General features: G+C 41.8%; 408 protein-coding genes, 10 tRNA genes, 1 other RNA gene, 4 pseudogenes and 3 riboswitches (2 of these 426 cut by a window edge). Of the genes and pseudogenes, 177 read left to right on the top strand and 246 right to left on the bottom strand.

All coding sequences use genetic code 11. From position 1 onward, the window contains the following. From BI198_RS08400 to yceD, 22 genes and pseudogenes are all read right to left on the bottom strand, one after another. Positions 1-909, bottom strand: the 5' portion of a protein-coding gene (locus BI198_RS08400) for a M14 family metallopeptidase (RefSeq protein WP_070049147.1). 219 nt of this gene lie to the left of the window's left edge; only the first 909 of its 1,128 coding nucleotides appear in the window; its start codon is at positions 907-909; its stop codon lies off the left edge, out of view. 192 nt (positions 910-1,101) lie between these two features. After that, entirely contained in the window at positions 1,102-2,553 is a 1,452-nt protein-coding gene (locus BI198_RS08395; protein ID WP_070049146.1) for a glyceraldehyde-3-phosphate dehydrogenase, read from the bottom strand. A gap of 154 nt (positions 2,554-2,707) precedes the next feature. After that, positions 2,708-3,088: a peptide-methionine (R)-S-oxide reductase MsrB gene (msrB, locus tag BI198_RS08390; RefSeq protein ID WP_070049145.1), complete on the bottom strand. Its 381-nt coding sequence runs from the start codon at positions 3,086-3,088 to the stop codon at positions 2,708-2,710. Positions 3,089-3,127: 39 nt separating this feature from the next. Beyond that, on the bottom strand, positions 3,128-4,315 hold the full coding sequence (gene prpF, locus BI198_RS08385) for a 2-methylaconitate cis-trans isomerase PrpF (RefSeq protein WP_070049144.1): 1,188 nt from the start codon (positions 4,313-4,315) through the stop codon (positions 3,128-3,130). A gap of 314 nt (positions 4,316-4,629) precedes the next feature. Further along, a pseudogene (gene acnD, locus BI198_RS08380) lies at positions 4,630-7,217 on the bottom strand (Fe/S-dependent 2-methylisocitrate dehydratase AcnD). A gap of 118 nt (positions 7,218-7,335) precedes the next feature. Continuing rightward, positions 7,336-8,463: a bifunctional 2-methylcitrate synthase/citrate synthase gene (gene prpC, locus BI198_RS08375; protein WP_070049143.1), complete on the bottom strand. Its 1,128-nt coding sequence runs from the start codon at positions 8,461-8,463 to the stop codon at positions 7,336-7,338. 36 nt (positions 8,464-8,499) lie between these two features. Next, complete coding sequence (prpB, locus tag BI198_RS08370; protein WP_070049142.1) at positions 8,500-9,384, bottom strand: methylisocitrate lyase; 885 nt, start codon at positions 9,382-9,384, stop codon at positions 8,500-8,502. After that, positions 9,381-10,061, bottom strand: coding sequence for a GntR family transcriptional regulator (locus tag BI198_RS08365; RefSeq protein ID WP_070049141.1), 681 nt, complete (start codon positions 10,059-10,061; stop codon positions 9,381-9,383). Before BI198_RS08365 ends, prpB begins: the two co-directional genes overlap by 4 nt. A gap of 976 nt (positions 10,062-11,037) precedes the next feature. After that, positions 11,038-11,820 (bottom strand): TatD family hydrolase, encoded by a 783-nt coding sequence (locus BI198_RS08360; RefSeq protein ID WP_070049140.1) that lies wholly within the window; start codon positions 11,818-11,820, stop codon positions 11,038-11,040. A gap of 93 nt (positions 11,821-11,913) precedes the next feature. Then, positions 11,914-12,240, bottom strand: coding sequence for a PilZ domain-containing protein (locus tag BI198_RS08355; RefSeq protein ID WP_070049139.1), 327 nt, complete (start codon positions 12,238-12,240; stop codon positions 11,914-11,916). A gap of 11 nt (positions 12,241-12,251) precedes the next feature. After that, positions 12,252-13,175 carry a DNA polymerase III subunit delta' gene (gene holB / locus BI198_RS08350; protein ID WP_070049138.1) on the bottom strand — a complete coding sequence of 308 codons (924 nt, stop codon included), beginning with the start codon at positions 13,173-13,175 and terminating at the stop codon, positions 12,252-12,254. Beyond that, on the bottom strand, positions 13,176-13,856 hold the full coding sequence (tmk, locus tag BI198_RS08345; RefSeq protein WP_235605288.1) for a dTMP kinase: 681 nt from the start codon (positions 13,854-13,856) through the stop codon (positions 13,176-13,178). Between the two features lies 1 nt (position 13,857). Further along, a complete protein-coding gene (gene mltG / locus BI198_RS08340) occupies positions 13,858-14,862 on the bottom strand; it encodes an endolytic transglycosylase MltG (protein ID WP_070049137.1) in 1,005 nt (334 codons plus the stop codon). After that, positions 14,856-15,614 carry an aminodeoxychorismate lyase gene (gene pabC / locus BI198_RS08335; protein ID WP_235605286.1) on the bottom strand — a complete coding sequence of 253 codons (759 nt, stop codon included), beginning with the start codon at positions 15,612-15,614 and terminating at the stop codon, positions 14,856-14,858. The genes mltG and pabC overlap by 7 nt, the downstream gene beginning before the upstream one ends. Positions 15,615-15,721: 107 nt before the next feature. Next, the gene (gene fabF / locus BI198_RS08330; RefSeq protein WP_070050776.1) at positions 15,722-16,960 is read right to left on the bottom strand and encodes a beta-ketoacyl-ACP synthase II; all 1,239 of its coding nucleotides are present in this window, start codon (positions 16,958-16,960) and stop codon (positions 15,722-15,724) included. Between the two features lie 79 nt (positions 16,961-17,039). Beyond that, complete coding sequence (gene acpP, locus BI198_RS08325) at positions 17,040-17,276, bottom strand: acyl carrier protein (RefSeq protein WP_070049135.1); 237 nt, start codon at positions 17,274-17,276, stop codon at positions 17,040-17,042. A gap of 136 nt (positions 17,277-17,412) precedes the next feature. Beyond that, positions 17,413-18,159, bottom strand: a complete 747-nt coding sequence (fabG, locus tag BI198_RS08320) for a 3-oxoacyl-ACP reductase FabG (protein WP_070049134.1) — start codon at positions 18,157-18,159, stop codon at positions 17,413-17,415. Between the two features lie 43 nt (positions 18,160-18,202). Next, positions 18,203-19,138, bottom strand: a complete 936-nt coding sequence (gene fabD, locus BI198_RS08315) for an ACP S-malonyltransferase (RefSeq protein WP_074467415.1) — start codon at positions 19,136-19,138, stop codon at positions 18,203-18,205. Positions 19,139-19,161: 23 nt separating this feature from the next. Further along, entirely contained in the window at positions 19,162-20,121 is a 960-nt protein-coding gene (locus BI198_RS08310) for a beta-ketoacyl-ACP synthase III (protein WP_070049133.1), read from the bottom strand. Between the two features lie 6 nt (positions 20,122-20,127). Beyond that, on the bottom strand, positions 20,128-21,168 hold the full coding sequence (gene plsX / locus BI198_RS08305) for a phosphate acyltransferase PlsX (protein WP_201243450.1): 1,041 nt from the start codon (positions 21,166-21,168) through the stop codon (positions 20,128-20,130). Between the two features lie 6 nt (positions 21,169-21,174). Continuing rightward, a complete protein-coding gene (gene rpmF / locus BI198_RS08300) occupies positions 21,175-21,339 on the bottom strand; it encodes a 50S ribosomal protein L32 (protein WP_070049132.1) in 165 nt (54 codons plus the stop codon). A 16-nt stretch (positions 21,340-21,355) separates the two neighbouring features. After that, positions 21,356-21,883 (bottom strand): 23S rRNA accumulation protein YceD, encoded by a 528-nt coding sequence (gene yceD, locus BI198_RS08295; RefSeq protein WP_070050771.1) that lies wholly within the window; start codon positions 21,881-21,883, stop codon positions 21,356-21,358. Positions 21,884-22,012: 129 nt separating this feature from the next. Here yceD and BI198_RS08290 point away from each other — a divergent pair, with 129 nt between their 5' ends. After that, a complete protein-coding gene (locus BI198_RS08290) occupies positions 22,013-22,615 on the top strand; it encodes a Maf family protein (protein WP_070049131.1) in 603 nt (200 codons plus the stop codon). Between the two features lie 70 nt (positions 22,616-22,685). Here the strand turns inward: BI198_RS08290 and BI198_RS08285 are convergent, their stop codons facing one another. Together BI198_RS08285 and rluC are read right to left on the bottom strand one after the other, a co-directional pair. Further along, the gene (locus tag BI198_RS08285) at positions 22,686-23,366 is read right to left on the bottom strand and encodes an HAD family hydrolase (protein WP_070049130.1); all 681 of its coding nucleotides are present in this window, start codon (positions 23,364-23,366) and stop codon (positions 22,686-22,688) included. Between the two features lies 1 nt (position 23,367). Continuing rightward, positions 23,368-24,321, bottom strand: coding sequence for a 23S rRNA pseudouridine(955/2504/2580) synthase RluC (rluC, locus tag BI198_RS08280; protein ID WP_070049129.1), 954 nt, complete (start codon positions 24,319-24,321; stop codon positions 23,368-23,370). A 489-nt stretch (positions 24,322-24,810) separates the two neighbouring features. Between rluC and rne the strand changes: the two genes are divergently transcribed. Beyond that, the gene (rne, locus tag BI198_RS08275; RefSeq protein ID WP_235605285.1) at positions 24,811-28,158 is read left to right on the top strand and encodes a ribonuclease E; all 3,348 of its coding nucleotides are present in this window, start codon (positions 24,811-24,813) and stop codon (positions 28,156-28,158) included. A 141-nt stretch (positions 28,159-28,299) separates the two neighbouring features. Here rne and BI198_RS08270 read toward each other — a convergent pair whose 3' ends face one another. After that, the gene (locus tag BI198_RS08270; protein ID WP_070049127.1) at positions 28,300-29,472 is read right to left on the bottom strand and encodes a DcaP family trimeric outer membrane transporter; all 1,173 of its coding nucleotides are present in this window, start codon (positions 29,470-29,472) and stop codon (positions 28,300-28,302) included. Between the two features lie 247 nt (positions 29,473-29,719). Between BI198_RS08270 and acs the strand changes: the two genes are divergently transcribed. Next, a complete protein-coding gene (acs, locus tag BI198_RS08265; protein ID WP_070049126.1) occupies positions 29,720-31,675 on the top strand; it encodes an acetate--CoA ligase in 1,956 nt (651 codons plus the stop codon). 135 nt (positions 31,676-31,810) lie between these two features. After that, positions 31,811-32,503 (top strand): LuxR C-terminal-related transcriptional regulator, encoded by a 693-nt coding sequence (locus BI198_RS08260; protein WP_070049125.1) that lies wholly within the window; start codon positions 31,811-31,813, stop codon positions 32,501-32,503. Here BI198_RS08260 and BI198_RS08255 read toward each other — a convergent pair. Continuing rightward, positions 32,490-36,056: a PAS domain-containing hybrid sensor histidine kinase/response regulator gene (locus BI198_RS08255; protein WP_070049124.1), complete on the bottom strand. Its 3,567-nt coding sequence runs from the start codon at positions 36,054-36,056 to the stop codon at positions 32,490-32,492. The two genes, BI198_RS08260 and BI198_RS08255, sit on opposite strands and share 14 nt — an antisense overlap. A gap of 181 nt (positions 36,057-36,237) precedes the next feature. Here BI198_RS08255 and BI198_RS08250 point away from each other — a divergent pair, with 181 nt between their 5' ends. From BI198_RS08250 to BI198_RS08230, 5 genes are all read left to right on the top strand, one after another. Beyond that, on the top strand, positions 36,238-36,501 hold the full coding sequence (locus tag BI198_RS08250; protein ID WP_070049123.1) for a DUF4212 domain-containing protein: 264 nt from the start codon (positions 36,238-36,240) through the stop codon (positions 36,499-36,501). Positions 36,502-36,508: 7 nt separating this feature from the next. Further along, complete coding sequence (locus BI198_RS08245; protein ID WP_070049122.1) at positions 36,509-38,278, top strand: sodium:solute symporter family protein; 1,770 nt, start codon at positions 36,509-36,511, stop codon at positions 38,276-38,278. Between the two features lie 59 nt (positions 38,279-38,337). Then, positions 38,338-38,856: a hypothetical protein gene (locus tag BI198_RS08240; protein ID WP_070049121.1), complete on the top strand. Its 519-nt coding sequence runs from the start codon at positions 38,338-38,340 to the stop codon at positions 38,854-38,856. 90 nt (positions 38,857-38,946) lie between these two features. After that, entirely contained in the window at positions 38,947-40,773 is a 1,827-nt protein-coding gene (locus BI198_RS08235; RefSeq protein WP_070049120.1) for a DUF294 nucleotidyltransferase-like domain-containing protein, read from the top strand. 3 nt (positions 40,774-40,776) lie between these two features. Then, the gene (locus BI198_RS08230) at positions 40,777-41,442 is read left to right on the top strand and encodes an exonuclease domain-containing protein (protein WP_070049119.1); all 666 of its coding nucleotides are present in this window, start codon (positions 40,777-40,779) and stop codon (positions 41,440-41,442) included. 29 nt (positions 41,443-41,471) lie between these two features. On the opposite strand, the gene BI198_RS08225 is transcribed toward BI198_RS08230, so the two are convergent. The 7 genes from BI198_RS08225 to BI198_RS08195 all read right to left on the bottom strand — a co-directional run bounded on the left by BI198_RS08225 (position 41,472) and on the right by BI198_RS08195 (position 45,789). Further along, positions 41,472-41,990 (bottom strand): GNAT family N-acetyltransferase, encoded by a 519-nt coding sequence (locus BI198_RS08225; protein WP_083256584.1) that lies wholly within the window; start codon positions 41,988-41,990, stop codon positions 41,472-41,474. A gap of 52 nt (positions 41,991-42,042) precedes the next feature. Then, the gene (gene efp / locus BI198_RS08220) at positions 42,043-42,603 is read right to left on the bottom strand and encodes an elongation factor P (protein WP_449421101.1); all 561 of its coding nucleotides are present in this window, start codon (positions 42,601-42,603) and stop codon (positions 42,043-42,045) included. Positions 42,604-42,633: 30 nt separating this feature from the next. Further along, positions 42,634-43,803 (bottom strand): elongation factor P maturation arginine rhamnosyltransferase EarP, encoded by a 1,170-nt coding sequence (gene earP / locus BI198_RS08215; protein WP_070049117.1) that lies wholly within the window; start codon positions 43,801-43,803, stop codon positions 42,634-42,636. Positions 43,804-43,812: 9 nt separating this feature from the next. After that, on the bottom strand, positions 43,813-44,187 hold the full coding sequence (locus BI198_RS08210) for a hypothetical protein (RefSeq protein WP_070049116.1): 375 nt from the start codon (positions 44,185-44,187) through the stop codon (positions 43,813-43,815). Beyond that, positions 44,181-44,714 carry a hypothetical protein gene (locus BI198_RS08205; RefSeq protein ID WP_070049115.1) on the bottom strand — a complete coding sequence of 178 codons (534 nt, stop codon included), beginning with the start codon at positions 44,712-44,714 and terminating at the stop codon, positions 44,181-44,183. Before BI198_RS08205 ends, BI198_RS08210 begins: the two co-directional genes overlap by 7 nt. Before the next feature lie 10 nt (positions 44,715-44,724). Next, on the bottom strand, positions 44,725-45,039 hold the full coding sequence (locus BI198_RS08200; protein WP_070049114.1) for a rhodanese-like domain-containing protein: 315 nt from the start codon (positions 45,037-45,039) through the stop codon (positions 44,725-44,727). A 138-nt stretch (positions 45,040-45,177) separates the two neighbouring features. Then, entirely contained in the window at positions 45,178-45,789 is a 612-nt protein-coding gene (locus BI198_RS08195) for a LysE family translocator (RefSeq protein WP_070049113.1), read from the bottom strand. A gap of 131 nt (positions 45,790-45,920) precedes the next feature. Between BI198_RS08195 and BI198_RS08190 the strand changes: the two genes are divergently transcribed. Further along, the gene (locus tag BI198_RS08190) at positions 45,921-46,115 is read left to right on the top strand and encodes a DUF3185 family protein (RefSeq protein WP_070049112.1); all 195 of its coding nucleotides are present in this window, start codon (positions 45,921-45,923) and stop codon (positions 46,113-46,115) included. Between the two features lie 91 nt (positions 46,116-46,206). On the opposite strand, the gene glnS is transcribed toward BI198_RS08190, so the two are convergent. The 9 genes and pseudogenes from glnS to sdhC form a co-directional block, all read right to left on the bottom strand. Beyond that, a complete protein-coding gene (gene glnS, locus BI198_RS08185) occupies positions 46,207-47,874 on the bottom strand; it encodes a glutamine--tRNA ligase (RefSeq protein ID WP_070049111.1) in 1,668 nt (555 codons plus the stop codon). A gap of 125 nt (positions 47,875-47,999) precedes the next feature. After that, a complete protein-coding gene (gene sucD, locus BI198_RS08180) occupies positions 48,000-48,872 on the bottom strand; it encodes a succinate--CoA ligase subunit alpha (RefSeq protein ID WP_070049110.1) in 873 nt (290 codons plus the stop codon). Then, positions 48,872-50,038 (bottom strand): ADP-forming succinate--CoA ligase subunit beta, encoded by a 1,167-nt coding sequence (gene sucC, locus BI198_RS08175; protein WP_070049109.1) that lies wholly within the window; start codon positions 50,036-50,038, stop codon positions 48,872-48,874. Before sucC ends, sucD begins: the two co-directional genes overlap by 1 nt. Before the next feature lie 147 nt (positions 50,039-50,185). Beyond that, complete coding sequence (gene odhB, locus BI198_RS08170) at positions 50,186-51,400, bottom strand: 2-oxoglutarate dehydrogenase complex dihydrolipoyllysine-residue succinyltransferase (protein ID WP_070049108.1); 1,215 nt, start codon at positions 51,398-51,400, stop codon at positions 50,186-50,188. A gap of 64 nt (positions 51,401-51,464) precedes the next feature. Beyond that, a pseudogene (locus BI198_RS08165) lies at positions 51,465-54,274 on the bottom strand (2-oxoglutarate dehydrogenase E1 component). Positions 54,275-54,376: 102 nt separating this feature from the next. After that, entirely contained in the window at positions 54,377-55,096 is a 720-nt protein-coding gene (locus tag BI198_RS08160) for a succinate dehydrogenase iron-sulfur subunit (RefSeq protein WP_070049107.1), read from the bottom strand. A 12-nt stretch (positions 55,097-55,108) separates the two neighbouring features. Next, entirely contained in the window at positions 55,109-56,881 is a 1,773-nt protein-coding gene (gene sdhA, locus BI198_RS08155; RefSeq protein WP_070049106.1) for a succinate dehydrogenase flavoprotein subunit, read from the bottom strand. Next, entirely contained in the window at positions 56,882-57,229 is a 348-nt protein-coding gene (gene sdhD, locus BI198_RS08150) for a succinate dehydrogenase, hydrophobic membrane anchor protein (protein ID WP_070049105.1), read from the bottom strand. Further along, positions 57,220-57,597 carry a succinate dehydrogenase, cytochrome b556 subunit gene (gene sdhC / locus BI198_RS08145; protein WP_074467414.1) on the bottom strand — a complete coding sequence of 126 codons (378 nt, stop codon included), beginning with the start codon at positions 57,595-57,597 and terminating at the stop codon, positions 57,220-57,222. Before sdhC ends, sdhD begins: the two co-directional genes overlap by 10 nt. Before the next feature lie 398 nt (positions 57,598-57,995). On the opposite strand from sdhC, the gene gltA reads away from it, so the two are divergent. The 3 genes from gltA (at position 57,996) to BI198_RS08130 (ending at position 61,070) form a co-directional block, all read left to right on the top strand. After that, positions 57,996-59,279: a citrate synthase gene (gene gltA, locus BI198_RS08140; RefSeq protein WP_070049103.1), complete on the top strand. Its 1,284-nt coding sequence runs from the start codon at positions 57,996-57,998 to the stop codon at positions 59,277-59,279. Positions 59,280-59,412: 133 nt separating this feature from the next. Next, positions 59,413-60,630, top strand: a complete 1,218-nt coding sequence (locus BI198_RS08135) for an aminotransferase class V-fold PLP-dependent enzyme (protein ID WP_070049102.1) — start codon at positions 59,413-59,415, stop codon at positions 60,628-60,630. Next, the gene (locus tag BI198_RS08130) at positions 60,627-61,070 is read left to right on the top strand and encodes a SufE family protein (RefSeq protein WP_070049101.1); all 444 of its coding nucleotides are present in this window, start codon (positions 60,627-60,629) and stop codon (positions 61,068-61,070) included. Before BI198_RS08135 ends, BI198_RS08130 begins: the two co-directional genes overlap by 4 nt. Positions 61,071-61,085: 15 nt before the next feature. On the opposite strand, the gene tcdA is transcribed toward BI198_RS08130, so the two are convergent. The 7 genes from tcdA to BI198_RS08095 are packed head-to-tail and all read right to left on the bottom strand — an operon-like array spanning position 61,086 to position 68,725. Next, a complete protein-coding gene (gene tcdA, locus BI198_RS08125) occupies positions 61,086-61,877 on the bottom strand; it encodes a tRNA cyclic N6-threonylcarbamoyladenosine(37) synthase TcdA (protein ID WP_070049100.1) in 792 nt (263 codons plus the stop codon). 22 nt (positions 61,878-61,899) lie between these two features. Further along, entirely contained in the window at positions 61,900-62,667 is a 768-nt protein-coding gene (locus BI198_RS08120; RefSeq protein WP_070049099.1) for a pseudouridine synthase, read from the bottom strand. A 2-nt stretch (positions 62,668-62,669) separates the two neighbouring features. Beyond that, positions 62,670-63,422: a 3-deoxy-manno-octulosonate cytidylyltransferase gene (kdsB, locus tag BI198_RS08115; protein ID WP_070049098.1), complete on the bottom strand. Its 753-nt coding sequence runs from the start codon at positions 63,420-63,422 to the stop codon at positions 62,670-62,672. Beyond that, the gene (locus BI198_RS08110) at positions 63,410-63,607 is read right to left on the bottom strand and encodes a Trm112 family protein (RefSeq protein ID WP_070049097.1); all 198 of its coding nucleotides are present in this window, start codon (positions 63,605-63,607) and stop codon (positions 63,410-63,412) included. The genes kdsB and BI198_RS08110 overlap by 13 nt, the downstream gene beginning before the upstream one ends. Continuing rightward, positions 63,597-64,571 (bottom strand): tetraacyldisaccharide 4'-kinase, encoded by a 975-nt coding sequence (lpxK, locus tag BI198_RS08105; RefSeq protein WP_070049096.1) that lies wholly within the window; start codon positions 64,569-64,571, stop codon positions 63,597-63,599. Before lpxK ends, BI198_RS08110 begins: the two co-directional genes overlap by 11 nt. Positions 64,572-64,602: 31 nt before the next feature. Then, a complete protein-coding gene (msbA, locus tag BI198_RS08100) occupies positions 64,603-66,354 on the bottom strand; it encodes a lipid A export permease/ATP-binding protein MsbA (protein ID WP_070049095.1) in 1,752 nt (583 codons plus the stop codon). 31 nt (positions 66,355-66,385) lie between these two features. Further along, on the bottom strand, positions 66,386-68,725 hold the full coding sequence (locus BI198_RS08095) for a DNA internalization-related competence protein ComEC/Rec2 (RefSeq protein ID WP_074467413.1): 2,340 nt from the start codon (positions 68,723-68,725) through the stop codon (positions 66,386-66,388). A 25-nt stretch (positions 68,726-68,750) separates the two neighbouring features. On the opposite strand from BI198_RS08095, the gene BI198_RS08090 reads away from it, so the two are divergent. Then, entirely contained in the window at positions 68,751-69,275 is a 525-nt protein-coding gene (locus BI198_RS08090; RefSeq protein ID WP_070049093.1) for a DUF2062 domain-containing protein, read from the top strand. Positions 69,276-69,342: 67 nt separating this feature from the next. On the opposite strand, the gene BI198_RS08085 is transcribed toward BI198_RS08090, so the two are convergent. Genes BI198_RS08085 through BI198_RS08075 form a run of 3 tightly spaced genes read right to left on the bottom strand, consistent with a single transcriptional unit; the run spans position 69,343 to position 72,494 of the window. Further along, a complete protein-coding gene (locus tag BI198_RS08085) occupies positions 69,343-70,581 on the bottom strand; it encodes a lipoprotein-releasing ABC transporter permease subunit (protein WP_070049092.1) in 1,239 nt (412 codons plus the stop codon). Further along, the gene (gene lolD / locus BI198_RS08080) at positions 70,574-71,257 is read right to left on the bottom strand and encodes a lipoprotein-releasing ABC transporter ATP-binding protein LolD (protein ID WP_070049091.1); all 684 of its coding nucleotides are present in this window, start codon (positions 71,255-71,257) and stop codon (positions 70,574-70,576) included. Before lolD ends, BI198_RS08085 begins: the two co-directional genes overlap by 8 nt. After that, positions 71,250-72,494 carry a lipoprotein-releasing ABC transporter permease subunit gene (locus tag BI198_RS08075; protein WP_235605284.1) on the bottom strand — a complete coding sequence of 415 codons (1,245 nt, stop codon included), beginning with the start codon at positions 72,492-72,494 and terminating at the stop codon, positions 71,250-71,252. Before BI198_RS08075 ends, lolD begins: the two co-directional genes overlap by 8 nt. 45 nt (positions 72,495-72,539) lie before the next feature. Here BI198_RS08075 and BI198_RS08070 point away from each other — a divergent pair, with 45 nt between their 5' ends. From BI198_RS08070 to rimO, 5 genes are all read left to right on the top strand, one after another. Further along, positions 72,540-73,136, top strand: coding sequence for a PilZ domain-containing protein (locus BI198_RS08070; protein WP_070049090.1), 597 nt, complete (start codon positions 72,540-72,542; stop codon positions 73,134-73,136). Between the two features lie 43 nt (positions 73,137-73,179). Beyond that, positions 73,180-76,653, top strand: coding sequence for a transcription-repair coupling factor (mfd, locus tag BI198_RS08065; protein WP_070049089.1), 3,474 nt, complete (start codon positions 73,180-73,182; stop codon positions 76,651-76,653). After that, positions 76,653-77,786: a CsiV family protein gene (locus BI198_RS08060; protein WP_070049088.1), complete on the top strand. Its 1,134-nt coding sequence runs from the start codon at positions 76,653-76,655 to the stop codon at positions 77,784-77,786. The genes mfd and BI198_RS08060 overlap by 1 nt, the downstream gene beginning before the upstream one ends. 156 nt (positions 77,787-77,942) lie before the next feature. Further along, positions 77,943-78,881, top strand: coding sequence for a ribosome biogenesis GTPase YlqF (gene ylqF / locus BI198_RS08055; RefSeq protein ID WP_070049087.1), 939 nt, complete (start codon positions 77,943-77,945; stop codon positions 78,879-78,881). Between the two features lie 129 nt (positions 78,882-79,010). Further along, positions 79,011-80,417, top strand: coding sequence for a 30S ribosomal protein S12 methylthiotransferase RimO (rimO, locus tag BI198_RS08050; RefSeq protein WP_070049086.1), 1,407 nt, complete (start codon positions 79,011-79,013; stop codon positions 80,415-80,417). 76 nt (positions 80,418-80,493) lie between these two features. On the opposite strand, the gene BI198_RS08045 is transcribed toward rimO, so the two are convergent. From BI198_RS08045 to BI198_RS16245, 6 genes are all read right to left on the bottom strand, one after another. Next, complete coding sequence (locus BI198_RS08045; RefSeq protein ID WP_141728858.1) at positions 80,494-82,284, bottom strand: M14 family metallopeptidase; 1,791 nt, start codon at positions 82,282-82,284, stop codon at positions 80,494-80,496. A gap of 20 nt (positions 82,285-82,304) precedes the next feature. Further along, positions 82,305-85,385: an efflux RND transporter permease subunit gene (locus BI198_RS08040; protein WP_070049085.1), complete on the bottom strand. Its 3,081-nt coding sequence runs from the start codon at positions 85,383-85,385 to the stop codon at positions 82,305-82,307. Position 85,386: 1 nt separating this feature from the next. Further along, positions 85,387-86,403 carry an efflux RND transporter periplasmic adaptor subunit gene (locus BI198_RS08035; RefSeq protein ID WP_235605283.1) on the bottom strand — a complete coding sequence of 339 codons (1,017 nt, stop codon included), beginning with the start codon at positions 86,401-86,403 and terminating at the stop codon, positions 85,387-85,389. Positions 86,404-86,683: 280 nt separating this feature from the next. Then, positions 86,684-88,681: an excinuclease ABC subunit UvrB gene (uvrB, locus tag BI198_RS08030; protein WP_070049083.1), complete on the bottom strand. Its 1,998-nt coding sequence runs from the start codon at positions 88,679-88,681 to the stop codon at positions 86,684-86,686. Then, complete coding sequence (locus BI198_RS08025; protein ID WP_235605282.1) at positions 88,665-89,582, bottom strand: MATE family efflux transporter; 918 nt, start codon at positions 89,580-89,582, stop codon at positions 88,665-88,667. The genes uvrB and BI198_RS08025 overlap by 17 nt, the downstream gene beginning before the upstream one ends. Then, positions 89,548-90,039, bottom strand: coding sequence for an MATE family efflux transporter (locus tag BI198_RS16245; protein ID WP_235605281.1), 492 nt, complete (start codon positions 90,037-90,039; stop codon positions 89,548-89,550). The genes BI198_RS08025 and BI198_RS16245 overlap by 35 nt, the downstream gene beginning before the upstream one ends. A 542-nt stretch (positions 90,040-90,581) precedes the next feature. Between BI198_RS16245 and BI198_RS08020 the strand changes: the two genes are divergently transcribed. From BI198_RS08020 to gloA, 12 genes are all read left to right on the top strand, one after another. Beyond that, positions 90,582-90,658 (top strand) — tRNA-Asn (locus BI198_RS08020). Between the two features lie 52 nt (positions 90,659-90,710). Beyond that, positions 90,711-90,787: transfer RNA gene (locus tag BI198_RS08015), tRNA-Asn, on the top strand. 29 nt (positions 90,788-90,816) lie between these two features. Continuing rightward, positions 90,817-90,893, top strand: a tRNA-Asn gene (locus BI198_RS08010). A 177-nt stretch (positions 90,894-91,070) separates the two neighbouring features. Further along, on the top strand, positions 91,071-92,996 hold the full coding sequence (locus BI198_RS08005; protein WP_070049082.1) for an EAL domain-containing protein: 1,926 nt from the start codon (positions 91,071-91,073) through the stop codon (positions 92,994-92,996). Between the two features lie 112 nt (positions 92,997-93,108). After that, the gene (rsxA, locus tag BI198_RS08000; protein ID WP_070049081.1) at positions 93,109-93,693 is read left to right on the top strand and encodes an electron transport complex subunit RsxA; all 585 of its coding nucleotides are present in this window, start codon (positions 93,109-93,111) and stop codon (positions 93,691-93,693) included. Continuing rightward, positions 93,690-94,244, top strand: a complete 555-nt coding sequence (gene rsxB / locus BI198_RS07995) for an electron transport complex subunit RsxB (RefSeq protein WP_070049080.1) — start codon at positions 93,690-93,692, stop codon at positions 94,242-94,244. The genes rsxA and rsxB overlap by 4 nt, the downstream gene beginning before the upstream one ends. Positions 94,245-94,249: 5 nt before the next feature. After that, the gene (gene rsxC, locus BI198_RS07990; protein WP_070049079.1) at positions 94,250-96,454 is read left to right on the top strand and encodes an electron transport complex subunit RsxC; all 2,205 of its coding nucleotides are present in this window, start codon (positions 94,250-94,252) and stop codon (positions 96,452-96,454) included. Continuing rightward, a complete protein-coding gene (gene rsxD / locus BI198_RS07985) occupies positions 96,451-97,521 on the top strand; it encodes an electron transport complex subunit RsxD (RefSeq protein WP_070049078.1) in 1,071 nt (356 codons plus the stop codon). The genes rsxC and rsxD overlap by 4 nt, the downstream gene beginning before the upstream one ends. Continuing rightward, positions 97,514-98,146, top strand: coding sequence for an electron transport complex subunit RsxG (gene rsxG / locus BI198_RS07980; RefSeq protein ID WP_070049077.1), 633 nt, complete (start codon positions 97,514-97,516; stop codon positions 98,144-98,146). Before rsxD ends, rsxG begins: the two co-directional genes overlap by 8 nt. Continuing rightward, on the top strand, positions 98,143-98,835 hold the full coding sequence (locus tag BI198_RS07975) for an electron transport complex subunit E (RefSeq protein ID WP_070049076.1): 693 nt from the start codon (positions 98,143-98,145) through the stop codon (positions 98,833-98,835). Before rsxG ends, BI198_RS07975 begins: the two co-directional genes overlap by 4 nt. Positions 98,836-98,874: 39 nt before the next feature. Then, positions 98,875-99,510: an endonuclease III gene (nth, locus tag BI198_RS07970; protein WP_070049075.1), complete on the top strand. Its 636-nt coding sequence runs from the start codon at positions 98,875-98,877 to the stop codon at positions 99,508-99,510. A 13-nt stretch (positions 99,511-99,523) separates the two neighbouring features. Further along, the gene (gloA, locus tag BI198_RS07965; RefSeq protein ID WP_070049074.1) at positions 99,524-99,925 is read left to right on the top strand and encodes a lactoylglutathione lyase; all 402 of its coding nucleotides are present in this window, start codon (positions 99,524-99,526) and stop codon (positions 99,923-99,925) included. Between the two features lie 143 nt (positions 99,926-100,068). Here the strand turns inward: gloA and BI198_RS07960 are convergent, their stop codons facing one another. From BI198_RS07960 to BI198_RS07940, 5 genes are all read right to left on the bottom strand, one after another. Then, positions 100,069-100,980: an aspartoacylase gene (locus tag BI198_RS07960; protein WP_070049073.1), complete on the bottom strand. Its 912-nt coding sequence runs from the start codon at positions 100,978-100,980 to the stop codon at positions 100,069-100,071. A gap of 134 nt (positions 100,981-101,114) precedes the next feature. Next, positions 101,115-101,327, bottom strand: coding sequence for a bacterioferritin-associated ferredoxin (locus BI198_RS07955; protein ID WP_070049072.1), 213 nt, complete (start codon positions 101,325-101,327; stop codon positions 101,115-101,117). 136 nt (positions 101,328-101,463) lie between these two features. Further along, entirely contained in the window at positions 101,464-102,666 is a 1,203-nt protein-coding gene (locus BI198_RS07950) for an ABC transporter permease (RefSeq protein ID WP_070049071.1), read from the bottom strand. A 1-nt stretch (position 102,667) separates the two neighbouring features. Next, positions 102,668-103,525, bottom strand: a complete 858-nt coding sequence (locus tag BI198_RS07945) for an ATP-binding cassette domain-containing protein (protein WP_141728857.1) — start codon at positions 103,523-103,525, stop codon at positions 102,668-102,670. Between the two features lie 21 nt (positions 103,526-103,546). After that, positions 103,547-104,365, bottom strand: a complete 819-nt coding sequence (locus BI198_RS07940; protein WP_070049070.1) for a DUF3025 domain-containing protein — start codon at positions 104,363-104,365, stop codon at positions 103,547-103,549. Positions 104,366-104,530: 165 nt separating this feature from the next. On the opposite strand from BI198_RS07940, the gene asnB reads away from it, so the two are divergent. After that, a complete protein-coding gene (gene asnB / locus BI198_RS07935) occupies positions 104,531-106,195 on the top strand; it encodes an asparagine synthase B (RefSeq protein WP_070049069.1) in 1,665 nt (554 codons plus the stop codon). A gap of 84 nt (positions 106,196-106,279) precedes the next feature. Here the strand turns inward: asnB and BI198_RS07930 are convergent, their stop codons facing one another. The 3 genes from BI198_RS07930 to BI198_RS07920 all read right to left on the bottom strand — a co-directional run bounded on the left by BI198_RS07930 (position 106,280) and on the right by BI198_RS07920 (position 112,176). Beyond that, positions 106,280-109,456: an efflux RND transporter permease subunit gene (locus BI198_RS07930; RefSeq protein ID WP_070049068.1), complete on the bottom strand. Its 3,177-nt coding sequence runs from the start codon at positions 109,454-109,456 to the stop codon at positions 106,280-106,282. Between the two features lie 2 nt (positions 109,457-109,458). Beyond that, complete coding sequence (locus BI198_RS07925; RefSeq protein ID WP_235605280.1) at positions 109,459-110,559, bottom strand: efflux RND transporter periplasmic adaptor subunit; 1,101 nt, start codon at positions 110,557-110,559, stop codon at positions 109,459-109,461. A 498-nt stretch (positions 110,560-111,057) separates the two neighbouring features. Continuing rightward, positions 111,058-112,176, bottom strand: a complete 1,119-nt coding sequence (locus BI198_RS07920) for a beta-ketoacyl-ACP synthase III (protein ID WP_070049067.1) — start codon at positions 112,174-112,176, stop codon at positions 111,058-111,060. A 252-nt stretch (positions 112,177-112,428) separates the two neighbouring features. Here BI198_RS07920 and tamA point away from each other — a divergent pair, with 252 nt between their 5' ends. Together tamA and tamB are read left to right on the top strand one after the other, a co-directional pair. After that, positions 112,429-114,156, top strand: a complete 1,728-nt coding sequence (gene tamA, locus BI198_RS07915; RefSeq protein ID WP_070049066.1) for an autotransporter assembly complex protein TamA — start codon at positions 112,429-112,431, stop codon at positions 114,154-114,156. Continuing rightward, complete coding sequence (gene tamB, locus BI198_RS07910; RefSeq protein ID WP_070049065.1) at positions 114,153-117,995, top strand: autotransporter assembly complex protein TamB; 3,843 nt, start codon at positions 114,153-114,155, stop codon at positions 117,993-117,995. The genes tamA and tamB overlap by 4 nt, the downstream gene beginning before the upstream one ends. A 60-nt stretch (positions 117,996-118,055) precedes the next feature. On the opposite strand, the gene BI198_RS07905 is transcribed toward tamB, so the two are convergent. Continuing rightward, positions 118,056-118,823, bottom strand: a complete 768-nt coding sequence (locus BI198_RS07905) for a methyltransferase domain-containing protein (RefSeq protein WP_070049064.1) — start codon at positions 118,821-118,823, stop codon at positions 118,056-118,058. Then, positions 118,823-119,581, bottom strand: coding sequence for a Nif3-like dinuclear metal center hexameric protein (locus BI198_RS07900; protein WP_070049063.1), 759 nt, complete (start codon positions 119,579-119,581; stop codon positions 118,823-118,825). The genes BI198_RS07905 and BI198_RS07900 overlap by 1 nt, the downstream gene beginning before the upstream one ends. A 140-nt stretch (positions 119,582-119,721) precedes the next feature. On the opposite strand from BI198_RS07900, the gene BI198_RS07895 reads away from it, so the two are divergent. Then, positions 119,722-120,189, top strand: coding sequence for a hypothetical protein (locus BI198_RS07895; protein ID WP_070049062.1), 468 nt, complete (start codon positions 119,722-119,724; stop codon positions 120,187-120,189). 129 nt (positions 120,190-120,318) lie between these two features. Here BI198_RS07895 and BI198_RS07890 read toward each other — a convergent pair whose 3' ends face one another. Then, a complete protein-coding gene (locus tag BI198_RS07890) occupies positions 120,319-120,618 on the bottom strand; it encodes a PilZ domain-containing protein (protein ID WP_070049061.1) in 300 nt (99 codons plus the stop codon). A 218-nt stretch (positions 120,619-120,836) separates the two neighbouring features. Here BI198_RS07890 and BI198_RS07885 point away from each other — a divergent pair, with 218 nt between their 5' ends. Then, the gene (locus tag BI198_RS07885; protein ID WP_070050765.1) at positions 120,837-121,850 is read left to right on the top strand and encodes an extracellular catalytic domain type 2 short-chain-length polyhydroxyalkanoate depolymerase; all 1,014 of its coding nucleotides are present in this window, start codon (positions 120,837-120,839) and stop codon (positions 121,848-121,850) included. Positions 121,851-121,954: 104 nt separating this feature from the next. Here BI198_RS07885 and BI198_RS07880 read toward each other — a convergent pair whose 3' ends face one another. Next, entirely contained in the window at positions 121,955-122,698 is a 744-nt protein-coding gene (locus BI198_RS07880; RefSeq protein WP_070049060.1) for a MipA/OmpV family protein, read from the bottom strand. A gap of 11 nt (positions 122,699-122,709) precedes the next feature. Continuing rightward, a complete protein-coding gene (locus BI198_RS07875; protein ID WP_070049059.1) occupies positions 122,710-123,294 on the bottom strand; it encodes a hypothetical protein in 585 nt (194 codons plus the stop codon). Positions 123,295-123,630: 336 nt separating this feature from the next. Between BI198_RS07875 and BI198_RS07865 the strand changes: the two genes are divergently transcribed. After that, complete coding sequence (locus BI198_RS07865; RefSeq protein WP_070049057.1) at positions 123,631-124,185, top strand: YaeQ family protein; 555 nt, start codon at positions 123,631-123,633, stop codon at positions 124,183-124,185. 50 nt (positions 124,186-124,235) lie between these two features. Here the strand turns inward: BI198_RS07865 and BI198_RS07860 are convergent, their stop codons facing one another. The 3 genes from BI198_RS07860 to apbC all read right to left on the bottom strand — a co-directional run bounded on the left by BI198_RS07860 (position 124,236) and on the right by apbC (position 126,564). Beyond that, positions 124,236-124,811, bottom strand: a complete 576-nt coding sequence (locus BI198_RS07860) for a glutathione S-transferase family protein (RefSeq protein ID WP_070049056.1) — start codon at positions 124,809-124,811, stop codon at positions 124,236-124,238. A 96-nt stretch (positions 124,812-124,907) separates the two neighbouring features. Beyond that, positions 124,908-125,498: a dCTP deaminase gene (dcd, locus tag BI198_RS07855; protein ID WP_070049055.1), complete on the bottom strand. Its 591-nt coding sequence runs from the start codon at positions 125,496-125,498 to the stop codon at positions 124,908-124,910. A gap of 1 nt (position 125,499) precedes the next feature. Then, positions 125,500-126,564 (bottom strand): iron-sulfur cluster carrier protein ApbC, encoded by a 1,065-nt coding sequence (gene apbC, locus BI198_RS07850; protein ID WP_083256581.1) that lies wholly within the window; start codon positions 126,562-126,564, stop codon positions 125,500-125,502. Between the two features lie 132 nt (positions 126,565-126,696). Here apbC and metG point away from each other — a divergent pair, with 132 nt between their 5' ends. Then, the gene (metG, locus tag BI198_RS07845) at positions 126,697-128,757 is read left to right on the top strand and encodes a methionine--tRNA ligase (protein ID WP_070050761.1); all 2,061 of its coding nucleotides are present in this window, start codon (positions 126,697-126,699) and stop codon (positions 128,755-128,757) included. 58 nt (positions 128,758-128,815) lie between these two features. Then, positions 128,816-130,246 carry an MFS transporter gene (locus BI198_RS07840; RefSeq protein WP_070049054.1) on the top strand — a complete coding sequence of 477 codons (1,431 nt, stop codon included), beginning with the start codon at positions 128,816-128,818 and terminating at the stop codon, positions 130,244-130,246. 47 nt (positions 130,247-130,293) lie between these two features. Here BI198_RS07840 and BI198_RS16240 read toward each other — a convergent pair whose 3' ends face one another. The 3 genes from BI198_RS16240 to BI198_RS07830 form a co-directional block, all read right to left on the bottom strand. After that, a complete protein-coding gene (locus BI198_RS16240) occupies positions 130,294-130,812 on the bottom strand; it encodes a hypothetical protein (protein WP_235605279.1) in 519 nt (172 codons plus the stop codon). A gap of 23 nt (positions 130,813-130,835) precedes the next feature. Continuing rightward, the gene (locus BI198_RS16235) at positions 130,836-131,759 is read right to left on the bottom strand and encodes a hypothetical protein (RefSeq protein ID WP_235605278.1); all 924 of its coding nucleotides are present in this window, start codon (positions 131,757-131,759) and stop codon (positions 130,836-130,838) included. A 69-nt stretch (positions 131,760-131,828) separates the two neighbouring features. Beyond that, complete coding sequence (locus BI198_RS07830; protein WP_201243448.1) at positions 131,829-132,821, bottom strand: NAD(P)H-quinone oxidoreductase; 993 nt, start codon at positions 132,819-132,821, stop codon at positions 131,829-131,831. Between the two features lie 268 nt (positions 132,822-133,089). On the opposite strand from BI198_RS07830, the gene BI198_RS07825 reads away from it, so the two are divergent. Continuing rightward, complete coding sequence (locus tag BI198_RS07825) at positions 133,090-133,665, top strand: YceI family protein (RefSeq protein ID WP_070049053.1); 576 nt, start codon at positions 133,090-133,092, stop codon at positions 133,663-133,665. 37 nt (positions 133,666-133,702) lie between these two features. Here the strand turns inward: BI198_RS07825 and BI198_RS07820 are convergent, their stop codons facing one another. After that, a complete protein-coding gene (locus BI198_RS07820) occupies positions 133,703-134,938 on the bottom strand; it encodes a glycosyltransferase (RefSeq protein WP_070049052.1) in 1,236 nt (411 codons plus the stop codon). A gap of 149 nt (positions 134,939-135,087) precedes the next feature. Between BI198_RS07820 and trhA the strand changes: the two genes are divergently transcribed. Further along, the gene (trhA, locus tag BI198_RS07815; RefSeq protein ID WP_070049051.1) at positions 135,088-135,726 is read left to right on the top strand and encodes a PAQR family membrane homeostasis protein TrhA; all 639 of its coding nucleotides are present in this window, start codon (positions 135,088-135,090) and stop codon (positions 135,724-135,726) included. An 87-nt stretch (positions 135,727-135,813) separates the two neighbouring features. Here the strand turns inward: trhA and BI198_RS07810 are convergent, their stop codons facing one another. Both BI198_RS07810 and BI198_RS07805 read right to left on the bottom strand, forming a co-directional pair. Then, entirely contained in the window at positions 135,814-137,418 is a 1,605-nt protein-coding gene (locus BI198_RS07810) for a S8 family serine peptidase (protein WP_070049050.1), read from the bottom strand. A gap of 235 nt (positions 137,419-137,653) precedes the next feature. Next, the gene (locus BI198_RS07805; protein WP_070049049.1) at positions 137,654-140,956 is read right to left on the bottom strand and encodes a sensor histidine kinase; all 3,303 of its coding nucleotides are present in this window, start codon (positions 140,954-140,956) and stop codon (positions 137,654-137,656) included. Positions 140,957-141,212: 256 nt separating this feature from the next. On the opposite strand from BI198_RS07805, the gene trxB reads away from it, so the two are divergent. From trxB to infA, 4 genes are all read left to right on the top strand, one after another. Beyond that, a complete protein-coding gene (gene trxB / locus BI198_RS07800) occupies positions 141,213-142,169 on the top strand; it encodes a thioredoxin-disulfide reductase (protein ID WP_070050758.1) in 957 nt (318 codons plus the stop codon). 9 nt (positions 142,170-142,178) lie between these two features. Further along, a complete protein-coding gene (gene aat, locus BI198_RS07795; RefSeq protein WP_083256579.1) occupies positions 142,179-142,901 on the top strand; it encodes a leucyl/phenylalanyl-tRNA--protein transferase in 723 nt (240 codons plus the stop codon). 35 nt (positions 142,902-142,936) lie between these two features. Next, positions 142,937-143,635, top strand: a complete 699-nt coding sequence (locus BI198_RS07790) for an arginyltransferase (RefSeq protein ID WP_070049048.1) — start codon at positions 142,937-142,939, stop codon at positions 143,633-143,635. A gap of 96 nt (positions 143,636-143,731) precedes the next feature. After that, on the top strand, positions 143,732-143,950 hold the full coding sequence (infA, locus tag BI198_RS07785; RefSeq protein ID WP_070049047.1) for a translation initiation factor IF-1: 219 nt from the start codon (positions 143,732-143,734) through the stop codon (positions 143,948-143,950). Positions 143,951-144,047: 97 nt separating this feature from the next. Here the strand turns inward: infA and clpA are convergent, their stop codons facing one another. Together clpA and clpS are read right to left on the bottom strand one after the other, a co-directional pair. Beyond that, positions 144,048-146,315, bottom strand: a complete 2,268-nt coding sequence (gene clpA, locus BI198_RS07780) for an ATP-dependent Clp protease ATP-binding subunit ClpA (protein WP_070049046.1) — start codon at positions 146,313-146,315, stop codon at positions 144,048-144,050. A gap of 53 nt (positions 146,316-146,368) precedes the next feature. Beyond that, positions 146,369-146,689: an ATP-dependent Clp protease adapter ClpS gene (gene clpS / locus BI198_RS07775; protein ID WP_070050755.1), complete on the bottom strand. Its 321-nt coding sequence runs from the start codon at positions 146,687-146,689 to the stop codon at positions 146,369-146,371. A 215-nt stretch (positions 146,690-146,904) separates the two neighbouring features. On the opposite strand from clpS, the gene cspD reads away from it, so the two are divergent. After that, the gene (gene cspD / locus BI198_RS07770; RefSeq protein WP_070049045.1) at positions 146,905-147,123 is read left to right on the top strand and encodes a cold shock domain-containing protein CspD; all 219 of its coding nucleotides are present in this window, start codon (positions 146,905-146,907) and stop codon (positions 147,121-147,123) included. A gap of 114 nt (positions 147,124-147,237) precedes the next feature. Here cspD and BI198_RS07765 read toward each other — a convergent pair whose 3' ends face one another. After that, positions 147,238-149,466: an NADP-dependent isocitrate dehydrogenase gene (locus BI198_RS07765; protein WP_070049044.1), complete on the bottom strand. Its 2,229-nt coding sequence runs from the start codon at positions 149,464-149,466 to the stop codon at positions 147,238-147,240. Between the two features lie 245 nt (positions 149,467-149,711). On the opposite strand from BI198_RS07765, the gene BI198_RS07760 reads away from it, so the two are divergent. The 5 genes from BI198_RS07760 to BI198_RS07740 all read left to right on the top strand — a co-directional run bounded on the left by BI198_RS07760 (position 149,712) and on the right by BI198_RS07740 (position 154,604). Beyond that, on the top strand, positions 149,712-150,167 hold the full coding sequence (locus tag BI198_RS07760) for an NUDIX domain-containing protein (RefSeq protein ID WP_070049043.1): 456 nt from the start codon (positions 149,712-149,714) through the stop codon (positions 150,165-150,167). 68 nt (positions 150,168-150,235) lie between these two features. Continuing rightward, a complete protein-coding gene (mnmA, locus tag BI198_RS07755) occupies positions 150,236-151,336 on the top strand; it encodes a tRNA 2-thiouridine(34) synthase MnmA (RefSeq protein ID WP_070050753.1) in 1,101 nt (366 codons plus the stop codon). Then, positions 151,336-151,974 carry a high frequency lysogenization protein HflD gene (hflD, locus tag BI198_RS07750; protein ID WP_070049042.1) on the top strand — a complete coding sequence of 213 codons (639 nt, stop codon included), beginning with the start codon at positions 151,336-151,338 and terminating at the stop codon, positions 151,972-151,974. The genes mnmA and hflD overlap by 1 nt, the downstream gene beginning before the upstream one ends. A gap of 8 nt (positions 151,975-151,982) precedes the next feature. Then, positions 151,983-153,350 carry an adenylosuccinate lyase gene (gene purB / locus BI198_RS07745; protein WP_070049041.1) on the top strand — a complete coding sequence of 456 codons (1,368 nt, stop codon included), beginning with the start codon at positions 151,983-151,985 and terminating at the stop codon, positions 153,348-153,350. Between the two features lie 99 nt (positions 153,351-153,449). Next, positions 153,450-154,604 carry a ribosomal protein uL16 3-hydroxylase gene (locus tag BI198_RS07740; protein WP_070049040.1) on the top strand — a complete coding sequence of 385 codons (1,155 nt, stop codon included), beginning with the start codon at positions 153,450-153,452 and terminating at the stop codon, positions 154,602-154,604. A 99-nt stretch (positions 154,605-154,703) separates the two neighbouring features. Here BI198_RS07740 and BI198_RS07735 read toward each other — a convergent pair whose 3' ends face one another. Further along, positions 154,704-155,147, bottom strand: a complete 444-nt coding sequence (locus tag BI198_RS07735) for a DUF4826 family protein (RefSeq protein WP_070049039.1) — start codon at positions 155,145-155,147, stop codon at positions 154,704-154,706. A 138-nt stretch (positions 155,148-155,285) separates the two neighbouring features. On the opposite strand from BI198_RS07735, the gene BI198_RS07730 reads away from it, so the two are divergent. The 4 genes from BI198_RS07730 to prsR all read left to right on the top strand — a co-directional run bounded on the left by BI198_RS07730 (position 155,286) and on the right by prsR (position 160,605). Beyond that, entirely contained in the window at positions 155,286-156,434 is a 1,149-nt protein-coding gene (locus tag BI198_RS07730) for a Leu/Phe/Val dehydrogenase (RefSeq protein WP_201243446.1), read from the top strand. 203 nt (positions 156,435-156,637) lie between these two features. Then, positions 156,638-157,381 carry a S1 family peptidase gene (locus BI198_RS07725; RefSeq protein ID WP_070049038.1) on the top strand — a complete coding sequence of 248 codons (744 nt, stop codon included), beginning with the start codon at positions 156,638-156,640 and terminating at the stop codon, positions 157,379-157,381. A 68-nt stretch (positions 157,382-157,449) separates the two neighbouring features. After that, positions 157,450-159,210, top strand: a complete 1,761-nt coding sequence (gene prsK / locus BI198_RS07720) for an XrtA/PEP-CTERM system histidine kinase PrsK (RefSeq protein WP_070049037.1) — start codon at positions 157,450-157,452, stop codon at positions 159,208-159,210. Between the two features lie 33 nt (positions 159,211-159,243). Continuing rightward, positions 159,244-160,605: a PEP-CTERM-box response regulator transcription factor gene (gene prsR, locus BI198_RS07715; RefSeq protein ID WP_070049036.1), complete on the top strand. Its 1,362-nt coding sequence runs from the start codon at positions 159,244-159,246 to the stop codon at positions 160,603-160,605. A gap of 73 nt (positions 160,606-160,678) precedes the next feature. Here prsR and lysC read toward each other — a convergent pair whose 3' ends face one another. Further along, the gene (lysC, locus tag BI198_RS07710; RefSeq protein WP_074467412.1) at positions 160,679-162,028 is read right to left on the bottom strand and encodes a lysine-sensitive aspartokinase 3; all 1,350 of its coding nucleotides are present in this window, start codon (positions 162,026-162,028) and stop codon (positions 160,679-160,681) included. A gap of 88 nt (positions 162,029-162,116) precedes the next feature. Continuing rightward, positions 162,117-162,289: riboswitch (Lysine riboswitch) on the bottom strand. A gap of 161 nt (positions 162,290-162,450) precedes the next feature. Next, positions 162,451-162,720, bottom strand: coding sequence for a DUF3081 family protein (locus BI198_RS07705; RefSeq protein WP_070049034.1), 270 nt, complete (start codon positions 162,718-162,720; stop codon positions 162,451-162,453). Positions 162,721-162,818: 98 nt separating this feature from the next. On the opposite strand from BI198_RS07705, the gene BI198_RS07700 reads away from it, so the two are divergent. From BI198_RS07700 to BI198_RS07665, 8 genes are all read left to right on the top strand, one after another. Continuing rightward, positions 162,819-163,421 (top strand): hypothetical protein, encoded by a 603-nt coding sequence (locus BI198_RS07700; RefSeq protein WP_070049031.1) that lies wholly within the window; start codon positions 162,819-162,821, stop codon positions 163,419-163,421. A 101-nt stretch (positions 163,422-163,522) separates the two neighbouring features. Further along, positions 163,523-165,220 (top strand): M28 family metallopeptidase, encoded by a 1,698-nt coding sequence (locus BI198_RS07695; protein ID WP_070049030.1) that lies wholly within the window; start codon positions 163,523-163,525, stop codon positions 165,218-165,220. A 288-nt stretch (positions 165,221-165,508) separates the two neighbouring features. Further along, complete coding sequence (locus tag BI198_RS07690) at positions 165,509-168,088, top strand: YdbH domain-containing protein (RefSeq protein WP_070049028.1); 2,580 nt, start codon at positions 165,509-165,511, stop codon at positions 168,086-168,088. Continuing rightward, entirely contained in the window at positions 168,085-168,273 is a 189-nt protein-coding gene (locus BI198_RS07685) for a YnbE family lipoprotein (protein ID WP_070049027.1), read from the top strand. Before BI198_RS07690 ends, BI198_RS07685 begins: the two co-directional genes overlap by 4 nt. 9 nt (positions 168,274-168,282) lie before the next feature. Further along, positions 168,283-168,636: a YdbL family protein gene (locus tag BI198_RS07680; protein ID WP_070049026.1), complete on the top strand. Its 354-nt coding sequence runs from the start codon at positions 168,283-168,285 to the stop codon at positions 168,634-168,636. Between the two features lie 184 nt (positions 168,637-168,820). Then, positions 168,821-170,503 carry a carbon starvation CstA family protein gene (locus BI198_RS07675; RefSeq protein WP_070049025.1) on the top strand — a complete coding sequence of 561 codons (1,683 nt, stop codon included), beginning with the start codon at positions 168,821-168,823 and terminating at the stop codon, positions 170,501-170,503. Beyond that, a complete protein-coding gene (locus tag BI198_RS07670) occupies positions 170,500-170,772 on the top strand; it encodes a cory-CC-star protein (RefSeq protein WP_070049024.1) in 273 nt (90 codons plus the stop codon). Before BI198_RS07675 ends, BI198_RS07670 begins: the two co-directional genes overlap by 4 nt. Continuing rightward, positions 170,763-171,767: an ArsA family ATPase gene (locus BI198_RS07665; RefSeq protein WP_070049023.1), complete on the top strand. Its 1,005-nt coding sequence runs from the start codon at positions 170,763-170,765 to the stop codon at positions 171,765-171,767. The genes BI198_RS07670 and BI198_RS07665 overlap by 10 nt, the downstream gene beginning before the upstream one ends. 51 nt (positions 171,768-171,818) lie before the next feature. Here BI198_RS07665 and BI198_RS07660 read toward each other — a convergent pair whose 3' ends face one another. Continuing rightward, positions 171,819-172,145: a DUF1840 domain-containing protein gene (locus BI198_RS07660; RefSeq protein ID WP_070049022.1), complete on the bottom strand. Its 327-nt coding sequence runs from the start codon at positions 172,143-172,145 to the stop codon at positions 171,819-171,821. A 105-nt stretch (positions 172,146-172,250) separates the two neighbouring features. Between BI198_RS07660 and glpK the strand changes: the two genes are divergently transcribed. Together glpK and BI198_RS07650 are read left to right on the top strand one after the other, a co-directional pair. After that, on the top strand, positions 172,251-173,732 hold the full coding sequence (gene glpK / locus BI198_RS07655) for a glycerol kinase GlpK (RefSeq protein WP_070049021.1): 1,482 nt from the start codon (positions 172,251-172,253) through the stop codon (positions 173,730-173,732). 53 nt (positions 173,733-173,785) lie between these two features. After that, a riboswitch (cyclic di-GMP riboswitch) is annotated at positions 173,786-173,876 on the top strand. Positions 173,877-173,975: 99 nt separating this feature from the next. Then, positions 173,976-174,347 carry a DUF3718 domain-containing protein gene (locus BI198_RS07650; RefSeq protein WP_070049020.1) on the top strand — a complete coding sequence of 124 codons (372 nt, stop codon included), beginning with the start codon at positions 173,976-173,978 and terminating at the stop codon, positions 174,345-174,347. A 71-nt stretch (positions 174,348-174,418) separates the two neighbouring features. On the opposite strand, the gene BI198_RS07645 is transcribed toward BI198_RS07650, so the two are convergent. Beyond that, positions 174,419-175,978, bottom strand: coding sequence for a cation:proton antiporter family protein (locus BI198_RS07645; RefSeq protein WP_070049019.1), 1,560 nt, complete (start codon positions 175,976-175,978; stop codon positions 174,419-174,421). A gap of 108 nt (positions 175,979-176,086) precedes the next feature. Further along, the gene (locus BI198_RS07640; RefSeq protein ID WP_070049018.1) at positions 176,087-176,620 is read right to left on the bottom strand and encodes an MgtC/SapB family protein; all 534 of its coding nucleotides are present in this window, start codon (positions 176,618-176,620) and stop codon (positions 176,087-176,089) included. Between the two features lie 263 nt (positions 176,621-176,883). Here BI198_RS07640 and BI198_RS07635 point away from each other — a divergent pair, with 263 nt between their 5' ends. After that, positions 176,884-180,060: an amidohydrolase family protein gene (locus BI198_RS07635; RefSeq protein ID WP_070049017.1), complete on the top strand. Its 3,177-nt coding sequence runs from the start codon at positions 176,884-176,886 to the stop codon at positions 180,058-180,060. An 86-nt stretch (positions 180,061-180,146) separates the two neighbouring features. Here BI198_RS07635 and BI198_RS07630 read toward each other — a convergent pair whose 3' ends face one another. The 4 genes from BI198_RS07630 to BI198_RS07615 all read right to left on the bottom strand — a co-directional run bounded on the left by BI198_RS07630 (position 180,147) and on the right by BI198_RS07615 (position 184,884). Continuing rightward, positions 180,147-181,604, bottom strand: coding sequence for an FG-GAP repeat domain-containing protein (locus tag BI198_RS07630; RefSeq protein WP_070050748.1), 1,458 nt, complete (start codon positions 181,602-181,604; stop codon positions 180,147-180,149). 129 nt (positions 181,605-181,733) lie between these two features. Further along, positions 181,734-182,537 (bottom strand): DUF1338 domain-containing protein, encoded by an 804-nt coding sequence (locus tag BI198_RS07625; RefSeq protein ID WP_070049016.1) that lies wholly within the window; start codon positions 182,535-182,537, stop codon positions 181,734-181,736. Positions 182,538-182,639: 102 nt separating this feature from the next. Beyond that, positions 182,640-183,674, bottom strand: coding sequence for an arginine N-succinyltransferase (astA, locus tag BI198_RS07620; protein ID WP_070049015.1), 1,035 nt, complete (start codon positions 183,672-183,674; stop codon positions 182,640-182,642). A gap of 4 nt (positions 183,675-183,678) precedes the next feature. Further along, positions 183,679-184,884, bottom strand: a complete 1,206-nt coding sequence (locus tag BI198_RS07615) for an aspartate aminotransferase family protein (protein WP_070049014.1) — start codon at positions 184,882-184,884, stop codon at positions 183,679-183,681. Between the two features lie 189 nt (positions 184,885-185,073). Here BI198_RS07615 and BI198_RS07610 point away from each other — a divergent pair, with 189 nt between their 5' ends. Beyond that, on the top strand, positions 185,074-185,502 hold the full coding sequence (locus BI198_RS07610) for an Lrp/AsnC family transcriptional regulator (RefSeq protein ID WP_070050746.1): 429 nt from the start codon (positions 185,074-185,076) through the stop codon (positions 185,500-185,502). A gap of 34 nt (positions 185,503-185,536) precedes the next feature. Here the strand turns inward: BI198_RS07610 and BI198_RS07605 are convergent, their stop codons facing one another. The 8 genes from BI198_RS07605 to BI198_RS07575 form a co-directional block, all read right to left on the bottom strand. Beyond that, positions 185,537-187,525, bottom strand: a complete 1,989-nt coding sequence (locus BI198_RS07605) for a bifunctional metallophosphatase/5'-nucleotidase (RefSeq protein WP_070049013.1) — start codon at positions 187,523-187,525, stop codon at positions 185,537-185,539. Positions 187,526-187,588: 63 nt separating this feature from the next. Continuing rightward, entirely contained in the window at positions 187,589-188,014 is a 426-nt protein-coding gene (locus BI198_RS07600; RefSeq protein ID WP_070049012.1) for an HIT family protein, read from the bottom strand. 203 nt (positions 188,015-188,217) lie between these two features. After that, positions 188,218-189,072 carry an S-formylglutathione hydrolase gene (gene fghA / locus BI198_RS07595; RefSeq protein ID WP_070049011.1) on the bottom strand — a complete coding sequence of 285 codons (855 nt, stop codon included), beginning with the start codon at positions 189,070-189,072 and terminating at the stop codon, positions 188,218-188,220. Positions 189,073-189,283: 211 nt separating this feature from the next. Next, positions 189,284-190,393 (bottom strand): S-(hydroxymethyl)glutathione dehydrogenase/class III alcohol dehydrogenase, encoded by a 1,110-nt coding sequence (locus BI198_RS07590; RefSeq protein WP_449421112.1) that lies wholly within the window; start codon positions 190,391-190,393, stop codon positions 189,284-189,286. A 270-nt stretch (positions 190,394-190,663) separates the two neighbouring features. Further along, positions 190,664-191,842, bottom strand: coding sequence for a diaminopropionate ammonia-lyase (dpaL, locus tag BI198_RS07585; RefSeq protein WP_070049009.1), 1,179 nt, complete (start codon positions 191,840-191,842; stop codon positions 190,664-190,666). Positions 191,843-191,906: 64 nt separating this feature from the next. After that, positions 191,907-192,293, bottom strand: coding sequence for a RidA family protein (locus BI198_RS07580; RefSeq protein WP_201243444.1), 387 nt, complete (start codon positions 192,291-192,293; stop codon positions 191,907-191,909). A gap of 26 nt (positions 192,294-192,319) precedes the next feature. Further along, complete coding sequence (locus BI198_RS16470; protein ID WP_201243442.1) at positions 192,320-192,442, bottom strand: helix-turn-helix domain-containing protein; 123 nt, start codon at positions 192,440-192,442, stop codon at positions 192,320-192,322. After that, positions 192,423-192,998 (bottom strand): helix-turn-helix transcriptional regulator, encoded by a 576-nt coding sequence (locus tag BI198_RS07575; RefSeq protein WP_201243439.1) that lies wholly within the window; start codon positions 192,996-192,998, stop codon positions 192,423-192,425. The genes BI198_RS16470 and BI198_RS07575 overlap by 20 nt, the downstream gene beginning before the upstream one ends. Positions 192,999-193,352: 354 nt before the next feature. On the opposite strand from BI198_RS07575, the gene BI198_RS07570 reads away from it, so the two are divergent. The 6 genes from BI198_RS07570 (at position 193,353) to BI198_RS07550 (ending at position 199,504) form a co-directional block, all read left to right on the top strand. Beyond that, positions 193,353-194,519, top strand: a complete 1,167-nt coding sequence (locus tag BI198_RS07570; protein ID WP_070049007.1) for a M24 family metallopeptidase — start codon at positions 193,353-193,355, stop codon at positions 194,517-194,519. 14 nt (positions 194,520-194,533) lie between these two features. Beyond that, entirely contained in the window at positions 194,534-195,250 is a 717-nt protein-coding gene (locus BI198_RS16335) for a BCCT family transporter (RefSeq protein WP_201243437.1), read from the top strand. Then, entirely contained in the window at positions 195,235-196,101 is an 867-nt protein-coding gene (locus tag BI198_RS16330) for a BCCT family transporter (protein WP_201243436.1), read from the top strand. Before BI198_RS16335 ends, BI198_RS16330 begins: the two co-directional genes overlap by 16 nt. A 60-nt stretch (positions 196,102-196,161) precedes the next feature. Further along, the gene (locus BI198_RS07560; RefSeq protein WP_070049006.1) at positions 196,162-197,313 is read left to right on the top strand and encodes a M20 aminoacylase family protein; all 1,152 of its coding nucleotides are present in this window, start codon (positions 196,162-196,164) and stop codon (positions 197,311-197,313) included. 52 nt (positions 197,314-197,365) lie between these two features. Continuing rightward, positions 197,366-198,493 carry a hypothetical protein gene (locus BI198_RS07555; protein WP_070049005.1) on the top strand — a complete coding sequence of 376 codons (1,128 nt, stop codon included), beginning with the start codon at positions 197,366-197,368 and terminating at the stop codon, positions 198,491-198,493. A gap of 366 nt (positions 198,494-198,859) precedes the next feature. Beyond that, complete coding sequence (locus BI198_RS07550; RefSeq protein ID WP_070049004.1) at positions 198,860-199,504, top strand: DsbA family oxidoreductase; 645 nt, start codon at positions 198,860-198,862, stop codon at positions 199,502-199,504. Between the two features lie 75 nt (positions 199,505-199,579). Here the strand turns inward: BI198_RS07550 and BI198_RS07545 are convergent, their stop codons facing one another. Both BI198_RS07545 and BI198_RS07540 read right to left on the bottom strand, forming a co-directional pair. Continuing rightward, positions 199,580-201,610, bottom strand: coding sequence for a S9 family peptidase (locus BI198_RS07545; RefSeq protein WP_070049003.1), 2,031 nt, complete (start codon positions 201,608-201,610; stop codon positions 199,580-199,582). A 151-nt stretch (positions 201,611-201,761) separates the two neighbouring features. Then, entirely contained in the window at positions 201,762-203,282 is a 1,521-nt protein-coding gene (locus BI198_RS07540; protein ID WP_070049002.1) for a fumarate hydratase, read from the bottom strand. A gap of 118 nt (positions 203,283-203,400) precedes the next feature. On the opposite strand from BI198_RS07540, the gene pabB reads away from it, so the two are divergent. From pabB to BI198_RS07525, 3 genes are all read left to right on the top strand, one after another. After that, on the top strand, positions 203,401-204,765 hold the full coding sequence (gene pabB / locus BI198_RS07535; protein ID WP_070049001.1) for an aminodeoxychorismate synthase component I: 1,365 nt from the start codon (positions 203,401-203,403) through the stop codon (positions 204,763-204,765). A 26-nt stretch (positions 204,766-204,791) separates the two neighbouring features. Beyond that, positions 204,792-205,352, top strand: coding sequence for a CoA pyrophosphatase (locus BI198_RS07530; protein WP_070049000.1), 561 nt, complete (start codon positions 204,792-204,794; stop codon positions 205,350-205,352). Positions 205,353-205,472: 120 nt separating this feature from the next. Further along, positions 205,473-206,855, top strand: a complete 1,383-nt coding sequence (locus tag BI198_RS07525; protein WP_070048999.1) for an L-serine ammonia-lyase — start codon at positions 205,473-205,475, stop codon at positions 206,853-206,855. Between the two features lie 64 nt (positions 206,856-206,919). Here BI198_RS07525 and BI198_RS07520 read toward each other — a convergent pair whose 3' ends face one another. Continuing rightward, entirely contained in the window at positions 206,920-207,210 is a 291-nt protein-coding gene (locus BI198_RS07520; RefSeq protein ID WP_070048998.1) for a high-potential iron-sulfur protein, read from the bottom strand. 256 nt (positions 207,211-207,466) lie between these two features. Here BI198_RS07520 and BI198_RS07515 point away from each other — a divergent pair, with 256 nt between their 5' ends. From BI198_RS07515 to BI198_RS07485, 7 genes are all read left to right on the top strand, one after another. Then, positions 207,467-208,603 carry a hypothetical protein gene (locus BI198_RS07515; protein ID WP_070048997.1) on the top strand — a complete coding sequence of 379 codons (1,137 nt, stop codon included), beginning with the start codon at positions 207,467-207,469 and terminating at the stop codon, positions 208,601-208,603. A 102-nt stretch (positions 208,604-208,705) separates the two neighbouring features. Next, positions 208,706-208,990 (top strand): cold adaptation protein ActJcold adaptation protein ActJ, encoded by a 285-nt coding sequence (gene atcJ, locus BI198_RS07510; protein ID WP_070048996.1) that lies wholly within the window; start codon positions 208,706-208,708, stop codon positions 208,988-208,990. Positions 208,991-208,997: 7 nt separating this feature from the next. Continuing rightward, a complete protein-coding gene (gene atcA / locus BI198_RS07505) occupies positions 208,998-209,564 on the top strand; it encodes a cold adaptation protein AtcA (protein WP_070048995.1) in 567 nt (188 codons plus the stop codon). Next, positions 209,564-210,325: a cold adaptation protein AtcB gene (gene atcB / locus BI198_RS07500; protein WP_070048994.1), complete on the top strand. Its 762-nt coding sequence runs from the start codon at positions 209,564-209,566 to the stop codon at positions 210,323-210,325. Before atcA ends, atcB begins: the two co-directional genes overlap by 1 nt. Before the next feature lie 11 nt (positions 210,326-210,336). Further along, a complete protein-coding gene (atcC, locus tag BI198_RS07495) occupies positions 210,337-211,230 on the top strand; it encodes a cold adaptation protein AtcC (RefSeq protein ID WP_070048993.1) in 894 nt (297 codons plus the stop codon). Between the two features lie 113 nt (positions 211,231-211,343). Further along, the gene (locus BI198_RS07490; RefSeq protein ID WP_070048992.1) at positions 211,344-211,778 is read left to right on the top strand and encodes a GNAT family N-acetyltransferase; all 435 of its coding nucleotides are present in this window, start codon (positions 211,344-211,346) and stop codon (positions 211,776-211,778) included. A gap of 332 nt (positions 211,779-212,110) precedes the next feature. Beyond that, positions 212,111-212,767: a hypothetical protein gene (locus BI198_RS07485; RefSeq protein WP_070048991.1), complete on the top strand. Its 657-nt coding sequence runs from the start codon at positions 212,111-212,113 to the stop codon at positions 212,765-212,767. Positions 212,768-213,133: 366 nt separating this feature from the next. On the opposite strand, the gene BI198_RS07480 is transcribed toward BI198_RS07485, so the two are convergent. From BI198_RS07480 to BI198_RS07460, 5 genes are all read right to left on the bottom strand, one after another. After that, on the bottom strand, positions 213,134-215,011 hold the full coding sequence (locus tag BI198_RS07480; protein WP_070048990.1) for a DEAD/DEAH box helicase: 1,878 nt from the start codon (positions 215,009-215,011) through the stop codon (positions 213,134-213,136). Between the two features lie 59 nt (positions 215,012-215,070). Beyond that, a complete protein-coding gene (locus BI198_RS07475; RefSeq protein WP_070048989.1) occupies positions 215,071-215,433 on the bottom strand; it encodes an MliC family protein in 363 nt (120 codons plus the stop codon). 182 nt (positions 215,434-215,615) lie between these two features. Beyond that, the gene (locus BI198_RS07470; protein WP_070048988.1) at positions 215,616-216,230 is read right to left on the bottom strand and encodes a uracil-DNA glycosylase family protein; all 615 of its coding nucleotides are present in this window, start codon (positions 216,228-216,230) and stop codon (positions 215,616-215,618) included. Between the two features lie 23 nt (positions 216,231-216,253). Next, positions 216,254-218,479, bottom strand: coding sequence for a bifunctional diguanylate cyclase/phosphodiesterase (locus tag BI198_RS07465; RefSeq protein ID WP_070048987.1), 2,226 nt, complete (start codon positions 218,477-218,479; stop codon positions 216,254-216,256). A gap of 180 nt (positions 218,480-218,659) precedes the next feature. Beyond that, positions 218,660-219,964 (bottom strand): DUF2254 domain-containing protein, encoded by a 1,305-nt coding sequence (locus BI198_RS07460; RefSeq protein WP_070048986.1) that lies wholly within the window; start codon positions 219,962-219,964, stop codon positions 218,660-218,662. Positions 219,965-220,143: 179 nt separating this feature from the next. Here BI198_RS07460 and BI198_RS07455 point away from each other — a divergent pair, with 179 nt between their 5' ends. After that, positions 220,144-222,006, top strand: coding sequence for a M1 family metallopeptidase (locus tag BI198_RS07455; protein WP_070048985.1), 1,863 nt, complete (start codon positions 220,144-220,146; stop codon positions 222,004-222,006). Positions 222,007-222,060: 54 nt separating this feature from the next. Here the strand turns inward: BI198_RS07455 and BI198_RS07450 are convergent, their stop codons facing one another. Further along, complete coding sequence (locus BI198_RS07450; RefSeq protein WP_070048984.1) at positions 222,061-223,023, bottom strand: LysR family transcriptional regulator; 963 nt, start codon at positions 223,021-223,023, stop codon at positions 222,061-222,063. A gap of 331 nt (positions 223,024-223,354) precedes the next feature. Here BI198_RS07450 and BI198_RS07445 point away from each other — a divergent pair, with 331 nt between their 5' ends. After that, positions 223,355-223,801, top strand: a complete 447-nt coding sequence (locus tag BI198_RS07445) for a PA2169 family four-helix-bundle protein (RefSeq protein ID WP_070048983.1) — start codon at positions 223,355-223,357, stop codon at positions 223,799-223,801. Between the two features lie 164 nt (positions 223,802-223,965). Then, positions 223,966-224,892, top strand: a complete 927-nt coding sequence (locus BI198_RS07440; RefSeq protein ID WP_070048982.1) for a sodium-dependent bicarbonate transport family permease — start codon at positions 223,966-223,968, stop codon at positions 224,890-224,892. A gap of 22 nt (positions 224,893-224,914) precedes the next feature. Here BI198_RS07440 and BI198_RS07435 read toward each other — a convergent pair whose 3' ends face one another. Then, the gene (locus BI198_RS07435; protein ID WP_070048981.1) at positions 224,915-225,967 is read right to left on the bottom strand and encodes an aldo/keto reductase; all 1,053 of its coding nucleotides are present in this window, start codon (positions 225,965-225,967) and stop codon (positions 224,915-224,917) included. Between the two features lie 186 nt (positions 225,968-226,153). Between BI198_RS07435 and BI198_RS07430 the strand changes: the two genes are divergently transcribed. Beyond that, entirely contained in the window at positions 226,154-226,564 is a 411-nt protein-coding gene (locus BI198_RS07430; protein ID WP_070048980.1) for a hypothetical protein, read from the top strand. A 175-nt stretch (positions 226,565-226,739) separates the two neighbouring features. Here the strand turns inward: BI198_RS07430 and BI198_RS07425 are convergent, their stop codons facing one another. Further along, the gene (locus tag BI198_RS07425; RefSeq protein WP_070050744.1) at positions 226,740-227,444 is read right to left on the bottom strand and encodes an alpha/beta fold hydrolase; all 705 of its coding nucleotides are present in this window, start codon (positions 227,442-227,444) and stop codon (positions 226,740-226,742) included. 535 nt (positions 227,445-227,979) lie between these two features. On the opposite strand from BI198_RS07425, the gene rnk reads away from it, so the two are divergent. The 3 genes from rnk to BI198_RS16225 all read left to right on the top strand — a co-directional run bounded on the left by rnk (position 227,980) and on the right by BI198_RS16225 (position 230,503). Continuing rightward, a complete protein-coding gene (rnk, locus tag BI198_RS07420) occupies positions 227,980-228,384 on the top strand; it encodes a nucleoside diphosphate kinase regulator (RefSeq protein ID WP_070048979.1) in 405 nt (134 codons plus the stop codon). Between the two features lie 343 nt (positions 228,385-228,727). Beyond that, entirely contained in the window at positions 228,728-230,359 is a 1,632-nt protein-coding gene (locus tag BI198_RS07415; protein WP_070048978.1) for a sodium:solute symporter family transporter, read from the top strand. 12 nt (positions 230,360-230,371) lie between these two features. Beyond that, positions 230,372-230,503, top strand: coding sequence for a putative transporter small subunit (locus BI198_RS16225; protein ID WP_235605276.1), 132 nt, complete (start codon positions 230,372-230,374; stop codon positions 230,501-230,503). A gap of 141 nt (positions 230,504-230,644) precedes the next feature. Here the strand turns inward: BI198_RS16225 and BI198_RS07410 are convergent, their stop codons facing one another. After that, the gene (locus BI198_RS07410; RefSeq protein ID WP_201243434.1) at positions 230,645-231,541 is read right to left on the bottom strand and encodes a DMT family transporter; all 897 of its coding nucleotides are present in this window, start codon (positions 231,539-231,541) and stop codon (positions 230,645-230,647) included. A gap of 167 nt (positions 231,542-231,708) precedes the next feature. Here BI198_RS07410 and BI198_RS07405 point away from each other — a divergent pair, with 167 nt between their 5' ends. Then, a complete protein-coding gene (locus BI198_RS07405; protein ID WP_070048977.1) occupies positions 231,709-232,326 on the top strand; it encodes a YigZ family protein in 618 nt (205 codons plus the stop codon). A gap of 23 nt (positions 232,327-232,349) precedes the next feature. Here the strand turns inward: BI198_RS07405 and BI198_RS07400 are convergent, their stop codons facing one another. Beyond that, positions 232,350-233,243, bottom strand: coding sequence for a LysR substrate-binding domain-containing protein (locus BI198_RS07400; protein ID WP_070048976.1), 894 nt, complete (start codon positions 233,241-233,243; stop codon positions 232,350-232,352). A 189-nt stretch (positions 233,244-233,432) separates the two neighbouring features. On the opposite strand from BI198_RS07400, the gene BI198_RS07395 reads away from it, so the two are divergent. From BI198_RS07395 to BI198_RS07365, 7 genes are all read left to right on the top strand, one after another. After that, complete coding sequence (locus BI198_RS07395; RefSeq protein WP_070048975.1) at positions 233,433-234,308, top strand: DMT family transporter; 876 nt, start codon at positions 233,433-233,435, stop codon at positions 234,306-234,308. A gap of 162 nt (positions 234,309-234,470) precedes the next feature. After that, positions 234,471-235,202 carry a glutathione peroxidase gene (locus tag BI198_RS07390; RefSeq protein WP_394331524.1) on the top strand — a complete coding sequence of 244 codons (732 nt, stop codon included), beginning with the start codon at positions 234,471-234,473 and terminating at the stop codon, positions 235,200-235,202. A gap of 232 nt (positions 235,203-235,434) precedes the next feature. Next, the gene (locus BI198_RS07385) at positions 235,435-236,442 is read left to right on the top strand and encodes a polymorphic toxin type 46 domain-containing protein (RefSeq protein ID WP_070048973.1); all 1,008 of its coding nucleotides are present in this window, start codon (positions 235,435-235,437) and stop codon (positions 236,440-236,442) included. Position 236,443: 1 nt separating this feature from the next. Beyond that, positions 236,444-236,722 (top strand): hypothetical protein, encoded by a 279-nt coding sequence (locus BI198_RS07380; protein ID WP_070048972.1) that lies wholly within the window; start codon positions 236,444-236,446, stop codon positions 236,720-236,722. A gap of 463 nt (positions 236,723-237,185) precedes the next feature. After that, the gene (locus BI198_RS07375) at positions 237,186-238,244 is read left to right on the top strand and encodes an HlyD family secretion protein (RefSeq protein ID WP_070048971.1); all 1,059 of its coding nucleotides are present in this window, start codon (positions 237,186-237,188) and stop codon (positions 238,242-238,244) included. Positions 238,245-238,300: 56 nt separating this feature from the next. Further along, positions 238,301-239,332, top strand: a complete 1,032-nt coding sequence (locus BI198_RS07370; RefSeq protein ID WP_070048970.1) for a DUF2955 domain-containing protein — start codon at positions 238,301-238,303, stop codon at positions 239,330-239,332. A 162-nt stretch (positions 239,333-239,494) separates the two neighbouring features. Further along, entirely contained in the window at positions 239,495-241,900 is a 2,406-nt protein-coding gene (locus BI198_RS07365; RefSeq protein ID WP_201243432.1) for a zinc-dependent metalloprotease, read from the top strand. Between the two features lie 105 nt (positions 241,901-242,005). Here BI198_RS07365 and BI198_RS07360 read toward each other — a convergent pair whose 3' ends face one another. Then, the gene (locus tag BI198_RS07360; RefSeq protein ID WP_070048969.1) at positions 242,006-243,370 is read right to left on the bottom strand and encodes an MBL fold metallo-hydrolase; all 1,365 of its coding nucleotides are present in this window, start codon (positions 243,368-243,370) and stop codon (positions 242,006-242,008) included. Between the two features lie 43 nt (positions 243,371-243,413). Next, on the bottom strand, positions 243,414-243,908 hold the full coding sequence (locus tag BI198_RS07355; protein WP_070048968.1) for a SixA phosphatase family protein: 495 nt from the start codon (positions 243,906-243,908) through the stop codon (positions 243,414-243,416). A 326-nt stretch (positions 243,909-244,234) separates the two neighbouring features. On the opposite strand from BI198_RS07355, the gene BI198_RS07350 reads away from it, so the two are divergent. The 8 genes from BI198_RS07350 (at position 244,235) to BI198_RS07315 (ending at position 250,555) form a co-directional block, all read left to right on the top strand. Continuing rightward, positions 244,235-245,143 (top strand): urease accessory protein UreD, encoded by a 909-nt coding sequence (locus BI198_RS07350; protein WP_070048967.1) that lies wholly within the window; start codon positions 244,235-244,237, stop codon positions 245,141-245,143. 429 nt (positions 245,144-245,572) lie between these two features. Then, entirely contained in the window at positions 245,573-245,875 is a 303-nt protein-coding gene (gene ureA, locus BI198_RS07345; RefSeq protein WP_070048966.1) for an urease subunit gamma, read from the top strand. Between the two features lie 11 nt (positions 245,876-245,886). Beyond that, entirely contained in the window at positions 245,887-246,228 is a 342-nt protein-coding gene (locus BI198_RS07340; RefSeq protein WP_070048965.1) for an urease subunit beta, read from the top strand. Continuing rightward, complete coding sequence (gene ureC / locus BI198_RS07335) at positions 246,225-247,928, top strand: urease subunit alpha (protein WP_070048964.1); 1,704 nt, start codon at positions 246,225-246,227, stop codon at positions 247,926-247,928. Before BI198_RS07340 ends, ureC begins: the two co-directional genes overlap by 4 nt. 21 nt (positions 247,929-247,949) lie before the next feature. Then, positions 247,950-248,498 carry an urease accessory protein UreE gene (gene ureE, locus BI198_RS07330; protein ID WP_070048963.1) on the top strand — a complete coding sequence of 183 codons (549 nt, stop codon included), beginning with the start codon at positions 247,950-247,952 and terminating at the stop codon, positions 248,496-248,498. Then, the gene (locus BI198_RS07325; RefSeq protein ID WP_070048962.1) at positions 248,488-249,195 is read left to right on the top strand and encodes an urease accessory protein UreF; all 708 of its coding nucleotides are present in this window, start codon (positions 248,488-248,490) and stop codon (positions 249,193-249,195) included. Before ureE ends, BI198_RS07325 begins: the two co-directional genes overlap by 11 nt. Positions 249,196-249,226: 31 nt before the next feature. Then, on the top strand, positions 249,227-249,865 hold the full coding sequence (gene ureG, locus BI198_RS07320) for an urease accessory protein UreG (protein ID WP_070048961.1): 639 nt from the start codon (positions 249,227-249,229) through the stop codon (positions 249,863-249,865). Between the two features lie 105 nt (positions 249,866-249,970). Continuing rightward, positions 249,971-250,555, top strand: a complete 585-nt coding sequence (locus BI198_RS07315) for a HupE/UreJ family protein (RefSeq protein ID WP_070048960.1) — start codon at positions 249,971-249,973, stop codon at positions 250,553-250,555. Positions 250,556-250,789: 234 nt separating this feature from the next. On the opposite strand, the gene BI198_RS07310 is transcribed toward BI198_RS07315, so the two are convergent. The 13 genes from BI198_RS07310 to BI198_RS07250 form a co-directional block, all read right to left on the bottom strand. Further along, a complete protein-coding gene (locus BI198_RS07310) occupies positions 250,790-251,560 on the bottom strand; it encodes a hypothetical protein (protein ID WP_070048959.1) in 771 nt (256 codons plus the stop codon). 420 nt (positions 251,561-251,980) lie between these two features. Beyond that, positions 251,981-252,655 (bottom strand): YoaK family protein, encoded by a 675-nt coding sequence (locus BI198_RS07305; protein WP_070048958.1) that lies wholly within the window; start codon positions 252,653-252,655, stop codon positions 251,981-251,983. 72 nt (positions 252,656-252,727) lie between these two features. Further along, entirely contained in the window at positions 252,728-253,102 is a 375-nt protein-coding gene (locus tag BI198_RS07300; protein WP_201243430.1) for a DUF3224 domain-containing protein, read from the bottom strand. Positions 253,103-253,136: 34 nt separating this feature from the next. Continuing rightward, positions 253,137-253,523, bottom strand: coding sequence for a VOC family protein (locus tag BI198_RS07295; RefSeq protein WP_070048957.1), 387 nt, complete (start codon positions 253,521-253,523; stop codon positions 253,137-253,139). Between the two features lie 110 nt (positions 253,524-253,633). Beyond that, positions 253,634-255,823 (bottom strand): choline BCCT transporter BetT, encoded by a 2,190-nt coding sequence (gene betT / locus BI198_RS07290; protein ID WP_070048956.1) that lies wholly within the window; start codon positions 255,821-255,823, stop codon positions 253,634-253,636. 380 nt (positions 255,824-256,203) lie between these two features. After that, positions 256,204-256,590, bottom strand: coding sequence for a cupin domain-containing protein (locus BI198_RS07285; protein WP_070048955.1), 387 nt, complete (start codon positions 256,588-256,590; stop codon positions 256,204-256,206). A gap of 315 nt (positions 256,591-256,905) precedes the next feature. After that, positions 256,906-258,171, bottom strand: a complete 1,266-nt coding sequence (locus tag BI198_RS07280) for a RidA family protein (protein ID WP_070048954.1) — start codon at positions 258,169-258,171, stop codon at positions 256,906-256,908. Positions 258,172-258,980: 809 nt separating this feature from the next. Continuing rightward, positions 258,981-261,872 (bottom strand): aminomethyl-transferring glycine dehydrogenase, encoded by a 2,892-nt coding sequence (gene gcvP / locus BI198_RS07275; RefSeq protein ID WP_070048953.1) that lies wholly within the window; start codon positions 261,870-261,872, stop codon positions 258,981-258,983. A gap of 100 nt (positions 261,873-261,972) precedes the next feature. Next, positions 261,973-262,359, bottom strand: a complete 387-nt coding sequence (gcvH, locus tag BI198_RS07270) for a glycine cleavage system protein GcvH (protein ID WP_070048952.1) — start codon at positions 262,357-262,359, stop codon at positions 261,973-261,975. Between the two features lie 91 nt (positions 262,360-262,450). Continuing rightward, positions 262,451-263,530 carry a glycine cleavage system aminomethyltransferase GcvT gene (gene gcvT / locus BI198_RS07265; protein ID WP_070048951.1) on the bottom strand — a complete coding sequence of 360 codons (1,080 nt, stop codon included), beginning with the start codon at positions 263,528-263,530 and terminating at the stop codon, positions 262,451-262,453. A gap of 218 nt (positions 263,531-263,748) precedes the next feature. Next, positions 263,749-264,948, bottom strand: coding sequence for an FAD-dependent monooxygenase (locus BI198_RS07260; RefSeq protein WP_070048950.1), 1,200 nt, complete (start codon positions 264,946-264,948; stop codon positions 263,749-263,751). Between the two features lies 1 nt (position 264,949). Beyond that, complete coding sequence (ubiH, locus tag BI198_RS07255) at positions 264,950-266,206, bottom strand: 2-octaprenyl-6-methoxyphenyl hydroxylase (protein WP_235605275.1); 1,257 nt, start codon at positions 266,204-266,206, stop codon at positions 264,950-264,952. Then, positions 266,207-266,788, bottom strand: a complete 582-nt coding sequence (locus BI198_RS07250; RefSeq protein WP_070050733.1) for a UPF0149 family protein — start codon at positions 266,786-266,788, stop codon at positions 266,207-266,209. It lies immediately after the preceding gene. A gap of 204 nt (positions 266,789-266,992) precedes the next feature. Between BI198_RS07250 and ssrS the strand changes: the two genes are divergently transcribed. From ssrS to serA, 4 genes are all read left to right on the top strand, one after another. After that, positions 266,993-267,178: non-coding RNA, 6S RNA (ssrS, locus tag BI198_RS07245), on the top strand. Positions 267,179-267,243: 65 nt separating this feature from the next. Continuing rightward, positions 267,244-267,825, top strand: a complete 582-nt coding sequence (locus BI198_RS07240) for a 5-formyltetrahydrofolate cyclo-ligase (RefSeq protein ID WP_070048949.1) — start codon at positions 267,244-267,246, stop codon at positions 267,823-267,825. A gap of 262 nt (positions 267,826-268,087) precedes the next feature. Next, positions 268,088-268,744, top strand: a complete 657-nt coding sequence (gene rpiA / locus BI198_RS07235) for a ribose-5-phosphate isomerase RpiA (RefSeq protein WP_070050731.1) — start codon at positions 268,088-268,090, stop codon at positions 268,742-268,744. A gap of 139 nt (positions 268,745-268,883) precedes the next feature. Next, positions 268,884-270,110 carry a phosphoglycerate dehydrogenase gene (serA, locus tag BI198_RS07230; protein WP_070048948.1) on the top strand — a complete coding sequence of 409 codons (1,227 nt, stop codon included), beginning with the start codon at positions 268,884-268,886 and terminating at the stop codon, positions 270,108-270,110. A 125-nt stretch (positions 270,111-270,235) separates the two neighbouring features. On the opposite strand, the gene BI198_RS07225 is transcribed toward serA, so the two are convergent. Beyond that, the gene (locus BI198_RS07225) at positions 270,236-271,033 is read right to left on the bottom strand and encodes a DUF481 domain-containing protein (RefSeq protein WP_070048947.1); all 798 of its coding nucleotides are present in this window, start codon (positions 271,031-271,033) and stop codon (positions 270,236-270,238) included. A gap of 227 nt (positions 271,034-271,260) precedes the next feature. Next, on the bottom strand, positions 271,261-272,679 hold the full coding sequence (gene gltX, locus BI198_RS07220) for a glutamate--tRNA ligase (RefSeq protein ID WP_070048946.1): 1,419 nt from the start codon (positions 272,677-272,679) through the stop codon (positions 271,261-271,263). Between the two features lie 229 nt (positions 272,680-272,908). Here gltX and BI198_RS07215 point away from each other — a divergent pair. From BI198_RS07215 to BI198_RS07205, 3 genes are all read left to right on the top strand, one after another. Then, positions 272,909-272,984 (top strand) — tRNA-Val (locus BI198_RS07215). A gap of 159 nt (positions 272,985-273,143) precedes the next feature. Next, positions 273,144-273,219, top strand: a tRNA-Val gene (locus BI198_RS07210). A 31-nt stretch (positions 273,220-273,250) separates the two neighbouring features. After that, positions 273,251-273,326: transfer RNA gene (locus tag BI198_RS07205), tRNA-Val, on the top strand. Positions 273,327-273,539: 213 nt separating this feature from the next. Here BI198_RS07205 and BI198_RS07200 read toward each other — a convergent pair. Beyond that, positions 273,540-274,172, bottom strand: a complete 633-nt coding sequence (locus BI198_RS07200) for a 7-cyano-7-deazaguanine/7-aminomethyl-7-deazaguanine transporter (protein ID WP_070050730.1) — start codon at positions 274,170-274,172, stop codon at positions 273,540-273,542. A gap of 326 nt (positions 274,173-274,498) precedes the next feature. Here BI198_RS07200 and BI198_RS07195 point away from each other — a divergent pair, with 326 nt between their 5' ends. Together BI198_RS07195 and BI198_RS07190 are read left to right on the top strand one after the other, a co-directional pair. Further along, on the top strand, positions 274,499-274,930 hold the full coding sequence (locus BI198_RS07195) for a hypothetical protein (RefSeq protein ID WP_070048945.1): 432 nt from the start codon (positions 274,499-274,501) through the stop codon (positions 274,928-274,930). Between the two features lie 6 nt (positions 274,931-274,936). Continuing rightward, positions 274,937-275,395, top strand: coding sequence for a hypothetical protein (locus BI198_RS07190; RefSeq protein ID WP_070048944.1), 459 nt, complete (start codon positions 274,937-274,939; stop codon positions 275,393-275,395). Between the two features lie 134 nt (positions 275,396-275,529). Here BI198_RS07190 and cls read toward each other — a convergent pair whose 3' ends face one another. Together cls and BI198_RS07180 are read right to left on the bottom strand one after the other, a co-directional pair. Beyond that, positions 275,530-276,960, bottom strand: a complete 1,431-nt coding sequence (cls, locus tag BI198_RS07185) for a cardiolipin synthase (protein WP_070048943.1) — start codon at positions 276,958-276,960, stop codon at positions 275,530-275,532. 11 nt (positions 276,961-276,971) lie between these two features. Continuing rightward, positions 276,972-277,214 (bottom strand): DUF1971 domain-containing protein, encoded by a 243-nt coding sequence (locus BI198_RS07180; protein WP_201243428.1) that lies wholly within the window; start codon positions 277,212-277,214, stop codon positions 276,972-276,974. A 265-nt stretch (positions 277,215-277,479) separates the two neighbouring features. Between BI198_RS07180 and BI198_RS07175 the strand changes: the two genes are divergently transcribed. From BI198_RS07175 to BI198_RS07165, 3 genes are all read left to right on the top strand, one after another. Beyond that, the gene (locus tag BI198_RS07175) at positions 277,480-278,058 is read left to right on the top strand and encodes a hypothetical protein (RefSeq protein WP_070048942.1); all 579 of its coding nucleotides are present in this window, start codon (positions 277,480-277,482) and stop codon (positions 278,056-278,058) included. A gap of 84 nt (positions 278,059-278,142) precedes the next feature. Beyond that, positions 278,143-279,561 (top strand): L-serine ammonia-lyase, encoded by a 1,419-nt coding sequence (locus tag BI198_RS07170; protein WP_070048941.1) that lies wholly within the window; start codon positions 278,143-278,145, stop codon positions 279,559-279,561. 84 nt (positions 279,562-279,645) lie between these two features. After that, positions 279,646-280,758: a serine hydrolase domain-containing protein gene (locus BI198_RS07165; protein ID WP_070048940.1), complete on the top strand. Its 1,113-nt coding sequence runs from the start codon at positions 279,646-279,648 to the stop codon at positions 280,756-280,758. Between the two features lie 10 nt (positions 280,759-280,768). Here the strand turns inward: BI198_RS07165 and BI198_RS07160 are convergent, their stop codons facing one another. From BI198_RS07160 to BI198_RS07115, 10 genes and pseudogenes are all read right to left on the bottom strand, one after another. Continuing rightward, entirely contained in the window at positions 280,769-281,263 is a 495-nt protein-coding gene (locus tag BI198_RS07160) for a DUF2919 family protein (RefSeq protein WP_235605274.1), read from the bottom strand. Positions 281,264-281,287: 24 nt separating this feature from the next. Next, positions 281,288-281,623 carry a DUF3392 domain-containing protein gene (locus BI198_RS07155; RefSeq protein ID WP_070048939.1) on the bottom strand — a complete coding sequence of 112 codons (336 nt, stop codon included), beginning with the start codon at positions 281,621-281,623 and terminating at the stop codon, positions 281,288-281,290. Then, positions 281,624-283,654 carry an NAD-dependent DNA ligase LigA gene (ligA, locus tag BI198_RS07150; RefSeq protein WP_070048938.1) on the bottom strand — a complete coding sequence of 677 codons (2,031 nt, stop codon included), beginning with the start codon at positions 283,652-283,654 and terminating at the stop codon, positions 281,624-281,626. A gap of 103 nt (positions 283,655-283,757) precedes the next feature. Beyond that, on the bottom strand, positions 283,758-284,675 hold the full coding sequence (zipA, locus tag BI198_RS07145) for a cell division protein ZipA (RefSeq protein ID WP_070048937.1): 918 nt from the start codon (positions 284,673-284,675) through the stop codon (positions 283,758-283,760). A 14-nt stretch (positions 284,676-284,689) separates the two neighbouring features. After that, positions 284,690-288,125: pseudogene (smc, locus tag BI198_RS07140) on the bottom strand (chromosome segregation protein SMC). An 80-nt stretch (positions 288,126-288,205) separates the two neighbouring features. Next, complete coding sequence (locus BI198_RS07135) at positions 288,206-288,826, bottom strand: mechanosensitive ion channel domain-containing protein (RefSeq protein WP_070048936.1); 621 nt, start codon at positions 288,824-288,826, stop codon at positions 288,206-288,208. A gap of 20 nt (positions 288,827-288,846) precedes the next feature. Continuing rightward, complete coding sequence (locus tag BI198_RS07130; protein WP_070048935.1) at positions 288,847-289,341, bottom strand: YcgN family cysteine cluster protein; 495 nt, start codon at positions 289,339-289,341, stop codon at positions 288,847-288,849. 2 nt (positions 289,342-289,343) lie between these two features. Next, complete coding sequence (locus BI198_RS07125; RefSeq protein ID WP_074467411.1) at positions 289,344-290,021, bottom strand: fumarylacetoacetate hydrolase family protein; 678 nt, start codon at positions 290,019-290,021, stop codon at positions 289,344-289,346. Next, complete coding sequence (locus tag BI198_RS07120) at positions 290,021-291,037, bottom strand: lytic murein transglycosylase (RefSeq protein ID WP_070048934.1); 1,017 nt, start codon at positions 291,035-291,037, stop codon at positions 290,021-290,023. The genes BI198_RS07125 and BI198_RS07120 overlap by 1 nt, the downstream gene beginning before the upstream one ends. A gap of 125 nt (positions 291,038-291,162) precedes the next feature. Beyond that, on the bottom strand, positions 291,163-291,441 hold the full coding sequence (locus tag BI198_RS07115; protein ID WP_070048933.1) for a YcgL domain-containing protein: 279 nt from the start codon (positions 291,439-291,441) through the stop codon (positions 291,163-291,165). Positions 291,442-291,617: 176 nt separating this feature from the next. On the opposite strand from BI198_RS07115, the gene minC reads away from it, so the two are divergent. Genes minC through minE form a run of 3 tightly spaced genes read left to right on the top strand, consistent with a single transcriptional unit; the run spans position 291,618 to position 293,397 of the window. Continuing rightward, the gene (gene minC / locus BI198_RS07110) at positions 291,618-292,313 is read left to right on the top strand and encodes a septum site-determining protein MinC (protein WP_070048932.1); all 696 of its coding nucleotides are present in this window, start codon (positions 291,618-291,620) and stop codon (positions 292,311-292,313) included. Between the two features lie 10 nt (positions 292,314-292,323). After that, positions 292,324-293,133: a septum site-determining protein MinD gene (gene minD / locus BI198_RS07105; RefSeq protein WP_070048931.1), complete on the top strand. Its 810-nt coding sequence runs from the start codon at positions 292,324-292,326 to the stop codon at positions 293,131-293,133. Positions 293,134-293,136: 3 nt separating this feature from the next. Then, complete coding sequence (minE, locus tag BI198_RS07100) at positions 293,137-293,397, top strand: cell division topological specificity factor MinE (RefSeq protein WP_070048930.1); 261 nt, start codon at positions 293,137-293,139, stop codon at positions 293,395-293,397. An 88-nt stretch (positions 293,398-293,485) separates the two neighbouring features. On the opposite strand, the gene BI198_RS07095 is transcribed toward minE, so the two are convergent. The 4 genes from BI198_RS07095 to BI198_RS07080 form a co-directional block, all read right to left on the bottom strand. After that, complete coding sequence (locus BI198_RS07095) at positions 293,486-294,883, bottom strand: DUF4397 domain-containing protein (RefSeq protein WP_070048929.1); 1,398 nt, start codon at positions 294,881-294,883, stop codon at positions 293,486-293,488. Positions 294,884-295,027: 144 nt separating this feature from the next. Continuing rightward, positions 295,028-296,170, bottom strand: a complete 1,143-nt coding sequence (gene rnd / locus BI198_RS07090; RefSeq protein ID WP_070048928.1) for a ribonuclease D — start codon at positions 296,168-296,170, stop codon at positions 295,028-295,030. Positions 296,171-296,197: 27 nt separating this feature from the next. After that, entirely contained in the window at positions 296,198-297,877 is a 1,680-nt protein-coding gene (gene fadD, locus BI198_RS07085) for a long-chain-fatty-acid--CoA ligase FadD (protein WP_070048927.1), read from the bottom strand. 203 nt (positions 297,878-298,080) lie between these two features. Then, positions 298,081-298,938, bottom strand: coding sequence for a class I SAM-dependent methyltransferase (locus BI198_RS07080; protein WP_235605271.1), 858 nt, complete (start codon positions 298,936-298,938; stop codon positions 298,081-298,083). A gap of 262 nt (positions 298,939-299,200) precedes the next feature. On the opposite strand from BI198_RS07080, the gene BI198_RS07075 reads away from it, so the two are divergent. Then, entirely contained in the window at positions 299,201-300,514 is a 1,314-nt protein-coding gene (locus tag BI198_RS07075) for an alkaline phosphatase (RefSeq protein WP_083256577.1), read from the top strand. Positions 300,515-300,525: 11 nt separating this feature from the next. On the opposite strand, the gene BI198_RS07070 is transcribed toward BI198_RS07075, so the two are convergent. The 8 genes from BI198_RS07070 to BI198_RS07035 all read right to left on the bottom strand — a co-directional run bounded on the left by BI198_RS07070 (position 300,526) and on the right by BI198_RS07035 (position 306,809). Then, positions 300,526-300,774 (bottom strand): chalcone isomerase family protein, encoded by a 249-nt coding sequence (locus BI198_RS07070; RefSeq protein WP_070048926.1) that lies wholly within the window; start codon positions 300,772-300,774, stop codon positions 300,526-300,528. Then, positions 300,767-301,240, bottom strand: coding sequence for a DUF2878 domain-containing protein (locus BI198_RS07065; protein ID WP_070048925.1), 474 nt, complete (start codon positions 301,238-301,240; stop codon positions 300,767-300,769). The genes BI198_RS07070 and BI198_RS07065 overlap by 8 nt, the downstream gene beginning before the upstream one ends. Continuing rightward, on the bottom strand, positions 301,237-301,977 hold the full coding sequence (locus tag BI198_RS07060) for an SDR family NAD(P)-dependent oxidoreductase (protein WP_070048924.1): 741 nt from the start codon (positions 301,975-301,977) through the stop codon (positions 301,237-301,239). The genes BI198_RS07065 and BI198_RS07060 overlap by 4 nt, the downstream gene beginning before the upstream one ends. Positions 301,978-302,044: 67 nt before the next feature. Next, positions 302,045-302,353, bottom strand: a complete 309-nt coding sequence (locus BI198_RS07055; RefSeq protein ID WP_070048923.1) for a hypothetical protein — start codon at positions 302,351-302,353, stop codon at positions 302,045-302,047. A 66-nt stretch (positions 302,354-302,419) separates the two neighbouring features. Further along, entirely contained in the window at positions 302,420-303,145 is a 726-nt protein-coding gene (gene tsaB / locus BI198_RS07050) for a tRNA (adenosine(37)-N6)-threonylcarbamoyltransferase complex dimerization subunit type 1 TsaB (protein WP_235605270.1), read from the bottom strand. Beyond that, positions 303,142-305,073: an ATP-dependent DNA helicase gene (locus tag BI198_RS07045; protein WP_070048922.1), complete on the bottom strand. Its 1,932-nt coding sequence runs from the start codon at positions 305,071-305,073 to the stop codon at positions 303,142-303,144. The genes tsaB and BI198_RS07045 overlap by 4 nt, the downstream gene beginning before the upstream one ends. A gap of 93 nt (positions 305,074-305,166) precedes the next feature. After that, entirely contained in the window at positions 305,167-305,418 is a 252-nt protein-coding gene (locus BI198_RS07040; protein ID WP_070048921.1) for a hypothetical protein, read from the bottom strand. Between the two features lie 158 nt (positions 305,419-305,576). Continuing rightward, positions 305,577-306,809: a M24 family metallopeptidase gene (locus BI198_RS07035; RefSeq protein ID WP_070048920.1), complete on the bottom strand. Its 1,233-nt coding sequence runs from the start codon at positions 306,807-306,809 to the stop codon at positions 305,577-305,579. A gap of 494 nt (positions 306,810-307,303) precedes the next feature. On the opposite strand from BI198_RS07035, the gene hisG reads away from it, so the two are divergent. From hisG to BI198_RS06990, 9 genes are all read left to right on the top strand, one after another. Then, positions 307,304-308,212, top strand: a complete 909-nt coding sequence (gene hisG, locus BI198_RS07030) for an ATP phosphoribosyltransferase (RefSeq protein WP_070048919.1) — start codon at positions 307,304-307,306, stop codon at positions 308,210-308,212. Between the two features lie 2 nt (positions 308,213-308,214). After that, complete coding sequence (hisD, locus tag BI198_RS07025; RefSeq protein WP_235605269.1) at positions 308,215-309,576, top strand: histidinol dehydrogenase; 1,362 nt, start codon at positions 308,215-308,217, stop codon at positions 309,574-309,576. A gap of 17 nt (positions 309,577-309,593) precedes the next feature. Further along, positions 309,594-310,685, top strand: a complete 1,092-nt coding sequence (hisC, locus tag BI198_RS07020; RefSeq protein WP_070048918.1) for a histidinol-phosphate transaminase — start codon at positions 309,594-309,596, stop codon at positions 310,683-310,685. After that, complete coding sequence (gene hisB, locus BI198_RS07015; protein WP_070048917.1) at positions 310,686-311,756, top strand: bifunctional histidinol-phosphatase/imidazoleglycerol-phosphate dehydratase HisB; 1,071 nt, start codon at positions 310,686-310,688, stop codon at positions 311,754-311,756. After that, positions 311,756-312,385: an imidazole glycerol phosphate synthase subunit HisH gene (hisH, locus tag BI198_RS07010; RefSeq protein WP_070048916.1), complete on the top strand. Its 630-nt coding sequence runs from the start codon at positions 311,756-311,758 to the stop codon at positions 312,383-312,385. The genes hisB and hisH overlap by 1 nt, the downstream gene beginning before the upstream one ends. Then, positions 312,382-313,119, top strand: coding sequence for a 1-(5-phosphoribosyl)-5-[(5-phosphoribosylamino)methylideneamino]imidazole-4-carboxamide isomerase (hisA, locus tag BI198_RS07005; RefSeq protein ID WP_070048915.1), 738 nt, complete (start codon positions 312,382-312,384; stop codon positions 313,117-313,119). Before hisH ends, hisA begins: the two co-directional genes overlap by 4 nt. Next, positions 313,101-313,877: an imidazole glycerol phosphate synthase subunit HisF gene (gene hisF / locus BI198_RS07000; protein ID WP_070048914.1), complete on the top strand. Its 777-nt coding sequence runs from the start codon at positions 313,101-313,103 to the stop codon at positions 313,875-313,877. The genes hisA and hisF overlap by 19 nt, the downstream gene beginning before the upstream one ends. Before the next feature lie 72 nt (positions 313,878-313,949). Next, entirely contained in the window at positions 313,950-314,564 is a 615-nt protein-coding gene (hisIE, locus tag BI198_RS06995; protein WP_070048913.1) for a bifunctional phosphoribosyl-AMP cyclohydrolase/phosphoribosyl-ATP diphosphatase HisIE, read from the top strand. Positions 314,565-314,753: 189 nt separating this feature from the next. Continuing rightward, positions 314,754-316,910, top strand: a complete 2,157-nt coding sequence (locus tag BI198_RS06990; RefSeq protein WP_070048912.1) for a S46 family peptidase — start codon at positions 314,754-314,756, stop codon at positions 316,908-316,910. A 93-nt stretch (positions 316,911-317,003) separates the two neighbouring features. Here BI198_RS06990 and BI198_RS06985 read toward each other — a convergent pair whose 3' ends face one another. Both BI198_RS06985 and BI198_RS06980 read right to left on the bottom strand, forming a co-directional pair. Next, entirely contained in the window at positions 317,004-317,429 is a 426-nt protein-coding gene (locus tag BI198_RS06985; protein ID WP_070048911.1) for a CBS domain-containing protein, read from the bottom strand. Between the two features lie 200 nt (positions 317,430-317,629). Beyond that, positions 317,630-318,490 (bottom strand): EamA family transporter, encoded by an 861-nt coding sequence (locus BI198_RS06980; protein WP_070048910.1) that lies wholly within the window; start codon positions 318,488-318,490, stop codon positions 317,630-317,632. 151 nt (positions 318,491-318,641) lie between these two features. On the opposite strand from BI198_RS06980, the gene BI198_RS06975 reads away from it, so the two are divergent. After that, on the top strand, positions 318,642-319,343 hold the full coding sequence (locus BI198_RS06975) for a lytic transglycosylase domain-containing protein (protein ID WP_070048909.1): 702 nt from the start codon (positions 318,642-318,644) through the stop codon (positions 319,341-319,343). A 22-nt stretch (positions 319,344-319,365) separates the two neighbouring features. Here BI198_RS06975 and BI198_RS06970 read toward each other — a convergent pair whose 3' ends face one another. Both BI198_RS06970 and BI198_RS06965 read right to left on the bottom strand, forming a co-directional pair. Then, a complete protein-coding gene (locus BI198_RS06970) occupies positions 319,366-320,484 on the bottom strand; it encodes a PilT/PilU family type 4a pilus ATPase (RefSeq protein ID WP_070050719.1) in 1,119 nt (372 codons plus the stop codon). Positions 320,485-320,490: 6 nt separating this feature from the next. Continuing rightward, complete coding sequence (locus BI198_RS06965) at positions 320,491-321,543, bottom strand: type IV pilus twitching motility protein PilT (RefSeq protein WP_070048908.1); 1,053 nt, start codon at positions 321,541-321,543, stop codon at positions 320,491-320,493. A 29-nt stretch (positions 321,544-321,572) separates the two neighbouring features. Here BI198_RS06965 and BI198_RS06960 point away from each other — a divergent pair, with 29 nt between their 5' ends. The 9 genes from BI198_RS06960 to BI198_RS06920 all read left to right on the top strand — a co-directional run bounded on the left by BI198_RS06960 (position 321,573) and on the right by BI198_RS06920 (position 331,047). Further along, a complete protein-coding gene (locus BI198_RS06960) occupies positions 321,573-322,274 on the top strand; it encodes a YggS family pyridoxal phosphate-dependent enzyme (protein ID WP_070048907.1) in 702 nt (233 codons plus the stop codon). An 8-nt stretch (positions 322,275-322,282) separates the two neighbouring features. After that, a complete protein-coding gene (gene proC / locus BI198_RS06955) occupies positions 322,283-323,098 on the top strand; it encodes a pyrroline-5-carboxylate reductase (protein WP_070048906.1) in 816 nt (271 codons plus the stop codon). Between the two features lie 75 nt (positions 323,099-323,173). Then, the gene (locus tag BI198_RS06950) at positions 323,174-323,713 is read left to right on the top strand and encodes a YggT family protein (RefSeq protein WP_070048905.1); all 540 of its coding nucleotides are present in this window, start codon (positions 323,174-323,176) and stop codon (positions 323,711-323,713) included. Beyond that, on the top strand, positions 323,713-324,006 hold the full coding sequence (gene yggU, locus BI198_RS06945; protein ID WP_070048904.1) for a DUF167 family protein YggU: 294 nt from the start codon (positions 323,713-323,715) through the stop codon (positions 324,004-324,006). The genes BI198_RS06950 and yggU overlap by 1 nt, the downstream gene beginning before the upstream one ends. A gap of 57 nt (positions 324,007-324,063) precedes the next feature. Beyond that, a complete protein-coding gene (locus tag BI198_RS06940) occupies positions 324,064-324,489 on the top strand; it encodes a DUF4426 domain-containing protein (protein ID WP_070048903.1) in 426 nt (141 codons plus the stop codon). A gap of 23 nt (positions 324,490-324,512) precedes the next feature. Then, positions 324,513-325,100 (top strand): RdgB/HAM1 family non-canonical purine NTP pyrophosphatase, encoded by a 588-nt coding sequence (rdgB, locus tag BI198_RS06935; protein WP_070048902.1) that lies wholly within the window; start codon positions 324,513-324,515, stop codon positions 325,098-325,100. A gap of 571 nt (positions 325,101-325,671) precedes the next feature. Continuing rightward, positions 325,672-326,814: a radical SAM family heme chaperone HemW gene (gene hemW, locus BI198_RS06930; protein ID WP_070048901.1), complete on the top strand. Its 1,143-nt coding sequence runs from the start codon at positions 325,672-325,674 to the stop codon at positions 326,812-326,814. A 95-nt stretch (positions 326,815-326,909) separates the two neighbouring features. After that, positions 326,910-328,787, top strand: a complete 1,878-nt coding sequence (locus BI198_RS06925) for a DUF885 domain-containing protein (RefSeq protein ID WP_070048900.1) — start codon at positions 326,910-326,912, stop codon at positions 328,785-328,787. Positions 328,788-329,004: 217 nt separating this feature from the next. Next, entirely contained in the window at positions 329,005-331,047 is a 2,043-nt protein-coding gene (locus BI198_RS06920) for a methyl-accepting chemotaxis protein (protein ID WP_070048899.1), read from the top strand. A 70-nt stretch (positions 331,048-331,117) separates the two neighbouring features. Here BI198_RS06920 and BI198_RS06915 read toward each other — a convergent pair whose 3' ends face one another. After that, on the bottom strand, positions 331,118-332,983 hold the full coding sequence (locus BI198_RS06915) for a cytochrome c/FTR1 family iron permease (protein ID WP_070048898.1): 1,866 nt from the start codon (positions 332,981-332,983) through the stop codon (positions 331,118-331,120). Between the two features lie 189 nt (positions 332,984-333,172). Between BI198_RS06915 and BI198_RS06910 the strand changes: the two genes are divergently transcribed. Together BI198_RS06910 and mgtE are read left to right on the top strand one after the other, a co-directional pair. Next, entirely contained in the window at positions 333,173-334,135 is a 963-nt protein-coding gene (locus BI198_RS06910; protein WP_070048897.1) for a magnesium transporter CorA family protein, read from the top strand. Between the two features lie 34 nt (positions 334,136-334,169). Next, entirely contained in the window at positions 334,170-335,519 is a 1,350-nt protein-coding gene (mgtE, locus tag BI198_RS06905; protein ID WP_070048896.1) for a magnesium transporter, read from the top strand. A gap of 4 nt (positions 335,520-335,523) precedes the next feature. On the opposite strand, the gene BI198_RS06900 is transcribed toward mgtE, so the two are convergent. From BI198_RS06900 to BI198_RS06885, 4 genes are all read right to left on the bottom strand, one after another. Next, positions 335,524-336,288 carry a DUF2884 family protein gene (locus tag BI198_RS06900; protein ID WP_235605268.1) on the bottom strand — a complete coding sequence of 255 codons (765 nt, stop codon included), beginning with the start codon at positions 336,286-336,288 and terminating at the stop codon, positions 335,524-335,526. A 110-nt stretch (positions 336,289-336,398) separates the two neighbouring features. Continuing rightward, complete coding sequence (locus BI198_RS06895; RefSeq protein ID WP_235605267.1) at positions 336,399-337,982, bottom strand: DUF342 domain-containing protein; 1,584 nt, start codon at positions 337,980-337,982, stop codon at positions 336,399-336,401. Positions 337,983-338,163: 181 nt separating this feature from the next. Next, positions 338,164-338,499 carry a hypothetical protein gene (locus tag BI198_RS06890; RefSeq protein WP_070048894.1) on the bottom strand — a complete coding sequence of 112 codons (336 nt, stop codon included), beginning with the start codon at positions 338,497-338,499 and terminating at the stop codon, positions 338,164-338,166. A 59-nt stretch (positions 338,500-338,558) separates the two neighbouring features. Beyond that, entirely contained in the window at positions 338,559-339,221 is a 663-nt protein-coding gene (locus tag BI198_RS06885) for a DUF2982 domain-containing protein (RefSeq protein WP_070048893.1), read from the bottom strand. Positions 339,222-339,429: 208 nt separating this feature from the next. Here BI198_RS06885 and BI198_RS06880 point away from each other — a divergent pair, with 208 nt between their 5' ends. From BI198_RS06880 to msrA, 3 genes are all read left to right on the top strand, one after another. Beyond that, the gene (locus tag BI198_RS06880) at positions 339,430-340,485 is read left to right on the top strand and encodes an efflux RND transporter periplasmic adaptor subunit (protein ID WP_070048892.1); all 1,056 of its coding nucleotides are present in this window, start codon (positions 339,430-339,432) and stop codon (positions 340,483-340,485) included. A gap of 1 nt (position 340,486) precedes the next feature. After that, positions 340,487-343,615: an efflux RND transporter permease subunit gene (locus tag BI198_RS06875; RefSeq protein WP_070048891.1), complete on the top strand. Its 3,129-nt coding sequence runs from the start codon at positions 340,487-340,489 to the stop codon at positions 343,613-343,615. Positions 343,616-343,762: 147 nt separating this feature from the next. Beyond that, positions 343,763-344,299 (top strand): peptide-methionine (S)-S-oxide reductase MsrA, encoded by a 537-nt coding sequence (gene msrA, locus BI198_RS06870; RefSeq protein WP_070048890.1) that lies wholly within the window; start codon positions 343,763-343,765, stop codon positions 344,297-344,299. 378 nt (positions 344,300-344,677) lie between these two features. Here msrA and BI198_RS06865 read toward each other — a convergent pair whose 3' ends face one another. Together BI198_RS06865 and BI198_RS06860 are read right to left on the bottom strand one after the other, a co-directional pair. Next, the gene (locus BI198_RS06865) at positions 344,678-346,447 is read right to left on the bottom strand and encodes a TonB-dependent receptor domain-containing protein (protein ID WP_070048889.1); all 1,770 of its coding nucleotides are present in this window, start codon (positions 346,445-346,447) and stop codon (positions 344,678-344,680) included. Between the two features lie 34 nt (positions 346,448-346,481). Then, a riboswitch (cobalamin riboswitch) is annotated at positions 346,482-346,667 on the bottom strand. A 95-nt stretch (positions 346,668-346,762) separates the two neighbouring features. Then, positions 346,763-347,245: a YajQ family cyclic di-GMP-binding protein gene (locus tag BI198_RS06860; RefSeq protein WP_070048888.1), complete on the bottom strand. Its 483-nt coding sequence runs from the start codon at positions 347,243-347,245 to the stop codon at positions 346,763-346,765. A gap of 118 nt (positions 347,246-347,363) precedes the next feature. On the opposite strand from BI198_RS06860, the gene BI198_RS06855 reads away from it, so the two are divergent. After that, a complete protein-coding gene (locus BI198_RS06855) occupies positions 347,364-347,720 on the top strand; it encodes a VanZ family protein (RefSeq protein WP_070048887.1) in 357 nt (118 codons plus the stop codon). Beyond that, a complete protein-coding gene (locus tag BI198_RS06850) occupies positions 347,687-348,640 on the top strand; it encodes a ketopantoate reductase family protein (protein ID WP_070048886.1) in 954 nt (317 codons plus the stop codon). Before BI198_RS06855 ends, BI198_RS06850 begins: the two co-directional genes overlap by 34 nt. Here BI198_RS06850 and thiI read toward each other — a convergent pair. From thiI to pomA, 3 genes are all read right to left on the bottom strand, one after another. Beyond that, entirely contained in the window at positions 348,628-350,085 is a 1,458-nt protein-coding gene (thiI, locus tag BI198_RS06845) for a tRNA uracil 4-sulfurtransferase ThiI (RefSeq protein ID WP_070048885.1), read from the bottom strand. The two genes, BI198_RS06850 and thiI, sit on opposite strands and share 13 nt — an antisense overlap. An 81-nt stretch (positions 350,086-350,166) precedes the next feature. Beyond that, the gene (locus BI198_RS06840; protein ID WP_070048884.1) at positions 350,167-351,105 is read right to left on the bottom strand and encodes a flagellar motor protein MotB; all 939 of its coding nucleotides are present in this window, start codon (positions 351,103-351,105) and stop codon (positions 350,167-350,169) included. Positions 351,106-351,108: 3 nt separating this feature from the next. Continuing rightward, positions 351,109-351,876 carry a flagellar motor protein PomA gene (gene pomA, locus BI198_RS06835; protein WP_070048883.1) on the bottom strand — a complete coding sequence of 256 codons (768 nt, stop codon included), beginning with the start codon at positions 351,874-351,876 and terminating at the stop codon, positions 351,109-351,111. A 232-nt stretch (positions 351,877-352,108) separates the two neighbouring features. Here pomA and BI198_RS06830 point away from each other — a divergent pair. From BI198_RS06830 to dxs, 3 genes and pseudogenes are all read left to right on the top strand, one after another. After that, positions 352,109-352,321: pseudogene (locus tag BI198_RS06830) on the top strand (exodeoxyribonuclease VII small subunit); the annotation flags it as partial. A gap of 1 nt (position 352,322) precedes the next feature. Beyond that, the gene (gene ispA / locus BI198_RS06825; RefSeq protein WP_201243426.1) at positions 352,323-353,210 is read left to right on the top strand and encodes a (2E,6E)-farnesyl diphosphate synthase; all 888 of its coding nucleotides are present in this window, start codon (positions 352,323-352,325) and stop codon (positions 353,208-353,210) included. 14 nt (positions 353,211-353,224) lie between these two features. Continuing rightward, positions 353,225-355,087 carry a 1-deoxy-D-xylulose-5-phosphate synthase gene (dxs, locus tag BI198_RS06820; RefSeq protein WP_070048880.1) on the top strand — a complete coding sequence of 621 codons (1,863 nt, stop codon included), beginning with the start codon at positions 353,225-353,227 and terminating at the stop codon, positions 355,085-355,087. An 88-nt stretch (positions 355,088-355,175) separates the two neighbouring features. Here dxs and BI198_RS06815 read toward each other — a convergent pair whose 3' ends face one another. The 10 genes from BI198_RS06815 to glyA all read right to left on the bottom strand — a co-directional run bounded on the left by BI198_RS06815 (position 355,176) and on the right by glyA (position 365,418). Next, entirely contained in the window at positions 355,176-358,229 is a 3,054-nt protein-coding gene (locus tag BI198_RS06815) for a ligand-binding sensor domain-containing diguanylate cyclase (protein WP_070048879.1), read from the bottom strand. A 38-nt stretch (positions 358,230-358,267) separates the two neighbouring features. Beyond that, positions 358,268-358,747: a phosphatidylglycerophosphatase A family protein gene (locus tag BI198_RS06810; RefSeq protein ID WP_070048878.1), complete on the bottom strand. Its 480-nt coding sequence runs from the start codon at positions 358,745-358,747 to the stop codon at positions 358,268-358,270. Next, positions 358,744-359,706, bottom strand: coding sequence for a thiamine-phosphate kinase (gene thiL / locus BI198_RS06805; RefSeq protein WP_070048877.1), 963 nt, complete (start codon positions 359,704-359,706; stop codon positions 358,744-358,746). Before thiL ends, BI198_RS06810 begins: the two co-directional genes overlap by 4 nt. Positions 359,707-359,742: 36 nt before the next feature. Next, positions 359,743-360,156, bottom strand: coding sequence for a transcription antitermination factor NusB (nusB, locus tag BI198_RS06800; protein WP_070048876.1), 414 nt, complete (start codon positions 360,154-360,156; stop codon positions 359,743-359,745). 18 nt (positions 360,157-360,174) lie between these two features. After that, positions 360,175-360,639, bottom strand: coding sequence for a 6,7-dimethyl-8-ribityllumazine synthase (gene ribH, locus BI198_RS06795; RefSeq protein WP_070048875.1), 465 nt, complete (start codon positions 360,637-360,639; stop codon positions 360,175-360,177). 77 nt (positions 360,640-360,716) lie between these two features. Continuing rightward, on the bottom strand, positions 360,717-361,826 hold the full coding sequence (gene ribBA, locus BI198_RS06790; RefSeq protein WP_070048874.1) for a bifunctional 3,4-dihydroxy-2-butanone-4-phosphate synthase/GTP cyclohydrolase II: 1,110 nt from the start codon (positions 361,824-361,826) through the stop codon (positions 360,717-360,719). Positions 361,827-361,836: 10 nt separating this feature from the next. Beyond that, positions 361,837-362,487 (bottom strand): riboflavin synthase, encoded by a 651-nt coding sequence (locus BI198_RS06785; protein WP_070048873.1) that lies wholly within the window; start codon positions 362,485-362,487, stop codon positions 361,837-361,839. A gap of 14 nt (positions 362,488-362,501) precedes the next feature. Further along, positions 362,502-363,620: a bifunctional diaminohydroxyphosphoribosylaminopyrimidine deaminase/5-amino-6-(5-phosphoribosylamino)uracil reductase RibD gene (gene ribD / locus BI198_RS06780; RefSeq protein ID WP_070048872.1), complete on the bottom strand. Its 1,119-nt coding sequence runs from the start codon at positions 363,618-363,620 to the stop codon at positions 362,502-362,504. A 13-nt stretch (positions 363,621-363,633) separates the two neighbouring features. After that, positions 363,634-364,089, bottom strand: coding sequence for a transcriptional regulator NrdR (gene nrdR, locus BI198_RS06775; RefSeq protein WP_070048871.1), 456 nt, complete (start codon positions 364,087-364,089; stop codon positions 363,634-363,636). A 75-nt stretch (positions 364,090-364,164) separates the two neighbouring features. Further along, positions 364,165-365,418: a serine hydroxymethyltransferase gene (glyA, locus tag BI198_RS06770; protein ID WP_070048870.1), complete on the bottom strand. Its 1,254-nt coding sequence runs from the start codon at positions 365,416-365,418 to the stop codon at positions 364,165-364,167. Positions 365,419-365,738: 320 nt separating this feature from the next. On the opposite strand from glyA, the gene dinB reads away from it, so the two are divergent. Next, positions 365,739-366,806: a DNA polymerase IV gene (dinB, locus tag BI198_RS06765; protein ID WP_201243424.1), complete on the top strand. Its 1,068-nt coding sequence runs from the start codon at positions 365,739-365,741 to the stop codon at positions 366,804-366,806. Positions 366,807-366,879: 73 nt separating this feature from the next. On the opposite strand, the gene BI198_RS06760 is transcribed toward dinB, so the two are convergent. Continuing rightward, positions 366,880-367,092 (bottom strand): cold-shock protein, encoded by a 213-nt coding sequence (locus tag BI198_RS06760; protein WP_070048869.1) that lies wholly within the window; start codon positions 367,090-367,092, stop codon positions 366,880-366,882. Positions 367,093-367,293: 201 nt separating this feature from the next. Then, entirely contained in the window at positions 367,294-368,607 is a 1,314-nt protein-coding gene (locus BI198_RS06755; protein ID WP_070048868.1) for a DEAD/DEAH box helicase, read from the bottom strand. 165 nt (positions 368,608-368,772) lie between these two features. Between BI198_RS06755 and BI198_RS06750 the strand changes: the two genes are divergently transcribed. Next, on the top strand, positions 368,773-369,303 hold the full coding sequence (locus BI198_RS06750) for a DUF2058 domain-containing protein (RefSeq protein ID WP_070048867.1): 531 nt from the start codon (positions 368,773-368,775) through the stop codon (positions 369,301-369,303). Positions 369,304-369,370: 67 nt separating this feature from the next. On the opposite strand, the gene BI198_RS06745 is transcribed toward BI198_RS06750, so the two are convergent. After that, positions 369,371-370,111: a class I SAM-dependent methyltransferase gene (locus tag BI198_RS06745; protein WP_070048866.1), complete on the bottom strand. Its 741-nt coding sequence runs from the start codon at positions 370,109-370,111 to the stop codon at positions 369,371-369,373. Positions 370,112-370,150: 39 nt separating this feature from the next. On the opposite strand from BI198_RS06745, the gene gloB reads away from it, so the two are divergent. From gloB to BI198_RS06730, 3 genes are all read left to right on the top strand, one after another. Then, positions 370,151-370,912: a hydroxyacylglutathione hydrolase gene (gene gloB, locus BI198_RS06740; RefSeq protein ID WP_070048865.1), complete on the top strand. Its 762-nt coding sequence runs from the start codon at positions 370,151-370,153 to the stop codon at positions 370,910-370,912. Positions 370,913-370,973: 61 nt separating this feature from the next. Beyond that, positions 370,974-372,593 carry a LysM peptidoglycan-binding domain-containing protein gene (locus BI198_RS06735; RefSeq protein WP_070048864.1) on the top strand — a complete coding sequence of 540 codons (1,620 nt, stop codon included), beginning with the start codon at positions 370,974-370,976 and terminating at the stop codon, positions 372,591-372,593. Between the two features lie 62 nt (positions 372,594-372,655). Then, positions 372,656-373,135, top strand: coding sequence for a hypothetical protein (locus tag BI198_RS06730; RefSeq protein ID WP_070048863.1), 480 nt, complete (start codon positions 372,656-372,658; stop codon positions 373,133-373,135). Between the two features lie 69 nt (positions 373,136-373,204). Here the strand turns inward: BI198_RS06730 and BI198_RS06725 are convergent, their stop codons facing one another. The 15 genes from BI198_RS06725 to pspA form a co-directional block, all read right to left on the bottom strand. Then, entirely contained in the window at positions 373,205-373,414 is a 210-nt protein-coding gene (locus BI198_RS06725) for a hypothetical protein (RefSeq protein ID WP_070048862.1), read from the bottom strand. A 25-nt stretch (positions 373,415-373,439) separates the two neighbouring features. Continuing rightward, entirely contained in the window at positions 373,440-374,363 is a 924-nt protein-coding gene (locus BI198_RS06720; protein ID WP_070048861.1) for a chemotaxis protein CheV, read from the bottom strand. A 236-nt stretch (positions 374,364-374,599) separates the two neighbouring features. Next, a complete protein-coding gene (gene maiA, locus BI198_RS06715; RefSeq protein WP_070048860.1) occupies positions 374,600-375,238 on the bottom strand; it encodes a maleylacetoacetate isomerase in 639 nt (212 codons plus the stop codon). Between the two features lie 25 nt (positions 375,239-375,263). Beyond that, complete coding sequence (locus BI198_RS06710; RefSeq protein ID WP_070048859.1) at positions 375,264-376,283, bottom strand: fumarylacetoacetate hydrolase family protein; 1,020 nt, start codon at positions 376,281-376,283, stop codon at positions 375,264-375,266. Positions 376,284-376,305: 22 nt separating this feature from the next. Next, positions 376,306-377,439 carry a homogentisate 1,2-dioxygenase gene (locus tag BI198_RS06705; protein WP_070048858.1) on the bottom strand — a complete coding sequence of 378 codons (1,134 nt, stop codon included), beginning with the start codon at positions 377,437-377,439 and terminating at the stop codon, positions 376,306-376,308. Next, a complete protein-coding gene (gene hppD / locus BI198_RS06700; protein WP_070048857.1) occupies positions 377,432-378,505 on the bottom strand; it encodes a 4-hydroxyphenylpyruvate dioxygenase in 1,074 nt (357 codons plus the stop codon). Before hppD ends, BI198_RS06705 begins: the two co-directional genes overlap by 8 nt. A gap of 233 nt (positions 378,506-378,738) precedes the next feature. Continuing rightward, on the bottom strand, positions 378,739-380,301 hold the full coding sequence (gene tyrR, locus BI198_RS06695; protein ID WP_070048856.1) for a transcriptional regulator TyrR: 1,563 nt from the start codon (positions 380,299-380,301) through the stop codon (positions 378,739-378,741). A gap of 201 nt (positions 380,302-380,502) precedes the next feature. Continuing rightward, the gene (locus BI198_RS06690) at positions 380,503-380,838 is read right to left on the bottom strand and encodes a 4a-hydroxytetrahydrobiopterin dehydratase (RefSeq protein WP_070048855.1); all 336 of its coding nucleotides are present in this window, start codon (positions 380,836-380,838) and stop codon (positions 380,503-380,505) included. Between the two features lie 18 nt (positions 380,839-380,856). Beyond that, on the bottom strand, positions 380,857-381,654 hold the full coding sequence (gene phhA, locus BI198_RS06685; RefSeq protein WP_070048854.1) for a phenylalanine 4-monooxygenase: 798 nt from the start codon (positions 381,652-381,654) through the stop codon (positions 380,857-380,859). A gap of 198 nt (positions 381,655-381,852) precedes the next feature. Further along, on the bottom strand, positions 381,853-383,046 hold the full coding sequence (locus tag BI198_RS06680) for a trans-sulfuration enzyme family protein (protein WP_070048853.1): 1,194 nt from the start codon (positions 383,044-383,046) through the stop codon (positions 381,853-381,855). A 115-nt stretch (positions 383,047-383,161) separates the two neighbouring features. Further along, a complete protein-coding gene (locus tag BI198_RS06675; RefSeq protein WP_070048852.1) occupies positions 383,162-384,244 on the bottom strand; it encodes a TIGR01620 family protein in 1,083 nt (360 codons plus the stop codon). Further along, entirely contained in the window at positions 384,241-385,623 is a 1,383-nt protein-coding gene (locus BI198_RS06670) for a YcjX family GTP-binding protein (RefSeq protein ID WP_070048851.1), read from the bottom strand. The genes BI198_RS06675 and BI198_RS06670 overlap by 4 nt, the downstream gene beginning before the upstream one ends. Before the next feature lie 54 nt (positions 385,624-385,677). Further along, complete coding sequence (gene pspC, locus BI198_RS06665; RefSeq protein ID WP_070048850.1) at positions 385,678-386,100, bottom strand: envelope stress response membrane protein PspC; 423 nt, start codon at positions 386,098-386,100, stop codon at positions 385,678-385,680. Next, positions 386,093-386,329: an envelope stress response membrane protein PspB gene (gene pspB, locus BI198_RS06660; protein ID WP_070048849.1), complete on the bottom strand. Its 237-nt coding sequence runs from the start codon at positions 386,327-386,329 to the stop codon at positions 386,093-386,095. Before pspB ends, pspC begins: the two co-directional genes overlap by 8 nt. A gap of 23 nt (positions 386,330-386,352) precedes the next feature. Next, positions 386,353-387,024, bottom strand: coding sequence for a phage shock protein PspA (gene pspA / locus BI198_RS06655; RefSeq protein WP_070048848.1), 672 nt, complete (start codon positions 387,022-387,024; stop codon positions 386,353-386,355). 229 nt (positions 387,025-387,253) lie between these two features. Here pspA and pspF point away from each other — a divergent pair, with 229 nt between their 5' ends. Genes pspF through BI198_RS06625 form a run of 6 tightly spaced genes read left to right on the top strand, consistent with a single transcriptional unit; the run spans position 387,254 to position 393,729 of the window. After that, entirely contained in the window at positions 387,254-388,324 is a 1,071-nt protein-coding gene (gene pspF, locus BI198_RS06650; protein ID WP_235605266.1) for a phage shock protein operon transcriptional activator, read from the top strand. 58 nt (positions 388,325-388,382) lie between these two features. Next, positions 388,383-390,059: an ABC transporter substrate-binding protein gene (locus BI198_RS06645; protein ID WP_083256574.1), complete on the top strand. Its 1,677-nt coding sequence runs from the start codon at positions 388,383-388,385 to the stop codon at positions 390,057-390,059. Next, positions 390,056-391,072, top strand: coding sequence for an ABC transporter permease (locus tag BI198_RS06640; RefSeq protein WP_070048847.1), 1,017 nt, complete (start codon positions 390,056-390,058; stop codon positions 391,070-391,072). The genes BI198_RS06645 and BI198_RS06640 overlap by 4 nt, the downstream gene beginning before the upstream one ends. A 1-nt stretch (position 391,073) precedes the next feature. Beyond that, positions 391,074-391,970 (top strand): ABC transporter permease subunit, encoded by an 897-nt coding sequence (locus BI198_RS06635; RefSeq protein WP_070048846.1) that lies wholly within the window; start codon positions 391,074-391,076, stop codon positions 391,968-391,970. Continuing rightward, on the top strand, positions 391,970-392,965 hold the full coding sequence (locus BI198_RS06630; RefSeq protein ID WP_070048845.1) for a peptide ABC transporter ATP-binding protein: 996 nt from the start codon (positions 391,970-391,972) through the stop codon (positions 392,963-392,965). The genes BI198_RS06635 and BI198_RS06630 overlap by 1 nt, the downstream gene beginning before the upstream one ends. Further along, positions 392,962-393,729 carry an ATP-binding cassette domain-containing protein gene (locus BI198_RS06625; protein ID WP_070048844.1) on the top strand — a complete coding sequence of 256 codons (768 nt, stop codon included), beginning with the start codon at positions 392,962-392,964 and terminating at the stop codon, positions 393,727-393,729. The genes BI198_RS06630 and BI198_RS06625 overlap by 4 nt, the downstream gene beginning before the upstream one ends. Positions 393,730-393,847: 118 nt before the next feature. Here the strand turns inward: BI198_RS06625 and BI198_RS06620 are convergent, their stop codons facing one another. The 13 genes from BI198_RS06620 to BI198_RS06560 all read right to left on the bottom strand — a co-directional run bounded on the left by BI198_RS06620 (position 393,848) and on the right by BI198_RS06560 (position 406,559). Further along, a complete protein-coding gene (locus tag BI198_RS06620; RefSeq protein WP_070048843.1) occupies positions 393,848-395,764 on the bottom strand; it encodes a SurA N-terminal domain-containing protein in 1,917 nt (638 codons plus the stop codon). Positions 395,765-396,000: 236 nt separating this feature from the next. Beyond that, on the bottom strand, positions 396,001-396,273 hold the full coding sequence (gene hupB / locus BI198_RS06615; protein WP_070048842.1) for a nucleoid-associated protein HU-beta: 273 nt from the start codon (positions 396,271-396,273) through the stop codon (positions 396,001-396,003). A 157-nt stretch (positions 396,274-396,430) separates the two neighbouring features. Next, positions 396,431-398,878 carry an endopeptidase La gene (gene lon, locus BI198_RS06610; RefSeq protein WP_141728854.1) on the bottom strand — a complete coding sequence of 816 codons (2,448 nt, stop codon included), beginning with the start codon at positions 398,876-398,878 and terminating at the stop codon, positions 396,431-396,433. 150 nt (positions 398,879-399,028) lie between these two features. Continuing rightward, positions 399,029-400,306, bottom strand: a complete 1,278-nt coding sequence (gene clpX, locus BI198_RS06605) for an ATP-dependent protease ATP-binding subunit ClpX (protein WP_070048841.1) — start codon at positions 400,304-400,306, stop codon at positions 399,029-399,031. A 54-nt stretch (positions 400,307-400,360) separates the two neighbouring features. After that, the gene (gene clpP / locus BI198_RS06600; protein WP_083256671.1) at positions 400,361-400,969 is read right to left on the bottom strand and encodes an ATP-dependent Clp endopeptidase proteolytic subunit ClpP; all 609 of its coding nucleotides are present in this window, start codon (positions 400,967-400,969) and stop codon (positions 400,361-400,363) included. 121 nt (positions 400,970-401,090) lie between these two features. Then, positions 401,091-402,401 (bottom strand): trigger factor, encoded by a 1,311-nt coding sequence (gene tig / locus BI198_RS06595; protein WP_070048840.1) that lies wholly within the window; start codon positions 402,399-402,401, stop codon positions 401,091-401,093. Between the two features lie 245 nt (positions 402,402-402,646). Then, positions 402,647-403,900, bottom strand: a complete 1,254-nt coding sequence (locus BI198_RS06590) for a glutamate-5-semialdehyde dehydrogenase (protein ID WP_070048839.1) — start codon at positions 403,898-403,900, stop codon at positions 402,647-402,649. Further along, positions 403,897-405,018 (bottom strand): glutamate 5-kinase, encoded by a 1,122-nt coding sequence (gene proB / locus BI198_RS06585; protein WP_070048838.1) that lies wholly within the window; start codon positions 405,016-405,018, stop codon positions 403,897-403,899. Before proB ends, BI198_RS06590 begins: the two co-directional genes overlap by 4 nt. A 260-nt stretch (positions 405,019-405,278) precedes the next feature. Beyond that, positions 405,279-405,779, bottom strand: coding sequence for a GNAT family N-acetyltransferase (locus BI198_RS06580; protein ID WP_070048837.1), 501 nt, complete (start codon positions 405,777-405,779; stop codon positions 405,279-405,281). A gap of 321 nt (positions 405,780-406,100) precedes the next feature. Beyond that, positions 406,101-406,177: transfer RNA gene (locus BI198_RS06575), tRNA-Pro, on the bottom strand. A 12-nt stretch (positions 406,178-406,189) separates the two neighbouring features. After that, positions 406,190-406,265: transfer RNA gene (locus tag BI198_RS06570), tRNA-His, on the bottom strand. A gap of 74 nt (positions 406,266-406,339) precedes the next feature. Beyond that, positions 406,340-406,416 (bottom strand) — tRNA-Arg (locus tag BI198_RS06565). A 66-nt stretch (positions 406,417-406,482) separates the two neighbouring features. Further along, positions 406,483-406,559 (bottom strand) — tRNA-Pro (locus BI198_RS06560). A gap of 199 nt (positions 406,560-406,758) precedes the next feature. Here BI198_RS06560 and folD point away from each other — a divergent pair. Continuing rightward, entirely contained in the window at positions 406,759-407,619 is an 861-nt protein-coding gene (folD, locus tag BI198_RS06555; protein ID WP_070048836.1) for a bifunctional methylenetetrahydrofolate dehydrogenase/methenyltetrahydrofolate cyclohydrolase FolD, read from the top strand. Between the two features lie 140 nt (positions 407,620-407,759). On the opposite strand, the gene cysS is transcribed toward folD, so the two are convergent. Further along, positions 407,760-409,148, bottom strand: coding sequence for a cysteine--tRNA ligase (cysS, locus tag BI198_RS06550; RefSeq protein ID WP_070048835.1), 1,389 nt, complete (start codon positions 409,146-409,148; stop codon positions 407,760-407,762). Positions 409,149-409,296: 148 nt separating this feature from the next. Between cysS and BI198_RS06545 the strand changes: the two genes are divergently transcribed. The 4 genes from BI198_RS06545 to BI198_RS06530 all read left to right on the top strand — a co-directional run bounded on the left by BI198_RS06545 (position 409,297) and on the right by BI198_RS06530 (position 412,091). After that, positions 409,297-409,791, top strand: a complete 495-nt coding sequence (locus BI198_RS06545; protein WP_070048834.1) for a peptidylprolyl isomerase — start codon at positions 409,297-409,299, stop codon at positions 409,789-409,791. Positions 409,792-409,829: 38 nt separating this feature from the next. After that, a complete protein-coding gene (locus BI198_RS06540) occupies positions 409,830-410,588 on the top strand; it encodes a UDP-2,3-diacylglucosamine diphosphatase (RefSeq protein WP_235605265.1) in 759 nt (252 codons plus the stop codon). A gap of 50 nt (positions 410,589-410,638) precedes the next feature. Further along, positions 410,639-411,388: a tRNA isopentenyl-2-thiomethyl-A-37 hydroxylase MiaE gene (gene miaE, locus BI198_RS06535; protein WP_070048833.1), complete on the top strand. Its 750-nt coding sequence runs from the start codon at positions 410,639-410,641 to the stop codon at positions 411,386-411,388. A gap of 103 nt (positions 411,389-411,491) precedes the next feature. Then, positions 411,492-412,091: a Yip1 family protein gene (locus BI198_RS06530; protein ID WP_070048832.1), complete on the top strand. Its 600-nt coding sequence runs from the start codon at positions 411,492-411,494 to the stop codon at positions 412,089-412,091. An 85-nt stretch (positions 412,092-412,176) separates the two neighbouring features. Here the strand turns inward: BI198_RS06530 and purF are convergent, their stop codons facing one another. From purF to BI198_RS06475, 11 genes are all read right to left on the bottom strand, one after another. Next, positions 412,177-413,691 carry an amidophosphoribosyltransferase gene (purF, locus tag BI198_RS06525; protein WP_070048831.1) on the bottom strand — a complete coding sequence of 505 codons (1,515 nt, stop codon included), beginning with the start codon at positions 413,689-413,691 and terminating at the stop codon, positions 412,177-412,179. A gap of 19 nt (positions 413,692-413,710) precedes the next feature. Then, positions 413,711-414,199, bottom strand: a complete 489-nt coding sequence (locus BI198_RS06520) for a CvpA family protein (RefSeq protein WP_070048830.1) — start codon at positions 414,197-414,199, stop codon at positions 413,711-413,713. Between the two features lie 59 nt (positions 414,200-414,258). Continuing rightward, on the bottom strand, positions 414,259-414,876 hold the full coding sequence (locus BI198_RS06515; protein ID WP_070048829.1) for an SPOR domain-containing protein: 618 nt from the start codon (positions 414,874-414,876) through the stop codon (positions 414,259-414,261). Then, positions 414,873-416,150: a bifunctional tetrahydrofolate synthase/dihydrofolate synthase gene (folC, locus tag BI198_RS06510; RefSeq protein ID WP_070048828.1), complete on the bottom strand. Its 1,278-nt coding sequence runs from the start codon at positions 416,148-416,150 to the stop codon at positions 414,873-414,875. The genes BI198_RS06515 and folC overlap by 4 nt, the downstream gene beginning before the upstream one ends. A gap of 6 nt (positions 416,151-416,156) precedes the next feature. Beyond that, positions 416,157-417,032 carry an acetyl-CoA carboxylase, carboxyltransferase subunit beta gene (accD, locus tag BI198_RS06505; protein ID WP_070048827.1) on the bottom strand — a complete coding sequence of 292 codons (876 nt, stop codon included), beginning with the start codon at positions 417,030-417,032 and terminating at the stop codon, positions 416,157-416,159. A 136-nt stretch (positions 417,033-417,168) separates the two neighbouring features. Beyond that, on the bottom strand, positions 417,169-417,954 hold the full coding sequence (gene truA, locus BI198_RS06500; RefSeq protein WP_070048826.1) for a tRNA pseudouridine(38-40) synthase TruA: 786 nt from the start codon (positions 417,952-417,954) through the stop codon (positions 417,169-417,171). Between the two features lie 94 nt (positions 417,955-418,048). Next, positions 418,049-420,853, bottom strand: a complete 2,805-nt coding sequence (locus BI198_RS06495; protein WP_070048825.1) for a FimV/HubP family polar landmark protein — start codon at positions 420,851-420,853, stop codon at positions 418,049-418,051. 294 nt (positions 420,854-421,147) lie between these two features. Beyond that, positions 421,148-422,167, bottom strand: coding sequence for an aspartate-semialdehyde dehydrogenase (locus BI198_RS06490; RefSeq protein ID WP_070048824.1), 1,020 nt, complete (start codon positions 422,165-422,167; stop codon positions 421,148-421,150). Positions 422,168-422,182: 15 nt separating this feature from the next. Continuing rightward, a complete protein-coding gene (locus BI198_RS06485) occupies positions 422,183-423,313 on the bottom strand; it encodes a 4-phosphoerythronate dehydrogenase (protein WP_070048823.1) in 1,131 nt (376 codons plus the stop codon). Positions 423,314-423,797: 484 nt separating this feature from the next. Then, the gene (gene folE / locus BI198_RS06480) at positions 423,798-424,445 is read right to left on the bottom strand and encodes a GTP cyclohydrolase I FolE (protein ID WP_070048822.1); all 648 of its coding nucleotides are present in this window, start codon (positions 424,443-424,445) and stop codon (positions 423,798-423,800) included. A 191-nt stretch (positions 424,446-424,636) separates the two neighbouring features. Then, the gene (locus BI198_RS06475) at positions 424,637-424,990 is read right to left on the bottom strand and encodes a DUF2750 domain-containing protein (RefSeq protein WP_070048821.1); all 354 of its coding nucleotides are present in this window, start codon (positions 424,988-424,990) and stop codon (positions 424,637-424,639) included. Between the two features lie 248 nt (positions 424,991-425,238). On the opposite strand from BI198_RS06475, the gene ettA reads away from it, so the two are divergent. Beyond that, positions 425,239-426,900 (top strand): energy-dependent translational throttle protein EttA, encoded by a 1,662-nt coding sequence (gene ettA / locus BI198_RS06470; RefSeq protein ID WP_070048820.1) that lies wholly within the window; start codon positions 425,239-425,241, stop codon positions 426,898-426,900. 140 nt (positions 426,901-427,040) lie between these two features. Here ettA and BI198_RS15985 read toward each other — a convergent pair whose 3' ends face one another. After that, positions 427,041-427,217, bottom strand: a complete 177-nt coding sequence (locus BI198_RS15985) for a hypothetical protein (RefSeq protein ID WP_158007090.1) — start codon at positions 427,215-427,217, stop codon at positions 427,041-427,043. Positions 427,218-427,666: 449 nt separating this feature from the next. Here BI198_RS15985 and BI198_RS06465 point away from each other — a divergent pair, with 449 nt between their 5' ends. Continuing rightward, entirely contained in the window at positions 427,667-428,536 is an 870-nt protein-coding gene (locus BI198_RS06465; RefSeq protein WP_070048819.1) for an alpha/beta fold hydrolase, read from the top strand. Positions 428,537-428,610: 74 nt separating this feature from the next. On the opposite strand, the gene BI198_RS06460 is transcribed toward BI198_RS06465, so the two are convergent. Together BI198_RS06460 and BI198_RS06455 are read right to left on the bottom strand one after the other, a co-directional pair. After that, positions 428,611-429,807, bottom strand: a complete 1,197-nt coding sequence (locus tag BI198_RS06460; RefSeq protein ID WP_070048818.1) for an amino acid aminotransferase — start codon at positions 429,805-429,807, stop codon at positions 428,611-428,613. A gap of 41 nt (positions 429,808-429,848) precedes the next feature. Then, positions 429,849-430,694: a GAF domain-containing protein gene (locus tag BI198_RS06455; protein WP_235605264.1), complete on the bottom strand. Its 846-nt coding sequence runs from the start codon at positions 430,692-430,694 to the stop codon at positions 429,849-429,851. Between the two features lie 185 nt (positions 430,695-430,879). Here BI198_RS06455 and BI198_RS06450 point away from each other — a divergent pair, with 185 nt between their 5' ends. Continuing rightward, the gene (locus BI198_RS06450; protein ID WP_083256573.1) at positions 430,880-431,287 is read left to right on the top strand and encodes a translation initiation factor; all 408 of its coding nucleotides are present in this window, start codon (positions 430,880-430,882) and stop codon (positions 431,285-431,287) included. Positions 431,288-431,384: 97 nt separating this feature from the next. Here the strand turns inward: BI198_RS06450 and BI198_RS06445 are convergent, their stop codons facing one another. From BI198_RS06445 to BI198_RS06435, 3 genes are read right to left on the bottom strand one after another with little or no spacing between them, the layout of a single operon-like run. Then, positions 431,385-432,701, bottom strand: a complete 1,317-nt coding sequence (locus BI198_RS06445) for an amidohydrolase family protein (RefSeq protein ID WP_070048817.1) — start codon at positions 432,699-432,701, stop codon at positions 431,385-431,387. Between the two features lie 11 nt (positions 432,702-432,712). Further along, positions 432,713-435,856, bottom strand: a complete 3,144-nt coding sequence (locus BI198_RS06440; protein WP_083256572.1) for an amidohydrolase family protein — start codon at positions 435,854-435,856, stop codon at positions 432,713-432,715. A gap of 22 nt (positions 435,857-435,878) precedes the next feature. Beyond that, positions 435,879-438,914 (bottom strand): EAL domain-containing protein, encoded by a 3,036-nt coding sequence (locus BI198_RS06435; RefSeq protein ID WP_083256571.1) that lies wholly within the window; start codon positions 438,912-438,914, stop codon positions 435,879-435,881. A gap of 106 nt (positions 438,915-439,020) precedes the next feature. On the opposite strand from BI198_RS06435, the gene BI198_RS06430 reads away from it, so the two are divergent. Then, the gene (locus BI198_RS06430) at positions 439,021-439,458 is read left to right on the top strand and encodes a c-type cytochrome (protein ID WP_070048815.1); all 438 of its coding nucleotides are present in this window, start codon (positions 439,021-439,023) and stop codon (positions 439,456-439,458) included. A 166-nt stretch (positions 439,459-439,624) separates the two neighbouring features. On the opposite strand, the gene BI198_RS06425 is transcribed toward BI198_RS06430, so the two are convergent. Continuing rightward, on the bottom strand, positions 439,625-440,344 hold the full coding sequence (locus BI198_RS06425) for a cytochrome b/b6 domain-containing protein (RefSeq protein WP_070048814.1): 720 nt from the start codon (positions 440,342-440,344) through the stop codon (positions 439,625-439,627). A 55-nt stretch (positions 440,345-440,399) separates the two neighbouring features. Here BI198_RS06425 and BI198_RS06420 point away from each other — a divergent pair, with 55 nt between their 5' ends. From BI198_RS06420 to BI198_RS06410, 3 genes are all read left to right on the top strand, one after another. Continuing rightward, entirely contained in the window at positions 440,400-442,826 is a 2,427-nt protein-coding gene (locus tag BI198_RS06420) for a penicillin acylase family protein (protein ID WP_070048813.1), read from the top strand. Positions 442,827-443,081: 255 nt separating this feature from the next. Beyond that, positions 443,082-444,233, top strand: a complete 1,152-nt coding sequence (locus BI198_RS06415) for a chorismate mutase (protein ID WP_070048812.1) — start codon at positions 443,082-443,084, stop codon at positions 444,231-444,233. Positions 444,234-444,337: 104 nt separating this feature from the next. Beyond that, positions 444,338-445,219 carry an LOG family protein gene (locus tag BI198_RS06410; RefSeq protein ID WP_070048811.1) on the top strand — a complete coding sequence of 294 codons (882 nt, stop codon included), beginning with the start codon at positions 444,338-444,340 and terminating at the stop codon, positions 445,217-445,219. Positions 445,220-445,243: 24 nt separating this feature from the next. On the opposite strand, the gene BI198_RS06405 is transcribed toward BI198_RS06410, so the two are convergent. The 4 genes from BI198_RS06405 to BI198_RS06390 all read right to left on the bottom strand — a co-directional run bounded on the left by BI198_RS06405 (position 445,244) and on the right by BI198_RS06390 (position 449,012). Further along, entirely contained in the window at positions 445,244-445,825 is a 582-nt protein-coding gene (locus BI198_RS06405) for a transposase (RefSeq protein WP_201243413.1), read from the bottom strand. Positions 445,826-446,063: 238 nt separating this feature from the next. Beyond that, positions 446,064-446,678, bottom strand: a complete 615-nt coding sequence (locus tag BI198_RS06400; protein WP_141728853.1) for a hypothetical protein — start codon at positions 446,676-446,678, stop codon at positions 446,064-446,066. A gap of 112 nt (positions 446,679-446,790) precedes the next feature. Next, on the bottom strand, positions 446,791-447,921 hold the full coding sequence (tyrA, locus tag BI198_RS06395) for a bifunctional chorismate mutase/prephenate dehydrogenase (RefSeq protein ID WP_070048809.1): 1,131 nt from the start codon (positions 447,919-447,921) through the stop codon (positions 446,791-446,793). Between the two features lie 32 nt (positions 447,922-447,953). Further along, positions 447,954-449,012, bottom strand: a complete 1,059-nt coding sequence (locus BI198_RS06390; RefSeq protein WP_070048808.1) for a 3-deoxy-7-phosphoheptulonate synthase — start codon at positions 449,010-449,012, stop codon at positions 447,954-447,956. Between the two features lie 217 nt (positions 449,013-449,229). Between BI198_RS06390 and BI198_RS15980 the strand changes: the two genes are divergently transcribed. Continuing rightward, positions 449,230-449,370 carry a hypothetical protein gene (locus BI198_RS15980; protein ID WP_158007089.1) on the top strand — a complete coding sequence of 47 codons (141 nt, stop codon included), beginning with the start codon at positions 449,230-449,232 and terminating at the stop codon, positions 449,368-449,370. 7 nt (positions 449,371-449,377) lie between these two features. Here the strand turns inward: BI198_RS15980 and rplS are convergent, their stop codons facing one another. The 7 genes from rplS to BI198_RS06355 form a co-directional block, all read right to left on the bottom strand. Continuing rightward, positions 449,378-449,737: a 50S ribosomal protein L19 gene (gene rplS / locus BI198_RS06385; RefSeq protein ID WP_070048807.1), complete on the bottom strand. Its 360-nt coding sequence runs from the start codon at positions 449,735-449,737 to the stop codon at positions 449,378-449,380. A gap of 22 nt (positions 449,738-449,759) precedes the next feature. Continuing rightward, positions 449,760-450,563: a tRNA (guanosine(37)-N1)-methyltransferase TrmD gene (gene trmD / locus BI198_RS06380; RefSeq protein ID WP_070048806.1), complete on the bottom strand. Its 804-nt coding sequence runs from the start codon at positions 450,561-450,563 to the stop codon at positions 449,760-449,762. After that, positions 450,563-451,090: a ribosome maturation factor RimM gene (rimM, locus tag BI198_RS06375; protein WP_070050704.1), complete on the bottom strand. Its 528-nt coding sequence runs from the start codon at positions 451,088-451,090 to the stop codon at positions 450,563-450,565. The genes trmD and rimM overlap by 1 nt, the downstream gene beginning before the upstream one ends. A gap of 29 nt (positions 451,091-451,119) precedes the next feature. Continuing rightward, positions 451,120-451,371, bottom strand: coding sequence for a 30S ribosomal protein S16 (gene rpsP / locus BI198_RS06370; protein ID WP_070048805.1), 252 nt, complete (start codon positions 451,369-451,371; stop codon positions 451,120-451,122). A gap of 185 nt (positions 451,372-451,556) precedes the next feature. Continuing rightward, positions 451,557-451,949 carry a DUF2750 domain-containing protein gene (locus BI198_RS06365; RefSeq protein ID WP_070048804.1) on the bottom strand — a complete coding sequence of 131 codons (393 nt, stop codon included), beginning with the start codon at positions 451,947-451,949 and terminating at the stop codon, positions 451,557-451,559. Positions 451,950-452,100: 151 nt separating this feature from the next. Continuing rightward, positions 452,101-452,520, bottom strand: coding sequence for a YqaA family protein (locus tag BI198_RS06360; RefSeq protein WP_201243411.1), 420 nt, complete (start codon positions 452,518-452,520; stop codon positions 452,101-452,103). Positions 452,521-452,583: 63 nt separating this feature from the next. Then, a complete protein-coding gene (locus BI198_RS06355; protein WP_070048802.1) occupies positions 452,584-453,000 on the bottom strand; it encodes an MAPEG family protein in 417 nt (138 codons plus the stop codon). Between the two features lie 227 nt (positions 453,001-453,227). Here BI198_RS06355 and BI198_RS06350 point away from each other — a divergent pair, with 227 nt between their 5' ends. Then, complete coding sequence (locus tag BI198_RS06350; RefSeq protein WP_070048801.1) at positions 453,228-453,866, top strand: thymidine kinase; 639 nt, start codon at positions 453,228-453,230, stop codon at positions 453,864-453,866. A gap of 64 nt (positions 453,867-453,930) precedes the next feature. Beyond that, positions 453,931-455,427 carry a sensor domain-containing diguanylate cyclase gene (locus BI198_RS06345; RefSeq protein WP_070048800.1) on the top strand — a complete coding sequence of 499 codons (1,497 nt, stop codon included), beginning with the start codon at positions 453,931-453,933 and terminating at the stop codon, positions 455,425-455,427. A 125-nt stretch (positions 455,428-455,552) separates the two neighbouring features. Here the strand turns inward: BI198_RS06345 and BI198_RS06340 are convergent, their stop codons facing one another. From BI198_RS06340 to BI198_RS06320, 5 genes are all read right to left on the bottom strand, one after another. After that, the gene (locus BI198_RS06340) at positions 455,553-457,754 is read right to left on the bottom strand and encodes a YjbH domain-containing protein (RefSeq protein WP_235605263.1); all 2,202 of its coding nucleotides are present in this window, start codon (positions 457,752-457,754) and stop codon (positions 455,553-455,555) included. Further along, positions 457,751-458,536 (bottom strand): capsule biosynthesis GfcC family protein, encoded by a 786-nt coding sequence (locus BI198_RS06335; protein ID WP_070048799.1) that lies wholly within the window; start codon positions 458,534-458,536, stop codon positions 457,751-457,753. Before BI198_RS06335 ends, BI198_RS06340 begins: the two co-directional genes overlap by 4 nt. Then, positions 458,533-459,243 carry a YjbF family lipoprotein gene (locus BI198_RS06330; protein WP_070048798.1) on the bottom strand — a complete coding sequence of 237 codons (711 nt, stop codon included), beginning with the start codon at positions 459,241-459,243 and terminating at the stop codon, positions 458,533-458,535. The genes BI198_RS06335 and BI198_RS06330 overlap by 4 nt, the downstream gene beginning before the upstream one ends. A gap of 134 nt (positions 459,244-459,377) precedes the next feature. Then, complete coding sequence (locus tag BI198_RS06325; RefSeq protein WP_070048797.1) at positions 459,378-459,713, bottom strand: hypothetical protein; 336 nt, start codon at positions 459,711-459,713, stop codon at positions 459,378-459,380. Between the two features lie 197 nt (positions 459,714-459,910). Next, positions 459,911-461,373, bottom strand: partial view of a polysaccharide biosynthesis protein gene (locus BI198_RS06320; protein WP_070048796.1) — the 3' portion only. It continues 460 nt past the right edge of the window; the window shows 1,463 of its 1,923 coding nt (coding positions 461-1,923); its start codon lies off the right edge, out of view; its stop codon occupies positions 459,911-459,913.

Here is a 461,373-nt window from a genome sequence, read left to right as displayed (position 1 = left end):
TTCGGTTTGAAACTCTGGAGTGACAGTAACTAAAGTTTGTTTAAAGGTGTTTTCTAATTGCTCAACACGTTTATTGTACGAAGGCACGCCTTCTGTACCGGCCACAAAGTTATATGGTAGGTTTTCATCGCCGTGGATATCAAGAAACATATCAACGCCAATTTCTTGCATTTTTCCGCGCACTAAAAATACTTCAGGGCTTTTTTCCATGCTTGGCGTTTGCCATTCACGGTTAAGGTTGGTGCCCACAGCGTTAGTACGCAAATGACCACGAACTGAGCCATCTGGATTCATATTTGGCACGATATAAAACACGGCTTTATCTAGCAATAATCTTGATACGCCATCATCTTCATCTAATAAGCGCTCAATTAAGCCTTCAATTAACCATTCAGCCATGCTTTCACCTGGATGCTGACGTGCAGTGATCCAAATATTTTTCTTACCTTCTGCCGGTTCACCCACAATAAGCATGCTCATATCACGACCATCTAGGGTTTCACCTAGCTCTACTAACTGACAGTTATAATCAGCTTGTGATTGGTGTAGTAAGTCCATGTGGCGTTCGTAGCTATAAGGTGCAAAATAAGCAAAGTAGCAAGATTCAGCTTCAGGGAAATGGTTAATGGTCAGTACTTCACCATCATATTCGGTATCGACTCTAAACCAATTTTGACGGTCATAAGACGCTACTGCTTGATAGTCTTTCCAGCCATCAGCATAGGCTGAGCCACCCGCATTCATCAACTTAATTTTATGGTGCTCTGCATGTGGCGTATTTAAGCGAAAGTGAAACCATTGATAAAAGTCTGATTGGTTATCTTTGCGAATAGCTAATTGAATGTTATCTGGGCTGTCGGCTTGGATGATTTCGATATTACCGCTATCAAAATTGCTGGTGATTCTCATGTTTTTTATCCCTACTTAAAATGAAATACGACACAGTTTTTGGCTTCTAAAATGGGCAAAAAGCGATGTCATAAAAAATATCTCAATATATTGAGAACAGTTTGTATGGATTTGAAAGTAACTGCGGTTGATTCTATCAGTTTATAATTAAAGAAAAAGCCGCTTTTAGCGGCTTTTCGATTAAATAGCGTTTTAACGCGCTACAGGTAAGGTTGGGTATTTAATACCGGCCATGTCATTCATAACACGGATAACCTGAGTGCTGTAACCAAACTCGTTATCATACCAAACGTAAAGTACACAACGATCGCCATCTACGATAGTGGCTTGCGAGTCAACAACACCCGCGTAACGTGAACCCACTAAGTCTGAAGATACGATTTCAGTTGAACTGGTGTAATCGATTTGGTCTTGTAACTCAGAAAATAATGATGTGCGCTGTAAGAAGTCGTTAAGCTCATCACGGTCGGTCGCTGTATCTAAGTTTAATGACAATATAGCCATAGAAACATTAGGCACTGGCACGCGAATAGCGTTACCGGTTAATTTACCTTTTAACTCAGGTAAAGCTTTAGCAACAGCACTTGCTGCACCCGTAGAGGTTAACACCATATTTAACGGTGCGGCACGGCCACGACGATCTGCTGAATGGTAGTTATCAATTAAGTTTTGATCGTTAGTATAAGAATGCACAGTTTCAACGTGACCATTACGGATACCAAACTTATCATTCAACGCTTTTAATACAGGTGTAATAGCATTAGTAGTACAGCTGGCTGCTGAAACAATCTTATCTTCAGGCAGGATCATGTGCTCGTTAACACCATAAACGATATTAGCTACATCACCTTTGGCTGGTGCAGTTAATAGTACTTTGTTAGTACCTTTGCTTTTAAAGTGGATGCTTAATTCTTTATCGTCTTTCCAAATACCCGTGTTATCAACAACTAAGGCATCGTGAATATCGTATTGAGTATAATCGACAAGTTCAGGCGAACTGGCATAGATAACTTTGATAAAAGTACCATTGGCTTTAATACCTTGGTTTTCTTCATCAACTGTAATACTGCCGTTAAATGGGCCATGAATAGAGTCACGACGTAATAAGCTAGCCCGCTTTTCTAAATCACCTTTTTTACCGCCACGGACAACAATAGCGCGTAAGCGTAATTTCGCACAAGGGCCTGAGCGCTCTAACATTAAGCGTGCTAATAAACGGCCAATACGACCAAAACCATATAACACAACATCGGTAGGTTTAACGTTGTCTTTATGGTTTAACAAGCTAACAAGTTCGGTGTCTAAGTAGTCTTGTAACTGTAATGACTTATCATCATTTTTAAAATTAAAGCTATAAGCAAGCTTGGCAATATCGATACGGCCAGGTGCTAGTTCCATTTTACTGATAGCTTCTAATACTGGGAAACTTTCACGCAGACGCAGCTTCTGTCCTTCAAAACGTTCAACACTTTTATGTGCTTTAATAATTTCAATTGTTGTCGCATTAACAAGTGGACGGCCGTATACAACTACTTCGATACCTTTATTACGGTATAAGCGTCCAATAATGGGTTGCATATTTTCGGCAAATTCCTGGCGTTCCTGCCAGCTTTTTTGATACTGTTCTTCGTGCGATAGAGTCATTATTAGGCCTTTTACTTCAATAAAATGAATTAATCGGAGATCATTTTTAACAAGTACGGCCTAAGCCGTAGCTATTTCAACGGCGCATATTGTAATAGATGTTGCAATGTTAAGCCAACCATTAACGCCTATCATTACACGCCATTTTATGTTTTTACTCTGCTTTAAACTGCAAAGAGACTGAATTGATACAATAGCGATCACCCGTTGGCGCCGGGCCGTCGGTAAAAACGTGACCTAAGTGAGCATCACAATTGACACAGGTAATTTCTACCCGCTCCATACCATGGCTATTATCAGTTACGTAGTTAACTTTACCTTCTAACGCCTGATAAAAGCTGGGCCAACCACAACCGGCATCAAACTTTGTGGTTGAAGAAAACAATGGCGCACCACAGCACAGACAGTGATAAGTCCCGTCTTTAGTATTATTTAACAATTCACCGGTAAAGGGGTGCTCGGTGCCTTTTAATCGGGTTACGCGATACTGTTCTGGGTTAAGTTGTTGCTGCCATTCGGCTGCTGTCTTTTTCATTTTAGCTCCCCTTTATCTTAGTAGTTAAAATAGGTGCCATTAAAAGCTATCGCCTGGCACGCGCACCCAACCTTCCATTAGTACCCGAGCGCTACGGCTCATAATAGCTTTGGTGACGGTCCATTTAGCATTGATTAGCTTCGCTTCTGCCCCAACCCGCAATGTGCCTGAGGGATGACCAAAGCGCACCGCTTGTCGTTTAACATTACCTGCGGCAATATTTACTAATGTACCTGGTATAGCAGCCGCTGTGCCAATAGCTACGGCTGCAGTGCCCATCATGGCATGGTGTAGTTTACCCATAGATAATGCGCGTACGACTAAATCGATATCATCGGTAGTAACGTTTTTACCACTTGATGAAACATAAGCTTGTGCTGGGGCCACAAAAGCGACTTTAGGCGTATGTTGACGTGCTGCAGCCTCTGTGACATCAGTGATTAAGCCCATTTTAACCGCACCATAAGCGCGAATAGTTTCAAACATGGCTAAGGCTTTATTGTCGCTGTTAATCACATCTTGTAATTCTGTACCAGTATAACCAATATCTGCAGCATTAATAAAAATGGTCGGAATACCGGCGTTTATTAATGTGGCTTTAAAACTGCCCACTCCTGGCACATCTAAATCATCTATCAGGTTGCCGGTTGGGAACATAGCGCCACCACCGTCAGCTTCATCAGCAGCTGGATCGAGAAACTCCACTTGTACTTCAGCAGCTGGAAAAGTCACGCCATCTAATTCAAAATCACCGGTTTCTTGTACTTCGCCATTTGTGATAGGCACATGGGCAATAATGGTTTTACCAATATTAGCCTGCCAAATTCGGACAATACAAACGCCATTGGTTGGAATGCGCTCTGCAGCAACTAAACCATTACTAATAGCAAACGAGCCTACTGCAGCCGTTAAATTGCCGCAGTTACCACTCCAATCGATAAACGGTTTATCAATAGCGACTTGGCCAAATAAATAATCAACATCATGCTCTGGTTTGCTGCTTGTACTTAAAATAACCGTTTTGCTAGTACTCGATGTTGCCCCCCCCATACCATCAGTATGTTTTCCGTATGGATCTGGGCTACCGATTACGCGTAACAATAAATTATCTCGCGCTGCACCGGCTTGCTGGGCTGCTGCGGGTAAATCATCTAACTTAAAAAACACACCTTTACTGGTGCCGCCACGCATATAAGTTGCAGGGATTTTTAGTTGAGGAGCGCTCATAAGTACCTATCTTTTTTAATTAATTTTAGCGAAGAGTCCGAGTCGACAATCTATTTTAGCTCAGCACAGTAACTCAGGCGCGCTTTCGCACACCTTCAGACAACCTGTGCTGACATAAAACAGACATCGACTCTACCTTCTGTGTATCAACTTTAAGCCTGTGTATCGCGTACTACTTCAAGTTGCTTAAAGCGAAGGTTAGAGCCTCTGAAATGTTGGCACAGGTTGTCTGAGCCCTGCCAAAGGCAAAGGCAAAGGACGAGTTACTGTGACAAGCAGATCAGAGGTTGTAACCAAAGCCAAATACACCCGATTTAAACAGTACCTTGTAAAAAGTCCTGTGCAAAGCGTTGTAATACACCCCCTGCAGCGAAAATCGACGCCTCTTCTACGGTATCTAATCGACACAGTACTGGCACTTTAACGTTCTCACCATTTTTACGATGAATAGATAACGTCATCTCAGCTTGTGGTTTAGGTTTGCCTAAAACATCATAGGTTTCAGTACCGTCTAACTGTAGTGTTTCACGGGTAGTGCCAGGCATAAATTGCAGTGGCAACACACCCATACCCACTAAGTTAGTACGGTGAATACGCTCAAAGCCTTCAGCAGCAATCGCCTCAACACCGGCTAAACGTACACCTTTTGCAGCCCAGTCACGTGACGAACCTTGACCATAGTCAGCACCGGCAATAATGATTAACGGTTGCTTGCGCTCCATGTAGGTCTCAATAGCATCCCACATGCGCATCACTTTACCTTCAGGCTCTAACCGCGTTAACGACCCTTGTTGTACTTTGCCGTCAACTACGGCCATTTCGTTAATGAGTTTAGGGTTAGCAAACGTAGCACGCTGCGCAGTTAAGTGATCGCCGCGGTGCGTGGCATAAGAGTTAAAGTCTTCTTCTGGCAAGCCCATTTTATGCAAGTATTCGCCTGCTGCGCTGTCCATCATAATAGCGTTTGAAGGTGATAAATGGTCGGTAGTAATATTATCGCCCAATACCGCTAATGCTCGCATCCCAGTTAAGCTTAACTCGCCGGCTAATGCACCTTCCCAGTATGGCGGACGACGAATATAGGTACTTTGTGGACGCCAATCATACAGTGGGTCTATTTTGTCTCCGTAATCAACCGCGACATTAAACATTGGCTCGTATACTTTGCGGAATTGCTCTGGTTTAACGCTTTGTTTCACTACTGCGTCAATTTCTTCGTCGCTTGGCCAAATATCGATTAATCGAACTTCGTTACCCTGCTGATCAATACCTAGCACGTCTTTTTCGATATCAAACCGAATAGAGCCGGCAATAGCATAAGCCACAACCAAAGGTGGCGAGGCTAAGAAAGCTTGCTTAGCATAAGGGTGAATACGACCATCAAAGTTACGGTTACCCGATAACACGGCTGTGGCGTATAAATCACGCTCTACCACTTCTTGTTGAATGATAGGATCAAGCGCACCACTCATACCGTTACAGGTAGTACAGGCAAAGCCGACAATACCAAAACCTAATTGCTCTAATTCTGGTAGTAATTTTGAGTCTTCTAAATATAACTGCACGGCTTTAGAGCCAGGTGCTAAAGAGGTTTTAACCCAGTCTTTACGGGTTAAGCCTTTGGCATTGGCATTACGGGCAATTAAACCTGCAGCAATAACGTTGCGCGGGTTACTGGTATTAGTACAGCTAGTAATAGCCGCAATAATTACCGCACCATCTGGCATTTTTCCTTCTTCTTGCACATAGCTAGCGGCAATACCACGGGCAGCTAAGTCAGACGTCGCTAAACGAGTATGTGGGTTAGACGGTCCCGCCATAGTGCGGCCAACTGAAGACAAGTCAAACTTTAGCACTCGTTCATATTTAGCAGCGCTTAAACTTTCTGCCCACAAACCGGTAGTTTTAGCATAATTTTCAACGAGTTTAACTTGTTCAGCTTCACGGCCAGTTAGGGTTAAATAGTCTAAAGTTTGCTGATCAATATAAAACATGGCAGCAGTGGCACCGTATTCAGGTGTCATGTTAGAAATAGTTGCCCGGTCACCTAAACTTAAGCTGGTAGCACCTTCACCGTAAAACTCTAAATAGCTAGATACTACTTTTTGCTGACGTAAAAATTCGGTTAAGGCTAAAACTATATCCGTCGCCATAATACCAGGTTGGGCTTTACCGCTTAATTCAACACCGACAATTTCCGGTAGTCGCATCCAGCTAGCACGGCCAAGCATTACGCTTTCTGCTTCTAAGCCGCCTACACCAATAGCTATAACGCCTAAAGCATTAACATGAGGGGTATGGCTATCGGTTCCCACTAACGTGTCTGGATAAGCAACACCGTCGATAGCATGAATAACCGGCGACATCCGCTCTAAGTTAATCTGATGCATAATGCCATTACCTGGTGGTATGACATCAATATTTTTAAAGGCTTTTTGGTCCAATTAATAAAGTGGAACCTGTCGTCATTACGACGGTCTTCAATAGCGCGGTTTTTATCAAACGCACCTTCTTCAAAACCGGCATGTTCAACTGCTAATGAATGGTCGACAATTAATTGAGTCGGCACAACTGGATTTACTTTTGCCGGATCACCGCCTTTAGCAGCAATAGCATCACGTAAACCGGCTAAATCGACTAATGCGGTTTGGCCTAAAATGTCGTGACACACTACTCGGGTAGGAAACCATGGAAAGTCTAAATCGTTTTTGCGGTAAATAAATTGCTTTAAATAATCTGTTAACATTGCCGGATCACAGCGGCGTACTAAGTTTTCGGCATAAACGCGTGATGTATACGGCAGTTTTGCATAAGCACCCGGCTCAATGGCATCTACTGCCGCTTGGGTGTCAAAATAATCTAAGTTGGTGCCTGCTAAGGGTTTACGGTACTGGCTGTTCATATTGGATACCTGTCTGATAAAAACACTATGCTTAGAGGTAAGCAAAACAGGTAACCCTGTTTTGCTCTTTATAATATAACCTCGCTGCAAATGAGCATTAGCTTAAATCGTGCAAAGCTTAACGCTGAGCGATCGGCATAACGCTACGTGGTTCAACACCAACATAATCTGCACTTGGACGAATAATACGGTTATCAGCACGTTGTTCCATTACATGCGCAGCCCAGCCTGTTAACCGGCTACAGACAAAAATAGGCGTAAATAATTTAGTTGGGATATTCATATAATTGTAAGCAGAAGCATGGAAGAAGTCGGCATTACAAAATAATTTTTTCTCACGCCACATTACCGCTTCACAACGCTCAGATACGTCATATAACGTGGTATCGCCATTGGCTTTACCTAGTTTTTCTGACCACTCTTTAATGACCGCATTGCGTGGGTCAGAATCTGCATATACCGCATGACCAAAGCCCATGATTTTTTCTTTGCGCTCTAACATACCTAGTAACTTCTGCTCGGCATCGTCTGGGCTAGTCATGTTTTCAATTAATTCCATCGCAGCTTCGTTAGCGCCGCCATGTAATGGGCCACGTAACGACCCTATCGCACCAGTGATACATGAATGCATATCACTTAAGGTTGATGCACAAACCCTTGCTGTAAAGGTAGAGGCATTAAACTCATGCTCTGCGTATAAAATTAATGATGCTTGCATCACTTCTACGTGAAGGGCTTCCGGCTTTTTATCGTGTAATGTCCACAAAAACTGTTCTGCAATAGACTCTGCAGCAGTGTCCACGCTAATGCGTTTGCCATGATGGCTAAAGTTATACCAGTAGTTTACTAAGCCTGGGAAAATAGCTAATAAGCGGTCAGATGCATCTTGTTGTTGCTCAAAGCTTTCTTCAGTTTCTAGATTGCCTAACATTGAGCAACCCGTACGCATAACATCCATAGGATGAGCAGAGGCTGGAATACGCTCTAACACTTCAGCTAATGCCGTTGGCAAACTACGTAAGCTTTTTAATTTCTTTTTATAAGCCGTTAATTCTGCAGCTGTAGGTAACTCACCTTTTAAAATAAGGTGCGCTACTTCTTCAAATTCACAGTTAGCCGCTAAGTCTTTAACATCGTATCCACGATAGGTTAAACCTGAACCTGATTTACCCACTGTCGATAATGCGGTTTTACCTGCGACTTGACCACGCAGACCTGCTCCGGTGAGTTTTTTTGCATTTGACATTATATTGTCTCCGATATCTTTAATATTGAGTTAATCTTATTTGGTTTTTTCAGTGAACAGCGCGTCTAGCTTTTCTTCAAAGCTGTGATAATTTAAGAAGTCGTATAATTCAGCACGCGTTTGCATACTGTCGACAACAGCTTTTTGATCGCCCTGCTCTAAAATAGATTGATACACATTTAACGCCGCTTTATTCATAGCTCTAAAAGCGCTTAATGGATATAACACCATAGCCACACCTACCGTTGCTAATTCGGCTTTATTAAATAAAGGCGTTTGTCCAAACTCGGTAATATTGGCTAATACTGGCACATCAAGCGCGTTAGTAAAGGCTTGGTATTGCTCTAAGGTATTAACCGCTTCGGCAAAAATAGCATCAGCACCTGCAGCTTGACACGCTAAAGCGCGTTCAATAGCTAAATCTAGTCCTTGTTGAGCTAAGGCATCGGTTCTGGCCATAATGAAAAAACTGTCATCAGTACGGGCATCTACACTGGCTTTTACGCGGTCGACCATTTCTTCTAATGTAACAATTTCTTTGTTTGGTCTGTGACCACAGCGCTTTTGCGCCACTTGGTCTTCAATATGAAAACCAGCGGCACCGGCACGGCTCATTTCTTTTACGGTACGGGCAATATTAAAAGCGCCACCCCAGCCGGTATCGGCATCTACTAATAATGGTAAAGACGTGGCTGCTGTTATACGACGAATGTCTTCGCAAACATCATTTAATGACGTCATGCCTAAATCAGGTAAACCAAAAGACGCGTTTGCAACGCCAGCTCCTGATAAATAAAGCGCTTGGTGGCCAGTACGTTCTGCCATCATTGCGGTGTAGGCGTTAATGGTTCCCACAATTTGTAGTGGTTGATTGGCGGCAATTGCTAACCGAAATTTGTTACCTGCTGTTTCTGAAGTCATGAAAGTTCCCCATTCTGGTTTAGTCGTTGTTCAATGTTACGTCGTGATGCCGCGATATGTCGGCGCATGAGTAAATCTGCCAACTCAGCATCGCGATTAGCAATCGCATTAAGAATAGCCTTATGTTCATCAAAAGCACGTGATACACGCGGGCCATTCATGCCAAGCTGCACCCGATACATTCGTACCAAGTGGTATAATTCGTCACACAAAATATTAATTAAATACGGATTTTTACTGCCAATGATTACTCGATAATGAAAATCTAAATCGCCGGCTTCTTGATAATAGCTTTCACCTTCACGCACACGCTGTGTGGATAAGTGTTGATCTAATAGATGTCTAACTTCTGCTATTTCGGTATCGGTCATATTTACGGCGGCTAAACGGCACGCCATGCCTTCAAGGGTTTCGCGTAACTGATATAAAGACAGTAACCCTTGGGTTGATAATTTAACCACTCGCGCCCCAGCATTGGGTATGCGCTCAATTAAATGGCAGCGCTCTAAGCGGGCTAATGCTTCTCGTAGCGGTGCTCTGCTTAAAGAAAAGCGTTTAGCGAGTTCAGGTTCACTTATTTTGCTACCTGCCGCAATAGTGCCCTCTACAATTGCTCGTTGAATTTCTAATAAAACTCGATCTGCAGCGGTGATAGGTAAAACAGTAGAAGTACGCATTACAAACACCAATTGTCGACAGTTGAATTAGTTAATGATGTTTTAACGCTTAACCGCAGCTATGTCAAGTTAGAAGGGAACAAGATTGTCGACAATACGACTAAAGTACTTATTAAATCAGATATTAGATATCTGTTATAAATATGACAGCAATTTAGTACTTATTTTTAGATTAAATATTTATAAAACAAAATTTTTATAAACTAAAAATTATATTAAAAACCCAGTCACTATTATCTGAGCGCTGAAAATTTTTAACCCGTTTATTAATACAGGTCATATAAACCGGTTAGCTCGCAAGAAAATTACTTATAGATATGCTTAATCAAGCTGCGCGTGACTTAGTGAGCTATTCTTTGATACTAGAATTTTTTATATTTAAAAGTGAGCAAAGTTTCAATGGTTTACTACACTTATTTTTATTGGCACCATTTTAAAATTCTCTAAATTATGTTTTTTAAATGGTCATATAAAAATTTAGATAAGAGGTCATATTAATTAAGACGATTGAAGTTGATACGATAGCGCACGGCTCATACCCTATGAGCCATTCCCCTTGGCCCAGAACAATGTAGATTGGTTCTGGGCTTCTTTTATCGGCCTATTTATATTTAAAAATATACTTACCACTTTCAGTCTTAGATCAGTTTTATAAGTCCGAGTCGACAATCTATTTTAGCTCAGCACAGTAACTCAGGTGCGCTAACGCACACCTTCAGACAACCTGTGCTGACATAAAACAGACATCGACTCTACCTTGTGTGTTTTAGCGAAAGCCTTGTATAGATTGCATAGCTGTGTAGATCGCTTAGCTCAGAGCGAAGGTTGGAACCACTGAAATGTTGGCACAGGTTGTCTGAGTCCTGCCGTAGGCATAAGGGCGAGTTACTGTGACAAGCAGATCAGAGGTTGTAACCGAAGCTAATTACACCCAACCAATTAAGTAATCAGCTTCAGCTTTAGTATTAAATTAAATTTAATTAGGCTTGTTTACAGCAGAGAATAATTGATAGAAGTTATTTGTTGTTACTTCAGCTAGCTCTTCAATAGAAATACCTTTTAACTCTGCAATAGCTTTCGCAACAGCGGTAACATAAGCCGGTTGGTTGGTTTTCCCTCTAAAAGGCACTGGTGCTAAATATGGCGCATCAGTTTCTATTAATAGACGGTCTAAAGGTATTTGTTTTACCACTTCACGTAATTCGTCAGCATTACGAAATGTCATAATGCCTGAGATAGAAATATAAAACCCCATATCCATGGCGGCTTTAGCCATATCCCATGTTTCTGTAAAGCAGTGCAATACCCCACCAGCACGTTCTGCATGATGGCTACGCATTAAACTTAAGGTGTCTTCTCTGGCATCACGGGTATGAATAATTAAAGGTTTATTCACTTGATTTGCCACTTCAATATGGCTAACAAATGCCGCTTGCTGTGAAGCTTTAGTTTCTACAGAATAAAAATAATCTAATCCCGTTTCGCCCACTGCCACAACTTCTGGCCGTTGGCACAAGGTAAGCAGTTGCTCTGGATCAACCTTATCGTGTTGGTGTAACGGATGTTCACCGCAAGAAATCGATACCATTGGATAAGCTGACACCTGTTGCGCCATTTGCTCAAACTTACTTAAGCTGACGCAAACACATAACATATGTTGAATTTTTTCGGCCGTTGCCTGAGCGATGACTTGATCTAAAGTTAAACCAAGCTTATCCAGCTCTAATAGATCTAAATGACAGTGTGAATCAACAAACAAGATTAAACCTCTATTTAACTAAACAATAAAAACCCATAAATATAGTACCCATTAATCTAACTTGCTTTTGGCAAGTAGTTTAAGGGGGGAAACTTACATGGTATAAGTCGCTTCACCAGATGCTGAATATTGGCCAACCAGTTTTTCAATTTTCGCGCTGAACTGCTGTTTATCATCGATAAAAGCAATGCCAACACCTGCCGGCATAGCACTTTGCGAGCCATGTGGCGATATCCAGGCAACTTTTCCTGAAACAGAAATTGACTCTAAAGCATCAGGTAAGGTAACCGTTAAAGCTAATGACTGGCCCATTTTGTAACCGGTACCGGTGCGTATAAATAAACCGCCATGTTTTAAAAACGGCATATAACTACGATACAATTCTTTTAAATCACTAAAACCAATAGATAGTTCGTCCATTTTCTCTCCGCTTAATGACGTAAACGCCGTAGCTCCGTTAATAAAGCACTCAGTGCTAGTGACTTATTCTGCCCTAAAATGTTCTGCTCGTCACGGCACCAACGCATATAGTACTGATGCGCTAAGGGTAAACGCTCAGCATTATGCTGTAATAATTGAGGTAAATAGGTTTTACGTATATAAAAACCTAATATTGCGGCTACTTGATCCGTTGCTAATAGTTGCTTAACCGCCTCTGGTAACGCAACTTGTTCGGTAAAAAACTTCTCTAATGTTTGCAACAAGCTTTGAATATTATCGGCTTTACCTGATTCGAGCATACTTAATGCTTTTAATGGCCCACCACTACAGTAGCTTAGTAAAAAATCTGGCACCGCTCTATTACTATGCTGCTCTAACCAATGTAAGGCATGGCTATCAAATTGGGCCGCAAGTGGCCAATTTTGCAAACGACTGAGCAATGTTGCGGTTAAACGTGCCGGATATGGGCTTAATAATAATAAATAGCCGTTTTGTGGCGGCTCTTCCAATGTTTTTAATAACGCATTTGCAGCTGCTTCAGTTAATCGCTCGGCATTTCGCAGTAGCACTAGCTTATTTTTTTGTTGCTGGGCGGTACTTTGCATAAACAGACTAATTTGGCGTACGGCATCCACCCCAATACTGGTATTGGTGGCATCGACTATAAGTAAATCTGCATGATTACCTGCTTTGCGTAATAAACAGCTTTTACAATGTTCACACGGTCGAGCGTCGCTAGCATTGGTCCCATTAGTACTTGTTGTATTGGTACAGAGCAAACTAGCAATTAACCAATTAGCTAAGGTGGTTTTCCCTACGCCCTCTGGACCAGTAAATAACAAAGCATGGGCTAAACTACTTTTAGCCATTAATGCCCTGAATTGAGCTTGATAAGGCTGTAACCAAGGTAACATTTATAAAGTGGCCTGAGTGTGAGGTGCAACTTGTGCATTTAACACGGATATAATATCAGCATGCACTTGTTCAATAGCTTGGCTTGCATCGATAGTAAAAACATTGGATTCATTGGCCGCAATTTGTTGATACTTTTCTCGCGTACGCTCAAAGAATGCCAGCTGTTCTAATTCGATTCGATCTAACTTGCCACGCTCCAGCGCACGTTGTAAGCCTATTTTAGGATCAATATCTAAATACAGGGTGATATCAGGGGTATGCTCAGACAATACCGCCCGACGTAAGTCGTTAATAAAAGCTTCGTCTAACTGCCTACCACCACCTTGGTAAGCCCGTGATGACATATCATGTCGGTCGGCTAGTACCGTTTTACCCGCGGTTAAAGCGGGAGTAATGACATTAGTCATTAACTGCATACGTGCGGCGTACATTAATAATAATTCAGTGGTGGGTGACACCACTTCGTCAGACACTTGCTTTACTAGGTTACGTATTTGTTCGGCCATTGGTGTGCCACCTGGCTCACGTGTGCAAATAACATCATGACCTTTCTGCTGCAACCAATGCTGAACTAAGGCAATAGCTGAGCTTTTACCACTGCCTTCTAGCCCTTCAACAACGATAAACTGGGCCTTATTTTGTAAGGTGTTTTTCTTAGACGATTGCATGTTAGTTTGCATGTTATTTTCCGAAAATATATTTTTGTACTGCAGCATTATGCTGCTCTAAACTGGTTGAAAACTGATGGCTACCATCGCCTTTACTGACAAAATAATATAAATCCGTCGCTTCGGGTTGCGCTGCCGCCATTAAAGCAGTTTCGCTGACCAACGAAATAGGACCAGGCGGTAAGCCTGCATGGCGATACGTATTATAAGGATGTGGATTACGTAAATCACTACGTTTAATGTCACCGTCAAAGTCTTTAATACCATAAATGACGGTAGGATCGGTTTGCAGGCGCATATTTTTACGTAAACGATTAACAAATACCGAGCTAACTTTTGCTCTTTCAGGAATATAACTGCTTTCTTTTTCGACAATAGAAGCCAACGTTAGCAACTCATATGGGTGCTGTATTGGCAAATCGACTTGGCGCTGCTGCCATGCTGCAGAAACATGCTTTATTAAGGCACTGGTCGCGCGTTTAATTAAGCTGCTGGCCTTACTATCAGCGGTGTAATAGTAGGTATCAGGAAATAATAAACCTTCTGCAGATTGCGGTATATCACCCCACTCTTTAGGCCAATTCACTAAGGGTAAAACATCATCTGCTGTTAATACATCTTGTTGTAAATATTCAGCAAACTGTAATCTTTGCAAGGCTTGGGCTAAGGTTTGTCCTTCTATAAATGTTAGCGAAAACTGGGCGACTTTACCTTCTCTAAACAAAGTTAACAGCGACAGTACCGACATATCATCGCTGACCCGATAACTGCCCTGTTGCACCGACGCTAAGTTAGGCTTTATTTTGGTATACAATTTTAACAATAGACAATCAGAACCTTTCAACTGACCTAAACTCTGCCATTGCCGACATAAACTTTGCACCGAACTGCCTGCTTTTACAGTATATATTGGCTCGGGCAAGTTAATTTGTAGCGACTCTAAATGTTTAATACTGGCAAAATAGGCTGTAATTAACAGCAGTGCGCCAAACAGCACGAATAATATTTTTTTTAGCATAATTGTCGCTTCATTAAGGCATTTACCGGTGTCATGTCTAACTCGCGCAACATAAATCGTTGCACGGGGACAATTTCCATTAATGCGTTACAAATAAACATGGCCTCAACATCATTAAGCTGCGCTAAGGTCCAACTAACTTGTTTTACATCGAATTGCTGCATTAAGTGCTGGCGCATAACACCGGCAACTCCAGCCCGCTCTAAACTAGGTGTATACCATTGCTGCTGCCGATAAAAAAAGATATTGGCAGCAGAGACTTCACAGACAAAATCTTGTTGATCAATAACCAGTAGATCATCAAACTCGGTGTGCAACAGTTGCTGTTTAATTAATACTTGCTCTAAACGGCTAGTATGTTTAATGCCTGCTAAAGCCGGTTGGATCGCAAGTTTTAATTCGGCTATGCCAAGGGTAATACCTTGTTGTCGCCATAAATGGTAATCAGGTAAAGCAGAGCAGCTAATATACACTTTAGGCGTATCGATTCCTTGACTACTATAGCCACGGCCACCTTCGCCACGAGAAATTAGTATTTTGATGACTTGGTTAGGCTCGGTAATAGCTGCCATAACCTCTGTTTCTAAGCTAGACCAATCTATTTTGGCAAAATGTAGTTGTGTAGCAGCGTGTTGCAATCGTGCCAGATGCAGCGGCCATAGCTGGATTAGACCCGCTTTAACCTGCATAGTGGTAAAAATACCATCACCATAATTAAAACTGCGATCAAAACGGCTAACACTTGGCTTCACTGCGGGCTCCATATAAAGGTATCGTCACAGTATGCCTTAATTAAAGGCTAACACAATAGTAAAAATAAAGGCTGCAATTAGCAGCCTTTATGTATTAAAACAGCCTATTAGACTCGTTTAAACAATATAGAGCCATTAGTACCACCAAAGCCAAATGAATTGCATAAAGCGTATTCCATTTGCACTTGGCGACCTTCATGCGGCACATAATCTAAATCACAGCCAACATCAGGGTTATCTAAGTTAATGGTTGGTGTTACTACTTGATCTTGCAATGAAAGCACAGTAATTATAGATTCCACTGAACCTGCAGCACCTAACAAGTGACCAATCATAGATTTAGACGAACTCACCATCACTTTATCGATATTGCTAGCAAACACAGATTTAATCGCTTGTGTTTCGGCAATATCACCAGCCGGTGTCGATGTACCGTGGGCATTGATATAAGCCACTTGGTCAGCATTAACAGCTGCATCTTTTAAAGCATTCGTCATGGCTAAAGCAGCACCTGCACCATTTTCTGGTGGCGATGTCATATGGTAAGCGTCACCGCTCATACCAAAACCGACTAATTCAGCATAGATTTTGGCGCCACGGGCTTTAGCGTGCTCGTATTCTTCGACTACCATCACACCCGCACCATCACCTAGCACAAAACCGTCACGGTCTTTATCCCATGGCCGACTTGCTTGTTGTGGCGCGTCATTGCGAGTAGATAATGCTCTAGCTGCAGCGAACCCCCCCATGCCAAGCGGTGTTGATGCTTTTTCAGCACCCCCAGCGATCATGACATCAGCATCACCATAAGCAATCATCCGCGCCGCATGGCCAATATTGTGTACACCCGTAGTACAGGCGGTAACAATGCTGATATTTGGCCCTTGCAAGCCAAGCATGATGGATAATTGACCAGCAATCATATTAATAATGGTTGATGGCACAAAAAATGGTGATAATTTTTTCGGGCTGCTCGCGAGTAACTTAGTATGATTTTCTTCAATCAAACCTAAGCCACCAATACCTGAGCCAATAGCTGCACCAATGCGCGGAGCATTTTGTTCAGTTATTTCTATTCCTGAATCGCGAAACGCCTGTATACCAGCCGCTACGCCATATTGAATAAATAGATCCATTTTCCTGGCATCTTTAACCGAGAAATAAGGTTCCACATCAAAATCTTTAAGTAATCCTGCAAACTTTGTGGTGTAAGCAGTGGTATCAAAGTGCTCTATCATAGAGATACCACTTTTACCCTGCTGTAAACCTTGCCAGCTTGAGGCTACATCGTTACCTAATGGCGTTAACATACCTAAACCGGTAACCACTACACGACGTTTTGCCACAAAACCCTCCGCCATGAAAATTATTGAAGTCGTAAAACGAAAACGGGTAGCTTAGCTACCCGTTCTGTAAGCATCTCGCTTATTCAGCGTGTGCTTTAACGTAGTCAATAGCAAACTGAACAGTAGTAATCTTTTCAGCTTCTTCGTCAGGAATTTCAGTATCGAATTCTTCTTCTAACGCCATTACTAATTCAACTGTATCTAGCGAGTCAGCACCTAAGTCTTCAACAAAAGAAGCTTCGTTCTTAACTTCTTCTTCTTTAACACCTAGTTGTTCAATGATAATTTTTTTAACGCGTTCTTCGATGTTGCTCATCTTTCTTTCCTTTTACTCATATAAATCGCAACAATTCGTGCAATTTTGTGTGGCGCTAGTTTATGCGTAAGCTAAGTGCGATGCAAGCGTGAGAAACAGCATTTTTTGCTGGTCAAACCTGCTAACAATACACTTGTTACACCATATACATGCCGCCGTTTACGTGAATAGTCTCACCGGTAATATATGCAGCTTGATTTGAAGCTAAAAATGCTACAGTTGCGGCAATTTCTTTAGGTTGCCCTAAACGATTTGCCGGTACTTGGCTAAAAATAGCTTCTTTTTGCTCTTCTGATAAGTCTTTTGTCATATCAGTATCAATAAAGCCTGGTGCCACAGCATTAACCGTAATACCACGCGACGCAACTTCTTTGGCAAGTGACTTGGTAAAACCTAGCACACCCGCTTTCGCTGCTGAATAATTTGTTTGGCCTGCATTGCCCATAGAGCCAACAACAGAACCAATATTGATTATACGACCAAAACGTTGTTTCATCATTGGACGCATAACCGCTTTGCTTAAACGAAAAACTGATGTCAAATTAGTTTGAATAATATCAAGCCATTCATCATCTTTCATCCGCATTAATAAATTATCGCGAGTGATACCGGCATTATTCACTAAAATTTCGATATCGCCAAGCTGTTGTTTTATTTCGGCCAAACATTGCTCAATTGAATCGTTATCAGCAACATTTAACACTAGACCAAAGCCTTTGTCACCTAAATAACTACTAATTGCGGCAGCGCCTTTTTCAGTCGTTGCCGTCCCTACTACTTTTGCGCCTAAAGCCGCTAATTGTTCAGCAACAGCACGACCAATACCACGGCTTGCACCTGTTACTAATGCGACTTTGCCTTCTAATGAGATAAAGTTAGTCATTTTATTCCTATTTTCGTACTTAATTCGGTACCTATTTAGGTGCCTATTCCAATGTAAGTGCAGCCTCAAGCGTGGCTTGATCGCCAACAGCTGCTGTACTGATGGTTTTATCTATACGTTTAATTAAACCTGTTAATACTTTACCTGCACCCAACTCTAGAACCTGATTGACACCTTGGCTAGCTAAAAATTCAATTGTTTCGGTCCAACGTACTGGACTATATAATTGACGCACCAGGGCATCTTTTATATCTGCGCTATCAGTAGCGGCTATAACATCTACGTTATTCACAACCGGTATTGCCGGAGCATTAAAAGTAAGCTGATTTAAATCTATTAATAATTTTTCAGCAGCTGGGCGCATTAATGCACAATGCGATGGCACACTTACCGGTAACGGTAACGCGCGTTTAGCACCGGCAGCTTTACATAACTCACCAGCGCGCTCAACAGCGGCTTTATGGCCGGCAATAACGACTTGGCCTGGTGAATTATAATTAACCGCAGAAACCACTTCACCTTGTGCTGCTTCAGCACAAGCTTTAGTAATAGCGGCATCATCTAGCCCAATAATAGCTGACATAGCACCGGTACCTGCGGGTACAGCTTGTTGCATATAATTGCCACGGTTTTCAACTAAGGTCACCGCTTGAGCTAACGTTAATACCCCAGCACAGACTAAAGCAGAGTACTCACCTAATGAGTGACCGGCAAAATAAGCAGGTTGTTGACCACCCTGTTGTTGCCATAAACGCCATACGGCTACTGAGGCTGTTAATAATGCTGGCTGAGTACGATGAGTTTGATTTAAATCGGCTTCTGGGCCATTAGCCACTAGTGCCCATAAATCATAACCCAATGCGGCAGACGCTTCAGTAAAGGTTTGTTTAACAATGTCATGCTGCTGATAAAGATCGGCTAACATGCCGACACTTTGTGAGCCTTGACCTGGAAAAACGATTGCAAGTTTAGTTGTCATTATTTGTCCTGCAAATTAATATATTAGTAACGTATTAATGCTGACGCCCAGGCAAAACCACCACCAAAAGCTTCTAGTAATAATGTTTGGCCACGCTGAATACGTCCGTCTCTAATCGCTTCGTCTAACGCGGTTGGCACTGTCGCTGCTGAGGTATTACCGTATTTATCAAGATTTATAACTACTTGATCCATAGACATATTTAGCTTGCGGGCTACAGCAGCAATAATGCGCAAATTAGCTTGATGCGGTACTAACCAATCAATTTCTGATTTATCTAAATTATTGGCTGCCAAGGTTTGCTCAACAATTTCAGACAACTTAGTTACCGCAACTTTAAATACTTCGTTACCCTTCATGGCACCCCATGAACTATGCACAGTTGTTTCCATGCCACGTGTTGGGTTATCCACATAAAGTAATTCAGAATATTTACCATCAGCATAGATATGGGTAGATAAAATACCTGGCTCTTCAGAAGCTTCTAAAATGACCGCACCTGCAGCATCACCAAATAAAATGACCATGCTGCGATCTTCAGGGCTGATTAAGCGCGATAAACAGTCCGCACCCACCACCATTATACGCTTGGCCATACCACTTTTAATATATTGATCGGCCACACTCAGCGCATAACAAAACCCGGCACAGGCCGCGGCAATATCAAAGGCAGGCATAGGTGGCAAACCTAATTCACGCTGTATTTCACAGGCAGAACTAGGTAATGACCTTGCACCACTCGTCGTGGCGCAAATCAGCATATCAATACTATTTTTATCAATATTCGCTGCTTCTAACGCTTTTAAGCCGGCTTGAGCGCCCATAGTGGCGACTGTTTCATCATCACCAATAATACGACGTTCTTTAATACCGGTGCGGTTCATAATCCATTCGTCGGTAGTTTCTACCATCGTTTCTAGATCAGAATTACTGCGAATTTTAGACGGGAAATAACTCCCGGTACCTATAATGCGTGAATACATAAGGACCTACGCTTTATCTATTAATACGTGTTCCAACCGGTGTTTAATTTTGGCTGGTACTTGGCGTTCCACCTCGTGTACCGCCTGACGGATGGCACTGAGAAATGCATCTTTAGTCGCATTTCCATGACTTTTTACAACAATTCCGCGCAATCCTATCAGACTTGCACCATTGTAGTGGTCGGGGTTCACGGCTTGAGATAGATTTTTTATGAAAGGTTTCAACAACCAGCCTAATAATTGAGCCGATAGTTGTTCTTTTATACTGGTTTCAAAGCGACGTAAAATAAGCTTAGCCACTCCTTCACAGGTTTTTAACGCCACATTACCCACAAAGCCATCACAAACAATAACATCGGCTTTGCGAGAAAAAATATCATTACCTTCAATATAGCCCACATAGTTAATTTCATTACATTGGGCTAGCAGCATAGAAGCACGTTTAATTTGATCTGAACCTTTAATTTCTTCTTCGCCCATATTTAATAAGGCGATACGCGGCTGCTTAATACCAATGACCTCTTCAGCCATTACTGAGCCCATTACTGCAAATTGAAATAAAGTATCAGCATCGCAATTAACGGTGGCACCTAAATCCAGCATATAGACTGGATCACCTTCTATCGACGGAATAGTGCTTATTAAGGCAGGACGTTCAATGCCGCCGAGCATTTTTAATACATAATGAGCGATGGCAATAAGTGCACCGGTATTACCCGCGCTAACACAGGCTTGTACGGCACCGGAGTCGACTAAATCAATGGCCGCCCGCATGGAAGAGTCACGTTTATTACGTAACGCATACGCAGGCTTATCCGTCATAGAAACGGTTTGGCTACAATGCTTAAGGCTAAATTGTTCATGACTAGAGATACCGTGCATTTTTAATTGCTCGGTTAGAATAGCTTCATCGCCACATAAAATGAGGTGTAATTCAGGAAATTCGTCTATCGCTGCTAGGGCAGCAGGAATAGTAGATCGGGGGCCATGATCGCCCCCCATCATATCTAAAGCAAGGGTTAGCTTTAGCGGTTGCACTAGGTGCATCCAAACTTACTTAACTTTACGACCTTTGTAATAACCATCGGCAGTAATGTGGTGACGCACGTGCGTTTCACCCGATGTAGAATCAACTGACAATGTAGGGCCAGTTAACGCATCGTGTGAGCGACGCATATCGCGACGAGCGCGAGATTTTTTGCTTTTCTGAACAGCCATGGTATTTCTCCTAAACTCACTTTTTCTTTAATTTTTGCAATATAGCGAATGGATTGGGTTTTTCTGTTTCTGGCCCTATATCACCAAAGCTCATCGCCGCATTATCAACAGCGCAAGCTGCTTCATCATGCATTGGGAACAGAGGTAGAGTCAAAATCAGCTCGTCTTCCACTAACTGCCGTAAATTTATTTCGCCGTGTTCGTCTCTCTCGATCACGTCATAGCACTCTGGGATATTATCCAAAGCTGCTTCGTTACCCAGTTTTACCGGGGTGTATGCAAAATTGCAGTCTAACGAAACATCCATGGCTTGACCACAGCGCTCGCAGCTTACACTCACTTCACAAGAAGCGCTACCCTGTAAAACAGTTAGGCCTTGTTGGTCAGTACTGCATTCAATTCTAACCGCTACTTGATCTTGTGATGTTAACAAGCTTTCATGTAATCGAGTTAATGTTTCTGAAGCATAAAAGCCTTCATACTCTGAGCGTTTTTGCGCTGCTTTAACCGGATCTAACGTAACGGGCATTTTTAGTTTTTGCATAAGGCGCGCATCATATAGAAGCCCCCCTTTACTGTCAAAGGGTTCAGGCAGATTTTTACAGTTTTTCTCGCTGAAACTGACTATTACCGTTATAGTAAGCATCAAAAAACAGCTAGAACCTAATTATCAATGACCCAAACCACTATACCCAAACTATGGTTAGCTTCAACCTCAGAATATCGTAAAGCTATTTTGAGCAAGCTGACTAAAAACTTCAGTTGCCAAAATCCTAATATTGATGAGACTGTGCATCCGCATGAATTAGCCTCGACATTGGTCAGTCGGTTGGCGTTAGCAAAAGCTCAAGCGGTAGCAACAACCTTAACCGATGGTTTAGTCATTGGTTCTGATCAAGTTGCCTTGTTTCAGGGCGCTATTATCGGCAAACCACATAGCTTTGACAAGGCAATTGCGCAACTTAGGCGTTTTAGTGGCCATAAAGTGCAATTTTTAACCGGTCTGGCCTTGATTGATGCATCAGACAATAGCATTCAGCAGCATATCGAGTATTTTGATGTCTGGTTTAGAACCTTAACTGACGACGAAATTGTTCGCTATATTGAGAAAGAACAACCCTTAGATTGCGCAGGCAGCTTTAAAGCAGAAGGCTTAGGCATTGCATTATTTACTAAGTTAAGTGGCGACGATCCAAACAGTTTAATTGGATTACCACTGTTAAAATTAAATCAAATGTTGATAAATACCGGTTATAACGTCTTGCTTGTCGATTAATTTCCCCGCTAAGGCTTAAAATTGAGCCGCGTTAAATGCATCATTGCTATAACGCGGATCTTTGCAAACATCACAATACCGTTAGTAACTCTGGTATCGAGTCTATTATGGCTTTAGGTGCAAATTGACTTAAGACATCACGACCGTGCACACCATGGGTGATACCAATGCGAGGCATAGCAATCGTTTGCGCCATTTTCATATCATGACTAGTATCCCCTACCATAATCGCTTGCTCAGCAGGAATGATTAATTGGCGTAATATTTGCTCCAGCATATCGGGATGAGGCTTAGATTGCGCTTCATCGGCGCAGCGACTGTAATCAAAGTAAGCAGCAAGCCCAGTCTGATCAAACATTCTTTGTAAACCTTTACGGGCTTTACCCGTGGCCACCGCGAGTTTAATATTATTATCTTTAAGTTGCTGCAATACCTGTTCAACACCGGCAAATAAAGGCGTGGGTGTTGTGTCATGCACTAAGTATTGCTCCCGATAATGATGCAGTAACAGATCGCGCTTAGGCTCGGTTAATCCTGCAAACAAAATATCAAAGGCCGGATCTAAGCTTAAACCAATAATTTGTTTAACGGCAAAGTCTGAAGGCACGGTCAATTCTGCTAGACGCGCTGCAGATTGCATTGATGAGACAATACGGCCAACTGAGTCCATTACAGTACCGTCCCAATCAAATACCACTAAAGACACTGCTGAGCTGTTAAAGTCAGTGCTTGGTTTAATAGCGTTGTTCATTTTATTTTCTCGTTAATTTTTCTAATGCTTGTTCTAATGCGCTATCTAGCGGCGCTTCAATTCGTAACGTTTCTTGAGTATTGGGGTGAACAAAGCTTAAAATTTTGGCGTGTAAAAATAACCGATTCAAGCCTATTTTTTGCATTTGGCTGGTAAACTCGTTATCGCCATATTTATCATCACAGGCAATAGGATGGCCTTTACAAGCGGTATGGACCCGTATTTGATGAGTTCGACCCGTTACAGGGAATGCCTCAACTAAAGTGCCCTCTTGGTAACGCTGTAAAATACGAAAGCGGGTTTCTGAAGGCTTACCGTTGACTTCATCTACGCGCACTACTCGCTCGCCAGATTGCAAAGTGTTTTTTCTTAACGCATCAGAAACTTTACGCACTTTATTGTCCCAGTCACCTGCGACTAAGGCCCAATATTTTTTCTCTACAGTTTTATCCCGTAACTGGGCATGTAAGTGCGTTAATACAGAACGTTTTTTTGCTATTAACAAACAACCGGACGTATCGCGATCGAGTCGGTGCACTAATTCTAAATGTTTAGCTAAAGGGCGTAATGCACGGAAGGCCTCAATAACACCAAACTTTAATCCGCTACCACCATGTACTGCCATACCTGTCGGTTTGTTTAAAACGATTAAATCGTTATCTTCAAATAATATATGTTGCTCAAGATTTTTTACTAAGGTTAATTTAACCGAAATAGGTTCGCCCTCAGGCGCAACTGTGAAAGGTGGAATACGCACAGAATCTGCTTGCTGTAATTTATACTCAGGTTTGACCCGCTTTTTGTTAACTCGTACCTCGCCTTTTCGCAAAACACGGTAAATTACACTTTTAGGCACACCTTTTAGCCTAGCGATTAAAAAGTTGTCTATTCGTTGGCCAATAAAATCGTCTTCAATTTCAACAATTTGCACTGGTAATTTGATTTCATCAGTCATGGGATTTGAATACTCTGCTAATATTACATTTCAGTTGCTATCGATGGCCAATTAGTGGGATAATCTGAACGCTAATTTAGCCAAAACTGGCAATTAGGGCGCTCAAAGTAACATAAGAGAACTTGTGCGGCACCGTTAGGGGATGTGATCATACCGAAATCGTTGCGAAAACCAACGTTTTTTATAACCCCTGCGTAAACCAAACGCCATTTGCCTGAGATAATGTTGCGTAATCTATTATCAAAGCGGCAAAACATGAGTTCCAGTTAACCAGAGCTTATAAAAGATTTGCTATAACGCAGCGCTGTAAGGCGATGTGTATCAGATATAGAAAGAAAACAGTAATAACTGTAACTCATTTTTACAGTGACAATTTGATTTCCACAGACATTCCAGTCGTGAGACTGCAAAAATTAGTGTTTGCAAAACATCTGAACACGCGGTGCCCTTTGGGTTGCGTTGTGGCTGCATAGATACGAGTCAGCTACGATGAAAAGAATGTTAATAAACGCTACGCAGGAAGAAGAAATTCGCGTGGCTCTGGTCGATGGCCAGAAACTATATGATTTAGATATTGAAAGCCCAGGTCACGAGCAAAAAAAAGCCAATATTTACAAAGGTAAAATTACCCGCGTAGAGCCTAGCTTAGAAGCCGCTTTTGTTGATTATGGTGCCGATCGCCATGGTTTTTTACCACTAAAAGAAATTTCTCGCGACTACTTCCCTGCTAATTACTCCTTCGACGGTAGACCCAATATCAAAGAAGTGGTTAAAGAAGGTCAAGAAGTTATCATTCAAATTGATAAAGAAGAACGTGGCCAAAAAGGCGCGGCTTTAACTACTTTTATCAGTTTGGCGGGTTCTTATTTAGTTTTAATGCCTAACAATCCTCGTGCTGGTGGTATTTCTCGTCGCATTGAAGGTGATGAGCGCCAAGAATTAAAAGATTCGTTAAACCAGTTAGAAATGCCTGATGGCATGGGCTTAATTGTCCGTACTGCAGGTGTTGGTAAGTCGTTTGAAGAATTAGACTACGATTTAAAAGCCTTATTAAAACATTGGTCTGCTATTACTGAAGAAGCTAAAAAACGCCCTAGCCCATTCTTAATCCACCAAGAAAGTAATGTGGTGTTCCGCGCTATACGTGATTATCTGCGCCGCGATGTTGGTGAGATTTTAATTGATAATCCTGAAGTTTTTGAAGAAGCAAAAATTTATATTCAACAATTCCGCCCTGACTTTGCTCATCGCGTTAAATTGTATCAGGGCGAAGTGCCATTATTTATGCACTTCCAAATTGAAACTCAAATTGAATCAGCCTTCCGCCGTGAAGTGCGCTTACCTTCAGGTGGCTCTGTCGTTATAGACAGTACTGAAGCCTTAACGGCTATTGATATTAACTCATCAAAAGCAACCAAAGGTAGTGATATAGAAGAAACTGCTTTTAATACTAACTTAGAAGCGGCTGATGAAATTTCCCGTCAATTGCGTTTACGCGACTTAGGCGGCTTAATCGTTATCGACTTTATTGATATGACGCCAGTGCGCCATCAACGTGAAGTTGAAAACCGTTTAAAAGATGCGGTAAAACAAGACCGTGCTCGGGTACAAATTGGTCGTATTTCGCGCTTTGGTTTATTAGAAATGTCACGCCAACGTTTACGCCCATCTTTGGGTGATTCGGCGACTCACGTCTGCCCTCGCTGCCATGGTCGTGGCACTATTCGTAGTACAGAATCATCTGCTTTATCCATTTTACGCTTAATTGAAGAAGAATCGATTAAAGATAATACCAGTCAAATTCACGCTCAAGTACCTGTTGCTGTTGCCACTTATTTAATGAATGAAAAGCGCGGAGCAGTACGCCGGATTGAAGAACGTCAGGGTATTCGGGTATTTGTTATCCCAAATCAGCATTTAGAAACGCCTAATCATGAAGTTATCCGTATTCGTATTGATGAAGAAATCGAAGACGTAAGCTACAACATGGTTAAAGCACCTGAGTTAACCTCTGATTTATATCAACCTGCTTCAGATACTATTAAAGAAAAACCGGCTATTTCAGCGATTAACATTGCTAATGGCAACCCACCGCCGGCAGCTAAAGTTGCGACACCGGCTGTAGTAGCGCAACCTGGTTTATGGCAGAAAGTATCAGCTTGGTTTGAAAAGCTATTTAATGGTGATGAGCCAGAGCAAGATACTAAAACTGCAATTAAACCGGTTAGAAACCGCCAGCAAGCTGATAAAACTCGCTCTGGTGGCCGTGAAAATGGCCGTGATGCTGCTAAAGACGGTTCTCGTGATGGCTCGCGTGACAACTCTCGTGACAACAATCGCCGCCGTAACAACAATAACAAGTCGCGTCGTCGTAATGAAAATGACGATAGCGCTACACCGGTAGTACAAAAAGAAGCACCTACTAATCAACGTACTGATCAGCGTGCTGAGCGTCAACCACGTCAACAACAAGAGTCGCGTGCGCCACGTAATACAACAGAAACTAAAGCTGCGATTGAAAAGCCGGTTGCAAAACAAGCTGAAGTTGCAGTAGAAACAGTTGCTACACCTGCAGCACCACAAAAAGTAGCAGAGCGTCGTCAACGTCGTAATGCCCGCAAATCTGTGCGTCTTGCTCAACCAGAAACCACAGCGGTGATCACACCTGTAGCAGCGCAAGCAGACACAGTCGCTAACGTGCCTAATGTTGAAGTAGCTGCTGAAAAAGTTGTTGAGAAAACTAACGCAACTGTAGTAGAGAAAAACTTAGCACCGACAGAAGTGAATGTTGAAGCTAAGCAACAACCCGTAGTGACTGAGCCAGTAGTGACTAAGCCAGTAGTGAATGACAAAGTTGCCCAGCCTGTTGCAGAGCAAGCAGATAGCAATACAACTGATGCTGAAGCCACAGACACCGCAACGGTGAAAACAGATGCTACCGCTAACGCTGACTCAACAGAACCACGTAGTCGTAATCGTCGTTCACCACGGCACTTACGTGCCGCTGGCCAAAAGCGTAAAAAAGAACAAGAGCAAAACGACGCTAGTGCAAATAACGCTGACTCAGCTGCAGATGTTACTGCTGACACTACTGTTTCAGCAGACGTGACGACTGAAGTGACAGCAAAAACTGACGTTAAAACTGTTACAACCAAAGCCGTCACAACAGGTAATGCTGCTGAGTTAACGGATAACAACAACGATAATGCAGCAGAAGAAACGGTGGATGCTAAAAAACCAGCAAAACCACGTACTCGTCGTAAAGCACCTGCAAAGCAAGAAGTTGTGGCCAATACTGAGGCTGCAGTAACTGCACCTGAAGTTAAAGCAAACGCTGAACCAGTAGCTAAAGCTGCGGAAGTCACTGCAGTTGCCACTAAAGCAACCAGTGCTGTTGAAACGAAAGTTGATACCAGTATTGATAACAAAGTGGATAAGAATGTCGTTGAACGTACAGTTGAGCGAGCAGTTGAAGCAAAAGCGCCATCAGTAACCACTGAGAGCCCTGTCGCTACTCAAGCCACTAAACCTGAAGTACCAGTTGCTAGCGATAAAGCCAAAGAAGTCGCCGTGAAAACTGATACTGTTGCACCTGTGGCGGACTCAGTTAAAAGTGCGCCAGCAACGAAAAGTCGCTATGCCCAAATGGTAGTCGCTACAATGACTAAAGCTACAGCCACAGAGCAAGCTGCAGCGCCAGAAACAACGGCTAACACCGCGGTTAAACCAGCTGTAGAACGCCCTGTTGTTGCAAGTTCACAACGCCAAGCTGGCTCAGCCTTTGCTCGCCAAGCGGTGACTGCACCAATGACCAAAGCCTCTACTAAAGACGAGTAATAAACACAGGCTAATACATATTAGCCTTGTTTTAACTTATTAAAATAGTAGAAACAAAAAAGCCAGTTGCATAACAACTGGCTTTTTTATGTCTGAATTTTAGTGTTAATTAGAACCGTAATTAACTAAGCCACTAGCAACTTAGAAATCGTATTTAGCACTAAACTGGACACGGTTCATATCACCATCAGCGCCCGCTTCAATTTCACGATTGGCAAACTTATATTCAATACCTACCATGAGCTTTTTAGTTGCTTGATATAATAAGTTAGCGCTATAGCTGTGAGTAGATTTAGTTACACTGTTGCCAGTATAGTCGGTATCGTTATCAATATTTAATGCTGAATAAACGAAGCTAGAGCGCAGCGTTTCATTCCATAAATGGCGATAAGCAACCGAGTAGCCCATAGAGTCGATGGTTTCTAATTTAGCATCACTACCTAAACCATTTAACACAGCACCATTAACCGTATTAAGAGCAATATAGCGACCTAAACCTTTACCCATATTAAAGGTGACACGTAAATCATCATTATTACTAAAGTTTACTTTAGTACTTACCGACACACCGTAAGACGTTACGCTATCATCATAGGCTGTACCATTATAGCTACCATCTATGCTGATTTGACGTAGTAAACCCGCGATTTTAACCACACCCCAGTCCGTTTTTAAGTTATAGCTGGCGGTTAAGTCAGGCATAGCGTTATCGTCAGTAGTAATGCGTCCACCGCCGCCAAAAGGGGTAACAGTGCTTTCTGGATTTTCTACTGCAACTGAGAAATCACCTTGGGTATAACGAACTTGGGCTTGACGAATAAAGATTGATGCGTCTGGGTTACCAACAAAATCTAAGGTTTCTGGCAGCGAAGCTAAATCCATAAAGTTGGACCAAGTTTGACCCAGGGTCCAGTTTTTATATTTAATAAAAGCATGACGCATTACCGGGCTGTAACCGTTAGTAGTACGCTCATCGTTGCCATTATTACTGGTCATCATATCAAATTCTAAATGACCGGTTATTTTGTCACCGCCTTCAAGTTCAGTCGCGGTAGAAAAGAAAAACCGAGATTGACGCGCATGCATGTCAAAACGAGTAGTACTATCACCTCCAATAGGTGTTAGTGATGGCACATAAAAATCACGACCCACGCCAGCAATTTCACCGTCAGACTGACTAACCATAGCATCAAGTTTAACAAAACCACCAAAATTGACAGTGGTACCGCCAATATCAAAACCTGCAGCTTGTGCATTACCCGCTGCTAGCGTGATACATGCAGCAAGGTAAGATAACTTTGTTAAATGTTTCATTGTTAATTCTCCGTATATTATCATTATTCTATTCATAAACTCTCGCGCAAACTTTGAGTGAGAATGCTATTCTTGGCAATTAGCCTTTAGTCGCATTAAATAGTTTATTAATACTAAAACATGAGTAAATTCAATGGCATTGACGTTGTGCAACTTAGTTGGCTAGACTAAGGTCTAATTTCAATTGCACGGTAGCTTCGTTAGAAATATCCCAAGCAATAATAAAGAAAAATTCACAGGGGAAGTTATGTCACATCCAACTCTTTATCCAGTACCTACTGCTGCAGCCAAACGCTCGCACTTAACAAACGAACAATATGAGCAAATGTATCAGCAATCAATTACTGCACCTGAGCAATTCTGGGCTGAGCATGGCAAGCGTATTGATTGGTTTAAACCCTATACAGAGGTTAAAAATACCAGCTATGAACCAGGTAAAGTTAATATTGAATGGTTTAAAGATGGTATTTTAAATGCCAGTTACAATTGTTTAGATCGTCATTTACCCCAGCGCGCCGATCAAGTTGCTTATTATTGGGAAGGCGACTCGCCTGATGTTTCAAAATCAATTACTTATGGCGAATTGCACCAGCAAGTTTGTCAGTTAGCAAATGCGATGAAACAACTAGGGGTGGCTAAAGGTGATCGGGTAACTATTTATTTACCGATGATTATCGAAGCTACTGTAGCACTGCTCGCTTGTGCTCGGATTGGTGCAGTTCATTCTGTGGTTTTTGCTGGCTTCTCACCAGACGCTTTAGGTAGCAGAGTGTTTGATTGTGACTCCAAATTAATTATTACAGCCGACCAAGCTTTACGTGGCAGTCGCGTCACCAGTTTAAAGCAAAACGTTGATATCGCCATTGACCATTTAGCAGAAAAATCACCCGTACAAAATGTTATTGTGGTGAAACATGTCGGTCAAAATCTTGCCATGCAAGCGGGACGAGATCTGTGGTATCACGAACTTATCGCCCAGCAAAGCACAGACTGCCCTGCCGAACCTATGCAAGCTGAAGATCCGCTATTTATTTTATATACCTCTGGCTCAACCGGCACGCCTAAAGGCGTATTACATACTACCGGTGGTTATATGGTATATGCCGCTATGACTCATCAGTATGTTTTTGATTACCATGATAAAGATGTTTATTGGTGTGCGGCTGACGTTGGCTGGGTTACCGGCCATACTTATATTATTTATGGTCCCTTAGCGAATGGTGCAACCAGCGTTTTATTTGAAGGGGTACCTAATTACCCTAGCGTTAAACGTATGGCACAAATTGTCGATAAATATCATGTCAATATTCTCTATACCGCCCCTACTGCTATTCGCGCGTTAATGGCGCATGGCACAGCGCCTACAGACGGCGCAGACTTAAGCTCGTTGCGCACATTGGGCAGTGTAGGTGAACCCATTAATCCAGAAGCGTGGAATTGGTATCATCATAATTTTGGTAAAGATAACTGCCCTATTGTTGATACTTGGTGGCAAACTGAAACTGGCGGTATCCTTATTTCACCTCTACCAGGTTGTACCGACTTAAAACCCGGCTCAGCGACTCGGCCTTTCTTTGGTATTATTCCAGCAATAGTGGATAACGAAGGTAATGAAGTGCAAGGCGTTGGTGAAGGTAACCTAATTATTAAGAGTAGTTGGCCAGGTCAAATGCGTACCGTATACGGCGATCATGCTCGCTTTGAGCAAACCTACTTTGGCACCTATCCTGGTAGCTACTTTACCGGTGATGGTGTAAAACGCGATGCCGATGGTTACTACTGGATAACCGGCAGAGTTGATGACGTACTGAATATCTCAGGACATCGTTTAGGTACTGCAGAAATTGAAAGTTGTTTAGTTGCGCACGATTCGGTAGCAGAAGCGGCTGTGGTTGGTTTTACCCATGACATCAAGGGTCAGGGCATCTATGTCTATGTTACGCCTCGTGTTGGTGTAGAGCCCTCAGATGAGCTTACTAAAGAGCTTAGGGCATGGGTACGAACAGAAATATCACCTATTGCTACGCCAGACTTAATCCAGTGGGCGCCAACTGGCTTACCCAAAACCCGTTCAGGCAAAATTATGCGACGTATTCTGCGTAAAATTGCGGCTAACGAACATGATCAACTGGGTGATATTTCAACCTTGGCTGATCCATCGGTGGTAGAAGTATTAATCAATAATAGATTGAACCGTAAATAAACAACCTTGATTACGAGCTTGACACTAGGTCAACTCAGACGCAGTATAAAAGGCCGCTAATGCGGTCTTTTTTATTATAGTGTTTATTTAATACTTCTTATTATAATTATAAATATTCATTGCCGGAGGATCTTGATGACTAAGCTCATCGTTGCTGACGACCACCCTTTATTTCGGAATGCGTTAATTAATGCTATCAGCAGTAGCTTTGCTACTACAGCAACGATTGAAACCGATAGTTTTGAAACTACTTGCGCTGCGTTAGAGCAACACCCAGACACCGATATGTTATTGTTTGATTTACACATGCCCGGCAATTGCGGTTTTTTAGGCTTAATTCAGTTACGTAAAAACTTCCCCACTTTACCCATAGTGGTGATTTCAGCTAGTGAAGAAATTGATGTCATTAGGCGAGTCATGGCGTTTGGCGCTTCGGCTTACATTCCAAAATCGGCATCACCTGCCGATATTGCGACTGCCTTAAATCAAGTATTAGCGGGTGAGCTTTGGGTACCGCAACATTTAACCAAGCAAGTTTTTCAGCAAGCGAATCAAGATTCAGAGCGTGATTTAGATCTTGCCGCCCGGGTAGCCCAATTAACCCAGCAACAATATAAAGTATTATATTACTTAACAGAAGGCTGGCTAAATAAACAAATCGCTTATGACTTAGAAATCTCAGAAGCGACTGTTAAAGCTCATATTACCGCTATATTTCGTAAGTTGGGCGTCACTAATCGCACCCAGGTGGTTATTCAAGCGCAGCGGTTAACATTAGAACCCCCTGTAAATAAAGCTATTGCCGAGTTTTCCCCTACCCATCGTTAATATCAGTTTTATCTGCCGTTCGTTTTAACATTTTCAAATGATTTAAACTGGCCCGTAATGCGGCCGGTTTTATCGGTTTAGCTAAAAACAATAGGCCATGTTGCCGTGCTTTTGCCGCTAAGCCAGCTTCGGGTGATGCCGAGACCAAGACACCGTTTACACTACCCCAGATTGATTTTATTTTTTGATACACTGATAAGCCTGTTACATTTTGTGCTAAGTGATAATCTAGTAGTAAGGCATCGGGGGCGGGGTTGTTCTGCGCATAGCTTAATAAGCTTTCTTCGTCACAAAAGCAGGTGACATCCTCTATTTGCCATTGTTTTAAAAGCACGGTTAACGCCGCTAAATTGGCTTCGTCATCATCAATACACACTAAAGATAAACCCGGTAAAGGTCGCTGTTGCGAAAAGCTAGGTAAGGTAATAATAGCGCGTTTTGGCTTATCTACGACGGGTAACTCTATACTAAACATTGAGCCTTTCTGCGGTACTGATCTGACGGTCAGTCTATGACTCAACAATCGCGCCATGCGATAAACAACACCCAAACCTAAACCTACGCCTTGTTGGCCTCGTGCTGTGGCATCAATACGATAAAAGTCCTCAAAAATTCGCTGTAAATCTGGCTCGACAATACCCGGCCCCGTATCCCAAACTTGGATAAGTACCGCATCAGCGCGTTTACGACAGCCCAGCAAAATACGCCCATTTTTAGTATATTTAATCGCATTAGACAGCAAGTTTTGCAAAATACGTCGTAAGTAAGTCGCGTCGGTCATCACTTGTACATCTAAGGTTTTCATGGTTAATTGCAGATTTTTACGCTTAGCCACTAAACTGAATTCATCCGACAACTGAGCTAGTAAATCACTTAACGACACTTGTTGAATATCGGGCGATAACTTACCGTCATCGAGTTGAGCAATTTCCAATAAGGTTGAAATTAATTCTTCAGACGCTTTTAATGAATTCTCTAATTGATTAATTATAGGTTGCTGCTGGTTTATATCCGGCGATCCCATTAATGCTGCGGTAAATAAACGCGCGGCATTTAATGGCTGTAAAATATCATGCGATGCTAAGGCTAAAAAACGGGTTTTAGAGGCATTTGCTGCATCGGCTTCGCCTTTAGCTTGTATTAATTGTTGCTCGGTTTCACGACGCCGTCTTACTTCACTTAATAGTTCATGGTTAATTTCAGAAATGGTTTGCGTACGCTCTTGCACCCTATCCTCTAGATATTGCTTAGCTTCTGCTAGGGCTTGCACCGCAGTAACGTGTTCAGATATATCAGCAAAACTGGTGACAAAACCACCGCCCGGAATCGGATTACCACGCATTTCAATCACTCGACCATCTGGACGCACGCGTTGAAAAACATGGGCGGTGCCTTTACTCATATGTTGAATACGTTTTTCAACATGCTCTTCAGCTTGTCCTGGTCCGCACATACCTCGCTCGGCATTAAAGCGCACGATATCTGCAATGGGCCTGCCCACTCTGATCATCGACTCCGGATAATCAAACATGGCTAAATAGGCTTTATTCCACGCTACTAGCTTTAATTCTTTGTCTACCACGCTAACACCTTGGCTCAGGTTCTCTAAGGTTGAAAACAAAATTTTACGTGAAAACTGTATGGCTTGAGTCGTATCATCAAATAACGTGACCACATCCTCGAAGCCTAATTGTCTGCCATCTAATACCGCATTAACCATGGCTGAGGCTGAAGATGCACCAATAACGCCGGCTAACTCTCGTTCAACATGTTCAATTAAACTGGCCGTAGGCAGTTCATCCAGTACCATGGTAGTTGATTGGCGTTTAGCAAACTCTTGTATACATTCATTGGCACGATTAGTCCCGACAAAGCGCTCAAGCAGAATTTTTAAATCGGTGTTTTGAATGCGAATTCGTCTAGCCGGTGCGCCATGCAAGTTAACGGGCAAATTTGGTTTTACAAAAGCCACCGCTTGCAAGCGATCTTGTAAAGTCATTGGGGTTAAAAATGAGACCACAATATAAAACAATAAGTTAAAGCCTAATGAAAATAATACACCATGACTTAAATTGTTGAGTTCAACCCCAAATATTGAGTGTGGTGTTAACCAAGACCAACCAAACAAACCAGTTTGCAGAATGTTGCTATCCATCGCCCCGGCACTGACTAACTGGGGCAACATTAAAGTAAAGAACCATAATGAGAAGCCCAACGTTAAGCCAGCATAAACCCCCCAAACATTACCACGACGCCAATATAAACCGCCAATCACGGCTGGTGCTAATTGTATTGCAAGTGCAAAGGCAACTAACCCAGTTTCGGCTAACTCATAGTTACGGGCAAAAATTCGATAATATAAATACGACAGCGCCATGACTAAAAAAATCATACTGCGGCGGACAAATAAAATAACTAAGCTGTAATCATGCGGTAAACCTTGCCTTTTACTACTTCTGAGTAAACTGGGCATCACCAAGTCATTGGCGATCATATTCGATAACGCTAAAGTAGCGATAATAATCATTGAAGTGGCGGCAGAAAAGCCGCCGATAAACACTAATACACTTAAGGTATCCCAGCCCGATTGCGCGGGTATTAATAAAACAAAGCTATCGGCTGCAGCCAAAGCATTGGGGAATAATTGGATGCCGGTTAAAGCTATGGGGATCACTAAAACAGTTACTAACACTAAATAACTGGAAAACCAGCGCCTAGCATGCTGCAAGTGATGATGCGAGACGTTTTCAACAAAGGCGACATGAAATTGCCGTGGTAATAAAAACACCGCCGCCATGGCTAAAATGGTTTTGGTTAAAAACTCAATGAAGCTAAAACTGTCATTGGGTACTTGAGTTGCCGCGTGCTCGGCAAAACGCATTAATATCGGATCGCCCGGCTCCAATAAAAACCAATATGCCGCTATAGCAAGGGTTAGTAAGGCAAAGAGTTTAACCACTGATTCAAAAGCAATGGCAACGATAACACCGCGGCTTTGTTCAGTTAAATACAGTTTACGAGTACCAAACAGAATAGCAAAAAACGCCATGGCTACCGCGCTTAAAAACGCACTATCTCGCCACCAAATGGCACTTTCATCACTAAAATCGCCTCCTAATAACACTTGATAAGAGCTGGATACGGCTTTTAATTGCAAGGCTATATAAGGGATGACTACGACTAAACAAAGTAATGAAGCAAATAAGGCAATATTTTTTCTTTTGCCATAACGAGCTGAAATAAAATCAGCAATTGAGGTCACATTTTGCTTTTTAGTGACATAAAGTAACTTAAATAAAAACGGCTGGGCAAAAATAAACAATAATATTGGGCCTAAATAAATAGCAATATAGTCCCATCCGAGGGTGACAGCTGTACCAACAGCGCCATAGTAGGTCCAAGAGGTACAATATACGGCTAGGGCTAGGCTATATATTAAGCCACCATACTTACGAATTAATTTATCATCAGCATGCCGTTCGCCCCAGTTAGCGATTAAAAACAATCCCCCCACATATAGCAATGCTAATACCGCTATTATCCACGCCGCCACTACCGTCTCCTCTCTTTGTGCTTGGATCTGTTTTCGCTCAGCTACGGCTTAAAGTCAATAGTTAAGGCTTGGTTAACACTCAGCTTCGACTAAAGTCGGGCTGTTACTTATAAAATCTACTGCTAGATTAATATTGCGAGATAACGATAACGAAAATCAACAAAGTAAAGGAGCGTCTTATATGACAGATCAAGATCGCAACGCAGCCGCCTATTGGAAGGCAAACTTGCGCCTGATAGTCGGCAGCTTAATCATCTGGGCATTAGTGTCTTATGGTGGGGGCATTTTATTTCGACCATTTCTTTCCAGTATAGAAATAGGTGGAACAGACATTGGATTCTGGTTTGCACAGCAGGGTTCTATTTTAACCTTTATCGCCTTAATCTTCTTCTATGCATGGAGAATGAATAAGCTGGATAAAGAGTTTGGCTTGGACGAGGAGTAAACCTGCCATGAGTCAATTTGCAATCAATCTAATTTTTGTTGGCCTATCCTTTGCGATCTATATTGGTATCGCAATCTGGGCACGCGCAGGCTCCACTAAGGAGTTCTATGTTGCCGGTGGAGGCGTTAACCCAGTTGTGAACGGTATGGCCACTGCGGCTGACTGGATGTCTGCTGCTTCCTTTATTTCAATGGCCGGCATTATTTCTGCGGGCGGCTACGCTAGCTCTACTTATTTAATGGGCTGGACTGGCGGTTACGTATTACTTGCCATGTTATTAGCACCTTACTTACGTAAGTTTGGTAAATTTACCGTTCCGCAGTTTATTGGTGACCGTTTTTATAGCCCAACGGCTCGTCTTGTTGCCGTTGCCTGTTTAATTATCGCCTCAGTAACTTATGTTATTGGTCAGATGACGGGTGCGGGTGTTGCTTTCTCTCGTTTCTTAGAGGTGGATAACGATACCGGCTTAATGATAGCTGCCGTAGTGGTGTTTTTATATGCCGTACTAGGTGGTATGAAAGGCATTACCTATACTCAGGTTGCCCAATATGTAGTATTAATTATTGCTTATACTATTCCAGCGGTATTTATTTCATTACAACTAACCGATACCTTTATTCCAGCAATTGGCTTATTTTCCACCCACGTTGAAACAGGTATGCCCATTTTACATAAATTAGACTTGATTGTTCAAGACTTAGGGTTTGTTGCCTACACAGCTGATGTCGATAACAAGCTTAATATGGTGCTATTTACCTTATCATTAATGATAGGTACTGCCGGTTTACCGCACGTTATCATTCGTTTCTTTACCGTGCCTAAAGTATCTGATGCTCGATGGTCAGCAGGTTGGGCATTAGTGTTTATCGCCTTATTATACTTAACCGCGCCTGCGGTTGCTTCTATGGCTCGGTTAAACTTATTAACCACTATTTACCCAGCGGGTGAAACAGCTAACGCCATTAAGTATGACGAGCGTCCAGAGTGGATTAAAAACTGGGAGTTAACGGAGTTAATTACCTTTGAAGATAAAAATGGCGATGGCCGTATTCAATTGTATAACGATAAATCAGACTCATTTAAAGCTACCGCTGCAGAGCGTGGTTGGGCTGGAAATGAGTTAACAGTGAATGCGGATATTATGGTATTGGCTAACCCAGAAATTGCTAGATTACCATCATGGGTAATTGGTTTAATTGCTGCAGGTGGTTTGGCTGCTGCGCTGTCCACTGCCGCGGGTTTATTATTAGCCATTTCATCGGCAATCAGTCATGACTTAATAAAAGGCTCGATTAATCCACAGATCAGTGAGAAAGGTGAGCTACGGGCAGCGCGGATATCCATGGCCGTTGCTATCGTAGTTGCGACCTGGCTAGGGATGAACCCGCCCGGCTTTGCGGCCCAAGTAGTTGCGCTAGCGTTTGGTATCGCGGGTGCATCGATATTCCCAGCATTAATGATGGGCATATTTTCTAAACGGGTTAATAGTGTTGGTGCCATTTCAGGCATGTTAGCGGGATTAATATCAACTGCGATTTATATTTTCTTATATCTTGGTTGGTTCTTTATTCCTGGCACGGCAAGCATGGCGAATACACCTGAAAACTGGATATTCGGCATATCACCACTATCGTTTGGTGCTATTGGTGCCGTCATTAACTTTACTGTTGCCTTTATCGTATCGTCGCTAACAGCGCCTCCGCCAGCTCATATTCAAGAGTTAGTGGAAAGCGTCCGTTATCCGCGCGGTGCGAGTGTAGCAGTTGATCACTAAGTAGCTTATGTTGTACGCGGGCTTTGAATGACAAAGCCCGCACTTTTAGGAAGTAATTTATGATTTGGGAACTGATTGCAACAATAGTAGCAGGTGTAGGTGCAGCGGGAGTCATACTGTTATTACGCAAATTAACCGGTAACGCTATAGCTAAATGGACCATTCCCAGTTTTGCAGCTTTGGCCATGCTAAGCTTTCAAGTCTATAGCGAATATACCTGGTTTAGCCATCAGCAAGCGTTTTTACCTAGTGGCGTTGTTGTGCTGCATCAAGACAAAAACACCGCGTTTTGGCGGCCTTGGAGTTATCTGTATCCACAAACGCTTGGCTTTGTAGCGGCTGATATTGCCAATGCAGAAAAAAACAACATTAATACAGAAGTACAGCGGGTTAATTTATATTTTGTGCAGCGCCACTCTGCTGTACAAACTAGTAGTCAAGTGGTGCATTGTGGTTACAACGCTAAAGCTAAAAATAGCCAAACCGTCATTATTCCAGCATCTGGCGCTACTTTAGATAACCAATGGATAGCACTGAATAAACAGGACCCTTTATTGCAAGCGGTATGTCACAGCTAGCCTGTTAACAATGTAGTTTTTTAAATATCTCATCATCAGTATCAATAGTATTAGTGACTCATTTATAGATTTTAGTTAGCGGAGATTTTAATGGATATTACCGATGTCAGTAACTTTCTCGCTAACATCCCGCCTTTTGACCAAGTAAAGCCTGAACATATGCACCGTTTTGCCAGTCAAATTTCAGTATATTATTGTAAAGCACAAGAAAGCGTCGATTTATCTTCTGAGCGCTTGTTGATTGTACGTACCGGCCTTTTTACGCTGTATAGCGACCAACAACAATTACTGAGTAAATTACAGCCTGGCGATTTTTATGGTTATCAACGTTTACTTACCGGTTTGTCAGATCATGACAGCTTAATTTGTGATGAAGATGGTTTAATTTATTGGCTTAATGCCGATGCTTTTGTCCAGTATCGTCATCTATATAAAAATATTGATGTGTTTTTTCAGCGCTTATTTGGTCGGCGTTTACATCAATATAAAGAACAACAACATAGTACCCGTTTCACCTTAAAGATTAGCGATATTGTTAAACCTAGAAAAATTGCCATTAGCCCGACCCAAAATGTGCAACAAGCAGCAATGTTGATGACGGAGCAACGAGTATCATCATTATTAATAGAAGATAATGAACATTTAGTGGGCATTTTAACCGACCGCGATATCCGCAGCCGCGTAATGGCACAGGGTTTAGCTCACGATACTGTTATCAGCCAAGTGATGACAACGAAACCTTTTAGTATCGATATCCATGCCTTTTTGTATGAAGCAGTACAACAAATGAGTCAGCATAATATTCATCATTTACCGGTAACGGCAAACGACAAGTGTTATGGTATGTTAAGCGCGACTGACGTTATTCGTAGCCAACAAGACCATCCGGTATTTTTAATTGGTGAAATTCATCGCCAAAATAGCATTGAGGATTTAGCGCGTTGTAGTGCACAGATTGCTAGCCTCGCGTTAACTTTAGGCAAACAACAAGTTCCTGCTTATGAAACTGGTCATATCCTTACCACTATCACCGACGCCTTAACCCAACGCTTAATCCATATTGCCCAGCAACAATTAGGCCCTGCTCCCTGCGTGTTTAGCTGGCTAGCATTTGGCTCCCAAGCCAGAATGGATCAAAGTTTAAATTCTGATCAAGATAACGCCTTATTATTAGAAAAAGAGCCCACAGCTGATATCGAACGCTATTTTTCTGCGTTAGCCGACATCGTCTGCCAAGGCCTAGATAAATGCGGCGTGATACTGTGCCCAGGTAATATTATGGCATCGAATAAACAGCTGCGGTTAAGCTTTAATGGTTGGACTAAACGTTTTCAAAGCTGGGTTAAAAGTCCTACTCCAGACGCGTTACTGAAAGCCAGTATTTTTTTTGATCTAAGGGTTATTGCTGGTAGTAAGAGTTTAACTAATGCCCTGCAGCAAGATATTCTAATGCGCACCACAAATGCTCCCCTTTTTAGTTATCATTTAACCCAAAATGCTTTACAACGTAGCGCGCCATTGGGCTTATTTAAGCATTTTATTTTAGAACATGATGGCAAAGAAAATAGAGGTTTAGATTTAAAAAAACGCGGCCTAAGCTTAATTACTGATCTGGTGCGTGTGTATGCTCTGACTGCTGGTGTAACGGAGGTAAATACCCGTAAACGCTTGCAAGCATTAATGAGTTTAGGCGTAATAGAAAATAAATATGGCGCTAACTTATTAGATGCTTTTGACTTATTAGCCCAGTTACGCTGGGATAAACATTTACACGATATCGCAGAACAACAAGAGCCAACAAACTTATTAGATCCAGCAACTATTACCGGTTTAGCCAGACATCAACTCAAAGATAGTTTTGCGGTTATTACGGCAGCCCAAGCCAGTTTAAAATATCGTTTTTGCAAAGAGATGTAACAGATGTTTAATTGGTTGCGACAAAAGCATAGTCACCAATCAAGCCTTGTTAAACTGTTTGAGCAGACTAAACAACCGGCAGCAAACACCGCACTAAATAAAGTGCGCTTTTTAGTGATTGATTTAGAGTTAACCGGCCTAAACCCGCGCAAAGATAATATAGTAAGCTTAGGTTGGCTACCGATAATTGGCGGGGAAATTGTGTTAGCTCAGGCCAAGCATTATTTAGTAAAACCACCGAACGGAGTTGGCCAAAGCGCTATTTATCACGGTTTACATGATAACCAACTTACCCATGCTAACCATCTTGAAACCATACTAAGAGAGTTATTAACTCAGTATGCTGGTTATGTCTTTGTCGCGCATTATAGCGCCCTAGATAGACAGTTTTTACGTACTGCTTGTAAACAGCATCTAGGTTTAGCCCCAAGTTTCCGCTTTATAGATACTTTACGTATTGAATGGCAACGTTTAAGCCAAAAAAACACATTAATCGCTCAAGATATGTTGCAGTTATCAGCCTGTTTAACACGACACAAACTGCCTAAACAGCCTAATCATCATGCATTAGAAGATGCGTATGGTTGTGCCTTACTGTTACTGAGCCAAATTAAACAATGCGGTAAAGAAGCCACCTTAAAACAGTTGTATAAACTGTCACGAGCTTAACCTTTAGCTAGTTATGGCTACCGCTTAAACTAAAGCAACGAACATTGTTTCGCCATATAAATTGCTTTTTCTATATCATAGCTGGCTAATGCATCATTAGCGCTTTTATCTAGTTTAGATACGACATGAAAACCTTGTCGTTGCCAATAACTAGTCGCACCTTGTACGGCCACTAAAGTAAGTTGCGATAATTGCTGCTTATTAGCGTAGTGTTGCGCTTGGCGTAATAAACCTTGGGCAATGCCATTACCTCGTGCCAAAGGGCTTATTGCTACGTCATGCAGGTAAAGTGCATCAGCATCCGGTATCACAGTAAATTCAGCACCCAGCTCACCTACTTCACCCAATACACTGTGATAGCTAAATAGATAGCCTAGCACTTGCTGACTACTTGCATCCTCTGCAACCCAACAGCTTGTTGCAGCCTGTTGCAAACGCTGCACTAATATAGATGCGGGTTCATATAAAGCAGCACCATAGCTTTGATCTTGTATCGCTACAACCGCCGTTATATCGGTTAGCTGCATGCTACGAATATACCAACTCATTTAGCTTCTCATAAAAAAAGGCGCCTTAGCGCCTTTTAATTTCATCGTAAAATTATTTAGCGCGACCACGATATTCATCAGTACGGGTGTCAATTTCAATCTTGTCACCTTCTTTTACAAAATCTGGCACCATCACTTCAAAACCGTTATCAATTTTTGCTGGTTTCATAACTTTGCCTGACGTATCGCCACGTGCTGATGGCTCAGTATAAATAACGTTACGTACAACAACTGTTGGTAAATCAACAGAAATAGGACGTTCGTTATAAAATACTACTGAACATTCCATGCCATCAACTAAATATTTTAGGGCTTCCGTCATATTTTCAGCTTCAACTTCAAACTGATTATATTCTTGGTCCATAAACACATACATTGGATCAGAAAAATAAGAGTAAGTAACTTCTTTAGTTTCTAATAGCACTTGTTCAAACTTATCATCCGCACGATATACTGTTTCCATACCTTGGCTGGTTAATAAGTTTTTCATTTTCATTTTAACAACGGCAGAGTTACGGCCTGACTTGTTAAATTCTGCTTTTAAAATAACCATTGCTTCTGTACCAACCATTATTACCTGGCCTGCACGTAATTCTTGAGCTGTTTTCATCATAATTTTAATATCTTCTTGTTAGCGAAAATTTCAAGCTATTATAAATTTATTTTCAACAAAGTGCACTAGGTTGCGTGCAAGATCTCCATTTAGAGATAGTTGCTGTTGCCATTTATGATTAAATTCAGCAATCTCTGGCAAAACCTCAATAAAATCAAGCCATACCATAGCTAATGGCTGCTGACTATTCCAGGCTAAATAGACGTTTTGTAACACCTGTTGTAATTTAAGCGGCATATTTTGACAATATAGCTGTAAAAATGCCTGTAACTTAATGATATGTGCCTCTTGTTCTTGACGATAAATTTGCCAAACAAAAGCTTTAGCGGCCCAGTGGGCACGAATAATTGAATCTTCACCGCGAACAAAGTTGATATCACAAGCCCATAATAAACGGTCATAATCTGGTTGCGGCATAAAAGGGATTATCTTCAGAGCTAAATTACCTACCATACATGGCTCTGCCTGAGTTGCCGTTAATTCTAATCTGGGTAGTAACTGTCTAACTTGGTTTGCTAATGCCCCTTCAGGGACTACGCACAAGATAGGCTGTTCACTCTGTTGCCAGCACTGTAGTAAATCAGCCAATTGGCTATGATCATAAGCAAATAACGAGATTTTGTATTGATATTGATAAAACTCAATCACACCTAATTTGTGCCAAAATAAAGCTTGCTGCTGGCTGCAGCCCATAAAGGCATCTCGCTCAGCGGCTAAATGTTGCTCTTGCAACAAGCCTCCAGTTGCAGCGGTAAAACCAGGAAAAAAGAAATATTTATTAAGGGCTAATTGTGGTTGCGGTGAAGCTAAGCCGTGACAGCCTTCAACCCATGGTTCTGCCGATAAGTACTCTAAATTTATCCACAATGGCGTTACATTTTTAGCCGCCATCCGGTGTTGGTATGGCTGTGGAATAGTGCAAGCTAAAGCTTCTATCACAACATCAGGTACAGTAACTAGCTGCCAATTGGTCTGCGCTGACCATAAACAAATAACCACGCCTTCTATGACTTGTTCATGGGCTTTGGGGTCAACTTGAGGGCAAATTTTTTGAAAGCTAATTAAATCATCTACCCATAAACGCAACTTTATATCATGCTCGCTGACTAATTGCCGACTTAAGCGCCAACAAATGCCAATATCGCCAAAGTTATCAATAACAGCGCAAAATACATCCCAATGTACAGCTTTAATCGACATATTCTTTTTTCAGTTAAAAAACAGAATCGCTATTATACCCGTTAAGGCCCGTAAACTTAAAAACAATACCGCTAACACTATCATTGATAGCAGCATGGCTAGAAGATAGCTAAATGTTTGCTGAAACCGTATTTTAACTCGGTAAATAAAACTATGCTCAGGCCCAACTTGGGCAATAGGTTGAATAAACAGCAAACTCATTAAGTAAGCTAATAGGCCTATAATGGCGATAACAATACTGGTTAATTGCCATTTCTGGGCCAGTTCGGCGGGGGCAAAGACAAGTAGGCTTAAAAAGCCTAAGGTGCCACCTAAGGTAACTACTAATATTAACCAGCGAAAACGCTGTAATTTTAACGCTAAACGATGATAAAACATTAACATCTATTGTGCTCCTGCCGTGCCAGTTTCGCAGGGTATAACGCTATAATATCGGCGGTTGCGGTTTGGTCGGTAATAAGCCAAATTTGCTCAAAGGGTTGAGTAAGAGCAATATCCAGTTTAGGGCACAATTGCAAAATATCAGTTGTACTCCACAGTGGGTTTAAGTTACGGATAACTAACCACACCCGCGCGGTATCGTAATATTTTCCGGCTTTATTTTTTAATAATCGATTTAAAGCCGTAAATAAACGTAGCTCTGCAGGTGTGCTTAATAAAGAGATTAACTCTTGGCGAGTACTGTCATCTAAATCACGACCAAGAATATGCATAGCCTCTACTTCGCTACCATATAAATGGGCTATTTCTAAATCTAGCCGTTGTTGATTAATGTAACAAGACACATCAGGCTTAGCCGGTTGATTATGCCAAATATGGCGCATAACCTGCCCCGTCTTTTGCTCATACAAGCGCAAAAACTGTTTTGCAGCTTGGTGTTCAAGCTGCCGCTTTTCAGTATTCGATTGCATTTTCAGCTAATTATTGCGGTTTAAGTTCTTCGTAGCCACCCTCATTAGTGACATTGGTATAACCTAAAGATTGTAACGTTTGCAATGCAATCTCGGCACGACGACCACTTTTGCAATATAAATGTATAGTGGCGTTTTTATCTGTGGTTATGCTGCTAATGTGTGTAGCCATCACATCAAACGGAATATTAATTGCAGTTTCAATATGACCTGCCGCATATTCTTCCGCTGTACGGACATCGAGCCAAATTTCATTTTCAGTTTGACTTTGCGCGAAGCCAAATGATGCAAAAAACAAACTAACTAACAGTAATAAAGTTTTCATCTAAAGTCTCCTAATTGAATTAAACCAACTATACCATAAGCTTGTAATTGTGCAGGGATTAAGCATTATTACTAATCGTTAGTATCGCAAGCCTTGATAAAAACACTGTCTTTAAAATATTTTTTATATCTGTTTTATTTAAAAATAATAGTGCCATAACTCAAGCATTACAGGCACCATAGATAACAATAAAATTACCGCCATACTAATATTAAAAACACGCTGAAATAAGGGTTTAGTTAATACTTTCCGTAACAAAGCACCACATATTAGCCATAAGCCAATACAAGGAAAGGCCACTATTAAAAAGGCTAAAGTAATAATGAGTACTTCTTGCCAATATACACCTTGCAGTGTGGTAAAGGCCGCAATCGCTCCAGAGGCCATTACCCAGGCTTTACCATTGATCCATTGAAATAATACCGCCTGATAAAAGTTTAACGGTTTGCTATGACCCTGCTCTATTCGTTTTGGCTCAGCACTGGCTATATGCCAAGCTAACCAAACCAGATAAATAATGCCCAGTAACTTAATGATTTGATGTAGATTTGGGTATTGTTCAAACACAATCCCAAAGCCAAGACCAATCAGCAGCACCATAAAAGGAAAGCCTAAACAGATGCCTAACCAATGGCTAATGCTCGCTTTGATGCCATAATTCACCCCCGATGACATTATCATCACATTATTCGGCCCTGGGGTAATAGTGGTGGAAAAAGCGAAAAAAATTACTGCAAAAAAAATTTCCATGTAGCCCTCATAGTCGTGTGTTCTTTTACGAAATACTTTATTTTAACTTGACCTTGCAAATATTTATAACATACTGATTTGCACTAATTAAATTTAGGGCTACGCTTAATAGACTATAAAAAGGAGATAGCATGAATAAGATAGTAGGTTTAGCATTATTAGTCGCTGGTATTATTTTACTGTACTTCGGTTACACCGAATATAACTCTTTTGCATCACAAGCTACAGAGATGGTTAAGGGTAGCCCGACTGATAATTCAATATGGTTGTTAGTTGGTGGCGCCATAGCGGCAATTATTGGTATTGGCGCTTTGTTAAAAAAATAATTTAAAAAATAATTTAAAAAATTAAATGATAACCAAAAATTTAAAAGCCTGCAGTTCTCACTACAGGCTTTTGTTTTAAATTTAAGACTTTTTAATTATCTTCTTTGCCCCAACTATCTCGCAAACCTACTGTACGGTTAAATACTAAACTATCTGCCGTTGCATCAATATTATCAGCGCAGAAGTAACCTTCACGCTCAAATTGATAAGCAAACTCTGGTTTTGCCGTTTTTAATGAAGGTTCAACTAAGCCGTGCTTAACGACTAGTGATTCTGGGTTAACAACGGTAAAAAAGTCTTCAGCCGCCGCAGGATTCGCCACACTAAATAAGCGATCATACACCCTAAATTCTGCAGGTAACGCATGAGCTGCTTCAACCCAATGGATCACACCACGTACTTTACGGCCATCAGCTGGGTTTTCACCTAAGGTCTCTGGTAAATAGCTGCACTTTAATTCAATAATGTCGCCATTTTCATCTTTAATGACTTCATCTGCATGGATAACATAAGCATTACGCAGCCTGACATCACCATTAAGTACTAAACGTTTATACTTTTTATTGGCTTCTTCACGAAAATCCGCTTTATCAATATAAAGCACGGCTGCAAACGGTAATTTACGCTGCCCCTTAGTGTCATCTTTAGGATGATTAGGTGCATCTAGCCACTCAATGCCATCTGCTGGATAATTAGTAATAGTCACTTTTAATGGCTCTATTACCGCCATCGCTCGTGGTGCATTGGCATCTAAATCTTCACGGATACACGCTTCAAGCGCGCTCATTTCAATAGTGTTCTCTTGTTTAGTTACCCCTATCCGCTTAGCAAATTCACGGATAGACGCTGGAGTATAACCACGACGGCGTAAACCGGCAATCGTCGGCATCCGCGGATCGTTCCAGCCCGTAACAATATTTTCTTCGACTAAAGTATGCAATTTACGCTTACTCATCAGCGAGTATTCTAAATTTAAACGTGAAAACTCAATTTGCTGTGGATGACATGGAATAGTAATGTTATCCAAAATCCAATCGTATAACCGGCGGTTATCTTGGAATTCTAAGGTACATAGTGAATGGGTAATGCCTTCTAACGCATCAGAGATACAATGGGTAAAATCGTACATCGGATAAATACACCATTTATCTTCTGTCTGGTGGTGATGGGCAAACTTAATCCGATAAATAATAGGATCACGCATACACATGAATGATGATGTCATATCAATTTTGGCGCGTAATGAACACTCGCCTTCTTTGAAACCACCGTCACGCATTTTTGTAAATAAGGCTAAATTTTCTTCTACGCTAGTCTCGCGGGTTGGGCTATTTTTACCTGGCTGAGTTAAATTGCCACGGTATTCACGCATTTGTTCTGTATTTAAAAAACAAACATAAGCCAAACCTTTGCTGATTAGCTCAACAGCAAATTGATATAACTGGTCAAAATAATCTGACGAATAACGTACCTCACCCTGCCACTGAAAACCCAACCAATTGACGTCTTGTTGAATAGAGTGAACAAAATCAATATTTTCTTTTTCTGGATTAGTATCATCAAAACGTAAATTACATTTACCTTGATAATCTTGGGCAATACCAAAATTTAAACAAATAGATTTAGCATGGCCAATATGCAAAAAGCCATTAGGTTCAGGCGGAAAACGGGTTTGCACAGCCGTATGCTTACCTGAGGCTAAGTCTGCATCAATAATTTGCCGAATAAAGTTTGTTGGGCGCTGTTCTAAATCCGCCATAGAATAATGTGTCCTTGTTTAGCTAAAACGCAGTTAAGATGCGGCATTATAGCAGCGCAATCATTTTACGCTATGATTGCAAAAAAAAACCCGCTCTAGCAGCGGGTTTTTTATTACTTTGACTGTTACCAGCCGGTAATTTCACGTACTGCTTTACCGATGTCGGCTAAAGAGCGCACAGTTTTAACACCTGCGTCTTCTAAAGCACGGAATTTATCTTCAGCGGTACCTTTACCACCTGAGATAATTGCACCAGCATGCCCCATACGCTTGCCTTCAGGCGCCGTAACACCAGCAATGTATGAAACAACAGGTTTAGTTACATGTTCTTTAATATAGGCTGCTGCTTCTTCTTCTGCAGTACCACCAATCTCGCCGATCATCACGATAGCTTCAGTTTGTGGATCTTTTTCAAATAACGCTAAGATGTCAATGAAGTTAGAACCAGGAATTGGATCACCACCGATACCAACACATGTAGACTGACCAAAGCCTTCATCTGTTGTTTGCTTAACCGCTTCATAGGTTAAAGTACCTGAACGCGATACAATACCGACTTTACCTGGCATGTGAATGTGACCTGGCATAATACCAATTTTACATTCACCAGGTGTAATAACACCTGGGCAGTTAGGACCAATCATAATCACGCCTTTACGATCAACATATTCTTTAGCGAATAACATGTCGATAGTAGGGATACCTTCAGTAATACATACGATTAACTCTAAACCTGCATCTGCAGCTTCGATAATCGCATCTTTACAAAATGGTGCTGGTACATAGATAACCGTTGCCGTTGCGCCAGTAGCCGCTACCGCTTCTTTAACTGTGTTAAATACAGGTAAATCTAAGTGCTTAGTGCCACCTTTACCTGGGCTAACACCACCAACCATTTTAGTACCGTATTCGATAGCTTGAGTAGAGTGGAAAGTACCTTGACTACCCGTAAAACCTTGACAGATGACCTTAGTGTCTTTGTTTATAATAATAGACATTATTTGCCCTCCGCGGCTTTAACAACAGCTTTAGCAGCTTCTGATAAAGAGTTTGCAGCGATAATGTTCAAGCCACTGTTTTGCAGTTTCTGAGCACCTAATTCAGCGTTGTTACCTTCTAAGCGAACAACAACAGGTACGCTAACACCCACTTCTTCAACTGCACCAATAATACCTTCAGCGATCATGTCACAACGAACAATGCCACCAAAGATATTTACAAACACCGCTTTTACCGCTGTGTCTGATAAAATGATTTTGAACGCTTCTGTAACACGTTCTTTAGTTGCACCACCGCCAACATCTAGGAAGTTAGCTGGCTCGCCGCCACTTAATTTAACAATGTCCATAGTACCCATTGCTAAACCTGCGCCGTTAACCATACAACCAATGTTGCCATCAAGCGCAACATAGTTTAGTTCCCACTGTGCTGCTCGCGCTTCACGCTCGTCTTCTTGTGACGCATCATGAAAAGCACGAAGCTTAGGCTGACGATACATCGCATTGCTATCGGCAACTAATTTCGCGTCTAAACAATGTAAGTTACCTTCAGTAGTAATTACTAATGGGTTTACTTCAAGTAAAGCAATATCTAAATCTACAAACATTTTGGCTAAGCCTAAATAGATAGTAGTGAATTGCTTAATTTGTAAGGCGTTTAAGCCTAATTTGAAACCGATTTCGCGCGCTTGGAAAGGCTGAGCACCAACAAGTGGATCAACTTCCATCTTGATGATTTTTTCAGGAGTTTCTTCTGCTACTTTTTCGATATCAACACCGCCTTCAGTCGACGCCATAAAGACGATACGACGGCTAGAGCGATCAACAACGGCACCTAAATACAGTTCTTTTTCGATATCAGTACAGGTTTCAACCAGAATTTTACTGACAGGCTGACCTTTAGCATCAGTTTGGTAAGTTACCAAGTTCTTGCCCAACCATTTTTGAGCAAAATTACGAATTTCTTCTTTAGAAGTAACTAATTTCACACCGCCCGCTTTACCGCGGCCGCCTGCGTGAACCTGAGCTTTAACTACCCATTTGTTACCACCAATACGATCAGCAGCTTCTGCAGCAGCTTGAGGAGTTTCTTCCGCAAAGCCTTCAGATACTGGTAAACCGTATTCGCGGAACAGCTGTTTTGCCTGATATTCGTGCAAATTCATGGCTTATTTCCGTTCATTTGAATATTAAAGCTGCCCAACATGGTACAGCCTGTGTTTAATCGGCGATTATTATACTGCCAATCGATGAAATACAAAATGCTGTTGTCGTAAAACAACAGCATTTTTTTATAACTCTAACTAGAGTGATTAGATATCCAACAGGATCCGAGTTGGGTCTTCTAATAACTCTTTAATGGTTACTAAGAAACCAACAGACTCTTTACCATCAATGATGCGGTGGTCATAAGATAATGCCAAGTACATCATAGGAAGAATTTCCATTTTACCATCTACAACCATCACCCGATCTTGGATGGCATGCATACCTAAGATAGCTGATTGTGGTGGGTTGATAATAGGCGTAGACATTAATGAACCAAATACACCGCCATTCGTAATTGTGAAATTACCACCGGTTAAGTCGTCCATTGTTAATTTACCGTCGCGACCTTTTAAGGCTAAAGTTTTGATAGCTTGTTCAATTTCAGCCAAGTTCATTTTGTCACAATCACGTAATACTGGCGTCACTAAACCACGAGGTGTTGATATCGCAATACTGATATCAAAATAGTTATGATAAACAATATCGTCGCCATCAATAGCGGCATTCACTTCAGGGTAACGTTTTAACGCTTCAGTCACCGCTTTAACGTAGAACGACATAAAGCCTAAACGGATACCATGACGTTTTTCGAACGTTTCTTGGTATTGCTTACGTAAGCTCATAATCGGCTTCATGTTAACTTCATTAAATGTTGTTAACATGGCCGTGCTGTTTTTGGCTTGTAATAAACGGCTAGCAATGGTTTTACGCAAACGTGTCATTGGGACGCGTTTCTGGGTACGTTCACCGGTAACAGCAGATACTGCAGCAGGAGCGGTAGCGGCTTTAGCTGGAGCAGAAGCTAAGAATTTCTCAACATCTTCTTTGGTTACACGACCGTTTTTACCAGAACCTTTAACTTTGCTAGCATCTAAGCCTTTCTCAGCAATTAAACGGCGAACTGATGGGCTTAATGCATCATCACTGGCTTCGTCTTTGCTTGACTCTACTTTAGCATCGGCTGTTGCAGCAGGCTTATCAGTTGCTTTGTCATCAGACTTGCTTTCTGCTTTAGCGGCAGGTGCACCACCAGCTTCCATGTTACCGATCACTTCTTCCGCTGTTACGGTCGCACCAGTATCGTGAATGATGTCACCCATTACGCCGTCGGCTTGAGCAACAACTTCAAGTACCACTTTGTCGGTTTCGATATCTACTAATACCTGATCGCGTGTAACGGCTTCGCCTGTTTTTACGTGCCAGGTTGCGATTGTTGCATCTGCAACAGATTCTGGAAGTACGGGTACTTTAATTTCCACTTTGTCACCTTTTACGGGTTGGTCTTATTAAGTTTAAATGGCCTGCCTAGCAGGCCAAGTTAATTTATTTTATTGTCAGCGCATCATTAATTAAGGCTTGTTGCTGTTTATTATGTACAGACAAATAGCCAACTGCAGGTGAAGATGACGCCTCACGTCCGGCATAGGTTAAATACCCTTTTTGCGGGATCGCGCCACGGAAATGGTGTTGACTACAATACCATGCACCTTGGTTTTGCGGTTCTTCCTGACACCAAACAAAATCAGTTACATGCTGGTACTGGCTTACTACCTTCGCCATTTCTGCGTGTGGGAACGGATAAAGCTGTTCTACACGAACAATTGCCACATCAGTTTGTTCACGTTTACGACGTTCTTCTAGTAGTTCGTAATACACTTTACCACTACAGAACACCACACGCTTAACGTCTGAGGCTTTAATATCATCTATTTCACCAATTACGTTATGGAACACACCGCTAGCTAATTCCTCTAACGTCGAGGTAGCTAAAGGATGACGTAATAATGACTTCGGTGACATGACAATTAATGGACGACGCATTGGCCGAACCATTTGCCGACGCAACATATTAAATACTTGCGCGGGTGTCGTTGGAATACAAACCTGCATATTATGATCAGCACACAGTTGCAAGAAGCGCTCTAAACGAGCTGAAGAGTGCTCTGGACCTTGACCTTCATAACCATGCGGCAGTAATAAAGTTAAACCACATAAGCGGCCCCACTTTTGCTCACCTGAACTTAAGAATTGGTCGATAACCACTTGCGCACCGTTGGCAAAGTCACCAAATTGACCTTCCCAAATAACCATAGCGCGTGGCTCTGCTGTCGCATAACCGTATTCAAATGCTAATACCGCTTCTTCAGATAAAGCTGAGTCATAAACCTGGAATGGCCCTTGATCAGCGCTGATATGCTCTAAAGGCGTATAAGTTGCGCCATCAGTTTGACTATGTAATACCGCATGACGATGGAAGAAAGTACCACGGGCCGAATCTTGGCCAACAATACGGATACGATTACCATCAGAGACAGTAGAGGCATAGGCTAATATTTCAGCAAAACCCCAGTCAATTTTCTTCTCGCCAGCTAACATCAAGGCGCGATCTTCATAGACCCGACCAACCTGACGTTGCATAACCATTGATTCAGGTAACTTAGTCGCTTTTTACCCAGTTCAATTAGTTTGTCTAGTGACATACTCGCATCGAATTCACTGTCCCAGTCATGACCCAAAAATGGCGTCCAGTCGACTGATGCAGCGGTAACAGCGCTTTTTTCTTCAACAACGCAATCACCTTTATCTAACGCATCGCGATAATCTGAGACAAATGTTGACACTTCATCAGCCGTAAACAGATTTTGGCCTATTAAAGTTTTGGCATATAGCTCACGCGGTGTTGGATGTTTCTTAATTTTCTGATACATCAGCGGTTGAGTTGCATTTGGCTCATCCGCTTCGTTATGACCATTACGGCGATAACAAACTAAGTCAATAACCACATCGCGTTTAAACGTATTACGGTAATCAACAGCTAATTGAGCAACAAATACTACCGCCTCAGGATCATCACCATTAACATGAAAAATAGGTGCCTGAACCATCTTTGCAATATCAGTACAATATTCGGTAGAGCGAGTATCTTCACGGTTTGACGTCGTAAAACCAACTTGGTTGTTGATTACAATACGTACAGTACCACCTACCTTGAACGCACGTGTTTGAGACAGGTTAAAGGTTTCTGCAACTACACCTTGACCAGCAAATGCAGAGTCACCATGAATTGAAATAGGTAAGGCAGTAGAACCATCACGATCTTCGCGGCGATCTAAACGAGCCCGAACTGAGCCCATTACTACTGGGTTAACAATTTCTAAATGCGATGGGTTAAACGCTAAGGCTAAATGGACATTGCCACCCGCGGTTTCGAAATCAGACGAGAAACCCATGTGATATTTAACATCACCGGCGCCGACCACTTCATATTTACCGGCAAATTCATCAAATAATTTAGATGGATTTTTACCTAGTACGTTAATAAGGGTATTTAAACGGCCACGGTGAGCCATACCGATAACACAATCTTTCGCACCCTGCTCACCAGCACGATGAATCATCGCTTTGAGCATAGGTACCATAGCATCGCCACCTTCAAGACCAAAGCGCTTAGCACCTGGGAATTTAGATGATAATGCTTTTTCTAAACCGTCGGCAGCAATTAAGCCTTTTAAAATACCGGCTTGTTCATCTTTGCTGTAAGAAGGTGTTGATTGAACGCTTTCTAAACGTTGTTGGATCCAACGTTTTTCGTCTGTTGAGACGATATGCATGTATTCAGCACCGATAGAACCACAGTAGGTTTTTTCTAATGCTTTATACAGATCACCCAGTTTCATGACTTCTTGGCCGCTTGCAAAAGAGCCAACATTAAACTCAGTGTCAAAATCTGCTTCTGATAAGTCGTGATGCGACAATTCAAGATCGCGTACTCGGGACTGTTGCCACAGACCTAGTGGATCAAGATTTGCCTGCTGATGGCCGCGAAAGCGGTAAGAGTTTATCAGCTGCAACACTTTAACCTGACGACTATCTGCTGTACCGCCACTATTAACCACCACAACTTCGCGATGTTTATTTTTGGCTAAGTCAGCAAATTGCTGCCTAACATCAGCATGACGAACTTCTAAATCTACCCCATCTAACTTAGGTAGTGTGGCGAAAAAACTCCGCCATTCATCAGAAACGCTGGTAGGTTCAGCTAAGTAGGATTCATAGAGTTCATCAACATAGGCCATGTTACCGCCGCCTAAATGAGAAGACTCTAGCCACGCCTTCATTACACCTTCGTGCATTTAGTTTCCCTTAATTTCCGCGCACCTGGAAAAAGTAGCAAAAAAACGCGCATTTTGCTTAACAATGCGCTGTTTTTTATTCACATACCATAATAGAGCGCTTTACAGCGCTCGGTTCAACAACATTGATTTAATTTCACCAATTGCTTTGGTTGGGTTTAAACCTTTAGGACAAACGTTAACGCAATTCATAATGCCATGACAACGGAATACGCTGAACGCATCATCTAACTCGTCTAAACGCTGGTCTGTCGCTGTATCACGACTATCAACTAAAAAGCGGTACGCATTAAGTAAACCGGCTGGACCGATAAACTTGTCTGGGTTCCACCAAAACGACGGACAAGAACTTGAGCAACAAGCACATAAAATACACTCGTATAATCCATCAAGTTTCTCGCGGTCTTCAATTGACTGCTTAAACTCCCCTGCAGGTGGTAACTTATTATCATTGATTAAATACGGCTTAATTTTTTCATACTGAGTATAAAACTGACCCATATCAACCACTAAGTCACGCACTACCGGTAAACCAGGTAAAGGACGAACAATAATTTTGCCACCCTTAGTGCCAGCTGCCGATAATGGTGTGATACACGCTAAACCATTTTTACCATTGATATTCATGCCATCAGAGCCACAAACGCCTTCACGGCAACTGCGACGGAAGGATAACGTTGGATCTTGTTCTTTTAACCTGATCAGTGCATCCAGCACCATCATGTCGCGCCCTTCAGGATTATCTAACGTATAATCCTGCATCCGTGGTGCTTTATCAACATCAGGGTTGTAACGATAGATTGAGAAAACTAACTTCTTCATCGCTGTGCCCTCTTAATATGTACGTGCTTTAGGCGGGAAAGCTTCACGGAATTTTGGTTCCAAGTTTACTTCACGCTTAAACATTGATTCTGTGTCTGGCGTAAATACGCTGTGGCACAACCAGTTTTCATCATCACGATCTGGGAAGTCAAAACGGGCATGTGCACCACGACTTTCCGTCCGGAAATTAGCGGCTACCGCAGTGGCTATCGCAGTTTCCATTAAGTTATCTAATTCTAAACACTCAATACGTTGAGTATTAAAATCAGAGCTCTTATCGTCTAAACGAGCATATTGTAAACGTTCACGGATCTGTTTCAATTCTGCTAAGCCTTCAGCCATAGCTTTACCTTCACGGAATACCGAGAAGTTTAATTGCATACATTGCTGTAAGTCTTTCTTAATTTGGACTGGATCTTCACCTTGACCAGGCTTCGAGTCTTCCCAACGTCTAGTCCGTGTTAATGCCGCTTCAATATCAGACTCTGAAGCCGCGCGTGTTTCAGTATTAGCAGCTAACGCTTCACCTAAGTGTAAACCGGTAGCACGGCCAAACACCACTAAGTCGAGTAACGAGTTACCGCCTAAGCGGTTAGCACCATGTACTGATACACAAGCAATTTCACCACAAGCAAATAAGCCAGCAACAATAGTTTGCTTGCCATCAGCTGTAGGATGAATAACTTGACCATGTACGTTTGTGGGAATACCACCCATCATATAGTGACAAGTTGGAATAACCGGAATAGGCTCTTTAACTGGGTCAACGTGAGCAAAAGTACGAGAAAGTTCACAAACACCAGGTAAGCGGCTTTCTAATACGTCTTTACCTAAGTGATCTAACTTCAACTTAAGGTGAACACCCCAAGGGCCTTCGCAACCACGACCTTCACGAATTTCAGTCATCATTGAACGAGCAACAACGTCACGGCCCGCTAAATCTTTAGCGTTAGGCGCATAACGCTCCATAAAGCGTTCGCCATCTTTATTTAATAAGTAACCGCCTTCACCACGGCAACCTTCAGTGACTAGTGTACCCGCACCGGCAATACCGGTTGGGTGAAACTGCCACATTTCCATATCTTGTAATGGTACGCCGGCACGTAGCGCCATACCGATACCATCACCGGTGTTAATGTGAGCATTGGTAGTAGAGGCAAAGATACGACCTGCACCGCCGGTCGCTAAAACCGTTGCTTTAGATTTAAAGTAAACGATTTCGCCGGTTTCGATATCAATAGCAGTACAGCCAACAATAGCACCATCTTGATTTTTAACTAAATCAAGGGCATACCACTCGCTGAAGACCTGAGTTTTGTTTTTTACGTTTTGCTGATACAGCAAATGTAACAACGCATGACCGGTACGGTCAGCCGCTGCGGCGGTACGAGCAGCTTGCTCACCACCAAAGTTTTTTGATTGGCCACCAAAAGGACGCTGATAGACGCTGCCGTCTTCAAAGCGAGAGAAAGGTAAACCCATATTCTCTAGTTCAGTAATCGCTGCTGGACCTGTCTTACACATATATTCAATAGCGTCTTGGTCGCCAATGTAATCAGAACCTTTAACCGTATCAAACATGTGCCATTCCCAGTTATCTGGGTGGCTATTGCCTAATGCTACCGTAATACCACCTTGAGCAGACACTGTGTGCGAGCGCGTAGGGAAAACTTTAGATAATAAAGCACAGGTTAAACCTGATTCTGTAATTTGCAATGCAGCGCGCATACCCGCACCACCTGCGCCGATTACGACGGCATCAAATTCTCTTACTGGAATAGTCACTTAAGCACCCCACAAAACAAACAGGCCAACCGCTACATAAGCGAAAGCCAGCGTATAAAGGAAAAACTGTAAAACGGCACGTAATCTCGCTGACTTCACATAGTCAGTTAATACTTGCCATAAACCAATGCGGGTGTGCACGGCAATACAGACTAACGCTAATAAAGTAAACACTTTCATAAAAATGTTAGCAAACAAAGCTTGCCATACTTCAAACGTTACTTCTGGTGTACATATAAAGAAACCAAGAATAAAAAAACTGTACAGCATCAGCACTACAGCTGTTGCTCTCAGTGATACATAATCCTGCACGCCATCGCGTTTCAGGCTTGCTTGATTCAGAACCATAACCAAACTCCTGCTAATACTGATAATACAGCCCATAGTGCAATTGATAATTTTGCACTTATGTCACCTGAACGCAGCTCTTCCCAATGGCCTAGGTCCATAATCATGTGACGAATACCGCCAACAATATGGTACGTAAGTAGGGAAATAGTGCCCCATGCAATAATTTTAGCGAAGATAGACGTCATCAGTTCTTTGACATATTCAAAGCTCTGTTGGTCCTGTAACGAATATGCCCAGGCCCAAATAACGAATACCAAAGCAAAAAACATTGCCACGCCAGAAACACGGTGCAGTATTGACGCTATGGCAGGTGCCGGAAACGATATGGTGGAAAGGTCGAGATTAACTGGTCTTTGTTTTTTCACAGTGCTTGCCCATCGATGCCCATAATCGAGCTCTTGTTGTCATTGTCGTTGTCGTTGCTGTATAAACAGTCAACACCCAATATTCAATTTCAATACACTTTTTTGCTCAAGCTGGATAGTCTTACCAGATTCAGCAAAAAAATATTACTGAGTGAACCGTTTAAAACAGCGATAGTATATATTTCACTGGCCATTATTACAATTTTAGTTTGGTTTTACTTGTAACAATGTACTTTTCGACGATTACATATTATTAGCGCTAGAGCAATAATACTAGAGTCGGATACTTATTAAGCAAAATCTGATTAAAATTGACTTATGGGGGGCATTTACAGGTAGAATAGCGGCCATCGTAAATAATTCCTTTAATCCGATACTACAACAATAGGAGAAATCCAATGGCAGATAAAAAGGCCGTCGTGCAGGTTGATGGGAAATCGTTTGAGTTGCCAGTGTATTCTGGCACCGCCGGCACTGACGTAATTGATGTTCGCGCCTTGGGTCAACACGGTTACTTCACATTCGATCCCGGTTTTATGTCTACTGGTTCATGTGAATCAAAGATCACTTATATTGATGGCGACCAAGGTATGTTGCTACATGGTGGTTATCCGATTGAGCAATTAGCAGACCATTCAGATTATTTAGAGCTTTGTTTTTTATTGCTTGAAGGTGAATTACCTAATAAAGAGCAATATCAGGAATTTAAAACCACCATTACTCGCCATACTATGGTGCATGAAAAAATAGCAGCGTTTTTCCAAGGTTTCCGTGTTGATGCCCACCCTATGGCAATGCTATGTGGTGTTGTTGGTGCAATGTCATCTTTTTATCACTCTGATTTAGATATTAACGATCCGGCACAACGTAAACGTAGTGCTCATCGTTTAATTGCTAAAATGCCGACTTTATCGGCTATGGCATATAAGTACACTGTGGGTCAGCCATTTGTCCATCCACGTAATGATTTAAGCTTCTCAGAAAACTTCTTACACATGCTGTTCTCTGTGCCAGCGGAAGAGTATCAAGTTAATCCTATCCTAGCTAAGGCAATGGATAAGATCTTTATGTTACATGCTGATCACGAGCAAAATGCGTCTACTTCTACTGTGCGTTTAGCCGGCTCTTCTGGCGCTAACCCTTATGCTTGTATCGCTGCTGGCGTTGCATCGCTATGGGGTCCTGCACATGGTGGCGCTAATGAAGCTTGCTTGAAGATGTTACAAGAGATTGGTTCAGTTGACCGTATCCCAGAATACGTTGACCGCGCTAAAGATAAAGACGATTCGTTCCGTCTAATGGGCTTTGGTCACCGTGTATACAAAAACTTTGACCCACGTGCTAAAGTCATGCGTGATACTTGCCATGAAGTGCTTAAAGAATTAAATATTAAAGATCCTTTACTCGATGTAGCGATGGAATTAGAGCGCATAGCGCTTGAAGACGAATACTTTATTGAGAAAAAGCTCTACCCTAACGTCGACTTTTATAGCGGTATTATCTTAAAAGCAATTGGTATTCCAACCAGTATGTTTACGGTAATTTTTGCTATGTCTCGCACTGTAGGTTGGATCGCACATTGGGACGAAATGCTGGGTGAAAAAGGCCATAAAATTGGTCGTCCACGTCAGCTATATACTGGCTATACTAGCCGTGATTTTATCAACATAGATAAGCGATAATAGCCAAAAACCGAAAAGCGGCTAAGGCCGCTTTTTTTTGCCAATTTAATAAGCCTATCGTCTGCATATATTTGCGCCTGCGCAGTAAAACAGGCAAAATCGCCTCATACTTCTCTATAGAGTTCTGCTATTTATGTCTTGCTTTGATGTGCAGTCATTTCGTCAGCAATTTGCTTTTTTTACTCAGCAACCGAGCTGGGTCTATTTAGATAATGCTGCCACTATGCATAAACCTACCGCCGTTATTGACGCTATTACTCTGTTCTATCAACAACAAAATAGTAATGTTCATCGTGGTGCCCATAGCCTTAGTCAGCAGGCAACAACGCGTTATGAGCAAGCCAGAGCCGATGTTGCCCAATATATTAACGCCAAGCAAGCAGCAGAAATAATTTTTTGTAGTGGTGCCACAGCCGCACTCAATCAAATTGCCTTTGGTTTAATGCACACAGTGTTGCAGCCTGGCGACCGTATTCTACTGACCCAATTAGAACACCACGCCAATATTGTGCCATGGCAGTTACATTGCCAACGTCATGGCGTGATTATTGATGTCGTGCCATTAACAAAAGATAATCAACTTGACCTAGACGCTTATAACCAATTACTAAAGCTTAAGCCTAAAGTGGTCAGTTTTTGCCAAATATCAAATGTGTTAGGCCATATTCAACCGGTAAAGCAGATGATTGCCCAGGCAAAATTAGTAGGTGCGATTACGGTTATTGATGGCGCTCAAGGTATTGTTTATGAACAACCCGATATGCAGCAATTAGATTGTGATTTCTACGTTTTTTCCGGTCACAAATTGTACGGGCCTACCGGCATTGGTGTTTTATATGGCAAGTTTGATCGATTAACTGAATTAACGCCCATTTTTGCCGGTGGTGAAATGATTGACCAAGTCAGCTTTGTTAACACAACTTTTAATCAACTACCGTTTCGTTTAGAAGCCGGCACCCCCAATATAGCGGGGGTTATTGGCTTATCCGCCGCCATTAACTGGTTGCAAAAATTTAACATAGTTGAAATGCAAAAACATAAATTATTGTTATTAAAACATTTCTATAGCGGTTTAAGTGCAATAAAAGGCATAGACCTTTTATCTAGCCCTGTGCATAATGCTGGCATAGTGGCATTTAATATAATTGGTGAACATCATTCTGATGTAGCTGATTTACTTAATCAACAACACATTGCCGTTCGTGCTGGCCAACATTGTGCCATGCCTTTATTTAGCTACATCCAGCAGCGAGGAGCGGTACGATGCTCGTTTGCCGCCTACAATACGCTGGACGATGTAAACCAGTGCTTGCTCGCGTTGGAGCAAGCCGTGGAGATATTAACTGCATGAAATTAGAAAAACTATTAGCAGATACTCAGGCTGGACTTGAAGAAATTAAACAATTAGATTTACCTGTCATCAGCCAAACTAAAGACTGGCAAAGCCGTTACCGAGTGCTGATGCAGTTGGGCAGAAAGCTTCCAGCACTGCCAGAGAAAATGAAACAAGCGGATTTATTAGTAAAAGGCTGCGAAAGCCGAGCTTGGTTGCTGCATTATCATGATAAAGCAAACAATAAACACTTCTTTGTATTAGATAGCGAAGCCCGTATTGTCAAAGGCTTAATGGCCATAATGTTATGTTTAGTCAATGGCATGTCTACTGCTGAACTGACCAATTTTGATTTAAGTCATCAGTTTGAGCAGCTAAATTTAAAACCGTATTTAAGTCAATCACGCGGTAATGGGTTAACCGCTATGATTAATCACATTAAAAGCTGTGTAAAATAGCCCAGTCTTTTTATTTTATGTGCTAACTTTTACGGCCTTATTCAGTTTAAGCAACAATTTTGAAACCGCAGCCAGTCCAAAGCTGGCTGTTACCACCGACACCGCACCAAAACCACCACTGCAATCTAACCGCATACTGCCAGTCATTTCAGGTTTTTGCTGACAAACACTGCCATCGGCTTGCGGATATTTTAATTGTTCAGTCGAAAACACACAGTCCACACCAAACCGACGTTTAGTATTACGGGTGAAGTTATGATCGCGCCTAAGCGCATTGCGTACTTTAGCTAATAATGGATCATTAAAGGCTTGGCTTAAGTCGGCCAATTGAATTTGGGTCGGGTCTAACTGCCCCCCCGCGCCACCTGTAGTGATAAGCGGTATTTTATTACGTTTACAATAAGCGATTAATGCCACTTTAGCTTTCACCGCATCTATCGCATCTAATACATAACTAACATTCGCCGGTATCAAGGTCGGCATATTGTCAGGGGCAATAAAGTCGGCTATTTGATGCACTTTGCAGTCAGGGTTTATGGCTAAAATACGCTCTGCCATAACCGCCACTTTATCCTGACCTACCGTACTCGTTAAGGCATGTAATTGACGATTAATGTTACTAACACAAACATCATCTAAATCTATTAGGGTAATTTCACCAATGCCAGAGCGGGCTAATGCTTCTGCCGCCCAGCTACCCACACCGCCAATACCAATAACGACCACATGAGCCTGTTGAAAGACTTCTAAGGCTTGCTGACCATATAAGCGACCAATACCGGCAAAACGTAATAAATAATCTGACATAATTCCCTACTCTACTAAGGCGTTAACTTACCGATTTTGTATTAACGGCAGATTTACCGGTTAGATTGCTTTTAATATCTGTTTTAGCAGTGCTTTTTGTGGCTTGTCTCTGGCTATAGCTGGGCCAATCTAACGCCCATGGTTCGGCCCATGGTTGCAAAGCATTAACTGAAGATAATTGGGCAAAGCGTTCGCCCTCATCGGGGGGGCAAACATAAGCATAATGCTGGTCAAATAAGCTAAAGGTTAATGCATAAGCATGTAAATACACTCGAGATTCAGCTTCTGCTTGATATAAGGTATCCCCAGCTATCGGCGCGGACACACTTTTTAAAGCCACCCGGATTTGATGGGTTTTACCGGTAAAAGGTTTAATTAAAAATAGTCTAAACGGTAAGTCGCTAAAGCCTTGGCTAATAAAATAACTGATGGCTGGATGATGCATGGTTTGCAATAGTTTCCAGCTTGATCGACGGCCCAACACCATATCACCCTTTATCCAGCCTTGTTTTTTTAACGGTTTATCTAAACTTAAGGCTAAATAATACTTTTCAATTTGTTGTTGGCTAAATAATCGGGTTAACTCTGCTGCGGCCAGTGCACTGCGGGCTAATATTATTAAGCCCGACGTGACCTTATCTAACCGATGCACGGCAAAGAGCTTCATTTGCAATTGTTGTTCGGCTAATACCACTAACCCTGGGCCATCCTCAGAATGAAAACTAATTCCCGGCGCTTTATTTAACAACACAAAGTGCTCTGTCGTCGCGACTAAGCGAAAAGCTGCCATGTCTACACTAACCCTTGGGCGTATTGACACGCTGCCGCTAAATCCGCCGCCGTGTCCACTCCGACTGCAGGTGTTTCAAGTGCGGTAGCAACATGAATAGCCTCGCCTTGCCACAGCACTCTTAATTGCTCCAAGCTTTCAATTTGCTCTAACGCCGATGCTGGCCATTGCACATAACGGTGAATAAACTCCGCTCTATAAGCATAAATGCCGATATGACGCCGATATATCGAATCCATTTGCTCGGTAAAGGCTTTATCTCGATCAAACGGAATGGCACAGCGACTAAAATATAATGCGTAACCTTGTTGATCACAGACCACTTTAACCATATTTGGATTATTCACATCCTCAATACTGTGTACCGGTACCGCTAACGTCGCCATATTGGCTTTAGTTTGGTTGGCTAAATTGGTGGCTACTTGCTTAATAATACTCGGAGGAATAAAAGGCTCATCGCCTTGCACATTTACCACCACCGTGTCTGGAGCAAGATTTAAGCGAGTAACAACTTCAGCCAAACGCTCGGTGCCAGAATTATGGGCAATGGATGTTAAGCATACATCACCACCAAAGCGAAGCACTTCGGCTTCTATTCGGGCATCGTCTGTTGCCACGACTACCTGGCTAGCACCACTGAGCTTTGCTTGCTGGTATACCCGTTCAATCATAGATTTCCCCGCAATGTCTGCTAAGGGTTTGCCGGGCAAACGACTACTAGCATAACGCGCTGGAATAATGACTACGAACGCCATTGTTCAACCTCTTCGCTGCTTAATTGCACGGCTTCATCAGCTATTAACACCGGTATATTTTCCCGAATAGGATAAGCCAATTTGTCTGCCAAGCAAATTAACTGGGCAGTGGTTTTGTCGTATTTAAGTTTTCCTTTACATACTGGACAAGCCAAAATATCGGTTAAGGCTAATTTAAGTGCCATAAGTGCTCCGTAATTGAGTTAAAAGGGTGCTAAGTTTTGTTGTGGCTGCCGCATCTAACTGGGCATTGACACCTAAACTAAACCAATCATTTTTGGCAAAAGCGCGACATTTTACCGCATCTTTTTCGGTCATTAATATCGGTGTTGAAATATTAGCAAAGTCTGCCGGCGTAAACTGATGATGATCAACAAAATAATGTTGCTGTAAAATACTAAAGCCAGCTTGCTGTACTGTGTTAGCAAAACGTGTCGGATTGCCTATTGCTGCCACTAGCGTAACTGAGCTAGGCTCAAGAGTTCGCTCAGAGTTTAACGCCTTTGCCGCACTGGGTATAATATCCATAACGCCATCAGCATAAGGTAAAGCCTGACTATTGCTAATTACCAGATCTGCTTGCGCTAACCGCCAGCGTTTTTCTCGCAATGGGCCTGCTGGCAACAATTGCTCATTACCTAAGCCACGTAACCCATCGACTAACACTATTTCCACATCACGTTGTAACGCATAATGCTGCAAACCATCATCGCTGATAATAATATCAACATCCGTTTGCTGTAATAAATATTCTGCCGCCTGCACCCGATTAGGATACACCACCACAGGGCAACCACTACGCTGGGCTAACAATAACGGTTCGTCACCGACATCAATAGCATTGGCATTGACTGTTACTAAGCGTGGTTTAACTATCTGTGCTCCATAACCACGACTCACTATACCCGGACGCCAGCCTTGGCTTTGCAATAACTGACATAACATTAAAGTAAAGGGGGTTTTACCGGTACCACCAACACTAATATTACCGACAATAATAACTGGCACCGGTAACCGATGTTGTTGCTTAATACCCAGTCGAAATAAGGCACGCCTAATAGCGGTTATCAGGCTATACAACCAAGCAAACGGCATTAACAACCAGACCAATCGACTTTTACCGTACCAACATTTCTCTATCCAGTTCACTTTTCTGTCCAGTAGTGTTTATCTATTAGCGCTATTGTTCTGTACCAAATTGTAATTTATATAGCTGTGCATAAGCCCCGTCTTGCTCGAGTAAACTTTGATGATTACCCTGCTCAACAATCCGGCCTTGTTCCATCACTAATATGCTATCGGCATTTTCAATCGTTGATAAACGATGAGCAATAACAATACTCGTGCGGTTTTTTAGCAGTTCATTTAAAGCCGACTGAATTTTTCGCTCTGACTCGGTATCTAAAGCAGACGTCGCTTCATCTAAAATTAAAATAGGCGCTTCACGCAGTAACGCCCGAGCAATGGCAATCCTCTGGCGTTGACCACCCGACAAACTGACGCCATTTTCACCAATCATGGTATCTAAGCCATCTTTTAAGGTTGATGTGAATTCTAAAACATGGGCTTTTTCAGCGACTTCTTGCAATTTTTCTGCTGATACCGGCTCAGTAAAACCGTAGGTAATATTATTCGCGATACTGTCATTAAATAAGGTGACATGTTGCGATACTACCGCCATTTGTTGGCGTAATGAGGCTAAGGTACAGCTTTTAATCGGAATGCCATCTAAGCTAATATCGCCATCAAACACATCATAGAAACGCGGTAACAAACTGGAAATGGTGGTTTTGCCACTACCAGACCGGCCTACAATGGCAATCGTTTTACCCGCGGGAGCGGTAAAGCTGACATCATGCAGCACCTGATTCTCATGTCCAGGGTAAGCAAAGTTAACTTTATCAAAGCATATTTCACCTTTAATATCGGTTAAGACATGGGTACCTGTGTCTTGTTCTGCTGGCTGATCTAACACTTGAAAAACACTATCTGCAGCAATTAATCCGCGCTGAAATTCACTATTGATGGTAGTTAATTGTTTTAGCGGCCGTAACAGCATCATCATAGAACCAACAATAGTGGTAAATTTACCTGCAGTTAAGCTATCTAACATCTCGGGAAAACTGGCCATATAAATAACAAAGGCTAAGGCAAATGAGGCTATGATTTGGATTGATGACACACTAATAGCGCGTGTAGCTTCCATTTTTACATCTTGGCGGCGGGTTAAATTATTTATTGCGAAAAATCGATTATTTTCTATTTCTTGGCCGCCAAAAGCTAAAATAACTTTATGACCATTTAACATTTGCTCCGAACAAGTTGTCACCTCACCCATAGCACTTTGGATATTTTTACTGAGTAACTGAAACCGTTTAGATACAAAACGGACTATCACCGCAATAACCGGTGCAATAAGTAAAAATATTGACGACAACTGCCAGCTATTCCAAAACATCAGCACTAATAAACCAAATACAAACACCCCTTCACGAATTAACACTGCTAAAGCACGGGATGTGGTTTGTTTGATTTGTTCGGTGTTATATGTAATTTTTGAAATTAAATCACCGGTTGAATGTTGATCATGAAAACTCACCGGTAAATGCATTAAATGGCGAAACAATTGCTGGCGCATTTCTTGAACAACATGCGTCCCCACCCAGTTTAAACAATAACTGGCCATAAAATTAAACACACCGCGCATAATAAAAATAACGATAATAAAAATCGGTGCATAGCGCAGATAATCAGTATTTTTTTGATTAATACCAATATCAATAAAATCTTTAAGCTGAGAAATAAAGTAAACATCAACCAAAGCATAACCAATCATACCGATAGCAGCGGCTATAAAGCCCAATCGATAAGGTTTAATATAAGACAGCAAACGGCTAAAACTGCGTTGCTTTAAATTAGGAGAAGGCGTCAAAGGGTCATCCTACCTGTATTTTTTGTTTATTCTAACGTGTTGCAGCCAAGGTTTCAGCATTTGAATGCGGCTTTTGCTGCCAGTAAGGCAATCTTTGTTGCCTAAATGGCCAAACTTGTACGTTATTTGGCCTGATATCTAAACTTATCGCGCCACTGGTTGCTGTATTCAGCAACGGTATGCCCAACATTGTTAGGCGCTGGCGTACAGCAGTTGCGGGATGCTGATGGCGGTTATATAAACTAGCACTATTTAAAGCTAACTGCGGCGCTAACCGATGCAAAAAAGCATAGTCACTTGAATTGGCACTACCGTGGTGCGCTAATAGTACGATATCAGCTGTTAGCTCTGGATATCTGGACAGTAATAAACGTTCGCCTCGTGCCGATATATCGCCGGGCAATAAAATACGCCAACCGGCTATATCCAACAACATAATACAAGAGCTGTCGTTTTTACTACTGACAATGGTATTAGAAAGACTAAATAATTGAATGTCAGCGCCGTGATAATCAAAACCAATATTATCGCAGGCTAATGTTGAGTTAACAGCATTATCATTATCAGAAATATCATTATCAGCTATATTGCTAATTAACTGGAGCTGAGGATATTGTTGCTGTAATAAACGCCAATCACCGGTGTGATCGCTATCGTTATGGCTTAACACCATATAATCAAGTTGGCGAATGCCTGTCTGTCGAATAAAAGGCAGCACTTGCGCCGCCGTTGCGCTGTAATTGTTATAACGGGGTCCAACATCATATAAAATGCCCTGCTGCCCCTTTTGAATTAACACCGCTAAGCCCTGACCAACATCTATGACATGCAACCGCCAAGGCGAGGCGCTAAACAAACTAATCGCAATCACAGCGCTGGCAAAAACAGTCAATAACATGGCTAGCCGCGAACGTGTTAGCCATAACAGGGTTAAGGCTAACACGAGTACTAATATGGTAAACCCATTTACACTAGGCCAAGCCCACCAACTGTGTTGCTGACTACACCATTGCAGCCAGATTAATAATGGCGTAAATATCCAATCGGTTAAGTGCCATAAACTCGTAGCAAAAGGTAACTGTAATAATTCTGCTAGTAAGGTTATAAATAATATCGGAATTGCCAACAAACTAGCAAAAGGTACAAAAATTAAATTTGATACCAAAGCTAGTAGCGAACTGCCATTAAAAAACACCACACTCAACAGTGACATTATCAGGGTTAAATAAAGATGAAATCGGAAAAATAAGAGTAATTTGCTACGCCAACCTAGCGCTATTTTTGGTTGCTGCCATAGCAATAAGAAAATGATAGCTACTGCCAGAATCGACAACCAAAAACCAATACTGATGACAAAAAACGGCTCAATTAACAACAAACTAGCGACAATGATTAACCAGTACTGTAAATAAGAAAACGAGCGACGCTGTATTTTACATATGACCAATACTAATAACGCCACACTGGCTCTGATAGTCGGAATTGCAAAACCAGCAAGCCAGGCATACAACAAGGCGTAAATAAAAGCTAAACTGTAATGAACAATAAGCCGTGTTGAAACATTATCGATGGTCACTACCCGCTTAAGTAACCACAAACACCAAATAAAAACCAAACCAATATGCAATCCTGAAATTGCCATTAAGTGAGTTAAAGCTGATAACTGCAAACCTTGCCATAATTGTTGATTAAACTGCCGTTCGCCGACAGTTAACGCTAATAATAGCGGAGCGGTAGCAAGTTCACTTGTTGCTTGGGTCAGTTGCTTGATAAGATAAGGCCTTAGCATAAACTGACTTGATAACATTTTCGCCGTTAATGGCGTAGATACTGTGCCTTGTAATAGCACGCGCTGTAACATGGCATGACTTTCACGATTAATACTGCCCGGGTTAGCAACGCCAGCAATAGGCTTAAGACGAGCCTGCAATTGCCAACGCTGTCCTGAGTCTAAATTTAATGGCGCAGCAGGCCAATTTAAACGTACGCGATACCCTTTACCCGGTCCCTCGTCTAGCAGCAATAAAATTTGACTATAATCTAGGTATGACTTTGGTGCTTCGATAATCGTGCCAGTAATGGTACTGGTGCTGCTGCTTTTAAAAGTGCCGTTAGTACCAGTAGAAGAACCGATAATTACACTACTAATATTTGACGATGCTACAAGCTGCAATTGTGTCGTATAATACTGATTAGTCTGTAGCAACCAAAGACTAATAAATACTATTGCGCCAACAATAAAATAGATCCGCCGCCAAATCGCACACAGCAATATTGGCACTAACATAAATAGTGTAAAAAGAGGTGGCACTATTGGCAGAAATAACGACAATAGGCTTGCAGCAAGTACACCCAGGCAAAATAACGTCATGTTCATTTTTTGTGAATAGGTTGTAATGGCAAAGAACTTTATTAAGAAATATCTACCATCTCCAGAAAAAATCAAGCAACAAAAGATATTAAAGTTGTTTGGTAGCTTATTGCATGATGGTAATTTATGGCATTTGAACCGTAAGTCAGCTCGCGGCGCTTTTGCTGTGGGGTTATTTTTTGCTTGGATGCCAATCCCATTTCAAATGGTCGCCTCTGCGGCCGTGGCTATCCCGTTACGGGTTAATTTACCGTTATCTGTGGCGTTAGTCTGGCTTACTAATCCTTTTACCATGCCGTTTTTATTTTATCTTAGCTATGTTATTGGCACTATCGTACTGCAAACTCCAGTAGAGCATTTTGCGTTTGAAGCCAGTTGGCAATGGTTGCAGCATAGTATTGCCACTATTGGCAAACCATTTATGGTTGGCTGTTTATTGATGGGAATTTTTTCAGCGATTGTCGGATATTTTGGTATTGATTGGTTGTGGCGCTTGTCGGTAAGAAAAGCCCAAACTAAGCGTAAGTTAAAACGTAATCCTAAATACTAGGTACTAAGTTCAAAACCCAGGTTCAATATAACAATTTCGCTGCCAGCAAACGCTTGGCATTAAACCGTTACTTTTGGCCTAACACCATTGCTGGTTGTACTTTACTGGCGCGTAGTGCAGGGTAAAACGTCGCTATTAAACTCATTAATAATGCCACTAAACAGGTAATAACGACATCTTCTAACTGCAGCACAGACGGCACAAAATTAACAAAATAAATGCTAGGGTCTAAAATAGCATGACCTAATACCGTGCTGATCCCAGCGAAAATGAGTTCAATATTAGTTGCCAGTAGCACACCAATAATGCCGCCTAATATCGTTCCTATTAAACCGTTTAACCAACCTAAACAAATAAATATCAATATAATACTGCGCTGTGGCATACCCATTGTCAGTAAAATGGCAATATCACTTTGCTTTTCACGCACTGCCATAACCAGAGTTGCTACGATATTAAAACACGCCACGGCAATCACCAGCGCTAGCACCAGATACAAAATAGTCCGCACCATTTGAATATCTTGATAAACATGACCTTGACTGCGAAACCAATCTAACAAGTACACATAATCATTCGACCGTCGGCCTAACTCGCGCGCCATTTCAGGAGCTGCAAAAATATCGTTTAACCGAAATGCAAAGCCTTGCACTGTTGCTTCTGGGTAATGCAATAATTGGGCTAACGCGTCTATATCAAGCCAAGCTTGGCTGTAATCTAACTGACCACCGATAGCAATAACGGCACTAACGGTGAGTGCGACATTGCTATAGCTAGCCAAACGACCATCCTCGGCTAATGTGGGTAATAATAACTGTACGCTATCCCCCACTTTCACCTCTAAAGCATCAGCTATACCTTTACCTAACACAATATCGGTGGCGGATAATTTCTTTAACTGGCCGGCAATAACATAATCAGCAAAATCACTTATGCGCTGCTCGTAATCTAAAGCTATGCCACGCACTTCTGCCGCTTTAACGGCCAAACCTTGGCGTAGCATGCCGTTGGTTTTGATATAAGGCGCGCCCGCTTCAACGCCTTCGGTTTGACTTAAATCGGTTAATTTAACTTGCCAGTCAGAAATACTTTCACTAACAGCCTCTAATTCTACATGCGGGATCACTGACAACAAGCGCTGCTTTAACGCTTGCTCAAAACCATTCATCACCGACAAAGCGACAATTAAAATAGCCACTCCCAGCGCAATACCTAAGGTAGAGCTGGCAGAAATAAAACGAATAAAACCACTGGTTTGTTTGTTAGAGCGATAGCGTCGGGCAAACTGCCAAGCCAGTTTAACCATGACCCAGCTCCAAACTTCCCTCTCGCATCAAATAATACTTATCTAATTTTTTAGCTAAGGTTAAATCGTGGGTAACAATAATAAAGCTGGTATTTGATTGTTGATTTAGCTCACGCAATAATTGATAAATGCTTTCTGCAGTATGCTGATCTAAATTACCGGTAGGCTCATCGGCTAGCACTAAGGCCGGCTCGGCCACTAACGCTCGCGCAATCGCCACACGTTGCCGCTCTCCACCGCTTAACTCAGCCGGTTTATGGCTAGCTCGTTGCTCTAAACCGACACGTTGTAGTATGGCTAAGGCTTTTTCATTAGCTAATTGTTTGCTTATACCATTAATGAGCAACGGCATAGCCACGTTTTCTAGAGCTGTAAAGTCCATTAACAAATGATGAAACTGGTATATAAAGCCCAACTGTTGATTGCGCAGCTGAGCTTTACGTTTACTGGTCATCTTGGCAATATCTTCGCCTAATAACTGCACCGAGCCGCTATCAGCTAAGTCTAGACTGCCCAGTATATGTAATAAGGTGCTTTTACCTGAGCCAGAGCTGCCCACTATGGCTAACATTTCACCGCTGTTAACGGTTAAGTCAACACCTTGTAATACTTTAACTTGCTGCAAGCCATCACGGTAACTTTTGCTTATCTGCTGTGCAGTTAATACTTTATTCATCACGTAAAATTTCCGCTGGATTAACACGTACTGCTTTTCTTGCTGGATACCATACTGCCAGCAACGTCAGCATGACGGCGCTTAATAAAATTAATAAGATTTGTTGCAGTTGAATATCAATTGGCAACACCGCCACTGAACTGATATGTAAACCCAAAACACTCAGTATGTTATTTAGCTGCCAACTGAGTAAGATACCGGCTATAGCACCAGAAATCGCGCCAACAACGCCATTACTAATACCTTGCATGGCAAAAATATTGAATAATTGCTTATCGGTCATACCCAAGGTTTTTAAAATGGCAATTTCAGCTTGTTTGTCGGTGACCATCATTACCAAAGCAGAGACAATATTAAATGCCGCTACGGCCACTATCAGCAATAACATTAACCACATCATGCCTTTTTCCATGGCTACTGCGGCAAATAATTTGCCATGACTTTGTCGCCAATCAGTGACTTTTAAGCTGGGATCTTGGGCTAATTTTGCCGATAATAAAGGTGCCGTAAAAGGATCAGCTAAAGTAATACGCCATGCCGTGGTGTCAGGTTGCGATAATAAACGCTGTAAATCAGCTAAGCCTGTTACTACGATAACCCGATCCACATCCGATCCGGTATCTAAAATGCCGGTAACGGTAAATAAACGTTGCCGAGGTACCCAACCCATAGGTGTATAACTACCGGCATTGGCCAGCATTAATCTTACTTGAGCACCTACTGAGACATTTAACTGCTCGGCTAATCCGCGGCCAAGCACTACAGCATAACGCTGTGATGCAAATTGCTGCCAACTGCCCTGCATTAATGCATGCTGCATAAAGCTAGGCAGCGCATCTATCGTGACGCCTTGCATCACAACACCGGTTAATTGTCTTGGTGCTTGAACTAAAGCTTCGGTTTGCAAAAAAGGACTAAGTTGTAATACCGAGTTATCGGCGGCAAGCTTTTGTTGCCACGCTAGATTATCGTTATCTGCTTCAACAATAATATGCGGGATTACGCCTAAGATACGTTTTTTCAAGTCGCCTTCAAAGCCATTCATTACCGAACTGACAATAGTTAGCGCCATCACGCCAAGAAAAATTCCGGCGATAGAAAAAAGACTAATAAAGGAAATAAAGGCATTGCCTTTGCGGCTTTGGCTATAGCGCAAGCCTATCCATAAACTGACTGGTAACTGCATCCTAATTTTCAGGACAATGCCCACGTTAGATGATAAAGTGGCGTCGATCATAGAGACAAATACCTGTCGTGACAAGCAGGTTGCAAAGGTAACATTATGAGTGAGCTAACATTAGCCGAATTAGACACACGCTATCAGGATTATTTTAGCGTTGAACACCGTATTAATATTAATATTCAGCCTATTACTGAGGCTTTACCCGATATAGCACAGTTAGAAAACGCTATACCGGAAGCTTTTTTGCTTAGCTCACAAAGTAGTGAATTAAATATGTCTGCACTACGCTCCCTTAATCGACTAGGTGAACTGGCAGAAGAACTGGCTAATTATCTGCAGCAGCAAGCTAAAAAAATGGATTTATTATTACAATATGTTTTGCGCCAACAAGATATTGCTGAGCAACGCTTTTATAGTTTACATTATGGCGGCAGTGGCTGTTGTTACCTAGCTCAAAGTCCATTACCCGTGCTACAAGCGGTTGAAATTAGACTATTCTTACCCAATAACGAAGGCGCCGTTTTTTGTTTTGGTCAGGTATTAAGTTGTCAGCAAGTTGCTGATAATTGGCAAATAAAAGTTGTTTTCACCCGTATTAGAGAACAAGATCGTGAACTTATTGTGCGGGCAAGTTTGCACCAGCAATCAAAATTATTAAAACAACACGCTGAGCAACGCCAACTGTCGTCATCTTAGTGCTTTTTAGTACTTTTTTTACTATTTAAGGTTTAGTTTTTTAATGGATTTCACTTCGTCATTACCACAGCTGAAATCAGCTAGTGATCAGCTAAATTGGGGCAATTTACAAGGTGCAAGTTTGCCTTTAGCCATTGCCAGTTTAGTTAAAAATCAGCCCGGATTTTATTTAGTTGTAGTGCCCGATACCCCAACGGCATTACGCTTAGAACAAGAGTTAACCGTATTTCACGATAATATAGATATACCGGTGTTAACCCTCCCCGATTGGGAAACCTTGCCCTACGATGTATTTTCACCACATCAAGATATTATTTCCCAGCGCTTAAAAACCTTATATCAATTACCACGCTTAAGCCAAGGTGTGGTTATCGTGCCAGTAAGTACATTGTTGCTGCGTATTACAGAGCGCCAGTATTTAGAGCAACATAGTTTTATTATCAAAAAAAACCAAATAACCGACTTAGATCAATTAAAACGCCAATTAACTGAAGTCGGCTATCACAGCGTTGATCAAGTGATGGAGCACGGCGAGTTTTCAGCTCGTGGCTCTATTTTAGATCTATATCCTATGGGTGCAACGGCGCCTTTTCGCATAGATTTTTTTGATAATGAAGTTGATGGCATTCGCACTTTTGATCCAGATAATCAGCGTAGTTTAGACATAGTAGATAACATAGAACTATTACCCGCGCATGAATTCCCAACCGATAAAGCTGCTATAGAGCGCTTTCGCTTGCGCTATCGCGAACTCTTTAGTTCACGCAGTGAGAAAGAATCATTGTATCAACAAGTCAGCCAAGGCTTATTACCCTCTGGTATCGAGTACTACTTACCATTATTTGCCGAGCAAACCGCAACCTTATTTGACTTTCTGCCACAGCAAAGCCGTTGTTTATTGTTAGGTGATATTGAGCATAGTGCTGATAGATTTTGGCATGAATTAAAACGCCGTTATGACGACAGAGCTCATGATGTATTACGGCCCATTTTAACCCCGCAGCAATTATATTTAAGCATTGACCAACTATTTGGCCAATTTAAACACTATGCGCGAATTAAACTAAGCCAGGCCGAGTTAGCTAAAAAAGCTGGGCAAGGCAATATGTTCAGCCAAACTCTGCCCGATTTAGCGGTTAATCACCAACAAAAAGAACCGCTGCAGGCAGTACAACAGTACATAGTGCAGTTAAAAAAACAAAAAGGCCGATTATTATTTTTTGTTGAAAGCGAAGGTCGGCGTGAAAGCTTACTGCAGTTGTTACAAAAAGCGGCTATACGTATTAGCCAATTTGCTAGCTTTGCCGAATTTTATCAATCAGATGCAGACTTAGGTATTGTTGTTGGCGCGTTAGAGCAAGGTAGCTTTATCACCCAGCCTAAGCCGCTGGCGCTGGTAAGTGAAAATGAATTGTTTGGCCAAAAAATTAGCCAGCGTCGACGGCGTAAACGTAGTCAACAGATATCTTCTGATACGGTTATTCGTAACCTAGCCGAGTTATCCATTGGCCAACCTATTGTACATATACAGCATGGTATTGGTCGCTTTCAAGGTTTACAGTTAATCGATGCAGCCGGTATTAGTGCTGAGTTTGTTGCCATTGAATATGCGGGTAGTAGTAAATTATATGTGCCGGTAACCGGATTACATTTATTAAGCCGCTATAGCGGTGGTGATGGCGACAATGCGCCTTTACATAAACTTGGCAGCGAAAACTGGGAAAAGTCTCGGCGAAAAGCGGCAGAAAAAGTACGCGATGTCGCTGCAGAGTTGTTAGACGTGTATGCACAACGTGCTGCACATAAAGGCTATGCTTTTACCATTGACCAGCAACAATATGCCGCTTTTGCACAAAGTTTTCCGTTTGAAGAAACCGCCGATCAGCAAGACAGCATTGATGCCGTATTACGCGATATGCAAACCCCACAACCTATGGACCGCTTAGTCTGTGGTGATGTTGGTTTTGGTAAAACTGAAGTGGCGATGCGTGCGGCTTTTGTTTCGGTCAATGATGGTAAGCAAGTAGCGATATTAGTGCCTACCACCCTATTAGCGCAGCAGCACTTTGAAAACTTTAGCGATCGCTTTGCCAACTGGCCGGTGCGGGTTGAAGTTTTATCGCGCTTTATTAGCACTAAACAGCAAAAAGCGATTTTAGAAGATGTCAGTAACGGTAAAGTAGACATCTTAATAGGCACCCATAAATTATTACAAGACGATATTAAGTTACATGATTTAGGCTTGTTAATTGTCGATGAAGAACACCGCTTTGGCGTGAGACAAAAAGAAAAAATTAAGGCCTTACGCGCGGATATTGATATTTTAACCCTTACTGCCACACCTATCCCACGGACCTTAAATATGTCGATGGCGGGTATGCGCGACTTATCGATTATTGCCACGCCACCGGCGCGGCGGTTAGCGGTAAAAACCTTTGTAAGAGAAAACGATATCGCCCTGATCCGTGAAGCAATAATGCGCGAAATTTCACGTGGTGGCCAAGTGTATTTTTTACATAACGACGTTGCGACCATAAATCAACAAGCGCAAGCGTTAACCGAATTATTACCAGAAGCCCGAATTGCTATTGCCCATGGCCAAATGCGCGAGCGTGAGTTGGAAAGTATTATGGCTGATTTTTATCATCAGCGCTTTAACGTCCTATTATGCTCCACCATTATTGAAACCGGTATCGATGTACCTACAGCCAATACCATTATTATTCATCGCGCAGATAAATTTGGTTTAGCCCAGTTACACCAATTGCGCGGTCGTGTCGGTCGTTCGCATCACCAAGCTTACGCCTACTTATTAATTCCATCGAAAAAGCGCTTAAGTAAAGATGCTGAAAAGCGTTTAGATGCTATTGAAAGTTTAGAAGACTTAGGCGCCGGTTTTGCCTTAGCAAGCCACGATTTAGAAATTCGTGGTGCCGGTGAGTTACTGGGTGATGAGCAAAGTGGTCAAATTGAATCGATTGGTTTTACCTTATATATGGATATGCTAGAGCAAGCCGTTAATGCGTTAAAGCAAGGCAAAGAGCCAAGCTTAGAGTTAATGCTAAGCCAGCAAACCGAAATTGAACTGCGCATTCCTGCTTTACTACCCGATAGTTACATTCCTGATGTAAACTTACGGCTTTCTTGTTATAAAAAACTCGCTTCGGTGAAATCAATCGATGAGTTAGATGACATTCAAGTAGAGTTAATCGATCGCTTTGGCTTACTGCCTGATGCAGCTAAAAACTTAGTTAAATTATCTGAATTTAAATTACAGGCACAACAATTGGGCATTAAACGCATTGAAGCCAATAATAAAGGCGGTATGGTTGAATTTAGTGAAAAAACCCAGGTATCGCCAAGTTTTATTATTGAGTTGATCCAAAAACAATCACGGATATTTAAACTCGAAGGTGGCCAAAAGTTACGTTTTGCTATTGCCACCATTGATATTGCAGACCGACTTAGCTTAATTGAAAATATGTTGGCAGACTTTACTAAAAATAGGGTGTCTTAATGTTTAAACTCGCCACTTTAGGCACTATATGCTGCTTGCTGCTTAGCGCCTATGCTCAAGCACAAGAACAAGATCAACGCTGGTTTGAAGTTGAAGTCATTATCTTTAGTCAAACACCGGCAACCGATATTCACGAACAATTTGATAAACCGGTTAAGCCTATCCGTCCTGGCCGAAGTATTGACCTGGTAACGCCTTTATATCAGCCCAATATTACGCCAATACTTGAATCGCTACCGCTATGTTCAGCGCCTGATGCTTTAAAATATGAACGAACCTTACAGGCACAACTGCACATTAATCCCGCGCATTATTATCAATTCAAAACCTTATGTGTGTTTGAGCCACAAACTAAACCCTGGCTGCAACGTAATGTAATGCAAACCCGTTATGTTGATAATCAACTTGTTATGCCAAAGTACATCCCTGCTGTCATTACGGGCCGGGGTGAGCATGTAAATCAACCCTACTTAGTCGCTGCTGATGGATTACAGTTAACTGATATAACAACAAGACTGCAACGCCAAGCCGATAAAAAGGTTTTACTGCACACTGCTTGGCGGCAAGTGCCTGTTACGCAACGCCGAGCAATCGCTAGTCATTGGTATGCCGGCAATAATTTAAGCGATAAGTTTGATTATTGGGGCCAACCCAAGCAATCCACTGCTTTGCCGTTGACTAACTCGCCACTAGTGCCTGGTCTGGTTACGACCGATAGCTCGATAGTCCTTGATGCTAATCAAACTGATATCATCAACAATATTGAACAATTACTGGCGCAACTAAATGCTAACCCGCAATTGCCGCCAACGGCGGTTGCTGTAAACGACAGTAATGAGAGTCAAGATAGCAATGGCCAATTTACCGAACGCCAACTGGGTTTAAAAGTGCCGGATAATACTTGGCAATTAGACGGTTTATTTAAACTGCATTTAGATCATTATCTGTTTGTAAATACCGAGTTCAATTTGCGGGTTCCCAGTGCAGATAGCCTAAAAACGGTGTATGTAAAACAAAGCCGGCGAGTGATCAGTGGCGAAATACATTATCTTGATCACCCGTATTTAGGCATTATCTTACAAATTCGCCGCTATGATCCTAATCTAAATATTACCGATACCCTGCCTGAATAAGCTTGTTAAGCAATCATAGCTAAGCGAAAAAATAAATTTACGCTATGATTGCAGTGAGTATTAAGTGTGAGTATTTAGAAAAAGAATTTAAAGTAAGTTACTTGGCGTAAGCAAATGCGCTTGCGCCCTTTTATTATGTGTAAAGGCTAACAATAGATGTCAATTAACTGGTTCCCGGGTCATATGCATAAGGCCCGCAAAGAAATCGCCGAAGTCATGCCTCAAGTCGATATTATTATCGAAATGTTGGATGCACGGATCCCTTTCTCAAGCGAAAACCCACTGGTCCCTAAATTACGCCGTGATACTCCATGTATTAAAGTCTTAAATAAAGCCGACTTGGCCGATCCTGTATTAACCGCGCGTTGGGTCGACTATTTTGACCAACAAACGGGGGTAAAAGCGATCCCTATTAGTCAGCAAAATCCTGAGCAAATTCGTGATTTACTTAAATTATGTGAAAGCATGTTGCCGGATCGTAACTTAGATATTCGTGGTGCCAGGGCTATGATTATGGGCATCCCTAACGTAGGTAAGTCCACTCTGATTAATACCCTAGCCAAACGAACTATCGCCAAAACGGGTAATGAAGCCGGCGTTACTAAAATGCAGCAACGGATAAAATTAGATAACAACGTTGTTTTAACCGATACTCCTGGCTTTTTATGGCCAAAACTTAGCCCTCCTACCTGTGGCTATCGTTTAGCCATCACGGGTGCTATCAAAGATACTGTATTCGATTATGCAGATATCGCCATGTTTGCTGCTGAGTATTTATTACAATGCTATCCAGATGCCATTATGCAACGATTTCAATTAACTGAGTTGCCTGAAAACGACCTAGCTTTATTAGATGCTATCGGCGTTAAACGCGGCGCTATGCGTAAAGGCGGTGTGGTCGATTTAGAAAAGGCTGGTACTATTCTTATTACAGAGCTACGCGCTGGCAATTTAGGTGGTATTACCTTGGAAACCCCAGAGATGGTTAGCCAAGAGTTAATTGATGGTAAAGCAGTAGAAGCCGCTAAAGCTGAAGTAAAAGCCGAGCGAGAATTAGAGCGCAAACGCAGAGCGCAGCGTAAATATAATAAGTAATCGTATAAATAGCGTTAGAAATGAAAATCAAGCAGCTTTATTGCTGCTTTTTTGTTCGTCAAATACTGGTTATCAATTATTATTCAGGTATAATCCGCCGACTTTATTTTAGCCAATACATGAGCCGCTATGACTGTACAGACCTTTGACCCGTCACAAACCACAACGCTTGAAACCGCCGCTAAATCACTCAAGCATCAGGTTAATACTGACTCAGCTAAAGGTCATACAATTGGCTTTGTAAGTTTAGGTTGCCCGAAAAACTTAGTTGATTCTGAGCGGATTTTAACCCAGCTTAAAAGTGAAGGTTATCATATTGTTCCTAATTACGATGATGCCGCTTTAGTTATCGTTAATACCTGTGGCTTTATCGACAGTGCGGTTGAAGAATCGCTACAAACTATTGGTGAAGCCTTAGCTGAAAATGGCAAAGTGATTGTCACCGGTTGCTTAGGCGCCCGTGAAGACGAAATTCGCCAAGTACATCCTAATGTTTTAGGTATTACTGGCCCACATTCGTATGAAAACGTTTTAGCGCAAGTACACCAGTTTGTGCCTAAACCAAAATATGATCCTTTTACTATGTTAGTGCCTGACCACGGGGTCAAGTTAACACCAAAACATTATGCCTATTTAAAAATATCAGAAGGCTGCAACCACAGATGCACTTTCTGTATTATTCCCTCCATGCGCGGCGACTTAGTTAGCCGGCCTATTGGTGAAGTATTAGATGAAGCCCAACGTTTAAAAAAGGCTGGGGTAAAAGAGCTGTTAATTATCTCTCAAGATACCAGCGCTTATGGCGTTGATGTAAAATACCGCACTGGCTTTTGGAATGGCTCACCAGTTAAAACCTCTATGCAAGCACTATGTGAAGCTTTAGGTGAGATGGGCATGTGGATACGCTTACACTATGTTTATCCGTACCCGCATGTTGACGATATTATTCCACTAATGGCCCAAGGCAAGGTGTTACCTTATTTAGATATCCCCTTTCAACATGCCAGCCCACGTATTTTAAAGCTAATGAAACGTCCAGGCCAAGCCGAGCGTGTACTAGAGCGGATTAAGAAGTGGCGTGCTATATGCCCTGAATTGACTATTCGTTCTACTTTTATTGTTGGTTTTCCGGGTGAAACTGAAGAAGACTTTCAAATGTTGTTAGATTGGTTGCAAGAGGCGCAATTAGATCGGGTTGGTTGTTTTAAATATAGCCCTGTCGTGGGAGCCAAAGCCAATGAGCTGCCTGATCCAGTAGCCGATGAGGTAATGGAAGAAAGGTATCATCGCTTTATGCAAACCCAACAAGCCATTAGTAGCGCCCGTTTACAAGCCAAGTTAGGGCGTAATATTGCGGTATTAATTGATGAAGTGGATGAAGAAGGCGCGATTGGCCGCAGTTTCGCGGATGCACCTGAGATAGACGGTGCCGTCTATTTAAATGCTGCCACTAATTTAAAACCCGGCGATATTGTAACGGCAACGGTTGAACATGCCGACGAATACGACCTGTGGGCAACAGTAGCAACCGTTTAAAATAGGTTTTTCCTGAGCAAATAAAAAGGCAGTATTTACTGCCTTTTTTGTCATCTAAATCCCGCCTTCTTACTGATTAAAGCTCAATTAAGATAGGGTATTTTAAATAGTGCTGATCATAATACGGCAGTTTTTGATAAAACCAATCATACCTTGCCCGAGGGTCAATATTTAGCGCACTGTTTTCGGCTAATGCTTGGGCAAATTGCTGTTTTAATTCCGGCTGCTGTTCTAATAAGCGCTTAATTAACGGCTCTATTGCATAGGGTTCAAAATATTCAGTGCGCTGAAATAGCCCTAACATAAAGCCCCAATTAAACAAGGAATCTGGTGCGGTAGGTTCTAATAACGCCACCGCTAAGCGGCCAAGTGGCTGATCGGTACTAACTCTAACCCAACCCGGCTCTATACTCTGCTGGTTTTGCTCACGTTTAAATTCAGCCTCAGCAATAGTAAAGCGGCTTTCAAAAGGTATTTTAGCAAAACGATGCTCGGTCACCGTTAATTGTTGCGCAGTAATACTCTGGGCTTTTTTGATAACTTCAACTTTAATACCATGAGTGCGTAACCGCTGAATAACTTCTTGCTGCTGTGGCGGGATCCAATACGCGGTAGGAATAACAATATCGCGCTCAACAACGTTTTGCCAATACTGGGGTAAATTAGCATACAAAGTAGGTGTTCCGGTCCATTTTACGTAGCTATCACCACTATATTCACTGGTTTGGGTTTGGTAACTGATGCCTTTAAAATTAATTAACACCGGATTACTGTTGGCAGTGTAGCTAAGCGCCATACGTTTAGGCCGTGCTTGTTGATCAGCTTGCTTAGCTAAAATAAGTGCCTTACCCTGCTGATTGAGTAGCGTTAAGCTCGCTTCTAGTAACACGTAAGTGCCAAGTACACGCTGCCGATAGGGCTTTAAACTATGATTTTCTACCAATACTGTCGGTAAATGCCGAACATCGCCATAACCGTTAGAATAACGAGGTGTTGCGGTCCAACCGGACAACCCTTTAGCAAAGTCTTTGCTATCAACCCCAAACACTAACGGCCCAGGAATGTGCCCTGCTTGTTGTAAGGCGAGATCTATTTGCGGGCGATATAACTTACTTAGCCAACTGGCGGAATTAACGCTAATCGCCGCTGAGGGATGATTAAAACCATAGGTAATATCATATTGGTAATCTTCACCATCGGTAACATGAATATCTAAATACAGATCGGGATCATATTGATTAATCAATTGCAGCATCGCTTGCATTTCTGGTGCATCAGCCTTGCTGTAATCACGATTTAAATTTATATTTTGTGCCGTAGCACGCCAGCCTTGAATAGCAGGACCACGCTGATTCATTCGGCTATGGGCGGAACGACGTTGGTGGCCATCTACTGAAAAAATAGGCACAAACAGCATATCGACATTATCTAATAATGCGCCTTTATCACCATGCACAATATCCCGCAATAACATTAAACCCGCATCTTTACCGTCTATTTCACCACTGTGGATACCGGCTTGAACTAACAGTAACGGACGATTGGCATTTTGGGCCATATTGGCTAACTGCTTACTCGCTTTGACCACGAACATGGCACGGCCCTGTGGACTAGTACCAAATTGTTCTATTGCTAATAAGTCTGAGCTGGCGACTAACTTTTGCACATAAGCAAAGGTTGCTGCGTAATCGGGGCTGTCGGTTAATTGGCTTAACTCTGCCGGTGTCACCCATGTCGACGCTTCGGTTTGCATTAGCTGCTCACTCTGGCCCTGCCATGCTACTAATGGCGGCAAGGTATCTGCCATTAAACCAAAACTTGCCACACCGCTAATTGCGAATATTGTCCTTACCCAGTTCATACCCATTACTCATCCGTAATTGCTGTTTATGCTTGTGAAGCGGTTTTAGTTGGCGTCGCTATTTTAAATACGCTGCAGTATAGCACCGGTAAAAACAATAAAGTTAATACCGTGGCAAAACCTAAACCAAACATAATAACCACCGCTAAACTAGCAAAAAAATCATCACTTAATAACGGTATCATGCCTAAAATAGTGGTTATTGCTGCCATAGATACTGGCCTAACTCGGCTAACGGCACTATCAAATACAGCATTAAATGCCGCTTTGCCCTCAGCTAATTCAAGGTTAATTTGTTCCACTAAAACAATACAGTTTTTAACCAACATACCGGATAAACTTAAAAAGCCTAATAGCGCCATAAAGCCAAACGGCACACCAATGATTAATAAACCAAAACTAACCCCTATTATCGCTAACGGTACACAAGCCCATATAACAAATGCACTGCGCATAGAATTAAATAATAATACCGTGATAATAAACATGACTAAATAACCAAAAGGTAACGAGCTAAATAAAGCTGTCTGAGCTTTTTGCTGGGCTTCATATTCACCACCCCAGGTTAAAAAGTAACCTGTAGGTAACGGTATGGCTTCAATATCTGTTTTTATCCGCGCTAATAGCGCAGAAGCGGTATCGTCAGTTAAATTATCGTGATCTGCCATAACAGTAATGGTTCGCTTACGATCGCGACGCTGTATTTGTGCATCTTCCCAGACTAAATCAAAACCAGTAACCACTTGAGTAATAGGCACATAACGGCGCAATTTATTGCTGTAGACTTGCAGGTCATATAAGGCGTCTAAATTATCGCGTTCAGCTAAGGGTGAACGTGTAATAATAGGCAATAAATGGGTACCATCACGGTACACACCTACCGTGCGGCCAATCATACTGCTTAGTAGCACGTCATCAACATCTTGCTTACTCACCCCTACGCGTCTAGCCATGGCTTCGTTAAATTTAGGCCGAATGACTTTACTACGGGCGCGCCAATTATCATGGATATTCACCGCTTGGCCATCCGCTTGTAAAATAGCTTTCGCTGCGCTGGCTAATTGCCGTAACTTATCGGGATCGGCGCCACTAAAGCGGGCTTCTATTTTAGCGGGTGTAGAAGGGCCTACTTCTAAGCGTAATAACTTTTGTTCTATTTGTGGATAGTACAGGTTAATAAAATCACGAGTTTGGCGCATTAAACTTGGCACAAGATCATGATCTTTAGCGCGAATAATTAATTGGCTATAGCTTGGAAATATCTTTTCGGGCTGATAAGTTAACATAAACCGCTCAGCTCCACGGCCAGTCGTACTGGTGACCGACTCTATCCCTTCGATAGTTAACAAATGGCGCATAATGGCATCAGTTTGCTCTGCTGCAAACATAATATCTGTGCCCTGCGGCTGCCATAAATCAACTAAATAAATGGGCGTATTTGATGGAGGGAAAAAAACTTGTTTAACTTTAGCAAAGCCAACTATGGCTGCTACTAATAAAATTAAGGTTAATAAATAAGTTAAGAAACGATGGCGCAGCGCTGCAGTTAACGCCGTGCGATAAACATTAAAAATTGCCCCTTGGTATAGTGCTGTTGGCTCAGCGCTATTTTCTTTATCCTGGGTGGTTTGCTTGAACAGTATGCTGGCAAAAAATGGCGTTAAGGTAATAGCCGTCACCCAGCTAATTAATAAAGAAACCAATAATACCCAAAATAAACTGCCGGCAAACTCACCGCTGGCATCACTGGATAAACCTATTGGCGCAAATGCAGTAATGGCAATTACCGTCGCTGCTAATAATGGCCACTTGGTCTGTTTAACAATTAACGATGCCGCATCGGCGAGTTTTAACCGACGCTGCATTCCTATCAAAATACCTTCGGTAATAACGATTGCGTTATCAACCAACATCCCTAACGCAATAATCAAGGCGCCTAGCGATACTCTTTGCAACTCAATATCCATCTGTTTCATGAATATAAAGGTACCTAATACCGTTAGTAATAGAATAACGCCGATTAAAATACCACTGCGTAAGCCCATAAATACGAGCAGCACAATAATCACAATAGCGACGGCTTGCGCTAGATTAACAATAAAACCAGATACTGAGTTTTCGACTTCATTGGGCTGATTATAGATGGTGTCAATATTAATCCCGACCGGTTTATTATATTCTAATTCGGCTAATCGCTGCTTAACTGCTGCCCCGGCATCAACCACATTGACGCCACCGGTAAACGCAACACCTAGCGACAATGCCGTTTTACCGCCAAATCTGACAATATGATTCGGGATTTCAGTATGTTCACGATAGACCCTTGCCACATCACCAAGATAAATTAACTCTTTGGCGTCAGGGCTACTAATAATCAGGGTTTCCAGCTCCTGTACCGACTGAAATTCGCCAGTTGGATAAATTCGTAACCGTTCGGTATCGACCCGAATAGAGCCAGCATTAGCTACCATATTTTGGCTTTGTAATAAGCCAGCAAGTTGTTGTGGAGCTATACCTAGTGCGGTTAATCTGGGTCTAGAGATTTCAACAATGACTTGCTCTTGTTGGACGCCGCCAACCGACACTTTTGCCACGCCGGGTACTAATACTAATTCTCGGCGTAAAAAATCCACATAGTCACGTAATTCATCATAGGCGTAACCATCTCCAGTAAACGCATATAAAATGCCAAATACATCGCCAAAATCATCTTTAATTTGCGGTGCATGCACACCGGGCGATAGGCTTGGCTGCAAATCAGACACTTTATGCCGTAATTCATCCCAAATTTGTTTTAAAGCTTTAGCACGGTATTGGTCTTTCATTTCGACCATTATTTGCGAAATACCCGCCGACGATACTGACGTAACATGACTGACATAAGGCAGCTGCTGAATCGCATTTTCTAATGGATAGCTAACTTCTTCTTCAACTTGGGTGGGCGATGCGCCTGGATAGGCAGTAATAATCATGGCCTGTTTTAAGGTGAATTGCGGATCTTCTAAGCGGCCTAAGCCCATATAAGCAACAATACCGCCGAGCAATAAAATTGTCGCAAATAACCACGAGGCCGTGCGGTATTTAATAAAATAGCGAGCTATATCCATATTACAGCCCTCGTTCACGTATCCAAGGCCGCACCTGCTGCCCTTCAGACAACTGATGTACGCCAGCCGTTACGATGGTATCGCCAATGGCAATTCCGCTGGTAATTGCTACGCCAGCATTGGTTAGCTCGCCAATCGTCACCGCTTGTTTTGTTACCTTGCCTTGGCTTTTATCATACAACCAGACATAACTTTGCTGTGAAGCAAGGTTTTCGGTATCGGGCATAAAAATGGCGGTCGCGGGAATATATAATGCGCTGCTATTTACTCGGTTCACTTGACTCATATCGACAATAACATTGGCTGTCATGCCAGATAACACATTAAATTGCTCCGGTGATTTCATGCTAAAAACCACTTTGAAACTATTGGTACTAGGATCGGCTCGACTATCCCATTCGCGCAAACTGGCACGAAAACGATACTCAGGATGGGAGTCAAAAATGACTTCTGGTTGATAATCTATTTCACGACGAACATTAGAAATTACATCCTCAGGCACTTGAATAACAACATCAACATGACCACGGACTTGCAGTTCCATGATCGGCTGCTGGGCAGCAATATTCTCATGATTTTCAACTAACAACCTAGATACTGTACCTGCAAACGGCGCTTCTAAACGGGTATAACTAAGCGCGGTTTTGGCTGCACTAAAATCGGCTTTAGCAACTTGTAACTGGGCTTTTGTTTCATCAAATTGCGCTTGCGATACTAATTTTTGTTCCATCAGTAAATTTGCCCGATCAAATTGAGTTTGGGCTAATTCATATCGAGCATTTGCTTGATCTAAACGCAATTTAAAATCAGTATCATCCAGTCGCGCGAGTAATTCTCCTCGCTGCACATTATGACTTGGTCGGCCTGACAGCTCGATGAGTTTCCCACTGACCCGAAAGGTTAAGTTTGCCCGTTTTGTCGGCTCGACTACAGCCGGAAATTGGCGCGCAGTTGCTGCATGCTCATTGCTGACATGAAACAGTTTAACCGGCCGAACAATATTAGCTTCCGGTTCCACTTCAGGGCTACCACAGCCAGTTAATATTACACTTAAACTAAAAAAGCTAACCACCAAGTAAGCGAGCTTTTCACTGAGTATAAGCTTGAGCTTAAACCCGAGCGATTTACAGGGTTTTTAAGCGTTTTTTTAACAAAGTAGCGCATAGTTAATTCCTGATATTACGGCGTATAATTGCCGAATCAAAATAAGATGTCAGACCAGATGACTGTTTGCCTATTTTGCCTAATTTTTACTGAGATAGCATGTGTTTTTTTAACAGCGTATTAAATCGTTAAGTTTAAATTTCTAATAAAGCTTGTTTTAATAACTGCACCTTATCCCGTGTGGCCGCGGCTTGTTCAAACTCAAGATCTTTAGCATGTTGCAACATTTGCTGCTCTAGTTGTTGAATTTGCGCCTCAATTTGATACGGCGTTTTACCTTTCACTAATTTAGCTTTTTCTGACACCATGGCAAAACCCGGCACCGGAGATTGCCCTAAGTCCATTACATCATTAACTCTTTTCTTAATCGCTGTCGGTAAAATGCCATGCAAGGCATTAAACTCCTGCTGTTTTAAGCGTCGGCGATCGGTTTCATCTATCGCCCGCTGCATAGAGCCGGTAATGCGATCCGCATATAAAATCGCTCTACCTTCTAAGTTACGCGCCGCACGGCCAATGGTTTGAATTAATGAACGCTCTGAGCGTAAAAACCCTTCTTTATCAGCATCTAAAATCGCCACTAAAGATACTTCGGGGATATCTAAGCCTTCACGCAATAAGTTAATACCCACTAAAACATCAAATACACCTAAACGTAAATCACGAATAATCTCCATCCGCTCAACGGTATCAATATCTGAGTGTAAATAACGCACTCGCACATCATGTTCACTTAAATAATCTGTTAGGGCTTCAGACATTTTTTTAGTTAACGTGGTCACCAGTACCCGCTCTTTTTTTGCCGCGCGTATGTATATTTCTGATAATAAATCGTCTACTTGGGTAGCAACTGGTCTAATTTCAATTGGTGGGTCAAGTAAACCTGTTGGCCGAACAACCTGTTCTATTACTTCTCCAGCTGATTGGTTGAGTTCATAAACAGCTGGCGTTGCAGACACATAAATTCGTTGCGGCGCTATGGCTTCAAACTCTTCAAACTTAAGCGGTCTATTATCTAATGCTGATGGTAAACGAAAGCCATAATTCACTAGGTTTTCTTTACGAGCGCGATCCCCTTTATACATAGCGCCAATTTGCGACACTGTGACGTGCGACTCATCAATAAACATTAAACCATCAGCGGGAAAATAATCTAATAACGTTGGCGGTGGCTCGCCATTAGCCCGGCCGGATAAATAACGTGAATAGTTTTCAATGCCTGAACAGAAGCCTAGCTCCACCATCATCTCTATATCATACAAAGTACGCTGGCTTAAGCGTTGCTCTTCAACCAGTTTATTATTGGCTAACAGCTCATCGCGCCGCTGTTGTAACTCAACTTTGATGTTATCAACTGCATCAAGAATTTTCTCTCGCGGTGTCACATAATGCGTTTTCGGATAAATAGTATAACGGGTAACAATTTTTTCAACTGCACCGGTTAACGGATCAAACAAACTAATACGCTCTATTTCTTCATCAAACAATTCAATTCTAACCGCTATATCATCAACTTCTGCCGGGAAGACATCGATAACATCGCCCCGCACGCGATAAGTCGCGCGCTGAAATTCAATATCATTACGTTTATATTGCAACTCAGCTAAGCGACGGATAATAAAACGCTGGTCAATAATATCGCCTTGTTTAAGGTGTAGCAGCATTTTCATATAAGAAACCGGATCGCCCAAACCATAAATGGCTGATACCGACGCCACAATCACGACATCTCGCCGCTCCATTAGCGCCTTAGTTGCCGATAAGCGCATTTGTTCTATATGTTCATTAATAGAGGCATCTTTTTCAATAAAAGTATCGGTTGAAGGCACATAGGCTTCGGGCTGATAATAGTCATAATAAGAAACAAAGTACTCAACCGCATTATTGGGGAAAAACGCTTTCATCTCGCCATAAAGTTGCGCGGCTAGAGTTTTATTATGCGCCATAATTAAGGTAGGACGATTTACCTGTTGGATAACATTGGCCATGGTAAAAGTTTTACCCGAACCGGTAACGCCTAACAAAGTTTGATGTGCCAAGCCAGCTTCAAGACCTGAAACTAATTGCTTAATGGCATTAGGCTGATCGCCTGCAGGTGAGTAATCTGATTTAAGTTCAAAATTTCTCGACAACGTGCTCTCCTATTTTGGCAGTTTTATTCGCCACTTTATTAAACCATCGCCAAGCAATACCCGCGGTAAAAGCATTTGCGATAACACATCCAACGAACAACCCCGTTATGCCAAAAAAGTTACCGCCTAACCAAGCCAACGGCACATAAAACACAAACAAACGAATAATACTCAATAGCAAAGCTTTACTTGGTTGGTGTAATGCATTTAGTGATGAATTAGTTAGAATCGTAATACCTTGCAAACCGTAACCTAAAGGCATGATCCAAATAAATAAACTGATAATGTGGATTACCTCTGGCTCGTCACTAAATAATTTAGCCAACGGTATCGCCAAAATAGCCAAGACAATATAGATAATAAGTTGCCATACCAGCACAAACTTAACGCAAAGTTGATAGCCTTGTTGTACTCGGTGCCAAAAGCCGGCTCCAAAATTTTGACTAATAAACGGCGGCAATGTCATTGATAAGGTTAAAACAATTAAAATGGCCATACCTTCTAAACGCGCACCAACACCAAAACCCGCTACCGCATGAGCACCATGACTTGCCATCATAGCCGTTAATATTGCCATCGCTAATGGGGTGAGCATATTAGCACCCGCAGCAGGTAAACCAATGCTAAGTATTTTCTTACTTGCGGCTTTTAGTAGCTTCCATCCTGGCCAATTTAAATTAAGTAGATTGCGTTTCTGCAACATATATAGCATAGCAACACTACCCACTAGCCAAGAAATAACAGTAGCTAATGCCGCACCATGCATATGCATAGCAGGAATGGGCCCAAAACCAAAAATTAAAATCGGGTCTAAAACTGCATTAACCAACCCCGATGTTCCCATAATGATACTGGGTATTTTAGTATCACCAGCCGCGCGCAATATGCCATTTCCAATCATGGGTACCATCAATAACACAGCCCCTAAAAAACCACAAATCCATATAAGGTTGAATATAGCTATAAATATGATCTGTCGCGCCCAATGCTTTAAATATCATTGGGCTTAAAAAATAACCGACTATCGAGATGGCTCCGACAATAGAACAAGACAAGCCTAGTGCAACTGTCGCATCGCCACGAGCTTCAGTGGTGTTACCTTGACCAAGTGCTCGGGCTATAACAGCTGACGTTCCAATACTTAGCCCTATCCCTAAACTAACTATTGTAAATGAGATGGGAAAAGTAAAACTAATTGCGGCAAGTGGTTCTGTCCCTAACAAGCTAATAAAAAAGGTATCAACAATATTAAAGGTCATTAATATTAACGTACCAAACAGCATCGGCACTGTCATAGCAATCATGGTCGCTTTGATATCACCTTTTAATAAGGCATTTGGTGCTTTAACCGAATTCATAATTTCTACTAATCAAAACAGGAATCCTATTGTAATGAAAAGCCGAGTCAGCGGCCATGCCATTTTAACACAAACCGCCTGATCAACTTTTTTATAACAGCTATTTAACACCAATAAAGTAAAAACAGTTCACAATTCAAGCCTGATCAGAAAACAACTGCAAATATGTAACTTCTTATTTTATTAACCTAAAAGCAAATTTAATAACCTACTGTATTTGCTAGCAAAATATTTTCATCGCAATAAGCTTGACCTTGCAGAAAGTCAACTAGCACATGCCTTAGCTATGCTATACACACAACAGTGCACAGAGTTATCCACAGAATCTGTGGGTAACCCTAGCTAAGCCACGTACCATATAGATTTGCGTAATAAGTAAAATAGGTTGGGAAATAAAATCTTATCTTGTGGTGATAACATCGTTGCATTTTACATCGCTTTGCTTAAACATTGTGCAAGTGAATCGTTAGAATGAAATTCAACACTGCAAACAGTTGACAGCTTCTATTACGGGCATTAGTATTGCGGCCGTTGAATGGAGTTCCCCAATAGCTCAGTTGGTTAGAGCGGCGGACTGTTAATCCGTAGGTCGTTGGTTCGAGTCCATCTTGGGGAGCCAATTTCATTCAATGATGTATGCACTAATTAAATAGTATCCATTTAGTTGTAATTCCCCAATAGCTCAGTTGGTTAGAGCGGCGGACTGTTAATCCGTAGGTCGTTGGTTCGAGTCCATCTTGGGGAGCCATACTAAATTATCCATTTGCTTTTCAAAATTCCCCAATAGCTCAGCTGGTTAGAGCGGCGGACTGTTAATCCGTAGGTCGTTGGTTCGAGTCCAACTTGGGGAGCCATCTTTTTCTTACCTACTTCTATCGTTAAATGGTTGCATATCGCAATAATAAACGGTATTTATCTATAATTGGTTTATTTATCAGTAATTTTGGGTGAATTACCTTTCCATTGCGCCTGGTTAAAACTATATTAAACATCAGGACAGGGAGTCTAGATTAATCTGGTGGTCATAGCTTATGAGAATACTAAGAACATTATTGCTAGGTCAGTTATTTGCCGCAATTATATTAGCCGCAATATCTGTATTTATTTTAGTTCAGTTCACGCAACAGCAATTAGAAAATAATCAACGCAGTGCGCAAAATGTCATTGAACAAATTCTAGGTCACCATTTAAGCGGTGACGGTAAAATTATTAGTCGCCAACTTGAGCGTAGTTTTACCTTAACTAATTTACGTGTCAGTCAACTTGATGGTGTTGTGTTGCACGAGCAAAGCTTAACAGAGATCCGCCCCGTTATTGCGCAAACTGTTTTAGATTTATTTGGTACTGAATTTAAAAATTATACGGTTAAAAATACCGAGCAAAATTTAATTGTTAGTTATCAATTAAATCAAACTGCACTATTGAACCAATTTCAGTACGCTTTGCTTATCTTAATTATTGCGCCTTTTATTATTGGTTGGTTACCTGCCCTAATTGGTAAAAGTGGTATTAGTCGTAGTTACCGCCGCGCCACAGCCGCCGTAAATCAGTTAATTGATAACTTTACTGATGAAAGCAGTATTGCTAAAACCGATTGGAGTAAAATTCCTCACGAGTTTGCTGATATTAAAGTTAGTTTAAAAAAGCTGGAAAGCCACACCGATAAGCAATATCAAAATATGACGCTTAAAGCGGAAGAGATTGCTGAGCGAGCTTATAAAGATTCTGTTACTGGTTTACCTAATCGCAATCGCTTTTTACAATTTTACGAAGAGAATATTCACCAAGCTAAAAATAATGAATTTGGTATTTTTGCTATTACCCGCTGTACAGAATTACAAACATTAAATCAGTCGCGTGGTTATCAAGAAGGCGATACTTATATCAGTGAAGTCGCTGATATCATCAAAAAGTTAGTTGGCTCTTATGTCGACCATAAGTTGTATCGTTTAAATACTTCTGACTTTGCGATTTTATTACCGCGTATTACGCCTAAAGAAGCCGAGGTTTTTGCCCAACAACTGCAAAGCCGTTTTAACGAATATCAAAATTTATCTGAATTAGATTCAGTAGCTTATACCGGATTAGTTAGTTATGAATCTGGTAAAGCGCTAAGTGATTTATTAGCCATTGCTGATACCTCCATCAGCTTGGCCCAAACCAAGCAAGCTAATGCTTGGCATATCCAAAAAGAATCAGCGGGTTTAGAAATGAGCCGCACCGGTTATGGCAATCAAAATTGGCGTAATGTGATTGATGATGTACTGACAAATAATCGCATTAGTTTATTAACCCAGTTAATTCAACCGGCTACGCGTTCCTCAAGAACTTACTCAGAAATATTAGTGCGGTTTAAAACCCAAGAAAATCAAGTTTTACCCACGGCATCGTTTTTAGCCATGGCAGAAAAACTGGATAAAATTATTGAGATAGATCGACTGGTTATTGAAACATCGTTGACCACGATTAAACAAAAAAATCTACAAGATCAATATTTTGGTATAAACCTGTCTGCACGTAGTTTGCATGATGATCAATTTTGTATTTGGCTGGAACGGCGTTTATTAAAAGATGCCAATATCGCGTCTAAATTAGTTTTTGAAGTGACTGAGTTTAGCATGCAACAAAATTTTAAAACCAGTAAGCGCTTTATTGATATGGTACATCGTGCCGGTTCACGTATTACTGTCGAACGCTTTGGTGTGGGTATCACGTCATTTAAATTTTTCCGAGATTTAAAACCAGATTACGTAAAAATGGATGGCAGTTATACCCGCAGAATTGATGAAGATAAAAACAATCAGTACTTTATGCGCTTAATGATTGACCTCGCTCACCGTATTGGTGTTGGCGTTTTTGCTGAAAACGTTGAAACGCAAGAAGAGAAGCATATGTTAGAATCATTATTCATTGATGGTAACCAAGGCTATTATATTGGTAAGCCGGTACCGCTTTAATCTAAATTAGCGACTAATCATCGGTTAGTCGCTAATTCCCCACAGTTTGTCTGGTTGTGTCTAACGCGGCTTAATTGCATAATATAGCCCTTATTTTTGCTTGGACGGGCCCATGAGCGAATTTTTGCTGTTACTTGTCAGTACAGTGCTAGTTAATAATTTTGTTTTAGTTAAATTTCTTGGTTTGTGCCCTTTTATGGGGGTATCAAGTAAGTTAGAAACTGCTATTGGTATGTCATTAGCCACTACCTTTGTACTTACCCTAGCATCGTTATGTAGTTATTTAGTTGATCATTATTTATTAGCCCCTTTGGACTTACTGTACTTACGCACCCTAAGCTTTATTTTAGTGATTGCCGTGGTAGTGCAATTTACTGAAATGGTAGTGCATAAAACTAGCCCGACTTTATATCGATTATTGGGTATTTTCTTACCGTTAATTACCACTAACTGTGCAGTTTTAGGCGTTGCTCTGCTAAATGTTAATGCGCGGCATAACTTTATTAATTCTGTTATTTATGGTTTTGGCGCTGCGGTCGGTTTTTCATTAGTATTAATTTTATTTGCTGCTATGCGTGAGCGTTTAGCGGCAGCCGACGTACCGACTCCGTTTAAGGGTGCCGCCATAGCCATGATTACTGCAGGGTTAATGTCACTGGCCTTTATGGGCTTTACTGGATTGGTAAAAGTAGCATGAGTATTGTAACGGCTTTATTAGCCATTGGTTTGTTAGCTCTGGTATTTGGTGCCGTTTTAGGTTTTGCGGCGATTCGCTTTAAAGTAGATAGTGATCCGCTAGTGGATCAAATTGATGATATTTTACCGCAGACCCAATGCGGCCAATGCGGTTATCCTGGCTGTAAACCTTATGCTGAAGCCATTGCCAACGGTGATGAAATCAATAAATGCCCACCAGGCGGTGAAAGCACTATTCGTAAACTGGCCGATTTAATGGGTGTTGAAGCTAAACCGTTAAATGCGGCTCAAGAGCCCTCTATTAAACGGGTTGCCTATATTCGAGAAGATGAATGTATTGGTTGCACTAAATGCATTCAAGCCTGTCCGGTCGATGCCATCCTTGGCGCATCTAAACTGATGCACACTGTTATTATTGATGAATGTACCGGTTGTGATCTTTGTGTTGAACCTTGTCCAGTTGATTGTATCGATATGGTACCTGTAGCAGAAACAACCGAACGCTGGAAATGGGATTTAACAGCAATACCGGTTCGCGTAGTGGAGTCTTAATAACTATGCAAAGTTTATTTGAACAAATTCAATCTGGAAAGCTGTGGGATTTTCATGGTGGTATCCATCCTCCCAGCAGAAAAAACCAAACCAATAACAAACCTATAGCCCGTTTACCCATGCCTGATCGGTTATATTTACCGTTACGTCAACATATTGGTATTGCCGGCCAGTTATTAGTCAATGTAGGCGACCGGGTATTAAAAGGCCAAGCGCTGACTGCAGCAGATAATGCTATGACAGTGCCTATACATGCGCCAACCTCTGGTCATGTTATCAGTATTGGCCCACACAGTAGTGCCCACCCTTCTGCGTTACCGGAAATAACACTCACCCTAGCACCAGATGGCTTAGATGAGTGGCGTTTAAGACAGCCACTCAATTTTACTACCTGCGATAACTTAACTTTATTAAATCGGATCCATGATAATGGTATTGCCGGTATGGGTGGTGCTGGGTTTCCAACCCATCTAAAAGTAGGTTCCAGTAAGACCATCGACTATCTTATTATCAATGCAGTGGAGTGTGAGCCTTATATCACCGCTGATGATTTGTTAATGCAAGAAGCCGCTACCACTATTGTTAAAGGCATTGATATCCTCTTTCGGCTACTGCAGCCCAAAGCCGTACTTATTGCTATTGAAGATGATAAGCCTATTGCTACTGCTGCCATGTCTGCAGCGAGTAACCAGCGGGATAATTATTGGGTGCGCAATGTACCGACTAAATACCCTTCCGGTGGCGAAAAACAATTAATTGAATTATTAACGGGTACAGAAGTCCCTACTGGACGCCGACCGCTTGATATTGGCATTGTGATGCAAAATGTCGGTACTGTCTTTGCCATTGCCCAAGCGGTATTAGATGACCATCCACTCATTTCACGTATTGTTACTGTGGCCGGGGATACCTTAGACCAGCCGCAAAATGTGTTGGCTTTACTGGGTACTCCAGTTGCAGATTTACTCGACTTTTGTGGTTTTAGCAGCCAGCCAAAACAACGTGCTATTATGGGTGGCCCTATGATGGGCTTTACCTTGCCACGCTTAGATATACCGGTGATTAAAACCACTAATTGTATTTTAGCGCCTACTGCAACTGAGTTACCGGCCGCAGAGCATGAAATGGACTGTATACGTTGCAGTGCCTGTGCCGATGCCTGCCCTGCTTCGTTACTACCTCAACAGTTGCTCTGGTATAGCAAAGCTCAAGATGTTGAAAAATTGCAGCAATATAATTTATTTGATTGCATTGAGTGTGGTGCGTGCGCCTATGTTTGCCCTAGTGAAATCCCGTTAGTGCAATACTATCGGGTGGCTAAAGCAGAGTTAAGAGAGCAGCAACAAGAGGCGATTAAAGCCGAGCAAGCGAAAGCCCGTTTTGATGCTCGCAACGAGCGCCTAGAACGCGAAAAACTTGAACGACAACAGCGAAACGAACAACTTGCTGCCGCCAGAGCACAACAGCAACAAGCTAGTGGCAAAGCCAGCGCTGTCGCAGATGCGCTAGCAAAAATAAAAGCTAAAACGGCCAGTCGTCAAACCGAACCGACTACATTAGATAGAGACGCTATTATTGCCCAACGTGAGTTGAAAAAGCAGCAAGCTCGCGATTATCAGCAAGCCAAACAAGCCAACACTGCCTCAACTGTGCAGAGCGGAGCGGATAACAGCCCCCCTAATCCTGCTGATGCAGCAACAGAAAAGGATCCGCGTAAAGCTGCCATTGCCGCTGCGATTGCTCGGGCTAAAGCTAAGCAAACTAGCGAAAAGCTAGCTCAGCCCGATCTAACAGCTGATACCGAGGCTAATGTTGAGGCTGCCAATGTTGAAACTGAAACAAAACCGATACCTGCCGTTGATCCACGCAAAGCGGCCATAGCTGCTGCGATTGCTCGAGCTAAAGCTAAGCAAGCCAGCGAAAAGGTAGCTCTGCCCGATGCCGCAACGGATACAGATGCAAATGTTGATACTGAAGCTGAACCGACTCCAGCCGTTGATCCGCGTAAAGCCGCTATTGCAGCTGCGATTGCTCGCGCTAAAGCTAAGCAAGCCAGCGAAAAGCTAGCTCAGCCCGATGCCACAGCGGATATAGATGTGAATGTAGTTACTGAAGCAGAACCGGCACCAGCCGTTGATCCACGCAAAGCCGCCATTGCTGCTGCGATTGCTCGAGCTAAAGCCAAAAAACAAGCAGATAAACAATCATGAGTTTTAAAATAGCCAGTTCACCACACCAGCGTTTACAACGCAGCACTGCGCAAATTATGCGCCTCGTTATGCTTGCCTGTGTGCCGGGTATTATTGTCCAAGCTGCTCTGTTGGGTTATGGCGTGTTAATTCAATTAGTTTTAGCCATTGCTACGGCTTTAGTTAGCGAAGCCATTATTATGCTATTACGCAAAAAAGCAGTTTGGCCCAGACTACGCGATAACAGTGCAATGTTAACCGCAGTGTTACTTGCCATCGCCATACCGCCTTATGCCCCTTGGTGGTTAGTCATTATTGGTACTGCTTTTGCCATTATCATCGTTAAGCAATTATATGGTGGTTTAGGTAATAACTTATTTAATCCGGCTATGGCCGCTTATGTATTATTACTGATTTCATTCCCGGTACAAATGACGCAATGGCTGCCACCGGCATCATTACAAACCTTCGCTTTAACGCCTATAGATGCAGTATGTGCGGTATTTAGTCAATTTAGTTGTAGTGGTTATAGCCTGCAACAACTGCAATCAACTGTAGATGGCATCACCATGGCTACGCCTCTGGATACCTTACGTACTGATCTGAGTCGCGGCATTACCTTGTCTGAAAGCATGCAGAGACCGGTTTTTTATGCCTTTGCCGGCAGCGGTTGGTTGTGGGTTAATTTAGCCTACCTAATTGGCGGTTTAGTCTTAATTCAACAAAAAGTGATTAGTTGGCGTATTCCGGCAGCTGTCATTATCAGTTTAGCTATATTCAGTGGCATTGGTAGCTTAGCAGCACCCGACACCTTGGCTAGCCCGCTATTTCATTTATTTAGTGGCGGCACTATGTTGGCAGCCTTTTTTATCGCTACCGATCCAGTTTCCGCTTCCACCACCAATAACGGTCGGCTGTGGTACGGTGTATTAATTGGTTTATTAGTGTATTTAATTCGCACTTATGGTGGTTATCCTGACGCCTATGCGTTTGCAGTATTAATTGCCAATATGGCAGTGCCTCTTATCGATTACTATACTCGCCCTCGTACCTATGGGCATCAGCAACCGAGGCCAAAAAATGATTAAATCAATCAGTAAAAATGCCTTAGCTTTAGCGGTTGTTGCCGCAGTTTGCGTAACCATACTCAGTGTGGTTAATGTACTGACTGAACCGAAAATTGCCGAGCAAGCCTTAGCCAGTAAGCTGGCAGTTTTAAAAGAAGTCCTGCCAGGTGTGAGCGTTGATCATGCGTTATTAGCGGATTGCCGCCAAGTTATCGCCCCCGAGTACTTAGGCCGTGAACGCGCGCAAAGTATTTATCGTTGGCGCCAACAAGATACCCTAGCAGCTTATTTAGTCGAAACGACTGCACCTGATGGCTATAGCGGTAATATTGATTTAATTGTGGCTGTGGCACCTGACGGCACTGTATTAGGCTCGCGAGTAGTTAACCATCAAGAAACACCGGGCTTAGGTGATAAAATTGAATCTCGCCGCTCTAGTTGGATCTTTAGTTTTAGCAATAAAATCGTCACTGCCGATAATGCAGCCGCATGGGCGGTACGTAAAGATGGTGGTCAATTTGATCAGTTTACCGGGGCGACAATAACACCTCGTGCTGTGGTAACTGCGGTCAGAAAAGCGGCTTTATATGTATTGCAACATCCAGAGCTAGCCGACTTGCCAGCTAACTGTGAGGTTTTACCATGAACGAATTTAAACAGCTAACCGTGCAAGGATTATGGAAAAACAATCCTGGCTTAGTCCAGCTGCTCGGTTTATGCCCATTACTGGCGGTTACAGCAACGGTTACTAATGCACTAGGCTTAGGTGCAGCAACCTTATTAGTCTTACTGTTCTCAAATATCGCGGTGTCTTTAGTGCGCAATCATGTTGCGGCTGAAATTCGTATTCCAATATTTGTATTAATTATTGCCAGTTTAGTCACCGTGGTGCAATTACTAATGAATGCTTACACTTTTGGTTTGTATCAATCGCTGGGTATTTTTATCCCACTGATTGTTACCAATTGCGCCATTATTGGCCGCGCTGAGGCCTTTGCTTCGAAAAATGCGGTGCTGCCTTCAGCTATTGATGGTTTTATGATGGGCTTAGGCTTTTTATTAGTGTTACTGGTATTAGGTGCGTTACGTGAAATTCTCGGCCAAGGCACGCTGTTTGATGGTGCCGATTTACTGTTAGGAGACTGGGCTAAGGTATTACGCATTGAGTTATTTACAACCGATAGTCACTTTTTACTAGCAATGTTACCGCCGGGTGCTTTTATTGGTATGGGACTATTGATTGCCTTAAAGAATGTTATTGATAATAAACTGCAGCAGCGTGAAGCTAGTGTTGCTAAAATCTCTCGCGCTCGGGTAACTGGTGCGGCGCAATAAGATTAAGTTAAGGTGCAAGCAAAGGTGAAAGTTAAATAAATGAATAAGCAAAAGCGTATTGAAATGTTAAGTCGTTTACGTGATGCTAATCCTAATCCAACCACGGAATTAGAATACAGCTCACCGTTTGAGTTGTTAATTGCAGTGCTTTTATCAGCTCAATCTACAGATGTTGGCGTAAACAAAGCCACTAAAGCGTTATTCCCCATTGCCCGCACGCCGCAAGCTATGTTGGACTTAGGCGTAGATGGCTTAAAACAGCATATTAAGACCATAGGTTTATTTAACACTAAAGCCGAAAATACCATAAAGACTTGCCGTATGCTGGTTGAGTTACATCAAGGTCAAGTCCCTGAAAATCGGGCTGCATTAGAAGCGCTGCCTGGTGTGGGTCGCAAAACCGCAAACGTGGTACTCAATACTGCTTTTGGCTGGCCTACTATTGCTGTAGATACCCATATTTATCGCGTCTCTAACCGGACTAAATTGGCCATGGGTAAAACGGTTGACGACGTTGAACAAAAACTACTTAAAGTGGTGCCTGCAGAGTTTAAATTAGACGTACATCATTGGCTAATTTTGCATGGTCGGTACACCTGCGTGGCACGCAAACCTCGCTGTGGTAGTTGTATTATTGAAGATCTGTGTGAGTTTAAAGATAAAGTTGAAGCTTAATTAGGAGTTTATAATGCGTATGTTACATACCATGCTACGCGTGGGTAATTTAGAAAAATCAATCGCTTTTTACACTGACGTTTTAGGCATGACATTATTACGTCAATCAGATAACGAAGAGTATCGCTATACTTTAGCTTTTGTTGGCTATGGTGCTGAATCTGAGCATACCGTATTAGAGTTAACCTATAACTGGGATACTGACAGTTATGATTTAGGTAATGCTTATGGCCATATTGCGCTAGAAGTAGACGATATTTACCAAGCCTGCGATAAAATTCGGGCTAAAGGCGGTGTTATTAGCCGTGAGCCTGGGCCAGTAAAAGGCGGCAGCACTAAAATCGCATTTGTCCGCGATCCAGATAATTATGCGATTGAGTTAATTGAGAAAAAAGAAAACTACGATACTCTATAATCTACGTAGGTAATGGTTAGCTGCAACAAGCACCTGTAAGTAGCATTTAATACCATTATTTTTGCCAACAGTTAGCGGCAATCCATTATGGATACCGCTAACTGATTTTACTCAGTAAACTGCTTAGTAACTTAAAACCCTAATTAAGCATCTTCCAAAGTAATAAATACTTTCTCATTTAATGACATAGCCAAATTATTATCATAATACGCCGCTTCATTAATAAAAGTGGGATACACCGTAGTCGCACCGTCATATTTCACTTCAGTACCATCAAATAAAGTGAAAATTGGATCACCCGGATTAATCGGTTGATAGTCATTATCTTGAATGTTTTTATGCACCATACCTAATCGCTCGCCCTGATCGTTCATAGGCAATTTAATACTGTGCAAATAACGAAATGCTTCCGTTTGCTTGGGTAGCTGTGGCAGATTGTTGTGGTTATATAATTCAACAAAATCTAGAATATGTTGAGTCATTTTATGCATTAAATCTAAAATATCTTGGCGAACTACGGATTGAGATTGCGGTCCTACTTCTACCAAAACACCATAGCGTCCTAAAGTACACATTAACGCATGATCTTGTGCAGCAACGTGATCTTCATCACGAGAAATAATCGCTTCTGGCATCTGCATTTTAACGTAAGCAGCCATTTTATTATAAAACTCACCGGCTTGAGTCAGAATTAAACACGCGCCCATATTACTGGTCGTGTTATGCAAGTCGATAATTAAGTCTGTTCTGGCCTGCCCTTTAGGGCCTAGCTGTGCGTTTAATACTTTAGCCCGACTTTGCTCATAATCGGTTAAGGTCATATCGGCTAAATCAGTATTTTTAAACTGGCGATTTAAATCACTTTGTAAATAACGTTTATTAGCAAAATGTGCTTCTGGATTTGCCCAAACTGTTTCGGTGTTAAAACTGCTTCGTGTCATCAGTTCTGGCTGAGCTTGGTACTGTTTTATTAAATAGATACCAGAGAACTCATTACCGTGGACACCACCGACAATAGCCACTTGTTTAATTGCATCAACTGTTTGCGAACCCATAAAAACTCCTATTGGACTAAGCTTGTGCTTAGCCTAAATCAATAGTGCTATTATGACCAAAATTGATAATAAATAGAATAGAATTTAAATGCAGAAAATAAGAATATTAATATAACTAAAATAAGGCTTAATAATTAAGCAGCTGGTGTTGCTAAATCTTTGGCCGCAGCAAAATTGTGCTCTGCTACTAATTCATTATGTAAAATTTGTGAAGCTTGGCAGGTACATTTACCGCATTGACTACCCACACCTAAACACAATTTAAGCTCACGCATAGTGCATACTCCTTCAGCTACCTTTTGCTTAATAGCTTTATCAGTTACACCTTTACATAAACATACATACATAGCGAACACCCTTAATATTTGGACGCTCTAATCTTAACGCTATTGAGAACCGTTATCAATAGCATTAAGAAAAAAAAGGTAAACCCTGCTTCTACACAAAGATTTACCTTTAGTCAGTTTAGCTATGCAGCTAGTGCTATCTAAATAATACCTTCTCTTGCTGAAACCAATGCACACAAAAACCAATCGCTATCGCTGCTAAAAGTACGGTAGAGCCAAAAATTAAGGCTAATAAACCATAATCAGCAGTGCCTTTAATCAGCTCTTTAATGGCTAAAGCCACGTTCATTATTGGTACTAAGGCTGTTTTCGCTGTTAGCTCTACCCCTGGCATCATCGCCGCGACTAAAGGTAGGAAAATCATAATAGTTAATGGGCTAATATAATTTTGCGCTTCTTTAAAGGTACGGGCATAAATTGAGATAGCCAATAATAATGCAGCAAATACCGCTGATATTGGTAGCAGTAATGAAAATATTAAAATAAGTTCAGTAACCGCAATAGCAGACATCGCTTCTTGCACTATCGCCATACCTGCGAATGAGCCAATGACCGCGCCCCATATACCAAAACTCGCAACGGTAATTAAGGCTCCGACTAGGCCGGTCGTTAATACAGTCAAAAACTTACCTAAGACAATACTCACACGGCTAATAGGACAGATAAGTAAGGTTTCTAAAGTACCCCGCTCTTTTTCACCTGCCCCCATGTCTATCGCAGGGTAAGATGCCCCAAGTAAACATAATGGAATAAGAATGTAGGCGATAATAGCGCCAAATTTTTCACCAATATTTTCTCGCTTGGCTGCGGTATCTTGCTTAGTTACTGCAACCGGTTTAATTATTGCAGCTAGCTTAGCAGGATCAACATTAAGCTTAGTCAAGCTTTGCCGTTGCAACTGCTCATTAAAATCTGCCAATGTTTGATCAAAATAACGATACATAAAATCAAATTGTGAAGACTGGTTATAAATAATTTGCCAATTAGATTGCTCTACCAACTGACGCTTATTAGCAAAATCTGCGGGGATCACAATGGCAACATCAAACTTATCGTCACGAATAGCTTGGGCCAATTCATCAGAGGTAGTTAACTCAGTTTCAATTTTCTTAAAGTTTTTATGATAAAACAACGCATCACTAAATTCTGGTGCTTGTTGTTCATTAACAATGACATATCGATGTTCAGCCTGCATAGCAGTATTGGTGGTACTGGATAACACTAAACCCATCACGCCAAAAATAATAGGGAAAATAAAAATCGGCAATAGAATAACAAAGATTAAGGTTTTCTTGTCGCGCATAAGCTCGGTGAGTTCTTTAAAATAGACTTGCCACATATTAAGCGTCTCCTTGATCGGTTGTTATTGGTTCTACCGCTGTCTGTGATGCTGACTCTGGTGTTGATGTTGCTGATTGATTGGCTGGCTGCAACACCGATAAAAACGCGGCACGTAAATCACCTGTTGGCGATAACGCGGTAAACTGAGCAATATCACCACTAAAGGCACTAACACCTTTATCAATTACTACCACCCGATCACACAAAGATGCCACTTCATCCAAATGGTGAGTAGAAAAAATAACCGGTGTACCCACCAGCTTTAAGCCTTTGATAAAGTCTAAAACGGTTTGTACCGTCATAATATCTAAACCGGTTGTCGGCTCATCTAAAATAATCACTTTAGGGCTGTGTACTACCGCCCGAGCAATAGCGGTTTTTTGTTTCATACCGCTCGACATATTATCGGCTCGACGATTAGCAAAGTCGTGCATATCTAGTAGCGTAAACAATTCATCAATGCGTTGCTTTAATGCCGGCTCTTTCATGCCATGTAAACGGGCAAAATAAGCAATGTTTTCATAGGCAGTTAATTTGCCATATAAGCCGGTATCTGCAGATAAAAAACCAATTTGTTGCCGAGCTTTTACGGGGTGTTTTAATACATCGACACCATTTAATAATACTGAGCCGTTATCCGGTTTTAACGCCGTAGAAAGCATACGTAAAGTGGTAGTTTTACCCGCACCATTTGGGCCAAGTAAGCCTAATACTTCACCACTACCACAACTAAAGCTAACATCACGTACTGAATGAAACGCCAGTTTGCTATAACGAACATCTTGTTTTTCTGTCTCAGATAATTTATTAGACTTACTTAGCGCAAAAGCTTTGGCTAAGTTTTTAATTTCAATCATGCAACTTTCCTATTATTTATTTTACTGCCGACGGCGTAACGGTCGAAAGTAGTCACTATTATTATAAAAGCTGGCGTTGTCGTTTTCGCTATACCAAGTCGGTACGCCAAGTAACGGTAATGGTGTTAATTGTTGCTTATCATAAAGCATGCCATAATTAGCAATTTGTTTACATAGTATTTGATCAAGAAAACTGTAAGTATCTGTTTCATTCCAATGACTAAAACCCGTTGGCACGTCGACAAATAAGCATTTTGCGGTTAAGCCAATAAAGGGTTTAGTGGCCATTTCATACATGGCATGGCCAAAGATAACCGGCTTAACTCCCTGCCACCAATCAGCACGCTGCTGAACAAAGCTTTGTTGCCATTGCTGAGTACGTAATAATTCAGCATGCTGCTGGGCACTTGGCTCAAGACAAATAATGACACCGCATTCATCAAATAAAGTTAACTTATTACGTAATAAACTGCGCTTTTTTAAGCCATGTAGATTAATTTCTGCAATATGCAACTGGTTAAGTAAGGCTTTAGTATTGGGGAATAAACACCAGATCAAAGCACCAAAAAAATCATGCCAATTATTTTCACGACAAGGTATGGTTTTAGTGGCATAAATAAAGTTTTCATAATAACGGCCATCGTCAAGCAGCTTATCATTTGCTACAAAGCTATAATCACTAATAAACCATTGATTTAACGTTGGCAAACTAGGCCATGTATCGGGGTTAAAATCACCAAACTTTTGACATAAAGCGCTGAAAATCGGATTAGTGTTAATAATGTCTGCCTGCCAATCAAGTGGCGGGGTAAAGCGAGTTTTCTCTGTTTTTTGATTCATCTTTTACTTATTACATCAATAGCTATAACAACAGCATCCCATTGCCGGCAAATATAGTGATAAAAAACGCTTGCTTTTTCACACCAGCATGTCACATTCAAGTGGTACGTATAGACGTACATACTGCCAATTATATGTTTAGTAAATTAATTAATAGAGGTTAACATGTGTTCGATTTTTGGGGTGCTTGACATCAAAACTGATGTTAAAGCGTTGCGCCAACAGGCGCTACAGTTATCAAAGTTATTACGTCACCGTGGTCCAGATTGGTCTGGCGTGTGGAATAACGACAATGCCATTTTAGTTCATGAGCGCTTGGCGATTGTTGATACTGAGAATGGTGCCCAACCTCTGGTTAATAAAAATCGAAATCACATTCTGGCAGTGAATGGCGAGATCTACAATCATAAGCAACTAGAAAAGTCGCTAGCTGCACCTTATCCATTCCAAACTAAGTCAGATTGTGAAGTTATTTTGCCATTATATCTTGCTCATGGCAGTGATTTTATTGATCAGTTACAAGGTATGTTTGCCTTTATTTTATATGATGCCGAGCAAAATCGATATTTAATTGCCCGTGATCATATTGGCATTATTCCACTTTATTATGGTTATGATGAACATGGCCAATTGTTTGTTGCATCAGAATTAAAAGCGTTAGTACCCGTTTGTAAACAAATTAAAGAATTTCCACCGGGTCACTTTTTTGATAGCAAAATAGGTAAATTGCAAAGCTATTATAAACGGGATTGGCAAGATTTTGCTGCGGTAAAAGACAACCCTGCCAGTTTAACCGAATTACGCACTGCGCTAGAAAATAGTGTAAAAAGTCACTTAATGTCAGATGTACCCTATGGTGTTTTATTATCTGGTGGTTTAGATTCATCGCTTATTTCGGCTATAGCTCAACAATTTGCTAAACGTCGAATTGAAGATAATGATCAATCGGAAGCATGGTGGCCAAGATTGCATTCCTTTGCGGTTGGTTTAGCCGGCTCGCCCGATCTAGTCGCAGCCCAAAAAGTGGCTGACTCTATTGGCACGGTTCACCACACTGTACAATTCACCGTGCAAGAAGGTTTAGATGCGCTACGTGATGTTATTTACTTTTTAGAAACTTATGATGTCACCACCATTCGTGCTTCAACCCCAATGTATTTAATGGCCCGTAAAATTAAAGCTATGGGCATTAAAATGGTGTTATCAGGTGAAGGTGCAGATGAAATATTTGGCGGCTATTTATATTTCCATAAAGCGCCTAATGCTAAAGAGTTCCATGAAGAAACCTTGCGTAAACTTGATCGCTTACATATGTTCGACTGTAACCGCGCTAATAAATCGATGTCAGCTTGGGGCATTGAAGCAAGAGTACCATTTTTAGATAAAACCTTTATGGATGTTGCCATGCGCCTAAACCCAGAAGCGAAAATGTGTGGCAATGGTAAAATGGAAAAACATATTTTACGTCAAGCATTTGAAGGTTTATTGCCAGACGAAATTTTATGGCGACAAAAAGAGCAATTCTCTGACGGCGTGGGTTATAGCTGGATAGATAGCTTAAAAGCCCACGCTGAAAAAGAAATCACAGAGCAACAAATGGCCACGGCGAGCTTTCGCTTCCCAGTTAATACTCCTGAAAGTAAAGAAGCGTATTTTTACCGGGTTATATTTGAAGAGCACTTCCCGCATGCCGGCGCTATTGCTTGTGTACCTGGCGGCAAAACAGTTGCCTGCTCGACACCAGAAGCCTTAGCTTGGGATGAAAGTTTAGCCAACACTAACGACCCTTCTGGACGTGCTGTTAAAGGCGTGCATAGCCAAGCTTATTGATAGAAGGTTGGTGATTAGTTGATGTTTATTTGCTGCTATTAACTTGAGAATGAAAGGCCACTATTACAGTGGCCTTTTTTGTAGCTATTTATGCGAAGTCGCTATCACTTCAGGTAATACTTTAGATTTTTTTCTAGCAAAAAATTGCTTAACATCTTCTAAGATGACGTATAGCGCTGGAATTAATATTAGCGTAATCACGGTAGCGAATAAAATACCAAAGGCCAGTGACACAGCCATCGGCACGACCATTTTCGCCTGTAGGCTGCGCTCTAACACTATCGGCGCTAAACCGACAAAGGTCGTTAGCGATGTTAGCAAAATAGCTCTAAAGCGCTGTGCGCCAGCTTGTGATACCGCCTCACGAATGGTCAAGCCTTCTTCGCGCGCTCGGTTAACAAAATCCACCATGACTAACGAATCGTTTACCACCACGCCAGCTAAGGCCACTAAACCAAAAACCGACATAATACTCATACTTAACCCTAGCACCATATGACCAATAACCGCGCCTACTAAGCCAAACGGGATCACGCTCATAATAATTAATGGCTGACTATAAGAACGCAGCGGTATCGCCATTAGGGCATAAATACAAAACAACGCAAATATACCCGCTTTCATTAAGTCGCTTTGAGCATCAATTTCATCTTGGCTACTGCCGTCTAATTCACCGGTAACACCTTGGTACTTAGCACTAATTTCAGGAATAACGGTGTTTTGCATAGCAAAAATCACTTTACTTGGTTCAATATTATCCTTATCTGCCGCGGCACTAATGGTTACAGCTCGCTCGCCATTAACACGATTAATAGCACTAAAACTAGGCTGTAAAGTATAGCTAGCAACTTGATTAAATGGCACTTCACCACCATCTTTAGTGCGAATACGAATATTATCTAGGCTACCAATAGAGCTGCGCTCTGAGCGCGGGTAACGCACCATAACTTTAATTTCTTCGCCATCACGCTGCACCCGTTGGGCTTCGGCACCATAAAAGCCGTAACGAACTTGTCGCGCAACATCTACTAACGAGATACCTAATAAATGCGCTTCTGGTTTTAAGGCTAAAACAATCTCATCATTACCACCCAGAAGATTATCTTCTATATCGTAAATGCCGGCGTATTCAGCTAAGCGCGCTTTTAATTCTTCAGTTGCCAGTTTTAAGTTATCTAAATTGGTACCTCGTAATTGCAATGAGATATCGGCACCGGCCCCTCCGCCACCCGTCGCTGCATTCACCTTAAAGCTTTTTATGCCTGGGATTTCTGGCATTTCCTCACGCCACAGTTTGGCTATTTCAAAACCATCTATTTCTCGGCCTTCACTTTTATCCAGCTCAACAACCAATTGGCCTGCAGTATCACTATTTAAAAATACTAGGCGATGCCTAACAATTTGATCGTCAATATCTGTACTTAATTTATCGTTAACCCGGATCAACGCATTTTCTGCTTCAGCCATGGCATTTACTGTAGCTTGATTTGAAGCGCCTTCTTCCATCACTAACGCAGCATTAATAAAGTCACTAGGGATATTAGGGAAAAATACCCAACGGACAAAGCCGCCACCTAGCACGCCATACATTAAAATTAACATGGCTAAAAACACTGACATGGTGATATAACGATATTCAATACAACGTTCGACAAAAGGCTGATAGCGTTTAACAATAAAACGGTTCAATTTAATCGCTACGACACCCCGGACAGCTTTTAACTTATTGCTACCGCCGCGACCTATTGCATAAAAAATGCCTTTGCGCTCAGGATCCCAAGGAGTGGTATCCATATTAATAATATGCGCCGGTAAAATAAGTTTAGATTCAACTAATGAAAAAATGAGACATAGCACCACAACCCAAGCAATTGAACCCCAAATTGGCGCCTGAGCACCGCCTACCATTAGCATCGGTACAAAGGCAGCTATCGTGGTTAACACACCAAAGGTCGCTGGCATAGCCACCTTTTTTGCCCCAGCTATAACAGCTTCGGCTGATTTACCGCGTTTCTCAATTTCACTGTAAGCACTTTCGCCAATAATAATAGCGTCATCCACCACTATACCTAGCACTAGAATAAAGCCAAATAAGCTAATCATGTTTATGGAGACATTAAACATTGGCAGTGGCAACATAGCTATGGCGCCTAAAAAGCACACTGGAATACCCACCATGACCCAAAATGCCACCCTAAATTCAAGAAAAAAGGTTAATGCTAATAGCACTAAAAATGCACCTAATAACATATTGCCGCTCATTAAATCTAAGCGACCCTGCAGGTAGTAACTAGAGTCACCCCAATAAGCAATGGACACTGACGGCGGTAACTCAAGCTTTTTCTTGGCAACGTACGCTTTAACAGTTTCAGCAATTTTAAGCGTATTATCATCACCTACAGCAGATACCCGAATAGAAACTGAGTTTTTACCATCAAAAGTAGATAAGTTTTCACGATCGATAAAGCCATCATTAATAGTAGCTACGTCGTTTAACGATACCCGAGTACCATCTGCAAAAGTTAACAGCACAATATTTTGAAAGTCTTGCGTATTATAGGCTTGGCCTTTAGTACGTAATAATATATTGCCGCTTTCAGACTTAATTGAACCACCTGGTAGGTCGACTGAACTATTGCGTATTGCCGTAACAATTTGCTCAAAGTTAAGACCAAACTGCTTTAGTTTGGCTTCGGACAGCTCAATGGCAACTTCATAATCACGTGCACCGACAACATCAATTTTACTAATGCCAGGTAGTTTTTTAATCTCATCTCGAACGGTTTTTGCTAACTCTTTTAAACTACGTTCATCGGCATCACCAAATAAAGATAACCACATAACATCGCTTTGAAAACGCACTCGATAAACCACCGGCTTTTCGGTTTGTTCTGGTAAGGAAGAAATAGCGGCAACTTGGGTTTTAATTTCATCCATGACTTCTTGCATGTCATAGTTACTGGCTATTTCTGCACGAACGGTTGCTAAGCCTTCAACCGCAGTAGAGCGGATACGCTTAATGCCATTGACACCACGTAGACTTTCTTCAATTTTGTCAATAACCCCCGTTTCAACTTCTTGCGGCGCCGCGCCTAGATAAGGGACTCGGATATTGACTTGTTCTAGCATTATTTCAGGAAAAACCTGTTTTTTAATAGTAAATAATGAGGCGACACCCGCGACCAAAATGATGGCCATTAACAGATTTGCAGCCACGCTGTTACGAGCAAACCAAGCGATAAGGCCTTTATTAGTATCCATAATTAGTCCTTAACCAACTGGGCAGTGTTATCAACTGCAGGCTTAGCAGGTTGCTCAGCAGCTCGCTTAGCCACAGCCAGTCGAACAACTGTGCCCGCTAATGGGTTGGCTATGGCTGATGTGGCTAATACATCATCGGCGGCGAAACCTTGGCGAATATAAGCAAAGCGCTCATCTGTTCGTTCAACTACAACCTGACGGAACTGTAATTGTTGTTGATTATCAATAACCAAAACTTGTTGCTTAGTTAATAATAAATGCCGTGGAATAACGATAATATCTGCAGTGGCGCTACCTAAAATATTTGCTTGAACAAAGCGACCAAAGCGCAAGACTTCGCCACTGTGTTTTGCTTGGCGCTGATATGGATCTGTAATTTGCGCTACGGCATAAATTACTCGGCTACGTTGATCTAAAATACCCTCTGTTCTAACAATTTTGCCTTGCCAAGACATTGGCTTACCTGCAACAGTGGCATTAAACTCAACCTTTGGCTGCATGGTCTCGTCAGCCATGGTGGGTAATTTTATAAAAGCTAAATCATTATCCGTTAAAGGCAACCTTACTTCAGCAACATCTGTGCCGTAAATAACCCCTAGTACGCTGCCTCGACTAATAAACTGACCTAAATTAGCACTACGACTTTTTACTAAACCGGCATAAGGAGCCCTAATTTCAGTACGGGCCAAATCGCGCTTAGCTCGCTCTAACTCAGCTTCAGCCGATCGTACCAAAGCCAAAGCACTGGCTAATTGTGGCCGACGCAAGCCTAACTCAGGTGCATTGCCATCGGTAAATGAACGCCATTCTTCTTCAGCTACTCTACCCCGCGCTTTCTCTTCTTCTAAAGCCGCTTCGGTATTCGCCAAGCTTGCTTGTGCTGCTTTAACATTGGTTTGATAGTCGGCCTGCTCTACTCGAACTAATAAGTCGCCTTGGTTAAAGAAGCCACCTTCAATAAATTGCTCAGCAACCTCAACAATTCGACCGTTAACCTCTGAGCTTAAGTTGGTTTCTAACTTTGGTTTGACCGTGCCTTGCGACTGGATTTGATAAACTAAATCTTCTGTAACTATAGGTTTGCTATCGACTAATATGCCCAAACGTTCTTGTTGTTTTTTTCTGCCGGCTTTTTCATACTTGATAAGCCTTTTGCTGCAACGATTGCGACAACGACGATAACTAACGGCACGATTATTTTTTTAATTTAGAGGCCATAATTGTTCCAAAAATGCTTTTATAGTTTTAATAATAAAGGGTCTGTTAAATATTGTAACCTGATGAATGTTACGCTTTGTATCACAATTCGGTTCCAAAACAGCCATACTGATGATTAACCTGAGCTTAGTTTAATCGTTGCTTTGAAACCAATACCCAGCGCAGACCTGCGCAGACGGGAACTGTTTGGGGCAAGAGTGAAAAAAGAGGATGGAAATGTACTAGATGGCTATTAATCAACTATTCAAGTTATAAAATATTTTGTTACAGTTAATACAGTATATAAATACTGACTCGATAGTCAGCTAGCAGGCTACGCTCTTAAGCGAGATAATAGCCTAAGCTAGTTAATTGCATTAACTTGCTTAGGCATAAGGTAACAGTTAACACTTTTGTAAAACTAAACAACCCACTGAGTAACCCGCACCAAACGAGCATAAAATACCGTGATCGCCAGCCTGCAGCCCTTGTTTATATTTATGAAACGCAATAATCGACCCCGCTGAGGCAGTATTAGCATAAGTATCTAATACTAGTGGTGCCTCTTCAGGCTCGGGTTCACGGCCTAAAATTTTCTTTACTGCAAAAACATTCATATTTATATTGGCTTGGTGTAACCATAGTCGCTTTAAATCGCTGGCACTCAGTTGCTGCTCAGCCATTTCTTCTTGAATGACTCCAGCCACTAAAGGCAGTAACTCTTTAAACACTTTACGTCCTTGTTGTTTAAAAAATGGCATTAAAGGATCTGGCTCGGTAAAACAATGTTCGGTATAGCCTACTTCACAGCGAATATTATTAGAAAACTGGGTTTTTAAGCGCATACCTTTAATACGAAAGGCATTATTGCTAGTACAGTTTTCTTCAGCTTCAATAATGGTGGCAGTACAAACATCACCAAATATAAAATGGCTATCTCGGCTGCGATAATTGACTTGGGGGGAGGCAAATTCGGGATTAACCACCAACACTACTTTAGCTGTGCCGCCACGAACGGCATTTACCGCATTACTAATAGCAAACGTGGCAGATGAACATGCCACATTCATATCAAAAGCATAACCCGCGGTACCTAACTGTTGCTGTAATTCAATTGATAAAGCTGGATAAGAACGCTGCATGTTTGAAGCAGCACAGATAATTAAATCGATATCAGCGGCGGTTTTATTAGCCTGTTGCATTGCTTCTTTGGCGGCAACTAACGCCATCTCGACCATTTCTGGCACCGCTTCTTCAGTAGGCCGGCTAAATACTGGATGCATGACTTTCGGATCTAAAATGCCATCTTTATATAAGACATGTCGTGATTTTATGCCCGAGGCTTTTTCGATAAACTCAGTACTGGAATGACCTAACGCTTCTACTGTACCGTTTGCGATATCACTGGCATGTTGTGCATTAAATTCATCAACATATTGATTAAAACTGGCCACCAATTCATCGTTAGTAATAATGCTGGTGGGTGTAAATAAACCTGAACCACTTATGACGACATTTTTCATTGTCAGAAACCTTACGCAAAGTTTAGTGTCAATCTGTTATGACTTAGTATTCGCAGTATAACGTAATTTACGCCGCTATTTTATCGGTTTTAAGTTAACTATCTAACTATTCAGCTGTTATTTAGCGGCTGCGCTATACAGTGTTCCTTACTCTGGTTCATAATAACCGCTTATGCCAGTGTTTTGTTTCTTTGCCACACATAATTTAGCTACACTTTAATTAGATTAACCATAGGATATTTGCTTACTTTGATGTTAAAGCCTGCTTCTACTTTGTTCTTTTTAGCCCTGTTAGTGTTATATAGCTGGCCGGTAGCTGCACAATCAACCAGCATTAAACTGGTTGGCGTTAAGGGTGCTTTGAAGGATAATATTAATCTATATATTGAGCCAATATCGCTTGAGCAAAGCCCCAATTCAATCCGTTTACAAGCTCAATTGGAACAAGAGATAAGTACCGCTTTACAAGCTTTAGGCTATTACCAAAGTAAAATAAGCTTTAAGGTTGATAACGATAATAAACACAAGCTGATCATTACGGTTACAGCAGGTGAGCAAGTTATAATCCGTCTCGCTGATATCCAATTAAGTGGTGATGCCCAACACGATAGTGACTTTTTAGCCATTATTAACAAAGACGCCCCAAAAGTGGGTGATCCCTTGCATCATGGTCGCTACGATAATCTTAAATCCTCTTTAAACAGTTTAGCTATTCGTAAAGGCTATTTTGATGCCACATTTAGCCAAAATAAACTGGAAATTTCACCATCTTTAAATGAAGCTTATGTCCGAATACATTTTGCTTCTGGTCAGCGCTATAAATTTGGTAAGGTTAATTTTGATAGCGAACAGATTGACCATAAGCGGTTACAATCTTTAGTTCCCTTTACCCCTGGCACACCTTATAAAGCCAGTTTATTAGGCAAGTTTAATCAAGATTTATCGGCGACAGGCTGGTTTTCTTCCATTTTGGTAGAAGCCGATGCCGATAATGTTGAGCAAAAAGTGATTCCTTTAGATGTAAGGCTTGAACCACAAAAGCGTAATATTATAGAAACTGGTATTGGCTTTTCAGATGATGTTGGTCCGCGCTTTCAGTTAAATTGGCAAAAACCTTGGCTTAATAGTGCCGGTCACAGCTTTAACAGTAAGCTACAAATCTCTCAAGTCGAACAAACCATTGAAGCCAGTTATAAAATTCCGCTTGAATCGGTGAGTACCGATTTTTATCAAGTTCAATTTGGTTTGAAAAATAAAGATAATAAAGATACCCAAAGCCGCGAATCAAACTTAGTGTTTGAACGCCATTGGTTGCTCGAGAGTGGTTGGTATCGCACCGCGTCATTACGCTGGTTAACAGAAGATTATGTTCAAGCTGACAGCTCAGGTAATTCCAATTTAATTATGCCTGGCATTAGTTATAGTCGTAGCCGAAGCGATCAAGCTAAGTCTAGAATGCCAACCTCTGCCGATCGGCTTTTAATTAGCATGGAGGTGTCTGATCCTAGTTGGATGTCGGATTTACGTTTTATCCGTTTTCGTAGCCGAGTTGGCTGGATAACTACGCTTTCAAGCAAGCATCGCCTTGTGGCGAAAGCAGATGCAGGTGCCGTGTTGTTTGAGCAAGTAGAAAACTTATCACCCTCTTTACGCTTTTTTGCTGGCGGTGTTGATAACCTGCGCGGCTATTCCTATGAGTCGGTATCGCCCAGAGATGAAGACGGTAAGCTAATTGGTGGTCGTTATATGGCAACGGCTTCATTAGAGTATCAATACAATGTGAAACAAAATTGGTGGCTTGCTACATTTTTTGATTATGGTAGCGCCTGGAATGACTCACCCGATTGGAAAAGTGGTGTCGGTGTAGGCATACGCTGGGCATCTCCCGTTGGCCCTATTCGTTTAGATTTTGCCTTCGGTTTAGATAAAGTTAATGAAAACGCCTTCCAGTTACACTTTTCATTAGGACCAGAAATATGAATTGGCGTCGTGGTTTAAAGTGGTTAAATTTCACTCTATTTATACCGTTTTTGGTAATAGTCTTGCTGATGTATATGCTGCTATTTACTCAATTAGGCTTAAATTTTACTGTTTGGCTGGCAGAGAAGTTTGTTCCTGAATTAACGGTTAAAACCAGCTCTGGTCATTTACTTGGCCAGTTACAATTACAAGATGTGCAATGGCAGCAAGATGAACACAATAGCATTGTGCTCAAACAGTTAGACATAGACGTACAAGTAAGCTGTTTACTCAGCGGCAAAGTTTGTATTAACCAGATACTTGTTGATGGTATAACCGTCAATATCAACAGTGCTGAAACCACAACTGATGAACCGAGCACTAGCCAAGCTATTTTCTTACCATTACCAGTTGCGATAACAACATTAGCCATTACTGATGCTAATATAAAGTTGAATGGACACCAGCTTACTTGGCAACAATTAAGTGCTAGCATTGATGCCTGGGGCAGTAAGCTACAACTTGATGATGTATTATGGCAACAGGTTAACTTTACCCCAGCCCCAGAAGATACCAGCGCTGTCACCGTTGCAATCAAAAGCCAGCAAAATAGCCCTGCTGAGCCCTTCTCTTATCAAACTTTACAACTTGACGATATTAATCTGCCGTTAGCGGTGTATATTAGTCAATTTACCCTAACTGATTTCACTTTACACACTGCAACCCCGCAATATATTTCGCAATTACAATTTGCAATGCAAGCACAGAAACAGCAAATCAATGTCACTCAACTGCATGTGCAACACCCACAATTAACGGTTGATGCTAATATCAAACTTAACATGACAAATAATTATCCTGTCAGCGGCCAAATTGATATTTTAGTGCTAGATAAACTCTTAGCGCAGCAGAAGCTAATGATTAATATTGATGGTGATCTGGCTGATTTAAATATTAACGCCATTGCGACTAATAACATTCAAGCCCAATTGGCAGCTAACTTGGCGTTATTAACCGACAATTTACCTATCCGCGCGAGTTTCACAGCTAATGAAGCGAACACCTTTACCCTAGATGACAATACCACACTCAGTGTTAAAGCGACCAAACTTGAACTGAACGGCGATTTACAACAATTATTGCTTAGCGCGAAAACTAACTATCATTTAACAGGCATTCCAGCCGGCTCTATTGATTTAATCGGCTCGGTAACGCCTATTAACGCTAAAATTGATAAATTATTAATACGCGGTTTAGGCGGTAAAACCCAGATTTCAGCAATAGTAGATTGGCAACAAGAACTACAATGGCAAAGTGATATCCAATTTAATCAGATTAATTTGGGTATATTATTGCAAGATTATCCTGGGCGGATTAATGGCCTGCTCAGCCAACAAGGAAAGTTAGCCAGTGATGGTAGCTGGTTGGTCAATATGTCTAAATTGGATATTAACGGTGAAATCCGTGAATTACCTTTTACATTGCGCGGCGATTTACAAGCCCAAGCTAACAACAACGCTGATGCAGATAAAATTAGTCAAGTTGCTAATACTCATACTAATACTAATACTAATACTAATACTAATAATCTTGTAAATTTAGAGCTGCTTAATAACATCAGTTTTAACACCAAAAAACTTAGCTTAATCCATGGTGACAACAGTATTAATTTTAACGGTGGCCTAGCAGAGCATTGGCAGTTAAATGCGGATATTAACATCCCTGATTTAAGTAAATCTGTTGCCGATGCAAACGGTAATGTCAGTGGTAAAATAACCGTATCCGGTGCCAGATTAACACCCAATATCGCGGCTGGCCTTCAAGCCGCCGACCTTCATTACCAACAATTTTCCTTAGATATGTTGCAACTTGATAGCCAAATACAGCTTGCAGAACAAGTATCAGCAAATATTAACCTTGTGGCAAAACAAGGTCGATATCAACACAATACCCTAGAGCAGTTAACTATTAATGTTCAGGGTAATGAACAAAAACATAAGGCCAACATTGAACTGCAAAGTAATATTGCCCAAGCTGATATTACATTTTCCGGTCAATTAAACAGTGATACAAACTGGCTGGGTCAATTGAATCAAGCACGGTTAAGCAGTGCTCAAGGTGAATGGAAACTACAACAAGCAACGGCAATCCAATACGATTTAGCCCAGCAGCAAGCCACGATAGCGCAACACTGCTGGGCGCAGCAACAAACAATGTTATGCCTAGAGCAACAAGCTATTGTCAGTGCTGCCCAAGGCCAGTTAGCACTGACGCTAGATGATTTTGCATTGTCGACCCTAAACTCATTACTCCCTGCAGCGATAGAAACAGACGGCGAAATACACGCCAAAGCAACCGCGAGTTGGCAGCCTAATATCGCACCTAAAGTAGCTGTAACGGTGCAAGGGGCTAACGGTAATGCCAAACTAAATGATGCTGAAGTGATTAATTTACCTTGGCAAAGTTTTAATCTGCAACTAGATAGCGCAGAGCAATTAACCGCCGATTTTGCTATTGATTTCACTGACAAAGCTAGCATTAAAGCCCAAGCAGTGATCTCAGAGTTAATGCAAGCCGAGCGTAAATTAGCTGCACAGCTTAATATCACGGCTTTTTCGTTAGACTTTTTGCAGCCGCTGTTAGATAGCAGCAGCGATGTCACTGCAGAGGTTAATAGTGAATTGCAATTTAGCGGATTATTAGCTGCGCCAGACTTAACCGGTAAACTTAGTGTCGACAACATTAAGATTATGGGAAAACGTGCGCCAACGTCGATAGAAAATGGCAGCATCAGCTTAGCGTTTTTAGGTGAAACGGCGGCTATTACCGGCAACTTAAACACCCCTGATGGCAAAATATTGTTAACCGGTGATGCTAATTGGCAAGATATTACTGACTGGCATGCCACGATGAAACTGGCAGGTGATGCCCTTAGTTTACAAGTACCTAATGTTAGCTTAAAAGTAAAACCGGATCTAACAGTTGATATTACGCCACAATTAACCCTTATAACCGGTGTGGTTGAAGTGCCCAGCGCCAATATCAGTATTGATGACTTACCACAAAGTGCGGTGGGTATTTCTAGTGATACTATTTTACTTGATGAACAAGGTTTACCTACGCAGGAAACCGATGCTGCACCTATCCCCATTCACACTGATATCAAGGTTATATTAACCAAAGGCGTTCAATTACAAGCCTTTGGCTTAGTCACTAAACTATCCGGTGAACTTTCGGTAAAACAACAAGATAAAGGCCCACAAATTTATGGTGAAGTGGCGTTAGTTGACGGTACTTTTCGCTCTTACGGCCAAGACTTACTCATTCGCCGCGGTAAACTAAAATTTAATGGTCCGGTTGATCAACCTTATTTAGATATTGAAGCCATCCGTAACCCAGAAAGTACTGAAGATGGGGTGATTGCCGGTATTAAAGTGGTTGGGCCTGCGGATGAGCCTATCGTCACCATATTCTCTGAGCCCAGTAAGCCGCAGGCTAATGCTTTATCTTATTTAATTGCCGGTCGTGATATTGGCAGTGATTCAGGCAGTACCTCAGATGCACTCACTACCAGTTTAATCGGCATGAGTATCGCGTCTAGCAGTAAGTTGGTGGGTAATATTGGTGCGGCGTTCGGTATTAATGACTTAAGTTTAGATACCGCCGGTGCAGGTACTAACTCGCAAGTAACGGTCAGTGGCCATTTATCTCGCGATTTAGAGCTTAAATATGGCTATGGTATTTTTAATGCTGTCGGTGAATTTACCCTGCGTTATCGAATTATGCGTCGGCTGTATTTAGAGTCGGTTTCAGGCTTAGATAACACTGTCGATTTATTATATAAATTTGAATTTGATTAAACCGTCGGTACAGCTACTACCGACGGTTAGGTGTAGAGTCGTTATGTATTAATCGTCACTTTAACCTTGTAACAACAAGTGCTGATAACGGCCTAGCGAAGCATAAGGCTCAATGCGGTTATAGGCTAACTCTAAGGCTAATAACTGTTCAAATTCCGTTTGTTGCTGCTCTAGATTACGCAAGTAATCGTGAAAACAACGCACCCCGGTTTTAGCGATTAATGTTAAGCCTGCCGCCTGACACCAAGAAAGCACTGCATTAGGTTGTAGCGGATTTTGCGGGCTTAAACGTACTTTTTTCTTAACCTGCATATCTGCAGCCACATAAGCAAAGTTACCATAAATAATATTACTTAAACGCTTGGCATCTATATTATAAAACATTAACGATAGTATACCGCCAGGTGCTAATAGCTGCTTAAGCTGTGCAATGGCTTGTTCAGGCTCAGCTAACCATTCCAACATAGCGTGGCATAAAATTAATTTATACTGCGCTTTTTGTTGTTGTTGCTGCACTAGTTCAGACAATGATATTTGTTGAAAATCCACTGTAGTTAAATTTAATGTATCAGCCGCTTGCTTAGCTGTCGCCAACATTTCACTAGAGATATCGGTTAATAATACTGAATGACCTTGTGCAGCTAGATGCAAGGCTATTTGGCCCTGCCCTGCACCGACATCTAAAATATGACAAGGCTGTTGTAATACCGCTAATTGGCCAAGATCACGTAACAATACTTGCTGGCGTATTTTACCTTTGGTGGTGTCATAAATATTACGACCAAATTTGGCCGCTATATCATCAAAATTACGATCGGGCTTTTGCATTAGGCTGGATTATCAATATCAATAAAATCAACGTTAACATCAAACTGCTTAGCAATATATTCACCTAGTGCTTTAATACCATAGCGCTCCGTTGCATGATGGCCCGCTGCAATAAAGTGTATTCCTAGCTCTCGGGACACATGAATGGTTTGCTCAGAAACTTCTCCGGTAATAAATAACTGTGCACCTGCCGCTACCGCTTGTTCAATATAGCCTTGACCACCGCCGGTACACCAAGCCACTTTTTTAATCATGCTATCACCGCCTTCGTGCAACAATACCGTACGCTGTAATAGCTGTTCTAATAGCCGCTTCACTTGTATGGCAGTTTGCGCAGTAACAAATTCACCTTGCATCACAATACCATTCGGCTCTAAGCCTGCTATTGGCGTGATATGTTGAACATCTAACATCTTACCCAACTGTGCATTATTGCCCAAAACTGGATGGATATCTAAGGGTAAATGGTAGGCTAGTAAATTAATATCATGCTGTAAAAGACTTTGTAAACGGCGTTTTTTCATCCCGGTAATAACAGCGGACTCACCTTTCCAAAAGTAACCATGATGCACCAAAACCGCATCGGCTTTAGCGTTAATTGCGGCATCAATTAAGGCTTGGCTTGCCGTAACACCAGTAACAATACGTTGAATATTTTGCTTTCCCTCAACCTGCAAACCATTCGGGCAATAATCTGTAATCCGTTCTGTTTGCAATTCTGTTTGTAAAAAGCTGACTAATTGATTTCTATCAAGCATAACCACTCACTCTTTTAAACAACTAATTAGCCTTATTGTACTGTAATAGCAGAAATAATCAGGCGAATTTGTACTAAGTCGTAAATATGTTGTATAAATAACAAGCAACCTGTTTAACTAAGCCTCATCTAAGGATAATTATGACAACATTAGATAAAACAAAAGTGCTTGCTGAATTCACTGCTGCTTATAAAGCGGCTTTTAATAAAGCGCCTAAGATTGAAGAGAAACCGGGTTGGTATAGTGTTGATGGTAGTAAAAATATGCGTTTGGCTGAATTAGAAGAACTCGGCCAAAGCTATAGCACTGACACAAAATCAGCAGTAAAAGACAGTGCCAAACCGGTTAAAAAAACCACCAGCAAAGTTGCAAAAAAGAGTGACAAAGCAGCTAAAAAACCAAGTAGCAAGGCGGCTAAAACTAGCGAAACAACGGCTAAAAAGCCAACTAAAAAAGCAGCTAAAAAACCTGCCACTGCTAAAGCAAAAAAAGCCAAAGCTGACAAGCCAAAAACTACTGCATCAGGTAGCGGTGAAACACCAGAGCATGTATGGCAGCAGCACATAGAAGGCAACAAACAGCGTATGCCTCGCGGCTATCGCGAATAAAATTGCTTTTTGCAATTAGTTGAACAAAAAAAAACCATCTAGCTAGCAGTTTGCAGTAGATGGTTTTTTTATTAAATAACTCAAAATAATTAAGCCTATTAACGCTGTTGTTCAATTTTTAAGTTTAAGCTAATTCATCTCAATAAATGCTAATCCAAGCTGATAGCAATCTTCTTGCTCTTGACTACAACGCATAACTTTAGCTGTTGCATCTAAGGGTGGCACACTGGCATTAGCTGATTCCAGTCTGACATTAATCAAGGTGCCCATTTCTAGCGGCTCATCAACGTCAACCGACATGCCAGACGCACTTAAATCCCGACAAATACCGTCTAATTCTCGGCCAACTTCAGGATGATTAATCATTAGCTTAACGCTAGCATTAACCATCATCCGAAAATAATTACGGTTATCACTTTTAGTTAACATACTTCCTCCATGAGCAACGCTAGCTGTGTATTACAATTATCTAAATGCAATACTCTAAATATAATGCTCTTAATGCAACTCTCTTAATGTAATAGTTATAAAACCTTAGCATGCTTAAGTAAAGCTTATCTTAATTTAGCACCAAAGCGTTATTGCTTTTAAACGGCACAATTGTAACAGTATAGGTTAACTTTTTTCATTTGATGGAAAGCTCTATTATGAACCTAAAAGCAACGGTTATCCTAAGTGTAGGCTTAGGCACCTTGTTGTCGGTAGCGAATGCCGCCTCAGTTGAAGAAACTGCACTGCCGATATTACAACTTGTCCCGCAAATCACACTCTCTGGGCTATCAAGTGGCGGTTATATGGCTGCACAATATCACCTAGCTCATGCAGAGCAAGTTTCGGGAGCTGCAATCTTGGCTGCAGGTCCTATTTATTGTGCCCAAAATAGTTTAAGCACTGCCCTTGGCCATTGCTTTAATAAACCAGAAAGCAGCCCTGACTTAGCGGCAATACAGCAGTATTTAGATAAGCAACAACAAGATGGCAATCTCGCTAGTAGCAAACAACTGCAAAATGATAAAGTTTGGATATTAAATGGCAGTAAAGATACAACGGTATTACCAAAGTTAGGTCAGTTACTAGCCCAGCAATATCAGCACTTTGTGTCTGAAAATAATATTCAACTGATAAGCGATAAAGCTTTCGCTCATACCTTTCCGACCGACCGTGCTGAATTAGGCAGTTGTGACAGCTCTGAATCACCTTTTATAGCGAATTGTAATTACGATGCAGCGGGTAATTTTTTAACCTATTTATTAGCTGAAATAAAGCCTAAAGTAGCGACAACCACCGGCAATTTAGTCAGCTTTAATCAACACCAATTATCAGATGCTGCCAAACAAAGCCTAGCAGAAACGGGTTATGCTTATATTCCGCAAAGTTGTGCTAGCGGTGAAAGCTGCCGCTTACATGTCAGCTTTCATGGTTGTAAGCAAAACGCTGAGTTTGTTGACCAGGCGTACGTGACGAATACTGATTTAAATAACTATGCCGATAGTAATAATTTAGTGATTTTATATCCACAAACCACAAAAAGTATGTTTAACCCTAATGCCTGCTGGGATTGGTGGGGCTATAGCGGTGAAAACTATGCCACTCGTGAGGGAGTACAAATTATTGCCGTTAATGACATGGTTGATAGCTTGTTAAATAATGGCCGAAATTGAGAGTGAATTTTAAGTTTTAAAAACACACTGCCATCAGTATTACCTTTGATGGCAGTGTGCTTTAATTAACCTGTCAGTAAGTTTTCATTTTAAAACTTTTCTATTTAAAACATAGTTGACCATGATGCTGAAAAGCTAAAGCCGGTATCGCGATGGGTTAATGGGCTATTGCTAATACCGCTGCCATACCAAGTATGTTTAAAACCTAGTCGTGACATACCATTAAAAAATAACGCTGTACTCATCGATAATCCAGCAGAATAGTTTATTGTGCCTTCGCCCCGATAAGCGGCACGCGTAGCCGTAGCTTCGTTATCGCGTACACCATAGTAATAATCAACCAAGTTGCTATTACTATAATCAACAGAAAATTTAGGCTCAAACCTTACCGCGCCCACTTGCTGACCATAACTAATGGCTGTTTTAGCTTCAAATCCGTTAGAATTATCTAAAACATCGAATAACGTTGAAACTTCAAGTAACCAATTATCTTGGCGCAGTGAAGCGCCCACTCCGGCATCAAGCGACATTTTTCGCTTTGCCATACCCAAAAAATAGTCACTGTCGGAAGCGTCAAAACCAGCAAACCGTGGTGCTAGGTGCCCTGTTACCGTAAAGTTGCCATATCTAAGTATGTCATAAGTCATAAAAGGACCAAAAACAGTTAATCTGTCTCCTTTGTAACCTATAACAGGGATGGGTATTATGCGTTTTTTAAAGCCACGATAAATCTCTTGGTTAACACCACCCCCTAAGCCGTATAAAAAACCTTGTGCTGGTGATTCTGCAACAGCTGGCGCGCTCAGTAACGCTACACCCAAAACACTTCCTACCGATACTACGCGCATTGACTACCTTCTTAATTAGTATTGCTCATTTTCATTAATTGATTGAAATCCATTCCGCTTGTTCCTGCCAGGCCTGACATATCAGTGGCTAACTGCATAATACGTTGTTTATGCTGGGCCAATGCTTGCTTATCTTCGTTGGTTAAACAGCCTCCAACGGTTTTATAATAACGATTACTTTTGTTAAACGATTGCTGTAATTTTTTACGCTGATCTGCAGGCATAAAAACGGCGGCTTGTTGTGACATTTGCATCATTGGCATTACCGCATCTAACATGGGCCAACTAACTTTTGCGCTTAATTCTAAAAACTGTTCTGTTTTAAATCCATTTTGCTGAATTAGTTGCTCTGCTTGGGCAACAGAAGCACTGTCAGGTTGTTGCGCTTTTAAATCGGTATACTGTTGCTGCCAATTACAATGCGGTTGTAAAGTAACATTTTGATTAAAACGAACTTGCTTGTTATTTTCTAACGCCGTTAATTTAGGTAATAAAATTTCAAGTTTAGTTAAATTGTCACTGGTAATCAGTGTGTCAGCCATAACCGGTAGTTGTATTAATAAGCCGATTAAAGCCGGAGCGATTAAACGTTTCATAGCAATCCCTTAATGTTGAACGATAAAATAGCAAGATTAAACCGCTATAAAAACACGCTATAGATTAACGCCCACTGAAACCCTTTCATTTTACCGCTGCACTTTACCAGCTGTATTTTATCTATGCAGCTACTTTTACTTTTCTTAACATCAAACTCAGATAGCCGGATAAAGTGGACTAATAACTCTCTGCCAAACAATGGTTCTTTGCTTGTTGCTTTTAGCATAAGTATTGCTTATTAGGCTTTAAATCGTGACAAAGCCTAAACTACTGTTTGAGCCAGTAATAGCTTCGCGGTACACTCTGCGCCCGGTTAGAGTATTAAGGTTAACGCTATGGCTTTAAAAGCGACCATTTTTAAAATTCAGTTGCAAATTGCTGATATGGATCGACATTATTACCAAGATCACCAACTGACATTAGCCCAACATCCTTCAGAAAATGATCAGCGCATGATGGTAAAACTATTGGCATTTGTTATTAATGCCAGTGAAAACATGGCCTTTACTAAAGGTTTAAGCTCTGAGGATGATGAGCCTGAATTGTGGGATAGAGATTTAAATGGTGACATTGCGCTATGGGTTGAATTTGGCCAAAGCGAAGAGAAGTGGTTACGCAAAGCCAGTGGCCGCGCTAAACAAGTGCAATTGTTTTGTTATGGTGGTCGAAGCGTGCCAGTTTGGTGGAAAAACAACCAACAAGCATTAGCCCGCTATCAAAATTTAACTATATTTGATATTCCTGAAGCAGCCGTTACTGAGATGGCGCAATTAGTCAGTCGCAATATGGTGCTGCAATGTAATATTAGTGAGGGGCAAATTTGGCTATCTAATGACGAAAAAAGTGTGCTTATTGAGCCTGAAGTTTTACAACGTGCGCAAAACAGTTAAAAGATTACCTAATAACAGCTAAGCGCACGGGTTTTACCACACTAAAAAAGCTAACCTAGTCTAGGGTCACTCTCAGCAACAAAAGGCTGTTGCTGATTTTTCTGATGAAATTGTTCTAAATGAATAAAGGCATCTAAAGATATAAGCTCACGATACAAAGCCCAGTCCAATAAACAGTATAAAGCTATGGAAGAGTAATTCCATTGATCATATTGCCCTAAGATAACTTGTTGCTCAAGTACCTTAAAAGCCCCTTCTACCCGCTCATGTTGTAAACTATAAAATAGTTTTTTGGGATCAATGTCCAAGCCTGAACGCTTACAGAGCAATAATTCAACCATAGAATCATTGGCGGCATTAATTACCGTAACCTGATTTTCTTCTGCCCAGCTTAATTTAGGCCAATCAAATTTTTCAGCCAAATAGCGATAAATGACTCCTGAATCAAATACCAATTGGGCGCCATCTAATAACATCGGTACTTTTCGTACCGGATTATATTTAATCAAGGTTGCGCGATCAGGGCCATCAAAAATATTTAACATGATCAGCTGATAAGGGGTATCCGCTAGCGCTAAACGGATCCGACGAACATAAGGTGAGGTTTGAGAACCAAAAAGTTTCATATTGCATCCTTAATACGGTAGTGGCGCCGAACGTTGCAAGTGGTAGGTCTACATTAATGTAAACCCACTCTGACTTTTTTGCTATTTTGTTTAGGCCTAATTTTTATCATCATGGCCAATACGGCTGGCTACTGCGCCTGTCTGTTGTTGGTATTTAGCATCCAGTCTCTTGTTATAAGGTCTGGCTGCTGAACCGGTCATTAATTCAAAGTTAAGCGCCCCTATTTTCATTTGCGGACGCAAGGCTAAAGGTAATTTGCCGCTATTTATAAATTCTAAAACAATATTGCCAGACCAGCCTGGATCTATTCGATGTGCCGTAACATGCACCATTAAGCCTAGACGAGCCAAAGAAGATCTGCCATCTAACCATCCGACTATATTGTCAGGTAGTGTGACTGACTCTAATGTCATTGCTAACGCCAATTCACCTGGGTGAAGAATAAACTTATCACCATCGGCAATATAAATTTCATCACTCATTACATTATTTAAGGCTTTGTCTACTTCAGCTCTGGGGCCACTTAAATCAATATAAGGTGCGGTATGCGCTTGAAAAACCCGAAATTTATTTCCTAAGCGAATATCAACACTGACACCACTTATCATATCCGCATCGGGTGCTGGCTCAATAATAATTTTGCCGTCAGCTAAATGTTGTTCAATATCGCGATCACACAGTCTCATATTAGTCGTCCGTTATAATTATTTCTGTTTGGCTAGTGTGCAGCTGCGCAAGTTGTTGATACAGCGTAAATTGCAACTGTTGACTGATTGTACGGTATATTTCTGCTACAGGCTGATTTTTTAGCGCAATAGGTTCACCTAAATCAGCCTGCTGGCGAATATCTTTCTGTAATGGCAATTGGCCTAATACCCGAACTTGATAACGCTGTGCCAGTTCTACTCCACCTTTAGTGCCAAAAATATCATCTTGCTCGCCACAATGGCTACATTGGTAAAAGCTCATATTTTCAATTAACCCCAGCAATGGGATCTTAACTTGGCGAAACATACTTATGGCTTTTTTGGCATCGGCCAATGCAACATCTTGCGGCGTTGTCACCACTACAGCACCCGTGACGGGTAGTTTTTGCGCCATGGTTAATTGAATATCTCCAGTACCTGGCGGCATATCAACAATCAAATAATCAAGCTCTGGCCACAGCGTTTCATTTAATAATTGCTCTAACGCTTTACTGGCCATTGGGCCGCGCCATACTGAAGCTTGTTCGGCATCAACTAAAAAACCAATCGACTGTAAATAAATGCCATGAGCAAATTTAGGCTGCATAAACTTATTATCGGGCGAGGTAATTTTCTCACCCGACAACCCTAGCATAGTAGGTATTGATGGCCCATAAATATCGGCATCTAATAAGCCAACTTTGGCACCATCTAATGCTAATGCACACGCCAGATTGACCGCAGTAGTCGACTTACCTACGCCGCCCTTTCCCGATGCAATTAAGATTACTTGTTTAATTTTCTTAAAAACCGGCTGTGCTTGATAGTCAGCATTCAGTATTAGGCTATAGTCAAAGCCTGCGTCGTTAAGCGCTTGTTGTAAAGTCGGTTGTATGGTCGCTAACGGCAAAGCCAAAGTTAGGGTTAATTTGTTATCTTTAAGTGTCGCTTGGCTGATTACGCTGGCTAAGATGATATCTGAGCCAACTACTAACCAACTTTGAAAAAACTGCTGCAAAGCAGCAGGAAGCGGTGTGGTTTTAGACGATTTAAACCAGTTAAACATCAGCAACTTCCTGTGAGTAATTTTATTATCAATTTTTTGCTTGTTCTACCGGATGGCGGATGCGAAGCAATGCCGGTTAGTGTATCATTTAGACAAATTTTTTCAGTTATTTATGTAAAAGAGCAGCATTTAATGTCAAGACGAAAAATTCTGGTTACTAGCGCGCTACCCTATGCCAATGGTCCTATCCATTTAGGTCATTTACTCGAGTATATTCAAACCGATATTTGGGCTCGCTTTCAAAAAGCTCGCGGCCACGAGTGTTATTATGTTTGTGCTGACGATGCACACGGCACCCCTATTATGCTTAAAGCGCAAGAGCGTGGCATAACGCCTGAGCAAATGATTGAACAAACTAAAATTGAACATCAAGCAGACTTTGCAGATTTCGCTATTGGTTTTGATAACTATCATTCGACTCACAGCAAAGAAAACCGTGAGTTATCTACCATGATATATAACCGTTTAGACGAAAAAGGTTATATAAAACGTAAAACGATTAGCCAATTATTTGATCCGGAAAAAAACATGTTTTTACCGGATCGCTTTGTTAAAGGTGACTGCCCTAAATGTGGCGCCTTAGATCAAAATGGCGATAGTTGTGATGTATGTGGTGCAACTTATAGCCCGACTGAAGTAAAAAACGCTCGTTCGGTAATTTCTGGTGCTACGCCCATTCTAAAAGACAGTGAACATTACTTTTTTGATTTACCTGCTTTTAGTCAAATGCTGCAAGACTGGACCCGCAGCGGTAGTCTGCAAGAAGAAATGGCTAACAAATTACAAGAATGGTTTAAAGATGGCTTACAAATGTGGGATATCAGTCGTGATGCGCCCTACTTTGGTTTTGAGATCCCGCGTGCACCCGGTAAGTTTTTCTATGTTTGGTTAGATGCGCCTATTGGCTATTTAGCCAGTTTTAAAAATTTATGCGATAAAACGGGTATCGATTTCGATAGCTTTTGGCAATTAGACTCAACTGCCGAGGTGTATCACTTTATCGGTAAGGATATTATTTATTTCCACAGCTTATTTTGGCCTGCCATTTTAGAAGGTGCTGACTTACGTAAACCTAATGCCGTTTGGGCCCATGGCTTTGTGACTGTCAATGGTGCCAAAATGTCTAAATCTCGCGGTACCTTTATTAAAGCTCGTACCTATTTAGACCATTTAAATCCTGAATATTTACGTTATTACTTTGCCTCTAAGTTAAGCTCTAGCATTACAGATTTAGATTTAAACTTAGAAGACTTTACCCAGAAAGTTAATGCGGATTTAGTAGGTAAAGTGGTTAATATCGCCAGTCGTTGTGCTGGGTTTATTACTAAACGATATGACGGTAAATTATCGGCAACCCTCGCTGAGCCTGCATTATTGCAAGAGTTTACTGATGCCGGCAACAGTATCGCTGATAGCTTTGAAAAGCGTGAATTTTCGCGGGCGATTCGTGACATTATGGCCTTAGCCGATAAAGCCAACCAATATATCGATGCTAAAGCACCTTGGGTATTAGTTAAAGACGAAGCTAAACAACAAGAAGCACATGATGTTTGCTCTATGGGTATTAATCTATTTAGGGTTTTAATGCATTACTTAAAGCCAGTACTACCGGTAATGGCGACAGAAGTAGAGCGATTTTTAAACTCAGAATTACGTTGGGACAACTATCAGCAACCTTTAGTTGACCATGCTATAGAGCCGTTTAAAGCCTTAATGCAACGCGTAGATCCGGTAAAAGTAGCTGCTATGGTTGATGATTCTAAAGACAACCTACAGCCAGCTGTTACCGTTACAGCAAAAGATACGCTAAAAACAATCGACACTACTAGCTCCGCTAAAACAGCTGTACGTGAACCTATTGCAGATACTATTAGCATTGAAGACTTTGCTAAAATCGATTTACGTGTTGCCAAAATTGTTAAAGCACAAGCGGTAGAAGGTGCTGATAAGCTAATCCAGCTACAATTAGATATTGGTGAAGGCGAAATGCGCCAAGTGTTTGCTGGTATTAAAGGGGCTTATCAACCTGAGCAGCTAGAAGGCCGTTATACAGTAATGGTCGCCAACCTTGCCGCACGTAAAATGCGCTTTGGTTTGTCTGAAGGTATGGTATTAGCTGCCGGCCCTGGCGGTAGTGATTTATTTATACTATCCCCAGATTCTGGTGCAGTTGCCGGTATGCGAGTCAAGTAACGCTTGTTAACATGTAGCAGCGCAAGCTGCTACATTGTAATCTATTGAATGGAGTCTAATGTCTAGTCCATATCGCAGTTTTAGTGCATTATTTTTAACCACCTTGATCATGCTGATTGCTCAAGGTTCTTTGTCTACCTATCTCGGTTTATCGTTGGCCCAAAAACAAGTTGATTCAATTTGGATTGGCGCCATGATGTCTTGTTACTATTTAGGTCTAGTTTTAGGCTCTAAGTTGGGTCATAAATTAATCTCTCGTGTTGGCCATATTCGCGCTTTTGTAGCTTGTGCCGCTATTGTAAGCGCTTGCGCTATGTCACATATTTTAATTGACCAATTAGAAGTTTGGCTATTATTGCGCGTGTTAGTAGGTATGGGCATGATGTGCCAATACATGGTGTTAGAAAGTTGGTTAAACGAGCAAGCCGAGAACTCGCAGCGCGGTGCGGTATTCGCCTTTTATATGCTTATTTCCTATCTTGGCATGATTGGCGGCCAATTAATGCTAATGCAATTCCCAGAATTAGGCTTAGCGCCCCTGTTGATTATTAGTATGTGTTCTTCTTTGTGTATCGTGCCTATCGCACTCACTAGCCGGATACACCCTGCACCATTACAACCGGCCCCATTAAAAATTCTTACTTTTTGGCGTAAAGTGCCGCAGTCTTTAACCGCCATTACCATTGCCGGTTTAATTGCGGGTGCCTTTTATGGTTTAGCGCCGGCGTATATGGCCAGTAAAGAATTTTCTACTGAACAAATCACTATATTTATGTCGGTGACTATATTAGCGGGTTTATTAGCGCAGTGGCCTATGGGTAAAATATCTGATCGAATACCTCGCAGTCGTATTTTGCGTTTTAATGCCGCCTTATTAGCAATTTTAACCTTACTGATGACGATACTGCCGCTTAATACCGCTTTCTTTATGCTTACCAGCTTTTGTTATGGCATTCTCGCTTTTACTATTTATCCTATCGCAAGTGCGTTTGCTAACCAGCACATTGAGCAAGACGAACGTGTTGCGTTATCAGCAACCATATTACTTACATTTGGCTTAGGTGCTTGTTTTGGTCCGCTGATTGCGGCCGGTTTAATTCATGTTCTAGGGCCTGATATGTTATATGCCTTTATCAGTGTTTGTTCATTACTGCTATTTCTTCGTTTAATGCGGGTAAATTACACCCTGAAAATGACCAAACGGTTACTGGATGAGCAACAATTAGCCCAATTTAAAATGGGCTCAGGCGATTTGGTTTCTTCTCCCTTAGCCGCAGCATTAGATCCGCGTGTAGACGAAGCAACGGTATTAGCACAAATGCATGATGAAGATGCCGCTAAGGCACAAGGTTATGTTAGTAGTCATTATGATGAAGATGTTGAACCAGAGCCTGAAACAGACGATCACTTATGGGATTATACTCCAGAAAATATGGTGTACCCTGAGCCGGCTGCCCCTGAAGAGGTTGAATTTAAAGCACAGCCATAATGGCTGTGCTTCGCTGCATGCCTAGTTGTTGTACCTCGTTGCTGTGCCTAATTACTATGAATAGTCACTTTATTCCATAAATTTTGGTTTTTGATGATAGAAAAATATTCATCAGGATGCCAACACTTAGGTAATAATGGCATGTTTTTACGCTCTTCAAAATTAGAGACTAATAATTCTAATATTTCTAATAGCCGCTCTTGGCTGACAACAGCTAATTTTTTACGTGCTAACGGGTAATACAAATTATTGCTGGCACTGATAATACAGCCTTGAGCTGAGACATTATAAGTTAAATTACGCGTGACCATACGACACATCGGTTGCTGAGGCTGTATGGGGTATAATCCGGTGACTATAGCGTATTCATAGCGATCGAGATCCTGATTGTCAGAATCCTTTGGAATATAAGTAATACCAAAGCCTTGTGGGAACACGCCAGTAATCGCTAATAAGCTAGATACAGCTGTCGCGCAATAAACGCCTTTTTCTACCCCTTTTTCTAAAACCAAGGCCACTCTGGGTAGGGTTTCATAAACAAAGTTATGCTTAGTTGATAACACCACCGATGTATAAACTTGGGGTATTTTTAATAAGTTACCAATTCCATTTTCAGGTTTAATTGCGCCTTTAAGTAAATTTTGGATGAATATTTTTTTTGTTGATTGTTTTGATTAAAAAAGTCGCGCTCAGCTTTACTATTACCTTGATAACGATCTTGAATTTGCTCTAAGGTATATCTAATGCTTTGGCTATAACTAACCTGCAGCATGCTGGCACGCTCTTCTTGACTCATGACTCGAAAAGGATCCGCCTTACCATCTTCGCCATAAATAACCTGTTGGGCTTGAGGATGGCAACTGCCAATATCTTGTAATAACGCTGCCATTAATAGCGGGATCTGGACGTCATCTCGAAACGGATGATAACGGTTAAAATCTGCATAAGATCCGGCTGCTGCATGAAAGCGCTGTAAAATATATTGATCAGTAATATGGTTATCTGCCAATAATTTATCTAGCAAGCGTAAACTTAATACTGCTTTATAGAGGTGTTTACTTTTTTGATTGGTTATCGCGATATGGCGGCCTTCGGTGGGCGATAACAACTGAATTGTACCTAACATTTTTGCCGATAATTGTCGCGTTTCTTCCTCAGTTTCACCCTGTGTTAACTGCAAAATAGTAATACAAATCTGTTTTAAACAGCTAAAACGTTGCAACGCTTCATCTGCACATTGTTGCTCATACTGCTGTAGTTCTGCTTTTGCTTGTTGCAACTGGCGCTCTAGGCTTGCTATTTCTTTGTTCGCCCCTTGGGCACGACGATGTTCAAATAATGTTAGTTGTTGCTCTAATTCAGTTTGGCGTTTTTGTTTGGCATCAACAAGACTAAAGCATTGTATTGCTTGTTCATAAACAGAATCAGCGACCAGAGTATTATCGTAAATCTTAGCAATTAACACTAATATTTGCTTACTGTAGTTAGACTTACCAATAACCTCTATTGCCATATTTTTAACTGTTCCTGTACTTTCCGATTATATTTAACAATGCTATTTATATGACTATATCGCCAATGGTTAAAAACGTAAAACCAGTTTACCTTGGGTTTGATTAGACGCCATTAACTGATGCGCTTCAGCCGCCTGATGCCAATGATATTGCTGTTGAATAACCGGCTGCAACTTTCCTGCAGTTAAGGCAGCTCCGCAGTTCGCGATAAATTGTTTGGTTAAATCAGCTTTATAAACATCTGAGCGATTTCGCAAAGTAGAACAAATAATGTGGCCACGTTGCTTAAATAAAGGGGCTAAGTCTAATTCAGGTAGCCGCCGCCCCCCCATCATGGCATAAAGCACTATCTTAGCGTCTAATGCCAGTATGGCTATTTCCCGTTGCACATAGTCTCCAGCAACCGGATCCAGTACTAAGTTAGCGCCTTTGGGCCAAAGCTGGGCCAGGATCTGCTCAAAGCGTTGCTGTTTATAATTAATGGTAATGTCTGCACCAAGTTGCTTACATAGCGCTAGTTTTTCATCTGTACTGGCTGTTACAGCGACTTCCGCGCCAAAAAATTTAGCTAATTGAATCGCTGCTGTGCCTACCCCACTTGCACCAGCATGGATTAGTACCTTTTGTTTAGCTTGGATTTGGCCATGTAAAAATAATAACTGATAAGCCGTTAAAAACACTTCAGCTGTAGCAGCAGCTTGCACCATGGTAAAACCTTCAGGTAGCAACATGGCATGTTGATGATGCAGTACTGCATATTCAGCATAGCCCCCACCTGGCACCAAACCAAACACTTGTTTTCCTTGCCAATGTTGTAAATGGGCAGGAGCAGCAACAACAGTGCCTGCTACTTCTAATCCTAAGACATCACTTTCGCCGGCTGGCGGTGGATAAAGGCCCTGTCGTTGCACTAAATCAGCCCGGTTAACACCAGCTGCGGCCACTTTAATCAGCAATTGTTCAGCGTTAGCTGTTGGTAATGCTAGAGTTGTTAACTCTAAACTGCTGTTTTTACCCGGTTGCTTAACTATGATTGCTTGCATGCTCGCTGGTATTGTCATTTTATCTCTCCTACAACTCAACCTTAGCGTAAAATCGCTATTAAGTTGTTTCAGAATATTGGTTAAAACATTGATATAAACTACAGGCTCAGAATTCGAGAGCAGTAGTTAATTTAAACTTAATTCAAACTTAATTCAGAACTTATCTCTGGATAAGTCTATCATAGCTGTTAGCGTTGTTGTTTTACCGGCTTAATTTACTGCTAATACATTGGTATAAATAACTATTTGTTTTATGCTAAGCAGCCTACTTTATAAGGAGCAAGTAATGAAAAAACTATTATTGATACTCGCCACGACGAGTTGCTTTGCATCTGCCGCTAATTGGCAACTCAATCCTGAGCAATCTAGCCTTAACTTTGTTTCGATAAAAAACACTACGGTTGCTGAAACCCATCAATTTAGTAATCTCAGCGGCAGTTGGTCTGATCAAGGCCTAGTAAAAATACAGATCCCAGTATCTAGTTTAGAAACAAATATTCCTATTCGAAACCAACGTATGCTCGATTTTGTGTTAAAAGCTAAGCAATACACTGAAATTACCGCTCAAGCTGAAATAAAACCAGACACTATTGCAACATTAGCGGTTAGCAAATCCATGGTTATCACCTTACCAATAACGGTAAGTATTGCCGGTGAGTCTACTACTTTAATGGCTAATATCAGGGTATTAAAGCTAAATGCCTCGACCATTCAAGCTTCTACTGAGTCACCGCTGATACTAAATGTTGATAGCGCTAATTTAACTGCCGGTGTCGATAAACTACAACAACTTGCCCAATTAAATGATATTAGTAAAGTTGTGCCGGTGACCTTTAGTGTCAATTTTAGTACTGAAATATAATTAGCCCATTTTGAATTGCTTACCGTTAATCTTATGATTATTGAGGCGGTAAGCGATTTTTAGCTTCAATCCATTGGCCCATAAACTTAGTACTGCGATAAGCATGATGTTGCAACATAATGCCGGTAAAATTATTAGCTCTGTGTTGCGCTAAGTTGGCGCTGGTCTGTTGTATTTGTTGCCAAATCACGGGTTGCAATTTAGCGGCTGAAAACTTTTGCTGTAAAATCCGTGTTCCCTGCTGTTGCGCCGTTAACCACAACTGCTGATCTTGATATAAAGTTACCGCCGCCGTTGCTATTGCGGCACTGTCATTAGCAATAATGCCACCCCATGCTTCATCTGCGAATGTCATCCCTTCAGCGCCAATGTCGGTAGTGACGCTAGGTGTGCCAAACTGCATGGCATCGAGTAACTTTCCTTTTAATCCCGCGCCAAAAGCTAAGGGCGCTAAACACACCTTGGCTTGTTGCATAACGTCAGCCACATCTTCGGCCCAACCTTTCACGTAAAAGCCTTCTTTAGCATTATGCAATGCTGTTGCTTTAGGTGGCGGATAAGCACCATAAATATATAAATGACTTTGCGGTAGTTGTTGCCTGATCAGTGGCCAAATGGTCTGCTTTAACCATAATACCGCTTGCCAATTTGGTGCATGACGAAAATTGCCTATGGCGACAAAATGTTGCCGTTGATCATAGCCAAGTAGTGTTTGCTCATTATCACTATCAATAAAAAAGGGGCAATAACATAATAAAGCGCTGGGTACAGAAAAATGTTGTTGCAGTAACTGCATTTCATGCTGCGAGATAACGAGGGTAATATCACAACGATAAATAGCCGCAATTTCGCGTACGGCAATATCAGAGTTTAAATCTGCGGTATTTAACGGCCGGTCAGCCTTAAACGCTTGATGGCGAGCATGTCTTAGTGAATGCATATCTTCCATATCTAAAATACGCAGTGCATCTGGACAGTTTAATTCTACCCGCCAGCCAAATTGCTCTTCAATCATAAAACGATCAAACATTACCGCCTGTACTGATAATGTGCTTAGCCATAAATCGAAGCTGTCATCATTTAATACAATTTGCTGCTCTTGTACGCCTAGTCGCTGTAAATCAGCACGATGGTCAGTTTTCTCAGCTGCACTGGCAAAAATAACCTGCCAACCTTGTGCTAAATACAATTCAATTAAGCTAAGCATACGATAACCTGCCGCTGACGACTTCGGCTCTGGCCAAACATAACCAATTATCACTAATAAAGGCACAATACGGCTCCAAATAAAACGGCTATGTTAACGATTATTTTGCCTAAACAACAGCTAAGGCTTGGTAAAAACAACAGTGTTAAAAATTACCGGTAAACAAAGCAACAGTCATGCTAAGATTATGTACCGAAAGATTTAATTGCTGCCTTATGTCTACTCCAACTGCTTATTCTGCAACCGAAGAATTATTCCATACTATTAGTCATGCCATAGGTGTAGTGTTAAGTTTAGCTGCACTGGTCTTTATGCTTAAACTAACTAATGCTCAGCAAGATATAACCTATTTTATTAGCAGTATTATTTATGGTTGCAGTTTAATTCTAATGTACAGCAGCTCAACGCTTTATCATGCCACCAAAAATATTGCGCTTAAAAATAAATTGCGTCAGCTAGATCACGCTGCCATTTTTGTGCTTATAGCCGGCACTTATACCCCTTTTACGCTAATAAGCCTCCATCATGATTGGGGTTTAGTATTATTTTGTATTATTTGGGCAATTGCGCTTTTGGGCGTTATTATCGAGCTAGGTTCAGGGTTAAAATTTAAAAAATTATCTTTAGCCTTGTATTTAGGCATGGGCTGGCTGGTTATTTTCGCCATAAAACCTATGTTAGATAATGTCGCTGTACCTGGCTTGTGGTTGTTGTTAGCCGGCGGTTTAAGCTATTCGTTTGGGGTAATATTTTATGCAGCCAAATCTATGTATATGCATCATGTTATTTGGCATTTATTTGTATTAGCTGGCAGCATTTTTCATTTTGCAGCCATTTATTGCTATGTTTTATAAAAATAAACAGGCTGAGTTTTCAGCCTGTTTATTCCTAATGGCTTACTCTACATACTCTACATACTCTATTTACTACTTTTACAACTATTAGTACTGATAACTATAGGTTAAGCCGCTAAAGCTTTGGTAAGCGCGAATGCCAACGTGCCAAGTTCCTGCCTGAGGGTTAGCAATAGTACAAACTTCCTCATTTCCATATTTATATGGCCGACACGTGTAGGCATTAGTCGTTGGCGCCGAACCATAACGAACATATAAATCGGCATCACCGCTACCGCCTGTTATTTTAAAGGTGATAGAGGATACACCTGAAGGAATAGCGTAATTGCCACGCAACCACTGCCCCGTACCTGCCGATAAGTTAGGGAAAGTAGCGCCATTACTTGGTGGTGGTGTTGTCCCGCCACCATCGCCATCACAACCATTATTAGTTATATAATCATGGGCTGCTTTTGCTTTAACAATACCCCAACCATAAGAGCTATCTCTACCACTTGCACCACGATCTTGTGCGGTACTATTTAATGCATTCCTTATTTGTGCAGCACTACATTGTGTATGATTGCTCCAAACTAATGCTGCTACCGCTGCTACATGAGGCGAAGCCATTGAGGTACCACTGATACTATTGTAACCACCATTATTCCATGTTGAATTAACACTGACGCCGGGGCCGGCAATTTCTACTTGCGAATTACGCTGCGAAAAGCTGGCTAGATTAGCACTTGAGTCTACCGCTGCGACTGATACCACAGCATCATACGAAGCTGGGTAAGAAAAAGAAGTATTTCCTGAATTACCTGCAGCAGCAACTAATAGCATGCCGCTATTATAAAAGTTATTCATCGCCGTTTTTTCGGTTTGGTTAGATGAACCGCCACCTAAGCTCATATTAACCACTTTAGCGCCAGCATCTTTGCAAGACTGAATACCTGCCACTAAGTCAGATGCATAACTCCAATTACCGGCATCATTAAAAATTTTCACAATATGCACATCGGCTTGACCAGAACCAATAACACCAACAACCCCGGTATTATTATTTAACGCCAGCATAGTGCCCGCAACATGAGTGCCGTGGCCGTTACCGTCTGAATACCAATTACCGTGACCAGAGAAAGCGTAACCCGTAACACCAGAGCTTTGTAAGTCCTCATGATTAGACTGATAACCAGTATCAATGATACAAACTGGGGTATTACCCGCACTGCTATCACTAACGAGGTTAGCTTGAACCATGGTAATACCGTAAGGAGTACTTTGGGCCATAGGTGCTGGCAGCGCCATTAAATAGCGCTTGTGATCCAGCTCGATGTATTCCACATTGCTATCCGCTAACAACAGCTTATGCTGCTGCGGCGTTAGCTCAACCACACTCGCCTGAACCATAGGTAATTGTTTTAATGCTTTTATACTATGTTGGGCTAATACTTGCTGTGCGCGTTGGTTAAAAACCGCTGCAGATACGACATTCGCATCTTGCTCATTGTTATTGAACATTGTCTGTGCTGCTGATTTAAACTTAACAATGTAGCGTTGCTGGGTATCAATTTCGATTAAATTAAAAGCGGGGCTTATAACTGGGTTAGGTTGTAGATTAGATTGATATAAACTATCTGCAACAGCCGTTGCGGTTAAACTCATCGCACATAAACTGGTAGCTGCAGCGATTAAGGTAGTTGATGTTTTCATTATAATAGCCTTAATAAGTTTGTCCGATCCTTGTGTTAATTATGCATCCTGCGTTAATTAAAACTATCCGACATATAGACCAAAAATAAAGCACAAAAACCTTATAAATTCATTACAAATAAATGACATTTCCTAATCTAGATAATTAACAATACTCTTAGGTACAAATTTGGCTTAAATTGACCACTATCTGGTCAAGATTTCGTTGTAGAAATAGCAATAACAATTAGAAGTTTCACTCTGATATCAAGGCTAGCTTAAACCAAAATTGGCTACCGCGGCCTACTTCTGAGTTAAAACCAATTTGTCCTTGATGATTAATGATGATTTTTTTACATATTGCTAAGCCAAGCCCTGTGCCTTCTTTAGCGCGACTATCAGAACCATCAGCTTGAGAGAAGTTTTGAAATATATGCGCTCTAAATGCTTCGGGGATGCCACTGCCTTGATCTTCAACTTGTAACTTTACGTAAGATTGCTCGACAAAAAGTTGCACCGTAACTAAACCTTGCTCGGGTGAAAACTTAATTGCATTCGAAATCAAATTATCCATAACTTGACGAATACGCAAACTATCCGCATTGACCAATAATTTTGCATCATTGTCATCATTTAAGTACAACTGAACCGAGTAACGATCTGCATAAGGTTGCATGGCATGCACAGCTTGTTGAGCAAGTTGAGCTAAATCAAATATATTGCGACTTAAAGTAAAGGTACCTGCAGCAAATTTTTGTAAATCTAATAAATCATTAATCAGTTGCGCTAAACGCTCACTATTAAGCTGTGCAGTCGTTAGCATATTTTTATACGCTGGCGAATCGGCTTTAATCACATTTTGGGCTAACAACCCTACCGCCCCTCGTATTGCCGTTAATGGGGTGCGCAATTCATGGCTCACCGTCGCGACAAACTCATCTTTTAGTTTATCTAAACGTTTTAGTTCTTCGTTTTTTGTTGCTAAAGCCGCTAAACTTTTTTCTAACTGTTTACTGCGTAAAGACAAGGTCATGGAGCTTTCTTCTAAAGCATGGGTGCGCTCTGCTACACGCGTTTCTAACACTAATTGGGCTTTAGCTTTAGTATCGACAGCTACTTGCAGTAATCGGTTAATGTGTCGAATATGCCGTAGCCTGTATCGATGGATTAAACCTAAGACTAGTATCGATAATAATATTGCTAAATAAATAACCCAAGATTGCTGCCACCAATGGGGTAAAACTTTTAATCGAGCGCTAACTTCTGGTGCACTGAACACACCATGATTATTAGAGGCTGTTAACCATAATGCATATTCACCTGGCGGTAAATTAGCATAAAAAGCACTATTTCGTTTATCAGCAACCACCCAGTCTTGGTCAACCCCTTGCAACTTATAATGAAATTGATTTCGCGCTGGATCATGAAAATCTAGCGCACTAAATTCAAAATTAATGGTGTGTTGTTGTTGAGTGAGTTCGATAACCGGCCAGTCTTGTTGAAATGGCATCACTTGTAAATTTTCATGGTCGATAGTTAAGGCCGCTAATACTGGTTTGGGTGCGCGACGATTACTTTGTAATAAAGCTGGATTAACTATAATTAGACCGTTAATACTGCCTATATAAAGTAAGTTATCATCAGCAGCAACGGCATTACTATTTAGCTCAGTACCTAACATGCCGTCATTACGATTATAATGAATAAAGCTGTTTGTCTGCGCATCACGAAAACTTAACCCGCTAGCTGACAAGGCCCATATTGTTTGATTTTCTTGCTGTAATAGGCCTAAAATATTGGCGTCAATTAACCCCTCTTTTTCATTATATAAGGTTTGCTTATGCAGTTTCCTATCGTAAAGCACTATGCCTTGTTTAGTACAAATTGCTAACGTCTGCTGGTACTCTTTAATACAATGTACTTCATTATGCGGCAGCTTAATGCTGTGTTGTTGCTCGGTACTTTGTTGCGGCTCGGTACTGTGTTGCTGAATTACGCCGCTATTAAGATCAATTTGAAATAAACCACTATAACGGGTAGCCACCCATAATTGTTGATCAGCAGTAACCAGAAGGTTTTGTACCGTGTTACCCATATCTTGCTGACGCAAATTAGTTAGCCATTGGCGGACGGTATTCGCCTCTGGTTGCCATTCAATAACACCTTGCCCCCATAAACCTAAATAAAAAGTCCCCTGCTCATCAATCACGATATCTCTAACATTTCGATTGGCGGCATTTGCGATTTTAAAGGGAGCATCGATGGTATGTAATATTTGATGTTTATATTGATACAAGCCATTATCAGTCGCGATAAAAACGCTATTATCTGCATCTTGAGCAAATGCATTAATACGGCTACCCAATTTAAACTCTTGAAAACTTTGGCTAGTTGGCTCAATTAAATACACACTCTCAGTTCCGCCTAACCAAATAGCATCTTTGGTTTTTAGCACACTAGTCACGGTGAATGGTTTCTGAGCTAAAGCTAAATTGGGTAAAATATCGGCAAGGGTTTGAAAAGCCGCACTGGCATTATTACTACGATACAAACCACTTTCTCGGGTGCCTAACCACAGTACACCAGAGTTATCTTCAATAATGCTACGAATATTAACATTATCTAAAGCAGTAACTCCGCTACTACTAATATAGTGTCTATTTTCGCTATCTACCCGATAAAAACCATCGTAGCTTCCTAACAAAATTTGGTTATTACCCGATTTTTTCAACACATTAATTATCGGTTCTGGGCTGGTATCATGCTTAAGTTGAACCGGTATAAAACTATTATTTTCATAAATAAATAAACCATTTCGGCTACCTATCCAAATAGTGTTATCAATTGCGAGTAAAGCTCTTATTTCATTGTTACGGCTGAAAGTATCAGCTCCGGCCACTAATTCATAAACTTCGGTTAATCCAGTGCTTGACCGCCACGCTTGTAAACCTGCCGAAGTACCAATCCATAGGGTACCGTCTGCCGTTTGGCTTAGACTCCACACTCGAGGGTGCGCAAGAGCAATCCGGCTGATATTGTTAACTTCTGCTTCAGAGCTAGCTTCTACTGAACTTGCTGAGTCTTTAATACTGCTTACACTAACTGTATTTATAGTATATATACTGCCGTCAGGGCTGATTCGACTTAAGCCTTCCGTCGTCCCAACCCATACTGCCTTATCAGCACTTTGAAACAGCACTTGTACTTTATCGCCCGCTAAGCCATTTTTAGTAGTAAAGCGTTGTAGCTGACCGGTTTCACTATCTATTTTTGATAAACCAAAGCCCCAAGTGCCAGCCCATAGGTTATTGGCTGTATCAATTATAATAACGCCCACATCCGGTGTTTGTTTGGTACTGAGTTCTGCTTCACTGAGTACGGGAAATTCATGGAAACGGTAACCATCAAATCTTAATAAACCAGAGTTAGTAGAGCCTAGCCATAAAAAGCCGCGTTGATCTTGAGCCACACTGTAAATGGTGGCGTTGGGTAAGCCATCATCAATACCAAAGCGTTTAAAGATTTCTGCTTGAACGTTAGTCGACGAAAAAGACCACACTACAACGCAGAGCAAATGCAAGATGAAATAATAGGCAATGTTTTTGCGCTGCAAGTAAACCTCGGGGGTATAAGTTAACAATTAAACCAATGATAATACTAACGGTACAGCAGATAACATTTTGTTAAACAATAGCATATGCTATTTAGTTTTACAGCCCAGCTGTGACTAAATCAGGTCTAGCACTTTCACTCTGGGTTGCATTCTTTTAGAATCAGCACCATTAATGATTTTAAAGCAGTTTTTGGAGCAATCAATGTCAGATATTAAACACAATCGGCTACTTATTTTAGGTTCTGGGCCAGCAGGTTATACCGCAGCCGTGTATGCAGCACGGGCTAATCTTAAACCTGTACTCATCACTGGCATGCAGCAAGGTGGTCAACTTACCACCACTACAGACGTAGAAAATTGGCCGGGTGATGCACATGGTTTAACCGGCCCAGCGTTAATGGACAGAATGTTAAAGCATGCTGAAGCCTTTGATACTGAAGTCGTATTTGATCATATACATACTGTTGATCTTAACCAGCGGCCTTTTATTCTTACTGGCGATAACAGTGTATACAGCTGTGATGCATTAATAATTTGTACCGGTGCATCTGCCAAGTATTTAGGTTTACCGTCGGAAGAGTTATACAGTGGCCGTGGTGTCTCGGCTTGTGCAACTTGTGATGGTTTTTTCTATCGCAATCAAAAAGTAGCTGTTGTTGGTGGCGGTAATACTGCCGTTGAAGAAGCGCTATATTTATCTAACATAGCCGCAGAAGTGCATCTGGTTCATCGTCGTGACAGTTTTAAAGCAGAAAAAATTCTGGTTGACCGTTTGATGGAGAAAGTTAAAAACGGCAATATTATTTTACACACTCACCGTCAATTAGATGAAGTATTGGGTGATGATAGTGGTGTAACAGGTGTTCGGCTTAAATCAACTCTAGGCGAGTCGGATCAAGAATTAGCCCTGCAAGGTGTGTTTATAGCAATTGGTCATAAACCTAATACTGATATTTTTGCCGGCCAGTTAGACATGAATGGTGGCTATATAAAAGTTCACAGTGGTTCAGATGGCAATGCAACTCAAACTAGTTTACCGGGAGTTTTTGCCGCAGGTGATGTGTCGGATCATATTTATCGCCAAGCAATCACCTCTGCCGGCACCGGTTGTATGGCCGCATTAGATGCCGAGCGTTACTTGGATGCGCTAATTAAGTAAGTATTAACATTGCCAATTTACTTACCCCAACTGGCGGTAGCAGACGTGCTGTTTCCGCCAGTCGAACAGGCGCTTAACTCGCCTGATGGCTTGCTGGCAATGGGCGGCGATTTATCCGCAAAACGGTTAATTCATGCTTATCGTCAAGCAATATTTCCTTGGTTTAGTCAGGGCGATCCTATTCTATGGTGGAGCCCGTCACAGCGTGCAATTTTTGCACCCCATACGTTAAGCTTAAATCGAAGCCTTAGAAAGCAACTGCAAAAACAACCGTTACAATTTAGTATCAACAAATGCTTTGAGCAGGTTATTCGGCATTGTGCTGCGCCAAGGCCAACTCAGGCTGAAACTTGGATCTTATCTGATATTCAGCATGCCTACTGTCATTTACATCAGCTTGGTCATGCCCATAGCCTTGAGGTTTGGCATAACAATCAGCTTGTTGGTGGTTTATATGGCATCGTCACTGGCAGTTTGTTTTGTGGCGAATCCATGTTCAACTTAGCGCCTAATATGGCTAAGTTTGCCTTAATCGCCTTACAGCAATATTTACAACAACACGCATCTGGCTGGATAGACTGTCAAATTCCTAATCCATTTTTAAGCCAAATGGGGGCAAGCACAATTGCTCGTAGTGATTATTTGACGTTATTACAGCAACAGCGGGATAATAAAATTGACCCAGCTTGTTGGCAACCCAGAATGATTACTCTGGCTACAGAAACTCCATAAGCAACTTAGGCAACATAGGCAACATAGGCAACACAATGCAAAGCATCACGTTAGGTTTAACCTATGACAATCCCTGCAGTTACATTGCGCAGCAGCAACGACTGGCTTTTGTGTTACCAGCAACGCCGCTTAGCCCCGAGCTTTATCAGCAACTGATTGATGCTAACTTTCGTCGTAGCCATCAGCAAGTTTATCGGCCACATTGTTCAGCCTGTGATGCTTGCCAATCGGTGCGTTTAAATCCTCGTTTATTAACACTTAGTACAAGCCAACGCAGGTTAGCCAAAAAAGCCCTCAATGCCGCGTGGCGTTTCCAACTTGTCGATACGCCATCGCAGCCCTACTTTGGCTTGTATCAAGCTTACATCGCGTTTAAGCACCGTGATAGCAGCATGTATCCTGCATCAGAGACAGACTTAAATAGTATGCTGGAATGTAGCTGGCTTGCGGTACACTTTTTAGAACAGTACCTTAATGACCAATTAGTCAGTGTTACTGTGGTTGATGTGTTGCCTGATGGGCTATCAGCGGTTTATACCTTTTATTGTCCAACGGTTAGCCCGTTTTCTCCTGGCAAATTAGCCATACTTAATTTAGCCCAAATAACCCAGCAATTAGACAAGTCATGGCTTTACCTTGGTTACAGTATCGATAATTGCGAAAAAATGGCTTACAAAGCTAATTTTAAGCCTCAACAGCGCTTTATTCAGGGACATTGGCACTCATTTGGCTAAAAAAGCGCTTCTTACTTTACTTCTGCCGTCGATTTCGGCACAATCTGCGCAGATTTTTTTATGGTTCATCCAAATTTAAAGAGGCAAATGCGCTGAATGGCGAAAGAAGACGTTATTGAAATGCAAGGTACCATTTTGGATACCTTGCCAAATACCATGTTCAAAGTTGAACTGGAAAACGGCCATGTCGTTACCGCACATATTTCTGGTAAAATGCGTAAAAACTATATCCGCATTTTAACAGGCGATAAAGTGACTGTAGAGCTAACACCATACGATTTAAGCAAAGGCCGAATTGTTTTCCGCCAACGTTAATTGATGTTAAGTGCTGTTTTATCTACATGGCAAAATATAATAAACCCGGCTTAAACCGGGTTTTTAGTTTTGGCTAATTGTAAATTTCTACTCCAGCTTAATCGGTTAACGCCGGTTCATTAGCAACTTGATATTCAAAGTGTAATTCGTCATTAACTAACGCCACTTTTACATCCCCGCCATGCACTAACTGCCCAAACAACAATTCATTAGCCAATGGCTTTTTCAAATGCTCTTGCACTGCTCGTGCCATCGGTCTAGCGCCCATTGTTTTATCGTAGCCTTTATCTGCTAACCACTGTCTTGCATTAGCATCAATTTCAAGCGCCACTTGCTTTTTATCCAGTTGCACCTGTAGGTCACAAATAAATTTATCCACAATCTGTAAAATAATATTTTCAGATAAGTGTTGAAACCAAATAATACCGTCTAAGCGATTTCGAAACTCAGGGCTAAAGGTGCGGTTAATTTCATTAAGTGCATCATGACTATGGTCTTGCTGTTTAAAGCCGATAGACTTACGTACAGTCTCTTGTACGCCTGCGTTAGTAGTCATAACTAACACCACGTTTCTAAAGTCAATTTTACGACCGTTATTATCGGTTAAGGTACCGTGGTCCATTACCTGCAACAAAATATTGTAAATATCACTATGCGCCTTTTCTATTTCATCCAGTAATACGACAGAATAGGGGTGCTTGGATACTGCATCCGTTAATAAGCCACCTTGATCAAAACCAACATAACCTGGCGGCGCACCTATTAAGCGGCTAATAGAATGGCGTTCCATATATTCCGACATATCAAAACGCAGTAATTCTACTCCTAACACTTTAGCAAGTTGCTTGGTGACTTCTGTTTTACCGACACCAGTTGGGCCCGCAAATAAAAAGTTACCAATCGGCTTTTCTTCATTGCCTAATCCAGACCGCGATAAACGAATGGCTGAGGTTAATACCTCTATTGGCTTATCTTGACCAAAGACCACTAGTTTTAAATTACGATCGAGGTTGGCTAACACATCAGTATCCGATGCTGATACCGACTTTTCAGGAATTCGCGCCATTTTTGCAATGACATGCTCTATTTCAGCGACATTAATTACCTTGCGCCGCTTATTTTCGGGTAATAAGCGCTGGCTGGCCCCCGCTTCATCAATAACATCAATCGCTTTGTCTGGTAAATGCCTGTCATTAATATACTTAGCAGACAGTTCAGCCGCTGCACGGATGGCTTTTTGGGTATAGCGCACATTATGATGTTGCTCGTAACGTTCTTTTAAACCTAATAATATCTTGGTGGTATCTTCAACACTGGGCTCTAGCACATCAATTTTTTGGAAACGACGGACTAAAGCGGTATCTTTTTCAAACACCGATTTATATTCTTGATATGTAGTTGAGCCCATACAGCGTAATTTGCCACTTGATAACAAGGGTTTAATTAAATTGGATGCGTCCATAACACCACCTGACGCAGCGCCAGCACCAATGATAGTATGTATTTCATCTATAAATAAAATGGCATCTTTTTCCCGTTGTAACTCTTTTAGTAACGCTTTTAAGCGCTTTTCAAAATCACCACGATATTTTGTGCCAGCTAACAATGCGCCCATATCTAACGAGTAGATAGTTGCATTAGCAATAACTTCTGGCACCTCATTTTTTACAATTCGATAAGCTAAGCCTTCGGCAATAGCCGTTTTACCTACGCCAGCTTCACCCACTAACAGCGGGTTATTCTTTTTACGCCGACACAGCACTTGTACTGCACGCTCTACTTCTTTATCGCGGCCAATTAACGGATCAATTTCACCATTTTGAGCTAAAACATTTAAATTTGTGGTGAAGTTCTCTAAATATTTACTGTCATCGCTTACCACTTCAGTCACGTCATCTTGACCATGCTCATCATGCTGCTCTAACTTTTCAGTTTTAGTCACACCATGCGAAATATAATTAACAACATCCAAGCGACTAATATCAACTTTTTTCAGTAGATATACCGCTTGCGACTCTTGCTCACTAAAAATAGCGACTAAAACATTGGCACCAGTTACTTCAACCTTACCCGATGACTGAACATGAAAGACAGCCCGTTGTAATACTCGCTGAAAACCTAATGTTGGTTGCGTGTCACGCTCTAACTCACCTTCGGGTAATACCGGTGTAGTTGAATCAATAAAACTAGCTAGCTCTGCCCGTAACTTATCAATATTTACAGCACAAGAGCGCAGCGCTTCACCTGCTGCAGGGTTATCTAACAGCGCTAACAATAGGTGCTCTACTGTCATATATTCGTGCCGACGCTCACGAGCAAATCTAAAGGCTAGATTCAGCGTTAACTCAAGATCTTTATTCAACATAAACAACTCCTAAACTACCTGAGTAACAATAATTGACCATGCTAAGAGTGCACTTATGCACGCTCCATCGTACTCAGTAATGGATGCTGATGCTCTTTTGCATACTGCATCACTTGCTGAACTTTGGTCTCGGCTATTTCTGCAGTAAAAGTGCCACAAATGCCTTTCCCTTCATAATGTACTTTTAACATAATTTCAGTGGCTTGCTCATACTGTAAATTAAAAAATCGACTTAATACATCAATAACAAAGTCCATGGGGGTGTAATCATCATTATGCAACACCACCCGATACATTGGCGGCGGTTCAACACGCTGCCGTGTTAATTGCTCTAATCCAATATCTTGATCTTCTGTTTCTTTATTACTATTCATAAACTTTTCTTTATTACTGTTCATAAACTATAGCCATAGCTGCGTCATCCATCAAAGGGTTAAGGTTAATATCTAGTAAATTTTAAGTTTATTTTTGCAAACAACTTGACTGTTTGCTCAAATTATCTACAGTAGTTGATGGAGGTGACGCATTTCCCCCCACCATTTAAACTAGAATACAGAATTTAGCTAACTTAGAGAAGGAAGTAAGTTGTATGGCTACCGGTAAAGTAAAATGGTTCAATAACGCCAAAGGATTTGGGTTTATTCGAGAAGATGGTCGCGATGAAGATATCTTCGCCCATTACTCCACCATAAGTATGGATGGCTACCGTACTCTAAAAGCGGGCCAAGATGTTCAGTTTGATTTATCAGATGGGCCAAAAGGGCTACATGCGGTAAATATCAAGCTTCCTGAAGACTTGGTAGAATAAACAAGCCGCCTAAGGTACAAAAAATTAGGGTCAAGGATATAATAAAAAAGCAGGCTTTAAGCCTGCTTTTTATTTATCAGATGCCACTAATGCTGTCGTTAATGCTGTCGTAAATTATAACGACGCTAACGATGCATTTAAGGTTTGGCTTGGACGCATAGCGGTTGATACTAAATCGCTATCAGGACGATAATAACCATTAATATCGACCGCCTTACCTTGGGCACCATTTAATTCAGCAATAATGGTCGCTTCTTGCTGATTAAGTGTTTGTGCTAATTTAGCAAAACGACTTTGCAATTCAGTGTCAGCCGTTTGATTGGCCAACGCTTCAGCCCAATACATCGCTAAATAATAGTGACTACCACGGTTATCTAACTCACCTAGTTTACGACGTGGTGATTTATCATTGTCTAAAAACTTCGCTGTCGCTTGATCTAAAGCGTCGGCTAAAATTTTTGCTTTGCTGTTGTCGGTTACTTGGCTTAAATGCTCTAACGATGCGGCTAAGGCTAAAAACTCACCTAGTGAATCCCAACGTAAGTAGTTTTCTTTTAAGAATTGCTCAACATGTTTAGGTGCTGAACCACCCGCGCCAGTTTCAAATAAACCGCCACCGTTCATCAACGGAACCACTGACAGCATTTTAGCACTAGTGCCTAATTCTAAAATTGGGAATAAATCTGTTAAGTAGTCACGTAATACGTTACCCGTTACTGAAATAGTATCTAGACCCTCTTTGATCCGAGCTAAAGAGAAACGCGTTGCTTCAACTGGCGACATAATTTGTATGTCTAAGCCGTTAGTATCGTGCTCTTTTAAATAGCTATGCACTTTTGTCATTAATTGACGGTCATGAGCACGGTTTTCGTCTAACCAGAATACGGCTGGGGTATTGCTTAAACGAGCACGATTAACCGCTAATTTAACCCAATCACGGATGGGTGCATCTTTGGCTTGGCACATACGCCAAATGTCACCTTGTTCAACAGCGTGTTCAAATACAGTTTCGCCTTGGCTATTTAATACTTGTACAACACCGGCAGTAGCAATCTCGAACGTTTTATCGTGCGAGCCATATTCTTCTGCTTTTTGCGCCATTAAACCTACGTTTGGCACTGAGCCCATGGTTTTAGGATCAAATGCACCATGCTTTTTACAGAAGCTAATCGTTTCTTGATACACACCGGCATAGCAGCGATCTGGGATCATAGCTTTAGTATCTTTTAGGTTGCCTGCGGTATCCCACATTTTACCTGAGCTACGGATCATGGCTGGCATAGAAGCATCAATAATCACATCGCTTGGTACATGTAGATTAGTAATACCTTTATCTGAATTCACCATCGCTAATTCAGGTTGCTTAGCATAACAAGCATTTAAATCAGCGATAATTTCGTCTTGCTTAGCTTGTGGCAAACTAGTGATTTTACTATATATATCACCGGCACCGTTTTTAACGTCAACGCCTAACTCGGCAAATAATGCCGCATGTTTATCAAAAGCAGATTTAAAGAAAGTAATAACGGCATGACCAAACATAATGGGGTCAGATACTTTCATCATGGTGGCTTTTAAGTGCAACGATAATAATACGTCTTGCTGCTTAGCTTCAGTGATTTGCGCTTGATAAAACGCACATAACGCGGCTTTACTCATGGTAGCAGCATCAATTATTTCACCGGCTAATACTTTTAACTCGGGTTTTAATACCGTAACGCTACCGTCTTTAGCAACCAGCTGAATTTTTAAAGTATCATTTTGTTCTAACGTAGTTGACTGCTCACTACTATAAAAGTCACCTTCAGACATATGGGCAACATGTGACTTAGACTCTGCAGACCACGCCCCCATGCTATGTGGGTTTTTACGTGCATATTGCTTAACAGACGCTGGAGCACGACGATCTGAGTTACCTTCACGCAATACAGGATTTACTGCACTGCCTTTAATTTTATCGTAACGAGCTTTAATATCGCGTTCTTGATCAGTCTTAGGCTCAACAGGATAATTAGGTAACGCATAGCCTTTTTGCTGTAATTCTTTAATTGCGGCATTTAACTGCGGTGTAGAAGCACTAATATTTGGTAATTTAATAATGTTGGCTTCAGGCTGTTTTGCCATCTCACCCAGTTCAGCTAACGCATCGGCTATTTGCTGCTCTGGTTGTAAAAAGTCAGGGAAAACGGCAATAATACGCCCTGATAGCGAAATATCACGTGTTTCAACTTCAATGCTAGCTGCTGCGGCAAAAGCCTGAACTATTGGTAAAAAAGAGTAAGTCGCCAGGGCTGGCGCTTCGTCTGTTTCAGTGTAAATAATTTTTGCAATTTTGTTTGACATGTTTATTCCTGTAATGTGTTCGCGATCATCTGCAGCGTTATCAGCACTGAGTACTAATAAGTGTGCGATGTTGATGTTTTAAACGCATTTGTTGCAAAGCGGCCGTAGTATAGCAGCATGACATTTAATAAAATAGGCGACTATAGGCTAAGGCTTACTGGTCATATATGCTAAGTCGCCATTGTTATAGCGCGATCGGTTAGATTAAAGAACCGCGATTTTAGTTAACTATAAGATTACCCAATATGAGTAGAAGTCAGTTACATCTCACTGTAGCCGCTGTGGTGCATTACAATAATAAGTTTTTATTTGTCGAAGAAATTGATAAACAAAGCCAGCTACGCGTGTTAAACCAACCCGCTGGTCATGTTGAAGAAAATGAAGATTTAATCAGCGCAATCTGTCGTGAGTTGTTAGAAGAAACCGGTTTAAATCTAGCGCCAACTCATTGGCTAGGCATCTCTCAGCTCCATGCAGCCAATGATCATCGTTATGTTCGGGTTAACTTTATTTTTGAGCCCAGCCAGTTACCTGAGCACTATCGTTCGCACGATCCGGATATTTTGGCTTTACATTGGTATAGTCAGCAACAACTTATTGACTCTGGTATGGCGGTACGTAGCCAACTGGTGCTAGATGCCATACAACTCTTTCAACAAGGCGTACGTCTACCCTTAAATCTGATCCAGCCAACGAGATAACATGCTTTGCCAGTAAAAAGAGTGCTATAATGCGCGCCGAGATTTTAACTAGTATAAAGTACGGTGTAATGGCAGAAAACAGCAGTAAAAAAGTCATTGTCGGCATGTCCGGCGGGGTTGATTCGTCAGTATCAGCTTATTTACTTATCCAGCAAGGCTATCAAGTCGAAGGCCTGTTTATGAAAAACTGGGAAGAAGATGATAATGATGAGTATTGTGCTGCAGCAGAAGATATGGCAGATGCCCAAAATGTCTGTGACAAGCTAGGTATAGTCCTGCATAAAGTTAACTTTGCTGCTGAGTATTGGGATAATGTGTTTGAGTATTTCCTGGCTGAATATAAAGCCGGTCGTACGCCTAATCCCGACATCATGTGCAATAAAGAAATTAAATTTAAAGCCTTTTTAGAATTTGCCGCTGAAGCCTTACAGGCCGATTATATCGCTACCGGGCACTATGTCCGTCGACGCTTTATCGATGGCCATTGGCAGCTATTACGCGGTTTAGATAATAATAAAGATCAAAGCTATTTTTTATATACGCTTAATGAACAACATGTCAGTCAAACCTTATTCCCTATTGGTGAATTAGAGAAGCCAGAAGTTCGCGCTATTGCCGAAGAACAAGGTTTAATCACACACGATAAAAAAGATAGCACCGGTATTTGTTTTATTGGTGAGCGTAAATTCAAAGACTTTTTACAACAGTATTTACCAGCACAACCGGGCGATATCGTCAGTGTTGATGGTGCGGTAATTGGTCAGCACGACGGTCTGATGTATCACACCCTTGGCCAGCGTAAAGGTTTACGTATTGGCGGTTTGCGTGATGCAAGCGAAGAGCCTTGGTACGTGGTTGATAAAGATTTAGTCAATAACCAACTTATTGTAGCTCAAGGCCACGATCACCCACGGTTATTATCAACCGGTTTAATTGCCAAGCAATTACATTGGACAGATCGTAAAGGCCCCAGTGCTGAGCTAAAATGCAGCGTTAAAACCCGATATAGACAACAAGATATTGGTTGCACCCTAATCCCGCAAGAGAATGGTGATGTTATGGTAACTTTCGATACGCCGCAAAAAGCCGTGACACCTGGTCAATCTGCGGTGTTTTATCTGAATGACGTCTGCCTTGGTGGCGGCATTATTGATGTAGCAGTACACTAATGGACAAATCACTAAGTAATCAAATTATCGCCCTAGCTGGCTTATGCCAAGCTGTAAAGCTAGTACAGCACAGCGCTCGCAGCACTAGCAGTATGCAACAAGAACTTGCTGTCTGCCTTGGCAGTGTCGCTAAATTAGACGCGGCAAGCCCACTGGATGTTTATGGCGGTGAATTAGCCAACTTAAAAATGGGCCTGCAGTTAATTGTCGACCAATTAGGTGATAAGCCCGAAAAAGACGTAGAACTCACCCGCTACCTTGTGGGTGTATTTGCGCTTGAGCGAAAACTGCACAAAAACCCAAAGCAAATGGACCAGTTAGCGAATAAGCTGCAACATTTAGAACGTCAGTTACAACATTTTACCGTTACCGATGACAATGTCATTGCTAACCTTGCTGATATTTATAGCAACTGTATTAGTAGTATGGGCAGTCGGATCCAAATATATGGCCAGCCTGAAATACTAAAGCAAAACAATGTACAACATAAAGTTCGTGCTTTGTTATTAGCCGCTATCCGGGCTGCTGTATTATGGCGTCAAGCCGGTGGCAGTCGCTTACATTTTATCTTTAAACGCCGCAAGCTGGTGGCAGAAGCCAAACAGGCTTTAGCACAGCTGTCCCCTTCGAGCTTATAGGAGCCGACATGCAACTGAACGCACTTACCGCCATTTCCCCTGTAGATGGGCGTTATGGCAGCAAAACAGCTGATTTACGCCAGTATTTTAGCGAATTTGGTTTAATAAAGTACCGGGTTACCGTCGAGGTACGGTGGTTACAGTTTTTAGCCACTACCAAGGGTATTACTGAAGTACCAAATTTATCAGCAAGCGCAAATGAAGTGTTAGATAGCATAGTTGCCAACTTCAGCCTAGAAGACGCCCAACGGGTAAAGGATATTGAAGCGACCACAAACCATGATGTTAAAGCGGTTGAATATTTATTAAAAGAAAAAGTGGCTAACAATGCCGAGTTAGCGGCTATTAGCGAGTTTATTCACTTTGCCTGTACTTCTGAAGACATTAATAACTTATCGCACGGTTTAATGTTAAATGATGCCAGAAGCAAAGTATTATTACCGCAATGCGATGCCTTACTCGACGCGATAAAAAACTTAGCTAACGAACATAAAACCATTCCTATGATGGCGCGCACCCATGGCCAGCCTGCTTCACCTACTACGATGGGTAAAGAAATGGCCAACGTTTATATGCGTTTAAAACGTCAACGTGACCAAATTGCCGCAGTTGAGGTATTGGGCAAACTAAATGGTGCCGTGGGTAACTATAATGCCCACATATCAGCTTACCCTGAGTTAGATTGGCATCAATTATCTGAACAGTTTGTCACCGGCTTAGGCTTAAGCTGGAACCCGTTCACTACCCAGATTGAACCACATGACTACATTGCAGAATTATTTGATGCGGTAGCCCGTTTTAATACCATTTTACTCGACTTTGATCGTGATATTTGGGGTTACATCGCGCTAGGCCACTTTAAACAGCGCACTATCGCTGGCGAAATTGGTTCGTCTACCATGCCGCATAAAGTTAACCCTATCGATTTTGAAAATTCAGAAGGTAACTTAGGTATCGCAAACGCGTTATTTAATCATTTATCGGCTAAGTTACCGGTATCACGCTGGCAGCGTGATTTAACTGACTCTACCGTGTTGCGTAATTTAGGTATGGGTTTTGGTTATACTATTATTGCTTATCAAGCAACGTTAAAAGGCATTAGTAAACTTGAAGTTAATGCTGAAAACTTATTAGCTGAGCTTGATAAGAACTGGGAGTTATTAGCCGAACCAGTACAAACGGTGATGCGCAAATATGCGATTGAAAAGCCGTATGAAAAGTTAAAAGAATTAACGCGTGGCAAACGAATTACCGCAGCTGACTTACATACCTTTATTGATAGCTTAGCGCTACCAGACGACGTTAAGCAGCAGCTAAAACAGTTAACACCGGCCAATTACATTGGTGCCGCCGTTAGTATTACCGACACTTTGTAATTTGATTTAGCGGTTTACACTTAAGTATTTATACTAGGCGCTAATCTATTAGCGCCTTTTTTATCAGAACTTTTTTCAAAGCATATGTCAGGAATAACTATGTACACACTGAATTGGGGCGAACTTAGCGTTAGTGATTTTTTACAACATTACTGGCAACAAAAGCCGGTACTGATTAAAGCGGGCTTTAAACAATTTGTTGACCCATTAACAGCTGACGAAGTCGCTGGTTTAGCACTAGAAGATGAGATTGATTCACGTATAGTCAGTAACTTAAATGATGACTGGCAACTACATTCGGGGCCCTTTACTGAGTTTGATAGTTTTGGCGAAAAAAATTGGACTTTATTAGTCCAAGCCGTCGATCACTGGCATGCAGAAGCCGCAGAATTATTAAATCCTTTTCGTTTTATTCCTAACTGGCGCATAGATGATTTGATGGTTAGCTTTTCCACACCTGGTGGTGGTGTTGGCCCGCATTTAGATCAATACGATGTGTTTATTATACAAGGTCAAGGTAAGCGGCACTGGCGTGTCGGTATGCCTGATGCCAGCTTACAACAACACTGCCCTCACCCACGTTTATTACAAGTCACGCCCTTTACCGACTGTATAGATGTCATTACTGAGCCAGGTGATATCTTATATATTCCACCAAATTGCCCACACGAAGGCACGAGTGTTGAAAACAGTCTAAATTATTCAGTTGGTTTTAGAGCCCCGTCGCAAAAAGATTTAATTAATGGTTTTGCTGATCATTTATTAGATCAAAACCTTAGTGGCCAACGTTTTAGCGATAAAAACCGTCAAGCCGCTGAGTCAATTGGTGCTATTACTTCTGCTGATTTACAGCAAGTTAAACAACTAGTTAGCGCTATGGCCAATGATGATGCGTTATTACCGCACTGGTTTGGTGAGATGATTAGTCAAGCAAAGCACGAGTTAGATATTAACCAACCAGATCCGCATTATACTAGCGAAGAAATTGCTGAGTATATTGAAGAAGGTTCAGTATTAACACGTGTTGGCGGTTTACGTAGTTGCTATTATCAAGCAGACAACAACAATGAAATTTTACTGTTTATTAACGGTGATAAAGTCGTGGTCCCCGCTACGGAATTGGCAACAGTTAAACTATTAACCGATCAAGATAAGCTATCTGCTGCCGATAATCTGATTTTCTGTCAGTCTGAATCTCGATTACAATTATTAACCCAGTTAATTAATCAAGGTTATTGGTACTTTACTGAATAAGCGCTTTGCTAAAAATTTGCTGTAAAACAATTTAATTCGTCGCCAATAAAAAAACCGCAGTAATTGCGGTTTTTTATGGCTGTAATCAAATGTTTACGATTAAGCTATCTCAGCCTGCCAAAGCTGCTCATCTTCAAACATGTTATATAAGCTTTCTGCGCGGCTAATAAGTAGCTGTGCAAAGTCATGTTTAGTTTTATCATCAATACCGGCATTAATAATTTGTTGAGCTTTCATCTGCCATTGCAGTGAAAAAGCACGTACGGCTTCTCGAGCATTCTCTGCAGCTGATAACGCTATATGATCAGTCGGCAAGTCACCACTAATTACCCAAAACGATTGTTTTTGCAAAGTATTTAGCTTCCAAACGGCCATATATGGCGGTAAATAGCGGCTATCTTGTACGCTGACATTATCTGGCACTATGCCTTTAGAGGCTAAATATTCATTGGCCTTTTGAAATTGCTTACGCACCCACTCGGCCCGTGCTTGTTCAATCTCTGCTTGTTCTGCTTGTTGCTCTTGAGTTAACTGCTCACTCATTGTACGACTTCCTAGGGTTTAGTTTTCCTTACTTTAGGGCAGACGTTAATGACAATCAAGCACTGATATATTTTGTTAGCCTTTAACTGGCATGACCAGCTTATATTTTACGGCTACAGTGGTGAAAGCTGACATGAAATGCTACATTGCGCCGCAGAAAATACGCTGTCATCTGGGACAGTGGTCGCACCTATCGCAGTTAAAAGCGATAAGCTTATCTTATTAACGGAGAAATCAGTCGTGGCAGTATTTAATCATTCTGAGTTCGATAATCATGAGCAAGTTGTTTATTGTAGTGATGCTGAAACGGGGCTAAAAGCCATTATTGCAGTGCATAGCACGGCCTTAGGCCCAGCAGTGGGCGGTTGTCGACTATGGGATTACGCATCAGATGAAGCGGCATTAAACGATGTATTACGCTTATCTCGTGGTATGACTTACAAAAATGCGATGGCTGGTTTGCCGTTAGGTGGTGGTAAGGCCGTAATTTTAGGTGATGCCAAAAAGATCAAGTCAGAGCAGCTATTTCGCGCATTTGGCCGTATGGTGCATCGTTTATCAGGTACTTACTACAGTGCTGAAGACGTAAATATTACCACTAGCGATATTATGCAAGTGCATCAAGAAACTCCTTATGTTGCTGGTTTAGAAGGCAAAAGTGGCAACCCTGCCCCTTTTACGGCTTTAGGAACTTATCGCGGCGTTAAAGCTGCAGCAAAACACTATTTTGGTAGCGACGACTTATCGGGTAAAACCATTGCCGTTCAAGGTTTGGGCAGTGTTGGTTTTTACTTATGTGAGCACCTACACAAAGAAGGTGCCAAATTAATTGTTACCGATATTAATCAAGAAGCCGTGCAGCGTGCAGTAAATCAATTTGGCGCGACAGCCGTTGGTTTAGACGAAATTTATAGCGTCGAAGCTGATATTTATTCGCCATGCGCACTAGGCGCCACGCTTAACGATGACACTATTCCTCTGTTAAAAGCTAAAGTAATAGCCGGTTGTGCCAATAACCAGTTAAAAGAAAAGCGTCATGGTGAAGTGTTAAGACAACAAGGTATTTTATATACGCCTGATTACGTTATCAATGCCGGCGGTATTATTAACGTTGCCTTTGAAATGCGCACTGAAGGTTATAACGCGGATGAGTCTACCGCGAAAGTAAATGAAATTTACGATACCTTATTAAACTTATTCCAACGTGCTGATGAGCAAGCATTACCTACCAGTACTGTTGCCGATTTAATGGCTCAAGAAATTATCAGCCAAGGTCGTAAAATTTAATCATCTTACCTAGTATTAAACCAGCCATTTAGACAAGTGGCTGGTTTCCTTTCTTAGACTAAAAAACTATTTTGCTTTTATCATTTCAACTATTTTCTATTAATTTCAATTCAGGTAAAAGACTAATTGATTACAGCAATTTGGCTTAACTTACGCTAAGATAAAATGGCAACATAATATTGTAGATATGGAGTGTCTAACTTATGTTAAAAATTTTATATAGTGCATTGCTTTTTCTTGGCTTATTTAGCTTTTCTGTCAAAGCCGATCTGGTACAAGTTATCAGTGACATTAAACCTGCAATTGTTGCCATCGGTATCCACAACCCCTTAGCTGCCCCACGAATTCGTTTAGTGGGTACTGGTTTTGCGGTAGCTGATGGTCGTAAAATCGTAACAAATTACCATGTTGTTTCCGCCCTATTAAATACCGAGCGCAATGAAAGTTATGTTGTACTTTCTGGGAATGGTAGCGACATTAAAATGCACTCGGTGTTATCTACCAAAACTGACTCTACCCATGATTTAGCCGTGTTAAGTATTGGCGAAAAGCTACCGACCGTTAATTTGGCTAATAACAAACTGATTGCCGAAGGCAGTTCTATTGCTTTAATAGGTTATCCGATAACAGCAGTATTAGGCCTATATCCCGCTACCCATACTGGTATTATTTCCGCGCTCACGCCCATTGCTATTCCTGCTGATAACTCCAATAGTCTTAATAGCAGAGCTTTGCGCCAATTACAGCAGCCATTTTTACTTTATCAATTAGATGCTACTGCCTATCCAGGTAATAGCGGCAGCCCTTTGGTCGACATTAAAACGGGTAAGGTTATTGGCGTGGTAAATAAGGTGTTTGTTAAATCGACCCGAGAAGCGGTATTAAGTGATCCCAGCAATATAAGTTACGCTATTCCAATCCACTTTTTACACACTTTATTAAAGTAAAAAATTGATGCCGGATAAACAGCCTAGATTTAGGGTAATGTAAATGGATTTTTTTACTCAGTTGGCACTTGACCGAATTACAGTTTAGCCACTTTTGGCACAAGCGCTATGTGCAGGTCTTTAGCTTAATCATGATTGTCTGGGCCATTATGTGCAGTTGGCAATTAGTCTCAGCTTATATGATTTTCACCGGTAGCTTGGTACTTTGCGTTATACAGCTCGCACTACTAGAAACCTTATATCGCCGTGCTAATAGCAATAAATGGCAATATAAACCTTTAGTGTTAGGCTTTACTATATGCGTATTATTTGATTTTATTTTATTTGCCGAATCGGCATTATTTGCTCAAGTTAACAATCAACTTTGGTCTGCGCGCGGCTTTGTTTATGCTGCTATGGTACCGCTGTTAATTATTTCAGTACGGCGTATTCAAGCTTGGGGCATTAATGTTTATATTTCTCGCGATATTGTGCTACAAAGCTCGTTGGTGTTTGCTGCAGGTGTTTACTTAAGCTTAATTGCCATCGCAGGCTTTTATATCCGTTATATTGGTGGCCAGTGGTCACATTTAATCCAAGCGACATTCTTAGTACTCGGTTTTGCCATGTTGGCGGTATTGTTATTTTCTGGTGCTGTTCGTCGCCAACTTAGGGTTTACATTGAAAAACACTTTTTTGCCAATAAGTTTGATTACCGCCAAAAATGGCTAGAGCTAACACGACATTTACGCCAAATAGATATAAGCCAACCCGATCAATACCAAACAATTCTAAAAGCTTGGCTAGATACTATTGGCTATAGCCGCGGTTGCATTATTCGTTATACCCAAGGTCAAAACTTCATCCCCTTAGCGCGCTACGAACGGGCTGAACTTAATACCGCCGAAACTCAACTTATTACTCGTTATGCCGCCACATTTGCCGATAAATACTGGTTAGTCGATTTACAAGATCCTGCTGATGCGTTTGTGCAGCAACTTAGTAATAGAAAGACTATTGACGCCCAATTAGCCATACCTATACAGTCAGAAGGCGAATTATGGGGCTTATGTTTACTCAATGCGCCAGATGTAAACCAACTGAATTTAAACTGGGAGTTACGCGATTTTTTAATGCTGGTTTCTGAGCAAGTAGGTAGTTATTTACTGTTAATGCAAGCCAGTGAAACGCTGAGTGAAAATGCGCAATTTGCCGCCTTTAGTCGTATGTCTGCCTTTGTTGTCCACGACTTAAAAAATGTTAAAGCTCAACTCGATTTACTGTTAAAAAACAGTATTAAACATCGTCATAATCCTGAATTTATTGATGATAGTTTCACCACGTTAGCGGCTATGCAACTGCGCTTAAATAATATGTTACAACAACTTAGCTCTAAACGAAGCCAATCAAGTGAAGATAGCATTTTTAGCGTCAATACTGTTATTAGCCAAGTTGTCAGTGAACGTTGTGCTACTAAGTTGCCCCTACCGTCATTTACGGCAACGGCTGAAGTTCAGCTATCATTAAATAAAGAACGCTTTGCCAGTGTGATATATCATTTAATTGATAATGCTCAGCATGCTACTGAAGAGCAAGGTGAAGTACAGGTCACTTTGGCAGTTAAAAAAAACCATGCCATAATTAGTATTAGCGATACAGGCTATGGTATGTCAGAAGAGTTTATTCGCTTACGTTTATTTAAACCCTTTGATTCAACCAAAGGAAACTCTGGCATGGGCGTTGGTGCTTATGATGCGCAACAATTTGCTGCTCAGCATCAGGGCGAATTATTAGTCAGCAGCACTTTAGCAGTGGGAACTACTTTTACCTTAATGCTTCCATTACACTAACTACTGTATAGTTGTTATTACAAGGACGGTTAGATGAAAACGATACTAGTCATAGAAGACGATATTGGTATTCAAAAACAACTAAAATGGAGTTTATCTGAATTTGAGTTGGTGTTTGCCCAAGATAGACAATCAGCACTCACTCAACTTAGGCGCTATGAACCTGATGTTGTCACCCTCGATTTAGGCCTACCACCAGATGAAGCAAATGCTACTGAAGGCTTAGCCTGTTTAAACGATATTTTAAACTTTAATCCTAATTGTAAAGTCATCGTTATTACCGGTAACACCGATAATAGTCATGCCCTTAAAGCTATAGCTTTAGGTGCTTATGATTATTATCAAAAACCAATAGATGCTGACGTCCTAAATGTGACATTAAATCGTGCCTTTAAACTAGCGCAACTAGAGGCTGAGAATCGTGCCTTACGCAGTAGTAACGTTGCCGCGCAAGAAATAATTGGCAATAGTGATGCCATGATTAAAGCCTGCCGCACAGTAGAGAAAATTGCTCCAACTGAAATCACCACCTTATTACTGGGTGAAAGTGGCACCGGTAAAGAAGTATTTGCCCGCGCCATTCACAAACAAAGCCCAAGAGTCAAAAAGCCTTTTGTGGCGATTAACTGTGCTTCTATTCCTGAAAACCTGCTAGAAAGTGAATTATTTGGTTATGAACGGGGTGCCTTTACTGGCGCCAATAAAACGACTCTAGGTAAAATAGAATGCGCCAATGGCGGCACCTTATTGTTGGATGAAATTGGTGATATGCCGCTTAGTTTACAAGCTAAAATGTTACGCTTTTTACAAGAGCGTGTTATTGAACGTATCGGTGGCCGTCAAGAAATAGAAGTCGATGTCCGAGTTATTTGTGCCACTCACCGTAATTTATCCGAGATGGTAGCCGAGCAGAGTTTTCGTGAAGATTTATACTATCGTATTAGTGAAATCACTCTAGTGATCCCGCCACTACGTGATCGCGGGCACGATATTATTGTTATTGCCAAAGCCTTACTACACCGCTTTAATGATGAGTTTAATAGTAAAATTCAAGGATTTAGTGATTGTGCAATGCAAGCCATGATGCAACATAGTTGGCCTGGTAATATTCGAGAGTTACAAAACAAACTAAAATCAGCTGTTATTTTAGCTGATAGTAAACAAATCTCGGCAGAAGACTTAGGCTTAACAGCACAAAGCAGTAAAACAGCTACCTTGCGGATGGTAAGAGAGCAAGCAGAAAGCCAAGCGATTCGTCATGCCCATTCTTTAGCTAGCGGAAATCTGTCTAAAACTGCAGATATTTTAGGTGTTACCAGACCCACTTTATACGCTTTAATTGAAAAATATAAATTACTCGACTTACGTACAACTGAAAGCGAAACCCAGCAATAAACCACTTCAACCATACTCTACAGAACCTAACGCTAAATCGCTAGGTTCTGTAGATTACTAGGGGCAAAAGCTATTAAGCGGCAAATAAACTTTGGTGTAACTGTTTTACTACATCTACCGCTTCAGTATCTTGAACTAAAAAACATAAATTATGTTTAGAGGCACCATGGCAAATTAAGCGCATATTTATCCGCTCTAAGGTATTAAATAGCTCGCCGGTTACACCTTGGTTGCTATGTAAATGATTGCCAATTACCGCCACTAAACTTAAACCGCGCTCGACTGTTACATCACAAAACTTTTCTAGTTCAAATAATGCTAAATCAATATCGGAACTAAACGCCGTTGTCATTCCACCTTGGTCTAAGGTTAACGCGACACTTATCTCAGAGGTGGTTACTAAATCGATAGATATTTCATGCCGACTCAAAATATCAAATACACGAGTTAAAAAACCAGCTGCGTGCAGCATCTCAGGGCTTTTTAAAGTGATCAGGGTTTGCGATTTTCGTAGCGCTATCGCCCGGTATGCTGGTCGTTCAGCAACCTCTTTAGCAATCCAGGTTCCACCGGATTCAGGCTCCCGACTAGATCCTACAAACACTGCTATATTTTGCCGTATTGCAGGCAACAAAGTGGCCGGATGAATTACCCTAGCGCCAAAGGTTGCCATTTCTGCGGCTTCATCAAAGCTTATTTCTTTAATACAGCGGGCATGTTCGGTTAAACGCGGATCAGTGGTGAAAATGCCAACGACATCGGTCCAAATTTGTACTACATCCGCAGCTAACGCCTCGGCTAATAAAGCCGCACTATAATCTGAGCCGCCTCGGCCTAAGGTCGTTGTTTGGTCTAATTCATTGGCGCCAACAAAGCCCTGAGTAACCACGACTGACTCGGCTAATAAAGGCGTAAGCTTTTCTAAACAGAGTACTTTTATGGCTTTGATATTAGGCTCGGCTTTACCAAAATGGCTATCAGTACGCATGACTTGCCTGACATCAAAACAGCAAGCGGCAATATTCCGTTCAAGCAAAACTTGACTAAATAAAACTGAACTTAAACGCTCACCAAAAGACACTATTTCATCTTTTTCTGCCGCTGAATACACATGATCATGCTGTTCAACTAGGTGTTTTAAGCGCTGTAATAATGCTTGAGTACTTGCCATTACACCATCAGTTTGTTTTAACTTGGCAATAACAGCAAAGGTAATATTTTCAATACCGCTGTAAGCAGATAAACGTGCGTCCACACTGGAAAACTGGGTAATATCCACTAACAAATTAGTCACGCCTGTACAGGCGCTAACCACAACTACGCGAATAGCAGGTTGACTTAAAACAATATCGGCGCAGCGTGACATAGCAGTATAATTAGCGACGCTACTGCCACCAAATTTGGCAACGGTTAAATTAGGCAAGGTTCTCTCCTTATAAAATACAATAAGCAGAGCGTGGCATTTGCTAATAGCAAAACGAGATTGGTGTAGATCGCTTGTGAAATTAACAAAGGCCAGAAGCTCTCCACCAAGTACTAGGTGACAGTCGTCAGGATTCAGCCTAAACGACCGAAAACAACAGTTCTATAGCTGATGTTTTCTCGGCATTAGTCCCCCTTATTGCCGCTACGAAGTATAGACTTCTAACAACAACTACCTGGCTAATGCGCCTCTTCTGGTCTATCGTGTTCGATTGACAGCGCTACAATATCGCGTTTTTTAACTATTAGCAACAGCCCTTTAGCCGTCTAAATGCATTAATTTTGCATTTACTACCTATGTATATCGTTATCGAGCATTTTAGAGAATTTTGCTGAACGACACCTGAGCAAATGCATATATAACTAATAATTATTATTGATTTTATTCAACATATTCATAAATTCATCAAATGCTATTTCATTTTCAGCATTGGTATTCCATTGATTATGGAAGCCCAAAGTCAATTGTACTTTACCGTTGTCAAAGTAAGCTTCGTAACCGTCAAACCCTGAGTTTACCGTCACGCCATCTAAAGTAAAACCAGCACCTAAATCATTGGTTATTGCACTACCGTGTTTTTCTACTTTGGCAAAAACAGTTAATAAAAACTTTCCATCTATTTCATTTTTCATTATTTTTCTCCAGCAAGAATAAAGCCTCTCAGCGCGAGTTCAGTTTGCAGCTATACTAGGTTCTGGGTATAGTCATGCTTTTTCACAAGGAAATAAACATGAAAAAGCATGCATTAATCTTAAGTATTGCATTAGCCTTTAGTGCTACTGCTGTTGCAAGTACAATACAAGAAGCACCTTTAGTTTCAATCCCAAGTCATGATAACTACTTTGATAACTTACGCCAGCATTGTGGTAAAGCCTTTGAAGGCAAGGTCACGGTTAATAATCCTGCCAGCGATGGTTTTGAAGGTAAATTAATCATGCATGTTCGCAAATGTACCGATCAGCAATTACAGATCCCATTTCATGTCGGCGATGATCATTCTCGTACTTGGATTATAACTAAAACCGGTTCAGGGCTTAATTTAAAGCATGATCACCGTTTAGAAGATGGTAGCTATGACCAGTCAACAATGTATGGCGGCCATACTGTGGATGCTGGCTTCGATACCATGCAAAGCTTCCCTGCCGATCAATACTCAAAAGAGTCGTTTGCTAGACTGGGTAACCCGCAATCAAACAGCAATATTTGGCAGATGTATATTTACCCTGAAACGTTCACTTATCGTTTAATCCGTGAAGGTCGTGAATTTAGAGTCGATTTTGATTTAACCAAGCCAGTGGCTGTACCTGCTACTCCTTGGGGCTATAAAGACTAACGCTTTACGATTAAGTGACTGGTTCAAGCATACTGCTTAGATTACTATATAGGATGTCGCTAATAGCGGCATCCTATAATAACAATGATTACGGAGCGACTATGACTACCCTTTCCAGGTTCTCAACTATTGCCGCAGCTTTAGCAGCCTGCGTTGCACTAAGTGCATGCAGCGATAATGAGACAGTAACACAAGCGAACAGCCAAGCTAAAAAGCATGATAGTGTGGCCAGCTTAGAACAAGCCAGTTTCCCTAAATTAGCAGAGCATATTAAAACCTTGTCTTCTGATGAGTTTCAAGGCCGTGCACCTGCAACTAAGGGTGAAGAATTAACCGTTGCTTATCTTGAAGATGATTTTCGACGCATCGGTTTAAAGCCAATAGATGGTGATAGTTATAAACAACCCGTATCTTTAGTCCAAATCGACCCGGTTAAGGTTTCTGCGTTAACGCTTACGGGTGATAACCTACCGGCGCAATTTAATTATCGTGATGATATGACTGCTTGGACTAAGCAAGTTACTGAGCAAGTAGACGTTAAAGACAGCGACATGGTGTTTGTTGGCTACGGTATCGTGGCACCAGAATACGACTGGAACGATTACGCAGGTATAGATGTTACTGGCAAAACTGTGGTGATGTTTGTTAATGACCCTGGCTTTGCAACCCAAGATGAAAACTTATTTAATGGTAACGCCATGACTTATTATGGCCGTTGGACCTATAAATATGAAGAAGCAGCCCGCCAAGGTGCTGCTATGGTATTAATTATTCATGAAACTGATGCCGCAAGTTATGGTTGGGGTGTTGTTGCTCATGGTTCGCCAATTAAATTTGATTTAATTAATGAAAACAAAAATGCTGATTTAGCCAAAGTAGAAGGCTGGATCACTACTGAGTCGGCAGAAAAACTGTTTGCAAATGTGGGTACTGATTTAGCGACTATGCATAAAAAAGCGCTAGAGAAAGACTTTGCCCCAGTCGATTTAAAAGCTAAAGCATCAATCAGTGTAAAAAGTAACTTACGCGAATTAACCTCGAGTAATGTGGTCGGTTATATTGAAGGCAGCAAATATCCAGATGAGTATGTGTTGTATATGGCCCATTGGGATCACTTAGGTATGGATTTCTCTAACCCTACCAACAAAGTATTTAACGGTGCGCAAGATAATGCTTCAGGCACAGGTGGTTTAATGGCACTTGCTGAACATTTTGCTAGCCAACCTCAACCTGAACGTTCAGTGGTATTTGTGGCAGTTACCGCTGAAGAGCGTGGTTTATTAGGTTCGGCATGGTATGCAGCTAACCCAGTCTTTCCATTAGAAAAAACCGTGGCGGCGATTAATATGGACGTGATGAACGTCTATGGTCCAATGAAAGATATGGTTATTGTTGGTTTAGGTAATAACGAAGTTGAAGATATTTTAATCAAATATACTAAACAACAAGGTCGTTATGAAGTTCGTGAGCCTAATCCTGAAGCCGGTATTGCTTATCGCTCAGATCACTTTAGCTTATCGAAAAAAGGCGTGCCTATTTTGTATGCTAAAAGCGGTAATGATCATGTAGAGCATGGCGTGGAATGGGGCAAAGCCCAACGTGCTGAATTTAATAAGTGCTGTTACCATAAAGTACAAGACCAATATGATGATAACTGGGATCTAACCGGTGCAAAGCAAGATATGCAGTTATTCTATCAAGTGGGTAACGAGCTAGCGAACAGTCGCCAGTGGCCAAATTGGTACAAAGGCAATGAGTTCCGCGCTATTCGTGATGCTTCAGCAACCGAACGTAAATAATCAGTTGCCCAAGCAGCTTTAGCGGATTAGCAGCGCTTACCTAGTTAGCAATAACCGCTAACAATACTAAGGACTACTTTAGACAACTAAGGTAGTCCTTTTTTTATGCTGCATTTACCCAACACAGAAACGTGGTTTGTAGTTTGGTATCGTTATCAATAGCAATAGGTATGTTTAGGTATAAGTAGTTATACTTAATCAGCACTGCTATATTCATAAGCTATTCATAGCATTCTAATTAAACTGTTTAAAGCATTCTCAGATTGCGCATTATTTTAAGGCATAATTATGTTTAAGCTGGTTAAAATACTTTTCATTGTTGTCCTGCTATTGGCGCTAAGCCTAATGGCAGGCTATGGGTATTTGCAGCATAAACTTAACAGCTTGCCCATAACAAATTTAAAGTATGATATTAGCGAAATGGGTCTGAAGCAGATTAGTTTTAGTCAACTCAGCTTTACCCTGCACCAACCGGAACTCGATATTGAACTGCAAAATTTAACCATCAACTGGCAATGGCAAAGTGTGTTATCTCCCCGTTTAGATTTGATTACGCTTAAGCAAGGTAAATTAGCGCTAAAACAATGGCCAGAAGCGACTGAACCCGCAGAAAGTAGTAATAATGAATTTAGCCTACCGCAACAGTGGAAACTGCCAGATACCCTGCCTAATAGGGTTAAGCTGAATAACGTACAACTGCAGTTACCTTGTGCTAAGCAGCAATGTACTTATCTCGTTAATACTGAACTAAGCAAAACAGCGCAACTAGTAGATTATCGGATCCAGTTAGCTGAATCTGCACAGCCCGATATCACTCGAGTCACCTTATCCGGCCAGGTAAATACTGAAAATGAGTTACCGGAGGTCAATACTGAATTAAATATTGATGACACTATCGTATTAACCTTGCATCAACAACTGGCGCAAACAGTGAATATACTTAGTGCCAATAGCAACATAGCGCTCAATGCTAAGCCGGTATCACCTTGGCTGCAGCAACAACTTACTAAGTGGCAAATAGACATGCCTACACAGGCAGTAGAGCAATTTACCGCCCCGGTGAATATACAAAGTCAAGCTCAGCTATCAATCCCATTACCTTTACATAAAGAAGACTGGCGACAACAGTTAAGTGGCAATTGGCAGCTGAATGCTAACTTGCCCACTGAACTTAGCATTCCTAATATCGGCTTACTTAAAGGTGATTTAAAAGCAGAGTTAAGCTTAACTCAAGGTAAGGTGACCAACTATCAACTGCAATCTGCGTTAATGCTTAGCCAAACTAAATTTAGCCATAATTTTAAACCCTTCGGTATTGCGATTGAAGATATTATGCTTGAGGTAAATGCTGATGGCAGTGCCCAGCCTTCACTCGATGCCCTACCCTTAATCGTTAACATAAAAACAGTCGGTGCGACTAAAGCTGAAGTTAGCAGTAATGTCATTGTTAATGCCAGTGAAAACTTTAGTGTGCAATTGCATAACGCTAAGCTAAAACTGCAGCAACAAGCCTTAAATTACCAACTGTCTGCTGAGCAACAAGTTGCTGTTACCAAACTGGCTTTAAACGCAAAATTTAGTGCCTTGTGGCAAGCTGCAACATGGCAACTCGACTTAAGTCAATTGGACGCAAATATTGCCAGTGTCAAGTATGATGATATTACCGCGCAGCAGGTTAAGCTGACCTTGCAGCCCAGCCAGTTTAGTAGCGTTCAGGATTTAACCCTTAGTAGCAGTGTAAGGCTAGATATCGCGACCTTATTACAACCAGAATTGTTACCACAGCGTTGGCAGTATCAGGCTAAGCTCAGCGGTAATATTAACCAGTTAAGTTTAGACGGCCGGTTAGAAAACGCGGCAAATTTAGCCGTTAGCCACCAAGCCAGTTATAATCCTCAGGACATAAAAGTGCAGTGGCAGCTTGATGATATTTTTATATTAGGGGGTAATCCGCTGGCGGCAAGCTTTAAACAATGGCCTGCCTTGTTAGAATTTTCTCGCGGTAAAATCTTAGCTAACGGTAGTGTTGACGTTAATAAGGGCCAAGCATTAATAAAGGCTAATATAAATTTTAATGAGCTATCAGGCATTTATGATCGCAGTGTTTTTAAAGCCTTAAGCGCTGACATGCACTTAGAATACTCAGCAAATAGTATCTATATTGAAATTCCTCAAGCTAAGCTGGCGGAATTTTCTCAGGGCGTTGAGTTGGGGCCGGTTATGTTTAGCGCTAGTTATCAAGCGAATACTACCGAGTTACTGGCCGGTGTAGTAGATTTACAGCAACTGGACATTGCAGCCATGGGCGGCAAAGTAACGGCAAATCCTGTAAAGCTAGATTTTAGTCAGCCGCAACAAGTAATAACGCTACAGTTAGATAAAATAGAATTAGCTAAAATATTACAGCAGCACCCTACGTCTGATTTAAAAGGTAACGGCCGTATATCAGGTACTATTCCATTATTAATTAGCCGTAGCGGTGTTAGTGTGGAAAAAGGCCATATTGCCGCAGAAAGCCCTGGTGGTGCATTACAATACCGCCCACCTGCAGCATCGAGTATGGCCGCCGGTAATCAAGGTATGAAAGTGGTACTAGAAGCATTAGATAATTTTCAATACTCAGTGTTATCTAGCAATGTTAGTTACGATACCAATGGCAGGCTGTTTTTAGCGTTATCGATTCAAGGTAAAAATCCGACTCTTGAACAAGGCCGTGCGATTAATTTTAATATTAATTTAGAGGAAGATATTCCAGCATTAATTACTAGTATGCAATTAAGCAGTCAAATCAGTGAAAAAATCAAACGACGCGTACAACAGCGTTTGCAACAAAAAGCCGCTAAGGCTTCAAATGGAGAGTCCCCATGATAAAAAAATGTGCCATAGCCCTATCCTTGGCGTTATTGGCCGTTGCTTGTACGCCCAAAGTGCAAGTGGCGCTACCAGCAGAGCCAATCAATATAAATTTGAATGTCAAAATTCAACATGAAATTTTTATTAAAGTCGATAAACAACTTGATGAGTTATTTAGCGATTCTAGCGGCTTATTCTAAGGAGTAATTATGAAATACTTAACCAGCATCAAAACTCTATTGTTCACGGCTGTTTTTGCCATCAGCTTGCCGGTATTGGCGATGAACTTACAACAAGCCATGTCGGCCCTGAGCCAAGTGAAATCTGAAGGATTAGTTGGCGAGCAAACTAATGGTTATCTTGGGTTAGTCAGTCCTAATGCAAATGCGGAAGAGGTGATTAAACTAATAAATGATGCCCGACGCGCTGAATACACCAAGTTAGCGCAGCGCAATAGCATTGCCGTATCTGATGTTGAGGCTTTAGCGGGCAAAAAAGCCATAGAACGCACGAGCTCAGGACAGTTTATTTTATTAGATGGCCGTTGGGTAAAGAAACCTTAACTTAACATCTTGCAACCACTCTTTAACCAGACCCAAACCACGCCTTAACGAGGCCTATACTGCTCGTTAGGGCTTTCCCCTGCCTAGTTATTTTCATTTCGACTTAAGTCTAATACCTCATTTTCATTATTCCTGTACTATTATTTAATCACTAAAAATACAATAAAACCCAACGAGGCAGTAGATGAACGCAATTCTGTTAATGTTAATGGGCTTAGGTGCTATGGCTTTAGGCTATTTTGTCTATTCTAAGTTTATTTGCGAAAAAATATTTAAAGTGGATCCTCACTTTAGAACCCCAGCTCATACCATGCAAGATGGTATTGACTATGTTCCTACCAATAAATATGTCCTTTGGGGCCACCACTTTACTTCTGTTGCCGGTGCAGCACCTATTATCGGCCCTGCTATAGCAGTAATTTGGGGTTGGGTACCCGCTTTTTTATGGGTGGTATTTGGTACTATCTTTTTTGCAGGTGTCCACGATGCCGGCGCTATCTGGGCCAGTAATCGCAATAAAGCCAAATCTATCGGAGCCTTAACCGGCGAAGTGGTTGGTAATCGCGCTCGTAGTTTATTTATGATCGTCATTTTCTTAGTATTACTAATGGTAAATGCCGTATTTGCTGTTGTTATCTCTGGCCAATTAATTAACTTTCCCAGTGCTACCATTCCAGTCTGGGGTGCCATCTTAGTCGCGTTAGTAATAGGCCAATTAATTTATCGTAAAAATATGAGCTTATTGCTGGTCACGATTATCGGTGTTGTTTGTTTATACGGCATGATTTATGTTGGTCCAATGATGCCAATATCGCTACCTGAAATGATTGGTCCAGTCACTGATAATCAGTCATGGATTATTATGCTGTTTGTTTATGCTGGTATTGCATCACTGCTACCAGTTTGGATGTTATTGCAACCGCGCGATTATATTAACGGTATTCAATTATTTATCGGTCTAATTTTATTATATGCTGCGGTGTTAATTTCTGGACCTGAGTTGGTAGCCCCTGCCTTTAATAATGATTTACCTGAAGGCACACCCTCGATGATCCCGCTGTTATTTGTCACTATTGCCTGTGGTGCTATCTCTGGCTTCCATGGTTTAGTGGCCAGTGGTACTACGTCTAAACAATTAGATAAAGAGCCTGATTTACGTTTTGTTGGTTACTTTGGTGCGGTTGGTGAAGGTTCTTTAGCCTTAGCCGCTATTATTGCGGCAACAGCAGGTTTTGCAACCTTAGCCGACTGGCAAGCTATTTACCATCAATTCGGTCAAGGCGGTGTCTCAGCCTTTATTCATGGTGGAGCCAATATTCTACAAGCCGGTGTGGGTTTAGATACCGTATTATCTCAAACCTTATTAACGGTAATGGTGGTGCTATTTGCGGGTACTACTATGGATACCGGTTTACGTTTACAACGCTATATATTCCAAGAATGGGGTGCTATTTATAATATCGGTTGGATGCAAAAAGCGTTTCCAGCAACCTTATTAGCGGTAGGTTCGTGTTTATTATTATCATTCGGTGCCGGCGGTGATGGTTCTGGTGGTTTATTAATATGGCCATTATTTGGTACTACTAATCAACTGTTAGCCGGTTTAACCTTGTTAGTCATCACGGTTATGTTAGTGAAAAAACGCCGCCCGATGTGGTATACCCTAGCACCGTTAGTATTTTTATTATTTATGACTATTTTCGGCTTACTAATCCAACTAAAAAGCTTCTATATTAAAGAAGATTGGTTCTTATTTAGCCTAGACTTAGTAGTATTAGCTGCAGCAATTCTTGTTACCTTAGAATCTGGTGCTACCTTGGCCAGACAGCTAAAATATAATAAAGAAAACCCTGCTGAAGCGACATGAAATTAGAAAAAGTTAAAGCCTGGCTACGCCAGGCCAGCTTTTACGCTGAAGAAGCCTACAATGCCCCCTATCGCTCTGCGATAGCGCGGGCAAAGCGTGAGCAAGACGACTTATTTATGTTACTGATTTTTTCCGAAATGATGGGCGTGCCTAATCCTGCTAGTTATTACACTTTAGAGCTACAACCCTTATTAATGGAACGTTTTCATGACTGGCATATCCGTATGGGTATGGAGCATTCACCACTGGATAACTTTAAATGTTGTTAACTGATAAGCGGATACTTTTAATTGGTGGTAAAGGTGGCGTGGGTAAAACTACTACCGCTTCAGCCCTAGCAGTGCTGGCTAGCCAACGTGGCAAAAAAACCTTATTGGTCTCAACCGATCCGGCGCATAGCTTAGCCGACGCTTTTAATCGGGATATCGGTGACAACATTACCCGTTTAGCCGCCAATTTAGATGCCTTAGAGTTAGATCCAGATAAAGAAGTTGAACAGCATTTAGCTAAAGTTAGTGCCCAGTTAAAACGCTTTACTCGGCCTGAAATGTATACCGAGATAGAACGACAAATGCGCCTTACCCGTCAGTCACCCGGGGCACAAGAAGCGGCAATTTTAGAACGCTTATCGCATATTATTGCCATGGGCTTAGAAAAATATGACTTGGTTATTTTTGATACCGCGCCTACCGGTCATACGCTGCGCTTACTCAGTTTACCTGAAGCCATGGCAGCGTGGACCCAAGGCCTACTTAATGCCAATAAACGTTCAGAAAAATTAAATGATGTATTAGGTCATTTAGCGCCAAAAGCTGGCCGTGATGTTGATAATCCGTTGACCGATCCCAGTGAGAATGCCACTGCCGGTATGGATGCTCGTAATAAAGCTATAACAGATACCCTACTCACCCGACAGCGCTTATTACAAGGTACTCGTGAAGTATTAACGGATCACACGTTAAGTGCATTATTATTTGTTTTAACTCCAGAAAAACTACCTATTTTAGAAACTGGTCGAGCAATCACCAGCCTACAGCAAGAAAAGCTACCGCTGGCGGGTTTAGTGATAAATCGGATATTACCCGATAGTGCTGACGGTGAGTTTTTAGCCCAGCGTAGGGTACAAGAAAAAGTGCATCTGCAACAAATAGCCGATGATTTTGCTAATTTAGCCCATTATAAAGTGCCTTTACAGGCTACTGATATTCAAGGGATAACCGCCCTTGAACATATGGCGACATTGCTTGAGGCTGCAGGATTATAAGCACTACTTATTTGCATAGCATTTAAATTAAGTAGTGCAGCTTAAAATAGTTTATTCCCAAAAAACTGATTCTTGCTTCTTTACTGCTTTTGTTAGCAAGGTAATTAAGGGTTGAGCGCGAGTCTCAATTGACACATGCTCGCTTTTCACTTGCTGTTGGTTAATATCAGCTTCATCTTCTTGCGGCTGTTCTTGTTGTTGCTCTTGTTTAAGCTTGGCTAATGCTTGCTGTAATGACTGTAATGCCGCAGGCACGTCTTCAGCATAAAAAGCTGACGGGACCTTGTCATCTCTACCCATCATCATTAACAATTTAAGTGCGATATTTTTAAAGTAGGCAGTATCACTACCCGCTTTAGATTTAAAAGTTACGATCATAAACGCCTCTTATACTATAAAGAATTTGATATAGGCACTGTGCCTGATTACTGCTAGTCTGAATATTAATTATTAACCTGATAAGCATTTATTACATTATACGATATGTCTGAATATATTCTTGCAATTGATCAAGGCACGACGTCAAGTCGCGTTATTATCTATAATAGACAACTTAAGGCTATCACAATAGCTCAACAAGAAGTCGAGTTAATTTATCCACAGCCCGGTTGGGTCGAGCAAAACCCCGAGCAATTATGGCAAAGTGTTTATAATTGTATGGTCACTGCACTGAAACAAGCCCAACTTAACGCGACTGATATTGCCGCTATTGCTATAACTAATCAGCGCGAAACAAGCTTGCTGTGGCATAAATGCACAGGAAAAACCTTATATAATGCCATTGTCTGGCAAGATAGACGTACTGCACAAACTTGCCTGCAGTTAGAGCAGCAAGGTCATTTAACTGATATTCAGCAACGTACCGGCTTACGACTTGACCCGTATTTTTCCGCCACTAAATTAGCCTGGTTACTGGATAATATACCGGATGCGCGAGTGGCTGCCGATAATGCCGAACTTTGCTTTGGCACTGTTGATAGCTATCTTTTATGGCGCTTAACCGCCGGTAAAGTGCATGCTACGGATGCCACGAATGCCAGTCGAACCTTATTATTTAACTTACATACCCAAGAGTGGGATCCTAAGCTACTAAGCTTATTTGATATTCCGGATTCATTACTTGGCGAAATAAAAGATAACGCAGCTGAATTTGGTTATACCGATACTAACTTATTTGGTAGTGCTATCCCCATATTCGCCATGATTGGCGATCAACAAGCGGCATTATTAGGTCAAGCTTGTATTACCCCTGGCATGGCTAAAAGTACTTATGGCACGGGTTGTTTTAGTATGCTTAATACCGGCTCTAAGGTATTCATTAGCCAGCAGCAACTAATCAGCACCCTTGCTTGGCGACTTAACGCTAAACCAACCTATGCCCTTGAGGGTAGTATTTTTATGGCCGGCGCTATTGTGCAATGGCTGCGGGATAAACTGGGTATTATCCAGCAGGCTGCAGACACCGAAGCATTAGCGCAACAAGTGCCTTATCAACAATCTGAATTATTAATTCCCGCTTTTACCGGCCTTGGCGCACCTTATTGGCAACCCAATGCGCAAGCCGCAATATTTGGTATGACCCGCAATACCGGTAAAGCAGAGCTAGCCGCCGCCGCTTTATTAAGTGTCTGTTATCAAAGTCGCGATTTATTACAGGCAATGGCAGCAGATGGAATTGCCCTGGATATACTCAGAGTGGATGGCGGGATGACGGAAAACAGCTGGTTTTTACAGGCTTTAGCCGATATTACTCAACAACCCTTGCAACGCTGTCACACGGCTGAGACCAGTGTATTAGGTGCAGCATTTTTAGCAGGGTTACAATTAGGCTATTTCACTGACCTAAGTGATATACAGCAAGTTTGGCAAGCTAATCAACAGTACAATCCTAAAATTCCCCCGCTACAAGCTGATAGCCTCTATCAACGTTGGCAAGATGGCGTTACAGCTATAATTAACAAATAACTACAAGTTTACGATTGTACTTGCTTATAAAATCAGCAGTGATTAGAATGCGCGTCCAAGAAAGGCAAGTCATCTGAAAAGGTGTACACGCAAAGCCTCAGATCTAAGGCATTATTACAATGCTAAGATAGCTGGGCTACCGTCGCCAAAGCGATGTTTAATCTGTTTGTTCCAGAGTTAAACGGCGTTAAAGCTGTCCTTTCATATGATTTCTTACATTGATAACTCTTTTGGAGCCTGATTATGAACATTAAATTTGCTGCGCTTGCTGCTGCTTTCGTTGCTAGCTCATTCGTAAGTACTCCTGTATTAGCTGATGACCAATTAGCTCTATCTATTTGCTCTTATGTTGCAGCTGATAATAAAAATAGTTTAAGAAAAACATTATCAGACAATCGCTTACGTTTACGTAATGTGTATGAAGGTATTGTTTGTGACGGTTTACCATTAGTTCGCCATGCGATTAAAAATAATGCTGTAGATGCTGCAGGCTTTATTATTAGTCAGTTACCTGGTAGCCAAGTTGCTGCTGCGGGTGATGTTGAATGGGCACAAAGCAATGGTTTTGCTGCTTCGCCAATTATTGGTGCAATTAAAGAACGTAGCGCAAGCTAAGCTCGTTGTTTAATTCAAAAAAGACGCCTAATGGCGTCTTTTTTATTTTATAAAATGTTCAAGGCTAGTATTTAAGCTGCATCAACATCTTTAGTAAAACAACGTTGTTTAACATGCTCTGCAATACCCACACCGGCCTCAGACATGGTTAAATAAGTTTCATTTGCTCCCGCAGCAATAATTTCATTGGCTTCGTCATTATGCATACTGTGCGAAACTACTTCACCGCTAAAACCAATTTGCCTCAACTTTCTGGCGGCTATCACTTTAGCTTCAACATCATTCATGCTTAAAATAACCGCTTGCACCGAACCAAAATTAAGTCCCTGCCAAAACACCTGATCTTCTGCATCAGCATAAAACACATTAAAGCCTTGCTGCTGTAACTTGGCCACTTTCGCGGGATCTGAGTCCATGGCAATTAAGGAAATATCGCTTTGCAGATAATTATATGCCGCAGTTCCGGTGCGGCCCATGCCCATAATTAATACTTGAGCGGCACCTAATGAGACAGGTTGTTCATCGGGGTGATGAATATTACGCTCAAATTTCATCAGTCTATTACAAATTCTATCGTAGATAGGGTGAGCAAAGCGATTTAACGGCGCAGAGATAACAAAAGATATTGCTACCGTTAAGGCTAATGGGATCAGCCACTCTGGTAACACCACACTGGCTACAATTAAACCAAATTCGCTGTAATTGGTTAAGCTTAAACTGGTTAAAAATGCGCTACGAGAGCGTAATTTAAACAGTATTAATAATAAGAAAAACAATAAGGCTTTTAGCGGTAATAACAATGTCATTACGCCGGCAAATAACCAGGCATTGCTATCGGGTAAACCATCTATACCTATTTGTAAAAAGAAGCCGACTAAAAACACCTCTTTTATACTCCAAAGCGATTTAGATAACTCCTCCGCTCTAGGATGCTTTGCCAACATGGCCCCAAATACCAGTGCGCCTAATTCAGAGCTTAATCCTACCGCTTCAAAACCCGAACCACCAATGACTAAGGCTAAAAGTAAACCGAATAAAATTAATAAATCTTCATGACCACTGGCATCAAATAGTCTAAATAATAATGGTCTAAATAAGGGTAAGGTAAAGACTAACAACGCCCAAGGTGATGGCGCTGTGCCATTAGCTAGGCTCATCACTAATAACGCTAGTAAATCTTGCATAATCAAAATGCCAATAGCCACTCGACCATGAAAGGCCCGTAACTCTCGTTTACTTTCTAATACTTTAGCGGCTAATACCGTACTAGAAAACGCCAATGCCACTGCTAACATTAGGGCTTGATACCAACTGACATTGAAAATGAAAAAAGCAGCAGGAAAAGTTAAAATAATAGAGACACTAAAGTGTAAAAGGCTGGAGCCTAAAATTTCGGGCTTACCCAAACTGCGAACATTGAGTTTTAAACCAACGGTAAATAACAGTAATAACACGCCTAGATGGGCAACATGATGAATAATTTCCGTACCTTCTGCTGGCATACTTAAATCAGAAGCGGTTGCCGAAATCATAAAGCCCGCGAGCAAGTAACCAATTAAAGGCGGCAAGCCTATGCTTCTGACTATTAATCCTAACGAGAATGCAAACCCTATCCAAACTGCTTCTAACATCTATAACGTCCAATTTTTCTTTATGTCAGCACAATCATTGTGCATATTTTGTTATTTTTATTTGCTTGTTTATTTATGACTATTAACAAGCCTTACTCTGTACATATATCAATCAGATTTTGGCGTTTTATTAAGTTTTCGGCGGCGAAATAACCGGCCTTTTTTCCGCCCAAACCAATCTTGGTAAGTTTGGTGTACTCCACGGCGCATTGCTGACGAAGAGTCTTCAAGAAAATCTATACCGGTCAAAACAGCAATCACAAATAATGATAACTTAATGGCAACTACACCATGACCAATGCCTATAGACACCCCTATTGCCGCTAATACCCATATTGTTGCCGCAGAAGTAACGCCAACCACTACGCCATCGCGCGTTAACATGACACCTGCACCTAAAAATCCGACACCGGTAATAACTTGACCGATAATACGTGATGGATCTGTCATATCGCTATTGATAGACATCGACGTTGCGATAAATAGATAAGTACCCACTATAATCAAAATCGAGGTTCTAATGCCCGCCGGTTTACCTCTTAATTGGCGCTCAATACCGATGATGCTACCGCATAATAAAGCGATACCAATATCACTCCAATTATAGGGGGCAATACTCAATAAAACCGACCAATCCAACATCTTTTTTTCCTTTACCCGACTTTTAGTTTTTGGTAATTGTGGTGTGATTTTTATATTGTCTGTAATCCAGCCATACTTAAAACCTGATGTCGGCTTAAAGCATTCAGCTAAATTTTAAGGCTTTATAATAAAAACCCAGACTTATCCCCATTTCGTGCAATTCTAACGCAATAGCTTACTTTTCGCCTTAACTCAATGCTATGTTTATGCCACTCTATGAGGTAAACCTACTAACGATGCTAAGAAATTATAGGAACGCTACCATGAAGCTACTTAAACCCTCTCTTATAGCGCTAGCCCTGAGCAGCTGTATGCTGCAAGCAGAGCCACAAAGCGTTAAATGGGATGTAAATGCCCCGCAAGGTGAGTTTAAAACCGTTAATATTAATGTCTCGCAAGGCAGCTGGATGAATATTGATGTCAGCCCAGACGGCAAAACAATTGTCTTTGATTTACTGGGCGATATTTACACTATGCCTATTAGGGGTGGTAAGGCGACAGCGTTAACTCAAGATATCGGTTGGCAAATGCAGCCCACCTTCAGCCCTGATGGTAAGTCCATTGCTTATACTAGCGATCAAGGCGGTGGTGATAATATCTGGATTATGAATGTCGATGGTAGCGAACCTCGTGCCGTAACCAATGAAACATTTCGCTTACTTAATAGCCCCGCCTGGAGCCCAGATGGTGACTTTATCGTTGCTCGTAAGCATTTTACCGCCAGTCGCTCTTTAGGCGCTGGTGAAGTATGGCAATACCATAAGGCTGGTGGCGAAGGTTTAAAGTTAACCACTCGTAGTAATGATCAAAAAGATTTAGGCGAGCCCGCATTTTCGCCAGATGGTGATTATATTTATTTTTCTCAAGACGATACCCCTGGTAAAACCTTTCATTACAGTAAAGATTCCGGCGCAGGTATATATGCCATTAAACGTTTTGAGCGCAGCACGGGTAAATTCGAGACTGTATTAAAAGGTCCTGGTGGCGCGATTAGACCAACGCCATCACCAGACGGTAAATATTTAGCTTATATTCGCCGTGTCGATTTTCAAACCAGCTTATTTTTATATGACTTAGAAAGTGGCGAACATAAAAAGCTATATGATGCTTTAGATCGCGATATGCAAGAAACTTGGGCTATCCACGGTGTATACCCTACCCTAAGTTGGACACCTGATAATAAGGCTATCGTATTTTGGGCCGGTGGTGAAATTCACAAACTAGAAGTCGCCAGCAAAAAAATAACTAACATTCCTTTTTCAGTGAATAGTGATAAACAAATTCAAACCGCGGTCAGAGTTAAACAAGATCTGGATCAAGATATTGTTGAAAGTAAGATGCTGCGTTTTGTACAAGTATCGCCAAATGGCAAACAAGCGGTATTTTCAGCCATGGGTTACTTATATATCACCGATGTAAAAGATCCTAAACCGCGTCGTTTAACCAAGCAAGTAGAAGAATTTGAATTTTATCCGCAGTTTTCTCGTGACGGTAAACAACTAGTTTATGTCACTTGGAATGACCAGCAGCAAGGCACAGTAAAAATAATAAACTTGCGCAATGGCCGAGTCACAAAGTTAACTGAACAGCCTGGTAAATATGTCGAGCCGGTATTTAGCCCAGATGGTAAAACCGTCGTTTATCGTAAAGTCGCAGGAGGCAGTTTATTAGCCAAAGAATGGTCACTAAACACTGGCTTATATCAAGTCAGCCATAATGGCGGTGTTGCCACGTTAATTAGTAAAAATGGCTATGCGCCCATGTTTACTAACGATAATGCTAACGTATACGCCATGGATTCTGGCACTGCGCCTAGCTTAATTCGTATTGATTTAACTAAGCATAGCCAACAAACCCTGTACACGGCTAAGTTTGGTACTGAGTTTAAATTGTCCCCAGATGGTAAATTCTTAGCTTTTGCTGATCGCTTTAAAGTGTTTATTACCCCTTTCACTGAGCGTGGAACTGCCATTGATATTAGTGGCACAGATAAACAATTCCCAGTGAAGCAACTATCAGTTCGCGCGGGTGAATACCTAAGCTGGAGCAGTGATAGCCGTAATTTATATTGGAGTTTAGGCCCAGAACTGTATCACGCCAGTATTAATGGCATTTTTGATGATACTAAATCAACTGACTTTGCCGTAGAAAACGGCACCAATCTTAGTGTTAAAATAGCCGCAGACATACCTAAAGGCACTGTTGCTTTTGTTGGTGGCCAAATCATTACTATGCACAATGATCAAGTGATCCAAGACGGCGTAGTCGTTGTGGAAAATAACAAAATTATAGCCGTGGGTACTCGGCAAGATATTGCGGTTCCGGTAAAGGCTAAGGTGATTGATATTAGTGGCAAAACCATTATGCCTGGCTTATTTGATGCCCACGCCCATGGTGCCCAAGGCAGTAATCAATTAATTCCGCAACAAAATTGGCGAAACTATGCCTCGTTAGCCTTTGGTGTTACCGCTATCCATGACCCTTCTAACGATACTCGAGAAATATTTACCGCCAGTGAAATGCAAAAAGCCGGTATTATTGCCGGGCCGCGTATTTTCTCAACCGGAACTATTTTATATGGTGCTGAAGGCGCAGGTTACACTTCGCATATTGATAGCCTAGAGGATGCTAAATTTCATTTAGAACGGCTAAAAAAAGCCGGTGCTTTTAGTGTTAAAAGCTATAACCAACCAAGACGAAATCAGCGCCAACAAGTTATTCAGGCAGCCCGTGAATTAGACATGATGGTAGTGCCTGAAGGCGGCTCGTTAATGCAGCATAACTTAAGCATGATAGTCGATGGCCACACCACCATTGAACACTCATTACCAGCGGCAGTGATATACGACGATATCAAACAGCTATGGCAAGCCAGTGAGACGGCCTATACACCAACATTAGTGGTGGCCTATGGCGGCATTTGGGGTGAAAATTACTGGTACGATAAAACCGATGTCTGGGCCCACCCTAAGTTACAAAACTTAGTACCAAAAGATCCGCTAGCCGCCCGTAGTATGCGTCGCCCTAAAGCACCAGAGCACCATTACAACCATTTTTCTATTGCTAAAACGGCAAAAGAATTATCTGACTTGGGCATAGTCGCCAATATTGGCGCCCATGGTCAACGCGATGGTTTAGGGGCGCATTGGGAAATATGGATGTTTGCTCAAGGCGGCATGACACCCTTAGAAGCATTAAAAACCGCGACGATTAACCCAGCTAAAACTTTTGGTATGGATCATCAACTAGGCAGTTTAGAAACGGGTAAGTTGGCCGATCTTATTGTGATTGATGGTGACCCACTAAAAGATATTAGGGTTACCGATAAAGTGACTCATACCATGGTTAATGGCCGTTTATTTGATGCCAATACGCTAGATGAAATTGGTTTGCGTGATCACAAACGGCAACCTTTCGCCTTTGAAGAAACACCTAACTAGCCTAAACTATTTAGCTAGGCTTTAAACAAAAAAGCTAACCCTAATCGGTTAGCTTTTTTTTAGCTTTGCTTACTACTCAGAATAACTTACTGCTCAGTCTTACTTAATAATAATATTAAGTGGTTACGCTGCTGCTCAGTATCTTGACTAGAGAAAGGTAAAATAATATCTTGTTTATTGTCGTTATTTAAATCAAGCACGGTGACTTGCTTAGCATCACGAGGTAAGGCAACACTAATATCTATACTACTACGTTGAAATAAACGTTTACTATCGGGTAAGTAAAACTTCAATTTATTGGCGCCATCTCCTAGCAGCAGGCTGCTTTTACCATCTGCGTCTAAATCAGCTAACTGCAGTAATGGCATATCAAAGCGAAAATTACTAATACTGACATCTATCGTCGCCCCTTGGCGAAAATCAGCCTTAGTGTTGTAACGCCTATTTTCATTTAACAAATAAAAATCGACATTTAAACTAGCACTTCCACGCAATAACACCCGAATAATAGTGCCGACACCAAAATGGGTGCTAGCAATATAAAAATCTTGCCGACCATCACCGTTTATATCCGCAATTTTAACGTCTATTGGCGAAGAGTCAGTATTAATACTGGTATCAGGTTCAGGCTGAAAAACCAGACCGTTAGTGGTTTTTTGGCCATAGTGCACCCTAAAGCTGGTTTTACGCTCTAAAGCATCAATAAACTGCTCGCGTTCAATCACAATATCTACAATTCCATCGCCATCAATATCTGTGACCTTAGCGATACTATCGATATTCTTACCGGCATAAGTGGCACCAGCATCGTTACGTTGATCAGCCTCTTGCTCAGTGGATAGCGTTATGGGCCACGCTAATTTTTCTGCCTTGGTTAAAAAACTGCCATCTTGTTGTTGTAAAAAAGCATAAAACTGGCCTTGCAATACCATTACAATATCAAGTTTGCCATTAGCATTAGCGTCTACTACATAATAAGGACGCGGTTGATAGTTAAGATCTTTGCTCCAGTTTTTTACTAAGGCTGGCACGCTAAGCGGATAATGGTTAAATTGACCATCCGGTTGTTGGCGAAATAACTGAAAATGATTAAAATCGGGGATTAAAAAATCACTTAATCCTGAACCTAAAGCAATAACAAAATCATTGTCTCGTAAACGGGATTTATCAACAACTCGGTATAATGAGTCGCTGCGAACTAAAGGTGTAACCTCGCCGGTCTCACTTAACCAACTTACGCCTTCTGTCGTAAAGAAAACTAATTGTTCATGGCGCTGATTAGCTAACGTAGCGCTAGCAAAAAATTGCGCTTGAGCCGGTATAGCAACTTGGTTAGCAGTAAAATCGGTTAACGAGATCCGGCTTAACCAGCGCTCATACTGATTAAATCCCGAGACCCATAGTTGTTGGCGTTTTGGCATAGCCAGCAAGCTACCATTAGCGGGATGAGCTAAGGTAATATCAACTTTATCTAAGCGTACTTCTGCAGCACCTAAGCTGAACATTGCAAACACACACACACTAATAAATAGATAAATCCGCATTCTGCTTAATCGCTCCATTAAAACAGCCTGTAGAATTAATAACATAGTGCCTATACATTTACTAGCGCAACAAAAAAGCCAGCAATATATTGCTGGCTTTTGCAGGTAATTGCAGAAAGTACGGCTTAATTAACGCGCATTGGTACTTTCAAATATTTTGTCTGCTGAAGCAGCAACAAAACCTGTATATAAGATACCGTTGCTCATTGGGTAACGACGGGCAAACTCATAAAAGCAGCTAGGAATAGTCGCAGTTACATCACTAAATTGCACCGGATGTAAGTCAGCTAATGTTGATGATTGCTCTAAGTACACCTCTGGGGTGCCTTTAATTTCACCACCTGAAGTATTTAATAAATACCCGGCCGCTTTTAATGCACTATTAACTTGCTCTAAGGTTTCAAAGCTATCTAAATCATTTACGTTAACGGTAAAGTGATTGGCACGATAGCCCCAAGCAGCTACCCAAGCGGCATATTCACTTTCTGCTAACAGCTTTTCATACGTAGCTTGATCAACCTGCCAGTGCGTACCAGAGTATAAGAAGTTATCAGCGGTTACTGCAGACTCAGGTATTTTTGCCACTAACGCAGTAATGGTTTCGCGCAAATAATCTGAGCACTTATCTAACAGTAACTCTGAGATAAACACTTTAGGCAAAGTACGATCGGCATGTTCATAATGCTTAGCGTATAATTTCTTTGCTTCAAAATGGTATTCACCACACTCTTCATAACCTAAAGCTTTAAAATGAGCAGCCAGTTTTTCTAAACCTACTTTTTCAATATTAAAAGTACGCAAAGCAATGTGATCATTAATAATATCGTCTTGTTGCGACGAGCCTAAAAGCTTATGTACGCTTTTTGCTGAAGGGGTAACTTCAACATAATTTTGCCACAAGTTTTCAAAAAGCGCTTTTACATCTGTATGCATGGTAAATTTATTTCCACTATTAAATATTAATACGACTTAGACCTAAACTGCGCCTAAACAATACCTAAACAACACCTAATTTATAGCTAAGCAACACTTACACTAGGCTGACACTTTATCCAAATAGATAAACCTAGCCATATCACCTTGCTCAAGCTGCAATAATTCAGCAAACTCTGGGCTAATAAGCAGCACGCCTTGCTGTGCATCATATTGCGCTTGCTTGGCAAAGCTGGCTCTAAAGTTTTCTAATTTTGTATTTGCCACTGCCAGCGTATAATCACCTTGGATCGGTGTGATCTTTACCGGCACTTTTTTACTTTCTGCTACCGATTTAATTTGCTTAAGTTGAGCTTCAACAGTTGGCCCAGCATCAAATAAATCAATATAACCTTTATGAATAAAGCCTTCGCTTTCCAGCATTTTAAGTGCAGGTTTGGTGTTTTGATGCACCTGGCCAATTACTTGCTGTGCTGCTTCAGGCAACAAACCAACATAAATGGGATGTCTTGGCATTAATTCAGCAATAAAGGCTTTTTTACCAATGCCTATCAGGTGATCGGCCGTGGGAAAATCAATAGTTAAAAATAGCTGTTGTAACCAGTGCCAAAATGGTGGCTGGCCGTTTTTATCTGCCGCCCCACGCATTTCTGCGATAACCCGGTCAGAAAAGCGCTTAGGGTGCTCGGCCATAAACAAAAACCGTACTTTAGACAAAAACCGTCCAGCATGATTACGGCGGTAACTTTCGCGTAAAAATAAGGTGCAAATTTCTGATGCGCCAGTGTAGTCGTTACATAGCGTTAAGGTTCTTAATTGGTTAAAAACATTAAGCTCAGCGCTATGATGCACTATGGTATTTTGTTGAAAGTGATACAACGGCGTGCTAGTGCCTACTGCCGCTTCAATACCCGTAGTCCCGACAATTTCACCGGTTTCGCTATCTTCTAACACAAATAAATAGCCTTGATCGCCCGGCTGGCTAACATCAGCAATAATGCTTTGCTCGGCATGGCTGATTTTTTGCGTTAAGCGCTGATCATTCACTGGCAATGACGTAAAACCATGGCCAGATTCAATCGCGATTTGCTTTAACGCCGCAAAATCAGCCTTAGTGATCGGTCGGATCACTAGCATCTGTTTAAGCCTTAACCATTTTAGCGATAGCTTGCTCAAAACGAGCTAAGCCAGCTTCAATATCAGCATCTGGGATCACTAACGAGGGTGCAAAACGCACAATGCTTGCGCCCGCTACTAAAACCATTAAACCTTCGTCAGCCGCGGCAACCATAAAGTCACGCGCTTTACCGCTGTATTGTGCTGTTAATTCGGCACCAATTAATAAACCTTGGCCACGTACATCAGCAAACACATTATATTTTTCATTAATTTTGGCTAAACCGTCACGGAATAATTGTGCTTTGGCCATTACACCGTCTAAAACTTCAGGTGTATTGACGGTATTAACTGCAGCTAATGCTACCGCACAAGCTAATGGATTACCGCCGTAGGTAGAACCATGAGTACCAGGTACTAAATGCTTAGCAATGTCGTCTGTAGTTAACATAGCGCCGATTGGGAAACCGCCACCTAAGGCTTTAGCAGTAGTTAAAATATCAGGCACAACATTATATTGCATATAACCATATAATTTACCGGTACGGCCGACACCTGTTTGCACTTCATCAAAAATTAATAATGCATTATGGGTATCACATAATTCACGAACCGCTTGTAAAAACTCAGGTGTAGCAGGTAAAACACCGCCCTCACCTTGCATCGGTTCAATCATTACCGCACAAGTTTTATCGCTGATTAACGCTTTTAAACTGTCGATATTGTTAAATTCTGCATGTTCGATAGCGCCCGGCTTAGGACCAAAACCATCAGAATACGCAGGTTGGCCGCCTACGGTGACGGTAAAGAAGGTACGACCATGGAAACCTTGTTTAAAGGCAATAATTTGGTCTTTTTGCTCACCGTATTTATTTTTAGCATAACGACGAGCTAATTTTAACGCCGCTTCATTCGACTCGCCACCCGAGTTAGCAAAATACACTTTATCCGCAAAAGTGTTATCCACTAATACTTTGGCTAATGCTAATGCTGGCTCGTTAGTTAATACGTTTGATAAATGCCACAATTTATCCGCTTGGTCTTTTAATGCGCCAACTAATACTGGGTGGCAATGACCTAAACAAGTAACGGCAATACCGCCGGCGAAATCAATATACTCACGACCTTCTTGATCCCAAATCCGTGAACCTTCGCCTTTAACCGGAATAAATTTAGCTGGAGCGTAATTAGGTACCATTACTTCATCGAATAAACTTCTTGTAATTTGCATCGTTACCTCACTGAATAGGTTGAAAGTGACATCACTATAAACGGTTCTAATTATAACGCTTTTAGTTATAACCTTAATAGTGGTCAGCATGATTGTTATCAATTATATTGGTTTAACGCGCCAATTTGCAGTAGCATTATTAGCAATATAACGAGTTTAATGTGCATTTTAACGGATATAAAAAGCAAAATGATAACTAAAGAAGATGAAAGATTATTAGTGCTATTAAAAAGCAATGCGCGCACTAGCATTTCAGACTTAGCAAGGGCGCTAAATATATCACGTTCTACCGTGCAAACCCGTATTGCTAAATTAGAACAAACTGGTGTTATTAAAGGTTATTCTGTCGATTATGGTGATAAATATTCTGCCGAATTAGTCTCTGCGCATGTCAGTATTAAGGTAAAACAAAAACTCACTGCAAAAACCAATATCGAACTAAAACATTTACCGCAAGTCTCGGCTCTGTATGCAATTAGTGGCGAGTATGACTTAATTGCCATAGTGCAAGCCCAAAGCACCGAGCAGTTAAGTCATATCCTTGACGACATTGGTAACTTAGACGGTGTAGAGCGCACCAATTCATCGGTGATTTTAGAAACTAAATTTAAGCGTTAACACCTTAAAACTATACAGCTTAAAGCGTTACAGCTTACCGTTGTAACGTCACGGTGGGTTGGCGTGGTGTTTGCCATAGATTAGGCTTAGCTTGTAAATAGTCGATAAAGGCTTGAGCTGCAGCTTTGCAATCAGTATTTTCTGCTTTGCAGGGTAAGCTGGGTACATCTTTATATTCAGCTAAATATGACATGGCGCCACTGCTGTCTTGCTTGGCATTCACCCGCTTTACGGCAAACACACTAGGTTGTTGTATTGCTTGAGTCGACTGTAAAATAATATCCACTCGATCACTGTGCTGCTGTTGGATATGCTGTAAATGTTGCCAACCATCATTGCCATCAGCTAGATAGCTGGTCGTTGCCATGGTATAGACAGTATCCGCTGCAATATCTTGCCATTGTCCATTATGCCAGACTTGCAGTTGACTTAACTTAGCTTCACCGCTTGCAGTTTGCTGGGCGACATAACGTAAATTACCGCTATAAGGGTATTTACCGGTATGCGCACCCGGCACTAAGCTAGCACTGATAATATCGGTTAATAATTTTTCGATATCAGCACCAAGAATACTCATTACCGATAATGGCGTGTCAAAAGGCAGTACCTCTAAGCGAATATTGCCTTCATAAACTGTCCCTGCTTCCAAAGCTGCACGTATATTACCGGCGCCTATCAGCGCGAAATCGACTTTTTTACCGGTTTTAGCCTGTAATGACGGTTGATTAAGCCAAAATGTCATGCCATCAGCAATATATCCCGCTAACTGTGATCCATGCTGATCACTACCGCCCGTGCCTGGTAATCTCACATGATTAATAACCGTTTCAGTGTAGCTAATTGCTGCACCGTAAGCCTGTTGTACTGCCGGTAAATATTGGCTATTTAATACTTGCCGCATCGTGGCATCTTCAGCCATGATGGCTGTGCGGGGTAAAGCGGCAATATAACGCTCAGTTTGTTCTTGTTTCTCTGCTGCAATACGGCTCGCGACATCACGAGCAGCAGTAACATAAAATTCATTACTGGCTAAAATAGTATTATTACCAACACAAGCTACTAGCTCACCTGCTGGTGTAAACTCAATAATAGCGTTACCCATCGCTTGGGCAAACTGTCCGGCTTGGAGTACACAGGTTTTACCTTTGCCGTCAGGGTTAGTAATCAACTCAGCATACGCCGGCTGCTGGCCTAAATGCCAATGACTAAAGTCTCCTAATAAACTATGAGAATGGCCCCCCACAATGGCATCAATACCATTAACACCAGCCGCTAAGGCTACATCACGCTGACTCCCCAAGTGGGTGAGCGCAATAATGTGTTTAATACCCATATTAGTTAACGCATTAACAGTGGCTTGAGCACTAGCTATTTCATTATTAAATACTAAATGGCCCGTATTCGTAGCAATAGCTCGCATATCTTCTAATGCTAAGCCAAACACTGCGACTACAGGCTGATCTGCCGCCTGCTTAATATCAGCTAGCGGCATAAATTGATTATTCTTTACTATAAACAATTGATAAGGCTGTAAATTAATACTATTACTTAAAATGGGTTCAGCTTGGCTGTCAATATTCGCGGCAAGTATGGGAAAATTAACCTTAGCCATAAAGTCAGCTAATTTAGTTAGGCCAATATCAAACTCATGGTTACCCATTGCCATCGCATCTAACTGTAAGCGATTTAATATATCAATATTAATTTCTTGCTCAAACAATTCAAAATAAGCACTCCCCTTAAACGCATCGCCGCCATGTAAAAATAGCGCCGGTATACCCTGTTCCGTAGCCTGTTGGCGCAGAATAGTAGCTTGGGTTAATAAGCGTGGATGGCCACCAATATAGGTATAGAGTGCTTGTTTATCAGCATCGCTGACAATTGCTGGGCTGGGATCAAAATGTGAGTGAGTATCATTAATATGGATAAGGCTTAAACGCAAACCCACTTCTGACTGGGTTGGTGGTAGCTGGCTACAGCTAAGTAATATAAATACAGATAAAAATACTGAGATAAAGCGCATAAATAGCCAGCCTAAGTATAGTGTTGAGTAATAAGTGTTTAGTGTAGCGTTATCAGCTTAGGCTTATAACACCGTACTGATTTTTTCAGCTAAAGCTTTAATTTGTTCCATATCGCCCATTTCTGAGCTATGGCCCTTTAATTTAGCTAAATGTTCTGGAATTAAATGAAAATGCAAATGGGGTACAGTTTGCCCTGCCTCTTTACCGTTAAGCTGCATTAAAATAATGCCTTCCACCCCTAAGGTCGATTTTTGAGCTGACATCACTTTTTGCACTGTCGTCATGGTATGGGACAGCATATCAGCAGGAATATCCAGTAAGGTTTCGGCAGCAAATTTAGGTATCACTAAAGCATGACCGGTTGCCTGCGGCATAATATCCATAAACGCTAAACTGTAATCATCTTCGTAAATTTTAAAACAAGGTAATTCGTCGCGAAGAATTTTAGCAAATACATTATTGTCATCGTAGCTACTATTTTGGTTCATAGAATGCTCCTACTTATTGATAATATTTGATTATACCTGCGTTATAAAAAAATAGTTACAAGCAAAAAAAAGCAGCCATAGCGTTACTTACCTTGGCTGCTTTTATCTGGTTTGCGCTAAATATACTTAATAATAGAACAGTTCTATCCTTTAACATATTAGCATTTAACGTATTAGCACTTAACCGTTTGGTTATCTCAAAATTAAGTTTTTAAATGCTTAGCGTGAAAGCGTAAATGTGACTCAATAAAGCTAGAGATAAAGTAATAGCTATGATCATAGCCTTCTTGATAGCGTATTTCGATATCCGCTTGCTCATGCTGTTTAGCCGCGGTAATTAACGTTTCTGTGCGCAGTTGATCTGGAAAGAAGTTATCTGCGGTGCCTTGGTCAACTAATATTGGCAATAAGGTTTTAGCTTCTGTTAATAACAAAGAAGCATCATATTGCTGCCATTGTTGCTTATCTTCGCCTAAAAATCCGGTTAACGCTTTAATACCCCAAGCAGCATTAATGGGATTACAGATAGGTGAAAACGCTGAAATACTGCTGTAACGCTCGGTATTACGTAAACCAATCACTAAAGCACCATGACCACCCATAGAGTGACCACTGATCGCCCGCTTATCTGACAGCGGTAACTGCGCTTCAACTAATTGCGGTAATTCATTTAAGATATAGTCATACATTTGATAATTCTTGGCAAAAGGCGCTTGGGTAGCATTAACATAAAAACCAGCGCCTAAACCAAAGTCATAAGCCGCATTTTCATCATCAGCAACACCTTCACCACGCGGGCTAGTATCTGGAATTATTAACGCTATACCTAATTCAGCAGCAATACGTTGCGCGCCAGCCTTACTTGAGAAGTTTTCATCGTTACAGGTTAACCCCGACAACCAATAGACAGCTGGCACTTTTGCCGTTTCTGCTTCTGCTGGTAAAAACACTGAAAACTGCATCTTACAGTTAAGCGTGTTCGAGCTGTGCTCATAGCGGATTTGTTTGCCACCAAATACCAGATGTTCACTGACTTTAGTTAATATATCTTGACTCATAAAACCTCCAAAAACACCGAAATAACTAAATATGAATATGAAAAATGAAATTATTAATACTTAGCTAAAAGATAGATTTCTATAAACAAAGATTAGAACCCCAAGCTGGTTACACAGGATGTCTGAACGAGCACTTGCGCGAACCAATTACTGTGACAAGTACTGTGGCTAACCAGAATGGGTGTTGTAATCTACTTACTTTACAAAAATCTTAAAAATGAATAACAGTACGGATTGACTTACCTTCATGCATTAAGTCAAACGCCTTGTTAATGTCTTCTAAAGGCATAGTGTGAGTAATAAAGGTATCTAACTCAAACTCACCTTGTAAATAACGTTCAACATATTCAGGTAATTCAGTACGGCCTTTAACACCACCAAAAGCGGTACCACGCCACACCCGGCCAGTCACTAACTGGAAAGGACGTGTAGAGATTTCTTGACCGGCACCCGCCACACCAATAATCACCGACTCACCCCAACCTTTGTGACAGCACTCTAATGCTGAACGCATCACGTTAACGTTACCAATACATTCAAAAGAAAAATCGACACCGCCATCCGTCATTTCAACAATAACGTCTTGAATTGGCTTATCAAAGTTCTTAGGATTAATCACATCGGTTGCGCCAAGTTGCTTCGCAATTTCAAATTTATCTTCATTGATATCAATCGCAATAATCCGGCTAGCTTTAGCCATAACTGCACCAATTATTGCCGATAAACCAATGCCACCTAAACCAAATACAGCAACAGTATCGCCTGGTTGTACTTTCGCCGTATTCATTACCGCGCCCATACCAGTCGTCACACCACAACCTAACAAGCAGACTTTTTCTAAAGGCGCTTCTTTATTAATTTTGGCTAAAGAGATTTCAGGCAAAACCGTGTATTCAGAGAAGGTCGAGGTGCCCATGTAATGATAAATTGGTTGGCCATTTTTAGAAAATCGAGTCGTACCGTCTGGCATTAAACCCTTGCCTTGAGTCTCACGAATAGCTTGGCACAGATTGGTTTTACCTGATAAACAATACTTACACTCACCACACTCAGGCGTATACAAAGGAATAACATGATCGCCAACAGCAACTGAGGTAACACCTTCACCAATGGCTTCAACAATACCACCACCTTCATGGCCTAACACTGCAGGAAAAATACCTTCTGGATCATCGCCCGATAACGTAAAGGCATCAGTATGACAGACGCCAGTGGCGATAATCTTCACTAAAACTTCACCTTTTTGCGGTGGCATTAAATCAATTTCTTCAATTGATAATGGTTGGCCTGGGCCCCACGCAACAGCAGCACGAGTTTTAATCATTTCCATTTTAGTTTCCTTATAGATACAGCGAAAAAATGACAGATAGCTGAGTATACCCTGAAATAGACTTTTTCTATATGCATGTAAATACTACATAGTGGTAATTCAGTTTTACTCAGTGGTAACAGTTGTTTTTCCTTAAAAAAAACACCACAGCCTTAATGGGTAGCTTGTGGTGTTGTTAACTCAACAATATTCAGTCGAACTAAGGTGCCTTTATCCAATGCTTAAAGCTGCACTAATAACCGGCTCTAAAATTTAATTGCTCTAGCAATAGGCTAATTTGCCTTGCCAAACAATTTGTTGATAGCGCTCTTGGTTGGTATCCCCTTCGGTGCTAAACAGCAAGATACTAGAGTCTTGATTCAAACCTAACTCAGACGCGATTTGTTTGCCTTTAGGATCAGTCGCCAGCAAGTACAGTAATCCCATGCAAATTGCGCCTGACTCGCCACTGATTACTTTATTATCGCCACGCAACGGATTCCCTAAGATACGCATCCCCAAGGCAGAAACTTCATCGGCAACCGACACAAACTGGCTGCTGCTCGCTTTAAGGATCGGCCAAGTAACAGGGTTAGGTTCACCACAAGCTAAACCGGCCATAATAGACTTTAAGTCGCCGCTCACATTAACAATATCGCCTGCTTCGCCAGAGCGATAAATACAATCGGCAGCATCAGGTTCAACGATGACGCTTTTGAAGTTTGCACTGCCTAAAGCATCCACTAGATAGCCTAAGATGCCCCCGGCCATTGCGCCTACGCCAGCCTGTAAAAATACGTGAGTCGGTAGGTCAGAATCAGTATCCTGTAATTGCTGTATGGCTTCATCTGCCATGGTCATATAGCCCTGAGATATCCAGGTTGGGATCTTAGTATAGCCTTGCCATGCTGTATCCTGAACTAAGATCCAATCCTTTTCATCGGCCATTTGGCTTGCCAAGCGCACGGTATCATCATAGTTCACGTCAGTAACGATACACTCAGCGCCCAAACCTTTAATCCGCTCAACACTGGCCAGAGATGAACCTTTTGGCATATAAACTACCGCTTTTTGGCCCATTTCCCGTGCAGCCCAAGCAACGCCAGTACCATGATTACCCGCTGTAGCCGTAATAAAAACTACCGGTTCAGGCAGCTTGCTACCTATCGTTTTCATATCTATGTCTGCAATATCCACGTTCAAATGCTCAGCCAGCAAGCGCGCTAAAGCATAAGAACCGCCAAGCACTTTGAACGCATTCAGGCCAAAACGATGCGACTCATCTTTCACCTGAATCGATTTCACGCCTAATTTCTTGGCTAAATGCGGCAAAGAAACCAGAGGTGTCGGCGTGTACCCCTCTATCTGGCCATGAAACTGACGGCACTGCTGGGCAATTTCCCGAGTGAAAAGCGGACTGCTATCACCAGTATAGAAACGGTTATCGGTTACTTTAAACATAGAATTCTCTTTAATGTGAGAGGGCTAACAAGAGGTCACGTTAATGGCCTCTTAAGTAAAACTGCTACTTAATAAAAGCAATAGCTTCAACTTCAACCAAAGCATCTTTTGGCAATCTGGCCGCTTCAATGCATGAACGAGCAGGCGCAACGTCAGTACCAAACACTTCAGTGTACACTTCGTTAAATGCAGCGAAATTTTCCATGTCTGATAAGAAACAAGTGGTTTTTAACACGCTGTCTAACCCAGCTCCTGCAGCTTCAAGTACAGCCTTAAGGTTGGCTAGCGATTGCCGAGATTGCTCTTTAATACCGCCTTCTGCAAAAGCCATAGTGTTTGGATCAAGTGGCAGCTGGCCAGAAGTAAATACTAAGTCTTTAAAAGCCAAACCTTGTGAGTATGGACCGATAGCAGCAGGGGCATTTTCTGTGTGTATTTTCTGTTTCATCATTTTCTCATTATTTCATTATTTCAGGGTTACAATTTAAACTCACGGATGTATTTATAAACGGCGTGGCGAGTTACTCCCAGACGTTCAGCAACCATTGGGGTTGCATCTTTTAACTCAAAAATGCCATTCTCAAGAAAGTTGCTTGGCAATGGCTTTATTCTTACCTTTCAGTGTAATAGTCGGATCATTTTCGATATCGCGTATCGTATTATCTAACGCCTGAGTAATCACATCGGTTGCATTTGAGTTAAAGTTTTCAATCACGGCACCATTGTGCTGCGCTATATCCGGCATTAAGGTTTGCATGATTTCCGAAAACGGATAAGACAAGTTCATATTGATGCAAAACATGCCTATAGGTCTGCCGCCCTCACCCGCTAGCACACAAGTGGTCGACTTTAATAAAGCACCGTCTTTATTTTTGGTAAAATAACTTTTAGGCGTTAACTCTCCCGTCTTTTCGACATGACGTAACATCTTCAAGCCTAAATCTGTCATTGGCGAGCCAACTTCTCGGCCGGTTTGATGACCATTAATTATTTTAACTACTGACTGTTCAAAGTTTTCAAAGGAATGGATCACCAACTCACAATGAGGACCGATGAAATCGGCAATGGTATCTGCTAATCGAAAATAACCGACCAAACATTCCCTGTCTTTATCTGATAACTCTGTATTAAACGATTTATACGCGGAAAAACTCATTTCATAGGCCACTTTAGTAAACTCTATTTGCAGTGATTGTAAACTGCAAAAAAGTAAAACTCAATACGCAAAGTTAACTTTATATGACTTTAGTCGTAGTTAAGAAACTTAAACTTTCCGCATTAAATATATAAATCCTTTGTTTTCAATGTGTTAAGCTAAAAATCGAAATTAATCACGAAAAGGACTATCGTCAACAAAAGTTAATAGTGTAATCTTCGACTTAATAGTTAACTCGGTGACTAGTAATACGTACCTATATCAGAGTAAACAAAAGTTAACTTTCATATTGATAATGACTAGCACAGGGTTATAGACAAGCCTAAACACTATTAATAAAAAATGAGATCAACTATGGCTAATAATTTACAGCGTGGGTTTGAACAAGCAGAGTTTGAACACAGAACCAGCCGAGCGCAGCAGATGATGCGTGAACTAGAGTTGGACGCTATGCTCTTCACTACCGAGCCTAATGTCCGCTACTTCACCGGCTTCCATACCCAGTTTTGGCAAAGCCCGACTCGGCCTTGGTTTGTTATCGTACCCGCACAAGGTAAGCCCATTGCCATAGTGCCAGAAATTGGTGCCAGTGGCATGGCAAGCACCTGGATTGATAATATTATCACTTGGCCTTCACCACGCCCTGAAGATGACGGCATTAGCCTAGTTGCCAGTACGCTTAATTCACTTCCTTGTCGCTTTGGCCGTGTTGGCGCGACCTTAGGTATAGAGTCGCATTTGCGAATGCCAATCAATAATTATCTACAATTGACCACGCTGATGAAAAAACAGTTTGTCGACGTGTCCTTGGCTGTTCATGAACTGCGCCAAATTAAATCACAAGCCGAGATAGCTAAAACCCGGGAAATTTGCCGGATTACTAATCTGGCTTTTGACAAAATCCCGCAAAATGCTCGTATCGGTATGTCTGAGCGAGAAATTTGCAAGCAATTGCGCATCGATCTGCTGCAAGCTGGGGCCGATGAATGCCCCTACATTATCGCCGGCTCTGGCCCTGATGGTTATGACAGCATCATTATGGGGCCAACAGATCGGATAATTGACTCCGGCGATGTGCTTATCATCGATACCGGAGCCGTGCGTGACGGTTATTTCTCCGACTTCGATCGCAACTGGGCCTTTGGTCATGCGAGCGAACAAACTAAAGCCGCTTATCGCGCCTGTTACGAAGCGACCACTCAGGGCTTTGCCGCTGCCCGCCCTGGTGCCACCACTTCAGACATTTTCAATGCCATGTGGCAAGTGCTCGAAGCAAATGGTGCCTTAGGTAATGATGTCGGTCGACTCGGCCACGGACTTGGCATAGAGCTAACAGAACGTCCATCTAATACCGCCACTGATAACACTATGCTTAAACCTGGCATGGTCATGACGTTGGAACCCGGCATGGTCTATGCGCCAGGTAAGTCTATGGTCCATGAAGAGAATATCGTCATCACCGAAAATGGTGCTGAATGGCTTAGCCGTCGAGCAGAACCCGAACTGATCATTATCGAATAAATAGAGACAAGACTATGAATACCAAACAAGAATTGACTCAAGGCCGGATGCTTTTTCTAAGTACTATGAGCTTTATATTACTTATCGTGCTGTCAGGGATCTTATTCCCAGAGCAACTGTATACTGTTGGGATAGGCACCATGACCTACCTAACTGATACCTTTGGTTGGGTCTACATTGGCGGGTCTTTTACCTTCGTCATGGCCATGTTTTATTTAGCCTTCAGTAAGTATGGCCAGATCAAACTCGGTGCCGATGATTCCAAACCTGAATTCAGCACGTTTTCTTGGATAGGCATGCTGTTTTCTGCCGGAATGGGCACCGTGATGCTGTATTGGGGTGTGGCTGAGCCGGTCTATCACTATATGAACCCTTTGGTAACTACAGGTATCGATGCCCAAACAGCACAAGCCGCTGAATTTGCCATGAAACAAAGTTTTATTCATCAGGGCATTCAAGCCTGGGCGGCTTTCTCTGTAATTGGCTTAGTGGTTGGCTACTTGATGTACCGTAAGAATGAAAACGGTCTTATTAGTAATATTCTTATCCCTTGGGGCCGCGATAAAGCTAATGGCAACTTAGGTAAAGCAATCAACCTGATCTGTGTATTTGGTGCTATTGCCGGTATTTCAACGTCTTTAGGTCAAAGCGGCTTATCGTTAGGTATTAGCTTTACCTATCTTTTCGATACCCCTGTGTGCCTTGGGTTATTTTCTTGCTTGTCGGTGTAATTGCCTTAATCACTATCCTATGTGCCACCACTGGGCTAGAGAAAGGCATCAAGATGTTTTCGGACTATAACGCTTATTTGCTTGTAGGCTTAATTGCTCTGGTGGCACTGGTTGGCCCCACTACCGCTATGTTCAATGTCTATTTTGATACTATGGGTAACTACATTAATGACTTCTTTCAAGACGCCTTAATGTTACCTACCTTTGCTGCTGTAGAGGAATCGCCTTGGTTACGCGGCTGGCCCATCTATTACTATGCTTGGGCTATTGCATGGGCACCTTTTGTTGGACCTTTTATCGCTCGTGTCTCTAAAGGCCGGACAGTTAAAGAGTTTATTTTAGGTTCTATGTTATTGCCTTGCTTAGGTATCTTTGTCTGGATCGCCTTCTTCGGCACTATCGGTATTATGTCTGAACCCGATGTATTAGCCGCAGCAGCTGCTTCTTCAAAAGCCGCCACCTTTATCGTGCTAGAAAACTTCCCAATGGGAACGGTTATTTCTATTGGTGTCGTTATTGCACTTTTCACTTGCTTTATCACTTCACTGAACAGCTCTACCTTTACCTTGGCCAGTATGTGTGAAGACGGTAGTGAAAACCCGTCTAAAAAGATGAAGATAATTTGGGTTATTGCCCAAGTTGCCATGGCGCTGACCTTAATGATGGGTAGCCAAACCGGGATAGAACTGTTGCAGAGTATTAGTCTTATCTTCGCCTTCCCACTGATATTTGTATTGTTCCTTTGCATCATTAGCACCTTGAAGATGTTTAGAGCCGAATTTGAACCTGTTACAGACTCTCAACCTCAGCCTTTAAAAGCTGCCGCTAGAGAAAAGCTTTTAAGCGAGTAAAGCATTACCTGTTGGCTGCGGGTTAGCGCAGCCATTCACTACTAAAAGAGAAAACTTACAATGACTATAGAACAACAAGTTATTGATTGGCGTAAGCACATTCACAAACACCCAGAATTTGGTTTCGAAGAAGTAGACACCGCAAAAATGGTGGCAGAGAAACTGGAGGAATTTGGTTTAGAAGTGCACCGTAATATAGGTAAGACCGGTGTAGTGGGCATTTTAAAATGTGGCGAAAGTGCCCGCTCTATTGGCCTTAGAGCCGATATGGATGCCTTACAAATTACCGAGCAAAATACCTTTGACCATGTATCAGTCAATAAGGGCCTAATGCACGCTTGTGGTCACGATGGTCACACCGCTATGTTACTGGGTGCTGCCCATGAACTGGCACGAACCCGTAACTTTGACGGTACCGCCTACTTTATCTTTCAGCCTTGTGAAGAGCATGGCCTTGGCGCTAAGGCCATGATTGACGATGGTCTCTTTACCCGTTGGCAGATTGATGCCATCTATGGCATGCATAATTTACCTGGCATCCCCGCCGGTCAGTTTGCCACTCGCCCAGGCTCACTTATGGCCAGCGAAAGTAGTTTTGAAATTGATATTATTGCTAGTGGTGGTCATGCGGCCATGCCACATACAGGTACTGATCCTATCGTGGTGGGTGCCCAAATTGTTACCGCCATGCAAACCATCGTTTCACGTAACTTAAGTGCTATCCATGAAACGGCAGTGATCTCTATTACGGAATTTAGCACTAACGGTACCGTTAATGTGATCCCTTCTCGAGTGAAAATTAAAGGCGATACCCGCAGCTTTACCGATGCCGCCTTAGCCAAAATTGATGCCGCAATCGAGCGCGTCGTCGCCGGACAATGCATGTCAGCTGGCGTTGAATACAAGTACCACTTTAATAATAGCTTCTTATCCACTATCAATGCTGCCAAGGAAACCCAAGCTGCTGTCGAAGCTGCGGCTAAAGTCGTTGGTGCAGAAAATGTCAATGGCAGTTGTCAGCCCTTCACTATCAGCGAAGATTTTTCTTTTATGCTGCGCGAAGTAGATGGCTGCTACATTCTGGTGGGCAATGGTGAGGGTGAATGTGGCGGTACCGCTTTGCACAATCCACTTTATGACTTCAATGACAATATCTCAATGCTAGGTGTACGTTACTGGCAAGCTTTGGTTGAGCAAGAATTGAGTCTGTAATTAATCTTTTATACAACTACGCAGTTCTATGGGCTGCGTTTAGGAAAATCCCATGATAAAACCGGTAAAATTTACTTTATCCGCTTTAGTCACTGCACTGTCACTAAGCAGTGTTAGTGCACAGGCCGAAACTGAAGATGGCATTGATGTCACAGGTACGCTACGGATTAAGTATGCCTATAAAGATTATAGTGCAGACTCTACAGCGAAAGGCGGTGAAATTGGTCTAGATATCGCTGCCATAAAATTTAACGGCAAAAAAGGCGACTGGGGCATCAGTGCCGAGTACCGTTTTACTGCAGACAGCCACTTTATCAAACATGGTTACGGTTATTACGATGCCAGTCCTGCTTGGCAAATCCAATTCGGTATGACTAAAAACCCTTTTGGTAACCCCGGTTTTATTTCTAACAGCTTCTGGCTGGGCATGCCTTACTATTTTGGTATGGAAGATGACAGCGACATGGGAATTAAGGCTGTTTATAACAAAGATGGCTGGCAAAGCGATATTGCTTTTTTCAAAAATTCTGAATATGCCGGCAGTGAAAATAAGCAATATGCCGCAGACTTGTATAGCGGTAATATTAATGGCACTGATTACAGCAACGAAGAATCGAATCAGCTTAGCCTGCGTCAAACCTATACTATGCAACATCAAGGTGGCTCCACAACCCTGGGCGGCTCTTTGCAAATAGGCCAAATCTACAATAACCTCAGTCAAAATAATGGCGACCGCTATGCAGCAGCTGTTCATCTTGACTCAAGTTATCACGGCTGGAATTTACAGTTGCAGGCAATTCAATATGAATTTAATGCCGCCGACAGTGTCGATCCGAATAAAGTCGCGCTTGCTTTTCTTAGTTGGCAATATGAAGTTGCTGCTAAAGGCCAGATATACAGCCTAAACATAGCCAAAACTATTCCAACCTCCTTTGGCAGTGTTAAATGTTATAACGATTTTGGTTTAATGACACCCGATGTCGCAGACGCTAGCTATGATAATAGCAAACAGAACGTCATTGGTTGTGCCGTTGCTGCCGGTCCAACCTATACCATGTTTGATTTTATCATGGGCAACAACATGGTTTTCGCCACGCCACTAGATGATCATATTGGTTTGGCACAGATCGGTAAAGGTTGGGACAAGCGGATTAATATTAACTTTGGTTATTACTTTTAAACCGATTATTAGCAATCATCCTTTCAGGTCAATTTAGCTGGTATTCAATCAAGCTGCTAAGCAATTAAATCTTTAGCAGCTTTATTCTCAAGAAATTTCTGCCGGACCCTAAATAATAGCATCATTGCTATTTAAACCTAAAAAGCCAACAGTATCCAGTTCACTCAAATCCACTAACTACTCTAGTAAGCCTTTTTTAGCTGCATAGCGCACTAGCACGACTTGAGCCAAAGATAAAAAAAGCCTATGCTGAACAAATAACCCGCAATATCTTAATAACATAACAAATTTTATATAGCTGTATTAGTTAGCGCATAGCTGTTGCATAACTAACAAACAAATAATTATCTAGCTTGGAGCTCGCCTATGACCACGATTAAAATAGATTTAGTTTCCGATATTGCCTGCCCTTGGTGCGCAATTGGCTACGCTCGACTACAACAAGCATTAACTACAATACCTGACATTTCTGTCGAGTTGGAGTGGCATGCCTTTCAACTCAATCCAGATAAAAATGCCCCTCAAGAACCTATTTTACAGGCGCTAAGTAAAAAATATGGTCGGGACGAAAACGAAATGCGCGCTTCACAAGAGCATATGATCCAAGTTGCAACTGAGCTTGGGCTTAACTTTAGTCAATTGCAGCAGCGCTATACCTGTAATACTTTTGATGGCCACCGCTTAGTGAAGTGGGCGGCAACGCAGAATAAAGCTGACGCGATGAAACTCGCGTTATTCGATGCCTATTTTGGTCATGCTAAAAACGTCGCCGATCATCAAGTATTGGCACAATGCGCAGAGGATGCTGGATTAAGTAAAAAAGAAGCCGCGAAAATTTTAGCATCTGACAAATTTGCTGCAGTAGTGACGGCAGACATTGCTAAATACCAGCAAGCGGGTATTTCATCAGTACCGGCCTTTATTATCAATAACCAATATTTAATTTCTGGCGCACAAGAACCGGCACAGTTAGCAACCGCCTTACAAAAAGTAGCAACTGAGCTAGCTTAGTAACGCCTATGCTATAAATCGATATAAGCTTCTGCAGCGCTGTAAATTAAGCCGCTGCAGAAGTTTTAAACAAAATTACTGCTTAGTATATTTATCCAGCCATTGAAACACTTCGTTATACCAACGAACGCGGTTATCTTTATTTAAGATCCAATGATTTTCATCGGGAAAAATCACCAACCGTGAGTCTATGCCTTTACGCTGCAAGTTAGTAAAAGCACCTAAGCCTTGGGCATAAGGTACCCGGTAATCTTTTAAACCATGGATCACTAGCATAGGTGTTTGCCATTTATCGGCCAACGCTGCTGGATTAAACTTTTGATAATCCGAGCCCTCTTGCCATACTGGACCACCTAAGTCACGCTCAGGAAACCATAACTCCTCAGTGCTACCATAAAAGCTTGGCATATCGTATAAACCAGCATGGTTGATTAAACAATTAAAACCGGTTGGCCAATTACCAGCAATCCAGTTCATCATATAACCACCGTAAGACGCCCCTAACGCACAGGCACGATCGCCATCAATCCAAGGTTGGGTTTTAACAATATGGGCAAAACCTTTTTGTAAATCTTGTAACGGTTTATCGCCCCAGTCGCGACTAATCGAGTCAGTAAACGCTTGGCCATAACCGGTTGAACCATGAAAGTCGACCATAACAACGGCATAACCTTGAGCGGCATACATTTGGGCATTCCAGCGCACATTAAACATATTACCAAAACTGCCCTGCGGCCCACCGTGGACTAAAAATGCCATTGGATATTTTTTCTTAGCATCGAAATCCCACGGTTTTACCAGATAACCATATACGGTTTCTTCATTAGCGCCGCTAAAACTAAATTGCTCATAGTCGCCAAACTGCACCGCATTACGCCAATCGGCATTAATATCGGTTAATTGTCTCAGTTCAGTGCCATCTAAATTAAGTTGAAATACTTCAGTAGGAAAATCTAACTTATGATTAGTGAAGACCAGTTTATCTGCCGCAATGTGCAATGAACCTGCTGTACCCTCGCCAAACACTTTACGCACATCACCAAAACTGGTGCTAATAGCATAAATACTGCGCTGACCCACATCTTGAGTCGTCACATAAATACTGCGATTATCCGGGCCAAATTTATATTCAATAATAGAGCGATCAAATTCAGCCGCTAACTCTTTACGCTGCCCGGTCACCATATCCAATAACATTAAACTAAACCGATCCGCTTCGGCTTGTGGTCGTTGCATGGCTTTATAGGCCATAAAACGGCCATCTGCTGAAAATGTCGGTGCGGCATCCCAAGCCGGGTTTGCTGCGGTTAAGTTTTGTTTTTCACCACCATTAATAGATACCATAAAAATATCAAAATTGGTGTGCCAAGCTTGATCTGCTGCAGGAATTTTGGCACTGAAAACTAAGCGCTGATTATCTGGAGAAAATGCGACTTCTGCCATGCCAGCAATATCGGTATCCCACTCTGGCATTAAATTACGCGCTGCAGTGACTAAGCCTTTATCTAACGCTGCAACATGCAACTGATTACGGTAACCGTCTAACCAGGTATCCCAATGCCTAACCATTAATTGGTCATAAGCCATAGCGCTATCTTTTTTAGTGCTATCTGCATGCTTTGCCGCCACAGTGCAGGCTAAGGTTTCACAACCAGGCTTAACCGATAACGACAATGCGATTTGTTTTGCATCCGCTGAAACAATAAAGCCGGTTACCGGTAACGGTAAATCGGTTATTTGCAGGGCCTCACCGCCTGCTAGCGATAATTGCCATACTTGAGCACTACCACTACGATCGGTAATAAAATACACACTATCACTCTGTGCTGACCATTGCAGTTGATGCTCACGGCCTTTACTTTGTGTTAAGCGGGTTAATCTGTTTTGCTGTTCTGATTTCGCTAAATCAATTAAATATAAATCGCTGCTGGTATCTGCGGGGCTAAAACCACCATTAGTTTGCCCATAAGCGACATACCGACCATCAGGAGATAACGTCACATCATAAAGATTATTTACTTGATTTAAATGCTCGACACTTAAGGGCGCCTTAGCCAAGGCCGTACCACTGAGCAACAGCGATACCAGCAATGCTGAATATTTCATTCTGACTCCGTTTTAAAAGTTTTTTATTTCTAGTTGTTATTTGTTGTTTTATTTCTAATTGTCTTTCTAGTTATTTAGTTATCACTAATCACATAAAGCTTTAAAGCACATAAAAAAGGCCACTAAGAATCTAGTAGCCTATGAGTAGTTATTATTTTGCTGCCATATTTTCGATATTTACTTTCCAGATAGCCGGGCCTTGCTGGTGAACGTTGTTCCCTTCAGAGTCTACAGCAACCGTTACCGGCATATCTTCAACGTCAAACTCATAAATCGCTTCCATGCCTAAATCAGCAAAAGCCACTACGCGAGATTTCTTAATGGCCTTTGACACTAAATAAGCTGCACCGCCTACTGCCATTAAATATACCGCTTTATGCTGCTTAATACTGGCGACGGTTTCCTCACCGCGCTCAGACTTACCAATCATACCCAGTAAGCCTGCTTGGCCAAGCATCATATCGGTAAACTTATCCATCCGCGTTGCGGTAGTTGGGCCTGCTGGGCCTACAACTTCATCGCCGACTGCATCAACTGGGCCGACGTAATAAATAAAGCGGTTGTTAAAATCAACGCCATCTGGCAATGCTTCACCTTTACTGAGCATTTCAGCGATTCGCTTATGCGCCGCGTCACGACCGGTCAGCATTTTACCGCTTAATAATACTGTTTCACCAGCCCGCCATGTTTGCACCTCTGCTGGGGTAATTTGATCTAAATTAACCCGGCGCACTTTGCTACCCAGTTCCCACGTCACTTGCGGCCAATCTTCTAACTTCGGCGGCTGAATATCTGCAGGGCCTGAACCATCTAAATGAAAATGCAGGTGGCGCGTAGCGGCGCAGTTAGGGATCATCACAACCGGTAAACTTGCCGCATGGGTCGGCACGCTATTAATTTTAACGTCAACCACTGTGGTTAAACCACCTAAACCTTGGGCACCAATACCCAGTTTATTCACTTTTTCGTATAGCTCTAAACGTAACTTTTCATCTGCCGTTTCAGCGCCTTTATCAATTAACTGCTGAATATCAACCGGCTCCATCAATGACTCTTTGGCTAACACAGCGGCTTTTTCTGCCGTACCACCAATACCTATACCTAACATCCCTGGCGGACACCAGCCGGCGCCCATTTTTGGCAAGGTTTCTAATACCCAATCGACAATGGAATCTGATGGATTAAGCATAGCCATTTTAGTTTTATTCTCTGAACCGCCGCCTTTAGCCGCAATCATCACTTCTACTTGATTACCCGCGACTAAATCAATATGCACCACCGCAGGGGTATTATCTTTAGTATTTTTCCGGCCACCGGCTGGGTCGGCAACAATAGAAGCGCGTAATGGATTATCCGGATTCAAATACGCACGACGGGTACCTTCATTTACCATTTCTTGCACGGTTAAGTTGGTCTTATCCCACTTAACGTCCATACCTATTTTAACAAAACACGTTACTATGCCGGTGTCCTGACAAATGGGTCGATGGCCTTCTGCCGACATGCGCGAGTTAATCAGTATTTGGGCAATGGCATCTTTAGCGGCTTGGTTTTGCTCTTTATGGTAAGCAGACTCTAGCGCTTTAATAAAATCTAAAGGGTGATAATAAGAGATATATTGCAATGCATCTTCAATGCTATCGATAAAATCTTGCTGGCGAATGACCGTCATATTCAAATGTCCTCTAACGCTGTCTACGCTATCTAAGCTTATAAATAGCGCCGTATTTAACTATTGTGGTAAGTGCTGCTATGATAACCCGCATCAGAAACAGCGGCTAGTCCCATTCATGCAGCAGCATCTAATTCAAGACAAATTACCTAAAAACTTACTCGATTACTTTAGCCATTTTGCTAACCAACCGTGGTCTATGCTTTTAGACTCGGCCGCCTCGCAACATGTTAATAGCCGTTACGATATTCTAGTGGCAGAGCCAATAGCGACCTTGCAAGCGGCTAGTGGCCTAACAACGTTAGTTGATGCTCAAGGCCAGCAGCAAACAAGTAGCAATCCCTTTGCACTATTGCAGCAGGGACTAAACCGCTATTTTCCCAACAAAGTAGTCACTGATCTGCCTTTCATTGGCGGTGCTTTGGGTTACTTTGGTTATGATTTAGGTCGTTATATTGAAAAACTACCCACATTAGCCGAGCATGATATCGACTTACCGGATATGGCGATTGGCTTTTATACATGGGCGTTAATATTAGATAAACAGCAACAGCAGCTGTGGTATGTCGATTATCATGGTAATGCCGAAGCTGAATGGCTAAAGCTTAAGCAAAAATTGCTAACGCCACCTAATGCCAGCGTGCCTTTTAGTTTGACCAGTGACTGGCAATCTAATATGGATAAAGCCAGTTATCAGCAACGTTTTGAGCAAATTCAACAATATTTACTTAGCGGTGATTGCTATCAAATAAACTTAGCCCAACGTTTTAACGCCCACTATCAGGGTGATGAATGGCAAGCTTATGTTAAGCTACGTGACTCCAATGCGGCTCCCTTCTCGGCGTTTTTGCGCTTAGAGCAAGGTTGTGTATTAAGTGTTTCGCCCGAGCGCTTGTTACAGCTGCACGATAAACAGGTTGAAACTAAACCTATTAAAGGCACTCGGCCACGTGGCTTTTGCATTATGACCGATGAGATTGAAGCCAATAACTTACGCAACTCAGCTAAAGATCGGGCTGAAAATGTGATGATAGTCGATTTGCTACGTAATGATTTAGGTAAAGTTTGTACTCCTGGTAGCGTGGCGGTACCTAGCTTATTTGCCATAGAAAGCTTTCCAGCGGTGCATCACTTAGTGAGTACCATTACCGGTACCTTAGCCAACAATTATACTGCCTGCGACTTATTGCATGCTGCTTTTCCGGGCGGGTCAATTACGGGTGCACCTAAAGTGCGGGCCATGGAAATTATCGAGCAACTCGAACCGCATCGACGGTCAGTCTATTGTGGTAGTATTGGCTATATTAACGCTAATGGTGATATGGACACGAATATCACTATTCGCACCCTAGCCTGCAACCAGCAACAGATTTATTGTTGGGCTGGCGGTGGCATTGTCGCCGACTCAAATGTCGACAGTGAATTTCAAGAAACCCTAGATAAGGTCAATAAAATTTTACCTACACTGCTACCAAATAAATAATTTACTGAGCGTTTGAGTAAACCAACATGCAAGCAAATGAATTTCGGCAACGTTTTATGTTACATCAAGCTGCACATGCTGAACGGCGTGCTGTGACTGATATTCATCAAGCTGCCGTTTTAGTGCCGGTTATTAACTATGGCAACGAATTAAAATTACTCTTCACTCAACGCGCATTGCATTTAAGACATCACCCTGGCCAAGTCAGCTTTCCTGGCGGTCGTATTGAGCTAAACGAAACCACCGCAGATGCGGCCCTGCGCGAAGCGCATGAAGAAATTGGATTGCTTAGTAGCCATGTTGATTTACTTGGCACCCTGCCGCTGCAACCCACCAGCACCGGTTTTACCATAGTGCCTTGGGTCGCGCTAGTTACACCGCAAGCTCGTTGGCAACTTGAACCTAATGAAGTCGCCGATATTTTTGAAGTCCCCTTAACCCACTTTTTACAGCAACAAAATCGGCATCAGTTTAGCTTACCGCTAGCGGGCAAAACTAGACTGCTACATGCTATGCCTTATCGCGGCAGATTTATCTGGGGAGCCACCGCCGCTATTATGCACCAGCTATGTACCCAGTTGCTTTAGCCGTACAGCTAAGCTGACATGGCGATTTATCGCAACAGTTAGATGGCTTACACATTTGCACAGCTTCAGATACAATAACTTTATTACAGCTACATCAACTGAATAATTAAGCGGAATAAAATGATTATTAGTGCATTTGATATGTTTAGCATTGGTATTGGTCCTTCGAGCTCCCACACTGTTGGCCCTATGCGCGCAGCAAAAAAGTTTACTGACGAGTTATTAGAAAAGCAGTTGCTCGACTCCGTGGCTACCGTGAAAGTCGAATTATTTGGCTCTTTAGGCCAAACCGGTATTGGTCACGGCACAGGTAAGGCCGTCATACTTGGCTTAGCCGGTTATTTACCCGAGACGATTGATCCTGATTTAGTGCCAGCATTATTAAAACAAGTTAATGATGAACAATTATTACGTTTAGCTAAACAGCATCCGGTTAAGTTTCCGCGCGAAGGTGCCATCGTGTTCCATCGCCGTAAAACTTTAAAAGCGCACTCTAACGGCATGGAATTAATTGCCTACGATAGCGCCAACAATATCGTAATGCGGGATATCTACTTTTCAATTGGCGGCGGCTTTATCGTTAAAGAAGAAGAATTTGCCAAAGAAAAAGAAGCAGCTACTCAATTTGCTACTAGTAACCCGCCACCATTCCCTTTTGAATCTGGAGCCGAAATACTGGCGCTATGTAAAGAGCACGGCTTATCTGTATCGGGTTTAATGCTAGAAAATGAAAAAGTGTTGCGCACACCGGCAGAAATTACCGATCAGTTAAATAATATTTGGCTGACCATGCGCGCCTGTATTGATCGCGGAATTAAAACCGAAGGTATTTTACCTGGCGGGCTTAAAGTAAAACGTCGGGCACCGGCATTATATAAACGCTTAATCGCCGAAAAAAGTAACGACCCACTACAAGTCATGGACTGGGTTAACTTATATGCACTGGCGGTTAATGAAGAAAACGCTGCTGGTGGCCGTGTTGTAACTGCCCCCACCAATGGTGCTGCTGGCATTATTCCTGCCGTACTAATGTATTACGATAGATTTATCCAGCCGGTAACGCCCGATATTGCCGTACAATATTTATTAACGGCTGCCGCTATTGGTATTTTATATAAGAAAAATGCCTCTATTTCTGGTGCCGAAGTCGGTTGCCAAGGCGAAGTGGGTGTAGCTTGCTCAATGGCCGCAGGCGCCCTTACTGAAATTCAAGGCGGTACTCCACTCCACGTTGAAAATGCGGCAGAAATTGGTATGGAGCATAACTTAGGCTTAACGTGTGACCCCGTTGGCGGCTTAGTTCAAGTTCCTTGTATTGAGCGCAATGCCATGGGCTCGATAAAAGCGATTAACGCCTCTCGCTTAGCACTTCGTGGCACGGGTGAGCAAAAGGTCTCGTTGGACAAAGTGATTAAAACCATGTGGGATACCGGTAAAGATATGCAAACTAAGTATAAAGAAACCTCTCGTGGTGGTTTAGCGGTTAATATTATCGAATGTTAGCAAACATAAACGGGGCTTAAACTGCCCCGTTTTTATTGCATAATTTATTATTTCAATTGTATTGCTACGCTGGTTTTTGCGCCCATGCGGCACACCAGCCATCACTGTGAACTAACTTGCCTGGGAATATTGCACAAGGCCGCCACTCTTCACCTTCAGTACCTTGGATTAAAGCACAATTAGCACAATTAGCATCTTCTTTTTCTGACTGGTGCGTGTATTGTAATGCCTTCGCTTGTGGGTTTTCTGCATCCAATTGCTCATTGGCAAAAGCCTTAAGACTAACACCACCCACACTTAAGCCTACCAAGCCACCTGCGGATAACTTTAAAAAACGCCTTCTATTAGTTTTCATGATATATCCTCTGTGTAATGTCGTTGTATAACCGCACGCTAGAGTTATTATTTTTATTAGTCATTGCCGTTACCTAAGCATTAAAATAAGCAATAAAATAAGCAATAAAATAAGCAATTAATTAATGCTGTTTTTATTAAAGCACAATTAAGCCATAAACCGAAGCTAGCCAGTACTTATAATACATTAACTATAGCTTTATACTTAGCCTAGCTATGATTTGATCATCTTTGTTCTTATTTATTAAGGTTTTATAATGAAAAATGCATTACTCATTGTTAGCTTAGCCATGGCTAGTAATTCTTTTGCTGATGAATTAGCCGTTGCCGGCCAGTGGCTAGTTGATACCCAAGGTGTAACCCTACTTGATCCGCAAAGTTCAGGTTTAACGCTACGCCATAATGAATTACTGCATATTGGCGATAATAAAGCCGATAAAACCATGCGTAACGTGCTACTGCGTATTGATCCTACTACCGCACAATTAAAAGCCGCGCCCATTGCCATTACTGTTGCGCCGAGCTTACAACACAGTTGCTTTGCTGATTTATTACACGGCGATCCAGATTTTGAAGCGCTTACTTGGGATCGCATTGACGACACCACGTTAATAACGGTAACTGAAGACTCGCGCGCTTATTCTTTATCAGCCCAATGTCAGGCTAAATATGCCCATAGCTATTCAACGGATTACCCAAGCTTATTACTGAAAATAATAGTAGATAAAGCACTTAGCCAAGCCCAAATTGTTGCAGTGCGTCCGATACAGTTTCCTAAATCAGCTAAAGTAGGTAATTTTCCTAATGATGGCATCGAAGGGTTAGCATTTGATAATAACCGCAATTTATATTTAGCCTTAGAACAAAATAGCGCTAATGCGCCGATGATATTTAGCAGCCCTTATGGCGCTGACTTTTGGCAAGATGAGAGTTTTATTGCCGTCACGGATGCCGGTCTGCATTTACCCAACATCGATAATCAAGATCATCCCATTAATGCCTTAGATTTTTTACCCAGCGATAAACCCAACCATCCCGGGTATTTAATTGCCATGGCACGCAATGACGATCAATTATGGATTATAGATTTAGCTAAGCAAGCACCGGCTGTGGTGCAAAACATTGGTTTTTATGCCGCCACGCCGGCCACTAGCCAGTGCCCAAGTTATGAAAGAATGAGCCAAACCGCAGCAGAAGGCATTGCGGTTAAAGGTAATCAAGTGTTTATTGTTAATGACCCTTGGCAGCGCCATTATGCTGATAATATTCAATGTCCAGAAAATGCCATAAACTTTAATCGTTTTAGCCCACTGCTATTTTCACTACAAATAAATCCGCAGTGGTTTATACCGCAGAAAGCCGTTAAAGAGTTGCAAAATAGTCACATAAACTAAGTTTGTATAACACGCACTGTGGCTATTCTGCTATTATGATTAATGGCTGTGAATGTAACAGCGCGTTCTTATTCAATTACTTTTGTGTGCGCAGGACAAATAATGATTAATCACTTTCGGGTACTTGGCATTAAAACCAATGCCACAGATGATGAGATTAAAAAAGCTTATCGGCGACAGGCAAATAAATATCATCCCGATAAAATACTAGGTTTATCAGAGCCAGAGCAGCAATATGCTTCCGCTCAGTTGCAACGCGTCACAAGCGCCTACAATGTGCTTATTGATCCAAAACAAAAAGCGGCTTTTATTAAAGACTTTAACAACGTAATTGTGCCCGACCCTGCCGCAGCCATGCAGGAATTATGGGATCAATTTTACCCGTGAGTAATTTATGTCAAAAAAATTAAACATACCGCGTCTTGAGACCTTAAAAACGGAAGCGCTAGAGAACATTCATTCTTACGATGATCCTGAATCACCGACGGCGTTGGCGCAATTTACAGCAAAAATGAAAGCTATTTTGTTGCAAGACCCTTCTATGCTGGCCGACTTACCAGAATATTTACCTATTGCTTTGTATGGTCAAATTAAGTTTCCACCCGCGGCAATAAAACAATGGCAACAATGGTTAACCACTGCCACTTTGCCAAGTTGGGATCAATTTAAAACCAGTGTTGCGTTTAACAATGCTGATTTACCATTAATTAAAGCGATTAGAGATTATTCTGAGACGGTATTAATCGAAGCTTGTGCCGTGGTATTTATGATTAGCCATGACAACAGCCCAGCAAGCAGCACTGATTCAGACCAGTACGGCGATGATGACCGTGACAATGATGACGACCGTAATAATGACTATGCAGACGATGCTGATAAGTTCGCTGATGATGGCGATAACGATGAAGACGGCTATGACGATCAATTTGATGATATCCGCTTTAACGGAGAAAATTCTTAATGACCAATTTAATTGAAGTTGCTGCAGCAGAAATAAAGCAACTAGCGGTAATTGAACCTAAACAAGCTAGCAAAAAATTCGAACTCATCGCTAATACCATGTCAGATCAACAGCTAGTTGAAGTAATTGAAAATATAGATATTGTTACGTTAACGCAAATCAATAGCCAACATGATTTATCTTTTCCTTCGATTATTTCAGAGTTAATGTCGCCAGAAAAAATTCGCGATATCGTTTGTCAGCAACCGTTATATTGGGAAGAGCAAATTAAAAGTAATGCTGAAGAGTTACAACAACATACTTTTGATTTTTTAACCTACTTAATTCGTAATCAAGACAGCGAAGAAAAGCAGGCGGAAATACTGCATTGCATCGCTGATGACCCAGCTGGACTGTTTTATTTATCTATACCGTTTATTGAATTGTATCGCGGTGAGCAATTGCACGACGATGATGTTTATAATGATAATCAGCATGACGTCGAAGAAGATTTAGAAGAAGCGAGTCGTTTTACCGAACGTCATCGTAATGAAGACGTCCATAACATTAGCTTTGATGATCCGCGCAGCCTACTGGCGTTAATTCGTTATTTAACCCCAAGTGTTGAATCGGCCATTAAAGCACTTATCCGTAACGAAAACTCCGGTTGGGAAGGTATTATCAATAAGTTTGCTACCGAATTAGTGATGCAAGCAAAAGAAAATAATAAAGCCACTGACGAGTACGCCGAAGTCGACGATATGTTTAGCTTTTTAGATTAAGGGTTATTAGCATGCAGTTAATGCTTCGTGATGGCAGTAATGGACCATTTTTAACCCAAGTTATTGTTAAAGCCCAAGCCGAACAACAACTTGATGCCGCTAGTTTAGTGCAATTAAAATCCAAAGCGATTTTAATGAGCTTAAAATTTGCCGATAAGTTTTATAATAAATATAAAATGCATTTATTAGAGCAAGCCGCCAACGATATTATTGGTATTGCTAGCTTAGGCCTTCGAGAACTAGCCGATAATGATCTTGATAGAGCGCTCACAATTTTATTAGCCCCTGAAAGCATTGTTAAGCCGTTTCAAAAAGGCTGGAGCATGCTAAGCAGTGTCAGTAAAAACCAGCATACCAAGTCGTTATACGGTGACGTTCAGCAGCAGTTAGTGCAAAGCATATCAACCCCGCCTGATGCCGAAGATTGGTTCGGCTGGCAGCATTATCAGCAAGCTTTACGTGAACACTTACAAAGCGAGGCTCGGCAATTACTGCATCAACAATTTTTTATTCGTACCCAGTACGACGAATATGAGCACTTTGGTTTAGAAGATGTGTTAGCAGAAATTGTGTTTTACCGCGCCCTAACCTCGGGTGATAAAGTAAAACATGATTTAAAACAACGCTTGCGTAATATCACCTTGCAACCGCATTGGTTTAATACTCACTATTTCGCCATGCAAACCGAGTCAGTTTACGCCGAGCTGCCCCCTGCTATAGCGGATGCAATCAAAGCCGATTTAGGGCCACATTTTATTCCGGCTTTAGTACGCACCTTAGAGTTTGCCAAAAGCTATCAAGCTCTAGCGCTTGAAGATGCCTCACCCGAGAAGCTTGATGCTTTAGAAAGTGAACATGGCTTAAGCAACCCGTTACTCGGTTGGCCGCAATATTTAGACTTATAACGTTATCACCCTACCAAGCGTGTACATGCTTGTACGCGCTTATAACAGTGACGACCTGTAATTGTGACTAACAGCGTCGAACCGCAGCGTTCAGTGCTAGGAGCGACATTAATATGGACATCATTATCGGCAATAGCACTGAGCTTATAAAGCAAGCTCATGCGATCCGCTATCAAGTGTTTACCGTAGAACAAAAAATACCCCGTACCTTAGATCTTGATGGATTAGATCCAATATCTAGCCATGCCTTAGTGACTAAGCAAGGTGCGTTAGTGGCAACCGCACGATTAACGGTTAATGACGACGGCTCTGCAGTAATGGCTAGAGTGGCTGTTATCCAAGCCTACCGAGGCCAAGGCGTCGCAGCGAAAGTTGTTACCGCGCTAATCGAACATGCCCGAGAAATGGGCATAACGGCTATTAAAATTCATGCTCATGACTATTTACGCAATTACTATGAAAGGTATGGCTTTACCTTTATTCAAGCAGTAGAAATTGTTGGTGGCCATCAGTTAATAGCAATGCAGTACCAAATAGACCCCGCCTAATATAGCCTAACTTGTAGTTGAACTGCCCCCTAAAAGTAACAAAGCATAATCTAATCTGACTGTAGGCAATGTGCCACGTGCGGGCATTGCTTTCTCGCTATTCAAACGGTGTATTTTTCTTGTTTTAGCGCTATTTCAAATGAAGTGAAATTGAATAAGGGAAAGAAAAATAACACCTAGTGGCGAAAGTAAAAGTATCTAAGAGGCCTATTCTTAAAATGGCAGCAGAATTTTAACGCAGCTCACAGGTTGACTTTGATCGTATCTTAATCTAAGTTTTATTCTGACAAACTATAGATGTGCTTAATCCTATACACTAATGAGGTGATATTATGGATATGCTATCAAACCGCGTTGTCAGTCCCTTTGTATTGCTCCTAACTTTTTGTTTTTCATTGTTTTTTATTCCAGCAAACGCTTCATTGTTAGGACTTTCTGTTTTAGGCTCCGGCTCGTGTAGTAACGTTAATTCTAGACTAGAAGGTCAAGAAATATTTCTTGACAAGCAAATGAACGCCATTGCCCCTTGTGATTTGGAATTTACTCTATTCGGTACTTCCAGTTTTGTCGTTGATAACTTGTTATTTTCAGAAAGGGTTTTCAACGATAGCGGTATTGCTTGGGGAGACTATCATTTAATACTAGGTATTGGTTTCGGAATAGATTTTGAAGAGTCCGACAATAACGACAGTCGTCACTTTAGAAGAGAATCCGGCATGCTTCCAAGTAATTCAGATTTCGCACAGATTCTTCTCGATCCGAGTGATCTTGCCCCTGACTCTCTTGATTTTGGCGGTGGCACTGGTGTAGATTTCGGAGCTTATACTGAGTTTAACTTTGCACTAGCAGGATTATTTGACAGTGATGGCGATGGTGAAATAACTTTTACAATCCGCCAAATACCTACTATATCAGAACCATCAACTGTAAGCCTACTCGGCTTTTCAGTAATTGGTTTACTTCTATTAAATCTGAAACGCAAAGTATGATAATAGTTATCTTAAAGGCTATAAAGGTAGTTTTCTAGGCAGTTGAAGTGTTATACCTTTATAGTAACTTTTATTCGTTTAACTGGAATCAATTGGATTATCAGTTTTCCTATATCTAGCACTTGACCACCAAGTACCATACGTAGTGTGATTCGATACAATGATCTCATTTTAATAACCAAAAAATAAAGCAACTAGCATGTGCCTCAAGACGAGTTCATATTGAGAATGTTAACGTCTACTACTCGCTCACAGCAACTATTGCATCTCCGTGCCAATTGCTGGCATTAACGCGGCAATAAAGCGCTGTGTTAGTCGTCGGCGGAGTTAACTTGTTATCACTAGCTTGTTCTATGGCAGTGAGCTTTAGGTCTCATTCGCCTTACGGTAGTTACCTTGATAATCAAAAATTCGATCTTTGACCTGCCAGTAGTGTTTTACTTTACGGGCAATAACAAAATCTGGGGCTGGCAGTAAGGTTTGCACTGCTAGCACTTGTTCTAGCTTACTGAATTCTTGCGGTACTTGGCTATTGGCTAAACGCCGGCCAAATAGCTTATTGAACATAGTGCGTTGTGCTGGGTTACTGAAATCAAACCACTCACTGAGCTCTTCACCCTCTTCACCGTGATAAGTAATTTTAAGCTTACTGTTAGGGTTACTAAGCTTATTATTTACGGCAGCTTCAGTATTTAAGCTGATGGCTGTATTTAAAGTATTGCCGGTATGTAAAGTAATACCGGCGCAACGAATGACCATAGCGTCTTTTAGTTTTAGTGCATCGCGTAGCTTATCATCGGGGTCAATAATGGCTTTTTTACACTGCTGACAATTGCGGGCGGCAATATCATTCTCGCTGCCACAGTGCGGACACTCTTTAAAACGAAAGCGGTAGTCGCACTGCTCTGGCCGCTGGCTCTGCACTACTGACTCGTCATCGTCATCTGCATCCGCCCCTAACAGCCCCTGACAACGTCGGCCATAGTGTTCAATCACTTGACCTGCACTGTCGGTTTTGCCCCAAAATATATTGGCATAACCACAGCCTGGGCATAATACCTGCACTGGATTACTGTCAGGGTTGGGTTTCTTCTCCCCCACTTCTGGGTGATACAAATTGACATTATTGCCTGCGTAATCAATCACTAGGCAGTCTTGTTTACCTTCTGCTAAACGTAGGCCGCGACCGACGATTTGCTGGTATAAACTGACCGACTGAGTTGGACGCAGAATAGCAATAAAATCGACATGAGGGGCATCAAAGCCTGTGGTGAGAACAGATACATTGACCAAATACTTTAATTGCCGCTGCTTAAAACGCTGGATCAGCTTATCTCGCTCTCGCTGATCGGTAGCGCCGGTTATTAATGCGGTTTGTTCTGGTGGTAGATAGCCGGTGATCTCTTTAGCATGATCCACCGTGGCGGCAAAGATCATCACTGCTTGGCGTTTAACCGCTAGCTCCATTACTTGTTCAATAATGGCTTGGGTAACACGCTGATATTTGCTTAACAGCTGATTGACCTCTTTGTCAGCATAATCGCCAAAGCGGTTCGGCATCAGCGCAGAGAAATCATATTGCGCTACGGCTGCGTCAATTAATTCAGGCTTAGTCAGATAGCCTTTATTAATCATATAAATTAACGACAGCTCATTAATACAGTGGATAAAAGGCTTGTTCTGCTCGCTACTCTTACTGCTCTCTCCACTCTCTTTGCTATTGCTACGCACAAAGCCGCGATAGTGATAGCGATAAATCCAGCCCATACCTAAGCGATAAGGTGTGGCAGTGAGCCCAAGCACTTTTAAGCCGGTATTCTGCTGCCGCAATTGCTCAATAATCCGCTGATACTGGCTGGTATCATCACCACTAACGCGATGACACTCATCGATGATAAGCAAAGAGTATTCATCTTTAAATTGATCTAGATTCGCTGACACCGACTGCACACTGGCAAAGGTCACCTGATAGCGATTATCCTTACGTTTTAACCCAGCCGAAAAAATACCGCCCACTAAGCCATAACTCTGGTATTTGGCGTGATTCTGTTCAACCAGCTCTTTTACATGGGCCAGCACCAGTATTTTACGCCGAGCAAGACGAGCTAGCTCGGCAATTACTAGACTTTTACCGGCACCGGTCGGCAGCACTATCACCGCCGACTCATCAGATTGGCGAAAGTGTTTTAAAGTGGCAGTAACGGCTTCTTGTTGGTAAGGCCGCAGTTTAAAAGGCGCGTTCATTGGTTATTGCTTAAGTATGCTTAAGATGAAAGCCGCCATACTAACAAATTCTGCTGCCGTTACAACTCGGTACAAAGCTCGAGACTTTCACCAGTTGAGCCATCAGCTTGATGTTGGAAAAGCGTGCCTTCAGCGCCTTGACTCGTCGTTTTTGTCCACCATTCAAATCCGCCACCAACGTAACGCGAGCCACTGCCTGAAACGTCGATTTGCATATGGTGTTTTTTGCCTTGGTATTGAACTTGTGCTGTGTCAGTAGAGTTGTACGTTGCAGCAATTTGTTCACCGCTCTCGCACTGATAATGAACCATAGCAGACGGTGCTACCTCAGGCGTTTGCACAGCAACTTTGTCTTGTGTAGCGTTGTCACAGCCAGACATTAATAGCGTTGCAGCTAACAGGCTAGGAATAAAAATTTTCATATTGTTCTCCACAAATTGGGTAAAAGGGTAACGGTTTTGGCTAAATTAATCAGCCAATTGGCGTTAATGATGCTGCCACCCCGTTATTAGAAACAATGCCATTATTGCGTGGTTAGCTTAACTTATAATTAACGGCTAGTCGTTAACGGCTCAGAGCTAACAGCTAAACATTGTTAAATTGCTCAGCTTTGCTGGTTCGCCAGCAGCTCCCTCACCTTTTGCTGTAATAACGGTAACAATGCGTCGTTAAACCAAGGGTGTTTTTTTAACCAAATATTATTGCGTGGACTAGGATGTGGTAACACTAACTGGCTGCAGTTATCTAGGTTCGCCTGTTGCTGAATGTGGTTTAAACTTTGTTCTACCGCTGCTGTTACTGTGCCTTTGTAGTCTGGCAGGTGCCACTTAATAGCATATTGGCCGATAATAATGCTTAACTGTATCTGGGTCATTTCGGCTAACAGTTTATGTCGCCAAGTGGGTGCGCACTCAGGTCTGGGGGCTAAGTCGCCACTTTTTCCGGTTCCTGGATAACAAAAACCCATCGGCAAAATGGCAACTAAGTTGGGATCATAAAATTGTTCTGTTGTTAAGCCTAACCATTGCTGTAAACGTACGCCGCTGGCATCGTCAAAGGGTACCCCGCTATCGTGCGCTTTACGGCCTGGCGCTTGGCCAGCGATTAATATTTTCGCCTTAGCACTCGCTTGCAAAATAGGTTTGGCTGCTAGCGGTAAATTATTCTGACACAAGGTGCATTGCCGGACATTTTGCATTAACTCAGTAAAATTGATCATAAGGTTTTTACCTCAATTCAAACTTAGCTAGCTAACGTTGCCCCTAACCATGTTTGTTCAAACTCTATCGCGGTTAAAGGCTTAGCATAATAGTAACCTTGGGCATAATTACAGCCTAATAGCCTTAATTCTTCTGCAATGGCCTTATCTTCAACACCTTCTGCTAAGGTTTGCATGCCAAATATTTTTGCAGTTGCAATAACAGTTTTAACAATAGCGTGATTAGTGTTATCCGACAGTAAGGTTTTAACAAAACACATATCAATTTTTAAGATGTCGGCATTAATATTTTTTAAATAACTTAGTGAAGAATGGCCAGTTCCAAAATCATCAATCGCCAATTTAAAGCCTTGCTGTTTTAACTGATGTAACACATTAATGGCTTGAGTAGGATCGCGCATAATGCCCGTTTCAGTTAATTCAATCTCAAAATCTAATGGTGTTAAACCTAACTGTTTAACTTTATCTACAAAACGCGGGACAATATCTGGGATATCTAAACTTTTTGCTGAAATATTGACAGCTAACTTTATATTCATATCCGGTTGAAATTGATAACCAACTTTTTGCCATTTAATCAACTGCATACCCGCAGTATCTATCACCCAAGTGGTAATCGAATTAATTAACCCCCGCTCTTCAGCTAGCGGGATAAAAACATCTGGCGTAACCCAGCCCAATATTTCATCAAACCAGCGAATAAGTACTTCTGCACCACAGAGTCGTCCTGTCGTTAAATCAATTTGTGGTTGATAACGTAGGCTAAAACTAGGCTTAGCTGCCATCAGCGTATGCTCTAAGCGTTTAGTGATTAAAGCACGGCGCTGCACATTGTCGCCTAACGCAGAATTATAAAAACAGTGGGCTAATTGCTGCTCTTTGGCGAAACCAAGCGCTATATTAGCGCCGCGTATTAGCATTTCTAAATTGGTAGCGTCATCTGGATATATGGCCACCCCGGCTCTAACTGAAACCGTTAATTCATGGCCCATAATGTTAAGCGGTTGCTTAATAACTTGTTGAATACGTTCGATTAAAATTGATGCTGCAGCAGTATCGGTTAACACGGCGGCTAATGAAAACTTATCAGTATGTATTCGCGCTAGTGAGTCAAATTCTCGATTAATATCATCAATATTAATCTCAACATGGCTATTGATTTCATCATCAATAAATTTAGAATCCATTTCGACATTGCGAATGTGCTCGGCAAAACGTTGCGCTACCGCTTTAATGGTAATATCGCCGCCTATATAGCCCATTGTTTCATTTACTTCAGATAGCTTGATAATATCGAAATAAATAACAGCTACTCTATAGTTATTATTTTTCGCTACGGCTAATAAGTATTTTAATCGTGCTGTAAATAAGTTTTTATTGGCTAATCCCGTTAAATCATCATAATAAGCTAGCTGCTTAATTGTGTGTTCTTTTTGTTTAATTTCAGTTAAGTCTCGCCACAATATTTGTAAGCAAGGCTCAGTTTTATACAGGATGGGTGTTAACGTTACTTCCATTAAAGTTTCTGCACTGCGCGGCGTTTTATGTAACCAATTAAAGCGCTGATATCCTTCTTGCCAAGCTCTTTCAATAACAGCTGAGGGTGCAGTATCTTGTAGCTGATTTTTTGCTACACCTATATGGCGCGGGATCAGCCCTAACATTTCATGGTGATGCTTAAAGCCAAATAAATTTAGGGCAGCCTGATTACAATCAATTATCCGTTGCTGTTTATTGATAATGGCTAAAGCATCATCTGAACGCTGTAATAAGTTATGGATATAGGTTTCGGCCGCCCAATCTAATTGAGCTAAATGTTGCGGTTTCGACATGTCACGAGCAATAGCGATAATAATTTTAGGCCCAACACGACTTTCTTGTACATACATAGCGAGTTCAACCGGCATTTTTTCAGCTTTAGTGTTTAATAACCAAGAGTTGAAATGCAGTTCTTGCAAGCTGCCGTCAACTAAAGGTTTGATCAAAAATTTAAAGCTAGCCTTATCTAAGTCGGGTTGAATATTAAAGATTTTTAGCGCCAATAATTGCTGTTTTGATCTGGCCAATTGTTGTTGCAGTGCGTGATTGACGTAAAGAATTTGCAAACTGTCGATAGCAAAAAAACACACGCCATCCGCCATCTTCTCTAACACTGTTTTATAGGCTAACTCGTCAGTTTTTGAGGATAGTTTGTTGGTGTTTTTTGCTGAGCTTTTTGCTGAAGCTGTACCTTTATCATTGTGCTGCATTAACCAGCCTTTGCCTGAGCTAAGCGGCGGTTTGCCCGAGCGCTTTATTAGCTATATTCCATACATAGAATCATAGTCGGCAGTGACCAATTAGCAAATGCAGCAGCAATATATACCCGTAATGAAAGTCTCAACTTATGAACAGCTCTCACTGCTTATAATCAGCCAATCAAAACGGGGCTAAGATGTAGAATGAACCTGTGCAGGCTGTTGTTGTAACTGCTGATTAAGTTGTGTTAATACTTCATTATCGTAACTATAAGCCAATGATTTTTCAGCGCGCGCTAAAGCTAATTCAGAATGGCGAATGGCTTCACGCCTAAACTCACCACCTAAATAAGCTAAAGCTAAAAAGGTCTTTTGCAGTCGAATATGGATTTCCACTAAGCTCGCACCGTCTCGGGCGATAGGCGTAAAAAAGTCATCAAACAAATCAGATAATTCTATTGGCAACACATGGACTAAGGGGTACTCCACATCTTCTTTAGTTGGCACATCTTCTTTAGTTGGCACATCTTCTTCTGCTGTTATTTTCCAGTTTGACAGCACTCGCATGCCGCGGCCAATAATTTCGATGGCAGTACCTGGGTCATTCACTGCGGGTGATAAAGCACGTGAGGCTATCTCAGCCAATACTAATAAGCCAAATCGCGGGTCTTGATCAAAAGAGCGTTGATCTTGAATGGTAAAGGCATTACTTAAAATATCAGTATCACCTTCTGGTAGCTTGCTCATCCATAATAAAGGCCGGCCTAAATGGATAAAAGCTCCTGGCAAACTGGTTATAAAAACTTCTATCTCATTCGCAGCACAAAAACTATTAATTTTTTTAATATCGACATGCTGAATATAACCAATAACATCTGACATCAAGGGTTTAGCATTTGGGCTGATGTCTTCTGTTGAGGCTAATTTGTTGCCGCCTAACCATGGGTGCTTAACTCGGCGTTGCACCGCCGAAAAAGCCGCATCTTCCACTCTATTTGAAGTTTCACCGACCCGACCTAGCGAAGACAAATGATTAATCCAGATTAAAATGGTTGCCACTATCAACACGACTACGCCCACAGTGACAATAAATAAGATCACTCTACCCTGCTCGCCATAAGCGCCTGTGCTCAGGGCTATAATACCGACAATGCTATATAAAAAAGAGCCAACAAAAGTGGCTAACGCATTTTGAGTGGTACTATCTTCCATTAATAAACGGGTAGCGCGAGGTGAAACACTATTGGTCGCCGCACTAAAAGCGGCAATCATAACGCTAAGAGAAAAAGTTGTTACCGTTAACATGCTTGACGCTAGGATAGTCAGTATTTTATCTACTGCATCGGCACCAATCATTCCGGCTAATTCGGGAGGAATAATATCTTTAAATAAAATAGCCGCTAAAGCAGTTACGTTAGCTAGCACAGCAAACAATACCGTGCGCATCCACAGTTTTCGACTTAGTTGCAATAATACCCAGCCCCACTTTGTAATCATTTTGCCATCCTGTGATTATTGTTATTATTTGCTTAGCGTCTATGATGAGGCATATTCACCTTTGTCGCACCTGAGCTTAACACAACTGATGCAGTTGTCAGTCTGTCGGTTAACCGCTTGTCGCTACCAAGATAATCGCATTACACTGCAAATAATAAAACAACAAAAGGTCTGCTTTTATGTCAATTCGTCATCATCTGTTTGCACTTTCTACTTTGGTTTGTACCTCTGCATTGGTTTTCAGCCCTACAGCCCAAGCTAAAGTGACCGACAATCTTACTTATGCCAATTATGACCAAGTTAACGTTAACCATTTATATCTAGATTTGACGGTAAATTTTCAGCAGAAATCTCTGTCTGGCTTTGCCGACTTATCGCTAAATTGGCTTAATCAGAATAATAAAGAAATATATTTAGATACTCGCGATTTAATCATAGATCGGGTTTATGCCAAACGTGCAGATGGTAAATGGCAAAAAGTGCCTTTTAGCTTAGCTAAACGTGATGATGTGATGGGTTCAAAGTTAAGCATTACCCCTAAGTTTCAAGCTGATACGGTTAGAGTTTATTACAGCTCAACCGACAAAGCATCGGGCTTACAATGGCTAACACCAGAGCAAACCGCCGGTAAAACCCAGCCGTTTATGTTTAGCCAAAACCAAGCAATACACGCCCGCAGCTGGATCCCGATCCAAGATACACCCGCAGTACGCATGACCTATAAAGCACGAATTCATACCGATGATAATGTGTTAGCAGTAATGAGTGCCAACAACGATCCTGATACGGTGCGCGACGGCGATTATACTTTTGATATGCCACAAGCTATTCCGCCTTATTTAATTGCCATTGCCGCCGGTGATTTACACTTTAAAGCCATGAGCGAGCAAACCGGTATTTACGCTGAACCTTATATTTTAGATGCCGCAGCAACCGAATTTGCTAGTACTCAGCAAATGATTGATGTGGGTGAAAAACTGTATGGTGCTTACCAATGGGGTCGCTATGATTTATTAATGTTACCGCCAAGCTTTCCGTTTGGTGGCATGGAGAACCCTCGCTTATCCTTTATCACGCCTACCGTCGTGGCTGGCGATGCTAGTTTAGTTAATTTAATTGCTCACGAATTAGCCCATTCTTGGTCTGGCAACCTAGTTACCAACGCAACATGGCGTGATTTATGGCTTAACGAGGGTTTTACCTCTTATGTTGAAAACCGCATTATGGAGCAAGTATTTGGCACTGAACGAGCGGTAATGGAGCAAGTGCTTTCAGTGCAAGATCTTAAAGCTGAATTAAAGCAGTTGCCCGCAGATGACAGTATCTTATTTGTTGACTTAAAAGGTCGGGATCCAGATGCCGCTTTTAGTGGCGTGCCTTACAGCAAAGGTCAATTATTTCTAATGTTTTTAGAGCAAAAGTTTGGCCGTGAAGTGTTTGACCCATTTGTTAAAACCTACTTTACCGAGCATGCCTTTCAAACTATGGACACTAAACGCTTTCAAGCTTATTTAAACGAACACTTACTTGCTAAGTACCCAGGTATTGTGTCGGAGCAAGAGGTTAACGAATGGATTTATAGCCCAGGTTTACCGGCTTCTACGCCTAATCCTACTTCAGATGTATTTAATAAAGTACAACAGCAAATAGAGACTTGGATGGCGGGCTCAGTCAGTGCTGAACAATTAACTACAGACGCTTGGACAGTTCATGAGTGGTTATATTTTATTAATAATTTACCGCTAAATATCAATTTGCAGCAAATGGCTGCGTTAGATAGTGCTTATGATTTAACCCATTCAACCAATACTGAAATTGCCCATGCTTGGTATTTATTAGCGTTAAAAGCGGACTATCAAGAAATAACTGTGCCACTTGAGCAGTACTTAATTAACATTGGTCGGCGTAAATTAATTATCCCTTTGTATGAGCAGTTAGCAAAATCAAGCCAAGGCTTGGCGTTTGCTAAAGAAGTATACAAAAAAGCCCGCCCTGGCTATCACCCATTAGCTCAAGGCACTGTGGATGAAATTTTAAAGTAATATATTCGAGATTAATAACTTTGTAGCAATAGCTTTTCAACCCAACATTGCGGTTTACCGTGATGTTGGGTCTTTTACATCTTTTGCATTTAGATCCGAATCTAATAACCAGGCTGCATCGACTATTTCAGCTAAATGCTGATCTATAAATTGAATTAAAGTACTGCTAGCATGAGACAGCCTGCGCTGACTACTTCTCACTAGATACCAATGGCTATTTATAGGAAAGCCCTTCACATCTAACACAGCTAGTTTTTCCCGGCCTTCTACTAACGTATGCGCTGAGATAACAGATAGACCTAACCCCGATACAACGCCTAACCGAATAGCCTCATTACTATCTATTTGCATACTATGCGATAACTCAATACCTTGGCTACTTAACCAAGACTCAAACATTAATCTACTGGCTGAACCAAGTTCACGCAGTAAAAAACGTTCTTGTTTTAAGGCAGTAAAATCAATTTGTTTGATTCCCGCGGCCCAATGACCTAAAGGCGCAATAACTTGTAATGGATTTTTTACTATAGGCTTAGCAATAACCTGCTCACCACTTGGCGGATGACTAAATAAATAGATATCATCAAGTTGGTGTTCAAAACGATGTAAAATTTGCGCTCTATTGGCAATATGTAAAGTGACATCAATATTTGGAAATTGTTGGTAGAAAGGACCTAAAATCCGCGGCATTAAATATTGTGCTGTATTAACAATGGCAACACTTAACTTACCTTGTCTTCCGCCGCGTAACTCCGTTAATTCAGAGTTGAAATCATCAAAGCGACTTAAAACATCGCACGCTGCTCGATATAAAGCTTCACCTGATGATGTTAACGTAAACTGTTGTTTCTGGATGACAATTAATGTTTCGCCAACTATTTCACTGAGTTTCTTTAGCTGTAACGAAACTGTCGGTTGAGTTAAATGCAGCTGCCGTGCAGCTGCCGAAATATTTTCTACCTGAACAACCCTGACATAGACTTGCAAAAGACGAAAGCTAAGATGACGCACATCCATTTTAATACCCTAAACTTATTTACAGATGAGACTTTAATTTACTTCACACTATAGCGCTACGCTTAGCATTGTTAGTAGTAAAGTTTACAATTGCTTGGTAATTTTTCCTCACACAGCATTTGAATTTATTGATTAATGCCCTTAGCAAGCCTATCACACACTAATTATAATTAATTTATTTATCAAATTATCAATTACTTAACGTTAAATTATCTTTCTTAGTCAGCTTGGCTCAATTTCTGCTTTAGTTTATTGGACACCTACATTAGCCCCACTAATTAATCAGTAGAACGTGCTAATAAGTTAAAATTTTTTAAGGAGGTATAGTGTTATGACTAACGTATCGACAACTGACGTAAAACATGTATCCGATATTGTTCAAGTATTAAATAGTGGTATTGAGTTTTATTCAGATGCCAAAGAAAAAGTTGATAACCCGCAGCTGACTCAATTTTTTGATCGCATGATTAATGCGCGTAAAACGGTAAAACAAAAACTGCAACCGTTTGCTATTGCTGAAGAAGGTAAAGTTGAGCAAGGCTCTGCTTTCACCGTAGAAGTGCGCAATATATACACCAAAATTATTGGTAGTATGTCTAGCGATAAAGAGCACACCTACATCAGTCAACTGGAAGAAGTTGAAGATAAAACATTGGAAGAAATTCGTACTGCTTTACACAAAAAACAACCCGTTGATTGTGAAGCCGCTTTACTTAGCGCTCTTGCCACTATGCAAGAATGCCACGACGAAATGCGCGCACTCAAACGCAGCAGTTAAAAACTTTTAAATCTGTGGACACCAAAATAGCCAGCATGTACTGGCTATTTTTTTATGCGCTCCTCAATCCATAGATAAACATCTATACATTTATGCATAAGTATTAATTTCACAAATTATTAAAAGCAAGGCAGGATAGCGGCCATAAATTCTTGGAGTTCACTATGCCTGATATTGTTATTGCTTTCTTTGCTCTTGGCCTGATTGCCGGAATAGTCAAATCAGATCTTAAAGTACCAGTAGCAATCTACGAAACTCTTTCCATTCTTCTAATGCTAACGCTTGGCTTAAAAGGCGGTATGGCACTGCATGGTGTAGCATTAATGCCCCTGTTACCTGAGCTCAGTATCATCGCTATGACAGGGGTTATTATTCCTCTACTGCTGTATCCCGTTTTACGCCATGCCGTGCAACTTAGTCAAGATAACGCCACTAGCGTTGCAGCTCATTATGGCTCAGTCAGCGCAGGTACTTTTGCCGTGGCTATTGCTATGGTGGAATACAGCGGTTTGGCTATTACGCCCCAAACCACATTATATTTAGTGTTATTAGAGCTACCGGCCATAGTCACTATGCTGGTGTTACATAGTAAACACAGTGGCACTAAAAGTAGTCTTTTAGTCATTTTACAAGAGGCATTAACTAGTCGAGGCGTTTTGCTGCTTGGTGGCGGTATGATTATTGGATGGCTATATGGTCACAGTGGTTTAAGTGCTATTACCCCAGTATTGCTTGGTGGTTTTAAAACCCTGTTGGCGTTATTTTTACTTGAAATGGGCTTATGTACGGCAAAAGTTTGCTCACCCTTACCGTTTAAACAATGGCGTTTAATGTTGTTTGCTTTAATTGCCCCTTTTGTTTTAGCCAGCGCCGGTATTGCGCTGTCTTTGCTACTGAGTTTACCGACAGGAAGCGCATTAGTATTAACGGCTTTAATGGCTAGTGCCTCTTATATTGCAGCGCCTGCAGCCATACGCAGTGCCATTCCCAACGCCAATATTGGTTTAGCACTGCTGGCCTCATTAGGCATTACCTTTCCACTTAATGTGCTTATCGCTTTACCTTTATATCAACAATGGATTATTGGTTAAGCAATGCCTAAGTTGTACTGGTTTAAAAAGGCAATGGATACTGCTGCAGAAAACGATTGATATCCGCTTGTAAGGCCGGTGTGATGTCAAGCTTAAAAGCCGCGATATTTTGCTCTAACTGAGCCATAGTTGTCGCACCAATAATGGTCGAAGTTATGGCTTCTACCTGGTTAACCCAGGCTAAAGCTAATTGCGTTGCAGCAACGTTGTGGCTACTTGCTAGTTCCACAAATGCCGCTATGGCTTGGTTAGATGCCGCAGTGTCACGAAATAGTCCTTGGCGTTGCAACATACTCCAACGCGTGCCTTCTGGTCGTGCACCATCTATGTATTTCCCGCTTAAAGCCCCACCCGCTAACGGCGACCACGCTAAATAAGCTACTTGTTGATGCTGGCACTGTTCCAGTAAATACGGCCAGTCTTTAGTGTGCAGCAAACTAAACTCATTTTGCATTGAAACTATACGCGGCAAAGTATATTGCTGACTTAACTGCAGATACTCACTTAGTCCCCACGGTGTTTCATTGGATAAGCCACAGTAACGAATTTTACCGGCATCAACACAGCTTTGTAGGGCTTGTAATAACCCTAACATTTGTTGTTGTTGCTGTTCAGCATCAACTTGTTTAAAGCTAATTCTACCCGGCAAATGCTTGGCAAAATGTGGTGTAACACGATTCGGCCAATGTAATTGGTATAAATCAATATAATCTGTTTGTAGCCGCTGTAGGGACTGATCTACCGCTTGAATTAAACTCGCCGGCGTCATATCACTACCATCACGGATGTAAGCTAAGCCATTACCGGCCATTTTTGTGGCTAACGTAATATTTTTTCGCTGCTGAGGATGACGAGACAACCAATTGCCAATAATTTTTTCGGTTGCCCCATAAGTTTCTGCTGAGGGCGGCACTGAATACATCTCGGCCGTATCAATAAAATTTACGCCTTGGCCTAATGCATAAGCTAATTGCTGATCGGCATCTTGCTGGGTATTTTGTTTACCCCAGGTCATACTGCCTAAGCACACCCGTGATACTGAGATACCACTACTACCTAATACTGAATATTGCATTATATTACCTAAGCTTAATTTAATATTTGCACCTTAGCGAAATTGTGTTTTACAGGCAATGCTAAAAACGTTTAGTTGGAATACGGTATCGTTGTAATCCGGATCCTAACTACACGTTTAACTGCTGTCAGGCGTAAACTATTATGCTAATCTTATGGGCAATATTAGTAACTTATCGAGCCAAGCATGACTTATAAATCAATTTTTTCTCTGTTAATCGCAGCAACGCTTTTAGTCGCCTGCTCTGATGTTCCTAGCCAACGTAATATTGAACAAGCATTACAGCAGCAATACAGCCATTTATATCCCGATTTAATTGAAGTAGAAGATGTTAAAAAGATTAATGGTTGGTCTGATAATGAACAGCATTATGCTGCTGAAGTGTCTTATAGTTTAGAGTTTAAAAAGTCTTATAAGCAGTATATTGAAGAAAAAACTGACCAGCCGGGTAACCCGCTAGAAAAAGTAACCGCCGGTATTACTGCAGGCTTGCTGAAATTACAATATGGCGATTTTAAAAAAAATGATCAATATAAAGTTAAACAGGAAACCCTGACCTTTCGCATGACGGAAAATGGCTGGGCACTTGTCGAGTAAAAAATTGCCCAATACCTATTTAGCACTTTTGTACTGATGCAAAAAAGGCTTAGCATTGTAATAATGTTAAGCCTTTTATCTATATCACTACCTGTATTTTTTATTCTGTCTTTATTACTAACTTCATATTGCTTACTTATGTTGCTTAACTCAATGTTTAGAAAATTTAATAGCGCTACTTAATTAACTGATATTGTTGCGCTGCTGTATCGGTCTGCAATCCAAAATGACCCAAGCTATAATTGTAAGTGGCATTCTCGTTCCAAATTCTACTGCTATGCACGCCATACACATAACAGTTTCCGGTTGAGCAAATTATTTGGTCGCTATAACTTTTAATTGAGTACACTCGTGTCGCTAAATAAGTACCATATAAGCCGTCTAAAAAAGGGCTAGACACCGACAAGCCAGCACTGCCACAAGTGGATGACCAAACGTTATAGGGATACACACCACAGCTTTTTAAGCCTCTAAAGGCGCCAGCAATTCCCACAAAACTATCAACATAAGAAGACACTGCTAATTTATCTATCTGCTGAGCCGCTAGCGTCGCGCCCATAGAGTGGCCTATAACATCAATTTTACCGGTACATGAATTAGCTATGGCATTGCTAATGGCTTGGCGCACCGGAGTTTCTTCTGAACCACTATGGTCGTTACAGGCAGCACAAGACTTAGAGCCCCAGTTAGGCCGATAAATATCTGCCGACGTATAGCCTTTGTTTAATAAATAATTGTAAGTGTTATCCCAGCTACTAGGTGTAGCGGTATTGCCATGCACCAACACGACGGCATCGACACAAGCAGCAGCAGCGTAGTTGGCGACGACGGAAATACAAAGTAATAGTAAAAATTGAAGTTTGCGTTTTATTGTTATCATTAATTTCGCTCCGCTTAGATCAATACTTGGGTCTTGTTGTTTAAACTCATACTTTAGTAACAAATAACCTTGGCAGCTAAGACCAAATGCGCCATAACGCTTTAGTATTATAAATTGTTATAACTGAGCTATATCACTGGTTAATATCCCAAGCTTTAAGTAGAACTTTAGCGGTTAACCTGCTGCCACGGTTTATCTACTCCCTAGCAGCTGAACCATATTGCACTTTAGCAGTGAATACATTATGGTAGCTTCATGCATACCTTTATTACATTTTGTGCCAAAAGTGTTAAAACTTATAGCCCCATTGATGTCAATCCTGCCTGCCATATTTTGGCCGGTTTCGCTATGGGCGAAGCCGGCTGAGTGCTGTTTTATAATTACCCTGCTTAATTAAAAACACTTAACATCACTAAATAAAAAATATCACTTAATAAAGAATCCGATGAATAACTCATCACCCCAAAATTATCTGTACTAACTCGTTGCACTAACTTAAAGCGTTAGCCTCGAAGTGGTGCTATAGGAGCTTATTATGTCTACACCAGAATTAACCATTTCTACTACCGATTTTGATCGGTTAGAAAAATTACTAGATAGCTTGCCTGCCGATGCAGTAGGCGTTGATACACTTAGTAAAGAACTTGACCGCGCGAATATTGTCGAGCCACAAGAACTTGCCAATAATGTTGTTAGTATGAATTCAACCGTTCGTTTCTCTTGGGGTAATGGTAAAAGCAGTAGCCTTACTTTAGTTTACCCAAAAGATATCGACAAAACGGGTACAACCATTTCAGTACTGGCTCCTGTTGGCAGCGCATTACTGGGTTTAAAAACCGGTGATACCATTAACTGGCCTTTACCAAATGGTGACATGTCAACCATCACTATCGACGAAGTGCTGTATCAGCCAGAGCGCGAAGGAATCTTCCACCGCTAACGATAATGCCGGGAAATTAACCCGGCATTATTGTTTTTACGATTTAAAATTGAATATTTTCAGTACTTTGGTTGTTTTTGTCTATTAATGTTATCATTGCCGCCGCGTTAAGCTATCGCATCTTATCGCGGGTAACATTATCTTCCGGTTCGTCCGGCTTATTGCTGTCAGTTTAAGCTTGCATCCACAGTGTTACGGTCTTTTTAACCGTACACATTCGCTCTCGACAGTTAATCTTTAGTGCCAATGCATACGTATTTAGGTATTTATTCATTGGCGCTGCGCAACACCGTCGCATGCAACAAAGGTCCTGCTTGGGCTTAGCGGCAGTTTAGGAGTAGACATGTTTCAATTTAGTACTACCAGTGCGCTGTTAATCCTATTTGGATTTTATGGGCTCACTTTTCTTTTAACCTTAAGCATAGGCAAAAAACAAGAAAACGCTGACGGTTATATGGTTTCCAACGGTTCTGTTGGTTTTAGTATGTCAGCAGCAAGTATGACCGCAACCTGGATTTGGGCCGCTTCTTTTTATGCCGCCGCCAGTTCTGGTTATCAATATGGTTTATCCGGCGCTATCCATTATGGTTTTTGGGGCGCATTAATGATTCTGTTCATTTATCCTTTCGGTCGTCGTTTTCGTAAATTAGCCCCTAATGCTCATACCCTCGCCGAGATTATGCACGCGCGTCATGGTACCTCGAGCCAAATGATTCTGGCCGGCTCTAATATTATCGGTAGCTTAATTAGCTTAATGGTTAACTTTACCGCTGCGGGTGCCTTAGTAGATATTTTATCTCCTCTTACCTTTAGCCAAGGGGTGCTTATAGCCGGTGCCGGTGTCTTAACGTATACCTTCTGGTCAGGCTTTCGCTCTTCAGTCTTTACCGACTTTGGTCAACTAGTGGCCATGATTGTGGCAGCCGTTGTCATTATCCCGATGATTTTTTTCCAATTAGGTGGCCCTGAACTGTTCGAGCAAGGCATGCAAAACCTAACACCTGAGCAAGCCAGCTTTTACTCCCCTACAGCAATTTTAGAGCAAGGTGCGCCATTTTTTGTTGCCGTGTTAGCTTATGCCATTGGTAACCAAACTATTGCTCAGCGTTTATTTGCTGTACGTGAAGATTTAATTAAGCCTAGTTTTATTACCGCTACTATTGGTTATGGCTCTATAGTTATCGGTTTAGGCATGCTGGGGTTATTAGCGTTACTGGCTGGAGTTACGCCTATTGATGGTGATATGAATAACTTAATTCCACAAATGGCGGCAACTTACTTACCGCCAGTGATGGTGGTATTGTTATTTGTAATGGTGATTGGCTCCCTATCTTCGACTGCTGATTCAGATTTATCGGCACTATCCGCGATTATTATGACTGACGTGTATGGCAAGCATTTAAGCAAAAACAAGCCCAACCCTAAAACCATGCTCTGGGTTGGCCGTTCCACTATGGTCATTGCGACGACGTTAGGCGTTATATTTGCAAGTTTAAAATTAGATATTTTATCTATGCTTATTTTTGTCGGGGCGTTATGGGGCGCTATCGTATTCCCAGTTATATCCAGCTTATATTGGCCCCGAGTCACCAACACTGCCTTTACGGCTTCTGTTGCCGTGGCATTTCTGTTGTTTGTACTAGTACGGTTTGAAATTGTCGCAATTAGTGGTGTTACTGCTATTGCCTTTGAAGTGTTGGCAGCGCTGGGCGGTGCTGTCGTAATTGGTCTTATGAGCTTCGGCTTCTTTGGCCGCAAAGTGGGTTTAGTCTTAGGTACAATTGTCGCATTCGTTCTGGTCTTTTATACCGTTGGTTTCTTACGCGACTATATTGTGTTGTTAAGCTCACTTACCGCCTACGGTGCAAGCGCTTTGCTTTGTACTGTTATTACTTTACTCAGCAAAAAACCGGATTTCGATTTTGATAATATCGATAAACGGGTTGTTGAATTCCATGAAGAAAAATACGTTTAAGGAGAATTAAGTATGTCAGCATTAATGCTTACCGCTTATGTTTTAGTTTGGCCGGTAATAGCCAGTTTAGTGTTTTTTACTTTATGCGGTGCTTTAATTATAGATATTAAGAATGCCAATAAAGAAGGTAAATCTTTAGTTTAAGCAGCCTAAACAAGCCCGCCAAGGATGGCAGCTTGTTTAATCGTTAATCTGTAGTTCCGTTTAAATAACAGTTTTAGATTTATTAAGAGTTTAGATTGAGAGTTAAGACTGAAGGTTTAGACTGTGCGCTTAAGCGCTTAGCTAAGCTTTATATAACACTGGCCAAGTCACCGGCTGCTTAACCTGCTCGGATAACAGCACGCCAAATAATGTCAGCCCTCCTCCAACAATATGATACATCGCCAAACTTTCCCCTAATACTATCGCTGCTATCACTGCGGTAATAACGGGCATAGCATTAAAGAATATAGATGTCCGACTCGGTCCTAAATGCTTTATACCTGTCATCCAAGCTAACGGTGCAGCAATAGAAGCAAATACACAAGCATAGGCAATAAGAGGCAGATTTTCGGCAGTTAAACCCGCTTTTGGTGACACATAAAAAAGTGGAAATAGCACCACAACAGCGACTACTACCTGCAGGTATAATAACGGCATAGCAGCTAGTGGTATTTGCCATTTTTTTAATAGGGTGCTGTAACAAGCATAAGCAAATACCGCCACTAGCATCATGCTATCGCCAACATTCATGCCTTGGCTGCTAAGCTGGCTAATATTGCCGGCACTTACCACATACAACACACCGACAAATGAAAAAGCCGCGCCTAATAATGCGCCCCAAGTTAAACGTTGGCCTAACGCCATAATGGCTAGACATAGCGACATCATTGGCATTAACGATAATACGATACCCATATTATTAGCCGAGGTTTTTACTGCTGCAAAATAAGCTAAGCTTTGAAATATGGCCATACCAAATAAACCGAGTATAAATATTTTGCCTAGGTGCGCTTTAATAATGGGCCAAGCCGTTATACAGGGTTTACACATAAAAGGAGTTAAGACTATTGCGGCAAATAACCAACGATAAAAGCCAATTTCAGCTGGAAAGATCACACCTACCGCTAATTTATTGACGATGGTGTTACCCGCCCAAAACAATACTGCCAGTATTGGCAATAACAAATGCTTATTCAAAGCTTAATCCAAAAAATAGTTAATATGTTCTCTATTATGCCCTAGGCTGCTTGCAGGTTATAATGAAATTCTACCAGTTAAGGCTAATCTAAGTTAGGCTGCTTACAGTTTATATAATCTTCCATTTTACTAGGTCTATGGTAAAGCGTTAAAAGGAACTCAGTACCGTGTCAGATGCCGTCTATTTTCAGCCGCTTGCTGCAGCCGAAATCAGTTTGGAAATTAAAAAAAGCCGCTTTATTGCCAGTGCACTCCCCGTTAGTACTGAATTAGCCGCGCGTCAGTTTATTCAACAACATAAAATATTAACCCCGTCAGCGCATCATCATTGTAGTGCTTATATCATTGGCGCCCCTGCTCTGTCTCAACAGTTTGGCTATAACGACGATGGTGAGCCCGCCGGCACAGCTGGTAAACCTATGTATCAAGTATTACATGGCCAAAAGATAGGAGATATTTGTGTCGTAGTCACACGGTTTTTCGGTGGTGTAAAGCTGGGAACCGGAGGTTTAGCCAGGGCTTATGCTGACAGTACTAAACAGGTTATTAGCCAGTTAGCATTACAACAAGTCTCGCCTACTTGTACTCTTAAACTACACTATGCTTATAGCCAATCAGCAACGATAGATGCTTTATTGCACAACGCCAACATTAGCCGGCTGGACAGTGATTACACTGAATCAGTTACCTTATCTATTCGTCTACCTGTTGGCGACGTTGATGCACTTATTGTCGATTTAAAGCAACGTACTAGTGGTGATATTAAGATTGAAAAGCTGCCGTGATAATTATTAAGCATAAACCTACACTAACTAAAGCTACATTGCTGCTTAAGCCAACGGCCTAAATTTATCATATCGCTTTGATTGGCTGCGCTTTGCCGATAAACAAAATAAAAATCGTCACCGGTTATCAATTCATGCATAGGTATACGCACTAAGCCTTGGCCTTGATCTTGAGCACTTAAAATAAAGTTATCAATTAAGGTAATACCCAAATTATAACGTGCAGCCTCAACCGCAAGTAACACATGACTAAAGTGGCTAAATTTAGCTTGCTCAGGCAACGTAAATCCTCCGCGCTGACACCATAAGCGCCAGTCATCACCTAGCTGTTGTTGTTTAGCATATTGCACTGATAACAACGGAAATTGCCATAATGCTTCGGGTAATTGTTGCTGCTTAATTTGCTGCCACAGTTTTTGACTACAAGCGGGAAATAGCTTTTCAGTAAATAAAAACTGACGTACGGCGTCTTGTTGTGGCGGATCAATAGTAATAAAACAATCTGTAGTATGGTCATGAAAATCAGGATCATCCGTCACCATATGTAAACTTAAACTTATATCAGGATATTGTTGCCGAAAGTCTTCAAGCTTGGGGATCAGCCATTTAACGGCTAAAGAACTATATAGGGCTAACTTGATACTGCCAGATTTACCATGCCGCACTAATTGACTGGCGTGCGCGACTTTATCTAACGCGGTACTGATTTCGGCATAATAGCGCTCTCCTACTGGCGTTAAAGTAAAACTACGGCCTTGGCGAATAAATAAATCAGCACCTAAATATTGCTCTAACAACTTTACCTGATGGCTAACAGCACTTTGGCTAACATGTAATTGCTTAGCCGCAACCGAAAAACTATTTAAGCGTGCTACGGCTTCAAAATACTGTAGCGCTCGTAATGGCGGCAACTTCATTATTAGTTTATCTCATACTTAAATAATTTTAATCATTATACATCATGCATAGCCTTACCCTATAATTTAACAACTAATCCTGTCTGGATTAACAATTTATGACCTCCCTATCATTAATGCTTTAGCGGTTATTCCGTCGCAAAGGCATTACTGCTTCACATAATTAGAACTAAGCAATAAGGATTATCAGTGTCAAAAAACTCTGTCGGACTCGCTATTTTCTTATTAATCATCGGTAATATTGTTGCCGTATTTTCTGATGCCTTAATTAAAACCTTATCTGCCGATGGTGCTGTATTTCAGTTTGTATTTTTTCGTCAATTAACCGCTATTATCATTTTATTACCTTTTTGCCTGTTTAATCGTGCTGAAAATTTATTAGTTGGCTTAAAATGGCATATTTTACGCGGCCATATTTGGTTATTTGGTGCCATTTTCATGGTATTAGCCATCAATAGCATGCCACTGGCGACCGCTAATGCCATTTTTTATGCTGCACCTTTATTAATGCTGCCCTTAGCGCTATTGCTGTTTCAAGAGCGCTTAACTAAAACCACTATACTAGCGGCTATTCTTGGCTTTATCGGCGTTTTAATTGTGATTAAACCCACCGAAATAACTTGGGCGGCAATTTTTGCCTTTATTGTGGCGCTTACCATGGCTTTAAATAATATTTTGGTTCGTAAGCTACCTAAACAGTTGTCTGTATTCCAAGTATTATTATTAACCAATATTGTTGGCACACCCGTAGCCTTGGCATTAGCCATTTGGGAGGGCAGAACTTGGGATTGGAGCGCTATGCTAACGGCGGCTGGTTCTAGTGGCTTTATTTTAATTTATGCTGGTATCTGCGTTATGGTATACCGCTCTATTGAAGCCAATAAAGTGGCCAGTGCCGAATACACCGGCTTATTAGCCGCAGTAGCTGTCGGAATTGTCTGGTTTGATGAAATACCCGACTTAAGTATGGCATTGGGTGCTGCTTTTATTATTTTACCGTTAATTTGGCTGGCTAAAAACGAAGCCAAACAAAACAAGTTAGCTAAACTTGAAGCAGTAAATTAATATTTCTAGCTTAATATACGTTTATGAAATGAAGTTAAACACTATTAATAATCAGCTTATTTAATCTTAATCGTTTTTATCAATCGTACTGATGAAAACAAACAATTGGAGCTTAAGCTTAAACAACACCATAATAAGCCCAACTTAATAAAGAAGGAATTAATCATGCTTAACGATATTACCGGCCAAACTGTACCTAATGTCACCTTTACTCTACGTAAAAATGATGAATGGCAGTCTGTCACTACCGATGATATTTTTAAAGGTAAAACAGTCGTAGTATTTGCTTTACCGGGTGCCTTTACCCCTACTTGTTCATCAACTCACTTACCACGTTATAACGAATTAGCCAGTGTATTTAAGCAAAATGGTGTCGACGACATAGTGTGTATCTCGGTTAACGATACTTTTGTTATGAATGCCTGGGCTGATAGTCAAGAAGCTAACAACATCACTCTTATACCGGACGGTAATGGTGACTTCAGCGAAGGCATGGGCATGTTAGTTGAAAAGAAAGACTTAGGTTTTGGTAAGCGTAGCTGGCGTTATTCTATGCTGGTAAAAGACGGCGTAATCGACAAAATGTTTATCGAAGCCGATGTACCAGGCGATCCGTTTGAAGTATCAGATGCCGATACTATGCTCAGCTATGTTAACCCAAAACAAGTTAAGCAAGATGCCATTAGCATGTTCACTAAACCTAATTGCCCGTTTTGCTCTAAAGCTAAAGCCTTATTAACCGAAAAAGGCCTAGTATTTGAAGAAATTGTTATGGGTAGCCAAGCGTCATTAACCAGTCTTAAAGCAGTTTCTGGCCGCGATACTGTGCCGCAAATATTTATTGGCGGTAAACATATCGGTGGTTCAGATGATTTAGCACAGTATTTTGCTTAATCCCCTTTCCTAGTGACTATTCCGCTTGTAGTGTTCTTTTAAACAGAATACTGCAAGCGGCTTTCTCTAAAGTAACCGACAGCAACTACGCTTGCATCTAATAATCAACATTCAACATTCAACATTCAACATTCAACATTCAACACAAGCATGTTGACATTTAGTCTCTAAATTGAAAGAATTGCTATCAATGTTAAATTATTGTTTAAATCAGTAATTCTAAGGGACTTGCATGCCAGACCAAGACTACAATGGTATTATTCTGGAAGATAAATGGGGTAAAACCTATCTATGCAGCAATTGCCTGTTTGCTTACGCTGATTTAGGCCAAAGCCCTATTACCGAGCTTAAAGATAACATTTACGGACGCTATTTTTTACATGATTTAGAGCCCGCTACTGAACAACGCAGTATCTGGGCAAAAATGTACCAGCAAGCCCGCCCTTCCCAATTCGATCTATCCCGTTATACCAATCTGCAACTCCGTGACAGCTTAATTGATATTTTTAGTAATAATGAAATGTGGGTTTGGCCTCTAAGCGACGGCTGGGGGCAACAACCGGAAGGAATTGGCATTGGTGACGGTGGATTAGCGCCAGTGGCCAGTAGTGGTAGTAGTGCCCCACCAGTAGCGAACCCCGCTTTACCCAGAGGTGGTGGTGTTGTAGCAGTAGACAATGCGCCAGCTAAAAGGGCAGAGCATAATGTAAGGGTAGCCGCGACTGATATAAGTGATAACTCACTAAAATCATTAACCAAAAATGATATTAATATTGCTAAAAGTGAAGGCGATTCCAAACTACACATTCATGCAAGAGAGAAAGTAGCCAAAGATTTTTTAGAGAAGAATGGTTTTACCGAAAGTCAGATTGCTAATGCGATTGGGGATGAAAAAGCAGGAATAGAGGGTGGTATAGATTTTACCAGACCGGTTGAGGTGATCAGTTTTCCTCCCCCTGAAGAAATGTCACAGTATGTTAAATCACATGGTTTTCCGGGAAACTGGTTTGATCCTCTAAGTACTCAAACACCAAATCAACTCGGACTAAGTGGCGAGGGACGTAAAGCAACTTCATTTAAAGTACCAAAAAGCCAAGGATTACAATCACATTCAAAACCCATTATTGATAATTGGACAAATCCAAGTAATCCAGTTAATACTTCTGGTGGTGGTATACAATTATTTATAAACGACGATACAAAAAAAGCTGTTATCTCGATAAATAAAGTCGGAATTTAAAATGGATTACAAATTACTATACGCTTCAGCAAATAATGTTATTAAATTTATTAACAATAATACTTTGGAGTATGTGTCTACAGAAATACTGACATCAATTAAAAGTCAGATGCTATTTATATGCGACAATGCTGCTAATGGAGTCAACCCGTCAGAAGTATTACCACCTGAAACAAAGTTTACTTATGCCATTATTGCATCCCGTGAATTATCTAGCCCTAGTGAATTGGTTTTAAAAGGGTTGATAGATGAAGTCACTAAGTTACTTATCAATAGATAAATTGATTTTGAATATGAAGACTGAATCTGATATTGCCTGTAACAGAATATGTGTAACTGTTAAAATTATTATAGTCTTAAAAATTAGTACCAATGTTCAAAAACTAAAGCCTTACTGATTGAACAAGGTGTCACTTTCCCCCCCCTTTTCTCCTAAAGAGGTTAGAGCGCTTCTCAACACAGAGCTAAGCCGCTAGGTAAAGTGTATCAATAATAGTGTTCATTACTATGCCAGTATCTAGTACGATACTAGCACCGTTAACCTTCTCAAGTTTCTCATAAAAATATTTACATCATATCCATAGTTGATATTCTGAATTCTCTCACAAAACGTTTTGATTCAATTCTTAGTGAACAATTAATCGCTATAAATAATCAAGAGTTTGTTAATTGTATAAACATACTAAACTTGAATAGTGATAATGCTTTAGCTATCACACCCAGCCAAATTTAATGAGAAAAGTATGACGCCAGATCAACAATTTGCCAGATTAGTTAAAATTGCCAGCGCAGTATTTGTAGTACTTTTTGGCTATTTTTTATTCGCAGATGCCCTGATGCCACTCACACCGCAAGCCATGGTAACTCGAACCATCACTAAAGTTGCACCGCAAATAAGTGGTAAAGTCACCAATATCGCCATAACTAATAGCCAAGCGGTACAAACAGGCGATATTTTATTTGAAATAGAGCCCACTTCTTATCAACTTGCCGTTGAACAAGCCCGTTTAGCACTCGAGCAAGCACAGCAAGAAAACGCTGAACTAGATGCGGCTTTGCAAGCAGCTGAAGCTGGCGTTAAAGCTAATCAAACTATTGCTGAACAAAAACATATTATTGCTAAACGCTTAGATAAACTGTATTCAACCCAAGGCGTTTCCCAACAACTGGTTGATCAAGCTGACAGTGAAGCAGCCACAGCTGATGCCAATTTACTCGCTGCACAAGCCCGATTAGCCCAATTAAAAGTACATCGTGGCACCTTGGGTGAAAACAATTTAAAGCTGCGCCAAGCACAAAACCAACTCGAACAAGCTAAGCTAAATCTGACTTATACTCAGATTAAAGCCGACCACAACGGTATGGTGACGAATTTACAACTCGTTGCCGGCAGCTTTGCCAAAGCGGGTCAGCCATTAATTGCCTTAGTGTCGGATGAAATAGATATTGTTGCCGACTTTCGAGAAAAAAGCCTGCGTGGTATTAGCACTGATACTCAAGCGTTAATTGCCTTTGATGCTGATCCAGGACGTTTGTATCCAGCCTATGTTAGTACTGTTGACGCTGGCGTTAGCGCTGCTCAATTTGACGCTAATGGTTTACTCGCCGCCCCACAAGAGTCCGATCGTTGGGTGCGTGATGCCCAGCGTATTCGGATTCATTTGCAGCTTCTAGAGTCACCAGATTATAGCCTAGCCGCTGGTGCTCGAGTAACCGTACAACTTATGCCAGATAATAAGGTGCTACGATTTTTTGCTAGGTTACAAATTAAACTGATTAGCCTTTTGCATTACATCTATTAGTGATTATTCCTGATTATCAGTGATGCCGTTTATTGTTCATTACACAGGCTTTGTTCATGCTATTACGCCATAGTCCTTTAACTGCTAATGAATTTCGCCAGTGCCTACGTATCGCCACGGGCGCCACCTTAGGCTTTACTATTTGTAAGCTTTTTGACCTCCAATATGGCGTGTTTTTTACCGTTTTCCCTATGTTGCTATTGGGTTTAGTGCCGGTAATGAATGGCCATGTTATGCGCCAGTTGTTAGCGTCTGCAGTATTAACCGGACTGGAAGTGGGTATTATTGGTGGGCTATTTGGTCGCCATCCAGGACTAATGTTACCCATTGCTTTTGTTTTGTTTTTATACCGCTTTGCGGCAATGTCGAAAGGCAATTTATTTTTATTTGGCGCCACCGGTGTAATGAGCCTCAGTATTATGCTGCACTTTGCCAGTTATCCGGGTACCAATATTAACGAGATCATTTTTAATAATTTTTGGGCTGCAGTATGTGCCGGTATTATCGCTTTTATAATGACCGCAATCTGGCCCGATATTAGCCCGCGCCAGCCCACCCCTCCCATCAACAAAAGCCCGAATAGAGTTCGCCATGAAACCTTATTAGGCGCCTCTATTGCTACCGCCGCATTTATATTATTTCAGGTACTAGATTTACGTGATTCACTTTCTGCACAAGCCACTATGTTACTGCTACTGTTTCCTATGCATTGGAGTGGTAGTTTAGCTTCTGCCCGCAAACGGGCTATTGGCACAATATTTGGCGTCAGTTTTGGCATGCTGGTGCAATTGCTATTATACGATTGGTATAACTTATTAATTCTTATTCTACCCATATTATGGCTTGGTGTGATGCTGTTCGCCCATATCCATGTCAAAGAAGCCAGTGGTTCAGGAGTCGGCTTTGGTGCTATGGCCACCCTAGGCATTTTATTTGGTCAATACCTAAGCCCAAACCACGATTTTCTGTACAGCGCCTTATACCGCTTTAGCAGCACTATCACGGCTATTATTGCCACTCTATTTCTATGTTACCTCGTCCATCGCCTACTAAACCGCTTCCAAGCCACTCGTTTTGGTACCTCATAAAAACATAATATGGGGTCGGAGCTAATTAATTATTTGTTAATTAACTTAGTCCCCTTTTCTCGTACTGTTCAGCGAGTTGCAGACGTTATATAGTGCTAATTCCTAAGTTGCTCAGTAGAGCTACAAAAAATAATAAATTTAGATAATTAAAAAGGATTCAGCATGAAGATGGTTAGCCTGCTTGGTCTACTCGTGCTAGCACCAGCACTCTATACTACGACCAGCGTCGATGCTGCTAGTGTTAAAAACAGCTCGACTGTCTCAGCAAAAAATACAGTTTCAATCCAGAGTTTTACCCAAGGTATGCAACATCAAAGTGGCTATTTTGATGTCTACTACGATGCCAATAACGATAAACTTTATCTACAAGTCGATAAATTAAGCCAACCCTTTATTTTTCTAAGTTCATTACCTCGGGGTATTGGTTCGAATGATATTGGTCTAGACCGCGGCCAACTAGGTGCCACTCGTTTAGTTCAATTTGAGCAGTTTGGTAACAAAGTGTTATTAAAACAACTAAATACCTATTACCGAGCGGATACAGACAATCCAGCTGAGCGGTTAAGTATTGATGAAGCCTTCGCCAGTTCAGTCATAGCCGGCTTACCGGTGGTGGCTAGCACTAAGTCAACTGTATTAGTCGATTATACTGATTTTTTAAAAAGCGATATTCACCAAATTAGTGCTAGCCTTGCCCGGCAAAAGCAAGGTAACTATAAAGTAGACAGCAATCGCAGTGGTGTTTACTTACCGCGCACTAAAGCCTTTGTTCGCAATACCGAATTAGAAGCGCTAGTCACTTACAGTGGCGATAACGCTGGTAATTTTATTCGTCAGGTTACACCTTCATCTAATGCCATTAGTGTGCATTTGCATCATTCTTTAATTGCCTTGCCAGAAGAGGGCTATCAAAGCCAACCTTTTCATCCTTATTCCGGTTATTGGAAAGTTGAATATATGGATTACGGCACCGCTTTTGATGCCCCTATTATAAAGCGCTTACTACCTAAGCATCGGTTACAGAAAAAAGATCCAACCGCCACTATTAGCGAAGCCGTTGAACCTATCGTCTATTACCTTGACCCTGGTGTGCCAGAGCCCGTTCGTACTGCTTTAATTGAAGGTGCTATGTGGTGGAATAGTGCGTTTGAAAACATTGGCTACAAAAATGCCTTTCAAGTAAAAGTATTACCTGAAGATGCCGATCCTATGGATGTGCGTTACAACGTGATCCAATGGGTACACCGTGCGACCCGCGGTTGGTCTTATGGCGCTAGCGTGACTGACCCGCGCACCGGCGAAATTATTAAAGGTCATGTTACGCTTGGCTCTTTACGCGTTCGCCAAGATTTCTTAATCGCCACAGGCCTTACCGCGCCTTATACTAGCGATAACCCAGATGTATCGAAACAAAAAGCCATGGCTTTGGCCCGTATTCGTCAACTCTCCGCCCATGAAGTAGGCCATACCCTAGGCATTATTCATAACTTTGCTGGTAGCGCCAATGGCCTCTCCACCGTTATGGACTACCCGCATCCACAGTTTGATATTACCGATGGCAAAATCACGGTCAATAACCCTTATCGCGAAGGCTTAGGGGAATGGGATAACTATGCCATTGCTTTTGGTTACGGTGATTATTCAGCCAGCCAATTAACCCAGTTAGTGCAAGATGCTAAACAGCAAGGCCTAGAGTATATGGCCGATCAAGATGCAAGGCCACAAGGTGGAGTCAGTGCTATTGGTCACTTATGGGATAATGGCAGCGATCCGGTCGCCGAGCTAAACCGATTAGGTGAAGTGCGTAAAATTGCCCTAGCAAATTTCGGTTTAAATAATATTGCCAACGGCCAACCGCTATCGTCACTTGAAGAAGCCTTAGTGCCGGTGTATTTATTACATCGCTATCAAGTTGAAGCGGTGAGTAAGCTATTAGGCGGTGCTTTTTATGAATATGAATTAAAAGGCGAGCACAGCTCACCTAAGGGCTTTCGTTGGGTAAACAGCAAACAACAGCAACAAGCCCTGCAAGCCTTACTCAGTACATTAGAGCCAGAATATTTAGCTCTACCTGACTCATTGCTTGCCCTTATTCCACCTAAAGCCTATGGCGATAGTATTGGTCGCGAAAGCTTTCAAGGCCGCTATGGCTTAGCCTTTGATCCGCTATCAGCAGCAGAAGCCTCTGCTAATTTAACCTTACAGTTAATACTGCAGCCACAACGCTTAAACCGTCTTAGTGGTCAGCAACAATTAAACGGCGTACTCGATACCGTTCTAGCCAACACCATTAAACAAAAAGCGGCTAAAGGTAATCATTTGCTTATTCAGCAACGCGTTGCCCATGTTACGTTTTATCAACTGATGCAAAGCCTAACTAATACTGAGCTTGCGCCTGAGGCTAAAGCACAGCTACAAAGTAAATTAACAGAACTTGGGCGTTGGTTAGGCAAACAAAAAGATGCTAATCACCAGCAACTTCATAGCCAATGGCAAGGCTATTTAGAAACCGGTCTATGGCAGTCCAGCTTCAAGCCAAAAGCCCTACCACCAGGTTCGCCTATTTAACTCTTTGAAAAAGAATAGGTATTAAAAGGGTCAGAGTGATTTATCGAAAAGTTAAATCACTCTGACCCTTTTTATTTACTAATTACTATACGTTTTCTTAAATATTTACGTTTCAACATCATACCCCGCGTTTTGCCAAGCACCCATCGATCCCATAAATACTTGCACGTTGTTAATACCTTTGGCACGTAGGTAAGCAGCTGCCACTGATGCTCTCATACCACTGGCACACATAGTGATATAGTTTTTGTTGGCAGATAATTCATTCAGCTTTTCAGGTAAATGACCAAGAAAAATGTGCTTACTACCTTTAATATGGTCTTGGTTATACTCGGTAATTTTACGCACATCTAAAAGCTGCCAGTCTTGCTTAATCAATTCCTTTACTTGCGTTGCACAAACAGTATTTAGGCTAGCAACCTCACCTCCGGCAGCTGCAAACTTAGCAAATTCTGCTGGAACATAACTGTGCGTATGATCAAAACCAATACGAGAAAATTGCAGAGCTGCTTTATTAGCCATCGCTTCACTTTGAGCAATAAGGGTAATTTTATCTTCCGGTTGCAGTAACCAAACTCCATAAGCTGTAAGCATTGCAACGGGTAAGCAAAGGCTACCGGGATAATGGCCACCAAGAAAAGCTTCTACCGGCCTAACATCTATTAACCAGCCAAGATCTTGTTTAGCTTGATCCACATGCGCTAGTTGTTTCGGGCTGACAATACGCGGAGCGTTATAAGCAGAAGCACCGATAAGATTTAACCGCTCCATTGCAGAGAAATATGGCGGTTGATAATGGTGCTCTGCGACTTTTTTGCTAATAAATGTATCGCGTTGTTGAATTTTCAACATCGGATTATTGTTCATTTCATGGCTAATAGTTGAGAACTCACGCTCTGCCATACCATCACCACAGACTGACCCTGCACCATGAGCGGGATAAATAATAGCTTGTTTGGCTTTGCTTTCAATTAATCGCAAACTGTCGAACAACATTCCCGCCATTTTTTGCACTTGGCCAGGATAAAAGTCGGTTCGTCCCACATCACCAATAAAAAGTGTATCACCGGTAAAAATGCCAACTGGCCCATCATTAAAGTCGCTATCAAATAACAAGATACTGATACTGTCTTTGGTATGGCCAGGTGTTTCCAGTATTTCTAAGCCAATATTGCCGACGTTAAAACTATCGCCGCCATGCACAACATCGGCATACTGCACTTCACCATCGGCGTTAGGACCATGTTTTACTTCGGCATGGGTTAAGTTGGCAAGAATAGCTGCACCACTAATTAAATCTTCATTGCGATGGGTTTCAAAAATATACTTAATGCGACAGTCGTGTTGTTTAGCAATACTAATGTAATCATCAACATCCCGCCGCGGATCAATTACCGCAGCCTCACCTTGCGAACCAATAATATAAGATAAATGTGCCAAACCAGGGGTCTTGACGGTTTGAATAAACATATTCACCTCTCTTTGTTAGAAAAAGAAAAGTGTAGTACAAAATTTACTGATTACAGCTAAATTCTTGATGGCGCAAGGTTACACTCACCTGCTCGCCCAGTTCTACCTGATATAACATCGTGTAATCTTGCTCCGTTAGCGGCGATACCTCGATACCCGTTAGCATAGTTACCAATTGCGGCACGGTATTACTATGCCCTACTACCAACACTGGGGCAGTATGCGCATCTAATTGCGCATGCATCAACTCTGGTTGGCTCGGATCATATTGCTGTATTGCCAGTTGTTTGCTAATTGCTATCGGCTGAACCGTTTGCTGGGTACGTTGATAGCCTGTGCTGTAAACGGCTTGTAACTTTATATCAGCAAAATAAGCCGCCAATGCTTCAGCTCTGCCTTGACCACAGACGGTTAAAGCAGGATCAGTACCGCCATGTTGTTTTTCAGCGTGCCGAACTAAATAAATGGTATTTGCCGCAACAGGCCAAGTTAGTGAACACAATACTGCACTTAATAAGCAGATACGTTTTAAGCTCATTACATTCTCCAATTAAACTCTTACAAAAAGGGCCTTAGCGTTTTAACCATAGGTTAATATACTACGCTGCCTTTAAAATTTATAATATGGACGGGCAAACACTTCTACGCAAAAACCGTTTTTTTCTATATCACCTAGTATATTTATCGAATAACGCGATTGAATACATACAATATTTTACAAACCTAATAAATTTTTTTGCCATTTTTTGGTAGACCTTTATAGATCGCTCTGGTATCTTTGTGCCCACAGCCCTGAGTGTCATTAAATAATAATTTTTTAGCGGAGTTAGTCGCGTAGGGCTCATCTATAAGGTGCTTCACTGCATGACAAATCTTTCCTTTGTACCCGTTCAAAACCCGGCAACTACAGATTCCGGACATCGCTTCGATACTAGCCGCCATTGGGCAGCCTCTTTAACGTTAGGCTTCAGTGCTTTCACTGAAGGTGATACCAGTATCACCCGTATGAATATTGCTCGTCATTATGGTCCTTTACGTGTGCAACGCCCTTTTTATCCTGAAGGCCGCGATGGTTGTTGCCATGTCTATATTTTGCACCCGCCTGGCGGTTTAGTCAGTGGTGATGCGCTTAATATTGATGTCAGCGTAGAAGAAGACGCTCATACCTTAGTTACAACGCCTTCGGCGAATAAGCTTTATAGAGCTGACAGTAATGATGTGGCTTGGAGTCAGATCACAAACTTGAAAGTTGCTAACGGTGCCACTCTCGAATGGTTACCCCAAGAGTCTCTGGCTTTCGATGGCTCCCGTGGTCAGCAAACTTTTAATATTGACTTGGCTGAAAATGCGAAATGTTTGGGCTGGGAGATCCTTTGTCTTGGCCGGCCAGCTAGTAACATACCGTTTGCAACTGGTCAGCTTGAACAACGTTTTCAACTTAGCCGTAATGGCCAGCCCTTGTGGCTAGAGCGCCAGACTATAGATCCGAACCACCCTCGGTTTACCGGCAAGTGGGGCCAAGGCGGTTCGACAGTGCACGCCACTTTGTGGACAGTGGGTCTAAGTGACCCAGATCAAGCTATAACAGCGTTGCGGGAACAGCTACCTACGGCCAATCATTGGGCTGTAACTTATCGCCGTGGGGTATTATTGCTTCGTTATCTTGGTGATGATCGGAACCAAGTCTGGGCATTGTTTCAACAAGCACGGGACATCTTGCGTCCCCTACTTACCGGACATCAGGCCACAGTGCCTCGGATCTGGTTAACCTAAATTTAAACGTCTCAGGTATCCCCTGGCTGTGGCGACTAACACCTATGGTATCACTGCATAGGTCATAAACATTATAACTTCGCGGACTACAGAGTTGGCGATGTCATTGATAGCGAAAGATAACGCGTAATAGCTGTACTATTTATTGTAGTAATGGCGCCTAACTGATTTGAGTTTTCATGTCTTAGCCTTTGGGCTTTGGCAAACATACTCCTTATGCCTTCACGGTAAGGGTCTATACTAAAATAACATCGAGGACTATACAGTTACCGATGAAGTTTAAAGCGAAAATTTACCTATTACTTTTGCACTAAGTGCCTGACTAAATTGATTTTCACGCCGAAGCTTCTATGCTTTGGCAAACTCACCCCCTATGCCTTCTCGGCTTAGGTCATTATTAAAGTAACATCGAGGACGATGGAGTTAGCGATGGAATTGACACCTAGAGATAAAGATAAATTATTGTTATTTACCGCAGGCTTACTTGCAGAACGGCGTAAGGCAAAAGGGCTTAAACTAAACTATCCTGAAGCTATTGCATTGATCAGTTGCACCATTATGGAAGGCGCTCGCGAAGGACGTACGGTGGCAGAAATGATGTGTGCTGGCCGTGAAATTTTAAGCCGTGACGACGTAATGGATGGTATTGCCGAGATGATTCAATCTATTCAAGTCGAAGCAACTTTCCCCGACGGTACCAAGCTGGTCACCGTTCATAACCCTATAGTTTAAGGAAGTTTGTTATGATTCCTGGTGAATATCAGCTACAAATCGGCGACATTGAACTGTGCGTCGGCCGTGTCAGCATCACCATTAATGTTGCCAACACAGGTGACCGTCCCGTTCAGGTCGGTTCCCATTATCACTTTGCCGAAGCTAACTCTGCGCTGCACTTTGATCGTGAACAAGCTTACGGCCATCGTTTAGCCATTGCCGCCGGTTTATCAATTCGTTTTGAGCCAGGCCAGAGCCGTGAAGTGTCATTAATCCCGTATGCCGGTTTGCGTCGACTGTATGGTTTTAGGGGTGAGGTTATGGGGCCAATAGATCAAAAGACTAAATCTAAACAGGAGGCGGTTAAATGAAGATTTCTCGGCAAGCGTATGCAGATATGTATGGTCCCACTACCGGAGATCGAATTCGCTTAGGTGATACTGAACTGTGGATCGAAATAGAGCACGATCATACTCATTACGGTGAAGAGGTCATGTTCGGTGGTGGTAAAGTCATTCGTGATGGCATGGGCCAGAGCCAACGTTGCGACGATGCTGTAATGGATACCCTTATTACTAACGTCATTATCATTGATTGGTGGGGTATTGTTAAAGCCGATGTTGGTTTGAAAAACGGCCGTATCGCCGCTATTGGTAAAGCCGGAAACCCTGATACTCAACCTGATATTGACATCGTTATAGGTCCTGGTACTGAAATAATATCCGGTGAAGGTCGAATTCTTACTGCCGGCGGCGTTGATACTCACGTCCACTACATTTGCCCACAGCAAGTCGACGAAGCGCTAATGAGCGGCCTAACTACCATGATCGGTGGTGGCACTGGTCCCGCTACCGGTTCAATCGCTACTACTCACACGCCTGGGCCTTGGCATTTAGGTAAAATGATGCAAGCTGTGGATGATTTACCCATCAACATCGGTTTTCTAGGTAAAGGTAGTGCCAGTACACCAGAAGCACTAGAGCAGCAGGTTATAGCCGGTGCCATGAGCCTAAAAATTCACGAAGATTGGGGCGCAGCACCAGCCACTATTAGCAATGCTTTAGATGTGGCTGACCGTTACGATATCCAGATTGCTATTCATGCCGACAGCCTTAATGAATCTGGTTTTGTTCAAGACACGATTGCAGCCTTTAAAGATCGCTGTATTCACACCTATCACACCGAAGGTGCTGGTGGTGGTCACGCGCCCGATATTATTGTCGCCTGTAGTATGCCTAACGTATTGCCGTCGTCTACAAACCCAACCCGGCCCTATACCATTAATACTATTGATGAACATCTCGATATGCTAATGGAGTGCCACAACCTAGACCCAAATATCCCAGAAGATGTCGCCTTTGCCGATTCGCGTATTCGCCGTGAAACAATTGCTGCTGAAGATATCCTGCACGATTTGGGGGTCATTTCTATGATGTCTTCTGACTCGCAAGCCATGGGTCGAATTGGCGAAGTAGTTTGTCGCACATGGCAAACCGCGCATAAAATGCGGGTTCAGCGTGGCCTGTTACCGGAAGATCAAGAGCGTGGCACCGACAATTTCCGAGTAAAACGTTACATCGCTAAATATACCATCAACCCCGCTATTACCCACGGTATTGGCCATGAAGTTGGATCTATTGAAGTAGGTAAATTTGCAGATCTGGTGTTGTGGAAGCCCATGTTTTTCGGTGTTAAACCGTCGATTATTCTAAAAGGCGGCATGATAGCCGGTGCTGCTATGGGCGACCCTAACGCAGCAATTTCCACCCCACAACCTGTGCATTACCGTCGCATGTTTGGCGCCCTAGGCAGAGCTGCAGCAGCAACCCGAATGACCTTTGTTAGCCAAGCAGCCATGAATACTGGACTGGAAGAAAAGTTAGGCTTGAAGAGCCCACTAGTGGCGGTTAAAAACGTTCGGCAATTGCGTAAATCTGATATGAAATTGAACGATGCTTGCCCCGAACTGACCGTGGATCCACAAACCTATGAAGTTCACGCTGATGGCGTGTTACTTACTTGTGAGCCCGCCACTGAGTTACCTTTAGCTCAGCGCTATCACTTATTTTAAACCGCTTGCAAGGACATTAAGATGCTTGAATTAATACAAAGAATTGACAGTAGCAGCCAAGCCGATGTACACGACACTTTAAGCCTACCCTATGAATTGCGTATTCGTGGTCGCCTAAAAGCCGTCACCGATAACGGCCACGACGTTGGCTTATTCCTCGATCGCGGTCCGGTACTACGCCATGGCGATCTACTGCGGGCTAAAAGCGGTGAAGTTATCCGTATTTGTGCAGCCGATGAACCGGTAACAACCGCGTATATCGACAACGGTCTACCACTGGGACGACTATGCTATCACTTAGGTAACCGCCACGTTTCTTTGGCCATTGGTGCTGATGCTGACGGTCGCCATTGGGTACGTTTTCCACCCGATCACGTATTAGAAGAACTCGCAGTTCTGTTAGGAGCGACCCTTAGTCATCATCAGGCACCGTTCGATCCGGAGTCAGGTGCATATGCCCATGCCGGTCGTGAACAGTCGCACAGCCATAGCCATGGCCATTCGCACGCCCATGCTGATGAACATGACCACAAACATACTCATGATGAAGAACACGGCCATGCACACTAACAGTTTGCCAACCGTGGCCAGCGATCTGGCGTTGTTAGGGCTAATGCAACTTATTAGCCCTGCGTTGCCAATCGGTGCTTTTGCTTGGTCACAGGGTTTAGAAAGCGCTTTTGAACTAGGCTGGGTGAGCAACGAACAGGAGTTGGGAGAGTGGTTAGAAGGCGTGCTGGACGATGGTCTTACCCGTTGCGAACTACCCTTATTGGCACGGTTGCAACACTGCTGGGCTAATAACGACAGTGAAGGTCTAGCCTATTGGAACTCGTGGCTACATGCTAATCGAGAAACCGCTGAACTGAGCGATGAAGACACTCGGTTAGGATTAGCATTAATGCGTCTGCTGACCAGTTTATCGCTGCAGCCACAGATAGAGCTTGGCCATGCTCAGCTACCGCAAGAGCCTGGTTACGTCACAGTGTTCGCTTGGGTCGCTCTGCAACGGCAAGTGCCCGTGCGGCAATCCCTACTCGGTTTTGCTTGGGGCTGGCTTGAAAACCAACTGGCGGTTGCCTGTAAAGCTATGCCTTTGGGCCATACCGCCGCGCAACGCCTAAACGAACAACTGCGGCCTAAACTAGTTGCCGCTATTGATAGCGCACTGACATTAACAGATGACCAGTTGGGTCCCATTCTTCCGGGTTTAGCACTCGGCAGTGCCCAACATGAAACCCAATATTCAAGATTATTCCGAAGCTAATAAGCTTAAAAATCACATAAGGAACATTTTAATGAAACATTGTTTAAGAGTAGGCGTAGGTGGCCCGGTTGGTTCTGGTAAAACCGCCTTGTTACGCCAGTTGTGTAGCGCGCTAAAAGATCACTACGACATTGCTGTAGTGACTAACGATATTTATACTCGCGAAGATGCCGACTTCTTGCTTAAGCACGACGCACTTCCTGCTGATCGCATTATAGGTGTTGAAACTGGCGGCTGCCCACACACTGCCATCCGTGAAGATGCTTCGATGAACTTAGCGGCAATTGATGATTTGCAACAACGTCATCCCAACCTAGAACTCGTACTAGTGGAATCCGGCGGCGACAACTTAGCAGCCACCTTCAGCCCAGAATTATCTGATCTAACGCTGTATGTTATCGATGTTGCCGCAGGCGATAAAATTCCACGTAAAGGCGGTCCAGGCATTACTAAATCTGACTTGTTAATCATCAATAAAATCGACATAGCCAAATATGTCCATGCTTCGCTAGATGTGATGGAGCGTGACTCAAAAAAAATGCGTGGCGAACGTCCGTTCATTTTCACCAACCTATACGACGGTGTTGGTGTAGAAGAAATAATTAGCTTTATTCTTAAACAAGGTATGTTGCCAGAGCGCAGACCTGGAAAAGTAGCCAGCATGGCTTAAGCGGTTCTGCCTCAATTAAAACAGCCTAAACACAATAGTTAAAACAAAACAGTCAAAATACTGTAATTAAAAATCACATAGTAAACTAAATAAACGGAGTACAACATGAAAATAATGTCCAAATTGCTGATGGCAGTAGCCCTAATGTTAACCGCAACTGCTGCTATAGCCCACCCGGGCCATGACGTGCATGTCCACAGCGATTTCCTCAGCGGTTTGTTACACCCTATGATGGGGCTTGACCACTTGCTGGCTATGGCTGCTATCGGTTTTTGGAGTATCCGTCAAAGCACTGCAATGAAAAATGGCGCGCCTTTATTTGTAGTAGGCGGCATGGTAGTAGGTGCAGCTATTGCTTGGGCTGGTGTTAGCTTAGCTGGTATAGAAACGGGTATTGCTATGTCAGTATTATTAGCAGGTGTCTTGATCGCTACTATGGCGAAACTACCTACCGCTGTCGGTGGCACTTTAGTTGCTTTGTTTATGCTTACGCACGGCTACGCTCACGGTGCAGAAATGGCCGCAGGCGCCAGCTTACTGAGCTACATGGCTGGCTTCGTTGTTGCTACCTTAGTGATTACCTTTGCCGGTCGTGGTTTAGGTGCCTTAATGCTTAAAGCTGACAACCGCGTTAGCCGTGCTTTAGGTGGCGTAGTGGCTGTAATTGGCGGTGTATTAGCAGCAGCCTAGTTTTCTCTCAACATCTTAGAAAAAGCCGTGCGAATGTCGTGCGGCTTTTTTATATCCTCAGTTTAAACTTTAAAAGTCAGTCCCTTCTTAAAATATGGAGGTTTTACACTAATGCAAACAGTTGGCCGTGAAGTACCCGCTGTATAGAGTAGAAGAAAAAAGCGGCCAAAGCATCAAAGAAATCTTCCACTAGTGTTTAATGTTCACTAGCGTTAAATTCACTGTAATACCAAGTTAAAAATCAGGTTTAACAGCTTTTGCTTCCCGCTCTTTCCGTGCTTTATCTGCCAGACCCTCTACCCACTCGTTTGCTGACAACTCCCCTTCAGCTGTCCCTGCAACATCTACCATTACAGCAGTAGCAGTAGTAACAGGGCTAGCATCACCAGTTGGCATGGCATAAGTAAGATAACTGCTGCATTGTTCAAGCGAATTTACGGTTCTTATATGGAAGATACCATCACGACTACCGACATTTGCACCATAGATCTTTTTTAGGATACTAGGCTGGTCTGGCCTATAACCGCCAACAGCGCCGGCTATACATTGAACTTTTTCAGCTGGAAAGCTCCAATAAACAGTAGAGATGTCTTCAGATGTCGGCTGACCATATTTACTTTTTAGTGCGGTAAGAAATTGACTTCGGGTTAACGGGTTGGTTCGGTTTTCTATAGTTCGGGTGATAGCCACGACTTTGCCACCAGGAGGGCCAAAGGAAAAAAAAATAGACAAGTTTTCAAAGTTATTATCTTTGTTTCTATTGGCATAGATATAGGCAACAAAATCATCAGTTTGGAATAACTCGACGCCATCAGAATAATTAAAATATCGTCTACGTTCTTGGATATTCTTTTTATCTACACCATAGCTTTTAAGAGCTGCTTGAACTTGCTCTACACTCATTCCTAGTTTAAGACCAACAATATCATAATCTTGGCCATGGGCAGATAGTCCATATATACTGAAGAACACAAAAAAAAGAATTTTTGATCTTAATGCTTTCATTTTGTTTGTCCTTGCAATGACTTAACGGTAAACAGTCTCTCTTTGAACGTCCCTAAAAACAATAAATTGTGCTGCCTATTAGCAACACACTACAGACTTTTTAATTAAAAAAAACATACTGCTCAGCAGCGCTGATTATTAGTTATAGCAGCAGCTTTAACTTCGTCAATACCGACTGCATAAAAAATTAATTTATACAAACCGTCGGCGGAAATGGTCTAATTCAGCGCTGACCAACACCATGGCCATACAGAAGGGTTAGATTATCTAGGCTGGTATTGGTTGTTATCTGCATATCAAATTACTTCTGATAACACTGTTATAACCATTAGATGACTCGAACCTTGTGTCCGTTCCCAATTTATCTCAGCTTATGCTTTTTGCTGGCAGTTCGGGATAAAACGTCGCTGTTGCTACCATTCAATCACTAGGTGCACAATCAACTTTCATTTTATACACCGAATAAGATAACGCTAATAATAAACAAATACCGGCCGGTATGTAGAGTGCTTGAAATTTCAAAATATTAAATAAATAGGCGCCTAAAGTAGCACCAAAAATAAAGCCGCCAAGAATAAGCAAAAATAATAAGGCTTTCCTTTGATCAAATTCCTCACCTCTTAATTTTGCACCTAGCATTATTCCTAAATCAGTAAAAATACCAGTAACATGGGTCGTGCGGACAACCGCTCCACTATAGGTGGTGGCTAGGGCATTTTGTAAGCCACAGGCGGCTGATGCTAAATAATGACCGTATAAAGAATTATCATCTAAAAAATAGACAGCAGCCAATAAGAGTACGGCCTCTAAACACAGCAAACCACTATAGTTACTGCCTAACTTTAAAGCACCACTACGCAAAAAATAGCCCGATATGGCCGAGCCGATAACAAAGCTCAACAACACGATTAATAAATGAAACACATCCGACCAAGGTGAATTAGCAATACCCGCGCCTAGTAGCGCTGCAGTGCCCGAAATATGTGAAATGGATTGGTGCTTAAAGCCTAATAATCCAACGGAATTAACCAGCCCTGCCACTAATGCGAGTAGAAAAGAACCGTATTCTACCCAGCGAGGTAACTTTGAAATCACGATAGCCCTTATTAGTTAATAATTGTGGAAAAGAAGCACAAAATATACTGAATGTTGATAGCTTATCGACTCTTACAGCTTAAAGCTCAGCTCATAGCTGTGGCCGTTAGCATCTTGAATAATACGCATAGTGCCCGAAATAGCCTGCAGCTCCCCGTTACCTGATCCCTCAAGAATACTAATCTCTAAAGATTGCGAATCCTTGCTCATATAGCCTTGATGAACCAGAGTAAAACCGCCGTTTTTGCCCTTAACTGAACCTAAAAATTCTTCAATGGCATAATAAACAGCAACGCCATTGTCGAGTCTTTTACTGATCATCTGACCGCTGCCCTGACCTTGAATATCTCCTAAATAAATTTTATTAATTAGCATCCGTCCTGCTGGGCAGGCAGCATCTTGTTGCGGAGTTAAATCTACTTTGAAGGTTCCGTTGGCAAACAGCATAATGTAATCCTTATTGTTATAAGCAAAAATTAACTTATTGACCGGCCGGTGGTTGCCATAATTCGACTTTATTGCCTTCCGGGTCGATAACCCAGCCAAATTTGCCGTATTCAGACTCATCAGTTTTCTCCAATACTTGGCAGCCTTCCGCTTTTAGTAGCGCCATTAAGGCATCCAGATCTTGTACTCGGTAGTTAACCATAAACGAGGCCTGACTTGGCGCAAACTGCTCAGTCTCTGATGAAGCAACAGACCAAATCGTCGTTCCGCCAATAGGCTGGCCATTCGAGTCTGCCCAAGTAAATGCTGTGCCACCCCAATCTTGAACATCAATACCAAGATGACGCTTATACCAAGCCTGTAATGCAGCTGCGTCTTTAGCTTTAAAAAAGATACCACCGATACCGGTTACGCGCTTCATATCTACCTCCAACCTATCTTAAAAATGGTTAACTTTATAGCCATAATTATTTTGCTAAAACGGGCAAGTGCACTCGCCATGAAATGGCTTACAGTAGTAGAAATACGCAACTAATGAGCTAGTGCAGACTGGGCAATAGATTGTAGATGCGCTTCATAGCGCTCCAGCACATCGTCTATTAATTGCGGCTTAGTTAGCCCCATTAAATCGTAACCGCCCGAGCCTTTTTCGGTAAACACCTCTAGCCGATAGTAAACGTCAGTTTCAATCGACATCTTGCCGCTGAAAGTGGGTAACGGCATCTCGACCATAGACACTTGATAATGAAAGTCTAGTACATCTTCCATCGACACTCGCAAAAGCGGTCCCTCTCTACCAGTGGCATTAGTTACATTGCCCCGCTCGACTTCGTAGCCTTGGTTACGAAATTCAACAGCAATATCATCCAACGCGGGGATCACGGTGCGTTCTAAATACTGACTGACCTCTCGCCGCGACGGGTAAGTCAATAGGCGACCAAGCCGCTGCTTCCATGACCGTTCGGGCACATGGCCACCCGTTGGCGCCATCGACGGTCTCCGTAATACCTTGCCTTCACGCTCGGCTCGCTCTATTCGTAGTGCCTTAAAGAACGAGGCCATTACCAAATAAGCGATAATTGTTACCGGTAAAGCAAAGATTAGCGTGGCGTATTCCATGGTCAGCACCCCACCAGCCAGTAACATGGCAACCGTCAGCACAGCGGTCAGCACCGCCCAGAAGATACGCAGCCATTTAGGGCCATCTTGAGCCGGATCAGGGATAGAGGCTGAGAAGTTTGACATGACCATAGCACCTGAGTTGGCACTGGTTATGTAAAATAGAAACCCAGAAAATGTAGCCAGACAGATCAGAAATATCGCACCCGGGAACATCTCCAGCAAAGCATACCAACCTTGCTCAGGACTTTGTACGGCAAGTTCGGCGAACGCCGTATTACCTTGCAGCACTTGATACAAGGCTGAGTTACCAAAAAATGACACAATAATAAAATCACAAAATACCGGTACAGTGATTGCCGCAATCACAAACTCGCGCAGCGTTCTGCCGCGGGAAATGCGGGCCAGAAACACGCCGACAAAAGGTCCCCACGCCAACCAGAACGCCCAGAAAAACAGGGTCCATCCTCCCATCCACTCACTGCTGCCTGGCACGTAAGCAAATGTCTGCAACATACGTGAAGGCAAGGTCACCAAGAACTGACCAATATTCTCAACAAAAGCATTCAATAGAAATGCCGTTTGCCCTGCGATAAGGATGTACAACATCATCGCCAAGGCGCTCCACAGGTTTAGTTCAGAGATCCAGCGAATACCACGATCAACACCTGAAGTAGTGGCCGCTATTGTTAACACAACCGCGCCAATAACCAAGGCAATTTGCAACGTCAAGCCTTGTTCTAAGCCAAATATTTTCGAAAAACCGACGTTTAATAGCACGACGCCGATACCCATAGTCGTCGCAACACCAAACACGGTGCCAACTAGGGCAATAATACTGATGCCGTCACCCAAGGAGCCACGCACTCGCTTGCCTAGCAATGGATACAGGGCCGCTCGAATTGATAACGGCATATTCCAACGATAAGCAAAGTAACCCATTGCCATACCGAGCAGCGCATACACTGCCCAACCGGCAATGCCATAATGAAACATGGTCCAAACAACCGCATCTTGCAACGCTGCAGCGGTTACACCATCGCCTGATGGCGGATGCAGGTACTGCACCACTGGACCAGTAACCGAGAAAAACAACAGATCGATGCCGACGCCTGCAGCGAACAACATTGCCACCCAAGTACCTAGTTTATACTGTGGCCGCGAATCATCTGGCCCTAGCCGAACATCGCCTTCTTTGGAACACGCCACCCAGACCACAAACCCGATCACCAGTGCCATTGTTAGCACGTAATACCAGCCCAGATTTGTTGCAATCCAGTCGACTATCGACTTCATCGTAATCTGAGCAGTTTGCGGCATCACCATCACCCAGACCGAGAAAGCAATTATCACTAAAGATGAAAGCAGTAAAATGGTCCAATTAATGTATACCGTACTGTGCTCTAATAATTCTTCGGCCGCTTTACTAAGGTCACTGCGAGACACCGGCGCGTCGTCATCTTGTCGGTGTTGCTTATGTTGGCTGCCGCCAAATCGGCTGCGCTCTAAGGGCGGGTGAGGCTTATTTGATTTTTCGTTCGGTGTTGGATTGCTCGACTGATTAGTGTCGGAGAGTTTATTGTCGGATGGCTCGTTTGCCATAGGCTAATTCCCTTTAATCATTAGATATAGCTATTGCTAGTTATTATGCTGTTATTGTAATGCGTAACCATAAATGCAAATAAACTGACTTGAATTTAAAATATTAATTGTCTACTTAATTTTTCTCAATAATTCTTATAAATTATCATAAATTGTCAACTAATAAGATTCATCTCAAGCTTTATTATGAAATGCGAGCGGCTGTTAAATTTTGTTTTAAGTTGCTAAGAATGAAATGCATTTGGTTACATTAATAAACATGACAACAGTGACTTAACTTGATATCAGCGCTGTTGATTCAACACAAAAGTTTACTCCTAATCAAAGCAAAAATCATTCTTAAGAGCTATCTGCCCCATAGCATACTTCAGTGAGTTAGTTCAGCCTTGCATTTTAGCTAGCATATGATCCATTACTTGGCCATGCTCATGTTGTGGGCTAAACAAAACCACCTCAGCATCTTCAACCACGCGTAACGTGTGACCGGGAGGCCAATAAAATAAGTCGTGCTCCTTACAAGTATCTTCTGTGCCATCTAGATACGTTACCACTAGTTCCCCCGCTAGCATGTAACCCCAGTGTGGTGCATGACAGACATCGTCTTTAAGGCCTAGCAATAAGGGCCCCAGATCGGTGCCGGCGCCGAGAGAAAAATATTCACCTGCCATTTTGCTAAAGTTACTGACATCACCAAAATTAGCGGCAACACGCCCGATAGCACCTGGAACATTGATTTTAGCAGGGATTTCACTTTTGGAAATACGCATGGCGATTACCTTTTTTCAGGCTCAATTTCGAGCGTTAATCCGCTACAGCGCCTAATCTTAGCTACCTGCGCTTTGCAGTCTTATACAACTGAATAAGTGTAGTTCATCTAGTCAAACTGTGGGGGTTTAGGACAGCGAAAATTGAACTGTTTTTTTTGGGGAAATCTGCGTGAAATTGGGCTATAAAATGGACGCAAGTATTAAACTAGAAAATTAATAAAACCGACCGCAACAAGCTATATGGCTTATCGCGGTGGCTTTTAACATACAAGCATTATTTGGCTTTGTTTGCCTATATAGCTTTAACTTACCTTCTTATAATGCTGGAGGTGTACCTTCAGCATTAGACACTACAGCATCAATTTGCACCAAAGCGTCCATCGGTATAGCTGAAACACCTATAGTCGTTCTAGCCGGTAATTCGCCATTGAAAAACGCAGTATACACCTGATTAACAGCTGCAATATCGGCAACATTTTTAAGTTGAATATTTACTTTAACGATATCGTCCATAACGTGGTCGATACTTTCTAAAATAGCTTTAATATTAGTTAAGCATTGTTTGGCTTGCGCTGCTACATCACCTGCAACCACTGCACCTGATTTAGGATCTACCGGTAATTGAGCTGAGATGTGATTGTAATGAGAAAACGCGACCGTTTGTGTAGAGAGCGTACACTTAGGCGCATTGATCGTATTATTAGCTTTAATCACGATACCATGTCTGTCTTCAACCGCTTGTGGCGGAGTACCATCACCGTGTGACACAACTGCATCAATTTGCACTAAAGCATTCATAGGTAACGCCGCTGCTACCACCGTTGATCTTGCAGGGACATAGGCGACAGCTCTAGCGATAGACGAGTCTGGAAAGAAAGTGCTATACACTTCATTTACTGCGTCCATATCCGCTAAATTTTTAACGTAAATATTTACTTTAACAATATCGTCAAATGGCACGTCGATACTTTCTAAAATGGCTTTAATATTTTTTAAGCACTGAGCTGTCTGTTCTTTTACGCCACCTGGCACTAATTCACCGGTTGTCGCATCGATAGGTAATTGGGCAGAAATATTGTTGTAATGAGAAAAAGCAACAGTGTGGGTAGAAAGTGAATTCGTAGGGGCATTTTCGCTATTTTTTGCTACTTTGATCAAATCACATGGTGCTTGTGGTGCGGTACCTTCACCGTTAGAGATAACAGCATCAATTTGTATCAAAGCACCTTCCATTGGTAAAGCGGCTACCGCTACGGCTGTCCGTGTAGGAAGATAATCTTTAAAGAAACTTGCATATACCGCGTTTACTGCATCAATATCAGCAATATTCTGCAAAAATATATTCACTTTAACCACATCATCCATTACATGGTCGATGCTTTCTACTATGGCTTTAAGATTCACTAAACACTGTTTGGCTTGAGCTGTTATATCGCCCGCCACTAAAGCACCAGTGATAGGATCTACCGGTAATTGAGCCGAAATATTATTATAATGAGAAAAAGCAACAGTCTGTGTAGATCCAATATTAGTTGGTGCCTGTTTGGTGTTTCTTGAAAGTTTTATAATTTTGCCACTCATCTAGGTATATCTCCTGTTAGATATAGTTTTATGCGGTCTCTAAATAGATCACATTTCAAATAAATATAGAGTATGCCCAAGCAGTTGCTTAATGTTGCTTACGTAAACAACACGACATCTTCTAGAGTTTTTTTAAATTTCAAATTTTAGGTATAGCTAAGGTTTTGTAAAAACTATCTTTAAATATTCTTATCCATAAGAAAGTTCAAACTGGTGCAAATGTCACTGAAGTGATGTTGAAGAACTTAGAAATATCGCTTAATGCTTGTTGTTATTAGCGTGTATAGAATGCTGGTCGATCACGCGTGAGAATAACTATCCTGACTTGCTGTAGCCAATTTAAGCTATATACATGTTAGGTTGCTCTAAGAATGCTCTTAGACGAAAAGTAAACAGATTAAAACTACTAGCGGTAAAACAGTTGCACGTGGTGCACTTTAAGCGGCTAATTAACCAAGCCGTTTATGTGCGGTGTTATAGATTATAGATAAAATGTTTAATAATTACGTTGTTGACGATTATTAATATTACGGCTGTTTTTGAGATGCTTTAAATTTTGATATCTTATAACATAACTAGCGCTATTTAGACAACTCTGACCATTAATTCAATGCGGAAATTCTGTACAAGCTGTCTAATTATCACCCATTTAGCCGTTAATGGCATGCTGATAAAGCTGAAGATGGAGATTAGTGGATTCCAATACAACAAAGAAGTTTAGGCTATTAATAATAAAGGGCCTTTCGGCCCTTTATTTAAGTTATCAGTCTAGTCACAAACTTTATTCCATACTGACAACAAATCGCTTCTTAACGATACGCTTCCGGACTTGGGCAGGCGCACATTAAGTTGCGGTCGCCATATACGTCGTCGATGCGGCTTACGGTTGGCCAGAATTTATTTTCGGCTATGTAAGCTACCGGGAACGCAGCATATTGTTGGCTGTACGCACGATCCCATGCTGGGTCGAACACATCTTGCATGCTGTGTGGTGCGTAAACCAACGGGTTGTTGTCTACTGTCCACTCGCCACTTAACACTTTGCCAATTTCTTCACGGATGGTTGCCATCGCTTCAATAAACTTATCCAGTTCGGCTTTGCTTTCTGATTCAGTAGGTTCAATCATTAAGGTGCCAGCAACAGGGAAGCTCATTGTTGGTGAGTGATAACCAAAGTCCATTAAGCGCTTAGCAATATCCATTTCCGTAATACCGCTGGCGTCTTTTAACTGCCGAATATCAATAATACACTCGTGACCTACGCGACCGTTAGTACCGCGATACAGTACTGGGAAGATTGGGTCGAGTTTATTGGCCATATAGTTAGCGTTTAAAATGGCAAACTCTGTGGCTTGTTTTAAGCCATTAGCGCCCATCATAGCAATATACATCCAGCTGATAGGTAAGATACCTGCGCTACCAAATGGTGCGGCTGATACAGCGCCGTTTTGCTCACCTGTGCCGTCAATTTTAACCACTGAGTGGTTAGGTAAGAACGGAGTTAAATGGCTTTTCACGCCGATAGGTCCCATACCTGGGCCACCACCGCCGTGTGGAATACAAAACGTTTTGTGCAAGTTTAAATGCGATACATCTGACCCGATAAAGCCTGGTGATGTTACGCCAACTTGGGCGTTCATGTTGGCGCCGTCCATATAAACTTGGCCACCATGAGCATGCACGATATCGCATAATTCGCGGATACTTTCTTCAAAGATACCGTGAGTAGACGGGTATGTGACCATGATAGCCGCTAACCTATCGCCCACTTCTGCCGCTTTAGCTTTTAAATCAGCCATATCAATATTACCTGACTTATCACAGTCAACTAACACGATATCAAAGCTAGCCATTGCCGCCGTTGCTGGGTTAGTACCGTGCGCAGACACTGGAATTAAGCAAATGTTACGATGGGCATCACCACGGCTTTCGTGGTATTTACGAATAGCGACCATACCGGCATATTCACCTTGCGCACCCGAGTTTGGTTGCAAAGATATATTGTCATAACCAGTGATGTTGACTAACCAGTCGCCTAGTTCGCCTAACATCTGATAATAACCTTGGGCCTGATCACGTGGCACGAATGGGTGTATTGAAGCAAACTCTGGCCATGTAATTGGGATCATTTCTGAGGTTGCATTAAGTTTCATGGTGCATGAACCTAATGAAATCATCGAGTGGTTTAAGGCTAAATCTTTGTTTTCTAATTTTTTGATATAACGCAGCATCTCAGTTTCACTGTGATACTGGTTAAATACTGGGTGACCTAAAATAGTGTCGGTACGCAGTAAATCAGCTGGAATAGAGTTTGAACCGTCTGCAACAATAGTGGCATCTAATTTTTCTACGTCTAAACCGTGGTTATCACCTAATACAATAGCAAATAACTGGGCTAAATCGGCCGCAGTGCTAGCTTCGTGGAAGCTAACAGATAATGAATCTGCAACGTCTGTACGTAAGTTAACGCCAGCGTCTAAACCACGTTGAATAACCGCTGCACGATCACTTACCGTAAAGGTAACCGTATCAAACCAATGCTTATTAACGATATTAACGCCTTTAGCGGCTAAGCCCGCAGCAAAAATATCAGCATGACGATGAATACGCTCGGCAATATTTTTCAAGCCGATTGGGCCATGATATACCGCATAGAATGACGCCATATTGGCTAATAATACTTGAGCCGTACAAATATTAGAGTTAGCTTTTTCACGGCGAATATGTTGCTCGCGTGTTTGCATAGCCATACGTAAACCGGCATTACCACGGCGATCTTTTGATACACCAATAATACGACCTGGCATAGAACGTTTATAACTATCACGTGTAGCGAAGAACGCAGCATGTGGGCCACCAAAAGCCATAGGCACGCCAAAACGCTGGGCAGAACCTAGAACAACATCTGCACCTAACTGACCTGGTGATTTTAATAACATTAACGCCATTGGATCAGTTGCTACCGCAACGACCGCTTTTTTGGCTTGTAACGCAGCTATTAACGCACTGTCATCACGAACATCACCATTGGTTGTTGGGTACTGGATTAAGGCACCAAATACATCGTGGTTAGTCGCATCAGCAGCTTTACCGATGATAATGTCAAAACCAAACATTTCGGCGCGGGTTTTTACCACGTCGATAGTTTGTGGATGGACATCATCTGCAATAAAATAGTAATTCGATTTATTTTTGCCTACTCGCTTGGCTAACGCCATGGCTTCTGCAGCCGCGGTTGCTTCATCTAATAATGAGGCGCTGGCCAGTTCCATACCCGTGATATCTAACGTCACTTGTTGGAAGTTTAATAATGCTTCTAAGCGGCCTTGAGCAATTTCAGGCTGATACGGCGTATAAGCGGTATACCAACCTGGGTTTTCTAACACATTACGCAGGATAACATTCGGCGTTAACGTTGGGTGATAGCCCATACCGATGTAAGATTTAAACATTTTATTTTTGCTAGCTGCCTGCTTTAAATAAGCTAATGCTTCTACTTCCGAGCGCGCTTTGCCTGTGGCTAAAGGCTCTGGGAGGCGAATATCGGCAGGAACAGTTTGGGCAATTAGTGCTTCCATACTGTCTAGGCCAAGCTCATTTAGCATGGCTGCAGTTTCAGCCGCATCAGGCCCTATGTGGCGCTGAATAAATTCTTCGTGGTTCGCAAGTTGCGACAGGGTTTTCACAGCGGAGTTTGTCATGCCTGGAATGTCCTGAAATAAAGGTGTCATTTACTAAAATTAAACCCCGCAGCTAAACTTAATTAGTCTACTCGGGGTTTAATTGCGATAGGCGTTTAGCTTACTCGTCAATCGAGTTTTGGTAGCCAGCTGCATCTAACAAGTTCGCTAAGTCAGCTTCGTTAGCCGCTTTAATTTTAAATAACCAACCTTCTTGGTACGGGCTGCTATTTACTAATTCTGGCTCGTCAGTTAAAGCTTCGTTAATGGCAACAATTTCGCCAGCGATAGGCGCATAAATATCTGAAGCAGCTTTTACCGATTCACACACTGCACAGTCATCGCCTTGGCTATAAGTGGTGCCAACTTCTGGTAACTCAACAAAGACCATATCACCTAATAAGTCTTGAGCATGTTCAGAAATACCGACAGCAAATACACCATTGCCTTCATCACGCACCCATTCATGGCTGGCTGCATACTTTAACTCTGTTGGGATTGAGCTCATTTTAAAATTCCTTAGCTGTTGTCACTATTATATCTGGCCTAAGCAATAATAGAATAATATTACTGTAGGCCAATTTTATTTAAAATCTGGCTTAAACCAGTTTTTTACCCATGCGCACAAAGCCAGGTTTAACGACTTTAACTGGGATCATTTTACCACGAATATCTACTTCAGCACTGTCGCTGGTGGTAGCAGGAACTCGTGCCAATGCAATACTAAAACCTAATGTTGGTGAGAAAGTACCTGAAGTAATAATACCTTCGTTACCATCAACTACCACACGTTGACCATGGCGTAATACGCCTTTTTGTTCCATAACTAAACCGACTAACTTTTCAGTACCTGCCGCTTTTTGTTGCTCAAGTGCAGCGCGTCCAATAAAGTTTCGTTCTTCTGGTTGCCAAGCGATAGTCCAAGCCATGTTAGCGGCTAATGGCGATACATTATCATCCATATCTTGGCCATATAGGTTCATACCGGCTTCTAATCGTAAGGTATCGCGTGCGCCCAAACCTGCAGGCTTAACACCGGCGCCAATTAGTTTTTGCCAAAAATCAGCCGCCTGCTCGTTGGGTAATGCTATTTCGTAACCGTCTTCCCCGGTGTAACCCGTGGTAGCTATAAATAAGTCGCCGCTTTGTTTACCAAAGAATGGCTTCATACCATCAATATCAGCTTTTTGGCTATCGGTTAATAACGTCGCCACCTTTGCTTTAGCATTAGGGCCTTGTACCGCAATAATTGAGAATTCACGACGCTCGGTCACGGTGACATTAAAGTCGGCAGCTTGTTTGTTTATCCAAGCTAAATCTTTTTCCCGAGTACCTGAGTTAGAGACGATACGGTAAAAATCTTCTTGCATGAAATAAACAATAATATCATCAATCACACCGCCTGCTTCGTTTAGCATTCCACTGTATAAAGCGCGACCAGGTACGGTTAACTTTGCTACATCGTTTGCTAATAAAAAACGTAAAAAATCGCGACTGTCTTCACCGTTAATGTCGATGGTTGTCATATGAGACACATCGAACATACCCGCGTCTGTACGAACGGCGTGATGTTCTTCAATTTGAGAGCCGTAGTTAATTGGCATATCCCAGCCAAAAAAATCTACCATTTTGGCACCAGCTTCCAGATGTTTAGCATGTAACGCTGTTTTATTCGCCATTATCATTTTCCTGCTTATAGTTGAGCCCACACTCTAGATTTCAAGTTCTAGATTTCAAGTTCTAGGTTTCAAGTTCTAGGTTTCAGGGCTATTACTGCACCATTTAACGCAGCAACGGATAAAAAAGTGTCTGGATTATAGCGCAAGCCAAAGCTGTCCAACAGTCCCATTTAAATTAGATTTAGTAATGCGACAAGTCTTGTTTGCATTGAATGACATTATAACTTAGCAAGTTGCGGCAAATCGCCACTATTACCAAGCGCTGCAGCCATAATCTTCTGCTTCAGCCAGGGTGCTTTATCAACCCCAGTCATACCTACTGCTCTGATCAGTTTGAGCAGCGGCTGTTTATTACTAAAAGCCCGGTTAAAAGCCTCCATAGCAACAATCAAACTTTGCGCTTCTGCTTTGCGCCAGCGCTCGTATTGGCGCAACATGCGCTGCTCTGTAATATCTTTACCCGCGATTAATTGTTGTTCAATTAGTTGTGCTAATGCGGCGACATCCATAAGGCCTAAATTCATGCCTTGGCCCGCTAACGGATGCACACTATGGGCAGCATCTGCCACTAACACAATACGCTGGTTCAACCATTGGCTAGCATAGCGCATTTGCAGTTCAAAATTACGTAGCGGTGTTTGTAGGGTTAATACACCTAGTATCGACTGACTAGCGGCCGTTAGCGCGTGATTAAAATCGGTTTCAGCTAGCGCTAGTTTAGCGGCGGTATCGGCTGCAGGTACTGACCAAACGATAGAGCATAAGTGTGGATCTGGCAGTGGCAATAAAGCTAAAGGACCACCAGGTAAGAATATCTGCCGTGCAGTCGCTTGATGCGGTTGCTCGGTCTTAATGGTTGCGACTAATGCTTGTTGATTATAGTGGCGATGAACTTGCGGTAATTGTGCGGTTTTACGCACTAAAGAATGAATACCGTCTGCGCCAACCACTAAACGGCTTAATAGCAATTGCTGTTGATTGTAGTTAATTAACACTTCGCGATCGCTTTGCACCAAGCTGTTAATGCTACAATTAAACTGACAACTAACATTGGCATGCGATTTTAGTTGTTGATATAACGCTTGACGAATTTGTTCGTTATCGCAAATCCAGCCTAAGGCCTCTACCCGTTCGGCTTTGGCATTAAAGGCAATCTTGGCAAAACTATCACTATCCCAAACCTGCATATCTTGATAAGCCGCTGCGGTTTTTTCAATGCTAGACCAAGCCCCTAAATGGACTAATAAGCGCTTTGAGGCTAAATTTAAGGCACTGACTCGTTGGTACTTAGCATCAGTTATTTCAGGTGCATTGCCTTGTTCTAACAACACAACATTTAGGTTTAGCGGCGCTAATAACAACGCTAATGTTAAACCGGCACTGCCTGCACCAACGATGGTGATATCTGTATTTTGCATATTAACTCCGATATCCCATAGCATGCATGGCAATTGGCTGCTTTAACGGTTTGCACATTAACAGAGCAAACAACCCCATATTTCGCGTTAATGCTAATAAACGAGAACGATTGGAAAATAGCCTTACCAGCGCATCGGTGGCTAACGCCACTTGTTTAATATCGGCTTGCCTAGCTTGCTGATAAGCCCGTAACAGCCCATAACTACCGGCATCATCCGTTGTGGTTAATAGCTGCACTAATTGCTCAATATCGCGCATGGCTAAATTAAATCCTTGGCCGGCTATAGGATGTAAATTATGTAGGCTATTGCCCAACAAAGCGACTCGATGACTAACAATAGTGTCGGCCATGCCTAAACTTAACGGATACATAGCGCGTTGCCCTGTACTACTAAAAACGCCCGCTCGATAGCCAAAAGCTTGCTGCATCTGGGCTAAAAAGTCAGCCTCAGCCAGCTGCATTAAGCGCTCTGCTTCAGCCGTGGTTGTAGTATAAACCAATGAATAACGTTGTTTAGTTAACGGTAATAACGCAATAGGCCCATGTGCGGTAAAACGCTCAAAAGCGGTAAAGTCATGTGCTTGGTTTATCGCTAAATTGGCAATAACGGCACTTTGGCCATATTGCTGTTGCTTCATTGTAATACCGGCTAACTCGCGACTTGGCGACGCCCCACCCTCAGCGATAACTAATAATTTACACTGTAGTTGATGACCATCATTCAGCTGCAGTTGTTGATAGTCTTGCTCTGGGGTAATGGCGGCAATAGTATTAGGCTGAAACCACGTTACCTGTGGGCATTGGCTTAACTTAGCCTGGAGTAAATTACCTAAATGTTCTACTTCAAGCACATAACCTAAGGCATCGCGCTGATAATCTTGATGCTGTAAACTCACTTTACCAAAATGACCGCGATCAGACACTTTTACCTGTTTAATCGGGCAAGCATCCGCTGCTAACGCTGACCACAATTGCCATTGTTGTAGCAAATCGACACTGGCTGCGGCTAACGCAATACTTCGGCTATCAAAACTAGCTTGGCTTGCTTGGCCTAATTTGGACTTTGCTTGTTGCTCAATAATCGCAATTTTAAGCCGTGGGTTTGCTTGGGTTAAAGCCCACGCTAACGTGCTGCCAGCCATACCGCCACCAGCAATAACCAGATCAAACGTGTTAATACTGTTAACCATAGTGTCAGCCGTAGTGTTAGCCGCACTGCTAGCCGATGAGGTTTTGGATAAGGTTTTATTAGCCATTTAATGCACTGTTTTATTACTTACAGCTAAGTTGCTAAATTTTTGGCCTACTTCGGCATGGCAATTTAATACCATGATCCGAACATGCTCTATGACTAAAAAATACGCTTCTTCATTTTCTTCAGCACTACTATCGTCGTTACCATGAATATCAATACGGGTAACATCTGATAATTGCTCAATCGCTTCGCGCACATCTTCAGGCAGTAGCGATAAATCTGTTTGTTGTACAGCAAAGCCCACTAAAAAAGCTTGAGTCCACTCTACCATCGCTTCTAAGCGATCTGCTAAAGCGTCTTCATCAGAAGGCAGTAATAAACTAAAACTAAAATCGGCATTATTAAGATCAGCCGCTGTAGCAACAATTAATTGTTCAATTTGTTTTTGTAGCGCTACCGGTAAGGCTTGGCCATCATTTAAAAAGTCATATAAAATAGGTAAAACTTGATCGGACTCGGCTTTAACACCTGCGCTTAATAAGCCGGAAATTAAACCGTGTACTTCCGCCATAGCGGCCATTACACCGGCTTGATCTAACAAATGGGACCATCGCTCGTAAGTCAATTCAGATTGCTCGTTCATAATAGGATTCTTGCTGGCTAACTTAGTGCTTATGCTACCACTGCCAAGACAAAGCGCCAAGTTTGCAAGCTGGCTTTTGTTAGTCAGCCGCGTTTTACTGTGTCCAAGCACTATAATTGCATAAAAATCAAGCGAATGAACTGAAAACCACCTTAGAAAGGGCTTTTGGCTTAGACACTCTCAATCAAGCTGTTATACTTAACGTGTTCTCTGAGTTGTTTGTGATTGGACTGACGTCCCTGAGCCGATAATTGTTTATACAAAGGGTTTTATATGTGTTGTCAGTGTGCAGGCCCAGCTTGTACTGGGAAGCCTAAGCCAACCACTTTAACTCCCGCCTTGAACCCATGGTTCAAGGGCAACAATTCGACACGGCAATTTGGAGAATCCTCTTTCTTTTTTTCCTTTGCTAATGTTTTATGCTTTAAATTAAAGTTTAAATACAGTAACTTAGCATGACCAGTCGCAGCGTAATAAGACAACAAATCCGTTTAACACGCCAGCAATTATCTAGTGCTGAACAGCAAACTGCGGCAAAAAAACTTGTTTCTCAGATTACTAACCTCCCCCAATTCAACACTAGTCAGCATATAGCGTTATATCTCACCAATGATGGCGAACTCGACACATCCTTGCTTATTCAAACCTTATGGCAATTACATAAAACGGTTTATATACCGGTGTTGCATCCGTTTACAGCCGGATATTTAGTATTTGTCCGTTATGAGCCAACCAGCCCGTTACAAACCAATAAATTTGGTATTAAACAGCCTTTATTGGCTTGTCAGAATATTATTCCAGTAGCGGAATTAGATTTAATATTTACGCCATTAGTCGCTTTTGACAGCCAAGGTAATCGATTAGGTATGGGCGGAGGCTTTTATGATCGCACTCTTGCTCAGTTACCTGCAGATTATCGCTCTCGCTTTGTTGGTTTAGCCCATAGTTGTCAGCAAGTCTCTGCGTTACCCATAGCCAGTTGGGACATTCCTCTACAGACTATTGTGACGCCGGATAAAATTTGGCGCTTTAAATAACAGCCTTTTACCGATACGCATTTAATAATAAATCATTTTAGAATAAGACATTTTAAAAAAAGCCCCTTTCATTAATAACTTGCCAATAATCACTGCAAATCTATAGCAACTGCTGTATTACACATAATGTAAATGCTGCCAACATTGCCAAAAGTCAGGCTTATCGTTATTACTAAGCTTTATTTCTGCATTTGCCCTTTTGTCTAGGCAACGTTTCGTTATAATGACCATCTGTATGGCTAAAAGCTTATTGGATATAACAATGACGCAAGATGAAATGAAAAAGCAAGCTGCATGGGCAGCACTAGAGTTTATTCCTCATAACACTATTGTGGGTGTCGGCACTGGCTCCACTGTAAATCATTTTATTGACGCTCTTGCTAGCATTAAGCAGCATATTCAAGGCGCAGTTTCTAGCTCAGTACAATCTACCCTCAAACTTGAAGCGCTGGGTATTCCAGTGTTTGAACTAAACGATATAGACAGCTTTAGTGTTTATGTTGATGGCGCAGATGAAATAAACCCCGCTAAACATATGATTAAAGGTGGCGGCGCAGCATTAACCCGTGAAAAAATTGTCGCTGCTGTGGCAGAGCGGTTTATTTGTATAGTCGATAGCAGTAAACAAGTCGACACGCTAGGCGCGTTTCCTCTACCGGTTGAAGTGTTGCCTATGGCTATTGCTTATGTTCAACGTCAGCTAAATAAATTAGGTGGCGAAGCCATATTGCGTAAAGGTGTTATTACCGATAACGGTAATGTTATTTTAGATGTGCATAACTTGCACATCACTGATCCACTGGCTTTAGAAAACAGCATCAATAATATTGTTGGTGTGGTGTGTAACGGTATTTTTGCCCATCGCCGTGCAGACACAGTGCTTATTGGCACGGTGACTGGCACCAAAATTATTAATTAAATAACAATAATTATAATAATAATACGATTACTAAAATCGAAAAACTCGAATGAAAAACCAAGGCTAGCTTTAAAACAATCATAAAAATAATTGTGCATAAAAAACTTAATTTATTTTAACGCGACTTAAAGAGAGCAATATGGAAAAATTTTCACTGGCCAAAGATAAAATTAAAATTTTACTGTTAGAGGGCCTTCACCAAAGCGCTGTGCAAAGCTTTAAAAGCCTTGGGTATAGCAATATTGAATACCTTAAAACTTCATTGCCCGAAGATGAGCTAATTGAACGTATTAAAGATGTGCATTTTATTGGTATCCGCTCGCGCACTCAGTTAAGTGACAAGGTATTAGACGCTGCTAGCAAATTAGTCGCTATCGGTTGTTTTTGTATCGGCACTAATCAAGTCGATTTACAAGCTGCCCTGCTACGGGCAATTCCGGTATTTAATGCACCGTTTTCTAACACCCGCTCGGTGGCTGAATTAGTGTTAGGCCAAATTATTATGTTATTACGTGGTATTCCACAGCGTAACGCAGCTGCGCACCGGGGTGAATGGCTAAAAACCGCCAATGGCTCGTTTGAAGCGCGTGGTAAAACACTGGGTATTATTGGTTATGGCCATATCGGTACTCAATTAAGCATAATGGCCGAAAATATTGGTATGCGCGTGCAATTTTATGATATTGAAGCGAAGTTAGTGCTGGGTAACGCTCATCAAGTCAGTTTAAGCGAACTGTTAAAAACCTCTGATGTCGTCACCCTTCACGTGCCTGAAACCGCACAAACCAAGAATATGATTGGCACCGCTGAACTAGATCTAATGAAACAAGGCAGTATTTTAATTAATGCCTCACGCGGTACTGTGGTTGATTTAGATGCCTTAGCCGAAGCGATAACCAGTAAGAAAATTGCCGGTGCTGCGGTCGATGTGTTCCCTGTTGAACCAAAAGGTAACGACGAAGAGTTTATTTCTCCGTTACGTCAGTTCGATAATGTGATTTTAACCCCGCATATCGGTGGTTCTACCCAAGAAGCACAAGAAAACATTGGCTATGAAGTTGCTGGTAAATTAATTAAATACAGCGATAACGGCTCAACTTTGTCAGCAGTTAACTTCCCAGAAGTATCACTGCCAGCACATAAAGGTCGTTCACGCTTGCTGCATATTCATAAAAACCAACCAGGTGTACTAACCAAAATTAACGAAGCTTTTGCTAAACATAATATTAATATCGCCGGTCAGTATTTACAGACTAACGCTGATATTGGTTATGTGGTAATAGATATCGATTCTGATGATGTGGAACAAGCTTTAAACGAGTTACGTAATATCCCTGCGACGTTAAAAGCGCGCGTATTACACTAAAAGTAGTTATACCCTTAACTAAAAGCTGCTAACTATTAGCAGCTTTTTTATTGAAACAGAATGAAGCTGAAGGGTGTTTTAAAATGCCAGTCACAATTAAACTGCATTTATTATCGAGTGTTAACTTAAAACGTATAGACAATAGAAGCTGAGGTTTCGGTTTCTAACCCTTCCAGTTTTGCTTCAGGCTGCGAGTTATATTTCATCACAAAGTTTAACCGCATCGACAGTTTATCAATCAATTTTGAGGTGATACTACTGCGGCTTAAAAACACCGAGTTCTGGCTATTTAATGACATAGAACCTTCCAATGTCTGCCGAAACTTACTATTTTCATTTAAAGCAAAATCCAAGTTAGCTGACAAATACCACAACGCACCAGATTTACGTTTACCTTTAGACGACTCTTGAGAACCAAAACCTGGGCCTGTTTCTATATCTAAGTAACTGGCTTGCTTCTCGTATAAACGATTACCATAACCCACCACTAAAGAGGCTTGTTCGGTATAGGCACCAAATTTATCATGCAGATAAGCGCCTCGGCCAAAGATAGTTTGGCGGCCTGTCACAATTTTATAGTTGCTTTGGCCAGTAAAACCATAGCGGTTAGCAGTCGTTTTGCGGTGTTTATCACCGGTAGTTTTATCTAATATATTATTTTTTTGAATTAAACTTTGTAGCTGATACCTATTACGAAAATACTCTAAATCATGCACTAGCTCACTGTTCAGCCGAATAGCAAACGAGTCTGTATTACCCGTGGTATATAAGTAACCTAATTCAACATCTCCGGTAACAGTACCAAAAAAGTCGAATGGCTGTAGTGGCTCTTCACCATCAGGCAATATATCTGTTTCTGCGGCTTGCGCAGTAAATAAACTAAAGCCGATTAAAAAGCAGATAGCAGATTTAAAAAAATGCATCGTGTAGTAGAGAAACTCCCATCGGGTAACAGAATTAAGCTATTATTTAGCTATTAGCTAGTAGTTAAGTTATTAGTTAAGCTAATTAATACAGTGATCGTTTAACGGATCGTAAAACTTATTTTAAAAGCGCCACTAGTTTATCAGCTTTGATGTTCAACCCAAGTAAACTGAGCTGAACATCTTGGCTTTTTGCCGCGTACTAATGGCTATCACTACACTTTACATTAGGAGTTAGTTTCAGCAATACGTTGCTCTACAAACGCAATGGCTTGCTGTAAACGCGCTAAGCTGCGTGTTTTGCCAATTAAGCTTAGGGTTAAGTCTAATGCCGGCGAATTACCGCCACCCGTAACAGCAACACGCAGTGGCATACCAATTTTACCCATACCTACACCTAAGGCTTCAGCCGTATCATTAATGGCTTGGTGCAGCGTAGCTTGGTTCCAATCTGTTAATTCAGCTAGTTTGGCTGCAATGGCTTGTAAAGGTTCCAGTGCTACTGGACGTAAATGCTTTTTAGCCGCATCCGCATCTAGCTGCTCAAAGTCTTCATAAAAGTAACGGCTGACTTCAACCAGTTCTTTTAATGTTTTAACCCGTTCAGCTTGGGCTGCCACTAAATCGGTTAATGCAGGGCCATTACTGGTATCTAACTGTTGCTCGGTTAAATGCCATTGTAAATGGGCAACGACCTGCTCAGCGGGTAAGGTTTTCATGTAATGCTGGTTTAACCAAATTAACTTATCAGTGTTAAACGCTGATGGCGCTCGATTACAATCACTTAAATCGAACATTTGGATTAACTCGTCTTTACTAAAAATCTCTTGATCACCATGTGACCAGCCTAAACGAACTAAATAGTTTAAAAGGGCTTCAGGTAAAAAGCCGTTATCACGGTACTGCATAACACCTACCGCACCATGGCGCTTAGATAAACGCTTACCGTCATCACCTAAAATCATTGGCACGTGAGCATACTTTGGAATGTCGGCACCTAAGGCGGCTAAAATATTCATTTGGCGTGGCGTGTTATTAACATGGTCATCACCGCGAATAACGTGGGTAATACCCATTTTCCAGTCATCAACTACTACCGTTAAATTATAAGTTGGTGTGCCATCGCTACGAGCAATAATTAAATCGTCTAATTCGGCATTAGCAATTTCAATTTTACCTTTAATCATGTCATCAATCACCACTACACCTTGTTGTGGATTTTTAAACCGGATGACAAAAGGTTTATCGGTTGGATGATCCGTACGGTCGCGCCACATACCGTTATAACGAGGCTTTTCACCCGCTGCACTTTGCGCTTCGCGCATAGCATCTACTTCTTCAATAGTACAAAAGCACTTATAGGCGTGACCTGAAGCAACAAGCTGGGCGACCACTTCTTTATATAAATCGAAACGCTGGGTTTGGTAAAAAGGGCCAGAATCATGATCTAAACCTAACCAAGCCATGCCTTCTAAAATAGCGTCGACAGAAGCTTGAGTAGAACGTTCTAAATCAGTGTCTTCAATGCGTAAAATGAATTCACCTTGGTTTTTACGCGCATAAAGCCAGCTAAATAATGCAGTACGAGCACCACCAACGTGCAAATAGCCAGTAGGGCTTGGAGCGAAACGAGTAACTAAAGACATAATATATCCAATGCGGGATGAAATTAGCGCTATTGTAGCAATGACACAGATTTGATGCACCCGCTATACCTAACTGATTACAGCAGTTTTTTAGGTTTTGCATCTTGCGGCTCTTAAAACAGCCTAATTAGCCGCAGAATGTTTACTTTTGCAGCAAGCAGTGCAGAATTGCGAAAATAATGTTGACAGCTTTTCTCTGCTCCCTATAATGAGCGCCATCAAACAGCGTGGATTGTTAGCTCAGCTGGGAGAGCACCGCCCTTACAAGGCGGGGGTCACTGGTTCGAACCCAGTACAATCCACCATATTTGGTTGAGTCATGAAAGAGCACCGCCCGCTCCTAATGACAAAACGGTTGCCACTGGTTAAACCCAGTACAATCCACCATATTTTGATCTTCATATAAGCACTATTTGTTTTATGATGAACAACTATAAAATGTTGTGATATAGTAATTTTCCCATGGATTGTTAGCTCAGCTGGGAGAGCACCGCCCTTACAAGGCGGGGGTCACTGGTTCGAACCCAGTACAATCCACCATTTACTATTTATAAGTTATACCGCATCCCATGGATTGTTAGCTCAGCTGGGAGAGCACCGCCCTTACAAGGCGGGGGTCACTGGTTCGAACCCAGTACAATCCACCATTATCTTCTTATCCAATTTCCAAAATAATATTACATCGTTAGCTCAGCTGTGAAAGCACCGCCCTACTCTTTGCTAAGACACGGTTGCCACTGGTTCGAACCCAGTACAATCCACCATTATCTTCAGCACCGCCCTAGTCTTTATTAAGACACGGTTGCCACTAGCTCGAATCTAACAGTAAATTTGCCCTAATATACGAGACAACCCTAATGTTAAACGACTACTTTTTGAGCTGAGCTTAGCTGCATTCGTTTTAACAGTGCATTGAGTATAAGGCCATACATAGGCACAAAAATCAGTAGGCTTATAAGTAATTTTATTACGTAATCCACTACGGCAATTTCTACCCAGTGCTCGGCCATAAACGGGTTACTACTGTGCCAAAAGGCAATAAAGAAGAATACAAAGGTATCGATTAAGTTACCTAATATGGTTGAGGCGCTTGGAGCAAGCCACCATTGGCGCATTTGGCGTAGGCGGGCAAATACGTGCACGTCAACCAACTGTCCTACTACATAAGCCGCGAAACTTGCTATAGATATTCGCAGCACAAAAACGTTTAATACTAGCAATGTTCCCCAGCCATGAAAGTCACCTTCGTGAAATAGCGCCGATACGCAATACGACACCAGCAAAGCAGGTAGCATAACGTAGCCAATAACTCGTTGGGCTGGCTGCTTGCCTAGCAAACGCACGGTTAGATCTGTCGCGAGGAAAATAAACGGGAAACTAAAAGCACCCCAAGTGGTTTGCCAACCAAACAGCTCAATCGGGAATTGAACCAAGTAGTTACTAGAGATGATAATTAAAATATGGAACGCAATAAGCGCAATTACAGTTTTCATTACAAAACCTTTTTGAATGGGGCAAGGGAACCATTGCTGTTGCCAGCATAACGAGGCGCGAATTATACCCATAATATCCCGTCGGGTATAGAGCACTAGCTTTCTTTGAGGAGGAATGCCTTAGTTGCTGATAATGACCTACAGGTTTAAAAGGCTTATGTCATCGCAAATCGTGCAAAATCGATTAAGCGCAACTAGTATTAGATAGGTTGCCAGTGGAATATGCGGCTTCAGCTTAAGCCTCAAAGCTCGGTGTGAAATAAGCACCTAACAGAATTCTGGTTAACTGGCCGTTAGGTTATAAAATATTGCAGGTTAACTTTTAAATGGAAAAGCATTTTTTAAAGTTTATCTTCTCAGGTCTATTTGTCCTTATTCTTGCCGGGATATTCTATGTGATATACAGGCCAGAATCGCTAATTGTATTACAGTTATTTGGTGACACTCGTGTTTTAGACCCTATGTTTTTGTTTTTTGGTACTGGCTCGCTGCCATCCTTTTTGCATACTTTGGCTTTCTGCCTTTTGACCACGGCATTTGTAAAAATAACTCGAAATAATGTTATTTTTGTTAGCCTATTCTGGTTTTTAATTAATGCCAGTTACGAATTATTTTCTGCTTCACAGTATGCTGAGCAAGTAGGAATGCTGTTCTATGGCGATGTATATGATGTTATTTCTTCATTTTTTGGTGCTTTCGCTTATTTGGCTTTTACGTTTCGTTTTTGCGCCGAGTTAAATCCAATTATTAAGGAGTAGTTTATTATGAATAATCTCAAGATTATTGGTATTGGGTGTATTGTAGTTATTGGGCTAGCTGCAATGTTGGGCTCACAAAGCACCCCCCGCTCAAGTCCAGAGCCTGTTTTTACCTCTTTCTCATTAGTGCCTCAAGTTGTCTGCTTGAATCAAGGGATCCCACTTGTTCAGGTCAATTATGAATTTGACCCAGATGGTTGGAACAATGAGAACACCTTATGCACAACAATATATGCTAATGGAGATACAGTTCATCCTACTTTGAGACATCAGTGTCTTAGTGACGGTACAACGGGTAGCTATACCTTTAATTTACAGGATCACTTTGGTACCAATATTCCTCAACAAGTTACTGTACGTGTCGAGTTAACCCCATCTGTTGCAGGTGAAACCTATGATTTTAGAGAGGGTGTGGTTGACACAAGAGTTGATTGTCCACCTGCAGGTGGCGTTCCAATTCCATAATATAGGATGACCGATCAAAATTTAATATATGACTATGGCGCCATAAGCTGCTTAAAGCTTTTGACGCCGCCTTTAACATAAAATTATCGATTCAACCCCTAATTGATTACAGCTCCAAGTTAGCAAGTTACCTTTTACAACACTGGGCCTATGGTCGCGATAACGTTGTGCCAAATACGCCGGTAATAGCGCCAAGCTAGTACAGTGGCTAATTCAACCTTTTCTGAGTTATTAATATAGACTTGCTGGCGTTGCCGAATAGACATAGTAGTGGCGTGATCCTGTAACAGGATATTGTTTTCGTAATTTAAATCAAAGCTGCGTAGGTCTATGTTTGAAGAGCCTATTAGGCTGACACAACCGTCAATGGTCAGGGTTTTAGCGTGCAACAAGCCACCTTTAAATTCATAAATAACACAACCAGCATCAAGCAGCTGATGGTAATAGCTTCGACTCGCTGCGGATACAATCCAACTATCATTCCTCTTAGGGAAGATCAAGGTCACTGCCACCCCCCTGTGTGCGGCTGCGCACAGCGACTCTAAAACCGTAGCATCCGGCACAAAGTAAGGTGTCGTTATTATTAACTCACTTTCTGCACTCGCTATTAAGTTAGAAAAAAGCTGTGGTGTGGCGCCTCGACGTTCCGTAGGCCCTACGCCCATTACCAGGGCGGGAAACCCTCCAGCAATCTGCTCTGTCTTCAGTTCGAACTCGTCCAGTGACTTGCCAGTGGTCTGCATCCAGTCACTTGCAAACAACAGCTGATTCTGGGCCACTACTGGCCCTTGAAACCGCAGCATGATATCCACCCAAGGCCCGTATTTTGCTTTGGGCAAAAACTCCGGATCGGCCGAGTTTCGGCTGCCACAATAGGTTAAGCGCCCGTCAATAACAGTAATTTTACGGTGATTTCTTAAGTCTAAGCGGCTAAGTAACATGGTGAGAATCAGGTTTCGAAACGACAGTGCTACTGCCAGTTCAACACCAGCCTGTTGCATACGTTGCCAAAGCTTAGATTTAATAAAGGCACGAGAACCAAGTCCATCGGCCATGGCACGGCAGCTAACGCCTCTTTGTGCAGCTCGAATTAACGCTTCGGCGATATCAGTCCCCATATTGTCATTGAGCCAGATATAATAGAGCACATGTACATGCTCGGTGGCAGCGTCAATATCTGCGATTATCCGTGCACGTGTGGCATCGCCATCTGCCATCAGTTCAGCAGTATTACCCCCTACAGTATGAAAACCATTAATCGAGCCCGCATAGCGAAACCCAGGGCGATAAAGCGGATCAATCAAACTTTCGACACTCGACTTATCTCCCATAAAACTCCGTGCTTTGGCTCTAATTTCAGTAAAAATATCGTCGTGTCGTCTAATAGCACGATTGCCAATATCAATTTCACCAAATAAAAAATAACTGGCAACGCCAAAATACGGTAATACGTTTAAGACAATAAACCAAGCCAGCCGCCCCGGTGGTGATAAATCATCACGAAGTAAAATTCGAGTTGTAAATGTCAAAACCAACATAAAGTGAAGAGCAACAACTACAGTCATTTATATTCCTATCAATACTGCGGTGGGCTGTTAGCAAATTGACCAGCTTTAATTACCACTGTTTGCTCTGGTTCGGTGGCGGCTTCATTGGCAAAGCCGTAAAAAGTAACCGTACCTTGCATTACACAAATTTGACCAAACACACCTTCAGCGGTGTTGTGATGAGTTAATAACGCTTTAGGAATGTTATCCTTGGTAAAAAAGTGAGTTGAACGCTTAATTTTCCAATGGCTTGGAATAATCAAATGACTCATGGTAACTCCTCAGTTAATGAGATTAAAGCCTAGACGCTTTGCTAAGCTATGGTCAAGTAGCTACTTGCTAACATAAACTTATCTGACAGACTGTTTTAATGATTAAAACCTAAACATTCGTGTTTAGCCTATAGTATACCCAATATAGTATGCTGAATAATTTATAATGTTAAAAAACAATTATTTATAGATAAATATCATTCGCTACAAGATTAAGATTTGAAACATTTAATTAAAATCAATTCTTCAAGCTAGGAGAAGCCTAATGTTTAAACTTATACAAAAGATAGTAATATTGCTGGTGGCTTTGTCTTTTATATTCGTTACTGGTTGTGCCAGCAATCCATTAGGCATGAGTGATGATGAATGGGTATTATTAACCCCTACTCAACAATTTGAAGCCCGTAAGATCCAAGATGCACGAGATGAAGCGGCTAGAGTGCGTCGTGCGGAGCAAAAAGCACAAGAGGTAGCTGAACAAGTTCAGTTAGTAGAACTTCGCCGCACAGCCCCCTTAGGTGATGTAGTTCAGTGTACTATTACCAATGCGCTAGGTCACTTTGCTAAGAACGAATGGCACCCAGCTCAGCCTATCAGCATTGAAATGCACCGCTCCGAATCAGCACGAAAATTAAGCCTACAACGCCAAAATCATTCAAACTTAAGCAGTATCTTACACATGGGGTTTGATGGTCTGAATGTTAAGGTGTGCCGTTGGCAAAACCGAGATTGTAATGTTTTAGCGGCCACTGAAGCTCAGTTTCGCCATGGCATCTCAACAAAAATTAATGTTAAACAAGCGGTAGAAGGCACGCTTTTTTGTTCCTACCCACTACGTAGGTAGGCTGCCTTAGTGAGTCTTTTGTATTAGCGAGTGCACAGTTCTATAACTCGTAGCTTAACGTTAGTATCCATAAGGAAGATTATAATGGAATCAATCAGTGTATTTGAAATCATCAAGGTAGGAATTGGCCCTTCAAGCTCACATACCATGGGGCCATGGAATGCTGCAGAGTTGTTTTTAAATCTTCTTCGTAAAGATCATAAATTATCTGAAGTAAAAGAAGTATTTGTTGAGTTTTTTGGCTCTTTAGCTAAAACAGGTATTGGTCACGGTACTGATATTGCCGGTATGTTGGGTCTGTCTGGTGAAAACTTTAAGACCATAGACACCACAAAAATCACAGAAAAAATTCAGACAATTAAATTAGCAAACAGCTTAAAACTAGGTGCTGAAGTCGATATTCCCTTTGTATATGGTCATCACCTTATTTTAAATAAGTTAAAGAGTTTAGACTTTCATCCCAATGGGATGATTTTTAAAGCCGTTTTTAAGGATAAAACTGAACTAGAGCAAGATTATTACTCCATTGGTGGCGGTTTTGTTGCAACCAAAGAGGAAACGTCGGCCGATGAGGCTTGTACTCGCACTTTATATCCCTGTCATTATGGCAAAGATGTACAGTTTTATTGTGATAAATTAGACGTCTCATTTTCAGATTTAATTTATTTAAATGAAGAAAGTTGGCGAACTAAATCAGACACAGATGCTCTTGCATTAGACATTTGGGAGAATATTAAAGACTGTATTTATAAAGGTATAACTCAAGAAGGTATATTGCCTGGAGGGTTGCGGGTGGTTCGTCGTGCTGCTGGCTTAAACCGCAGATTATTAGGCGAAGACAAACACTATTTCAATCGAGATCAATGGTATCAGATGGTAGTTGAAGCAGAAGCCAATTTTGTTAATATTAATAAATGGGTTTCTTGTTTTGCATTGGCAGTTAACGAAGAAAATGCCAATTTCGGCCGTATCATTACCGCGCCAACCAATGGTGCCAGCGGCATTATTCCTGCCGTTTTAATGTACTCACAAGCTTTTACAGAATTTACCGGTAACGATAAAATTATTCGTTTTTTATTGGTAGCCGGAGAAATTGGTACCTTGTTTAAAAAGAACGCAACCATTTCTGCGGCTATGGGAGGATGCCAAGCAGAAACGGGTGTGTCATCAGCTATGGCTGCAGCAGGCTTAACTGAAATTATGGGCGGCTCACCAGGGCAAGTGTTAATGGCTGCCGAAATAGCCATGGAACACCACTTGGGACTAACCTGTGACCCAGTAGCAGGCTTGGTACAAATTCCCTGCATAGAGCGAAACTCAATGGGGGCGATTAAAGCCATTACTGCGGCCAATATTGCCATAGAAAGCGACCCTGCCAATGCCAGAGTAACCTTAGATGAAGTAATTCAAACCATGTGGGAAACTGCGCAAAGTATGAATAATAGATTTAAAGAAACTTCAGAAGGCGGGCTGGCTATTGCTGTTAATATTGCAGAGTGTTAATTAATATCTGTAGCAAAAAACATTCAGCAACAGATACCTACAATAATGTACCTTTTAAACACAAGTTTTGCAGACATATTCTTTATGAACTTATCTTCACTAATTGAACAAGCGTTGCATACACAATATCAAATTAGCCAGCAAACCAAAGAGCAACTGCCAGGTGTGACCGCGACAGTTTCTCTGCCTGATGGCAGTCTAATTAGCCATGCCTGTGGTTTTGCAGATAAAGAGTCACATATACCTATGACCTGTAATGCACGCATGCCAGCGGGTAGCATTGGTAAAACCTTTGTTGCCGCTGTGGTACTTAGTATGGTGGCTGATGGCGTAGTCGAACTTGATACACCTATATCTAAGTGGTTTGTAGACGCGGACTGGTTTTGTCGGTTGCCAAATTATAACGTCATTACCTTACGTCATTTGCTGAATCATAGCAGCGGTATTATCGATCATGTTTATGACACTGGTACAGACTTTGCGAACTATATAAAGAACATCCTTAAGTCTGACAATCCAGCTCAAGCCATTGAACCGCATAAACTGCTGCAATTCGCGCTAGATCGCAAGCCGCTGTTTTTGCCTGGCACAGGGTTCCATTATAGTGATACTGGTTACATACTCATCGGCATCATTATCGAGAAAGCCAGTTCACACAGTTATTATCATGAGTTGTCTAAGCGCATTCTAATACCGCTGCAATTAACCGATACTGTTCCACTTCATCGCCGCGACATCCCTGGCATAGTGCAAGGCTATGCTAGGCAGAGTCGGCGTTTATTCGGTATACCAAAACGGGTGATTGCAGACAACCAACTTGTGTTTCATCCATCAATTGAATGGACCGGTGGCGGTATCGTTAGCACATCATCAGATCTGGTTCGTTGGGCCAAAGGGCTTTTCGAGGGTAAGGCTATTACGCCGCATTTACTAAACCAAATGCTGACATCTATAGCAAAACCTGAACAGCCGCCAAATACGTTAGGCCCAGTGCTCGGTTACGGTTTGGGCATTAACATAATAAAAACAGAATTCGGCAGCTGTTATCGTCATCATGGATTTTTTCCAGGCTATAACTCCCTACTGGCTTATTATCCTGATAAAAAAATCGCCATTGCCATGCAAATTAATACCGACAATGCAAAAATTGAGCGCTATTTTAATGCTATTGCGACAGAAATATTTAGGCCACTGTGATTTGGTTAGTTTATTTATTAGCTGTTTTCTTTTTATCTTCAGCAGTTGGCCATTCGGCAAACACTAAACCTAAAGTACGCGAGCGCATTAGCCACAAGATGCCAACACTTATTGCGATAGGAGCAAGTATGCGCCATGGCGCATCTAGCATGACTTGGTCTGGCAGGTGTTTAATGGTTAGCAATAAATCAATTATCGCCACCAGCAATAATATGATTCGGCTGTGCCGCCAGACTTGAAACCACCACGCTTGACCTTTGGGTTTACGTTGGCTAATCGCGGCTAATATCAGTAATAATGGGCTGGCAATGGCGCAAGCTATGATAAAGTCGAATTGCAACGGATAGATTAACGACAATATATCGCGTTGCGATTCGGGCAAGGTTAGCACTAACACCCAGCTTATATAGGGCCGCAACAATAGCAATAATAACCAATATAAACGCATAGGCACTTTATGCAGCCCATGATCGTCTAAGACTGGAAATATATTATATTCTTTCACAGCGAGAGCGTCATACTAAATACTTCATAGCTGGCGTCTGCGCTGGGCCAAACTGCCTAGTATTATAAATATGGCTAAACAAAACCAAGGTAACCACTGATTACTAAATTTAGCTAATTGCTTGGCCACCACTGGGGTTAACAATATGGTTAAGGCACCATAGCCAAAAGCACAAAGTAGTATAAAAATACTGGTACGCCAAAAAAAGTGCATATGGGCAATTTGCCGTCTAACGGCTCGGTTTAAGTCATCACCAAATACCACTAAGCAAGTAGCAACCATTGCTAAGGCGATATCTCGTACATAAGGCCGAAACAAACTGCCCCACTCGTTTAGTAATGAATTTAATAAATCGGCCAATTAATTTACTCCATACTGATTAAATACATCCAGCATCTCTTGCTCACTCCAAACAGTCACATTTAGCTCATTGGCTTTGACTAATTTAGAGCCCGCATTATCACCGGCGATTACCGCGTGGGTTTTCGCCGAGACAGAGCCCGATACTTTAGCGCCTAACCGCTGTAGCTTAGCTTTAGCATCATCGCGCCCCATACTGGTTAAGGTACCTGTTAACACTAAGGTTTGACCGGCTAAGGGCTGCTCCGTCTGCTCTAATTTAGCTATTTCTGGCCAGTGGATATCCGCTTGGCATAACTGCGTGATCACGGTTTGATTATGCTCTTCGGCAAAAAAGCTCTGCACGCGCTCGGCTACGACAGTGCCCACGTCGTCTACTTGTTGTAACTGCTCGATACTTGCCTGCTGAATAGCCGGTAGCGTAGTAAAATGATTAGCTAAGCTTATAGCTGTCGCCTCGCCCACGTCACGAATACCTAAGGCATAAATAAAGCGCGCAAGCGTGGTTTGTTTTGACTGCCTAATAGCATGCAGCAAGTTCATCGCCGATTTTTCTGCCATGCGCTCTAAACCCAATAAGCTGGGCATATCTAGCTGGTAAATATCGGCAGGGGTTTTTATTAACCCTTGTTCAACTAATTGCTCGGCTAACTTATCACCAAAGCCATCTATATCCATCGCTTTACGCGAGACAAAGTGCTTAATAGATTCTTTTAATTGCGCGCCGCAGAATAAACCGCCACTACAGCGGGCTGCAGCTTCTCCGCTAATGCGCTCGATATGAGAATCACAAACAGGACACTGGGTTGGAAACACAATGTCACTGGCATCATCAGGGCGTTGCTCTAACACCACTGAGACAATTTGCGGGATCACGTCACCTGCTCGGCGCACAATAACTTGATCGCCGACTTTAATACCTAAACGCGCTATCTCATCTTGGTTATGTAAGGTGGCATTGCTAACAGTAACACCACCGACATTGACTGGCGCCAAACGGGCAACAGGCGTAATAGCGCCGGTGCGGCCCACTTGAAATTCTACGGCTAATAACTTGGTAAGCATCTCTTGGGCTGGAAACTTAAAAGCAACGGCCCAGCGCGGCGCTCTGGCAACAAAGCCCAAGGCTTGCTGTTGCGCTAATGAATCCACTTTAATAACCACGCCGTCAATTTCATAAGCTAATGAATCGCGCTGCTGCATAATATGCTGATAATAATCTAGTGCCGCTTGGCTGCCTTTGACTTGGCGTACTTCAGGGCATATTGGCATACCCCATTGCTTTAATTGCATCAGTTGTTGGTAATGGCTGTCTGTCGCTAACTTTTTGTTGCTATCAATTACTTCACCTATACCATAAGCATAAAACATTAGTGGTCGCTGAGCGGTAATTTTGGCATCTAATTGGCGTAAACTGCCTGCGGCGGCATTGCGCGGGTTAGCAAATATTTTTTGCCCTGCTTTAGCCGCTGCATCGTTCATGGCATTAAATCCGGCCAGTGGCATAAATACTTCACCGCGCACTTCTAATACTTCTGGTACATCACCTTGTAAACGCAGCGGAATGGCCCGGATAGTTTTAACGTTTGTGGTAATATTTTCACCGGTACTTCCATCACCACGAGTGGCCGCTTGCACTAATTCGCCATTTTCATAACGGATACTGACGGCTAAACCATCTAATTTCGGCTCAGAGCAAAAACTAAATTCCGCGCTGCTATCTAAGCTGTCGGCGATGCGTTTGGTAAAGGCAAAGAATGATTCGTCATCAAAGGCATTATCCAGCGATAACATGGGTATCTGATGTTGTACCTGGCTAAATTTGGCTAATGGCTTAGCACCCACGCGTTGAGTGGGTGACGTGCTGCTAATTAACTCTGGATGTTCAGCCTCAATGCGTTGTAATTGCTGAAATAATCGATCGTATTCTGAATCAGGCACCGTTGGCTGATCTAACACATAATATTGATAACTATATTGCTCTAATTGCTGACGTAATTGTTGTAATTGTAAGACAAGAGACTGAGACATGATGGGGATACTCTTAAAAAAGCATCACTGATATTAACCTAACAAAAACGGCAGGGAAATAACCTGCCGTTTTATTCATAAGGCTAGCAGCAGTGATTAACGGTTAACCATGGATCAACTTTTGACGCTGAAACTCACGTATTTTATCGACATAATGGCGCACAGTTTGTACGGTTAGCACGCTGCGTTGACCATCTAATACTTGGCCTGAAAACTCGCTGGCCAATTTTTTGGCTGCATTATGCATTAAGTTAAAGTTTTGCAACGCATCGCCAGGGCCTGGCAATGTCATAAATAAACTAACACCTCGGGTGTTAAGTTTGTCCATGTTATCTAAATCGAAGGTGCCTGGATTAAACATATTGGCCAAACTAAATAATACTTCGCCAGAACCTGAGCTATCGGTGTGACGATGAAAAATATCCATATCACCGTATTTAAAGCCCAGAGTCAGTAATGTACTTAATAGGTCTTCACCTTTAATTTCTTCATTTTCAGCCAATAACACATATAAAATTAATACTTCACTTGGCTGAGACAGCGTATTTTTTTCATCAGTATCATCCTGCAGGTACCCAGAGTCATCTTGCTGGTACCCAGTATCATCTAGCGGCAAACTTGACTGATCATCTTCGGCTAAAGCGGAAAAATTCAGCTCAGGCTCTTCGTTAGCAGTAAAAGCTAATTCTGTTTGCTGTTCTGGCCTAGCGGTTACAGGCCTAGCCGTTATAGGCTGAGTCGCTGTTGGTCTAGCCATAGCGGGTGTTGATAAAGCTGAATTGGCCGGCACTTTAGCACTGCTCTTTTGAGCACCTTGCCTAACCACTCTTACTTCACCCAGTCCTAACTCATCAAAGCCTTCGGTTTTAGTAGGCAGTGCTTCATCAGGTTGCTTGCTTTCATCATAATAGCGATGCTTAGGTTGGCCGCTATTCTTACGCACCGTCCACAGACCATGCACTAGCAAGGCTGTTAACACTAACGCACCAATGATAATTAATACTATACGAAAATCACTCATTAGATTACCTTTGTCTAGGAAGCTGTTGTCATTTTAACAGCATCGTCCACATCCACAGCCACGACGCGTGACACGCCAGGCTCTTGCATGGTCACGCCCATTAACTGTGTCGCCATTTCCATAGCAATTTTATTGTGGCTAATATAAATAAATTGTACTGTTTCTGACATTTCTCGCACCAAATTACAAAACCGTCCGACGTTAGCATCATCTAATGGGGCATCAACCTCATCTAACATACAAAACGGCGCTGGATTAAGCTTAAATATCGAAAACACTAATGATAAAGCGGTTAGCGCTTTTTCACCACCGGATAATAAATGTATTGTACTGTTTTTTTTTCCCTGGCGGGCGCGCCATAATGCTGACCCCCGTTTCCAGCAAATCGTCTTCGGTCAACGCTAAATAAGCACTACCACCGCCAAATACTTTGGGAAACAAACTTTTTAAACCTTCGTTTACCTGATCAAAAGTTTGCTTAAACTTTTGCCGAGTTTCTTTATCTATTTTACGTATAGCAGTTTCTAATGTTTCCATCGCTGCATGTAAATCGTCATTTTGGGCATCAAGATAATTTTTGCGCTCAGCTTGTTGCTCATATTCATCAATCGCAGCTAAATTAATTGCTCCAAGGCGCTGAATGGCTTCAGTAGTCAACTCTAATTGCTGCTGCCAATGCGCTTCATCCGCTTGTGATACTAATTCTGCCAATACTTGCTTTATATTAGCTTGTTGTTGTGCTAATTGCTCCAACATATTATTAGCCCGAACCCGATAACCTTCAGCTTCTACTCGTAAAGCCTCTAACCCAGCACGTTTATTTTGCACTAATTGCTCAATACCCTGCTGGCCTTGCTCTAGTTGGCGAATTCGCTGTTCTAGTTCAGACACGATATCTTGTTGGCGGTGCATATCCTGCTCTGCCTGTTCCAGCGTTAACAATGTTTGCTGCAACTGTTCTTGCAATAATAATTCGGGCTCATCATCTTGCTGTAACTTCAGCTTAAACTGCACCACTTGCTCATGCAACTGCTGCTGCTGTTGCTTAGCTCGCTGCAGACTTAGGGCTAACGTCTGCTGTTGCTGCTGACTCATCTTACATTGCAACACTAACTGCTGATGCTGCTGACGTTTTTGCTCATAGTGAGCTTTATGCTGGGTTAACTTATGCTGATACTGCTGTTGCTGCTCTGTTAATTGCTGTTGCTGCTGTTCATGCGTTAGCAATTGCGCTTCACACAACGCTAACTGTGTTTTATATTCTGCAACTTTCTCCAGTAGTACAGCGTGGTTTAACGCCATAGCTTCACTGTCACTGACTAACTTCGCGTATTGTTTTTCAGCTTGCTGTAAGGCTTGCTTTGCTAACAGTAGCGTCGTTTGTTGCTGATGCATCTGCTGCTGAGCTGTGCTGAGTTGCTGCTGTTGTAATCGCTGCTTTTCCGTTAACAGCGTTAATTGCTGTTGTTGCTTTAGCATGCCAGCTTCAGCTTGCTGAAAAGATAACTCAGCAGTATTAAGTTGTGGCTTTAATTCAGTAAGACGCTCTGAAATTTGCAAGTAATTATCTTGCTCAGCGCCCGCATATAGCCCCCAGTTAGTTCCCAGCCAAACACCATCAGCGCTTATAATAGACTGCCCCAAGCTTAACGAAGACTGAAGTGCATAGGCGTCTGCTGCATTTCTAGCCAATAACACTTGATCAAAGCTTTGTGGATAGACACCGCTGACAATAACACTGCTTAAACAGTTTTCAGTTGCAGAGTTTGTAGCAATCGCTGTTGCAGCACGCACAAAGCTTTCTTGGCTCTGAGTAGATTTAGAATCAGCATCGGCTACAACATTAGCGTGCTGTAATTTTCCTAGCACCATAGTGACAGCCAATGCCCAGCCTGGTTTGACTTCTAACTGGCGCAATAGTTGCTGCTGTTGGTTATCTTGTTGTTGCTGCTGTTGGGTTAAGCGTTGCTGCTCTAGTTGTAAACTCTGCCTTAGCATAGTTTGTTGTTGCAACTGTTGTTTAACCTGCTGCAACAACTCAGTTTGCTGCGATACTTCTTGTTCGATAGCAGCATATTGCACTTGTTGTTGCAGATAATGTTGTTCAGCTAATTCAAGCTGTTGCTGTTGCTGCTGACATTGCTCGACTAACGGTGTTATCGCTAACTGGGTAATATCCTGTTGCAATTGCAGCTGTTGTTGATTTAATTGCTGTTGCAGTTGTTGCTGGTTTTGCAGCTGCATACTTAATTGTTGTTGCTGCTTTTGCAATTGAAACTGTTGTTGCTGCCATTGCTGATAAGCTTGTTGCGCATTAAGTTGTTGTTGCTCTAGCGATGCTAATTGCAGCTCTAACTCAATCAGTTGCTGATCCAGCATGGCGATTTCGGGTTCATCTTCTGCTATTTGCAGTGATACCTGCTGGTATTGCTGCTGCTCACTAGCCATAAAGCTATCGCTTTGTTGTAAGCTTTGCTCGGCTTGCAACAGCTGTTGACTGAGCTGCTGCTGCTGCTGGCGTTGATGTAAGATTTGCTGCTCTAATCGCGTAATAACGCTGCCTAATTGATAAAAGCTGGCTTGTAATTGTTCAAATTTTTGCCGTGATTGTAAAGCTTGCTCTTTTAAGGCGACGAGTTGACGTTGCTCACTGCTTTGATCAGCATGATACTTTTCTAGTTCGGTGGTTTGTTGGCTAAGCTGGAGCTCTAGTTGCTCTAATCGGGTGTTATAGCTCAGCCATTTGATGCTGGTTAGTTCTGCTTTAAGCTTGCGCTCTTGGGCTTTAAGTTCTTTATAGCGTTGTGCAGATGTAGCTTGGCGTTTTAATTTTTCTATGTTTTTAGCCAGTTCATCTCGAATATCACTTAAGCGCGCTAAGTTTTCGCGGGTGCGTTTAATGCGGTTTTCAGTATCACGGCGACGTTCTTTATATTTAGATATACCGGCGGCTTCTTCAATAAAAACCCGTAACTCTTGTGGTTTAGATTCGATTAAGCGTGAAATCATACCTTGTTCAATAATGGCATAACTACGCGGACCTAAGCCGGTACCGAGAAAAATATCGGTAATATCACGACGGCGACATTTAGTGCCATTAAGATAGTAAGTGGATTGGGCATCACGGGTAACAATACGCTTAACGGCAATTTCGCTACGATCGGCTAAATTGCCGTTAATATGACCTTGAGTGTTTTCAAATAATAATTCGACAGAGGCTTGTGATACCGGCTTTCGCTGCGATGAACCATTAAAAATAACATCTGTCATGGCATCGCCACGCAGGTTTTTAGCTGAACTTTCACCCAGCACCCAACGCACCGCGTCGATAACGTTAGATTTACCGCAGCCATTAGGCCCTACTACAGCAGTCATTTGCTGCATAAAGGGCACTGTGGTTAAGTCCACAAAGGACTTAAACCCAGAAAGTTTTATATGTTTTAAGCGCATTTTAGCTAAGCATTAATTATTATTGTTTTGCCAACTTGGCTAAATGTAGCAGATTGCTAAAAGTACTGCTATCAGTAAAATTAATCATTTTTCTGATTTATCAGCACTTTACGCCGCCATTTTTGCGCTTTCTCTACCACTTTATGTTGGGTAGAAATTTTACGGCTTTTATTCGGCAGTACAATAACCGGCCGTGAGACGATTAGGTTATTGGGATAAACCACTAATTCATTATTTTCTGTTTTTAATACGGTACTAAATAAATTAATTTCAACTATGCGACCATCAATGTAATTAGCCCCATCCACTACCCGTACTTCAGCACCTTGCGAATAGGCTTTATGGCCTAATAAAATAAAAAATGCGGTTATATTACTTAGCAACGACCAACTGGCAAATAACGCCACACCGACGATAGCTATAACCGACGAAGCCAGTACTAATAAGCCGCGAATATCTAAGCCCCAAACCACACTCAGAACAATGATAAGCACTATCATTAACAAAATGTGCATCACGACGACAGCACGTTTATTCATGTCATCTTTAAGCCGACTATGCGCAATCAGCTGATATAAAACCGGTAGTAAACGTCGGCTAAACACAAAATATAAGCCAATCGACAATAAGCTAAACAAAAACTGAATAGTGGCTGGACTAAAGTGTTGGGTTATTTGTTGAATCGATTCAAGAAGCGACACTAATACCTCGCAAGCTAAGACTAATCTATATCGTTAAGTGGCCAACGCACTATATAGTCTTCAAAGTCATTCATATCGACTTTTAACTCGCTAATGCTTTTATTACGTACCGACATTTGCTTTTTATGCATTAAACTTTTTTTGCCATCATTTAACAATGGATGCCAATGCGGTAATCCTCTACCTTCGTGTAAACGACGGTAGGCACAACTCGTTGGCATAAAGAATATGTCTTTTAAATTTTCTTTAGTTAATGCAATACAATCTGGCACTAATACCGTGCGCTGAGCATATTCTGTGCATTCACAAGCCTGGCTATTTAAATAGCGACAGGCAATATTTGTAAAGTGCACTTGCTCATTAGCATGTAGCACATCAGTTGGCCCTGCTTCATCATCATCTTCAATAAACTTATTTAGGCAGCATTTACCGCAGCCATCACATAAGGCTTCCCATTCTTCGCTATTCATTTCTGCCAGCGATTTATGTTCCCAATATTTCTCGGCTAACGCCATGTTTAACTTACCTGTGTTTGTAGAGTGAAAAAGTCATCGAATTGCACTTGTAGTTGATCACCTTTATGTAAAGGTCCTACGCCTGCAGGTGTACCTGTTAACACCATATCGCCTGGCTGTAACGTAAAATGCTGAGACATTTCGCTAATTAAGCCAGTAATAGTACGGATCATATGGCTGGCATCACCGGTTTGTCTAGCATTACCATTCACCTGAAGTGAGAATTTAAGCTTTTGGCCATCAGCAATATCGCTGCTAGCGATAAAACCGGCGACGGGACATGCATTATCAAAGCCTTTAGCAATTTCCCATGGCCGACCCAATTTTTTTAACTCTGCTTGACGATCCCGCAGGGTTAAATCTAAAGCTAAACTGTAGCCCCAAATTGCTGCGGCAACTTGGCGCTCATTGGCATTTTTAAGCTCAGATTTAATTAAAACAGCTATCTCTATTTCATTATGTACAGCGCCTTGATCACTTGGAATACTGATAAAAGGCGTTATTGGGCAAATGGCGGTACTAGGCTTAATAAAAAATAATGCTTCTGGTGCCGTAATGCTGCTCATTTCAGCAATATGGTCTTGATAATTTTGGCCAATACATACCACTTTACCAACGGGTAAATCTATAATCTGCCCGTCATGTTGTAGATGCTGATATTTATGCATTAACGGCAACATTAGTTTTGATCCTTAGCCACGATTAAATCGGCTAAATAGCCGACACTAGTAACAAAGTAATAAGATCTATTCCAATGCATAAGCACTTTGTAATTATCATAAGCTAAAAAGGCTCGACCGTTTTCACCATCTGGAAAGATTAAAGCAGCTGTAATATCGCGCTGCGGTAATTCAGTACCATTTAATCGTTTAACCCCTAAGGCATGCCATTGGCTTAAGCTGCGCTCAGATTGCTGCCATCTCTCTAACCACTCACTGCGTTTTAAACTACCACGAGCAATCGCGTTAGTGGCATCAAAGTCTTTTGGCAATAATACTTCGCGGCCCCAGGTTTTATCACTATCCCATCCTTGTTGTTTTAAATAGTTAGCTATAGAAGCAAATACATCTAATTGATTGGTCCAAATATCTTTTTTACCATCGCCATCACCATCTTGGGCATAGGCCATAAACGAGCTGGGCATAAACTGACTTTGGCCCATAGCACCTGCCCATGACCCTTTCATATCAGCAAAGCTGATATGGCCGTCAGCTAAAATATCTAAGGCGTGAAAAAACTCTTTTTTGAAAAAGGTTTCCCTGCGACCATCATAAGCCAGCGTTACCAATGCCGATGGCACTGAATACGAGCCCATAAAACGGCCAAAGCTACTTTCTAAGCCCCACAATGCAACGATAAACCGCGGATGTACGCCGTATTTTTTACCAATTTCAGTTAATTCTGGTAAGTATTTTTCATAGCGCTCTCGCGCCATAGAAATACGTATCTCACTTACCCGTTTTGGTAAATACGTATCCAGTGTTTCCACAAACTCTGGTTGGCTCTTATCGGCAGATACTATGCGCTCATGATAAGTTAACGAGCTAAATACTTCGTCTAACAATTCGCTTTTATAGCCTTTGCTTTGGGCTTCAACTTTTAATGCTGTGGTGTAATCGCTAAAACTTGGCTTAGCGTCTTCGGCTAGCACTGGCATGCTGAGCAAAGCAGCAACTGAGAATAGGGTTCTAAACATATTGATTCCTAATATTCATGGCCTAAGAAATTCTTAGCCTTAATGCGTTGTTTTAATAAAGGGCAATAACATTGCTTGGCTTTATTAGCGTTCTACCACTTCGATTTGAAACACTGTGCGCTGTACTATTTATCAGTTAATTGCTGCGCTTTATGTTTAGTTAATAGGTTTTCAACCGGTGGCGGTACTTGTAAATAAAAACCTTGGCTTTGTAACTGTTGTTTAACTTTATCTAAATCTGCCAAAGCTAAATATTGCCGTGAAGCTAGATTAATTATGGTCACTAATTTAGGCGGGCCAAAACTAGTTAATAACGCTTCAGGCACAGCACTGAAGTCGTCACGCCGCTCTACATAAAGATAAGTTTGCTCTTTTTTGAGACTTTTATATACCGCACATAGCATAGAATAAAACCACGTTCCAACCTTGCTTAACGAAGGCCTAAACTATAACATGAAGCCTCTATATTGCGTACCTGCAACTGTGTGGCAACGCGAATAAATTCGAGGTTTCAGCTGATGAAACTTTTATATAATATTTTATATAATACTTTTATATAAAAACTGCGCTAAGAACCGTTATGTCAGAACAATTGTTAGAATTAAAAGGTAGCTTATTCCCTCTATCAGTACTCTCTTATAAAGAGCTGTCTGTCAGCGCTTTGCAACAGCAGTTGAGCCAAAAGCTGGCGCAAGCACCGGCTTTTTTTTATCAAGCTCCTATTATTCTTAACGTAACAGATTGCCAGCAAGCGCCAGATTTTAATGCGATTAAACAGCTGTTTTCAGAGTTAAAACTAGTTTTAGTTGGCGTTTGTGGTGCTAATGCCGAATTAAAGCAACTGGCCCAACAAGCCGGTTTAGCGGCATTGCAATTAGGTAAAGAAGCTAAACCCACGGTCTCTAAACCAGAGGAAGTGCCGGTAGAAGCTGGAGCTAATGCTCCGATGGACAGTAAAATTGTTGAACAAGCAGTGCGCTCTGGGCAACAAATTTATGCAAAAGGTGCAGATCTTATTATTAAAGGTACTGTGGGTGCCGGCGCCGAAGTGATTGCCGATGGTAACATTCATATTTATGGTACTTTACGCGGTAAAGCCATAGCGGGTGCCGCTGGTGATAATAGTAAACGAATTTATTGTTACAACTTGCAAGCTGAACTTATTTCAATAGCGGGTAATTACTGGTTAAGTGAAAGCTTACAAGGTGAATTTTGGGGCAAAGCGTCTTGCATTAAGTTGCAAGACGACCAGCTAGTCTTAGCAGAATTAGTATAAGGATTAAACTATGGCAAAAATCATAGTCGTGACGTCAGGAAAAGGCGGAGTCGGTAAAACCACCTCTAGCGCAGCTATTGGTACGGGCTTAGCGCTAAAAGGTAAGAAAACAGTTATTGTTGATTTTGATATTGGATTACGTAATTTAGATTTAATTATGGGCTGTGAGCGTCGGGTAGTTTACGATTTTGTTAACGTAATTAACGGCGACTCTAATTTAAAGCAAACTTTGATTAAAGATAAACGTACCGACAATTTATTTATCTTACCCGCTTCACAAACCCGTGATAAAGATGCCTTAACTAAAGAAGGTGTAGAACGCGTTTTAAATGAACTGGCAAAAGATTTTGATTTTATTATTTGTGACTCTCCTGCAGGCATTGAAGCAGGCGCCATGATGGCATTGTATTTTGCCGATGAAGCCATAGTTGTGACCAACCCTGAAGTATCCTCTGTACGTGACTCGGATCGTATATTAGGTATGTTATCTAGTAAGTCACGCCGTGCTGAAAACAGCCAAGACTCTATTAAAGAGCACTTGTTATTAACCCGCTATAATCCTGAACGCGTTGAAAAAGGCGAAATGTTAAGCGTGGAAGATGTGAAAGAAATTCTTTCTATCGATCTACTTGGCGTTATTCCTGAGTCGCAGGCTGTATTAAATGCATCCAACTCTGGCCAACCTGTTATTTTAGATACCGACAGCGATGCTGGCCAAGCTTATTTAGATACAGTTAATCGTTTACTTGGCGAGCAAGTGCCTTTTCGCTTTATTAATGTTGAAAAGAAAGGCCTGTTAAAACGGATTTTTGGAGGGTAATTAATGTCATTACTGGATTATTTTCGGTCAGCGAAGAAAAACACTGCAAATACAGCTAAAGAGCGGTTACAAATTATTGTTGCCCATGAACGAAGAAAACGTAATAGCCCTGACTATTTACCGCAATTAGAGCGCGATATTTTAGAGGTAATACGTAAATATGTTGATATATCTCCTGAACAAATTGCCGTGTCTTTAGAGCAACGCGATAATGAATTGTCGGTATTAGAATTAAACATCACCTTCCCTGATGAAAAAAGCTAAGCGATAAACTAATTTTTTAATAAAAAAGCCGGTAACAGTATATTGCTATTACCGGCTTTTTATTAGCAATCTGACTAGTTTTACAATTTTACTCTACAACAAAATCATCAATTTTTATCAAGCCAAGCATAGTGCTATCTAAGTTTTCGCCATCTCGAGTTATGGCTGTGTATATTCGATTTGTCGTTAAACTGACGGCAGTTTCAATCACTACAGTTTTTTCAGCCGCTTTAGTTACTGTAATCACATAATCCCCTGCTGGCAACGACATATAACCAACGTCAGTTTTATACGCAACATTACTAAAATTTGCGGTTGCTTGGCTGATATCACCATTGGCCGTTATGTAAATATCAACATTCCCCGACAAAGTAGAACCATGAATAATTCTTAGTTGCGCTTCTGTGGCAATACGCCGTGATTTATCGGTATAGATTAAAGCCTCGATGGCAGCATCATCACTTTCATTAACAGATCCGCTAGCAAGCAAGCTGTAATACTGTCCCGCTGCAACAGTAATACTATTAGTACTACTAGAATCTAAAATGATGCTTACCTCATATGTTTTAGGGACCACTTGCAGATAATCAGAAAACTCAGTAAAAGAAATCACATTTCCTAAGCTGGTATCACTACTGGTTTTAATTTCAAAAGGCTCGGCATCGGATGCGTTATGCACAATCCGTATTGAAGCATTAGCGTTGACGTCAAAAATATTTTTTTGACTGCCATCTTGCGCTACCGCTAAAAGTGAAACCGGTGAGGCGCCGGAAAACTGGCTATCAATTGCCGCCAACACTAAATCTGTACCCACTGCGGTATAATCTAAGCTAGCACTGTCAAAAAGTACGGTTTGATTATCTGTTAGCGTAATGCGTACCTGATAGTTAGCAGGATCTAGAATAATTGGCTTGCTGTAACCTTTAAAAGAAAATGTGGCTTCTGGCGTTGCTAATTCAGCACCTGGTACCGTGACATGGACACTCACTTCAGGAGCACTTGCAGCGGCATGAACTAATTGCAGTCGAATTTTATTTAAGGGTATACCACCCAGTTGCCCCGGAACAATTAATGCACTTAGACTGGCATCCGCCACTTTACCCACTGTGAAAACGGTATATCGTTTCGCTTCGGCTACGGTTAAGTCAACAGGCTCAAGTATAGAAAGCGTATTATTATCACCAGGCAAAATGGCATTTACGCTTGCTTGATAGGTTTTTGGCGGCACTGAAAGCACGGTAGAAGCATCTGCATACTCAAGTTCGGTAATCAGGTTTTCGTCTGCAATAACAATATTGATATTTGGGGAATCAATTGCGGTATTAACAACTTGTACTGTGCCATTAACCACAACGGGTGGTGGTATTGTTGGAGGTGGTGGTGGTGCTGGTTGTGATGTTCCAGGCGTTGAACTGCCCCCTCCGCCACAGCCGATTAATAATAAAGATAAAACCATCAGCAGAGCAGAGTTGTTTATTCCCATCATTATTGCACCCTTAAGTCAGAAATTAATCAGTTATTAGAGTGTAACGTATAATTCTTAACTTGGATCACTAAAAAAAATAACGGCTAATAAATTTGCCGTTATTTTAATGTTACGTGACTGTCTTATTCTAAAATTTCATCAATTTTATTTAGCATTAACAGTAACATGATCAGGTAGGGTTAAAAATGGCAATAAATACTGGCGACGCCAACCTTGGAAATATTCCGGTACCGGCAAGGCCAAACGTTGTTGATCCGACACCCGCCAACACCAATTAACAAATTCGTGTAATTGCCGTTTAACAGACATAAATTCTGCGGGGATTTGCTGCTGTTCCGCTGCCTGCTTAATTATCGCGGTAATAGCAGCAACTTGTTGTTTATAACCAATAAACTGATCTTGATGATAAAAACGCTGTGGGCAGTCTTCTGGCGGTAATGCTTTAGCTTGCTCAATGAGCTGGATCACGGTTTGGCCATGTCGACGCACTTCTCGAGCGGGTAAATCAGGAATATTAAATAAGCTTTCTACTGTGCTAGGCCGACGTTTAGCTAATTCAAATAACTGAGCATCTTTTAACACTAAGCCTAATGCTAAATCTTTTTGCTGCGCATACTGATAACGCCAGCTAACTAATTCTCGCAATACCGCTAATTCACGCGGAGTTAGCAACCAACTATTTTTAATTTCTAAATACTTAAACTCTGGCGCCAGTTTTTGCTCTTTACGCAGCATTAACTGCTCGCCTTCTTGCAACAGTAAACTCAACTGTTGCTCGTTTAGCTCTTGCTTTAAAGTTTGATATAAAGGATATAAAAATAAAACATCATTAGCAGCGTAATTTAACTGTTTATCCGCTAATGGCCGAGCCAGCCAATCGGCACGGGTTTCACTTTTATCTACTAATTGTCCAGAGATACGCTCAACTAAATTAGCAAAACCAATACTGTTACCCCAACCCAAAAGTTGGCAGGCTAATTGGCTATCAAATAAAGGCGTAATATTTGTAATACCAATAGTGGCAAAAGCTTCTATATCTTCATTGCAAGAATGTAATAGCTTAACCGTATTAACATTTGCGAAAATATCAATTAACGGTTGCCACTGAGTAATGGTTAATGGATCAACCAACGCTAAATGTTCGCCATCATAAAGCTGGATTAAGCCAAGTTTAGGATAAAGCGTGCTTTGACGAATAAACTCAGTATCAACAGCAAGTAAAGTGCTTTTAGCAATACGCTGGCAATAACTTGCCAGCGTTGCATCGTCGGATATTAATGGAATCATTTACAACCTAATGTCACGTGGTTTTTCCTATGCTTTTGTTGATTTTTTTATCTCTTCATCACGTAATTCACGACGCAGGATTTTACCAACATTAGTTTTGGGTAGCTCTTTGCGGAATTCAACAGATTTTGGTGCTTTATAACCGGTTAAATGCTGACGACAATGGGCAATCATTTCTTCTTCGGTTAGCGAAGGATCTTTTTTTACCACAAACAATTTAACTACTTCACCTGAAACGTCATGCGGCACGCCAACGGCAGCCACTTCCAGAACTTTTTCGTTCATGGCAGCAACTTCTTCTATTTCATTTGGATAGACGTTAAAGCCAGAAACTAAAATCATATCTTTTTTACGATCGACGATATAAAAGAAACCTTCATCATCCATTCGGGCAATATCACCGGTATACAGCCAACCGTCTTTTAATACCTTAGCTGTTTCGTCAGGGCGATTTAAATAACCTAGCATAACTTGCGGCCCGCTCACCAGCATTTCGCCGGACTCACCTTTGGCAACGTCATTACCTTCTTCATCCACCAAGCGAATATCAGTAGATGGCGCAGGTAAACCAATGCTGCCATTAAAGCCTGCTAAATCGTATGGACTGACTGTAACTAATGGACAGCACTCAGTTAAGCCATAGCCTTCTAGTAAACGAGTACCTGTCACTTTTTGCCAGCGCTCCGCAACAGGACGCTGCACTGCCATACCACCGCCTAAAGATAACTTAAGCGTGCTGAAATCTAGTTGGGCAAAACCCGGAGTATTTAATAAGCCATTAAATAAAGTATTAACGCCGGTAATAGCAGTAAACGAAAAGCCTTTTAACTCTTTGACAAAGCCTGGCATATCTCGCGGATTGGTGATCAACAAGTTAGTTGCACCGTATTTAAAAAAGGTAAAGAAGTTAGCCGTTAATGCAAAGATATGATAAAGCGGTAATGCCGTTACCACTCTTTCTTCACCTTTCACAAAGAAGGTATCAAGACAACCCGTTACTTGCTCTAGATTAGCAACCATATTGCGATGGGTTAACATGGCGCCTTTAGAGACACCCGTCGTGCCACCGGTATACTGCAAAAAGGCAATATCACTGCCCACCAAAGTAGGTTTTTGTAGGGGTAATTCAGCGCCCTGCTTTAAGGCATCATTAAAACTAACAAAACTTTTTAAATTATAGCTTGGCACTAATCTTTTCAGATATTTAACCACGAAATTGACAATATTGCCTTTTACACAACCCAGCATGTCGCCCATTTTAGTTAATATAATATGCTCAAGTTGAATATGATCTTGAATATCACTAAGAGTATGGGCAAAATTTTCGACAATAATAATGGTTTTAGCTTTAGAATCGGTTAATTGGTGTTCTAGCTCTCGAGGGGTATAAAGTGGGTTAACGTTTACCACCACACAACCAGCACGTAAAATCCCCATTAAAACGACAGGATATTGCAGTAAATTCGGCATCATAATTGCCACTGCATCGCCTTTTTTCAGGCCTAAACTTTGTAAGTAGGCTGCAAAAGCGATACTTTTCTGATCAAGTTCACGATAGGTAATTGATTTTCCCATATTGATAAAAGCTGTTTTATCAGCATATTGTTCAATACTTTGACTAAATATATCTAATAATGATGGGTAATGATCAGCATCAATTTGCGCTGGTACACCTGACGGGTAACGTTTTAACCAAACTCTTTCCACCGTCTACTCCTTTTTCTAAGGTTATTATTTTATTGGTATATAACCAGCCTGATGCAATCTAATATGGGTTGCAAGAAACATGGGCTGCTAATACATTAGCCTTATTGCATGGCTTGAAGTATTGCTTGTTATATGAACACTATAAATTTGAGTTATTACTCTAGCCCTAATCTTCCCACAATTAACGGCTATTCACAATTACTCTACTCGTTCGGTTTAATAAATTTCAGTGTCATACGATCACTTTCACCAATGGCTAAGTAATATTCTTTATCTTGGCCACCCATAGCTAATGTTGGCGGTAGCGTATAAACCCCTTTAGGATAATTTTTACTGTCTAGTGGATTGGCATTGATCTCACTGCTTGCAACTAACTGAAAACCTACTGATTGAGCAACCGCGATAACATAAGCCTCATCTAAATAGCCAACACTAGCAGAGCTGGAAATATCGGATAAACGAGAAGCTCTATGCTCGACCATACCCATAACACCACCTGGTTTTAGGGCATTAAATAACGTTTCTATTGTGGCATGTAAATGACCATCTTCGTTCCAAATATGGGCATTACGAAAACTTAACACCATATCAAATTGGTCTGTCACCTGTGGTGTCAGGAAAGGTGGCTCAAGTTCTAGCGTCGCGACTTGGCCAAAACGCTGCGGATTTTCTGCAATATAGTGCTCTAATTTAGCACTGATTTTAGCCCAAAACACATTGCGTTCATTACGGAAATTATCGGTATCTTTTGAAAATTGTGCCAGAGTTAATTTGCCCTGCGCTTTTAAAAATGGCGCTAAAATTTCGGTATACCAACCTTTACTTGGCCAAACTTCCAGCACTGACATCTGTGGCTCAATACCAAAAAAAGTTAAGGTCTCAGCAGGATGACGAAACGCATTTCGCTGAATATTGTCTTCAGCGCGAGCCGGATCATTGGCAATATGATCTAATTCTGTAAAGTGATTTTGCTGGGGTACATTAGCATAAGCTGGAATAGTGAATGCTATAGCCAATGCAAAGAGCGCGGTATTAATCGTTGTTTTTATATTTATAATCATCAATATCTTACCAACCTTTGTAGGATAAACACCACTTTATCTATGTCTCTACAATAGATAAAGATATGTTATGTAATAGTGTTTGAACACCTTTAATCAAAACAGTTCCACTACCTATAATTAAGCCTTAGCTGGCCTCAGTTGTAAAGTTTAACAGTCAGCCTGTAATTAAGGGGCTTTATCGACATATTTTTGTCATTTAGTTGCTATAAAGTACACTATCGAGCAATAACATCAAGCAAGGTTAATAAGAGGCCTTTAAATGCGTAAAAATTGTCTGCGTACAAACCTATTATCATTATCGTTACTATTAATACCAACCGCTTTATTTGCTGCACCTAAAAATATTATTTATATGATAGGGGATGGCATGGGGCCAACCTATTTAACCGGTTACCGCTATTATAGTGATGATGTCACGACGAAAGCCGTAGAGAACACCGTATTTGATCAACTGTGGTTAGGTATGGCAAGTTCTTATCCAGATGATGACACTTATGTAACTGACTCTGCCGCAGGTGCTACGGCCTTAGCTACTGGCATTAAAAGCTATAACGGTGCTATTTCAGTTGATCATAAACATATGCCGCTTAGCACTATGATGATGCAAGCAAAAAAGCTGGGGAAAGCCAATGGTATTGTGGCTAGCTCACAAATTAATCATGCCACGCCAGCCGCGTTTTTAGCTCATAATAAAAGTCGGCAGAATTACAATGAAATTGCTGATATGTATGTAGATTATCGTATTAACGGTAAACCGGTTGCTGACGTTATGTTAGGCGGCGGCAAAAAGTATTTTATTCGTGAAGATCGTAACCTCGTTAATGAACTGCAGCAGCAGGATTATCAATATGCTGAAAACTGGCAACAGTTAGACCAGCTTACCCGTTCACCTGCCATTGCTTTATTAGCTGATGTCGCTTTACCGTCAGCGATAGATAACCCTGTGCAGCAGCCATTAGCTCAATTAACCAGTAAAGCTTTACAATTGTTAGCAACAGCTGAAAAGGGTTTTGTATTAATGGTTGAAGGTAGCCAAATAGATTGGTGTGGCCATAGCAATGATATTGCTTGTGCCATGGCAGAAATGGACGATTTTGGTCATGCTATTCAAGTGGCGAAAGACTTTGTTGATGCTAATCCAGATACGCTATTAATTATTACCGCTGATCATGAAACCGGCGGCTTATCTTTAGGTGCCAATGGCGTTTATGAATGGCGTACCGACAAAATCAAGAAAATTCGTCATTCCGCCCTGGTTATTGCAGAAAAAATGTTAGCCGCCACTAACGATGAAAATGCGCTACAGATATGGCAAACATTAACTAGTATGGCTCTGTCAGAAGAAGAATCTAAGCTATTGCTAATGGCAAAAACCGATAGTAATAAAGCGTTAACCTCGCAAATTAAAGCTATTATTAATAACAGAACTAACACCGGCTGGACGACTGGTGGCCACAGTGCTGCGGACGTACCCGTATTAGCTTATGGTAAATGGCAAAAAGATTTTATTGGTTTCCAAGACAATACAGATATAGCCAAAAAAATAATGCAGTATATTCAGCAAACTAAATAAGCCTTTAAACCCTAATGCGTCGTCAGTAATTGGCGGCGCAATTTTTTTGCGCTGGTATCGGGCGACAGCCAAATATCAAAAAATGCTGGACCAAATTTCTTATCTTCAATAGTGCCAATTTCTTGCTGATTAAATAAAAACGTCACACTGCCCTTGCCTATTGTCTTGTAGTCAATAGTCACGTATTCAATAGCAGCAGCATTGAATATCATCAATAAAGCCAGCACACAAACACTAACACGGCCTTTAATATTAAGCATACCATCTCCTGCTGCAGCCTAGCGCGATGGCAATCAGCGCCCACACTATACTTAAAATTAAATAAGACCATTGGCCATAATAAAACTGTAATATCCCGCCACTTAAACCTGCGCCAGCAATATAAGAAACAGGCCCTCCGATACCGCCTAATAGCGCGGCTAGCCAAGGTTTAGTTAACATAGCGGCCATTACTTCAACTGCGGCTAAGGCAAACACCGCCCAAAGTAGAATAAACCACAGTGGCAGCCAAATATTGTCACTAAAGCCTATTACACCCGCTGTTACTAATGCGCTATCAATCAGTAAACCAGCGCCAATAACGTTCAGCACGGCCAACCTAGACTTATTGTTTAGTTGGGACATGCCATACAGCCAATACATTAATACCGGTATCAGCACAGTTTGCTGCCAATAGGCCAATGCTAGCCAACAGATTTCAAAGCCTATTACTGCGCGCCAATTCATTTATCGGCCATTTTTGCCGCTAAGCGACAGCGTAAGCCATAGGGTAAACACGCCATTAGCTTTAACATCACACTTAGCCTTATAGGAAAGCGAATACGTAATTTATTGTTATCTAAACCGTGGTAGATACGTTTTGCTGCAGTATCGACCGACAGCAAAAATGGCATTTTAAAATCATTTTTTTGAGTTAAGGGGGTATCAACAAAGCCGGGCTCAATTAAGCAAATTTGTATCTCCGTTTTGGCTAAATCTACCCTTAAGCTATCAACAAAATAACTTAATGCGGCTTTACTGGCACCATAAGCTTCAGAGCGCGTAAAGGGGAAAAAATGAGCCATAGAACTGACCACCGCAAGTTGCGGTTTTTTAGATAATGAAAGTAGTGGTAGTAAATATTTTATGGCTGCAACGTTGGCGTGAAAATTAATAGCAAAGGTGCGCTCAAAGGCGCTTAAATCAAGATTTTTTGCTGTTACATATTCACAGCTGCCTGCATTGAGTAAAACTAAATCTAAGGCAATATTTTTATTAGCCAACTCTTTAGCAGTGGTTATGATGGCATGGGTATCGGTCAAATCTAATGGTAAGGCGATAATGCCGGGGGTTATGGCTAACTGCTGTAACTTTTCAACAGAACGTGCCACCGCATAAACGGTCCAGCCTTGACTAGCAAAGTACTTAGCTGTGGCTGCGCCAATGCCAGAGCTAGCGCCCGTGATTAAACAAGTGCTAGACATAATTTTAACCTTATATATTAGCCGTGATATATAAGGTTACGCTTTAGTAGTGGAGTTGGTTTAGTTACTAGGCGTAAAGATCGACACCCAGCATAGATTGGATTTCATTGCGCCGTTGTTGATGTTGTAAACTTTGATAAGCGGCGACCGCACGTTCGGCATGAGCATCATTGCCATTACCATTACTGCGAAAGCTAGGCTTGTGTTGTTCAGCATCTAAAGCAGATAAAACTCTAGCATTACTGCGTATGCCACTACCTTGCGGGGTTATAGCCGCTGTTTTTGGCTCAGCAGAAGGCCGCCGCGCTTCGGTACTATTGTACACCGTAGCAACATGAGCAGGAGCGTTTAAACTTTGCTTAACTGTTAACGTCATAGCTACACTCTACTTTAAACATGGGGTAATTATAACCAGTGCTAAAATTTAACCAAGTACTATTTTTTAACGCCCTGGTAGCTTTTGCCAGGTTACCTCATCACGCACATAAATCGGTTCGGCTAATTCAGCAGCAATAAAGTCACCCGCGGCAAAAGCCGGCAGTGCTAGGGTTAGCATATCTTGGGCAGAAGGATATAAAATATCAGTATAGTAAGTGGCAGCTTGTTTTAGCTGTAACTGATCATAATAGGTTTGCCAGCCCGTACCCACTGCAGCAACATTACCTTGCAAACCTAATTCAGTTAGCACGTCAGGTTTTACCGCCCGTTCTACCGTTATCGCTTGCATAATGTTACTACTAATCTCTAATTTATAAGCCGCAATATACACTTCAGCCATGCGTGCATCTATCGCCGACACCACCTGCGTTGCACCATGTAAACGATAAGCCGCTTGCGCCATGGCAGCTAACGTTGAGACACCATATACAGGCAAATCGGCACCAAAGCCTAAACCTTGGCAAACACCTGCGCCAATTCTAACGCCGGTAAAGCTACCAGGGCCACGACCAAATACTATGCCGTCTAGTTGTTGTAAGCTAAGTTCGGCTTGGCTAAGTAATTGCTGGATCATCGGCAAGATCCGCTTACTATGCTGCTGTGGACACACTTCGTCCAAAATTAGTCTTTCATTATTAATATAAAGTGCAACCGAACAGGCTTCGGTTGAGGTATCTAAAGCCAGTAGCTTCACTTCGCCCTGTTTTTGCACGTATCCTTGATTTTTCAAGTATCGGTTTCCTGTTTTATCTGTTTTAAAAAGGTGACGGCATCGTCCAGCGAACGGGTTCGCCGCATCGGTGGCAAACTGGTTAAAAATATTTCACCATAAGGCTTGGTCACTAAGCGATTATCACATATCACCATAACGCCGCGATCGGTAACATCACGAATTAAACGGCCCACGCCTTGTTTAAGGGTAATAACAGCTTGCGGTAATTGCACTTCAAAAAATGGATCTTGGCCTCTGCGCACACAGTTTTCACTTCTAGCTTGCAGTAGCGGCTCGTCAGGTGAGGCAAAAGGTAGCTTATCAATAATAACGCAGCTTAAAGTATCACCGCGAACATCAACCCCTTCCCAAAAGCTGCTGGTACCCAGTAACACCGCGTTTTCTAATTTCACAAATTGGTCTAACAATAACCGCTTACCACTACTACCTTGCACTAATACTGGCTGGCGAATTAAATCTGGTAGCTGTTTTGCCACCATTTGTAACATACGATGGCTGGTAAATAAGAAAAAACAGCGACCATTATTGGCTTCAATTAATTGACAGGCAATATCAATTAATGTTTTTGCCATCAATGGCTGATGCGGCTCGGGCATAAAACGCGGCACACATAATAAGGCTTGCTCGGCATAATTAAACGGGCTTTCAAGTAACAAAGTTTTCGCTTGCTGTAAGCCCATTTGCTCGGTGTAATGGCTAAAACCATTATTAACCGACAACGTAGCAGAGGTAAAAACCCAACTACGCTCGTCGGCTGCCACAATAGCGCTAAATTTGTCGGCAATGCTAAGTGGTGTTAGATGCAAACTGACGTGCAAGCGGGTAGTTTCATACCACAAACTGACCCCTTCCTGCTGCATATCCACCAGCTTGGCTAAGCGTAACTTAATTTGCACTAAGCGCTCAAACACATTATCTATTTGTTCACTGCGGCCTAAACTGGATTTAAGCACTAAGTACAGCATATCAATACTTTCACTAACCCGATTTAAGGCAGTTTGCATCGGCAGTTGTTGATAAGCTTCGCGCCAATTTCCTTTAGTTGAGTCGCCAGAGAATTGTAAGCGCCAATCTTTAACTAATAAAGCCAGCTTTTCGGCCACTTTAGCTAACTGAGGATGATCGCGTAGTTCGGTTTTGCAAGCCAAGTCGATATCTCGGCATAAATCTAATAATAACCGGCTAGAAACATGCTCACCAAAATAGTCACTGGCAATATCGGGTAGCTGATGGGCTTCATCAAAAATAACCACATCCATATCCGGTAATAACTCGCCAAAACCGGTATCTTTAAGGGCTAAATCAGCAAAAAACAGGTGATGATTAACCACCACTAAATCAGAAGCTTGGGCTTTTTTACGCGCTTTTAATAAATGACAATCTTCATAGACGGGGCATTCTTTACCTAAACAGTTGTCTGTAGTGCTAGTAACATAAGGCAAAGCTTTAGAGTCTTCAGCTATATAACCAAGCTCACCGATATCACCGGTATGGGTTTCAGCTGACCATTTTTTAATTAAGCTTAAATCTTGGATCAGCTTATCGTCTTGCATTGGTACGTGATTATAATGCTGCTCTAAGCGGAATAAGCACAAATAGTTACTGCGGCCTTTTAACAGCGCCAATTGTAACGGGCTAGCTAACGCCTTCACAACAGTAGGTAAGTCTCGGTAATATAATTGCTCTTGCAGATTTTTAGTGCCCGTAGATAACACCACTTTTTTGCCACTAAGCAAAGCCGGTACTAAGTAAGCGTAAGTTTTACCGGTACCCGTGCCCGCTTCGACGACTAAGGCACCTGATTGCTCAATGATATCGGTAACGGCTTTAGCCATATCTAACTGGGCATCACGGGCATTAAAGCCGTCAATATGCTTAGCTAACGCGCCTGTTGCGGAAAACGCAGCGCTGACTTGGTTATGCATAGATAACGAGTAGGAATAAAGAGAAATAGTGCGGCACAGCAAATACCATCTTAGCCAATAAAACGGCTATTATGCCTGTTTTGCTAACAAAAATCAGACAAAAATATCTAACCGGCCATCATCGCCTACCCGTTGCTCTTCTTCTGGCGTGGTGTAAGGTGCTTCTGGCACACCTTCGACTGCCGACTTCTTGCCAAAGCGCTGTCGGCGCAGGATCAGATATTTATGTTCATTGGCTTTTAATGGGCTAAGTTTGGCCTCTTTAAAAACCGGTACCACCAGCTTAGCATCTTGCTCAACTGGACCACCTGGTACACGTTGTACAAATGGCATAAAAGCGTCCATAAATGGCTCCCTAAACTTTTATTAGCTAAACCTGTATCGGCTAGCCCAGCTTAAACTTAAGCTAATAGTTAAGTTTAAGCCAAAATTCAGTTACTTTATGCCAGTCTGTACCTGCAAACCGCTATTAATCTTGCTTAATCAGTCTTACTTGATCTAACTTAATCAAGATTGGCAAAAGGCGCATCTATGGCGTGACTCGGCTCAGTAAACCAACGTGGTCCAGAGTCAGTCATATAGAAGTGATCTTCTAACCGAATACCAAACTCGCCGGGCAACACTAACATTGGCTCATTACTAAAACACATGCCTGTCGCTAACGGTAAGGTATTGCCTTCAACCAGATAAGGCCATTCATGGATATCCATACCAATACCATGCCCGGTACGATGTGGTAAGCCTGGTAATTGATAACCCGGACCATAGCCTTGTTGCTCTAAATAGCCTCTTGCTGCCCTATCCACTTCTTGACAAGCAACCCCTATCTTAGCTGCATTAAAAGCGGCAATTTGCGCTGATTTTTCATGCTGCCAAGCATCACGCTGCTTCTGAGTTGCTTCGCCAAAAATGTAACTACGGGTTATATCAGACAAGTAACCATTTAATTTGCAGCCGGTATCAATTAGCACCATTTCATTGTTTTCTAATGCTTTTGGTTTATCAACACCATGCGGAAAAGCCGTATCGGTGCCAAAGAGCACAATACAAAAATACGAACCTTGTTTAGCGCCCACTTTACGATGGGCTTGGTCAATAAACTCGGTGACTTCAGCCGTAGTAATGCCAGGATATAAAATGCTAGCGGTGGCTTGATGTACGGCTAAGGTCATATCCATTGCGCGTTGCATAATGGCTATTTCGGTATCACTTTTGTGCATCCGACAACCGGCAGTAATCGGCTGGGCATTAACAATATCACCGTTGTTGGCTAAAGCTAATTTAATGCCATCGGCTATAAAAAAGGCTGCGCCTTCATCAATAGCGACTTTTAACGTGGTTTTACTTAACTGTTGCTGGATTAATTGCACGCACAGCTGATATGGGTTTTCATGCTCTTGCCAGCCATGTAATGACCCTGCCATTTTAACCATTGGTTTAATAGTGCCAATTTCAAATGCAGGCAGCACATATAATATCTCGCCATTAGCCAGTAATAACGCACACACTAATCGCTCACTGGCATACCAGTTTAAACCAGTAAAATAACTTAAATTAGTGCCCGCATTAAGTAATACCGCATCAACGTTATGTTGCTGCATTAATTCGCAAGCACGAGCAATACGTAGTTGATATTCTGCTACTTCAATAGTTGCTTCACCTGCGGTCATATCGGTTAAGCCAGCTAACGCTTGCTGTTTTGAAACCCCACCAATACCGGCATTTTTTACTGACATTGTTGCTCCTCATTTTTATAGCGTAACGTTTAGACTAATGTATAGAGTAATGATTAGCGTCACTCAGCATTAAATTCCACCGCAGTTTACCAGAAAGAACCATAACGCGCACAATAGCAAGATCAACAATGACTATACAACTTGAGCAATTAACAAGCATTAATTAAGACTAAAATAAAAACAACAGCTTGATTTTTTATATCGACTGAACCCCGCCAAAAGCAAAAACCTATAAAATCAATCAGTTAACTACATTAGCGTTTTCAGATAATTAAAAATAATACTTGTGTTGGTATTAAAAACATTTTAAGTTGTATAGAACGAACTTAGCGATATTGAGTATTATGAAAACTGTATACCACCATCATCATCATAGCGACTAGCCAGCCGATATCTCGGAGGGCTATTGTTTGGCGCTCCGGTGGTACAGTGAATATAAACCCCGAGCTCAGACTCGGGGTTTTTTATTTAAGTTAATGTATTAGGAAAAAAAAATGAATTTAGCAGCAGAACCGAAAAGACTACGTATTGCCATGCAGAAATCTGGCCGTTTATCCATTGAATCTCAAGATTTATTAACTAGCTGCGGTTTAAAAATTAATTTACGTGAACAACGCTTAATTGCCCATGTCGAAAATATGCCTATTGATATTTTGCGCGTTCGTGATGACGATATTCCAGGTTTAGTAATGGATGGCGTGTGTGATTTAGGCATCATTGGCGAAAACGTTTTGGAAGAAGAGTCCCTGCAACGCAAGTTAGATGACGATAGTTTTGATTACACCATATTAGCCCGCTTAGATTTTGGCTCTTGTCGCTTGTCAATTGCGGTGCAGCAAGAAGAAAACTATAGCGGTGTCGCCTCGTTAGAGGGTAAAACCATTGCCACGACCTACCCGCGTTTACTCGGTCGCTATTTAAAACAGCAAGGTGTTAATGCCCGCATTGTTAATTTAAAAGGCTCGGTTGAAGTTGCGCCTCGTGCCGGTTTAGCCGACGCAATTTGTGACTTAGTCTCTACCGGTGCCACGCTGGAAGCTAATGGTTTAAAAGAAGTTGAAGTGATTTATCGCAGTAAAGCGGTATTAATTCAGCGCAAAAATTTAACCGAGCCGCGCCAGTTGAGTTTAATCAATAAACTGATACCAAGAATTTCCGGTGTCATGCGTGCCCACGAAAGTAAATACATCATGCTGCACGCGCCTCGCAATCAATTGGATGCCATTATCGATTTGTTACCGGGTGCTGAAAATCCAACTATTCTGCCCTTAGCCGGAAACGATAACGTCGTGGCGATACATGTTGTCAGTAGTGAAACCCTGTTTTGGGAAACCATGGAGCAATTAAAAGCCTTAGGCGCCAGCTCGATATTAGTGTTACCCATTGAAAAGATGATGGAGTAGCTATGACTGATATGACAGTTATGATGGATATGATGGATATGACAGATAAGACTGTTTTCGATTGGTCAACGTTATCTGCTACCGAACAAGCAGCGGTATTAGCTAGGCCAAAACTGGATGATAGTAGTGATATTCAGCAAACCGTTGCCTCTATTATTGAAACAGTAAGACAGCAAGGCGATACCGCATTAGTCGCGTACAGCCAACAATTTGATGGTTTATCTAATAATGCCTTAGTGCTAAATAAACAACAGCAGCAACAGCGGATAAACGATTTATCTGCGGATAGAAAAGCCGCCATTGATTTAGCCTACGGCAATATCCGGCGCTTTCATGCTGCGCAATTACCGCAGGACATTGAAGTTGAAACCAGTCCTGGCGTGGTTTGCCAATTAAAAAATCGGGCTATTAATGCCGTGGGTTTATATATTCCAGCCGGCACAGCACCATTACCTTCTACGGTATTAATGCTAGGTGTTCCGGCGCAACTAGCTGGCTGTGAACGAGTTGTTATGGTCACCCCTCCAGGCAAAGCAGCGGCTGACGCTATTACGCCTGAGATTGTTTATGCGGCTTTCTTATGTGGTATCACTGAAATTTATACTATTGGCGGTGCCCAAGCTATTGCTGCATTGGCCTATGGCACAGCAACTATAGCTAAAGTAGATAAAATATTTGGCCCAGGTAATCGTTATGTTACCGAAGCAAAACAGCAAGTGAGTCAACAACAGTCTGGCGCCCAAATTGATATGCCAGCAGGCCCTTCTGAGGTGTTAGTGGTTGCTGACAGTGCAGCCAATGCTAGCTTTGTTGCTGCTGATTTATTATCTCAAGCAGAGCACGGCGTTGACTCGCAAGTATTATTAGTCAGCGACAGCGCTGAATTAATACAACAAGTGCAAGTTGAAGTGGCTTTGCAGGTTAGTACTTTACCTCGACAAGCTATCGCTAAAGCTGCTTTGCAACATAGCCGTTATATTTTAACTGCAGATATACAACAAGCTGTGGCGGTAACCAATGCGTACGCACCTGAGCATTTAATTATTCAAACCAATAATGCAGAGCAATTAGCACTGCAATTTACCAGTGCTGCCAGTATTTTTGTTGGTGCTTGGACACCAGAGTCTGCCGGTGATTATGCCAGTGGTACTAACCATGTATTACCGACTTACGGCTATAGCAAAACCTTATCCAGCTTATCGTTAGTCGACTTTTACCGACGTTATACCGTGCAACAGTTAACTAAAACTGGGCTGCGGAATATCGGCCCGGCCATTGTGACATTAGCCCAAGCTGAAGGATTAGATGCCCATGCTGCCGCTGTCAGTAAACGATTAGCCGTTTTAGCGCTTAGCCAAGAATAGAGTGTGAGGAGTCAATAATGAGCGACTTAATTAACGATACAGTCAGTGACTTAGCCCGCAAAAGTGTTAAAGAAATTACCCCTTACGCTTCAGCTCGCCGCAGCATGAGTGGTGGCGCCATTTGGCTTAACGCTAATGAAAATGCCCTTGCAACAGAGTATCAACTTAGCGGTGACTTTAATCGCTATCCTGCTTGTCAACCTGCTGCCCTTATTCAAGTCTATGCGGACTATGCGGGTGTTGATGCTAACCAGGTATTAGTCAGTCGAGGTGCCGATGAGGGCATTGAATTACTAATACGCAGCTTTTGCGAGCCGCAACAAGACAGCATTACTATTTGCCCTCCCACTTATGGCATGTACGCGATCAGCGCCCAAAGCCAGCAAGTTAAAGCGAACATAGTGCCATTAACGACTGATTTTCAATTAGATTTACCGGCCATATTTGATACTAAACCAAAATTAATTTTTATCTGCAGTCCAAATAATCCGACGGGGAATATTATTCCAACAGGCCAAATTATTGCGGTATTAGAGCAGTATAAAAACACTGCTTTGGTAGTGGTTGATGAAGCTTATATTGAGTTTATAGCCCAAACCTCAGTGGCGGGTTTAATTGGCCAATATGCCAATTTGGTGATCTTGCGTACTTTATCTAAAGCTTTTGCTTTAGCCGGATTACGTTGCGGTTTTACTCTGGCTCGAGCCGACGTTATTAACGGCTTAAAACAAATGATTGCCCCCTATCCACTTGCAGAGCCAGTGGCACAAATTGCATGCCAAGCACTTCAGCCTGAAGCCATTAACCGGATGCAACAAAATGTCGCCCTTATAAATAAGCTACGCGATGAATTTATACGCTTTGCAGCAAATTTAGACGGTATTCAGAGGGTTTGGCCTAGTGATGCCAATTTTGTGCTGCTGCAAGTGCAAAACGCCTCTAGCCTTGTTATCGCCCTGCAGCAGCAAGGTATTTTAGTCCGTAACCAATCTAGCCAATTAGGCTTATCCCAAGTGGTAAGAGTCTCTATTGGTAGTGCTACAGAAATGCAGGCACTGCAACAAGCCCTGTTAAACATATTTACCTTAAAATTAGAAGAGAGCATATAAATGAGTGGCCAACCTATTTTATTTATTGACCGCGACGGCACTATGGTTGAAGAGCCGGCGATAGATAAACAGCTGGATAGCTTAGAAAAGCTGGTGTACGAACCCAACCTTGTGCCGGCGTTGCTAAAATTACAAGCCGCCGGTTACAGCCTAGTGATGGTAACTAATCAAGATGGCTTAGGCACCGCTAGTTTTCCGCAAGCAGATTTTAATGCGCCACAACAGAAAATGATGCAGCTGTTAACGTCGCAAGGTATTCACTTTTCTGATGTGCTAATTTGCCCGCACTTCGAGTCAGACAACTGCAGTTGCCGTAAACCCAAGTTAGGCTTAGTTAAAGATTACTTGCAGCAAGGTAAAATTGATTTCACTAACTCTTACGTGATTGGTGATCGAATGACCGATGTGCAACTGGCTGAGAATATGGGACTAAAGTCATTTCTATATCAACGTGAAACCCTAGGCTGGCAAGATATTAGCCAAGCTATTTTAAGCCGTAAGCGCCAAGCTAACGTTACTCGCACTACCCGCGAAACCGACATTAACATTAGCGTAGATTTAGATCGTACTGATAAGTGTCTGTTTAATACCGGCATTGGCTTTTTTGATCACATGCTAGAACAAATTGCCACCCATGGCGGATTCTCGCTGCAAGTTAACGTGGCTGGCGATTTACATATTGATGATCACCACAGTGTTGAGGATACCGCTTTAGCGTTAGGCCAAGCGTTAAAACAAGCCTTGGGCAATAAACGGGGCATTAATCGCTTTGGCTTTGTTTTACCTATGGATGAATGCCGTGCCGAATGCGTGCTGGATTTATCTGGCCGACCTTTATTTAAGTTTGACGCCGATTTAGGCCAAGGCAGTGTTGGCGGGTTAAATTTAGAAATGGTGCCACATTTTTTTCGCTCGTTAAGCGATGCCATGATGATGTCATTACATTTATCCATTAGCCCGGGTAATAAGCACCACATGGTAGAAGGCTTATTTAAAGTGTTTGGTCGCGCGTTTGGCCAAGCCATTAAAGTATCGGGTGATGCCTTACCCAGCACTAAAGGTGTGTTGTAATGGCTGGTTTGAGTAACGTAAGTGGCTTAGTCATTGTTGATACCGGCTGTGCCAATATTAGCTCGGTGTATTTTGCCTGTCAGCGCTTGGGCGTAACAGCAACGGTTAGCCGTGATATTAAAGCCATTAAACAGGCTCAACGCGTTATTTTACCCGGCGTTGGCACGGCTAATAATGCTATGGCGCAACTGCAGCAAGCAGATCTTATTGATACCCTACAACAACTGCAGCAGCCAGTATTAGGTATTTGCTTAGGCATGCAATTACTGACGGAGTCTAGTCAGGAAGGCAATGTTAGCTGCTTAAATTTAATCCCCGGTAAAGTAGCAGCGATGCAAGTCGAAGCTAGCCAAAACAATAAGCTACGGCTGCCGCACATGGGCTGGAACACCTTAAATAACATTCAGCCGCATCCGCTATTAACGGGTTTTACCGAGCAAGACTATGTGTATTTCGTGCATAGCTTTGCACTTGCCGTAAACGATTACACCCTCGCCAGTTGTCACTATGGGTGCGATTTTTCAGCTGTGATAGCTAAAGATAATGTCGCTGGCGCGCAATTCCACCCCGAGCGTTCAGGTAAAGCCGGCGCCCGATTAATTGAAAATTTTTTAAAGTGGCAGTTATGATTATTCCAGCAATAGATTTAATAGACGGCAATGTGGTTAGGCTTTATCAAGGCCAATACGATAACAGCACGCAATACAATGTTGATGCCTTAACCCTACGTAATCAATATGCGACAGCAGGCGCAAGTTGGCTACATTTGGTCGACTTATCGGGGGCCAAAGATGCCCAGCAAAGGCAGATGACATTACTTAGCCAACTGATGACAGCCTCCCCGCTATCTATTCAAGTAGGTGGTGGTATTCGCTGTGAGCAAGATATTATCGATTTACTACAAGCCGGCGCCAGCCGTGTTGTTATTGGTAGCTTAGCTATTCGCGAACCCGTCTTAGTACAGCAATGGTTGCAAAAGTATGGCGGTGAAAAAATTGTGTTAGCACTGGATGTAGCCATTAATGCTCAAGGTGAGAAAACCCTGCCCTCGCACGGCTGGATTGAACAATCATCGATTACTTTAGAGCAGGTTTTAACCGACTATATTGCGGCAGGTGCTCGGCATGTGTTATGTACCGATATCAGTAAAGATGGCACGCTAACAGGGGCAAATGTCAGCTTATATAAAGAGCTTACTGCTGCCTATCCACAAATTCAGTGGCAAGCATCTGGCGGCATTGGTCAACTTAACGATATTAAAGCGCTTCTAGGTAGTGGTGTTGCCGGCGTCATTTTAGGCCGCGCCTTATTAGAAGGGAAATTTAGCGTAAGTGAGGCAATTCAATGTTGGCAAAACGGTTAGTCCCTTGTTTAGACGTTCGAGATGGCAAAGTGGTTAAAGGAGTACAATTTCGTAACCATGAAATTATTGGCGATATTGTGCCTTTAGCCGAGCGTTATGCCGCGGCAGGCGCTGATGAGTTAGTGTTTTATGATATCACCGCCTCTAGCGATAACCGCACTGTAGATAAATCCTGGGTACAACGCATTGCTAAAGTTATTGATATTCCCTTTTGTGTTGCAGGTGGCATAAAAACGGTGGCTGACGCAGCTAAAATTTTAGAAATGGGTGCGGATAAAATTTCTATTAATAGCCCGGCTTTAGCCAACCCAGAACTAATCAGTGAGTTAAGCCAAGCCTTTGGTAAGCAATGCATCGTTGTAGGTATTGATAGCTTTTATGATGTGATCTCAGGCCAATATCAAGTATATCAATTTACCGGAGACGAAAGTCGGACTAAAAAAACCCAATGGCTAACCCGAGACTGGTTAGTAGAAGCACAACAACGGGGTGCAGGTGAAATTGTACTTAACTGCATGAACCAAGATGGTGTACGTGAAGGTTATGATATCGCCCAATTACGTTCGCTGCGTCCACTGTGTAAAGTGCCGCTGATCGCCAGTGGCGGCGCGGGTACTATGCAACACTTTACCGATGTGTTTCAGCAAGCAGATGTGGATGCAGCACTGGCCGCTAGCGTATTCCATAAAGGTATTATTAGTATTGCTGATTTAAAAGCGCAGCTAATTGCTGATGGTATAAGTATTCGGCCTATGTAATCTTTATCAGCTCTAACAAATAATTCACTAAACTAAATACAGTAAATAGAAAACAGATTTAAAAGGCTCACTATGAACACCCAGCAAATAAGCCAACTAAAATGGCCAGAGAATCAATTATTACCGGCAATAGTGCAACACGCTATTTCGGGTAAAGTATTGATGCAAGCTTATATGAACCCAGAAGCGTTAGCCCAAAGCTTAGCAAGCAAAAAAGTGACTTTTTTTAGCCGTAGTAAACAACGTTTATGGTGCAAAGGTGAAAGTTCGGCTAATTTTCTCAATTTAGTTAGCATAACGGCAGATTGTGATGCCGATAGTTTATTAGTATTAGCCCTACCGCAAGGCCCTACTTGCCATCTGGGTAATGAAACCTGCTGGGCAGATGCTGACAAAAACAGTTCACAACTGAGCTTTTTATACCAACTAGAACAAGTCATAAAATCGCGCCAACATGCTGATCCTAACAGTAGCTACACTGCCAGCTTGTTTGCCAGGGGTGTTAAAAGAATGGCGCAAAAAGTGGGTGAAGAAGGCGTTGAAGCTGCATTAGCCGCCACAGTAGGCGATCGTGATGAATTAAAAAACGAAGCCGCTGATTTACTGTTTCACTTGTTAGTGCTGTTGCGTAGTCAAGATTTAGATTTAAATGATGTTATTCAGGTCCTGCAACAGCGGCATAAATAAGCTAATAAGCTGTACTTTAAGATTAAGTTGCATGCTGCACTATCGTTTACCGCTTTGTAATTGTCGAAATTAAAATGTAACAGGGTTTGTCTGCACCTTGACAAGCCCCTGCTCTGGCGTGGACTATAAGCCCGATCTAATGTTGTATTTTTTTATCTTTTATTTTGCATTATTACTAGAAGAGCAACCATGAAAAAAACCATTCTAATGTTGGCCTTAGCCAGCAATTTTGCCCTTGCCGATGAAGGCATGTGGATGCCACAGCAATTACCCGAGATTGCTGATCAATTAAAAACCGCCGGTTTAGCGCTGGATCCAGCCAGTTTAACTAAATTAACTGAATTCCCTATGGCCGCAGTTGTTAGCCTTGGTGGTTGTTCTGCCTCTTTTGTTTCTGATCAAGGCTTAGTGGTGACTAACCATCACTGTGTTTATGGCAGTATTGCTCATAACTCTACACCTGAAAATGATCTATTAACTAATGGTTTTTTAGCCAACAACATTACTGATGAAGTTGCAGCCGCACCAGGTAGCCGGATATTTGTTACTAAAGCCGTGGATAATGTCACCGCTACAGTGATTGACGCTAAAACGGCGAAATTAAGCGGTAAAAAGCGTTTAGATGCTATTGAAGCGAATGAAAAAATCTTAGTGGCTGACTGTGAACAAGATTTAGGCCATCGCTGTACCGTAGCTTCCTATTACGGTGGCTTAGAATTTTATTTAATTAAACAGTTAGAAATTAAAGATGTTCGTTTAGTGCATGCGCCAGCATCAGGTGTAGGTAAATTTGGTGGCGATACCGATAACTGGATGTGGCCACGTCATACTGGCGATTACAGCTTTTATCGTGCCTACGTAAGCCCAGAAGGTAAATCAGCTGACTTTAGTGCCGATAACGTACCCTATAAGCCTGATTACCATTTAAACCTTGCTAGCGATGCGCTAGAAGAAGGTGATTTTGTCATGGCCTTAGGTTACCCAGGCCGGACTAACCGTCATCGTTTACCCAGCGAAGTAAGCGAAACCTTCCAGTGGAGCTACCCAAATACCGTACAGCATTATAAAGATACCTTAGATATTATTGCCCGCGAAACCGCAAACAATAAAGATGCAGAGTTAAAATATGCTAGTCGTAAGGCTGGTTTAAATAACTACATGAAAAACCGTCAAGGCATGTTAGATAGCTTTGCAGATAGCGATTTTTTACAGCGTAAAACGGCTGAACACCAAGCACTTACGCAATGGGTTAATAGCAGCAAAAGCAATAAAAACGCTTACGCTAAAGATTTAGCAGCCATTGAAAAATTACTTAAGCAACGTCAACAACAAAGTCGTGCTGAATATTTACTGGATAATGCCACCCCACGTTTATTAACTCTTAGCCGTGCCTTACACCGTTTAGTGCATGAGAGCACTAAGCCTGATGCCGAGCGTAAAGCGGGTTATCAACAGCGTGACTTACCGCGCTACCAATCTTTTATTGCCGGTATGGAACGTAACTTTGATGTCAACGTTGAAAAAGCCATGGATCTGCATAACCTGACTAAATATGCCAGCCAAAGCAAAAAGCAGCGTAATGCCCAGTTTGATCAGGCTATGGGTATTAAAGATAATATGAACCAACAGCAATTAACTGCGTTAATTGATAGCTGGTATAATGCGACGGGTTTAACTTCTTTAGACAATCGCCAAGCTTTACTGCAAGGTTCAGTAGCTGACTTTAAAGCCAGCGATGACTTTTTTGTTAAAGCCGCTATTGCACTGTATAAAACCGATTTAAAACAAGAAGCCGCAGATGAACAGTTAGCCGGTAAAATTCAACAAGCCTACGCTAACTATATGCAAGCTAAAATTGCCTTTATGCAATCTAAAGGGCAAGCCGTATACCCGGATGCCAATAGTACCCTGCGGGTAACTTACGGTAATGTTAAAGGCCGTGCCCATGGTAATGAAGACGGCAATGCATGGTCACCGTTTACGACTTTACGTGGCATTACAGCTAAAGCCACCGGTGAAGGTGAATTTAATGCGCCGCAAAAGCAACTGGAAGCCATTAAAGCCAAGCAGTTTGGTCAGTATAAAGTGGATAGCTTAAACTCTGTACCGGTCAACTTCTTAGCTACCTTAGATATTACCGGTGGTAACTCTGGTTCAGCAGTCTTAAACGGCAAAGGTGAATTAGTTGGCTTGGCCTTTGACGGCACCTTAGACTCAATCATTTCTGATTGGGATTTTAACAATGACAATACTCGCTCGATACAAGTAGATTCACGTTTTATGTTATGGCAAATGCAGCAGGTTGATAATGCTGATAGCTTATTAAAAGAGCTGAATATTAAGTAATTTAGGACGGGTCACAGGTAAGAAAAAAGCCCTCTATTGAGGGCTTTTTTCTGCTTAGCGGGTTTAATCATTTGGCTTTATATTCAGCCTTAATCAAGCAGACTGTTTAAGCAGCATAGCCGCTAACCGAACAAAATCTGACGAGGTTAAAATACCTTTAATTTTATTGGTTTTATCTACTATTGGTAAACAACCATGCCGATTTGCCACAAAAAATTCTGCAACTTCAAGTAAAGTAGTCGTTGCCAACACACTGGCAAAATCGGTCAGCATAATATCGGCAACCAATTGCTGTTTTTCTTTACGTTCTAATTCAGATGAGCCAAATTGGGCCACTAACGACATCACTTTAGCCACTAACACTTTTTGCGTCAGCATACCCACCAGCTCGCCATTAGTGTCAATCACTGGGATATGCCGAACATTTTTAGTGCGCATTAAATCATGGGCGTCTTTTAAGTTTGCACTACGATCCAGACAAAAAGGATCAGCTGTCATTAAATCAGCAACATGCTTCATTAGGTTTCTCCGTTAGACTCTATTGAAATACATTATATTAACTGACATTATCTTAACTAACATTACCTTAACTCAACACAACATAACCTAAGTATCGCTATTGAGTATTGCAGTAGATCAAAGCTAGGGTCGAATCGAATCTATTAAAGTGTTATCGGCCAATTACAGCCTATACCCGCATTACCAAACCGTTAACTTCACTACTCTGCTTTTGAGGTTATAGCACTGCCTAACGATGCGCAAATAACTAATAATATGGCAAGCCATTGCCAAAAGGTTAATAGTTCGCTAAGGATTAAAAAGCCAGCTAATGCCGCCATAGCCGGCTCCATACTCATTAATACACTAAAGCTTTGTGATGACATATTACGCAATGACACCATTTCTAACGAATACGGTAACGCGCTGGATAAAATACCGACGGCAAACCCCAGCGGAATAACCTCCCAACTTAGTATTGCCATGCCTTGACTAGCAAAACCAATTGGCACTAAAAATAACGCCGCTACCGTCATGCCTAATGCAACGGTAATACCACCTGATGCTTGGCTACCGGTTTTTTTACCAAATAATATATAACCAGCCCAACAGGCACCGGCAGCAAGCGCTAACACGACACCCAGAGGGTCGAGTGCATCTTCACCATGCATATCAGGTAATAATAATAAAATGCCGGCAATGGCTAAGCCTACCCAAATTAAATCCCGTTTTCGTCTAGAACCAATTAACGCCACGGCTAAAGGACCGGTAAATTCTAATGCGACAGCTATACCTAAAGGAATGCGCTCTATGGATAAATAAAACAAAATATTCATGCCACCCAAACAAATTCCATAAAAGGCAATTGCCCGTAAATCTCGCCCTTTTGGCATGGATCGCCACGGCCTAAATATCAGCCATAATACGATAGCGGAAAAACCCAACCTTAATGCTGTTGTGCCTTCAGGGCCAACGATTGGAAATAGTTGTTTGGCAATAGAGGCGCCAGATTGAATAGTTGCCATTGCCAATAGCACACCAGCAAAGGCAATAATAACCGTACGGTTGAATCTTAATGTCATAACGAAATAACTTTCAGAGAAGAGTGAAGCGAGTATCAATTATTTTAGCCCAGACTGGGGCAAAAGGATATTCATTGTATCGCAGCTAGCTTGAGTTCTAACCTTGTTAATGCTTTACTGGCCTTGTTTACCTTATTGAGAAATCATTGAATTGGCAAAATTCTGTTATGTTTATATTACGCTAGTAGCCCTTAGCGTAATACCGCTGCAGCTGTGGGCTAAAGCAGCTGAAAAACCGGTGCATAAGTTATCGCCCTCTACAACGGAGGCGACACCAGCTACACCGACAAGAAAGGTAAATACCGCTGCCCATTTCGCGGTGTACAGTGCAGAAAAAGCCGATGGCAGTGGTTTTTTTTCTGATCGACAGCCGTTAAATATGCGTTACAAAATTCTGCGTTACGATTGCTTTGCGTGCGATCCTAGTTCAAACATTAATTGGTTTACCACGCCTTTATTTATTCGACCCTATAATCAACTTATCAATGCAGCTGCTATTGAGCATAAGCTTGACCCGGCATTAATCCGTGCAGTTATCCATGCTGAATCGGCTTTTAGGCCTAGCGTGATATCAAAAAAAGGCGCAATGGGTTTAATGCAATTAATGCCCAAAACAGCTGAATCATTAGGTGTAACTGATGCCAGTTTACCTGGTCAAAACATTCCAGCTGGCAGCCAGTATTTAGCCGGTTTATTACAGCAATATGAAGGTAATGTAGACTTAGCACTCGCGGCCTATAACGCCGGCAGTACTAATGTAAGAAGATATAAAGGCATTCCACCCTTTGCCGAAACCCAAGCTTATGTAAAACGGGTTAGCATTTTACATAAGCGTTATCAGTCGGCCATTTAGTCGGGCTCTTTTTCAAGGCCCTCTACTCTTTTTCAGACCCCTCTAATGTTACGCCCGATAAGAAACCCGCCCCTTTAGTGTCCCCGCTGCGTAACTTAATCATTAAACGTAAGTCATTTGGCGAGTCAGCATGGTGGATAGCATCGGTATAACTGATGATGGCATTTTGATACATATCAAATAAAGCTTGGTCAAAGGTTTGCATACCTAATTCACGAGACTTACTCATTAGCACTTTAATCTCGCCTATCTCACCCCGTGCGATAAGGGCCGCTACTAAAGGTGAATTAAGCAAAACTTCAATCGCAGCAGTACGGCCTTGACCATCAGACGTAGGTATTAATTGCTGAGCAACGATAGCGCGCAAGTTAAGCGACAAATCAAATAACAACTTTTGGTGCATATCTTTGGGCACCAAATGCATTATCCTATCAATGGCTTGGTTAGCATTATTAGCATGCAGTGTCGCAATACATAAATGCCCGGTTTCAGCAAATGACAACGCATATTCCATGGTATCTTGGCTACGGATTTCACCAATTAAAATAACATCCGGCGCTTGACGTAAAGAGCTTTTAAGTGCCGACCCAAAAGATTCAGTATCAATGCCCACTTCACGCTGAGTCACTATGCTTTTTTGGTGATCGTGAACAAATTCTATTGGGTCTTCAATGGTTAAAATATGGCCCTTGCTATTGCGATTGCGATAACCCAATAAAGCCGCCAAAGACGTTGACTTACCAGTACCTGTACCACCAACAAATAACACTAGGCCGCGTTTAGACATGATAATTTCTTTCATTATCGGTGGTAAGCCTAGTTCATCTACCTCTGGAATACGGGTGATAATGCGTCGCACCACCATGCCAGCACAGTCACGCTGCCAAAATGCCGATACCCGAAACCGGCCTGATTCATTAGCAATAGCAAAGTTGCACTCTTTAGTGCTCATAAATTCTTGCTGTTGCTTATCATTCATTGACGCTAACACTATAGTTAACGAACCCGCATCCGTCAGAGGGGTTTCATCAATCGGTGTCAGCTCGCCATTTATTTTTGCTGCTACCGGCATACCTGCAGTAACAAATAAATCTGACGCTTTCAAGACGACCATTTTGTCTAGATAATCGGTTAATTCCATCATCAATTACATCCTGCCCATAGAGCCAAAGGTATTTTTATCCTGTGCTTTAGTTGCCGCATCTTTTTGTGAAACTAAACCGCGGTTAACTAAATTTAATAAACATTGATCCATAGTTTGCATACCATGAGCGGCTCCGGTTTGAATAACAGAATACATTTGAGCAATTTTATCCTCACGAATTAAGTTACGTATCGCCGGTAATCCAACCATGATTTCATGCGCTGCTATACGACCTCCACCGACTTTTTTCAGTAAGTTTTGCGAAATAACCGCTCGTAACGATTCTGATAGCATAGAGCGAACCATGGCTTTTTCTTCCCCCGGAAAAACGTCAATGATACGGTCAATGGTTTTTGGTGCTGAAGTGGTGTGCAAGGTGCCAAACACTAAATGGCCGGTTTCTGCTGCTGTCATAGCTAAACGAATGGTTTCTAAGTCGCGTAATTCACCTACTAGAATGACATCAGGATCTTCACGTAAGGCAGAGCGTAAGGCATTACTAAAGCTATGCGTATCGCGATGTACTTCACGCTGGTTAATTAAGCTTTGTTTATTGCTATGCACAAATTCAATCGGATCTTCTATAGTAAGAATATGATCATGGCGCATATTATTAATGTAATCGATCATGGCCGCTAAAGTAGTAGACTTACCCGAACCGGTTGGGCCAGTTACTAGCACTAAACCGCGTGGGTTTTCGGCAATGGTTTTGAATATATCTGGCGCACCTAAATCATCTAAGGTTAATACTTCGCTTGGGATGGTACGAAATACTGCCGCAGCACCGCGATTTTGCACAAACGCATTGACTCGAAAACGGGCTAAGTTAGGTACTTCAAAAGAAAAGTCAGACTCGAGGTTTTCTTCGTATTCTTTGCGCTGTTTATCGGTCATAATTTCATAAATTAGCGCATGCACTTCTTTATGGCTTAAAGGCGGAATATTTAACTTTCTAACATCGCCATCCACACGTATTAAAGGTGGCACACCAGAAGAAAGGTGTAAATCTGACGCTTTATGTTGCACACTAAAGGCTAATAATTCGGTAATATCCATGACAATTTATACTCCAAGATGCCAATTTTATGAATAACATAGCAGAACAACTTCGCCTCGCCTATCAGAACCTTACGCAAAAGTGTCAACAATTTAAACTTAGTAACAATAACGTACAATTAATTGCCGTTAGTAAAACTAAACCTGCGACGGATATTCTCAGCGCCTATGCTGCAGGTCAGCGTAAATTTGCTGAAAACTATCCGCAAGAATTAGTAGAAAAACAGCTGTTGTTGGCCGATAAAACAGACATTGAATGGCACTTTATTGGTCCATTACAGTCAAATAAAACCAACTTAGTCGCACAGAGTGCGCAGTGGGTTCACAGTATCGACCGCTTTAAAATTGCCAAACGCTTAGCTCAGCAACGCCCCGTTGCTTTAGGTAAACTTAAAGTGTTAATCCAAATTAATATTAGCCAAGAAGCCAGTAAAGCCGGTATAGCGCCCCAGATGATGTTGGAACTAGCAGGCCAAATAGCTGCCCTACCGCAATTAGCCTTAAAAGGCTTAATGGCTATCCCTGCAGCGGGTATAAACGATGAATCCAGCTTTAAAGCTATGCAGCAATTATCATTGCAATTACAACAGCATTATCCCGATGCCACAGAGCTTTCGATGGGCATGTCGAATGACTGGCCATTAGCTCTGAAAAATGGCGCAACTATGATACGATTAGGCACAGTTATTTTTGGTGAACGGGCTTATAACAAGGGACCAAACGAGGAATGAAATCAAATATGAATGACAATACCGTCGCTTTTATTGGTGCAGGTAACATGGCACGCTGTATTATTGCCGCTATGGTTAATAACGGCTATCCAAGTAACAATATTATTGCTGCCAACCGCAGCCAACCCAAATTAACCGCCTTAGCCGACGATTACGCTATTCAAACTACTTTAGATAATATTAGTGCCGTACAACAAGCCGACATTATCGTATTAGCGGTTAAGCCACAAATGATGCAACAGTTATGCGAAACTTTAATTACAGCCGTACCAGAAATTGCGGATAAGCTTTTTGTTACTATCGCTGCGGGTATTCCAGTGAGTCGTTATAAAGACTGGTTAGGTAACGTGCGCATTGTTCGTAGCATGCCAAATACACCTTCACTGGTTAGCTTGGGTGTAACTGGTTTATATGCAACTGATTGTTCAAACTATGAAAAATCTTTTGTTGATCATATGTTCAGTGGCACAGGTTTAAATGTTTGGTTAGATGCTGAAGCTAAAATTGACCATGTTATTGCCGTTACGGGTAGCTCGCCTGCTTACTTTTTCTTTTTTATGCAAGCTATGCAGCAAGTGGCTGAAGAACTGGGTTTTGATGCCGCAGAAGCAAAAAAAATGGTCGCACAAACGGCTTTGGGCGCAGCGACTATGGCGTTAGACAGTGAGCATAGCTTTGCTGATTTACGGGCTCAAGTGACCTCTAAGGGCGGTACCACCCATGAGGCAGTAACAACTTTTGCTAATCAAGGGCTTGAAAAAATGGTCTCAGACGCCATGTATGCTGCAATAAACCGTGCCAAAGAAATGGCTCAGAGTTTTTAATAGCGCCTAGTTTTAAGCTAAATAGGTTTGACTTGCCATATATTTTATCTGCAATAGTGCTTTTGGGAGCCGTTCATGCAAGCGTTACAATTTTTAATTAACACCGTATTTAATCTGTTTTTAATGGTGGTTATTCTGCGCTTTTGGCTGCAATTAGCACGAGCAGATTTCTATAATCCTTTTAGCCAATTTGTAGTCAAAGCCACTAACCCTATTGTGCTGCCACTACGACGCATCATTCCGAGTATTGGTAGCATAGATACTGCAACGCTGTTGTTAGCCTACCTGGTGGCTTTAGTTAAATTGTTATTACTGCAATTTGTTATCATTAAAGGTGTTGTTTTACCCGACAGTTTACTGTGGGCGCTGATGGTCGTGGTCAAAGAAGCGTTTTCATTGCTGTTTTGGATTTTGGTGATCCGAGCGTTATTAAGCTGGTTTAGCCAAGGTAATAACCCGATTGAACAAGTTATGCATCAATTAACCGAACCATTATTACGGCCAATCCGTCGTATCTTACCGCCTATGGGTGGCTTAGATTTATCAGTACTAGTGGTATTAATTGGTTTACAGTTTTTAAATGTATTACTTAGTGATTTATTCCGCGGCTTTTAATGCCAGCTAAACGTGAGCAAAACAATATTAGACTTAGGCTGTATTTACAGCCTAAGTCTAGCCGTGATGAATGGGTTGGCCTTTATAATGACGCCATTAAAGTTGCCATTACTGCACCACCTATTGATGGTAAGGCTAATCAACATTTACTCAAGTTCTTAGCCAAAAGCTTTAAAGTCGCCAAATCAGATGTTGTACTTGAAAAAGGGCAATTAAGTCGACATAAGGTAGTACTTATTACGGCTCCAAAAACTTTCCCTAGCTTGATAGAACAGCTATTAACTACCAGATAATTTTATCTGCTTCCACTATAATAGTAAGTTACTAAGCCAAAATAAAAAGGTCAGATCATGAAATTGTTATTAGGTGTAATGCTCGCAATATTATTTACTGCCAGTGGTCAAGTTATAGCTGATCAAAAACAACAGCTTGGTGATTGGGATGTGCACTATATTGCCTTTCCTGCCCCGTTATTAACCCCCGAGATTGCCCAGCAATATCGGATCCAGCGAAGTAAGTATAATGCCGTAATCAATATCTCAGTGCTAGACACGCAATCTCAGCAAGCGCAAAAGATAAATATTAGCGGTATCGCCAAAGATATTCAGGGCCGACAAATTGCTTTAGAATTTACTGAAGTGGTTGAAGGTAAAGCCGTATATTACTTAGCCCAATTGCCGTTTAGAGATCAACAACGCTTTGATTTTACGTTAACATTAGCGCAAAAAGACAGCTTGCAACAATTAAAATTCAAACAAACATTTTATGTCGACTAAGGCCGTAAACGGACCGTTTATTAATGCAAAAAATCGTACTAGCCACCAGTAATAAAGGCAAAGTTGCCGAGCTTTCAAAAATGTTAGCTGGGCGTAATATTGAAATTATCCCGCAAACCGATCTTGGCGTAAGTGACGCCGAGGAAACGGGTTTAACTTTTGTTGAAAATGCTATTATTAAAGCCCGTCATGCCGCTTTGTCTTCAGGCCTTCCTGCCATTGCCGATGATTCTGGATTAGCGGTAGATGCCTTAGGTGGCGCACCGGGTATTTACTCAGCTCGCTATGCCGGTGAAGGCGCGACTGACAAACTCAATATCGACAGGTTATTAGCAAATATGCAGTCGGTACCTGTTGCTCAGCGTAGTGCACAATTTCACTGTGTTTTAGTCTATATGCGTCATGCTGAAGATCCGACCCCGCTAATATGTCACGGCATTTGGCGCGGTGAAATCGCTACAAGTGCTCAAGGTGAGCATGGTTTTGGCTATGATCCTGTTTTTTGGTTAAGCAACGAAAACTGCAGTGCAGCTCAGCTAAAACCAGAGCAAAAACAACAATTAAGCCATCGCGGCCAAGCCTTAAAGACTTTGCTTCAGCTGCTACGTTAAGTGTTTAGTGTTTAGTGTCGACCGACTAAGATAAATAGTTGAAGAACGGTTTTAGCCTAAACTAACCATTGCAGCCCCGGACGGGCGGAAATGAGCCCCCAGGGATGGGTTTACGGCGTGTTAGTCTGGCTAAACCGATCCTTATATATACTTAAGTTTTTAGTGTGGGCTGAATAAGATAAATTAATGAGGAACGGTTTTAGCCTAAACTAACCATTGAAGCCCCGGACGGGCGGAAATGAGCCCCCAGGGATGGGTTTACGGCGTGTTAGTGTGGTTAAACCGATCCTTATATATACTTAAGTGTTGAGTTTTTAGTTTTTAGTTTTTAGTTTTTAGTGTGGACTGAATAAGATAAATTATTGAGAAACGGTTTTAGCCTAAACTAACCATTGCAGCCCTGGACGGGCGGAAATGAGCCCCCAGGGATGGGTTTACGGCGTGTTAGTGTGGCTAAACCGATCCGTATATACACTTGAATGTTGAGTGTTGAGTGTTGAGTGTTGAGTCTCTCCTATTTTTGGGCCAGTCCAGTGTTTAGTGTAATTTTATTAATAAAAAGGATCTATTTTTGAGTCTGCAGTTACCGCCTCTGGCGCTTTATATTCACATTCCGTGGTGCATCCAAAAATGTCCGTATTGCGATTTTAATTCTCATGCTGTTAAAAAAGGCATTCCCGAACAAGAATATATCTCTCATTTGCTAGCTGATTTAGATCAAGATTTATCCTTAGTGGCTGGCCGTACGTTAACCAGTATTTTCATCGGTGGCGGTACCCCCAGTGTGTTTAGCGCCGAAGGCATAGCACGAATTTTAACCGGTGTTAAACAACGGCTTACTTGTGCAGACACTATGGAAGTGACCATGGAGGCCAATCCAGGCACCGTTGAAGCGGCTCGTTTCGCTGGCTATGTTACTGCAGGCGTTAATCGCTTTTCTATTGGTGTACAAAGCTTTCAAACTGCTCAATTAAAAGCCTTAGGCCGTATTCACGATAGTCAAGAAGCTATCCATGCTGCTGAACTGGCGCAAAAACTGCCTTTAAACAGCTTTAATCTAGATTTAATGCATGGTTTACCGGATCAAGATGTCACAGCTGCCTTAGCTGATTTACAACAAGCTATTACCCTAGCACCACCTCATTTATCCTGGTATCAACTGACTATTGAGCCCAATACCGCTTTTGCCTCTAAACCGCCACTTTTACCCGCTGATGACACCTTATGGGATATTCAACAACAAGGCTTAGAGTTGTTGCAACAACATGGCTATCAGCAATATGAAATATCAGCTTACTGCCAACCCGGCTTTCAATGCCAACATAACCTAAACTATTGGCGCTATGGTGATTATTTGGGGATTGGTTGTGGTGCGCATGGCAAAATTACCCTACCGTCACGCAATAGCATTTTACGCACGGTTAAAATTAAGCACCCTAAAGGTTATATGGATATGACTCGAGGCTATGTAGATAGCCGCGAGCAAGTCGAACCTGAAGATCGGCCTTTTGAATTTTTTATGAATCGTTTTCGGCTAATAGAGCCCTGCCCTAAAGATGACTTTATAGCTTATACCGGACTGCCTATTAGTTATATTGAACCCGCTATCGCTAGCGCAATAAACCAAGAGTTATTAATTGAAACCGAACAGCATTGGCAAGTTACTGACAAAGGCAGTCGGTATTTAAATGACTTACTCACGTTGTTTATCTAGCCTACTGCGATAGGTCGCCTTTTCATCGTGTTTTAACTGCGTAGAATAAAGTGATAACTTAATACATTGTTCTTTATTCATAGCGCAGGTACCAGATGATAAAATTTACAGCAACAAAAGTGGCGTTACTGCCAATGGCGATCAGTTTAGCGTTATTAGCAGGCTGTGGTCCAAAAACAGTTGACCCGACAAATTCTACCGCGAATAATTCTGCAAATAGTAGCGCTATTACTAGTGATACTACCGTGTCTGAATCTGAAAAAGCCAATACCCTGTTTGAACAAATCTTTATGGAGTCGGTGCGACGTAATCCGGCTCGTTTAACCCGTCTTGGTATTAAAGATGACTATGATAAATGGCAAAATTTATCAGAAGAGCATTACCAAGCTGGCTTAATGCTACAGCGCGATCAATTAGCCCGTTTAAACAACATTGATAGCACTAAACTAGATGACGCAACGCGAATCAGCTACCTATTAATGCAGCAAAATTTACAGCAAAGTCTGGACGATGCTAAGTGGCATTTATATAGCTACCCGGTTAATCAGATGTTTGGCGTCCATACCCAAGTGCCTTCGTTATTAATAAACCAGCATATGATTGATAACGAAAGTGATGCTGCAGCCTATATCGCAAGATTAAACGCTGTACCTCAGTTATTTAAGCAATTACAGCAGCAACTAGAGCAGCGTGCAGAACAAGGCATCATTGCACCAAAATTTGTATTTCCGCATGCTATATCAGCGAGTAAAAACATCATTACCGGCGCTCCCTTTGATACCAGTAACGACAGTACTTTATTAGCCGACTTTAGTAAAAAAGTACATAAACTTGAGATAACGGAACAGGCGAAAAAACTGCTGATCGATCAAGCAAAAGTAGCATTAATTGGCAGTGTTAAACCTGCCTACAGCGGTTTAATTAGTTATTTGCAGACCCTAGAGCAACAAGCAGGCACCGATGACGGTGTTTGGCGCTTAAAACAAGGTGCCGAGTTTTATCAACATGCCTTAAACCGGACCACAACCACTGACTTAACCTCTGAGCAGATCCATCAATTAGGTTTAGATGAAGTCGCGCGCATCCACACAGAAATGCGCCAAATTAAACAACAAGTTAACTTTTCTGGTAATTTACAGCAATTTTTCGTTCATTTGCGCGAAGATAGCCAATATTACTATCCTGACAGCGATCAAGGCCGAGCTGATTACTTAGCCGAAGCGAGTCGGGTTATTGAAGATATGAAAGGCCGTTTGGATAGCTTATTTTTAGTTAAGCCTAAAGCCGATTTAATTGTTAAAGCCGTTGAACCCTTCCGTGAAAAATCTGCGGGTAAAGCGTTTTATCAGCAGCCCTCTATGGATGGTACTCGCCCTGGCACCTACTACGCCAATTTGTACAACATGCGGGATATGCCAACATACCAATTAGAAGCCTTGGCCTATCATGAAGGTATACCCGGTCACCATATGCAATTGGCTATTAATCAAGAATTAGAAAACATGCCTAAATTCCGCCGCTTTGGTGGTTACACAGCCTACATTGAAGGCTGGGGCTTATATACTGAACAATTGCCCAAAGAGATTGGGTTATACCAAAACCCATATTCAGACTTTGGCCGCTTAGCCATGGAGCTATGGCGCGCTTGTCGCCTAGTGGTCGATACCGGTATTCATAGTAAAAAATGGACACGCCAGCAAGCGATTGATTATTTAGTAGAAAACACCCCTAACTCGGTAACAGATTCAACCAAAGCTATTGAACGCTATATCGTAATGCCTTCTCAAGCCACAGCTTATAAAATAGGCATGATTAAAATGCTTGAGCTCCGCGAAAAAACTAAAACAGCCTTAGCCGATAAGTTTGATATCCGCGAATTTCATGATGTCATTCTAAAAAATGGTGCTGTGCCATTAGATGTATTAGAGCAACTTGTTGATGAGTATATTGCGCATAAAACAACTGCAATCTAAATCGGTTATTCAATGATTTACCCGACAGCCTAAGTATTAGCTTTACTGTACTTCGATTACAGTACTTAGGCTGTCGTCATCTAAAAATAATATTTAATTATTGTGCTTTAACATTCCATCATTAAGCGTTAACGTATTACAGCTTCTTAAAGATACAAAATAATAATTAGAACGCTATAGATAGTTATAGTAGCGTTAAAAACTCTGGGAAGATGTTATGGGCTTTTTAAAATTAACAACAATAAGACAAAAACTATTAATTAGTATTGGTAGTGCCGTCGCCGTATTATTATTACTAACCTCAATTTTAGTGGTCAATCATTTAAAAAACATTACCCAACAACAGGTTAATAGCGATGTTGCCTCTTTAGTGCAACAAGAGGCCTTAAATGTAAGCAGCTTCTTTGCTCAATATGGCCAAGTGACGCGGACGTTTTTAGAAAGCCCGCACTTTATCAATTGGTATCAGCAATATCCTAACCGGGGCACTGATTTAAGCCAGATTGCAGGATATGCAGCCATCAACAACAGTTTTATTAATGTTAGCCAGCGTGATGAAAATATTTTATCGGCATTTTTTGCTTTAGATCGTACCGGTGAGTATTTTCGCGAGAATGATCGCACAGGGGTTGATACAACAGGTCCTGATGCTGGCGATAACAGAAAAGGCTACTTTGCCACCAAACGGCCTTGGTATCAGCAAAGCTTGCAGCAAAATCGTTACTTTGTAAATTCACCCTCAGCAGATTTGACTACAGGTATTATTTCGGCAGTAGTGCAAGGTCCAGTTTATACAGCAGAGGGTAAATTGTTAGGCGTAGGCGGTATCGATTTACATATTAATAAAGTCGGCGACAAGATTGAGGCTATTCGCTATCAAGGTCAAGGCTTACCGGTACTATTAGATGATAAGGGTAATATTGTTCACTTTTCATCTCAAGCCGGTATTAAATACCTACCCAACGATCCTTTAGCAAAATTTGATGACTTAGATACCAATAACCAAGGTTTTACCGAGCTTGCCGCAGCCGCTAAAGAGAACAAAGCACAACGAATTGAAGTGCATTTACAAGGCAAAACCTATTACGCATACAGCCAACCGGTTAGCTTAGATTTTCCAAAAATGGAATGGCTAGTAGCATTATTAGTACCGGTCGAATTAATTGATGGCCCGGTGCAAAGCGCGACTAATTGGGCCATTTTTTTAACCCTATTAATCCTGGCGATTATTCTTGCTGTAGTCTGGTTAATGACCCGAATGATCACATCGCCATTACAACAACTTATTAATAGTATGCGTGATATCGCCAGTGGTAATGGTGATTTAACCCGAGAAATAAATATTGACAGTCAAGATGAAGTCGGTGCACTTGCCAACCATTTTAATCAGTTTATTGCTAAGCTACGCCTATTGTTATTGCAAACCTCTGAGCAAGCTAACTCGGTAAATAACAGTAGCAAAATGCTGTCTAGTGTTACCGAACAAACCAATCATGAAATTCAGCAAGGTAATGTTCAGTTAGAAAATGTGTCTTCAGCAGTGCATGAAATGACCGCGACAACCCAAGAAATTAGTAATAATGCTGATCACGCTAGTAGTGCGGCTAATGAAGCTGAACAACATGCGCTACATGGTCAACAGCTGTCCGTTGCGGCATTAAATGATATGCAGCAACTGGCTGAGCATATGGCACAAGCTGTTTCTGTTGTGGTGGGCTTAGCTAAAGAGTCTGAAAGTATCGGTACTGTGGTTGATGTTATTAAAGGTATAGCTGAACAAACAAACTTGTTGGCACTAAACGCTGCAATAGAAGCCGCCAGAGCTGGCGAACAAGGCCGAGGCTTTGCAGTAGTAGCAGATGAGGTCCGCTCATTAGCAGCTCGCACTCAAGAAAGCACTAAAGATATTCGTAATATGGTAGAAAAGCTGCAACTCATTGCTCGCGAAGCAGAAAGCAGTATGCAAAAAGGACGAGCTCAAACACAAACTAGTACTGAGCGCGCCCAAACTATGCAAACTGCCCTCGCCGATATCAGTGCAGCGATAAATAATGTAAAACAACAAAATAGCCAAATTGCTGACGCGACAGGCCAACAAACGGTAACAACAGAAGATATCAACCATAACTTGATGGCCATTACGGAGTTAATGAGTCGCTCTGCCGTCCATGCAAAAGAGCTAGCTAAAGAAGCGGCAACCCTAAGTAATGCCGCAAAAGGGCTTAATACGGTTGTGGGTGAGTTTAAAATTAAGCAATAAAATTAAACAATGACGCTATATCATTAAATTAAACCAGCAAACACTTTGTTTGCTGGTTTTTTTTCAGTGCTTATGATGCTATCGCTTTCTTCTGGCGCTGACGCAAAAGTAAAATAACCGCCAAAACGACAACTAGGGCCTGAGCCGCTAAGCTCTGCGCAGTTGGGAATATACCTAACCAGCTTATAGTTGGCGCATTTAATTGATTAATAGCGATTACACCCGCTTCTTGTAATGCCGTAACACCCTTGCCTATCATAACAAAAGCTAACACTATCATTAACAACGCTGTCGAACCAAAGAAGGCTTTTAACGGTAACTTTAAAGCAAACTTAAACAGGGCCACACCTAAGATTGCTAATAAGGCTAACGCAGCCAAAATACCTAAACTAAAGCTCATATGGTGGGCTGCACCGCCTTGTAACCATAGTGACTGATAAAACAGTATGGTCTCAAAAATCTCTCGATATACGGCTAAAAACACCACCGCTGCTAACCCTAAATACGCACCCGATTTTAATGCTTTACTGACTTGGCCATTAATAAATTGCTGCCATTGCACTGCAGAGGTTTTACTATGCATCCAAAAGCCCATATAAAATAATATACCGGCAGCAATTAATGCTGTGTACCCTTCCGTCATTTCCCGTGAGGCACCCGATATAGTAATCACGTAACTGGCCACAAACCAAGTAACAGCACCTAAAGCGATTGCGCTTATCCAACCATAATGTACAGAGCGTTTTAGGCGTGGCTGTTCTGTTTTAACCGCCACTGTATAAATTGCCGCTACCACTAATAACGCCTCTAAGCCTTCACGTAATAAAATAAGTAAGGCTAATAGAAACACATTACCTGAGGCTAAATTACTATTATTTAATGCCTGCTCAGCTTGAGATAATAATTGTTGAATTGACTGTATTTCAGCCGTTAATTCACTTAATGCGGCTTGTTGCTGAATATTTTGCCGTAAACCCAGCATTCTGGTTTCTATTTGATCTTTTAAAGCTGCATCGACAGCGGATAAATTATTTTCAATTAACTCAAAGCCATCTAAATACGCTGCAACCGCTAAATTATAAGCTTGGCTATAGTGTTGCTGCTCTAACTGAGGAATAACCAAGGCCAAAGTATCTTTAGCAACCTGGAGTGGATTAGCTGTATTAGCTAAAAAGAAACGCTCAGGCTGTTGGCGAAACACAGCCATTAGCGCTTCACCTTGCTGGGCATATTGCTGTTTTAAATCTTGCGAGGTGGAGGTTAATAACATCGAAATATTTTTGACGTCAATTAAACTATCGGGTGTATTGGCTAAATCAACTTGCTCACTAGCGATGGCACCCACATAAAAAGCCAGATCCCAGCGACTTTGCTCATCTAAATAGCGAAATGAAGTCATCGCCGTGTCTTCAACGCCTAATGTTATGGTATTAAAAAGACCAAATACACTGCGGGATTCATAACGATCAAATTCATGGAAATTGGTCGGTGCTGGATCCAATCCCTTCGCAGCAGGACCATCACCACTAGCCGTTGCACCATGACAGGCCGCACAGTGAGTTTGATATAATGCTTGGCCTCGTTGTAAGTTTGGTACTGTTGTTGGCAAAGGTATTGTCGGCATAGTAGCAATAATGGAATGGCGCATTTTTGCCGTCAGTTGCTTAATCTCTGTGGTATCAGCTTTGTCAGAAATCAGTTGTTGTAGTTGCTCAGCCTGTTGGGTTAATTCAGAATCGGTTCCAGCTAACTGAGCCGGAATTAAACTGGCAAATTCAATCATTTCGCCGTATTCAGCCTTATTAATGACTTGGCCTTGCTCGACTGCATTTTTATAATCTGCGCCAATGTATTCAATCAACTGAATTAATTTATCTGAAGCCTGTAGCGGCATGGCAAACAGCACCATTATTAAAGCAACCAACATTCTTTTCATACAAATACTCACCAAATAGTAAAGAGGAATGATTCTCATTATACATAATGTAATGGCAGAAAATGTGATTTTTTAGCTAAACTTAGCGTTTTAACCCCTATTTTGTTGAATAAAACAGCAATACAGCAGCTAATTTGCACCGATAGAATTGTTCGGTTTATGCTGTGTGGATTATTAACGGAGATTTATATGATTCAGCTAAGTTATTTTGAACCTGAAACCGCACGCTGGCAGCACGGTGATATTACGCAATTACCGAAACAAGTACCTGCTGATGCTCGTTTATGGATAGATTTAAATAATGCCACTGTAGAAGAGCAACAAATGGTATTACAGCGCTTTGGTATTTTAGATAATTTAGTTGAAGATTTTATTAGAGAACGCCATCCGCCAAAATGCGAAGGACAAACTGATTTTACCTTATTAGTATTACGCGGTTATGCCGATATTGACTTCAGTGAATACACGGCGAGTGCCCAAATTAACTTGTTATATTCACGGCAGGTGTTAATCAGTAAAATAACCAGCCATAACTCCAGCTTACTTGAGCAATTAAAACCTAAGATTGAGCAGGCTAAAACAGCTAATATTAGCGAATGGATTAAACAAATTATTTTAGTAACCTCTAGCAGTTACTTAGAAAAGTTGATTGCGTTTGAAGATGAGATCAGTGATTTAGAAGATGCCATGTTACAACGCGGTAATGATGATTTAATGGCGTTAATTATGCGTTACCGCTCGGTTTTGCGGAAAATAAACCGTAACTTAGCCTATCAAAAAGATATTTTTGCTGAGGCGTTTGATGAGCAGCAAAGCCCCTTATTAGCCCATTTTGATACTATTGAGCTTCGTGACTTTTATGAAAAGATTGAACGTTCTCACAGCATGACAGATATGTATTACGATCAACTTAGTGATTTAGTCGACAGCTATTTATCGACCACCTCGCACCAAATTAACGAGCGAATGAAGGTGCTTACTATTGTCAGTACCATTTTTATTCCGTTAACTTTTATTGCCGGCATTTACGGTATGAACTTTGTTAATATGCCAGAGCTAGCAATGACCAATGGCTACTATATCGCTATCTCTGCCATGGCTGTCGGTGGCATCTTTGGCTTAGCTTGGTTTAAGTATCGCGGTTGGTGGTAAGGTTAAAATAGCGAATAAAATTAGGGAATCCTATATGGCTGATAGCCAACAACTTGATATTGATGAAATTGTAAGAGATAGCTTTAATTTAGAAGATGCTATCCAACTTACTGATAAATTAAGTCAATTAGAACCAGAAGAAGTCGCCATTGCTTTAGAGGCCATGCCGTTAGAGCAGCGTGTTAGCGCTTGGCTAAGTTTACCGCCGGAAGAGCAAATAGCGGCTTTAACTTACATGCGGGTGGATGCGCGGGCCAACGTCTTTAAGCAATTAACAGAGCAACAACTAAAAACCTTAGTTGAAGAGATGGACGTTGATGATTTAATAGAACTATTAGACGAACTTCCTCCAGCAATTTATGATTATGCCTGTTCAAGGCTAGATGTTAGCCAACGTCGTTGGTTAGATACCGCCCTAACTTATGATGATGAGCAATGTGGTCGTTTCGCTGATCATAATATGTTAATTATTAATAAGAATGCCAAAGTACGCGATGCACTGCGTTTATTTCGCGAACTCGCGGCAGATACCGAATATCACGAAGCACTCTTTGTGGTTGATCGTAATGGTTGCTATGTCGGATTAGTCCATGCCACTCAGTTATTAGGCTTAACCGATTTTCAAGCCATTGAAAATATTATAGATCAAGACGCACCTTGGATTGAAGGCGAAGTTGCGCTAGATCAAGCCTCCGATATGGTTTCTCGCTCAGGTTATAATGCTTTAGCGGTGGTAGATGAGAATCACAAATTATTAGGCCGACTATCTATTAGTCGTGCCTTTGATATTGTCCGGCGTAACCTAGAAAATCAGTTTATGCTTACTGCCGGTTTAGACGAAGATGAAGATTTATTTTCACCAGTTATAGCCAGCGCAAAACGGCGTGCGCTTTGGTTAGGTATTAATTTACTAACTGCGTTTCTTGCAGCATGGACTATTGGCTTATTCGAAGCCACATTAAACCAAGTCGTTGCCTTAGCGGTATTAATGCCGGTTGTTGCTAGTATGGGCGGCATTGCAGGCAGCCAAACGTTAACCTTAATTATTCGTGGCTTAGCCATGGAGCAAATAACCCCTAGCACTTATATGGCCTTACTACGTAAAGAGCTAGGTGTGGGTACGCTAAATGGTATTTTATGGGCTTTAGTTATCGCTGTAGTCACTTATTTTTGGTTTGGTGATTGGGTAATAGGCGGCATTATTGGTTTAGCCATAGTCATCAATATTATTGTTGCGGCAATTTCTGGCGTCATGATCCCAATTTGGTTAAAGAAATTTAATATTGACCCTGCGCTTTCTGGATCAGTTATTTTAACCACGGTTACCGACGTTATTGGTTTTTGTACATTTTTAGGTTTAGGAACGTTATTTTTGCTTGGCTAACAGTTTAATCTTTAAGCTTAACCACATCATAATGCTGCAGTTCGGGTAATCTTTGCTGCAGCATTTGTTCAATCTTTTCAATTTCTTGCATCCGCTGGCAAAACAAGGCGGTTTTCTGCTCTAACTCCACCGCTTTTTCATCTAAACTTAAACTAAGTTTATCAACCATATCGCCCACTGATTGCCAGTCTTGGTTTTCGCTACGCTCAAAGTTACTATCTGAATGGCGCAAGGCATCTCGCAATGCTCCCCATACCGCACCTACCGTGCGTCTGGCCAAGTTATCGAGTTGAGGCTTAAGCTCGCCATGTAAAAAATAATCTAGCTCGTTAAGACTTTGCGGTGCTAAATAGAAGTGCTCATTAGAGCGAACAAATCGAGACATCCATTGGAAAGTGGTTTCGCGTACCAACGCTCGCCACTCAGCTTGCTGTGATTGACTTCCAATACCGCTAAACATGGCTTCTATACTGGATAAGCCCAGCTCTACACCATCAACAGCGATACTAACAATCTCGGGTACAAAACGGCGTAAGCCTTGACTATATTGACGAAGCAAAGCGGTTTCTTCAGCATCTAATGCTATCCATTCACCCCGAATAAACAGTTGTTGATCAGCATTGATCTGCACATGGGTGCGGTTGTTTTGCAAAATACGAATATGATCAGGCGCGATTAAAATACCATGGCCAAATGCCATATTGCACTCAGCCGCTAAGCCACTAGCAGAGAATAAAAATAGTAGTACAGCAAAAAAACGATTCAACACAACTCATCCATAATATTCAACCAAGTAAAGCTTAAGGTGAATTTAAAGCAAAATCACTACCATATAGCGCAGCTTAAACACCACTCAACCCCTTTATAATTGCAGCCAGCTTAAAAGTAAGGTTCAACTACCGCAGCGGCATCAACTAGCAATATTTTACTTGGCCCATATTCACGGCGAGTACGTATTTTTTCAGAACCAAAATGCACTTCTACTGCCGCAAACAATTGCTGTTTGGCAACAATAATAGTTTGGTCTAAAATAGTTTTGCGCTCTAACTCTAAGGTTTTAACCTGATCAATCAACTCAATTGCAGCATCTCGCTGGTCATTAAACTCTTGCTCTAACTCAGCACAACGTTGATCTATTTTTTCACTGCCTTTAAGCTTTTTAAGGGTTTCTAACTGTTCTTTATTTTGCAGCATCTGAGTTTTTGCTGCAGAAATTTTACTGCGTAAACTTTGCTGTTGCTCAGCAATAGGATCAATTAATCTATTGAGTTTAATTAAAATATGACTACTAGAGGCGGCACCTAAACAACCGGTGTAAATGGCATAATCCACATCAAAATCACCGCCAATAATTTTACCGTTGGGGTTAGCTTCAGGACCGGCATACACCTTCGCTGCACTCACCGAGCAATGCATCATTTGTTTATTAATATATAAATTGCCGCCACAACTCATTTTGGCATATTGTGCCAGATTGGCTTGAATATCGCCGGTAGCTTTTAACTCGGTACTATAAATAAAAGTACTGTCAGCTAAATTAATTTGATGGCCTATAATGGAGCCATTAATTTTAATATCCCCACCAGCTTCAATCAGCGTACCTTCAACAAAGCCTTTAATAAAGATATTACCACCGGCTATTACTTTCATGCCTTCGGTAATGTCACCATTGATAATAACCGAGCCTCTAAATTTAATATGCCCTGTAGTTAAATCAACATTTTTGACCGTAAACACTTCATCAACTGTTGCGCCAGCCTCTAAAACGCGTGGTAAACCACTTCGAGCTGCAACTAATAGATTGGCATCACTCGCACTGATCTCAGTGCCCTCGCCCACATTCCAGTCCACATTTTGCCCTGGTACCGCTTGAAAGGCTGTACCTGTAACACTTATACCATCGATACCCAGAGTCGGCGGGTGACGCTGCATCACAACATCCCCAGTATTTACGGCAGGAATTTCACCAAAGTCACGCAGATCTGCTTTCTCATCTGACTGAATAATAGGTTTATTCCGTCTACTTTCCATATTGGGTATTTTGGCTTCAAAGCGTGAATTTAAGCCGTGTTCAACGGCTCGGCCTTTAGCTATTAGTAGTTTTAATTTTGCCCCTGGTTCCGCTTTACTAGCATGGGTGACGAGTCTAATAATATTTTCTTTACTAAAGCCATAAACAATTCCACTAGCTTGGGCGGCTTTAACCAGCTTATTGGCGGATATAGACTGACCACCCCAAGCTGTAGTAATAATAGCGTAAGCTTGCATTTGCTCATCGGCAATTTCAAAGCTTATTTCAGCATCAACCATTTCAGCAATGGCATAGCTTAAATTAGCTTCAGACTTCAGCTTAGACTTGATTTTTTGTTGTAATGTTTGATATTCATGCAACAAATTAGTGAGCTGCTCTGCTTGGATACGACAGCGTCCATAACCAGCTTGCTCTAAATTTTTTTGAATCATATCAACGTTAAGCGCCTCAAGCGTCACTGGCACGAGTATTTTTATTGTTTTATTGTGCTCGATAAATTGCATTTAATTCCACTACTTTAGATTACAGCATGACAGCCTGACAGCCTGCCCTAATGAAGCAAATTAAATCAAAGAAGGCAAGCCCTGAATAATAACAGGGCTAAATTAGCGACTAAATATAGCTATCTTGATGAATACGGATAAATAAATCAGTACCCGCTTTACTGTAATCAATTTTATATTCTTTATTATTGATAGCTTGAACAAATAATAAAATTTTAGTCTCGCCAAATACTTCTGCACCAGAAATATCAACAACTTCCATATACTGTTCTTTTGCTTCGACGCGGTTGGCAGGCACTTTATCAGTAAACTGCTTAACACCATTTCTAGTAATAATAACGACCGGATCACTTTCTTCATTAATAACAATTAAATCTAGTTTTTTATTTTTATGTATTAAAGTATTACGTCCACTGGTTAAAAAAGCCTTTTCATAAGTGCTCATCTGTATTCTCGCTAAAAATTCATTATCGCCAACATTATGATACAGTCACCCCTGAGTGTCTAGGTTGGTGTACCTGCTACATATTGCAATCTCGCTGCATTAATTTGTCGACATAAGCTCTGCACATCTGCTTTGGCTAAACTAATTGGCACAAACAACTCATAACCGGTGCTGTCTGCTAAGCGTCGCATCCGCCAGCCAAAAGCAGCTTTAATGCCCTTATACACTTGTTGAGCAGTAACAAAGTTATCTACTTCAGATAAGGCTTCAGTACCGCACTGCCCAGTCTCACAACCTTTTCGTACCGCGTCAAGATACAAAGGCCTTTGCTCGGTAATAATTGCCACAGCTAAGCGTAACGGTAAATGCTGCATAAACTGGTCGTAATTAGTGACTTTAAAGCCAATAAAAGCTAAATCATTATTATTATATTCCGGCACGCCACTGTACAAAAAACATGACCAAGGTAATAACCAACTGCCCTTGCGATGAAAGTAACGCACACCTTCAGCATCTAGTTGTAATAAGTAAGCTGGCTCAGCTAATTTGGCCCAACCGGCAAAAATACCAATACCTGCAATAATTATCGCTAGAGCGGCGATTAAACCAAACTGTTGCTGCCATAGTATAATGATGATAATAAAAATTAAACAAACACTGCTGATAAGGAGTAGTTTAGCGCCGCCTTGACTTGCAGGACTGTCAATAAGTTGTTGCTGCATTTAGATATCCACTTATTTAATTTAATTATTAATGACGCTTTTATTTTTACATTTTTCACATAAATAATAAGGTTAATACTTACATCTGCCCTTACGATACGACCAATACCGTTACGAGTGCGATAACAGGAAATTACTTGTTGTGTTTTTTCCATACAATAAGCTCGATAATAAATTATAACTATTAAAACGATTTTGCGGAGTTTATGTGACAAGAGTTCATTCTAGATTAATTTGGGTGATATTAATTAGCCTATTAGTGTTTATTGCTTATTTATATTGGGATCCCTCTGCGCAAAATAATCAGCGTCGAGGTGGAGACTTTCCTGTCGCTGTAACCACTGCCTCGGTTAGCACCAGCGCAATGATAAAAAGCGTTTCAACATTAGGCACTGGAATTGCTAACCAATCGATTAAAGTGACCTCGCCTACCAGCGATTTTATTATTGAGCTCAATATACAAGAAGGTAAAGCGATAAAAAAAGGCGCGGTGATAGCCCGTTTAAATGATATTCAAGAGCGCGCTCGTGTGACAGAGCTTGAAGCTATTTTGTCTGATCAAAAACGTCAATTAGGCCGTTTAAAAAATCTAGCCAGCACCCAAGCCACCGCTCAGTCTTTAATTGATGAACAACAAACCCGAGTTAATACCAGTGTCGCCCAACTTGATATTGCTAAAGCGCAATTAGCCGAAATGACCATCACTGCGCCTTTTGACGGTTATTTAGGTTTACGCCAAGTTAGCAAAGGCGCTTATTTAAATAGTGGCTCTGTTATTACCACTTTAGATGATTTAAAAACGCTTAAAGTCGAATTTAGTGTCGCCGAGCATTATTTAGCGGCGATTAAATTAAACATGCCGTTTAACATTAAAAATGCGGCTTATGGCGATATTGCTTTTACCGGTAAAGTCAGTGCCATTGATACCCGCTTAGATCCTGTTACCCGTACCGTTACCGTGCACGGTTTAATTGATAATAGTGATTTACGTTTACGTCCTGGTATGTTGTTAAATGTCCAGTTGGTACTTGATCAGCGTGAAGTGATGCAAATTTCTGAAAAGGCCTTAGTGCCTCAGCAAGATAAGCAGTTTGTATATTTAGTTAATGCTGACAATAAAGTGTCGCGCCGGGAAGTCAAAATTGGTCAACGTATTCCTGGCTGGGTTGAAGTTATTTCCGGCTTAAACAATGGCGATGAGATTGTCGTTGAAGGCATTCAAAAGCTCCGCGAAGGCAGTATCATAAATCGGGTTGGAGCATAATATGTGGCTATCTGATACCTCAGTTAAGCGGCCGGTTTTTGCCACTGTCGTCAACTTATTGTTAGTTGTATTTGGCATTGTCTGCTTTACCATGTTACCGCTGCGTGAGTTTCCTGATATTGATTCACCTATTGTCAGTATTAGCACAAATTACCCTGGTGCATCGGCAGAAATTATTGAATCTAAAATTACGCAATTGATTGAAGATCGGATCAGCGGCGTTGAAGGCATAAAAAACATTACTTCAAGTAGCCGTAATGGCCGCTCTAACGTCACGATTGAATTTAATGTTGAACGTGATATTGATGCTGCCGCTAACGATGTTCGAGAACGCGTAGCCCGAGCCTTAAATAACTTGCCGGATCAAGCAAACCCACCTGAAGTTTATAAAGCCGGTGATGATGAAAGCACCATTGCTTGGTTTGTATTAAACAGTGAAAATATGACCTCACTTGAACTTACCGATTATGCCGATAGATATATTGTTGAGCGTTTTTCGGTGGTCGATGGTGTGGCACGTTTACAATTAGGCGGTGCCCGTGATTATGCCATGCGCGTTTGGCTAGATCATGACGCCATGGCCTCTCGCGGGGTAACAGTACAAGATATTGAGACTGTGCTACGCAATGAAAACGTTGAACTGCCTGCGGGTAATATAAAGTCGACTGAACGCGACTTTACCGTGCGGGTGGTTCGTACTTATAAAACCCAACAAGACTTTCGCCGTTTAGTTATTAAGCGCGGTGACAACAATTATCTAGTCCGGTTAGGTGAAGTAGCAGAAGTCATACTGACAGCCAAAGATATAGAAAGTGAGTTTCGCGGCGATGGCAAAAACTTACTGGGTATCGGCATTATTAAGCAATCTAAAGCCAATACACTAGAGGTAGTTAGGAATGCACGGGCTGAAATGGAGCGAATTAAAGCTTCTTTACCCGATGGTACCACCATAGAGCCTGGTTATGACTCTTCGCTATTTATAGCCGAGTCAATTAAAGAGGTTTATAACACTTTAGCTATTGCGATGGCGTTAGTGGTTTTGGTTATTTTCTTATTCTTAGGTAATATTCGAGCCACTTTTATCCCAGCGATTACCGTACCTGTCGCACTAGTATCCGCGGTCACCGTTTTATATGCACTGGATTTTTCAATAAACTTATTAACTTTATTAGCCATGGTTTTGGCTATCGGTTTAGTAGTAGATGACTCCATTGTTGTACTCGAGAATATTTACCGTCGCATTGAGCGCGGTGAGCATCCATTACTGGCCTCTTATCGCGGTGCCCGTGAAGTTGGCTTTGCGGTTATTGCCACTACCTTAGTACTGATTTCAGTATTTGTCCCCCTTATCTTTATGCAAGGTCAGTTAGGTAAACTGTTTACCGAATTTGCCCTCGCTATCGCTGCAGCGGTGGCTTTCTCTAGTGTTGCAGCTTTAACCCTTACGCCCATGTTATCCAGCAAGTTATTGGCGCATAAAAAGCGCGACAGCAAATTAGGTCTTTGGTTACATGCGGGATTTAATAAGCTTGAAACCGCTTATCAACGCCAATTAGATGTTGTTTGCGCCACTAAGTGGCCAGTGATGATAGTGGTAGTGTTATGTTTTATTGCTAGCTTTTTACTGGTGAAAATTTTGCCTAGCGAATTAGCCCCCTCAGAAGACCGCGGGACCTTCTTTGTGATGATGAGCCCTGCCGAAGGGGCAAGCTATACCAGCAATAGCCGTAATATGCGCTTAATTGAAGATATTTTAATGCCTTATTATGAAAAGGGTGAGTTTAATCGCTTATTGCTACGCGTGCCAGGCTGGGGTAATAGCGGTGGCGTGGCCATCGTTGGTTCAGAAAACTGGACTAATGGTAAGCGCAAAACTCAAGAGCTGATGACAGAAGTTAGCCAAGAAATTAATCTGCTACCCGATGTTCGTGCATTTACCTTTATGCGCAGCGGTTTAGGTGGCGGCGGCGGTGGCAGTCGACCTATTAGCTTAGTGTTGCAAGGTAATACCTATGAAGAACTAGCCCGTTGGCGAGATATAGTTATTAACAAAGCGGCCGAAAACCCGAATATTTTAATGCTAGATCACGATTATAAAGAAACCGTACCACAAGTATTAGTCGAAATTAATACCGAACGTGCCGGTGACTTGGGTATTTCGGTTGGTGCTATTGGTCGCGCTTTAGAAGCCATGTTAGGCGGGCGTCGCGTTACCACCTTCCTCGATCGCGGTAAAGAGTATGACGTTATTATCGAAGGTAAAGATGATGATTTCTCAGCTCCTGGCAGTATTTCTAATGTGTATTTAAGATCAACTGTATCTGGGCAGCTAATCTCGCTAGACAACTTAGTGACATTAAAAGAAGAAGCGACATCTTCCAGCTTAAATCGTTATAACCGTATGCGAGCGATTACTTTAAGTGGTGGTTTAGCCCCCGGTTATAGTCTAGGTGAAGCGCTTGAGTATCTTGAAGATGTTGTTAAAACAGAAATTCACGATACGGTAGGTATTGACTACAAAGGCGAGTCATTGCTGTTTCAAGAAAGTGGTGATGCTACGCTAATGGTGTTTATTCTGGCATTGCTTATTACTTACCTAGTATTAGCAGCTCAGTTTGAAAGCTTTATCCATCCATTGGTGATCTTAATTACCGTACCACTGGGCTTAGTCGGCGCCTTATCGGGCCTATATTTTAGTGGCATGACACTGAATATATACAGTCAAATAGGCCTAGTGATGCTGATTGGTTTAGTGGCAAAAAATGGTATTTTAATTGTTGAGTTTGCTAACCAACTACGTGATGCTGGTGTTGAATTTAGTCAAGCCATTAAACAAGCAGCAAGCCAACGCTTACGACCGATAGTGATGACAGCTTTTACGACCTCGATGAGTAGTATTCCGCTTATTGTTGCCAGCGGCCCAGGCTCAGAAAGCCGAATGGTTATAGGTATGGTTATTTTCTGTGGTGTAACGTTAGCCACTTTAATGACTATCTATGTAGTACCGGTGACTTATATGGCATTTGCCCGTAATACAGGCTCACCTAAGCGCTTAGAGCAAGAGCTAGCAAAGTTAGAGCAACAGCATCAAGATGAACATGCCGCAGATGAAGTCGTTAGCGAAAGATAATAAATCTCTTTGGTAGCGATTCCTAACTAACTAGCTCCATGATAAAAGCGCCCTAATTTATATTAGGGCGCTTTTTGTTAAGTTCTGCGACAATGCAATGAGCTATAGTAAAATAGCCGTTGAAAAGTTTAAATTCTGGAGAAAGTCATGTCATTACAAACCGCCACCTTTGGTGCAGGTTGTTTTTGGTGTTTAGATGCTGCGATGAACCAACTGAATGGCGTTAAGCAAGCCTTAAGTGGCTATATGGGCGGCCCTGCTAATTTAGCTCATTATCAAGCTGTGTGTTCTGGACAAAGTGGTCATGCCGAAGTGGTGCAAGTGGTATTTGATCCGAGTATTGTTAGCTATGAACAATTATGCCTAGTGTTTTTTAGTTTGCATGATCCAACCCAGCTCAATCGACAAGGTCATGATATAGGCACTCAATACCGCTCAGTCATTTTTTATCATTGCCCTAGCCAATTAGCTCTAGCCGAAAAACTAATTAAAAATTTAACAGAACAAGCGGTTTTCAATAAAACAATAGTGACGGCTTTAACGCCAGCTAGCGAGTTTTTCGCTGCTGAGAAACAGCATCAAAATTACTTTCAACAACACCCAGAGCAAGGCTATTGCCAAGTGATTATTGCGCCTAAAATGGCAAAGTTTCGCCAACAATATTCAGAATTACTTAAAAGCTAAATTTTTAACTATTATTTCAAAGCCGAATTTAAGTGTATATACGGAACGGTTTACCCACACTAACACGCCGTAAACCCATCCCTGGGGGCTCATTTACGCCCGCCCAGGGCTGCAATGGTTAGTATAGAGTAAAACCGTTCCTCAATGCTTTATCTTTTCAGCTTTCATTAAACACTCAAAAGCCAACATTTAAAACTTAAGTGTAGATCCGGTTCGGTTTACCCACACTAACACGCCGTAAACCCATCCCTGGGGGCTCAGTTCCGCCCGTCCAGGGCTGCAATGGTCAGTTTAGGGTAAAACCGAACCTTAATAATTCACCTTAGTCAGTTATTTCAATTAACTAAACACTCAACACTAAGCACTTAATATTATCTCTCAAAGTGAATAGCTAAGGCTTAGGGTAAAATTAACCCCAGCTGTGGCATAACCGGCACTGGTTTGGTATTGCTTATCCAATAGGTTATTCACCGCGCTACGCAACACTAAGTTAGTATTAAGCTGATAGCTACCACCAAGCCCCCAGACGGTAAAACTGGGTACATTAGCGACAGATGCAAAAGCGCCTTGATAGGTTGAACTTTGATAATCTGCAGTCACAAAAGCAGACCAATTTGTCGCCATATAACTCCCGCGCCAATTTAAAGTGTTTTCTGGCCGACGTTCTAATTTATTACCTGTAGTACTATTTTCAGTATCTAACCAAGCGTAAGATATTTCGCTATTAAACTGCTGCCATTGCTTGGCGATACTCAATTCTATGCCACTAATTTTGGCTAGTGTGACATTTTCAGCTTGTTCGATACCTTGAATAAGGTTAGTGATATCGCGGCTAAACCAGTTTAATTCTAACTGCAACTGCGCAGTGTTATAACGCACGGCTAATTCATCCGCTAAAGATTGCTCAGGCTTTAAATCTGGATTGGCAAAACCTGGATAATATAAGGCATTAAATGACGGTATTTTAAATGCAGTAGCCCGGCTTGCTCGCACTAACCACTGCTCAGTAAAATGGTATCCGGCGGCGAGTTGCCAAGTGTTTTCACCACCATATTTATCAAACACATCGCGCCGAGCAGCAGCCTCTAATTGCACGCCGTGCTGCTGATAATTAATGCCGGTAAAAAGCGCCCGATTAATCCGACTGGTTTGCTCATAAGGTGTGGCAGATTGACCCACTTGTTCTTGATACCAGTTAACGCCCGCTAATACCGTGAAAGCGTCGCTTAACGGCGTTAAGGCTTGATAGTTAAATTCATCGCGCTCGGTAATAAATGGTGAGCGTGAATTTGGACCAAAAGTAGTATCAGCATCCAAACTACGGCTTAGCTGTAATTGATGCTGCCACTGACCGACTTGATGCTGCCAACCCAGAAGATAACTACGATTTAAGGTATCAGACTGATCTTCATCACTCCAAGCTGTATCAAATTGATAACGCCCAGAGCTAATATCGCCTTGTAACTGCCACAAGCCAAAATCGGTATGATAATCTGCAGCTAATTTAGCAAATTTTTGCTGATAACCGTCTTTATCGGCATCTAAATCTGGCTGGACATTAAAGCCATCTGCTCTGCTTAGGCCAACCGTCGCGCGTAATGTTAAATCATCCACAGCATGACTAACGCTAACATCAGCACCGACTTGGCCATAACTACCGGTATTAGCGTTCATTTCAACGCCGTTGCTGCGTCTAGTGGTAATGGCAATAATGCCGGACAACGCATCTGCGCCGTAAAAAGCCGCTCTTGGGCCACGGATAACTTCTATCCGCTCTATTAACTCAAGCGGTAACATGGAGAGGGTTTTATAACCTAATGTAGCCGACCCTAAACGCACCCCATCTATTAACACCAAGCTATGGCCGGTATTACCACCGCGGATGTAGACACTGGCATTTTGGCCACGACCACCATCACGCGATAAATTAATACCAACAAGTTGCGCCAGTAAATTAGGTAAATCGCCAGCTTGGCGAGCAACTATATCATCACGCTCTAATATTGTTACGCTAGCTAACAGTTGTTGTTGTGGTGTCGCCGTTCGATTGGCATAAATACTTATATGTTCTATTTCAGTAGCGATAACAGAAGGTATAAAAGTGCTACTACACGCAACTATGGCAGTCGCAAAAACAGGTTTAAACATGAAAACTCCAAAAGTGTGCCCACCGCACCTTTGCAATATAATGAATTTTTCGGCCGGTCTCCGGGCTGACAACCTGCTTGCGCCTACTCTTGCCTTCCCATCATTTGACAGTGGCTGTTAAGAGTATTCAGTAGTTTACCGTTGCGGGGGCAGCTCTGGATTCACACCAGATTCCCGTTTACCTGCAGTTTACTGCAGCACCAGAAAAAGCGGCTTCCTGATGAAGCCGCGAGCAGTTTAGCCTGAGCAATTTATAGCGTCAATAGGCTTCTAGACGTCTTTATGTAAAAAAACAATAAATCAGCGTATAAACTATTAGTCACGGAAGTTATTGAACTGAAAAGCTTGTTCTAATTCAGCACCACGCACAACGGCCATAGCATCTTGTAGATCATCGCGCTTTTTACCGGTTACTCGTACTTGTTCACCTTGAATTGAAGCTTGTACTTTTAACTTATTATCTTTAATGAGTTTGACTAACTTTTTTGCCATAGCCGCATCTATACCCTGCTGTAAGGTTAAATTTTGACTATAAGTTTTACCTGAATGCACCACATCCTCGTCTTTAAACGAGCGCACATCTAAGCCGCGCTTAATTGCTTTGGCTAAAAATATTTCGAGCATTTGTTGTAGCTGAAACTCAGCTTCTGCCTGCATAGTGATCAGCTTTTCTTTGAGGGTAAATTCTGCCGTTACGCCACGGAAATCAAAACGGGTCGCTAACTCGCGATTGGCGTTTTCCACTGCATTTAAAACTTCTTGCTGATCGACTTCAGAAACAATATCAAATGATGGCATGCTAACTCTCCTAAACTTAAGCATTTTTGTCTGCTAGCGATTATAACCACAAAACTGCTACAATCCGAGCTTGTTCTGAACCAGAAAGCTGAAATAGGTAGCTTATATAGGAGCCTTTGTGCCACAACAATTTTATCGCATCCTCTGCATCTTAGGTTTTGCTGTTGCAACAGCAAGCTTTTTAGCCGAGCTACAAGGTTATCGAGTGGCTGGCGGACTAGCCCATTTAGATAAACTCGCCCATTTTATTATTTTTGCGGTGCTAAGCGGTTTATTATGGAAAGGCTTTAAATTAAAGTTGATACCTGCGGTTATTTTCTTAAGTAGTTATGGTGCCGCCATAGAATTGGCCCAGCATTACTTTACTCGTCGCAACGGTGATTGGCTGGATTTATTGGCCGACATTGTTGGCATAATCAGTTTTTATCTCTGTAGAGCACTATGGCATTATATTCGACCACGCCGTCAGGCTTAACCTGGACCATTGTTGGCCAAGGCGCAATAGGTTTACTAGCCGCAACTCATTTACAGCAACAGGGAGCGGAAGTAGCCCTACACTTACGCCAAGCTAAACCGGTCGATTTACTCTTTACCGCTCATAATGGCCAGCAACAGCAATATTGCTTTTCTGCGGCAAGATCTGTCACTGCATCTTATCAAAATGTGTTAGTACCGGTAAAAAGTTATGATGTCATTGCCGCGGTGCATCAGTTACAACCGCTGCTTAGCAGTCATGCTCAATTAGTCATAACTCATAATGGTATGGGTATTATTGAGCAAGTTTTACCCCTATTGCTACCAACGCAAGGTTTATGGTTTTTAACCACTACCCATGCGGCGCTTAAAACGTCTGCCAGTGCCTTGCAGCATACCGGCCAAGGCCAGTCAGTATTAGCGCCTATAAACTCTGCCGCGCAGCAGGAATTAATTAACAAAACAGATGGCAACAAAACAAGCATAAGTAATGCTATGGCAATAGCGTTAGGCCCGGTGCAAGTTGTCAGCGACATCCAACCCTTTTTATGGCAAAAATTACTCATCAATGCGGTAATAAACCCGTTAACGGCAATTTACCATTGCAAAAATGGTCAGTTATTAGCACCGCAATATGCGGCAGATATCTTGCAGATTGTGACTGAGGTATGTGCCGTTAGTAAAGCAGCAGGCTATGCGCTGTCGGTTGACGACGCCATGCTACGCGTCCAGCAAGTTATGCTGGCAACCGCGAATAATTTTAGTTCAATGCAGCAAGATGTTGCCCATCAGCGCCGTACTGAAATTAACGCTATATCAGGATTTATTGTTAGCCAAGGCCAGCAGTTAGCTATCGATACACCGCGCAATTTGCAGCTACAACAACAGGTATTGCAGCTGCAACAAGCTTATGGTCGATAAACGGCTACATTACTAAAGCCTTGATCTTGCATTACCACCGCTTGCAACCGGCTCATCACGCCTTTTTCGCAGTAAAAATAATACTGTTTGCTTTGATCTAAATTAGCGAACTGACTACTTAAGCGGAAGAAAGGTAATTCAATCACTTCTACTTCAGGTAATTGTAATGGTTTTAAATCGGTTTCTTCTGGCGGACGAATATCTAACACTATGCCATTAGCCGCTAATTCACTTAACTCACTTACAACGTGCGCTTGCTGATCAGCTTGATAATCAATAGTGCGAATATCTAGCACTTTTGCTTGTTGTACCGCGTTATCTAATACTGAAAAGTCAAAGTTATCTTCATTAGCCAGCACCTCAGATAACACTGCATTTATGGTGGGCTTGCGCGAAATAACACCACAATATTCAGGCATACTTTTAGCAATATCTTCAGCACCAATCTGCTTTGCTAGATCAATAATCTGTTGTTTATCATGATAAATTAACGGCCGTAAAATCAACATATCCGTCACGCGATCAATGGCATTTAAATTAGCGATAGTTTGGCTAGACACTTGGCCTATACTTTCGCCGGTCACAATCGCTTTAATACCCAGTTTTTCAGCTACGGTGCTAGCGGCACGCATCATCATACGCTTTAGCACCACGCCCATCAGGCCGTTGTCTATTTTCTCTAATATTTCATCGACTACCGGAGCAAAGTTGACACTAACAAACTTCACTTTATGTGACAGGCTATATTTATGCCAAATTAGATGCGACATTTCACGCACACCGGCTTCATGCGCGGCACCGCCCAAATTAAAAAACACATAATGGGTGCGTAGGCCTTTGCGGATCATTAAATAACTGGCAACGGCTGAATCATAACCACCCGAAATTAATGACAATACATCAGACTGTGATGGAAGCGGGAACCCGCCCATGCCGGCATGAGATTGCCGAACCATAATGAGTATGTCACGTTTAATTTCGATATTAACCACGACATCTGGTTTTTTAAGTTGCACTTTAGCACTGGCAACCAATTGATTTAAGCCACCGCCAATATAACGTTCAGCATCGATAGAGCTAAAGTCATGTGTGCCCATGCGCCGGGCTCGAACACAAAAAGTTTTATTTTCTAATTGGCTGGCATAAACCGCTTTAACTTGCTGATAAATATCATCTAACGTACTAAATTGACTCGACTGCATTTCAGAAAAATTGACAATACCGGGAATACAACTTAAACGGTCGATCAGTTTTTGCCTTAATGCTGCGCTGTCGCTATCACAACGGACGATTAAATGATCAAAATTATTATTCACGCGCACTGATGGCTCAACTTGAACTAAAATCGTTTTTAAGTTGCGCTCTAATAATTTAGTTTGACGTTTACGGACAGAATTGCTTTTAATAACAATTTCCGGGTGCAGCTTTATAATAAATTCAATCATGATTCGCTAGAGTTGAAACAGAAAAAAGTGGCGCAGATTATAGCGGATCTCTGACTAAAGACCTAATCTGCGCGCAAAATTTTAGTTTGTTTCGCCTTCTAAACTCACTGGATTAGATTCTTTGGCCTTACCTTGCATAATAGAAATTTCTACCCGACGGTTTTGCCGACGATTAGCATTGCTATCATTTGCCACTAGTGGCTTGGTATCAGCATGGCCGACCACCACTAAGCGCATGCGATCAAAGCCTTGAGCTTTAACCATCTCGGTTGCTACCGATACTGCGCGCTGCGCTGATAAGTCCCAGTTATTACTGTGTAACTCATTTGATACTTGAATATCATCTGTATGACCGGTCACGGTTATTTCACCGGGAACATCATTTAATAGTTGACCAATACGCTGCACTATTGGCTTAAAGCGGGGTTGTAAAAATGACGAGCCGGATGCAAAGGACCCATTCTCGCGAATGCGAATTATAATTTGTTGACCTAACGATTCTAACTCAATAGCACCATCTAGAATTTGTTGCTCTAACTGCTCGGCAAGTTTTTTAACTTGTTGATTAGTTTGTTCTTGAGAGGCTTGTTGTGCGGCTTCAGTATCAGACGAATCTTCAGCATTGCTGGCAGACTCGCCACCGGTCATATCATCACGTTGCTCTTTTCTGCCCCCGGCAGAATCTTCATCACCGGCCTGAAACTCTATCACCTGCTGGGTAATTTCCATGGTTTGTTGCTGCAGGGTTTCTATCGGCGTGGGTTCAGGACGACCCGGACGAAACTCTAAGGCAATAACACTAGTACCTTTGGGGATATCATCGACTTCTATTTTGTTTTGCACGCCAAAAGCGAACTTCATTGAACCGGCTATTTGCTTAAATTTAAGCACGTCCATTTCAGAAAATGCCAATAACAACACAAAGAAACACATTAATAGCGCCATTAAATCAGCAAACGTCGCCATATACATAGGTAAACCTGGTGGTGGGCATTTACACTCTTCAGCTTCTTCGTTCATCACTTACTCCACTACCGCCACTTCTCGCTTACTTTGGGCTAAATAATTACGCAAGATGCCTTCAATTATCTTCGGATTTTGGCCATCTTGAATACCCAAAATCGCATCAACTATAAGTTGATAGTTTTGTTTTTCTTGTTGGTTACGAACGGCCAGTTTATCGGCAATAGGGATAGCAATAACGTTGGCAATAAAGGCACCATATAGGGTCGTTAATAACGCCACGGCCATGGCGGGGCCTATGGCTTTAGGATCGTCCATATTGGATAGCATAGCGACTAAACCAACTAAGGTACCTATCATACCCATTGCGGGGGCAACTTCACCTAAACCTTTAAATACGCCAATGGCAATTTCATGGCGCTTTTCAGTTAAGCTGATGTCTTTTAACATGGTTGCTCGTACCACGTCAGCGTCATGGCCATCCACCAACATATTGACGCCTTTTTGCATAAACTGATTGGGTATCTCTGCTTCTTCTAAAGCTAAGAACCCGCCTTTTCGTGCTGAGTCTGCAAGTTGCACCGCTTTTTCAATTAGTTCTTCTGGCGGCTCAATTTTATACATAAAGGCTTTCGCTGCTGCTTTAGTTGAATCAAAAAACTGACCTAAAGTAAATTTAGATACCACCACAAAAATAGAGCCGAGCACCACGATTAATATAGAAACAGTATCATAAAAAATACCGACATTACCGGCACTGCCTAACACCATAGCCATAATGACAAAACCTATGGCGCCTAACATGCCAACAATGGTTGCTATATCCACGTATAATCTCCTTTACCCAATTACTGCTACAGCGTGTTTGTACGCTAGTTTATATCAGTGCATTACACGTTATCGACAACAACAACGAATGTTTAAGTATAAAATACATTAATTTATACATTTAAGCTTTCACTTCTGCCTTATGATTGACCATAATAGTGTGCTGAAGATAAGTTTTCACACATTTTCCGAGGGCATTAATGAGTAAAAAAAAGCCGACTTAAGCCAGTTTGAACAAACTTTGTCAGAACTTGAGCTAATAGTACAACAATTAGAGCAAGGTGATTTGTCACTTGATCAATCTTTACAACAATTTGAACGCGGCATCACCCTCGCAAGACAAAGCCAACAATTATTGCAAGCTGCCGAGCAAAAGGTTCAAGTGTTAATGCAACAACAGCAACAAGAAAGCTTATTGCCTTTTGATGCCCCTGCAGGAGAGTAAGGTGTCAACAAAAAATTTAGCGTTATACCAACAAAGAGTAGAACGCCATTTACAGCAGTTTTTGCAGCAATATCCTGAAACTGAACCTAAATTATTACAAGCCATGTCTTATAGCTTGTTAATGGGTGGCAAACGTATTCGGCCATTTTTAATCTATAGCTGCGGTACTCTGTTAGGGGCCAGTCTAGAAGATTTAGATGGCCCCGCTGCGGCAATTGAAGCGCTGCACAGTTACTCATTAATTCATGACGACTTACCGGCGATGGATAATGACGATATGCGCCGTGGCAAACCCACTTGTCATAAAGCTTTTGATGAAGCTACAGCTATATTAGCCGGTGATGCTTTGCAAACTATGGCGTTTGAAGTATTAAGCCAACATCCCTATCAACAGGTTGATGCCAAAAACATAGTGGCAATGTTGCAACATTTTAGCCGTGCGTCAGGCTACAGCGGTATGTGTGGTGGCCAAGCAATTGATATTATGCAAACCAATCAGCCTACTACAGTTAGTCAATTAGAACGCATGCACCGCTTAAAAACTGGGGCGCTAATTGAAACTACGGTACGGTTAGCTTGGCATTGCAGCCCTAAACAAGATCCTACAGAATTAGACAGTTTGTTGCGTTTCGCCTCAGCACTAGGACTAGCATTTCAGGTGCAAGATGATATCCTCGATATAGAAAGCGATAGCCAAACATTAGGAAAACCGCAAGGTTCAGATAGCCTAGCGAATAAAGCAACCTACCCAATGTTACTTGGTTTACCCCAAGCAAAAGCAAAAGCACAACAACTTTATCAAGATGCACTTAATGCGTTAGCATCATTACCTTATAATACCGATGAATTGCGCCAGTTTGCGCAGTATATAGTCGACCGCAGGTTTTAATACAGGCAAAGAATATGGCGTTAGAAATTAACGATTACCCGTTATTAGCGAAAGCAAATCTTCCAGAGCAACTCAGACAGTTGCCCCAAGAGCAATTACCGGCTTTAAGTAAAGAGCTACGGCGTTTTTTATTGCACTCTGTTAGCCAAAGTAGTGGTCATTTTGCTTCTGGCCTGGGCACTGTTGAACTTACGGTTGCACTACATTATGTCTATAACACTCCGTTTGATCGGGTTATTTGGGATGTTGGCCATCAGGCCTATCCGCATAAAATTCTTACTGGTCGTCGAGAACGGATGCAAAGTATTCGTAAAAAAGAGGGCTTACATCCTTTTCCTTATCGCGAAGAAAGTGAATACGACGTCTTAACTGTGGGCCATTCTAGCACGTCGATTAGTGCAGCTTTAGGTATGGCGATTGCCGCTAAACAAGCACGAAACCAGCGTAAAGTGGTGGCCGTTATTGGTGATGGCGCTATTACCGCCGGTATGGCTTTTGAAGCTATGAACCACGCCGGTGAAGTCCGACCAGACATGTTAGTTATCTTAAACGATAATGAAATGTCTATTTCTGAAAATGTTGGCGCGTTAAACCGTTATTTTGCTCGGATATTATCAGGCAACTTTTATACTAGCTTACGTGAAGGCGGTAAAAAAATTCTGAGTGGTGTTCCGCCTTTACACCAATTAGCCAGTCGGGCTGAAGAGCACTTTAAAGGCATGGTGACACCGGGTACCTTTTTTGAAGAATTAGGTTTTAATTATATTGGCCCTATCGATGGTCATGATGTTGTCGGTTTAGTTAATACCATTCGTAATATGCGCAACTTGCAGGGACCACAGTTACTGCATATTGTAACGAAAAAAGGTAAAGGCTATGCGCCAGCTGAAGCGGATCCTATAGGCTTTCATGCCGTATCTAAGTTTAACCCTGACGATAATCAGCAACCCGCTAAAAAAGCGAGCTTACCTACTTTTTCTAATGTGTTTGGTGCTTGGATTTGCGATATGGCAAAACAAGATGAGCGCTTACAAGCCATAACACCGGCTATGCGTGAAGGCTCGGATTTAGTGAGGTTTTCTAAAACCTTTCCGCAGCGTTATTTTGACGTCGCTATTGCAGAACAACACGCCGTAACGTTAGCAGCAGGTATGGCCATCGAAGGTTTAAAACCGGTTGTGGCTATTTATTCCAGTTTTTTACAACGCGGTTATGATCAACTGATCCACGATGTAGCTTTGCAAGATTTAGATGTGCTATTTGCTATTGACCGAGCCGGTATTGTCGGTGCAGATGGCCCAACCCATCAAGGCGCATTTGATATAAGCTTTATGCGTTGTATCCCTAATATCGTGATTATGGTGCCGTCAGATGAAAATGAATGCCGGCAAATGCTTTACACGGGCTATCAATATCAAGGCCCTGCCGCTGTGCGTTACCCAAGAGGCATTGGCACCGGTATCGCTACTGAAGCCAATATGCAGCTGTTACCGCTAGGTAAAGGCCGTCAGGTACGTCAAGGTAAGTCTATTGCCATCCTAGCCTTTGGTACCTTGCTTAGTGCTTGCCAGCAGGCTGCAGAGCAACTCAATGCCAGCTTAATTGATATGCGTTTTGTTAAACCACTGGATCAAGAGTTGTTAAAACAATTAGCGCTTAAACACGATGTGTTTGTTACGGTTGAAGACAATGCGATTATGGGCGGTGCGGGTTCAGCGGTGAACGAGTTTATTGCCGCAGAAAACTTAGCGGTTCGTAGTGTCAATTTAGGCTTACCGGATCAATTTATTAAACACGGCAGTCAAGAAGAAATTTATGCTGAGTTAGGTTTAGACAGTGCTGGTATTTTAGCTAGTATTCAAGCAAAAACCCAATAAGCTTAGATATGTATAAAAAAAAACACTAGCCTAGCTAGTGTTTTTTTATGTCGCCAACGCAGCTTTCTAACGTTATAAAAAACTAGCTTTAAGCTGACTTATATAAATTAAACCGCGCTAAACCTACTGCTAATAAACGTTCAACTTGGGCTTCTATATGCGACGAATCTTCAAATTCAAAGGCATCCACTTGTTGATCAAAGTGGATGCTTGCCACGCCATTTTTACCTGAATGTTTAACGTGGTATAACGATATCCCCGCTAATTGCAATGATATTTCCCAGTTAATTAACTGGCCACCTAGTAAGGCTAACGGATACAAGGCATAGCCAATAGAACAGGTTAAATGAGTACGATGGCCATCTGGTAAGACAAAAGCGGTCCGGGCAATTTGATCATTTAATTGATGACAAAACTGCTCAACTAAATCAATTTGGATATCTCGCAACACTAAGACAAACTCATTGGCAGAATACCGTACGACATAATCTGAGCCACGGGTTTCTCTTATCAATAACCACGCCACTTGTTGCATACAACTATCACCGGCTAAATTTCCGTATTGATCATTTATTTGCTTAAAATTGTCTAAATCTAGCTGTAACAGCGCCACCCCTTTACCTTGGGTTTGCATAGACTCACGGTTACGTTGAAAGTGTTCAATATCTTTTGGCAGTTGTTCAAACATAAAGCGCCGATTACGCAAACCGGTTAAATTATCTTTATAGGTTAACAATGCCATTTGCTCATTGAGCTCGTTTAATTTCAGATTACTGTTTTCAAGCTCTTGGGTACGTTGTTTGACTAATTGACCTAGTTGCAGTTGTTTATTAATGGCATTACGCCGTAATAGCCATAACACCCCATATAAACAAAACAACACTAGCAATAACCATAGACCACGGTACACCAAGGTTTCGTCAAATCGTTTGGGGACGACTATCGCTAACTCAGTGATGGTATTTGCCGACCACGGTTGATTATCAAAGCGACTTTGCACCCGAAACACAAAATTGCCAGGCGGTAGATTGGTGTAGATGGCTTCTCGTCTTGGGCCAACGTCATGCCAACTTGATTCAAAACCTTGTAATTGATAACTGAACTGTAGAGCGGTCGGTTTTATATATTCTAGTGCCGTGTAATGAATAGTAATACTGCGGTCATTAAGCTCAAGTAATAATTTAGGTTGGCTACTATTCAGAGGGTAATTACTCTGGCCTTGGACCATTTTTATCACAGGTTTAGTCGGGCTGTTAATTTGCTGATTTAAATCAGCCGCTACCGACACCACCCCCTTTAAAGTTGGATACCAATAACGCTGATGCCATAACGCCACTTTGCTTTGCCCTGCACCATTACAGCAGCGACCTGGAATAGTCCCTAGCTGGCGATCATAAGGGCTTAATACTTCATCAATCGTTAATAAGGGGAATAGTGCGGCGTCCGTTATTAAAGCTAATTCTTGATGCTTAATCCGAAAGATACCTTTTAAGCTACTTAACCAAATTACATTATTAACGCTATCATCAACCATACTCACCACCGGACTATGCGGTAAGCCATTACCATGATGCAGTTGATACCAAGCTTGCTGTGGTGGTCGAATAAACACGCCATCATCAAGCGTGCTAGCTAATAAGGTATTATCGGCTAAAACTAATACGGCGGTAATATAACTATTAAATAAAGCGGTGCCACTGCCTAAGCGGGTCAATTTTTCTTGTTGATATTGATACAGCCCTCGCGTCGTCCCTAACAGCACTAAATCTTCTTGTTGCTGCAGCGCCGTGATATGCCGCGTTTCTAGTTGTTCCATTAATGCAAAAGGCGCTAGTTTGCCATTTTGATAATGATATAAACCCATCACACCACCGACCCACAAGCCACCTTGATGATCGGGTTGCAATACCCGAACTAAGTTATTTTCTAGTTGATCAAAGACTAAACTCACGGATTTAGTTTGACGTTGATATGCATGAACACCCTTAGTACTCGCTAGCCATAATTCATTTTCTGTCGGCCAATATAAATCAAAGATTGCGCCTAGCCCCAATTGATCTGTATTCAGTAAAGTATGGTAGTCGCCATTGGCGTCTAACTCACCCAACTGAGACTGTCCGGCTAATAACAAGGTATCCTGAGGCGTAACAGCAACACTACGAATAACGTCGTCTGCGCCGGGTGCTAACACCCGATTAATATTACCCAGCGATGAGCGATAAATACCGTCACTAAAACTGGCTAGCCAAATATTGTGCTGTTTATCCTCGTATATATCGCTAAACCAAGGAGAGCTGCCTAACTCATCGGCAGTAATATATTGCCATTCCTGTTTATCATGCTGATGAAATAATTTGCGGTTTGCAGAAATCCAATTATTACCAAAGCTGTCTTTAAGTAATTTATAGACTGCGGTATTGGTTTTATCGGGTAGCTCACACTTACTGATTTCACCCTTGGCGTTTAGGGCAAAAAAGCCCGACTCACTGGCTAAATACAGCTGTTCATCAGCCCAGTACAAATCATAAATAGGTATTTGGATTAATTCGAGGGGTAACGCATAGCTAGTTAATACATCAGTGGTTAAATCGTAACTATATAACCAATGGCTACTGGTTATCCAAATCTTATCATCGACTTTTTCTAACTGATTGACTTGCTCGCGGATCTTATCAACACGCGTGACTTGACCGTTTTTCACCCGAAATAGATGATCGGCAGCCAGCCAAACTTCACCCGGTGCAATTTCAATAATGGCCGTGACCTCAGACAAAACGGGGTAGCGATCAAACTTTAAACTGACAGGATCAAAGCCGGTTAAGCCCGATTTAGTACCGACCCAAATATAGCCTTTACTATCTTTAAAAAGTTGGGTGATATTATTACTGACTAAGTTATGTTGATTAGTCGTGGTGAAATGTTCGAATTGGTTGCCGTCAAAGCGGTTTAAACCATATAAGGTACCTAACCAAATATAACCTTGGTTATCTTGGGTGATAGCCCGAACGGAGTTGCTAGATAAGCCATCACTACTGCTCCAATGCTTAATATCAAAATCATACATAGATTGCTGGCTAAACGCCTGCAATGACCCAGAGCAAAGTAACAGTAAAAACAATAGTAAAAGTGTATGCCGTTTCATTAGTGCCATCCCTTGCTACCATCCTTTGCTACTAAATATTAACCGCCGCTAATTAATGTGATAATAAGGTGTACACTGACACAGGCTGCAATACCCGCTACAACATCATCAAGCATAATACCCAAGCCGCCATGCACCGTTTTATCAAACCAACGGATTGGCCAAGGCTTGGCAATATCAAATAAACGAAATAATAAAAATCCTAACAGTAAATATTGCCAAGTTAAGGGCACTAAAAACATGGTAATGGCAAAACCTATAATTTCGTCCCACACGATAGCAGCATGATCAGGTTGGCCAATATCTATGGTCGTGACTTCACAGACATAAATACCTAATAGCGTACCTAGCATAATAAAGCCTAGTAAGTAGGCACTGCCCAGCCACATCAATAAGGCTACAATAGGCACTGCCACTAAGGTACCTACCGTGCCTGGTGCTGTTTTAGCTAAACCAGAACCAAAGCCTAAGGCTAAAAAGTGCTGCCATTTAGTTAAACGAAAACGGGATAATGTCATGCGAAATGTTTAAATCCTTGCGGCTGATAACTAAACGTTTGTTCAGATTTTTTTAATTCTAACTTACCAATGGCGCCAGTGATACGACCAATACAGGTTATCGCCACACCATAAGGTGACAATAATACATCTAACGAACCGCGTTTATTTTCTGATACCGTGAACAACAATTCATAATCTTCGCCACCAGAAAGTGCTAAACCATAAGCCGTATTATTATCGCAACTATCTTTTAATGCCTGAGATAACGGCAGTTTTTGTACGTCTATGCTAGCACCGACAGCTGAGCGGTGTAAAATATGCTGAATATCACCGTATAAGCCATCAGATAAATCCATCGCACTATTGGCAATATTACGTAACGCTTGACCTAAAGCAACCCGTGCCGAAGGATATTGAAAGCGCTGTAATATGTGAGTTTGATGTTTTTTGCTAACTTGATGCAAGCCTTGCTGTAATTTTAGGCCTAAAGCAGCATCACCTAAGGTGCCCGTAACATAAATATAGTCACCCACTTTGGCACCACTACGCGATAAAGCCTTTCCTCTGGGAACTAACCCTTTGGCCGTCATCGTTAGACTCAGTGGACCACGCGTAGTATCGCCGCCGACTAATTGGCAATTATAATATTCCGCGGTTTCATTAATTCCAGCACTAAATTGACTTAACCAATGTTCATTTACTTCTGGCAAGGTTAACGCTAATGACAGCCAAGCAGGCTCCGCACCCATAGCAGCTAGATCACTAATATTAACCGTGACTAATTTATGGCCTAGCGCGCGCGGATCATCATTAGCAAAAAAGTGAGTTCCTGAGACCATAGTATCTGTTGTTACCACCAGATCATGACCATCACGGACTTGGATCACAGCACCGTCATCACCGACACCGGTAATCACATCACTGCGCTTGGCACCTACAGCGGAAAAATACTTTGCGATGAGTTCAAATTCACCCATAAAAATTAAAAAGCCGACTAAAAGTCGGCTCTCCTTTTAACTAGGCCGTAAATCACGTACCGCTTTATCTAAGATACCATTAACAAACTTATGGCTATCATCAGCAGCAAAGGCTTTAGCAAGCTCAATTGCTTCGTTTATAATGACTTTATAAGGTACGTCCAAACGATATTTGAGCTCATAGGCTGAAACACGCAAAATTGCTTTTTCAACAAAATCTATTTCTTCAAAAGGCCGCGCTAAATAAGGCTTTAACATGTCATCTAATACACTATGGTTTTTAACAACACCACGTACTAAATCTTGAAAATAGCCAACGTCAATATGCTTAACATTGTTTTCAAGTAACAACTGCTGTTCAATTTCAGCAATTGGATTTTTACTAACATGCCAGCTATAAATGCCTTGCACTGCAAGTGAACGCGACTGACGACGAGCGTTTGGTTTCATGTAAAATTTCTCTTTTAATTACAGCTGGGCAAGCAAATTAACCATTTCAAGCGTAGACATTGCCGCTTCACAGCCTTTATTGCCCGCTTTGGTACCAGCACGTTCAATGGCTTGCTCTATGGTATCAACCGTTAATACGCCAAACGCAACTGGGATATCATATTGCATAGCGACTTGGGCAATACCTTTAGTACACTCACCAGATACATATTCAAAATGCGGTGTGCCGCCACGAATGACTGCGCCAAGCGCAATAATACCATCATATTTTTTACTGGCAGCAACCCGTTGAACAGCCAAAGGCAATTCAAAGGCACCTGGTACCCGAATAACCGTTATATCTTGCTCATCAACATTGCCAATACGTTGCAATGTATCTACTGCACCGTCTAATAAGCTTTCAACAATAAAACTGTTAAACCGTGCTACCACAATAGCGAATTTGTTACCGTTAGCAGAAAGTCCTGCTTCAATTACCTGCATTGCAAGCCCTCTAAAATCAATAGCTGCTGAAAATAGCCGTGCATAATAACACAACTATGTTTAAATCTGCATAAGCTTTAATCACAAACATAATCGACCACTTCTAAGCCGAACCCTGATAAAGCATGATACTTTTTCGGTTGGCTTAATAAGCGCATTTTTTTAACGCCTAAACTGGCTAAAATTTGTGAGCCAACACCGACAGTACGAGACGTACCGGCCGCAGGTGTACTGCGCGGCATAGCACCTTTATCTTCAGCTTCAAAATTTTGCACCGTTTGAATTAGCGTATCGGTAGACTCATGCTTGCTTAACAGCACTAACACGCCACCTTCTTTAGCAATACGCGCCATAGCAGTATGTAAAGGAAAGCTACGATTAGCGGCGCGATTGGCCATTAATAAGTCACTAAACGTATCGTGCAAATGGACCCGAACTAATGTTGGTTGTTCCGGTTCAATTTCGCCTTTAACTAACGCAAAGTGGACTTGATTATCAATAGTGTCTTTAAACGTTACTAATTTAAATTCACCCACTTCAGTTGGCAGCTGACAAGTAGCCACTTGCTCAATGGTCGTTTCATGTAAATTACGATATTCAATAAGATCGGCAATAGTGCCAATTTTAATTTGATGTTTGTTGGCAAACACCTCTAAATCAGGACGACGGGCCATAGTGCCGTCTTCATTTAAAATTTCAACTATCATCGCTGCGGGCTCTAAGCCTGCTAAGCGAGCTAAATCACAACCTGCTTCGGTATGGCCAGCACGAACTAAAACACCACCATCTTTAGCCATTAATGGAAAAATATGGCCCGGTTGTACAATATCACTTGGCCTAGCATCACGTGCCACAGCGGCTTTTACCGTACGTGCTCTATCGGCTGCTGAAATACCGGTAGTTACACCTTCAGCGGCTTCAATCGATAAGGTGAAATTGGTAGAAAACGGTGATTTATTGGCATCAACCATCAACGGCAATGCTAACTGCTGACAACGCTTTTGGGTTAAGGTTAAACAAATTAAGCCTCGGCCATGGGTCGCCATAAAGTTAACGGCCTCAGGCGTGACATACTCAGCCGCCATCACCAGATCACCTTCATTCTCTCGGTCTTCATCATCCATCAAAATAACCATTTTACCTTGACGAATATCTTCAATAATTTCAGCTGGGGTATTCAGTTGCATAATAAACCTTTTATAAAAAGCCGCGCTGGGACAATAATGCCTTAGTCACACCTTGCTCTTGCTCAGGGTGATTGACATGGGTTAATCGCTCTAAATATCGGGCGATGACATCTACTTCAAGATGTACCATAGTGCCAATTTTAAGCTGAGACACTGTAGTTTGTGCTGCTGTGTGCGGCACGATAGTCAGACGAAAACAATCTGCAAGCACGCTATTTACTGTCAGACTAATGCCATCGACGGTAACCGACCCTTTATGGGCTATATAACGTGCTAAAGCTGCTGGCATTGATAGCCAAACCTGCAGGGCTCGCCCTTCAGGCTGTAATTTTATCACTTTACTCACACCATCAACATGGCCACTAACAATATGGCCACCAAAGCGACTCGTCGCTAACATGGCTTTTTCTAAGTTAATACGTTGGCCTATTTGATATTGGCCAAATTGGGTATACGCTAGGGTTTCAGCGGAAACATCAGCAGAGAAACTCTGATGTGTTAACGCAGTAACCGTTAAACACACCCCGTTACTAGCGATACTGTCGCCTAATTTCACATCAGAAAAATCTAAGCTCTGGCTGCTTATTGTGATCGCAATATCATTGCCATGTTGTTGGATTTGACTAACATGACCTACTGCTTCAATAATTCCTGTAAACATAAATCCTCGTCGGCCTAATTAAACCGAGCAGTCAGGCGAATATCGGTACCAACCATAGCCATATCTTGCCAAACCAGTGTTGGCACCTGCTCTAATGCAGTAAAGTTGTTTAGCACGGCCAATGGCTGAGCTAAATGCCCTAATAATTTTGGTGCAATATAAATAATTAACTCATCAACTAAGTGTTGGCTAATTAAACTGCCGGCTAATGTAGCGCCTGCTTCTACCCATAACCGATTCACTTGCTGCTCTGTCGCGAGTTGTTGTAATAACGCGGCAAGGTCAAAACGACCATCACTAGTTGTTTGACAGCGTAATTGACTAGCGTTATGGGGCATTTTATTGCCGTTTTCAAGCATCGGTATGCACTGGATCACGTTAGCAGCATCAGCAAATACCGCTTCATTGCCTTTTAGCAATTGCTGTCTATCTAGAATAATTTTTTTCGGTTGTCGCAACTGACCATTGTCTAATCTTGAAACAGCGGTACTAAGTTCCTCTACTCGAAGATTTAATCGCGCATTATCCGTTAAAACGGTGGTCGCTGTGGATAAAATCGCACAACTTTGAGCACGATACAGTTGCACATCGGCTCTTGCTTCGGCGCACGTTAGCCATTTACTCACGCCGTTTTCTAATGCGGTGCGACCATCTAAACTGGCCGCTAACTTTAATTGCACAAAAGGTCTTTGTTGCTCCATGCGGGATAAAAAGCCCAGATTAATGGCACGGCTCTGTTCGCCCAGCAAACCCACTTCGACCTCGATCCCCGCAGCCTTAAGTAACGTTATGCCCTTGCCCGCTACCTGTGGATTAGGATCTTGCATTGCGATTACCACTCGGCTAATGCCTGCCTTAATCAGCGCTTCAGCACAAGGCGCAGTGCGACCGACATGACTGCACGGCTCTAACGTCACATAACAGGTGGCACCCTGAGCCTGACTACCCGCTTGGCGCAAAGCAAACACTTCGGCATGTGGCCCACCCGCTTGTTGATGATAGCCTTCACCAATACATTTTTCGTGTTTAACAATAACCGCGCCCACATTCGGATTAGGGCTAGTAGTAAAACGCCCTTGCTCGGCTAATACAATAGCGCGATGCATCCACTGGCTATCTTGACTACTAAACATTACTTGTTTTCACTCAATTGTTCTCGCCAAGCCGGGCAATTTCCTCACCAAACTCGCGGATATCTTTAAATGATCGATACACTGAAGCAAAGCGTACATAAGCCACTTTATCTACCACCATTAATTCATCCATAATCAGCTTACCGAGTAATTGACTAGACACTTCGCGCTCACCGGTAGCACGGAGTTGAGATTTTATTTTGTGGATTAATTGTTCAATTTGCTCGGTGGGTACCGGCCGCTTTTCTAATGAGCGTAATAAACCACTGCGAAGCTTGTCTTCATTAAAAGGCTCACGAGAACCATCTCGCTTAATCACTCTTGGTATCACCAGCTCAGCGGTTTCAAACGTAGTATAACGTTCGTGACAGGCTAAGCACTCTCTGCGACGACGCACTTGGTGGCCGTCGGCTACAAGACGCGAATCGATAACTTTAGTGTCATCTGCATTACAAAAAGGGCAATACATAGTTTAGCCTCATCCAGATAAAAAAATGGCCGCAAGTGCGGCCATAATAGCAGTTATTTCTAAACTAAGTAAAAACTAAGCATAAACTGGAAACTTGCTACATAATTGGGCAACGTCGGCTTTAACTCGCTCGATAACACTTGCATCACCCATATTGTCTAAAATATCACAAATTAAACTGGCCACTTTACGTGATTCAGTTTCTTTAAAACCACGACGGGTAATCGCTGGCGTACCAAGACGTAAGCCACTGGTGACAAAAGGTGAACGTGGATCGTTAGGTACAGAGTTTTTATTCACGGTAATATGGGCTTGACCTAAAGCCGCATCAGCATCTTTACCGGTAATATCTTTATCAATTAAGTCTAATAAAAATAAGTGGTTTTGCGTGCCACCCGAGACAACTTTATAGCCGCGCTGTTGAATTTCATCACACATAGCAACCGCGTTATCTAATACTTGTTGTTGATAAACTTTAAATTCAGGCTGTAATGCTTCTTTAAAGGCAACTGCTTTTGCGGCAATTACATGCATTAATGGGCCACCTTGGGTGCCTGGGAATACCGCTGAGTTTAATTTCTTTTCAATCGTTTCATTGCTACGCGCTAAAATTAAACCACCACGCGGGCCTGCTAAGGTTTTATGGGTTGTCGTGGTGACAACATCCGCAATCGGTACTGGGTTTGGATATAAACCAGCAGCAACTAAACCCGCTACGTGTGCCATATCAACAAATAAATATGCACCAACTTTATCGGCGATATCACGAAAACGTTGCCAATCAATAACGCCTGAATAAGCAGAAAAACCGGCAATAATCATTTTCGGCTTATGCTCAAGCGCCAAGGCTTCAGCTTGTTCGTAATCAACAACACCTGTTGCTGGGTGTAAGCCGTACTGGATTGAATTATATAACTTACCTGATGAGCTCACTGATGCACCGTGGGTTAAATGACCACCATGGGCTAAGCTCATACCTAAGATAGTATCGCCAGCATTAAGTAAGGCTAAAAATACCGCGGCATTAGCCTGAGAGCCAGAATGCGGTTGCACGTTAGCGTAATCAGCTGAGAATAACTCTTTCGCCCGAGCAATGGCTAAATCTTCAGCGATATCAACATATTCACAACCACCGTAATAACGCTTATGCGGGTAACCTTCAGCATATTTATTGGTTAATTGTGAACCTTGAGCCTGTAAAACACGTGGACTAACATAGTTTTCTGACGCTATTAACTCAATGTGCGCCTCTTGACGGGCGTTTTCATCTTCAATAGATTGCCATAATTCCGGGTCGAAATCGGCAATATTCATATCACGCTTTAACATGCTCTCTCCTGGCGCGGGCTTCACGCTTAGTTTTATTAAAATTCAGTCAGCACAACATTGGTTTAATAAAATACAGCTTTATAAATTACTGATATATCGAGTAGGCTTTATAAAGTACTGCCTTATTAAATAACAGTTTAATAAATTCGCCGCTATTCTACCTTTTAAAATAGCTTTTTGCATCTAGATTTTAGCCATCCAGATATCTACTAAGTAACATTTGAGCCTGATATACGTCCAGTATGCATTCCGTTGCGTTGCTTTACATTTAACCTACTGCAGATTAAACTACTGTTTAAATAAACAGCCTAGGCAGTACTGTGCGCAAAATTATACATATTGATATGGATTGTTTTTTTGCGGCGGTCGAAATGCGTGATAATCCGGCGCTTCGCCACATTCCAATTGCCATTGGTGGTTCACGCGAAGCCCGTGGTGTTATTTCAACTTGTAACTATCCTGCCAGAGTATTTGGTGTCCGCTCAGCGATGCCAACTCACCAAGCGTTAAAGCTTTGCCCGCATTTAACTTTGCTTAAAGGCAATATGGAAAAATATCGCATTGCCAGTCAGCAAATAAGACAAATATTTCAGCGCTATACCGACAAAGTTGAGCCATTATCCTTAGATGAAGCCTATTTAGATGTGTCTGATTGTAAAATGTTTGCCGGTAGCGCCACTTTAATAGCAGAGAATATTCGCCAAACCATCAAGCATGAAACTGGACTTACCGCTTCTGCAGGCGTCGCACCCAATAAGTTTTTGGCTAAAATTGCCAGTGATGAAAATAAACCAGATGGTATTTTTGTTATTACGCCAAACCAAGTCGAACACTTTGTTGCTACTTTACCGTTAAAAAAGTTACCTGGGGTTGGCGCAAAAACGGCCGAACGTTTAGCAAAACTAGGCTTACATCTTTGTGCTGATATTCAAACTGCGCCATTAGCAACGTTAATTAAGCACTTTGGTAGCATGGCAGACAGTTTACTAAAACGTAGCCAAGGTATTGATGAGCGTGAGGTGTTTCATAATGTGCAGCGCAAATCTATTGGTATAGAAACCACGGTAGAGCATGATTTAACGGAGTTTACTGCCTGTGTTGCAGCCTTAGACGCCTTACTACCTAAGTTAGCACTACGCTTAGAAAAGTATCAATCTAGTAGTGCCGGTCAATATTCACCCATTAATAAAATTGGCGTTAAATTAAAGTTTAGTGACTTCAGGCAAACTACAGTAGAAAAACAAGGTTTGTCTTTAACCTTAGACCAATTACTACCGTTGCTAGAAGAAGCTTGGCAACGCAGGCAGCAACATAGTGTTAGGTTGGTTGGCGTACAAATAGGCTTTAATACCGGCGTATTGCAGCAACTTAATTTGCCGTTTGAGTGATGAGGGTTAGTACAGTATATATTCTAGATACAAAAAAACCGACTAGTGTCGGTTTTTCTTAAACTTGATCGGATTAACCGATTGGCGTTACGTTTTCAGCTTGTGGGCCTTTTTGACCTTCTGTTACTTCAAAAGTAACTTGTTGGCCTTCAACTAAAGTTTTGCGGCCAGTGCCATTGATAGCGCGGAAATGGACAAAAACATCTTTGCCACCTTCACGTTCTAGGAAACCATAACCTTTTTCTTCGTTGAACCACTTCACTGAACCTGTAATTAAATCTGACATAGCACTCTCTTACTTTAACTAAATTTGCCAACTTAATGGCGACTTATATAACCGGTCTTCCCGACCGTGCTCAGCATTAAAATCACTTAAAGCTAAACGTTTCTGACAACAATTACCTTGTAACAATTACCTTGTAACAATAATCTTGCTATCAAAATCAGTGTAGCAGTTATATTGCTTAAAAAACGCGCACCTGCAAATTTATTTTTTCTTCCGCTTTGGTGGTGTCAAGCCATCATCACTAGGTTGAAAAAACGCCGGAGCGGCTTTAGCGACTTTTTTCTCTTCGGTTGGTTTTTGGCTTGGTTTGGCTTTTGCTGGCCGCTTTTTAATGACTTTCTTAATCTCAGCTTTAGGTTTCTCTTTGCCGTCAAATTTGCCAACTAAGCCTGGTACTTGGCTATATTCGGTTTCTAAGCGTAAAAACGCTTCAATTTGCTGCAAACTAACAATATCTTTGGGCCCCACTAATGAAATAGCTTGGCCTTTTGCCCCAGCACGGCCCGTGCGACCAATGCGGTGCACATATTCTTCCGCATACTTAGGTAAATCAAAATTCACCACATGTGAAACGCTTAATAGATCTAAACCACGTGCGGCTAAATCCGTCGTGACTAAGACTTTATATTTTGCCGAGATAAACGCCTGCATCACACTATTGCGGCCGGCTTGATTCAACTTACCACTTAAGCCTACTGCTGTTATGCCCAGTTGCTGACAAAATTCGGCCAAACGCTCGGTATCACTGCGCGTAGCGGTAAAGATGATCATTTGATCAATATTTTCGGTGGTTAAAAAGTGTTTTAACAAGGCTTCTTTATGCGGTAAGTGATCGGCATAATAATAGCGCTGCTTAATATCTTGATGCTGCTCATAACCAGCGCCGATAGCAACCCGAAACGGATTCTTTAATAAGCCTAATGCCAGTTGATTAACCTGAGCATGATCTAAGGTAGCTGAGAACATTAAGGTTTGACGCAAGCGATGATCAGCGGCTTTATTAATTAGGGTTAATTGCTCTAAAAAGCCTAAATCTAACATCCGATCAGCTTCATCTAAAATTAGCATTTCTAAGCCATTAATAAAAACTGATTTATGCTCTAAATGATCAACAAAACGGCCCGGAGTTGCCACTATCACATCGGGTTTGCGCTTTAATATTTTATCTTGATCGTTAAAGTTTTCACCACCCACAATAAGTGCTGATGTTATCGGTGTATTGGACACAAATAAGCGTAACTGAGCATAAACTTGCTTTGCCAGCTCTCGGGTCGGCGCTAATATCAGTGCTCGAGCATCTTGCTTAGTTAATGGCCGGCTTTTTAATAACCGCTGCATCATCGGCAATAAATAGGCTAAGGTTTTGCCCGAGCCCGTTTTAGATGACACGATTAAGTCACGCCCTACCATCACAGCTGGTATAGCTTCTAGTTGAATTTCTGTTGGTTTAACAAACCCTAAATGCTGCACTGAACGCAACAGTCTTGGATCAAGCGATAAATCTTTAAATGGCAAAGTGGACCTCGTAACCCTAAATATACTGCTATATGATAACCGATACTGCTACAAATCGGTTAGTTTGATTTATCCTTATGCCCTGTTTAGGCTACTTTTGGGTTATTATAACGCCCATACACTGCATTGTTTGCATATTAACCGCTTACTTTAATAGGAATCATCATGAGTAATGCATTAAAAGATCAGCTACTTAAAGCCGGTTTAGCCGATGCTAAAAAGTTAAAAGCCATTAAAAAAGATAAACATAAACAAAAAGTTCAAGCCGGTAAAAATACTGTTGTTAATGAAGCTAGCTCATTGGCTGAGCAAAAACGCCAGCAACAAGTTGAACGTGATAAAGAATTAAATCAGCAAAAACAAGCATTGGCGCAACAAAAAGCCATTGCTGCACAAGTTAAACAATTAATAGCAACTCATACTATTAATGCAAAAGGTGAAGTAGCCTATAACTTTACTGATGGCAGCTTAGTGAAGCGTTTATATGTAAACACTAAACTGCATGATGAACTAAGCCGTGGTTTAGTGGCGATAGCCAAACAAGATGAGCAGTATGCATTAGTCCCCGCTGCGGTGGCCGAAAAAATTAGCCAGCGCCAGCCTGAAAGTATTGTATTACTCAATACTAAACAGCAGCAAACTGATGAAGATGATCCTTACGCCGAGTTCCAAATTCCAGACGACTTAATGTGGTAGCACTAGCTCGTAGTACTAGCGCTTAGTACTAATTAGTAGCATTTGCTCGTAGCATTAGCTTGTAGCATTAGTTATTAGCACTTCCTTGCCGCGCACTTACGCCCTTTACTTGATTATTGTATTGCGGCGTAAGTTGCCATTTAGGCCTTATGGGCGTTAACGGTAGTTCACGTTTTCTGGCTACTAATAAGTAACTGGCACCAAACCAAGATAAGTAATTTTCAACCCAACGCTGTACCCGGCTGTCGTGATTATTTTCACCCAGCATGGTTGAGCAAAAAAAACGTTGTTCACTCAGCACTTCAAAACCGACTAAATGTAGCCAATCTTTAACTCGCGACACGCTAAAGAAGCGGCCACTCCAAGGAAATTTAGTTTGCAACCAAGGCATAGCACTTAACGCTCCCACCATGCTAATGGGGTTAATTCCGGTTACAATTAAATAACCATCAGGCATCAATACTCTGTGCGCCTCACGCACAACATGGTGCGGATCAGTTACAAACTCTAAACAATGCGCTAATAATACCGCATCGACACTGTGTGCTTTAATCGGCAGTGCATCAGCTTCGGCTTTGACTAAAATTTTAGCACTGCTATTACCAATATTAACATGATGCTGAATTTTACAATTTTGAGTATCTATACCACTGCTTAAATCACCCACTTTTAATAAATAATAGCCAAATATTTGCTGCCACCAAGGTTGTAATAACTGATTAATCTTTTCAGCCAACAGATCACCCTGAGCAAACTGCTGCCAATCTGCGGGTAAACCGCTATCTTTTTCATTCAGTGCTGGTTTCATGTTAAATTATGGCTCAACTTAATTTGCTTGGTGATTATTATGCATACTATTACGCCTATCGCTGCATTTCAGGATAACTATATCTGGGCCCTATGTCAGCCTGACAACGATCTGTGCATTGTGGTCGACCCCGGTGATGCTAAGCCGGTTCAAGCTTTTTTACAGCAGCATAATAAACAGCTGACTGCTATGTTAATTACCCATCATCATCATGATCATACTGGCGGTATTGCAGCTTTACGTCAAGATTGGCCAAACGCCCGTGTTATCGGTCCTGCTGCAGAGCAGGATAAAATTGCAGATTTAACCGAATTGGTCAGTCATAACGACATAATTACTATTGATAATATGCAGCTTAACTTCACTGTTATAAGTGTTCCTGGGCATACTCTAGGCCATATAGCCTTTTATTCAGCTCCAGTTCTGTTTTGTGGTGATACTTTGTTTAGTGCTGGCTGTGGTAGATTATTTGAAGGTAGCCCTAAACAAATGCTTAATTCATTAACCATATTGGCCACTTTACCTGACAACACTCAGGTTTATTGTACCCATGAATATACATTATCTAATTTAGCGTTTGCCGCTTATGCTGAACCTGATAATATCGCTATAACAGACTATAGCGCTAAATGTGCCAAGTTAAGACAACAGCAACAACCAACACTGCCGTCAACACTAGGTATTGAGAAACAAATAAACCCTTTTTTACGCTGTAATAACAAAGATTTACAGCAATATTGGCAGGCTAGTTCTGCACTTGATTTATTTAGCAAAATAAGAGCCGCTAAAGATCAGTTTTAACGCTGAAATGCCCGTAAACGGCCAGTCGGTAATACTTATATTTTAAACTCGGAATGAAGTCATGTTTAAAAAATTTTCTGCATTAGCAGGCATCGTAATACTCACAGGTTGTGTTAGTCAAAATGCTAGTGAAAACAACACCGACAACACTGCTCCAACTGTAAATACGGTGAAAAAGAAGCCTGCTGCAGATTTTTTTCGTCATGCTGCTAGCGCCGAACAAATAGCTGAGCAACTGTGGTTATCGGGTGTGCCGCCTGATAGCAACCAACTAGATGCCGCTGAGTTAGAAGATTTATGGCAACGGATCCAATACCAATTAAGCTTTGAAGTACCGCAAACTAGACCTATCGTTGAACAACGAAATTTATATACTGCTAGCCAAACATATCTTGATCGCATCTCTACCCGCGCCCAACCATTTTTATATTACATTGTTCAAGAGCTAGAAAAGCGCAACATGCCGCTAGAGTTAGCGCTTCTGCCTATCGTTGAAAGTGCTTTTGACCCTTACGCTTATTCTCATGCTTCAGCAGCAGGTATGTGGCAGTTTATGCCGGCTACCGGTAAGCGGTTTGGTTTAAAGCAAAACTTTTGGTATGACGGTCGTAATGATGTTATCACTTCTACCAACGCAGCACTGGATTATTTAAAGTATTTGCATGACACCTTAGAAGGCGATTGGTTAAATGCGATTGCGGCATATAACTCGGGTGAAGGCCGCATTATGCGCGCTATAAAATTAAATAAAAAACGCCGTTTACCTACCGATTTTTGGTCTTTAGATTTACCAGCAGAAACCACTGCTTATGTGCCTAAACTATTGGCTTTAGTTGACATTTTAAAGCGCCCAGATGACTTTGATGTCGTTTGGAAATTTATTGCCAATGAGCCAAAGTTAAGCTTAGTTGAAGTGGATAATCAAATTGATTTAACCATAGCAGCTAAAATGGCCGGTATTAGCGTGGCGGAATTACAAGCCTTAAATCCGGGCTTTAAACAATGGGCTACCGACCCTGAAGGTCCGCATGCTTTAGTACTACCTATTGCCGCTGAACAGCAGTTTCAAAGCCAATTAGCCCAGACTCCAGAGCGTGATTGGCTTCGTTGGCAACGCTATACCGTGGTTAAAGGTGATACGTTAGGCAAAATTGCCCAGCAACATAATACTGCTGTTAATGCTATTCAGCGTATTAATAAATTAAGTAATAACACCATACGCTTAGGCCAGCATTTATTGATACCCAGCACTGCAGAAGGTGATGTTAATAGCAGTATTGCTAAAGCTAGCCAATTAAACGACCGAGCCAATGCTCACACTATTGACCAACCGAATATAAGCAAAAAAACTCAATATACCATTAAGCACGGTGATACCTTATGGGATTTAAGCCGTGAATATAAAGTCAGTGTCGATGATATTGCAAAATGGAACGGCATTAATAAAAACGCCGGGCTGAAATTAGGCCAAAAAATTGTCATTATGCAAAATGCTGCCGATATAGAGAGTGTAACGCGAACGCTAACTTATAAGGTGCGCCAAGGTGACTCGTTAGCGCGTATCGCCCAACGCTTTAGTATTACTGTTGCCGATATAGTAAAGTGGAACCAAATTAATAAAAGTAACTTTATTCAACCGGGTCAAAAGTTAAAATTGGTCGTTGATGTTACTCAAGTTTAAAAATTTTGCTTAGTTTAAATTAGTCGTCGTTTAAACGAGTCATCACTGGCGGGAGAGAAATAATGTCTGTATTACGCTACTGCATACTATTGCTATTATTCACCACAACGTCAGTTATGGCCCAGTTTGAGCTCGATGGTAGCGGCTCGGTCTTGTTAACTAACGGCCGCACTGAACACTTTGATTTTGGTTTTAGTTACTTTCGCCAAGACGGTGATTATCGTTTTATTGTCGGCAGACAGAGTATTACCGTACCTTCAGTACCGCAAAAATACTCATTAGTATTAATTCTGCAAAATAATGAATTTGTCTGGGTACCCGATTTTATTAATGAACCTCTCGATGGCTTCGAATTCAGTTTACAACAGCATAATATAAAACTGTATAAAGATGAGAAAAGCCAAGCTCGCGGTAAATATATCCTGCTAGTCAATGATGAGAGGTTTCAATTTAGTACTGGCCCTGGTCAAATAAACTTTTATTTTACCGAACAGGGCATTAAAGAAATAAGAGTTGAGGGCATGTATAAACCACGCCGTTAGGCGCTTTATTTAATAGCTTAAATTTAAGGCTTAGATTAAGGGCATTAGTTTAAAGGTTTAGTTAAAGGTTTAGTCAGGCTCTTTCTGCAACTGTAACGCCGGTATAATACCCGATAAGATGCATAACAAGGGTGCGGCCAAGGTTAATATCCAACTTGGCTGTAAACTAATACCGTGCCACCACGCGAAAACAAACGCGACAAGCTGAAATAAAATACCAAAAAGACCCGCATAAACTAAACCAATATTAATAATTCGCTTGGGCATTTTAAATTTCATGTTAAGTACCTTTTACTTACCTTATTTACTCACTCAGCCATTTTTGCACTGCTGAGACTAATTCATCTGGATGAAATTTAGCGATAAATTGATCTGCACCCACTTTTTTCACCATAGCTTGATTAAATATGCCACTTAACGATGAGTGCAATACGACATGAATTGATTGTAAATCCGGATCAGCTTTTATCTCTGCCGTTAGCGTATAGCCATCCATTTCTGGCATTTCAATGTCAGAAATAACTATAGGCACTAGTGCCTCGATATTACCTTCCAGTTCAGCCGCTTTAGCTTGTAACCAATTAAGGGCTAACTTGCCATCGTTGACCAACTCAACCTTAATTCCCACGCTGGTTAATGCCCGTTTAACTTGGTTACGTGCCACAGCAGAGTCATCAACCACTAATACCGTGATATTGGCAAGATCACGATCAACCGTATGGGTTTTAACTTTTTCGCTTACTTCTTCGTTTACAGGGCTTATTTCAGCAAACACTTTCTCAACATCGATAATTTGCACTAAGGCTTTATCAATTTCTGTTACCGCCGTTAAATAGTGACCACTGCCCGCTCCTTTTGGTGGCGGTAAGATTTGATCCCATTTCATATTAACAATGCGATCCACTCCATTAACTAAAAAGCCTTGGGTATGCCGATTATATTCTGTCACTAAAATAAACGCTGTAGATAAATCTTCAATCCGCTTACCACCGGTAGCTTGATTTAGATCTATCACCATCACCGGCACACCCCGTAAATGGGCAATACCTCTGACATGCGGGCTTGCGCCAGGCATTTCGGTTAATTCAGGACATTGTAATACTTCGCGCACTTTAAAGACGTTAATACCAAATAACTGCTTACCGTGTAAGCGAAATAGTAATAACTCTAGACGGTTATTGCCCACTAAATTAGTACGTTGATTAACCGAGCTCATCATATTGCTCATTTTGAAACGCCTCAGGCTCAGCAAATTAATGTTAACAGATTACCAGAGCAGGCAAAAAATGAGACAAAAAATATTTTTATTTTTAATTTATCTAACATGTAATAAGCTAATTAAAACCATTACCTCATATATCATTCGCTAAGCAAAAAAAATGACTGCCATGGCAGTCATTTATAGTTTCTACTATTTGCTAAATTATCTCTGTAAGCTGAGTAATAATCTAGAATAAACAGTCTTTACTGCGCGTCTGCTTGTTCTTCCGGCGCAGCTAAGGCAAAAGCCGCTAACTGCTGACAATGTTCAACAATACCGTTAATACGTGGATAGGCGGTCATATCCAAACCAAATCGCTTGGCATTGTACACTTGCGGCACTAAACATATATCAGCCAAGCTTACATCATCACCGACACAAAACTTACCAGCACAAGCCACTAACCGCTGCTCAAAGGCACTAAAGCCAACCTCAAGCCAGTGTATAACCCAAGCCTGTTTTTGCTGTTCAGATAACGCCAGCGGCCCGGTTAAGTACTGTAAAACCCGCAAGTTGTTTAACGGATGAATATCACAGGCAATATCTAAGGCTAAGGCACGCACTTGTGCTTTAGCACCAGCATCGTCTGGCAGCAGTCTCGGTTGTGGATACATTTGATCCAGATACTCTATTATCGCTAAAGATTGATTTAAACTTAGCTCGTTATCCAGCAATGTCGGCACTAACTCCGTCGGGTTAAGCGCTTTGTATTCAGCACTATGTTGCTCACCGCCATTTTTTACTAAATGCACCGGTAAGTTTTCATAACTAAGCTGTTTAAAGTTTAATGCTATCCGTACCCGATACGCCGCTGACGAACGCCAATAACCATAAAGTTTCATACTGATACCTGCTTAATTCAAGAGCTTACTTAACTTTATATTGCACCACTTGTTGCTCTATGGCGCCAAAGATACTCGCACCTTGCTGATCCAGCATCTCTAGTCGAATAGTATCGCCAAACTTCATAAATGCAGTAGTAGGTTTACCATCGCGAATAGTTTCAATCATACGAATTTCTGCAATGCAGCTATAACCGACACCACCCTCAGTAACGGCAGTACCAAAATCAGTACCCTGTTTATTTGACACAGTGCCTGAGCCAATAACCGTGCCCGCACCTAAGTTCCGCGTTTTAGCAGCATGGGCAATTAACTGGCCAAAATTAAAGGTCATATCAACGCCTGCATTAGGCTTGCCAAATAATTGCTTATTATAGGTTGATAATAACGGCAACTTCACTTTACCTTGCTGCCAGTTATCACCTAGCTCATCTGGTGTTATCGCAACGGGACTAAAGCTTGAAGAAGGTTTGGAGTGGAAAAAGCCAAAGCCTTTGCCTAATTCATTTGGAATGAGACCGCGTAATGACACATCGTTGACTAACATTAATAAACGAACTTTAGTTAGTGCATCTTCAGCAGTGCACGCCATAGCAACATCATCGGTAATAACCGCTACTTCAGCTTCAAAATCGATACCGTAACTTTCGCTTTCAACCAAAATATCGTCACATGGGCCAATAAAGTCATCTGAGCCACCTTGATACATTAGCGGATCGGTCCAAAAGCTCGGCGGCATTTCTGCATTACGCGCCTTACGCACTAACTCTACGTGGTTAACGTAAGCACTACCATCTGCCCATTGATAAGCGCGCGGTAACGGTGACTCACAGTCAGCGGCATTAAATATTTGGCCATCTGATACACTGCCACTATTTAATGCTTGATAAACGGCTTCTGCTTTAGGTGCTAAAGATGACCAATTATCCAATAATTGTTGCATAGTATTGGCAATTTCTGGGATCGAGATACAGCGCGTTAAGTCGCGGCTAACTACCACTAAACTACCATCGCGACTGCCATTCTTTAAACTTGCTAATTTCATTCTAATTCCTTATACAAAACCGCTACTCTGCAACTTTCCAACTATTAACATACTCAGGGTTCTCAGTTGCCAGTGCAGCATCAGACATTTCAAGGCCGTCACGAGTATCCAACATCACTGCGACTTCATCGGTAAACTTTTTCTTATACTGCTGTCCAGCGGCAAACGCTTTAGGATGTGGGCCATGAGTAAAGCCTGCAGGATGAAAAGATACCATACCTTTTTCAATATTATCTCGGCTAAAAAAGTCACCCGCGTGATAAAATAACACTTCATCATAATCGTCATTGTTATGATAAAACGGTACTTTTAACGCACCCGGATCGCTTTCTATCGGCCTAGGCACAAAGGTACAAACCACAAAGCGTTGCGCAACAAAGGTAGTATGGGCAGAAGGCGGTAAATGATAACGATGGCTCATTAATGGCCTAATATCACGCCAATTAATCCGCATCACAGTTAAGTCACCATGCCAGCCAATAGCATCTAACGGGTTATAAGGATAAGTAATGGTAGATACTTGACCGTGTCGTTTAACATCAACTTGCCAGGTTTTTTCACTATATTGCGCTTTAAATTCAGCGTTAATTTTAGGCGTATCCAGCATCGCGGGATCAAAAATAGCATGATTACCCACTAAGCCTTTTTCCGGTAATTGGAAGCTATCATTAGTCGCTTCTATTAGCAGAATAAACATTGGCTCTTTGGGTTCTAACCGCCACATAGTTGAGCGTGGTATCACTACATAGTCACCATCACGGACAGTTAAGTGGCCGTAATCACAGTATAAATCGGCACTGCCTTGATGAATAAACAATAAATCGTCACCGTCCGCATTACGGACTAATTTGGTCATGGCCTGATCAATACGCCAAGTGCGCATTTTAACATGGGCATTAGACAATAAATTGGGCACGGACCAAGGTGAAGCGGTTTGATTGGCACCGACATCATTAAAGTTAAATAAGCGTGGCCGCAATGGGCCCTGCCAATCACTCCAGCCGGTTGGTGCATGCTGGTGATGAAAGTGTGTTGCTGGGCCAAAGAAGCCGCTACGACCGGTTTCCCGTTCGTAGATAGCTTGCTCTGGAAAATCAGCATGTGCTTGTCGTGATACATCGCCTTCCTTTAACGGAAAAGATGCCCATTTACGCATCGGTTATTACTCCACGTTTAATTTGATCTTCTTCAATAGACTCAAATAACGCTTTAAAGTTGCCTTCACCAAAACCTTCATTGCCTTTACGCTGAATTATTTCGAAGAAAACAGGACCAATCACGGTTTGGGTAAAGATTTGTAATAAAATACCGTCTTTCATTGGCGCACCGTCGATCAGTATTTTTAATTCGCGTAACTGGTCTAAATCTTCAGTATGGCCTTCAACACGCTCATTCACTTTATCGAAATAGGTGTCCGGCGTTGACATAAAGTCCATACCGCGCTCACGTAACGTGCGTACAGTTTGGTAAATATCGTCAGAAGATAATGCAATATGCTGAATACCTTCACCTTTATATTCACGAATAAATTCTTCAATTTGTGACTTATCATCTGAAGATTCATTAATTGGAATACGGATTTTGCCACAAGGCGCGGTCATCGCTTTAGACACTAAACCGGTTAACTTACCTTCAATATCAAAATAACGAATTTCACGGAAGTTACCGATATTTTCATAGAAACCGGCCCACACAGCCATATTGCCGCGCATCACGTTATGCGTTAAGTGATCTAACACTTCAAGTCCTACGCTGTGCTCAGCCATTTTAGCCTGCCAGTTATCGTAGAATTTAAAGTCAATTTCATATACCGAGTTTGCGCCATAGCGGTCAACAAAATACAGTAAGCTGCTACCAATGCCGTATACGGCAGGAATATTCAGCTCCATTGGCCCGACTTGATTTTTATATTCTTTAGCACCATTTTTAAGCGCGTGCTGTAGCGCTTTAGCTGCATCTTCTACTCGAAATGCCATCGCACAAACGCTAGGACCATGCTTAGCGGCGAAACCTTCTGCTTGCGAGTTTGGCTCAGCATTAATAATAAAGTTAATATCACCTTGCTTATATAACCAAGCTTGCTTAGAGCGATGCTGGGCAACTTCACTAAAGCCTAAAGCGAAAAACAACTGCTTTAGTTTTTCTATGCCTTGGGCATCAGCGGCGGTATATTCTACAAATTCAAAACCATCAGTACCTAAAGGATTTATTTTATCAGTCATTTTATTTTCCATCTTACGTCTATGATGGCTCTATCATGCGCTAGCAAATTTAAAAAGGAAGCCATGCGCCTTACGCTGACTCCAGCCATATTCAGCCAGATTTAGCTAAAAACTGTAAACAAATCATTACGATTTAATTTTTAATTGTAATTAAGCAACAAAAAGGCCAGCAAATCACTTTGCTGGCCTTTTATTAGTACATAATACCGCACAGATTAGTGCACAAATCGTGCTTAAATCTTTACGCTCTTGCGATTAATACCATAATCGCGCAGTTTATTGGCAACAGCAGTATGGCTAAGCCCCAACTTTTTGGCTAATTGCCGCGAGCTGGGATAAGCAGGAAACAACTTACGTAATAAATTAGCTTCAAACTGTTTTACCGCTTCATCAAGGGTGCCATCAAAATCTTGCTCTAAATAACCAAAATCATTGTTGTAACTCGGCAACTGTAAGTGCTCAATATCTAATTCAACATCATCCAATAGAGTGATGGCTCGATACAATGCATTTTCTAATTGCCTAACGTTACCCGGCCAAGGATACGACTGTAAAAACTGGGCGCAACTACTGGTTAAATGCGGCACCTTACGGCCTAGTCTGGCAGCAAACCTAGCAATAAAGAACTCAGCTAAAGGCACAACATCTTGTTTTCTGTCTCGTAATGGCGGCAAGGTTAAACTTAATACATTTAACCGATAATATAAGTCTTCGCGAAACTTACCCTCTTGCACCATGGCCGGCAAATCTTTTTTGGTGGTGCAAATAACGCGTACATCCACTTTAACTTCATTCTCATCCGCAACCCGGCGAAAACTACCATCTTGCAAGAAGCGTATTAGCTTAATTTGCAATTGCGCTGACATCTCGCCCACTTCATCTAAAAATACCGTGCCGCCATTGGCTTGCTCAAAAATACCTTTTTTAGCATCGGTAGTGCCGGGAAAGGCATTAACGCCATAACCAAACAGTTCTGACTCAGCTACGTTGTCAGGCAAAGAGGCACAGTTTAAAGCTAAAAACGGTTTATTAATCCGACTGCTAGCAGCATGACACGCACGTGCTAGTAATTCCTTACCGGTACCGGTTTCACCCATAATCAAGATGGGTGCATCTAGCTGAGCCATTTTTTTGGCTTCTCGTACCACTTTACGCATCAGGTTACTGTGCGCTTGTAAGGTATTAAAACTTTCTTGATCGCCTTTTTTAAACGCGACCATATGCAAGCCTAAGCGACTTTCTGATTTTAAATTAATCACCGCTCCGGCTAAAATTTCTACACCTGACTCACTGGGCACCATGACCGGTAATACATCAGCAACAAATCGCTTGCCGTGGATTTCAATCCGTCGGGTTTGTGCCAATACATCATCACTTTCTAACCAACGCTGAAAATTAAAGCCTTTAACCAACGTTTGCAGTGGTTGGCCTTTTAGCTCTGCTCGGCTAATCGACAGCGCTTCAAGTGCAGCATCGTTAATAACGGTTACATTGGCGCGGCAATCAATGGCTATTAAGCCATCGGGCAAGGTTTTTAATAAGGTGGTTAATTCGTTTTTTTCCCGCTCAGAGGGCAAAAAGGCCATGGTTTTAACATCATCAATACCCTCGATACGACGGATTTTAGCCATTAATTCTTGAAACTTTTCAAAGTTAACCGTTGGAAATGATACATACATTCGGTTTAACACCGGATCAACTTCAATCCCCCTTAAGTCCAATTGGTAACCTACCAATACATTTAGGACTTCTTGCGCTAATCCCAGTCTATTTTGACATTGAATTTCTAAACGCATCTTCAGCCTTGCCTCCAGCCAATAGTAATTACTGTCTATAATACGGCATCTGGGTCAGTCTAGACTAGTAATATTGTAAAGAATTATGAACGAATTAAAACGTATACAATGATGTGCAGAACAAGTAGACAAGCAAAGTAGTAGCCAAATGCTACTACTTTGAGAATAGAGTAAGGGTTAATAATTAGCTATAAGTGCTTATTAAAGTAAGGCATCCGTTTTAGCGGCACAAATAAAGTCATTTTTATGTAAGCCTTTAATAGAATGCGACCACCAAGTTACCGTTAACTTGCCCCATTCTAATAATAACGCTGGGTGATGACCTTCTGCTTCTGCAAGTTCGGCCACTTTATTATTAAAGGCCCAGGCTTGTTTAAAGTTTTTAAATTTATACTCACGCTCTAACTGCAAAATACCATCACGGGTAACGGGCGCCCAATCTGGAATTTGGCCCATTAATTGTGCTAATTCAGCATCAGAGACTTTAGGCGCATCGGCATGACAAGCTTCACATTTCATTTTATTTAAATCAGACATATCTTATCCTATCAATTTCTAACTTACTTTTTGTTTTGCTGGAAATTTAGCGGCGTGTAAACCCAAAGCTTTGGCTTGCTCAACTAATGCCATCATATCTAAATTGGCGATATCAAATAATTGTTCTATTTGCTCAATCATAAAATATATAGGCTGAATAATATCTATTCGATACGGTGTTCTTAATACATCAACGGCATCAAATATTTTACGCTCTGGTATATCAGACTCTAACGCGTATAGGGTTTCAGCAGGTGACGATAAAATACCGCCACCATAAATACGCAAACCATCTGCGGTATTTAATAATCCAAATTCAATGGTAAACCAATATAATCGTGCCAATAACACGCGTTCTTCTTTGCTGGCTGCTAAACCTAACTTGCCATAGATATGGGTAAACTCAGCAAATGCTGGGTTGGTTAACATAGCACAATGGCCAAATATCTCATGAAAGACATCAGGCTCTTGTAAATAATCAAATTCTTCACGGGAACGAATAAAAGTGGCTACCGGAAAGCGTTTATTGGCTAATAATTGAAAAAACTTATCAAAACTGATTAATGCCGGTACTTCAGCACATTCCCAGCCAGTGCATTCACGCAGTACACTATTCACTTCTTCTAATTGCGGAATCCGATCGGTTGGCAAATTCAGCTTGGTTAAACCATGCATAAATTCATTGCAAGCTTTACCCTCAATAACACTTAGTTGGCGGGTAATAAGCTCATGCCATATTTGGTTATCTTCATCTGACCACGCTATAAAGCCATTTTCATCAGATTGCTTTGATACATAACTGCTCGATTTGCTCATAACTAACCTGCTGGACACTTTAATCAAACATCAATTTTTGCTAAACCGCTTATTATTATATCTCGCTTGCGGTTAGCGGCTTGTGCTCGATACTAGTCGATAAGGGCCGAAGAGTTAATGATGACAGAGCCAATAGCACTGTAAAGTTATCTGCGCTTACGTAAAGATAAAGCTACAGGCTATGGCTAGCAGTTGTCTTTATTGGCGTTGCTGCATTTTTGCTAGGGCTTGGGCTAAGTCTGCAATTAAGTCATCTACATGCTCTAAACCCACAGAAATACGAATGAGACCATCACTAATACCCGCCATCTGCCGCTCTTCAGCCGTATAAGGGCTATGGGTCATGGACGCCGGATGTTGAATAAGGGACTCGGCATCGCCTAAGCTGACCGCTAAACTAAACAGTTGACACTGATTAATAAAAAACCGACCTTCATCTAAGCTAGCTTTTAATTCAAATGCCACTACACCGCCGGCGGCTTTCATTTGATTGCCTATGAATTTATGGCCTGAATGCGACGCTAAGCCAGGATAAAACACTTCGCCTATAGCCGCATGTGCTTCTAGAAACTCAGCCACTTGCTGTGCATTGCTGCAATGGCGCTCCATACGCACCGATAAGGTTTTTAAGCCGCGAATAATTAACCACGCATCATGCGGACTAATAGTCGCGCCCATATCTTTTAGGGTCGTCATCTTGATGGTATTGATTGTTTCTTTATTTGATACAATTAAGCCGGCGACAACATCACCATGGCCATTTAAATATTTAGTGGCGCTATGAACAATAATATCGATACCAAACTTAGCCGGTTGCTGCAGTAAGGGCGTCATAAAGGTATTGTCTATTACCGAGATTAAGCCATGCTGCTGACAAAACCGGCCGATAAAGCTTAAATCTAACACAATCATATTCGGGTTAATCGGGGTTTCAGCAAACAGCATCTTAGTATTAGGTTGTAGGGCTGCCGTTACCGCTTCTGGATCGGTCATATCGACAAAGCTAACTTCTATGCCATAACGGGCAAACATATGATTAAACAAAGCAAAGCTGCAGCCATAAATGGCTTTACTGGCAATTAAATGGTCACCATGTTGCAAAAACGCCATGGTACTTGCCGCCACAGCACCCATACCTGTTGCCGTAGCAGCTGCATCTGCCATGCCTTCTAACGCAGCGATTTTTAGTTCTAGCTCTCGGGTGGTTGGATTACCCAAGCGAGTATAGATATAGCCTTCTTCTTCACCAGCAAAGCGCGCGGCGCCCTGCTCGGCATTATCAAAAATAAACGTTGAGCTTTGACATAACGGCGTCACTAAAGCCCCGTGCTCATTTTTGACTTTACCTGCATGAATACACAAAGTTTCTAAGTTTTTTATGGTGTGTGGCATAACCTGCACTGCTTCTTAAGGATGATAGACGCAATATAAATAGCAGATCATAATTATTTTGGAAGCATGCCAGACATCTTGCTGTCCGGCATGTATAAATTAGATAAAATGAAAGTTAAGTTACAGCGTCTGCTTTACTGGCTTTTAAACGACCGGTTAAACTGGCCGCTAATTTGCCAATACTAACCTTACTACGTTTAGTGGCTGGCAGTGGACGTAACTGCTGCTGAGCTAAATTACCAATTCGTGCCACTAACAAACCCGCTATTAAACCCTGCCCCGCACGTAAAGACAGCTTAGCGGTTAGCTCGCTGCTTAAGACATCTGATGCCATGTCTATGGCTAATTCCGAGCCTCCGGCCCATAACAATGCCGCAAACAATTGTTTGAGTAACACTAAGCTGCGTAACTGACCAATAGCGCCACCATATAACTGCGCTAACTCGCGTAATAAACGGCTACTGCGCCATAGCACCATAATCATATCGGCTAAGGCAAAGGGACTAATAGCCACGGCAAAACTGGTATCGGTTGCGGCCCGATAAATTCGTTGTTGCGCTTGCTTATCCAGTTCAGCTAGCACGATTTGATCAAATAACTGCAATTGCTCTTTATCGCTATGCTCATCACGCACAGCTTGTTGCCACAAACCTGTTGCAGCAATTATGTTGGGTGTTTCTGGCAAGCTTTTGCTAATCGCCTGACATAAGGAATTAGCTTCACCAAATTGAACACTGTCATTAATTCGTAGCGCATTTTGATGCCATTGTTTATTTCGCGCTAATCGGCGCCACAACCTTACTTCTCGCCACAATAGCGTAGTAAATAAAACCAATAAGGCAGCACTGGTTATGCTTAAAAAAGCAGCTTTAGCTATATTGTCTTGCCAGGCTTGTTGCAGCATATCCGCCCATTGCCATAGCGACAAAACAACCACTAATAACACACTGATCTTGGCTAAGCGCCACCACCAAGTATGCGCTGGCTTTAACGCGACAGGTTCAGACTCAGTAGGCAGCTCAATAAAGCTTGCGGCATCATAATGATGCACGGTTTTAAATTCTGCAGTCTGACCTTTTATACCGTCGCGTTTAGTTGAATCGCTTTGAGCTGAATCGCTTTGGGCTGAATCGCTTTGAGGCCCATTTTTATCCAGCGCAGACTGTTCAAAGTGACGCGCTGCTTTTAATTCATTCATTCCATTTTATCTCCAAGCATAAACTGCAAAACATGATCCATTCGCACATGCGGTAAGGGTTCATGCTCAGCCCAACTGATAGGTTGCAGGGCTAAAAATTCAAATTTATGCTGATTAAAAAACTCTGCGCTAGGGATGGTTGCAGGCACTTCCCCAGGGAAATAAGTCACGCTTTTTTGGCCGAGTGTTTCACCCCGAATACACGGCTGGGCTAACCCATCTGCCTGTACATAGCCGCTGGTGCTAGCGCGGATAGCCGCTATAGCCATTACTTCGGTGATGGCCGACTGATAATGGCTTAACTTTAACGGTTGGTGCAGTAATTGCTGCAACAGCAAACTTAACGCTTTGTGTTGCTCGGGCGTAGCATGATCCGACTTACTGGCAGCAAACAGCACCTTACTGATTTGCGGTTTAAACAACCGAGTCAATAAACTCGATGGCCCATAATGAAAGCTTTTTAAAATCAGTTGTAATGCTTGTTGTAACTCTTGCATCGCCGCATAACCATGATTTAAGGCACTTAAGCAATCAACTAAAATAATTTGTCGATCTAATCTAGCAAAATGCTGCTGATAAAATGGCTCAATCACGTTTTTACAGTAGCTTTTATAATGCTGCTCTAGCTTTTTAGCTAAAGCGCTATGCTCACCGGCTTGTTCAGGCAGTAATGGAAACAACTGCAACATGGGCGCACCCGCGAGCTCGCCCGGCACTAATAACCGCCCGGGCTGATTAAGATAGGCTCCTGGCGTATCATGATATTGCTGTAATAATGCTTTATATTGTTCAGTACTATGCTGTAAGGCTAATTCTGAGCCATCTTGCAGATTTAATAACCGCAAGTGTTGCTCAAAATCGTTCGCGGCCGCTTGGCGATGGGGTTGACGAAATAAGCGCCAGCTAAACTCACACCATTGTTGATAATCCATATTAAGTAAGGGTAAATCTAATAGCCATTCACCCGGATAATCAACAATATTTAGAGCCAATTCACTACGTGATTGCAACCTAGCTCGTAAGCCTGTTGCCGCTTTATAGCGTAGGGTTAAACTTAACTGACTCCAGCCACGAGTAGACGGTGGCCATACCGGCGGTTGTTGCTGTAAATGCTGTAAATTTTGTTCAACCGGAAAACGCGGTACTGACAACCGTTGTTGCTGATTTACCTGGCCGCCTAAGTAACGTTTCTCACGTACCACGGCAAAAAACGGTAAATGAGCAGGCAAATCACCATGGGTTAATTGCTGCACTAATGAGGTGATAAAAGCGGTTTTACCTGAACCGCTTAAGCCAGTAACACCGAGTCGTAAATGCCGATCTAGCGTACGTTGGCTAAACTCACGACTCTGCTGGCGAATTTTCTGGTATAAGCTCATCTACTTCCTTTAGACTGTTTTAAATAATTAAAGCTCGTTTATAAATTATTACCGTTATAAATTATTAAACTCTTTATTTAACTGAAATTTGGTTGAAGTGACATGACGCTCCATATCTCTTAACCGCAACTCTATTTCATTAAACTCATTACTTAAATGCTTTAATACTTGGTTGGGTGCTTCGCCCCGCTGCCAAACCCGGGTTTTTATTTCAACATGTTTATCTTTAACTGCTGTTTTAGCCTGCGAGCCGGTGGTTTTTAGTTCAGCTTGCACCTGAGACTTTTTTCCTAACACCAGCCACGCCGCGATATACAGCACAAAGACAAAGCCACCGATACCTAAGAATAGTCCTGATACGGTGATAATCCTAACTAACCATACTTCCCAGCCAAAGTAATCCGCTATACCCGCACAGACACCGGCAATTTTTGCATTAGTGTCATCGCGTAATAACTCGCCTCTTTTTCTAGTCATATTGGTTTCTCCAATTAGGACTGTCGCTATCTAATATAGCTTCAAGTGTATTAATTCTGTCTGCCATTTTTTCAGCACGTAACGCTAATTCATTTAACTGCTGTAATTCTTGGTCAGACAAGCCTTGGCCTAATTTATTCTTACTTCGATAATGCATTATCACCCAAATAGGCGCGACAAAAATCATAAACAAAATAAACGGCACACCAATAACTTCTAAACCACCCATTGTTTCTCCCCAACGCCTGAAATTCAGGCGTCTTTATCTTGTTGATTTACTTTAGCTTTTAAAGCGGCTAATTCGTTATCAATTTTGTCTTGAGCGGCTAGCTCAGCAAATTCGTCTTTTAAGGTTTTCTTACCTAGATCATAAGACTCTACTTGCGCTTCTAAGCTGTCAATTTTTTGCTCATAACGCTCAAACTTATACATGGCATCATTAATACGATTGCTATCTAACGTTTTCTTCACTTCTAAACGAGAAGTTACAGTACTTTGACGCATTAACATCGCTTTTTGCCGTGCTTTAGCATCCGCTAGCTTTTCTTGCAATTGCGACACTTCACTTTGCAATTTACTGATATGCTCATCTAAATTAGCGATATCGGCCGAGACAAGCTCTGCTTTTTCTGCTGACTTTTGCCGTTCAATTAATGCCGACCGGGCTAAATCTTCCCGCTCTTTACTTAGCGCTAATTCAGCTTTAGCCTGCCAATCCGTTACTTCTCCTTGTAACCGATTAATTAAACGCTGTAAGTCTTTTTTCTCAGCGATGGTTTTAGCTGATGACGAGCGCACTTCAACTAACGTGTCTTCCATTTCTTGAATGATTAACCGCACCATTTTCTCTGGATCTTCAGCTTTATCCAGTAGTGAATTAATGTTGGAGTTAATAATGTCAGAAAATCTTGAAAAAATACCCATTGTATTTACCTCTAAGTATTATGTTGAATATCGTGTGAAATATCCTGTTAAGTAACCTATTCGCTTACATGTTACTACCACTAAGCTTATTCAGTTTCCTTGCCAACTTTTCAACAATAAATAACACGTTGAATTAAATAGATTTTATTTATTTCACCGCAATGCTTTAGCTTAGCGCCATAATGAAATACACTATTAATTAGTGAATTTAACTAACAAATAGTAGCCAATGAGTAGAAAATTCAAACAAGATAATTTATTGGGTCAGTCAAATAGCTTTTTAAACGTGCTGGATCAAGTGTCACAAATTGCACCTTTATCCAAGCCAGTATTAATTATTGGTGAGCGAGGCACGGGTAAGGAATTGATCGCAGCACGGTTGCACTTTTTATCTCAGCGTTGGGATCAAAATTATTTAACCTTAAATTGCGCGGCCTTAAATGAAAACTTACTAGAGTCTGAACTATTTGGCCATGAGTCTGGTGCCTTTACCGGCGCTAGTAAACGGCATGAAGGCCGATTTGAACGCGCCAATGGTGGCACCTTATTTTTAGATGAACTGGCTAATACGCCCAGTTTAGTCCAAGAAAAACTGCTCAGAGTGATAGAGTATGGTGAGTTTGAGCGAGTTGGCGGCAGCCGCTCTATTAAAACCGATGTCCGTTTAGTTTGTGCTACAAATGAAGATTTACCCCTATTAGCAGAGCAAGGTCGATTTCGAGCTGACTTATTAGATAGGTTAGCCTTTGATGTGATTACCTTACCGCCACTGCGGGAACGAACTGAAGATATTATGCATTTAGCCGAACACTTTGCGATTAATATGGCGCGTGAATTAGGCTTTGAGTTATTTAGTGGTTTTACAGAGAAAGCTAAACGTACTTTAGTTGACCATGCTTGGCCGGGTAATGTACGGGAATTAAAAAACGTGGTCGAGCGCAGTGTTTATCGTAATAATAATGCTTATGTACCAGTACATAATATACAGTTAGATCCGTTTGATTCGCCGTATCGACCACAATCTCGGTTAATAGCCAGCGCCACGACAGCTAATACTTCTACTGCCAACCCCTTTAACCAAAACTCTGCTAATCCAGCAAGCCCTAATGACGTAAATAGCAGCACTGCTACAGAGGTTAATCCCGTAGCGGCGGCTCAAGTCGCCAACACAGCAAAAATTGATTTTAATCATAATCAAGATTTTAAAACCTTGTCCCAAGACTTTGAGATCAGTTTAATTAAGCAAGCCTTAGCCGCTAGCCAATATAACCAGAAAAAACCGCTGAACTGCTTAATTTGACTTATCATCAATTGCGAGGCTACATGAAAAAATATCAATTATTGGAAAGCCAGCAAACATGAACCTAAATCAGGATCTCGATATCAATAATAATATCAAGCCAGCATTTAGCCGCATACCCGCGTTTAGCCGTATAGTAGTACTTAGCTGCGTCTTATTAAGCTGTGTATTTATTAGTGCCTGTCAGCCGCAACTACCGGAACAGTTTAATTCCAGTATTGTGTATTGCACTGAAGGTTCTCCTGAATCGTTTAATCCACAGTTAATCACATCAGGTACCACTATAGATGCTATTAGCTTGCAACTATACGATAGGCTGTTAGATGTGGATGTTAACAGTGGCGAGATTATTCCAGGATTAGCCTTAAGCTGGCAAGTCAGCGCTGACGGTAAGGAATACCTATTTACACTTAGACCTGGAGTAGAGTTTCACCATACCGAGTATTTTAGCCCTAGCCGGCCATTACAGGCCCAAGATGTGGTATTCACTTTTAATCGCATTAGCGATCCCGACCACCCTTATCATTTACAAGGCGCTTACCCCTATTTTCAAAGTGTCGAATGGTCGGAGTTGGTCAAGCGAGTTAGCGCCGTTGACAGCCATACTGTTAAATTTGAATTAAGCCAACCAAACAGCTCTTTTTTATCTACCTTATCCACCGATTTTAGTGCCATTTTATCAGCCGAATATGCTAGTCAATTATTAGCCAGTGATACCCCAGCGCTAATAGATTCTCTGCCAATAGGTACTGGCCCATTTGTGTTTAAAGAATATCAAAAAGATGTGTTAATTCGCTATTATCGCCACCCAAAATATTGGCGCGGTTTAGCAAAACCTGAACAATTAGTGTTTGATATCGTGCCTAATAATGCCAGACGTATGGCAAAGTTATTTACCCATGAATGCGATATTATTGCTTATCCGCGCGTAGCTGAGCTAAAACTAGTGAGTAAACGTGCCGATGTTGATATTCAAGAAAGCACTAGTATGAATGTCGGCTTTTGGGCTTTTAATACCCAAAAACCGCCGTTTGATAATGTTAAAGTTCGCCAAGCATTAGCCTTAGCTATTAATCGTGAAGCTATCATGCAAGCGGTGTATTATGGCCATGCCACTGCTGCTACCTCTCTTTTGCCGCCGACGTCTTGGGCCTATGATCCTAATTTAGTCCCTACGGAATATAACCCCATCGCAGCTAAAGCATTATTAACTGAAGCAGGTTATGGCAAAGGCTTTAGCATGAACATTTGGGCCATGCCTGTACAACGGTTGTATAATCCTAATGCGATAAAAATGGCCGAGCTTATTCAGGCCGATTTAGCTCAAGTTGGCATTAATGCCAAAATCATTTCTTACGAATGGAATAGTTTTCGGCGTAAGTTAACCAACTACGAACATGATTCTGTTCTCATTGGTTGGGCCGCAGATAACCCAGACCCAGATAATTTTTTTCGGCCATTACTTAGCTGTAGTGCGGCTATAACTGGCACTAATCGGGCGAATTGGTGTGATGAAAATTTTGATCAGCTAATTAACCAAGCTATTTTAACCGCAGATCAAAACCAAAGACGCCGTTTTTATTGGGCAGCACAACAATATATTTCGGAACAAATGCCGTTAGTTAGTCTGGCCCATTCTCAACGCTTTCAAGCTTTAAATACCGAAGTTAAAGGCGTAACCATTAATCCTTATGGTGGTATTTCGTTGGCCAACGCCACTAAGGAAAAATTATGAGAGCTTATTTACTGCGGCGACTGTTTTTATTAGCGTTTGTCTTTATCGCCTTAAGCTTATTCGCTTTTAGTTTGGCCTATTTGTTTCCAGGCAATATTTTAAATAACCTTAGTGGCTTGCACCAAATTAGCCCAGAGCAAGCGGTACAATTGAGTCATTATTACCAATTAGATCAAAGTTACTTTACGCAATATATCGCTTACTTACAGCGTATATTTAGTGGCGATTGGGGGGTGTCTTTCTCTAGCCAAGAGCCTTTATTACAAGAAATAACCCACTTAACTCCTGCCACCATAGAGTTAGCTGGCTATGCGCTTTTAATATCTGTTTTTATTGGCATACCAATGGGTATTGTCGCGGCAATTAAGCCTGAAGGCATCCTAAGTAAAAGTATCTCAGCACTGGCCGTTACGGGCTATTCAATGCCAATATTTTGGTGGGGCTTTCTGCTAATTATGATTTTCTCGTTAGGCTTAGGCTGGTTACCCACGGCCGGTAGAATTAATGTCTTGTATGAAATTCCGCACCAAAGCGGTTTTATATTATGGGATATTTATGTCGCCGACATCCCTTATAAACGCGATGCATTTTTAAACGCACTGCAGCACCTATTATTACCAACCGTGGTATTGTCTACCTTTCCCACCACCGTTTTACTGCGTTTTACCCGCGATTCCATGCTGGATGTATGGCAACAAAATTATATTAAAACCGCTCGGGCTAAAGGTTTAAACCGCGGCCAAGTGCTGTATCGTCATGGCTTGCGCAATGCTTTATTACCGGTAATCAGGCAAATTGGCTTACAATTTAGTACGCTGGTAACTTTAGCCATGATTACTGAAGTTATTTTTTCTTGGCCAGGCTTAGGCCATTGGTTAATTGACAGTATTTATCAGCGAAATTATCCGGCAATCCAAGCTGGTTTGTTGATGATTTCAACCATTGTGATTAGTGCTAATATGTCAACTGACTTACTGCATACCTATTTTAATCCACTGGCAAGGAAGCAATAATATGGCGTTTATTCGCATTTTGCCAGATGAGCAACTTGCTCGTTCACCTAGAGTGCAATTGTGGCGTGAATTTGCCCGCCAACACAGTGCGGTAGCAGGCTTAGTATTATTTTGTGCCTTTACCTTAATTAGTATTGTTGCACCCTTTCTATTATTACATGATCCTAATCAGCAAATGGATAGCCTATTATTAGTGCCACCATCTTGGTCAGAGCAAGGCTTGATCCAATATCCTTTTGGTACCGACGATTTAGGTCGTGATTTATTTTCTCGGATGTTAATTGGTACCCGCTATACCTTTGGCGTCGCCATAATAACCGTTCTAGGCTCGTTATTTATGGGGCTTATTTTAGGTGCGTTGGCGGGAATGAGCAAAGGCCTGAAGTCGAGTGTCCTAAATCATATTCTGGATTTAGCCCTAACCATACCCTCACTGTTATTGGCCATTATTATTGTCGCTATCTTAGGCCCTGGTTTAATTAATACCACCTGGGCCATAATGCTGGCGTTACTGCCGCAATTTGTGCACGGTATTCGTAATGCTATCGCTAGCCAACTGAATGAAGATTACGTTACCGCTTATCGCTTAGATGGCGCGAATAACTGGCATGTGTTTAAACGGATTATTTTACCCAACACTTGGGAACAATTAACCTTAATGTCCAGTATGGCATTATCCACAGCGATATTAGATATTGCCGCGCTGGGGTTTCTAGGCTTAGGTGCGCAATCGCCGACTGCTGAATGGGGCACTATGATAGCCGACTCCCTCGATCTTATTTATTTAGCTCCTACCAGTATAGCCATACCCGGCTTACTGATTTTCTTAGCAGTATTATCGGTTAATTTAGTCGGTGATGGCTTACGTACCGCAATCAAAAAACGGCGAGATGGCTAATGTTATTACTGGATATCAAAAATCTGACCATAGAGCTAAATACGCCTGATGGTTTAATTCGTGCCGTGGATCGGGTTAACTTTAGTTTACGCGAAGGTGAAACCCGTGGTTTAGTGGGTGAATCCGGCTCAGGTAAAAGCTTAATTGCCAAAGCCATTGTTGGCGTATTAAATCAACGCTGGCAAGTGACTGCCGATAGATTTCATTGGGCGGGCCAAGATTTGCTACGCATGAACTCTAAACAGCAACGGAAAATTATCGGCCGCGACATCGCGATGATTTACCAAGAGCCTAGCTTAAGTTTAGACCCGACCGATGTCATTATAGATCAGCTGGAAGAAGCTATCCCCGATCATCAATTAGACGGTCCTTGGTGGCGCAGAAGCTATAACCGCCGGCGTAAAGCTATAGCGCTGTTACACAAAGTGGGTATTCGAGATCATAAAGCGATAATTCATAGCTACCCCTATCAGCTATCAGAAGGCATATGCCAAAAAGTAACTATTGCCATGGCGATAGCAAAAAGTCCAAAACTATTAATTGCTGATGAGCCCACTACCGCATTAGAAACCGCCACTCAAGCCCAATTATTTCGCCTATTAGCCAGTTTTAATCAGTTAAAAGGCACCGCAATATTACTGATTAGCCACGAGCTGGAAACGATTGCCCGTTATACCCAAAGTTTAAGTGTATTGTACTGTGGTCAATTAGTTGAAGCCGGTGAAACCGCCACTATTCTTAAGCAACCTTTACATCCTTATACCAATGCTTTAATCAAAAGTGTGCCAGAGTTTCAACCTGAGTTACCGGCGAAAACGCCGTTATATGCTTTACCTGGCAGTATTCCAGTATTACAGCATTTACCCATTGGCTGTCGTTTAGGACCTCGTTGTCCTAATGCGCGTAAAGAATGTGTGAAAACGCCGAAATTAGTACGATTACAAAATCATTATTACAGTTGTCATTTTCCACTTATAGAAAAAGAAACGTTATGACCGCCCTATTAGAAGTGCGAAATTTATCTAAAAGCTATAAAACGGCTAAAGGCATATTTGGTCGGCAATCTATTCATGCCCTAACCGATATCAATTTTAGTTTACACGCGGGTAAAACCTTAGCCATTGTCGGCGAAACCGGCTCAGGTAAAAGCACCTTAGCTAAACTGTTAGTTGGCATCGAAAAACCCGATACGGGTGATATAGTGCTGGCGGGTGAAAAAGTAAAAATAAGCCATTTCCGTCAGTATAATCATGTGATCCGGTTTATTTTTCAAGATGCTGAGCGCACGTTAAATCCGCATCAAAAAATCGGCCAAATGCTGGATGATGTGTTACGTTTTAGTACTATATTTAATTTAGAGCAACGCCAGCAAAAAATTCAAACTACCTTAAAACAGTTAGGTTTATTAGATGAGCACGCAGAGTACTATCCGCATATGTTTTCAGGCGGCCAAATTCAGCGTGTAGCGCTGGCTAGAGCATTAATACTTGATCCCAAGCTGCTTATACTAGATGAAGCATTAACAGCCTTAGACCCCTCACTGCGGGCGCAAATTGTTAACTTACTACTAGAGTTACAACAAACTACTGGCTTAGCCTATTTACTGATTACTAACCATTTGCGTTTAATACGTCATATCGCCGATGACTTACTGGTGTTGCATCAAGGCAAGGTAGTTGATTATGCTGACACCATGACAGTATTTAACCAACCACAATCCGATTACAGCCGCAGATTAATTAGTAGCACCCAAGCGTAAAGTTTGCAGGCATAAAAAAACGCCGTGTTATTAACACGGCGTTTTTGTTTTCTATTGCTATCTGTTGCTAACTGTTAATAAAAGTTACTAGGCTGAATACCGCCTAATTAAACGCTTATTATAATCCGCTCTCAGTGCCTTGCGCCGCGCGTAAGTTCCGAGTGATTTCAGCTTTAGCTTTTAATGACGCTAATACAGCGGCATAAGCTTGTTGAGCATGTTGCTCCGCTAAGCGTTCAATCTGCTCGGCATTAGGCGCTACCGTTATTGCAGTGGCTTTTACTGCCACTACAGAAACTAAAGCAACATCACCATTAGCAAGCACTACCATATCAACGGCTGGCTTATTATCAATAGGTCGCGGCATTGCAAATGCTTTAGCCCGAATTTGACCATCTAAGGTGCCACCAAAGCGAGGTGTATCGATAGCCTGTTCTAAGCTTAAATCGGCAGATGTTACTAACTGAGCAAAACTCATATTAGAAAACTCAGCTAACAGCTTTTCTGCTTTAGCTTTAGCCAGTAAGGCTGTTTGCTCAGCGATAACCGCGGCTTCAACTGACGCTTTAACTTCATCTAAGCCTAGTGTACGTGCTGGTTCAGATTGTTTAACTCTAACCACGATCACGTGCTGCTTATCTAGCTCAATAACATCGCTATTAATTTTCTCAGCAATAAAATTAGCATCAAATAATTTTGCCATCACTGCAGGTGCATTTAATGGCGCAGACACAGTGGTACGGCTAAATAAGGGTGTTGAAACAACTTTAACATCAATAGCTAGCGCCGCATCTTCTAAAGTATCTGGCATTTCAAAGCTAACTTCGGCTAAACGCTGTTGTGCATCGTAAAACTCAGTAGCAGCTTGATCTTCTTGTAAGCGTTGAGCAATTTGTGCTGACACTTCAGCTAATGGCTGTTGCTGTGCAGGCTCAAGCGTAATGAGTTTAATAATGTGATAGCCATAAGCTGTTTTCACAACTGGGCTTAAGTCGCCTTCTTTGGCCAATGCAAAAGCAGCAGCTTCAAAATCTTCATCCATATCGCCAAGCGCTAACCAATCTAACTCACCGCCATTTTCAGCAGAAAAAGTATCGGCAGATTCTGTTGCCGCTAACTTAGCAAAATCAGCACCAGATTTTATTTGGGCAAGTAATTGTTTGGCTTTGTTTTCAATGGCAGTATCTGCTTGTTCTGACTCAAGCATAATATGAGCAACTTTACGCCGTGCTTCGCTGGCATATAAAGCTTGATTGTCGTTATAGAACTGTTGGATTTGCTGATCTGAGATAGCAATGTTTTGCGCTAACGTCTGGGCAGACAATTCAATATATTCCACGGCAATTTTTTGCTCAGTTTGATACTGGGCAATATGAGTGGTGTAATAATCTTCTAACATTTGCTCTGTTATCGTGACATCAGCACTGAAATCAGCGGCAACAATACGCGCATATTCAACATCGCGGCTTTGTTGTTGTAATTTCATTAACTGCTGCATATCGTTAGCAGTGGCAAAATCACTACCCAATAAACCGACTAATAATTGATTCCGCGACATTTGCTCACGCATCAGCTCACGAAATTGCTCTGGTTGATAACCAGACTGACGTAATAATGCGATATAGCGGTCATTATTAAATTGACCATCAATTTGAAACTCGGTCATATCACGGATAGCATCACGAATTTGATCGTTGCTAACACGTAAGCCAAGTTTAGTAGCAAACTGCTGTTGGAGACGCTCGTCAATTAAACGCTCTAACACTTCACTACGAAAGTTATTCATATAAGCTGGGTCTGCAGCTAAAGTGGCATACATTTCGCCAAATTGCTGTTGCAGGCGCGAACGTTCATTTTGAAACGCTTGATCAAACTCGGCTTTAGTTACTTTATCGCCATTTACGGTGGCAACATTAACTTCGGCAGGAGAACTTAAATAGCTGCCCACACCTGCCAAGGCAAATGTCAGGATAACCAAACCTAATATTGTTTTGGCAATTATCCCCTGCGATCCTTCTCTGATTTTTTCTAACATCTTGGTACGATCTCTTTATTCAACTTAGCGCCTGGGAAGCAACATCAGTAGTTAGTTGTTGCCGTAAAAAAAAACGCATCTTAACAGATGCGCTTTTTTTAGAGAAGCCTTTACAAGGCTACGGTTGCTTTATCCTACATCCGTCAATTCATTTCTGTCTATATTCGAAACTCATCTGCGGACTTAAAATCAAACTTCCGCCCAATTATTAGTGTTCAAAAACACCAACCTTTGGCTTAGTTACAGGCGTCTTTTAATGCTTTACCCGGCTTGAAAGCTGGAATCTTAGCCGCTGCGATTTGGATAGTTGCACCCGTTTGTGGGTTACGACCAGTACGAGCTGCGCGTTCACGCACACTGTAAGTACCAAAACCAACTAATGCTACAGACTCGCCTTCTTTAAGAGCTTCAGTAACCGCATCAATGAACGAATCTAAAGCACGACCCGCTGAGGCCTTAGAAATGTCTGCACCAGCAGCAATTTTGTCGATAAGTTGAGACTTGTTCACAATATCATCCCCTTCAATTGTTATTATTTTAATAGCTACACTTTACTAACCTTGTAAGTGCGTCCCAATGTTATAACAAGCAACTTGAACGCTTGCAAGCAAAAGAAACAGTAAAGCTATTATTATTGCTTTGACTGTAGCCCTTGTCTGATAAGGGCTACGCCGAAACTGCACATAACTTATCACAGCTTACGGGAATTAAAAGCCCCCTAAAGCGGATTTTTTTCGATTTTTTTACTTTTTGCTGCTTTTTTAGCGGTTTTTCCACAGAAACCCGTGCTGTCGGCTCTTGCAGTGCTAAATCCAACACCTCATCAATCCATTTTACTGGGCAAATTTCAATGTCACCTTTAACATTATCCGGAATATCTTTTAAATCTCGCACGTTATCATGCGGAATTAATACCCGTTTAATACCACCGCGGTGGGCGGCTAATAGCTTCTCTTTTAAACCGCCTATTGGCAATACTTCACCACGTAAGGTAATTTCACCCGTCATAGCAACATCAGCACGTACCGGATTACCGGTTAAGCTGGAGACTAATGCTGTCACCATACCGATACCCGCACTTGGGCCATCTTTTGGCGTTGCACCTTCTGGTACGTGAACATGAATATCACGCTTCTCATAAAAATCTTCGTTAATACGTAAGCCTTCAGCTCGGCTGCGTACCACTGTCATGGCGGCCTGAATTGACTCTTTCATCACATCGCCCAGTGATCCTGTAAAGGTTAGCTTACCCTTACCCACCACAGACGCGGCTTCAATCGTTAATAAGTCACCACCCACTTCAGTCCAAGCTAAACCGGTTACTTGACCAATACGGTTGCTGTCATCCGCTTTACCGTAATCAAAACGCTGCACACCTAGGAAATCTTCTAAGTTAGCGTTATTAATAACCACTTGCTTTATTTGCTTGTTTAATAAGATTTGCTTTACTGCTTTACGACACAATTTAGAAATTTCACGCTCTAAATTACGCACGCCAGCTTCGCGGGTGTAATAACGAATAATGCCAACAATAGCGCTATCTTCAATAACAATTTCACTTTCTTTTAAACCATTACGACCAATTTGCTTAGAGATTAAATGCTGCTTAGCAATATTTAACTTCTCATCTTCGGTGTAACCGGCTAAGCGAATAACTTCCATTCTATCCAGTAGCGCAGCAGGAATATTTAAACTATTAGAAGTAGCAAAGAACATGACGTCTGATAAATCGTAGTCAACTTCCAGATAGTGATCACTAAAAGTAGTATTTTGCTCTGGATCTAATACTTCTAACAATGCTGCCGCAGGATCGCCCCGGAAGTCTGACGCCATCTTGTCTATTTCATCTAGCAAGAATAATGGATTACGCACACCCACTTTAGCCATTTTCTGGATAATTTTACCCGGCATTGAGCCAATATAGGTTCTACGGTGGCCACGTATTTCGGCTTCGTCTCGAACGCCACCTAAGGCCATCCGCACGTATTTACGCCCAGTAGCTTTAGCCACAGATTGGCCTAACGAGGTTTTACCAACACCTGGTGGACCCACTAAACATAGTATTGGGCCTTTTAATTTATTGACCCGCTGCTGCACGGCTAAATATTCAACAATGCGTTCTTTAACTTTCTCTAAACCATAATGATCAGCATCTAATATCTTTTCTGCCGCAGCTAAGTCTTTTTTCACTTTACTGCGGTTTTTCCATGGCACATTAGTTAACCATTCAATATAGCTACGTACCACCGTTGCTTCAGCAGACATTGGCGACATCATTTTTAGTTTTTGCAGCTCAGCTTTGGCTTTATCAGCCGCTTCAGCTGGCATTTTTACTTCTTCAATTTTTTTCGCTAAGGCTTCAAATTCATCAGGAGCATCTTCCAGATCGCCTAACTCGCGCTGAATCGCCTTCATTTGCTCGTTTAAATAATACTCGCGTTGGCTTTTTTCCATCTGCTTTTTGACCCGACTACGAATACGTCGCTCAACTTGCAAGATATCAATTTCACTTTCCATCATCGCCATCAAGTACTCAAGTCTTTCTGTTACATCTAGCAACTCAAGTACTTTTTGTTTATCTTCAACCTTAAGTGGCATATGGGCTGCCATGGTGTCAGCTAAACGGGCTAAATCTTCAATACCACTTAACGCCGTTAAGACTTCCGGTGGTATTTTTTTATTCAGTTTAATGTAGCCTTCAAACTGATTAATGGCTGAGCGTAAAAATACCTCTTGCTCACGGCCTTCAGGCTCTGCAGTGACGATAACATCAATATGGGCCGCAAAAGTATCTTCAGTTTCGGTAAATTCAGCAATACGCGCACGGCGACTACCTTCTACTAATACCTTAACCGTACCATCTGGTAACTTTAACAACTGTAAGATAGTCGCAACCGTACCTATTTGATATAAATCTTCAACGCTAGGATCATCTAAAGTGGCATCTTTTTGTGCCACTAAAAATATTTGCTTATCATTATCCATAGCGGCATCGAGGCATTTGATAGACTTCGCTCGTCCAACAAAAAGTGGGATCACCATATGGGGATAGACGACAACGTCGCGCAGCGCCAATACTGGCATATGCAAACGTTCAGCTTGTTCTACTGTCATTGATTCTCTCTCGAATTTAATTATTGCTGGCGCGAAACATAAAACTGCCGCGAAACATGTATAAGTATATGGGGTTCAATTAGCGAACTTCAATTAGCAAAACGAAAAAGGAGCTGAATCAGCTCCTTTTTTTAACTTTACATCGTTATTTTACTTTGATTCAGCTGTTGCGGTATCGGTAGTTTGATAAATTAATATCGGTTCACTCTCACCACGTATTACCGTTTCATCAATAACAACTTTAGCCACGCTTTCCATAGAAGGCAATTCGTACATAGTATCCAGTAACACACCTTCAACAATTGAGCGTAAACCACGTGCTCCCGTTTTGCGCTCCATGGCTTTATTAGCAATAGCTTTTAAAGCATCTTCACGAAATTCAAGTTCCACGTCTTCCATTTGGAATAAAGCCGCAAACTGTTTTACCAAGGCATTTTTCGGTTCGCTTAAAATCTGAATTAAAGCATCAGCGTCTAATTCAGTTAAAGTTGCCACTACCGGTAAACGGCCAATAAATTCAGGTATTAAACCATATTTAACTAAATCTTCAGGCTCAACATCACGGAACGATTCACTAATTGAACGCGTGCTTTCTTTACTGCGTACTTCTGCGCCAAAACCTATACCAGCACCTTTAGCACAGCGCTGCTCAATAACCTTATCTAAGCCGGCAAAAGCACCACCACAAATAAACAGTATCTTAGAAGTGTCTACCTGTAAAAACTCTTGCTGTGGGTGCTTACGGCCACCTTGCGGTGGTACTGAAGCAACGGTACCTTCAATCAGCTTTAATAACGCTTGCTGTACACCTTCACCTGATACATCACGAGTAATAGACGGATTATCAGACTTACGTGAAATTTTATCTATTTCATCAATGTAAACAATACCGCGCTGGGCTTTCTCTACATCATAATCACATTTTTGCAGTAATTTTTGAATGATATTTTCAACGTCTTCACCGACATAGCCCGCTTCCGTTAAGGTCGTTGCATCTGCCATGGTAAATGGCACATCTAACAACCGAGCTAAGGTTTCAGCTAATAAAGTTTTACCGCTACCCGTTGGGCCGATTAACAATATATTACTTTTGCCTAACTCAATTTCTGGCTTGTGCTGTGCATTACGTAAGCGCTTGTAGTGGTTATATACCGCTACTGCTAGCACTTTTTTCGCATGCTCTTGGCCGATAACATATTCATCAAGATGTGCACGGATCTCGCGCGGCACTGGCAATTTGTCAGCATCACGTTTGGGAGAAATATCTTTTATTTCTTCACGGATTATGTCATTGCATAAATCAACACATTCATCACAAATATACACTTGTGGTCCTGCAATCAACTTACGCACTTCATGCTGTGACTTACCACAGAAAGAGCAGTACAACAATTTACCGCTCTTATCGCCGTCGGTGCGATCAGACATCTAATTACCTCTTCACTACAACGCAGGCCGTGTTATAGGGCTGCTGAGTTTCTGTTACTTTATACTATCTCTATTAGTTAATATGGCATCTACTAGGCCATATTCCAAGGCTTGTTGCGCACTTAAAAAGTTATCGCGCTCAGTATCTTTACATACTTGCTCGTAACTTTTACCTGAGTGCTCAGCCATTAAACGGTTAAGCTTCTCTCTTATATATAAAATTTCGCGAGCATGAATGTCAAAGTCAGTTGCTTGACCTTGAAAACCACCTAAAGGTTGGTGGATCATGACACGCGCATTCGGTAAGCAATAACGTTTACCTTTAGTGCCACCTGATAGTAAGAAGGCCCCCATGCTAGCAGCTTGGCCTACGCAGACAGTGGCAATATCACACTTAATATAACGCATAGTATCATAAATTGATAAACCCGCCGTTACCGAGCCACCTGGCGAGTTAATATAAATATAAATATCTTTTTCTGGGCTTTCAGATTCTAAAAATAATAACTGTGCCACTACTAAGTTAGCCATGTGGTCTTCCACTTGGCCAGTTAGAAATATAACGCGTTCTTTTAATAACCGTGAGTAAATATCATACGAGCGCTCGCCTTTCGCGGTTTGCTCAACGACCATAGGAACTAAAGCGCTTACTAAATCGTTCAGATGTTGTGGCATAGACATAAAATGAGGTTCCCTCTAAATAACTACTAAGCAGTGCCTAAAAATAAAATGGCCCGAACTGTTGTCCGAGCCATTAAAACTGTCGTGACTCAATAAGTCAATATTACTGAGCAGCTTGCGGGTTCATAATCTCGTCAAAAGCTGTTTTTTGCTCTGTCACTTTAGCTTTAGCTAAAATCAGATCAATGGCTTGCTCTTCTAACGCAACATTACGCATGCTTTGCATTAATTCTTTATTGGTATTGTAGTACTGTACCACTTCTTGTGGATCTTCATAAGCAGAAGCCACTGATGCAATTAACTGCTGAACTTTGTCTTCATCAACTTTAAGCTCATTAGTTTTAATCACTTCACCTAATAATAAGCCCACTTTAACGCGGTCTTTTGCTTGCTCTTCAAATAAAGAAGCTGGCAATTCAGGTAAGTTTTTGGCGTCTACATTATTACCAAAACGTTGCATGGCTTGTTTACGTAATACGTCAACTTCACCTTCAACTAAAGCTGCAGGCACATCTAAATCGTTATTAGCTAATAATCCTTTGATCACTTGCTCTTTAACTTTAGCTTTAATATTTTGCTCAAGTTCACGGCTCATGTTTTTACGTACTTCTACTTTAAGTGCGTCAACTGAGGCGGTTTCTAAACCAAATAAACCAGCAAATTCGTCGGTTAATTCAGGTAATACTTGTTGCTCAACTTTATTGATGGTAATAGCAAAGCTTGCAGCTTTACCTTTTAAGTTTTCAGCGTGGTAATCTTCTGGGAAGTTAACATCTACTGTTAATTCTTCACCGGCTTTTTTACCCATAATGCCATCTTCAAAGCCTGGGATCATACGGTTTTGACCAAGTTCTAGTTCAAAGTTGCTGGCTTTGCCGCCTTCAAACTCTTCACCGTCGATTGAACCAACAAAGTCGATTTCAACACGGTCACCTGCAGCAGCAACGTCAGACTTAACTTCCCACGTAGCATGTTGCTTACGTAATGTGTCTAACATTTTGCTCATATCTTCGTCAGTAATTTCAACTGCTGGCTTAGAAATTTCAATTTTGTCTAAGTTTTGCACTTCAACTTCTGGATAAACTTCAAATGTTGCAACAAACTCTAAATCTTTACCTTGGCTTAATTCACCTGGTGCAAAAGTAGGAGTACCTGCAGGGCTTAATTTGTTTTCAATGATCGCTTCGTAGAAATGACGTTGCATTTGCTCAGACGCTACTTCTTGTAATACCGACTGGCCGAAACGCTTTTGGATCAGTGAAACCGGTGCCTTGCCTGGACGGAAACCATCAATACGCTGACGCTTGGCCAAATCACGCAGACGACTTTTAACTTCGTTTTCAATCTTTTCGGCCGGCACAGTAATGGTTAAACGGCGCTCTAAACCTTGAGTGGTTTCAACTGAAACTTGCATCTTGTTTCCTCAAATTCAATATAGGGCGTTTACACTACGCCGTAGTAATAGGATCTAGCTTCGTTTAATAACGTTTACTAGCTCTGTTATAAAAAAGGACGCGGCATTATAGCGGGCTAATTGGCCGAGGTCGAGCCCCAAACTTATGCCAAATTATAACAAAATAGGATTAAAAAAACGCAGCTTGGTGCTGACTTAACCAAGCTGCGTTTTAAAGTGTTAGAAAATTGTACTTACACTAAGGATTAGTTACGGGTTTGGCCGGTACCTGTTACCACATATTTTTCTGTGGTTAAGGCTTCTAATCCCATCGGTCCATAGGCATGTAGCTTACTGGTTGAAATACCTATTTCAGCCCCTAAACCCAACTCACCACCGTCCGAAAAACGTGATGAACTGTTATGCATAACGACTGCAGAATCAACCTGACGAATAAAGCGTTCGGCATTAGCTTGATCAGCCGTACAAATAACTTCGGTGTGCTGACTGCCAAAACGATCAATATGGGCAATAGCATGGTCCATGTCATCAACCACCCGAATAGCTATTTCAGGCGCTAAATATTCTTGACCAAATTCATCTTCTTCAATTAATTGAGCTTGATTAAAATACTCTAAGCTTTTAGCACAAGCATGCACTATCACATTATGTTCAGAAAGTGCTGCACTTACTTTAGGTAAGAAATCTGCTGCTAAATGCTTATTCACTAACAAGCCTTCCAACGCATTACACACGCCTGGACGTTGCACTTTACCATTGAGCAATAAATTAAGTGCCATGTCTAAATCTGCACTTTGGTCTATATATAAATGACATACCCCTTTGTAATGCTGAATAACCGGAATACGGCTATGTTCAGTTACAAAGCGAATTAAGCCTTCACCACCACGTGGGATCACTAAATCGATATATTGCTCTTGCTTTAATAAGCCTAACATTAAATCGCGATCCGGATCGGGTACAATACTAATCACTTCTTCAGGTAGCTTATGCTCGCGCAATGCTTGATGCATCGCTTTGGCTATAGCTAAACTGGTTTGAATCGCTTCTCGACCACAACGTAAAATAACCGCATTACCCGCTTTAAAACATAAAGCTCCAGCATCTGCAGTAACATTAGGTCGCGCTTCATAAATCATACAAATTACGCCCAAAGCTATACGGCGCTTTTCAATATTAATACCATTTGGACGCTGCTCTATAAAGCGGGCTTTGCCAACTGGGTCTTCTAAAGCAATAATTTGCTCTATAGCACTAGCCATAGCCTCAATGCGCTCTTCAGTCAGCGTTAAACGGTCAATCATCGCTGCGCTAGTATCATTACTAACGGCAGTAGCCACTTCATCTTTATTGGCGGCTAAAATATCGGTTGTGGCTTCACGGATATGATTAGCCATACTTTGCAAAACAAAGTTTTTTTCTTCTGTAGTTAAATTAGCAACCGCTTTGGCTGCTTTTGACGCATTAGCAGCAATTTTTACTGCAACATCGGTACTCATATTCTCTCCAATAACATCATTTCACTGCGGTGAATTACGGCATCGCTGCCTGTAGGGCAATAACCAATACAAGATTCAATATCTCTGCTTTGCTGGCCCTTAATCGAAAATAATTCACTCGCACTAAACCGGCTTACGCCTTTAGCAATTTTACGTTTACCATTTGAGCAGCGTATCAATACTGCATCACCTGATTCAAATTCGCCTGTAATATCCACGATACCACTACACAATAAAGAAGCACCATGTGAACGTAAAGCCTCAATACAGCCGTCATCTACCCAAATTTCACCTTTTGAACGCAAGGTATGGCGTACCCAATGTTTTTTCGCTGACATCGGTGTTTCTTGACCAAAGAAAATTGTGCCTGGATTTTCACCCAATAATAAGCTCGAAAAACTATCTTCTTTATGGCCGTCAATAATCAGGGTATCAATACCATGCGCTGCAGCTTTTTCAGCCGCTTCAATCTTAGTGCGCATACCACCAGTACCAACACTAGAAGTAGCACCACCGGCTAGGGCATAAATTTCAGGGGTAATAAAATCCACTTCTGTAATTAAGGTTGCAGTAGGGTCTTTATTGGGATCAGCCGTATATAAACCGTCGACATCCGAACAAATAATTAGTGCATCTGCATTCGATACAGTTGCCACCATAGCGGCTAAATTATCGTTATCGCCTACTTTAATTTCATCAGTGGCAATTGTATCGTTTTCATTGACGATAGGCAGCACACCATGATCTAACAAACGTTGTAAGGTGTTTTTAATATTGACATGGCGTACTCGATCACTCAAATCACCATGGGTTAATAGCACTTGCGCACAAGGAAAATCAAAACACCGGCTCCAAAAGTTCATTAATTCACTCTGGCCGACCGCTGCCATGGCCCGTTTTAGGGCAAGCGGCACGCGTTGGTGTTGAAAATTAAAATGATGACGCCCCGCAGCAACACTGCCTGACGAAACAAGAATGACTTCAACGTCTTGAAGTCGACACTGCCGAATAAATTCAGCGATTGGACGTAAAAACTGCTCACTACAGCCCTGGTTTTCTGGCGCGATTAAAGCACTGCCTACTTTTAGCACTACTCGACGCCAGGTTGGGTTAATCATAACTCCTCCCTTGGTTGTTACGAGGCGTATAGTAGCAAAAATGGTAACCCAGCACCACCGGCGAACAAAAATGCAGCAAGCAAGCTTAACCCATATATTATAAATACATTATTGATTCAATTAGTTACGACAAAGGTTAACTGTATGTATCTTTAGTATTGATGATATGAATAGTACTATTCTGTAATAAAATTACAGTTTATAGTAGTCAGCAGAGGAGAGTTTATAGCGCAATTAACAGAGAATTCTTTTTACATTGCTTAAGAAAACAGCATTACGGATTGTTGCTGCGCCGGTAACATAACGGTTTTTTCAAACTGTAAACCGAGTTTAGACAACAGGTTTATTGAATTAATATTAGCCGCACTGGTTAAGCCAACAATGCGCGGTAGCTGCAATTTATGGTAACCATAATGGATAACAGCCTTTGCGGCTTCAGTGGCATAACCTTGACCACAGAACTGTGGTAGAAAAGCAAAACCAATATCAGTTTCTTGTAAATCTTGACGGTAAATTAAACCACACATCCCCATCGACTCGGCACTTTCGACATGTTCAACTAAATACAAACCATAACCATAAGTTTGGTAGCTTTTAATTGGCCCCTCAACTAAATATTGCAGCGCATCATGCTCATTTCGTACACCACGATCGGCAATATTATTGATAAATGAAGCATCGTTTAATAATTGCAGAGTAAATTGGCTATCTGCCGCAGTAAAATGGCGAATACGCAAGCGTGGTGTCTCTGCAACAATCATAATGTAGCCTAATAATTATACAAAAATTGTATTTAGACTATATGACAACTTAAATTTTGCCTAGAACAAAAGCTATAAATGATGTGTTTTGAATGTTGAGTTTTGAGTTTTTTAAATCTTAGGGAGAAGTGGTCGGTGATGCAGGATTTGAACCTGTGGCCCGTGGGATTGAGAGTACCCAAACCAAGTGCGCTTTTATAACCTAAAGAGAAGTGGTCGGTGATGCAGGATTTGAACCTGTGGCCCGTGGGATTGAGAGTACCCAAACCAAGTGCGCTTTTAAATGTTGAATTTTAATTATGTGTTTTAAATCAAGAGAAGTGGTCGGTGATGCAGGATTTGAACCTGCGACCCCTTGGACCCAAACCAAGTGCGCTACCAAGCTGCGCTAATCACCGACAATATAGAAATGGGGTGGATGATGGGGTTCGAACCCACGACAACCGGAATCACAATCCGGGGCTCTACCAACTGAGCTACAACCACCATTGAAACCTGTACTATCTAACTTTAACACTTTTACTATACTAGTTACTGCTTAATTACTATAGCGCTTATTATGGCGCGCCCGATAGGATTCGAACCTATGACCCACGGCTTAGAAGGCCGTTGCTCTATCCTACTGAGCTACGGGCGCACAATAGAAACCCTATCAAGCTATTTTATATTTAGAATAATAATTATATCACTCTAAATTTAAAAATGGTCGGTGATGCAGGATTTGAACCTGCGACCCCTTGGACCCAAACCAAGTGCGCTACCAAGCTGCGCTAATCACCGACATAATTGCACTGGGGCAACGGGGCGGAATATTACAGCCGACTAAGCAAAGGGTCAAACCTTTTTTCACATAATACAGCTGACTGCCTATTATTTGAACCTATTGTGCAATAAACAACTAAAAATGCGGGATGGAGTTATGGTTAAGCCTATGCGAAAATAGCGCCATCAAATAAATAGCGCCAGAGACCCATTTTAGATGACAGCACAAATCATTGACGGCAAAGCCGTAGCACAAGCCACAAAAGACACTGTAGCAGCCCAAGTTCGAGCTCGCATTGCCGCAGGTCGTCGTCCACCCGGTTTAGCCGTTATTTTGGTTGGCCTTGATGCTGCTTCACAAGTTTATGTTGGCAGTAAACGTAAAGCCTGTGAAGAAGTCGGCTTTCATTCGGTGTCATACGATTTACCCTCAGACACCACTGAGAAGCAATTACTTGAGCTTATCGACACACTAAATCTAGATAAAACCGTTGACGGCATTTTAGTGCAACTGCCCTTGCCTGCCGGCTTAGATGTCTCTGCAGTGTTAGAGCGGATTCATCCACATAAAGATGTTGATGGTTTCCATCCCTACAATATAGGTCGCCTAGCGCAACGTATGCCCGCCCTACGCTCATGTACTCCTAAAGGTATCATGACACTATTACAAAGCACCGGCGTTAACGTTAAGAGCATGGATGCAGTCGTAGTGGGAGCTTCTAATATTGTCGGTCGACCCATGGCGTTAGAATTACTGTTAGCCGGTTGTACTACTACGGTGTGCCATAAATTCACTAAAAACTTAGAGCAACACGTTCGTCGCGCTGATTTATTAATTGTTGCGGTGGGCCGTGCTGAGTTTATTCCAGGTGATTGGATTAAACCCGGCGCATTAGTTATTGATGTGGGTATCAACCGTTTAGATAGCGGCAAATTAGTTGGCGACATTGAATACGATAAAGCTGCCGAACGCGCACGCTATATCACACCAGTACCTGGCGGCGTGGGTCCAATGACCGTAGCGAGTTTAATAGAAAATACTTTAGAAGCTTGTCAGCTGTATCACGATAAGCATTAAGTTAATCAGTATAAAAAAACCGCCAATTGGCGGTTTTTTTATTTAACGAATACTGTTTACTTTTACTGCTACTAATACCTAGCACTGGATTAACAGCACTAGTTTAGTTGTAGCGGTCTAGTTGTATTGGTAAAGGGTGCTTAGCCTCTACGCCAAGTCGTCACACCGTTTTTATCTTCAACGATAATACCTTTAGCGGTTAACGCGCTACGCGCAGCATCAGCTGCAGCCCAGTCCTTGTTAGCTCTGGCTTCATTACGTTGTGTAATCAAAGCTTCAATTTCAGTCACATCATCATCCGAAGTGCCTGATTGCAAAAACTGTTCAGCACTACCTTGCAATAACCCTAGCACGCCGGCTAATAATTTAAGCTCTGCCGCTAGTTTTTTTGCTTTAGCCGGTTCGGTTTCTTTACAACGGTTAACTTCACGGGCTAATTCAAATAATACCGGTAAAGCTTCAGGGGTATTAAAATCATCATCCATCGCCGCTTTAAACTGGCTGATATAGTCACTAGCCATATCAATACTTTCGCTAATACTTTCGCTGAGCTGCACATTACGTAATGCCGTGTATAAGCGACCTAAAGCGGCATGGGCTTGCTCTAAATTTTCACTAGAGTAATTCAGCTGGCTGCGATAATGGCTCGATAATAAGAAATAACGCACAGACTCGGCATTAAAGTTGGCTAATACATCTTTAACGGTAAAGAAATTACCTAAAGACTTAGACATTTTTTCTTTATCTACTTGCACCATACCGGTATGGATCCAAGTATTGACGTACTTATGATCATGAGCACAGGTTGATTGAGCAATTTCATTTTCATGATGCGGAAATTGTAAATCAGAGCCGCCACCATGAATATCAAAGTGTTGACCTAAGTGCTTGGCGCTCATAGCAGAACACTCAATATGCCAACCAGGACGGCCATCACCCCATGGCGAGCTCCAAAATGGCTCACCCGCTTTGGCAGATTTCCATAACACAAAATCTAATGGATCATCTTTATTATCGGCCACTTCTACCCGTGAGCCAGACTGTAACATCTGTAAATTCTGTTGGCTTAACTCGCCATAGGCCTGATATTTACTAACATCAAATAATACATCGCCAGCCGCTTCATAAGCGTAACCTTTCGCCACTAGCTGCTCAATCATGCTAATAATTTCAGCCATGTGAGTAGTAACTCTTGGTTCAATATCAGCTGGCATTAAACCCAAGGCAGCAAAATCGGCATGCATAGCCTCAGTAAAGCGCGCCGTTAATGCATCACAACTTTCATTGTTTTCTGCCGCACGTTTAATTATTTTATCGTCAACATCTGTAATATTACGAACATAAGTAACATCGTAGCCAGAGAAACGTAAGTAACGATTAATGACATCAAAGGCAACATAGGTTCTAGCATGGCCAACATGACAATAGTCATAAATGGTAATACCGCAAACATACAGCCCTACTTTACCCGGCTCAATAGGTGTAAACAGCTGCTTTTTTCGGGTTAAGGTATTAAAAATATGTAGCATCGTGTCCTCAAAGTGGCCTCTCTGGCCGATATTATTGCTTAATTTATTGCCCAATAGTGTATCACTGGCACCCTTGTGCCGCTATCTTTGCTTTATGATTCGCCCTAGCTCAGGTAGAATAAACCAACTTAAATTAAGAGGCTATTTTATGATCAGCTTACATACCAATTACGGCGTTATTAAATTACAACTTTTTGCCGATAAAGCGCCAATAACTGCAGAAAACTTTACCAACTATGTTAAAGCAGGTTTTTACGATAACACTATTTTTCACCGCGTGATTGATGGTTTTATGGTTCAAGGCGGTGGTTTTACTGCAGATATGCAGCAAAAAACCGCAAATGCTACCATTAAAAATGAAGCCAATAATAAAGTTGCCAATAAAAAAGGCACTATTGCTATGGCGCGCACTAATGATCCGCATTCAGCGTCTAACCAGTTTTTTATCAACGTTGGCGATAACGACTTTTTAAATCACAGCTCAGAAACAAGTTCAGGCTGGGGTTATTGCGTTTTTGGTGAAGTTGTTGAAGGTATGGATGTGGTAGATAGCATCAAAAAGGTAAAAACTGGCAACTCGCATGGCCATGCTGATGTACCTGTAGAACCGGTTATTATTGAAAAAGCTGTTATTGAAGCCTAAAACTTATAGACAGCTGCCTAACGCAAAGAGCTATCGCAATGAGCACTAACAGCATGCCGCATACGCTTTTTATCGCTGATGTGCATTTATCAGCACAGCGCCCCGATATTACTGCAGCCTTTATGCATTTTTTGCATACAACTGCTGTTAATGCCGACGCTGTATATATTCTTGGCGATTTATTTGATGTCTGGATTGGCGATGATAATCCAGAGCCATTAGTAGCAGATGTGGCAGCTGCATTGAAACAACTGAGTAACCAAGGTACTCAGTTGTTTTTTATTCATGGTAACCGTGATTTCTTTCTACGCCAGCAATATGCAACCCGCTGTGGCATGACACTATTGCCAGCCGAGCAAGTGATCGACTTATACGGCACACCTACCCTGATAATGCATGGCGATAGCCTGTGCACTTTAGATATAGCCTATCAGAAGTTTCGTAAATGGTGGAACCAACCCTGGTGGCAGTTTTTAATGCTTAATTTACCGCTAAAATTACGCCAACATTTAGCCCAAAAAGCCCGCTTACGCAGTGCCAAGCATAAACAGCAGTATACCAACAGCAATCAACAGCAAATAATGGATGTCACCCCTGCAGCCGTTATCAGTGTGATGCACCAAGCCAATGTACTTAAATTAATCCATGGTCATACCCATCGTCCAGCGGTGCATCAGCTCGAGATTAACCAGCAAACAGCTCAGCGTTATGTGTTAGGTGATTGGTATAGCCAAAGTAGTTATTTATTGGTCAATGCTGATCAGTGGCAATTATTTTTTAATCCCCTAAGCGACTGATTTTACTTTATTCACACCCACACTTTCTCATTGAAATTAAAGGAATTGTTTTGCAATCGTTGTTAGCGCCTATAAATGCATTTTTGCACTGTGCCACACCTGATAAGTGGCTTGAGCAAGCTCGTCAGCCTGAGAATCTGTCAATCTTATTAACCGACCACTTAGTATGTGAATTAAAAGCGGCGCAATCTGCCATGTATTTAATTCGCCGTTATGTGGTTGATGAACAAAGCGGTGATGCCTTATTACAATGGCTTAAGCCTTATGAAGACTTTACCTATCGGCAACAAGGTGATTGGCAGAAGCTAGCAGATTTAAGACTTAAAAAGTCTATGCTGCCTAAATCTAACTCAGGTTATGGCCAAGAGTTAGTGGATAAAATGGTGTTATTAATCAAGGAAGAATTACATCACTTTTATCAAGTGCTAGAAATGATGCAACACTATGCAATTCCGTACGACAAAATCACCTCAAGTCGCTATGCCCGAGGCATGCTACGCCATGTCAGTACTTTTGAGCCCAATGCGCTAATTGATAAATTAATTTGTGGTGCCTATATTGAAGCTCGCTCTTGCGAACGCTTTGCTAAGTTAGCGCCATTTTTAGATAAACCATTAGCCGACTTTTATTTATCATTATTGCGCTCTGAAGCGCGCCATTTTGAAGATTATTTACAGTTAGCAGCTAAAATAGCCGGTACTGATATTACTGCACGCATACAGTTTTTTGGTCAGGTTGAAGCAGAACTTATTGAAAACCCAGACACCGAGTTTCGGTTTCATTCTGGTTGTCCGGTATAAATATTAGTCAGTTCACTTGACGAACTGGTGAATATTGGTCATAACTGATACAAGGATCATACAATTGGTCCAGTCGTATTAGGAAGTGACAAGGATAATAATTATGATATTGAATCACTTATGGGGTCTGTATGCTCATCCAAAACAAGAGTGGCATACTATAGATACGCGACATGAAAGCCTCCGTTACAGCATGATCCACATTATGCTAATTGCTTTAATTCCTGCACTATGTGCTTATTACTCAGCGGTTCATCTAGGCTGGAGCATTGGTGCTGGTGATCGAATAACCTTAACAGCAGACAGCGCTAGAATTATGGCTTTAGGCATGTATGTCGCTTTAATTGCCGGCGTTTTTATTTTAGGCTTTATAGCTAACTGGATGGCGCTTACTTTTGGTGCTAAGCCCAGCCATACCCAAACCCTTGAATTAGCAGCTTATACTGCAACACCAATGTTTATGGTTGGCTTTGCAGGTTTATATCCAGAACTCTGGGTTGTCGTTGTAGCGGGATTAGTAGGCTTAACGTATTCGGTATACCTGCTGTATGTAGGCGTACCAATTATTATGCATATTCCTGAAGATCGCGGCTTTATCTATGCCAGCTCAGTCGTCACAGCAGGATTAGTGTTATTAGTGTGTATCTTAGCGGGTACTGCCATTTTATGGCATAACGGTTTAGGTCCTGCCTTTTCCCATTAACTACTCACTATTGCAAACAAAAAAAGGCAGTCTATTGACTGCCTTTTTCATTCTAAAGTTAGCTAAAATTTTATTAAGATCTCGCTTAACCTTCGTTATACATTTCTAAATCAGTTGCCATGGCCACATCGGCCTTAGCTTTGGCATCATTGTTGCGCAATTGCTCTAAGCGATTTAAATAATTTTGATCAATATCGTTAGTGACATAGTTACCATCAAAAACCGAGGTATCAAACCGTTTAATTTCTGGATTACCTAAACGTACCGCTTCAATTAAGTCTGGCAACGATTGAAAAATTAAGCCGTCAGCACCAATAATGTTACAAATGCTATCAACATCATGGCCATGGGCAATTAACTCATTAGCCGAAGGCATATCTATGCCATAGACATTAGGAAAGCGTACTTCAGGTGCAGCAGAAGCAAAATAGACTTTCTTCGCACCCGCTTCACGTGCCATATCAATAATCTGTTTAGAAGTCGTGCCGCGAACAATAGAGTCATCCACTAATAATACGTTTTTACCTTTAAACTCTTGCCAAATAGCATTCAATTTACGCTTAACAGATTTTTTTCGCGCTTCTTGACCTGGCATTATAAAGGTACGACCAATATAGCGATTTTTCACATAGCCTTGGCGATACGGTAAACCCAGTACAGTGGCGATTTTTAATGCTGTATCGGTGCTGGTTTCAGGAATAGGAATAACTACATCTATATCTAAATGCGCCCACTCACGTTTAATTTTTTCACCTAATACTGCGCCCATGGCCACGCGCGAGGCATAAACAGAGATATTATCAATGGTCGAATCTGGACGGGCAAAATAAACATACTCAAAAATACACGGTGTATAACTTGGGTTTTCTGCACACTGAAAAGTATGTAACTCACCTTCTTGGGTGATATAAACCGCTTCACCTGGTGAAACATCACGCATAACAGTAAAGCCATCGGCATCTAAAGCGACACTTTCTGACGCCACCATATATTCAGTACCAAGCGGCGTTTCACGTTTACCCATCACTAATGGTCTAATACCATTAGGATCACGAAATGCTAATAAACCGTGGCCGATAATTAACGCCATGGCGGCGTATGCACCACGTATTTTACGATGAACATTAGCTACCGCACGGAAAATATGTTCCGGCTGTAATTGCATCACACCAGTATTATTTAACTCATGTGCTAACACATTTAATAATATTTCAGAGTCAGACGTAGTGTTGATATGCCGTTTGGCAATGCGGAAAATATCATCAACTAATAAATGGGAGTTAGTTAAATTACCATTGTGGGCTAAGGCAATACCAAAAGGGCTATTTACATAAAAAGGCTGAGCTTCAGCGGTGCTAGAAGAGCCCGCTGTAGGATAGCGGACATGGCCTAAACCAATATTACCCGCCAAGCGCTGCATATGCCGAACTTCAAATACATCTTTTACCAAACCATTGGCTTTGCGTAATTTAAGGGTGTTATTACTATCAATAGTAACAATACCCGCGGCATCTTGACCGCGGTGTTGTAACACCGTTAAGCCATCATACAAGGCTTGATTTACAGGATACTTTCCGACAATACCGACAACACCACACATGGAATATTCCTCGCCCGTACTAAGGCTGTTGCATAAAACTGGAGTGATTCTGAATATAACTAAAGAACCACTCAATGATAAAACCAAACTCAGGGATCAATACAGAGCTTTTCCACCATTGCGCTGAGGCTGCAGGGGTAAAGGCATCCATAAAAAACAATACGGCACTAACAATTAGCACGCCCCGTAAGGCACCAAACACCAATCCTAACACCCGATCGGTACCCGATAAGCCCGTTGTCTGAACTAATTTGCTAATAACATAATTAACGATAGCACCCACCAATAAACTACTGACAAACAAGATGGCAATAGCTGAAGCATTGCGCAATGTCGGATCAGACATAGAAGTGAGTAAGCTGGCTAAATGAGGATAGTATTGACTGGCAATAAAAAAGGCCAAGATCCATACCGCAAGAGAGACGGCTTCTTTGACAAAACCCCTAACGAGGCTAATCACAGAAGATAAGGCTATAACTGCCAAAATGGCAAAATCAACCCAGACCATATGCTACCAAAGGTTGTTTGAAGACGGCGCATATTCTAACAAAGCTAAGCACTAGTTGGCTAATTATTTTCAGTAGGTTGATAATTAACTAAGCGTAAGCGCTCAATACCGGTTATTTTTTGCAATTTAGGCAATTGTTGTTCTAAACGTTCTTTTTTCAGTTCCGGTCCCACTAGCACGCTAGTTAATTGCAAGCCATTGCTATTCGTGACCGAGCGGGTAAAAGAAGCAAAACCCGCCTGGCGTAATTTCGCCATTAAAGCATTGGCATTTTGCTCTTTACTAAAGCTGCCGACACTGACAACCCAAGCCGCTTGGGATAGCGCAGCATTCTGCAGTTTATTACTGTTATTAACGCTAGTACTAGTTTCAGAGGGCACCGTCACTTGCGCGTACTGTTGTGCTGGTAGCTGTTCGCTTTGCTCAGTAGCAGTCGATTGATCAAGAATGGGTTCATCAACTGCATTATTGGCAATTTCTGCTCGCACAGAGGCCATAGATTGGGTTTGAACCGCTTGCTGATTAGGTACAGCTTCAAATTCTGGCCGCTCTGGGATCACTTTAAAGTCGTCTTTAACAACTTGTTTTTCGCCATCTAATAAGTCAGGTAAAAAAATCACACCAGCCAACACTAAAATTACGGTCCCTAACAAACGATGTTTAAATGCGGATGTCATTTTGTCTCCTTATAATCTGACAACACAGCTGACACGGTGACAAAAGATCCCAATACTACCAACAAGTCTTCTGCCTGTAACTGCTGTCTTAACTGCTTAAATGTACTAACAACATCGTTATGTTGTATTACCTCTGCTGTAGAGCCCGTAAGCACTTGCGCCAATTGTTGCGAAGTTGCGCCACGAGGTACCGCTAACGTTGCGACATGCCATTGACTCATTATTGGCAACAAGGGTAATAAAGTATGCTCAATATCCTTATCTTTTAACATACCCACTAAGGCAATAATACGTTTATATTGGCTACTAAGCTGACTCAACTGTTGTGCCAAATACTGTGCAGACTGCGGATTATGCGCTACATCTAGTATTATCGCAGGCTGAGATTGTAACCACTGCATACGCCCGACTAAGCTAATATTTTTTAATTCAGCGCGTAATAAGCTGGCGGTAGGTAATTGTTGTAGCTGTTGCAAAACGACTAAGCTACACGCGATATTTTGTGCTGGAATGCTAGGTAAAGGTAAGTCAGTATATGCATCATCACCGCTGTGCCAACTCCAGCTGTTCGCTGTAACGCTATAAGTATAGTCTTTATTAACCACTCGACTGTCACAATTTAGCTCTTTAGCATAGGCTATCACCGAGGGCGGCACATCTAACTCACCAATAACAGCAACTGCATCGGCTCTAAACACCCCGGCTTTTTCCCGGCCAATAACATTGCGATCATTGCCTAACCAATCTTGATGGTCTAAATCAATGGTAGTAATAACGCTAACATCAGGTTGAATAATATTGGTGGCGTCTAAGCGCCCACCTAAGCCAACTTCAATGATGCAATAATCTAGCTTAGCTTGGCGCAACAAATGAAAGCTTACTAAAGTCGTGAACTCAAAATAAGTTAAGCCAATATCACCGCGTAACTGTTCAATATAAGCAAAAGCAGCAACCCAGTCATTATCGGCTACATCTTGGCCATTAATTCGTAAGCGTTCGTTAAAGCGTAGTAAATGGGGAGAACTGTACACGCCCACTGTCGCGCCTTGCGCCAGCAATAATTGCTCGATACAGCGTGCTGTGGTGCCTTTACCATTGGTGCCAGCAATCAGCACTTTTTTACCCGGCAAATGTTGCAATTGGCCTTTATTAGCGACAGCTTCTACCCGCGCCAGTCCCAGCTCAATTTTATCTATCGGATGGCTTTGCTCTATATAATAAAGCCAATCGTCCAGGGTCTGGCACGATTGGCTATTTATGATTGTAGTTGACATAAACCCTTAAGCGTCGTCAGTCTCCGTAACTGGAGCAGGCAACTGCATAAATTTAGCGACAAGTCTGGCAATTGTATCGCGCATTTTTCGCCGGTCAACTATCATATCAATTGCACCGTGATCTAATAAGAATTCACTACGCTGAAAACCTTCAGGTAACTTCTCTCGCACTGTTTGTTCTATAACTCGGGGGCCTGCAAAACCAATTAGTGCTTTAGGTTCACCAATATTAACATCCCCTAACATGGCTAAGCTAGCGGATACGCCGCCCATGGTTGGGTCCGTTAACACCGAAATATAAGGCAGTCCTTGTTCACTAAGCTTAGCTAACGCTGCACTGGTTTTAGCCATTTGCATTAACGAGAATAAAGCTTCTTGCATCCGCGCCCCGCCACTGGCAGAAAAGCAGACAAAGGGCACTTTATGTTCTATAGCATAGTCAACACCTGCCACAAACTTAGCACCCACTACAGACGCCATAGAGCCGCCCATAAATTCAAACTCAAAAGACGCCACCACAATCGGCATTTGTTGCAAAGTACCATGCATAACAATCATGGCATCTTTTTCATTAGTTTGTTTTTGCGCTGCCACTAAGCGATCTTTATAACGCTTACTGTCTCTAAACTTAAGTAAGTCTTGTGGCTCAAGATCTGCGGCTAATTCTTTACCGCTATTAGAATCTAAAAAGTCTTTTAACCGCGTTCTTGCAGATACCCGCATATGATGATCACATTTTGGACACACACCAAGATTGCGCTCTAAATCTGCCTTGTATAATACGGCATCACAAGAGGTACATTTAGTCCAGACACCCTCAGGTATATTTCGACGAGAAGAAGATGACGATGTTCTAGGCAGAATTTTTTCTAACCAACTCATAAATGTTTCCTATAGCTAACTACCGAGTCCGCTCGATAGTAAAAACGTTAAAAACGCCGAAAATTCGATATACATTGCGTATTAAAGCACAAAACACCCCAGACAAGACATAGAAAACTGGTCTTAGTAGTGGCGGTTAGGCTGGCAAAAACAATGGGCCACCCACTGAAGCTGGAATAGCAAATTGTTCTGGATAGTCAACATCCACTAAATATAAGCCACCAGGCTTTGCCGTTGCAGCGGCTAAGGCACGATCTTTCTCCACTAATAATTCGCCTATCCACTCGGGTGGCCTAACCTGCATACCCACTTCAAGTAAGCTACCCGCAATATTGCGAACCATATGATGCAAAAACGCATTGGCTTTTATATCTATTACAATATAGTCGTTATGCCTGGTAATAGTTAGGTGATGCAAGGTACGCACAGGCGAACGGGATTGACAATACAAGGCTCTAAACGCACTAAAATCATGCTTACCTAATAAATAATTGGCCCCTTGCTGCATCAAGTCCGTATCAAGTTTTTGATGATAATGACTTAATCCAGAGCGCAAAATTGCCGGACGGTATTTATGATTATAAATAATATAGCGATAACGCCGAGCAGTCGCGCTAAAGCGAGCATGAAAATCATCTGCTACCGGCTTAGACCACCTGACTGAAACCGCATCAGGTAACTGTGAATTAGTGCCCATTACCCAAGATCTATTGTCTCGTGTTACCGGGCTATCAAAATGAACCACTTGTCCGGTAGCATGCACGCCAGCATCAGTTCGGCCCGCACAAAACACCACTATTGGCTGGTTGGCAATTTTTGATAACGCAGTTTCTAATTCTTGTTGAACGCTATTGACTTCAAGTTGCCGTTGCCAGCCATAAAACGCTGCGCCGTCGTATTCAATACCTAATGCAATCCGCATACTAACCCCTTGTGTTAAAACGCGGCGATTATAGCGTAGAACATAAATTTATACAGTGCTTAGCCTTAAGCCAGCAAATTTTTAATAATTCAGCCTAATTAGGTTTTAATGTTTTCGCTTCGGTTTTAACGTGCTCCGGTGCATCTGAAACTAAAATAGCCTGTAAAATCTGTTCAGCACTTTCTTGGTCGTCCATTTCAATATACGCCCGAGCTAGGTCTAATTTAGCCGCAAAACCATTATCATCTTTATCCACATCATGCGGCTGGTTAATACCTATTACATCGGCAAACTCATCTAATCCGACATCAACATTAAGGTGATTAAATCGCTCAGGGTCAGTTTCTTGTTGCTCGCTAGAAGCTAATAATTTGTCAATTTCAACAAAGTCATCATCATCAAAATCAAAGTCGGTATTTACGCTTTGTTCAAGTTTAGTGATATCTGCATGTTCAATCTCAAAATCAGTACTCTCGCTTTCAGTCGAGTCGTCATTACTAGCGATAGCCTCTAATTCGCCCATTAAGGTGTCAAACTGCTGTTCTGCTAGCGGATCAAGCTCTACAGCTTCGTCACCTAATTGAGCAAAATCGTCTGCATTTAAATCAGCACTGGTAAGCGCATCAATATCCAAGCTTAAATCATCATCTGATAAATCTAAAGCAGGGTATTGCTCTAACATCTCACTAGGGTTTTCTACCGATAAGCTGGCATCGGTAACTTTTATTACTGAGCCATCATCAGAAGTCGCTAAATCTGGCGCTTGTTCATCTTCTTGAGCTAAGCTTTCAGCAAATTCATCTAAACTACTGCTATCAAATTGAAACGACTCTTCATCAATAACAGTAAGATCATCAGCATCAATCCCGGTTGTATCCGTGTTACTTGCCAATTCACTGTCATATTCACTGCCTAATTCAACAGCAGGCTCGTTAGCTAATTCCTGCTCCTCTGCAGCTTTAACTAAGGTATCTGATCCAGTGGCCTGACTTAAGGTTGCAGCTAACTCTCGCGCTTGCTCTGTTAAATTATCGTCTTCCTCAGGCAAATCAATGCTGACGACTTCAACATCATCATCTGCCAATTCAGTAACAATATTGGAACTAGTATCATCTATAGAATCAATATCATCTTTAGAATCAGCATCAGCTAACGCATGCTCAATTGCAGCATCGAGCTCAGCTTCTGCAGTGCTGTCATTACTTGTATTTCTTTTATTAGTGTCATTGTCTAAATCATCTATAGCTAATGCATCTTCTGGCAATGCATCCTCTGCGAAAGCTTGTTCAATTAACTCTGCATCAGACAAAGCGCTGGCCATGGTTTCAGCTGTTACTGCTGGGTCAAAGTCAGTAGTTTCGGTAGTTTCGGTAAAAACATCACTTAGTTCTAGGTCTTCAGTTACCGCATCGGCAGTGGCCGTTTCAAGACTAAAATCATCTACAAGCTCATCGTCCAAATCATCAACTAAATCATCGGCTAAATCTAAATCTTCAGCACTAAAAGGCTGCTCTATTAACGCATCGTCATCATCAATAGTCAGAACATCATCATCTAATAATTGGTCTTCAGGTTCTGCCTCATCATCAGCCAACTCAATAATAGCGTCATCATCTTCTTCAGCCAGTAATAAAGCCGAAATATCGGTATCAGATAGTATTTGATCAGGATCAAAAGGTTCAAGCTCACTGCTGTCGGCTACAGCGGGACTGGCTGCAGGTAATAGACTATCGTCATCTAACAATAACTCATCGTCAAAATCTAACAGATCATCGTCATCTAAAGTCTGCGTTGGTTCAATATCATTCAAAGGCTCAGCTTTTAACGCTTCGGCATTTAAATCGTCCATTGCAAAAGACTCATCTAACAAGGCTTCGTCTAATTCAAATAAGCTTTCATCAATATCATCATCTGCATTAAGCGGTGGTAAAGGTGATTGATAACTTGGATCAGGTGTATCAGCCAATTGCACCGCATTTACGGCCTCTTCAGTTTGCTTGCCACGACGTTTAATAATAAATAACACACTAAACAACACTAATAAGGCCGGAATACTTGCCGCTAACACCCAGGCTAATGGGCTTTTAAGGGCTTGTTGCCAATCAAAACCATCATTAATTTTGGCTTCCATTTCGGCATTAGACCGCAACAATGCCGCCTGTTGGCTTAATAAACTACTTAGTTGTTGTTGTAATTCGCTGTCTTGGCTTAGTTGATTTTTTAAGTTCTCTAATTCTGTTTCAATGCTGGTTAAACTGGTTTTCAATTGCTGATTTTCAGCCACTAAGCCTTGTACCTGCTGCAATGAGTTATGAAACTCGTTACGCATTTCAGTTAGTTCATTACGTTGCTGCTGGGCAACTTGTTGCATTTCTTGCTGCCATTGCGCGGGGGCTTGCGCAGTCGTTACTGACTGTTGCTGTTTCGCTATGTTAGCGGCGTCGGTTGCGGCCTTAGCGGCTTGCTGCCGCTGGCTCCATGCCCTATCATCTTGCTCAGATTTTTGTTTGGCAATATTAATATCGACTTGTTGTACTTCGCGCAGCGTAGGTACATTTAATATCGCATTAGGTTTTAAATGATTTAAATTATTATCTAAAAACGCATCGGGATTTTTTTGATACAGCGCATACATAACTTGATATAAACTAACATTAGCACTGGGTTTTAATCGCTCGGCAACTCGCCATAAAGTATCATTAGCACGTAGCGGGCCTATCGTTGTTTGCTGCGCTAACGTATCAGTACTACGCGGGCCACGGATCTGGACATTATTTTCTTGCGCCAGCAAGGGTAAAGAGTTTTCTTGCGCCAGCAACGATGACGAATTTTCTTGCGCCAACAAGGGTGACGAAAAATTGACAAGCAGAGCAAAAAGTACAACGAATAACACCGGCATTGATATCCCCTAGCCAACTCTGGCAACTTTCTATACCTAAATATAGAGCAAATAACTGTAATACAACCTAAACAGATAAAAGCCAAGCAATTTATGCTCCAACTTTTTGCATTAATTAAAAAAAACAGAATTAAAATCTATATTTATAATAGTAAAACTGGGATTAAGATAACAAGCTTGCTACAAAGCTGCCACAAATTAAAACCTGCAAAAAAAATTAGCCCCATCAGGAGCTAATTTAGATATCAATTAATTGTCTTCGCTTAGCGAATAATATCGCTCTGATGCAATCATTTATAGATATTCACTTATTAACAATTCAGCAATTTGGATACTGTTAGTCGCAGCACCTTTGCGCACGTTGTCTGCTACTACCCATAAGTTAATGCCATTTTCATGCGATAAATCTTGGCGAACTCGACCAACATAGACTTGATCTTGGCCAGTGCCAGAACACACTTGAGTGGGAAATTCTTCATTGTTTTCCACTAACACCACACCAGGACTATTAGCTAATAAGGCTTTTACTTCATCAACACTAATAGGCATACGGGTTTCAATATGCACCGCTTCAGCATGACCATAAAAAACTGGTACTCGTACTGCTGTTGCATTAACGGCAATATGGTCATCAGCAAATATTTTTTGCGTCTCCCAATGCATTTTCATTTCTTCTTTAGTGTAGCCATTATCCATAAACACATCGATTTGCGGGATAACGTTAAAGGCAATTTGCCGCGCAAATTTACCTTCTTTGTCAATTGGCCGGCCATTCATTAGCTGGGCTGTTTCTTGCGCTAAGGCTTCAACCGCTTCTTGACCCGCACCACTGACAGATTGATACGTTGCCACATTAACTCGGCTAATACCTACCGCATCATAAATAGGCTTTAACGCCACTAACATTTGGATAGTCGAGCAATTAGGGTTGGCAATAATATTGCGGTTGCGATAATCAGCTAACGCTTGCGGGTTAACTTCTGGCACCACTAACGGAATATCAGGCTCATAGCGATAATGGGAGGTGTTATCAATCACCACACAACCAGCCTCAGCGGCGATTGGTGCAAAGTGAGCCGAAACACTGCCACCTGCTGAAAAGAAACCGATATGAGCTTGCGACCAATCAAAATGCTCAGCATCTAGCACCTTAATAATCTTACCTTTAAAGGTTATAGTGCCGCCGGCTGAACGACTGCTGGCTAGCGGATATAAAGTATCCACTGGGAAACCGCGCTCTTCTAATAACTCAATAATGAGTTTTCCTACTAACCCTGTTGCACCTAAAACAGCAACATTAAATTGCGACGCCATGACTGTTCCTCTTTGTTATTGTTCCAGGCTAAAACCTAATTGCAGTAGCCAATTTGGCACCGCAGTACCACTAAGCTGTAACGAGCTAAATTCACGCCGGGCTGGATACGTCTTGCGGATCCAATCAAAGCCTTTATTGTTTAGCGTATAACGAAAAATAGCATCATCACGCGCTACATCATATAACAGTCTCGCTAAACTTTGGACATCTGGAAGCCCGAAATTTGGATTTATTTGCACTTTTTCAACTGCTGGAGTGGCTAAAAACTGGCTTAGCTGATATTTAGGCGCAATATTGAGCTGCTGACACAATGATTGATAAAGCATTTCGGTGCCGCGAGCCTTACCTTCAATGCTATGGCCAGCGATATGCGCCGTAGCAATATCCGCAAAAGCCAATAATGGCATTAAAATAGTTGGCTCATGCTCCCAAACATCTAACACTAGTGGCCGTTTTTTGCCTAATTTCGCTAAGCTTTCAGCTTCGGCTAACAATGCCTTATTATCAATAATACCACCTCGGGCAGCATTAATAATGGCGCAGTCTGGCTTTAACTGTGCCAGGGTCTGTGCATTTAATAAATGTTCAGTGGCAAACTCACCTTCTGACTGTAAAGGGGTATGAAAGCTAATAATATCCGCTTCTCGACATACAGTAGAAAAATCAGTATGTGGAAAATCAGGCTCATGCTGCTGCCTTATCGGGTCGCACAGCAACACTTTAGCACCCAATATCGTTAACGCCTTGGCTAATCGGCTGCCAATATTGCCAACCCCAACAACAGCAATAGTTTTAGCGCTCAATTGCCACTGATAGCGCTGAGCTAAATACCATAAGCTACTAAGCACATATTCCACCACCGACTGTGCATTACAGCCTGGAGCGTTTACAAAAGGAATTTGCCGCTGGTCTAAATACGCCTGATCAATATGATCTAAGCCTATCGTAGCTGTGCCAACAAAACTTAATGTTGAATTTGCCTGTAATAAAGTCTGATTAACGTTAGTGACCGAGCGTACTAATAACACATCGGCATCTGCTAACTGCTGGGCACAAGCATTTCGACCATCAAACAGCGTCACTTGGCCTAAATCAGAAAAAAACTGCTGCACTAACGGCATATTTTCATCGGCATAAATGCGCACAGCTTGCTCCTTGTTACATAAAGTATGTATTGATTGCATTGCAGTGTAGCAAACAGCACAAAGCCAGCCTAATTATTAGTGTTGAGTGTTGAGTTGTAAGTGTTGAGTGCTGGCAGTCGAGAATAGACTGACTAAGAACAATTATTAAGGAGCGGTTTTAGCCTAAACTAACCATTGCAGCCCTGGACGGGCGGAAATGAGCCCCCAGGGATGGGTTCACGGCGTGTTAGTGTGGGTAAACCGATCCGTACATACACTTGAGTGTTGAGCGTTTAATTTTGAGTGTTTAATTTTGAGTTTTGAGTGATAGCAGTCGAGAATAGACTGACTAAGAACAATTATTAAGGAGCGGTTTTAGCCTAAACTAACCATTGCAGCCCTGGACGGGCGGAAATGAGCCCCCAGGGATGGGTTCACGGCGTGTTAGTGTGGGTAAACCGATCCGTACATATACTTGAAACTTGTTACTGCTTGCGCAGCAAACTTAGCCGTTATTCGCTAGAAATTCAGCGCGGGTACGGGCGTCATCTTTAAAGCTGCCGCCTAAGGCTGTGGTTTGGGTTTTAGAGTTCACATCCATTACACCACGTGATTTCACGCAGTAATGCACCGCTTCCATCGTCACTGCGACATCGTCGGTTTCTAATAATGTTTGCAACGCTACTAATACTTGTTGGGTTAAACGCTCTTGTACTTGCGGCCGCTGGGCAAAAAAGCGCACTATACGGTTAATTTTAGATAAGCCAATAATACGACCGCTTGGGATGTAAGCAACCATGGCATAACCATCGATAGTAACAAAATGATGCTCACAAGTACTGGTAAAGCTAATGTCCTTTACCTTAATCATTTCTGATACTTGCATTTTATTATCAATCAGCGACATCTTAGGGAAGTTAGCATAATTTAAACCACCAAAGATCTCGTCAACATACATCTTAGCAATACGATGTGGCGTTTCATTTAGACTGTCATCTTGCAAATCTAAACCTAGAGTGCTGACAACTTCAGACATAAGCTGTCTTACTTTAGTGTATTTTTCATCACGCGATAAGCCATTATCTAGCATCGGTGTTTCTAAACCCCGAGCGATTAGCGTATCACGTACTAACGTTGCTTCTTTTGATAACATAACCAATTCCAAAACACCTCAGATACCATCATTACGTTGTAAAAGGCTAACCAGTTTACCAATATAAAATGTTTAGCCTTTTTCAGTAGCCCATCAAGAATGAGTAACTTTGCACAACGCCACTTACTGTACTGTTACATTTGTACTGCTTTTTTGTACTACTATTTTGCGTTTTGTTACTTTATGCCGGCTTATTGAACCAGCGCTAACGCTTCTAATAACTCTCTTGGTTCAACTTCAGGACCATTTAAACTTTCGTCCCAATCAGTACCAATTAACACACCATCATCGTACATTTCTTTTAACCAACCATCGCAAAATACATCTAATGGAATAGCTTCAGGCTTATACACCGACCACTCTTCAGAGCAATGTGCTATAGCATCTGCTTCATTAGACCAAAATGGCATAACGTCAGTGTCTTCAAACTCTACTGACTCAACAACCAGTAAATCTTCGCCTTCGGCCAACACATAAACCACACCATGGGTTTTTGCTAGTTCGACAAAACGTAAAAATATAGGATCTTGCGAAAATTGACTCATATTTACCTTCTTGTGTGCAACGTATTATTGATGACTATTAGACCAGAAATCAGGCTATAAAAGCGAGTGATATCTTGCTTTGTCGCTGTTTATACCGGCAATTACCAGCAAAGGTAATCTATTGGGCTATTATAACCGCCATCAAAGCATAAAGTAAGTTACCCCTAACAACTGCTGATCTTCCCTTGTCTGGTGAAAATGGCGTACAATCATTAGTACTTATTTATTAGATTTAGAATTAAGGCATCATGGCACAATATATCTATTCAATGTATCGTGTTTCAAAGGTTGTACCCCCTAAACGCACGATCTTAAAAGACATTTCGTTATCGTTTTTCCCCGGCGCAAAAATTGGTGTTTTGGGTTTAAACGGTTCGGGTAAATCAACGCTACTGCGCATTATGGCCGGTGTTGATACTGAATTTGAAGGCGAAGCAAAACCGCTCGCCGGTACAAAAATTGGTTACTTACCGCAAGAGCCGCAATTAGATACCAATAAAACGGTACGAGAAATTGTTGAAGAAGCGGTGGCTGATGTTAAAGATGCCTTAACCCGCTTAGATCAAGTCTATGCCGCCTATGCTGAAGAAGACGCTGATTTTGATGCCTTAGCCAAAGAGCAAGGTGAACTTGAAGCCTTAATTCAAGCCAAAGAAGGCCATAACTTAGATAACACCTTAGAGCGCGCAGCTGACGCCCTTCGCTTACCACCATGGGATGCAAAAATAGAGCATTTATCTGGTGGTGAACGCCGCCGTGTCGCTATTTGCCGTTTGTTGCTTGAACGCCCAGACATGTTGTTACTAGACGAACCTACCAACCACTTAGATGCTGAATCTGTTGCTTGGTTAGAGCGTTTTTTACACGACTATCCCGGCACTGTTGTGGCTATTACCCACGACCGTTATTTCTTAGATAACGTCGCCGGTTGGATCTTAGAGTTAGACCGCGGCTATGGTATTCCGTGGGAAGGTAACTACTCTTCTTGGTTAGAGCAAAAAGATGCCCGGTTACAGCAAGAAGATAAAACTGAAAACGCCCGCCAACGCTCTATTAAACAAGAGTTGGAATGGGTGCGCACTAATCCTAAAGGCCGTCATGCTAAAAGTAAGGCGCGGATGGCTCGGTTTGAAGAGTTACAAAGCCAAGACTATCAAAAGCGTAACGAAACCAATGAGCTATTTATTCCACCAGGACCACGCTTAGGCGATAAAGTACTGGAAGTCACTAATTTGCGTAAATCGTATGGTGATCGGTTATTAATCGAAGACTTAAGCTTTAACATCCCTAAAGGTGCCATTGTCGGCATTATCGGACCTAACGGCGCCGGTAAATCAACCTTATTTAAAATGATTAGCGGCACTGAACAACCAGACTCAGGCGAAATCGTGGTTGGTGATACCGTTAATATCGCCAGTGTTGAGCAGTTCCGCGATAGCATGAACCCAAAAAACACCGTCTGGCAAGAGATCTCAGATGGTCAAGATATTCTGCAAATTGGCAGCTATCAAATACCAAGCCGAGCTTATGTTGGCCGCTTTAACTTTAAAGGTAACGATCAACAAAAGTTTATTGGTGATTTGTCGGGTGGTGAACGCAACCGAGTACATTTAGCCGCATTATTAAAAGCCGGCGGCAATATGTTGCTACTCGACGAACCAACCAACGACTTAGACGTTGAAACCTTGCGGGCTTTAGAAAACGCCATACTCGACTTCCCAGGCTGCGCCATGGTGATCTCGCATGACCGTTGGTTCTTAGACCGTATAGCTACTCATATTCTAGATTACCGTGACGAAGGCCAAGTTAACTTCTTCGAAGGTAACTACTCAGATTATGAAGCCTGGTTAAAAGCCACATATGGTGCAGCAGCATTAGAGCCGCATCGCATTAAATACAAAAGAATATAAGAGCAGATAACAGAAGATACTTTTACGCCAGCTCAACCTTTTAGTTGAGCTTTAAAACCAAAAAACCACACTGTTAATCATTATAAGTGTGGTTTTTTTTACTGCATTAACGTCACTTATGTTACTTATGCCAAATGCAATTATTTAGTATGCACCATTGAGCTTAAGGCTAATGCTTTACCTACTTTACCCAATAAATGGTTAAGTCTACGCATTTGTATTTTGCGTGAAACTGGGTTGTTTGCTACTAAATGTTGTACTGTTTTAGTTTCAGTTGTGTTTACTGTAGTGGTTAAAGCTGTGTTTAAAGTTGTCATGAAAACCTCGATAAAGTGCGATGCAGTTAAGATGGCGCTATTATGCCTACTTTTCAGCCAATCGACCAACGAGATAAACTAGCCCTAATGCATTAGATTTTCTAATCAATGTTATTCATTTAGCATTAAGCTAGGCAATTTTAATTTTTAATACCTGCCACATAAATCGCATAAATTATTTTAAATATGCAAATTAAGTCACTATTTATGCGTTATAGTAATCTGAAACTGTTACCTAGCTGCATAAAAACACCTCAATACTGGTTTGACCATGAATTCCCATGAATAACCATGAATTATTTTTTCTTATGCAAAAACTATAAATATTGAGTAATTACCTATAATTTCAAAAATTCTCAAATCAGCGACAAATATCACAATTATGGTTCAGCTGACTAATCTGCTAAGTTAACCCAATCAAAAAGTAAAATAAGACGATTACTCATATTATGCCTTTAATCCATAACGTACAATTTGAACTAAATCACTTAGTACATACCGCTTTAACTAATTGTTCTGACCTGACTATTAAAGGTAGCGCAGCACCTATTTTATGTTTACATGGTTGGTTAGATAATGCGGCTAGCTTTTTGCCTCTAGCGGCTGAGTTAGCCGATTTACCGTTATTAGCATTCGAATTTGCCGGTCATGGCCATTCAGCACATCGCAGCGCGGATAGCCATTATCACTTTGTTGATTGGGTAGACGATATCGCCAGCTTATGTCAGCAACAAGGTTGGCAAAATTTAACCATTATTGGCCACTCTATGGGCGGCATGATCGCTACCGCCTTGGCGGCAAGTTTTCCAGAATTAGTTAGTCGACTCATTTTAATAGATAGTATTGGCTTAATTAGCGAAAGCGCAGACAAGGCGGCCGAGCAATTACGCAGCGGCATTACATCACGTCAGCGTTATCGTACCCCGCGTAAACTTAATTACCGAGACTTAGAGCAAGCCGCCACCGCGCGCCAGGCTCAAAGTGATTTTAGTTATGCGCAAGCGTTGTTACTCAGCCAACGCGGCAGTATTACTCATGCTAAGGGCGTCAGTTGGCGGGCAGATATGCGTTTACGCCATATCTCGTTATATCGATATACGCCCGAGCAAGCTGATGCCATTATTAACGCTGTACAATGCCCTGTGCAGGCTATTGTAGCGACTGATAGCAAATACTATAAAGATATTCAGCAGCGCACAGCGGCCTACAGCACGCTTAAATTAGTTACTCAACAAGGTGGCCATCACTGCCATATGACAGAGCCGAAACAAGTCGCCGCTAGCATCAGAAGCTTTCTTACTGCTAGTGTTGAGTGTTGAGTGTTGAGTGTTGAGTTATAAAAAAACCGGCGTATAAACTAGCCGGTTTTTTTATAGTATCAATTATGGTTTAGCTAAGCTTTTAATACACTAGCCACGGCAGCAGCAAAGTAATCAATATTGCTATGGTTTAAACCTGCAATACTGACCCGGCTAGAATCAACCATATACACACTGTAATCGGTTTTTAACTGGGCAATTTGCGCTTTAGTTAAGCCCAAAAAGCTAAACATACCGTGTTGGCGAGTAATAAAACTAAAGTCTTGCTCTACGCCTTGCGCAGCTAGCTTATCGATAATTAGTTGACGGTAGCTATTAATGCGATTACGCATTTCGGCTAATTCTTGATACCATAAAGCCGTTAATTCAGTGCTGTCTAAAATATGGCTAACCACAATAGCACCGTGCGCCGGTGGCATAGAATAAATGCTACGCACAACACTTAATAAGTTAGTTTTAACATTCTGTGCTTGAGCACTATTTTGCGACATTATAGTTACCGCGCCTATACGGTCACGATATAAACCAAAGTTTTTTGAGCATGAGCTGCATAAAATCAGCTCAGATACCGCATCAGCTAAATGGCGTAAACCGGCCGCATCTTCATCTAATCCAGCACCAAAACCTTGGTAAGCCATATCCACTAATGGCGTAAAACCACGCTCTTGAGCAAGCTCAGTAAAGCGTTGCCATTGGGCGAAGGTTAAATCCATACCGCTAGGGTTATGACAACACGCGTGTACCAACACCACATCACCAGCAGGTATTTTTGCTAAATCAGCAAACATGGCCTCTTCATTTAAGCCACGAGTTTCATAATCATAATAAGCATATTCTTTTACTTTTAAGCCTGCAGCTTGAAATAACGAAATATGATTAGCCCAAGTCGGTGTCGTTACCCAAACAGTAGCGTCAGGATTAGCCCGCTTAATAAATTCTGCCGCAACTCGCAATGCACCGGTACCGCCAGGTGTATGGGCCGTGGTTAAACGATCGGCTAACAATGCCTTATGGCTAGAACCAAAAGCTAATTTTTCCATATGCAGGTTAAAGTTAATATCTCCTGCCATACCAATATAGGTTTTGCTATCTTCTTGTTTTAACCGTAATGCTTCGGCCTGTTTTACACAGTTTAATACTGCAGTATGGCCTTGTTCATCTTTATATACGCCCACACCCAAGTCGACTTTATTCGGATTAGGATCTTCTTTATACGCCGCCATTAAACCTAAAATGGGGTCAGTGGCCACGGCTTTTAAATCAGCAAACATAATGTTCTACCTACGGTTAAATGAGATTACAACAACTGAAGTTAAGGCAGGTACTGCGGCACAGTAATGCAAATAGCCACAAGTAACGCGATGGCGTCAGCAGTAAAAACGTTATTATTAAAATCTTCGGCATCAATAATACCAACTATTTTGCCTGATTGGTCAAATAAGGGCAAACACGCTTCAGCACTTACTTTAGGATCGCAGGTATAATATTCCCCCCCGCCGGCGACATAGTCAGCTACATTGTTAATAACTTTAGCCACGCCAGATAAGCCCACGGTGCTATTATTACTATATTCAGCAAATTCAACTGTCAATGGAAACTCTGGCCGTGATTCTGCGCCATAATACGCCAGTTTAACTAATACCGCTTCAGATTGCTGATTCACTCTACTTTGATAAATACCAAACCAATCTAAATTGGTATGTTGCTGGTAATAATTGGTAATTGCCTGCAAGTTGGTTAACGCAGTGGTGCTGTGAATAGTGCATCTGGCACTATCCGCACTTAAGGTTTTAATCAAATCATAGGGCTCTGGCTGCAGCTGGGCAAAGATAGAACAAGCGCCGCCCTCACCTAGCTCAGGAATTTGATACTGCCATCTTAAGTTAGTCACAGTATGCTCTAGTAAAAACTGAGATAAAGCTGCCTGATGCTTTGCCACTAAAGGCTCAATATCAGTCACTAAGTCGGCATAATTCTGTATTAAGCCACTTTGTTGTAAATAGTCCGTTATCAAACTGCTCTGATCTTGCAAAGCAGCAGTGCTTGCTACAACAGTGCTAGTTTCAACCGCGCTGCCAGTTTCAACCGCAGTGTCGGTGTTAGTAGCGGTTTTAGTAGCACTGATATTTTCTAAAGCTGCACCATTCATTTTAGCCATCCAGATACCTATACGTTATTTTTGTATTCTAGCAGATACCTATAAAAAACCAAGCCTTGTATTGAAACTCTTGCTCAGTAGCGTTGCAGTGTTTAAGCTTACATTCTGTATAGAAAACCGCACAGTGCAAAGCGTACAGTAATAAACCGACTGTGCTAAAAGTGCAAATAACATGAGCCTGCAAAATGAGTAAAAAAATATCACTCGCCGATTGGCAAGCCCAAAGTAATCATACTGAGACAGCTACTTCACCTAATGCAGCTGATTCAGCTAATAAAAATCTTGTTTACTCTACAGATGGTGGCTCTGTGCCGACACAAAAAGCCGACAAAGCTGCAGGTACAGCTTACCCAGACGGTGCACTTCGGCTACGCCGAGAGAAAAAAGGTCGCGCGGGTAAAGCGGTATTAACCATTACCGGCATTGCTAAATCTCATGCTGAATTAGTCGAACTCACCGCAATATTAAAAAAGAAGTGTGCTTGTGGTGGTGCGGTTAAAGATGGCGTGATTGAAATTCAAGCCGATAAGCGCGAATTATTAGAGCAGATTTTGCACGCAGAGGGTTATAAAACAAAATGGTCTGGCGGTTAAAAGTCGGTCTGGTGGTTAAAGTCGACGTTGTGGTTAAAGTTGCAGTGCCAGCATAAGCCGGCACTGTTTTATTCTAACTTAAACACAAACCTGCATCTTAATTGATGCGTTGTTTATACTTATCGTGTAGCTGCTTATTGCGGTTATTTAAATCGACTTCACGACCATCAATCCACATATAACTAACTTTATGCGTTATATAGTCAAAGATGTCGCCATCAGATACCACTAAACTAGCGGCTTTACCGACTTCGATACTGCCTAAACTGGCATCAGCACCGGCAATTTGTGCCGCATTAATCGTTACCGAGCGTAAAGCCTGCTCTGGTGTTAAACCGTAGTTTATAGCCTGACCGGCTGCAAACACTAAGTTACGTGTATCCCAATAGCCATCCAGCGATAACGCAAACTTAACCCCAGCTTGTTGCAATACTGCAGGCGTTTTATATGCTTGGGCATAGCTTTCATCGCCACGAGTCGGCAAACCGAACGGCGCAGTATAAATGACTGCGACATTATTCGCGGCTAGTTCATCAGCAATGCGCCAGCTATCACGGCCACCCACTATGGTTAATGCCAGCTTATACTGCTTAGCTAACAACATAGCTTGCTGGATTTGCCGGGCATCATCGGCATGAACAAATAATGGCAATTCGCCGTTAAACAATGCCAACATCGCCTGCCAACGCGAATCTTTACCGTAATTCAGCCCTTCTTGCTCAGCATCATAATAGGCTTTAGCATCGGCAAAATATTGCTGCAGTTGCTTTAGCTGTTTTGCGTTAGCTTTACGTACTTCATCTGCTGGTTTTGGGTTCCAACGCGAACCGACAGTATCAGCATTAGGCCAATTAACATGTAAACCAGTATCGTCTTTAGTCACCGCATCTTGATAATTCCAAGAGTCTAACTGCATTAAGCTCGACTGCCCCATTAACATGGCGCCAGCTGGATAAATCATGCTGTGAGTAAAGCCGTTACTACGAATAGTCGGGATCACTTCAGAATCAGCGTTATACGCCACTTTCGCCCGAATATCAGGGTTAGTGTTCGTTACTTCTTTGCTGTCATTGGTGGCTCTAACGGCACTAATTTCAATTAAGCCTAACTGATTTGCTAAGGCAATTAAGCCTGGATACAAATGTTTACCGTCTAACGCCAATACTTTAGCGCCAGCCGGTGCCGTTAAGTCTTTACCAATTGCTGCAATTTTACCTTGGTCAATTAATACGTCGGTATCCACTTGCAGGCCATTAACCACGGTATGCACCGTTAAACCAGTTAATAAAATAGGTGTTTGTTGAACAGCACCTGGCACCATATCATGAGCTTGGGCCGGTGCAGTAAATGCTAAGCTTGCTACGCTGCTACTTAAAGCAAGCGCGATACTTAAGCTAATAGTATGTAATTTCATGCTGTAGCTCCTTAATGCGAATGCTGAAGAAAGTGGGCAAACTGACCTTCGGCTAACCAATCGCCTTGATCATCACAATGCCATAAGGGTTCATCTTGCTTATAACCGGCTTTTTCACCTTTTTTAGCATCATCACCACTTTGTAATACTTTTTGCATTAAGGCCTGTTTTTCAGCGGCAACTTGTAGTTGCATCTGCTTATCTGCTTCAATATCAAAGTACTTAGTACCCTCAATCCAAGTTTGTAATGCTTGGCTATACACTGATAACGGATTACCGCTCCATAACACGAAGTCCGCTTGCTTACCTTCTGCAATTGAACCTGTAACATTATCAATTTTTAGCTGTTTGGCAGGATTAATCGTCACCATTTTCAACGCTTCATGCTGATCCATACCGCAGTACATCACAGATTTAGCGGCTTCTTGATTTAAACGGCGTTGTAAACCGGCATCATCTGAGTTAATGCTCACTAATAAACCTTGCTCTGCCATTAAACAGGCATTGGTTGGAATAGCATCTTGCACTTCCATTTTATAAGCCCACCAATCGGCAAAGGTTGACGCACTAGCGCCATGCGCTTGCATTTCCTTGGCAACTTTATAGCCTTCTAAAATATGGGTAAAAGTGGTAATGCTAAAGCCCATCTCTTCGGCTACGCCCATCAGCATTAATATTTCAGATGCCACATACGAGTGAGCATGAATAAAGCGCTGTTTATTTAATATCTCGACTAAGACATCTAAGCGGTAATCTTTGCGCGGCGGTGCAATGTCAGCACGTTTACGTTTTGACAGCTTATTATAAGCAGTCCAATTCGCTTGATATTCTTTGGCCGTTTGAAAAGCATCACGCACTGTGGTTTCAACACCAGCACGCGTTTGCGGATAACGCTCGTTAAAAGCATCGCCCCAGTTAGACTGTTTAACGTTTTCACCTAAAGCAAACTTAATGCTACCTGGTGCATCTTTAAACTTAAGCTTATCTGCAGTTTCGCCCCAACGGAATTGGATAATTTGCGCTTGGCCACCAATAGGGTTAGCACTGCCGTGTAATAGCTGAGACGTAGTAGTACCACCGGCTAAACCACGATAAATATTAATATCATCTGGGTTTAACACATCGCCAATATGCACTTCAGAGGTAACAGCATCGGTGCCTTCGTTAACGCCCATTTCAATAGCAACATGCGAGTGTTCGTCAATAATACCAGGGGTTAAATGTAAGCCAGTGCCATCAATTACCGCATAACCACGTGGTGTCGATAATGACTTACCTACTTTATAAAACTTACCATTACGAACTAAAACGTCGGTTTCTTGTTGAATACCAGCGGCTTCTGCCGTCCAAACAGTGACATTTTTAATATGCACATTTTGTTGTTCGGCCAAGCTATTTAAACCATAAGCACGGTTTGGAAACGTTAGCTTAGATATCATAGTCGTATTCAATGCGCTATCAATTGCAGCTTTTTTACTGTCTGCTTTATCTGCTGCCACTTCAGTGCGGCTAGCGCTAATGTCTAACTTAGCCTGATTTATATGTAATTTACCGATTAACTGATTATCTACAAACTTGCCATTAAACTGGGCAATTTCAGCTTGTTCAGTTAACGAAGTTAAATCGACATTAAACTGCAACTGTTGCTGAGCAACGCTAACAGCAGTTAACTTTACGGCGTCTTTATCATCAGCACCTGCTAATTTTAAGCTACCTTTTGCGTCGGCACGCAAACTAAGTTGCATCGCTTTACCGTTAACATTAATTGCATAATCGCCGGTCATATCTATAGCGTGAAGCGGCTTAAAGTTATGCTGCTGGCCACGGGTCCAAGTAGCAATAATTTCACCATCAGTAAATAAATCACCATTAGCAATAACTAAGTCGGCTTGATAACCTTGGGCAATTTTACCTAAGCTTGCTGCTACACCGGTCATTTTGGCAGGCACTGTGGTCAGCGCGGCTAATGCCGTATCGCTGGTTAAACCATGTTGCACCGCTTTACGTAAGTTTGGCCAAAACTGTTTTTTATCTTTTAATTTGTACGTCGTTAACGCAAAAGGCACACCGGCATTTGCCAATGCGGCGGCATTGCTAGGTGCGCGTTCCCAATGACGCAAACTGGCTAAATCAACATCTGGCTGATCAGACACTTGCTTCACTTCAGGTGCGGCAGGAAAGTTAAGCGGTAAAATTAAGCTACGGCCACTTTGTTTAACTTCATCTAAGCGGACATATTCATAACCCGAGCCCACTAACACAGCGTTATTTAATGCAAACTCATTTAGTAATTTGTCGGCACGTAAAAATGAGCGGTCATCAGTAGTTTCAAAAATTGCGCCTAAATCGTTTAAACCACCTAATTGCTGTAATGCAGCATTAAACTCAACCGGTTCAGTATAAAAGCGGGTATCCGTTTTGCCATACGCTTGCTGATACCAATTAGCATCACTTAAAGTTTGCCGAATTAAGGCAATACTACCCATTAATGACGATGGATAACTCTGCTTAGAGCTACCTTTACTAAACGACATAAACTGAGCGCCATCGGCTTTAAGTACTAACTCATTAGCAAGACCATCAGCTAGTGAACTAACAAAAGCTTGGCCACGGAAAATACCGTCAAACTGCGCCGCTTGTACTGCGGTGAAGCCTAGCTGACGAAAACTCTCTGCCGCTTTAGCATCAGGTTTAAATTGGTTAATCCAACGTACTTGGGCATGAATAGCATCATTACTGGCGTTACCGCCTTGGCGCTTATTGCTATAAACCGGCGCATCGCGATAACTGCCGCGGTTTGGTTTTTTCGCCGCGGGCACACCATATTCGGTATAAGGGTCAATAAAGCCAGCATATATATGAAATTGGCTAGCATCAATTTGCTGATAACCTGCAGGTACAGTCACTTTAGTGCCAACAGCAGAGATTTTACCGTTTTCAATTAAAATAGTGGCATTGTTTAAGGTTTTACCCGGTTCAGTCACTACAGTGGCACCGGTTAAGGCGACTAAATTAGGCGTTTTATGTTGAATACCTTGCAAAGGTGAAGTCTGATCAGCGTAACTGCTTGTTGTCGTTAGTGTAATCAATGCAGCAGTTATTAGTGACACAGGTGGCATCGACAGTTTACGCGTCGATAAACGGGCTCGAGTCATAACATATTCCTGGGATTAAAGGTTATTGTTTTATAACAAAGTTCAGACTGGCTAATTCTTGCTCGGCCAATGGCATACTAAAGTAATAGCCCTGAACGTGGTAGCAGGCATTTTTTCTTAAAAACTCAACTTGTTCGGCAGTTTCTACTCCTTCTGCAACCACTTGCAGGCCCATTTTTTGCGCCATAGCAATAATAGCGGAAACGATATTCATATCGTTACGGTTCTCGGGAATATCTCTGACGAACGAGCGGTCAATTTTTAGCTCGTCTACCGGAAAACGCTTTAAATAACTAAGCGATGAATAGCCTGTACCAAAGTCGTCAATAGATAAAGACACGCCAAGCCGCTTTAACTGATTTAATTGGCTAATAGCCGCATCTGTGTCACCCATTAACATACTTTCGGTAATTTCGAACATTAAATATTGAGGGTCAGCACCAGTACGTTGAATAATGCGCTCGACAACTTCAGGTAAATTTTCATCTTTAAATTGCCTTACCGATAAATTAATCGCTAGAGTAATTAAGTTGCCCTGATTATGCTGCCGAGTGATAAAGCGACACGCTTCCCATATAATCCATTCGCCTATGGGTACTATTAATCCGGTGTTTTCAGCTACCGTCATAAAGCGTGCCGGCGCTACTAAGGTATTATCCGGCCGTAACCAGCGTAACAAAGCCTCATAACCCAGCAAGCTGTTATCGCGTAAATCAATTTTCGGCTGGTAATACAACATAAACTGATTCTGTTTAATTGCTTCTCTTAGCTGGTTTTCAATCAGTAAACGCTCTTTAGCGACTTCATTTAATTCTGGACTATAAAATTGGAAGGTATTTCTACCGCGTGCTTTAGCTTCATACATGGCTAAATCAGCATGTTTTAATAATAACTCTTCTTCAGCGGCATCTTCTGGTGCAATAGTAATACCAATACTGGCACTAATAGCCACCTCATGCTGGCCTAATTTTACCGGTTCAGCAAAGGCTTGCTGTAAATTACGGGCAATTAGCGACGCTTGGTTGCGATCATTAATTGCCGCTAAAATTACCGCAAACTCATCACCACCGAGACGGGCAATGGTATCTTCAGCGCGCAATCGCGACGTTAAACGCCGGGCGACTTCTTTTAATAACTCATCACCAGCATCGTGACCTAAGGTATCGTTAATACGCTTAAATTCATCTAGATCAAAATATAATAAAGCAAAGTTATAATAACCACGCTGCGACATGGCTATTGCTTTGCGTAACTGTTCTCGAAAGTAACTGCGGTTAGCTAAGCCGGTTAATACATCGTAATAGGCTAACTGCTCCATTTTTATCTGGCTTTGCTTAATAAACGAAATATCTTGCATAGCACACACGTAGTTACTGATCTCTCCCTTTTCATCGCGAATTGGCGCTATAGCTAACGACACCCAGAATTGAGTATCGGCCTGGTTATTGACGTGATTATTGGTTTTATCACCGTTTTTTTCACTACCTTCCTGACCGTGATAATGCATTAACATATCGCCACGCCAATGTTGTCGCTCTTTAAGAGCATAGAAAATCTCATCATTTAAATGATGCATTTCTGCTGAAAACAGCACACTTAATGCTTGCCTCTGCTCTAAAGCCGGCTGACACTTAAGCATTTTAATTAAGAAAGGATTAATATATTCAATCTGTAACTTGCTATCGGTAATGACAATGCCAGAGCTTAAAAACGACACCGCTTTACTTAACTTTCGCGCTAAATGCTCAGCTAATTCTTTTTCAGTTATCTTGGCATTTAAGCCAGATACTAAGGTCGTCATTTTTAACGTCATCTGATTAAAAGCCCGATTTAACATGCCTATTTCATCAGTTTTTACATCCAATTCAACTTGATTAACCTCACCTCGTGTAAATGCATAAATAGCATTAGATAACCGATTTAACCGTTTTAGAATTACTTGATAAACTATTAGAAAAATCATCAACGACACTAAAAGTGCCACTACCATAAAAATACTGACTAAGCGCTTGCGATATTCAGTTAAGCTGGCTAATACCTGCTCTTTCTCGATATGCATCGCTAAATACCAATTAATAGGCCCTATCGCAGCGGAATAAATAAGATGCTCTGACAGCTTTGCAGATTGTTTTTCAGATGTCTGGGCTATTTCACGTGGCTGAGATGCCACGTCCTTGGCATAACTTTTTAAGCTTGGCGTCACGGCTTTTACTCCAGGAAATAGCGTATTCATGGGTAACCCGGAAGGTAAGCGCTGAAATTTATCACCAATTATTTGGCCTTGGCCATCAAATAAAAACACTTGAGCATTTTGCAGTTTATTTTGCAAACTGGGCAAACTATCTAAAATATCTTGCAACAATATATCGGTGCCAGTCACGCCTATAAATTCATTATCAACATAAACCGGAATAATTAAACTAATCAGCCATTGCTTAACAATGCTGTCAAAATACAGCGAGGTCCACTTTGCTATACGTTCAGGATTTTGTTCCGGCGTGGCTAAGCTATAAAAATAATCGAGGTTAAAATCATGCCCAGTATCAAATTGCAGTGCCCAGTCAGCTGGGGTTGAACGAATAAAATGTTGTTTAGAGATAAAGTAAAAACTATAAAAGTCTTCAGTCATTAACGGGGCAAGTTGTTGCCATAACACCGCCGTATGTTCAAACAGTGCTGCGGTACGGCGATTATATTGATCCGACGCAATATAAGCCGCCGAATAATCATCTTGGCTTCTAATACTACCGTCAGCACTCGCGACTAGACTCGGCCTAGCGTCCATTTTTGTTTGGCCTAAAGCCGTAGTAACAATTTTATTCGCTACGGTCGCTTTTTGTTGTTTTTTGACAAAACTATCGGTCAGTTGCGCTGAGTAACGTAGTGTATTTAATTTAATGGCATCTTGTTGCTGCTTAATGAGTACATATTCTTGATATGACACCACTAAATAACCAACGGCTAAGCCTACAATCATAATTGCCAAAAATACCACTACAGCAAACTTTCTGCCTAATGAATCCATTCCCTGTGGTTTAATAAAGCTTATTTCCTTCACTGCTTCAGCCTATTTGTTAATACTATTGCAAGGTTGGCAAAATATCGTTATCTGTTAAGCTATTACCTATAAAGTAATACATGCACATACAAAAAGAGAGTCTTATATGAAAAAATCGTTAATTGCTGCCTTAGTGTTAGCTATCAGTTCACCAGCTGTTATTGCTGCTAGCGTGTTTAGTGACGCTAAAGATAGCGTAGAGTACCGTCAAGCTGCATTTCAACTAATACGTCATAACATGGCAGATATTGGCGACATGGTCAAAGGTGATGTTACTTATGATGCTGATCGCGTTAAAGAAAGAGCAACAGCTTTAGCCACTCTTACCACCTTACCTTGGTATGGTTTTTCAGTAAAAGGCGGCGATGCTAAAGCAGAGATTTGGGATAATTTAGCCGATTTTAAATCACGTGGTGAAAAACTAGCCAGTGATGCTGCTGTATTGCACACCGCATCGTTAAACGGTGACCAAGCTGAAATTAGAAAAGCATTTGGTACTTTTGCTCGCAATTGCAAAGCGTGTCACGATAAATACAAAGAATAATTTTACCTTAAAACACACTAGCCTATATTCTGGCTAGTGTGTTTTTTGTAATTTAATAATACCTACTTTTTGCTACAAACTTTTTGCTACAAACTTTTTGCTACAAACTTTCTGCTACATACTTAATGCTACATACTTTCACTATCCTAGCTTTGCTAATCTAGCTTTATAAATAAGCCATTAAGCGCTGCCCCTGCCAAAAATATAATGCCACTAATAACAACGCCAATAACAAAAAGAACCAACCACTATGGCGAAAGCCTGTAGCGGGCTTATTACTAGCTTTATCGCCTATGCTTTTAACATCAGCTTGGTCTTTGCCGGTAATCATCACAGCAATAACATTATGCACAGCCACACTATGCCAAACGGCAGCAATAACATGTACCGCGATGGCCGCTAATAAAATATTGATATTAATACTATGAATAGTGGATGCTAAATCGACCATATCAGCCGATAAATATTTTACTAAAGGGCCATCACTTAAATAGCTATTATCAAAAGTAGCCATACCGGTAATTAACTGCACTAACATTAAGATAATTAATAGCATAATCATATAAAACGATGCAGGATTATGCCCCACCTTAGGCGTAGGTTTAAATAAGTAACGTAGAGCTTGCATTGGCGATGCGGCAAAACGGGCAAACTGAGCATTTTTACTGCCGACTATTCCCCAAACAATTCGGCTAATAATCAAAGCTAATAAAGTAAAGGCCAGCAATTGGTGCTCTGCGGTATAACCCTCTTCACCGGTATACCAAAGCCCAGCAATTAACAGCACTTGGCTCCAATGAAATACCCGAACCGCAACATCCCAAACCTGGATTTTACCTGCTGTTTTAATCGATGTTTTCGATATCGACGCTTTACTTTGTGACATTCTAGGTTGTCTCCGTTATGCTAAGTTTATCATTTTATACTACAGAAAATTAAAGATGAATTGGTGGAAATGGCTGTTTAGCTCGCTAATTATTCTGATAGCCGTTGTCGCAATAGTGGCATCAGCGACAATATACTCGGCACTTTATATTAGCTTACCGGCATATGATACCAAACTTGCGGCAGATGTATCCGCAACTGTGCGGGTCGATCGGGACAATTTAGGTTATCTCAGCATCCATGCCGCTAACCGACAAGATGCTAGCTATGCTTTAGGTTTTGCACATGCTCAAGAACGTTTTTTTCAGATGGACTTATTACGCCGCAATGCTGCCGGCGAATTAGCCGGATTATTCGGTAGCCGGGCTGTCGCTGCAGATAAAGCCCTACGCCAACACCGATTTCGCCACCATGCCGAACAAGCACTACAGCAATTAACCCAACAACAAAACCAATTATTACAAGGCTATACTAATGGTGTAAATGCCGGATTAAACGCTTTAACCTTACCGCCATTTGAATATTGGATATTGCGCCAACAGCCACAGCCTTGGCAAGCAACAGACTCTTTTTTAGTGATTTACAGCATGTACCTCGATTTACAAGGCAAGCTAGGGCGTGATGAATATGCCATGACGGTGCTAAAAAACAGTATTGATAGCGACTGGTATCATTTTTTACAGCAGCACAGTCAGCATTGGCAAGCGGCAATTGATGCATCCATTATTCCCGCGGTTCTTATGCCCCGCTCCGCTTATCCTAGTGTGTTAACACAACAACTTAATGCCTGTGTGCAATGCGATGTTAAAGATGCAACCGACATAGGTAGCAATAACTTTGCTGTCTCTGGCACCTTAACCCACCATGGCAGTGCCATTTTAGCCGATGATATGCATTTAGGGCTGCGCGTGCCAAATACTTGGTATAAAGCGCAACTTAATTGGCGCCAAAACAACCAAATAATTCAAGTCACCGGTTTAAGCTTACCAGGTGCACCCGCCATAGTAGTAGGGTCTAATACCAACATTGCTTGGGGCTTTACCAATAGCACCGGCGATTGGCATGATTTAATAAAACTCACTTTAAGCGATGACGGCAAACGCTATTTAAGCCAAGACGGCTGGCAACCCCTGCAGTATCATTATGAAACCATTAAAGTCGCCCACGATAAAGATCAAGCACTTGAACTAGCCAGCACCCACTGGGGGCCGGTTGTGTACTTTCCAGCCAATCACTCTACCAATCCCACAGCCAAGAACTCTGCTGGTAACACCTCTAATAGCAACGATAACCAAGCTTATGCCTTACGTTGGGTCGGCTATGACTCTAAAGCAGTAAACTTTAATTTAATCGCCTTAGAAACCGCCAGCACCGTACAACAAGCCGTTAACTTAGCGCCCAACATTGGCATTCCAGCCCAAAACCTAGTGGTTGCTGACGCTGCAGGTCATATTGCTTGGACCATTGCCGGTGCCATTCCTAAGCGCTCGTTAGATTATGATTGGGATACCGCCCAAGACTGGAGCCAGCAGCCTGATTATTGGCAAGGTTATATCGACGCTACCGAGCAACCCGCCATTATCAACCCCAGCATTAAACGCTTATGGTCTGCTAACGCCCGTACAGTCGGTGCCGATATGTACGCTAAAATTGGTAATGGTGGCTATGACTTAGGTGCCAGAGGCCAGCAAATTCGAGATCAATTACTGGATAATACCGCCTTTAACGAAGCCGACTTACATCAAATTCAACTCGATAATAATGCCAAAATGTTAGCGCGTTGGCAGCAATTATTACTTAGTCAGCTAACAGCTGAGTTTATTGAAGAGCATCAGCTACAACAGTATCAAAACCAAGTATCACTAAGCTCAGATCAGGCCAACGTAAATGCTATAGGCTACACCTTAGTTAAACACTTTCGCCAGCAACTACTGCAATTGCAATTTGCGCCGTTATCGGCCTTATTAGAACAACAAGGTGCCGCCAGTAGAGATTTAAAATTCTCATTAGAGCCGGCCATTTGGCAAATGCTGCAACAAAAACGCGCCGATACCGTGGTCGCACCCTATACCGATTGGCAGCATTTAATGCAAAGCGCTATTTTACAAAGTAAACAACAGCTAGAACAGCAAAATGGCAGCATTGATAATAGCCGCTGGGGTTTAGTTAATCAGGCTAAGATCCAGCATCCGCTGGCTTTGGCCATACCTTACTTTGGCAACTGGCTAAATATGCCCAATACCGAAATGAATGGTGATAGCCATATGCCCCGCGTACAAGGCTCTACGTTTGGCCAATCTCAGCGCTTAGTCGTCGCGCCAGGCCAAGAGCACCTAGGTATATTAACCATGCCAACAGGGCAATCTGGCCACCCGTTATCGCCATTTTATCGCGCAGATCATACCTACTGGTTAAACGGCGTAACTTTACCGTTTTTACCCGGCGCAAAAAAATATCAGTTATTACTAACACCACAGCCTTGACTTTAGCCCTCTAGACCCTTTATGTTAAGGGTCATGAACCTATTAATTATCGTACGCAATTTTTTTAGCTTTACCACCCCAAGCGGGAGGTGGTGAGCTGCATGCGCAGTTTAACCAAAACCTCCCAACTGGGAGGTTTTTTTTTACCTCAAAACGGCTTCTAAAATGGGGTCAGTGTACATTAATAAATTGTTACAGCTAAAAATATCACTTAAACAACAGCATTAGCTGTTCAATTAACTAAGAGAGCCAGACATGCAATTAGACCAAATACGCACGGAGATTAGCGATACCGATCAGCAGTTATTAGCATTACTGGCTAAACGTCGACAACTGGCACTGGCAGTAGCAAACGCAAAGTTAGCGCAAAATAAACCGATTAGAGATCAAAAACGCGAGCAAGAATTATTAATATCCCTAATTGAGCACGGTAAAACCTTAAACATTGATGCCCAATATGTTACGCGTTTATATCACGTAATTATTGAAGACTCAGTGCTGCAACAACAGGCTAAAATTCAAGGCCAATTAAATAACTTAGATAGAGATATTGTCCGTGTAGCATTCTTAGGCGGTCAAGGCTCTTATAGCTACTGGGCAGCACAAAAGTACTTCACCCGTCGCGCCGAGCAATTGATTGAACTAGGCTGCGATAGCTTCCACGATATTGTCCATTCGGTAGAAACCGGCCATGCCGACTATGCCGTATTACCGATTGAGAACACTTCATCGGGTTCAATCAACGAAGTATACGACTTATTACAACACACTCGGTTATCCATCGTTGGCGAGTTAACCCACCCTATCGCCCACTGCTTATTAGGCTTAGAAGATACCGATTTATCTAAAATTCGCCAAGTGTGTGCTCACCCGCAAGTTATTGCCCAGTGCAGCCAATTCTTACAAGGCTTAGCCAATGTAAAAGTGGAATATTGCGACAGCACATCCGATGCTTTTAGCCGAGTAAAACAACTGCAAGATCCAAGCGTAGTGGCTATTGGTGGTGAAGCCGGTGGCGATTTATACGGTTTACAAGTACTAACCCGTGAATTAGCTAATCAAAAAGACAACGTCAGCCGCTTTATAGTGGTGGCTCGCAAACCCGTACAAGTGGCCAAAGCCATACCAGCAAAAACCACCTTTATCATGTACACTGGCCAGCAACCTGGTGCATTAGTTGATGCGCTGCTAGTTTTAAAACAACACGGCATCAGCATGGCCAAATTAGAATCGCGACCAATAAACGGCAACCCGTGGGAAGAAATGTTTTATGTGGACGTGTTCGCCAATTTAAACGACTACGCCATGACCCGTGCATTAGAAGAATTAAACAAAATTACCCGTTTTATAAAAGTACTCGGCTGTTATGCCAGTGAAGATATCGAGCCAACCCAAGTTATTGCTTAACTTAACTTGGCTTAACTTGGCTAGCTTATAATTAAAACCCTGCTGGCAGCATACATTTTAGGTGTAGTGTCATCAGGGTTTCATCATCGCATTAAGAGGATCATATGACTGATAAAGAAAAACTTTATGGCCGCCATTTAACGTCAGCCCAGCAGTCTATCGACACCATAAACGCTATTAACACCTTAGAAGACTCAAGCGCCTATCGTCTAGCCTTCGCTGATACTGATTTTTTAACGCAAGATAGTTTGCGTCATATTCGGCTGCAATTAGAATACCTAAAACCCCAACAAGTATTAGAGCAGCACAACATAAACGCCACTATCGTCGTGTTTGGTAGCGCCCGCTTTTTATCTCCAGAAAAAGCCGAGCTATTATTAGAAAATGCGCAACAAGCCTTAGCCGAAATTGATAACAGCCAAAATCAAAAAGCAGTTAAATATGCTCAAGCTCAAGTTAAATCAAGCCAGTATTATACTGCATCGCAGCGCTTTTCTTATTTAGTCACCGAGCACAGCTGTAAACATCAAGACTGTGCCCTCACCATCATCAGCGGCGGCGGCCCAGGCATTATGGAAGCAGCCAATCGAGGCGCTATGGAAGCCGGAGGCGAAAGCATTGGTTTAAATATTGTACTCCCGCGTGAACAACAACCTAACCAATACATCACCCCCAAGTTTTGTTTTCAGTTTCATTACTTCGCCATCCGTAAAATGCACTTTTTACAACGCGCCCGCGCACTCGTCGCCTTCCCAGGTGGCTTTGGCACCCTAGACGAACTATTTGAAACCTTAGCCTTAATTCAAACTAAAAAATCCACCCGCGTCCCGGTGATCTTATTCAACAAAGCTTTTTGGCAAAAGCTAATCAACTTCGATCTTTTAGTAGAAGAAGGCGTCATCAACGCCGAAGACTTAGATCTAATCCAATACGCCGACACCCCAGAACACGCATGGCAACTGATCAAAGAACACTACAACCTCTAACAACTAATATGGGGTCGGAGCACATTAATTAATTGTTAACGGTCTGCCCGGCCCTAATTGCCCAAACTCGCAACCCAAACGTTGCTCTAGCTCAGCTCTAAAACGCGCATCAGCTAAAGGGTAATTATGCCTGACACATCGACGTACCTTGTCAATCTCCTCAGCCGTTAAGTGCTGCGTAAATAATGCTCGATAGGCACTACAACGATTTTGAGCATTATCAGCTAATCCCAAATACAACGGATGCGGCGTCAAGCTAGCAATATCGTTACCGACACCATGTTGCTGAAAACTAGACCAATGGTATTCCTCAGGCAATTTCACCATTCTTGCTCTTACTGGGTTCAGCTCTATATATCGCATGCACAACATAAAATAACGCTCAGAATCAATTAAGCTGGCTTTATGTCGCCCTTCCCATAACGTGCCCGAGCGTTGATAAGTATTATTGAAATAGCGCACGTAATCACGACCAACGCTTTGCAACACCCGGGAAATACCTTCGCTATCTTGAGGCGTCATTAATAAATGGACATGATTAGTCATTAATACAAACGCATGTAGCTGCACCTGATAGCACTGCAGGGCATCTTCTAGCCGGCGCATATAAAAGCCAAAATCTTCATCAGATAAAAGCAGCGTTGTCGATTATTGCCACGCTGCACCACATGACAAGGCACACCTTTCACATAAAACCTAGGTTTTCTAGCCATAAATATTTACACTTGCAACCAATTTTAAACAAGTGTAGTTCATAACCAATCAGCTTCAACTCTTAAAATGGGGTCAGTGCACATTAATAAATTGTTAAATAAAACCCACTCATAATAAATAGATCTTGAAATCAAAGCTTTTTAAGGTCTATTGCATTGGCAAGTTTTAATAAAGTACTCTGGGCAGCATTATCGCCACTTAGCGTAACCATAGCGCCTGTGGGTGTAACAAACTGGATCTCCAATTGCTTGCCATCCACCTTCTGCACTGCTTGAATACCTTGAATTTTGGTTAATTTGCCACCTGACATAGCAATCATTGATGGATTACTTAACATCATAGAAAAGGCTTGCAGCATCGGTGAGTCCATCATTAAGTCAATTTCAATCCGATAATCCGCATTATAATAGGCTCTAGATGCGCTAATTCCTCCACCAAACATCGCTGCCCCTGCGACTGAACTCTCAGCATCTTCAGCTTGCCAACCAGTTGGCGCGTCCGGAAAAAATGTTTTCACCTGTTCGCCTTTTTCCTGCCTAATCAACGTGCTGGCATAATCTAGCTGAGCAGCTGCTTGCGAATACTCGCCGGCTTTATAATGCTTAGTTGCGGCTGCAATAGCGTCATCAACATCTGAAGCGTAAGCAGTTAATGTGAGCGCGACGCCGAATAAGCTTAGTAATAACGCTTTAGGTAGCGGATTAATGACTTTTATAGCGCTAAGTTTTATAGAAACAAGTTTCATAACAAATACTCCCGTAGTTTTTAAACTATGAACAGTATAGCTATTGCAGAAAAAACTGCGGCAAGGCGGAGTTAACATTTTATTAATGTACTCCGACCCCATATTAGTAATTTTAGCGGCTGTCGGCGGCTTTTTGCAGTAAGTGTTTGCTTTCTTGCAGGAATTGCTCGGCCAGATCGCCGAAAAATTGTTGGCCTTTACCAAATTGGGCCATTAAACCGGCTTTATCTTGGCTTTCTAACAGCTGTAACAACTGGCAGAAACGCTGCTGATAACGTTGTAGCACTTGTGTCATGGCGCTGGATGACAACATGATATCAGCATAAAGCTCAGCATTTTGGGCGAATAATCTGCCTACCATCGCCAGTTCTAAGCGATAAATGGGTGAGCTTAGTTGCAATAACTGGGCTAAATCGGCTTGCTCGTCGGCTAAATGTACGCCATAAACTAAGGATGAAAAATGGCGCATGGCTTGAATTAATTGCATGGCATGATCATGCTCGTCGGCACTCTTTTCGGCGAGCTCAGCACCCCAGACATTAAGCTGGGTTAATAACCATTGATATTGCGCTTGGTCGCGGCCATGACACACCACCACCACTTGCTTCACAAGGTTGGTTACATCTGGGCCAAACATGGGGTGTAAACCCACTACGGGGCCAGAGTGCTGTGCTAACATGGCTGCTAGCGGCTTAGCTTTAACGCTGGTAATATCGGCCAACACACAATGTTTGGCTAAAACTGGCAGTTTATGGATCAATTGCTCAGTTAATGTAATGGGTACTGCCATTAGTACTAAAGCGGCATTTGCACAGATGGCTTCAGCATCTTGCCAATCATCTGGCCCTAACGTGTTAACCACATAACCTGAACGAGTAAACAAACTCGCAAAGCGTTGACCTAGCGCGCCATCTCCACCGACAATCACCACTTTAGCGCCAACTTCACCACAACACACAAAACCACTTTCTTGAGTTTGATAAGACTCACGCATCATTCGGCGCAATATATCCTCCACTAACTCAGGCGACACCCCTAATGCCGTAGCTTGCTCACGCCTTGCAGTTATTAAAGCTTGTTCACGCTCTGGCACATATACCGGCAGCGCAAATTCTTGCTTTACAATGCCTACTTGCGCCGTCACTTGCGCCCGTTTAGCTAACAAAGCCACTAATTGACTATCAATGGCATCAATTTGCTGTCTTAACGGGCTAAGCGCTTGCTGTGCTTTTTGTTGGGTCATAATACTATTACCATACTATTACATTTACCCTCTTAAGCTGCCGCCACCAATGATTGCATTTTCTGGTACAGACTCATCAGTAACACTTCAGTCGTAGGCCAGTCAATACAAGCATCCGTTACCGACACACCATAGTGCTCAGCTTTGCCATTAATTAACTCTTGGCGACCAGCGTGTAAGTGGCTTTCTAGCATAATACCAATAATGGCCTCATTCCCGGCTAAGCGTTGCGATAACACATCATGTGCCACTTCACCTTGACGATTATGATCTTTATTCGAGTTACCATGGCTGCAATCCACTACTATACCATTGGGTAAGTTAAGCTTTTGTAAGGCAGCTAAAGCGGCATTAACACTTTGCGTGTCGTAATTCGGCTTCACACCACCACGTAGAATAATATGACCATCTGGGTTACCTGCTGTTTGCACTAAGCTGACTTCACCATTTTGATTGATACCAAAAAAGCTATGACCACTGGCAGCCGACTGCAACGCATTTAAAGCGATACTTAAATTACCATCGGTGCCATTTTTAAAGCCAACTGGCATCGATAAACCACTGGCCATTTCACGGTGAGTTTGTGATTCAACCGTACGCGCGCCTATTGCCGACCAGCTAATCAAATCAGACAAGTACTGTGGGCTAATAGGATCTAAAGCCTCAGTTGCGGTGGGTAACTCCATTTCAACCATTTTTAATAATAAGTCACGGCCCCAAGTTAAGCCGGTTTCTAAATCAAATGAATCATCTAAATGCGGATCATTAATAAACCCTTTCCAGCCCACCGTGGTGCGAGGCTTTTCAAAATACACCCGCATTACTATGTATAAGCTATCGGCATATTCCAACTGTAACTTTTTAAGCTTCTGGGCATATTCAATAGCTGCTACAGGGTCGTGAATAGAGCAGGGCCCGGTTACCACTAATAAGCGCTTATCTTTGCCGTGAACAATATTGGCAATATCAGCCCGTGCTTGCTGCACAAATAGTGCACCTTGCTCTGATAAAGGTAATACTTTTTTTAACACTGCAGGCGAACTTAACGGTTTTTGCGCCACAATGCGCAAATCATCAACAATCTTACTCATTTTCTATGCTCCAGCACTTAGAGTTAAACAGAATAAGCAAAGGGAGCAGATAAAAACTGGCAAACCTTAACTGTAAACTTAAACTTACAACTCGTAATCAATTAAATACACACCTGATACTAAAGTGCCAATTAGCAGCGGTCAAGCCTTTAGTTTGTTAAGATTTGTATTTTTCAATAATGAAGACTAATCGTATAAATAAGTTTACGAAATAGCTATGCGACAAGTAGTTGATAGACGAGCTTGCTACGCAAGCAGTGACGAGTTGCCACAGGCAACGGTAACTAGCGGCTATGCCGCGGTCACTGTTTTTCAGCCACAAAAAAGGCCGACAGAAGTCGGCCTTTATCACGCTTAAATCTAACTTAGTTAAGCTTTTCGCGGATACGCGCTGATTTACCTGAACGATCGCGTAAGTAGTAAAGCTTAGCACGGCGAACTGCACCACGGCGCTTAACCGTAATACTGTCTACCAATGGGCTGTGCGTTTGGAAAACACGCTCAACACCTTCGCCATTAGAGATTTTACGTACTGTGAAAGCAGAATGTAAACCACGGTTACGCTTAGCGATAACAACGCCTTCGTAAGCCTGTAAACGTGATTTTTCACCTTCAGTTACTTTTACTTGAACGATTACAGTGTCGCCCGGCGCGAACGCAGGAACGTCAGTTTTTAACTGCTCGTCTTCAAGTTGTTTGATAATGTTTTGGCTAACTTTGCTCATAACAATCTCACTATACCTGGTATTAACTGTCTTCTTGCTGCCCCGTCTGGCACTCTTGCTGATGATGTTTTTTAAAATCAGCCAGTAACCGACGTTGCTCCTCAGTCAGAGCCAGGAGATTTAACATATCTGGTCGTCTTAGCCAGGTTCTACCAAGAGCCTGCTGCAAACGCCAGCGTCGTATATTTTCATGGTTACCGCTCAGTAATACTGACGGAACCTGTTTGTCTGATAACACTTCAGGTCTTGTATAGTGCGGACAATCCAGCAAACCCGATGCAAAAGAATCTTGTTCTGCCGACTGTTGATGCCCAAGTACACCTGGTACTAAACGCGATACCGCATCAATTAGCGTCATCGCTGGCAACTCTCCACCACTTAACACGTAATCACCCACCGACCATTCTTCGTCAATTTCGCTTGCTATTACGCGCTCATCAATCCCTTCATACCGGCCAGCTACTAAAAGTAACTTAGAATGTGTCGCCAGTTCTGCTACACCTTGTTGATCTAATTTTCTACCTTGCGGCGATAAATAAATCGTGTGTACCTTTCCTGTTGCTGCCTGTTTTGCGGCGCGAATTGCGTCGGTCAACGGCTGCACCATCATTAGCATACCAGGGCCGCCACCATAAGGTCTGTCATCAACCGTTCGGTGCTTGTCCGTTGTGAAATCACGCGGGTTCCAGCACTGCACGTCAATTAAGCCTTGTTTTACAGCACGGCCAGTGACCCCAAATTGCGTTATAGCGTTAAACATTTCCGGAAATAAAGAGATAACTCCTATCCAGCGAGCATCTTTACAACCAGTAACGCCTTCTGCCATTAAAACGCAGGATCCCAGTCTACAACAATGCGACCTTCAGTTAAGTTAACGCTTTTTACCACTGTGTCGGTTAAAAACGGTAATAACCTTTCTTTCTTACCAAATGCATCGGTACGGTTGGCTTTAACCACGATAACGTCGTTAGAACCGGTCTCCATCATGTCGCTCACTTCACCTAAGTGATAGCCTGCTTCGTTCACTACGGCCAAACCCATAAGGTCTTTCCAGTAATAATCCCCTTCGCCAAGCGAAGGCAACAACGAGCTTGCTACAGCAATATCAGCATTAACATAACGCTGAGCTAGATCACGATCACTAATACCATCAAGTTTTGCTATCAGGCCATTACTATGGCGCTTCCAGCTAGACACCTGCACTGGTTGCCAGCTACCTTGCACGTTTACTTGCCAAGGAATGTAATCAAAAATCCCTTCCGGGACGTCGGTGCAAGCGTTAACTTTAAGCCAGCCATTGATACCGTAAACTGCACCAAATTTGCCAAGAACCACTAAATCTTTCTTTTCCACGCTGACTACTCCACCCGACATATTGCTAATTAAGCCGTAGCTTTCTTAGCATTTTTTACCAATGTTGCAACGCGGTCACTTAATGCAGCACCTTGTGCTACCCAGTGATCAACGCGATCTAGGTCCAGACGCAGTCGCTCTTCTGTACCGCCGGCAAGTGGGTTAAAGAAACCCAAGCGCTCAATGTGACGGCCATCGCGAGCAAAACGGCTGTCCGCTACAACAACTTGGTAAAATGGACGCTTTTTCGCGCCACCACGTTGTAAACGAATAGTTACCATAAGGCCCTCTAATTTTTATCGTTCAGGTTTTAACAAAATATAAAGCCCTCTAACCTGATTAAGTTCAGACTAAAGGGCTGCCGTATTGTACGGATTCTGGTTCTAAATGCAAGGAAAATGCTAGCTGATTAGCGCCTACTGCCAATAAGCATCAGCAATATAGCCAACTCAAGCAAATAACAGGCTTAATCTTCGTCTTGCATCTCAGTCATTAAGGTTTCAGCTAACTCGTCAGGCAACACCACCACACCCGGACCATCAGCATCCGGTAATACAGCAATCCCTAATTCATCACCATTTAAGCCAGAAGTCCACTTATCAAACCAGGTATCAACATCTATTGCTTGAGCAATACAATGCGACCACTCACCCTCAATCCATAACTCTGCCAACTCTTCATGTGGCCATACCGGAATGCAACGCTCATCTTCAGCCGTTACCAGTACAAACCCATCATCATCGGTCAAAATCCAAATTTTTTCTAAATCTGCTACCGCTTGCACAAAGTAACTATAACGCTGCTCAGCATCTAAAGCATTGATCCGTTTTAGCTCATCGGCAGAAAGTTGGTATTCCATAATAAAATCCTAAAAAACAGTTAAGTATTGCCGCTAATTGTGACGCATCAGCCGCCATAATGCCAAATTTTTTTCAAGCCGCCAGCATAAAAATGGGTCAGAGTGATTTTTCTTAACAACGATAAAATCACTCTGACCCTTTTTATGGACTTTAATTTAAAGTAGCTACTATGCTCAGCAGTAACGCATAACGTGCTGCCTTACCTAAAAACACTAAGGCTAAAAACACACTAAAGCGCACCCGCAACACGCCCGCGACTAGGGTTAAGGGATCGCCAATTATGGGTAACCAGGCAAATAATAAGCTGAGTAAACCAAAGCGTTGAAACAATTGCTCTGCTCTGGCTAACGACTTAGCCGAAAAAGGAAACCAGCGTTTATGCGAGAACAGCCGTAGCCGAGCACCTAACCACCAGTTAACGCAAGAGCCCAGCGTATTACCGGCACTGGCCACCACCCATAACAGCACCGGCTGATAGCCTTGATTATATAGCGTTAACAGCAACAATTCCGACGAAGCCGGAAACAACGTAGCAGCTAAAAAACCGCTAGCAAATAATAGTAAGTACATCAGTGCGTCATCTTAAAAAGGGTCAGAGTGATTTAAATACAGTTAAATCACTCTGACCCTTTTTTAATAAAATAACTGCCACGCCAATCTTAACCAAATCACCCACAACACTGCACAGCCGAGCAAAAACACATTAAAACGCAAACGCACTTTATTACTGCCAATATGAATTATGGTATGCCAAATGCGTAACACGACAAAAGCACTGGCCAGAAGCACGTAACCTAAATCAGCTAGCCCTGATTGCAATACAAACAGTACACTGAATATAAACAGCATTGGCATTTGAAATTGATTATCAAAATTGCGACTGGTTGCAATAACCTGCTCGTTGGCACCAGTTAAGTTCATGGTTTTAAAGGCTGTAATGCTAATTTCTTTAGCTTTTGCGGCTTTAATCCGGCGTTTACCCATTAAAATCATCACAATACTGGTAAGCAGTACTTGCGCGAAAACAGGCAGTAAAATTAATTTTTCCATGCTTTATCCTAAGGTTATTATTTTATGCTTTAACTTTACCAGCATAAATCGGCTAAGCCTATGTTGCTAGTTTGTTTATAATTAAGATACAGATAATAACTAGTATCTTACTAAGCTTTATATTTCAGTGGCCTAAGTTGTTATACTGTGCCATCTTTATCCCAGATCATTTTTATTATAAATACACGATCTGTAACACTAAAAAACTGCAGTATCAGGAATTATTAATGGCGCAATTGTATTTTTATTATTCAGCAATGAATGCTGGCAAATCGACCGCTTTATTACAAAGTGCGTATAACTATGAAGAGCGCGGCATGCAAGTCGTGATATACACTGCCTCTTTAGACAACCGCTTTGGCATCGGCAAAGTCAGCTCGCGTATCGGCTTAAGCATGGATGCGCATATTTTTAATCCCGAATTCGATTTCGTCGCCCATATTAGCGAAATTAAAGCCCGTACCGGCTTACATTGCATTTTAATCGATGAAGCGCAATTTCTAACTAAGCAGCAAGTACGCCAATTAACCACCGTGGTTGATGATATTGATGTGCCCGTACTTGCCTTTGGCTTACGCACCGACTTTCTGGGTGAAACCTTTGAAGGCAGTCATGCCCTATTAGCTTGGGCCGATAAACTTATCGAACTTAAAACTATTTGCCATTGCGGGCGTAAAGCTAATTTTGTGGTACGTCTAGACGAAAATGGCAATGCCGCTACTGCCGGAAGCCAAGTGCAAATTGGCGGCAATGAAAGTTATGTCTCTATGTGTCGTGCCCACTTTAAACAATTAGTCTGGCAGAGTGAGTCGCCTGAAAAACCAACAATAAGTGCAGATTCAAATGCTAAAGTTTCAAGTACTTAAATTTCAAGTACTCTGACCCCTTGAAACTATTAGGTTATAAAATATATAGATAATAGAGTGAAATATGACCGAGATTCAGCAGCCGCATTTTTGGCCAATACTTGAAGCACTACCCTATCCGGTAATGTATAAAGATTTAGTCAGCCCGAGTATTTTTGCTAATAATGCGGCGCAGCGGTTATTTAATTTAAGCCCTGAAAATGCAACCGCCATGGTTAGCATGGCCGCCCTAAAAGCCGCGGCTATTTGCAATACAAATACCCAACAGCCCTATAGCTTGTTTAATAACCCACTAATTCAAGCCCTAAGTGGTAATGAAATTAGCCAACACGTGTTAGTTGCCAAGCAAGCTGCAAGCTATCACATGCATAGTCGCTTAATCTCATTGCCATTTACTCTACATCAAAGCGTTATTATTAGCTTACAGCGTACCGAGCCAACAACGATTGAGTCCAGTGATGCTTTATATAGCGAAGAGATACAAGAAGCTTTAGCTTTTGATAAGTTAATTTCACTAATTTCTACAGAATTAATTAATGTGCAAGAGCATGAGCTTGATATGCACATTAATGATGCTTTAGCCGCTGTTGGCGAGTTTTGTCATGCCGATCGTGCTTATGTATTTCAGTTTAATAACGAATTAACTGAGATGAGCAATACTAACGAATGGGTGCGGCACGGTGTAACATCGCATATAGAGAATCTACAACAAATACCGCAACAAGCCTTACCCTACTTTTATCAAATAATGCAAAATAACTTTATCTTCAGTGTCAGTGACGTCACGCAATTACCAGCAGAAGCTAAGGCTGAAAAAGAAGAGTTCGACCGTGAAGATATCCGCTCAGTTCTATGCTGCGCCATGCGCGCGGGTGATAAAGTAATCGGATTTGTTGGCTGCGATATGGTGTCTCGCACCCGAGTATGGACCAGCAACGATTTACGCCGTTTAAAGCTAGTGGGTGAAATGATCGCCAATACGTTGCAAAACGTTGCATACCGCCGATCATTACAAAGCATGCAACAACAGCTATTAACCGCCAATGCCGAGTTACAACAACAAGCCATGCAAGATGGCTTAACCGGTATCGCCAACCGACGGCAATTTGATCAATGCTTACAGCAAGAACTACACCGAAGTGCCCGTAGCGAAACACCTCTAAGCTTAGTTATGTTGGATATTGATCGCTTTAAACCGTATAACGACCATTACGGCCATCAAGCAGGTGACGACGCGTTAAAGCAGTTAGCGACTTGCTTAACAAAAGTATTAAAACGGCAAGGTGATATAGCAGCACGCTATGGGGGTGAAGAGTTCGCGCTTATTCTGCCCGATAGCACGTTAGAAGATGCCGTAAATGTCAGTAAGCAAATCCAACAGCTATTAATCGAACTTGCCATTGAACATAAGCATTCTGATATCAGCAACTACCTAACCGTCAGCATAGGTTGCTGCAGCGTTGTAGCTAATAAAGACACCGAGCCTAGCCAACTGATAAAAGCGGCCGATAAAGCATTGTATGCCGCTAAAACCAATGGCAGAAATAGAATAGAAACATAAAAGGTTAAGGGTGACTAGCTGCCTAGAGCAGCGGTGACTAGTTCGCTAGCGAACGGTAACTAGCAGCTTTGCTGCGGTCACTTGTCACTGCTTGTAACACAAGCTAATCACCACCCTTCAATCAACTAATCATAAAACGGCGATCGGCTCTCTGTCGCATCAATTAAGTTAACCGGTTTATGCAGCATTTGACCACCATCACGGGCAATTGGCACCCAAGGTAAGCGACCGCGCCCTTTAGATGGCTTTAACGAGAACAAATCAAACGGTATCGAAACATAAAAGCCTTTGGTAAAGCTGCCTTCGCCATACTGCTCTGCTGATAAGTTAGTTATTGCCGCATAAGCACCAACAATAATGCCACTATCAAATCGTTTCGCCGCATCAATAGTGAAACCTTTGTCTTTCGCTAAATACTGACCAACATTAAACGTAAACTGAGTATTTGGCAGTATTTCTGGTTTCCAATACAAATTCACAAAACCGGTAAAAGCTTTATAATCAAAAAAATCGAAATCATTTTCATACGAGCGTTGTTGCACATAGTTAACATCAAAACCAATAGCAAAATTACTATCTACCGGCCTATACAACATTTCACCGCCAACTCCACCGTACATGGTTTCTAAGTAACCACCATACACTTGGCCAAATACATTAGTTGATAACTGATCTTGCCAATGCAGAAAAAGATTTTCCATACTCACACGGCTGCGGGTCACATACTCTCGGATATAGGTGCGTACTCGTGGCACATCAGTATTTTGCGCATCAACTTTAAAATTAAACTTATCGAAGTTTTCCAGCAAGGTTACTTTAGCAGTAGCGTTGATACTATAGTTTTCACCTAAGCGATAACCTCCCCCTAAAAATACGCCGCCTTGATACATATAAAACGCTTCAGGGTTGCCAAATGTCTGGATCCAAAATGCTTCCATACTAGTATAGAAACCCGTTGAATAAGGGATATCCACCATTGCTAATACATCCGCATCGGGGTTTTGTCGTACATAAGTTGAGCGTACATCTGGTTGTAATACATCGTAGCGCGCGGCAGTAATAAAAGACTCTACCTCTATTACTTTTTCTACCATCGCTAAGTTACCAGAGTACTCTACAACTCTAATCCGTTTGATATGGCTTGGTATTTCACTTACTAACACTCTGCCTATACGTTCAGTCGCTTCAGCGTCATCACGGTAATATAATTGCTGGCCATAAATAATAAATTCATCATCCGTCAATCGTGAATTTTGTAACATAAAACCGGCTTCAGAAAATAAAGCCTTATATAAGGCATTATTATCAGAAATATTGTTTATTTCTGGCATATGCTGCGCAGTAGGTCGCATTGCCGGTTTAATCTTAATCTGGGTTGCATTATGTAAATTGAGCTTATAATGGGCGCCAAAGCCAAAGGTGTTACCGCGCTGATAATTGACATCAAAGCTAAAGTCTCGCCATTGATATACAGCACCAATATTCCATCTGCTATCTTGAATTAACTCACCCGCTCTGTCTCGGCTATAATCGTTACCTTCATATTCCAACTTAAATCGCAGTGGCTGCCAAGGCGTCTGATATTCAACACCACCATAAACCGAGGCTGGGCCTTTAAAAAACCGTTGATAATCAATTTTACCGCCGACACCACTAAAACCACCAGGCCGCTGACAAAAACCATCACTAATTTCACACAACGGGTTACTTATATTACCGGCACTACCTAAATAGCCCCATCCTATACCTAAATGAAAATCTAAGTCGTACCATGCTTTACTAAAGGCTAAAAACTCACTTTCAAAAAAACCGGTGCCACCAAAGTCACGAAAACCTACCGATACTTGCGGTAAATAACTACTCTCTTGCCATAAACGAAATTTAACATCTATGCCTTTATCTTTTAGGGTTTGATCACCACTAAAACCAGGTGATTGGCTGTATAATCGAGTCCGGACATCGGTGTAACGTACTGTTGACTCCATCCAGTCGAATAGCTGTAAACTTACCGACCAGAAACGATACTCTTCATTATCGGTATAATTCACCGATATGTCACCAGCAGGAGTCATACGCGCAGTAGGGGTTTGTATTAACCCTACACCACCATGCGCCATTTGCGACACACCCGCTTTAGGCTGTTGCCAAGAGCGCGGTTTTATAACTGATTGTTGTAGAGTAGCGAATTGTACAGGCTTAATTGTTACAGAACTATTTTGCGCGTCACTCTCTGAATCGCTTTGTGCATAGCTATTTACTATAAACAAGGAACAGCTTAAAGCTGTCGCTAAAGAAAAAGTTTTTTTACTAATATTCATACTTTTCATAACAGCACCCTATGCCGTGCTAATGCTAAAATGTCCTGATTTAATCGCTGCCATCTAGTTGAAAATAATCCAAGTTTAAAAGGCACAAATAATTGCGCTCCAGGCATAGCTTCAATTGTAGTCTGCTGCCAAGCAGCAACCGTTTCTTTGATAATACTGCCGTCAGGTTGTATTAGATATAACGTATTACTATCTGCTGCAGCTAAAGAAGAAAATTCTGTTAAGTACTGTTTAACATTTCCTGCATTTATATGCGTACTCTTTCCGGGTTGTTTCACCAACCCAAACAAAGTGATGTGTGAAGGTCGCTTATACAATCGCAATTGGTAATTACCCGGCATAAACTTAGGATTAAACTCGGCACTTACTCTAGCAAGATCATACTCAATAGGTATAAATACCCTTGTAGCTAACTGCCAACTTTTTATTTGGCTAACCATGCTGATAATTGCCTGTTGCTTATCAATATCAGCAGCATATTCTTGCTGCAATTCGTCAAGCTGTTGCAGCACTCGCTGCAGTAATAACTGTGCAGTAGTGTCATCAGTATTATATAATGCCGACACAGGCCAATACCAATTTTCAGTTAAGGCCACTGGTGATAACACATCCGTTAAACGTGGTGCCAGGCTCTTATTAGCAAATGAATACTGATAAGACTTTTGATTAATCTGTACTGCTACAAATTCATTGATTTCATTAGCTTGAACAGTTAACCCGGAGCTAAGCAAAAAATAACTAATAAACACTTTTTTTATATTTTTCAATATTTTACTAATCATAAAGCTGGGCTCTCCAAACTCTGTGGCTGCTTAGCTAATTCACGTGCTATTTCGCTAATAAATGTTAACTGCATTGGCTCGGTAAAAGGGGCTAATTGCTGCTGGCTTTGTAATAGCGCGCCACTTGTGGCGTCAAACCAAAATATATTTTGCCAGTTTTGATCAAAACGAAGGAAATTTGCGGCTGAATCATAGCTTAAATATTCAATCACTTTTGTCACGGCAATATCGCGCTGAAAAAAGCGCAAACTATGACCCGTTTGTACTGAAAAGTTAGAGTTTACACTATACCCATACTCACCTGCTGACCAATCAACTAAGCGTGTCCAGCTAGTTTGTTGGCTAATCTGTTGCCAATTAATAATAGGATCAGAAATAGCAGCGGTAACATTTAATAGATCATTTTCAAAACCTAAGGTTTTAACAATACGACCATTTTCAGTAATTAACATTGCTTCATCAGCAGAGACCCACTTTAATTGGCCTTGTTCAATAAACATTAACGCCATAACACTTTGTGGTCTATCGCCATGAGACACATATAAAAAATCAAATTTGGCTTGAGTAACTTCTTCATAACTTAAGCTAGCATCAGGCTGTGTCGTAAATGCTAATTTCAAGGTATCTTTATATGAATGATAAGTACCCGCGCAACCAGTTAAACCAAATATTAATGCAGTGCATCCCAAAAAATTCAGCAAAGTCATTGTTCATCCAACCTATTTAAAGTGAATTTTAAACTAATTAAATACAGCGCAGTTATTTACTTAATATATTTAATCTAAACAATTACACAATAAAAAAGCCGCCTATAGGCGGCTTTTTTTTAATAAGAAATATATTAAAAAGTATTTGTAACAGTAACAGTGGTTGTACCAGTAGCTGTACCAGTTACTGTGCCTGTGGTAGTTGAAGTCGCTGTAGTCGTTACAGTTACACAACCATCATCTGTTTTAACTTCACCAGGACCACACACTAATCCAGTATCTGGTAACGAAGTACCTTTACTGTTAGCTATGACAGCAACTAAAACACTAGCAGCAACTCCACCAGCAACGATATTAGAGGTTTTAACACCACCAATTGTGTGTTGTTGAACATCAGCACCACCAGCTTGCTGTGCATTAACACCTAAAGATAACAACAATGCTGTAGCAGCAATAACTAATTTTTTCATTACTCAATCCTTATGCCAATTTATAATTTACAATTTACAATTACTGCTTAGACTAAACTAAACCAACAAATTACTCAACCAATAAAGGTTAAATCCTTTAAAAATAGTGACCACTTGTTTAACAAGCTAGTTACCATACATATTAGATGCTTGTAACCACTTGTATTGCACTATTGTCACAGCAAAAAAGCAGCAAGTCACGCCTCCCTCGGCAGCTTGTCACTAATATCAACTACCGAGGCTATTCTAGCCTTTGCAACTAAATCTGTATGCTCAGAATAATTAAACTCAGTCGGCGTTTCGTGTAATAAATCAATAATTTTTTGTACAGCGAAACTATTACAGTAGCTGTCTAACTGCAACAATATACTTTCCATTTGTGTCCAAGTTAAGCACACTTCATCGGCGGCCATAATACGTGGATGCTCGGTTTGGCGTACATTATCACCAATTAACAGCTCTTCATAGAGCTTCTCGCCAGGTCGTAAACCAGAGTAATTCACTTCAATATCACCACCTGGGTGCACTTCGTCTTTTACTTCTAAGCCCATTAAGTGGATCATCCGTCTGGCTAGGTCAGCAATTTTTACAGGCTCACCCATATCTAATACAAATACATCACCACCCTCGCCCATAGCGCCAGCTTGGATCACTAATTGTGCCGCTTCGGGTATGGTCATAAAATAGCGGATAATATCTTTGTGGGTAACGGTTACAGGGCCGCCACGACGAATTTGTTCGCGAAACAACGGCACTACCGAGCCACTTGAGCCTAAAACATTGCCAAACCGCACCATGCAAAATCGTGTTGTCGACTGCCGTTTTGCTAATGATTGCAATACTAACTCAGCCAATCGCTTCGAAGCGCCCATCACATTAGTTGGACGAACGGCTTTATCAGTTGAAATGAGTACGAAGGTTTCAACATTTGCGGCAATAGCTGCTTCAGCGGCATACCAAGTACCAAAAACATTATTAATAACGCCTTCAACAATATTATATTCGACTAGTGGCACATGCTTATACGCCGCAGCATGATAAACCGTATCTACCGCAAAAGCTGTCATCACCGACTGCATGCGTTCACGTCGTTGCACCGACCCCATAATAGGCATCAATTTAACCTCTAATTGTTGCTGTTTTATTGTGGCACTTAATTCTTGTTCAATAGTATATAAACTAAACTCACAACGCTCAAATAACACTAAAGCTTTAGGTTCACATAATAATATTTGCCGACATAATTCAGAGCCTATAGAGCCCCCAGCACCTGTTACCATTACCACTTTATCGCGAATGTTGGCTAATAGCAGTTTTGTTTTTGGCTCTACCGACTCACGGCCTAATAAATCTTCAATTTTTACATCTTGCAACTCGTCTATTCGCATCGTGCCATCGACCAAATCGCTCATACCCGGAATCGACTGTACGGGTATGGGTAGTTCCTCTAGTGAATCAAGTACTTCTCGACGGCGGGATCGTGAAGCTGATGGTAATGCTAACAAAATACGGCTAACGTTATGAGTTTTAACTAAGCTATTAATCAATGCAGGGTTACCTACCGGTATGCCCAAAATAGTGGAGCGCTGTAGGGTCGTATCGTCATCGAGAAACACCACAGGATGATATTGTTCACCATTCATTAATGCTTGCGCTAATT

It is taken from the genome of Rheinheimera salexigens, from assembly GCF_001752395.1.
GTDB lineage: Bacteria > Pseudomonadota > Gammaproteobacteria > Enterobacterales > Alteromonadaceae > Alishewanella > Alishewanella salexigens.
This window is presented reverse-complemented; position numbering and strand designations above follow the sequence as displayed.

Excerpts from the sequence above, each read along its gene's own strand:
- BI198_RS08395 (WP_070049146.1), bottom strand. The coding sequence starts at position 2,553 with ATGACTCTATCGCACGAAGAACAGTATCAAAAAAGCTGGCAGGAACGC.
- msrB (WP_070049145.1), bottom strand. The coding sequence starts at position 3,088 with ATGAAAAAGACAGCAGCCGAATGGCAGCAACAACTTAACCCAGAACAG.
- prpF (WP_070049144.1), bottom strand. The coding sequence starts at position 4,315 with ATGAGCGCTCCTCAACTAAAAATCCCTGCAACTTATATGCGTGGCGGC.
- prpC (WP_070049143.1), bottom strand. The coding sequence starts at position 8,463 with ATGTCAAATGCAAAAAAACTCACCGGAGCAGGTCTGCGTGGTCAAGTC.
- prpB (WP_070049142.1), bottom strand. The coding sequence starts at position 9,384 with ATGACTTCAGAAACAGCAGGTAACAAATTTCGGTTAGCAATTGCCGCC.
- BI198_RS08365 (WP_070049141.1), bottom strand. The coding sequence starts at position 10,061 with ATGCGTACTTCTACTGTTTTACCTATCACCGCTGCAGATCGAGTTTTA.
- BI198_RS08355 (WP_070049139.1), bottom strand. The coding sequence starts at position 12,240 with ATGGACGAACTATCTATTGGTTTTAGTGATTTAAAAGAATTGTATCGT.
- holB (WP_070049138.1), bottom strand. The coding sequence starts at position 13,175 with ATGTTACCTTGGTTACAGCCTTATCAAGCTCAATTCAGGGCATTAATG.
- tmk (WP_235605288.1), bottom strand. The coding sequence starts at position 13,856 with ATGCAAACTAACATGCAATCGTCTAAGAAAAACACCTTACAAAATAAG.
- mltG (WP_070049137.1), bottom strand. The coding sequence starts at position 14,862 with ATGCTAAAAAAAATATTATTCGTGCTGTTTGGCGCACTGCTGTTAATT.
- acpP (WP_070049135.1), bottom strand. The coding sequence starts at position 17,276 with ATGAGCAACATCGAAGAACGCGTTAAAAAAATTATCATTGAACAACTA.
- fabG (WP_070049134.1), bottom strand. The coding sequence starts at position 18,159 with ATGACTAACTTTATCTCATTAGAAGGCAAAGTCGCATTAGTAACAGGT.
- fabD (WP_074467415.1), bottom strand. The coding sequence starts at position 19,138 with ATGACAACTAAACTTGCAATCGTTTTTCCAGGTCAAGGCTCACAAAGT.
- BI198_RS08310 (WP_070049133.1), bottom strand. The coding sequence starts at position 20,121 with ATGTATTCACGCATTATAGGTACCGGGAGTTATTTCCCGTCTAAAATT.
- plsX (WP_201243450.1), bottom strand. The coding sequence starts at position 21,168 with ATGCACCTAGTGCAACCGCTAAAGCTAACCCTTGCTTTAGATATGATG.
- rpmF (WP_070049132.1), bottom strand. The coding sequence starts at position 21,339 with ATGGCTGTTCAGAAAAGCAAAAAATCTCGCGCTCGTCGCGATATGCGT.
- yceD (WP_070050771.1), bottom strand. The coding sequence starts at position 21,883 with ATGCAAAAACTAAAAATGCCCGTTACGTTAGATCCGGTTAAAGCAGCG.
- BI198_RS08290 (WP_070049131.1), top strand. The coding sequence starts at position 22,013 with ATGACCCAAACCACTATACCCAAACTATGGTTAGCTTCAACCTCAGAA.
- BI198_RS08285 (WP_070049130.1), bottom strand. The coding sequence starts at position 23,366 with ATGAACAACGCTATTAAACCAAGCACTGACTTTAACAGCTCAGCAGTG.
- rluC (WP_070049129.1), bottom strand. The coding sequence starts at position 24,321 with ATGACTGATGAAATCAAATTACCAGTGCAAATTGTTGAAATTGAAGAC.
- rne (WP_235605285.1), top strand. The coding sequence starts at position 24,811 with ATGAAAAGAATGTTAATAAACGCTACGCAGGAAGAAGAAATTCGCGTG.
- BI198_RS08270 (WP_070049127.1), bottom strand. The coding sequence starts at position 29,472 with ATGAAACATTTAACAAAGTTATCTTACCTTGCTGCATGTATCACGCTA.
- acs (WP_070049126.1), top strand. The coding sequence starts at position 29,720 with ATGTCACATCCAACTCTTTATCCAGTACCTACTGCTGCAGCCAAACGC.
- BI198_RS08260 (WP_070049125.1), top strand. The coding sequence starts at position 31,811 with ATGACTAAGCTCATCGTTGCTGACGACCACCCTTTATTTCGGAATGCG.
- BI198_RS08250 (WP_070049123.1), top strand. The coding sequence starts at position 36,238 with ATGACAGATCAAGATCGCAACGCAGCCGCCTATTGGAAGGCAAACTTG.
- BI198_RS08245 (WP_070049122.1), top strand. The coding sequence starts at position 36,509 with ATGAGTCAATTTGCAATCAATCTAATTTTTGTTGGCCTATCCTTTGCG.
- BI198_RS08240 (WP_070049121.1), top strand. The coding sequence starts at position 38,338 with ATGATTTGGGAACTGATTGCAACAATAGTAGCAGGTGTAGGTGCAGCG.
- BI198_RS08235 (WP_070049120.1), top strand. The coding sequence starts at position 38,947 with ATGGATATTACCGATGTCAGTAACTTTCTCGCTAACATCCCGCCTTTT.
- BI198_RS08230 (WP_070049119.1), top strand. The coding sequence starts at position 40,777 with ATGTTTAATTGGTTGCGACAAAAGCATAGTCACCAATCAAGCCTTGTT.
- BI198_RS08225 (WP_083256584.1), bottom strand. The coding sequence starts at position 41,990 with ATGAGTTGGTATATTCGTAGCATGCAGCTAACCGATATAACGGCGGTT.
- efp (WP_449421101.1), bottom strand. The coding sequence starts at position 42,603 with ATGATGAAAACAGCTCAAGAATTACGTGCAGGCCAGGTAATAATGGTT.
- earP (WP_070049117.1), bottom strand. The coding sequence starts at position 43,803 with ATGTCGATTAAAGCTGTACATTGGGATGTATTTTGCGCTGTTATTGAT.
- BI198_RS08210 (WP_070049116.1), bottom strand. The coding sequence starts at position 44,187 with ATGTTAATGTTTTATCATCGTTTAGCGTTAAAATTACAGCGTTTTCGC.
- BI198_RS08205 (WP_070049115.1), bottom strand. The coding sequence starts at position 44,714 with ATGCAATCGAATACTGAAAAGCGGCAGCTTGAACACCAAGCTGCAAAA.
- BI198_RS08200 (WP_070049114.1), bottom strand. The coding sequence starts at position 45,039 with ATGAAAACTTTATTACTGTTAGTTAGTTTGTTTTTTGCATCATTTGGC.
- BI198_RS08195 (WP_070049113.1), bottom strand. The coding sequence starts at position 45,789 with ATGGAAATTTTTTTTGCAGTAATTTTTTTCGCTTTTTCCACCACTATT.
- BI198_RS08190 (WP_070049112.1), top strand. The coding sequence starts at position 45,921 with ATGAATAAGATAGTAGGTTTAGCATTATTAGTCGCTGGTATTATTTTA.
- glnS (WP_070049111.1), bottom strand. The coding sequence starts at position 47,874 with ATGGCGGATTTAGAACAGCGCCCAACAAACTTTATTCGGCAAATTATT.
- sucD (WP_070049110.1), bottom strand. The coding sequence starts at position 48,872 with ATGTCTATTATTATAAACAAAGACACTAAGGTCATCTGTCAAGGTTTT.
- sucC (WP_070049109.1), bottom strand. The coding sequence starts at position 50,038 with ATGAATTTGCACGAATATCAGGCAAAACAGCTGTTCCGCGAATACGGT.
- BI198_RS08160 (WP_070049107.1), bottom strand. The coding sequence starts at position 55,096 with ATGAAGAAGTTAGTTTTCTCAATCTATCGTTACAACCCTGATGTTGAT.
- sdhD (WP_070049105.1), bottom strand. The coding sequence starts at position 57,229 with ATGGTTCTGAATCAAGCAAGCCTGAAACGCGATGGCGTGCAGGATTAT.
- gltA (WP_070049103.1), top strand. The coding sequence starts at position 57,996 with ATGGCAGATAAAAAGGCCGTCGTGCAGGTTGATGGGAAATCGTTTGAG.
- BI198_RS08135 (WP_070049102.1), top strand. The coding sequence starts at position 59,413 with ATGTCTTGCTTTGATGTGCAGTCATTTCGTCAGCAATTTGCTTTTTTT.
- BI198_RS08130 (WP_070049101.1), top strand. The coding sequence starts at position 60,627 with ATGAAATTAGAAAAACTATTAGCAGATACTCAGGCTGGACTTGAAGAA.
- tcdA (WP_070049100.1), bottom strand. The coding sequence starts at position 61,877 with ATGTCAGATTATTTATTACGTTTTGCCGGTATTGGTCGCTTATATGGT.
- BI198_RS08120 (WP_070049099.1), bottom strand. The coding sequence starts at position 62,667 with ATGGCAGCTTTTCGCTTAGTCGCGACGACAGAGCACTTTGTGTTGTTA.
- kdsB (WP_070049098.1), bottom strand. The coding sequence starts at position 63,422 with ATGGCGTTCGTAGTCATTATTCCAGCGCGTTATGCTAGTAGTCGTTTG.
- BI198_RS08110 (WP_070049097.1), bottom strand. The coding sequence starts at position 63,607 with ATGGCACTTAAATTAGCCTTAACCGATATTTTGGCTTGTCCAGTATGT.
- BI198_RS08095 (WP_074467413.1), bottom strand. The coding sequence starts at position 68,725 with ATGACGTTATTTTGCCTGGGTGTACTTGCTGCAAGCCTATTGTCGTTA.
- BI198_RS08090 (WP_070049093.1), top strand. The coding sequence starts at position 68,751 with ATGGCAAAGAACTTTATTAAGAAATATCTACCATCTCCAGAAAAAATC.
- BI198_RS08085 (WP_070049092.1), bottom strand. The coding sequence starts at position 70,581 with ATGGTTAAACTGGCTTGGCAGTTTGCCCGACGCTATCGCTCTAACAAA.
- lolD (WP_070049091.1), bottom strand. The coding sequence starts at position 71,257 with ATGAATAAAGTATTAACTGCACAGCAGATAAGCAAAAGTTACCGTGAT.
- BI198_RS08075 (WP_235605284.1), bottom strand. The coding sequence starts at position 72,494 with ATGATCGACGCCACTTTATCATCTAACGTGGGCATTGTCCTGAAAATT.
- BI198_RS08070 (WP_070049090.1), top strand. The coding sequence starts at position 72,540 with ATGAGTGAGCTAACATTAGCCGAATTAGACACACGCTATCAGGATTAT.
- mfd (WP_070049089.1), top strand. The coding sequence starts at position 73,180 with ATGGATTTCACTTCGTCATTACCACAGCTGAAATCAGCTAGTGATCAG.
- BI198_RS08060 (WP_070049088.1), top strand. The coding sequence starts at position 76,653 with ATGTTTAAACTCGCCACTTTAGGCACTATATGCTGCTTGCTGCTTAGC.
- ylqF (WP_070049087.1), top strand. The coding sequence starts at position 77,943 with ATGTCAATTAACTGGTTCCCGGGTCATATGCATAAGGCCCGCAAAGAA.
- rimO (WP_070049086.1), top strand. The coding sequence starts at position 79,011 with ATGACTGTACAGACCTTTGACCCGTCACAAACCACAACGCTTGAAACC.
- BI198_RS08045 (WP_141728858.1), bottom strand. The coding sequence starts at position 82,284 with ATGGGTATGAACTGGGTAAGGACAATATTCGCAATTAGCGGTGTGGCA.
- BI198_RS08040 (WP_070049085.1), bottom strand. The coding sequence starts at position 85,385 with ATGGATATAGCTCGCTATTTTATTAAATACCGCACGGCCTCGTGGTTA.
- BI198_RS08025 (WP_235605282.1), bottom strand. The coding sequence starts at position 89,582 with ATGATTGGAAATGGCATATTGCGCGCGGCTGGTGATACTAAAATACCC.
- BI198_RS16245 (WP_235605281.1), bottom strand. The coding sequence starts at position 90,039 with ATGAATTCGGTTAAAGCACCAAATGCCTTATTAAAAGGTGATATCAAA.
- BI198_RS08005 (WP_070049082.1), top strand. The coding sequence starts at position 91,071 with ATGAGAATACTAAGAACATTATTGCTAGGTCAGTTATTTGCCGCAATT.
- rsxA (WP_070049081.1), top strand. The coding sequence starts at position 93,109 with ATGAGCGAATTTTTGCTGTTACTTGTCAGTACAGTGCTAGTTAATAAT.
- rsxB (WP_070049080.1), top strand. The coding sequence starts at position 93,690 with ATGAGTATTGTAACGGCTTTATTAGCCATTGGTTTGTTAGCTCTGGTA.
- rsxC (WP_070049079.1), top strand. The coding sequence starts at position 94,250 with ATGCAAAGTTTATTTGAACAAATTCAATCTGGAAAGCTGTGGGATTTT.
- rsxD (WP_070049078.1), top strand. The coding sequence starts at position 96,451 with ATGAGTTTTAAAATAGCCAGTTCACCACACCAGCGTTTACAACGCAGC.
- rsxG (WP_070049077.1), top strand. The coding sequence starts at position 97,514 with ATGATTAAATCAATCAGTAAAAATGCCTTAGCTTTAGCGGTTGTTGCC.
- BI198_RS07975 (WP_070049076.1), top strand. The coding sequence starts at position 98,143 with ATGAACGAATTTAAACAGCTAACCGTGCAAGGATTATGGAAAAACAAT.
- nth (WP_070049075.1), top strand. The coding sequence starts at position 98,875 with ATGAATAAGCAAAAGCGTATTGAAATGTTAAGTCGTTTACGTGATGCT.
- gloA (WP_070049074.1), top strand. The coding sequence starts at position 99,524 with ATGCGTATGTTACATACCATGCTACGCGTGGGTAATTTAGAAAAATCA.
- BI198_RS07960 (WP_070049073.1), bottom strand. The coding sequence starts at position 100,980 with ATGGGTTCGCAAACAGTTGATGCAATTAAACAAGTGGCTATTGTCGGT.
- BI198_RS07955 (WP_070049072.1), bottom strand. The coding sequence starts at position 101,327 with ATGTATGTATGTTTATGTAAAGGTGTAACTGATAAAGCTATTAAGCAA.
- BI198_RS07950 (WP_070049071.1), bottom strand. The coding sequence starts at position 102,666 with ATGTGGCAAGTCTATTTTAAAGAACTCACCGAGCTTATGCGCGACAAG.
- BI198_RS07945 (WP_141728857.1), bottom strand. The coding sequence starts at position 103,525 with ATGATTGAAATTAAAAACTTAGCCAAAGCTTTTGCGCTAAGTAAGTCT.
- BI198_RS07940 (WP_070049070.1), bottom strand. The coding sequence starts at position 104,365 with ATGAATCAAAAAACAGAGAAAACTCGCTTTACCCCGCCACTTGATTGG.
- asnB (WP_070049069.1), top strand. The coding sequence starts at position 104,531 with ATGTGTTCGATTTTTGGGGTGCTTGACATCAAAACTGATGTTAAAGCG.
- BI198_RS07930 (WP_070049068.1), bottom strand. The coding sequence starts at position 109,456 with ATGGATACTAATAAAGGCCTTATCGCTTGGTTTGCTCGTAACAGCGTG.
- BI198_RS07920 (WP_070049067.1), bottom strand. The coding sequence starts at position 112,176 with ATGAAAAATGTCGTCATAAGTGGTTCAGGTTTATTTACACCCACCAGC.
- tamA (WP_070049066.1), top strand. The coding sequence starts at position 112,429 with ATGTTAAAGCCTGCTTCTACTTTGTTCTTTTTAGCCCTGTTAGTGTTA.
- tamB (WP_070049065.1), top strand. The coding sequence starts at position 114,153 with ATGAATTGGCGTCGTGGTTTAAAGTGGTTAAATTTCACTCTATTTATA.
- BI198_RS07905 (WP_070049064.1), bottom strand. The coding sequence starts at position 118,823 with ATGCAAAAGCCCGATCGTAATTTTGATGATATAGCGGCCAAATTTGGT.
- BI198_RS07900 (WP_070049063.1), bottom strand. The coding sequence starts at position 119,581 with ATGCTTGATAGAAATCAATTAGTCAGCTTTTTACAAACAGAATTGCAA.
- BI198_RS07895 (WP_070049062.1), top strand. The coding sequence starts at position 119,722 with ATGACAACATTAGATAAAACAAAAGTGCTTGCTGAATTCACTGCTGCT.
- BI198_RS07890 (WP_070049061.1), bottom strand. The coding sequence starts at position 120,618 with ATGTTAACTAAAAGTGATAACCGTAATTATTTTCGGATGATGGTTAAT.
- BI198_RS07885 (WP_070050765.1), top strand. The coding sequence starts at position 120,837 with ATGAACCTAAAAGCAACGGTTATCCTAAGTGTAGGCTTAGGCACCTTG.
- BI198_RS07880 (WP_070049060.1), bottom strand. The coding sequence starts at position 122,698 with ATGCGCGTAGTATCGGTAGGAAGTGTTTTGGGTGTAGCGTTACTGAGC.
- BI198_RS07875 (WP_070049059.1), bottom strand. The coding sequence starts at position 123,294 with ATGAAACGTTTAATCGCTCCGGCTTTAATCGGCTTATTAATACAACTA.
- BI198_RS07865 (WP_070049057.1), top strand. The coding sequence starts at position 123,631 with ATGGCTTTAAAAGCGACCATTTTTAAAATTCAGTTGCAAATTGCTGAT.
- BI198_RS07860 (WP_070049056.1), bottom strand. The coding sequence starts at position 124,811 with ATGAAACTTTTTGGTTCTCAAACCTCACCTTATGTTCGTCGGATCCGT.
- dcd (WP_070049055.1), bottom strand. The coding sequence starts at position 125,498 with ATGAGACTGTGTGATCGCGATATTGAACAACATTTAGCTGACGGCAAA.
- apbC (WP_083256581.1), bottom strand. The coding sequence starts at position 126,564 with ATGTTTAACTGGTTTAAATCGTCTAAAACCACACCGCTTCCTGCTGCT.
- metG (WP_070050761.1), top strand. The coding sequence starts at position 126,697 with ATGTCAAGACGAAAAATTCTGGTTACTAGCGCGCTACCCTATGCCAAT.
- BI198_RS07840 (WP_070049054.1), top strand. The coding sequence starts at position 128,816 with ATGTCTAGTCCATATCGCAGTTTTAGTGCATTATTTTTAACCACCTTG.
- BI198_RS16235 (WP_235605278.1), bottom strand. The coding sequence starts at position 131,759 with ATGGCAATAGAGGTTATTGGTAAGTCTAACTACAGTAAGCAAATATTA.
- BI198_RS07830 (WP_201243448.1), bottom strand. The coding sequence starts at position 132,821 with ATGACAATACCAGCGAGCATGCAAGCAATCATAGTTAAGCAACCGGGT.
- BI198_RS07825 (WP_070049053.1), top strand. The coding sequence starts at position 133,090 with ATGAAAAAACTATTATTGATACTCGCCACGACGAGTTGCTTTGCATCT.
- trhA (WP_070049051.1), top strand. The coding sequence starts at position 135,088 with ATGTCTACTCCAACTGCTTATTCTGCAACCGAAGAATTATTCCATACT.
- BI198_RS07810 (WP_070049050.1), bottom strand. The coding sequence starts at position 137,418 with ATGAAAACATCAACTACCTTAATCGCTGCAGCTACCAGTTTATGTGCG.
- trxB (WP_070050758.1), top strand. The coding sequence starts at position 141,213 with ATGTCAGATATTAAACACAATCGGCTACTTATTTTAGGTTCTGGGCCA.
- BI198_RS07790 (WP_070049048.1), top strand. The coding sequence starts at position 142,937 with ATGCAAAGCATCACGTTAGGTTTAACCTATGACAATCCCTGCAGTTAC.
- infA (WP_070049047.1), top strand. The coding sequence starts at position 143,732 with ATGGCGAAAGAAGACGTTATTGAAATGCAAGGTACCATTTTGGATACC.
- clpA (WP_070049046.1), bottom strand. The coding sequence starts at position 146,315 with ATGTTGAATAAAGATCTTGAGTTAACGCTGAATCTAGCCTTTAGATTT.
- clpS (WP_070050755.1), bottom strand. The coding sequence starts at position 146,689 with ATGAATAGTAATAAAGAAACAGAAGATCAAGATATTGGATTAGAGCAA.
- cspD (WP_070049045.1), top strand. The coding sequence starts at position 146,905 with ATGGCTACCGGTAAAGTAAAATGGTTCAATAACGCCAAAGGATTTGGG.
- BI198_RS07765 (WP_070049044.1), bottom strand. The coding sequence starts at position 149,466 with ATGTCAAACAAAATTGCAAAAATTATTTACACTGAAACAGACGAAGCG.
- BI198_RS07760 (WP_070049043.1), top strand. The coding sequence starts at position 149,712 with ATGAGTAGAAGTCAGTTACATCTCACTGTAGCCGCTGTGGTGCATTAC.
- mnmA (WP_070050753.1), top strand. The coding sequence starts at position 150,236 with ATGGCAGAAAACAGCAGTAAAAAAGTCATTGTCGGCATGTCCGGCGGG.
- hflD (WP_070049042.1), top strand. The coding sequence starts at position 151,336 with ATGGACAAATCACTAAGTAATCAAATTATCGCCCTAGCTGGCTTATGC.
- purB (WP_070049041.1), top strand. The coding sequence starts at position 151,983 with ATGCAACTGAACGCACTTACCGCCATTTCCCCTGTAGATGGGCGTTAT.
- BI198_RS07740 (WP_070049040.1), top strand. The coding sequence starts at position 153,450 with ATGTACACACTGAATTGGGGCGAACTTAGCGTTAGTGATTTTTTACAA.
- BI198_RS07735 (WP_070049039.1), bottom strand. The coding sequence starts at position 155,147 with ATGAGTGAGCAGTTAACTCAAGAGCAACAAGCAGAACAAGCAGAGATT.
- BI198_RS07730 (WP_201243446.1), top strand. The coding sequence starts at position 155,286 with ATGCTACATTGCGCCGCAGAAAATACGCTGTCATCTGGGACAGTGGTC.
- BI198_RS07725 (WP_070049038.1), top strand. The coding sequence starts at position 156,638 with ATGTTAAAAATTTTATATAGTGCATTGCTTTTTCTTGGCTTATTTAGC.
- prsR (WP_070049036.1), top strand. The coding sequence starts at position 159,244 with ATGAAAACGATACTAGTCATAGAAGACGATATTGGTATTCAAAAACAA.
- BI198_RS07705 (WP_070049034.1), bottom strand. The coding sequence starts at position 162,720 with ATGAAAAATGAAATAGATGGAAAGTTTTTATTAACTGTTTTTGCCAAA.
- BI198_RS07700 (WP_070049031.1), top strand. The coding sequence starts at position 162,819 with ATGAAAAAGCATGCATTAATCTTAAGTATTGCATTAGCCTTTAGTGCT.
- BI198_RS07695 (WP_070049030.1), top strand. The coding sequence starts at position 163,523 with ATGACTACCCTTTCCAGGTTCTCAACTATTGCCGCAGCTTTAGCAGCC.
- BI198_RS07690 (WP_070049028.1), top strand. The coding sequence starts at position 165,509 with ATGTTTAAGCTGGTTAAAATACTTTTCATTGTTGTCCTGCTATTGGCG.
- BI198_RS07685 (WP_070049027.1), top strand. The coding sequence starts at position 168,085 with ATGATAAAAAAATGTGCCATAGCCCTATCCTTGGCGTTATTGGCCGTT.
- BI198_RS07680 (WP_070049026.1), top strand. The coding sequence starts at position 168,283 with ATGAAATACTTAACCAGCATCAAAACTCTATTGTTCACGGCTGTTTTT.
- BI198_RS07675 (WP_070049025.1), top strand. The coding sequence starts at position 168,821 with ATGAACGCAATTCTGTTAATGTTAATGGGCTTAGGTGCTATGGCTTTA.
- BI198_RS07670 (WP_070049024.1), top strand. The coding sequence starts at position 170,500 with ATGAAATTAGAAAAAGTTAAAGCCTGGCTACGCCAGGCCAGCTTTTAC.
- BI198_RS07665 (WP_070049023.1), top strand. The coding sequence starts at position 170,763 with ATGTTGTTAACTGATAAGCGGATACTTTTAATTGGTGGTAAAGGTGGC.
- BI198_RS07660 (WP_070049022.1), bottom strand. The coding sequence starts at position 172,145 with ATGATCGTAACTTTTAAATCTAAAGCGGGTAGTGATACTGCCTACTTT.
- glpK (WP_070049021.1), top strand. The coding sequence starts at position 172,251 with ATGTCTGAATATATTCTTGCAATTGATCAAGGCACGACGTCAAGTCGC.
- BI198_RS07650 (WP_070049020.1), top strand. The coding sequence starts at position 173,976 with ATGAACATTAAATTTGCTGCGCTTGCTGCTGCTTTCGTTGCTAGCTCA.
- BI198_RS07645 (WP_070049019.1), bottom strand. The coding sequence starts at position 175,978 with ATGTTAGAAGCAGTTTGGATAGGGTTTGCATTCTCGTTAGGATTAATA.
- BI198_RS07640 (WP_070049018.1), bottom strand. The coding sequence starts at position 176,620 with ATGTTGGATTGGTCGGTTTTATTGAGTATTGCCCCCTATAATTGGAGT.
- BI198_RS07635 (WP_070049017.1), top strand. The coding sequence starts at position 176,884 with ATGAAGCTACTTAAACCCTCTCTTATAGCGCTAGCCCTGAGCAGCTGT.
- BI198_RS07630 (WP_070050748.1), bottom strand. The coding sequence starts at position 181,604 with ATGCGGATTTATCTATTTATTAGTGTGTGTGTGTTTGCAATGTTCAGC.
- BI198_RS07625 (WP_070049016.1), bottom strand. The coding sequence starts at position 182,537 with ATGCATACAGATGTAAAAGCGCTTTTTGAAAACTTGTGGCAAAATTAT.
- astA (WP_070049015.1), bottom strand. The coding sequence starts at position 183,674 with ATGCTAGTGATCCGACCGATCACTAAGGCTGATTTTGCGGCGTTAAAG.
- BI198_RS07615 (WP_070049014.1), bottom strand. The coding sequence starts at position 184,884 with ATGCAAATTACAAGAAGTTTATTCGATGAAGTAATGGTACCTAATTAC.
- BI198_RS07610 (WP_070050746.1), top strand. The coding sequence starts at position 185,074 with ATGATAACTAAAGAAGATGAAAGATTATTAGTGCTATTAAAAAGCAAT.
- BI198_RS07605 (WP_070049013.1), bottom strand. The coding sequence starts at position 187,525 with ATGCGCTTTATCTCAGTATTTTTATCTGTATTTATATTACTTAGCTGT.
- BI198_RS07600 (WP_070049012.1), bottom strand. The coding sequence starts at position 188,014 with ATGAACCAAAATAGTAGCTACGATGACAATAATGTATTTGCTAAAATT.
- fghA (WP_070049011.1), bottom strand. The coding sequence starts at position 189,072 with ATGAGTCAAGATATATTAACTAAAGTCAGTGAACATCTGGTATTTGGT.
- dpaL (WP_070049009.1), bottom strand. The coding sequence starts at position 191,842 with ATGTTTAAAGTAACCGATAACCGTTTCTATACTGGTGATAGCAGTCCG.
- BI198_RS07580 (WP_201243444.1), bottom strand. The coding sequence starts at position 192,293 with ATGATGAAACAGAAAATACACACAGAAAATGCCCCTGCTGCTATCGGT.
- BI198_RS07575 (WP_201243439.1), bottom strand. The coding sequence starts at position 192,998 with ATGAGTTTTTCCGCGTATAAATCGTTTAATACAGAGTTATCAGATAAA.
- BI198_RS07570 (WP_070049007.1), top strand. The coding sequence starts at position 193,353 with ATGGCTAATAATTTACAGCGTGGGTTTGAACAAGCAGAGTTTGAACAC.
- BI198_RS16335 (WP_201243437.1), top strand. The coding sequence starts at position 194,534 with ATGAATACCAAACAAGAATTGACTCAAGGCCGGATGCTTTTTCTAAGT.
- BI198_RS07560 (WP_070049006.1), top strand. The coding sequence starts at position 196,162 with ATGACTATAGAACAACAAGTTATTGATTGGCGTAAGCACATTCACAAA.
- BI198_RS07555 (WP_070049005.1), top strand. The coding sequence starts at position 197,366 with ATGATAAAACCGGTAAAATTTACTTTATCCGCTTTAGTCACTGCACTG.
- BI198_RS07550 (WP_070049004.1), top strand. The coding sequence starts at position 198,860 with ATGACCACGATTAAAATAGATTTAGTTTCCGATATTGCCTGCCCTTGG.
- BI198_RS07545 (WP_070049003.1), bottom strand. The coding sequence starts at position 201,610 with ATGAAATATTCAGCATTGCTGGTATCGCTGTTGCTCAGTGGTACGGCC.
- BI198_RS07540 (WP_070049002.1), bottom strand. The coding sequence starts at position 203,282 with ATGACGGTCATTCGCCAGCAAGATTTTATCGATAGCATTGAAGATGCA.
- pabB (WP_070049001.1), top strand. The coding sequence starts at position 203,401 with ATGCAGCAGCATCTAATTCAAGACAAATTACCTAAAAACTTACTCGAT.
- BI198_RS07530 (WP_070049000.1), top strand. The coding sequence starts at position 204,792 with ATGCAAGCAAATGAATTTCGGCAACGTTTTATGTTACATCAAGCTGCA.
- BI198_RS07525 (WP_070048999.1), top strand. The coding sequence starts at position 205,473 with ATGATTATTAGTGCATTTGATATGTTTAGCATTGGTATTGGTCCTTCG.
- BI198_RS07520 (WP_070048998.1), bottom strand. The coding sequence starts at position 207,210 with ATGAAAACTAATAGAAGGCGTTTTTTAAAGTTATCCGCAGGTGGCTTG.
- BI198_RS07515 (WP_070048997.1), top strand. The coding sequence starts at position 207,467 with ATGAAAAATGCATTACTCATTGTTAGCTTAGCCATGGCTAGTAATTCT.
- atcJ (WP_070048996.1), top strand. The coding sequence starts at position 208,706 with ATGATTAATCACTTTCGGGTACTTGGCATTAAAACCAATGCCACAGAT.
- atcA (WP_070048995.1), top strand. The coding sequence starts at position 208,998 with ATGTCAAAAAAATTAAACATACCGCGTCTTGAGACCTTAAAAACGGAA.
- atcB (WP_070048994.1), top strand. The coding sequence starts at position 209,564 with ATGACCAATTTAATTGAAGTTGCTGCAGCAGAAATAAAGCAACTAGCG.
- atcC (WP_070048993.1), top strand. The coding sequence starts at position 210,337 with ATGCAGTTAATGCTTCGTGATGGCAGTAATGGACCATTTTTAACCCAA.
- BI198_RS07490 (WP_070048992.1), top strand. The coding sequence starts at position 211,344 with ATGGACATCATTATCGGCAATAGCACTGAGCTTATAAAGCAAGCTCAT.
- BI198_RS07485 (WP_070048991.1), top strand. The coding sequence starts at position 212,111 with ATGGATATGCTATCAAACCGCGTTGTCAGTCCCTTTGTATTGCTCCTA.
- BI198_RS07480 (WP_070048990.1), bottom strand. The coding sequence starts at position 215,011 with ATGAACGCGCCTTTTAAACTGCGGCCTTACCAACAAGAAGCCGTTACT.
- BI198_RS07475 (WP_070048989.1), bottom strand. The coding sequence starts at position 215,433 with ATGAAAATTTTTATTCCTAGCCTGTTAGCTGCAACGCTATTAATGTCT.
- BI198_RS07470 (WP_070048988.1), bottom strand. The coding sequence starts at position 216,230 with ATGATCAATTTTACTGAGTTAATGCAAAATGTCCGGCAATGCACCTTG.
- BI198_RS07465 (WP_070048987.1), bottom strand. The coding sequence starts at position 218,479 with ATGCAGCACAATGATAAAGGTACAGCTTCAGCAAAAAGCTCAGCAAAA.
- BI198_RS07460 (WP_070048986.1), bottom strand. The coding sequence starts at position 219,964 with ATGATTACAAAGTGGGGCTGGGTATTATTGCAACTAAGTCGAAAACTG.
- BI198_RS07455 (WP_070048985.1), top strand. The coding sequence starts at position 220,144 with ATGTCAATTCGTCATCATCTGTTTGCACTTTCTACTTTGGTTTGTACC.
- BI198_RS07450 (WP_070048984.1), bottom strand. The coding sequence starts at position 223,023 with ATGGATGTGCGTCATCTTAGCTTTCGTCTTTTGCAAGTCTATGTCAGG.
- BI198_RS07445 (WP_070048983.1), top strand. The coding sequence starts at position 223,355 with ATGACTAACGTATCGACAACTGACGTAAAACATGTATCCGATATTGTT.
- BI198_RS07440 (WP_070048982.1), top strand. The coding sequence starts at position 223,966 with ATGCCTGATATTGTTATTGCTTTCTTTGCTCTTGGCCTGATTGCCGGA.
- BI198_RS07435 (WP_070048981.1), bottom strand. The coding sequence starts at position 225,967 with ATGCAATATTCAGTATTAGGTAGTAGTGGTATCTCAGTATCACGGGTG.
- BI198_RS07430 (WP_070048980.1), top strand. The coding sequence starts at position 226,154 with ATGACTTATAAATCAATTTTTTCTCTGTTAATCGCAGCAACGCTTTTA.
- BI198_RS07425 (WP_070050744.1), bottom strand. The coding sequence starts at position 227,444 with ATGATAACAATAAAACGCAAACTTCAATTTTTACTATTACTTTGTATT.
- rnk (WP_070048979.1), top strand. The coding sequence starts at position 227,980 with ATGTCTACACCAGAATTAACCATTTCTACTACCGATTTTGATCGGTTA.
- BI198_RS07415 (WP_070048978.1), top strand. The coding sequence starts at position 228,728 with ATGTTTCAATTTAGTACTACCAGTGCGCTGTTAATCCTATTTGGATTT.
- BI198_RS16225 (WP_235605276.1), top strand. The coding sequence starts at position 230,372 with ATGTCAGCATTAATGCTTACCGCTTATGTTTTAGTTTGGCCGGTAATA.
- BI198_RS07400 (WP_070048976.1), bottom strand. The coding sequence starts at position 233,243 with ATGAAGTTGCCGCCATTACGAGCGCTACAGTATTTTGAAGCCGTAGCA.
- BI198_RS07385 (WP_070048973.1), top strand. The coding sequence starts at position 235,435 with ATGCCAGACCAAGACTACAATGGTATTATTCTGGAAGATAAATGGGGT.
- BI198_RS07380 (WP_070048972.1), top strand. The coding sequence starts at position 236,444 with ATGGATTACAAATTACTATACGCTTCAGCAAATAATGTTATTAAATTT.
- BI198_RS07375 (WP_070048971.1), top strand. The coding sequence starts at position 237,186 with ATGACGCCAGATCAACAATTTGCCAGATTAGTTAAAATTGCCAGCGCA.
- BI198_RS07370 (WP_070048970.1), top strand. The coding sequence starts at position 238,301 with ATGCTATTACGCCATAGTCCTTTAACTGCTAATGAATTTCGCCAGTGC.
- BI198_RS07365 (WP_201243432.1), top strand. The coding sequence starts at position 239,495 with ATGAAGATGGTTAGCCTGCTTGGTCTACTCGTGCTAGCACCAGCACTC.
- BI198_RS07360 (WP_070048969.1), bottom strand. The coding sequence starts at position 243,370 with ATGTTTATTCAAACCGTCAAGACCCCTGGTTTGGCACATTTATCTTAT.
- BI198_RS07355 (WP_070048968.1), bottom strand. The coding sequence starts at position 243,908 with ATGAGCTTAAAACGTATCTGCTTATTAAGTGCAGTATTGTGTTCACTA.
- BI198_RS07350 (WP_070048967.1), top strand. The coding sequence starts at position 244,235 with ATGACAAATCTTTCCTTTGTACCCGTTCAAAACCCGGCAACTACAGAT.
- ureA (WP_070048966.1), top strand. The coding sequence starts at position 245,573 with ATGGAATTGACACCTAGAGATAAAGATAAATTATTGTTATTTACCGCA.
- BI198_RS07340 (WP_070048965.1), top strand. The coding sequence starts at position 245,887 with ATGATTCCTGGTGAATATCAGCTACAAATCGGCGACATTGAACTGTGC.
- ureC (WP_070048964.1), top strand. The coding sequence starts at position 246,225 with ATGAAGATTTCTCGGCAAGCGTATGCAGATATGTATGGTCCCACTACC.
- ureE (WP_070048963.1), top strand. The coding sequence starts at position 247,950 with ATGCTTGAATTAATACAAAGAATTGACAGTAGCAGCCAAGCCGATGTA.
- BI198_RS07325 (WP_070048962.1), top strand. The coding sequence starts at position 248,488 with ATGCACACTAACAGTTTGCCAACCGTGGCCAGCGATCTGGCGTTGTTA.
- ureG (WP_070048961.1), top strand. The coding sequence starts at position 249,227 with ATGAAACATTGTTTAAGAGTAGGCGTAGGTGGCCCGGTTGGTTCTGGT.
- BI198_RS07315 (WP_070048960.1), top strand. The coding sequence starts at position 249,971 with ATGAAAATAATGTCCAAATTGCTGATGGCAGTAGCCCTAATGTTAACC.
- BI198_RS07310 (WP_070048959.1), bottom strand. The coding sequence starts at position 251,560 with ATGAAAGCATTAAGATCAAAAATTCTTTTTTTTGTGTTCTTCAGTATA.
- BI198_RS07300 (WP_201243430.1), bottom strand. The coding sequence starts at position 253,102 with ATGCTGTTTGCCAACGGAACCTTCAAAGTAGATTTAACTCCGCAACAA.
- BI198_RS07295 (WP_070048957.1), bottom strand. The coding sequence starts at position 253,523 with ATGAAGCGCGTAACCGGTATCGGTGGTATCTTTTTTAAAGCTAAAGAC.
- betT (WP_070048956.1), bottom strand. The coding sequence starts at position 255,823 with ATGGCAAACGAGCCATCCGACAATAAACTCTCCGACACTAATCAGTCG.
- BI198_RS07285 (WP_070048955.1), bottom strand. The coding sequence starts at position 256,590 with ATGCGTATTTCCAAAAGTGAAATCCCTGCTAAAATCAATGTTCCAGGT.
- BI198_RS07280 (WP_070048954.1), bottom strand. The coding sequence starts at position 258,171 with ATGAGTGGCAAAATTATAAAACTTTCAAGAAACACCAAACAGGCACCA.
- gcvP (WP_070048953.1), bottom strand. The coding sequence starts at position 261,872 with ATGACAAACTCCGCTGTGAAAACCCTGTCGCAACTTGCGAACCACGAA.
- gcvH (WP_070048952.1), bottom strand. The coding sequence starts at position 262,359 with ATGAGCTCAATCCCAACAGAGTTAAAGTATGCAGCCAGCCATGAATGG.
- gcvT (WP_070048951.1), bottom strand. The coding sequence starts at position 263,530 with ATGGCGAATAAAACAGCGTTACATGCTAAACATCTGGAAGCTGGTGCC.
- BI198_RS07260 (WP_070048950.1), bottom strand. The coding sequence starts at position 264,948 with ATGCAAAATACAGATATCACCATCGTTGGTGCAGGCAGTGCCGGTTTA.
- ubiH (WP_235605275.1), bottom strand. The coding sequence starts at position 266,206 with ATGGCTAATAAAACCTTATCCAAAACCTCATCGGCTAGCAGTGCGGCT.
- BI198_RS07250 (WP_070050733.1), bottom strand. The coding sequence starts at position 266,788 with ATGAACGAGCAATCTGAATTGACTTACGAGCGATGGTCCCATTTGTTA.
- BI198_RS07240 (WP_070048949.1), top strand. The coding sequence starts at position 267,244 with ATGACCAGTCGCAGCGTAATAAGACAACAAATCCGTTTAACACGCCAG.
- rpiA (WP_070050731.1), top strand. The coding sequence starts at position 268,088 with ATGACGCAAGATGAAATGAAAAAGCAAGCTGCATGGGCAGCACTAGAG.
- serA (WP_070048948.1), top strand. The coding sequence starts at position 268,884 with ATGGAAAAATTTTCACTGGCCAAAGATAAAATTAAAATTTTACTGTTA.
- BI198_RS07225 (WP_070048947.1), bottom strand. The coding sequence starts at position 271,033 with ATGCATTTTTTTAAATCTGCTATCTGCTTTTTAATCGGCTTTAGTTTA.
- gltX (WP_070048946.1), bottom strand. The coding sequence starts at position 272,679 with ATGTCTTTAGTTACTCGTTTCGCTCCAAGCCCTACTGGCTATTTGCAC.
- BI198_RS07200 (WP_070050730.1), bottom strand. The coding sequence starts at position 274,172 with ATGAAAACTGTAATTGCGCTTATTGCGTTCCATATTTTAATTATCATC.
- BI198_RS07195 (WP_070048945.1), top strand. The coding sequence starts at position 274,499 with ATGGAAAAGCATTTTTTAAAGTTTATCTTCTCAGGTCTATTTGTCCTT.
- BI198_RS07190 (WP_070048944.1), top strand. The coding sequence starts at position 274,937 with ATGAATAATCTCAAGATTATTGGTATTGGGTGTATTGTAGTTATTGGG.
- cls (WP_070048943.1), bottom strand. The coding sequence starts at position 276,960 with ATGACTGTAGTTGTTGCTCTTCACTTTATGTTGGTTTTGACATTTACA.
- BI198_RS07180 (WP_201243428.1), bottom strand. The coding sequence starts at position 277,214 with ATGAGTCATTTGATTATTCCAAGCCATTGGAAAATTAAGCGTTCAACT.
- BI198_RS07175 (WP_070048942.1), top strand. The coding sequence starts at position 277,480 with ATGTTTAAACTTATACAAAAGATAGTAATATTGCTGGTGGCTTTGTCT.
- BI198_RS07170 (WP_070048941.1), top strand. The coding sequence starts at position 278,143 with ATGGAATCAATCAGTGTATTTGAAATCATCAAGGTAGGAATTGGCCCT.
- BI198_RS07165 (WP_070048940.1), top strand. The coding sequence starts at position 279,646 with ATGAACTTATCTTCACTAATTGAACAAGCGTTGCATACACAATATCAA.
- ligA (WP_070048938.1), bottom strand. The coding sequence starts at position 283,654 with ATGTCTCAGTCTCTTGTCTTACAATTACAACAATTACGTCAGCAATTA.
- zipA (WP_070048937.1), bottom strand. The coding sequence starts at position 284,675 with ATGAGTGATTTTCGTATAGTATTAATTATCATTGGTGCGTTAGTGTTA.
- BI198_RS07130 (WP_070048935.1), bottom strand. The coding sequence starts at position 289,341 with ATGGCGTTAGCCGAGAAATATTGGGAACATAAATCGCTGGCAGAAATG.
- BI198_RS07125 (WP_074467411.1), bottom strand. The coding sequence starts at position 290,021 with ATGTTGCCGTTAATGCATAAATATCAGCATCTACAACATGACGGGCAG.
- BI198_RS07120 (WP_070048934.1), bottom strand. The coding sequence starts at position 291,037 with ATGTTTAGAACCCTATTCTCAGTTGCTGCTTTGCTCAGCATGCCAGTG.
- BI198_RS07115 (WP_070048933.1), bottom strand. The coding sequence starts at position 291,441 with ATGCTATGTGCGGTATATAAAAGTCTCAAAAAAGAGCAAACTTATCTT.
- minC (WP_070048932.1), top strand. The coding sequence starts at position 291,618 with ATGTCAGAACAATTGTTAGAATTAAAAGGTAGCTTATTCCCTCTATCA.
- minD (WP_070048931.1), top strand. The coding sequence starts at position 292,324 with ATGGCAAAAATCATAGTCGTGACGTCAGGAAAAGGCGGAGTCGGTAAA.
- minE (WP_070048930.1), top strand. The coding sequence starts at position 293,137 with ATGTCATTACTGGATTATTTTCGGTCAGCGAAGAAAAACACTGCAAAT.
- BI198_RS07095 (WP_070048929.1), bottom strand. The coding sequence starts at position 294,883 with ATGATGGGAATAAACAACTCTGCTCTGCTGATGGTTTTATCTTTATTA.
- rnd (WP_070048928.1), bottom strand. The coding sequence starts at position 296,170 with ATGATTCCATTAATATCCGACGATGCAACGCTGGCAAGTTATTGCCAG.
- BI198_RS07080 (WP_235605271.1), bottom strand. The coding sequence starts at position 298,938 with ATGATTATAAATATAAAAACAACGATTAATACCGCGCTCTTTGCATTG.
- BI198_RS07075 (WP_083256577.1), top strand. The coding sequence starts at position 299,201 with ATGCGTAAAAATTGTCTGCGTACAAACCTATTATCATTATCGTTACTA.
- BI198_RS07070 (WP_070048926.1), bottom strand. The coding sequence starts at position 300,774 with ATGCTTAATATTAAAGGCCGTGTTAGTGTTTGTGTGCTGGCTTTATTG.
- BI198_RS07065 (WP_070048925.1), bottom strand. The coding sequence starts at position 301,240 with ATGAATTGGCGCGCAGTAATAGGCTTTGAAATCTGTTGGCTAGCATTG.
- BI198_RS07060 (WP_070048924.1), bottom strand. The coding sequence starts at position 301,977 with ATGTCTAGCACTTGTTTAATCACGGGCGCTAGCTCTGGCATTGGCGCA.
- BI198_RS07055 (WP_070048923.1), bottom strand. The coding sequence starts at position 302,353 with ATGACGTTAACAGTTAAGCAAAGTTTAAACGCTCCTGCTCATGTTGCT.
- BI198_RS07045 (WP_070048922.1), bottom strand. The coding sequence starts at position 305,073 with ATGCATAACCAAGTCAGCGCTGCGTTTTCCGCAACAGGCGCGTTAGCT.
- BI198_RS07040 (WP_070048921.1), bottom strand. The coding sequence starts at position 305,418 with ATGGACGCTTTTATGCCATTTGTACAACGTGTACCAGGTGGTCCAGTT.
- BI198_RS07035 (WP_070048920.1), bottom strand. The coding sequence starts at position 306,809 with ATGTCAGTAAAAAATGCCGGTATTGGTGGGGTTTCAAAACAGCAAGCG.
- hisG (WP_070048919.1), top strand. The coding sequence starts at position 307,304 with ATGAATTTAGCAGCAGAACCGAAAAGACTACGTATTGCCATGCAGAAA.
- hisD (WP_235605269.1), top strand. The coding sequence starts at position 308,215 with ATGACTGATATGACAGTTATGATGGATATGATGGATATGACAGATAAG.
- hisC (WP_070048918.1), top strand. The coding sequence starts at position 309,594 with ATGAGCGACTTAATTAACGATACAGTCAGTGACTTAGCCCGCAAAAGT.
- hisB (WP_070048917.1), top strand. The coding sequence starts at position 310,686 with ATGAGTGGCCAACCTATTTTATTTATTGACCGCGACGGCACTATGGTT.
- hisH (WP_070048916.1), top strand. The coding sequence starts at position 311,756 with ATGGCTGGTTTGAGTAACGTAAGTGGCTTAGTCATTGTTGATACCGGC.
- hisA (WP_070048915.1), top strand. The coding sequence starts at position 312,382 with ATGATTATTCCAGCAATAGATTTAATAGACGGCAATGTGGTTAGGCTT.
- hisF (WP_070048914.1), top strand. The coding sequence starts at position 313,101 with ATGTTGGCAAAACGGTTAGTCCCTTGTTTAGACGTTCGAGATGGCAAA.
- hisIE (WP_070048913.1), top strand. The coding sequence starts at position 313,950 with ATGAACACCCAGCAAATAAGCCAACTAAAATGGCCAGAGAATCAATTA.
- BI198_RS06990 (WP_070048912.1), top strand. The coding sequence starts at position 314,754 with ATGAAAAAAACCATTCTAATGTTGGCCTTAGCCAGCAATTTTGCCCTT.
- BI198_RS06985 (WP_070048911.1), bottom strand. The coding sequence starts at position 317,429 with ATGAAGCATGTTGCTGATTTAATGACAGCTGATCCTTTTTGTCTGGAT.
- BI198_RS06980 (WP_070048910.1), bottom strand. The coding sequence starts at position 318,490 with ATGACATTAAGATTCAACCGTACGGTTATTATTGCCTTTGCTGGTGTG.
- BI198_RS06970 (WP_070050719.1), bottom strand. The coding sequence starts at position 320,484 with ATGGAATTAACCGATTATCTAGACAAAATGGTCGTCTTGAAAGCGTCA.
- BI198_RS06965 (WP_070048908.1), bottom strand. The coding sequence starts at position 321,543 with ATGGATATTACCGAATTATTAGCCTTTAGTGTGCAACATAAAGCGTCA.
- BI198_RS06960 (WP_070048907.1), top strand. The coding sequence starts at position 321,573 with ATGAATAACATAGCAGAACAACTTCGCCTCGCCTATCAGAACCTTACG.
- proC (WP_070048906.1), top strand. The coding sequence starts at position 322,283 with ATGAATGACAATACCGTCGCTTTTATTGGTGCAGGTAACATGGCACGC.
- BI198_RS06950 (WP_070048905.1), top strand. The coding sequence starts at position 323,174 with ATGCAAGCGTTACAATTTTTAATTAACACCGTATTTAATCTGTTTTTA.
- yggU (WP_070048904.1), top strand. The coding sequence starts at position 323,713 with ATGCCAGCTAAACGTGAGCAAAACAATATTAGACTTAGGCTGTATTTA.
- BI198_RS06940 (WP_070048903.1), top strand. The coding sequence starts at position 324,064 with ATGAAATTGTTATTAGGTGTAATGCTCGCAATATTATTTACTGCCAGT.
- rdgB (WP_070048902.1), top strand. The coding sequence starts at position 324,513 with ATGCAAAAAATCGTACTAGCCACCAGTAATAAAGGCAAAGTTGCCGAG.
- BI198_RS06925 (WP_070048900.1), top strand. The coding sequence starts at position 326,910 with ATGATAAAATTTACAGCAACAAAAGTGGCGTTACTGCCAATGGCGATC.
- BI198_RS06920 (WP_070048899.1), top strand. The coding sequence starts at position 329,005 with ATGGGCTTTTTAAAATTAACAACAATAAGACAAAAACTATTAATTAGT.
- BI198_RS06915 (WP_070048898.1), bottom strand. The coding sequence starts at position 332,983 with ATGAAAAGAATGTTGGTTGCTTTAATAATGGTGCTGTTTGCCATGCCG.
- BI198_RS06910 (WP_070048897.1), top strand. The coding sequence starts at position 333,173 with ATGATTCAGCTAAGTTATTTTGAACCTGAAACCGCACGCTGGCAGCAC.
- mgtE (WP_070048896.1), top strand. The coding sequence starts at position 334,170 with ATGGCTGATAGCCAACAACTTGATATTGATGAAATTGTAAGAGATAGC.
- BI198_RS06895 (WP_235605267.1), bottom strand. The coding sequence starts at position 337,982 with ATGATTCAAAAAAATTTAGAGCAAGCTGGTTATGGACGCTGTCGTATC.
- BI198_RS06890 (WP_070048894.1), bottom strand. The coding sequence starts at position 338,499 with ATGAGCACTTATGAAAAGGCTTTTTTAACCAGTGGACGTAATACTTTA.
- BI198_RS06885 (WP_070048893.1), bottom strand. The coding sequence starts at position 339,221 with ATGCAGCAACAACTTATTGACAGTCCTGCAAGTCAAGGCGGCGCTAAA.
- BI198_RS06875 (WP_070048891.1), top strand. The coding sequence starts at position 340,487 with ATGTGGCTATCTGATACCTCAGTTAAGCGGCCGGTTTTTGCCACTGTC.
- msrA (WP_070048890.1), top strand. The coding sequence starts at position 343,763 with ATGTCATTACAAACCGCCACCTTTGGTGCAGGTTGTTTTTGGTGTTTA.
- BI198_RS06865 (WP_070048889.1), bottom strand. The coding sequence starts at position 346,447 with ATGTTTAAACCTGTTTTTGCGACTGCCATAGTTGCGTGTAGTAGCACT.
- BI198_RS06860 (WP_070048888.1), bottom strand. The coding sequence starts at position 347,245 with ATGCCATCATTTGATATTGTTTCTGAAGTCGATCAGCAAGAAGTTTTA.
- BI198_RS06850 (WP_070048886.1), top strand. The coding sequence starts at position 347,687 with ATGGCATTATATTCGACCACGCCGTCAGGCTTAACCTGGACCATTGTT.
- thiI (WP_070048885.1), bottom strand. The coding sequence starts at position 350,085 with ATGATTGAATTTATTATAAAGCTGCACCCGGAAATTGTTATTAAAAGC.
- BI198_RS06840 (WP_070048884.1), bottom strand. The coding sequence starts at position 351,105 with ATGAACGAAGAAGCTGAAGAGTGTAAATGCCCACCACCAGGTTTACCT.
- dxs (WP_070048880.1), top strand. The coding sequence starts at position 353,225 with ATGGCGTTAGAAATTAACGATTACCCGTTATTAGCGAAAGCAAATCTT.
- BI198_RS06815 (WP_070048879.1), bottom strand. The coding sequence starts at position 358,229 with ATGAAACGGCATACACTTTTACTATTGTTTTTACTGTTACTTTGCTCT.
- BI198_RS06810 (WP_070048878.1), bottom strand. The coding sequence starts at position 358,747 with ATGACATTATCCCGTTTTCGTTTAACTAAATGGCAGCACTTTTTAGCC.
- thiL (WP_070048877.1), bottom strand. The coding sequence starts at position 359,706 with ATGGGTGAATTTGAACTCATCGCAAAGTATTTTTCCGCTGTAGGTGCC.
- nusB (WP_070048876.1), bottom strand. The coding sequence starts at position 360,156 with ATGAAACCAAACGCTCGTCGTCAGTCGCGTTCACTTGCAGTGCAAGGC.
- ribH (WP_070048875.1), bottom strand. The coding sequence starts at position 360,639 with ATGCAGGTAATTGAAGCAGGACTTTCTGCTAACGGTAACAAATTCGCT.
- ribBA (WP_070048874.1), bottom strand. The coding sequence starts at position 361,826 with ATGCAACTGAATACCCCAGCTGAAATTATTGAAGATATTCGTCAAGGT.
- BI198_RS06785 (WP_070048873.1), bottom strand. The coding sequence starts at position 362,487 with ATGTTTACAGGAATTATTGAAGCAGTAGGTCATGTTAGTCAAATCCAA.
- ribD (WP_070048872.1), bottom strand. The coding sequence starts at position 363,620 with ATGTTTAGTAGTCAAGATAGCCAGTGGATGCATCGCGCTATTGTATTA.
- nrdR (WP_070048871.1), bottom strand. The coding sequence starts at position 364,089 with ATGTATTGCCCTTTTTGTAATGCAGATGACACTAAAGTTATCGATTCG.
- glyA (WP_070048870.1), bottom strand. The coding sequence starts at position 365,418 with ATGTTAAAGCGTGATATGAATATTGCCGATTTCGACCCGGAATTATGG.
- BI198_RS06760 (WP_070048869.1), bottom strand. The coding sequence starts at position 367,092 with ATGTCAGATTTAATTACAGGTTCAGTGAAGTGGTTCAACGAAGAAAAA.
- BI198_RS06750 (WP_070048867.1), top strand. The coding sequence starts at position 368,773 with ATGAGTAATGCATTAAAAGATCAGCTACTTAAAGCCGGTTTAGCCGAT.
- BI198_RS06745 (WP_070048866.1), bottom strand. The coding sequence starts at position 370,111 with ATGAAACCAGCACTGAATGAAAAAGATAGCGGTTTACCCGCAGATTGG.
- gloB (WP_070048865.1), top strand. The coding sequence starts at position 370,151 with ATGCATACTATTACGCCTATCGCTGCATTTCAGGATAACTATATCTGG.
- BI198_RS06735 (WP_070048864.1), top strand. The coding sequence starts at position 370,974 with ATGTTTAAAAAATTTTCTGCATTAGCAGGCATCGTAATACTCACAGGT.
- BI198_RS06730 (WP_070048863.1), top strand. The coding sequence starts at position 372,656 with ATGTCTGTATTACGCTACTGCATACTATTGCTATTATTCACCACAACG.
- BI198_RS06725 (WP_070048862.1), bottom strand. The coding sequence starts at position 373,414 with ATGAAATTTAAAATGCCCAAGCGAATTATTAATATTGGTTTAGTTTAT.
- BI198_RS06720 (WP_070048861.1), bottom strand. The coding sequence starts at position 374,363 with ATGAGCAATATGATGAGCTCGGTTAATCAACGTACTAATTTAGTGGGC.
- maiA (WP_070048860.1), bottom strand. The coding sequence starts at position 375,238 with ATGAAACTTTATGGTTATTGGCGTTCGTCAGCGGCGTATCGGGTACGG.
- BI198_RS06710 (WP_070048859.1), bottom strand. The coding sequence starts at position 376,283 with ATGAAATTAGCAAGTTTAAAGAATGGCAGTCGCGATGGTAGTTTAGTG.
- BI198_RS06705 (WP_070048858.1), bottom strand. The coding sequence starts at position 377,439 with ATGCGTAAATGGGCATCTTTTCCGTTAAAGGAAGGCGATGTATCACGA.
- hppD (WP_070048857.1), bottom strand. The coding sequence starts at position 378,505 with ATGACTGATAAAATAAATCCTTTAGGTACTGATGGTTTTGAATTTGTA.
- tyrR (WP_070048856.1), bottom strand. The coding sequence starts at position 380,301 with ATGCGTTTAGAAATTCAATGTCAAAATAGACTGGGATTAGCGCAAGAA.
- BI198_RS06690 (WP_070048855.1), bottom strand. The coding sequence starts at position 380,838 with ATGTCTGATTTAAATAAAATGAAATGTGAAGCTTGTCATGCCGATGCG.
- phhA (WP_070048854.1), bottom strand. The coding sequence starts at position 381,654 with ATGAGCAAATCGAGCAGTTATGTATCAAAGCAATCTGATGAAAATGGC.
- BI198_RS06680 (WP_070048853.1), bottom strand. The coding sequence starts at position 383,046 with ATGCCACACACCATAAAAAACTTAGAAACTTTGTGTATTCATGCAGGT.
- BI198_RS06675 (WP_070048852.1), bottom strand. The coding sequence starts at position 384,244 with ATGAATGAATTAAAAGCAGCGCGTCACTTTGAACAGTCTGCGCTGGAT.
- BI198_RS06670 (WP_070048851.1), bottom strand. The coding sequence starts at position 385,623 with ATGAGCTTATACCAGAAAATTCGCCAGCAGAGTCGTGAGTTTAGCCAA.
- pspC (WP_070048850.1), bottom strand. The coding sequence starts at position 386,100 with ATGACTAGAAAAAGAGGCGAGTTATTACGCGATGACACTAATGCAAAA.
- pspB (WP_070048849.1), bottom strand. The coding sequence starts at position 386,329 with ATGGGTGGTTTAGAAGTTATTGGTGTGCCGTTTATTTTGTTTATGATT.
- pspA (WP_070048848.1), bottom strand. The coding sequence starts at position 387,024 with ATGGGTATTTTTTCAAGATTTTCTGACATTATTAACTCCAACATTAAT.
- pspF (WP_235605266.1), top strand. The coding sequence starts at position 387,254 with ATGAGTAGAAAATTCAAACAAGATAATTTATTGGGTCAGTCAAATAGC.
- BI198_RS06645 (WP_083256574.1), top strand. The coding sequence starts at position 388,383 with ATGAACCTAAATCAGGATCTCGATATCAATAATAATATCAAGCCAGCA.
- BI198_RS06640 (WP_070048847.1), top strand. The coding sequence starts at position 390,056 with ATGAGAGCTTATTTACTGCGGCGACTGTTTTTATTAGCGTTTGTCTTT.
- BI198_RS06635 (WP_070048846.1), top strand. The coding sequence starts at position 391,074 with ATGGCGTTTATTCGCATTTTGCCAGATGAGCAACTTGCTCGTTCACCT.
- BI198_RS06630 (WP_070048845.1), top strand. The coding sequence starts at position 391,970 with ATGTTATTACTGGATATCAAAAATCTGACCATAGAGCTAAATACGCCT.
- BI198_RS06625 (WP_070048844.1), top strand. The coding sequence starts at position 392,962 with ATGACCGCCCTATTAGAAGTGCGAAATTTATCTAAAAGCTATAAAACG.
- BI198_RS06620 (WP_070048843.1), bottom strand. The coding sequence starts at position 395,764 with ATGTTAGAAAAAATCAGAGAAGGATCGCAGGGGATAATTGCCAAAACA.
- lon (WP_141728854.1), bottom strand. The coding sequence starts at position 398,878 with ATGACAGTAGAACAAGCTGAACGTTTGCATATGCCAGTATTGGCGCTG.
- clpX (WP_070048841.1), bottom strand. The coding sequence starts at position 400,306 with ATGTCTGATCGCACCGACGGCGATAAGAGCGGTAAATTGTTGTACTGC.
- tig (WP_070048840.1), bottom strand. The coding sequence starts at position 402,401 with ATGCAAGTTTCAGTTGAAACCACTCAAGGTTTAGAGCGCCGTTTAACC.
- BI198_RS06590 (WP_070048839.1), bottom strand. The coding sequence starts at position 403,900 with ATGAGTACCGATGTTGCAGTAAAAATTGCTGCTAATGCGTCAAAAGCA.
- proB (WP_070048838.1), bottom strand. The coding sequence starts at position 405,018 with ATGATTAACCCAACCTGGCGTCGAGTAGTGCTAAAAGTAGGCAGTGCT.
- BI198_RS06580 (WP_070048837.1), bottom strand. The coding sequence starts at position 405,779 with ATGATTGTTGCAGAGACACCACGCTTGCGTATTCGCCATTTTACTGCG.
- folD (WP_070048836.1), top strand. The coding sequence starts at position 406,759 with ATGACAGCACAAATCATTGACGGCAAAGCCGTAGCACAAGCCACAAAA.
- cysS (WP_070048835.1), bottom strand. The coding sequence starts at position 409,148 with ATGCTACATATTTTTAATACCTTAACCCGAAAAAAGCAGCTGTTTACA.
- BI198_RS06545 (WP_070048834.1), top strand. The coding sequence starts at position 409,297 with ATGATCAGCTTACATACCAATTACGGCGTTATTAAATTACAACTTTTT.
- BI198_RS06540 (WP_235605265.1), top strand. The coding sequence starts at position 409,830 with ATGAGCACTAACAGCATGCCGCATACGCTTTTTATCGCTGATGTGCAT.
- BI198_RS06530 (WP_070048832.1), top strand. The coding sequence starts at position 411,492 with ATGATATTGAATCACTTATGGGGTCTGTATGCTCATCCAAAACAAGAG.
- purF (WP_070048831.1), bottom strand. The coding sequence starts at position 413,691 with ATGTGTGGTGTTGTCGGTATTGTCGGAAAGTATCCTGTAAATCAAGCC.
- BI198_RS06520 (WP_070048830.1), bottom strand. The coding sequence starts at position 414,199 with ATGGTCTGGGTTGATTTTGCCATTTTGGCAGTTATAGCCTTATCTTCT.
- BI198_RS06515 (WP_070048829.1), bottom strand. The coding sequence starts at position 414,876 with ATGACATCCGCATTTAAACATCGTTTGTTAGGGACCGTAATTTTAGTG.
- folC (WP_070048828.1), bottom strand. The coding sequence starts at position 416,150 with ATGTCAACTACAATCATAAATAGCCAATCGTGCCAGACCCTGGACGAT.
- accD (WP_070048827.1), bottom strand. The coding sequence starts at position 417,032 with ATGAGTTGGTTAGAAAAAATTCTGCCTAGAACATCGTCATCTTCTTCT.
- truA (WP_070048826.1), bottom strand. The coding sequence starts at position 417,954 with ATGCGGATTGCATTAGGTATTGAATACGACGGCGCAGCGTTTTATGGC.
- BI198_RS06495 (WP_070048825.1), bottom strand. The coding sequence starts at position 420,853 with ATGCCGGTGTTATTCGTTGTACTTTTTGCTCTGCTTGTCAATTTTTCG.
- BI198_RS06490 (WP_070048824.1), bottom strand. The coding sequence starts at position 422,167 with ATGGCGTCGCAATTTAATGTTGCTGTTTTAGGTGCAACAGGGTTAGTA.
- folE (WP_070048822.1), bottom strand. The coding sequence starts at position 424,445 with ATGTTATCAAAAGAAGCAACGTTAGTACGTGATACGCTAATCGCTCGG.
- BI198_RS06475 (WP_070048821.1), bottom strand. The coding sequence starts at position 424,990 with ATGAGTCAATTTTCGCAAGATCCTATATTTTTACGTTTTGTCGAACTA.
- ettA (WP_070048820.1), top strand. The coding sequence starts at position 425,239 with ATGGCACAATATATCTATTCAATGTATCGTGTTTCAAAGGTTGTACCC.
- BI198_RS15985 (WP_158007090.1), bottom strand. The coding sequence starts at position 427,217 with ATGACAACTTTAAACACAGCTTTAACCACTACAGTAAACACAACTGAA.
- BI198_RS06465 (WP_070048819.1), top strand. The coding sequence starts at position 427,667 with ATGCCTTTAATCCATAACGTACAATTTGAACTAAATCACTTAGTACAT.
- BI198_RS06460 (WP_070048818.1), bottom strand. The coding sequence starts at position 429,807 with ATGTTTGCTGATTTAAAAGCCGTGGCCACTGACCCCATTTTAGGTTTA.
- BI198_RS06455 (WP_235605264.1), bottom strand. The coding sequence starts at position 430,694 with ATGGCTAAAATGAATGGTGCAGCTTTAGAAAATATCAGTGCTACTAAA.
- BI198_RS06450 (WP_083256573.1), top strand. The coding sequence starts at position 430,880 with ATGAGTAAAAAAATATCACTCGCCGATTGGCAAGCCCAAAGTAATCAT.
- BI198_RS06445 (WP_070048817.1), bottom strand. The coding sequence starts at position 432,701 with ATGAAATTACATACTATTAGCTTAAGTATCGCGCTTGCTTTAAGTAGC.
- BI198_RS06440 (WP_083256572.1), bottom strand. The coding sequence starts at position 435,856 with ATGACTCGAGCCCGTTTATCGACGCGTAAACTGTCGATGCCACCTGTG.
- BI198_RS06430 (WP_070048815.1), top strand. The coding sequence starts at position 439,021 with ATGAAAAAATCGTTAATTGCTGCCTTAGTGTTAGCTATCAGTTCACCA.
- BI198_RS06425 (WP_070048814.1), bottom strand. The coding sequence starts at position 440,344 with ATGTCACAAAGTAAAGCGTCGATATCGAAAACATCGATTAAAACAGCA.
- BI198_RS06420 (WP_070048813.1), top strand. The coding sequence starts at position 440,400 with ATGAATTGGTGGAAATGGCTGTTTAGCTCGCTAATTATTCTGATAGCC.
- BI198_RS06415 (WP_070048812.1), top strand. The coding sequence starts at position 443,082 with ATGCAATTAGACCAAATACGCACGGAGATTAGCGATACCGATCAGCAG.
- BI198_RS06410 (WP_070048811.1), top strand. The coding sequence starts at position 444,338 with ATGACTGATAAAGAAAAACTTTATGGCCGCCATTTAACGTCAGCCCAG.
- BI198_RS06405 (WP_201243413.1), bottom strand. The coding sequence starts at position 445,825 with ATGCGCCGGCTAGAAGATGCCCTGCAGTGCTATCAGGTGCAGCTACAT.
- BI198_RS06400 (WP_141728853.1), bottom strand. The coding sequence starts at position 446,678 with ATGAAACTTGTTTCTATAAAACTTAGCGCTATAAAAGTCATTAATCCG.
- tyrA (WP_070048809.1), bottom strand. The coding sequence starts at position 447,921 with ATGACCCAACAAAAAGCACAGCAAGCGCTTAGCCCGTTAAGACAGCAA.
- BI198_RS06390 (WP_070048808.1), bottom strand. The coding sequence starts at position 449,012 with ATGAGTAAGATTGTTGATGATTTGCGCATTGTGGCGCAAAAACCGTTA.
- BI198_RS15980 (WP_158007089.1), top strand. The coding sequence starts at position 449,230 with ATGCGACAAGTAGTTGATAGACGAGCTTGCTACGCAAGCAGTGACGAG.
- rplS (WP_070048807.1), bottom strand. The coding sequence starts at position 449,737 with ATGAGCAAAGTTAGCCAAAACATTATCAAACAACTTGAAGACGAGCAG.
- trmD (WP_070048806.1), bottom strand. The coding sequence starts at position 450,563 with ATGGCAGAAGGCGTTACTGGTTGTAAAGATGCTCGCTGGATAGGAGTT.
- rpsP (WP_070048805.1), bottom strand. The coding sequence starts at position 451,371 with ATGGTAACTATTCGTTTACAACGTGGTGGCGCGAAAAAGCGTCCATTT.
- BI198_RS06365 (WP_070048804.1), bottom strand. The coding sequence starts at position 451,949 with ATGGAATACCAACTTTCTGCCGATGAGCTAAAACGGATCAATGCTTTA.
- BI198_RS06360 (WP_201243411.1), bottom strand. The coding sequence starts at position 452,520 with ATGTACTTACTATTATTTGCTAGCGGTTTTTTAGCTGCTACGTTGTTT.
- BI198_RS06355 (WP_070048802.1), bottom strand. The coding sequence starts at position 453,000 with ATGGAAAAATTAATTTTACTGCCTGTTTTCGCGCAAGTACTGCTTACC.
- BI198_RS06350 (WP_070048801.1), top strand. The coding sequence starts at position 453,228 with ATGGCGCAATTGTATTTTTATTATTCAGCAATGAATGCTGGCAAATCG.
- BI198_RS06345 (WP_070048800.1), top strand. The coding sequence starts at position 453,931 with ATGACCGAGATTCAGCAGCCGCATTTTTGGCCAATACTTGAAGCACTA.
- BI198_RS06340 (WP_235605263.1), bottom strand. The coding sequence starts at position 457,754 with ATGAAAAGTATGAATATTAGTAAAAAAACTTTTTCTTTAGCGACAGCT.
- BI198_RS06335 (WP_070048799.1), bottom strand. The coding sequence starts at position 458,536 with ATGATTAGTAAAATATTGAAAAATATAAAAAAAGTGTTTATTAGTTAT.
- BI198_RS06330 (WP_070048798.1), bottom strand. The coding sequence starts at position 459,243 with ATGACTTTGCTGAATTTTTTGGGATGCACTGCATTAATATTTGGTTTA.
- BI198_RS06325 (WP_070048797.1), bottom strand. The coding sequence starts at position 459,713 with ATGAAAAAATTAGTTATTGCTGCTACAGCATTGTTGTTATCTTTAGGT.